This is a genomic window from Streptomyces qinglanensis (genome assembly GCF_900111245.1).
Taxonomy (GTDB): Bacteria; Actinomycetota; Actinomycetes; order Streptomycetales; family Streptomycetaceae; genus Streptomyces; species Streptomyces qinglanensis.
The window spans coordinates 1-373,215 of the sequence record NZ_FOGO01000006.1 but is presented as its reverse complement, the minus strand read 5'-3'; the positions used below and the strand labels follow the sequence as shown (position 1 = coordinate 373,215).

The following is a 373,215-nucleotide window of genomic DNA, read 5'->3' as shown; positions in this document are numbered from 1 at the left end:
AGGTTGTCGTAGACGTAGTCGTAGCGGCGGTCGTTGGTGTCGGTCCAGGACACCACGCGCTGTTCGTCGTCGTACTCGAAGCGCAGTGGCAGTCCGGAGGAGCCTGTGACGTCGGTCAGGTTGCCGTCGGTGTAGGCGTAGCGCAGCACCGTCGTGTCGGCGTCGGCCCCGGCGAGGGACAGCGCGGTCACGCGGTCGTCCTCGACCGTCAGCCGCACGGTGTAGCCGCCGCTGTGGACGAGGCGCAGGGGTGCGCCGGTCTGTTCGTCGTACTCGAAGGTGATGCTGTTGCTGTTGCGGTCGGTGATCTGCTCGATCCGGGCCGCGCCGTCCTCCGACGTGCCCCCTTGCGGCGGGGCGAAGTGCCGTACCCAGCCGGTGTCCGGGTCCGTCAGTGTGTATCCGCCGTCCGGGGTGCGCTCCAGCAGCATCCGGGCCGGTCCGGCCGACGGCAGGGTGGGGACGCCGGGAGCGGGGTGCGGGAAGGTGAGCAGGCGGCCGTCCTCGGCGACGAGGACGACGCCCTCCGGGTCGACCTCCAGCCGCTGGTCCACCGTGGAGCTCCACGACGGGCCGAACCAGCGGCCGAGGGTGTAGCCGGACTCGACGCGGCGGGCGAAGGTGAGCGGCAGGGTGCCCGGCAGGGACAGGTCCGTCTGCGGGAGGTACATCCTCCCGGTGGCCAGGTCCACCGGGTCGGTCCCCTTGCAGGGGGTCTCCTTCGCTCCTCTGGCCGAGGCTTCCGCGCCCTTCCCGTCGAGCGCCCGGCGGCCGGTGGGCAGATCGTCGGCGAGTTTGGCCAGCCTGCCGGCACGCCCCGCCTTCAGTGCTATCCCGGCGCCCTTGGTTCCCAGCAGTTCGGGAATGAGACGGCCGGTCCCCTCGGCGGGGTCCTTCTGGAAGGTGTCCCACATCCGCTTGCCGGTGCCGACCGGGTCATTGGCGACGCGCAGCAGACCGGTTGCGGTCGAGTTGAGACTGGTGAGGTATTCGGCGGGGTGGGTGATGTTGTAGGGGTCAGTGGGGTTGACGCTGCGGACGAAGTTGACCAGACCGGCCGTGCCCTTGACGATGCCGCCGGAGAGATGCACGGCATCGAGCTGCAGGCCCTGAAGACCGTCGTTCGCCTGATCCCAGTAGTCGGGCTTGGGCGGCGCCGAGTCCCGTGCGGCTCTGATCGCCTTCTGCGCCCGGCCGGCGGCGGCGTTGCGCTGGGAGCGGGCCTCCTGGAGCTGGTCCTCGGCGTCCTGCTTCTTGTCGTTCTTGTACTTGGCCACCGCCTCACGGGCCTGGCCCTGGGCCCATTCCACCGTGTGGGCGAAATCCTCCAGCGCTCCGGCAGCCTTCTCGCAGGCGTGTGCGGCCTTGACCCACTTGGCGGGCTCCAGGCCCACCTTCTCCCAGAAGGCGTCGGCGGCCTTGCCCTTCAGCGTGCCCTTGTGCAGCCCCTTGAGACCCTTGGCGACGTTGTCGAACGCCGTCTTGAGGTTGGTGATGTGCTCGGCCGTCGAACGGATCTTGCTGGGGCTGCCGTAGACCAGCTTCTTGGGGTCCTCGGTCTCGTCCAACTGGAACTCGGCCGTCTCGGCGCCCATCGCGTTGGCTGCCGAGCGGGACTTGTCCCGCACCCAGTCGCCGCCGCTCTCCCAGCCGACGTCGTCCAGCCGGTCACCGGTCCAGTTGCCCGCGCCCTCGACGAGATCCCCCGCGCCTTCGACGAGGTCCTCGGCCTTGTCCTCGACGCAGTCCGGTACGAAATCCCGCCAGCCCATCAGTTCCCACCCCCGTTGTTCCGCTGCGCCGTCGAGGCCGCCCGCTCCTCGGGCGACGGACCGTAGGCGCGGTCCAGTGCCGCATCCATCTGCTCGTCGTCGAGCCCGGCCGCTTCCTGGAACCGGTCCATCTGCATGCCGCCGTACCCCTTGGTGCTCAGATCGCGCCCGGTGTCCTTCCAGTCCTGGACGATGTCCTCCTTGGCCTGCCGGAAGGAGTCCTTGCTGTAGTCCGGTGCATCCGGGGTGAGGATGTCGCCCCAGCCCTGTGCCGAGACGTCCTCCTCGGTCGCGTGCGGATTGCCCACCAACGAGTTGAGACCGACCTTCAGCGCCCCGGCCGCGTACCGGTCCTCCTCGTAGGCCATGCCCGCCGACAGGCCGAGCCGTTCGGCCAGCGCGTTGGCGTTCTGCACCAGGGCGCGCACGCCCCACTCCCACCTCTCGCAGAAGTCCTCGAAGTCGACCGCCACCCCGCCGTCCCCGGCCTCCATCCCGGTCAGGGACAGCTCTTCGAAGCCGGCGCCCTGGAGAGACGAGGTCGCCGAACTGCCCGATGCCTTCAGCTCGTCGACGGCTCCCGCCAGCCCCTTCTCGATCAGGCTGAGGGACTCCTCGTTCCACTTGACGCCGTCCTGCCGGCCGTCGTCCCCCATCAGGCGGCTTCTTCCCCGTCGGTTCCGTGCACGGCCACCTCGGCCGGGACGATTCCCGGGGCGGGCGGGAAGAGCATGGAGCCCTCCTCGTCCGCGAGGTCCACCGCGACGCCCGCGGGGCGACCGAGGGCGGGGATCACGACGTCCAGCAGGCGGGCGCCCAGAACCGCGACGTACGGCCAGGGCTGGTCCGGTGCAGCGCCGCTCCGACCGGCGAACTGTGCCAGGGCCGCTTCGTCCGTGAACGCGAGAATCCAGTGCACCCCGCCGAACGACCGTGCCAGCAACCGGTCCTCCAACTGCCCCGCGGTGGGCACCAGGACCGCCGCCCTCCGGAACTCGCCGAGCAGCGTGGCGGGGTCGCCCGCTCCGGCCCGCGTCTCGGCTATGTGCGCCCTCAGGTCCATCGTCCGCCGTTTCCCCTCGCTTCGGCCGTGGGAACGGTGCCCTCGGTCCGGAATCGCCGGGCTGACCAGCCCGGCCGTGTCGTTCCACGCTGCCGGGCCGGTGTTCGGTTCCCGGGGCGGAGGGAAGGGGATGCCGGCCGGAGAAGTCCGTGCCGACTCTCTTGACAGTCCGGTCCCCGCACTGGATTACTGGGCACACCGAATGTTCGGTCGGTGTCCGGCCAGGAGCGGGAGGTCGCAGGTGGGGAACGGTGCGGGGGCGGAGAACAGCCCCGTGGAGGAGATGCTCGGCGCCGATCGGGCCTCCCGCGCCCTCGGGATCGAACTGGTGGAGGACGGCGCGGGGTTCGCCACCGTGCGGATGCGGGTGACCGGCGACATGGTCAACGGGCACGGCACCGCGCACGGCGGCCATCTCTTCCTGCTCGCGGACACCGCATTCGCCTGCGCCTGCAACAGCCACGGCCCGGTGACCGTGGCTGCGGGCGCGGACATCACCTTCGTGGCGCCCGCCTGGGAGGGCGACGAGTTGCTCGCCGTCGCCCGGGAGCGCACCCGCTACGGCCGCAGCGGCCTCTATGACGTGACCGTGCTGCGCGGTGAGCAGGTGGTCGCGGAGTTCAGAGGGCGCAGTCGCACCACCACGCCTGTGAAGTGAACGGGGAGCAGCGATGACGGACGAACTGCTGGACGCCGGGGAGCGGCTGAGCACGGAGGAACTGCGGCAGGTGCAACTGGAGCGCCTCCAGGCCACCCTCCGGCACGCCTACCAGGACGTCGAGCTGTACCGGAAGAAGTTCGACGAGGCCGGTGTGCGGCCCGCGGACTGCCGCACCCTGGAGGACCTGGCGAAGTTCCCCTTCACGACCAAGTCCGATCTGCGCGACACGTATCCGTTCGGCATGTTCGGCGTGCCGATGGAGGACGTGCGGCGCATCCACGCCTCCAGCGGTTCGACGGGCCGCCCGACCGTGGTCGGGTACACCCAGCGGGATCTCGACACCTGGGCCGACCTGGTGGCCCGCTGCATCCGGGCGGCGGGCGGCCGTCCCGGGCACAAGGTGCATGTCTCCTACGGATACGGGCTGTTCACGGGCGGCCTGGGGGCGCATTACGGTGCCGAGCGCGCCGGGTGCACCGTCGTCCCGGCCTCGGGAGGGATGACGGCACGGCAGGTGCAGCTCATCCAGGACTTCCGGCCCGAGATCATCATGGTCACGCCCACCTACATGCTCACGCTGCTGGACGAGTTCGAGCGCCAGGGCATCGACCCGCGCGGCACCTCCCTGCGCGTGGGCATCTTCGGTGCCGAGCCCTGGACGGAGGCGATGCGGCGGGAGATCGAGGAGCGGTTCGCTCTGCACGCCGTCGACATCTACGGGCTGTCGGAGGTGATGGGGCCGGGTGTCGCCCAGGAGTGCGTGGAGACCAAGGACGGCCTCCATCTGTGGGAGGACCACATCTACCCGGAGATCGTCGACCCGCTGGGGGAGGAGCCGCAGCCCTCCGGGGAGCCGGGCGAACTCGTGCTGACGACGCTGACGAAGGAGGCACTGCCGGTCGTCCGCTACCGCACCCGCGATCTGACCCGGCTGCTGCCCGGCACCGCGCGCCCCGCGTTCCGCCGCATCCAGAAGATCACCGGCCGCAGCGACGACATGATCATCCTGCGTGGGGTCAATGTCTTCCCCAGCCAGATCGAGGAGATCGTGCTGGACCTGCCCGCCGTGGCCCCGCACTTCCAGCTCCAGCTCACCCGGCAGGGGCGGCTGGACCACCTCAGCGTGCTCGTGGAGGCCCGTCCGTCGGCCACCCCCGCCGACCGGGCCGCGGCCGAGACCGCGCTCGTACGGCGCGTCAAGGACGGCATCGGGGTGGCGGTGGAGGCCCGCGTGGTCGACCCGGAGACCATCGAGCGTTCCGTCGGGAAGTTCCGCCGGATCCGGGACCTGCGCAACGAGGACGCCGCAGCACCCGGACGATGAGCCGGCACGCCGCCCGCGGCGCCGCCCGCGAGCGCCCGCCGGCGGAGGGCGACGTGCGAAGCGGGCTCCCGGACGCTCGGGGGCCCTTCCCCGCCGCCCGCTCCGGGCGGGGAGCGCCGGACCGGACCCAGGGGCTTCCTCGAGTTCTGCGACGGGGAGCCGATCGGCCGCCTCGAGCCGTGTGCCGAGCGCCGGGAACGGGCTTGCACGCGGCGGAATCCGGTTGCACCGTCTGCCGGGCTGCGGTGGGGTACGGGGGAGAACTGCCGTACCTGCGAAGGGAACACCCGTGGCCCGCGCCGTGACCCTGATCCGCTCCCGGAGCCTCTCCGACGTGGCCGAGTACGCGTACGCGGCCACGGCACCGCCCGACGCGCGCCTGATCTTCCTCGCGGGCGCCTGTCCGCTGGCGGACGACGGCACCGTCACCCCCGTCGGCGACTACGCGGGCCAGACTGCCCGCGCGGTCGAGAACCTGCGCACCGCACTGCACGACGCGGGCGCCGACCTGCGGGATCTGATCAGCACCCGGGTCCTGGTGGCCTCCGGCAGCCAGGGCGACCTGTCGGCGGCCTGGGAGGTGTACCGCGAGGCCGTGGGCGACCACGACGTGCCCAGCACGCTGCTGGGCGTCACCGTGCTGGGGTATTCCGGCCAACTGGTCGAGATCGAGGCGGTGGCGGCGGTCCGGGACTGACATCCATAGGAGCATCCCGGCGGGCCCGCACCGTCAGTCCGGAAGCCGGAACGGCACCGTCCGCCAGGGGCTGCGCGGTGCCCTCAGCAGCGCCCGGTGCGCTTCCAGCACGTCGGTGTACCAGGTGCCGAACCGTTCCTCGTCGAAGTGCAGGCAGCGGCCCATCACATAGGCCGCCGAGAACTCCGCCCAGGAACGGTAGGTGCTCCGCACGCCGGTGCTGACCCGCTCGATCGCGTCGTACATCTCGGCGCGGGTCGCGTAGCGGGCCCCCCGCCCCCAGCGGGCCATCTTGGAGGCCCGGCCCAGGTCCCAGGCGGCGACGGTGCGGATCACCTCGTCCGGACCGATCAGCCCGTCGGCGCGGAAGCGTGCCTCGTACCGCAGGACCTTGCCCACGAGTGCACGCAGGTCCGTCAGGAAGGCGTCGAAGTCCGGCCCCTCGGGGGCCTCGACGACCCGGCGCAGCGTCGCCTCCACGCAGTCCCGCCACTGCCCGGCGTCCACCGGGCCCCGGCTGTGCTGCTCCTTCTCCAGCGCGAGGCGGGCCCCGAGGACGAAGTCCCAGTACCACGGGCTGACCTCGCACTCCAGCAGCCGCTGTTCGGTCTCCAGCCAGTCCTCCCGGCTCTCGACGCCCCAGGACTCCGCCAGCCGCTCGACCTCGTTGCTGTAGCCGGCGCCGTGCCAGTCCAGCGTGTTCCAGGGATCGCCGTTGCCGAAGCACAGGTGTGCCCCGCAGGCGAGACCGTGCAGCAGCGGACCGGTCTCCGGGGCTCCGGTCCGCCGGGCGACGAGGCGGTCGGTGAGCGCGTGCGGATCGAACAGTTCCTCGTGCAGCTCCGCCCAGACCTCCCGCTCCTCCTCGTCCACCTGGAACAGCTCCTGGCAGGGCGTCGCGCCGTTGACGACGAGCACCTCGACCTCGGGCGGCAGGATGTCGGCGAGGGTGCCGAGCGTGATGAACTCGAAGACCACATACGGGTGCGGCCGCGGCAGCAGGCCGTCGGTGTAGACCTGTGCGACGGTGCGGGTGACGCCGTCCGCGCCGGTGATCTCGCTGGTGACCGGCCGCCGTCCGGCGGGGTCGCGGACGGTCTGCTCGATCGGCATGGGGTGGTAGACGCCGTTCTCGGCGAGGGTGCGCAGGTAGGTGTAGCTCTCGTCGACCTCGTGCAGCTTGTACAGCCGCCGTTCCAGATCGCCCGGGGCCTCCCAGTGCTCCTCGCCGTCGTGCTCGACGATCGGGAAGATGTCGTCGTGATCGTCCTGCTCGCCTACCGCGTACACCCTCGTGCTGCCCCGTTCCCGGCCCGCCGACTGACGCGCCGGGACCGCTGGTCATGATCGAACGGTCACGCTACCGTTCCCGGCGGCCCGGCCGGACCCGTGGGGAGGAACCGGCGACTGGGTGAGCGCGCGGCGGCGGACCGGCGGGCAGGGCGCCAGGCGGCGCTCAGCCCGTCTCGTACCGGGGACGGCGGGCCAGCGCGCGCCGCCGCCGGTCGTCGGCGGCCAACCGGGCCACCTCCCGCAGGACGCCCACCCGGCCCCGGGCCAGCAGCCGGCCCACCGCGCCGAGCACCCGCGGCCCGGTGAGGATGTCGGTGGGTTTCGCCCGGTGGTTGACCAGTTCGAAGAGGCTGTCGGCCGTACCCGCGCGCCGCATGCCCCGCAGCACCTCGGGCAGTACGGCGGGCAGTGGTGCCAGGCTGCCGATGTCGGCCGCGAACCAGTACGGTTCCACGAATTCCGCGTCCCGCCAGGCTCCCCAGCGGTGCAGCGCCGCGTCCAGTTCTTCCGTACTCCGCGCGAGGTGTTCGGCCAGGGTCCGCGCCAGTTCGGCCGCCTGGAGGAAGGCGTCGCCGATTCCGCGTCCGGCCGTGGGGTCCTTGAAGTGCCCCGCGTCCCCGGCCAGTACCCAGCCGGGCCCGGCCGGTTCGCGGAAGTAGCCCTTCCAGTGCGTCGTCCCTCGCGGCTCGCCCACCGGCCGGGCGTCGGCCAGCGCCTCGGCGACCGGTTTGGCGGCCCGCGCGTACTCCAGCAGGCTGCCGGGCAGTCCGGCGCGGAACGCGCGCAGCCGTGCCGGGTCCACGCCCACCTGCACCTGGTAGAGCCCGTCGTCGGTGGGACAGCCGAGCACGACGCGGTCGGCCCAGCGGTGGAAGACGAAGGTCGGTTCCGCACCGCCCGTCGCTCCGGCGAAGTAGCCCCAGAAGAGTGCGAACTGGTTCGGTGTCACATGGTAGGAGCGGGCGCCCGCCAGGCGCGCGACCGTGGAGGACCGGCCGTCGGCGCCCACCACCAGCCGGGCCCGCAGCACCCGCCCGGTTCCCGCGCCGCCGCGGGTCTCCCCGCCCCCCGTGGGAGGGGAGACCCGCACGCCCGCCACCCTGCCGTCCTCGTCCCTGACCAGGTCGGTGACCGCCGTCCCGGTGGCGACGTCGGCCCCCGCGGCGCGGGCCGCGTCGACGAGCACCGGATCGAGCCGGAAGCGGCGCACCGACATCACCCCGCCCGGGTCGCCCGGGCGCACCGGCCAGGTTGCGGGCCAGCGCAGGTCGCCCACGCGCGCGTCGGCCCGCGCGATCAGCGGGGCGCCGGTGGCCCGCAGCTCCTCCAAGACGCCGAGGTCCGCCAGGAAGGCCAGCGCGTCCGCCTCGAAGATGTGGGTCGAGGGTGTGTCGCCGGGCAGCTCCGCCTTCTCCACCAGGCACACCTCGAACCCCTGCCGGGCCAGCAGCGCCGCCAGTGGTGCGCCCGCGCACCGGGCGCCGACCACGATCACGTCGTACCGCTCGTCACCGCTGCTCATCGCTGCCGCTGCCCCTTGTCGGAGTGCCGGGCAGGCCGTAGCCTGCCGGTAACCTAGTAATTGCTAGGTAACCGGTCCCAGGCTAAACCTAAGGAACGCTAGGTTGTCAACAGCGCACCCCCGCAAGCGCATGAGCGCCCAGCAGCGCCGCACCGTGATCGAGGAGGCCGCCACCGAGGTCTTCGCCGCACACGGCTACCAGCGGGCCTCCATGGACGAGATCGCCCGGCGCTCGGGCGTCTCGGTGCCCGTGGTCTACGACCACTTCTCCTCCAAGCGGGAACTCCACCGCCGCCTGCTGGAGCGGCACTTCGCCGAGCTCCGCGAGCTGTGGCGCGCGCGGCTGCCCGCACCCGGCGGCGCCGCCGGCGAACTGGGCACCGAGGAGGTGACACGCGCCTTCGACGCATGGTTCGGCTACATCGAGACCCACCCCTACGCCTGGCGGATGCTCTTCCGTGACACCACCGGGGACGCCGAGGTGCGCGCCGACCACCGGGCCGTCGTCGACGGCAGCCGCGAGGCCCTGCTCCCCTTCTTCGCCCGGCTGGTGGGCATCCCTCTCGACGCGGCCCCCGACGGGGATGCGCGCATCGAGGCCGAGCTGGCCTGGGAGGTGTGCCGCAGCGTGCTCCAGGGACTGGCCCTGTGGTGGCTCGACCGGCCCGAGATCCCCCGTGCTCGGGTCGTATCGGCGGCCGTGGACGCCGTGTGGACCGGCCTGGAGCGCTCCCGTCTCACCCGGATGCGCTCCTGAGCGTTCACGTCCGGCGTGGCAGGATGGAACTGCCGTGCAGATCCGGTCGGTTGCGGCGTGCGCGCCGCACACGAGGAGGGGGCAGGATGAGCAGTCTCAACAAAGGGCTCGGCAAGGTGGAGGTCACCCTCAAGTGGGACCCCAGTCCGCTGGGCGAGCCCGAGCACGACCTCGACATAGTGGCCGCCACCTACACGGCCGACGCCCCCTACGGCGAGCCCGCCTACCTGGTGCACTTCGACAGCCGCGCCCCGGACGGCACCATCATCCTGAACCGGGACAGCAAGACCGGCCAGGGCTTCGGCTCCGACGAGGTCCTCACCCTCGAACTGGAACGGCTCTCCGAGGAGTACGTGCGGGTCGTGGTGGGCGTCGCCATCCAGCAGGGCGAGGGGCACAAGACGTTCGCGCAGGTCCCCAGCACGGCCGTACAGGTCAAGGAGGGCTACGAGGAGCTGTCGGAGGACGACTTCTCCGGCGTCCCGGACGCGACCGCGGCCACCGTCGCCGAGTTCGCCCGGGGCGGGACGGGGGAGTGGCACCACACGCCGGTGCTGCGTGGCTACCAGGGCGCCCCCGAGGAGTTCGCCTCCCGGATGGGCATCCCGGAGCAGCGCGGCTCCTGACAGCGGAGGCGGGCGGCGCCGGAGTCCCGGTACCGCCCGCCCGGCCGCTGGTGCTCCGGCCGTCGCGCTGCTGCTACAGCTCCTTGATCCGTACGTTCCGGTAGGACACCACGTCCGTCGTGCTGTGGACCTGGAGGCCCACATAGCCCGAGGCGTAGCGGCGCCCGTCGGTGCCCGGGTCGTCGGAGCGCGGCGGTTCGAAGACCTGGCCGCGGTTGTTGTCGAACTCGTTGATCAGCGTGCCGTTGCGGTAGATCTCGTAGTGCTGGCCCACCACCCGGATCTCGTAGTCGTTCCAGGTGCCCTTCGGGGTGACGCCCGCGCCCGCCAGGCCGACGCGGTCGAACCCGTAGACGGAGCCGGTCTTGTACATGTCCCCGTCGGGCCGGTCCAGGATCTGCAGCTCATGGCCGTACTTGATGGCCACCCACTCCGGCCGCGGCTCCTCCGGGTGGTCGTGCACGTCGGGGAAGCGGGCGAAGACCCCGCTGTTGGCCCGGCCGTCCCCCGGCGCGTCGTCACGGAACTGGAGCTTCAGCGAGAAGTCCCCGTACTTGCGCTTCGGGTACCACAGCATGCCCATGCCCTCGACCGAGCTGTCGCTGGTCATGCTGCCGTCGTCGTTGAGCCCGAACTTTCCGCCGCCGACCTGTTCCCAGTCGGCGAAGGACTCCTCGCTGCCGTCGAACAGGTCGCGGTAGCCGGTCTCCTGACCCGGGGTGCCGATCCCGGAGCGCTTGGCGGCGCGGTTGATCAGCTTCTGCTCGCGGGGTACGAGGACGCCCTCCTCGACCAGCCCTTCGGTGACCCCGCGCACATGCTTGAGGAACAGCGCCTGGGACGTCCACTCCTTCTCGTCCTCGATCAGCTCGTTGACGGTGCAGCGGCGCTTCGTCATGCGGTTGGGCACTCCGGTGTCCACGGTGCCGACGATCACCGTCTCCCGCTCGTCGTACTCCGGGCAGGCCGGCGCGGGGACCCCGCCGCCCGCCACGATCCGGAACGACAGCCGCTGCGGCTCCGAGACGTTGCCCGCCTTGTCGGCCGCGCGGTAGGTGACCGCGTGGTACCCGGCCCGGTCGAGAACCAGCGGCTCGGCGTAGTCGACGTAGGGGGCGCCGTCCAGCGAGTACTCGATCCTCTCGACCCCGGACTTGTCGTCCGCTGCCGTCACGGTGACCGTCGCCCGTCCGATGAAGTGGCCGTCCGAGTTCTTGCTGCCCGAGGCGCTGCCCTGGGCGGTCGGCGGCGTGGTGTCCTCGTCCGGCGGCTCGACGACGGTGAAGTCGACCGACTTCTCCTCCGCCGCGTTCCCGGCCTTGTCCGCGGCCCGGTAGCGGACGGTGTGCTCGCCCGCATCGGCCACCGTCACCGGCGCCGTGTAGGGCTGGAAGCCGCCGCCGTCCAGGGCGTACTCGATGCTTTCGACACCCGAATCCGCATCCGAGGCCGTGACCGTGACCGTCGCGCTGCCCAGGTAGTTGCCGTCCTCGTCCTGGTCGCCGTCGACCGCGGCGGAGGTCTCGGGCGGCGTGCTGTCCTCACCCGGATCGTCCCCGGTCACCACCAGGGTTCCGGTCATCTGCTGATGCCCGGGGATCGTGCAGTGGTACTTGTAGGTCCCCGGGGTCAGGGTGACCTCCACCGTGTGCTTCCCGCCCTCGGAGTCGTTGGGCGAGGCCAGGATGTTGAGGTCCACGTCCTGGTTGTGGTCCGGGTCGGAGGTGACGAAGGTGAGGGTGTGCGACATCCCGGTGGTGTTGCCGGTCGCCTCGCTGTTCTCGAAGACGATCGTCGCCTTGCCCGCCACCGCGGTCGAGGGCGCCGAGGCGTACTTCGTCATGTCGTCGTTCGCCGTCCAGGTCAGCACCTGCGCGTCGGCGGCCGGGCCGCTCTGCCCCGTGCTCCGGGCGCCGGACAGGGCCGTGCCCTGCCCCCACGCCGTACCGGAGGTCAGGCCCAGCACCATCACCAGGGCCCCCAGCAGGGCCGTCACCAGCCGGTGCCGCTCGCGTCTCCCGCGGCGCCCCGCTCGCACGCTCGCCCTCATCGGACCGTCTCCTTCCGCAGTGCCGGCTCGGCCATGTCCTCCGGGCTCGGTGTGGGCTCGCCGCCCTTGTACGTCACCCGCCACAGCGCGGACTTGTCGTCGGAGGTGAAGAATCCGCGCCCGTAGTCCAGGACGTACAGCGCGCCGTCGGGTCCGAACTTCCAGTCCATGAGGTTGCGGATGCCGCCCTCGCCGACGGGCACGATCCCGTCCAGGCTCTCGGCGTGGTCGGGCTGCGCGCCCACCGTGTCGCCCTTCGGCATCACCAGCGCGTGCCGCGGCTGGTCGCCGTCGTAGAAGTCACCCACGAACCACTTGCCGTCCCAGTACGAGGGCCACTTGCCCTTCGCCGGGTTGTCCGCGTCGAACCGGTAGAGCGGTCCGTTCATCGCCGCCTGGCCGCCGCCCTTCAGCCAGGGAAGGGTGAGCTGCTGCTCGTCCTCCCGGTAGCTGGGGACGCCGTTCTCGTCCCGGGGGAAGTCCGGTCCGCCGCCCTGCGGCGAATACCAGATGTTGTTCCCGCGGGCCGGCGGGATGTTGACCAGGCCGTCGTTGTTGGGCGACTCATTCTTCAGATGATCGCAGTCGTACCAGCCCAGCGGTTTGCTCGGGTCGGGCAGGTTGCGGTCCCGGTAGGGCTGCTTGTTGCCCATGCAGTACGGCCAGCCCTGGTTGCCCGCGCTGGTGATCCTGGCGAAGGTGTCGTACTTGGCCGGGCCCCAGGTCGGGCTCGGGGACTGCGCGTCCGGGCCGACCCAGCCCGCGTAGAGCGTGTCGGTCTCCTTGTCGACGGCGATCCGCGCCGGGTTGCGGACTCCCATCACATAGATCTCGCCCCGGGTCTTGCCGCCGCCCTCGTCGGTCTCCTCGCCGGTGAACAGGTTGTCCTCGGGGAGGGTGTAGGTGCCGTCGCCCTCGGGGTGGATGCGCAGGATCTTGCCGTTGAGGTTGTTGGTGTTGCCCGCGGTACGGCGCGCGTCGGCGAACGAGACACCCTTGAAGTCCGGCTCCGGATTGTTCCCCGAGTAGCCGTCGCTGTACTGCGAGGAGTTGTTGTCACCCGTGGCGATGTAGAGGTTGTCCTCGGAGTCCCAGGCCATGCCGCCGCCCGCGTGGCAGCAGCTGTGGATCTGCACCGGCCACTCGAGCAGCACCTTCTCCGAGTCCAGGTCCAGCTTGTCGGTCTGCTGGTCCAGCGTGAACCGGGAGACACGCCGCTTCGCCATGTGTGTGTCGCGGTCGATCTCGCTGTGCGGCGTGTAGTGCAGGTAGACCCAGCCGTTGCGGGCGAAGTCCGGGTCCAGCTCGATGCCGAGCAGCCCCTCCTCGTTCTTGACCAGCTCGCCGCCGCCGCCCTTGTTGCCGAAGACCGTCAGTTCGCCCGCCAGGGTCACCTGCTCCGTCTCCGGGTCCCAGATGTGCACCTGGCCCTTGCCCTTGCCGATGTCGGGGTCGTCCCAGTCGGTGACCACCGGCTGGGAGGCGTCGCCGCCGCCGCGCCCGATGTAGAAGACCCGGCCGTCCTCGGCCGTCACCACACCGTGCGGCTCGCCGATCTGGTCGGACTGCCCGGGCTGGTTGGGCTCGGTGAGCCGCTTCGCCTCGTAGTTGGCGGAGATGGCCGCCTGGCAGTCGGCGCGCGCCAGCCGCGTCGTCCACATCAGGGCACCCCGCAGATGGGTGCGGAAGTCCGTCTCCGCGAAGCTGGCCGCGGTCCCGCCCATGGACGTGTAGAACGAGCGTCCGCCGTCGTAGTCGCGGCACCAGGAGACCGGGTGGTCCCAGCCGCCGGCGTCCGCGCCGCCGTCGTAGGTGGTGGTGCGCAGCCGTGCGACGGTGTGCACCTTCCCGGAGGGGTTCTCCCGCCAGTTGAGCCACCTGTCGGGACGCTTCCACTCGACGGGCAGATCCTTGGTCGCCGGATGCTGCCGGTCGCCGACCTCGACGGTGGCCCGCTGCACCTTCGACGGGCTGTGCTCGGCCGGGCGGGCACCGATCAGCCCGGTGAACCACTCCGAGTACGGCTCGGCACGCGCGGCGTCGTGGACGCCGAGGAAGCCGCCGCCCGCCTCCATGAAGCTCTCCAGACCGGCCTCCTGCGCCGGGTCGAGCACGTCGCCGTCGCCGGTCAGGAAGACCACCGCGTTGAAGCGGCCGAGCCGCGGCTTGGTGAAGATCGCCGGATCGTCGGTCGCCCGGATGGTGAAGTGCTCCTGGGCCGGGCCCTGCTGCCCGATCTTCTCGATGGCCTCGATCGCGGCGTCGACGGTGGGGGACTCCTCGCCGGTCGCGCCGTGGAAGACCAGGACCCGGACGTCCTCACCGCCCGGCGGGCTCGGCAGCGCCAGCTTGGGCGCGGGCGCTCCCGGCGGTGGTGCCGCGAGCGCGGGTGCGCCGAGCAGCCCGGCGGCGAGCGCGCCGGCCAGCAGCGCGGCGATCCTGCTGCGTCGGGGTCTCGCCCGTTTTGGGTGCGGTTGGAGCCGCATGCGTGATCCACCCCTCTTCTGTCACCGAAACGTGGCAGAAGCTAGACCTCTTTCGGCGGTTCGCCAAGAGCTATGACCGTAATCCGACGAACTTTGTCCTGGGTGTGGATAAACGCTGCCTCCGGCGCTACCGTCCCCTGCAACTCGCATCGCGCGGCGCACCGTTCAGCACTCCATTGGCCACACGCCCCCGGGGGAGACCGAGAACGATGACCCGAGAATCCCGAAACTCCAGCACCCACAGCCGCCGCTCCTTCAGCAGAGGTCTGCTGGCCTCGGGCGCGGTCGCCGCGGTCGGCGGGAGCGCGCTGGCCGCGGGCGCGCCCGCGGCGCAGGCGGCACCGGCCCGCTCGGCGGCGATCCGCCGCGCGGGCAAGGGCGGCGCGACCCGGCGGATGAAGATGTACGTGGAGAAGCTCCCCGACGGCAGGATGGGCTACGGCCTGGAGAAGGGGAAGGCCACCGTCCCCGGCCCGCTGATCGAACTCGTCGAGGGCGACACGCTGCACGTCGAGTTCGAGAACACCATGGACGTGGCGGCCAGCCTCCACCCGCACGGCGTGGACTACGACATCGCCAGCGACGGCACCAGGATGAACAAGAGCCACGTCGAGCCGGGCGGCAAGCGCACCTACACCTGGCGCACCCACGCGCCCGGCCGCCGCAAGGACGGCACATGGCGTCCCGGCAGCGCCGGATACTGGCACTACCACGACCACGTCGTCGGTACCGACCACGGCACCGGAGGGATCCGCAACGGCCTCTACGGCCCGGTCGTCGTGCGCCGCGAGGGCGACATCCTGCCCGATCCCGACCGCCAGTTCACCATCGTGTTCAACGACATGACCATCAACAACCTCGACAAGGGCCCCGACTTCGAGGCCACCGTGGGCGACCGCATCGAGATCATCATGATCACGCACGGTGAGTACTACCATACGTTCCATATGCACGCCCACCGCTGGGCCGACAACCGCACCGGCATGCTGGCGGGCCCGGACGACACCAGCCCGGTCATCGACAACAAGATCACCGGGCCCGGGGACTCCTTCGGTTTCCAGATCCTGGCCGGGGAGGGGTCCGGTGCGGGCGCGTGGATGTACCACTGCCACGTCCAGAGCCACTCCGACATGGGGATGGCGGGACTGCTGCTCGTCGCCAAACCCGACGGCACCGTGCCCGGCCACGACGACCACGGCTGACAGCCGTGCTCGGCCCGGCACGGCACCGCGTGGTATCGTGAAGGCGTTGCAGTTTTGGTACCCATACGTGTGCGCGCCTGAGCTTTGTGGCTCGGGCGCGTTCTGTTTTCCGGAGCTTCTCTGGATGGGGGTCATTGCGGCGACGCGGAGCGCACGAGGTGTGCGACTCCCAGCCACCCTGAAGGAGAAGATCATGGCATCCGGCACCGTGAAGTGGTTCAACTCGGAAAAGGGCTTCGGGTTCATCGAGCAGGACGGCGGCGGCGCCGACGTCTTCGCGCACTACTCGAACATCAACGCCCAGGGCTTCCGTGAGCTCCACGAAGGCCAGAAGGTGAACTTCGACGTCACCCAGGGCCAGAAGGGCCCCCAGGCGGAGAACATCACCCCCGCCTGACACCCTGCCGCGCAGGACGAGCGCAGGGCCCGCACCGAAGAGGTGCGGGCCCTGCGCCGCTTTTCCGCCGCGGTGCGGCCGCGAGCCGTTTCCGGCGCCGGTGTGCGCGCACCGCACGGCCGTACCCAGCCGGCCCGGGAGCGGCGAGAGGAACGCGAAGGCGGCGCCCGCCTCCGCGACCCAGGTGCCGATCGTGATCGTCTGGCCCGAGAGGTTCATCACGTGCGCCAGGGTCGGCACCGACCCCACCGTGAGCAGCGCCCAGCGCAGCGTCACCACCGTCCGGACGAACTCGCGCACCCCGTCCGACGCCCGCCCCCGGTGTACGGCGGCCACCAGCACCCCGCACAGCACGAGCAGCGAGCCGGGCGAAGCGGGAACAGTTCGAAGGCCGCACCTCCGTGCCCGCGAGCAGCGCCAGGTGCAGCGGCTGCCGTGGGCCCACACGGCCACCCACCACCACCACCGAAACGCCCAGCGCGGCCGGCCCCGACCAGTGGGCCTTCAGCCGCAGGCCGTCCGGCAGGGCGAACAGGGTGAGCAGGGGCAACGCTCCCACCAGCGCGGACAGCGCGAGGCTGTCGGCCACGGGAGAGAGATCGGGCCGGTACATCTCTCCCCTTCGCCCTCGCATATGCGTTCCGGAACCGCGGACCAACCATGTCGAACCGATCGTTCCGCAAGGCTGGTTCCGGAACAGCCCGCTGTCCACAGGTCCGGCATGATGAACACATGCCCCGACGCAAAACCGCCCGTCCAGCACACCGCCCGGCCGCCACCGACCGCCCGGGTCCCGGCCGCGCCGCCCCCGCCGCCTGCCCCTGCGGGGCGGCCCGCTACGCGGACTGCTGCGGCCGCTTCCACCGTGCCGAGGCGGTGCCCGCCACCGCGGAGGAGCTGATGCGCTCCCGCTACGCCGCCTTCGCGCTGGCGGACACCGGCTATCTGCTGCGCACCTGGCACCCGGACACCCGTCCCGCGCACCTCGACCTGTCCGGCGCGCCGCGCTGGACAGGTCTGGAGATCCTCGACACCTCCGGCGGCAGCGCCTTCCACCGCGAGGGGACAGTCACCTTCCGCGCCCACCACCGCGGAGCCGGCGGCGCTCCGGGGACACAGCAGGAGCGCAGCCGGTTCGTGCGGGTGGACGGCGCCTGGCGCTATCTGGACGGTGCCGTGGACTGAGCCCGGACAGCGCGGTGGACCGAGGCAGATCCGCCTCGCGGGCCGGGGCGCGGCGCACACCTCGACCTGCAATCCCGGCCCGCGTTCCCGGCCGGCCCGCCGTGGGCCGCGCTGCCCCAGGCTCAGCCCTCCTCCCGGGCCCCCACCTCGTCCTGCGGATACCAGCGCAGCTCGACCGTGTTGCCGTCCGGATCCCGGACGTAGACCGACTGCGCTGTGCCCCGGGCGCCGAAGCGGCTGACCGGGCCCTCCAGTACCTGGAAGTCGCCCGAGGCGATCACCGCCCGCCAGTCCAGCGGCTCGACGACCAGGCAGATGTGGTCGACGTTCGTCCCGGCCGCGCCGCCCGCCGCGCGGCCCTCCGCGGCGTCAGCGGACCGGTCGAGCAGGTCGATGATCGTGACCGGGCTGACCCGGACCGACGGGAACGGGACCGCACCCGCCCGCCACTCCTCGACCCGGACCGGTTCCAGGCCCAGCGGACCGCAGTAGAACGCCAGCGCCCGCTCGACATCCGCCACCTTGAGCACGAGGTGGTCGAAACCCTTGACTCGCATGGAAAGCCTCCGGTCAGTTCAGCGCGGTGCGTCCGCGGAGTCCTCGGAGTCCTCCAGGACCCGGAACTCCACTCCGGCGCGGATCAGCCGCGCGGTCAGCGCCTCGCCCATCGCGACGGCGGTCGTCACCTGGCCCGAGGTGGGCGGCAGGTCGTCGTGGGCGAGGCAGAGCGCCGCCTCCGCGAACATCTTGGCCGTCTCGTCGTAGCCGGGGTCACCGCCCGCGACCTCGGTGACCACCCGGCGCCCGCCGCCCCGGCCCAGGAAGCGCACCGAGAACCAGCTCCGCGCCCGGCGGCGCTCGTCCGGCCCCTCTCCCGAGGCCAGCCGGGAGGTGAGGAACCGGCGCAGCGGCGGCAGTTGCGCCGCGGCGAACAGGCCGCCCACGCCCGCGATGCCGCCCAGCGCGACCGGCAGCCGCCGGACACCCGCGTAGTGGCGGTAGGTGAACGCCGGGCCGTACCGCTCCAGCGCGGCCGCCGAACGCCCCACGATCTGCGCATCGATGGTCGGCAGCGGCACGGCCCACAGCCCGAACTCGTCCTCGTGCCGTACCCGGCCCGTGGGCGTCCGGACCGAACGGTCCGCCGGGCGCGGATCGGCGGCCCTGCGGTCCTTGGCGGTCCGGGCCATCCGGTCGGCGCGCGAGAAGGACAGCAGCGCACTGGCGAACGTGCCGCCGGAGATGGCCGCGTTGGAGCGGACGAACCCGTCGACGCTCAGCGGTTCCCCCTCCGGCAGTTGCTGCACGGTGAAGCGGGCGCCCAGGTCGTGCGGTACCGAGTCGAACCCGCAGGCGTGCACGAGGCGGGCACCGGTGCGCCGGGCCCGGGAGTGGTACCGCAGGTACATCAGATCCACGAACTCCGGCTCGCCCGAGAGGTCGAGGTAGTCCGTCCCCGCGTCGGCGCACGCGGCCACCAGGCGGATGCCGTACCGCAGATAGGGCCCGACCGTGCTCGCCACCACCCGGGAGCGCGCCGCGAGCTCGGCCGCCGCGCGCGGATCGTCGGCGTCCGCGGTGATCAGCGGCACCTCGGCCGCGCCCGGGCAGGTGGCGGCCAGCCGCTCGCGCAGCTCCTTCAACTTGCGCTCGTTGCGCCCGGCCAGCGCCCAGCGGCAGCTCTCGGGCGCGTGCGCCGCCAGGTACCGCGCGGTCAGCTCGCCGACGAAGCCGGTCGCCCCGAACAGGACGACATCGAACTCACGTGTCTGGCGCTCCGGTGCGGCGTTCTCGTCCGCCGCAGTTCCGGTCTCTTCAGCGTCCACAGCAACCTCTCCGGGCCCCAGAGCCCTTACCGACGGGTAGTGCTGATGCCGCCCTCATTTCAGCAGACGCGACAGCCGCCGGTCCGCGAGGGGCTTCCCCTTCGTCTGGCAGGTGGGGCAGTACTCCAGCGTGGAGTCGCTGAAAGAGACCGAGCGCAGGGTGTCCCCGCACACCGGGCACGGCTCGCCCGCGCGGCCGTGCACCCGCAATCCGAGCCGCTTTCCCGCCTTCAGCTCGGCGGCCGACAGCCCCCGGGCCCGCTCGACGGCAGCGGTGAGGACCTCCCGCAGCGCCGTGTGCAAGGAGCTGATCTCCTCCGCGGAGAGATCGGCGGCGAGCCGGAACGGTGACATCTTCACCGCGTGCAGGATCTCGTCCGAATAGGCGTTCCCGATGCCGGAGACCACCGACTGGTCCCGCAGCAGGCCCTTGATGTGGTGCCGCTGCCCCGCGAGCAGAGCGGCGAGGGCCTCGCGGTCGAAGGAGGGGGAGAGCGGGTCGGGCCCGAGCCGTGCGACGCCCGGCACCTGGTCCGGGTCCCGCACCAGGTACACGGCGAGCCGCTTGCGGGTACCCGCCTCGGTCAGGTCGAACCCTTCGGCCGGCTCGCCCGCCAGCACCACCCGCAGCGCGAGCGGACCCTTGCCCGGGCGGGGCGGAGCGGCGGGCAGCGGGTCCTGCCACCGCAGCCACCCGGCCCTGGCGAGATGGACGACCAGGTGCAGCTCCTCCCCGTCCGGCGGGCGTCCCTCCCCCTGCGTCCCGCCCAGTACCAGGTCGAGGAACTTGCCGTGCCGGGCGACGCCGGTGAAGACCCGGCCCTCCAGCGCGTCCAGCGGCGGATCGTAGGTCTTGAGCACGCTGATCGCGACCGGCAGCACTCGCCGGACGGTGCGCCCGGTCAGCCGCTCGGCCAGGAAGTCCCGCAGCGCCTCGACTTCGGGGAGTTCCGGCAAGGCTCCTCCTCTCAGGGGGCGGGCCGCGCGAAGGGGCGGTCGGGGGCGCGAGCGGCTCAGACCAGTTCGGCCTCGTGGGTGATCGGAGTCGCCTGCAGCGCCTGGCTGACGGGGCAGTTCCGGGCGGCTTCCGCCGCCGCTGCGGCGAACGCGGCCTGATCGATGCCGGGCACCTCGCCCCGCACGCTGAGATGGATCCCGGTGATGCCCGTGCCCGGTTGGAAGTCGACGGATGCCTTCGTCGTGAGCGTGGTGGGCGGGGTGCCGGCGCTGTTGAGGCCGTTGGAGAGCGCCATGGAGAAGCAACTCGAGTGCGCGGCGGCGATGAGCTCCTCGGGGCTGGTCCTGCCGCCGGGCTCCTCCGCGCGCGACGCCCAGGAGACCGGGTACTGGCCGATGCCGGAGGAGTCGAGGCCGACGGTGCCCGACCCTTCGAAGAGGTTCCCGTTCCAGACGGTGTGGGCGGTGCGTGTGGTGGCCATGACGCTCTCTCTCCGTAACGATTCGCGGTGCCCGAGGTGGGGTCGCCGCTGCCGCGGAGCGGCCGGAGCGGCGAATCCGCGGGCAAGTGTCGCAGTACCCGATCGTGCGCCCTTGTCACACGCGCCGCACTCCACGACGCGCCGGGCGCGGGGATCCCGGGGCCGCGTGATGCGACTGCCGGCAGGAGCCGGGGCCGCGCGCGGTACGGTGTGGCGCTCGACGGGTATCGAAGAGTAATCAGCCTCGTGCGCAGAGTGAAAAGAGAGTGGGTGGCGCACAGTTATGATCAAAGGGATCGATGTCGCCTCGTACCAGCCCGAGGACTACAGCACCCGGGGGATCGAGTTCGTCTTCATCAAGCTCACCGAGGGGAAGTCCTACACCAACCCCAAGTGGGTCGAGCAGCGCCGGACCGGTCGGGACGCCGGGCTGGTCACGGGCTTCTACCACTTCGTCAGGCCGGGCAGTATGAAGGCCCAGGCCGACTACTTCCTCTCGAAGATCGACCTCGCCGCCGGTGACATGCTGGCGCTCGACTGGGAGGACTCCGCGGTCGGCAACGACGAGAAGGACGAGTGGATCAAGTACGTACAGGACAAGGCGTCCGGCCACAAGGTCCTGCTGTACTGCAACGTCGACTTCTGGCTGAACCGCGACAAGACCTCGTTCGCGGGCGACGGCCTGTGGATCGCGCACTACAACGGCAAGCCGGGTGCACCCGGCGTCAAACACCGCTGGCGCTTCCACCAGTACACCAGCGACCCGATCGACACCAACCTCGGCGAGTTCGACAGCCGTGACGCGCTGCGCGCCTGGGCGGGCGGCACGAAGGGCGCCCCGGACGAGCAGTGAAGGACGCGCGCGGTGGGCACGGCCGTGGGCCGAGGGTCCCACCCGGTACCCGGGAGGGATACGCTCCCGTGCATGTCGGAAGCCAATTCCCCCTCCTCCTCAGCCCGCGTCCGCACCGAAGACCGAGCCCTTGCCGACGACGCCGATCGCGCCGACGACCGCGACCCCGCGGGTGCCGATCCCGAGTCCGCATCCGGCGCCGAGCGCGCCGGTTCCGCCGGGCGGAACGCGGCGGACGCGCCGGAGGCGGCGCACGCCCCGGGCGGGCCGGCCGGATCCGGGGAACGGCCCGCGCCTGACAGGCTGTCCGCGGCCACCGGGCACGACGGTCGGTCCGGACCCACCGGTCCGGACGATGAGGCCCGCCGGGCCGGGGAGCCGGAGGCGCGCGAGCCCGGGGAACCGGAGGGAGCCGCGGTGGAACGACCAGCACTGACGCCGCGTCAGGCACGCCGCATACGCATAGCCCTGTCCGCAGTCGTCATGCTCGCGGTGGCCGTCGCACTGGTCGTCCGGCTGCGTTCGGCGCCCTCGGTGCTCACCGTCGGCTTCTACGGCCTCGCGCTGATCCTCTCCGGCACCGCCATCGTGCTCAGCCGCCGGGGCCGCACCCGGGTGGCCACGGCGGTACTCGGACTCGGCTTCGTCCTCGTCGTGTTCGGCGAGTGGCTGCTCGGCGCCCCCGGCAGCCCCTGACCGCGGCCCCGCAGCCGGCCCCCGCGCTCCGCAGCGCGGGGTACGCGACCGGCTCCGGGAAGGTGTGTCCGGCCGGACGCAGCAGGTTCGGGACGGCTGGATGCCGGGAAGTCCGGGGTTCGGCCGCGCAGGGGCCGGAGGCACCGCGCGCCTGACGTACGGGGCCGGACAGGCCCGAAACGCGCAGGCCCGAAACGCGCAGGCCCGAGGCGTACGGGTCCGAGGCGTACGGGCCCCGGCCCCGGGACGTACGGGCCCGGGGCGCGCCCGGTGGCGCCCGCGTCCGAGCCCGCCCGGTGGTGCCGGGCCCGGAGACCGGTGCGGCCCGCCGCCGCGGACGAACACCCCGGCGGCTCGCGCGCACGGCGGACAGCACCGGGAGGCGGCGCAGTCCGTGCCGTCCCGTACGGCGGACGTCAGAACTGCCGTGCCGCCGACCTCAGGGCAGCCACGCGATCGACTTCAGGAAAGCCACGCTGCCGGGTCACCACCCACCTGGCCGGTCACCCGCGCCCAGTCGCGGGGGCTGCGCGCGGCGTCGTGCGTGTCCTCCCCGTCCTCGGAGCCGGTCGCCGCGGGCCCTGCGCAGTCCGCCGGGCCGAAGCCGACCGGGGAGAGCGCGTAGCGCAACCGCCCCAGCGGACTGTCCGCCGTCGTCAGCCAGGGCGAGTCGTCGGGCGCCGGACGCCCGGCGCCGGACGCCTCGCGTGCCGCGCCGCCCGGGTCCGCGGGCAGGTCGTGCAGCAGCCAGTGCGCGGTCCGGGCGAGGGAGAGCCGAACCAGCCGGGACCCGGCGGCGCCGGTGCGCTGCTCGGTGAGGGCCCGCAGCAGCCCCGCGGCCAGCAGGTAGCCGGTGCCGTGGTCCAGCGCCTGGGTGGGCAGCGCGCCGGGTGCCAGATCCGCCGTCCTGGCTCCCGCGTCCGTCCGGCCGGCGGCCCCCGCCGCCTCCAGGAAGCCGATGCCGGTCGCGGCCTGCACCAGACTGTCGAAGCCGCGCCTGCGCTGCCACGGCCCGGTCGTGCCCCACGCGCTGAGCTGGCCCACCACGAGGCCCGGCCGGCGGTCCATCAGGGACTCGGGAGCCAGCCCGAACCGGTCCAGCGCACCCGGCCGGTACCCGGTCACCACCACGTGCGCGGACACCAGCAACTCCTCGAAGGCGGCCTGCCCGGCCCGGCTGGAGAGGTCGAGCAGCGTCGAACGCTTTCCCAGATCGGTGTCCGCATGGGTGTCCAGGAACTCCGGCCGCTCCGGTGCGTCGATCCGCAGCACGTCCGCGCCCAGCAGCGCGAGCGTGCGGGTGGCGACCGGGCCCGCCAGCACGCGGGTGAGGTCCAGCACCCGCAGGCCACGCAGCCCTCCCGGGCCCGGCGGCCCCTCCAGCGGCAGTGTCGGTGCCCCGTCCAGCCTGCTGAGTGCGACCAGCGGGGTGGGCGCGACCGCCGCGCGCTGCGGGTGTGCCGCCCACTCCTGGGGGGTGCGGGCGGCGACGGCCACGCCCCCCTCTCCGTACACGGCCTCCTCCACGTCCCGTGCCTGACGTCCCGCCAGTTCGGTGGCGACCCGGCCCGCCGCCGCCTCGTCCTCCGCCGGGCCGTGGTCCGGCATGCCCAGCGCGGACAGCAGCCGGGCGCGGTGGTGGGGGTAGTTGGCGTGGGTGCGCACCCAGCCGTCCGCGGTGCGCCAGAAGCGGGACAGCGGTGCGAAGGTGACCGGCGCCCGGCCGTCGATCCGTACCAGCCGGTCGCTCCGGAAGGCGGCGGCCACGGCGCCATCGTCCACCCGGATGGGGGGCAGCAGCGCGCTGCGAGCGCGTACGCAGGAGAACTCGGCCGCCGCCAGCGAGCAGGCCGTCACCGCCGCAGAGGCGAGTTCCTGGACGGGCAGTGCGGACGGCAGCAGGCCGGGCCGGCGTTCGCGGGTGGCGCGGGCCAGCAGCGCCGGATCCCCGCCGAGCGCGGCCCATGCCTGTGCCGTACCCGACTGGGGGACGGCGCGCCCCGCGGCGGCCGTGCCCTCGGGCCCCCGGAGTTCGTCCCCGGCGGCCGCCGCCGGAGCGGTGGCACGGGCAGCTTCGCCGGACGTGCCGTCGCGCTCGAACTCGCCGGGTACGAACTCGGTGTCGAACTTCGCCGTGCCGACGGAGTCGCGGGGGGCCACGTCCCGAGCCTCTGGAGGGCTACCAGCCGCAGAAAACTGATCCATAACGAACATTTTGGCACTCGGGGCCGCGAGAGCGGGTGACGGCAGGGCGGTGGTGGGCTTAGGTTACGGCGGCCGATATTCGGATGGTCGGATCGCTCGGAGTGGTCGACCCAGAGCCCGGCGCGGAGGTGCATGCCCCGTGCCCGGACCCTTTGGCGGCTCCCCGGAGGGGCGATCGGACGGCGGTCCGCAGGCGTCAGGCGAACGGCACCGGAACAGAGATGGGTGGGGTTGATGAGGCGGATACGGTCTGTGTTGCTGGTGGGAGCGGTCGTCTGGGGGACCGTGAGCGGCGGACCGGCGGCGGCCGTCGAGCGGGACGGCGAGCGGGACGGCGGGGCCGGCACGCCGTCGGCCTCCGTGGCCGCGGGGCGGACGGCGGGGCTCGGCTGGTCCGGCAAGGACAGCGGCAGCACCGCACGGTTCCGCGGGCTGTCGGCCGTCAGCCGGTCGGCGGCCTGGGTGGCGGGCAGCGGCGGCACCGTGCTGCGCACCGGAGACGGCGGCCGGAGCTGGCACGATGTGTCCCCGCCGGGCGCGGACGGCCTGGAGCTCCGCGACGTCGAGACGTTCGGCACGCGCGGCGCCGTGGTCCTCGCGATCGGGGAGGGTGAGGACTCCCGGGTCTTCCGGACCGCGGACGGCGGGGCGCACTGGCAGGAGACCTTCCGCAACGCCGACCCGGCGGCGTTCTACAACTGCGTCACCTTCTTCGACCGCCGCAACGGGCTGATCGTCGGCGATCCGGTGGACGGCAGGTTCCGCGTTCTCGCGACCCGCGACGGCGGCCGCCACTGGCGGCTGCTGCCCCCGGACGGCATGCCGGCCGCCCGGCCGGGCGAAGCCAACTTCGCGGCCAGTGGCCAGTGCCTCACCAGCGCGGGAGGACGGCACGCCTGGTTCGCGACCGGCGGCGCCGACAGTTCGCGGGTCTTCCGCACCTCCGACCGGGGGCGGCACTGGCAGGCGGTGGAAACTCCCGTACCGGCTGCCGAACCCGCCCGCGGCGTGTTCGGACTCGCCTTCCGGGACCCCCGGCACGGGCTGGCGGTGGGCGGCGACTACCGACCGGGAGCGCGCTCCCCGCGCGCCTCCGCCGTGACGGGCAGCAGCGGTACGAACTGGCAGGAGAGCACCCGTCCCGTACCGGGGTACCGCTCGGGAGTCGTCTGGCTGCCGCACTCCCGCCGGACCGCCCTCGCCGTCGGCCCCACCGGCTCGGATCTCACCCTCGACGGCGGCCGCACCTGGCGCACGTTCGGCAGCGGCTCCTACGACACCGTCGACTGCGCCCCGGACTTCGGCTGCTGGGCGGCGGGCGAACAGGGGCGCGTCGCCCGGCTCCGGACGGCACGCGGGTAGCCGGACGCCGCGCCCCGACGTCCGCGAGGTGCGGGCACCGGCGCGCGTGGCGCGGCCGCCGACGTGGTGGTGTGCGGTGGTGCGCGGGGTGCGGGCGTGGCGACGTGGGCGCGGCGGGAGCCGCCATCCGGCCCGCGCCGGGCTTCTCACTGACCGGCAGCAGCACCCCGGTGCTTCAGCACACCCTTGGCGAGCTTCCCCGTGGGCGTGCGCGGCAGCCGGTCGGTGAACTCCACGGTACGCGGCACCTTGTATCCGGCCAGGTGCTCGCGTACATACGCCAGCAGTTCCCGTTCCAGCTCCGCCCCGGGTGCGGGTGCGCTGTCCGCCGCGGCCTGCACGACGGCGTGCACCGATTCGCCCATCTCCGCGTCCGGTACACCGAGGACGGCGACATCGGCGACTTTCGGATGCAGCGTCAGGCAGTCCTCGATCTCCTGCGGGTAGATGTTCACTCCGCCGGAGATGATGGTGAACGCCTTCCGGTCGGTGAGGAAGAGGTAGCCGTCCTCGTCGACATGGCCGATGTCGCCGGTCGTCGTCCACGTCGGGTGCCGCGGGTGCTGCGCCTCGGCGGTCCGTCCGGGGTCGTTGTGGTAGGTGAAGGGCAGTTCGTCCCGCGCGAAGTACACGGTCCCGGTCACCCCGGCCGGAACCTCGGTGCCGTCGTCCGCGCACACCCGGACCTCGCCCAACGGCCCCGAGCGGCCGACCGAACCCGGCTTGCGCAGCCACTCCTGCGGAGTGATGGCGGTCAGCCCGTTGCCCTCCGTCGAGGCGTAGTACTCGTACAGCACCGGCCCCCACCACTCCATCATCCGGCGCTTCACCTCCGCCGGGCAGGGCGCCGCCGCGTGGACCGCCACCCGCAGCGAGGGCCGGCCGTACCTCGTCCGGACCTCCTCGGGGAGCTTGAGCATGCGGACGAACATCGTCGGCACCCACTGGCTGTGTGTCACCTCGTGGCGTTCGAGCAGCTCCAGCGCCCGTACCGGCTCGAACCCGTCCATCAGGACGACGGTGCCGCCCGTCGCGGTGACCACGGCGCAGAAGCGCAGCGGCGCAGCGTGGTACAGGGGAGCGGGGGAGAGGTAGACGGTCGAGGTGTCGAACCCGTAGAGCGCGGTGAACAGCGTGACCAGCGGGGAGGCCGACGTGGTGAGATCGTCGCCCGGGAGGGGAGGCTGGATGCCCTTGGGGCGCCCTGTCGTACCGGAGGAGTAGAGCATGTCCGCTCCCCGGGGCTGGTGCGCGGGCGGCCGGGGCGAGGCGTTGGCCAGCGCCTGCTCGTAGTCGCCGTGTTCCGCCAGGCCGCTCCGCTCTCCCGCGCACTCGTTCCCGCCGCCCCGGCCCCGGCCCCGGTTCTGGTCCTGGCCCTGGCTCCGGTCCTGGCCCCGGCCCCGGTTCTGGTCCTGGCTCCGGTCCTGGCGGTGGTCCGCGCCGTTCCGCCGGTCGCTGCCCCACGGCTGCTCCTGCGGCGGGCCGCCGCGGCTCCCGTACGCCAGGCGCACCGCGATCTGCGGGGTGCGCGGCACCAGGGCCGTCGCCAACTCCGCCAGCGCAGCCGAGACGACCAGTGCCCGGGCGCCGCAGTCCCGCACGATGTAGGCGGCCTCGTCGGGCGTCAGATGGCTGTTGACGGCGGTCAGGTAGAGGCCGGAGCGCAGCGCGGCCCAGTACACCTCCAGGCAGCGCGGATCGTTGTCGGAAAGCAGCGCGAGATGATCGCCGGGGCGCAGCCCAGCCGCGTGCAGCCGGTTCGCCAGCCGTACGGAGCGCTCCTCCAGTTGTCCGTAGGTGAGCACCTCCCCGGTGCGGTCGGCGAGAACGGCGGGCTTGTCGGGGTCTGCTGACGCGTGGACTCCGGGGTACACGGGGATTCCCTCCCACGGGCTGCTGACGGCAGGTCAGTCCAGTGTCGCTGCCGCCCCGTCACCGCGTACATGGCGCCTTCGCGGGCCCCGCTCCCGTCGTTCGTGCGTACGCCCGGGTGGCAGGGGCGACAGCCCGGAGACTCGTCCCTCGATCGATGTGACGGACGTCGCTGTGGGCGACGGCAGTGTGCGGCGGTCAGTCCTCCGGTTCCGGCTCCGCCACCACCGTGCGCAGTCCCCGCTCCTCGAACTCCCGGCGCGCGGAGTCCGGGATCCCGCTGTCGGTGAGGAAGGTGTGGAAGAGGCCGGGGCCGCCGATCCTGGCGAAGCAGCGCACGCCGATCTTCGAGGAGTCCGTGACCACCACGGCCCGCTCCGCGCGGCGGGCCATCAGCCCGTTGATGCGCCCTTCCGACTCGTCGTGCACGGTGGCCCCTTCTGCGGGGTCCATGCCGTTGGCGCCGATGAAGGCGATGTCGACGGTGAGTTCGTCCAGTACCAGTTCGCTGTAGGGGCCGGTCAGCTCGAACGTACGGGAGTGCGCCACACCGCCCGTCAGCACGGTCTTGATCTGCGGCCGCACTGCCAGCTCGTAGGCGATGTTGAGGGCGTTCGTGACGATCGTCAGATGCTGCTGCGGACCTGACTCGGCCAGGTCGGGACGCGTGGCCAGGGCGCGGGCGATCTCCGTGGTCGTCGTACCGCCGCTCAGCCCGACGACATCGCCGCGCTCCACCATCGCGGCGGCGGCACGGGCCAGCGACTGCTTCGTCCCCACGTGGTGTCCGCGCTTGTAGCGGATCGGCAGGTCGTAGGTGACCGCGCTGAGCACCGCGCCGCCCCTGGTGCGGGTGAGCAACTGCTGCTCGGCCAGGGCGTCCATGTCGCGCCGCATCGTCGCCGCCGAGACCTCCAGGGTGGTGGCGGCCTCCTCGACCTCCATGCTGCCGCGCTCGCCCAGCAGCTCGAGCAGCGCGTTCATCCGCTCATGGCGCTTCACCTGACGTCTTCTCCTTCGTCCGCCCCGTGCCCGCGAGTACGTGCAGAAGCCGAGCCGCCTCGCTCCGGACCTCCTCCCGCGCCGGGGCGACGTACTTGCGCGAGTCGATGAGCGCGGGGTCGGTCTCCAGTACCCTACGCACGCTCCGGGTGAAGACCGAGACGAGATGCGTCGATATATTGATCTTGGTCATACCCGCGCCGATGGCCGCCTGCAGCTCTTCGTCGGGGACGCCCGAGGAGCCGTGCAGCACCAGCGGCACCGCCAGTTTCTCCCGCAGCCGGGCGATCAACTCCAGGTCCAACTTCGCGGTGCGCTCCCGCATGGCGTGAGAAGAGCCCACCGCGACCGCCAGCGCGTCCACTCCGGTGGCCGCGACGAACGCGAGCGCCTCCTCGGGGTCGGTCCGCACTCCCGGCGCGTGCACCCCGTCCTTGCCGCCCACCTCGCCCAGCTCCGCCTCGACGAACACGTCCCGCTCGTGGCACCAGGAGGTCAGCCGCGCGGTCGTCGCCACGTTCTGCGCGTACGGCAGGGTGGAGGCGTCGATCATCACCGAGCCGACCCCGGCCTCGACGCCCTGGCGGATCAGGTCCGGGTCGGTGATGTGATCCAGGTGCACCGAGACATCGGTCCGTGCGGCCTCCGCGAGCGCGAGAGCGGCGCGGGTGATCGGCGCCAGACTGCCGTGGTAGCGCACACAGTTCTCACTGATCTGCAGAACGAGCGGCAGACCGGTCTCGTCGGCAGCCGCCACCAGAGCTTCGGCGGTCTCCAGGTGGATGACGTTGAACGCGGCCGCACCGGTACCCGCCGCCCGGGCGGCGGCGAGAACGGAGGCGGTGGGAACGAGAGGCATCGGGACTCCTGGTACGGGAGGTGCGAGAGGCGCGGAAGGTGCGGTCTGGGACGGGGATTCGTCGGCCCGCGCCCCGCGCAGGTCGGGGTACGGCCGGGTGCGCGTGCGGCTGTACGGCGGGAGCGGGACCTCGGGTATGTCCCGAGCGCGTGCGGGCCGGCACGGAAGCCGGGGTGCGCCCGGGCAGCGGGGACCCGGTAAGGGCGCTGGGGGGACGCCTCCGTCCGGTCACCGGCGGTCGCCGTCGATCAGCCCTCCAGCATCACCGAGCGGGTGAGGCTGCGCGGGTTGTCCGGGTCGAGGCCACGCACCCGGGCCCGTTCCAGCGCGACGCGGTGTACGACCACCAGGTCCGCGAGCGGATCCCGGCTGTGGCATACGAACCGGGCACCCGTCGCGCGTACTTCGCTCTCCAGCCCCTCCGGCGCTTGGCCGAAGAGCCAGGTGACCCGTCCGGGTGCGGCGATGGCTATCGGTCCGTGCCGGTATTCCATGGCGGGGTAGGACTCCGTCCAGCTCTGGGACGCCTCCCGCATCTTGAGTGCCGCCTCGTTGGCCAGACCGAAGGTCCAGCCCCGGCCGAGGAAGGTGAACTGCTCGGCATCCAGCCACTCCTGCTCCACCGGGCAGGTCAGGGCCTCCTCGGCGGCGGCGACGGGCCCCGCCAGGTCCTCGCCCAGATGGGCCCGCAGCAACGCCAGCGCCGAGGTGGCGAAACGGGTCTGCACCACGGACTTCTCATCAGCGAACGGCAGCGCGACCGTCTCGTCCGACAGCGCCGTCGCCGGGGTGTCCGGGTCGCCCAGCACCGTGACGGTGGGGATCCGGCCGCGCAGCGCGTCCAGTACACGCAGCACTTCCGTCGTGGTGCCGGAACGGGTGAGGGCGACCACCGCGTCGTACCCCCGGGCCTCGTCGAGGAATGCCTCCGAGGCGGCGAAGGCGTCCGTCACTCCCAGGCCGGCCGCCTCGCGCAACGCAGCGTACGACTGCGCCATGAACCACGAGGTTCCGCAGCCGATCACCGCGACCCGGGCGCCCGCAGCCGGAAGAGGGGTGTCGCCGGAACCGATCCTCGCCGCTGCCTGCCAGGTCTCCGGCTGGCTGCGCAGTTCCTGCTCCATGTATGCCGACTCGCCCATGTGCGGGCCCCCTCCTGGCCCGGATCCCTCCGGGCTGTGCGTGAAGCTGCATGAAACCTCTTACTTTCCTGCAACTTTACGCAGCGCGCCCTCGGCTGTCCATCCCACTCCCGGGTGACCGGCGGAACTCGGGAGCGGGATGCGGGGCCGGGGGCGCCTGACCGAGGCCCGGGAGCGGCGACCGGGGCCGGCGAGCGCGGAGTGCCGGGGGTGCGCAGGCCGCGGGGCGCCGGTCTGGCGCCCCGCGGTTCACTCCGTGCCGTACCTCCGCGTCTCCACCTGGAAGCAGCCGAACTCCACCGCGCGCACGTGCACCGCCGCCACCAGCGGATCGGCGTAGAGCTGCGCCAGCCCCTCCTCCACGGTCGGCGCCCCCTCCCGGGTGCGGTCCAGCAGGAGGCCGCCGAGGATCCGGCCCTGTGCCGAGTAGGCGCGCAGCGTGCGCAGCTCGCCGCGCATGGCCTCCGGGTAGCCGCCGTCCGGGGCACCCGCCCAGCCGCCGCAGTCCCGCGGGTGGATGAAGACCGGTCCCACCTCGTCGTACGGGCCCGGGTCGGCGTTCGTCTCGCGCGCCCAGCGGCGCAGCGGCGCGTAGGAGGCGAGGGCGAGAGTCTCACCCGGCCTGCTCCGCTCCAGGCAGCAGCGGAGCGGGTTGCCGCCCTCCTCGTCCACCACCGTGCGGGGCGGAGCACCCGCGTCGTCGCGTGCGCGCAGTTCCTGCAGCGTTCCGGGCGGGATGGCCCGGATCTCGTATCCCGTGCGTCCCGTCCGGCGGATCGTCTGCGGGTGTCCGGCTCTGGTGTCCATGCGTCCAGACTGCGTTCGCGCGCACGCGGCTGCTGGCGGAATTCGGCCGTGGCGCTCGGCCGGTGTCCCGCACACCTGCGAGGGCCTGCCGAGCCCCGGGGCCCGTCGAGCGGTGGGCCCCTGTCGGTCGAGGGCGGGTCCCTGTCGTCGAGGTGGCACCGGACACGTGGGCTGCCGCGCACGGGGCTCCGAAGGCGCGGTGCGGCGCCGCGGCCCGGGGTGGTCGAGTGGCTCGGCGGGGCTTGTGGATTGGCGGTGCTGTCCATAGCATCACCGGTGTTACATCAGTTGTGTCACAGTGCTGGGGGCCCGATGGCAGCAGCGGAAGAACCCGAGCGAGCCGCCGTCGGGGGCCCGCTGGCCGGAGTGCGGGTGGTCGAGCTCGCCGGGATCGGGCCGGGGCCGTTCGCCGCCATGACACTGGCCGACCTCGGGGCCGACGTGGTCCGCGTGGACCGGCCGGGCGGCGGCGCCCTCGGGGTCGCACCCGAGTACGACGTCACCAACCGCAACAAGCGCTCCGTGCTGTTGGACCTCAAACAGCGGGCCGGAGCCGCCGCCGCGCTCTCCCTGATCGAGCGCGCCGACGTGCTCGTGGAGGGGTTCCGGCCCGGCGTCGCCGAACGCCTCGGCGTCGGCCCTGATGTCTGCCTCGCCCGCAACCGGCGCCTGGTCTACGGCCGGATGACCGGCTGGGGCCAGGACGGCCCGCTGGCCCAGCGGGCCGGGCACGACCTCGGCTACATCGCCGTCACCGGAGCCCTCGGGATGACCGGGCCCGCCGAGGGCCCGCCCGTCGCGCCCGCCAACCTGCTGGGCGACTACGCGGGGGGCTCCCTCTACCTCGTCGTCGGCATCCTGGCCGCACTGCACCACGCGCGCGGCCCGCAGGGGGCCGGGCAGGTGGTGGACGCGGCGATCGTGGACGGAACGAGCCACCTCACGGCCATGATCCGGGGCCTGCTCGCGGCGGGCGGCTGGCAGGACCGCCGTGCCGCGAACCTGCTGGACGGCGGCTGCCCCTTCTACGGCACCTACGCCACCTCGGACGGCGGCTTCATGGCCGTCGGAGCCCTGGAGCCCACGTTCTACGCGGAGTTCACCCGCCTCCTCGGAATCGCCGAGGAGGCACCGCCCCGCGAGGACCTCGCCGCGTGGGACGAGCTGCGGGAGCTGATCGCCGCCCGGTTCGCCTCCCGCACCCGCGCGGAGTGGACGGAGGTCTTCGAGGACAGCGACGCCTGCGTGGCCCCGGTGCTCTCGCTGACCGAGGCGCCGTCCCATCCGCACCTGGCCGCCCGCGGCACCTATCTGGAGCACTCCGGCATCACCCAGCCCGCGCCCGCCCCCCGGTTCTCCGCGACACCCACCCGCGTCGCCTCCGCGCCGGCCCGGCCCGGTGCGCACACCGCGCAGGTGGCCCGGGACTGGGGCGTTCCGGCCCTGACCGCACCCGCCGCGGCGGGTGGAGGAGAGGCATGAAGCAGCAGCAGATGCAGCGGCAGATCTTCACCGCGGACCACGAAGCGTTCCGGCGGACCGTGCGCACCTTCCTGGCCAAGGAGGTGGAACCGCACTACGGGCAGTGGGAGCGGGACGGCGTCGTCTCCCGGGACGTGTGGCGCGCCGCGGGCCGGCAGGGGCTGCTCGGACTCGCGGTGCCCGAGGAGTACGGCGGCGGGGGAGAGCCGGACTTCCGCTACGCCGCGGTACTCGCCGAGGAGTTCACCCGTGCGGGCGCTCCCGGCCTGGCGGTCGGGCTGCACAACGACATCGTCGGTCCCTACCTCACCGAGCTGGCGACCCCGGAGCAGAAGCGCCGCTGGCTGCCCGGTTTCTGCACCGGCGAGACCATCACCGCCATCGCCATGACCGAGCCCGGCGCGGGCTCCGACCTGCAGGGCATCCGCACCACGGCCCAGGACCAGGGCGACCACTGGCTGCTGAACGGCTCGAAGACGTTCATCTCCAACGGCATCCTCGCCGACCTGGTCGTCGTCGTGGCCCGGACCACACCCGAGGGCGGCGCGCACGGGCTGAGCCTGCTCGTCGTCGAGCGCGGTGCCGAGGGCTTCGAGCGCGGCCGCAACCTGGACAAGATCGGCCAGAAGGCCCAGGACACCGCCGAGCTGTTCTTCACCGATGTGCGTGTCCCCAAGGAGAACCTGCTCGGAGAGCTCAACGGCGCTTTCGTGCACCTGATGACCAATCTGGCGCAGGAGCGGATGGCCATTGCCGTCGCGGGCATCGCCGCCGCCGAGCATCTGCTGGAGCTCACCACCGCATACGTCAAGGAGCGCACCGCGTTCGGCCGGCCGCTGGCCAAGCTGCAGCACATCCGCTTCGAGATCGCCGAGCTGGCCACCGAGTGCGCCGTCACCCGGGCCTTCCTGGACCGCTGCATCGAGGACCACGCCGCGGGCCGACTGGACGCGGTGCACGCCTCCATGGCGAAGTGGTGGGCCACCGAGCTGCAGAAGCGCGCCGCAGACCGCTGTCTGCAACTGCACGGCGGTTACGGGTACATGACCGAGTACCCGGTCGCGAGGGCCTTCACCGACGGCCGCATCCAGACCATCTACGGCGGGACCACCGAGATCATGAAGGAGATCATCGGACGGTCGCTGCTGAACTGACCCCGCGCCGGACCCGCCCGCCCCCGGCCGCCTCCGCGCGGCTCCCCTCAGCTCCCCTCCGCCCCCGTACGAAAGGCACCCCTCGTGAGCTCAGAAGCGTTCGTGTACGAGGCAATCCGCACCCCGCGCGGCCGCGGCAAGGCCGACGGCGCCCTGCACGGCACCAAGCCCGTCGACCTGGTCGTCGGCCTGATCGACGAGCTGCGCCGCCGCATGCCCGAGCTGGACCCGCAGGCGGTCGACGACATCGTGCTCGGCGTCGTCAGCCCGGTCGGCGACCAGGGCTCGGACATCGCCAAGATCGCCGCCATCGCCGCAGGGCTGCCCGACACCGTCGCCGGGGTCCAGGAGAACCGCTTCTGCGCCTCCGGTCTGGAGGCGGTCAACATGGCTGCCGCCAAGGTCCGCTCCGGCTGGGAGGACCTCGTCCTGGCGGGCGGGGTGGAGTCCATGTCCCGGGTGAAGATGGGCTCGGACGGCGGTGCCTGGTTCAACGACCCGCTGACCAGCTTCGAGACCGGCTTCGTGCCCCAGGGCATCGGCGCGGACCTGATCGCCACCCTGGAGGGCTTCAGCCGCCGGGACGTGGACGAGTACGCCGCCCGCTCCCAGGAACTGGCCGCGCACGCCTGGAAGGACGGCCGGTTCGCGCGCTCGGTGGTACCGGTACGGGACCGCAACGGCCTCACCGTCCTCGACCACGACGAGCACATCCGCCCCGGCACCACCGCCGACACCCTCGCGGGCCTCAAGCCGTCGTTCGCGGCCATCGGGGAGATGGGCGGATTCGACGCCGTCGCGCTCCAGAAGTACCACGCGGTGGAGCGGATCGACCACGTGCACCACGCGGGCAACTCCTCCGGCATGGTGGACGGTTCGGCCCTGGTCGCGGTCGGCAGCCAGGAGGTCGGGGAGCGGTACGGGCTGCGTCCCCGGGCGCGGATCGTCTCGGCCGCCGTCTCCGGAGCCGATCCCACCATCATGCTGACCGGGCCCGCCCCCGCGTGCCGCAAGGCCCTGGCCAAAGCCGGGCTGACGGTGGAGGACATCGCCGTCGCCGAGATGAACGAGGCGTTCGCCGCCGTGGTGCTGCGGTTTGCCAAGGACATGGGGTTCCCGCTGGAGAAGGTGAACGTCAACGGCGGCGCCATCGCCATGGGGCACCCGCTGGGGGCCACCGGCGCGATGCTGCTGGGGACGTGCATCGACGAACTGGAGCGCACGGACCAGCGGTACGGGCTGGTGACGCTGTGCGTGGGAGGCGGAATGGGGGTCGCCACCGTGGTCGAGCGGCTGTAGCCGCGGCCGCCGCCCCTCCGACCCGATCCCTTCCCCCTCGCCGACGCCGGGGGCCTCACCGCTCGCTCAGGGAGTCCGAACCATGCCCGAACCCACCTCCACCACCATCCGCTGGGACCAGGACGGCACCGGGATCGTCACACTGACCTTCGACGACCCGGATCAGTCGGCGAACACCATGAACGCGGCCTTCCAGACGTCCCTCACCGCGGTCGCCGACCGGCTCGAGGCCGAACGGGACAGCGTGCGCGGCGTCATCATGACCTCCGCCAAGAAGACCTTCTTCGCCGGCGGCGACCTGCGGCTGCTCATCCGGGCACGGCCCGAGAACGCCCAGGAGGTCTTCGACAACGGCATGCGCATCAAGCGCGACCTGCGCCGCATCGAGACCCTGGGCATCCCGGTCGTGGCCGCACTCAACGGCGCGGCGCTCGGCGGCGGTCTGGAGATCGCGCTGGCCTGCCACCACCGGGTCGCGCTCGACGCCCCCGGCTCGAAGATCGGCTGCCCGGAGGCCACGCTGGGGCTGCTCCCGGCCGGCGGCGGCGTCACCCGTGCGGTGCGGCTGCTGGGCATCACCGACGCGCTGCTGAACGTGCTTCTCCAGGGCCAGCAGTACCGTCCGGCCAAGGCCGAGGAGGTCGGTCTGGTCCACGAGGTCGTCGGGACGCCGGAGGAGATGCTGGCTGCCGCCCGCGCCTTCATCGAGGCCAACCCCGCCGCGCAGCAGCCCTGGGACGTCAAGGGGTACCGGATCCCCGGTGGCACGCCCGCGCATCCGAAGTTCGCGGAGAACCTGCCGGCCTTCCCCGCCAACCTCAAGAAGCAGACCGGCGGGGCGCCCTATCCGGCCCAGCGCAACATCCTCGCGGCGGCCGTCGAGGGCGCCCAGGTGGACTTCGAGACCGCGCAGGTCATCGAGGCGCGCTACTTCGTGGAGCTGGCCTGCGGGCAGATCTCCACCAACATGATCCAGGCGTTCTTCTTCGACCTCCAGGCCGTCAACGCGGGCCGCAGCAGGCCCCAGGGGATCGCCGAGCGCGAGGTCGGCACGGTGGCCGTGCTGGGCGCGGGGATGATGGGCGCCGGAATCGCGTACTCCTGTGCCAGGGCGGGCATCGAGGTCGTGCTCAAGGACGTCACCCCGGAGGCCGCCGAGAAGGGCAAGGCGTACTCGGCGGGGCTGCTGGAGAAGGCGCTCTCCCGCGGGAAGACCACCGAGGCCGACCGCGACGCGCTGCTGGCGCGGATCACCCCCACCGCCGACCCGCAGGCGGTGGCGGGCTGCGACGTCGTGATCGAGGCGGTGTTCGAGGACTCCGCGCTCAAGCACAAGGTGTTCCAGGAGATCGAGCACCTCGTCGCCCCGGACGCGCTGCTCTGCTCGAACACCTCCACGCTGCCGATCACCTCGCTCGCCGAAGGCGTCGAGCGCCGCGCGGACTTCATCGGGCTGCACTTCTTCTCCCCGGTGGACAAGATGCCGCTGGTCGAGATCATCAAGGGCCGCGAGACCGGGGACGAGGCGCTGGCCCGCGCGTTCGACCTCGTACGGCGGATCCGCAAGACCCCCATCGTGGTCAACGACTCGCGGGGCTTCTTCACCTCGCGCGTCATCGGACACTTCATCAACGAGGGCGTCGCCCTGCTGGCCGAGGGCGTCGACCCGGCCACCGTGGAGCAGGCCGCAGCGCAGGCGGGCTACCCGGCCAAGGTGCTCTCCCTGATGGACGAACTCACCCTCACCCTGCCGCGCCGGATCCGGGACGAGACCCGGCAGGCGCTGCGGGCCGAGGGCCGGGAACTGCCCGTCCACCCGGCCGACGCCGTACTCGACCGGATGGTCGAGGAGTTCGGCCGCACCGGCCGCAGCGGCGGTGCGGGCTTCTACGACTACGACGAGAACGGCAAGCGGGCCGGACTGTGGCCGGGCCTGCGGGAGCACTTCACCGCCGAGGGGGATCCCGGGATCCCGTTCGAGGACATGAAGGAGCGCATGCTCTTCTCCGAGGCGCTGGACACCGTGCGGCTGTTCGAGGAGGGCGTGCTCACCACGGTCGCCGACGCCAACATCGGCTCCATCATGGGCATCGGCTTCCCCGCCTGGACGGGCGGTGTGATCCAGTACATCAACGGATACGAGGGCGGCCCGGCCGGCTTCGTGGCCCGCGCCCGGGAACTGGGCGAGCGCTACGGCGAGCGGTTCGCGGTCCCCGCGCTGCTGGCGGAGAAGGCCGCACGGGGCGAGACCTTCACCGACTGACCGGCCCCGACCGATCCGGCTGCCCCGAACCGACCCGGCCGACCCACCGGACCCGGCTGACCGGCCGGACCCGCCCGGCCCGGCAGCCGGGCGGCTGCGGCCGCCCGGCCCCGGGTCACTCGGGTGCCGGGCCGGAGGCCGTGCGCGGGGCGCTCTCCAGCGGGAAGACCTCCCGCAGCTCCTCCTTCATGGACCGCTGGAAGGCGGTCACCAGGGCCTGCACCACCATCGGCTGCATGTGCGCGGAGAGCGACTTCATCCGCTCCAGCCGTTCGGGGTCCGGCTCCAGCTCCCGGTAGGGGTCCCACACCTCCTGCTTGAAGAGCCGGCTCAGCTCCCGTGCGGCGGAGCGGGCGTGCTCCAGCATCACCGAGCGCGCGGCCAGGATCGCCTCCTGCGAGATCGGGACGTCCAGCAGCCGCACCCCGAGCTGCACCAGCGCGGGATCGACACGGAAGACGTCCGGGTCGTCCGTACGGGCCAGCACGCTCATCGCCGCGAGGCGGTCGAGGTCGTCGTCGGTCAGCTCCCGCCCGACCCGGCCCTCCAGTTGGGAACGTGTCGTCTCGTCGACGGTGTCCGGCAGCCAGGAGGCCACGACCGCGCGGTGGATGGCCAGATCGTGGGCGCTGATGTCGTCGGGGAGCCGCTGCAGATAGCGTTCGATGGCCGCCAGGGTCATGCCCTGGTGCTGCAGTTCCTCGATGAGCGCCAGCCGGGAGAGGTGTTCGGGACCGTAGCGGCCCACCCGGCGGGGGCCGATGGTGGGCGGCGGCAGCAGGCCGCGGGTGCTGTAGAAGCGGAGCGTGCGCACCGTCACGCCCGCCCGTGCCGCGAGCTGGTCGACGGTGAGCTGGTCGAGGGACTCGCCCGTCGTCCCGTTCTGCTGCTCCATCTGCCGCGCCCCTCTCACCGCGGCACCGCCGGGGTGCCGTGCGTACCGATCGTGTTCAACAGTATTGCTGTCTCACCACTCATGTGAAACCTGGGCGGAGCGGACCGCTCCCTCCCGCGGCACCGTCGACGCGGCCGGGGCACCGCGCTAGGCTCGCGGCAGGACGGCGGGGCGTACCGCCTGCCGGTGGCCACGCGGCCCCTCGGCGGCCGCGGTCGGCACCACTCATCGGCCACCTCACCTCCGGAGGCGCCATGACGACGATCCTGCGACTTCCCGGCGACGCGTCCGAACTGACCGTCCCCGACCTGTTGTTGCGCAACGAGCGCGACCACGGGGACCTCCCGGCGCTCTCCTGGGACACCCGCGAGGGCGGTCGTACCACGCTCACCTGGGCCCAGGTGCGCCACCGGGTCGCCGAGACGGCGGCCGGACTCGACGCGCTGGGCGTCACTCCCGGCGAGCACGTCCTGCTGATGATGGGCAACCGTCCCGAGCACTGGCTCACCGACCTGGCCCTGGTGCACCTGGGCGCGGTGCCCGTCTCGGTCTACGGCACCGCCTCGCCCGAGCAGATCGCCCACATCGTCCGGCACTCCCGGGCCCGCCTGGCCGTCGTCGGGGGAGCGGAGGAGCGTACCCGCTGGGAACAGCTGCCGGCCTGCGCGCAGGAGGGCTCCGGACGGCTCCGGCTCGTGGTGGCCGACGCGGACGCCGCGGGCCCGCACACCGCCTGGAGCACGGTGCCGCAGCGGTACGACTCCGCCTCCTTCGAACGGGCATGGCGCGGGGTGCGCCCCGCCGACCCGGTGACCGTCGTCTACACCTCCGGCACCACCGGCGACCCCAAGGGCGTGGTGATCAGCCACCGGAACGTCGTCCTCAACGGCATCGCACTCGACGGGATCGCCGAACTGCCCGACCACGTCGACCACATCTGCTATCTGCCCTTCGCGCACATCGCCGAGCGGATGCTCGGCATCTACCTGCCGGTGCTGCGCGCCGGCCACGTCCACCTGTGCCCCGACCCCGACCGGATCGCCGCCCTGGTACGGGAGTTGCGCCCGGCGCAGTTCTTCGGGGTGCCGCGGGTGTGGGAGAAGCTGGCCGCGGCCGTCCGCGCGGCGCTGGAGGCGCTGCCCGCGGAGCGGCGGACCGCGGTGGAGGACGCCGCGCGGGTGGCCCGCGCCCAGGTGCGCTGCCGCGAGCGGGGCCACGCTCCCGACCCGCAGTTGGCGGCGGCCTACGCGAAGGCCCAGCACGAGGTCCTGCGGCCGCTGCTGGCGCCGGTGGGGTTCGACCGGCTCGTCTGGACGGCCAGCGCCTCCGCCCCGCTGCCGCCGGATCTGCAGGACTTCTGGGCGGGCCTGGGAGTGGTGATCATGGACGCCTGGGGGCTGACGGAGACCACCGGAGCGCTCACCCTCAACGGGCCGGCGGCCTTCCGCCTCGGCTCGGTGGGCCGCCCGCTCGGCGGCACGGAGGTCCGCACCGCCGAGGACGGCGAGATCATGGTGCGCGGCAGCACCCTCTTCGCGGGCTATCTGCGCGCCGACGGTTCGGTCCGGCCCGACACCGACGCGGACGGCTGGTTCGCCACCGGGGACATCGGACGCGTCGACGAGGACGGCTTCCTGTGGCTGACCGGCCGCAAGAAGGAGATGATCGTCACCTCGACGGGCAAGAACGTCTCCCCGACCCTGGTGGAGAACGCGCTCAAGGAGCATCCCCTGGTGGGCCAGGCGATGGTGCACGGGGACGGCCGCTCCTGTCTGGTCGCCCTCCTGGTCCTGGACGCCGGGGAACTCTCCGCCTGGGCGGCCCGCAACGGCGTCGAGGTGCCACCGGACGGGGCTGCCGGGCTCCCCGCCGTACGCGCGGAGGTCGACCGTGCCGTGGCCGCCGCCAACGCCCGGCTCAACCGCACCGAACAGGTCAAGCGCTACCACCTGCTGGAGCGGGAGTGGACCCCGCAGACCGGGGAGCTGACCCCCTCGCTCAAGCTGCGGCGGCAGGTGGTGCGCGACCGTTTCCGGCAGGTCGTCGACGGACTCTACGAAGATCATGTGTGAGGCCCCCGGTGCGGGGACGCCTCCGGGCGCAGCCGGGATCAGCGCAGCCGCACCGGCAGCTCGTGGAGCTCGTTCTGGGTGACCGCGGGCTTGTTGCGCAGCTCGGCCGGGTCGACGGCCAGCCGCAGGCCGGGGAAGCGGTCGAAGAGGGCGGGGAGGGCGACCAGTGCCTCCAGCCGGGACAGCGGCGCCCCGGGGCACACATGGGGTCCGTGCCCGAAGGAGAGGTGGCGGGTGGGCGTGCGAGTGATGTCGAACCGCTCCGCGTCCGGTCCGTGCTGCTCCTCGTCCCGTCCGATGGCGCCGTAGGAGATGATCACGGCGTCGCCCCGCGCCACGGTGGTGCCGCCGACCTCGAGGTCCTCGGTGGCGAAGCGGATCAGCACATGCGTGGTGGGCGCGTCCCAGCGCAGTGTCTCCTCGACGGCGGCCTCCCAGCCCACCTCGCCCGACCGGAGCAGGGCGAGCTGCTCGGGACGGGTGAGCAGCGCCCGCACCGCGCTCACCAGCAGGCTGATCGTGGTCTCGTGCCCGGCGGTGATCAGCACCTGGACAGTGGCGACCACCTCCTCGTCGCTGAGCGAGTCGCCTTCCTCCGCCGCCGCCAGCAGCGCGCTGGTCAGATCGTCGCCGGGCGACTCCCGCTTCCGTGCGACCTCGGCGCCGAAGAGCGACCCCAGCTCGGCGATGATGGCCGGGACCTCCTCGGCCGGGGTGACGCTGCTGAAGAAGCCGTCGAACAGCGTGCGCAGTCGCGGGATCTGCGTGGTGTCGATGCCCAGCAGGTCGCCGATGACCGCCATCGGCAGCGGGTAGGCGAAGGCGGACTTGAGATCGACCCGGCCCTCCGCGTCGGCCGCCGACTCCAGCCCGTCCAGCAGCGTGCGGGTGATCTCCTCGATACGGGGCCGCAGCGCCGCCACCCGGCGCGGAGTGAGCGCCTGCGCGGTCAGCGCGCGCAGCCTGCGGTGCTCGGGGCCGTCGAACGTGAGCATGCTGGGGCCCGGGTCGGCCAGTCCGATCAGCGGCCAGGTCGGCGGGATCTCCCCGCGCCGGTAGGCGGCCCAGTGGTCGATGTTCTTCACCAGCCTGCTGTCGGTCAGCAGCTTGCGGGCCTCCGCGTGCCGGGACACCGCCCACACCCGCACCCCGCCGGGCAGCTCGACGGGAGCCAGTGGCCCCGCGGCACGCAGCCGGGCGCCCTCGCCGGCCAGGTCGCCGACCAGCGGATCGAGCACGATCACCGGATCGGCGGCATCCGCACGGTCGGAGCCTGCGTCCGAACCGGTTCCGGTGACGGGGCACGATGTCATCCATGGCCTCCTGCGGCGCTGGTGGGAGTCGGGGTGAAGCGGGCCGGCAGCGCGGCCAGCCCGCGCAGGAACGGCGAAGCACGCCAGACCAGGGCCTGCGGGCTGACCGCCAGGTCCAGGTCGGGCAGCCGGTCCAGCAGCACCTCGATCCCGGTGCGCGCGATGCCCTCGGCGAGGTCCTGGGCCGGATAGGGGCAGCGGTGCTCGCCGTGCCCGAAGGAGAGGAACGCGCTGTTGCCGCCGGTGAAGACCGTGCGGTCCGGGCGGATCTGCGGGTCGCCGTTGGCGGCGGCGAAACTGAGCATCAGCAGATCGCCCGCCGGGATGTGCCGGCCGGCCAGCCGGGTGTCGCGGGTGGTCCAGCGGCCCGCGATGTTCTGGGTGGGGGTGTCCTCCCACAGCACCTCGTTCATGGCCTCGGCGACGCTGTGCCGGCCGCCGGAGAGCGAGGCGGCGAACCGCTCGTCGGTGAGCATCAGCCGCAGCGAGTTGCCGATCCAGTCCGCGGTCGGCTGGTGGCCCGCGACGATGTTCACCATCATGTCCTCGAGGAGCTCCTCGAAGGTGAACTCGGGCGCGTGGTCGTGGTGCAGCATCCGGGAGGCGACCCCGGCGCCCGGTGCGGTGCGCCGGGCGGCCAGCAGGGAGTGCATGGCCGCCTGCACCCGGTCCCGGCCGCGCAGTGCCTCCGGCCCGCCGTCGACCAGCGCGTTGATGCTGGGCACCAGTTCGGCTCCGGCCTGGTCGGAGAAGCCGTAGAGCTGCGCGAGCACCAGCGCGGGCAGCACCGTGGCGTACTCGGCGATCAGGTCGGCCGAGCCGCGTGCGCAGATGCCGTCGATCAGCCGGTCGGCGAACCGCTCGGCGTGGTTGCGCAGTTCGAACGGGTCGACCGCGGCCAGCGCGTCCCCGACCAGGGCCGCGCGGCGCCGGTGCCGCTCGCCGACGGTGTAGAGGATCGACGGCTGCTTGCCGACCATCGGCAGCAGCGGCCAGTCCGGGGGAATGTTCGGCCACTGGTTCCACAGCCCCGAGTCCCGGCTGAAGAGGGCCGGTTCGGAGGTGACCCGGTGCAGCTCCCGGTAGCCGAGCACCAGCCAGCAGGGGACATCCCCCGGCAGCAGGACCGGGGCGAGCGGCCCGTGCTGCTCGTACATCTCGCGGTAGAGCCGCGCCCGGTCCTCGCTCTGGAAGCGCGGCCCCAGCAGCGGGACGGCTCCGGAGTCCTGATGGGCGGGGCAGCCGGGCGGGGGCGCGGAGGCGGGTCCGGGGTGCTGGGGCGGTGTCACGGGGTGTTCTCCGGGGCGGAACGCGCGGTGGACAGGTCGTACAGGTGGTTCACGAGGGTGAGCAGCACGTTCTTGCTGGACTCGCGGGACCGCGCGTCGCAGTCGAGGAGCGGGATCCCGGCGGGCAGGTCGAGGGCCTCGCGCACCTGATCGGTCGTGTGCGGGGGACCGCCGAAGTCGTTCCGCGCGACGATGAACGGGGTGCCGTGCGCCTCCAGCCGGTCGATGGCGTACCAGGAGTCCTCCAGCCGCCGGGTGTCCACCAGGACGACGGCGCCCAGGGTGCCGGCGAAGAGCCGGTCCCACAGGAACCAGAACCGCTCCTGTCCCGGCGCTCCGAACAGGTAGAGCACCGTCTCGTCGTTCAGGCTGATGCGGCCGAAGTCGAAGGCGATCGTGGTGGTCGTCTTGCCCCGTACGGCGGAGAGGTCGTCGACGCCCTCCCCGGCGCGGGTCATCGTCTCCTCGGTGTTCAGCGGCCGGATGTCGCTGACAGCCCGCACCATGGTGGTCTTGCCCACGCCGAAGCCGCCGACGACCACGATCTTCAGCCCCTGGGCCGCGGTGCTGAGCAGCGGCGGACGGGCCTCGGCGCCCGCTGCCGGCGCCGGGTTCGCTTCAGATGTTGCGGAGTCCAACGAGCACCTGCTTCAGAATGTCGGGGTCGGGCAGTGCGTCAGCGGTGCGGGCGCGCCGCGGATGGCGTGCGGTGATCTTCCCCTGGGCGAGGAGGTCGCCCAGCAGGATGCGGACGACGCTCACCGGCAGGCCCAGATCGGCGGCCAGTTCCACGACCGCCGTGGGGAACCGGCAGATGCGCAGGATCGCGGCGTGCTCCGACTGCATGCCGCGCACCGGAGCGCTCTCGCTGACCACGAGCGTCACCAGGTCGAAGGCTTCGGCTCCGGCCGCCGAGCGGCTGCGCCCGCCGGTCACGGTGTACAGCCGGTCCGGGTCCTCGTCCCGGCCCGGCCGGGTCATGCGTCTCCGCCTCCGCGTCCGTCGACCTCCCCGGCCGCCTGGCGCGGCGGAGCGCTGAGGTGCTCGCTGAGCTGTTCGATCAGTTCGTTCATGTTGTGGCCGATCAGACCGACGTCGGAGTCCTCCTCGGCGACGACCGCCAGATGGGCGCCGTCGCCCGCCTCCACGACGAACAGGATGCCGCCGTAGAACTCGGCCATCGCCTGCCGCACTCCGCCGCGGCCGTCGCCGAACTCCACGGAGGCACCGTGCGACAGGCTCTGGATACCGGCCGAGATGGCCGCGAGCTGGTCGGCCTGGTCGACGGAGAGCTCGGGTGTGCGGCACAGCTTGAGTCCGTCGCGGGAGAGCACCAGGGCGTGCCGGGCGCCGGGTGTGCGCTCCAGGAGGCTTTCCAGCAGCCAGTCGAGCGTGCTGTCAGTGATCATTCGGTGTCGTCCTCCGAGAGGGAAGAGGAGCGGGCGGGGGAGGAGTCGGACGGCCGGGAGCGCCGACCGGTGTCTTCGGTGCCGGCGCCCTGGACGGCCCGGCGGAAGTCGCCGAACCGGGCGCCGGAGGGACGCGGGGTGCTGCGGGCAGCCGTGGGGCCGCCCGCGGCCTCCCCGGCGGCGGTCGGGTCCCGCTGGTCCGCCTGTTCCGCGCCGGGCGCGGGTTCCGGGAGCCGCGAGGAGGTGGCCGAGGCGCGGGCGACGGCGGCCAGGGTCTGTCCGCGCCGCCGCTTGGGCAGTCCGCTCTCCCCGAACTCCTGGGGCGGCGGTGCCGGAGCCGTCCGGGCGGTGTCCTCCCGCCGGTCGTGGCCCGGGGAGCGCTGCACGTCCGGGCCGGCCCGCTCCGGTTGCCGGGAGTGGACTGCCGCCGTGTTGTCCTGACGCCGGGCCGTGGGGCGTGCGGCGCTCCGCTCCGCGCGGGGCGCGGGCGGGACCGCGGCGGCCGGGGCCGGCACCTCGGTGCGCTCCTCGTGGCGCGGTTCCGTCACCAACTCGTGCGGGACCCGCAGGAGTACGCCTGTGCCGCCGTGCGCGGAGGGCCGGAAGGAGACCTGCAGGCCGTGCTTGCGCGCCAGCCGCCCGACCACGGCCAGACCGAGCCGGGTGCCGGAGAGCGTGGTCAGGTCGCCGTGCTCGCCGGAGACGGCCTGCTCGGCGCGGCGCAGCGCGACGTCGCCCATCACCAGTCCGCCGTCCTCGACGGTGATGACGATTCCGGCAGCCACCTCCTCGACGTAGACGTGCACTTCGGAGGTGGGTGGCGAGAAGTTCGCCGCGTTGTCCATCAGTTCGGCCAGCGCGTGCATGACGCCCTCGGCCGCGTGGCCCGCGACGGCGGCCTCGCTGGTGGAGTGCAGCCGCACCCGCTGGTAGCCGCTGATCCGGCCCATCGCGCCGCGCAGCACGGACTCCATCACGATCGGCTTGGCCCAGCGGCGGCCGGAGCGCGCGCCGGTCAGTACGGCGAGGGAGTCGGCGATCCGGCCCGTCTGCGCGTTCCGGTGGTCGAGGTGCAGCAGGTCGCCCAGCACGTCCTCGTCCGCGTGCCGGTGCTCCATCTCCCGCAGGTCGGCGGCCATGCTGGTGGCCAGTGCCTGCACCCGGCCGGCGGCGTTGGCGCACGCCGACATCGCCGCGGCACGCAGGGTCTCGCCCCGGTGGACCTCGTGCGCCAGAGCGGTCAGCACCCGGCGCTGCGCCTCGGAGACCACCGGGGGTGCCTCGGCCAGCGCGGTCTCCGCCGAGCCGCCGCGCCGCAGCCGCTCCACGACGCCGGGGACCGTCGTGTCCGCGAAGCGGGCGTCGGCCGCGTCCCGTTCGGCCGCCCTGGCCTGTGCGGCGGCCACCTGGGAGCGCAGCGAGCGGCTGGTGAGCCGGGCGTGCACCGCGACGGCGACCGCCGCGCACAGCACAGCGCCGGCCGCGCCGGTGCCCCAGGCGACTGCGGTACGCGCGGAGTCGGCGCAGGTCTGGACGGTGATCAGGCAGGCGGCACCGGCGACCACGATGGAGATCAGCAGCGCCAGCGCCGTGCCCTTGGCGGCCCCGCGACCGGCCGGGACCGTCGGGTCGCCGCCCGCGGCCGGCCCGGACCGGCCGGCAGCCGTTCCGTCCGCGCCGGAGGCCGGGGGCGGTGGTATCTCGGGGGAGGTCATCAATCAGGTCCTCGGGGACGGAACCGGGCAGAGGCGAGAGCTGAGCCGCAGCCCTCCGATCAACGTCGAACCAATATAAGCCAGTTAGTGATCACTAGGTAACACTGGGGTGTTCTGCCGCGGAACATCCGCGACCGGTTCCGCTCCGCCGTACCGCCCGCCGCACCCGTGGACCGCACCCTCGCGCGCCGCGCCGGAACCGGTGGCCGCAGAGCATCATGCGGGCCCCGGAGGCATCATGAGAAGCGTGCAGACGAGCGAGGGACGACAACCAGTGCGCACCGGGCCGGAGCCCCCGCCCCCGGACGGCATCCTGTGGGACGTGGTCGGCGAGGTCCGCCAGCTCCTGATGCTCCCCGCCGCGCTCACCCTGCAGGTCGCCCACCCCGCCGTGGGCGCCGGAGTGGACGAGCACTCCGTCTTCCGTACCGACCCCTGGGGCCGCGGGGAGCGCTCGCTGGGCAGCTTTCTGCTGTGGGTCTACGGCGGCGAGGAGGGGGTGGCGGAAGGGCGCAGGCTGCGTGAGCTGCACAAGCACATCCAGGGCGTCGACGCGCACGGCCGCCGCTACCACGCGCTGACCCCCGCCTACTACGCGTGGGTGCACGCCACCGGCTTCCCCACCTACCGGCACGCGCAGCGCTATCTCGGCCGCCGCCCCTACACCGACGCCGAGGAGCGGCAGCTGTACGCCGAGTGGCTCCAGGTCGGCCGGGTGCTGGGCATCCGCGAGCGGGACATGCCGCAGACGCGGGAGGAATTCTGGCCCTACTGGCACCGGATGCTGGCCGAGGAGATCGAACCCACCCGGGTCGTCCGCGAACTCACCTCGCTCGACACCGGCATCCCGCCGCCGCCCTGGGGGCCGCGGCCCGTGCGGTGGGCCGTCCGCGCGGTGTGGCCGCTGGTCGTTCCCGGGTTCGCCCGGCTCCGCCGCTTCCTGACCGTGGGACTGATGCCGCCCGAGGCGCGCCAGGTCCTGGGGCTGCCCTGGACGCCGCGTCAGGAGCGGCGGCTGCGCCGCCTCGGCCGGGTGCTCGCCCGAACGCTTCCGCTCCTCCCGGAGCGCCTCCGCTATCTGCCCTACGCCCGCCGCGCCCGCGCGCAGCGCCGCTGACCTCGTGCGGGGTGCGGGCGAGGGCCCGGCCGGGCGAGGGCCCGGCCGGGAGAGGGCCCGGTCCTCGCCCGCTGCGGCGCGGGCGAGGACCGGGTGCTGCCGGGCGCTCCGCCGGGCGGAACGCGCCGGCCTCAGCGGCGCGGGTGGTCCGCCGTGTGGATCTGCTTCCAGGAGCGGGGGCGCTCCGGGGTGCGGCCGGCGGTGAAGGCCGACACGTGCGCGGCAGGCTTCGAGGGCTGGTACAGCCAGGTGTCGAAGAGTCCGGCCAGCGGCTTGCCGGACACCTTCTCCGCGTAGGCGACGAAGTCGCCCACCTCTGCGTTGCCGCCCCGGTGCGCCTTCGGCCAGCCCTTCAGCAGAGCGAGGAAATCCTTGTCGCCGATCCTGTTGCGCAGCGCCTGCAGGGCCATGGCGCCGCGGTCGTAGACCGCCCGGTGGAACTGGTTGTCGGGGCCGGGGTCGCCCGGCGCGACCTTCCAGAAGGGGTCGTCGGCCGGGTGCGAGGCGTAGGCGTAGTCGGCCAACTCCTGTGCGGTGCCCTCCCCCTGGTCCTCGGACCAGAGCCACTGCGCATACCGCGCGAATCCCTCGTTGAGCCAGATGTCCTTCCAGCCCTTCACCGAGACGCTGTCCCCGTACCACTGGTGGGCCATCTCGTGCACGACCACGGAGGTGTTGGAGCCGTCCGCGAAGTCGTCGGGGCTGTAGAAGGGGCGGGTCTGGGTCTCCAGCGCGAAGGTCGTGTCCGTGTTGGGCACATAGCCGCCCAGCGCGTCGAACGGGTAGCTGCCGAAGTAGTTCTCCAGCCACTCGGTCAGCTCGGCCGTCCGCTCGACGCTGGCCCGTGCCGCGCCCTCGTGCTCGCCCAGGTCCTTGCTGTAGGCGTTGATGACGGGCAGTCCGGAGTCGGTCTCGGACCTCGTGATGTCGAACCTGCCGACCGCGAGCGTGGCCAGATAGGTGGCCTGCGGGGCGCGGGAGCGCCAGTTGAAACGCGTCCAGCCGGCCCGGGTGCGCTGCGACTGGAGGGTGCCGTTGCTGAGGGCCTGGGTGCCTTCGGGGACGGCGACGCTGATGTCGTAGCTCGCCTTGTCGGTGGGGTGATCGTTGCTGGGGAACCACCACCAGGCGGACTCGGGCTCGTTGGCCGCGACCCCGCCGTCCGGGGTGCGGTGCCAGGAGGTGAAACCGTCCACCTTCACCTTGGAGGGCGTCCCGTGGTAGCGGACCACGACGGTGGCCTTCTCGCCCTCGGCGAGCGGCTCGGCCGGGGTGATGCGCAGCTCGTGCGCCCCGGAGGTGCCGAAGCGGGCCTTCTTCCCGTTCACCCGCACCTCGGTGACGTCCAGCGCGAAGTCCAGGTTGAACCGGGACAGGTCCTGCCGGGCGGTGGCCAGCAGGGTGGCGGTGCCCGCCAGTTCGTCCGTCTTCGGCCGGTAGGTGAGCCGAAGGTCGTAGTGGGAGACGTCGTAGCCGCCGTTCCCGTAGTCCGGGTAGTAGGGGTCGCCCGCGCCCGGTGCTCCCGGAGTCGGTTCGGCCGCCGAGGCCGGGGCCGCGAGCAGCAGCAGGGCCGCCGCTGCCGCACCCGGGACGATCAGTCTGTGGCGCACGAGTCCTCCAACTCATCTGCGACAGGGGTCACTTCTTCCGAAACGTGTGTACTCCCGTGTCACATTGCATGTCCACAGCAACCAGCGTCATCCAGCCGCACCCGAGAACACCGTCCCCGCGCGGTCGCCGTTCCGGTGCGCGTACGTCATCCGCCCGCTTCGGGCGGCCCCACCAGCCGGGCGGCGTCCACCGCGCACCCCCACGAGACGGTGACACCCGCGCCGCCGTGCCCGTAGTTGTGCACGCACAGCGCGCTGCCGCCGCGCCCGTCGGGGATCCGCTCCGCCTCCAGCCGGACCCGCGGCCGGAACGGCCGCAGCCCCACCCGGTGTTCCAGCACCCTGGCCTCCGCCACCTCCGGATGGACGGCTGCGCACCGCCGTACGATCGCCGCCGCCGTCGCCGGATCCGGTTCCCGCTCCTCGGCACCGTCCTCGGCCGTGCCGCCGAGGACCAGGCCGTAGGGCTGCGGCAGGAGGTACGTCGTCTCCCGGGCGCCGCCGTCCGCGGCGACGTACCACTCCTCGACACCCGGGTTCTCCACCACGACGAGCCGGCCGCGCACCGGCCGCACCTCCGGGTCGGGCACCAGCTCGCGGGCTCCGAGCCCGCTGCAGTTCACCACCGTGGGCGCTTCGGCCGCCGCTTCGGCCGGCGAACCGGCCGCGCGCCGCTCCCAGCGCCCGCCCGCCGCCTCCAGACGGCCTTTCAGGTAGCCGAGATAGCTCCCCATGTCGACCAGCGGAGCCCGGGGCGGGGTACCGGTCAGCGCGCTCCACTCCGCGGGCGGCGTGCTGCCCGGCATGCGCCCCCGGACCAGCCGCACCCCGGTGGCCGACGGCTGCTCGGCGAGCCAGGAGAAGTGCCGGAAGGAGCGGACCGCCCAGTCCAGGGCCTGCCGCTCCGGTGCGATCCGGTAGGGCCAGATCAGGCCGCCGGCCACCGCCGAGGTCGTCCCCTCCGGCGGGCTCGGGCTCCACACGCGCACGTCCGATCCGCGTTCCGCCAGGACCACCGCCGTGGTCAGCCCGATGACTCCGCCGCCGAGGACGACCACGTCCCCGGTCCGCCGAGCCCTGCCCGCTGCCGTCCCCGTCACCTCGGTCATGCCGCGACACTACGGCGCCGGGCACCGGAAGGTCACCGCCTCAGCGCCGTCAGCAGGGCCAGCGGGGCGGCCGCCGCCCAGGCACGCGGCGCACCTCCGTGCGGGGAGGGCACCGGCTCCGGAACGTCCTCGCGGGCGTAGCCCGCCAGCACCTGCGGCAACCGGTGACCGCTTCGCCCGGCGGCCGCCAGCAGCCCGTCCGCCAGGCGTGCCGCCTCGGCCCGCAGGCTGTAGCGGGCCAGCCCGAGTGCGATCAGCGCGTTGTCCTGCGGCTGGATACCGCCGCGGTGGCAGGACAGCGGATGATAGGCGGCCTGCCCGGCGGCGAGGGTGCGCACCCCCCAACCGGAGAAGAAGTCCGGTTCCAGCAGCCGCCGCCCCACCGTCTCGCCCCGGCGCTGCCCCAGAATGCCCGACCAGAGCAGATGCCCCGCGTCGGAGGCGAGCGCATCCAGCTTCCGGCCCGTCTCCTCCAGCGCGAGCGGCGGGAAGCCGCGCTCGGGCAGCCAGAAGTCGGCACCGAAGCGCTCCCGCAGCCCGGCCGCGGCCCGCTCCAGCATGCCCGCGTAGCCCGGGTCGTCCCATACCGCACGGGCGAGCTCGGCGGTGCGGCACAGCGCGTCGTACGCGTACCCCTGCACCTCGGCCACCAGCACGGCACCGGTCGGCAGGGTGCCGTCGGCCGCGCAGATCGCACCGGGCGAGTCCTTCCAGCTCCGGTCGCCCCCTCCGCTGTTGCCGGGCCGGCAGGCCAGATAGCCCAGGTCCGCCAGCCCGCCCCGGTCGAACATCCACCGCACCGCGGCCCGCGCCTGCGGCTCCAGACGGCGGGCGAGCTCCGCGCCCGCGGCCCCCCGCTGCTCCGCGTAGGCGCCGAGGAGGACGAGGAAGAGCGGGGTGGAGTCGACCGAGCCGTAGAAGCGCTCGTGCGGCAGCTGCCCGAAGGCGGTCAGCTCGCCGTGCCGCAGCTCGTGGAGGATCTTCCCCGGCTCGGCGATCCGCCCCGGCTCCGCCTCGCCGTCCTGGGTGGCCGCCAGCGCGAGCAGCGTGGCCTCGGCCAGCAGCGGGCGGTAGGGCAGCGTGAAGAAGGACGTCAGGAGCGAGTCCCGGCCGATCAGGGTCAGATACCAGGGCGCTCCGGCACCTGGCACCCGCAGCGCGGCACCGTCTGATCCGGGGACGGTGACGCAGAGCCCGGCCAGATCCGCGAGTCCCTGCTCGCAGGCGCGGGCCAGCTCCGGCCGCCCGGTACGCATGCCGGGACGGGGCTCGGCGGTGGCGAACGTATGCCGTGCGGCGGCCAGTTCCGACCGCACGGTGGCCGGGTCCGGTGCCGCGGCCGGGCCGGGGACCGCCGCGTCCGGAGTACCGTGCGGCAGCGTCCGTACGCACAGCCGCAGCTCGACCGCCGCGTGCGGGGCCGGTTCCAGGAGCCAGCTCAGCCTGCGTGCCGTCCCGTCGGACCCGCCCGCCGTGCCCCCGGGGCCTTCCGCGTCGGCGGTCTCGGCGGGTGCGGGATCGGCGGTGACGACCGTACGGGTGTGCCAGCTCGTGCCCCGCCGGTAGTGGAACTCGACGCCGTCCGGGCGGGCGACGGTGCTCCGCGCGCTGTGCGGCTTGGCGAACTCCTGCCGCGGCGAACGCAGTTCCGTCTGGTCGGCGAAGTCGGCGTCCACGGTCAGGCTCACCCGTATCGGGGCGGCCGTGCCCTGGTTGCTGACGACGCGTATCCGCTCGGTCAACGCGCCGTCCACCACGGCCTGCTCGCGGAAGACCGTGCAGCTGGGCGGGGCCTCCCGGGTCCCGAGCGGAGTGAGGACGACCGCACCGTGACCGGTGCTCCCGTCCGGCTCCGCGAGCCCGTCCGCCGCCGGGGCCAGGAGGCGGTGGCCGTCGTCCCGCGCCGGCATCAGCACGGTGGGGGCGGCGCCGTCGAGCGTCAGTTGCCAGCGGCTGAGGTGGCGGGTGTCCCGGCGGAAGAGCCCGTCCGCCGGCAGCGTCCCCGTGGGCCCGGCGATGTCCCCGGAAGCGGCCAGTACCGCGAAGGTCCCGTCGTGCACGAGCAGTCGGTGCTCGATCGCCGTCATGGGGTCACGGTCCCTTCTCGGACGGGGGTACGGGCGAGGGCCCGGGTACGGGCGCGGAGACCCCGGTGCCCGGCCCCGGGGGAGTGTCTTCGGCGGTTCCGGCGGTCTCGGCGGTCTTGGCGGTTCCGGCTTCTTCGGTGTTCGCGGTGTCCGCGCCCGCTGCGGTGTCCGCGTCCCGCTCGAGCAGGTCCAGGGCGAGTGCGGCCGTCCAACTGAAGTCGCGGGCGCCGTGCCCCTGCCCGGTGTACGGGTCGAGGTACTCCGCGAAACCGCTGGCCGCCGCGGCGTGCAGTACCGCGGCGCGCAGCGCGTCGGCCCGCGCGTGTTCACCGTGCTCCCGGAGCCCGCGCTCCAGCAGCCAGTTGACGTTGAACCAGGCCGGGCCCCGCCAGTAGCGGTTCCGGTCGAAGGACGCGCCGCGCAGGTCGTAGCTGGGCAGCAGCCGCACCCGGGTGCCCAGGCCGAAGTGGTCGCCCTCGGCGGTGCTCAGCAGCGTCTCGACCAGGGGTCGGGGCAGTCCGGGCGCCACCAGCGGCAGCAGCCCCGCTGCGCTGCGCTCGGGCACCAGCGCGCCGCCGTGCCCGTCGCCGCCCGAAGCCGCCCCGGCCCGCAGGTCGCGGCAGTGGAACTGTCCGGTCCGGGGCGACCACAGCCGCTCCACCAGCGCCTCCGTGCGGGCCGCGGCGCGCCGGCGGTGGAACGCGGCGTCGCCGCGCAGCTCCTCCGCGATCCGGGCCAGCGCGTACTCGGACGCGATGAGCAGGGCGTTGAACCCCGGGTCCTCCACGGCGAAGGGGTGCGCGGCCGCCGCGTCCCGGTAGCCGTGCTCGCGGTACTCGGCGGCCAGCCGGACATACCGTCCGTAGTCCAGGTCGGTGGGCCGGTCTCCGGGGGCGCCGTGCGCGAGGTCGGCGCGGCGGAACGACGCCGGGTCCGCCGGTTCGACCCGCGCCAGCGGTCCGTCCCAGCACGGGCTGTTGTCCATGCCCGGTTCCCAGGGGTGCACCGCGGCGGCCAGCCCGCCTCCGCCCAGATCCCGGTGCTCGGCGAGGTACCGGTGCCAGGCCGCCAGCCGCGGGTACACCCCGGCCAGGAAGGCGCGCCGGGCCGAGGCGCGCGGGTCGGCGCGGTGCACCAGCCAGGCGGCCAGCGCGTGCACGGGCGGCTGCACCACACCGGAGGTCTCGATCCCGCGCGGCGCCCCGGCGGCGGCGCCCGCCGAGGAGGAGCGCCAGAAGTCGGGGCTGGGGAAGTAGGCGCCGAACGGCACCGCGGGATTGAACACGATGTGCGGGACGCGACCGTCACCCCACTGCGCCGACAGCAGCGTCTCCAGCTCCTGCTGCGCACGTACGGGGGAGAGGTGGCGCAGCCCGACGGCGATGAACGCCGAGTCCCAGCTCCACTGGTGCGGATACAGGTCGCGGGAAGGCACTGTGGAGCGGCCGGTCCGGTTGGCGAGCAGTACCCGGCAGGCGGAGCGGCGCAGCGCGCGGTGGGCCGTGTGCACCGGCGGGGCGGTGGTGCGGGCGCGCACGACGGCGGGGCCGGCACCGGTCGGCGGCAGCGGAGGGGTCACCGCGCGACCCCTCCGGGACGGGCGGCACCGCCCGCCGGGGTGCGTCCGCCCGGCGTCCTCCGCCCGCCGGGATGCGCCTCCCGCGCGCCGCCCGGGAGCGGTCGCTCCCGGCAGGCCGTCCTGACCATGCTCCGCCCTTCGCCCTCTCTCGGTCGCCGCCCACACGGCATACGTCCGGCAGCCGGGCCGCCGTGCTTGCCGGCTCTCCTGCTTGCGCTGCTCCACGGCGGCAGCGCCCCGAGCCGTGGGGACCCCACGAGTTTCGTCGAAGATACCTCGTAGTTACGTCTCGTGAACAGACATAACTGAGGATGAGATGTGTCACTCGCAGTCGAAACCAGGGTCAGAAGCCGGTCACCGCATCACGGCGGGCGGCACCGACCCGCCTACCGACCCGCCTACCGACCCGTCTGGGGCCCGGCGCCCGGACCCCAGGCGGTGGTCCGGGCCCGGTGAGGGACAGGGCCGGACCCGGCAGACCTGTGACGTACCCCTGCAGGCCGCGCGCCCGCAGCGGGCCGCCGCCGCCGACGGCGCCGGGGCCGCTGAGCGGCGCTGATGGCAGGATGCGGTGGTACGGAACCGCCCCCGTCGTCCTGCCGTTCCCGCCGCCGGGCCGCCGCTGACCGCGGACCGGCGATGCGGACGAGAGCTGAGGAGAGCATGACCGGCACCACCGGCAACCAGTCGAGCGCGGGCCATCTGCTGCGGCTCATCCGGGACGGCCGGGCCACCACCCGCGGCGCCCTGCAGCAGGTCACCGGGCTGTCCAGATCCACTGTCGGCCACCGGCTCGACCAGCTCTTCGCCGCGGGCTGGCTGCGCGAGGGCGAGCCGGCTCCCGAACCCGGCTCCACCGGCGGTCGGCCCTCGACGCGGCTGGAGTTCGACGCCGGGCACGCCGTGGTCCTCGCCGCCGACCTCGGCACCCGGCACGCCACCGCGGGCCTGCTCGACCTCGCCGGGAACGTGCTGGCCCAGCGCTCCGGCCCGATGCTCGTCGGCGACGGCCCCGAGCCGGTGCTCGACCGGCTCGCGCAGTGGTTCGCCGGGCTGCTCGCCGAGCAGGGCACGGACCCGGCCCGCGTCTGCGGCATCGGCCTGTCGGTACCCGGCCCGGTCGACGTCGGCTCCGGGGTGGTCGTCCAGCCGCCGATCATGCCCGGCTGGGACGGCTGCCCGCTGCCCGAGCGGATGCGGGCCGCCTACGCGGCCCACGTCCGGTCCGAGGCGCCTCCCGCGGTCCTCGTCGACAACGACGCCAACCTCATGGCCTACGCCGAACAGCGGGCCGGCTACCCCGACTGCGCGGCGTTCCTGCTGGTCAAGGTCGCCACCGGGATCGGTGCGGGCGTCGTCGTCGACGGGCAGCCCTATCGCGGTACGGACGGCGGTGCGGGCGACATCGGGCACATCCGGCTGCACGACTTCCCCGACGCACTGTGCATGTGCGGCAACCACGGCTGCCTCGCCGCCGTCGCCAGCGGCCGGGCGCTGGCCGAACAGCTCACCGCCGCCGGGGTGCCCACCACCTCCGGCTCCGGCGTACGCGACCACCTCGCCGCCGGCCGCCCGGAGGCGGTCCGGCTGGCCCGGGACGCCGGACGGCTGGTGGGGGAGGTGCTGGTCACGGTGGTCACCCTGCTCAACCCCGGGGTGCTGATGATCGCCGGTGACCTGGCGGGCACCCCGTTCGTGACCGGGGTGCGGGAACTGCTCTACCAGCGCGCCATGCCCCGCACGACCGCGCACCTGAACGTGGTCACCTCCCGGCTCGGCGAGCGCGCGGGCCTGACCGGCGCCGCGGCCCTGGTCGTCGAGGACCGCTACGCCCCCGCCCGCGCCGACGCCCGCCTGGCCGCCCTCGCCGGATGAGCCCGCCGGTCAGTCCGGTCGGGCTCCTTCCGCGGGAAGGAGCCCGAGCTCCTGCGGAGTGGCCTCCAGCAGCGCGCCGTCCCGCAGCCCCAGCCAGCGGGTGACACCCAACTCCTGCAGGAACGGGAGGTCGTGGCTGGCGACCAGCAGGGCACCCTCGTACGCCGTCAGCGCGTCCCGCAACTGCCGCACGCTGGACTCGTCCAGATTGTTGGTCGGCTCGTCCAGCATCAGCAACTGGGGCGCAGGATCCGCCAGCAGGACGGCGGCGAGCGCGGCCCGGAAGCGCTCGCCGCCCGAGAGGGTGCCCACCGCGCGGTCGGCCCGCTTGCCGCGCAGCAGGAACCGCGCGAGCCGGGCGCGGATCTGCTGGTTGGTGGCCTGCGGCGCCGAGCGCGCGACGTTCTCCACGACGGACAGCCGGTCGTCGAGCACGGTCAGCCGCTGCGGCAGATAGCGCAGCGGCACCTGCGTGTGCACCTCGCCCGCGACGGGCGGGAGCTGCCCGGCCAGGGTCCGCAGCAGCGTCGTCTTGCCCGCACCGTTCGGCCCGACGAGCGCGATCCGGTCCGGCCCGTGCACATCGAGGTCGATCCGGGGACCGTGCCGCAGCTCCACCTCCCGCATCTCGAGGACCCGCCGTCCGCGCGGCACCGCGGTCGAGGGGAGGTCGACGCGGATCGCCGAGTCGTCCCGTACCCGCTCGGACGCCTCCTCCAACTGCTGCCGCGCCTCGTCCAGCCGCTGCTCGTGCAACAGGCGGTGCTTTCCCGCCGTCTCCTGCGCCTGCCGCTTGCGGGCGCCCAGCAGGATCTTCGGCTCGCTCCCGGCGGCAGCCTGCTTGCTGCCGTACTGCGCCCGCCGGGCCAGCTTCATCCGCGCCTCGGCCAGCTCCCGGCGCTGGCGCCGCACATCGGTCTCGGCAGCGCGCACCATCCGCTCGGCCGCCTGCTGTTCGGCGGAAACAGCGGCCTCGTACGCCTCCAGATCGCCGCCGTACCAGGTCACCTCGCCGGCGCGCAGGTCGGCGATCCGGTCGACCAGCGACAGCAGTTCGCGGTCGTGGCTGACCACGACGAGCACGCCCCGGAACGAGGAGACCGCCTCGTGCAGCCGGCGGCGGGCCGCCCGGTCGAGGTTGTTGGTGGGCTCGTCCAGCAGCAGGATGTCCGGCCCGGCCAGCAGCAGAGCGGCCAGCCGCAGCAGGACCGACTCGCCGCCGGACATCTCCCCGATGGTGTGGTCGAGCCCGATGTGGCTCAGGCCGAGCTGGTCCAGCGTCGCGCGGGCACGCTCCTCGACGTCCCAGTCGTCGCCGACGGCGGTGAACTGCTCCTCGGCCACGTCTCCCGCCTCGATGGCGTGCAGCGCGGCGCGGGCGCGGGCGACCCCCAGCGCTTCGTCCACCCGCAGGGAGGTCTCCAGGGTGAGGTTCTGCGGCAGGTAGCCCACCTCGCCCCGGACCGTGACGCTTCCCGCGTCCGGTTGCAGTTCGCCTGCCAGCAGCCGCAGCAGGGTGGACTTCCCGGTGCCGTTGAGCCCGATCAGGCCGGTGCGCCCGGGGCCGACGGACAGGTCGAAATCGGTCAGCAGCGGAGTGCCGTCCGGCCAGGAGAAGGTCAGCCGGGAACAGGCGAGGGACGGTGCGGAAGTGGTCACAGGGGCCTCCTGGTCGCATTGCGGTGCGGATGAGCAACACGGGAGACACCGGGCCCGGACGGACACACCGGGACAGGGCTCAGAAGAGGAGAGGGGCAGCAGGCGGCCGACTCGCTTCCGAGGTCGCACTCGTGGCACACAGACAGGGCACACGGTGTCTCAGACCTCAGATACGCAACGGCCTCTCCTCACGACGGCAACAGAGCCACCGCAGACGCTACGTTCCCGGTTCCGGCGCCGCAAGCCTTTTTCCGCGCGCCGCGATGTGCTGTGCTGCGGGCATGGTCCGTACCAGTGAGCCCAGCCCCGCTTCCGGTCCGAGCCGGCTCCCCACGGTTCCGCTCCGGCCGATGGACGTCCCCGCCCGGCAGGCGGAGGAGCGTGCCAGGTCGTTCCACGAGATCATGGCGCGCCGCCGCACCGTCCGCGACTTCGACGACCGCCCGGTGCCCGACGGAGTCCTGGAGTGGGCGGTCCGTACCGCCGCGACCGCCCCCAGCGGGGCGCACGTCCAGCCCTGGCGGTTCGTCGTCCTCACCGACCCCGAGCGCAAGCGGCGGCTGCGCGCCGCCGCCGAGGAGGAGGAGCGCGCCTTCTACGGGCGCCGCGCCTCGGACGAATGGCTGGAGGCACTCGCCCCGCTCGGCACCGACGAGCACAAGCCGTTCCTGGAGGTCGCGCCCGCCGTCCTCGTCGTCTTCGAGGTGCACAAGGGACCGCACACCCCGCGCCCCTACTACGCCAAGGAGTCCGTCGGCATCGCCGTCGGCTTCCTGCTCGCCGCCCTCCACCAGGCGGGACTGGCCACCCTCACCCACACGCCCAGCCCGATGCGCTTCCTCAACGAGATCTGCGACCGCCCGGCCGAGGAACGCGGCGCCTACGTCATCCCGGTCGGCTACCCGGCCCCCGGCGCCCGGGTCCCGGACCTGGAGCGCAAGCAGTTGGACGAGGTGCTCGTGCGGTTGTGAGCACCTCGCAGGCCGCGCCGCGGGCCCGGTCCGGGCGACCGCCGGAAGGGGCGCCGCCGGGGACGGACGAGGTGTCACCCGTCCCCGGCGCACTGCCGGCCGGCCGCTCGGACCGCCGGTCAGGCCAGGCCCGCGCGGCGGAGCGCTTCGGCCATCTCGCTGTTGTTCGGCGCCGGAGCCGGCGCGCCCTGGCCCCGGCGCTTGCCGCCGCCCGAGCCACCCTTGGGCGAACCCTGCCGCTGCCGCGGGGCACCCGCGGGGGCCTTGCCGGAGCCGTCGCGGCGCCGGTCCCGGCCGCCGCGCCGCGCACCGCCGCCCCCGCCCGTCCCGGGCTCGTCGTCCAGCCGCAGGGTGAGCGAGATCCGCTTCCGCGCCTCGTCGACCTCCAGCACCCGCACCCGGACGATGTCGCCGGGCTTGACCACGTCGCGCGGGTCCTTCACGAACGTCTTCGACATCGCCGAGACATGCACCAGGCCGTCCTGGTGCACACCGACGTCCACGAAGGCGCCGAACGCCGCGACGTTGGTGACCACGCCCTCCAGCACCATGCCGGCGGAGAGGTCGCCGAGCTTCTCGACCCCCTCCTTGAAGCTCGCCGTGCGGAACGCGGGCCGCGGGTCGCGGCCCGGCTTCTCCAGCTCGCGCAGGATGTCGGTGACGGTGGGCAGCCCGAACGAGCCGTCCACGAACTCCTGCGGATCGAGCGCCCGCAGCGCCTTCGCGTTGCCGATCAGCGACGGCACGTCGGTGCCCGCCCTGGCGACCATCCCGCGCACCACCGGATACGCCTCCGGGTGCACCGCCGAGGCGTCCAGCGGGTCGCCGCCGCGGATGCGCAGGAAGCCCGCGCACTGCTCGAACGCCTTGGGGCCGAGCCGGGAGACGTCCTTGAGCTCCTGGCGGCCCTTGAACGGGCCGTGCGCGTCCCGGTGCGCCACGATGTTCTCCGCCAGCACCGAGCCGATCCCCGACACCCGGGAGAGCAGCGGAGCGGAAGCCGTGTTGACGTCCACCCCGACGCCGTTCACGCAGTCCTCCACCACGGCGTCCAGCGAGCGCGACAGCTTCACCTCGGACAGGTCGTGCTGGTACTGGCCCACGCCGATGGACTTCGGGTCGATCTTCACCAGCTCGGCCAGCGGGTCCTGCAGCCGGCGGGCGATGGAGACCGCGCCGCGCAGCGACACGTCCAGCTCGGGCAGCTCCTGCGAGGCGTAGGCCGAGGCGGAGTAGACCGAGGCACCCGCCTCCGAGACCATCACCTTCGTCAGCTTCAGCTCCGGCTTCGCGGCGACGAGCTCACCGGCCAGCTTGTCCGTCTCGCGGGAGGCCGTGCCGTTCCCGATCGCGACCAGTTCCACCTGATGCGCCTCGGCGAGCGCGGCCAGCCTCGCCAGCGCCTCGTCCCACTGTTTCTGCGGCGCGTGCGGATAGACCGTGTCCGTGGCGGCGACCTTGCCCGTCGCGTCGATCACGGCCACCTTCACGCCCGTCCGCAGCCCCGGGTCCAGGCCGAGGGTGGCACGGGTCCCGGCGGGAGCGGCCAGCAGCAGATCGCGCAGGTTGGTCGCGAAGACCCGCACCGCCTCGTCCTCGGCCGCGGCGCGCAGCCGGGTGCGCAGATCGATGCCCAGGTGCACCAGGATCCGGGTACGCCACGCCCAGCGCACCGTCTCCGCCAGCCACGGGTCCGCCGGGCGGCCCTCGTCGCGCACGCCGAAGCGGTGCGCGACCGAACGCTCGTAGGAGCTCGGGCCCTCCTGCTCCGCTCCGGCCGGCTCGGGCTCCATCGTGAGGTCGAGCACTTCCTCCTTCTCGGCCCGCAGCAGCGCCAGGATCCGGTGCGAGGGCAGCTCGGTGAAGCTCTCGGAGAAGTCGAAGTAGTCGGCGAACTTGGCGCCCTGCTCCTCCTTGCCCTCCCGCACCCGGGCGGCCAGCCGGCCCCGCCCCCACATGCGCTCGCGCAGCTCGCCGATCAGGTCGGCGTCCTCGCTGAAGCGCTCGGCGAGGATGGCGCGCGCGCCCTCCAGGGCCGCTGCGGCGTCCCCGACGCCCTTGTCGGCGTCGACGAAGGCGGCGGCAGCGGCCGGCGGCTCCACCGACGGGTCCGCGAGCAGCCCCTCGGCGAGCGGCTCGAGGCCGGCCTCGCGGGCGATCTGCGCCTTGGTGCGCCGCTTGGGCTTGTAGGGCAGGTAGATGTCCTCCAGGCGCGCTTTGGAGTCGGCGGCCCGGATCTGCTCCGCGAGCTCCTCGGTGAGCTTCCCCTGGCCGCGCACGGACTCCAGGATCGACGCGCGCCGCTCCTCCAGCTCCCGCAGATAGCGCAGCCGCTCCTCCAGGGAGCGCAACTGCGCGTCGTCGAGCGTCTCGGTCGCTTCCTTGCGGTAGCGCGCGATGAACGGCACGGTCGACCCGCCGTCGAGCAGCTCGACTGCGGCGCGGACCTGCCGCTCGCGTACGCCGAGTTCCTCGGCGATCCTGCCTTCGATCGTCGTCGTCACGATGGTTCGTTCCGCCTTCTCGGTGCTGTTGTCCCCCGGTAGGCATGCATTGTGGCAGGCGTGTCCGACAGGCCCGTGCAGGCGGGCGCGACGGCGGGCCCCGCGGGGCGGGCGGCGCCCGCCCCGCTGCTGCGGCTCAGCCCTTGCCGAGCAGGTCGGCGGGGAACGCGCCCGCCCCGACCGCCGTGTGCGTGAACCCGCCCGCCAGCTCGGTCAGCCGGGCCACGCCCTCGGCACCCAGCAGTTCGTAGGGGCGGCGGTCCAGCCGGTCGGTCTCCTCCTCCAGGTGCTTGCGCAGCTCGGCGCCCCGCTCGGTCAGCTCGCCCTCGCCGTCCAGCAGCCCGCGTCCGGTCAGCCGCTGCTGTGCGGCGGTCCAGTCCTGCGCGTTGTAGCCGCGGGTGCTCATCACCCACTTGGGGTTCATCCCGTGCCCGCTGGCGGTGTGGCTGACCAGGGCTTCCAGCGCGTCGAGTTCGGCGTTCTGCAGCGCGGCGATGTGGCCGTCCCCGCGGTGCTCGCGCAGCAGCGTCGCCGCGTGCCACAGCGCCAGGTGCGGCGTCTCGTCGACCGAGGGGACCGGAAGGTCCGCGTTCGCGGCGTGCAGCGGCCGTCCGGAGCGGGTGCACCCCTCGGTGGCGCGCAGCGCCAGCCGGGCGGCCTCTGTCATCTCCGCCGAGCGGACGGCCTCCTCGCCCAGCAGGTGCCGCAGCATCGTGTCGGCCGCGCGCAGGCGCGCGGCCAGGACCGTCTCGGGCGAGGCGGCGTCCCACACCGCGGGCACGAACCGCGCGACCAGCGCGTGGCTGTAGTTGTAGAAGGAGGCCGTCACCGCGCCCGCGCCCACCGCGCCCAGCGGCGCGGACCGCGAGGACAGATTGATGGCGTGCGGGTCGTCGATGCCGTAGGGCGAGAGTTCCTTCCCCAGCGCGGGTGAGAAGTAGAGCGCGGAGTGCAGGGCGTTGAGGGCGTTGTGGCAGCGCCGCCCGGCGCGTTCGGGAAGTGGCGTCATGCCCGTACGCTACCGGTCGGTACGGACGACTTGAAGGGCGGGGAACAGGCGGGTCCCGACCCGCCGCGTACCCTTCGCAGGCCGCCCCCGCCGGGCCGGGGCGTCGGGTGCCGGGCCGACCGCAGGGCGGTCTCCCCGCGCGGTCCCGGGGCCCGCCCGCGGCGCTGTCGCCCGCGGCGGTGCGTAGCCGGCGATCCGGTGGGCGGTGCCGCCGCTTCAGTGCCGCGGGGCGCCGAAGCGCGGAGCGCGCCGCTCCAGGAAGGCGGCCACCCCCTCGGCCGCGTCGCCGCTCCCCGCCGCCTCGCGCTGCCAGTGTTCGACCCGGTCGGGGCCGGTGCGCCCGTCCGCGAAGTCCTTGGCGGCCGCCTGGGTCAGCGCGGAGCGTGCGGTGAGGGTCCGCGCGAACTCGGCGACTCTCTCGTCGAGTTCCTCCCCGCGGTGCACCTCGTCGACCAGTCCGGTGCGCAGTGCCCGCTCCGCGTCGATCAGCTCCCCCGAGTAGAGCAGGAACTTGGCGGTGGCCGGTCCCACCAGGCGCACCAGGCGCTCGGTCGAGGAGGCCGGATAGACGATGCCCAGCTTGGCCGGGGTGATCCCGAAGAGCGCGTCGTGTGCGGCGAACCGCAGGTCGCAGGCGGCGGCGAGCTGGCAGCCGCCGCCCACGCAGTGCCCGTGCACGGCCGCCAGCGTGGGCTTGGGGAAGGCCGCGAGGGCCTCCTCCGCGGTGACGGCGAGTGTCTGCTGCGCGCGGGCCGCGCCGCCGGGGCTCTCGTTCCCGGGCTGTCCCGCCCCGGGGTGTCCGGCCCGGGCCGCGTCCTGCAGGGCGCCGATGTCCGCTCCCGCGCAGAAGGTGCCCTGCGCCCCGGTCAGCACCAGGACCCGTACGGCGGGGTCGGCCGCGAACTCCGCCAGCAGTCCGGGCAGCTCTCGCCACATGGCGGGGGTCATCGCGTTGCGCTTGGCCGGACGGTCGATGGTCAGGGTCGCGACGCCCTCGTCGCGTGCGGTGCGCAGGGTCGGCTCCATGAGCGTGATCGTATCCGGGAAGTGTCAGGATCTGTCCTGGAGCTGCCAGTGGCGTAAGTCTTCTGTCAAATGCCATCGATACGTGCCAAGTTACGGTCACCCGCTCAGGTCTGCACCGCGCGGTACCACCATGCAATGCAAGTACATCTGCAAGTACATCCAGGTACCGAGCAGGAGAGTGGGTGCGGAGATGGAGAGCCGCGGTGGGCAGCTGTCCGGAGTTGTCGACGAGGCTCCACCAGCCGGGGAGACGTGCGGTCCCCTGAGCGCGGCACGCGGTGCTGCGGCAGGGGCGGTGCCCGCGGCTGCCGCCGTGCTGCCCCCGCGACCGCGCCCGGAGCGTGAGCGTCCGGCCGGGCCCGGGACCCTCGGATGTGTCCGCGGGACCCCGCCGGTGTCCGGGCGCCCCGGCGCCTTCGGGCCGTCGGGGGAGGGGAACTGGCGGTTCACGGCGCCGACGGCCGCCCCCTCGGTGCCCGGACTGCGGCATGCCGTGCGCGAGCTGCTGGAGCGCCGGCCGGCCCGGGTGCCGGAGGAGGTGCTCCAAGGGGCGCTGCTGATCCTCTCGGAGCTGGTCACCAACGCCGTGCAGCACGCGGCGCTGCTCTCGCCCGACCTCGCCGTCGAGGTCTCACTGGGCGGCGGATGGCTGCGGGTGGCGGTGGAGGACGGCCATCCCTACCGGCCCAAGGCGCTGGAGGCCGAACCGTTCCGGGAGCACACAGGCGGGCGGGGCCTGCTGCTGGTCAAGGCGCTCACCGCGGAGGCGGGCGGTCGCTGCGACGTGGAGCAGACGGACACCGGCGGCAAGGTCGTCTGGGCCGCGCTGCCGCTGCACCTCCCGGCGGCGGGTGCCGGGGAGTCCGGCTCCCGCTGAGGAGGCCGAGGAGCCCGCCGCGCGGCGCCGCGGGCCGTGCTCACCGGGGAACCGGGGAGTCGGGCCACGGCCGGTCTGCGGGCCGCGGCTCCCCGCGGCTCCCGGCAGCGGTCCGGGCGGCGGGCCCCCGTGGCCGGACCGCCCGGACCGCCCGGACCGTTCGAACCGGCGTGCCGTCTCACCAGCTCCCGGCGCCGCCCGTCACCGTGCGGATCGCCGGACGCGCCGCGTCCAGCACGGTCATGAACCAGGTGGAGAAGGTGTCGACGGCATGCCGCTTCTCCAGTTCGTCCCACGTCACAAAGGCCGTCTCGGAGATCTCCGCCGGATCCGGCCGGGGCTCCTCCCGCAGCAGTCCGACGAACAGGTGGTTGAACTCCTGCTCCACCAGCCCCGAGGCGGGGTCCGGGTGGTTGTAGCGGACGGTGCCCGCCTCCCGCAGCAGCGAGGGAGCCACCCCCAGTTCCTCGCCGACCCGCCGGGCCGCGGCGGCGAACGGCGGCTCGCCGGGGTACGGGTGCCCGCAGCAGGTGTTGGACCACACGCCCGGGGAGTGGTATTTGCCCAGCGCCCGCCGCTGGAGCAGCAGTCGGCCCTCCTCGTCGAAGAGGAAGACGGAGAAGGCGCGGTGCAGCCGCCCGGGGGCCACATGGGCGGAGAGCTTCTCCGCCGTGCCGATCGTCGTCCCGTCCTCGTCTACCAGTTCGAGCATGATCGGGGCGGCTGAGCTGTTCGCCATGGTGATCCTTCGGGGTGGGCCGGTGGGCAGCGGGTCCAGTGTGCCGCAGTCGACGCGGTAATTCCGCATTCTGCGGGATAGTGCCTGCAACGTGCGCGTCTGTGCCCATCAGCGCTGATCGGTGACGATCCGGCCGTCAGATCGTCGTCGGACGCGCCTCCGGGTGGTGCAGCAGCCAGCCCTCCCACGCCGAGGCGACCATCTCGCGCACCCCGTGGCGGGGCTCCCAGCCCAGCTCCTCGCGGATCCGCTCAGCCGAGGCCACCACCCGCGCCGGATCGCCGGGGCGGCGCGGCACCACCAGGGGCGCCGGACCCCGCCCGCCGGTGACCTCGGCGACGAGATCGGCCATCTCCCGCACCGAGACCCCCGAGCCGGTGCCGACGTTCACCGTCAGATCGCCGCCCCCGCCCGGCCGCGGGCCGTCGCCCACCGTCGCACGGGCCGCCGCCACATGGGCCTCGGCCAGATCCTGCACATGGATGTAGTCCCGCACGCAGGTGCCGTCCGGGGTCGGATAGTCGTCGCCGAAGATCCTGGGCGGCTCCCCGCGGGTCAGCGCGTCGAAGAACATCGGGACGATGTTGAAGACGCCGGTGTCGGAGAGCTCGGGCCGCGCGGTCCCGGCGACGTTGAAGTAGCGCAGGCAGGCGGTGGACAGCCCGTGGGCCCGCCCCGTCGCCCGCACCAGCCACTCGCCGGCCAGCTTGGTCTCGCCGTAGGGGTTCATCGGCACCGTGGGGGTCTGCTCGGTGACCAGGTCCACGTCCGGCATCCCGTAGACGGCCGCGGAGGAGGAGAAGACGAAGCCGCGCACCCCCGCGTCGACCACGGCGCCCAGCAGCGTGACGAGGCCGTGCAGATTCTCCTCGTAGTAGGCCAGCGGCTGCTCGACCGACTCGCCCACCTGCTTCCTGGCCGCGAGATGGATCACACCGCGCACGCCGTGCTCGGCCAGGGTCCGGTCCAGCAGCCGGCGGTCCAGTACCGAGCCGCGCACCAGCGGCACCCCGGCGGGCAACCGCTCGGCCAGCCCGGTGGACAGGTCGTCCAGTGCGACGACTCGCTCACCGGCGGCCGTCAGGGCCCGTGCGACGTGCGCGCCGATGTAGCCCGCACCGCCTGTGATCAACCACGTCATGCCCGAACCCTATCGGCCCCGGTTGTGGCCGGAACCCATGATCCACCATGCTGGGGGCGCACGGGCGCCCGCCGGACAACAGCGGGGCGATGAACGCTCGGTGAAGGCTCCCTCCGGCGATCCGATACTCTCTGCCGACGTGCCGCCGACCCCTTCCGGGTGACGGCGCACGCTGCCCGCTGCCCCGGTTGTCCCTCATCTCGCGCGGGCCTGCCAGCTTCCAAGGAGTGAGTTCGTTCTGTCGACCGCCATCCTCACCGGTCCGCCGGTTGCCGGATCGTCGCTCGAGGCCGACCTGCGCTCGCTCGGCTTCGAGGTGCGCGCGGCCTCCGGTCCGACCGCAGTCGGCACGGAACTGGCCGCCACCGCCGCGGACGAGCGGGTCGCCCTGATCGACCCCCGCTTCGTCGGCCACACCCACGCGCTGCGGCTGGCGCTGCGGGACCCGCGCTTCGCGGCCGGGGCCCTGCCCGGAGTGCTCGCCGTCGGCCCCGAGGCGCGGCACGCGCTGCCGCGGGACCCGGCCGGCGACCCCCAGGCGGCGACCGAGGCGCTGGAAGCGGCCGGCGTCCAGGTGCACCGGCCCGAGCTGGGCACACTCGTGGCGGCCGTGCCCGCCGACGACGCCGCCCGCGCCGAGGCCGAAGAGGCCGTCGCCGCGGTCGACGGCGAGGCGGTCCGGCTGCGCTCCGCGGTCAAGTCCCGCGACGGCTTCTTCACCACCTTCTGCATCAGCCCGTACTCGCGCTACCTGGCCCGCTGGTGTGCCCGCCGCGGACTGACCCCCAACCAGGTCACCACCGCCTCGCTGATCACCGCGCTCATCGCCGCCGGGTGCGCCGCCAGCGGGCAGCGCTGGGGCTTCGTGACCGCCGGCGTGCTGCTGATCGCCTCGTTCGTCCTGGACGCGACGGACGGCCAGCTCGCCCGCTACGACCTGCAGTACTCCACACTCGGCGCCTGGCTGGACGCCACCTTCGACCGGGCCAAGGAGTACGCGTACTACGCGGGCCTGGCGCTGGGCGCGGCGCGCGGCGGCGACGACGTGTGGGCCCTGGCCCTCGGGGCCATGCTGCTGATGACCGCGCGGCACACGGTCGACTTCTCCTTCAACGAGGCCAGCCACGACGTCACCGGGAACACCAGCCGCACCGCGGCGCTGTCCAGCAAGCTGGACAGCGCGGGCTGGACCGTGTGGGCCCGGCGGATGATCGTGCTGCCCATCGGGGAGCGCTGGGCCCTCATCGCCGTGCTGACCGCGGCCACCACACCCCGCATCACCCTCGTCGTGCTGCTGGTCGCGGGCACGCTCGCCGCCTGCTACACCACCGCGGGCCGGCTGCTGCGCTCGCTGCACCGCAGGGCCCGCACCGACCGTGCCGCCGAGGGGGTGCGCGCGCTCACCGACAGCGGCCCGCTCGCCGAGCTCTCCGGCCGGCTGCTGCGGCCGCTGCCGCTGCCCCGGCTCGGGGTGCCGGCCGTCGCCCTCCTGGGAGCCGCAGTGATCCTCGCCACCGCATGGGCCGCGCCGCTCGGCAGCGCCTGGCCGGTGGCGGCCGCGGCCTGCTACGCCCTGTGCGCGGGTGTCGCCCTCGCCCGGCCGCTCAAGGGCCCGCTGGACTGGCTGCTCCCCCCTGTCTTCCGTATCGCGGAATACGGCACGATCCTGGTGCTCGCCGCCCGCGCCGACACCGACGGCACGCTCCCCGCGGCGTTCGGGCTGGTGGCGGCTCTCGCCTACCATCACTACGACACGGTGTACCGCATCCGCGGTGGCACCGGAGCGCCTCCGCACTGGCTGGTGCGGGCGGTCGGGGGGCATGAAGGACGGACCCTGCTGGTCACCGTCGCCGCGGCCCTCCAGCTCGGCGACGGCGACCGCACCCAAGGCTTCACCTTCGCGCTGACCACGCTCGCCGTGGTCGTCGCGGCCGTGGTGCTCGTCGAGAGCATCCGATTCTGGGTGTCGTCGCAAGCACCCGCAGTACACGACGAAACAGGAGAACCCGCATGATCGGCCTCGTGCTGGCTGCCGGCGCCGGACGGCGTCTGCGCCCCTACACCGACACCCTGCCCAAGGCCCTGGTGCCCGTGGACGGGGACACCACCGTGCTCGACATCGCCCTGGCCAACTTCGCCCAGGTCGGTCTCACCGACGTCGCGGTCGTCGTGGGCTACCGCAAGGAGGCCGTCTACGAGCGGCAGGCCGAGCTGGAGGCCGAGCACGGCGTCAAGCTCCGTCTGATCGACAACGACAAGGCCGAGGAGTGGAACAACGCCTACTCCCTCTACTGCGCCCGCGAGGTCTTCAAGGAGGGTGTGCTGCTCGCCAACGGCGACACCGTGCACCCCGTCTCGGTGGAGCAGACGCTGCTGGAGGCGCGCGGCGACGGCAAGAAGATCATCCTCGCCCTGGACACGGTCAAGGACCTCGCCGACGAGGAGATGAAGGTCGTCGTCGACCCGGCCAAGGGCGTCCAGCGCATCACCAAGCTGATGGACCCCGCCGAGGCCACCGGCGAGTACATCGGGCTCACCCTGATCGAGCCGGAGGCCGGCGCCGAGCTGGCCGACGCGCTGAAGGCCACCTTCGAGCGCGACCCGCAGCTCTACTACGAGGACGGCTACCAGGAGCTGGTCAACCGCGGCTTCAAGGTCGACATCGCCCCGATCGGCGACGTCAAGTGGGTCGAGATCGACAACCACGACGACCTCGCCAAGGGTCGGGAGATCGCATGCCAGTACTGACCCGCCTCATTCCGTCGCCGGTCGTCGTGGACATCAGCCGCGGCGCACTGGACGACCTGGCGGGCCTGTTGGCCGATCAGCGGATCTCCACCAACGGCAAGCTCGCCTTCGCCATCAGCGGCGGCTCCGGGGCCGCGCTGCGCGAGAGGTTCGCGCCGCTGCTGCCCAACGCCTCCTGGTACGAGGTGGGCGGCGGCACCATCGACGACGCGGTCGAGCTGGCCGACGCCATGAAGTCCTCCGGCCGCTACGACGCGGTGGTCGGGCTCGGCGGCGGCAAGATCATCGACTGTGCGAAGTACGCGGCGGCCCGCATCGGACTGCCGCTGGTGGCGGTCGCGACGAACCTGTCGCACGACGGTCTGTGCTCCCCGGTCGCCACCCTCGACAACGACGCGGGACGCGGCTCCTACGGGGTGCCCAACCCGATCGCCGTCGTCATCGACCTCGACGTGATCCGCGAGGCACCCGAGCGCTACATCCGCTCCGGTATCGGCGACGTCATCTCCAACATCTCGGCCGTCAAGGACTGGGAGCTGGGGCACGAGGTCCGCGGAGAGGACATCGACGGGCTGGCCGCGGCCATGGCCCGGCAGGCCGGCGAGGCGATCCTGCACCACCCGGGGGACGTCAGCGACGACGGCTTCCTCCAGGTGCTGGCCGAGGGGCTGGTGCTGACCGGCATCTCGATGTCGGTCGCCGGGGACAGCCGCCCCGCGTCCGGCGCCTGCCACGAGATCAACCACGCCTTCGACCTGCTGTACCCGCGGCGGGCAGCGCCGCACGGCGAGCAGTGCGGCCTGGGCGCGGCCTTCGCCACCTATCTGCGCGGGGACAAGGACACGGCCAAGCTGATGGTGGAGGTGCTGCGGCGGCACGAGCTGCCGGTGCTGCCCGCCGACATCGGCTTCGACCCCGACGAGTTCGTCGAGGCGGTCGCGTACGCGCCGCAGACCCGCCCCGGGCGGTACACGATCCTGGAACACCTCGACCTGTCCACCGACCAGATCAGGGACGCGTACGCGGACTATGCACAAACCATCGGTAGCTGAACTCCGGCCGGTCGTTCACCCCGCCGGGGTGAAGGACCGGCGGAGCGGCGAGCACTGGGCGGGCCGGCTCTACATGCGCGAACTCTCGCTGCGCGTCGACCGGCACCTGGTGAACACCCGGGTCACCCCCAACCAGCTCACCTACGTGATGACCCTCGCCGGGGTGCTGGCGCTGCCCGCGCTGCTGCTCCCGGGGGTCGCCGGCGCGGTCCTGGGCGTGGTGATGGTCCAGCTCTACCTGCTGCTGGACTGCGTCGACGGAGAGGTGGCCCGCTGGAAGCAGCAGTTCTCGCTGGGCGGGGTGTACCTGGACCGGGTCGGGGCCTACCTGTGCGACGCCGCGGTGCTGGTCGGCTTCGGGCTGCGCGCCGCCGACCTGTGGGGCGGCGGCCGGATCGACTGGCTGTGGGCCTTCCTCGGCACGCTGGCCGCACTCGGCGCCATCCTGATCAAGGCGGAGTCCGACCTGGTCGGGGTCGCCCGGCACCAGGGCGGGCTGCCGCCGGTCCAGGAGTCGGCCGCCGAGCCGCGCTCCTCGGGTCTCGCGCTGGCGCGCCGGGCGGCCGCCGCGCTCAAGTTCCACCGGCTGGTCCTGGGGATCGAGGCATCGCTGCTGATCCTCGTGCTCGCGATCGTGGACCAGATCCGCGGCGATCTGTTCTTCACCCGGCTCGGCGTCGTGGTCCTCGCCGCCATCGCGGTGCTCCAGACGCTGCTGCACCTGGTGTCCATCCTGGCCTCGAGCAGGCTGAAGTGACGGGGGGCGGGAAAGCCATGCGTCTGGGTGCCGTCGTGCTCACGATGGGCAACCGTCCCGAGGAGCTGCGCGCGCTGCTGCAGTCGGTCGCCGATCAGGAGGGCGAACCGGTCGAGGTGGTCGTGGTGGGTAACGGCGCGCCGTTGCCCGCGCTGCCGGAGGGTGTACGGACGGTCGAGCTTCCGGAAAATCTCGGCATCCCCGGTGGGCGGAATGTCGGCATCGAGGCGTTCGGGCCGTCGGGCGGCGAGGTGGACGCGCTGCTCTTCCTGGACGACGACGGGCTGCTGCCCTCGACCGACACGGCCGAACTGGTGCGCGAGGCGTTCGAGGCCGACCCGGGGCTGGGCATCGTCACCTTCCGCATCGCCGACCCGGACACCGGCGTCACCCAGCGTCGGCACGTGCCCCGGCTGCGCGCCTCCGACCCGCTGCGCTCCTCCAAGGTCACCACCTTCCTGGGCGGCGCCAACGCGGTGCGCACCCGGGTGCTGGCGGAAGTCGGCGGGCTGCCGGACGAGTTCTTCTACGCGCACGAGGAGACCGACCTGGCATGGCGCGCCCTGGACGCCGGCTGGGGCATCGAGTACCGCGCCGACATGGTGCTGCACCACCCGACCACGGCCCCCAGCAGGCACGCGGTCTACCACCGGATGGTCGCCCGCAACCGGGTCTGGCTCGCGCGCCGCAACCTGCCCGCGCCGCTGGTCCCCGTGTACCTGACCGTATGGCTGCTGCTGACGCTCGCCCGCCGCCCCTCCATGCCCGCGCTGCGTGCCTGGCTGGGCGGTTTCAAGGAGGGCTGGACCACGCCCGCGGGCAGGCGCAGGCCGATGCGGTGGCGTACGGTATGGCGTCTGACGCGGCTGGGACGCCCGCCCGTGATCTGACAAGCTCGTCCCTGCGAGCATCAGCCCCGGATCCACTTGCGCAGTGTGAGGACGAAAGTTTCCAACGTGAGCGAGAAAACCCACGACAGTGCCGACAAGTCGGTCGGCGTACTGCCTCCGCCGTCACTGGACGACCGGCTGACTCCGGCCGAACTCGCGGCCAAGTACGGGCTGTCGGTCAGCGGAGCGCGCCCTTCGCTGCCCGACTACGTACGGCAGCTCTGGGCCCGGCGGCACTTCATTCTCGCCTTCTCCCGGGCGAAGCTGACGGCACAGTACAGCCAGGCGAAGCTGGGCCAGTTGTGGCAGGTCGCCACGCCGCTGCTGAACGCGGCCGTCTACTACTTCATCTTCGGCCTGCTGCTGGGCGGCCGGAAGGGCACCCCGGGCGGTCAGGAGAACTACATCCCGTTCCTGATCACCGGGGTGTTCGTCTTCACCTTCACCCAGACCTCGGTGCTCACCGGCGTCCGGGCGATCTCCTCCAACCTCGGGCTGGTGCGCGCGCTGCACTTCCCGCGCGCCGCGCTGCCGATCTCGGTGGCGCTGCAGCAGCTCCAGCAGCTCCTCTACTCGATGATCGTGCTGGTCGTCATCCTGCTCGGGTTCGGCAAGCTGCCGCAGTTCTCCTGGCTGCTGGTGGTACCCGCACTGGCCTTCCAGTTCGTCTTCAACACCGGACTCGCGCTGATCCTGGCCCGGCTCGGCAGCAGGACGCCGGACCTGGCGCAGCTCATGCCCTTCATCACCCGTACGTGGATGTACGGGTCGGGCGTGATGTTCCCCCTGAAGTACATGCTGGAGAACCGGGCGCACGCACCGGGCTGGGTCAGCGATCTCCTGCAGGCCAACCCCGCCGCCGTCTACATGGACCTGATGCGGTTCTCGCTCATCGACGCGTACCCCAGTGACCAGCTCCCCCCGCACGTCTGGGCCCTCGCCCTCGGCTGGGCGGTGCTCGTCGGCGTCGGCGGATTTGTTTTCTTCTGGAAGGCGGAGGAGCGTTATGGCCGTGGCTGAGCAGACCGAGCAGAGCGGAGCACCCGCCGGCACCAAGACCGAGGCCGAGGCGGAGCAGACCCCCGGCCCCTGGGTGCCGACCGTCATCGCCGAGGACCTGCACATCGTCTACCGCGTCTACGGCGGCTCCAAGGGGAAGGGCAGCGCCACCGCGGCCCTCAACCGCATCGTGCGCCGCAAGCCGGGCGGCGGGATGCGCGAGGTGCACGCGGTGCGGGGTGTCAGCTTCACCGCCTACCGGGGCCAGGCCATCGGCCTCATCGGCTCCAACGGCTCGGGCAAGTCCACGCTGCTCAAGGCCATCGCGGGGCTGCTGCCCGCGGAGAGCGGCAAGGTCTACACCGACGGCCAGCCCTCGCTGCTGGGGGTCAACGCGGCCATGATGAACGACCTGACCGGGGAGCGGAACGTCGTCCTCGGCGGGCTGGCGATGGGGATGTCGCGGGAGGAGATCCAGCACCGCTACCAGGGCATCGTCGACTTCTCCGGCATCAACGAGAAGGGCGACTTCATCACCCTCCCGATGCGCACCTACTCCTCCGGCATGGCCGCGCGGCTGCGCTTCTCCATCGCGGCGGCCAAGAACCACGACGTCCTCATGATCGACGAGGCGCTGGCCACCGGTGACAAGAGGTTCCAGAAGCGCTCCGAGGCCCGCATCCGCGAGCTGCGCAAGGACGCCGGGACGGTCTTCCTCGTCAGCCACAACAACAAGTCCATCCGCGACACGTGCGAGCGGGTGCTGTGGCTGGAGAAGGGCGAACTGCTGCTCGACGGACCCACCGAAGAGGTCCTCAAGGAGTACGAGAAGTTCACCAGCAAGTAGTCGGGGCACCGGCCCGGCGGGGCACCGGCCCCGCCGGGCGGCCTTCCGCGGCAGCGGCCCCCGTACCCGGCGCCTGCCGGGTACGGGGGCCGCTGCGCTGTGCTCAGGCGCGGGTCACACTCCGGTGCGGGTCGGCTCCGGCTCCCGCTCGCCCGGCCCCTCGCGGTGCGGCCCGGCCGCTTCGGGCTCGTCCGCGGCCTCGCTCAGCCCCACCCTGGCGTGCAGCCGCCGCAGTGGGCCGGGCGCGTACCAGGCCGAGCGCCCCAGCAGCCGCATGGCGGCGGGCACCAGCACGCCGCGCACCGCGACGGCGTCGATCAGGATGGCCAGGCCGCTGCCGAGGCCGAACATCTGGATGAAGGAGACCTTGCTGGTGGCGAAGGCGAAGAAGCTGACCGCCAGCAGCCCCGCCGCCATGGTCACGATCCGTCCGGTGCGCGAGAGGCCGCCGGTCACCGCCTCGCGGTGGTCGGCGCCGGCGTCGTGCAGCTCCTTGATGCGGCTGGTGACGAAGACCTCGTAGTCCATGGAGAGGCCGAAGACGATGCAGAACATCAGCACCGTCATGGAGGTGTCCATCGGCATCGCGGTGAAGCCCAGCAGCGAGGACAGGTGGCCGTCCTGGAAGATCCACACCATCGCGCCGATCGAGGCGGTCAGGCTGACCGCGTTGAGCACCAGGGCGCGCAGCGGCTGCAGGATGCTGCCGGTGAACAGGAACAGCAGGACGAAGGTGGAGCCGATCACCCAGGCCACGGCAGCGGGCAGCTTGTCGGCGATGGCGGCCTTGGAGTCGATCAACTGTGCGTCCTGGCCGCCCACCAGCGTCCCGGTCCCGCCCGGCCCGGCCGTGCCGCGGATCTCCCGCACCAGGTCCTGCGCCGGTCCGGAGGCCGGGGTCAGGCGCGAGGTGACGGACAGCCGGTGGATGCCGTCCTCCTCGAACGCGGGGCCCGCCTTTCCGGGGCCGCGCACGGCGCGGCCCTGCGCGTAGGTGCCCGTCGCCGCCTGGACGCGGGTGACGCCCTCCAGCCGGGAGAGGCGTGCGGCGTACGCGTCCACGGCCTGCGCGTCGGCGCGGCCCCGGGTGACCACGGAGATGCCTGCCGCGTCGTTGCCCGCGAAGTCCTGCTGCAGCGCTGTGGAGACCTGGCGGCTCTCGGCGCTCTCGGGCAGCACCCGGGTGTCCGGCGTGCCGAAGGTGGCGCCCAGCAGCGGGCTCGCGGCTAGCAGCAGTACGGCCAGTACCGGCAGTGCGGTCAGCGCCGGGCGCCGCATCACGGTGCGGGCCATCCGGCCCCACAGCGGAGCTTCCGGCTTGCGCACCGCGTCCGCCCACGGCAGCCGGCCGTTGTTCACGCGGTGCCCGAGCACCGCCAGCAGCGCCGGGACCAGGAACAGTGCCGAGAGTGCGGCGATGGCCACCACTCCGATGCCCGCGTAGGCGAAGGAGCGCAGGAAGAACGGCGGGAAGAGCAGCAGGGCGGCGAGGGCCGCCACGACGGTCGAGGCGGAGAAGAGCACGGTACGTCCCGCCGTGCGGACGGTGGTGCGGAGCGCCTGCGCCGTGTCGTCCCCGGCGCCGAGCCGCTCGCGGAAGCGGCTGACGAGCAGCAGCCCGTAGTCGATGCCCAGGCCGAGTCCCAGCGCGGTGGTGAGGTTGACCGCGAAGACCGAGACGTCCGTGACACTGCCGAGGACGTACAGCTCCGCGAAGGTGCCCAGGATCGCCACGAGCCCGATGGCCAGCGGCAGCAGTGCGGCGACGACGCTGCCGAAGGCGAGGATGAGCAGGACCAGGGTCACGGGTACGGCGATCCCCTCGGCCACCGCGAGGTCCTCGGAGACCTGCGCGTTGACCTGCTCGTTCAGTGCGGCCCCGCCGCCCGCGCGGACCGTGACCGCGCCGCGGTCGCCCGTCCACGCTTCGGTCACCTCGGTGACCCGCTCGGTGTCGTTCTGGTCCATGTGTGCGAGGACCAGCGCCTGTGCGCCGTCGCGGGAGGTGAGTGCCGCCCCGCCGGGCGCCCAGTAGGAGGTGACCTGCGAGACGCCGGGCTCCTCGCGCAGTCCGCGGGTCAGCTTCCGGCCGGCCTGCTCGGCGCCGGGCGCGTCGAGGTCGCCGCCCTTGGCGCGGACGAGGAGGACCAGGTTGTCCTCGCCGTGGAACTTCTCGTCGATCAGCGCGGCGGCGCGCGAGGAGGGCGAGTCGGGGTCGTCGAACCCGCCGCCCTGGAGTTTGCCGAAGGCTCCGAAGCCGACGGCGGCCAGGGCCACGACGGCCAGCAGGGAGAGCAGGAGCACGGTTCGTGCTCTGCGGTAGGTCAGGTCGGCTATGCGGTCGAGCACGTCGTCCCCCGGGGAGCGCAGTGGAATGGGAGTTCGGCGCCGCACCGATGTTCACGGCGTCAACATAGAGGATGCCAGGAATGTTATTCCTGTCAACATCGGGCAGGATGGAAGCATGCGAGCGAACACCGAAGCGACGGGCGGAGGAGTGGGGGACGTCCCCGCGGCATCCGGCAGGGCGGCGGGCGGCCGCGACAAGGGCCGGTACCACCACGGGGACCTGCGCAACGCGCTGATCCAGGCCGCCATCGAACTGGCGGGCGAGGGGGGCCCGGACGCCGTGGTGCTGCGCGCGGCCGCCCGCAAGGTCGGCGTCTCGGCCACCGCCGCCTACCGGCACTTCGACAGCCACGGGGACCTGCTGGGCGCGGTCAAGGACTACGGCCAGCAGCGCCTGGTCGCCTGCATGGAGGCGGGCGGACGCGAGGTGCACGGCGAGGGGCCGGAAGGCACCCGGCGGCGCATGATGGCGCTGGGCCGCGGCTACATCCGCTTCGCCAGACAGGAGCCCGGCCTCTTCCGCACGGCCTTCTGCCGCAAGGCCCTGGGCGAGGTCGGCATCACCGAGGACGGCTCCGTCATCGAGGCCGGCGGTGCGTCGGGGTGGGACACCCGCTCGTTCGAGATGCTCACCGAGACCCTGGACGAGGCGGTCGCGGTCGGCCTGATCGCCCCCGACCGCCGGCCCGGCGCCGAGTTGAGCGCCTGGGCCATGGTCCACGGCACGGCCATGCTCTTCCTCGACGGCCCCCTGGACACCCTGACCGAGGAGGAGTCCGGCTACGTCGTCGACCGGGTGCTGCACGACGTCCTCGCCGGACTGGCCGCCTCCTGACGGGTGGCCGCGCCGCTGCCGCCCGGCGCGCGGCGCGGCACCGGATCAAGCCGCCGCAGCCGCCCGCCGCCCACGTCTGCCGCCCGCAGCCGCCACCCGCGTCCGGCCGCCCCGGCCGAGGTGCCCCGCGGTCGTGCCGAGCCCCCGGCCGTGCGCCGTCACCCCTCGCACGCACGGTCGATGTACGGCGTAAGCTGTTTCGGTGCTGATGCGCGGTAAGTCCGGCGAACGGAGCATCGGCTCACCTGTACCGACGGCCGCTTCCGCAGGCCAGCGCGTGCGGCGTGTCCGAAATAGGATCTTCTGGTGCAGCGGTGTAGAAACGGAGATGTGACGGCAATGGCCATGGGCAGCACGTGGTGACCCCGGAGGAGGACGCGCACGTGAGCGCGGTGCTCTCCAAGGCCGAAGCGGAGAACTTTCCGGTGGCGCCCCGCTTCCTGCCCCGCGCCTGGCGGAACGACCTGATGGCCGTCTACGGATACGCACGCCTCGTCGACGACATCGGCGACGGCGACCTGGGCGCCGCCGCGCCGGCACACGCCGCCTCGCTCGGCCTGGCACCCGAACGGGCCGACGACGCGCTCGCCATGCTCGACGCGTTCGAGGCCGACGTGCACCGGGTGTTCGACGGCATGCCCTGGGCCGGCACGACGCCGCATGCGCAGGCTCCCGGCCGCTCCCCCTCGGATGCACCGGGACCGGGCCACCCGCTGCTGCGCGCCCTGGTGCCCACGGTCCGGCGCCACGGCCTCACCCCCGAGCCGTTCCTCGCGCTGATCGAGGCCAACCGGCAGGACCAGAAGGTCCGCCGCTACAGCACCTACGGCGAGCTGCTCGGCTACTGCGAACTGTCCGCCAACCCGGTGGGCCGCCTCGTCCTCGCCCTCACCGGCACCACGACACCCGAACGGGTCCGTCACTCGGACGCGGTCTGCACCGGGCTCCAGCTCATCGAACACCTCCAGGACGTCGCCGAGGACCTGGCCCGCGACCGCATCTACCTCCCGGCCGAGGACATGGCCCGCTTCCGGGTCACCGAGGCCGACCTCGCGGCCCCGAGCGCGAACGCCTCCGTGCGCGCACTGATCGCCTACGAGACCGAGCGGGCCCTGGACCTGCTGGACGAGGGCACACCGCTGGTGCGCAGCGTGCGCGGCAGGCTCCGGCTGCTGCTCGCGGGCTTCACCGGCGGCGGGCGCGCGGCGGCCGCCGCGCTGCGCTCCGCGCGCTACGACGTACTGGCTGGGGCTCCCCGGGCCGGCACCGCCGGTGTCCTGCGCGAGTCCTGGGCGAGCCTGCGAGGAGAGGGGTGACCGGAACGGTGGGAACGAACGGCAGAACCACCGCAGCGGACCCGGCCGCGGCCGGCCCGGCGCAGCACCTCGACCCACAGGTGATCGCCGCCTACCGCTACTGCGAGGCCGTCACCGGGCAGCAGGCCCGCAACTTCGCCTACGGCATCCGGCTGCTGCCGGCCGCCAAACGGCACGCCATGTCCGCGCTGTACGCCTTCTCGCGGCGGGTCGACGACATCGGGGACGGCGAACTCCCCCCGGAGGCCAAGCGGCAGCGCCTGGAGGAGACCCGGGAGCTGCTCGCGCGGATCAGGGACCGCGGGATCCCCCGGGACGACACCGACCCGGTCGCGGTCGCGCTCAGCCATGCCGCCGGACGGTTCCCGATCCCGCTCGACGCGCTCGACGAGCTGATCGACGGCGTGCTCATGGACGTCCGCGGCGCCTCCTACGAGACGTGGGACGACCTGAAGGCGTACTGCCGCTGCGTGGCCGGCGCCATCGGGCGGCTCTCGCTCGGGGTCTTCGGAACCGTCCCCGGCGCACATGAATCCGCCCGCGCCTCCGAGTACGCCGACACCCTGGGGCTCGCCCTCCAACTGACCAATATTCTCCGCGACGTACGGGAAGACGCCGAGGGCGGACGCACGTACCTGCCGGCGGAGGATCTCGAGAAATTTGGCTGTACCGCGGGATTTACCACCGACACGGTGCCGCCCGGTGCCGACTTCACCGGGCTGGTCCACTTCGAGGTACGCCGCGCACGCGCGCTGTTCGCCGAGGGCTACCGGCTGCTGCCGATGCTCGACCGGCGCTCGGGCGCCTGCGTCGCGGCCATGGCCGGTATCTACCACCGCCTGCTGGACCGCATCGCGGCGGACCCCGCCGCCGTGCTGCGCGGGCGCGTCTCGCTGCCGGGGCACGAGAAGGCGTATGTGGCGGTGCGCGGACTGTCCGGCTTCGACGCCCGGCTGGTCTCCCGCCGGGCGTCCCGGTGGACCGCCTGATGCCGCTGCGCACGGGGCGCCGGACAACCCGCGGCCCCGGCGGGGCGTCCCAGCGGATGCGGGCCGTGCCCGGCGCGCCCAGCCCGGGGGAGGAGCGTCCATGACCGCGGACGAGATGCGGTCCGGCGCCGCGCGGCGTGCGGTGGTCCTCGGCGGCGGCCTCGCCGGGACGACGGCGGCGCTGCGGCTCGCCGAAGCCGGGGTGGAGACCACCCTGGTGGAGACCCGGCCCCGGCTGGGCGGACTCGCCTTCTCCTTCCGGCGCGACTCCGCCGCCGGACCGCTGACGGTCGACAACGGCCAGCACGTCTACCTGCGCTGCTGCACCGCCTACCGCTGGTTCCTGGACCGGGTCGGTGCCCGCGGGCTGGCTCCGCTGCAGAACCGGCTGGACGTGCCGGTCCTCGACGTCGGCGGGACCCGGCCGCGGCTCGCACGGCTGCGCCGCACTGCGCTGCCCGTCCCGCTGCACCTGGCCGCGAGCCTGGCCGGGTACCGGCACCTCTCGGCCGCCGAGCGCGGCGCGGTCGCCCGCGCGGCGCTCGCCCTCAAGGGGCTCGACCCGGACGACCCCGCACTGGACGCCGTCGACTTCGGCACCTGGCTGCACCGGCACGGCCAGTCCTCGCGCGCCGTCGAAGCGCTCTGGGACCTGGTGGGGACCGCCACCCTCAACGCGCGCGCACCGCAGGCGTCGCTGGGGCTCGCGGCGAAGGTCTTCCGGACCGGCCTGCTCTCCGAACCCGGCGCCGCGGACATCGGCTGGGCGCACGTGCCGCTCGGCGACATCCACGACGACCTGGCCCGCGCGGCCCTGGACGCGGCGGGCGTGCGCACCCTGCTGCGCACCCGCGCGCAGGCCGTCGACCCCGCGCCCACCGAGGACGGCGGCTGGCGGGTCACCGTCGACCGGGGCGGCAGCGGAGCCGCCGAGCTGACCGCGGGCACGGTGGTGTTCGCCGTGCCCCAGCGCGAGGCGTACCGGCTGCTGCCCGCCGGAGCGCTCGCCGACCCCGGCCGGCTGCTGGACATCGGCACCGCACCGATCCTCAACGTCCATGTGGTCTACGACCGCACGGTGCTGCGCAGGCCCTTCTTCGCGGCGCTCGGCACCCCGGTCCAGTGGGTCTTCGACCGCACCGCCGCCTCCGGGCTCACCGGCGGCGGCCAGTACCTCGCGCTCTCCCAGTCGGTCGCGCACGAGGAGATCGGCCTGCCGGTCGCCGCGCTCCGCGAGCGGTACCTCCCGGAACTGGAGCGGCTGCTTCCCGCAGCCGCGGGAGCCGGGGTGCGGGACTTCTTCGTCACCCGGGAGCGCACCGCCACCTTCGACCCCGCGCCCGGAGTGGGGCGGCTGCGCCCGTCCGCGCGCACCCTGGCTCCGGGCATCCAGCTCGCCGGCGCGTGGACCGCCACGGGCTGGCCCGCGACCATGGAGAGCGCGGTACGCAGTGGAGCGAACGCCGCGCACGAGGCCCTCGCCTCACTGGGCCGTCCGCACGGGGCGGAACCGGTCCCCGGCACCGAAGGAAGGGCCCATGAGCACCACTGACACAGCAGGTCCGGCCGGTCCGGCCGGCCGGATCCGTACAGCCGGCACGACAGCACCGCACAGAGGAGACCCTGTGACCCCGCCGAACCGACAACTCGTGAACGAGCGCGTGCAGGGAGAAGAGGCCGGGCCCGGGGACGTGAGCGCGATGCTGGAGCGGGGGCGGACACTCGCCACCCCCGAGCTGCGCGCGGCAGTCGAGCGGCTCGCCCCGCCGATGGACACCGTCGCCGCCTACCACTTCGGCTGGATCGACGCCGAGGGCCGCCCCTCCGACTCCGGGGGAGGCAAGGCGGTACGCCCGGCCCTCGCCCTGCTGTCCGCCGAGGTCACCGGAGGCGCGCCGGAGACCGGCCTGCCCGGCGCGGTCGCCGTCGAACTGGTGCACAACTTCTCCTTGCTGCACGACGACCTGATGGACGGCGACGAACAGCGCCGCCACCGCGACACGGTCTGGAAGGTGCACGGCCCCGCGCAGGCCATCCTGGTCGGCGACGCACTGTTCGCGCTGGCCGGGGAGATACTGCTGGAGCTGGGCACCCCGGAGGCCGGGCGCGCCACGCGGCGCCTGACGATGGCGACCCGGAAGCTCATCGACGGGCAGGCACAGGACATCTCCTACGAGCACCGGGACCGGGTCACGGTGGAGGAGTGCCTGGAGATGGAGGGCAACAAGACCGGCGCGCTGCTGGCCTGCGCCGCCTCCATCGGCGCGGTCCTCGGCGGCGCCGACGACCGGACGGCGGACGCGATGGAGGCGTACGGCCACCACCTCGGCCTCGCCTTCCAGGCCGTCGACGACCTGCTCGGCATCTGGGGCGACCCGCGGGCCACCGGCAAGCAGACCTGGAGCGACCTGCGGCAGCGCAAGAAGTCGCTGCCGGTGGCCGCCGCGCTCGGCTCCGAGGGGCCCGCCGCTGCGCGGCTCGCGAAGCTGATGACCGAGGACGCGAAGAAGAGCCAGGCGGAGTTCGAGGACTTCCACGAGGCGGAGTTCGCCGAGCGCGCCGCGCTGATCGAGGAGGCCGGCGGGCGCGAGTGGACCGCCCAGGAGGCCCAGCGCCAGCACGCCACGGCACTGGCGGCGCTCGACTCGGTGGAGATGCCCGGCGGGGTGCGCGACCAGTTCGCCGCGCTCGCCGACTTCGTCGTCGTACGGCGGGGGTGAGCCGCCCGCCCCCGCAGCTCCGAGCACTCGGACACTTCGGAAGGAGAAGGGATGACAGCCACGACGGACGGACCCGCTGGACCCGGCGTCTCCGGAACGAAGCAGCACAAGCGCGACTCCCCTGTCCTGGACCCCGCACGGAGCGGCGGCGCCACCGCGGCGGCGGAGCGCGCCGCGGCCCGCGCCGTGGAGCATCTGCTCGCCCGTCAGGACGAGGCCGGGTGGTGGAAGGGGGACCTGGAGACCAACGTCACCATGGACGCCGAGGACCTGCTGCTGCGCGAGTTCCTCGGCGTCGGCGACGAGAGGACCTACACGGCCGCGGCCCGGTTCATCCGCTCCCGGCAGCACGAGGACGGGGCCTGGTCCACCTTCCACGGCGGACCGGGCGACCTGTCCACCACCGTCGAGGGGTATGTCGCGCTCAAGCTGGCCGGCGACCACCCCGAGGCCCCTCACATGGTCCGCGCGGCGGAGTGGGTACGCGCACACGGCGGGGTGGCCAAGACCAGGGTCTTCACCCGGATCTGGCTGGCACTGTTCGGCTGGTGGCGCTGGGAGGACCTGCCGGAGCTGCCACCGGAGATCATCTACCTCCCCAAGTGGGTCCCGCTCAACATCTACGACTTCGGCTGCTGGGCCCGGCAGACCATCGTGCCCCTCACCGTCGTCTCCGCCTTCCGCCCCGTCCACCCGGCCCCCTTCGGCCTGGACGAGCTGCACCGGGACCCGGCGCGCCCGCTGCCGCACACCCCGATGGCGCCGCTGAGCAGTTGGGACGGCGCCTTCCAGCGCATCGACCGGGCCCTGCACGCCTACCGCAGGGTGGCGCCCCGCCGACTGCGCCGGGCGGCGCTCAAGGACGCCTCCCGCTGGATCATCGAGCGCCAGGAGAACGACGGCTGCTGGGGCGGTATCCAGCCGCCCGCCGTCTACTCGCTGATCGCGCTGCGGCTGCTCGGCTACGACCTCGACCACCCGGTGATGCGCGCCGGGCTGGAGTCGCTGGACCGCTTCACCGTCTGGCCCGACGAGCGGACCCGGATGGTCGAGGCGTGCCAGTCCCCGGTCTGGGACACCTGCCTGGCCGCCATCGCGCTGGCGGACGCCGGACTGCCCCGCGACCATCCCGCGCTGGTCAAGGCCGCCGACTGGATGCTGGGCGAGCAGGTCGTCCGCCCCGGCGACTGGTCGGTGCGCCGTCCCCAGCTGACACCCGGCGGCTGGGCTTTCGAATTCCACAACGACAACTATCCCGACACCGACGACACCGCGGAGGTCGCGCTCGCGCTGCGCCGCATCCGGCACCCCGACCCCGAGCGGGTCGAACGCGCCATCGGACGTGCCGTGCGCTGGAACCTCGGCATGCAGTCCGGCAACGGCGCGTGGGGCGCCTTCGACGTCGACAACACCAGCGGGTTCCCCAACCGGCTGCCGTTCTGCGACTTCGGCGAGGTCATCGACCCGCCGTCGGCCGATGTGACCGCGCATGTGGTCGAGATGCTGGCGGCCGAGGGCAGACAGGACGACCCGCACACCCGCAGGGCCGTCGCCTGGCTGCTGGCGGAACAGGAGGCCGACGGCTCCTGGTTCGGCCGCTGGGGCGTCAACTACCTCTACGGCACCGGCTCCGTCGTCCCGGCCCTGGTCGCCGCCGGACTCCCCACCTCACACCCCGCCGTGCGGCGCGCCGTCGACTGGCTGGAGCGCGTGCAGAATCCCGACGGGGGCTGGGGCGAGGATCTGCGCTCCTACATCGACCAGGGGTGGAGCGGCACCGGCACCTCCACGGCCTCGCAGACCGGATGGGCACTGATGTCGCTGCTGGCCGCGGGCGAGCGGGAGAGCGAGGCCGTCGAACGCGGCATCGCCTGGCTGGCCAGCACCCAGCGCGAGGACGGCTACTGGGACGAGCCGCACTTCACCGGAACCGGATTCCCGTGGGACTTCTCGATCAACTACCACCTCTACCGGATGGTCTTCCCGCTCACGGCACTGGGCCGCTATCTGCACGGTGACGGCCTGGAGCGGGCCGTGCGGCGGGGAGCCTGATGGAGAGCCCGGCAGCCCCGGGCCCGCTGCTGCTGACGTGTGCGCTCGGCATCGAGCACCTCGCGCTGCGCCGGGGCCTGGAGCATCCGGGCGGCCAGGAGCCGGACGGGGAAACCGGCGCCGGGGACGTGCGGCTCGTGCGCAGCGGCATGGGCGCGCAGGCCGCGCGGCGCGCTCTGGCCGGGGCGCTCGCCCGGGAGACCGTGCCCGGCGCCACCGCGGTGCTGGCCACCGGATTCTGTGCCGGGCTGGCGCCCGGGATGCGGCCGGGCGACCTGGTGGTGGCGGCGCAGACCCGCGACACCCGGGGCCACACGCCGTGCACCGGGACCGAACTGCTGGCAGCCGCCGCGGCCCGGTACGGCACCGTCCATGTGGGCCCGCTGGTGGGCACCGACCATGTGGTGCGGGGCCGGGCCAGGGCCGTCTTGCACGAGACCGGAGCGATCGCCGCCGACATGGAGTCCGCCGCCGCTCTGGACACCGCGGCGGCGGGCACGGGCCGGCGCCCGGTTGCCGCCGTACGGGTGGTGGTGGACGCTCCCGGCCATGAACTGATCCGCATCGGGACACTGCGGGGTGGAATATCGGCATTCCGCGTGCTTCGCGGAGTCCTGCCCGCCTTTCTCGAATGGCACCGATCCCTGCTGCTCCCCTGGAGGTGAGCCAGAAATGGCCATGCCGCTCCGCCAGACGCTCCGTATCGGGACGTACCTCTTCCAGCAGAAGCTCCGCAGGCGGGAGAAATTCCCGCTCATCGTGGAGCTGGAACCGCTCTTCGCATGCAACCTCAAGTGCGAGGGGTGCGGAAAGATCCAGCACCCCGCCGGTGTGCTCAAGCAGCGGATGCCGGTGGCCCAGGCGGTGGGGGCGGTGCTGGAGTCCGGGGCGCCGATGGTCTCCATCGCGGGCGGCGAGCCGCTGATGCACCCGCAGATCGGGGAGATCGTGCGGCAACTGGTGGCCCGGCGCAAGTATGTCTTCCTCTGCACCAACGCCATGCTGCTGCGCAAGAAGATGGACGAGTTCACGCCCTCGCCCTATTTCGCGTTCGCCGTGCACATCGACGGGCTGCGGGAGCGGCACGACGAATCAGTCGCCAAGGAGGGCGTGTTCGACGAGGCGGTGGCCGCCATGAAGGAGGCCAAGCGCCGCGGATTCCGGGTCACCACCAATTCCACGTTCTTCAACACCGACACTCCGCAGACCGTCGTCGAGGTGCTGAACTACCTCAACGACGAGCTGCAGGTGGACGAGATGATGGTCTCGCCCGCCTACGCCTACGAGAAGGCGCCCGACCAGGAGCACTTCCTGGGCGTCGAGCAGACCAGAGAGCTGTTCAAGAAGGCGTTCGCGCAGGGCAACAGGGACCGGTGGCGGCTCAACCACAGCCCCCTCTTCCTGGACTTCCTGGAGGGCAAGGCCGACTTCGACTGCACGGCCTGGGCCATCCCCAACTACTCCCTCTTCGGCTGGCAGCGGCCCTGCTATCTGATGAGCGACGGCTATGTGCCGACCTACCGGGAACTGGTCGAGGAGACCGACTGGGACAAGTACGGACGCGGCAAGGACCCCCGGTGCGCGAACTGCATGGCGCACTGCGGATACGAGCCGACCGCCGTGCTGGCCACCATGGGCTCCCTCAAGGAGTCGCTGCGTGCCGCCCGCGAGGCGGCGGGCAGCAAGGCGGGCTAGGCCGTGTCCGCACAGCCCCGGCTGCCCGTCCCGTCGGGTGGACGAGGTCGCTGGGGAGACGCGCCGGGATCTGCCGGGCGCCCCCGCGCCCGGACCACCGGGCCGCCTCGCCAGGGGGCCGGCCACGGAACCGATTCGCCATAACAGGGGGCCGACCATGTCGCTGCCGGAGTCCGCCGACGTGCCGCACGGGGAGCAGACCCGGCGCGGGGGCGCGGGGCGGGAACGGGAGAGCCACCGGCGGGCCGCGCACGCGGGCGCGGCCCGCCCGGGTGAGGGGAGTACGGCGTGACCGGCTTCGACCTGACGAAGCTGCTGGCCGAACGGAGCGGCGAGCGCTACGAGCTGCACGCGCGCCATCTCAATCACCAGCTTCCGCGCATGCTGCACACCATCGGCTTCGACAAGGTCTACGACCGTGCCGAGGGCGCCTACTTCTACGACGCCGAGGACAACGCGTACCTCGACATGCTGGCCGGCTTCGGCGTCATGGGCGTGGGCAGGCACCATCCGGTCGTACGGCGGGCACTGCACGACGTGCTGGACGCGCAGCTCGCCGACCTCACCCGCTTCGACTGCCAGCCGCTGCCGGGCCTGCTGGCCGAGCAGCTCCTGGCCCGCGCTCCGGGCCTCGACCGGGTCTTCTTCGGCAACAGCGGCACCGAGGCGGTGGAGACGGCACTGAAGTTCGCCCGCTGTGCCACCGGCAGGCCCAGGGTGCTCTACTGCGACCACGCCTTCCACGGCCTGACCACCGGTTCGCTGTCCGTCAACGGTGAGGACGGCTTCCGGGACGGATTCGCGCCGCTGCTGCCCGACACCCCCGTCCCGCTGGGCGACACGGCGGCGCTGGAGCGCGAGCTGCGGAAGAAGGACGTGGCGGCGCTGGTCGTCGAGCCCGTCCAGGGCAAGGGTGTGCACGCGGCGCCGCCGGGCTATCTGCGTGCCGCGCGGGAGCTGCTGCACCGCCACGGGGCGCTGCTCATCGCGGACGAGGTGCAGACCGGGCTGGGCCGCACCGGCGACTTCTTCGCCTACCAGCACGAGCCGGACGTCGACCCCGACCTGGTGTGCGTGGCCAAATCGCTCTCGGGCGGCTACGTCCCGGTCGGCGCGACCCTCGGCAAGGAGTGGATCTTCAAGAAGGTCTACTCGTCCATGGACCGGGTGCTGGTGCACTCCGCCAGCTTCGGCTCCAACGCCCAGGCCATGGCGGCCGGGCTGGCCACCCTCGCGGTCATGGACGACGAGCGCCTCACCGAGAACGCCCGCCGCACCGGTGAGCTGCTCCGCTCCCGGCTCGCGGCACTGGTGGACAGGTACGAGCTGCTGCACGAGGTGCGCGGCCGGGGACTGATGATCGGGATCGAGTTCGGCAGGCCCAGGTCGCTGAAGCTGCGGAGCCGCTGGACGATGCTCCAGGCGGCGCGCAAGGGGCTGTTCGCCCAGATGGTCGTCGTTCCGCTGCTGCAGAAGCACCGGATCCTCACCCAGGTCTCCGGGGACCACCTGGAAGTCATCAAACTGATCCCGCCGCTGGTGGTCGGCGAGGCCGAGGTGGACCGGTTCGTGGCGGCCTTCACCCAGGTCATGGACGACGCGCACAGCGGCGGCGGGCTCATGTGGGACTTCGGGCGCACACTGGTCAGGCAGGCGGTGGCCAACCGCTGAGCGGGTCACCGCCGCTGAGCAGGGCCGGCCGCATCCGCTCGGCGGGGCTGCGGCGGTTCCCGGGGCGCGGACCCGGGCCTCAGGACTCCAGCAGGCGGGAGCGGAGCCGGGTGCGGGTCTCCTCGGAGAGCCGCAGGCCCTCGGCCAGGTAGGCGTCCACGCCGCCCCAGGTCTCGTCGATGGCGGCGAACGCCGCGTGGAGGTAGCCGGCCCGGGCCTCGAAGAGCGGCGCGAGCAGTTCCATGACCTCCGGCGACATCCCCGCCCGGGACTTGCCGCTGCGGTGGATCCTGTAGCGCCGGTGCGGGTGGTTGGACTGGAGGTAGTCCTCCTCCACGGCGTCCCGCTCGACGCCGAGCGCCAGCAGGGTGACGGCGATCGAGAGACCCGCCCGGTCCTTGCCCGCCGCGCAGTGCAGCAGTGCGGGCAGGCTGTCCTCGGCGAGCGCGTGCAGGATCCGGCTGTGCTCGGCGGTGCGCTCGTGGATCATGGTGCGGTAGGAGTCGGTCATCCGCTGGGCGGCGAGGCCGTCGCCGAGGATCGCCTGGAGCTGGTCGAGTTCGCCGTCCCGCACCAGCCGCCAGAACTCGGCTCCGTCGGCCGGGTCGGAGAGCGGCAGATTGATGTTGCGCACGCCGGGCAGTTCGATGTCGGGGCCGTCCAGTGCCCGGTCGGCGGAGTTGCGGAAGTCGAAGACGGTGTGCAGCGCGAGTGCGCCCAGCGCGGTGGCGTCCTCGGGGGTCGCGTGCGCCAGGTGGCCGCTGCGGAAGAGCACGCCGGAGCGCACCCGGCGCCCGTCCGCCGTCGGCAGGCCGCCGACGTCCCGGAAGTTCCGCACCCCGGTCAGCACCGTCCCGGTGGAATCCACACTCACGCGCGCTCCTCGCCTCCGAGTCCTGTCGTCCGACCATACGGCATGGGTGCCTGAGGCGATCAGTCCCTGCGCAGTGATCCGTGCGACGCCCGCTCCCGCCCGCCGTGGCATCGGCGGCACGCCCTCGGGCCGGGCCGCAGCTTCCGCCCGCCCGCCCACTCGCATCGCCCGGGGGACCGGACGGTGGCGCCGTAGGGTGGTCCGGGTGAGTGCGGAGCTGTTCCCGCGGCCGGCGGAGGAGATCGCCGCGGGCGCCGTCCTGCTGCCCGGGTGGCTGGGGGAGGGCGCCCAGCGGGAGCTGCTGGCCGGGTGCCGGAGCTGGGCGCTGCCGCCCGCGGGGCTGCGGACCGTGCGGATGCCCGGCGGTGGTGAGATGTCGGTGCGCCAGGTGAGCCTGGGGCGGCACTGGTACCCGTACGGATACGCGCCGACGGTGGTGGACGGCGGCGGGGAGCCCGTCAAGACCTTCCCCGGCCGGCTGGGGGAGTGGGCCCGGGCCGCGGTGGACGCGGCTGCCGAGGCGACCGGGGAACCGCGGTACGGCCCGGGGCCGTGCACCGTCCGGTACGACGTGGCGCTGGTGAACTTCTACGGCGCCGGTGCGCGGATGGGCATGCACCGGGACAGCGACGAGCCCTCCGACGCGCCCGTCGTCTCCTTCAGCCTGGGGGACTCCTGCGTCTTCCGCTTCGGGAACACCGAGGGGCGCGGGCGGCCCTGGCGGGATGTGCCGCTCCGCAGCGGGGACGCCTTCGTCTTCGGCGGCCCGGCGCGCCGTGCCTACCACGGCGTGCCCCGCACCGAGCCCGGGTCCGCGCCGCCCGGGCTGGGGCTGCGGGGGCGGGTGAACGTCACGGTCAGGGCGTACTGACCGGCTGCCGTGGACGACCTGTCAAGGGAAAGTCAGGTGGGTTCACTCGTTGGGAGGTGGCGAACCCTGGCGAATCCCTTGTACGGGCCAGGGGGAGCCAACCCCCGGGGCTAGCGTGACCACGGCGCCGACACCTTTCTCCCGACTGTCCCGCGCTGTCTGTTCCACTTCTCACCTGCCTCAACTCTGCCGAGGAACCCATGGCCGAATCCCTGAGCTACGCGACCCTGAATGGAAGGGGAGTATCCGCTTCCGCTTCGCCCGCGGTCCCACCGGCCGCGCCGCGCGGCAAAAACGTCCCCGCACGGCGGCGGCACGGCAGGCCGCGAGCGCAGACCCGGGCTCGGGAGAACGTGGGGGACGCCGCCGTACGGCGCCGCCTGGTGCGGCTCGCAGTGCTGCCCTCGGGGGCGGTCGCGGCCGTCGGAACCCTCGTCGTCGGCTGTGTGCTGGGAGCCCGTGCGGGGGCGGAACCGCTCGGCGCCGGGCTGTGGACCCTGCTGGTGCTCGGCGCGCTGCTCGTCGCCGCCGCCCTGGGCGGGGCCTGGCTGCTGGCCGAGGCCGAGGCGCGCGGCAGCGCCGCACGCTGTGCGGCGCTGCGGCGGAGCCTGGTGCGCGGCCAGGCCGAACTCCGGTCGATGCTCTGGGCGCTGCGGCACGGCGAGCGCCCCGTGACCCGCACCCGGGCCCCGGAGGCCGAACCCGTCGGCGACGCGCTGGACCTGCTCGGCCACCAGGCGGCGCTCGCCCAGTGCGCCGCGGAGTCCGCCCTCGTGGAGGCGGTCGTGCTGACGGCGGAGGCGCGTGACGGGGGCGAGGAGCGGGCCGAGGTCTTCGTCGGCCTCGCCCGCCGGCTCCAGTCCCTGGTGCACCGGGAGATCGAGCTCATCGACCGGCTGGAGAACGAGATCGAGGATCCCGATCTGCTCAAGGGCGTCTTCCGGGTCGACCACGTCGCCACCCGCACCCGGCGGCACGCGGAGAACCTGGCGGTGCTCGGCGGCGCGGCCGCGCACCGCCGGTGGACCCGCCCCGTCTCCCTCTCCGAGGCGCTCCGCTCCGCCGTCGCCGAGGTCGAGCACTACACGCGGGTGCAGTTGGTGCCCCCGATCGAGGGCACGGTGCACGGGCAGGCCGTCGCGGACGTCGTCCATCTGCTGGCCGAACTCATCGAGAACGCCACGGTCTTCTCCCCGCCGGAGGCGCAGGTGCTGGTGCGCACGCAGCGCGTCGCCGCCGGGCTCGCGGTCGAGGTCGAGGACCGGGGGCCGGGCATGGACCCCGTCGCACAGCAACGCCTCAACACGGTGCTCGCCGAACCCGGTCGGACCGACGCCACCGAACTGGTGCGGGACGGCCGCATCGGCCTCTACGTCGTCGCCGCCCTGGCCCGGCGGCACGGCATCGTCGTCCAACTGCGGAACAACATCTACGGCGGGGTGCAGGCAGTCGCCGTCCTGCCGCAGCGTCTGCTGGGCCGCACCGGCGAAACCGCCCCCGGTGCCCGGCCGGAGAACGCATCCGGCCGGGCCGCAGCGGCCGCCGGGCCCGGCAGGCGGCGTGCGCCGGGTACAACCGCCGCTCCGGGGGCAACTCCCGCTCCGGGGGCCGCACCCCGGCCGGATGAGGCCGTGCGCCGGTCGGCGCCCGGACCGGTGAGCGGCGCAGGTGCCGGCCCTGGGACCGGGCCGGTCCCCGCCGCCGGGCCCGGCGCCCCGGCCCCGGGAGCGGGCTCCGGCGCGGACACCCGCCGTCCGCGGCCCGCCGCGGATCCGGCGACGGGCCCGGCCCCCGCGGCCGCGCCACCGGCCGACGCCGCCGCCCGCGTGCCCGAGGGGCGGCCCGCCGCGGGCCCGGGAGGGGCCGGGTCCGCCGCGCCGGCCGCCGTGCGCGACACCGCCGATCCGCGGCCGCGGGCCCGAGCGCGCGGAAAGGAGCGCGGGCCCGCGACGCCGCTGCCCTTCGCGTCATCCGTACCGGCCGGGGAACCCGGGGGTGCCGAGGCCGCACCGGGGCGCCCCCCGCTGCCCCGGCGCGCCGGGCAGGAGCACACCGCCGCGGAGCACGACCCCGCGGTCCGGCCCCGGGACGAGGCCGGTCCGGCCGACCGGGAGAGCGAACCGGGCGAGGCGGCCGCCCCCCGGCAGGGCGACCCGGCGGATCCCGGCCGACTGCCGGTCCCGGACCCGGACCCGGGTGCGGGACCCGCGGGGCAGGCCGGTGGGTCGCGGAGGCCCGCCGCTCGGCACGGGCGCCACCGGGGAGCCGGGTACGGCCAGGACACGTGAGGCTCCCGCCCGTTGCCTGCCGCCCGTTGCCTGCCGCCTGCCGCCTGCCGCCTGCCGCCTGCCGCACGCCGTGCGGCGCGGTGCTCCGGACACCGGACCGCGGTGCCGAGTCCCCACTGCGGCCCGCGCGCGTGCCGGGAACACTCTCGATGAAAGAAGTTGTGCGAAAGCGTTGATAGTGATGTGGCTCTGTGGTGTCTTGTGGAGTCATGAATCCGAAGCCATGGGCACGACGGAGCTTTCTGGCAACGACCGGTGGCACTCTGGCGGGCTGGGCCGCCTTCCGCGACCAGAAGGCGGCCTTCGCCGCCGCGCAGCGGAGCCCGGCCGGACCGAACGGACGGGAAGACGGGCGGGAAGGCGGGCGGGAAGGCGAACGGGAGTGGGACGCCGACCCCACCGTCTTCCAGGTCAACCGCGAACCGGCGCGCGCAGCCCTCATCCCCTGCCGCGACCGCGCCTCCGCACTCGAGGACAGGCCCGGGGACTCCCCGTACCACCGTTCGCTGAACGGCGACTGGCGCTTCCACTGGTGCGAGAACCCGGAGAAGCGCCCGGAGGGGTTCCACCGCACCGATTTCGACGACGGGGACTGGGACCGGCTGCCCGTCCCGTCCAACTGGGAGATGCACGGCTACCGGGAGCCCGTCTACCTGAACATCAAGTACCCCTGGACGGGCTACGAGCAGCCGGAACCCCCCGACGTCCCGCGGAAGTTCAACCCGGTCGGCTCCTACCGGCGGACCTTCCGTGTGCCCCGCAGTTGGCGCGGCAGGCGCACCCTCCTCTCCTTCCAGGGGGTGAAGTCGGCCTTCTTCGTCTGGGTGAACGGCGAGCGGGTCGGCTACAGCGAGGACAGCTACACCCCGGCCGAGTTCGACATCGGCGAGCAGCTCCAGGACGGCGAGAACACCCTGGCCGTGCAGGTCTACCGCTGGTCGGACGGCAGCTGGCTGGAGGACCAGGACATGATCGACCTGTCCGGGATCTTCCGCGACGTGTACCTGTACTCGGTGCCCCGAGTCCACCTGCACGACGCCGAGGTCCGCACCGCACTCGACGAGGCGCGCACCAGTGCCGAGCTCACCGTCCGCGCCCGGATACGCGACACCACCGGCGGCACGGCCGGGAAGTACACCGTCTCCGGCGTCCTCTACGACGCGGACGGGCACCGGGTGCGGACCGGTCCCCTCACCGGCAGCGCACAGCCCCCGGCGGGCGGCATCGCCGACCTGGAGCTGACCGGCACGGTGCGGGCGCCGCGGCTGTGGTCGGCGGAGAGCCCCAGCCTCTACACGCTGGTGCTGACCGTGCGGGATCCGGGCGGCGACCGCAGCGAGGTGCAACGGGTGCGCTTCGGATTCCGCGAGGTGACGTTCGGTCCCGGCAGACTGCATCTCAACGGCCGGCCGCTGCTCTTCGCGGGCACCAACCGGCACGAGACGGATCCCGTGCACGGCCAGGCCGTGCCGGAGAAGACCATGCTGCGCGACATCGAACTGATGAAGCAGCACAACATCAACGCCGTCCGCACCTCGCACTACCCCGACTCGCCCCGCTGGCTGGAGCTGTGCGACGAGTACGGCCTGTACGTCATCGGCGAGACCAACCTGGAGACCCACGGGGTCCGCGACACCGTCCCCGGCTCCCTCCCGGAGTGGACCGAGGCGTGCCTGGACCGGGCCCGCAGCATGGTCGAACGGGACAAGAACCACCCGTGCGTGGTGCTGTGGTCACTCGGCAACGAGGCGGGCAGCGGCGAGAACTTCCGCACCATGGCCGACTGGTTCCACCGGCGCGACCCCACCCGGCCCGTGCACTACGAGGGCATGAGTTCCGTCGCCGACGTGGAGAGCCGGATGTACGCCAAACCCGACGAGGTCGAGAAGTACGGCAGGTCGGGCAACACCAAGCCGTTCATGCTGTGCGAGTACGCGCACTCCATGGGCAACAGCACCGGCAACCTCCAGGAGTACTGGGACCTCTTCGAGAAGTACCCCAACCTGCACGGCGGTTTCATCTGGGACTGGGTGGACCAGACCATCCGGAAGCCGGTGCCCGGTGATCCCTCCCGCAGCTACCAGTCCTACGGCGGCGACTGGGTCCCCGGCTGTCCGAGCGACGGCAACTTCTGCTGCAACGGCGTCGTCCGCTCCGACCGCCGGGTCAACCCCGCGATGGCCGAGGTCAAACGGGTCTACCAGCGGGTCGCCTTCTCCGGCGGGAAGGCCGCGCGGGGCGAGGTCGGGATCGCCAACAAGTACGCGTTCACCGGCCTGGACGGCTACGAACTGCGCTGGGAGGTCACCCGGGACGGGGAGCGCACCGGGCACGGCACCGTGCGGCCGCCCCGGACCGAACCCGGCGGGACCAGCACCCTGCGGCTGCCCCTCGAACGCCCCTCCCGCCCGGTACCGGGCGCCGAGTACTGGCTGAACCTCTCCCTCGTGCTGCGGCGGCGCAGCCCCTGGGCCGAGGCCGGGCACGAGGTCGCGGGCGCGCAGTTCCCGCTCACGGAGTGGCAGGCGGCCGCCGCCCAGCCGCAGGAGAGCGGACTGCCGCCCGTCGAGTACGAGGAGACCGGCGAGCAGGTCACCGTCACCGGCCGGGACTTCTCCCTCACCCTCGACAAGGACCGCGGCACCCTGACCGGCTTCCGGCACCGGGGCGTGGTGCTGCTCACGGAAGGCCCGGTGCCCAACTTCTGGCGCGCGCCCACCGACAACGACCGCGGCCGCGGATTCCAGAACACCGCCCGGACGTGGAAGGAGGCGGGCGCCCACCGCACCACCGACAGCGTGCGGGTCACCCGGGAGAACCGCGCGCAGCTCTCCGTCGAGGTCCGCAGCACTCTGCCGACCTCGCCCGCGAGCAGCGCCTTCACCACCGTCCTCACGGTGCGCGGCGACGGGGAGGTGCGGGTGGCGCACACTCTGGAACCCGGCTCCGGGCTGCCCGACCTGCCGCTGGTCGGCGCGCTGTTCACCCTCCCCGGGGAGCTCTCCACGTTCGGCTGGTACGGCCGCGGGCCGCACGAGAACTACCGGGACCGCGCGACCGCCGCCCACGTGGGCCGCTACCGGGCCGAGGTGGCGGACCGGTTCACGCCCTACGTACGCCCGCAGGAGTGCGGCAACGTCACCGGCGTGCGCTGGGGGGAGCTGACCGGCAGGCACGGCGCCGGGCTGCGGGTCACCACCGAGGACGGCGACCAGCTGGAACTCAGCGCCCTCCGGTACACCCCGGCCGACCTGGACGGGCCCGGCCACCCCTATGAACTCGGCCCCGGGGAGGAGACCGTGCTGGGCGTCAACCACCGGCAGACGGGAGTCGGCGGCAACGACTCGTGGGGGGCTCCGCCGCTGGAGAAGTACCTTCTTCACGCGGATCGCACCTACCGCTACGGTTACCGCCTGCGCGCGGTGCGGTGACCCGCGCGCCGGTGCGCGACGAGGGCCCGGCGGACGGCCGGGTGGAAAGGGGCCGAGCGTGGCGGAACGGCGGGACGAGGTCACAGCCGCGGCGGACGGGACGCCGGTGGCGAGCTACACCTGGTGGCCGGAGGGCGAGGTGCGCGCGCTGGTCCAGATCGCGCACGGCGCCGCCGAACACGCGCTGCGCTACGAACGGTTCGCGCGCCGGCTGACCGCGGGCGGCTACGCGGTGGTGGCCTCGGACCACCGGGGCCACGGCCGCACGGCCGCCGGCACCGGCGGCTACGGAGCGGCGGGCGCCGAGGGCTGGCGGTCCACGGTCGCCGACCTCAAGGAGGTCGGCGACCGGGCCCGGGCCCGGCTGCCCTGCGATGCCCCGCTGTTCCTGCTCGGCCACAGCATGGGTTCGCAGCTCGCCCGTGACTGTGCCCAGGAATTCGGCGGCGGCCTCTCCGGGCTGGTGCTGTCCGGCACGTTCCGCTCGCTGCCCGGCTGCGATCCCGAAGCCGCCGTGCAGCGGCTGGAGCGGCAGGTCGCCGAGGAGGGCAGGGACGCGCCGTCGGACTTCACCACTCTGCTCTTCGGTTCGTTCAACGACCCCTTCACGCACCGCACAGGCTTCGAGTGGCTCTCCCGCGACCCGGCCGAGGTCGAGGTCTACGTCCGGGACGAGCGCTGCGGCTTCCCGTTCGGCGCGGGGCTGTCCCTGGACTGGGTGCGCGGCTCCCGCAAGGTCAACGATCCGGAGCAGTTCGCCCGGATCCCGCGCGAGCTGCCGGTCCACGTCGCCGTCGGCGACCAGGACCCCTGCCATCAGGGGCTGACGCTCGTCCACGAGCTCCTGGAGGACTTCCGCTACCGGGGTACCCGGGATCTGAGCTGGCGCGCCTACCCGGGCGCACGGCACGAGATCCTCAACGAGACCAACCGGGACGAGGTCGAGGCCGATCTGATGGCGTGGTTCGAGCGTCACCTGGACGCGTCCGCCCGCCGATAGCAGCGCTCCGGCGCGCCGCGGCCCCAAGCACCCGTCATACCCGACGGAGCTCCCCGGCCGCCCCGGCCTCCCCGGACGGGGATTCGGGCCCGGACATCCGCCGGGGGAGGAGCAGGGGGGTTCCGAGCAGGAGCACGCCCGACACGGTGATCGCGGTCAGCGGTCCGGTCAGCGTCCCCAGGGCGCCCCCGGCCAGAATGAAGGCGGCTTGGGCGAGTTTGCTGCTGATGCTCCACGCGCTGACGACCTGCGCGACGCGGCCGGTGGGAGCGCGCTGCAGCCGCTCCGTCGTGTTGAGGGGATTGAAGACCCCCGCACAGACGATCAGCAGCGCCTCGACGGTGAGCACCGTGACCAGGCCGGGCACGCCGGGGCGGGTCAGTGCGAGCCCGACCGGGAAGAGCGCACGCAGCCACCCGGAGACGAGCAGCACACGGTGCCGTCCGTAACGGGCGGCGAGGGGCGCGGAGAGGCGGGCCCCGACGAAGCCGCCGAGCGCCGGGACGCCGAAGGCCAGACCGTACTGCCAGGCGGGGAAGTGGTAGCGGCCCAGCAGCAGAACGGCCAGCAGCGGACCGGTGGCCATGATCAGCCCGTTGACCGCCATGGAGTTGAGGAACAGCCGCCGCAGGACGCGGTCGTGCAGGATGACGCGCCAGCCGCTCGCGAGGTCGGCGGCACGCAGCCGGCCGGGCGCCGTGCGCGGTGCGGCGGTGTCGGCACCGCGGATCCGCAGCAGGCCGAGCGCGGAGAGCAGATGGCTGAGGGCGTCCGCGGTGACGGTGACGACCGGGCCGAACAGTGCGACGAGCATGCCGCCCAGCGGCGGCCCGGCCGCGGTGGCCAGCCAGTTCGTGCCCTCGAACCTCCCGTTCGCGGTGAGCAGCCGGTCCGCGTCGACGAGGTGCTTGAGGTAGGCGCCGGACGCGGCGGTGAAGGCGATGCCCGCCGTCCCGCAGACGACCGAGACGACCAGCAGGTGGCCGTAGGACAGCACGCCGGTCAGGTACGCGAGCGGAACACTCGCCAGGGCGGTGAAGCGCAGGAGATCCGTGGCGATCATGACCGGGCGCTTGGTCCGGTACTCGGTCCACGGCCCCAGCGGGACCGCGACGCACGCGGCCAGGGCGAGACCGGCGGCGTCGAGCAGCGAGACCGCGAACGCCGACACCCGCAGCACCTGGACCGCGATCAGGTGGAAGGCCCCGAAAGCGACCCAGGTGCCGTAGGTGCTGACGGCGTAGGCCCTCCACAGCCGTCCGAGATCGCTTCCCTGTCTCCTGTGCACATGGCCCCCCGTGACAACCGCTGGTGTGGATGCCGCGCAGCACACCAGCGCCGCACAGGCGGGAGCAAACAACCGCTCCGCGGCGCGCCACAACCTCCGGTTGTGTGCCTCTAGAGTGCAGCGGTGGACACCGAGGCATTGCGATCATTCGTCCGGGCGGCCGAGCTCGGACAGTTCCAGCACACGGCGGACGAGCTGGGCGTCACCCAGCAGGCGGTCTCCAAACGGATCGCAGCGCTGGAGCGCGAGCTGGGGGTACGGCTGTTCTCGCGTACTCCCCGGGGGGTCGAGCTCTCGCTGGACGGGCAGGCGCTCCTCCCGCACGCGCGGGGCATCGTCGCGGGCGCCGAGCGGGCCGTCACCGCGGTCAGGCCGGGCTCCCGCGCCCTGCGGATCGACGTGCTCGGTCTGCGCAGCGCGCAGGCCGTCGTGCTGCACGACTACTGGCGCGCGCATCCCGGGACCGAGCTCGACGTGGTGACGCTCAGGACCGCCGATCCCCGTACTGCGGTCGCCGCCGTGGCGGCCGGGGAGGTCGACGCCTCGTTCCGCACCGTCACCGATCCTGCCGCGCTGCCGCCCGGGGTGCGGATGATCCCCGCGTTCCACTCTCCGCTGGAACTCCTCGTCGGGCCGGCGCACCCGCTCGCCTCGGCACGGCGGCTGTCGCCGCAGCAGTTGCGCGGGCACCGGATATGGGTGCCCGGCATCGCACCCCGCAGCGAGTGGGGGGAGTTCTACGATCAGCTCGCGGCCGAATTCGACCTGCGCATCGACGCGGCAGGCCCGCACTTCGGGGACGAGGTGCTCCTGGACGTCCTCGCGGACTCCGCGGAGGTGGCCACGCTGGTCGGGGCACGGGACCGGTACCTCTGGCCGGCGGGCCACGACCTGCGCCGCATCCCCGTGGCGGATCCGGTCCTCGCCTATCCGATCTCGCTGCTGCTGCCGGCGACGGAGCCGCACCCGGGTCTGCGCGGCGTCCTCACCCACCTGGAGAGCCTGCCGGGGCTCTCCGAGGCGGTCTGGCTCCCCTCCTGGGCGTCGCGGCAGCCGCCGCGGCCCGGGGCCTGACCGGGCCTCATCCGGCCGGCACCCAGTCCTTGGCGAACTCGCCCGGCGAGGACGGACGCGCGTAGTACCAGCCCTGTGCCGTGTCGCAGCCCAGGTCGCGCAGTTGGTCGGCCTGGCTCTCGGTCTCCACTCCCTCGACGGTCACGGCCAGCCCGAGCGCGTGCGCCAGCGAGACGATGCCCTCCACGAAGGTGAGGTCCACCGGGTCGGCCGGGTGCCGCTGGAGGCCCTGTGTGAAGGAGCGGTCCAGCTTGAGGGTGGTGGCCGGCAGCCGGCGCAGGTTGGCGAGGTTGGAGTAGCCGGTGCCGAAGTCGTCCAGTGCGATGTCGACGCCCAGCTCGGCCAGTTGCCACAGCGGTTTGAGCTCGTCCTCGTCCGCGCTGATCAGGGCGCTCTCGGTGACCTCCAGGCACAGCGACGAGGGCGCCACACCCGCGGACTCCAGCACCGCGACGGTGTCCGGCACCAGGTCCGGGTGGTGGAGCTGGCGCGGGGAGAGGTTGACGTTGACCCGCAGCGGCTGCCCGCCCGCCCAGGCGCAGCTCTGCGCGACGGCCTGCTCCAGCACCCAGCGGCCCAACGGCACGATCAGCCCGGTGTGTTCGGCCAGCGGGATGAACCGGTCCGGACCGAGCCTCCCGTGCACCGGGTGCTTCCAGCGCACCAGTGCCTCGGCGCCGTCCACCCGGCCGTCGCTCATCCGGATCAGCGGCTGGTACTCCAGGAAGAACTCGTCCCGCTCCAGCGCGGCCGGCAGCCGGTTGGTGAGGCTGTGCCGGTCTATCGCCCGCGCCTCGGAGTCCGGATCGGCCAGCTCGTAGCGGCTGCCGCCCGCGTCCTTGGCCCGGTACATGGTGATGTCGGCGCTGCGCAGCACCTCGGCGGGTTCGAGCTGACCGGCGGCACCTTCGACGATGCCGATGCTGGCCCGGACCGACAGCTCCCGCCCGTCCAGTGAGACGGGTGTGGCCAGCGCGGCGAGCAGGGCCCGCGCCATGCCGGTGATCTCCTCCGCGCCCTGCGGGTCGGACATCAGCACGGCGAACTCGTCGCCCCCGATCCGGGCCACCAGGTGCGCGGGCGCGGTCGTGCAGGACTGGAGGCGCTCGCCGACCGCGACGAGGAGCTGGTCGCCCACGGCGTGCCCCAGGCTGTCGTTGACCGTCTTGAAGCCGTCGATGTCCAGATAGCACAGCCCGAACCGGGCCACCCCGTTGCCGGGTGCCAGGATGCGGTCCAGCCGCTCGGCGAACAGGGTGCGGTTCGGCAGACCGGTCAGCTCGTCGTGGGTCGCCTCGTAGCGGAGCCGCAGATGGAGCAGCCGGCGCTCGGTGATGTCCTCCATGAGGGCGAGTTGATAGCGCGGCTCGCCGTCGGCGTCCCGCAGCAGGGAGACCGTCAGGTTGGTCCACAGCACGGTGCCGTCCGGGCGCTGATAGGGCTTCTCCACCCGGAAGTGGTCGCGCCGCCCGGCGGCCAGCTCGCGGTGCAGCCGCCACACGTCGGGGGCGTCGTCGGGGTGCACCCAGTCGTTGATGTTGCGGCGCCGCATCTCCTCCTCGGAGTGTCCGAACATCCGGGCCAGGGCGCCGTTGGCGTCGCGCAGCCGGCCGTTCATGTCGGCGATCCCGATGCCGAGGGTGGCGTCCTTGAAGACGGCCCGGAACCGGGTCTCGGACGCGTGCAGCGCCTCCTCGACCGCGGTCTGCGCGGCCAGCGCGGCGCGGGAGAGGGCCTCCTGCTCGGCCAGGGTCCGCTCCCGCACGGCGAGTGTGAACCCGGCCGCGAGGGCGTGCTGGAGCCGCGCGCAGCGCGACCGCGCCTCGTCCACGCCCAGGCCGCGCGGGGTGCCCGCGTAGAGGACCAGGTAGGACTCGATCACCCCGAGGACGTGCGGGAGCGCGTCGGGGCTGGTGCAGTGCGCCTGGTTCACCAGCACCTCGCCGACCTCCCGGCCCGGCGCGGGGCTGAACGGATAGGCGTGCAGTGCCTCGCCCATGCGGACGGCCAACGGGTGGAGGAAGTCCTCCAGTTCGGCCCGGGTGAGGGAGGTCTGGGTGGCCGGGTAGACCGTCCGGCTCCAGATCCGCGCGAAGCGGCGCAGTCCGTCCTCGCCTCCCGGGCCGGTGCCGTCCTCCGCCGGGCCGGCTGCCGGGCGGGTGCGCCCCTGGTGTTTTTCGGGCCCGTCCTGAGAAGTCACTCGGCGAGTCCCACCTTGCGGCCCACTCCGGCGAGCCCGCCCAGGACGACCGGGTCCTCCAGCTCCAGCGGGCTGTCGGGGCGCCAGTGCGGCAGCGCGACCAGGCCCGGTTCCACGAGTTCGAACTCCTCGAAGAACTGGGCGATCTCGTCCTTGGACCGGGTGACCAGCGGGGCGCTCGCGGTGCTGTACACCTCACGGAGGGCGGCGCCGCCGTCCCGAACGGGGCCGCCCTCGCAGGACCCGTGGGAGATCACCAGCAGACTCCCCGGCGCCAGACGGCGGGCCAGCTCCGCCACGCACTTGCGCGGCTCGTCCCGGTCCTCGACGAAGTGCAGCAGTGCGACGAGCATCACCACCACCGGCTTGTCCAGCTCCAGCAACTCCTCCACCTCGGGGCTCTCGACGATGTCCTGGGGCGAGCGGAAGTCCGCCGAGACGACGCCCGCTCTGCGGTCGTCCCCCAGCACCGCGCGGCTGTGCGCGACGGCGACCGGATCGTTGTCGACGTAGACGGTGCGCGCGCCGCGGTCCAGCGCGTGGGCCACCTCGTGGACGTTGCCGAAGGTCGGGATGCCCGAACCGATGTCGAGGAACTGGGTGATGCCCTCCTGGACGGCGAAGCGGATCGCGCGGCGCATGAAGGCCCGGTTCGCCTGCATGATCTTGGGAAGTCCCGGCCATGCCTTGATCGCCTGCCGCGCCGTCTCCCGGTCGACCTCGAAGTTGTGCGAACCGCCCAGGTAGTAGTCGTACATCCGCGACACGCTCGGCACAGTGAGGTCGATGCCCTGCGGGGCCCAGGCGGGACGTTCCATCGAAGGGTCTCCAGCTCGCTTTGTTCACCGGGGAGTTCCGGTCGGGCCCACGAGGCTACTGACCGAGGAGCGGCGCGTGGAAGGAAACAGCGTTACTGGGGCTGGATCTTGCCCAGGTACCGCCGGTCCCGCCGGGAGGTATCGGGGCATAGTGCGCCGCGGCACCCGTGATGTAATCGCAGCTAATTGCGAAAGATTCGCAAAAACTGGTGACGCCGAACAAGGAGTGTGCCACAGATGACTGCCCGGACAGCACGGACAGCCACCGCTGCGGCGACCGCCGCAGCGGTCCTCGCGGGGGCCGCGGCCTGCTCCGCGCCCGGCGGCGGTGAGGGTTCGGGCGGCGGCACGGAATCGGTCACGGTCGGCGTCGCCCAGGAGCCCGAGACCCTCAGCCCCCTGCTCGGCTACGGGAAGGAGGGCAACTCGAAGATATTCGACGGGCTGCTGACCCACGACGCCAGGATGAACCTGCGGCCCGCACTCGCCACCCGGCTGCCGCAGGTGAGCAAGGACGGCCGCACCTACACCTACGACCTGCGCAAGGGCGTCACCTTCAGCGACGGCAAGCCCTTCACCGCCGAAGACGTCGTCTACACCTACGAGACGATCCTCGACGAGAAGACCGACAACCCCTCCAAGGGCGAACTGGACGCGGTCGAGAGCGTCACCGCCGAGGGGAAGCACCGGGTCGTCTTCCGGCTGTCCTACCCGTACGCGGCGTTCGCCGAGCGCACCGTGCTGCCCATCGCCTCCCAGGCGGTGGCCTCGCGCACCGATGTCAACACCGGGTCGTACAACACCCAGCCGGTGGGCACCGGACCGTACGTCCTGACCCGCTGGCGCAAGGGCGAGAAGCTCAGCTTCAAGGCGAACCCGCACTACTGGGGCGGCAAGCCGAAGGTCGAACGGTTCACCGTGGCCGTCATCGAGGACGACGACGTCCGGGCCACCCGGCTGCGCTCCGGTGACCTGGACGGCGCCATCCTGCCGCCCGACCTCGCCGAGACCTTCGAGAAGGACGAGGACAAGCGCACCTTCAGCGCCAAGACCGCCGACTACCGCGCCGTCACGCTCCCCAGCGGCAACCCCGTCACCGGGGACAGAGCCGTCCGCCGCGCCCTCGACCTCGCCGTCGACCGCAAGGCGATGGTCGACTCCGTCCTCAACGGCGCGGGCAAGCCCGCCTACGGCCCGCTGCCCACCGACAGCCCGTGGTTCGCCGAGGGTACCCGGCGGGCGCGCGACCTGACCCGCGCCCGGAAGCTGCTGGACGACGCGGGCTGGAAGCCGGGCAAGGACGGCATCCGCACGAAGCACGGCAGGCGCGCCTCCTTCACCCTCTGGTACTTCTCCGGGGACAAGCTGCGCCAGGAGCACGCCCTCGCCTACGCCGGCGACGCCAAGAAGGCCGGAATCGACGTCACCGTCCGGGCCGGCAGCCGTGAGGTCGTCCGCCCCCGGCTCGACCACGACGCGATGCTGATGGGCAACGGCTTTCCCGCGGACCCCGACTTCGACCTCTACCCCACGCTGCACTCCTCGCAGATCGGCGACGGCTGGAACAACCTCGCCCACTACCACGACAAGACCGTCGACGAGCAGCTCGACACCGCCCGCCGCAGCCGCGACCCCGAGGTGCGCAAGACGGCCTACGACACGGTGCAGCGGGCGCTGGAGAAGAACCCCGGCTACACCTTCCTCACCCACATCGACCACGTCTACGTCATCGACGACAAGTGGCGCGGGCTGACCACCCAGGTCGAGCCGCACGACCACGGCATCGGCGCCGGGCCCTGGTGGGACCTGCAGGACTGGCAGCCGCAGGAATGAGCGGCGCAGCCATACCCGCGGCCGTACCCGCGGCCGCGCGCTTGGTGGGACGGCGGCTGCTGGCCGCCGTGCCGGTGCTGGCGGCGGTCACGTTCGGGGTCTTCGCCCTGGCCGCCGCCTCCCCGTTCGACCCCGTGCAGCAGTACGCGGGCGCGGCCGGACTCAGCGCCTCGCAGGAGACGCTCGACCAACTGCGCGCCAACCTCGCCCTCGACGGGCCCTTCCCGCAGCGCCGGTGGGAGTGGCTGACCAGCGCGGTGCAGGGCGACCTGGGCGATTCGACCTCGCTGCGGCAGCCCGTCGCGCAGGCCATCGGCGAACGGCTCGGCTGGTCGGTCCTGCTGTGCGCCGCGGGCTTCTGCTTCGCCGTGACGGCCGGCACGGCTCTCGGCGTCGCCGCCGCCCGCCGCCGCGGCGGACTCCTGGACCGGATCGTGACCCCGCTGGCCTACACGCCGGAGGCCGCACCGCCCTTCTGGATCGGACTGCTGGGCATCTGGCTGTTCGCCATCCGGCTCGACGTCCTGCCGGCGGGCGGACTGACCGACTCCGGCAGCGACGTCGTCACCGCCGGGCGCTGCTGCGGCACCTCGCGCTGCCCGTCCGCTGCTGGAGCGCTGGTGCGACCGCACCGTCGAGCCGGCCGCGGCCTCCGGAGCCCGGGAGAGCGCGGAGGTCAGATCCGCACCCCGCGCCCCCGCAGATACGCCAGCGGATTGATGTCGCTGCCGTAGCCAGGACCGGTGCGGACCTCGAAGTGCAGGTGCGGGCCGGTCGCGTTGCCCGTCGCACCGGAGCGGCCGAGTCGCTGTCCTGTACGCACGGCCTGTCCGGAGCGCACCGAGATGGCGGACAGATGGCCGTACTGGCTGTACTTGCCGTCCCGGTGCCGCAGCACCACCTGGTATCCGTAGGCGCCGCCCCAGCCCGCCGAGACGACCGTGCCGCTGGTGACCGCCTCGACGCTGGTGCCGGTGCCGACGGGGAAGTCGACCCCCGTATGGTGCCCCGAGGACCAACTGCCGCCCGCCGCACGGTAGGCGGTGCTGGGCGCCACGCCGGAGACGGGCGCGGTGGCGGACGGGGAGTCCTGCTGCGCGGGGGCCGGCTTCGCCGCCTGCTCCCGGCTGTGCTCGCGCTGCTGCTGTTTCGGGGGCTGCTGTTTCTTCTTCTCCGGAGTGGGCTGCTTCTCCGTCCGCTGCCGCGGTGCCTGCGGTGCGGAGGCGTCCTCGGAGCCGCGGGCCCGGGACGGTGGGCGCTCGGTGCGCCGCGGGCTGCCGGTCAGGCTCAGCCGCTGGCCGGGCAGGATCAGGTCGGGGTCGTCGCCGATGGTCGAGCGGTTGCTCTCGTACAGAGCGTGCCACCCGCCGGCCACCTCGTTCTCCTGCGCGATCCCGGAGAGCGTGTCGCCGCCCACCACCTGGTAGGTCGTCAGTTTCTTGCCGCGCTCGGCTCTGGCCCGGTCCGCCTTGGCCTGTGCGGCCTGTGCGGCCTGCGCGGCCTGCGCGGCGCGCGCCGTGCCGGCCGGGTCCGCCTGCTGCCCGGAGTCGTCCCGGGCGGCGGCCGGAGCCGCGTCGCCGCGTGCGAGGCCCGCGCGCGGACCGCAGGTGGGCCAGGCGCCGGGGCCCTGGCCTTCGAGCACCTTCTCGGCGACGGCGATCTGCTGGTCCTTGGTGGCCTGGTCGGCGCGGGCGGCGTAGGCGGTACCGCCGTACGCCTCCCAGGTGCTGCTGGAGAACTGGAGGCCCCCGTAGTAGCTGTTGCCGGTGGCGGCGTTCCAGTTGCCGCTGCTCTCGCACGCGGCCACCTTCTCCCACACGTCCCCTGCCGCGGCGTCCGCGGCCTGCGCCCCGACCAGGGGCAGTGCGATCCCCGCCCCGCCGGCCGTCACCCGTAACGAGACGCGGGAGACGGCGCGTGGCTGATGGCGGCGGTGGCGTCCGTGAGCGGACATGGCCGTTCCTCCGATGCTCGGCGGTCCACGGGCGACCGTGGCCGGGATCTACAGGTCCAAGCCCCGCTCCCGGGCGAGGCGGTGTGCTGCCTGGCCGGCCACGGACTCGTCCGGGTACACCTCGCACGCCAGCCGGCCGGTGCCCGTCATGTTGTGCTCCAGCTCGTAGAGGCTGATCTCGCTGCCGTCGGCGAGCAGGAAGGCGTGTTCGTAGACCGAGCACCACACCTGGCAGTCCCCGGCCCGCATGCGGGGCCCGGGGACGTGCAGGATGTGGTGGCCCAGCGCGGAGGAGAGCAGCCGCAGCGTCTCCTCGCCCGGCCGGTCCTGGTTCTCGGCGCGGCGCAGCAGCCTGCGGGCATGATCGGCCGAGTCGCCCTCGGGGTACTCGCGCCGCGGGCAGGCCGTGCCGGGGGAGCCGGTCAGGAAGTCGAACACCGCGGCAGTGCGGCCCGGGCGGTCCGGTTCGCCCCTCTCGCCCATCCGGCGGTGCGCCCGGCGTTCGGCGCGGCGCAGTGCCTCCGTGTCGTCGTAGACCTCGTGCAGTTCGCCCGCACCGTCCGGACTGTCGTAGCGCAGTTCCCACAGCAGCACGCTGCTGCCGTCGGCCAGCAGGAAGACATGGCGGAAACTGCTGCACCGCAGGGCGGGTGCCGGGACGTTGCGGTGCCGCCAGCCGTACAGCTCCACCTGGCACATCACAGCGCTGCGTAGTCGGTCCAGGACCGTGTCACGGACATCGAACGGGTTCTGGGCGCGGGCCAGCAGCTCTTCGAGGTGGTGAGCAGGCGTCAGGTGCCCTCTGTCGCTCATCGCGGAACCCTCCCGGCGTGCAGCAAACAACCGACCGTCCCCGCGCGCACACACCGTAGCGCTCCCACCGCACCGTGCGGGAGGAGTCGGGGGAATTCCGCTGCGGGAAACCCCGCAGAGAAGCGTTTTTTCAGCCGAATCCCGGTGATATGCCGGTGGCCGGTGGGGGGTGAGCGGCGTACCAGCGGGAACCACAGGGGGGACGACCCGGGGGCTGAAGGGAGGCGGCGGTGACCACACTGCCCGTCGGATACGAGTCCTACTGGATGCTCTCGGCGGCGGGGGAGGTCTGCCCCCAACTGCCGTCCGACAGCAGGATCGAGGTGGACGCCGCCGTGGTGGGCAGTGGCATCGCCGGCCTCTCGGTGGCCTGGGAGCTGGCCCGCGCGGGCCGCAGTGTCGCCGTGCTGGAGTCCGACCGGCTGGCGGCCGGGGTCACCGGGCACACCACGGCCAAGCTCTCCGCGCTGCACGGGCTGACCTACAGCCGGCTCCGCGCCGACCGCGGCGCCGAGGACGCACGGTACTACGCACTGTCGCAGCAGGGCGCCGTCGACCGGCTGGCCGCCGTCGCCGCGCGGCTGGGCGTCGACTGCGAACTGGAGCGCGTCCCGGCCCACCTGTACGTGGAGTCGGCCGAGCACGTGGACGAGGTCCGCGCCGAGGCGGAGGCGGCCGCCGAGGCCGGACTGGCCGCCTCGTTCGTCACCGACACCGGACTGCCCTTCCGGGTGCGTGCCGCCGTCCGGGTCGAGAACCAGGCCCAGTTCCACCCGCGCAAGTACCTGCTGGCGCTGGCCGACGACATCCGGCTGCACGGCGGCCTGCTGTTCGAGCGCACCCGGGTCGTGGCGCTCGACGAGGGCGAGCCCTGCCTGCTCCGTGCCGAGAACGGGGGAGAGGTGCTCGCGCGGGACGTGGTGGTGGCCACCCACTACCCGGTCTTCGACCGGGCGCTGATGTTCTCCCGGCTGCAACCGCGCCGGGAACTGGTCATCTCCGCGCTGCTGCCCGAGGAGGAGGATCCCGGCGGCACCTACGTCTCCCCGGAACGGGGGAGCCGGTCGGTGCGCACCGCGCCCTATCCGTTCGGCGACGGACGGCGGCTGCTGATCGTCACAGGGGAGCAGTTCGCCCCCGGAACGCCCGGCACCGGATCCGTCGGCGCCCGCTACGAACGGCTGGCCGCCTGGACCTACGAGCGCTTCCCCAGCGCCCGGCTCGCCCACCGCTGGGCCACCCAGGACAACGAGACCACCGATCGCGTCCCCTACATCGGACGCTTCCACGCCGGGACACGGCACACCTACGTCGCCGCGGGCTTCGGCGGCTGGGGGATGAGTTCGGGGGTGCTGGCCGGACAACTGCTGGCCGCCCACCTCACCGGCGAGCCGCTGCCGCCGTGGGCGCGGCTCTACGATCCGGTGCGGCTGCGGCCCGGCGAGGCGCCCGCACTGCTGCGCCTGCAGTCGGCGGTCGCCCGGCGGTTCGTCGCCGACCGGCTGCGCCCCAGCCATGTGGACTCCGTGGACGAGATCCTCCCGGGCGACGGCGCCATCGTGCGGGTGCGGGGGCGGCGCTGCGCGGTGCACCGGACGGCGGAGGGCGAACTGCGTGCCCTCTCCCCGCGGTGCCCGCACCTGGGCTGTCTGGTCAGGTTCAACGACGCGGAGACCGCCTGGGAGTGCCCCTGCCACGGCTCGCGGTTCGCCACCGACGGCTCCGTGCTCCAGGGGCCGGCCACCCGGCCCCTGGACCCCCGCGACCTGGGCGAGGACTGACGAGGACTGAACCGCGCCGCCCCGGCGGGCTCAGAGCCAGTCGGGATCGGTCTCGGCCGCGACGGTGTCCAGCGCGGCCAGCAGGTCGAACTGCGGTCCTGTGCGGGGCAGCTCGACACGGAAGAAGTACCGTGCCGCCTGCTGCTTGCCGCGCAGGAACGCCTCGGCCCCCGCGTCCGCGCGGTCGGCGGACAGCGTGGCCAGGAACTGGCCCAGCCAGATCCACGCCACCACCACGTGCCCGACCGCCTCCAGATAGACCGAGGAGTTCGCCAGCGCCGTCTCGGGGTCGCCACTCTCCCACAGCCGGGCCGTCACTGTGGTGGCCCGCTCCCAGTAGCCGCCCAGCGTCCCGGCCAGCGCCGCGGCCTCGCCACCGGCCGCCTCCGCGCGCCGCAGCGTCTCCCGCACCGCGCCGTCCAGCGCGCGCAGTCCGGCGCCGCCGTGCTGCACCACCTTGCGGCCCAGCAGGTCGAGCCCCTGGATGCCGTGCGTGCCCTCGTGGATGGGGTTGAGGCGGTTGTCGCGGTAGTGCTGTTCCACGTCGTACTCGCGGGTGTAGCCGTAGCCGCCGTGCACCTGGATGGCCAGGCTGTTGGCCTCCAGACACCACTGCGAGGGCCAGCTCTTGGCGATCGGCGTCAGCACGTCGAGCAGCAGTTCGGCGCGGGCCCGGTCCTCCTCGGCCGCGGCCGAACGCTGCTCGTCCACCAGCATGGAGCAGTACAGCAGCAGCCCCAGCGCGCCCTCCACGTAGGACTTCTGCGCCAGCAGCATCCGCCGCACGTCCGGGTGCTGCACGATCGGCACCTGCGGAGCCGCCGCGTCCTTGCCGCCGGCCGCGAGTGCGCGCCCCTGCGGCCGCTCGCGCGCGTAGGCGAGGGACTTGAGGTAGCCGGTGTACCCCAGTGCCATCGCACCGGCGCCGACGCCGATGCGGGCGCCGTTCATCATGTGGAACATGTACGCCAGTCCGCGGTGCTCGTCGCCCACCAGGTGCCCGACGGCTCCCGGTGTCCCGCCGGGCCTGTGGTGTGCGCCCTCGCCGAAGTTGAGCAGCGTGTTGGTGGTGCCCCGGTAGCCCATCTTGTGGTTGAGCCCGGCCGGGACCACGTCGTTGCGTTCCCCCGGGCTGCCGTCCGGTCCGACCAGGTACTTGGGGACGACGAACAGGGACAGTCCCTTGACACCCGCCGGTCCGCCGGGCACCCGGGCGAGCACCAGGTGGACGATGTTCTCGGACAGTTCGTGGTCGCCGCCGGAGATCCACATCTTGGTGCCGAAGAGCCGGTAGGTGCCGTCCGGCTGCGGCTCGGCGCGGGTGGCGACATCCGCGAGGGAGGAGCCGGCCTGCGGTTCGGACAGGCACATGGTGCCGAAGAAGCGCCCTTCGAGCATCGGCCGCACGAAGGTGTCGATCTGTTCGCGACTGCCGTGTGCGCACAGCAGGCGCGCGTTGCCCAGGGTGAGGAACGGGTAGGCGGACGTGCCGACGTTGGCCGCCTGGAAGTAGGAGAAGCAGGCGGTGGCGACCGTGTGCGGCATGCCCATGCCGCCGTACTCCTCGTCCACGGCTGCTGCCAGCAGCCCGGATTCGGCGAACACCCCGAGCGCCTCGGAGACTTCCTTGACGGTGTGCACCTGCTCGCCGTCGAACCAGGGCTCCTCCTGGTCGTTCTTCTTGTTGTGCGGGGCGAAGTGCCGCGTGGCGATCCGCTCGCTCAGGTCCAGGGCATCGTCGAAGGTCTCCCGGGAGTGCTCGGCGTAGCGGGCGCGCCGGGTCAGTGCCTCGGCGTCCAGCCAGTCGTAGAGCTGGAAGTCCAGGTCGCGGCGGGAGAGCAGCAGCGAGGATGAGGGCATGAAGGCGGTCCGATCCCGGAGGCGGCGAGCAGGCGGCAGCGACGTGCGGCGCTCGGTTTCTAAGCGCTTGCTTATGGTCACGCCGATGGCCGGCCCTGTCAACGCCTCCGGTGCCGGACCCGCGCGGTCACCGCTTGCGGCCCACCCCCGCGTACATGGTCAGAGTGCCCTTGGGCAGCCCGCCGTCCGGGCCGTTGTCGGGCCGCCACAGATGCGTCATGGTCAGCCCCGGGTCCAGCAGCTCCCACCCGTCGAAGAACCGGGCGACCTGCTCCCGGCTCCGGGGCACGAGCACGGTGCCGCTGCGCCGGTAGATGTCGACCACGTGGTCGATCCGCTCGGAGCCCTCCCGGTCGGGCACATCGGCGATCCCGTGGCTCAGCGACAGGAAGCTGCCCGGAGCGAGCCGGTCGAGCAGCGTGCGCAGGATGCCCTCCGGTCCCCGCTCGTCCGGAATGAAGTGCACGAGCGCGTTCACCGAGACGGCCACCGGGCGGTCCAGATCGAGGGTCCCGCCCAGTTCCGCCGAGTCCAGTACCGTCTCGGGCCGGGCCGCGTCGGCGTGCAGATAGGTGGTGCGGCCCTCGGGTGTGCTGTGCAGCAGTGCCTGCGCGTACTGCAGCACGATGGGGTCGTTGTCGGTGTAGACGACCCGTGCGTCGGGGGCGACCGACTGGGCGACCTGGTGGAGGTTGGGTTCGGTGGGGATGCCGCTCCCGATGTCCAGGAACTGCCGCACGCCGTACTCCGCCGCCAGGGCGCGGGTGACGCGGATCATGAAGTCACGGTTGGTGCGCGCCGCGGTGACGATCTCCGGCAGCTTGGCGACCACCGCCTCGGCCGCCCGCACATCCGCCTCGTAGTGGGTCTTCCCCCCGAGGTAGTAGTCGTACATCCGCGCGGAGTGCGGTATGGCCGTGTCGACCGGTGGTGGGCCGTCCTGCTCGGACATGCGGTCTCCCCCTCAGTAGTGCCTGTCGTGGTCCCTGTGGTTCAGGGTTTGCGGGCCAGGCCCGCCAGCATGCTGGGCTGCCCCTCTTCGAGTTCGTCGGCCTGGCCGGGCTCCGGGCGCCAGTCGTGGGCCATCACGATGCCCGGCTCGACCAGTTCGAGCCCCTCGAAGAACCTGCCGACCTCGCTGCGGTCCCGCAGTCGGAGGGCGGTGCCGCCCTTGGCGTAGATCTCCTCGACCTCGCGGCCCCGTGCGGCCAGGGCCGGGTCGTCGATGTCGGCGGTGGCGTGCGAGAGGCACAGATAGCTGCCGGAGGGCAGCCGGTCCAGCAGCCCGGTGAGGATCTCGTAGGGCCCCCACTCGTCGGGGACGAAGTGGAAGAGCGCGTTGACCGAGAGAGCCACCGGGCGGTTCAGGTCGAGCGTGGCGTGCAGTTCGTCGGAGTCGGCGATGGACTCCGGCTTGGCGGCGTCGGCCTGCAGATAGGCGGTACGGCCCTCGGGCGTGCTGTGCAGCAGCGCCTGCGCGTACTGCAGCACGATCGGATCGCTGTCGGTGTAGACGACCCGTGCGTCGGGGGCGACCGACTGGGCGACCTGGTGGAGGTTGGGTTCGGTGGGGATGCCGCTGCCGATGTCCAGGAACTGCCGCACGCCCGCCTCGGTGGCCAGCCATCGGGTCGCGCGGATCATGAAGTCCCGGTTGGCGCGGGCCATCGCTCCGGCGAACGGGACGGTCGCGATGACCGCCTCGGCCGCCTGGACGTCGACCTCGTAGTGGGTCTTGCCGCCGAGGTAGTAGTCGTACATCCGGGCCGAGTGGGGCTTGGTGGTGTCTATGCCGGGAGGGTTGCCCTCTGCGGTCATGCGGCCTCTCCGTTCTCCGGGTTCCGGGGTGGTGGCGGTGCGGTCAGTCGGAGGCCAGCAGGAAGTCGGCCACGCCCTGCTTGGCGCCCCTGAGGAAGGTCTCGAACTCGTGGGTGGTGTAGATCAGTGCCGGACCTTCCGGGTCGGTCGACTGCCGCAGCGCCACCCGGCCGTCGCCGAGCTTCATCGCCTCGACGCAGCTGCCGCCGTTGGTGCCGCTCCACGGCTTCTGCCAGCCCTCGGTGCCGAGGTGTTTCGCGGGCATGCCGTTGTATATGTGTGGGGGGTGGCCGGAATGACCCATGGTTCAGAACTCCTTGCGGATCTCACCGAGTACAGACTCGGTGTGTGGTACTGGCGCGGCCTGCGCGCCCATGCGGTCCAGCACCTCCAGGTAGGCGGCGGTGTCCGGACGCTCGTCCAGGTACGTGGCACCCGTCAGGCTCTCCGTGTAGACGATGTCCGGGAGCTCCGGAATCTCGAACCGGAAGAGCTGGAAGGGCCCGAACATGCCGGGGTGGGCACCCGCGGTGAACGGAATGATCTGCAGCGTGATGTTCTGCTGCCGGGACAGCTCGATCAGCCGGTCGATCTGGCCGCGCATCACGGAGGGTGAGCCCACGTGGCGGCGCAGCACCTGCTCGTCCAGCACGGCCCACAGCACCGGTGCGTCGGGGTCCTGGAGGAGCCGCTGGCGCCCCATGCGCAGTTGCACCCGGCGGTCCAGTTCCTCCTCCTCGGCGGAGGGAAAACCGGTACGCAGCAGCGCTCGCGCGTACTCCTCCGTCTGGAGCAGTCCTGGTACGCAGTGCGGCTCGTACGCCCTGATGAGGCTGGCCTCGCCCTCCAGGCTCACGTAGAGGCTGAACCAGGGCGGCAGCACATCGCGGAAGCTGTGCCACCAGCCGGGCCGGTTCGCCTCGTCCACCAGGGCCAGGAACGACGCCGTCTCCTCGTCGGAGAGCCCGTACATCCGCAGCAGCTTCTCCACGTAGGGCGGCTTGAGGCCCACCTCGGCCTTCTCCATGCGACGCACCGTCGTGGTGTTGACACTGAGCGCGTACGCGGCGTCGGTGAAGGAGTGTCCGGCGCGCTCGCGGAGATCGCGAAGGCGTAGGCCGAGCACTATCTGCCCCACAGTCGGCGCGGAACGAGCCTCGGCCACTACTGCCTCCCTGACTGCCTCCCCTGGCGGACCCTGGCGTCAAGCAGTGTGCCATGGCTGGTGTGCAGCAGCCATACTGCCCATGCGATTCTGCGAATTGCAGAACTCCTCTTGCCATCTGTGAAAGAAGCCGGGCATAGTGAAGAACGTGACCCAGCTCATGAGACTGCGGCACCGGAGCCGCACGACATCGCTGCCGCCGCAGCGGCCCGCAGCGGCCCTGCCGGCCGGTGCCTGCGCGGGATCGCCCGCGCCCGGTGCGGACTGTTCCCCGGTAGCCGTCCCCTCCCCTCACAGGTAGACGGAAGGCGTTCCCCGTGGCCTCCTCGTATCCCCTCACGCAGCTCCCCCTGCCCGCACCGTCGGCCGCACCGGCCGAGGATGCGCGTCAGGAGGGATTCGAGCTCCCCGCTCACACCTCGTCGGTCGCCCGTGCCCGGGCCCGGCTCCGCGGGAAGCTGCAGCACTGGGGCTTCCCCGAGGAGCTCGCCCACACGGCGCAACTGGTGATCTCCGAGTTCGTCACCAATGCCGTCCTGCACACGGACACCGTCCGGATAGCGTGCCGCATCCACCTGGACGCCGAACGCCTGCGGATAGAGGTCACCGACGAGGGCACCCAGAGCTGTGCGCCGCAGCCGCGCAGCGCGGCCCCCGAAGAGGTGAACGGCCGGGGGCTGCAGCTCGTCGGCGCCCTCGCGCAGCGCTGGGGCGTCTCCGCGCACGGCGGGCGCTGCGGCCGCGTGGTGTGGGCCGAACTGGGCACGGCCGACGGCGCACTGTAGGGACCGGCCCTCCGCGGCTGCCGACGGCGGGCCGCCCGGCGCGGAAACGGCCCCCGCGTCACGACCCTCCCGGACTGCCGCGACCCTCCCGGCTCCTCCTGTTCTGTCCCGGCGGCCTGGTCAAATTCCCCTGCACCAGGGTCACTTGGCGTTGGTCCGGACCGCACCCGCGTGGCATGCTGCCCGCCAGGGCAGGTGCCCGCGCGGTCGGCGCGCGGTGTGCCGGTGAACACACTGGGGCGCGTATGCGGGACGAGACGACCGGAACCGGGCAGCACACGGTGGACATCAACGTCCCGAGCGTGGCCCGGATGTACGACCACTACCTCGGCGGCAAGGACAACTACGCCGTGGACCGGGAAGCCGTCGCGGCACTGGACGAGAAGGTGCCGCGCACCCGCCATCTCGCCCGCAACAACCGCCGCTTCCTGCAGCGGGTCGTGCGCATCCTGGTGCGCGAGTACGGCATCCGCCAGTTCCTCGACCACGGTTCCGGGCTGCCCACCCAGGACAACGTCCACCAGGTCGCCCAGCGCGCGGCCCCCGGATCCCGCGCGGTCTACGTGGACAACGACCCCATCGTGCTCGCCCACGGCCGCGCCCTGCTGGAGGAGAACGCCGACACCGCGGTGATCCGGGCCGACATGCGCGACACCGACGCGGTCTTCGACAGCCCCGAGGTGAAGCGCCTGATCGACCTCTCCCGGCCGGTGGCGCTGCTCTTCGTCTCGGTGATGCACTGCATCCCCGACCACTCCGACCCCGCAGCCGTGGTGCGGCGCGCCCTGGAGCGCGTGCCCTCCGGCAGCTTCGTCGTCCTCAACCAACTCGTCAGCCACGACCAGGAGACCCGCGACTTCGTCACCGGGTTCATGGACCGCAGCACCAACGGCCAGTGGGGCCGGGTCCGCGAACCGCACGACGTCGAGGCGTACTTCACCGGGCTCGACGTGCTGGAGCCGGGCCTGGTCGAGGTCAACGACTGGCGGCCCGACTCCGACCTGTGCGCACGCCAGTTGGAGGACGAGACCTGGTTCGAGTTCGGCGGCGTGGCCCGGAAGCCGTAGTCGCGGGCCGCTCCGGGCCGCCGCACCCGCGGAACACCGGAGGGAGCGCCGGACCCGGCGACTCCGTCCCGGCGGACGAGTGCCCGCCCGCCGGTCGGGGCCCGGCGCCTGTTCGGACCCCGACCGGCGGCGGTGGTCCGCTATCCGTGCCGCCCGCGCGGGGGCCCCAGCGGGCGGAGCACCTCCAGCCGTACCGCCTCCGCGCCCTTCTCCAGAGCGGCACGGCACTCCTGCGCCGACTCCGCGACGGCGGTGACCAGCCCGTACCGGCCCGCGACCGCGCCGTGCGGCGGCAGCCGCAGCTCCTGCCCCGGCAGGGCGATCGCGAGCGCCTCGGTCACCTCCGGCGGCAGCGCCACCGTGTCCACCCGCACCGCGCGGGCCAGGCAGTCCGCCTCGGGGTAGCGGAACCGGACTCCCGCCACTCGCCGGGGGCCGGGACGGAGATCGGGCAGCTCCGCGCCGCAGGCCAGCCGAGCCGCCGCCAGCGCCGCGTCGGTGCCCAGCGCCAGCCGCCCCAGGTCGGGGATGCGGTCCCCGCCGATCCGGGCGTTGATCTCGACCACCTTCGGGCCCTCGGCGGTCAGCCGCAGCTCGGTGTGGGTCCACCCGGTGCCGAATCCGACGGCGGCGTGCGCCCGTGCCACCACCTCCAGCACGTCCGCGTCGTCCTGCAACGGGTCGAAGCCGTCGACCAGATGGCCGACCTCCTCGAAGCAGGGCGCGAACCCGCACTCCTTGCGGGCCACGAACCCGGGCGTCATCCGGCCCCGGGTCCAGGCCGCGTCCACACTGATCTCAGGACCGTCCAGATACTCCTCGACCAGCACGTCCCCCGGGGCCACCTCCACCGCGCCGGGCGCCGTGGCCCCCCTGGCCAGCCGGAACCCGGCCGGCAGCCGGTCCGCCGAGGCCACCAGCACCACCCCGGCGCTGGCGTTGAGCGCCCGCGGTTTGAGCACCACCGGATAGCCGATCCGGTCCGCGGCGGCCCGCGCCTGCGGCAGCGAGGCCACCGGCACCGAACGGGCCTGCGGCACCCCCGCCGCGTCCAGCGCCGCACGGGTGGCCCGCTTGTCGCGGCAGGTCAGCGCCGCCTCCGGGGTGCTGCCCGGCAGTCCCAGGCGCGCGGCGAGTGCAGCGGTCTGCACCACCCTGGTGTCGTCCCACGTGAGCACCCCCTCGACCGCCGACTGCCGCGCGACCGCCGCCATCGCGGCCACGTCCGTGGTGTCCAGCACCGTGTGCCCGGCCAGATACGCCGACTCCCAGGCGGGGGCCCGCTCCGCCAGGAGATGCACGTCGTGGACGGCGGCGACCGAGGCCAGCAGATACTCGCGGTACACCTGCGACCCGGCACCGATCAGCAGCAGCGTCATGCAGGCACCCCCTCGGCGGCCAGCACCGGGGCGAGCCGGCGCACAGTGCGGTGCAGATAGAGCTGCGGCAGCGGGAATCCGGGGAGCCCCGCGGCCTTCAGCGCCGCCAGCAGCCGCACCCCGAGCAGCGAGTTGCCGCCGAGGGCGAAGAAGTCGTCGTCCAGCCCGACGCGGAAGCCGAACACCTGCTCCCAGGCTGTGCGCAGCCGCGACTCGACAGCGTCCCCGACCTGTTCGTCCGGCTCCGCCGCCGCGTCGAGCGCACCGGTCAGCGGCAGCGGCAGCCGCGCCGTGTCCACCTTCCCGTTGGGGGTCAGCGGCAGCGCGGGCAGCGCCGTGACGGTGGCGGGCACCATGTGCGCGGGCAGGAAGCGGGCGGTGTGCTGCCGCACCTCCTCGCCGTCACCGCCCCGGTCACCCGCCGCCCCGTCCGGGCGCAGCACGACATAGGCGTCCAGCCGGGCCCCGGCCGGGTCGCCGTCCGCACCCGGGCGCAGCACCACGGCCGCCGCCGTCACCGCCGGCGCGTCCAGCAGCCGCGCGCGGATCTCGTCCAGCTCGATGCGGAACCCGCGCAGCTTCACCTGGTTGTCCAGCCGCCCCAGGTGCTCGAGCCTGCCGTCCGGCAGCAGCCGCCCCCGGTCACCGCTGCGGTACATCGGGCCCGGCGCGTGCGGATCGGGCAGGAAGCGCTGCGCGGTCAGCTCCGGACGGTTGAGGTACCGGTCGGCCACCCCGGCCCCGCCGACATGGATCTCGCCGGGCACCCCGGGCGGCAGCTCCCGGCCCTCGGGATCGAGGACGTACACGTGCCAGCCGGGCAGCGGGCGGCCCACCGAGCGGGAACCCGCCAGCGCCGCGCCGCGGGTGACGGTCTGCGCCGTCACATGCACGGTGGTCTCCGTGATGCCGAACATGTTGACCAGGCGGCACTCCCGCTCCGGGTGCCGGTCCAGCCAGGAGCGCAGCGGCCGGGTGTCCAGCGGCTCACCACCCAGGACGACCAGCCGCACCGAGTCGCCGACCCGGCTCTCCCGGTCGGCCTGGCTCAACTGCGCGAAGGCGCTCGGTGTCTGACTGAGCACCGTGACCTGCTCGTCCGCCAGCAGCGCGGCGAACCGGTCCGGTTCGCGCGCCGCCCAGTACGGCACCACCACCAGCTTGCCGCCCGTCGTCAGGCAGCCCCAGATCTCCCAGACCGAGAAGTCGAACGCACTGGAGTGGAAGAGGGTCCACACCTCGTCCCCTCCCAGCCCGAAGTCCCCCTCGGTGGCCGCGAGCAGCGCCGCCACGTTGCGGTGCGGCACCACGACGCCCTTGGGGCGGCCCGTCGAGCCGGAGGTGTAGATGACGTAGGCCGCGTCGTCGGGGGAGAGCGCCCGCGGCCCGGCAGAGGACGGAACCGGGTGCGGCCCTCCGCTGCCGTCCCGGGCCGCTTCCTCCAGCGCGGCCGGCCGGACGAGGCGCACCCCCTCCGGTTGCGGAAAGCTCTCCGACTCCGTCACGACGAGGGGCACAGCGGCGTCCTCGGCGGTGTAGGCGAGCCGCTCCGCCGGATACGCCGGATCCATCGGCACGTACGCGGCGCCCGCCTTGAGCACCGCCAGCAGCACCACCACCAGGTCCGTGGACCGCTCCAGGCAGACGCCCACCCGGTCGCCGGGCACCGCCCCCAGGCGGCGCAGCCCCTCGGCGAACCGGTCCGCGCGCCGGTCGAGCTGCCGGTAGGTGAGGGTCTCCCCCTCGCAGACGAGAGCCGGCGCGTCCGGTGTTCCCGCGGCCCGGCGTGCCACGGCTTCCTCGATCCGCTCGTCCGGCACCTCCGGGGTACGGCCCAGCCCGCCCAGCCGGGCCAGCGCCTGCCGCTGCTCCTCCTCGAACAGGGGCAGTCCGCCCACCAGGGCATCCGGCGCCGCTGTGGTCAGCGCCCGGTACGCGGTCGCCAGCATGCCGGTCAGCCACTCCGCCGCCGCGTCGCCGAACGCGCTGTGCCGGTAGGAGCACTCGCCCCGCAGCGCGGTGGAGCCGTCGTCGGCGACCCGCAGCGAGAGCGGGTGCACGGGGGCGAGGAACGGCCGGACGTCGAGCGGTTCCGCCTTCACCCCGTCCCCGCCGAGCACCTCGGCGGGCGGAAGGACCGTCAGCCCGACGGCCGGTGCGGAACCGGGTGCGGGGACCGCACGGCCGACCTCCGCCAGATACTCGGCCACGGTCCGGCCCGGTGCCGCGGAGAAGGCCACCCGCTGCTCCGCATCCACCCCCACCTCCACCTCGGAGGTCCCGGTGCAGCGGGCCAGGACCAGCCCGAGCGCCGCCCGCAGCGCGACCGGGTCCGCCGCCCGGCCGCGGGCCGGGACGGTGAAGCCGCGGTGCCCCACCGTCGCGGCCCCGGCCTCGCCCAGACCCCACTCCGGTGCCGGGCGGCGGTCGAGATCCCGCAGCGCGGACCGCAGCCGGGCCTCCCGCCCGGCTGCCGCTTCGCCGGCCCGGACCGCCGGCTCCACCGCCTCGCCCAGCAGCCACCGGGCCAGGTCGCAGGGGTCGGCCAGTACCGCCCGGTGGGCGACCACGACCAGGTCCGCTGCCCCGTCCGCGTACCGCAGCAGCACCACGCGCAGCCCCGGCCCGGTGCGCGGATCGGCGGGCCGGGAGAGCTCACGCTCCCTCAGCGCCGGCGCGATGTCCGCGTCCGCGCCCCCGGGCACGTCCTGCACCCACAGCCGTACTCCGTCCGCCACGCGGGCCAGCGCGCGCTCCATCGGCCCGGTGCCGGCTTCCGTGTGCAGGCGTACGGCGAGCGCCTGGCACAGCCGGCCGGTGTCGTCCATCGTCCCTCTCCCCCCGCTGTCGCTGTGCTGTCCGAGGTGACCTGCGCCGCCGCTCATCGGCTGGTGAACCCGCCGTCGACGGTGACGGTGGAACCCGTCACCTGCCGGGAGCCGTCGGAGCCGAGCCACAGCGCGGCCCCCGCCACGTCCTCCGGCTCGATCAGGCGGTTCATCGGCTGCGCGGCGACGAAGGTCTCCTCGTGCTCGGCCACCGGTACCTCCAGCGAGCGGGCGATCTCGCTGAGCATCCGGCCCTCCGCGGCGCCGTCGTCCCGAACCGAGCCGGGGCACAGCGCGTTCACCCGCACCCCGAACGGGGCGAAGTCCAGCGCCGCGGACTTCGTCAGCCCGATCAGTGCGTGCTTCGCGGTGACGTACCCGGCGAAGTGCCGGTAGCCCACCAGCCCGGCCGTCGAGGAGACGTTGATGATGCTGCCCGCACGCTGCGCGGCCATCGCGGAGCCCGCGGCGCGGATCATCCGCCAGGCCCCCGAGACGTCGACGTCCAGCATCAGCTCCCACTCGGCGGGAGTGATGTCCTGCACCGTCTTGCCCGACGGTGCCGCGATGCCGGCGTTGTTGAGCAGGATGTCGATCCGGCCCAACCGGTCCAGCGCCCTGTCCACCACCTCCCGCACGGCGTCCAGATCGCGTACGTCCGCTTCGGCGGTGACCACTGTGGCGGTCGGGGACAGCTCCTGGCACAGCCGTGCGGTGTGCGCCAACTGGTCCGTGTTGCCCAGCGGGTAGGGCACGCCCGCCAGGTCGTGCCCGATGTCGGTGAGGAGCAGCTCCGCCCCGGCGCGGGCGTACGCCAGGGCGCACGCCCGTCCGATGCCGCGCGCTGCACCCGTGATGACGGCCGCCTTGCCCGCGAGCTGTCCGGCGTCCGTGGCCGAGGTCCCGGGAGCGGCCGCCGGGGCGGGCGGGGGAGAGGCGAGTACCCCGTTCACCGTCCCACCCCCTGTGAGGCGAGCTCCGCGTCGAGCAGCCGCACCAGAGCGGCGGGCTCGTCCACCAGATACATGTGTCCGCCCGGCAGTTCGACCTGCCGGCAGTCCGCCGTGGTGGCGGACTCCCACTCGACCGCTTCGGCGCGGGAGACCAGTTCGTCCTCCGCACCGCGGATCGAGACGACCGGGACGGCCAGCGGCTTCTCGGACGGGGCCAGATAGTTCTCGTGCATCTCGACGTCCGCGCGCAGCGGCGGCAGCAGCATCTCCCGCAGCTCCGGATGCTCGAGTGCCGGATGGGTGTACCCGGCGAACTCCTGTACCTGCTCCAGGAACAGCGCGTCCGACAGCCCGGTGGCGCGGATCCGACGCCGCGTCCACGGCCCGGGGGAGCCGCTCACGAAGAGTTCGACCACTGCGGGGTGGCCCAGCGCCGCGATCCGGTGGGCCGTCTCGTAGGCCACCACGGCACCGAGGCTGTGCCCGAAGAGCGCCACGGTGGGTTCCCCGGCGAGCTGGTCCAGGATCTCGGGCAGCAGCCCGTCCGCCGCCTGAGCGACGTCGGTGTACAGCGGCTCACCGAACCGCTCCTCGCGGCCCGGCAGTTGCACCGGGCAGATCCGGACGGTGTCGCTGCCGTACTCCTGGCAGCGGCGGAAGGCGGACGCCCCCGCTCCCGCGAACGGGAAGCACAGCACGGGGATCGGTCCGGATACGGGAACCGGCATGTCAGTCCTCCCTCTCGGTCGCGGACACCCAGGCCCGCTCGATCAGTTCCGCCGTCCCGGCGGGGTTGCCCCGGACGAAGTAGTGGCCGCCGGAGCCGAGCCGGTGGAAGTCCACCTCCCGCGCCACCCGTTCCCAGCAGCGGTACTCCTCGGCGGCGTGCGCCAGTCCCCTGTCGTCCTCGGCGACGACCACGGTGAACGGGGCCTCGATCCGCCACCCCGGGTCCCGCTCGGTCAGCCCGATGAAGTAGCGGTAGCCGCCGCACACGTCGTGCCGGAACAGCTCGCCCATGAACGAGGTGTAGCGCCGGTCGAGTCCGTCCATCTCCGAGTAGCCGGTCTCCTCGACCATGTAGGTGATGATGTCCTCGTCGCTCCAGCTCTCGATCATCGCGATCGACTCGCGCATGTCGGCGGCGGAGGGCAGCAGCTTCGAGCCGACGAAGACCCGCCGCAGGTCGAAGCCGCGCTCCTCCAGGACCCGGGCCAGCTCCACCGTCACCGCGGCGCCGCCGCAGTGGCCCCACAGGATCAGCGGCAGGTCGGGCAGTGCTCCCTTCCCCTCCAGCTCCGCGACCGTGCGCTCCACCGTCTCGGTCACGTCGGTGAATCCGCCAGCACCGCCCGGAGCGTGGCCCGGCGGCTCCAGCCCGTAGACCGCGAGGTGCGGGGCGCGCTGCTGCAGGGCCTCCGCCAGCGGCTTGAAGTTGACCGGGTGCCCGCACGGGTAGGGCACGCACAGCACCGCCGCCCGCGCCTCCTCGGCGCCGGAGGAGAGCAGTTGCAGCAGTTCCTCGGTGCCCTGGCCGTCCGTGCCGCCGTCGACGAGCGCCGCCAGCGCGCCGAGCCGGGGGACCCGGGTCAGGTCGGAGAGCGTGATCAGTCCGTCCAGCTCCAGCACGACGCGCAGCGCCGAGAGCGAGTTGCCGCCCAGGGCGAAGAAGTCGTCCGCCTCGCCGATCTCCTCCGCCGGGAGGTCGAGGACCTGCTGCCAGGCCGCACGGACCCGCGCGACGGTCTCCGGCGAGGCCGCGGGGCCGGGCGGTGCGGCCGGCGCGGGGCGGACATCGGCCGGGGTGCCGCCGTTCCGCGGCGCGCCCTCGTCCCCGGCCGCCAGCCGGTGCGCCTCGTGCGGCGCGTCGGGCTCGCTCGCCATCAGCTCCAGGACGCGCACGAACAGGGCGCCGATCCGGTCGATGCGGGCCTCGTCGTAGAGGTGCGTGTGGTAGTGCAGGCAGAGCCGCAGCTCGTCGTCGTGGAAGTCGCGGGAGAACTCGGTACGGAAGGGGAACTCGGTCTCGGAGTCCACCCGCATCTCCAGCAGCGAGAACTCCGGCAGCCGCCGCAGGTTCTTCAGCAGATAGAAGTGGGTGAAGTTGAAGGTGGTGCTGAAGAGCTGCCGCCGGGTGGCCAGGTCCTGCTTCATCTGCGCCATCGGATAGCGCCGGTGCGGCAGCAGCTCCAGCTCCGCGCGGTAGACGCGGCGCACCAGCTCTGCCCAGCTCCCGCCCGCCACCCGGACCTGGAACGGCACGGTGTTCAGATGCAGGCCCAGCGTGGTCTCCGCGTCCGGCAGTTCGGGCCGCCCGCTGTGCTCGTAGCCGGTCAGTACCGTCTCCTGTCCGGACACCAGACCGAGCACCTTCATATGGGCCGCCAGCAGCACGTCCTTGACGGGAACCGAGAGCGCGTCCGCCGTCGCCTCGACGCGCCGGGTCAGCCCCGCGGGCAGCGCGACGTCCCGCAGGACGACGCGGAAGTCGTCGGTGGCGACCGCGTCCGGCCGGTGCGGAACGTCGGCGGGGTGCGGGTCCGCCAGCACCTCGCGCCAGAACTCCGCGGACTGCGCGGAGCGCAGCGCCTCGGTCTCCAGCCCGACGAAGTTGCGCAGGTGGTTGTCCACCGCGGGCCGGGAGGTGTCCGCGCCCTCCCGCACCTGGTGGTACAGCTCGAACAACTGGGTGTGCAGCAGGGAGATCGACCAGCCGTCCAGTGCCGAGTTGTGCTGGCTGACCGTGTACCGGTACCGCTCGTCGTCGAGCACCTGGATGTGCAGGGTGACCAGGCCGCCCGCCTCCCAGTCGAACCTGCGGGCCTTCTCGCGGGCCAGCCACTGCTCGTGCCACGCCTCCTGCGCGGCCCGGTCCAGATGGCGCAGGTCCTCGACGGTCAGCGGCGGCGCCACCTCGCGGTGCACCACCTGCAGGAACTCGCTGTACCCCGTCAGATGGTAGGTGGTGCGCAGGATCGGGTGCCGCCGGGTCAGCAGCCGCACCGCCTCGGTGAACGCCGCGGCGTCGAATGCGCCGGTGACCCCGTAGCTGAGCACGTCGTGGTACTGGCCGAGGCCGCCGGTGATCTCCGTCTGGAAGATCAGCCCCGCCTGCAGCATCGACAGCGGGTAGGCGTCCTCCGCGTCCGCCGGCAGCAGCGCCCGGTCCTCGTCCGAGACCAGCTCGAACGGCTGGAAGGCGCCGCGGGCCGCGACGTCCTCCGCGTCCGGCGCCGCGCCGGACTCCTCCGCCATCGACGCCGCCAGCAGCGCGATCGTCTGGTGCCGGAAGAGCTGCTGGAAGGTGAAGTCCAGGCCGGCTTCCCGGGACTTGGCCAGTACCGGGACGAAGTGGATCGAGTTGCCGCCGAGGGCGAAGAAGTTGTCGTGCACCCCGATCCGCTCCCGGCCCAGCACCTCGCGCCAGATGCCCGCGAGCACCTCCTCGGTCCTGTTGCGCGGGGCCGTGTGCGACGGTGCCTTCCGGCGCAGCGCGGCCGGGTCGCGCAGCGCCGCCCGGTCCAGCTTGCCGTTGGGCGTGAGCGGCAGTTCGTCCAGGACCAGGATCCGGCCCGGCACCATGTACGCGGGCAGGGCGGCCGCCAGATGCTCCTTCAGTCCGGCCTCGGTCGCCTCCCCGGTCGCCCCGGAGGCGGGGACGGCGAAGCCGCGCAGCGCGGTCTGCCAGCCGTCGTCGACGGCGACGACGGCCGCGTCCCGCACCGCGGGGTGGCTGCGCAGCCGCTCCTCGACCTCGCCGGGCTCGACGCGGAAGCCGCGCACCTTCACCTGCTGGTCCATCCGCCCCAGGTAGTCGAGGCTGCCGTCGGGCAGCCGCCGTGCCCGGTCGCCGGTGCGGTAGAGCCGGTCCTCGCCGGTGGCGGTGCGTACGGCGGCGCCGGTGGTGAACTTCTCCGCCGTCAGTTCGGGCCGGCCGAGGTAGCCGCGCGCCAGCCCGACCCCGGCGATGTGCAGTTCACCCGGGATGCCGACCGGAGCCTGCCGTCCCTGGTCGTCCAGCACGTACAGCCGCAGGTTGTCCACCGGCCGTCCGATCGGCAGCCGGGCCCGGCCGGTGAGCCCTTCGACGGGCTGGTGGGTGACGTCCACGGTCGCCTCGGTGGGCCCGTACAGGTTGACGAGGCGGGCATCGGGCACCAGTTCGGCGAACCGGGCCGCCCGGTCGGGCGCGAGGGCCTCGCCGCTGGCGAAGACCTGCCGGAGGGTGCGGGTGGCACCGTCGTCGCCGAACCGGTCCAGATGGCCCAGGAACATGCTGAGCATCGAGGGCACGAAGTGCATCGTGGTGACCCCGTGCCGCTCGACCGCCGCGAGCAGCGCGGCCGGGTCCTTCTCCGTGCCCGGTGCGGGCAGGGCGAGCGCGGCGCCGGTGAACGACCACCAGAACAGCTCCCACACCGACACGTCGAAGGAGATCGAGGTCTTCTGCAGGACGACGTCGTCAGCGCCGATCGGATACGCGTCCTGCATCCACAGCAGCCGGTTGACGGCGCTGCGGTGCTCGACCTGCACCCCTTTGGGGCGGCCCGTCGAACCGGAGGTGTAGATGACGTAGGCGACATCGCGGGCTCCGCCGCCCTCCTCGAGCGGACCGTCCGCCGACGCGTAGGACGCGGTGTCCTCCAGGTCCAGGGCCGGCGCACCGCCCGCCAGCGCGCCGAACCGGTTCTGGTGCAGCACCAGCCCGGCCGCGCTGTCGGTGAGCAGATGGTCGATACGCGCCTGCGGATAGGACGGGTCGACCGGCAGGTAGGCAGCGCCCGCCTTCAGCACCGCCAGCACGGCCGCCATCATCGCCGGGCACCGCTCGGTGATCAGCGCCACCACGGAGCCGCGGCCGATGCCGCGCTCCCGCAGGGTGTGCGCCAGCCGGCCGGACCACGCGTCGAGTTCACCGTAGGTGACCGTTCCGCTCGCGCTCAGCAGCGCGGGCGCGTCCGGGGTGCGTGCGGCCTGCCGGGCGAACAGGCCGTGCAGCGTGGCCTCTTCGTCGAATGTGCGCTCGGTGGCGTTGGCCGCCGCGACGACCTTCTCGTCCTCGGCCGTCCACAGGTCGATCGCCTCCACCGGCCGGTCGGGATCGGCGGTGGCGCGGTCCAGGAGCAGCGTGTAGTGGGCACCGAGGCGGTCCACGGAGTCCTCGGCGAACCGGTCGGCGTCGTAGCCGAGTTCCACCGCCAGGCCGGAGTCCTGCCGGAAGGCCGTGACCATGATTCCGGGCGCCCGGAATCCGGGTGCGTGGTGCCCCGCGAGCGCCGTGCCGGTGTCGAAGGCGCCGAGGCGCCCCGCCGCGGCGGCCAGGGCGGCCACGTCGCAGTCCTGGTGCTGTTCCGCCTCCCGCACCGCTGCCCCGACCCGGGCCAGCAGCTCCCGCAGCGGGCCGGTGGGCTCCGTGCACACCAGCAGCGGGCCGTCCGCGAACCGCGGGCAGCCCTCCCGTCTCGGCAGCGCGACGGCCACCTCCGGCTGGCCGGTGCTGCGGCCCAGCAGTGCGGCGAGCACCGAGGTCAGCACTACCGAGAGCTGGTCGGGGCGGCCCCGGCTGATCCGGTCGAGCCGTTCGGTGAGCGGGCTGCCGAGATCCAGGGTGCGGGTGGCGCGCCGGACCCTGTCGCCGGGCGCGTCCGCTTCGGCTGCGCGGTCCGGCGCGGCGGGGGAGCGGAAGTCGGCCGGGAAGCCGGAGGTCTCCGCGAGCGACGCCAGCCGGGAGCGCCAGTATGTGATCTGCGGGGTCTGCGGTGACGGTGCGGAGGGTGCTGCGTCGGATTCGAGCAGAGGCATGGATGTCTCCTGCACTTGTGGTGAGAAGTCGACTCGGAGAGCGGAGAGCGCGGGTGGCGCGCAGCCAGGGGCGGCGGCCGGGTGGGCCCGGCCGGCGCTTTCAGAGGTCGAAGTCGAAGCCCGGATCGGGGCCGGAGCCCTGCGCGGGCTGCGGTACGGGCGGCGGGCCCGGCACCCTGTCGGGGGCGAGCGAGCCGAGCGGAGCCGACGGGTCCGCGGCGAGCGCGTCCAGCAGGGCGACGAAATGATCGCGCCACTCCTCGACGGTCTCCCGCCGCAGCAGCCGGGCGGCGTACTGCCAGGCGACCCGGAGGGTGTCGGTCTCCTCGTAGATCTGCATGTTCAGGTCGAAGACGGCCTGACCGGTCTGCTCCAGGCGCAGCGGCACCCTGGTGCCCTGGAAGTCCACCGACAGGTAGCGCGCGCTGTGCAGCGCGATGAGTGCGTCGAAGACCGGTGTCCGGCTGTAGTCGCGCACCGGAGCCGCCAGGGCGACCACGTCCTCGAAGGGGAAGTCCTGGTGGGCGAACGCCTCCTCGGCGGTCCGGGCGGTGCTGCGCAGGAAGTCGGTGCCGCTCCGGGCGGCTTCGGGCGCCGTGCGCAGGCACACCGTCCCGGCGCACATGCCCACGGTCCCCTCCAGCCCGGGTGCCGTGCGGCCGGAGACCGGAGTGCCGACCGTCACGTCGCCGGTCCGTTTGAGCCGGGACAGCAGGACGCTGTACGCGGACGCCAGTACGGCGAAGAGCGTCACGCCCTGACGGCGGGCCAGCGTGCGCAGTGCGCCGGTCCTCTCCCGGCCCAGGTCGAAGGCGGCCACCGCACCGTCCAGGGCTCGCAGCGCGGGCCGGGGCGCGTCGGTCGGCAGGTCCCCGGGGTCCGGCGGAGTGGTGAACGTCCGCTGCCAGTAGGGCCGCTGCGCGGTACGCAGCGCCGCACCGGCGGGCCCGGCCAGCCACTCCGCGTAGTCCCGGTACTCCAGGCGCGGGGGCGGCGGTTCGGAGCCCGCGTACAGCGCGGACAGATCCGCGAACAGCGGTGCCAGGGAGAAGCCGTCGACCACGATGTGGTGCAGATCGAGGCGGAGCGTCACCACTTCGGCGGTCCGGTGGATCCGGGCCCGCCACAGCGGTGCCCGGCTCAGGTCGAAGGGGCGCACGAAGTCCTCGGGCGGCCCCGGCGGTCCCTCCAGGACGGTGACGGGCACCTCGGGGTCGGCTTCGACGTGCTGCCTGATCTCGCCGTCCCGGGCGACGAAGCAGGTGCGCAGCGCGTCATGGCGCAGTGCGAGCCGCCGGAGTGCCCCGACGAGCCGCCGCGGGTCGGTGCCGGCCGGCAGTGCCAGCGTGACCGGCACGTTGTAGTGCACCGCGCCCGCGTCCTTGGCCTGCTCGAAGTAGAGCTGCCGCTGCTGCGGGGCGAGCGGGTAGGTGGTCCGCGCCGGAGCACGCGGTATCCGCGCCGTCCGGTGTGCGGCGGAGGCGCGCAGCAGGGCCGCGAGCCGGGCCGGGGTGCCGCAGCGCAGTACGGCGCTGACCGGGCACTCGCGGCCCAGCCGCTCCCGCGCACCGGCGGCCAGCAGCGTCGCGGTGAGCGAGTCGGCGCCCAGCTCCCGCAGGTCGTGCGCCGTGCCGATCCCGCTGATGCCCAGGGCTGCCTCGGCCAGTTCCAGCAGCACCCGCTCGACCTCGTCGGCGGGCGGTACGAAGGCTGTCCCGGCCGGCAGGTGGGCGCCGTCCGGGTCGGGAAGGAGGGAGCGCTCGACCTTGCCGTTGCGGTTGAGGGGCAGTTCGGGCAGCGGCACCAGGTGGGCGGGGACCATGTGGCCGGGCAGTGTCCTGGCGAGCAGGGCCCGCAGCTCCTCCGGCGCGGGTGGCGGGGTACCGGCCGGGCCGGTGTAGTAGCCGCACAGCTGTTTCTCGCTCCGGCCCGGTCGCGAGCCCGCCGTCACGACCGCCTCCGCCACCTGCGGATGGCCGAGCATGGCGCTCTCGATCTCGGCGGGCTCCACCCGGAAGCCCCGGACCTTGACCTGGTGATCGCGGCGGCCGAGGAACTCCAGGACGCCGTCGGACCGCCAGCGTGCCAGGTCGCCGCTGCGGTAGAGCCGGTCGCCGCCCCGGCCGGCGGCGGGCGCGAAGGGGTCCTCGACGAAGCGCTCCGCGGTGAGTCCGGGGCGGCCGCGGTAGCCCCGGGCGACCCCGTCCCCGCCCAGGTACAGCTCACCGGGCACCCCCACCGGGCACGGCTCTCCGGCCTCGTCCAGCACGTACGCCGTGGAGTTGGCCACCGGCCGCCCGATCGGGATGCGCCCCAGGTCGGCGCGGGTCAGCCGGTGGGTGACCGAGAACGTGGTGTTCTCCGTCGGGCCGTAGCCGTTGACCAGCGACAGGTCGGGGCAGGCGGCCATCACCTTCGCCACGTGTGCCGCGGAGAGGGCGTCCCCGCCGACCACGAGTTCCCGCAGCGGACGGAAGGCGGCGGCGTCCTGCTCCGCCAGTTGGTTGAACAGCGGGGAGGTGAGCCACAGTGTGGTGATGCCGCGTGCGGTCAGCTCCCGGCCGAGCGGTTCGGCGTCGAGCAGCGTGTCGCTGTCGGCCAGGTGCACCCGTCCGCCGTTCAGCAGCGGGCCCCACAGCTCGAAGGTGCTGGCGTCGAAGGCGATGGAGCCGGTCGGCATGACGCTCATCTCCGGCCCGAAGCGCACGTAGTCCGCGCCGCGTACCAGCCGCACCACGTTGCGGTGGGTCACCTCCACGCCCTTGGGGTGTCCGGTCGTGCCGGAGGTGTAGCAGATGTACGCGAGGTCTCCGGGCTCACCGAGATCTCCGGGCTCTCCGGGAGTTCCGGGCTCACAGGGAACTCCGGGGGCTTCGGATTCTCCGCCGGAGCCAGGTAACCGGTCTCCGGGCCCGGCGGGGCGGCACCAGGGATCGAGCACCGTCCCGGCGAACCCGAACGCGGTGGGCCGGTCCGCGGCGGCCACCAGGAGTCGGACGTCGGAGTCGGCCAGCAGCCACTCGGTCCGCTCCGCCGGGTACCCGGTGTCCAGCGGCAGATACGCGCACCCCGCCTTCAGGATGCCGAGTGCGCCCACCAGCAGCTCCGGCGTGCGCCCGGTGTGCAGCCCGATCCGGTCGCCCCGGCGCGCCCCGGCCGCCAGCAGCGCGTCGGCCAGCCGGTCGGTGTGCGCGTCCAGTTCGGCGTAGCCGAGGGTACGGTCCTGCCAGGTCACCGCGGGGGCCGCCGGGGCACGCCGGGCCTGCTCGCGGAAGAGCGCGTGGACGGTGGAGGCCGAGGGGTAGGGCCGAGCTGTGTCGTTGAAGCGGCGCAGCACCGTCTCCCGCTCGCCGTCGTCCAGCAGCGCCACGTCCCGTACCGCCGTGTGCGGCTGCTGTGCCAGACAGTGCAGTACCCGTACGACGTGCCGGCCGAAGCGCTCCGCGGTCTCCCGGGTGAAGAGCGAGGCGCGGTAGCCGAGCAGCAGCTCGGGCCCGTCCAGGGTGAGGGCGAGTTCGTGGAGCCCTTCGTCGGGCACGGGCCGGTCCGCGAACCGGACGGCTGTCGCGCCGGACCGGCTCCGCGGCTCTGCCGCTTCCACCGCCGCGGCGCAGGCGCCGACCGGTTGCTGCGGATCGACCTCGACGGTGCGGGCGCCCGCGCGGGTTCCGGACAGGTCCGCGTCGAGCAGCAGCCGCCGCTGCCCGGTCCAGCGGTGCAGCACGACGGCGAGAGCGGCCAGGGCCGGTCCGCTGCGTCCGGAGTCGTGCGCCCCTGCCAGCCGGACCACCGCCCAGGGGCCGTGGGCCGCTTCCCGGGTGCGGGGGAGATCGGTGACGAGCTGTACCGCTTCCCCGTCCACCGCGGGCGGTGCGTCAGGAAGCCGCGGGGACGGTTCCGGCGTCGTCGGGGTCGGAGTCCCGCTGCGTGTGCTGGTCATCGGCTGCTGTCACCTCCAGTCTGAACGGGGTGTTGCGGAAGAGCACCACGGTGAGCAGTCCGGGAGCGGTGGCGAGTGCGGCGACCACGAAGATCAGGCCGGTGTAGTGCCCGCCGCTCAGGAGCACCCCGCCGAGTGCCGAACCGGCGGGCAGCGCACCCGCCATGACGGTCCGCATCAGGGTCATCGCGCGGCCGCGCATCTCGTTGGGCACCCGCGTCATCCGGACCACTCCGCCGAGCACGGTCATCGGCGCGGAGAGGATGCCGTTGAGCGCGAGGCCCAGCAGGATCCAGGGCAGCGCGGTCGGGATGAGCAGGAACAGCACGGCGCCGGAGAGCAGTTGCAGCACTCCGATGCGGAGCATCTGCTTCTCGGAGGTCTCCACGGCTCCGGAGACCAGCGAGCCGATCAGCTCACCGGCCGCCATCACGGCCAGCATCAGTCCGAGCACGCCGGGGCCGCTGGCGAACTCGTACTTCGTCAGCCAGGGGATCGCCACCACCAGTGCTCCGGCCGAGACGTTGAAGGCACCGAACGCGAGGGTGAGCACCAGCAGGAACCGGTCCCGCACGATGAGCAGGAACACCGGGGTCCAGCCCGGCTTCCGCACCCCGCCGCCCGGTTCGGCCGTCGGCTCGGGGCGGGCCAGCGGGGCCTTGATCCGGCTGATCAGCAGGGCGAAGATCAGATAGGTCGCGGCGTCCAGCACCAGTACGTTCGGGGCGCCGAAGAGGGCGATGAGCCCCGCGCCGATGGGCGGGCCCAGCACGTTCGCGGCGCCCATGGCGGTGGCCTCCAGCCCCGACGCCGCCTGGAGCTTGTCCGCGGGGACCAGTTCCGGCAGTACGGCGGGGGTGCCGGCCAGCGGAATGATCTTCAGCAGGCCGTAGACCAGGGCCACCACGTACAGCTGCCAGGCGTGCAGCGAACCCGTCACGGCCAGCACCGGGACGAGTGCGACGACCGCGCCCCGGAAGACCGAGTCGTAGATGAAGAGCTTGCGCCGGGAGAACCGGTCGAGCAGGGGGCCGACGACGGCACCGCCCACGATCACCGGAAGGGTGAGGCAGACGCCGAGCACACCCAGACCGGCGGCACCCGCCTTGTCGAGCGTGATCCAGGCGAGGGCGGCATACGTCGCGCCGTCACCGAGGAGGTTGAGCACCAGGGCCGACCAGAGCAGCCGGTAATCCCCGATACGTAAAATACTCAAATAGGCTTTCACGTCCACACCGTTCAGTAGGCCGAGAAGGGCAGAAGCGACAGCCGGGCAGGCGTGCGGCGCACGTCGGCACAGGCCGGTGGGTGTGCGAAAGAATTGCGCCAGGCAGGACCGGACCGCACGCCGGAGCGTGCAGCAGTGATCAAGGATTCTGCGGCGTCACAGGAAGCGGTTGCCGTTCCTGGTGTGTCCGGCTTTCCGGGGCCGGATGTCCCCCGTGGATCAAACCCCCCAAGTTCCCCCGTGAAGATCCCCCGTTGCGACGCCTCGCCGACGGCGATGCGCGATTACGGCATGTGTTCTAACAGCTCGCTCAGAACCCGGTCAAGAAGCGCCTTGTGCGGAAAAACGACTCTTTCCAGGCTTGTGATCAAAGGGTGCGCTGTGGAGTGGCAGGGGGTGCGGCCACGGGGATCCGCCGCCCGCACGGGCGGAGATGAGCGCAGGCGGATCCGGCTGCGCGGTGCCGCCCCGCGCGGTACGGACGCCTCCGTGCGAGGCGCGGTCACAGCACGCGCCGATGCGGCGACGCCCGCCGCAGACGGCGAGAAATCGTCCCCCGCGTCCCGGAGGGGCGGTTCCGGAGGCGTGCCACGGCGCCGAGGCTGCCGTCCCCGAGTGCGGTCGGACCGGTGGCGGTCATGGCCCGGGCGTCGGCGGGCGGCGGACCGAGATGGCCGGGTTCGGCGCAGTGCGCGCGAGGAGGCCCGGCGGCTGCTGAGCGCCGGGCAGGCTGAGAGCTGCGGAGCGCGGCATCCGGCACGGCCGGGGGCCGGACCGGGGGCGGGGCGGGGCCGTGGGACGGGGCCGGGTGGATCGCGCCCGGTGCTCTGTGCGATGCGCGGCGGACGTCGCGCCGTGGGGCGTGGATGTCCCGGTGCGGTGCCGGTGCGCGGCGGAGGTCGCGTCACGCGCCCCGGTGGGCGTCCCGACCCCGCAGGAGGCGAGGGGTGCCGGTGCGCGGGGTGCGGCGAGCCCGGCGCCGCCGGGCCGGGCCAGCGCACTGTGCGGTCGTCGGCGCCGCGGCCGCGGGAGAGCGGTCGTGCGCAGCCCGCGGGGCGGCGCTGCCGGGTCAGTACTCGCTCAGCAGCTTCTCCAGGAACGCCGCGGTGCTGTTCGGGGGTTCGGCCATCGCGCACAGGCGGTCCATGACCACCAGATAGCCCTCCACCTCGTCCCGTTTCTCCAGATAGAGCGACGAAGTGAGCTGTTCGAGGTAGACGATGTCCGGGAGATCGGGCTCCAGGAAACGCAGGATGGTGACCGGGCCGCCCGCGGCGGCCAGCCCGCCCATGCTGAACGGGGCGATCTGCAGCGTGACGTTGGGCTGCTGGGCGATCTCGATGAGGTGCTCCAACTGGGCGCGCATCACCTCGCGGGACCCCAGCGGGCGGCGCAGCGCGGCCTCGTCCATCACGGCCCACAGCCGCGGGGAGTGCGGCTGGTCCAGGATCGACTGGCGTTCCATGCGCAGCTCGATGCGGCGCTCGCTGCGCCGGCTGTCGTCCCGGGGGTGGCCGAGCCGGATGACCTCGCGGGCGTAGTCGCGGGTCTGCAGGAGTCCGGGGACGAACTGCACCTCGTAGGTGCGGATGACGGACGCGGCCTCCTCCAGGCCGAGCAGCCGGTCGAACCACGGCGACATCACGTCGCTGTACTTCTGCCACCAGCCCGGGGAGCCCGCCTGCCGGGCCAGCTCCAGATACTCTTCGCGCTGCTGCCGGTCCCACACCTCGTACAGCGTCAGCAGATCGGCGACGTCCCGTTCCTTGCAGCCGACCCGCCCCAGCTCCAAGCGGCTGATCTTGGCGTGCGAACCGCGGATCGCGTCGCCTGCGGCCTCCCGGGAGATGCCCTGCTCCTCGCGCAGCCGCCGCAGTTGGGTGCCCAGGACGATGCGCAGGATCGTCGGACCGCCCCTGGGATGGTCCAGGATCCGTCCGGGCGACGCCTCGCGTCGCGGCTGTGCCTCCATCGCGCCCGCCTAGCTTCCCTGAGTGACTGCACGGATGCTCAGTGTCCCATTCTGCCGACTGAGCGTACAGCCATACAGGTTGTACGGCCGGATTTGACGGCCGGGTGGCGGGGACCCGCCGTCGGCGCGCGGAGCCCTTTCGTGTGCCGTTCGTGCCGCAGCCAGGGAGCCGCACGGCTGGGTGAGGCGGCGCGCCGGAAGCGAACCGCCGCCACACGTCCGTGTCGTGTGGCGGCGGTGCCCGTGGCGCTGTTCGGCTGTGTGGGCGGTCAGCGGTGGGGGGCTCGGCGGTCAGTCGTCACGGGTGCGGTCCGGAACCGGGTGCGCGGTGCGGAACTTGCCGTCCCGCGAGGTCCGGCGCGCACGCGCCCGGTCCTGCTCACCGGTCCGGCCCGGTCCGGACGGAATGCCTCTAGGCGTCCAGCAGGTCGTCGAAGTCGCCGTCCTTGGCGCCCTGGACGAAGGCCGCGATCTCGGCGGGCGTGTAGACCAGGGCGGGTCCCGACGGGAAGCGGGAGTTGCGGACGGCGACCCCCTGCCCCGGAAGCGCTGCGACCTCCACGCAGTTGCCGTTCGGGTTGCTGCGGCGGCTCTTGCGCCAGGCGGCACCCTCGATCTTGGTGGCCTCGATGCCGTTCTCGATCTGCATGTACGACTCTCCCTACGTCACTTGCGTCCCCCGTGGCGGTTGCGACGTCCGGAAGCGTCTCACAGCCGGCCGTGCTTGCAGATGTACTTGCAGATGTACTTGCAGAAGTAAGTGCGGACCCAGGACAATGCCCGTCGTACCCGAGCCCGAGTCCCCAGTGGACTCAACTCCGCCATCGGACAATGGAGTTCACGATCTTCCGTCCGTCCACAGGAGCCCCCCGTGACCACACCAGGCGCTGAATTCACCCTCTCCGACGGCCCGGCGGGCGACGGCCCCGGCTGCGACCACCCGCTCACCCGGCTGCTCCTCCTGCTGGAGATCGCCGATCAGCCGGACTGGCTCCGCGACCTGGCCGCACCCGCCGGATCAGCCCCGCAGAGCTTCCGGTAGTCCGGCGGCGTGCACGATCTCCAGCCGGGACACCGCGCGGGTGAGTGCGACGTAGAGGTGCCGTAGCCCCAGCGGGCCGCTGCCCGCCAGCTCGGCCGGTTCCACCAGCACCACATGGTCGTACTCCAGGCCCTTGGCGAGTTCCGCCTCCACCACCGCGACCCGCTCCGGCTCGCCTCCCGGTGCGCCGGTCGCTGTCCCGGCCGCCTCCAAGGCCGCCCGCACGGCGGCGGTCCGCTCCCCGGCCGCGATCACCCCGACCGAGCCCTCACGCTGCAGGGCCGCGGCGACCCGCTCCTGCACGACGCGGGCCAGCCCGGCGGTCGTCGCCACCCGGACCGTGCGCAGTTCGCCCCCGGTGCGCAGCGAACGGGCGGGCGGCACCGGCACCTCCAGCGCTTCCAGCAACCGGTTGGCCGGGCCGAGCAGTTCGGACGGTACCCGGAAGCCGGTGGTCAGCGGAGTGACCGCCGCTTCGGGCGCGCCCAGGTGCGCCAACTGCTCCGGCCAGTCGCGGGCAGCCCACGGCGTCGTGCCCTGCGCCAGGTCGCCCAGTACGGTCAGTGAACCGAAACGGCTCCGGCGCGCCAGGACGCGGCACTGCATGGGTGAGAGGTCCTGCGCCTCGTCCACCACCACGTGCCGGAAGCTCTCCTCGGGGTGGTCGATCAGCCCCGCCGCCTCGTCCAGCAGCAGCAGATCCGCCTCCGACCAGTGGGCCGTGCGCGGCGAGCGCGGGCGGCGTCCCTGCCACAGCAGCGCCCGCTGCTCCTCCTCGCTCAGCAGCCCCTCGGCGGCCCGGGCCAGCGCCCCGGCGTCGCCCAGCAGCCCGGCGACGACCTCCTCCGGTTTCGTCCGCGGCCATACCGAGTCGAGGAACCCGGTGAGCGCCCTGGTCCGGCCCATCCGCCGCAGCCAGGCACCGCCGGGCGGCCCGGCGCGGCGCTCGGCCTGCTCCCGCAGCAGCGCCGCCGTACGGGCCCGCACCCGTTCCCTCCCCACCTCGTAGGGCGGCCGTTGCGCCAGGGTCTCCTCGACGAGGGCGCGCAGCCCGGCCTCGTCGAGCCGCCAGCGGTAGGAGCCGTCCGGCACCGCCAGCGGGCTGTCCGGCAGCCGTACCCGCCCGTGCAGTGCCCGCCGCAGCACCTCGGCCATCCGGGCGCTGTGCTTCAGTTCCACCACCCGCGGAGGGTCCTCCGCCCGCACCGGGAGCCCGGGCAGCAGGTCCCCTACGGTGCACTGGCGCACCCCGCCCTCGCCGAGCGCGGGCAGCACGGCCGAGATGTAGCCCAGGAACGCGGCGTTGGGGCCGACGACGAGCATGCCGCCCCGCTCGATCCGCCGGGGATGGGTGTAGAGCAGGTACGCGGCGCGGTGCAGCCCGACCGCGGTCTTGCCCGTGCCCGGTGCGCCCTGGACGCACATCGAGCTGTCGGGGCCCGAACGCACCAGGTCGTCCTGTTCGGGCTGGATGGTGGCGACGATGTCGCGCATCGGCCCGACCCGCGGACGCTCGATCTCGCCGGTGACGATCCGGGAGGCGAGGGTGTGACCGTCCGCCGCGCCCGAGGGCCCCTCGCCGGTGCTCTCCCGCGGCCGATCCGCCAGTCGCTCGTCCTCCAGCCCGGTCAGATCCGCTGCGGTGCCGGTGCCCTCCGGCGCCCAGCCGAACCGGCGCCGGGAGCCCACTCCCTGCGGGTGCACGGCGGTCGCCTGGTAGAAGGCCCGGGAGACCGGGGCGCGCCAGTCCAGCACCAGCGGCGGTGCCGAGGGGTGTTCGCTGACGCGCCGTCGGCCGATGTAGTAGCGCTGCCCGCGGTGCTCGCCGGCCTCCTCGCCGCCGGGCCCCGCGCCGAGGAAGTCGAGCCGCCCGAAGAACGGCGGCCCGTCCGGCTCCCTTTGCAGTTCCGCGGCCCGGCTGCGCAGATGGCGGCCGAGGGCCTCCGCGCTCGCCCCGTCGCCGGCCACGCCCTCGGCGGCCGCCTCGCCCGAGTGCTGCCCGGTCAGTACCCCGGCGCCCTCGCGGACCCGGTCCTGGGCCGCGGCGTCCGCCGTGCCGAGCGCGGCGCGGCACACGTCGGTATAGCTGCGCTCGGCGGCCAGTTCGGCCCGGAGCGCGTTCTCCTCTGCGGTGTCTTCCCCCGGCATGGGGCGGTGCTCCTCACTGCCCGGTCTCCTGTCGGAGCGGGCCCGGTACGGGTGTCGGTCGTGGTCTTCGGTGCTCCGGCGGGTCGGTGCTCCGACGGTCCGGCGGTCCGGCGGTCGGCAGTCCGGCAGTCCGGCGGGTGGATGGTCCGGGCCCCGGGGCTCCGGCGAGTGGATGGTCCGGCGGCGGCCAGTGGTACCGGGTGCCGTCGCGGTCGCGCGCCGCGGCCCGGATGCGGGGCCGGATGCGGGCCCGGCGCGTGGCCGGGCCGGGTCAGGCGAACGGCGTCAGTCCGGTGCGCAGCAGCGCGAAGGCGCGGCGGGCATCCTGCCGGGCCGCGCCGGACACGCTGTCCGCGCGCGCGCCGTCCGCGATGCGCCGCCAGTTGGCGGTCGCGAGCACCCGCTGGGACGTCACGAGCTGCCCGGCCGCCAGCCGCGCCGTCAGGCCGGGTGCGGCGCCCGTCTCCGCGGTGCCTGTCTCCGGGGCGCCCGTCTCCGCGGCGCCGCCGGCCGGACCGGCCGCCAGCGCGTCCGCCAGTGCCTCCTCCGACCGTGCGGTGTAGGAGTGCAGTCGTGCGACCAGTTCGGGGGTGCCGTAGAGCAGCCGGTGGAAGGAGAGCACCTCCGGCTCGTCGCACAGTCCGGTGACCGGGTCGCGGGCTTCGAGTCCGGCCAGGAAGTGGTTCTCCAGCGCGGTGAGCGGCGACTCCCGCGCCGGGCGCCCCGCCACCACGCGTGCGGCCTCGTCCTCGTGGTCGGCGAAGCGGTGGAGCGCCATGTCCTCCTTGGTGCGGAAGTAGCGGAAGAGGGTCGGTTTGGAGACCTCGGCGGCCTCGGCGATCTCGGACACGGAGACGGTGTCGAAGCCCCTTTCCAGGAAGAGGGAGACGGCCGCGTCGGAGATCGCCCGGTAGGTGCGTTGCCGCTTGCGTGCGCGCAGTCCGGTGCCGTGTTCGCTCATGGGGCGACCGTACCAGGGAATGTAACTAAGTTAAATTTGTGATGTGGTTGCGTTTGAGCGCCGGCGACGGCGGCCTGAGAAGGGGCGGTCCAGCGGGCGGGCTGTCGTGCCCGGCGGGAACGGGGAGCCCGGCGGAACCGCCAGGGGCGGCGAGGGGAACACCCGGCGGGACAGTGAGAGGGGTACGGGGGGGGGTACGGGGGGAAGGCCCGGTGGAACAGCGAGGGAACGTCGGCGGGACAGGCGCCCGGGTGCCGGACTGCGGCGCGCGGGCCCAACTGGCTCCGCGCGCGGACTGTTTCGGCATCCGGCCCGGAACGGGAGCTCCGCCGGGGGCCGGAAGGCGGATGCGACCGGTTGCCGAAGCTTCTACCGCATCCGTCCCGTGTGCACCACACTGGCGGGGTACCCACGCATCGATGCGAGGACGCGAGGAGAGGACGGACATGTCGGAGAGCAACGAGCGCCCCGCAGGGATATCCGCGTCTGCCGACGGAGTCGGCCGTGTCGTGGTCGGGGTCGACGGTTCCCCGCACTCGCTGCGCGCGCTGGACCGGGCTGCCGACGAGGCCGAACGCCGGGGCGCCGAACTGGAGGTGCTCTGCGGAGGGGTGCCCGCGCGGCGCGGTGCCTACCCCGAGACGGAGGCCGACCGGGAGCGGATGCGGCAGGCGACCCGCGAGGTCGCCGACAGCGCCGCGGAGCGGGCCCGGGAGCGCGTGCCGGGGCTCACGGTCGTGGCGACCGGCGTCAGCGAACCCGCGGCCGACGCCCTGGTGGGCCGCAGCCGCACCGCGGAGCTGACCGTCGTGGGGACCCGCGGGCACGGTGGCTTCCGCGGGCTGCTGCTCGGTTCCGTCAGCCTGCGCCTGGCGGCGCATGCCGCGGGGCCGCTGATGGTCGTGCGCGGCGCTCTCCCCGAGCCCGGCGCGGCCCCCGGCGACGTGGTCGTCGGGGTGAAGTCGGAGAGTGCGACGCAGCCGGTGGAGTACGGATTCCAGGCGGCGCAGCGGTCCGGGTCGGCGGTGCGGGTGGCGCACTGCTGGATCTATCCGATGCTGCCCGGGGTGGCCCTGCGACTGTCGCCGCAGGAGCCCTCCACGGAGACCAAGCGCGCCGAGCAGTTCGTGGTGGACACCCTCCGGCCGTTCCGGAAGCGGTACCCGCAGGTGCCGCTTAGCGCCGAGCAGCACCAGGGGCAGCCGGCCGAGCACCTGATCAAGCTGAGCGAGGGTGCGGACACGGTCGTGCTGGGAGTACGGCGTCAGACCCGGCGCCTCAGTCTCCAGGTGGGCCCGGTGGTGCACGCGGTGCTGCACCACGCCAAGTGCTCGGTGGTGCTGGTCCCCGTGCCGTGACGCCGTGACCGCTGTCGGCGCCTCCGGGGGGCGCTCCGTCCTCCGGGGCGTCCCCTCCTCCGGGGGTGCCGCACGGCCCTCCCGGCCCGGGAAGACGTGATGTCCCGCACTCCCGGGCCGGGGTCCGGGCCCCGCTCCGTGAGGCGGGGTGCCTGTGCGTGCCGGCCCCGCGTCCCCGGCGCCGACCGTGCGGAACCTCGCGCCGGGCCCGCCGTGGACGGGCGCGGGGCGCCGCCCGTGCGTCTGCCCCGGCGCCGGGACCGCTCGGGCGGACGGGCCGGAGGCGGGGCGGCGGACTCCCGCCCGTTGGAGGATCGCCCGAGGTCAACGGGGTCGATCATGGCACTCTGTACGGTGGAGGGCCACGTGCAACGCGCGTAGAGTCCCCTTCCAGTCCTGGTCAGGACTCTGCAATGACGCACGTCGCACCAGAGAACCACGCACGGAGCCCCACCCATGGCAGTCCCTCCCGGCGTCACCGGCGCCGACGGCGCCGCCTCGGCGCCCTCCTCAGCCCCCGCGTCCCCGGCCGCCGCCGCGACGACCGGCGCGCTCGACGAGACCGTCGAGAGCCGCGGCATCGAGCCCGTCCCCGACCATGAGCGGCGCGGCCGGGTCCGCGAACTCTTCCCCACCTGGGTGGCCGCCAACATCAGCGTCCTGTTGCTGACCATGGGCGCCGGCCTCGTGGTCTTCAACGGCCTCAACTTCTGGCAGGTCCTGCTCGCGGCCGCCATCGCGGGCGGCATCTCCTTCGGCCTGGTCGGGCTGCTGTCCGTCTCCGGCAAGTGGGGCGGCGCACCGGGGGCCATGCTCTCCCGGGCCACCTTCGGTGTCCGGGGCAACTACTTCCCCGGCATGATCCTGTGGGTGGCCCGCTTCGGCTGGGAGACCATCAACGCCGTCACCGGTGCCTACGCCGTCCTCACGGTGCTCCGGCTGCTCTTCGGCGTCCGCAGCAGCACGCCGCTGATCGCCGTCACGCTGCTGCTGTTCGTCGGGGTGACCTTCGTGGTCAGCGGTATGGGCCGGAAGGTCCTCAACCTCTGCAACACCTGGTCGACCTACCTCTTCGGGCTCTTCACGGTGCTGGTCCTGGGCTACCTGGTCACCACCATGGACTGGGGCGCGGTCTTCTCCCGGCCCGCCGGAGGCACCGCCATGTTCATCGCGGGCATCGGCACCATCGCGGCCGGGGGGATCAGCTGGATCCCCACGGGACCCGACTTCGCCCGGTACCTGCCGCACAGCGCCGAAGGCCGGAAGATCTTCGGCACCACCCTCTCCGGCGCCCTGCTGGTGCTGGTTCCGATGGTGCTGATGGGCGGCGTGATGTCGGTCAAGGACCCGGCACTCGCCAAGACCGACGACCCCGTCTCCTTCCTCGGCGAAGCGCTGCCGATGTGGCTGGCCGTGCCGTACCTGGTCATCGCGCTCATCGGGATGGTGCTGATCAACAGCCTCTCGATGTACTCCGCCGGTTTCACGGCGCAGACGATGGGCGTGAAGCTGCCGCGCGCCTGGGCCGTCAGCATCAACGCGGTCATCAGCCTGGTCGGCGGGCTCCTGCTGATGCTGGTCGCCAAGAGCTTCTACGGCTCGTTCATCTCCTTCCTGTCGCTGCTCGCGGTCTCCTTCTCCGCCTGGGTCGGCGTCTACGGGATCGACATGCTGCGGCGCCGCAACCGGACCGTCCGCTACGACCCCGCCGGGCTGCTCGACACCTCGCGCAGCAGCCGCTACTGGTACGTCGGCGGCTACTGCTGGCAGGCCATGACGGCCTGGGGTGTCGCGCTGCTGATGGGCCTGGGCTTCACCAAGTGCGACTGGTTCACCGGCCCCCTCGTCTCCACCTGGATCGGCGAGAACGGGCTCGGCTGGGCCGCCACCGCGCTGCTGGCCGCGGTGCTCTACGCGGCGCTGCCCGTGCCCCGCGAGGGCGCGGCGCCCGCGCCGGTCCCCGCACCCCGCACGGAGGAGGCGGTCACCGGGACGCGCCGGGACTGAACCGGCGCACGGCCGGTCCGAGCGGGCCGGGACCTGGACGGTGCAGCACCGGGCTCGCGGGGCGCAGGAAACCCCGCGAGCCCGGTGCGGTATGCGTGAATGGAGCGGGCCGGAGCGGAAACCCCGGCCCAGGGGCGGCCCCGACCCGCCGCCCGCGAAGCCCTCTCCGAGGAAGCCGAGGTCCACAGTGAGCAGCACCCAGGTCCCCACCCTCCTGCTGAACAGCGGGACGGAGATGCCGCAGCTCGGGTTCGGCGTGTACCAGGTGCCGGACGACGAGGCGACGGCCACCGTCTCCGCCGCGCTGGAGGCCGGATACCGCAGCGTGGACACCGCCGCGCTCTACGGCAACGAAGGCGGCACCGGCAAGGCGCTGCGCGAGTCCGGCATCCCCCGCGGGGAACTGTTCGTCACGACCAAGCTCTGGAACACCGACCAGGGCCACGACACGGCGCTCCGTGCCTTCGACGACTCGCTGGAGCGGCTGGGGCTCGACTACGTCGACCTCTATCTCGTCCACTGGCCCGCGCCCGGCCGGGACCGCTACGTGCAGACCTGGCGGGCGCTGGCCGAGATCCACGACAGCGGCCGGGCACGCGCCGTGGGCGTCTCCAACTTCGAGACCGACCACCTCCAGCGGCTCCTGGACGAGACCGGAGTCGCCCCCGCGGTCAACCAGATCGAGCTGCATCCCCGGCTCCAGCAGCCGGAGCTGCGCCGCTTCGACGCGGAGCACCGCATCGCCACCGAGGCATGGTCCCCGCTGGGCCGCGGCAACGGCGTCCTGGACGACCCCGCGGTCCGCCGGGCCGCCGCCAAGCACGGCAAGACACCGGCTCAGGTGGTCCTGCGCTGGCACATCCAGCTCGGCAACGTCGTCATCCCGAAGTCCGTCACCCCCTCGCGGATCAAGGAGAACATCGACGTCTTCGACTTCGAACTGGACGGCGAGGACCTGCGCGAGATCCAGCGGCTGGAGACCGGCACCCGTGTCGGCCCCGACCCCCGCACCATGGACTGACGCATGTCCGCCGACCCCACCGACGGCAGCGGATGCGTCTTCTGCCGGATCGTCGACGGCGAACTGCCCGCCTTCCGCGTCCACGAGGACGGCGCCGTGGTCGCCTTCCTCGACCGGCGTCCGCTCTTCCCCGGCCACACCCTGGTGGTGCCGCGCAGCCATGTGGAGACCCTGACCGACCTGCCCGAGGAGTCGGTCGGCCCCTACTTCGGCGCCGTCCGCCGCGTCACCGGCGCGGTGGAACGCGCGATGGAGGCCGAGGGCTCGTTCGTCGCGGGGAACAACCGGGTCAGCCAGTCGGTACCGCACCTGCACATGCACGTCGTGCCGCGCAGGCGCAAGGACGGGCTGCGCGGGTTCTTCTGGCCGCGCGGCCGGTACCCCGACGAGTCCGAGGCCCGCGGCGTGGCCGCACGCATCCGCGCGGAGCTGTGACCCGGTGCCGGTGCCGGTGCCCGCGCGGTGCGGCGGGGCCGCTCAGCGCAGCAGCGCCGTGACCGCTTCGACCGTGTCGGCCTCCTGCGGGCTCTTGTCCTCCCGGTACCGCACCACCCGGGCGAACCGCAGGGTGACGCCCTCCGGGTAGCGGGTCGAGCGCTGCACACCGTCGAAGGCGATCTCGACCACCAGTTCGGGCGCCACCAGCACTCCCCAGGACTCCTCCCGGACGGCCAGCTCCCGCAGCCGTCCGGTCTGCCAGGCCAGCAGCGCGTCGGTCAGCCCCTTGAAGGTCTTGCCGAGCATCGCGAAGCCGCCGTCCGGGCGGCGCGCCCCCAGGTGCAGGTTCGACAGCCGGCCGGTGCGCCGCCCGTGCCCCCACTCGGCACCGAGCACCACCAGATCGAGGGTGTGCACCGGTTTGACCTTCAGCCAGGAGGCCCCGCGCCGCCCGGCGCTGTACCCCGAGTCGAGCGCCTTGACGACCACGCCCTCGTGGCCGCGCGCCAGCACCTCGGCGGCGAAACCGCGTGCGGCGGCACGTGCCTGCGCCGAGGCCGGATCGGGCACCGGCAGCCGCCGCACCCGCAGTTCCTCCGGCAGCACCCGGGCCAGTGCCGCGTGCCGCCGCACGGCCGGCTGGTCGAGCAGGTCGCGGCCGTCCAGCAGCAGCACGTCGAAGAAGACCGGGTGCAGCGGCAGTTCGCTGCTGGCCCCGGGTACGTCCAGCCGGGAGGCGACCCGCCCGGACACGTCCTGGAAGGGGTGGGGCCGACCGCCCGGGCGCAGGGCGATCACCTCGCCGTCGAGCACCGCCTGTGCGGCGTCGATCCTGCGTGCGGCCTCCGCGGCCTCCGGCAGCCGGTCGGTGATCTCCTCCAGCGTCCGGGTGTAGACGCGGACGTCGCTCCCGTCCTTGTGCACCTGCACCCGGATGCCGTCCAGCTTCTCCTCGACCACGCACGGACCGAGCCTGCCGAGCGCCTCCTCGACGTCCCGGGCGGACTGCGCCAGCATCGGCAGCACCGGCCTGCCCACCTCCAGCGTGAACCCGGCCAGTGCCTCCGGGCCTTCGGCCAGCAGCGCCCGGGCGACCGCGCCGAGCGAGCCGCCGAGCATCACCGCGCGCCGCACCGCTCCTGGGTCGGCGCCCGCGGCGGCGGCCAGCCCCTCCACCGCGAACGCGTCCAGCGCGCCCTGCCGCAGCCCGCCGCCGACCAGCCGGACGAGGAACTGCTGCTCCTCCTCCGTGGCCGCCGCCAGCAGTCCGTCCAGCAGTCGCTTGCGCTCGGCCTGTGCGCCCTTCCCGCTCACCCGCGCGATCCGGTCGAATGCGGCGTCCGCGGCCGTGATGGTCAGCGACGGTTCGGCCGCGGGCGGCGGCAGTTCGCGCAGGGTGCGCCACCCGACGCCGGTACGGCGCTGCGGAAGGCGCCCCGCGAGGTAGGTGACGACGACCGGCACCTCGGACGGCTCGGCCCGCCCGAACAGCTCCGCGAGCAGCGCCACCTTCTCGTTGCGGCCCGCGGCCCGGGCGATCCGCGCGGAAGTCCGCGCGATGTCTGCGAGCAACATGGCACACCTCGCGAGAAGAGCCGGACGAGGGCCGCGGACGACCAGGCCGGAGGCGGCCGCGGCGCACGCCGCCGCCCGGCTCCCGGGCCCGCGGACGGGCCGGCTCACCAGGTGACCGCGGGCCTCCAGGGTAGCCGCGGGCCCGGTGCGGGCCCCGCAGGCCGCACCGTACGGCGGGGCCCGGCGGCCGCGCCCGCGGGGCCGGTGCCCGGTCAGTCCGCCCGGCGCGTCGGCTGTTGCGGCCGGGCGGCCCGGTGCCGGGCCACGACGCTGCGCAGGGCGGTGTCGACCTGCGGGAGGACCTCGGACGGGTCGCGGCAGACCACGTACTCCACCGTGGCCACGGTGTGCAGGCCCTGCACCAGGAAGGTGTAGTCCCGGTCCTGCTCCAGCAGCAGCACGATCGGCTTGCCGAAGGCGCTGGCCCAGCCGATCTCGACGTGGGTGCCGGGGGAGGCGGGGTGCCCGGGCACGGCCACGAAGGCGTCTGCCTTGCGGATCTCTTCCTGGTCCAGCGGGGTGCACACCTCCGGCGGCATCAGCGCCGCGCCCCAGGACTCCCGCCGGTGTGCGTTGTGCACCGCGATGCCCTGTGCCTCGAAGTGCTCGATCAGCAGGGAGAACGGGGCGCGCGCTGCGGGCGGCATCCGGCCGGTGTCCGGATCGAGGAGCTGGAGGAAGGGACCGGCCAGGAAGAGGGAGCCGACGCCGGCCGGGGCGTCCGGTGCGCGCGTCGTGACCGGGGCGGGGACGGGCGTGGTGGTCGGATCGGTGGTCATGGGTTCCTCCGGGACGTTGTCGGCCGGTGGGCCGGTGGGCCGGTGGGCCGGTTGCGGCGGGGCGCCGGCCGGTCAGCTCTTGAGGAAGCACTGGATGTAGGCGTCGCCGGCCGTGCCGTAGGTGTACGCGGTGGTGTCGTAGGCCGTGTACGGACGGCGCACGACACGCATCTCCGTGAAGTGCGGCAGATACTGCCGACGCAGTTCCGGCTTGGTGCTGAAGAACGGGACGAAGGCGCCGCCGGGGCGGAGGACCCGCACCACCTCGGGAACGGTCCGCAGCCACAGCGCGTCGTCTTCCCAGACCGCCATGTCGAGCGCCGGGTCGAAGAGGATCCCGTCGACGCTCTCCGAGGGCAGCTCGAAGATCCGCCGGAAGAAGTCGCCCTGCTCGATGCGGAGCGTGCCCGGCAGCCCGGGATTGCGCTCCCGGAACAGCCGCTCCACCTCGGGGAAGAGCTCCAGCACCCGGTGGCTGCGGGTCACCGGGTTGCGGGCGATCCGCAGCGCCGAGAGCCCCAGCCCCAGCCCCACTTCGTAGAAGTCCCGCCCGTACTCGCACAGCAGGTCGGCGCCGGCCCACATCAGATCGCGCTCCCACGCCTGCATGGCCTGCTCGCCGCCGATGCTCAGCGTCACCTCGCCGTTCTGCTCGATCAGTTCGATGGGGGGCTGGTCCGTGCCGCTGGGCACGGACGTCGTCGGGTTCTCCATGAGCGCACTCCTTCGGCTGAGCGGAATTCGGGGGCCGGACGACCCGCCGGGGAGCGGGGCGGGGAACCTCACTCCCCGCCCCGCGAAGTCTCAGTTCCGTGCGGGAACGACACCGAAGTGCCGGCGGGCGGTGCTCACAGCGAGGTCCTGCACCGCGTAGACGGTGAAGTAGTACGCCTGCGGGGCGGTCTCCGGGCGGAAGCGGACCCGGAAGAAGACGTCCCGGGTGAGGCCCGCGCCGACCCGCACCCGCGCGGCCGGCGGCTCGACGACGGCGTCCTGGCGCAGATAGGTGGGCACGAACAGCCCCAGCCGCACCGGGCCCGGCCGGGCCGCGGTGAGCGCGGCCCGCACCCGCAACTCGCCGTCCCGGGGCACCTCGTCCGCGGCGTGGGCCAGCAGCCGCGGCGCATCCGGCACCCGGAAGGTGACATCGCCGCAGCGCATGCACACCGCGCAGACGGTGTCCAGGATCTGCGGCAGCAGTCCGCGCCGGGTGAACTCCTGGGCGGGGCGCCCGCAATGGCAGGTGACGTCCCGCACCGCGGGGTCCAGGCTGCTGCGGTCCCCGAAGTGCGCGGGGTAGTTCAGCACGTCGGTCTCCGGCTCCTCGGCGATCTGCCGGGCCAGCACATGGTCGAGCGACTGGAGGTCCGCGTTCAGCGAGGCCCGGATCTCCGCGGCCGACCGGTCGGCGAGCTGGGTCGGCCGCGCCACCCACTGGTCGACCTTGCGGGCCAGTTTCGTCAGCCGGGGGCGGAGCCGGTTGTGCGGGCCGAGCAGGTCCGAGCCGAGCAGGGCGTTCAGCCGGGTCCCGGTGGTGAGCAGCAGCGGGTCGGGCCGGTGCTCGGACGGGACGGGGCGGGGCGCCGGACGCTCCGGCACGGCGGGCAGCCCGAAGCGCAGGAACGCCGGGTAGGGGTGGGAACCGGCGAGGCTCGCGTTCAACGTGTCCACGGAATCGGCGCCGCTGGTGGCGGCCGCCATCCAGGCGGAGTTCTCCGGCCGGTCCGAGTCGTGCACGGAGACCGCGGAGACCACGGTCCTGGCGGGCCCGTCCAGCGCGTTGAGCAGGAGCTGGTACTTGGGGTCGTAGAGCGCGAGGTCCGCCAGCGGGCCGCTGTTGCAGGCGCTGAGCACGACCTCCACCGCACTGACCCGGTGCAGCGGCACGAGCTTGTCCTCCGGCTTGTAGCAGGGCAGGCCGTAGGCGCAGCGCGGGCCGAGGAGGCCGGGACGCGGGGCGGCGGCCGGGCTGAGGCCGCAGACGGTGTAGTCGCCGAGGTTGACGCTGTCGTCCTTGCCGTGGCCCTGGAAGACGACGCGCCGCCAGGCGGTGTCCAGGATCTCCGCCTGGATGTCGGTCTCCGCGCGGTCGAAGTCCCGGTCGTCGAAGACGCGCACCCCCGGCGCGGGAGCCGGGCGGTCGGTGTCGGTGAACAGTCCCACCGCCTCGACCTCCGGCGACGGCACCGCGTACTGCTTGGCCGCGTTCCAGGCCACCGCGGTGCCGTCCCGGCCGCTGAGCAGGCTCAGCGCGTGTGCGGGCCCCCGGTAGGTGCTCAGCAGCAGCTCCCGGACCGCCTCCAGCGTCAGCCACCGGTAGGCGCCGACCAGCAGCACACCGCCGGGGTGCGCGGCGCGCAGCGCCTCGGCGGCGAGATCCCGCTCGGGAACCCAGGTCCGGGCGAGCGGCCGGACGAGTTCGGCGACCCCCGCCGGCAGGTCCTCGGCGCCCAGCAGGATCCCCGTCTCCACCGGCCGGGGCCGGTGGGTGCCGCTGTACAGAGGCGCGGCCCGGGCCACGCAGTCGGCCAGCTCCGGCCGCTCCCCGGCCGGGACCGGCACCGGGGTGCGGTCGGGGGCCCGGAGGAACGCCTCGACCGCTGCGGGCAGTTCCCCGTACGGCACGGTGCGGAACGGACCGGTCGGTGCGGCGGCGGTGGCCCCGTGGTGCCGTTCGGGGCGGGCGACTGCGTCCATGGCGGGTACCTCGGGTTCCTGTCGTCGGTCGGGGCGCGGAGCGCGGGGCCGGAGCCGGTGGCGGCCTGCGCGGGGTACGGAACGGGGACCGTCACACGGGCTCCTGCACCTCCTCGGGCGCGCTGCGGCCCAGCAGCGGCCGGCACCCGAAGGCCAGCAGCGCCGCGGCCAGACCGGCGGCGAGCGCGGCGCCGAACACCGCGCGCGGACCGGCGGGTTCCACGAGCAGCCCGCCCACCTGCTGGCCGACCGCGTCGCCGACCACGGTCGCCAGGGACGCCCAGGTGAACGCCTCGGTGAGCAGCCGGCCGTCGGCGACCTGGCTGACCAGCGTCATCTCGCTCGCGGAGACCAGCGCGATGGGGACGCCGCCGACGGCCAGCGCCAGCCCCAGGGTGAGCGGGGAGACGGCCAGCAGCGGCAGTCCCGCGCCCGCCGCGAAGGCCAGCACCAGCCAGGGGAAGCGGCGGTGCACCGGAGTGCCGTCCTGGGACCGCCCCAGCCAGAGTGCGCCCAGCGCGCTGCCGACTCCCCAGCAGGCGTACACCACACCCGTGGTGCCGGTGCTGCCGCGCGCGTCCAGGAAGGCGGGAACGGCCAGCGTCAGCAGCCCGATCGGCACGGCGCTCAGCGCCATCACCGCGACGAGCGCGAGCAGCGCGCGGGAGCGCAGCGGGCCCAGCAGGCGGGGCGCCGCTTCCGGCGTCGCCGCCGGTGCCTCCGCGACCCCCGGCGGCAGGCGGGTGAGCGCCAGCCCGAGGGAACCGGCCCCGCCCAGTGTCGCGACGGCCACCACCGCCAGTCCGGCCGAGTCGGCGAGCATCAGTCCGGCGAGCATCAGCGGCGCCCCGATCACCAGCAGTTCGGTGAGCAGCGCCTCCCACAGGTAGGCGGTCCTGCGCTCGTCGTCGGCCAGCGGCAGCCGGGCCCACAGCGAGCGCATCACGGAGTTCGCGGGTGGCAGCAGGACACCCGCCGCGAAGGCCAGCACGGGCTGGAGCCGGTCGCCGGGACCGCCGCTCGCCACGAGCAGCGCGAGCGCCGCCGGGTAGGCGATGCCGGTGGCCAGCAGCACCGGGCGCCGCCCCCGGCGGTCCACCTGGCGTGCGACGAGCGGGCTGCCCAGCGCCATGCCCAGGGTGTAGAACGCGGCGACGAGACCGGCCCGCGCATAGCTGCCGCCCTGTTCGCGCACCACCAGCACCATGGCCAGCGACATCAGGTAGACGGGCAGCCGGGAGACGACGCTCCACCAGGCCGGACCGGCCACCTGGCGGCGGGTCAACAGCATCCGGAAGCGGCGCACCTGGCCGGGGGGACGGCTGGTCACGTACTCGTACCTCCTTCGGCCGCGGCCGGAGCGGAGTGCGGCAGCGGCGCCAGCTCGATGGTGAAGGCGTCCAGCACCGCGCGCATCCGCCGCTCCACCTGTGCGACGGAGTCCCCGGCGACGTGGACGTGTCCGCTCGCGCTGTGCGAGGCGCGCCGGCTGTGCACGGTGTCTCCGGCCCCGACCTGGAGAACGACGTCCAGGGTGCCGGGGATGCGGCGCAGTTGCTCCGCCGGTGTGATGTGCCGGACCACACCGGAGCCGGGCAGCGGCAGCAGCAGGTCCCCGACGCACCGCCGGTGCCGGTAGCGCAGTTCGGGGCGGCGGCCGCGGTAGACGTCCAGGGTGGCGCCGAAGATGTCGAAGCCGTAGGCGTGCCCGTGGTTGGCGGCGATCTCGCAGCCGGCCATCCGCAGCCCGACCTCGCTCGCGAAGACGGTGCCGTCCCGCTCGAAGAACTCCATGTGCAGGTAGCCGTGGTCGATGCCCATGCCGGTGGTGATCCGCTGCACCAGCGCGGGCAGATCCACCGGCGGCCCCGCGCCCGTGGCCACGCTGATGTTGGCGTTCATCGCGCCGGAGACGATCTCCAGCGGACGGCAGGGCATCGCACTGGGCCAGGCGTCCAGCACCCGTCCGCCGTGGATCAGGGCGCACGCCTCCCATTCGGTGCCGGTCAGGAACTCCTCGGCCATCCACTCCCGCGCCCGCCAGTCGACGCCGTCGAGAGCGGCGGGCCCGTCCAGCCGGTGGGTGTCGATGCAGGCGAAGGAGTCCACCGGCTTGAGCACCAGCGGCCAGCCGTACCGGCCGGCGAAGCGCAGCACCTCCGCAGGCGCGCGCACCCGGCGCCAGGCGGCGGTGGCCAGGCCCAGTTCGCGAAACCTCGCCTTCATGGCGGCCTTGTCACGCACCCACCGCACCTGCTGCCTGGTCAGGTGCGGCAGCCCGGCCAGCGCGGCGAACTCCTGCGCCGTCTCCTGCTGCGGTTCCGAGGGGTTGCAGAACCGGGTGGGCGCGGCGGGCAGTTCGGCGGCCCAGGCGCGGTAGCGGCGGGCCTCCTCGGCCGGCGGCACCCCCTCGCGGATCCAGAACGCGGGCAGGTGCGCGGTCTCGCGCACGTACTCCGGGGACAGCGCCCGGCGCTGCGCGGCGAACCGCAGGAGCACCAGCCGCCCGGCTGCCGCGCGCGCCGCGTACCGGGTGAAGGACGTGGCCCGGTCGTCGGCCAGCAGCAGCACCGGCGGCTGCGGCTCGGGCGCCGCCGCGCCGTCCTGGCCGCGGTGCCCGGGGACCCCGCCCGGCGGGGCGCTCACACCGTCTCCAGGGCCTGCTGCACGGCCTTGGCCGCCTCGATCTGCGCGGGCTCCGGCAGTTCGGGTGAGAGCGGCACGCACAGGGTGCGGTCCAGCAGGTCGCGGGTGCGCGCGAAGCCGTCCGCGCTGAGCGCCAGCGGCCCCGCGGGGGCGTGGCTCCACGGGAAGCCGTCCGCATACGGTGAGCGGCGGCCGGTCAGCACCGGGTGCTCGGGCAGCAGATACTTGTTCAGCGTCCAGTTGGCGATGCCCCGGGCGGTGAGCGCGGCCACCGCCGCGTCCCGCAGTTCCCGGCTCTCCCAGCGCATCCGCACGCTGACCTTGGCGTCGCCCGCCGAGCGGGGCAGCACGCTCAGGTCGGGGCGGTCCGGCAGCCGGTCCACCGCGAGGGCGTACATCCGCTCCAGCCCGGCCAGGACCTCGTCCAGGTGCCGGAACTGCTGGCACTGCACGGCCGCCACGCCCTCGCTGGTGACGAGGTTCTCGCCGAAGTGGGCGTCCTCGTTCCAGGTGGGGTAGCTGCCCGGCACCCGGGCCGAGCCGTGGTCGTGGTAGCAGCGCATCCGCGCCCAGGCGGCCGGGTCGCCGGTCACCACCAGGCCGCCCTCGCCGGAGGTGAGCACCTTGTTGTGGTGGAAGCTGAAGGTGCCGGCGTACCCGGCGGTGCCGACCTGCCGGCCGTCCGGGAACCGGGCGCCCAGCGACTGTGCACAGTCCTCGATGAGGTACGGGACGTGCGCCGGTACCGGCGCGACGGTGCCCTCCATGTGCGCGGTGATCACGCGCCGGGCGTCCGGCGGCAGCAGCCCGGTATCCAGCGCGAGCGACTCGTCGACGTCGACCAGGACCGGGATCAGCCCGCAGGAGAGCACGGCTCCGGCCACCGCGACGAAGGTCACCGCGGGGATGTGCACGAGGTCCCCGACGGACGGCCGGGTGGAGATCAGGCACAGTCGCAGGGCCTCGGTGCCGTTGTGCACGGCGAGCGCGTGCCGGGCGCCGAGCCGCTCGGCGGCTGTCCGCTCCAGCCGGGAGGCCATGCTCTCCTGCTCGGTCTGGTAGCGGAAGAGCACCCGGTGGTCGATCACCTCGCGCAACTCGGCCATGTCGGACCAGTCGAGGTAGTTGGCCCCGTACGGCAGGAAGCGCTGGCCTGCTCGTTTGTCGAGGGTCATCGCAGATCGGCCTCCCGGACCGGGTACACGGAACGGTCCACGGTCAGCTCCTCGCCGCGGTAGTTGCGCAGCCGCAGTCCCTCCGGGGTCTCGTGGAACGCGGGCCGGGCGACGGGGATCTTGCCGATCTTCGTGGTGAGCACGTACTGCGGTACGGCGAAGCCGGTGATGTGGCCCTGGAGACCCTCCATGATCTCCCAGCCCTTCTCCACGGAGGTCATGAAGTGCGAGACACCGGTGACGTTGTCGCAGTGGTAGAGGTAGTACGGCCGCACCCGGATGCGCAGCAGTCCGGTCATCAGCGTCCGCATGGTGGCCACGTCGTCGTTGACGCCGCGCAGCAGCACCGTCTGGTTGCCCACCGGGATGCCGTGCCGCAGCAGCCGGTCGACCGCGGCGGCCGCCTCGCCGGTGATCTCCTTGGGATGGTTGAAGTGGGTGTTCAGCCACACCGGGTGGTACCGGGCGAGCATGCCGCACAGTTCGTCGGTGATCCGCTGCGGCAGCAGCACCGGGAACCGGCTGCCGATCCGGATGATCTCGACGCTCGGGATCGCGCGGAGCCCGGAGACGATCTCCTCCAGGGTGCCGTCCCGGTAGGAGAGCGGGTCGCCGCCGGTCAGCAGCACGTCCCGGATCTCCGGGTGGGCGGCGATGTACCGCAGGTCCTCCTCGTAGGAACTGCCCTCGTTCTCCCGGAAGTAGGTGCCTTCGACGTCGGTGGTGTGGAACTTGCGCGTGCAGTGCCGGCAGTAGACCGGACACGCCTCGGTGACCAGCATGATCACCCGGTCCGGGTACTTGTGCACCACGCGGTTGGTCTTCCGGTAGTACATGTCGCCCACCGGGTCGACTTCGGCGCCGCTGTGCTCCATCAGCTCCGCCAGCGCCGGCACCGCCTGGCGGCGGACCGGGCAGAGCGGGTCGTCGGGATCCATCAAGGAGGCGTAGTAGGGCGTGACCGACCAGCGGTAGCGGCCCGCCGAGCGGACGATGGCCTCCTCCTCGTCTGGTGTCAGGCGGATCCACTGCCGCGCCTTCTCGGCGTTGGTGACGCGCTTGCGCATGTGCCAACGCCAGTCCCGCCACTGCGCGTCCGGGACGGTGGGGCGGAACGCCGCGGGGGCGGCGGGTGCCCGCGGCGCGGGCTGCGGTTCGGTGCTCGCTTCGGTTTCGCCGGACGTGCGGGACATGACGACTCCAGGTCCGCTGGGAAGAGGGAACAGTGGCGGGAGGGGGGCGGTTCCGGGCGGGGGACGGGAGCTCGGGAGGCGGACGGCTGAGCCGGAGGCCGTCACAGGGGGGCGAACGCGAGTTGGCGCAGCGCCCGTGCGACCCGCTGGGCCCCGCGCAGGTCCTCCGGGTCCGGTTCCTGCGGGAAAGGCGCGGCTCCGGACCCGGCGCTCTCCGGCAGGAAGCGCGCCGGGATTCCCGCCGGGAAGCTGCCTCTTGGCCCCTGCGGCCCTTGCGGCCCTTGCGGCCCTCGCGGCTCTCCCGGCCCTCCCGGCGCTTCCGGCGCCGCGGCGTCCGCTCCGGTGCTCCGCGGGTCCGCGGTGCGCGCCGACAGCCGGGCGGCGAGGTCTCGTTGGGCGTCGCCCAGCGGCGGCAGCAGCGCCACGGGGGAGCCGCGGGCCCGCGCCAGCGCGAGACCGCACAGGGTCGGCGATGTCCAGAACGCCTCGGCGGCGGCGTGCCACGCGTCCACGTCCACATCGGCCGCACGGTGGACGGTGACGCCGCCACCGGCGTCCGGCGCGGCGGGCAGGCCCGGCAGGCGGCCGGCCGGCGCGTGCCGGCCGGGGCGCCGCACCGCCTCCAGGGCCGCCCGTACCGGCGGCCCGGCCCGGTCGTGGACCACCGTGCAACCGCCGGTGTGCCGTACCGCCGCAGCGGTGAGGCCCGGCAGCGCCTCCCGGGCGAAGGCGGCGGCCTCGTCGTCCGGCACGCCCCAGAAGGAGAGCAGCAGCAGTGTGCCGCCGCGCCGCCGGGACCGGGTCAGCCGCAGCGGGGCCAGCGTCCCGACCGGCAGGGCGCCCCCAGCGCCGTCCGGGGTGCTGCCGGAGGGCGGCAGCCAGCCCGGCCGGTGCACCCTGCGCACCGTGCGGTCACCTGGGCAGCCGGCGGATCCAGGCGCGTGGTCGTGCCCCGAGCGCAGCCACACCACCGGGACGCCCCGGTCCAGCAGCATCCCGGCTGCCGGTCCGTCGTCGCAGACCAGAGCCACATCGGCAGCCTGCTCGGCCGCTGCGCCGTCCGGATCGGCCGCCCGGGGCCGGGACACGATCCGCAGGTCGGTGAGGTGCGCGGCGACCCGGCGGCAGGCCAGCAGCGAGTCCAGCTCGGCGGCACGGGGCACCAGCAGCAGGCGTGCGGCGCCTCGCGGGACACGGTCGCCCCTCGGCCGCGGTGCGGGCGCCGGGTGCCGGTCGTCCGCCGGGATGGTGGCCATCTGCGCTCCGATCGTGAGCGGGTGGAAGGGGCGGGCGGGCCGGTTCAGTAGCGCCACGGAGCCGCGGTGCCCAGCCGGGCGACGTCGTCGCTGTAGCCGGCGGCGGTCGTCGAGCACCCCGCGCAACTGCGCGGGCCCTGGGTGCGGAAGTGGTCGGCGTGCTCCCGGAAGACCGGGGTGTCCAGGCGGATCGACCCGTGCTCGCGCAGCGGTGCGCCGCCCGGTCCCTCGGACCCCTCGCGGTGCGGCAGGCAGCTGCACGCGTAGCTGCGGCCGTGCTTGCCGTCGATGTAGATGACGTCGTCCACCACGTGGCACAGCGGTTCGGAGGCCCGCGGGGTCTGCGAGTCGGCGAAGTAGCGCTCCTGCTCCTGCGGGGTGTCCCCGTAGAAGCGCTTGCCCATCGGGACCAGCACGGTGTCGGGGTCGGCCGCGTAGAGCGGGTCGCAGACCGCGCGCACGTGGGCCGGGTCGGGGTAGCGGATCGAGCGCTCCAGCTTCAGCGCGGACAGCTCCCACTGCCGCACGCCCGCCTCGGTCAGGACGCGCTGCAGTTCGGGCATCTGGGGGTAGTTGTGCGGTCCCACCACGGTGTTGACCCGCGGCAGCACACCGAGCGCCGCGCACTCGCGCAGTCCGCGCAGCCCGCTGTCGAACATGCCGGGCGACCGGCGGTAGACGTCGTGGGTGGCGGCCGAGGAGCCGTCCAGACTGACGATCACCTGGGCGAGCCCCGCCTCGGCGAGCGAGGGAGCCATCCTGGGCAGCAGACTGCCGTTGGTGATCAGGGACATCCGCATTCCGGCCGCTGTGCCGTCCCGGACGAGTGCCACCACCTCGGGGTGCATCAGCGGCTCGCCGCCGGTGAAGCGGACGTACCGCACCCCGGCGGCCACCGCCTCCGGGAGCAGTTCGGCGAAGTCCCGCCGGGAGAAGCGGAAGGTGTCGCGGGAGAGGGCGAACTCGCACATGAAGCAGTCGGCGTTGCAGGCTTCCAGGATCCTGACGAACAGATACCGCTGACGCTGGGGCATGGCGGGAACCTCCGGACTGCGGGAGTGCTGGAGCGGGTCAGTGGGCCGTCCCGGCGAGGGACAGCAGCGCGTCGGCGACCTGGCCGGCTCCGCCGGTGCCGAGCGCGGTGGCGAGGCCGTCCCAGGCGCGGTGTGCCGTGGCCGCGCGCAGCGCCGTGCCGACGGTCTGCCGCAGTGTGTCGCGGGTGCGGTGCGCCTCCGGCGCTCCGGCGGTCCCGGCGATCGCCCGGTAGATCATCTCCAGGGCCTTGCCCTCGCCCCCGGTGCGCAGCGCCAGCGCTTCGTCCTCGGGGCAGACGCCCTCCGGCCAGCGGACACGGACGTCGGCGCCGACAGCCCGGTGGTGGAAGCGGGCGTTGAAGATCTGGCTGAGGTTCTGCGGCGGCAGGCAGACGGCGGGCACGCCCCGGGCCCCGGCTTCCAGGAGCGTGGTCAGTCCCGGTGAGGTGAGCAGGACGTCGCACTCCGCCAGCCGGTCCAGGAACGCTCCGTGGCTCAGCGGTCCGACGGTGACCTGCGGGACGCCGCTGCCCGCAGGCTCCGTGGGACCCGTAGGCGCGGTGAGCCGGGCGGCCGTCTCCGGCGGGAGGTTGCCCGCCAGGTGCACGTCGCGGACCCCGTGGTCGGCGAGGGCCGCCAGCACCGGCGGTACCACCAGTCGCGGGTAGGGGGACCAGTCGGCCAGCCGGGGCGCCCGCAGCCCGCCGAGGTTGACCAGCGCCGAGCGGTACGGCCCCGGCTCGGCCTTCCGCGGCCGGGGGAGCCGGTGCTCGGGAAGGGCCACGATGCCCTCGATCCAGCGCAGTTCGCGGATGTCGCCGAGTACCCCGTGGCACTCCGGGGGCAGTTCGGGACACCGCTGGGCACAGTAGACGGACACGTCCAGCGGCAGGTCGGGCCGGTCTCCGTCGGTCCAGAGGAAGGGCAGGCTGTCCACGAACACCGTGGGCACTCCCGCCGCCTCCAGCGCGCGGGCCCACCCGCCGTCGAGGACCACCAGCGCGGCTGTCACCGCGTGCTCGCGCACGATCTTCCGGAGGGCCTCCTCCCGGCGGGCCGAGGAGGCGGGCAGGTCGTACCAGGCGTCCACGGGGTACCCGGTCAGCAGCGGGCGGCCCAGGCCCGAGCCGAGTCCGACCAAGCGCAGCGCACCCGGTGCCCGTTCGGCCAGCGCGGCGAGGATCGCGCTCAGCTTGCCCCCGCTGCCCCAGCCGAACTCGGCCCCCACCAGCGCCACGGTCCGTGCGGGCCCGCGCGGTGCCGCGCCGCGGCCGCGCACCGGCGCGCGTTCCGAAGAAGGGGACGTCGACATGGTGTTCCTTCCGTTCTCGGAGGGGGATCGGAGGGGGATCGGAGGGGGATACGTGCGTCCGGCACCGGATTCCGGCACCGGATTCCGGCACCGGATTCCGGCGCCGAAGGCTCCGGGGCCGGGGCGGAGGAAGGTGCGGCGTCGCGTCCGCGCGGTCTGTCCGCGCGGGTCCGTGGCGGACCGGCCGTGCGGCCGCGGCGCGGTTCTCGGGCGCCGCCGGGGCCCGGAGGGCCGCGGCAGCCGCGGCAGCGGTCCGGAGCCGACCGCTGGCGGTCCACGGGGCGCGGAGAGGTCATCAGGGTGGTCCCGGCACCGACCGGAACGGCTGCGGAGGGGCGCGGGTGCTGGGGTGGGTGGGTACGGCGGCCGGGCGGGTGAGCTGCGGGTGTCTGCCGAGGTGTCCGCCGGGTGGACCGCGGCGGCGTCCGGACGGTGCTACCGCCCGGCGGGCGCCACCTGACCGGTCCGTCCCGGCCCGGGTATCCGGCGCGTCGCGGGTGTCCGCTGCCGCGTTCCCGGGCCGCCCGCACCGGTTGCGGCGGTGTGCGCGAAGGGTGAAGCGGTCGGTGCGGTCCGGTTCATCCGACGGTCCCCCTTCTGTGGTCGGTTGTGCTCGGTGCGGCCGGTGCCGCTCCCGTCCGGCCGCCGGGGACGGCGCTCGTACCGCGAAGCCCCCGGAAGCCGGTCGTCCGACGCTGTGAGAACTTCCCCGCCCCGCCACCGGGGAACGCGAGGGTGGCCCAAACCCCCGTATCGCATGGTCGGGGGGCGCGTCGGCGGAGAGCGGTGCCGCGCAACTCCCGGTGCTGCGGGGTGCGCTGGGGCGGCGCCTGTCCGCCATCGGGTGCGCCCGGCGCGTCCGGCGCTCCGGGCCCGGCAGGCGGGGCGGCGGGCGGACCGCTCGCAGCCGTCGGCGGGCTCCGGCGGCTGCCGGGCGGGTACGCGGGTTCCGCGTACCCCCGGCGGGGCGCGGCGGTGCGGCACCGTGCGGCGCGTGCACCGGCACCGTGCGGGCGCGGTGCGTCGCCGCTGCCGTGCGGATGCTCACCGGAAAGGATCACCTGGCGTGCGGGAACCGCTGCCGGTCCGCACAGTCGGAGGTATGCGACTGCCTGTCATGCCTCCGGTACGCCCGATGCTCGCCAAGGCCGTGTCCGCCGTTCCGGAGGGCATGCAGTACGAGGCCAAGTGGGACGGCTTCCGCTGCCTGGTCTTCCGGGACGGCGACGAGGTCGAGCTGCTCAGCCGGACCGGCAAGTCCCTGGTCCGCTACTTCCCCGAACTCGTCGCGGCGCTGCGGGAACGGCTGCCGGAGCGCTGCGTGCTGGACGGCGAGATCGTGCTGCCGGTGGGCGGACGGCTGGACTTCGAGGCGCTCCAGCAGCGCATCCACCCGGCCGCCTCCCGGGTGCGGCTGCTGGCCGAGCGGACGCCCGTCTCCTACGTCGCCTTCGATCTGCTGGCCCTGGGCGCTGCCGACGCCATGGCCGAGCCCCTCTCCGCGCGCCGTGGGATGCTGGAATCCGCGCTGGAGGGGTGCCGCCCGCCGCTGCATCTGGCGCCGGTGACCCACGACAGCGCGGTGGCACGGGAGTGGTTCGCGCAGTACGAGGGCGCCGGACTCGACGGCGTGGTGGCCAAGCGGACGGAGCTGCCCTACCGGCCGGGGGAGCGGGTGATGCTCAAGGTCAAGCACGAGCGCACGGCCGACTGCGTGCCGGCCGGACTGCGTCCCCACAAGAGCGGCCCCGAGGCGCTCGGGTCCCTGCTGCTCGGGCTGTACGACGCCTCGGGCGCGCTCCAGTACGTCGGCGCCTCCTCCTCGTTCCCTGCGGCGCGCAGGCGCGAGCTGATGCGGGAGCTGGCACCGCTGCGAACCGACCGCCCCGAGGAGCACCCGTGGGCCCGCTGGGCGGAGGAGGAAGCGCAGCAGGAGGGCCGGATGCCGGGCGCGCCCAGCCGGTGGAGCGGCGGCAAGGACGCCTCCTGGGTGCCGCTGCGGCCCGAGCGGGTGTGCGAGGTGGCCTACGACCACATGGAGGGCGAGCGCTTCCGGCACACGGTGCTCTTCCGCCGCTGGCGCCCGGACCGCGAGCCGCGCTCGTGCACCTACGAGCAGTTGGAGCAGCCGGTGCACTACGACCTGGAGGCGGCACTGGGCGGCCGCTGACACCTCCCGGCCGACCTCCTGCCACGAGGTGCCCGGCGCCGGAGGGACGGTGGGCCGGGTGCCCCGCCCGCGGGCGCCGCACCGGCCTCAGCGCGCCGAGTGCACCGGGTCGTCGCTCTCGGGGCGCGGCAGCCCGGCGGCCAGCGAGGCGAAGCAGGAGTCGAGCACGGCCAGCAGATCCTCGGCCGGGGACTCCGGGTCCCAGGCCCGGATCGAGGAGCGCAACACCGTCAGCCCGGCGCCGGCCAGCAGGCGGGGGTAGAGGGCGTCCGGGGGCAGCCCGGTGCGCTCGGCGACCGCCTCGGCCAGGGCCTCCGCCAGATGGCTGTTGCTGTGCAGCAGCTTGGGGACCAGCTCCGGATAGGCGCCCAGCAGCCGTCGGCGCTCCCGCCAGCCCGCGTCGGCGACCAGGGCCGGGAGGGCGGTGCGGAGCGTCCGGTGCACGGCCTCCAGCGGCGGCTCGCTCGCGGGGCGGGCGGTGAGCAGCTCCACGAGCTGCCCGGCCAGCCGGCGGTCCCAGTCGAAGACCGCGTCGTCCTTGGTCTCGAAGTAGTTGAAGAAGGTGCGCTGCGAGACTCCCGCGGCCTCGCAGATGTCCTGCACGGTGACGGCTGCGGGCCCGCGCTCCAGGTACATCCGCACCGCCGCGGCGCGCAGCGCCGAACGGGTCTCCAGCTTCTTGCGCTCCCGGAGCCCTCGGGTGTCGGTTCCGGCGGACTGGGCGGTCATCTGTGCTCCCCGTGCTGATTCCGGTTCCTGTCCGTGCTGCGGTGGTTCCTACAGTAGTGCATTTTTGCAGCACTGCAGGTTTCTGTTAGCCTCTCTAACCATTGGCTAGGCCATTTATCTTGCCGCGCCGTACGCACGAGGAGGCGGACCCTGTCCATGGCGGAACACAAGGCGGACCCGGAGCGCACGGGCAGCAGCCCCCGGGCACTCGGCGCGACCGTACGCACCCTGGCGGAGACGCTCTGGTTCCCGGCGTTCTTCTTCACCGGTTTCCTCGTCTGCTACCTGCTGCCCTTCCACAACCCGGTGCCGCACCACGTGGACGTGGCCGTCGCCGGGCCGACGGCCCACCAGCTCGGACAGGCCCTCGAACAGCAGCGCCCCGGAGCGTTCGACGTCCACCAGGTCGCCGACGCGCAGGCGGCACACGACGCGGTCACCGACCGGGCGGCCACGGCGGGCTTCGTGCCCGACGCCGAGCACCCCCGGCTCTACGTCGCCAAGGCGGACGGCTACTCGCTCGAAGCGGTCCTCCAGAAGACCTTCACCGGCGTGGCGCAGCACAGCGGCGGCACGCTCCAGGTCCACGAGGCGGCCCCCACCGCACCCGGCGACGGGATGGGCACCGGGCTCTTCTATCTCGTCCTCGCCTGCACCATTCCGTCCTACATCAGCGTCATGATGCTGCTGCGCGCCACCACCCTGGGGCGCGGCAGGAAGGTCCTCACCCTGGTGTCCGTCGGCGTGGTGGAGAGCGTCGTCGCCTTCCTCGTGGCCCGCTCCATGGACGTGATACCGGACGACCTGCTCGCCGTTCCGCTGGTCTTCTTGATGACCCAGGCGGTCGCCCTCACCTCCTACGGGCTGGTCCCGTTCTGCAAGCAGTTCTTCCCCGGCGTGGCGATGGGCCTGTTCGTCCTGCTCAGCATGCCCTCCAGCGGCGGCGCGATCCCCGTCCAGATGGTGCCCGGTTTCTTCCGGGCCCTGCATCCGGTCATGCCGATGGGCAATCTGATCGAGGCGCTCCGCGGGCTGTTCTACTTCGACGGGAAGGACGTCTGGCGGCACACCCTCGTCCTCTGCGCATGGGTCGCCGCCGGAGCCGCCCTCATCGCCCTCGGCGCGTGGAAGGAGCGCCGCGCGGCCCGCAAGGCGGCGCCGGGAGCCGCCGAGGAGGCCGAGCCCGCCGAGCCGCCGGTCGAGGACCCGGCCTTCGAGCTGCCGCAGCCCTGCGCGGTCGCCCCGCACCAGCACCGCGTGGGCCTGCCGGACCCCGGACTGACGGGACAGGTCACCGACGAGGACGGGCGGCCGCTGGCCGGGGTCGCCATCACGGTCACCGGAGCACACGGCAGGGAGCTGGTGCGCGCGCTCACCGACGGGCGCGGCGAGTACGCGGCGGCCGGCCTCGCCGACCAGTACGTGAACGTCATCGCCAGCAGCCCCGACCGGCTCGCCGCCGTCGCCCGGATACGCGTCCGCGACGGCCACCCGGTGCGCCACGACGTCCGGCTGGCCTCCCGGCACGTGCCTGCCTGACGCCTCCGGGCGCGTGCCCGCCCGATGCCTCCGGGCAGGGCCGCTCGGCGCCGCGGAGCCCCCGGACCCGGCGCCACCGCTTTGCGGGCGATGCGCGGCGGGGGCTGCGGAACCGCATGCGGGGGGTGCGGAACCGCATGAGGACGGCCGCCCGGCGAACACCGGGCGGCCGTCCTCATGCGCTGCTGCTGCGGCGGCTCAGGCGCCGGAGCTCTCCCCGCCCTCCGCGGCCTGGGCCTCGGCCTCGGCGGCGCGCCGGACCTCTTCCATGTCCAGCTCGCGGGCCTGGCCGATCAGGTCCTCCAGCGCGGCCTCGGGCAGCGCGCCGGGCTGCGAGAACACCAGGGTGCGGTCCCGGATGATCGCGAGCGTCGGGATGGACTGCACCTCGAAGGCGGCGGCGATCTCCTGCTGGGCCTCCGTGTCCACCTTGGCGAACGTCAGGTCCGAGTGCCGCTCCGCGGCAGCCTCGTAGACCGGCGCGAAGCTGCGGCACGGGCCGCACCAGGACGCCCAGAAGTCGATCAGGACGAAGTCGTTCCCGGAGACCGTCTCCTCGAAGTTTTCCTTGGTCAGCTCGATGGTGCTCATGCTGTCTCCTGCGGTGGGGGCATCAGGGCGGGCCGCGCCCTGGCACCGGACAACGGTCTGTGCCGGGGTCCACATTCCCCGAGACCGTTTCCGGCACCGCCATCGCACCACACCCCGGCCCGTGGCGGCGCGGCCGGGTGCGTGACCGGCGGAGATTCCCCCGTCGGCCCGCGCGGACCGGCGCGGACCCCGGCGGTCCGCGACACGGCACGGGCGCGGAGAGCGGGACGGCATATGCGCGGCGCAGCGGCCGGCGCCCGCCCACCCGGCGCCCGCCCACCCGGCGCCCGCCCACCCGGCGCCCGCCCACCCGGCGCCCGCCCACCCGGCGCCCGCCCACCCGGCGCCTGCCCACCCGGCGGCCGACCGGGCCCCGGCGGCCGGTCCGCCGCCGCCCGGGACGGGCCCACCGGAGAGGTCCGGCGTCCGCCGGTACGGCGGCACGCACCCCGGCGACCGGCACGCGTGCACCCGAGGGACCGCTCCTCCCGGACTGCCCCCTGGGGCCTCCGGCGCAGGGCAGGACGCCCGGCGGACGAGCCCCGCGGACGGCCGCCGCCGCGGCGCCGGGGGAGCGGGGCTCAGGGAGCGGGACTTTCCGCCAACTCTGCGCACCGGCCCGGGCCTCGGCGCCGCGGGGGTCGCCGCGCCCCGCACCCTCGCACTCCGTCGGCGGACCGCACCGTCGGCGGTGCGGGCACGACCGGTTGCGGACCGGCCGGATTCGTACGGTGGGGCGGGCACGCAGGTGTTTCCCCGGACGGGAATGGGGACCGGCTCTGATGGAGGCGGGCAGCTCGCGTTCCGCCCGGCAGACCATCGGCTCGACGAGGGGTGGCGGATGACCGGCGACGGACACGCGTACCGGGCCGAACCGCTCAGTGAAGCGGCAGCGCTCGCCTATGTGCACGGCATCTGCTTCAAGACGGGGCCGCCGCGCCGGGTCGGGGTCGAACTCGAATGGCTCGTCCGCCCGCTGCCGTCCGCGTCCGGCGGCGACCCCGGGCACTCCGCACCGCAGTACCCACCGCACTCCGCATCCGCCGGGGCCGGAGCCCCGGCACCGTCCCGTCGCTCCGGGGCGCCGCAGCCCCCGCACCCCCACCGCCCCCCGCAGGCCGGCTCCCCGCACCGGCCCTCCGCGCGGGTCGGGGCAACCGCCCTCCGCGCCGCCGCCACCGCGCTGCGCGAGGTGCCGCTCTCCTCCGCGATCACCGTCGAGCCCGGCGGGCAACTGGAGTTCAGCTCCCAGCCCGCGGCCTCGCTGTCCGCCTGCGTCCGCACGGTCTCGGCGGACCTGACCGCCGCGCGGGCCCGGCTGCACCGGCACGGTATCGCGCTGGTGGGCCACGGACTCGATCCCCGGCCACCGCTCCGGCTGCTGGAGGACCGGCGGTACCGCGCCATGGAGGCGTACTTCGACCGCACCGGCCCCGCCGGTCGGGTGATGATGTGCTCGACCGCGTCCGTACAGGTCTGCCTGGACGCCGGTACCGCCGAGCCGGGGCCCTTCGGGATGGGCCGCCGCTGGCTGCTCGCGCACCTGCTGGGGGCCGTGCTCACGGCGGCGTTCGCCAACTCCCCGGCCGCCGAGGGACCCTGGGCCGGGTGGCGCTCGGCGCGGCAGGGCGTCTGGGCCGCGCTCGACGGATACCGCAACCTCGCTCCTCCCGGGGGCGGGCACAGCCCCCGGGAGGCATGGGCCCGGTACGTGCTGGACGCGCCGCTGCTCTGCGTCCGCTCCGCGCAGGGCCCGTGGACGGTTCCGGCGGACGGGATGACCTTCCGCCAGTGGATCCGGCGCAGCAGCCGCCCCGGAGCCGGACCCGGCGCCCTCCGTCCGCCCCTGCTCGACGATCTCGTCTACCACCTGACCACCCTCTTCCCACCCGTACGCCCCCGGGGCCATCTGGAGTTGCGGATGATCGACGCGCAGCCCGGCCCGGACGGCTGGATCGTCCCGCTCGCGGTGACCACGGCCCTGTTCGACGACGCGGAGGCGAGCGAGAGCGCCTACCGGGTGGTCAAGCCGCTGGCCGAGCTCACCGCCGAGGGGCCCGCGCCCCGCAACGCGCTGTGGGAGCGCGCGGCCAGGGACGGGCTGGCCGACCCCGAACTGCACGCCGCGGCCCGCGACTGCTTCGGCCTCGCCCGCCGGGCACTGCGCCGGCTCGGTGCCGGGCGGCGGGTGCGGGCCGCGGTGGCGGACTTCGAAGCCCGCTACATCGGCCCCGGCCGCTGCCCCGCCGACGACCGCACGGACACCGACCGCAGGACGGACACCGACGACCGCACAGGCACCGGCCACCGCCCCGACACTTCCGAGACCGCCCCCCGCCAGCAGGGAGAACCATGGTGACCGCCGACCAGGGGCGCGCCGAACTGCGTGCCCACGCCCATGACGCCCTCACCCGGGCCCGCACCCGCACCCTGGCGCTCTCCGACTGCGTCGAGGACGCCGAGCTGACGGCGCAGCACTCGCCGCTGATGTCCCCGCTGGTGTGGGACATGGCGCACATCGGCAACCAGGAGGAGCAGTGGCTGCTGCGCGCCGTGGGCGGGGAGGCGCCGCTGCGGCCCGAGATCGACTCGCTCTACGACGCCTTCGAGCACCCGCGGGCCGAGCGCCCCGCGCTGCCGCTGCTGCCGCCGGACGAGGCCCGCTCCTACCTGGCGAAGGTCCGCGGGCACGCGTTCCGGGTGCTGGAGCGCGCGGAACTGGCCGGGCGCCCGCTGGAGGCGGACGGCTTCGCGTTCGGCATGATCGCCCAGCACGAGCAGCAGCACGCCGAGACCATGCTCATCACCCACCAGCTCCGGCGCGGCCCGGCCGCGCTCAGCGCACCGCCGCCGCCCGCCCCTCCCGACGGCTCCGGACCGCTCAGCAGCGAAGTGCTGGTGCCGGCCGGACCGTTCACCATGGGCACCGACGACGACCCCTGGGCACTGGACAACGAACGGCCCGCGCACCGCCGGGAGGTACCGGCCTTCTGCATCGACACCGTCCCGGTCAGCAACGCCGCCTACCTCCGGTTCGTCGAGAACGGCGGCTACGCCGACCGGCGCTGGTGGTCGGCGGCGGGCTGGGACCACGTACGGCGCAACGGGCTGCGGGCGCCGCTGTTCTGGAGGCGCGAGCACGGCGGCTGGTGGCGGCGCCGCTTCGGGGTGCGCGAACCCGTGCCGGAAGCGGCCCCGGTGATGCACGTCAGCTGGTACGAGGCCGACGCCTACGCCCGCTGGGCGGGACGGCGGCTGCCCACCGAGGCCGAGTGGGAGAAGGCGGCCCGCCACGACCCCGGCACCGGCCGCGACCTCCGCTTCCCGTGGGGCGAGGCCGAGCCCGGAGCCGACCGCGCGAACCTGGGCCAGCGGCATCTGGGCCCGGCGCCGGTCGGCGCCTACCCCCAGGGAGCCTCCCCGCTCGGGGTGCGGCAGCTCATGGGCGACGTCTGGGAGTGGACCTCCAGCGACTTCGCCGCGTATCCGGGCTTCACCGCCTTCCCGTACCGGGAGTACTCGGAGGTCTTCTTCGGCCCCTCCTACAAGGTGCTGCGCGGTGGGTGCTTCGGCACCGACCCGGTGGTGGCGCGCGCGACGTTCCGCAACTGGGACCACCCGGTGCGCCGGCAGATCTTCGCCGGGTTCCGCACCGCCCGCACCCCCGCGCCCGAGGAGGCGGCGTGAGCGCCGCCGGCCGCCCGGGCCGCGCTCCGGAGCACCGCTGATGTGCCGGCACCTGGCCCACCTGGGCCCCGCCCGCACGGTGGGCGAGCTGCTGCTGGCGCCGCCGTACTCGCTGCACCGTCAGTCGTGGGCACCGCGCCGCCAGGAGCACGGCACCGTCAACGCCGACGGTTTCGGCGTGGGCTGGTACGCCGACGGCGACCCGGTGCCGGCCCGCTACCGCAGATCCGGACCGATCTGGGCGGACGGCTTCTTCCCCGACCTGTGCCGGGTCGTCCGCACCCGCGCGCTGCTGGCCGCCGTACGCGACGCGACCAGCGGCTGCGCCGCGGGCGAGGCGGCCGCAGCCCCCTACGCCGCCGGGCCGTGGCTCTTCAGCCACAACGGCGCGCTGACCGGCTGGCCCGCCTCCCTGGCGCCGCTGGCGGCCGCCCTGCCGCCGGAGGAACTGCTGGGTCTGGAGGCCCGCTGCGACTCGGCGCTGGCCTGGGCGCTGGTGGGGCACCGGCTGCGGGCGGGCACGGCACCCGGCGCAGCGCTGGCCGCGACCGCGGTCGAGCTCGCCGGAGCGGCACCCGGCTCGCGGCTCAACTTCCTGCTGACCGACGGCCGCACGCTGGCCGCCACCGCCTCCGGCGACACCCTCTGGTACCTGCTGGAGACGGGTACGTCCCTCACCGTCGCCTCCGAACCGCACGACGCGGATCCGGGGTGGCGGCCGGTCCCCGACACCCATCTGCTCACCGGCGACCCGGGCGGCATCGAGCTGACCGCCCTGAAGGAGTTCCGCGCGTGACCCCGTCCCGGTTCACCCTCACCCGTACCCTGCCCGCGAACGCCACCGCCGCCGCGCTGGCCGCGGACGTCACCCAGGGGCTGATCCGCACCCCGAAGAGCCTGCCGCCCAAGTGGTTCTACGACGCCCGGGGCAGCGAGCTCTTCGAGCAGATCACGAAGCTGTCCGCCTACTACCCCACCCGGGCCGAGGCCGAGATCCTGCGGGACGCGGCACCGCGGATCGCCCGGCTCACCGGTGCCCGCACGCTGGTCGAGCTCGGCTCCGGCTCCTCGTACAAGACCCGGCTGCTGCTGACCGCACTCGGCGCCCCGCTGACCTATGTGCCCGTCGACGTCAGCGAGTCCGCGCTGGCCGAGGCCGGACACGCGCTGCTCGCCGACCACCCCGGGGTGACCGTGCACGCGCTCGTCGCGGACTTCCAGCAGGAGCTGCCGCTGCCCGAGTGCCCGGAGCCGAAGGTCGTCGCCTTCCTCGGCGGCACGGTCGGCAACCTGCTGCCCGCCGACCGCGCCCGCTTCCTGGCCTCCCTGCGGTCCCGGCTCGGACCGCGGGACGCGCTGCTGCTGGGGACGGATCTGGTCAAGGATCCCGCCGTACTCGTCGCCGCCTACGACGACCCGGAGGGGATCACCGCGGAGTTCGACAAGAACGTGCTGCACGTCCTCAACCGCGAACTGGGCGCGGACTTCGACCCGGACGACTTCACGCATGTGGCGGTCTGGGACGAGGAGAACGAGTGGATCGAGATGCGGCTGCGGGCCCGCAGGGCGCTGAGCGCCAAGCTCCCCGCCGTCGACCTGAGTGTCGACTTCCGGTCAGGGGAGGAGTTGCGCACCGAGATCTCGGCGAAGTTCCGCAGGGCCTCCGTCCACGCCGAGCTGGCCGCGGCCGGGATGCGGCTGTGCCGGTGGTGGACCGATCCCGGAGGCCGGTTCGCGCTCAGCCTCGCCGTGCCGGAACCGGAAGGGCGCGTGCAGCCCGCCGGCTGAGCGGGCCGGGCACGACGAACGGCGCGGAGGGGCCCGGTCCTTGGAGGTTCGCGGGTGGGCCTCTCCACGCCCGTCACGGGGTGGGGCCGGTCTGCTGCGGACCGGCCTTCAGCCGTCAGCCGTTCGTCAGCCGTTCTGCATCGGGCCGAAGACGAAGCCCACGGAGTTGCTGACGATGTGGTCGTCGTCCGAGATGTTGACGTGGACCTTCTTGCAGTGGATCTCCTTGTGAACCCAGTTGTGCCCGTGGCCCCCGGCCACCGCCGAGGCGGTGCCGGCAGCGGCCAGACCGAGAGTGGCCAGGCCGACGGCGAGGGAGCGCGTGAGGGTGCGCGTGCGCATGAAAACCTCCGAGAAGGTCCGAAAGAACAAGTACCGGTCCATCGTCACCACGCACCCGGGCATTACAGAGCACTATATGAAGGACACGGCATAACCGACCCGAATGGCCGAGGGCACCGCCGCGGGCGTTCCCCCGTGCGGGCCACGGCCGACGGGTTCCGCGAAGCGGCACACCCCCCCCGTTGGCCGGGGTCGCGGAGACCGCGCACGGCAGCCGTCCCCGCCACCGGGAGTCAGGTGGCGGGGACGGCCGGGTCACGGAGGCGGCGGAAGGGCCCGGAGCGCCGGGGGCGCCGACCGGACGCCGCCCGGCTGCGTCTCAGCGTCTCAGTGCCTCAGTGCCTCAGCGCATCCACTCCGAGTAGAAGTCGGGGAGACCGGGCTGCGGGTCGTGGACACAGGTGGCCTCGTGGTACTGCGGGTTCAGCGGCAGGTCCGCCTGCATCTGGTCGTAGCAAACCTGCCAGGAGCCGAAGGACTCGCCGCCGACCGGCTGCCAGCCGTCGCCGGGCGGAGGTCCGGCGGCGAAGGCGGCAGTGGCGGTCAGCGGCACGGTGACCGCTGCCGCACCGGCGGCGAGACCGAGAGCGATACGAGAGCGCCAGGACTTCATGAACTCCTCCAACAGGCAGCTTGTGTTCCTCTCACGCACGGCTCTCCCGGAGAGCCGCCGTGGCCCGGACCCCGCGGCGCGGAGCCCGCGGCGCGGTGCGTCGTTCGCAGGGTTCGATGCGGGCCGCGGCACGGAAGTTCACGCGGTGGCCGGTCTTTTCGCACCGGTGCTCCCCGCAGGCGCCGCGCGCCGGGCGCAGAGCGCTCCCGGTGGCGCGGACGGATCGCGACAGCGGAGAATCCGATCAGTCGTACGGACGAGGCGGTTCGGGACGGCGGCGAGGTGTCCCGGCCGCGCGGAGGTGTCGCCGAGGCGCCGCGGAGGGGCCGCCGCCGCGACCGGTCGGTACCGCCGCGCACACATCCGGTGCCGCCGGACCGGACGGAGGAGTTCAGGTTGGTGCATCTGCACGCGGTGAGCAAGCGCTACGGCCGGGGCGGTTGGCTGCTGCGCCACGTCGAGGTGGCCGTCCCCGCCGGCGAGATCGCGGCATTCACCGGCGGGAACGGCTCGGGCAAGTCCACCCTGCTGCGCATCGCGGTGGGCCTGTCCCGGCCGACGCGCGGCCGGGTGGTGGCGCGGCCTGCGGTCGTGGGATACGTGCCCGACCGGTTCTCGCCCGGCGAACGGATGTCGGCGGCCGCCTACCTGACCCATCTGGGCCGGGTGCGCGGGCTGTCCACCCGGGCCGCCGCCGCACGCGCGGACGAACTCCTGGAGAGACTGGCCCTGGTGGGCGGGGAACAACCCCGCTGCGCGAGCTGTCGAAGGGCAACGCACGGAAGGTCGCGCTCGCCCAGGCGCTGCTGGTGGAGCCCGGACTGCTCGTCCTCGACGAGCCGTGGTCGGGGCTGGACGCACCCGCCCACGCGGTCGTGGCCGACATCATGACCGAGGTCGCCGACGCCGGCGGCACGGTGCTCTTCACCGATCACCGGGAGTCGGTGACGCGGGCCCGGGCCACGCGGACCTACACCGTCGGCGACGGACGCGTCTCGCTGCGCGGACCGGAGTCCGCCCCGACCGGTCCGGGGCCCTCCTGCGAAGTCGTCCTGACCGGGTACCCGGGCCGGGGCACGCCCCGGGAGCTGGTCTGGGAGGAGTTGGCCGGTGTGCTGTCGGTGCGCTGCGGAGCCTCGGGGGTCACGCTGCGAGTGGCAGGCGAGGCCACCGACGGGCTGCTGCTCACCGCACTGCGGCACGGCTGGTCGGTGGCGCGGGTGACAGGCGGCGCGTCCGGCTCCCCTGAGCAGGACGCGGCCGTGCGGGGAGGCGCCCGGTGATCGCCCTGATCCGCTACACGTTCGCCACCGTGCTGCACACCCAGCGCTATGTCGCCCCGCTGCTCCTGTTCGCGGGCCTGCTGGGCGTGCTGACCGTCAACGGCAGTGGGGCGCTGCCTCCCGCCTACGCGTCCTCCGCCGGTGCGCTGTTCGTCTGCTCGACGTGGCTGACCGTCGCGCTGATGAGCCTGGACGAGCCGGCCCAGCGGGCGATCGTCGTCGTCGCCTCCGGCGGCCGCTCGCTCAAGGTCCTCCTCGCGGCGATCGGCACCGCTCTGCTGAGCTGCGGGGTGCTGATGGTCCTCGGACTGGTTCTCCCGCTGTGGCTGGGGCTCTACCACGTGACCCCGGACGGTCTCCTGCTGGGCGTGGAGGCCCAGCTCACGTGCGCACTCGTCGGCACCGCGATCGGGGTGCTGTGCTCCCGCGCGGTCTTCGCACGCCAGGGGTACGCGCTGGTGAGCGCCGTCGCGCTGGTGATGCTCGCCCTCCTCCCCAAGGGGATGCCGCCGGTCAACCGGCTGTTCACCCTGATGTCGACGACCCCCGACCCGGCGAAGCTGCTGGCCCCGGCGGGCGGCATGCTCGCGCTCGCTGCCGTGCTCCTGGCGGCGGCCGTCTCGCTCGCCCAGTTCGTCGCCGTCCGGAGGGGGTAGCCGGGGCGCCGCTTCACGCAGCGGGAGTCGCGGCCCCGGGGCGCCGGGTGGGGACACCGGGCGGGGTCATGGGTGCGCTTCCGGCCCGGGATCCGGGCCGGAAGCGTCCGAGGCGACCTGGTAGGACAGCAGTTCCCGGAAGAGCCCGGGGGCCTCCGGGGCCCTTCAGGGAGTGCCCGTCCGGACCCGCGCTCGGCAGCTCCTCGGTGCCCCGGGGCCCGAGGGCCGCAGGCCCCGAGGACAGCGGTGGGTCGGCCGACCGGTGACCGGTGACCGGTGTCGCGGGCGCGTGGCACGCCGTCCCTGCAGGGCGGGTTGTCCGGCGTCGGGCCCACGGCGGCTGCGGTGGTGCGCCGTTGGCCGTGAGCTCGCCCGATCGAGTGGGCGCCCGGTGCGTGGGCGTGGCGACGGAATGCCCGGTTCGTACCCGGGTGCACTCTGGTCCGCGTCCGGCACATCGAACACAGGGAGGATCACCATGCGCATCCGTACCGCGGTTGTCGCCTTCGGTCTCGCCGCCACCGCCGTGCTCGGCGGGGCCACGGCCGCGTCCGCCGACGCCGGCGCCCAGGGCGGCGCGGCGAACTCGCCGGGAGTGCTGTCCGGCAACGTCGTGCAGATCCCGGTGCACATTCCGGTCCAACTGTGCGGCAACACCGTCGACATCCTCGCGCTGCTCAACCCCTCCCTCGGCAACGTCTGCGTCAGCGACTGACGCGGCACCGCCCGGCGCCCGCCCGGGGCCTCGCGCTCCGCGGGTTCCGGGCAGCACAGACGAACGCCCCGCCGACGGCGGGGCGTTCGTCTGTGGGGGCGGCGCCGGGGTGGACGGTGGGGGAGTGCTACCCGCGCAGCGCCGGTGCGGCGCCGGGCGGGGCCTCCTTGCGGAGGAAGGCCCGGCGCAGCGCGTGGTGCGGCGCCGCCGGATCGAACAGCACCCGGTGCATCGCGGCCAGCTCCCGGTCGCGGTAGGCGGCCAGCGGCTCGGTGGCCTCGTCCCGCGCACGGTTGGTCTTCTTCACCGCCAGCCGCTGGTGCGTGGCCGGGTCCTCGGCCAGCGCCGCCGCCAGTTCCGCCACCCGCGGTGCGAAACCGCTCGGCGAGGTCGGCAGCACCCGGTCCACCAGTCCGATCCGGCGTGCCGTGGCGGCGCTCATCGGCTCGGCGTCCCGCATCAGCGCCTCGGTGATCTCCGGCCCGACGCGGCGCGGCAGCGTGTACGTCCAGAACTCCGACCCGGGCAGGCCCATCAGCCGGTAGTGCGGATTGAGCACCGCTCCCGCCCTGCACCACACCTCGTCGGCCGCGGCGGCCAGCATCGCGCCCCCGGCCGCCGCGTTGCCGCCCAGCGCGGCGACGACCAGCCGGTCGGTGGTGGTCAGCACCGCCTCGACCACGTCGTCGAGGGCCTGGATGTTGGCCCAGCCCTCCGCGGCCGGATCGGAGGCGGCCTCGATGACCCCCAGATGGATGCCGTTGGAGAAGAAGTCCCGCCTGCCGCCCAGCACCACCACCCGGGTCGGCCGGGTGCACGCGTACCGGTAGGCCGCCAGCAGCCGTCGGCACTGCACCGTGCTCATCGCCCCGCCGGGGAAGGAGAAGCGGACGAACCCGACGCCGTTCCGCTCCCGGTAGCGGATCTCGGTGTGGGTGTGCCGTTCGGGCGCGAGCTCCAGGGGGGCCGGGCGCTCCGGTACGTCCGGCAGCCGCTCGCCCAGCGCCAGAGTCGCGGGCAGCCGGAACGTCCGCGGCCCGCCCGCGGCGCGGCGCGGCCGGAGCTGCGGGATCCACACCGCCCCGTCGACCGTCGCGCGGCAGATCGCGCCGGCCCGGGTGGCGAGAATCTCGCCCGGGGTGCCGTACAGCTGGTCCTCGGCGTGTCCGCCGTGCAGGAACCACTCCGCACCCAGCAGTTCGTCCAGCACCCCGGGCTGCGAGTCGGCGGCCCGCAGGGTGCGCAGCACATCGAGCGTCCGGAAGGTCTGCCAGTCGATCCGCCGCTCGTCCTGCCGCATCCGCGGACTCGCCGACGGCTCGACCCCGTCCTGGGGATGCGGACGGTGACTGCCGGAGGCGAACCGGGCCACCGCGCTCCGGAGCGCTTCGAGTGCCGCGTCGGCCACCTCCCCCCGGTACAGATCGCTCTTGCTGGTCCCCTCCGGCAGGGTGCACTCCGCCGAGGCCCAGACGGGGCCCGCGTCCAGTTCCGCCTCGGCCTGCAGCACCGTCACCCCCCAGCGGGTGCGGCCCGCGTGGACGGCCCGGTCCAGCGAGGAGGGCCCGCGGTCGCCGGGCGGGCCGGGATGCACGATCAGGCAGGTGAGCCGCGACCACACGTCCGCGGGCACCGCGGTGCGCAGCATCGGCGCGACCACCAGCTCGGGGCTGTGCCGGTCCACCGCACGCCGCACGTCGTCGCCGTCGCCGACCACCTCGGTCGCGACGGTGTGGCGGGCGTCCCGCAGTTCGGCCTGAACACGCTGGGTCAGACTGTTGAAGGCGCTCGCGATGAGCAGGATCCGCACCACGACCTCCTGGTGATGGCTCGTTGGGGTGCTTCGGGGTTCGGCCCGGCGGATCCGTCCGGGCGGATGCACCGAGCACAGCGGGGCTGAGCGGACACGGCTCAGCAGATACGCGGGAGTTGTTCGCCCAGCGGCGGGTCGACGACCCGGGTGCCGCCCAGCCCGGTGCGGGCGACGACCATCCCGGGGTGGTCCTCGACGCACTCGCCGATCACGGCGGCCTGCGCCCCCAGCGGATGCGCACGCATGGCGGCGAGCACCGCGTCCGCCTCCGCGCGGGGCACGAACGCCAGCAGCTTGCCCTCGTTCGCCACGTACAGCGGATCCAGGCCCAGCATCGCGCAGGCCGCGGCGACCTGCTCGGGCACCGGGACCGCCCGCTCCCGGAGCGCGACGCCCACCGAGGCGGCCGCCGCGATCTCGTTGAGCGCCGCGGCGACACCGCCGCGGGTCGGGTCGCGGAGCACGTGCAGCTCGTCGGTGACCGCCAGCATGGCCGCCACCAGGGAATTCAGGGCCGCGCAGTCGCTCTCGATGCCGACCTCGAACTCCAGTCCCGCACGGCGGCTCAGTACCGCGACCCCGTGCGCGCCGACCGGGCCGCTGACGATGACCACGTCGCCGGGTGCCGCCCGCTGCGGGCGGATGTCCACCCCGTCCGGGATCAGCCCGATCCCGGCGGTGTTGAGGTAGACGCCGTCGCCGCGCCCCGCCTCCACGACCTTGGTGTCCCCGGTGGCCACCTCGACACCGGCCGTCCGGGCCGCCGCCCCCAGCGCCTCGGCGATCCGCGTCACCGTGCCGAGCTCCACCCCCTCCTCCAGGATGAACCCGCAGGAGAGGTAGGCGGGCCGGGCGCCGCTCATCGCCAGATCGTTGACCGTGCCGTTGACGGCCAGGTCGCCGATGCTGCCGCCGGGGAAGAACAGCGGCCGCACCACGAAGGAGTCGGTGGAGAACGCCAGCCGGGCACCGCCGACTTCCACCGCCGCGGAGTCGGCGAGCGACGAGAGCGCGGGACCGCCGAACGCGGGCGCGAAGACCTGCTCCACCAGCTCCGCCGAGAGTGCTCCGCCCCCGCCGTGGCCCATCACGATCCGCTCGTGGCCGCGCAGCGGCGCCGGGCACGTCCAGCCGGACGGGTCCGGCGCGGCGCGGTCGCCGACGGGGGCCTCGGGGGCCCCGGGGTCCCCGCCGGCCGTCGGGCCGACGGCCTCGATGCTAGTCAACGGTGCTCGCCTCCAGAGGTGCGGTCGTGGTCCCGCCGAGCCGGCGGTAGAGGTAGTAGGCGGCGCAGGCACCCTCGCTGGAGACCATCGTGGCGCCCAGCGGGGTGCGGGGGGTGCAGTCGGTGCCGAACGCCTCGCACTCGTGCGGCTTCAGCAGCCCCTGCAGCACCTCGCCGCTGCGGCAGGCCGCGGGCTCCTGGGTGGTGATGCCCTCGACGCTGAACCGGTGCTCCGCGTCGAACTCCTCGAAGCGCGGTGCCAGCCGCCAGCCGCTGTCCGGGATGACGCCGATGCCCCGCCAGCCGCGGTCGGTCGTCGTGAACACCTCGTCCAGCATCGCCCGCGCCGCCGGGTTGCCCTGCGGTACGACGGCCCGCTGGTAGGCGTTCTCCACCGTCGCCCGGCCCGCCTCGAGTTGCCGTACCGCCCGGCGGACGCCCTCCAGGATGTCCAGCGGTTCGAAACCGGTGACGACGATCGGCACCCGGTGGCGCTCGGCCAGTTCCGGGTACTCCTCGGTCCCCATGACGCTGCACACGTGACCGGCCGCCAGGAAGGCGCGCACCCGGCAGTGCGGCGCGTTCATGATGGCCTCGATCGCGGGCGGTACCCGCACGTGGGAGACGAGCAGGCTGAAGTTGCGCAACCCTTCCCGGGCCGCCAGGTGCACGGCCATGGCGTTGGGCGGGGCCGTGGTCTCGAAGCCGATGCCGAAGAAGACCACTTCGCGGTCCGGGTTCTCGCGGGCCAGCGCGAGCGCGTCCAGCGGCGAGTAGACGACCCGGACGTCGCCGCCCTCAGCGCGGACCTGGAACAGGTCCCGTCCGGTGCCCGGCACCCGCAGCATGTCGCCGAACGAGCAGAAGATCACCCCGGGCCGGGAGGCGATCTCCAGCGCCTTGTCGATCAGTTCGAGCGGGGTCACGCAGACCGGGCAGCCCGGCCCGTGGATCAGCTCGACCTCCTCGGGCAGCAGTTGGTCGATGCCGTGCCGGATGATGGAGTGCGTCTGCCCGCCGCACACCTCCATCAGCGCCCAGGGCCGGGTGACGGTCGCGTGGATGTCCTCCAGCAGCTTCCCGGCCAGCTCCGGGTCCTGGAACTCCTCGATGTACTTCACAGCCGCACCTCCCGCTGCGCGTCGCCGGGCTGCGGGACGCCGCCGGCGCGCTGTTCCGCCTCCGCGGCCTGCCACGGATCGCCGAATTCCTCCTCCAGCAGCCCGAGGTTCTCGAACAGCTCCAGGGTTCTGCGCGCCGACTCCTCGTCCAGCCGCTGCAGCGCGAAGCCGACGTGGACGATCGTGTACTCACCGACCCGCAGATCCGGCACGTACTCCAGACACACCTCCTTGACCACCCCGCCGAAGTCGACGGACGCCATCCGGGTGCCGTCACGCTCCTCGATCCGCAGGACTTTTCCGGGTACCGCCAGACACATGGCCTCTCCTCGTTCGACGGTGGTCAGTGCGCCGCGGAACCGGTCAGCGGCGGGGTATGCGCCTCGTTCGCGGCCGCGCGGGCCGCGACCACGAGCTGGCCCAGCGCCAGCCCGCCGTCCCCGGGCGGGACGAGCCGGTGCCGCAGCACCGTGAATCCGTCGGCGCGCAGCGCGCCGGCGCAGGCACGGGAGAGCACCGCGTTGGCGAACACCCCGCCGGTCAGGGCCACGGTCGCCACCCCGTACCGTTCGCGTGCCGCCGCGCAGGTGTGCCGCACCAGCCCCGCGACGGCCGCGTGGAACCGCGCGGCGATCACCTCGCGCGGCACCCCCGCCCGCAGGTCCTCGACCACGGCCGCCAGCAGCGGTCCCGGGTCGGCGAGCCGGGGCGGGACACCGGCGCCGGTGCCGCCGTCCGCCGCGGCCGGGCGCAGCGGGAAGTCGTAGCCGCCCGGATCGCGCTCCGGGCAGGCCGCCGCGGCCGCCTCCAGCTCGATCGCCGCCTGCGCCTCGTATCCGGCCCGCTGGCACACCCCGGCCAGCGAGGACACCGCGTCGAAGAGCCGCCCCATGCTGGAGGTCGGCACACAGCCCAGGTTCTGCTCCAACTGCCGCTCCAGCACCCGCCGCTCGGTGTCCGTGCAGGCCGCGGCGGACGGCAGTCCGGGATCCCAGGGGAGTCCGGCGGCCCACAGGTGGGCGAGGGCCGTTCGGGAGGGGTGCCGGATCGCCGCGTCGCCGCCGGGCAGCGGGGCGTAGCGCAGATGTGCGTACCGGGTGAACCCGTCGTAGTCGGCCAGGAGGAACTCCCCGCCCCACACGGCGCCGTCGTCGCCGTACCCGGTGCCGTCGAAGGCCACGCCCAGGACCGGCGCGGAGCCGTCCAGCCCGTGCTCGGCCAGTGCGGAGGCCACATGGGCGTGGTGGTGCTGGACGCGGCGCAGCGGCCGGCCGGAGGCGTTCCGCTCGGCCCACCCCGTCGACCGGTACCCGGGGTGGCGGTCGGCGGCCAGCACCTCGGGGGCGACACCCGTGATGCCCTCCAGTTGCTGCTCGGCGCGGGCGAACGCGCGCAGCGTCGCGAGGTCGTCCATGTCCCCGACGTGGGCCGAGAGCCATGCCTGCCGTCCCGCGCCGAGGCAGCAGGCGTTCTTCAGGTCGCCGCCGACCGCCAGCGCGGGCCGGACCGGCACCGGCAGGGTCAGCGGCAGCGGCGCGTACCCGCGGGAGCGGCGCACCGGCAGCTCCTCGCCGCCGCAGACCCGCACCACCGAGTCCTCGCAGGGCACATGGATGGGCCGGTCGTGGGTGAGGAAGGCGTCGGCGAGGTGCGCCAGCCGCTCCAGCGCCTCCTCCTCGCCGGTGACGATCGGCTCCCCGCCCAGATTGCCGCTGGTCAGTACCAGCAGTCGCGGCCCGGGCGGGTCGCCGGGCAGGCCCAGGAGCAGATGGTGCAGCGGAGTGTAGGCCAGCAGCACCCCCAGGTCGGGGCTGCCGGGTGCGACCGAGGGGGCCGGAGCCGGACCGGCCGCCGCGGTGGTGCGGCGGCGCAGCAGGACGATGGGGCGGCGGTTGCCGGTCAGCAGCGCCCGTTCGACCGGGTCGACGTGGGCGAGGTGTTCGATGTCGGACACGTCGCGGGCCAGCAGCGCGAACGGCTTGTCCCCGCGCGCCTTGCGGCGGCGCAGTAGTGCCACCGCCTGCTCGTCGCTCGCGTCGCAGGCCAGGTGGTAGCCGCCCAGTCCCTTCACCGCGACGACCGCGCCCTCGGCCAGCAGCCGCCGGGCCGCGGCCACCGGCTCGCCGGGGAGTCCGGCCGGGCCCGACACCGCGGTGGCGGGTCCCAGCAGCCGGACGCGGGGCCCGCAGTCGTGGCAGGCGACGGGCTGGGCGTGGAAGCGCCGGTCGCCCGGGTCCCGGTACTCGCGCGCGCAGCGGTCGCACATCGGGAACCGCGCCATCGTGGTGTTGGCACGGTCGTAGGGCAGCCCGGTGACGATCGTGAAGCGCGGTCCGCAGTCCGTGCAGGTGATGAACGGATGCCGGTGGCGGCGGTCAGCCGGGTCGGTCATCTCGCGCAGGCAGGCGTCGCAGGTCGCGGTGTCCGGCGCCACCAGGGTGCGGCGCCCTGCGGCCGGACGGGAGGCGAGGATGCGGAAGCCGGACCCGCCCGAGGGGGGCAGCGGCCGGTGGCTGACCGACTCCACCACGGCCAGCGGCGGAGCCTCCGCCCCGATCCGCTCCCGGAAGGCGGCGACCGCCTCCCCGGCGCCCTCCACCTCGGCCACCACTCCCTCGCCCGTGTTGGTGACGTGGCCGGAGAGCCCCAGTCGCCCGGCGAGTGCGTACACGTGCGGGCGGAAGCCCACGCCCTGGACCACGCCGCGGACCAGCACGCGGCTGCGCTCGGCGCCGGAGAGGTCAGCCTCCGACATGGGCGTGCGGTCCGTCGTGCGGGTGCGGTCCGCCATGTCCCGGCGCTCCGTCGTGCGGTGCGTCGTGCGTGTGCGGTGCGTCGTGCGGGTGCGGTCCGCCGTGCGCGTGTCCGGCGGGGCGGGCCATCACCGGCCGGTGCGCGGCGGCTCCGGCGCCCACCGCCAGCGCGCGCTCCAGCAGCACACCGGTGTTGAGCCCGTCGCGCACCGAGGTGCCGACGACCTCCACGCCGGGATTGACCTGCCGGACGTTGGCCAGGAACGCCTCCCGGTCGAACCCGGCCGGCTGCGCCAGGTCCTGCTTGGTGACGACCACGAGTTGCGCGAGTCCGAAGGCGGCGGGGTACTTCAGCGGCTTGTCCTCGCCCTCGGTGACCGAGGCGAGCACCACGCGCAGTGACTCGCCCAGGTCGTAGGAGGCGGGGCAGACCAGGTTGCCCACGTTCTCGACGAACAGCAGCCGGGTGGCCTCGGGCAGCCACCCGGTCAGATGTCCGGCGAGCATGTCGGCTTCCAGATGGCACAGGCCGTCGGTCAGCACCTGCTTGACCGGCACCCCGGATCGGGCCAGCCGCCGGGCGTCGTTCTCGGTGGCCAGGTCCGCGGTCAGGGCCGCCGCCGCGACGCCCCGCTCCCGCGCCAGCCGCAGCTCGGTCTCCAGCAGTGCCGTCTTGCCGCTGCCCGGGCTGGAGAGCAGGTTGACGACGATCGTGCCGCGCGCGGCCAGTTCGGTGCGCAGTCGTTCGGCGCGGGTGTCGTTGCGCTCCAGCACGGCCTGTTGCAGATCGGCGACACGGCACATGGCTTCACAGCTCCTCAAGGGCTCGGGTGCGCTGCGGGTCCTCGGCCCACCGCACAGTGGCGATCTGCAGCTCACGGCCGGACAGCAGTTCGGTGCGCGAGTCCGTGCACCGCGGGCAGCCCAACCGCGGGGGCAGCCCCGTCTCCCACTCGCGTGCGCAGGACGTGCACCGGGCGCGTCCCGCCACCTGGTCGGTCACCAGCTCGGCGCCGGACAGGACGGTGCCCTCGCAGGCGAGCGCGAAGGAGAAGCGCAGTGCGTCGGGGACGACCCCGGCGAGTTCGCCCACCTGCAGGGTCACCGTCTCGACGCCCACGGCGCCGTGGGTACGCGCCGCTTCCTCGACCTGGCAGACCACTGCCATGGCGATGGACATCTCGTGCATCGGTCACTTCCCCTGCGCGGTACGGACCAGGCTGCGGCCCGCACCATTACAGGGGGCGCCGGCGGTCACCCCGGGGCCGCCACGCCGCTTTCCCGGGCGGCCGTCCGCCGTTCGGCGGCTTGTGCCCGCTCGGCCGGTCCCGGCCGCCCGGCCGCCGCAGGGCCGCGGGTCCGGGCCGGGGCCTCCGGGGGCACGCGCGCGGGTGCGTCTGCCAGCAGCCGCTCCACCACCGCCACCGCCTCGTCCACGGCGGCGGCCACCGGGGCGCTCAGACCGATGCCCTCCGCCAGGTCGGCGGGCTCGCAGCCGACGACGAACACCCGCCGTGGCGCGCTGCCTCCGGTACCCTTCCGCAGCGTCTCCAGCAGGGCGAGCACGGCGTCCGGGGACATGTGGTGCCCGTCGACGGCCGGCACCCCGGCCGGGCAGGCGCGGTCCTCCTCGGCCACCTCGATCAGCCGCACCGTCCCGGGGGCGCCCCCGCGGTGCACCGCGTCCACCAGGATCAGCGTGTCGCAGCCGTCCAGCACCTGGTAGGCCAGGTGCACGCCGCGTACGCCGATGTCGAGGACCTGCACCTGGCCGGGCAGCGGGCGGCGGGCCAGCCGCTGGGCGACCTCGACGCCGAAGCCGTCGTCGCCCAGGAAGATGTTGCCGATCCCCGCGACGAGGGTGTGGCAGGTCGGTTCGGTCATACGGACTCCGCAGGTGGGGTGGTCCGGTACGGCCCCTGCGCCGTACCGGACCGGGTGGAAGGGGTGGAAGGGGTGGAAGGGGCGGTAGGGGTGGAAGGGGCGGTAGGGGAGACGGGGTGGGAGGCGACGGAGCCGGGAACCTCAGGCGCCCTGCGGCACCCGGGACCGGTCCGGTGCACCGTGCTGCCCGTCGCCCGCCTCGGTGCCCTCGGACACGGGGCGCCAGCGGCCGGGGCCGTGCTGCTCGGCGAGCCCGTGCTCGGCCAGCCCCAGCAGGTGCTTGAGCACGGTGCGTTCCTGGTATCCCACGCTGGCGGACAGCTCCTCGACTGTCGTGCCCGACGCGCCCGCGGCCCGCACCCGGTCCCACGTACGGCCCGCGCTCTGCCCGAGCCCGCCGTCGCGGGCCGGGGTGCGGAAGAGCTCGTCGGCCGCCCCGGGCCCGGGCGCCGGCTGCGGAGCGCTCTCCGGCGCCGGGTCCGGTGCGGTCCGCGGCGCGGTCTCCGGGGTGCCGCGCGGGGTGTCGTCGCCGGGTGCGGGAACGGGCCGGTGTGCGGGAGCTTCGGTGCGGACGGCCGGACCATGAGCCGCCGCCGTCCGTTCCGCGGCGGTACGGTCCGGTGCCGTCCGGTCCGCGGCTGTCGCCCGGACGGGCCTCGCCCGGACGGCGGAACCCACCGGGCGCGGAGTGCGGTTGACCGTGCGGTGCTTGCGTCCCTTCTGCCGCTTGCTCATCGTGCGCCCGCCTCTCCTCCGTGCTGCGGCGGTGTCTCCAGGGCCGGAAGGGGGTGTCGTTGTGCAGTGATCATGTGGGGGTTAACGACCGACTCCGCTCCGCGTGGATGGGCCGATCGGGGCACCCGGGCCGCGCGGTGCTCCCGCCGTGGCCCCGCGGATGGCCGGGCGGACGTCCCGCGGCCCGGCCGGGCACCTCCCGTCCGGGCCCTGGTCGGAGGTGCCCGGGGCCCGCCGGAGCGGCGGGCCGTCAGGGCAGCAGGCCGTGCCGGCGGGCGGCCGCCACCGCGTGATGGCGGCTGTGGACGCCCAGCTTGCGGGTCGCGCTGCGCAGGTATGCCTTGACCGTCTCCGCCTCCAGCCCCAGGTACTGGGCCGCTTCGGCGTTGGTGCAGCCCAGCGCCACGTAGGAGAGCACGTCCAGTTCGCGCGGGGAGAGCCGCGGCCGCTCCGCTGCCGGGGCGTCCGGTCGGCCGCCGGGGTCGGCGTCCGGGGCGCCGTCGCCGGAGCCGGACCCCGCCCCGGCCCGCAGGAAGCGGTCGCACGCCTGGCGCAGCCTGTCCCGCAGCGCCGTGTCCTCGATCTCCTGGGCGATGCCGCGCAGTTCCGCGTGCAGGTCGCGCAGCGCCTCCAGCCCGGGCGCCGCGGGCTCCGGAGCCGGGGCGGGGGCTTCGGCGGCGGCCTCCAGCAGCCGGACGCGCCGGTCCACCTCGTCGCGCACGGCCAGCTCGCTCGCCAGGCGCCGCGCGGCGTCCATGAGGGCCGCGGTCGCGCGATCGCCCAGCGGCGCGGTGTCGCGGGCCGCGGCGTAGAGCACGCCGCGCACCCCGCCCTGCACGGCGACCGGGGCGGCGACTATCGCCCGGATGCCCTCGCGGCGCACGGGGCTGTCGTAGTCGTGGGTGATGGTGGTCGCCGGTACGTAGTCGTTGACCGCGTAGGGGCGCTGGTGTGTCAGGACGTAGCCGCCCAGCCCCCGGCCGGGCACCACACGCAGTCCGCGCATGGAGTCGGTCAGGGTGCCGTTGAACTCCGTGAGCCGCAGCGCCCCGTCGGCGACCTCCCCGCCGAAGACCGTGCGCACACCGGTGCGCTGCCGCGCCAGCCGGAGTGCGTGCCGGTACGCGTCGGTGTCGCCCTGCCGCAGCGGAGCGCGGGAGAAGGGCACCGCACCGCCGGGAACGCGGGGGTGGGAACGGGAACGGTCGGGTGCGGGCAACCTCGACTCCTCCGCTGCGCTGGTCAGTTCGACGGGGTGGTGTTCGGCTGCGGGGCGGCTCGGTGCCCGGATCCGTCTCCGGGGCCGGGGTGCCGGGCCGCTTCCAGCAGCTCGATCGACCGCTCGCGCATCTCGACCTTGCGGATCTTGCCCGTCACGGTCATCGGGAACGCGTCGACCACATGGACGTAGCGCGGAATCTTGTAGTGGGCGAGCCTGCCGGAGCAGAACGCGCGGACGTCGTCCGCCGTGAGCGGTGCCGCGCCGTCCCGCATCCTGATCCACGCCATCAGTTCCTCACCGTAGCGCTCGTCGGGCACCCCGACGAGCTGTGCGTCGAGGACGTCGGGATGGGTGTGGAGGAACTCCTCGACCTCCCGCGGATAGATGTTCTCGCCGCCGCGGATGACCATGTCCTTGATCCGGCCGGTGACGCTGACGTACCCCTCCGCGTCCATCACCGCCAGATCCCCGGTGTGCATCCAGCGGGCCGCGTCGACGGCCGCCGCGGTCGCCTCGGGCTGCTCCCAGTAGCCGAGCATCACCGAGTAGCCCCGGGTGCACAGTTCGCCCGGCTCGCCGCGGGGCAGGCACCGGCCGGTGTCCGGGTCGACGACCTTGACCTCCAGGTGCGGGCCGACCCGGCCCACCGTCGACACCCGGCGCTCGATCGAGTCGTCGGCGCGGGTCTGGGTGGAGACCGGTGAGGTCTCCGTCATGCCGTAGCAGATCGACACCTCGGCCATCCCCATGCGCTCGATGACCTGCTTCATCACTTCCACCGGGCACGGTGAGCCGGCCATGATGCCGGTGCGCAGGCTGGTCAGGTCGAAGGAGTCGAAGTCCGGTTCGGCCAGCTCGGCGATGAACATCGTCGGCACCCCGTACAGCGCGGTGCAGCGCTCCTGATGCACCGCCCGGAGCGCCGCCGCCGGCTCGAAGGCGGCGGACGGGATCACCATGCACGCGCCGTGGCTGGTGGCTGCCAGATTGCCCATCACCATCCCGAAGCAGTGGTAGAAGGGCACCGGCAGGCAGATGCGGTCGGCTTCGGTGTAGCGGCACAGCTCGCCGACGAAATAGCCGTTGTTGAGGATGTTGTGGTGGGAGAGGGTGGCGCCCTTCGGAAAGCCGGTGGTGCCGGAGGTGTACTGGATGTTGACCGGGTCGTCGGCCGAGAGCGTGGCGGCGACGCCGTCCAGCACTTCCCGGGCCTGCGCCGGCTCCCACGCCCGGCCGCCGGCCAGCAGTCCGGCCCACGCGTCCTCGCCGAGCAGTACGACGTCCTCCAGCGCGGGGCACTCGCCGCGCACCTGCTCGATCATCGCCGCGTAGTCGGAGTCCTTGTGGCTGCGGGCGGCCAGCAGGGTGCGGATCCCCGCCCGGGCGAGCACGTACGCCAGTTCGTGTGCGCGGTAGGCGGGGTTGATGTTGACGAGGACGGCGCCCAGCTTGGCCGTCGCGTACTGCGTCAGCGTCCACTCCGGACAGTTGGGGGCCCAGATGCCCACCCGGTCGCCCTTGCGGACGCCCAGTTCGTGCAGTCCCAGCGCGAGGGCCTCGACCTCGGCGCCGAACTCGCGGTAGTTCCAGCGCCGTCCGCTGCCGACGTCCACCAGCGCGTCCCGCTCCCCGTGGGCGGCGACGGTCCGGTCCAGGTTCTCCCCGATGGTGTCGCCCAGCAGTGGAGTCGTCGAAGGCCCCGAGGCGTAGCTGCGCACGGCCGGGTGCGCGGGGTGGGGGACGGGCGCGGGCACGGCAGCCTCCACAGGGATACATCGGGTGTCGTGCGTCACACTTACCTGCCCCGCCGAGGGGTCCGCTACCCCTTGTCGGGGGTAGTGGCCGCCTGCCGAGCGGTGCGGCCGCCCCCGGAGCCGGGGCAGCGCACGGTCCCGGTGCCGCGGCCCGTCCGGTGTCACCACCGGTCCCGGTGCCGCGCCTGCCCGCGCGTCGGGGCCCGTTGCCGGGTTCGGTTGCCGCGGCCGGTTCCGGCCCGGCGGGTGGACCGCACGCGCGTCCCGCGGCCGTCGGGGTCCGGGGGACGTGCCGCTCTCCGGGCCGGGCGCGGCTCGCGGGCCGAACGGGTGAATCCGGCCGGCGGGTGGCCCGTGCAGGCCGGGCCGTTGGTCGTTTCGCGCCCCTCTTCCGTGGGTCCCGTGCTGCGAAGACCATGCAGAAATATACGCAAATGGGAGAATCGCCGGGACAAGGAATCGGCTCTGTCCGCGCGTCGGACCGACAGAGACAGGGAGGGCCGGGTGGGCGGGCCGACGGATGGTCTGGGCAGAGTGCCGTACGCGGCACCGCCGCTGCTGCTGCTCGGAGGTGTGGCGGCGGACGTGTTCTCCCCCGAGCCCTACTACGGGCTGCCGCTGCTGGCCTGCACCTCGATGGTGGCCGGTCTGTGCTACTCCTTCCGGGGCAGTGCGCTGTTCGCCCTCGCGGCGGGCGTGGCGGCGGCAGGGTCGGCGGGATACGCGGGCCGCGCGGGTTCGGCCCTGCTCATCGACGTGGCGGCGGTGCTGTTCGTCAGTCTGGTGGGGCTCTGGATCAAGTGGCTCGTCGACCGGCAGGGCCGCAGTCTGGCCCTCGCGCTGACGGTCGCCGAGGCCGCGCAGCGGGCCGTGCTGCCCGCGCCGCCCGCCGATGTGGGCCCGCTCGCCGTCGCCGACCGCTATGTCGCGGCCCAGCGGGGGGCGGCGATCGGCGGTGACCTCTACGCTCTCCAGGAGACGCCGTTCGGGATCCGCGCGGTGATCGGCGACGTGCGGGGCAAGGGCCTGCCCGCCGTCTCCGCGGTCTCGGTGGCCGTCGGGGCCTTCCGCGAGGCCGCCGAACACGCCCCGACCCTGCACGAGCTGGCCGACCGCCTCGATCGTGCCCTGGACCGGGAGGGGGAACGGCGCCGGGGTTCGGAGGACGACGTCGAGGGCTTCGTCACGGCGCTCTTCGTCCAGATCCCGCCCAGCGGCGACACGGTCACCGTGCTCAACCGGGGCCATCCGCCGCCCTATCTGCTGCACGACGGCAACGCCGTCTGCCTGGAGCCCACCCATCCGGAGCTGCCGCTCTCCACCGGACTGGGCTCCGCGACCGGTGCGCCGGTGGAGGAGACCTTCCCGCTGGCGCCGAACGACTCCCTGGTGCTGGTCACCGACGGGGTCACCGAGGCCCGCAACGCGCAGGGCGACTTCTTCGACGTCCGGTGGGGGCTGCGCTCCGCGGGGCTGAGCCGCGCGGACGAGCTGGCCGACGCACTGGTCAAGGCGGTCACGGAGTGGACGGGCGGGCAACGGCAGGACGACATGGCGCTCCTGGTGCTCACCCGCGGCGCGTGAGGCCGCCGGTCCCTGCGGTGCTGTGACTGCTGTGACCGCGTGGTGTCCGATGTCTTGACCGTGTGCGGTCACTTGCTTAAGTCTAGACCAATCGGATGACCCCCCACCGGGATCCGGGGTGCCGGCCCCTGTGCCGTGCTCGGCGGCGACGCCGGGTACGGCCGTGGCGCACCGGTCCCGCCGCCGAAGGAGTTGACATGTACAAGAAAAGGAAGCTGGCCGCGCTCGTCGGTGCCGGGCTCTCGCCCCTGCTCGTCCTCGGCCTGTCCGTGACCCCCGCCAGCGCCCACGGCTACATCAGCGACCCCGCCAGCCGGCAGGCGCAGTGCGCCGCCGGAGTCGTGGAGTGCGGCTCCATCACGTACGAGCCGCAGAGCGTCGAAGGCCCCAAGGGGCTCCAGGACTGCGCCGGCGGCCATGACGAGTGGGCCGAGCTGCGCGACGACGACCACGGCTGGAACGTGGCCGACGTCGGCAGCTCCGCGACCTTCAACTGGACGCTGACCGCGGCGCACCGGACGACCACCTGGCAGTACTTCATCGACGGCCGGCAGATCGCCGAGTTCGACCAGGGCGGGGAGCAGCCCCCCTCCCAGCTCTCGCACGACGTCGACTTCGGCGGATTCTCCGGCCGGCAGACCGTGCTGGCGGTCTGGAACGTCGCCGACACCGCCAACGCGTTCTACGCCTGCGTCGACGTGAACATCGGCTGAGCAGGTGCCCACGGGGAGCCTCCTGCCGCCGCTCCGCGGCCGTGGGGGGTTCTCCGGTCGGTCCCCTGGGCTCCCGCACCGGCCGGTGCGGGAGCGGACCTTCCCGTCGAGGCCCGAAGGGGAACCCCGCCTCGGCCGCTCACAGGCCGTAGAGCCGCCGCGCCGTGCCACCCGCGACCATGCGCGCCACCCGTTCCGCGTCGGACGGCGACCACGCCCCCCGGCGTACCCACTCCCGCGTCAGCTCCGTCATCGCCTCGCGGAAGAGCCGGGCCCCGACCAGGAAGAGTTCCGGGATGCCGTAGGCGTCGGTGGAGAAGAGGAGCTTGCCGAACGGGGTGAGTTCCAGCAACTGCGCCAGCACCTCGCGGGCACGGGCCCCGGTGTGGCTCAACGCGAGCCCGAAGTCGGCGTACACGTGCGGGAAGACGGCCGCCAGATAGCCCGCGCCGCGCTGGTAGGGGTAGCAGTGCAACAGGACCAGCGGGGCGCCGTAGGGGGCCACCGCACGGATGAAGTCGGTCAGCAGCAGCGGGTCGCAGCGGTCCAGACGCAGGTCCGGATCGCCGAAGCCGGTGTGCAGTTGCAGCGGCAGTCCCGTCCGCACGGCCGACCACAGCAGGTGCCGCTCCAGGACGGGGTCGGAGAGCCGGCCGCCGGGCACCCTGGAGGCCAGCCAGCGGTCGGCCGCCGCGTAGATCTCCGAGGTGCCGGGCGGAGCGGGCGTCAGCTCCAGCCCGCAGCGGTAGGCGACCACGGACTTGAAGCCCCGGGCGGTGCGGGCCGACTCGCGCACCGCTTCGGAGACCTCCGCCAGGAAGCTGTGGGTGTCGCGTGCGGCGTCGGCAGCCCGCTCGGCCAGTCGTTCGAGCCGGACGATCTCATGGGCCTCGGCGGCCGCGGACTCGGCCAGTTCGCCCGGCGTCAGCAGATGGCCGGGCAGTCCGGTGTCGACGAGGAAGGCGGCGATCCCGCTGGCCCGCAGCAGGCGGCCGGTCACCTCCGGGGTGCCCAGCTCGGCACGCCGCGCGAGATAGCTCTCGGGCGGGCAGTGCGGCTCCAGGCCGAGCACCGGAGCGCACCAGCGCCGTACCGCGAAGCCGAGCTGGGTGTCGAAGTAGCTGACGGGGACGCCGGAGTCCTCCGGCGCGGAGCCGGGCCGGGGCGTGCCGCGGCCGCGGGGGGTGAAATGGGCCTCCGTCAGCCAGCCCTCGAACGCCTCCGGTTCCGGTCCGCTTCGCAGCACCCCGTGGCAGTGCTGGTCGACCAGCGCCGGGAACGCGCCGGGCGCCCCGGGCTCCGGGGACGCCGGGAGAACGGCCATTCAGTACCTCCCCCGGGTCGCGGCGGCGATCTCCCGCTCACTCGCCCCCTCGAACAGCGCGATCTCACCCGCCCGTACCGCGCGGACGGCGTCGAAGAGCGGCCCGCCCAGGGCTTCGCGCAGCACCTCGGACCGCTCGAACTGCTCCAGCGCGGCGGTCAGCGAGCCCGGCAGCCCGGGCTGGTCGCCGCGCAGCGCCGGGTCCCCGGAGACGGGGGCGGGCAGCCGGGCGCTCCGACCGGCCGCCGCCTCGGCCAGTCCCGCCAGCCCCGCCGCGAGGACGCCGCCCACCAGCAGATACGGGTTGGCGGCTGCGTCCACGCACTTGAGCTCCGCGTTGGCGCCGCCCGGCGATGCGGCCCGGCTCGCGACGAACCGGAGCGCCGCCTCCCGGTTCTCCAGGCCCCAGCACCGGAAAGCCCCCGCCCAGCGGGACGGACGCAGCCGCAGATAGCTGGCGGGGGAGGGGGCGCCGAGCGCGAGCAGCGCGGGCAGCTCGCGCAGCACCCCGCCCAGGAACGCCTCGCACTCCCGCGTCATGCCGAACGGCCCCTCGCCGCCCGCGCACAGATTGCGCCCGTCCCGCCAGAGGCTCAGATGCAGATGCCCGCCGTTGCCCACCCCGGCAGGGTCCACGACGGGGGCGAACGAGGCCGTCAGCCCGTGCCGCAGCGAGACCGCCCGCACCGTCTCCCGGACCAGCACCGCCAGATCGGCCGCGCCCACCGGGTCCGACGGTGCGACCGAGACCTCGAACTGGCCCGCCGCGTACTCGGGATGGATCTGCAGCACCTCCACGCCCTGCGCGGACAGCGCCGCCAGGACGTCGCGCAGATAGTCCGCGTTCTCCACCAGCCGTGCCATGCCGTAGGCGGGACCGGTCGTGGGGTAAGCGGGCTCGGCCTCCGCGTCCGGCAGCGGACCGCGCACCGCCACCCACTCGGTCTCGAACCCCATCCGCAGCTCGATGCCGTGCTCGGCCAGTGCGCGCGCGGCCATCCCGCGGGCGAAGCCGCGCTGGCAGGCCGCGTAGGGCGTCCCGTCCTGCTCATGACGGTCCACCGGGGCCCATGCCCAGCCGGGTTGGGCCGAGAGCACGGTGAGCCGGTCCAGGTCCGGCACCAGGCGCAGATCCCCGTCGGGACCGCCGATGTACTCGCTCGTGGTCATCGAGTCGTCGACGAGGTAGACGTCGAAGCACGGGGACATGCCGACACCGGTGGCGGCCGCCTGCGCCAGCTTGTCGGCCGGTACCGCCTTGACCCGGGTGAGGCCCGCGTTGTCGACCCAGGTGAGCGCGGTGCCGTGCACGCCGGCCTGGGCGAGCCGCGCGGCGGCGGCGCGGGCCCGCTCCCGCCCGTGACCGGGTTCCTGACACCCGCCCGCGGGCTGTGCCGCGCCTGTTGTCGTCCCCGCTGCCGCCTCGGATACCGGCGTCCGCCGTGTCGTTCCCATGCCCGCAGCGTTTACTCTCCCTCGGCGATCAGAGCAAGGCGCCGTGCGCCGGGCCACCGGATCGGCCGCCGCTCGTTCGGGGCCGCACCGGACCCGGGGCGCTTCCGCTTCGGTTCCGCTTCGAAACCGCGCGGGCGGCGCCGCGGGATGTGCCAAGGGCAAGATCCCCGGACGCGGGGTGCCTGACTGCGCGGCTAGGTGGGCAGGTACCCCCATGAGGCCACATCGGAGCGGGGAGGGAAACTTGGAAGGTGGCGAGACCCATGCGGCTACGGTACGGGAGCAGCGGTATGCGCATCACTGACGTCACTGGCGGTGAAGCGGCCGCCAGAGACGCCGTGTCGGACAGTGCGACGGAAGGAGGCGGAGCGTCCCCGGCAGTGCCCCGGATGGTGCTGGGCATCAGGCTGCGGAGGCTGCGGGAGGCGCAGTACATATCCCGGCGGGAGGCCGCGGAGGCGATCCGGGTCACCCATCAGCGGATCCGCGACCTGGAGCAGGGCCGCACCGGCTGCGCGCTGCGCGACGTCGCGGACCTGCTGACGATCTACGGCGTCTCCGACGAGAGCGAGCGCGCGGTGCTGACCGCGCTCGCCGAACAGGCCAACACCCCCGGCTGGTGGCAGTCCTTCCAGGGCGTCGTCCCGCACTGGCTGCACACCTACCTGGGGCTGGAGCAGGCGGCCAGCGTGATCCGCACCTACGAGGTGCAGTTCGTGCCCGGTCTCCTCCAGACCAGCCGATACGCACGCGCCGTCGTCGAACTGGTCCACGACGAGGAGCCCGAGGCGGGCATCCAGCGGCGGGTGGACCTGCGGATGCGCCGCCAGCAGATCCTCTACGGCCCGCGGGCCCCGCACGTATGGGCTGTCATCGACGAGGCCGCGCTGCGCCGCCCGGTCGGTGGCGCGGCCACGATGCGCGCCCAACTGCGGCACCTGTGCGCGATGAGCGAACTGCCGCACGTCACGGTGCAGATCATGCCCTTCAGCGCGGGCGGGCACGCTGCGGCCGGCGGCCCGGTCACTCTGCTGCGGCTGCCCGAGAGCGAGCTGCCCGACATCGTGTACCTGGAGCAGCTGCACAGCGCCCGCTATCTCGAGGACGATGTCGACATCGAGGCGTACCGCCGTGTCACCGACCGCCTGGTGACCTGCTCGATGCCGCCGTCCGAGACCCGTGACATGCTCCGGCGGATCGCCGGCGAACTGCCCGACGAGGAGCCTGCCGAGCCGCTCACAGGGCCCTTCTCCCGCGGCTAGGCCGTCCCTTCACGGTCCCGTCCGCCCGAGGCCGGGCCCGCACTCTCGTGGCGACGCCGTCCGGGAGCGGGCCGCCCCCGCGAGGCCGCTCAGCCCGCGTCCGGTACGTGTTCGAAGACCGCGGCCAGTCCTTGGCCGCCGCCGATGCACATCGTCTCCAGGCCGTAGCGGGCGCCGCCGCGCCGCATCTCGTGCGCCAGGGTCGCCAGGACGCGTGCGCCCGTCGCCCCCACCGGGTGGCCCAGTGAGATGCCCGAGCCGTTCACGTTGATCCGCTGTTCGTGGTCGCGCTCTGTCAGGCCGAGCGCGCGGGTGCAGGCCAGGACCTGCGCCGCGAACGCCTCGTTCAGCTCGATCAGATCGATGTCGGCCAGGTCCAGCCGGGCCTTGGCGAGCGCGTCCCGGGTGGCAGCGACCGGCCCCAGGCCCATCGTCGCGGCCGGCACCCCGGCGCGGGCGAAGGAGACCAGCCGGACCAGGGGCCGCAGCCCCAGCCGTTCGGCGGTCTCCGCGGCGGTCACCAGACAGGCCGCCGCCGCGTCGTTCTGCCCGCTGGCGTTGCCCGCCGTCACGGTCGCCGCCGGATCCTCCGCGAGCCGCACCGGCCGCAGTGCGGCGAGCTGGTCGGCGGTGGTCTCGGGACGGGGGTGCTCGTCGGTGCCGACCACCGTCTCGCCCTTGCGGGCGCGCACGGGCACCGGCACCGTCTCCGCCGCGAACCGGCCCTGGGCCAGGGCCGCTCCGGCGCGCTGCTGGGAGCGCAGGGCCAGCGCGTCCTGGTCCGCCCGGCTGACGGCGAACTCGCGGCGCAGGTTCTCGGCCGTCTCGATCATGCCGCCCGGCACCGGGTGGTGCACGCCGCCCGCCGTGATCCGGCCGCGGGCCAGGGAGTCGTGCAGGGTCAGGCCCGGCCCCTTGATGCCCCAGCGGCCCTCGTGGGTGTAGTGCGGCGCGGCGCTCATCACCTCGGCTCCGCCCGCGATCACGACCTGGCTGAACTCGGCCCGGACCTGCATCGCGGCGTCCAGCACCGCCTGCAGGCCCGAGCCGCAGCGCCGGTCGATCTGGGTGCCGGTCACCGAGGCGGGCAGCCCCGCGTCGAGCGCGGCGACCCGCCCCAGCGCCGGCGCCTCCGAACTGGGGTAGGCGTGCCCGAGGATCACCTCGTCGACCCGCTCCGGGGCGATGCCGGTACGGGAGACGATCTCCGAGATCAGCAGCGCCGCCAGCGACTGGGGCCGCTGCCCCGCCAGTGCCCCGCCGAACCGGCCGATCGGGGTGCGCAGGGGTTCGCAGATGACGATGTCGGTGCGCTCGGACATGCGGTGGCCTTTCCAGGAGCGGTCCGGTGAAGAGCGGTCCGGTGAACAGCGGTCCGGGCGTCGGCCCGGTCGTCGGCGTCGGTCACGTCGGTCACACAGTCCCCGGTGCGGGGTCCGGCGGGGCGGGCAGCACCTCGCGGGCCACCTCCAGCACGCTGCGCAGGGCCGGGGAGGGGTTGTCCGCACGCCAGGCCAGCGCCGAGCGGAGCACCACCGGCGGCCCGTCGAGCGGGCGGTAGACCAGTCCCGTCTGCTGGATGTGGGTGCAGGAGGTGAGCGTGAGGGTGACCCCGACACCCATCGCCACCAGCGCGAGGATCGTGTACGAGTCCGGGGCCTCCTGGACGACGCGGGGGATGTGGCCGGCCCGCTCGCAGGTCCGGAAGGTCGCGTCGCGGAGGCTGGAGCCGGTGCCGGCGGGGAAGCTGACGAACGGTTCCCCGGCCAGCTCCGCGACGTCGACCCGCTCCCGGCGGGCCAGCGGGTGGTCCGAGGCGAGGGCACACACCAGCTCCTCCTCGGCGATCACCCGGGTCTCCACGCCGGGCCGGTCCACGGGCAGCCGTACGAAGCCGAGGTCGAGGGAGCCCTCGGCGACCCGGGCGAGGGCGTGGTGCGCGTAGTTCTGCCCCTGCATCACCAGCTCGATACCGGGGTGCGCGGTGCGGACCCCGCGAGTGAGCAGGGGCAGCGCCGTGTGGCTGGACGCGCCCGCGAACCCCACGCTCACCCGGCCGTATTCACCGCGCCCGGCGGCCCGGGCGACCCGGGTGGCGGCCTCCAGATCGGCCAGCACCCCGCGCACCGGCTCCAGAAAGGACTCGCCCGCGCCGGTCAGCCGCACCGACCGGGTGCTGCGCTCGAACAGCCGCACTCCGAGTTCCCGCTCCAACTGGCGGATCTGCTGGCTCAGCGGCGGCTGGGCCATGTGCAGCCGCTTGGCGGCCCGGCCGAAGTGCAGTTCCTCGGCCACGGCCACGAACGCGGCGAGGTACCGCAGTTCCACGGCGGGCTCACTTCCGGGAGGGCCCGCGGGAGTTCCGGGACGGGGCGTCGCAGAGCCCTCCGGGCGGGGGCGGATCGGCCCCGCGAAGGGGCCACTGATCTGTTGCTCGTCTTAAAAAGACTCTAATTTGGCAGTGGACTCAGATCAATGGTCGCTGACAGCGTAGGCGCCGCGGAGTGCGCAGAGGGAGCGTTCATGCGGATCAGGATTGTGGGAGCCGGCACCATGGGGCGCGGCATCGCCCAGTGGGCCGTGACGGCCGGCCACACGGTCGAACTGGCCGACGCGCGGCCCGAGGCGGTGCCGGAGGCGGTGTCCTTCGTCCGCGCCATGCTGGAGCGCGCCGCCGCGAAGGGGCGGATGGGCCGCGCGGACGCCGACCGCGCCGGGGCCGCCCTGGTCGCACTGGAGTCGCCGTACGCCGCGGGCGGCGCCGAGGCTCCGGGGCTGGTGATCGAGGCGGTGCTGGAGGACCTCGGCACCAAGGCCGAACTGTTCACCGGCCTGGAGCGGGCGCTGCCCGCCTCGACGGTCTTCGCGACCAACACCTCCTCGCTCTCCGTCACCCGGATCGGTGCGCGGCTCGGCGATCCGGGCCGGCTCGCCGGGCTGCACTTCTTCAACCCGGTCCCGCTGATGCGGCTCGTCGAGGTGGTGCCCGGCGCCGCCACCCGCGAGGGCGTGCCGGAGCTCCTCGCGGCGCTGGTCGCCGAGTCCGGGCACCACCCGGTGACCGTGGCCGACACCCCGGGCTTCCTGGTCAACCACGCCGGGCGCGGGCTGGTGACCGAGGCGTTCGCGCTGCTGGAGGAGTCCGTCGCGGGTCACCCGGCGATCGACCGCATCGCCCGCGACGTGCTCGGGCTGCGGATGGGTCCGTTCGAACTCATGGACCTGACGGGCCTGGACGTCACGGCCTCGGTGATGGACACCGTCTGGGACGGCTTCCGGCACGCCGACCGGCTGCGGCCCTCCTACCTCCCGGCCAACCGGGTCGCGGCCGGGCTCCACGGGCGCAAGTCCGCGCGCGGCTTCTACTCCTACGGCGAGGGCGAGCCGGGGCCCGGACTGCCGGAGCCCCGGATCGAGGGCGGCGACCCCGCGCGGGCCGTACGGCTGGTCGGGGACGGACTCGCCGGGCTGGGCACGCCGCGGGAACCCGCCGCCGACGCCCTGGTACTGGTGCCTACCTGGGGAACCTCGGTGTCGGCCGCGGTCGCCGCCGACGGGCTGCCCGCCGAGCGCACCCTGGGCGTGGACCCGCTCTCGCTGGGCACCCCGCGCCGGGTGCTGGCCGTGACGCCCGCGACCGACGGCGAGGCGGTACGGGACGCGGTGGCCGTACTGGCCCGGGACGGGCACGCGGTGAGTGTCGTACGGGACACCGCGGGTTCGGTCGCGCAGCGGCTGCTCGCCTCGATCGTGAACGTCGCCACCGGGATCGCCGAGCGCGGCATCGCCGCCCCGGACGACATCGACACGGCCGTCACTCTCGGACTCGGCTATCCGCACGGGCCGTTGGCCTGGGCCGACACCGTGGGCTCGGCGCGGATCCTGTCCCTGCTCCGAGCGCTCGCGCAGGAGACGGGCGACCCCCGCTACCGCCCCACCCCTTGGCTCACCCACCGGGCGAACCTGGGACTGCCGCTGCGCACCCCGATGCCGGGGCTGCCGGAATGACCGGCACCCGGCAGGTGCGGACGTGGGCGGGCCGGGCGGGCCGGGCGCTTCGCGGAAACGGTTCGCAGGAGAGTGCGCAGCAGAGAGGGAGAGCATGGACCAGCGGGACTTCGGGCTGCACGAGGAGCAGCGGGACTTCCGTGCGCTGGCACGGGACTTCGTCGACCGGGAGGTCGTACCGCACGCACGGGAGTGGGACCGGGCGGAGGCGGTGGACCCCGGCATGCCGCGGCGGCTGGGCGAACTCGGGTTCCTCGGCCTCACCCTGCCCGAGGCGTACGGCGGCGTGCCGGCCGACATGCTGTCCTACACGGCGGTGACCGAGGAACTGGGCCGCGGTGACTCCTCGGTCCGCGGCATCGTCTCCGTCTCGCTCGGCCTCGTCGCCAAGACGATCGCCGCCCACGGCAGCGAGGAGCAGAAGCAGGAGTGGCTGCCGCGGCTGGCCGCCGGGACGGCGCTGGGCTGCTTCGGACTCACCGAGCCGGAGACCGGCTCGGACGCCGGGTCGCTGCGCACCCGCGCCCGGCGCGCCCCCGGCGGCCCGGACGGGACCGGGCCGGGCGGCGACTGGATCATCGACGGCGCCAAGATGTTCATCACCAACGGCACCGTCGCCGATGTGGCCCTCACCTTCGCGCGGACCGCCGAGGACGGCATCACCGCGTTCCTCGTCCCCACCGACGCGCCGGGCTTCACCGCGACCGCGATCCACGGCAAGCTCGGTCTGCGGGGCCAGGCCACGGCCGAACTCTCCTACGAGGGGGTGCGGGTGCCGGACTCCGCGCGCCTGGGCGGGGTCGGCAGGGGATTCGGTATCGCGCTCGGCGCGCTCTCCCGGGGGCGGATCTCGGTGGCGGCCGGCGCGGTCGGCCTGGCCCAGGGCGCGCTGGACGCGGCCGTGGGCTACGCCACCGAGCGGGAGCAGTTCGGCAGGCCGATCGCCGCCTTCCAACTGGTGCAGGAGCTGCTGGCCGAGTCGGAGGTGGCGATCCGAGCCGCCCGGTTGCTCACTCGGCAGGTGGCGCAGTTGGCGGACGCGGGGGCCACGCCCAAGCAGTACGCGACCGAGGCGGCAGTGGCCAAATACCACGCCTCCGAGACGGCGGTGCAGGTCAGCGGCAACTGCCTGCAGACCTTCGGCGGTTACGGCTTCATCGACGAGTACCCGGCGGGCAGGTACCTGCGGGACGCCCGGGTGCTCACCCTGTACGAGGGCACCAGCCAGGTGCAGAAACTGCTCATCGGCCGCGCGCTGACCGGGATCGACGCCATGGCGTGACCGGCTCCGGGGGCCTGCGGGCCCCGGGCGGTCCGGGGCGGTCCGGGGCCCGCAGGGGCTCCGGCGCCCCGGCGGCCGGTCCGCTCGCCGCGGCCGGTCCGCTCGCCCGGCGCGGGGGATGTCGGCGGCCGGAGGTCAGCGGCCCGGACCGTCCTGGGCGTAGAGGGCGTCGATGTCGGCGGCGTAGGCCGCGGCCACCGCCGCGCGTCTGACCTTCAGCGACGGTGTCAGCAGACCGTTCTCCTCGGTGAACTCGCCCTCGACGATCCGGAACCGGCGGATGGACTCGGCCGTCGAGACGGCTTCGTTCGCGTGGTCGACGGCGCGCTGCACGGCGGCGACCAGTCCGGGGTCCTCGCACAGTGCGGCGAGCGGAGTGCCGGACGGCCGCTTGCGCACCCGGAGCCAGTGGGCGACCGCCTCCGGGTCGAGGGTGACCAGTGCCGCCACGTAGCGGCGGCCGTCGCCGACGACCATGCACTGCGCGACCGGCGGCCGGCTGCGCAGCCGGTCCTCCAGCGGTGCGGGGGAGACGTTCTTGCCTCCGCTGGTGATGAGGATGTCCTTCTTGCGGCCGACGACGGTCAGATAGCCGTCCTCGTCCAGGGTCCCCAGGTCGCCGGTGGCGAACCAGCCGTCGTTCAGCACCTCGGCGGTCTCCCGGGGGCGGTTGCGGTACCCGCCGAAGACGATGCCGCCCTTGACGAGGATCTCGCCGTCGTCGGCGATGCGCACGGTGGTGCCGGGGACCGGGCGGCCGACGGTACCGGGACGCGGGGCGAGCGGCGGGGTGATGGTGGCGGCCGCCGAGGTCTCGGTGAGGCCGTAGCCCTCGTAGACGGCGATACCGGCCCCCTGGAAGAAGAGGTTCAGCCGGCGGTCCAGGGGCGAACCTCCGCTGATGGCGTAGCGGAGCCTGCCGCCCAGTTCCTGGCGGATCCGCCGGTAGACCAGCAGGTCGTACACGCCCCGGGCCAGCCGCAGGCCCGGCCCCGGGCCCTTGCCGGTGCCCAGGAAGCGGGCCAGATCCGCCTCGCCGCAGCGCACCGCGATCCGGTCCGCGCGGTCGAAGGAGGAGCCGCGGCCCAGCCGCTCGGCCGTCTCCCGCCCGGTGTCGTGGATCTTCTCGAAGAGGTAGGGCACGCCGACGAGGAACGTCGGGCGGAAGGAGCGCATCTCGGGGCGCAGCTCGGCGGGTTTGATGCTGGGGCAGTGTCCGAACTCGATCCGCGCGGTCAGGCACGCGATCTGCAGGGTCCGGCCGAGGATGTGGGCGAGGGGCAGGAAGAGCAGCGTGGCCGCGGTCTGCCCCGTGACCTCCTTGAAGATCGGGTGCAGCAGTTCGACGGTGTTGGCCGCCTCGGCGTGCAGGTTGCCGTGGCTGAGGACGCAGCCCTTGGGCCTGCCGGTGGTGCCCGAGGTGTAGCAGAGGGTGGCGACGGTGCCGGGGCCGAGTGCGGCACGGCGGCGGGTGAGTTCCTCGTCGGGGATCTCCCGGCCCAGTCCGGCGAGCTGCTCCAGTGCCGGGCGGTCGTCCGCCGCGGGGTCGATCCGCCACAGCCGGGGCCGGGGCTCCTGCGCCGCGAGCGCGGGTTCGACCGTGGCGGCGTGCTCGGCCGTCTCCACGAACAGGTGGGCCGCGCCGGAGTCGCGCAGGATCCATTCGACCTGCTCGGCGGAGGAGGTGGCGTAGACGGGGACGGTCTGGCCTCCGGCGGCCCAGACGGCGAAGTCCAGGACGCACCACTCGTAGCGGGTGCGGCACATCACGCCCACCCGGGCCCCGGGCTCCAGCCCCGCCGCGACCAGCCCCTTGGCCGTGTCGGTGACCTCGCGGGCGAAGGCGGCCGCGGAGACGGGCAGCCACCCGTCCGCGGTCCTGCGACGCACGACGGTCGCTTCGGGCGCCTCGGCTGCGTTGCTGAAGGGCAGGTCGGCGAGGCTCCCGGTGGTCGGCGGCGGAGCCAGTGCCGCGGCCCGCGCCGCCCGGATCCGGCCGTTCTCCTCGATCACCTCCACCGGGCCGCGGGCTGCCAGGTCGCTGCGGCGTTTCGCGGTCCTGAGGTTCTTCCGGACGCCCATCTGTTCGGCTCCTGTTCGCGGGTGCGGGGGTGGTGCCTGGGCCGGTGCGCGCTTGGTGACAGGACTGTCAACTTACTGATGCGTAAGGAGAATGCAATGCCCCGGACACAACGCGCCCCCTCCCGGCCCGCGGTGTCCGGCGGCCGGGGTGCCGAGGCGGGGTGGTCGAGCCCCTGCTGCTCAGTCCTCGATGAAGTCCGCCGTGGCATTGCGTCGGCACAGACAAGAAACATCCCTTGCCGCCAGGCTTCGAAAGAAATCAAGGAATGGCTGTTGCATGCTCAGTTACCCGCTCGTAACGTTCAATTCCACCGGGGCGCCGCCATTCCGTCGGCGCCATGGCTCGCGAGTCATATTCGGCCGCATTCCGCGGCCCGGACCCCGTGGTCCGTCCCGAGTCGGCCACGGGGTCCACCCATGCGCGTAAGTGCGTTCCTCGACCTTCAGGAGCTGATATGAGACGCACGCTGTCCGCATCCCCCCGCCGCTCCGCCGCGCGCCGCGCGACCGTGGCCGTCGCGGCCGTCCTCGGCTGCATCGCTCCGGCCCTGGCCGCGGGTGCCGCGCACGCGGACTCCGGAGCCGCCGCAGCACCCGTCCGCCTCGACTACCCGATCACCGGCACCACCCATCTCGCCGGCACCGGCAGCGACCTGGCCCTGGGGCCCGGCACCCTGAAGACCTCGACGGACATGACCACCGGCGCGCTCACCGCGCAGACCCAGCTCCCGGACGCGCCGGGCTCCTTCCGGGCGCTGGGCATCCCGGTCACCGTCACCACGGAGTTCAACGAGGAAGAGCCCACCACCGGAACACTGGACGTGCGGACCGGCGAGGTCAGCACCACCTCGCACCTGACCCTGCGGCTGAAGCACCTCAAGATCGGCGGCATCCCCACCCCGGTCGGGCCGTACTGCAAGACGAAGACCCCGGCGGTCATCGACCTGGACTCCGAGCCCGGGTTCAACGTCTTCAAGGGCGGCAAGCTGAGCGGGACCTACACCGTCCCCGAGTTCGAGCACTGCCTGCTGGCCACCCCCGTCATCAACAGCATGGTGCCGGGCGACGGCAACACCCTCACGCTCGTCCTGGACCAGGCGTCCGCGCCCACCCCCGCCGCCTCCTGACCTCCGCATCGCGCAGGACCCGGCTCCGCCGCTGCCCCGGGGCCTCAGCCGCCCTCGTGCCCCCGGGGCAGTTCCGGCTCCCGGCCCTGCGCGTGGGCGACCCCCGGGTGCCGGGTGCCCGCCCGGCGCCGCAGATGCTGCGCGCGCAGCGCCAGTTCGGTCGCGAACCGCTGGTCGGGGTCGCCGAGCTGGGCGCCGAGCACGCGCTTGAGCGCCCGCATCCGGTAGCGCACCGTCTGCGGGTGCAGATGCAGGATCTCCGCCATCTGGGCCGCCGTCCCCCGTGTCGTCAGCCAGGTGTGCAGCGTGTCGACCAGCCGCTGCTGCTGCCCCGGGGTCAGCCCGGAGAGCGGAGCCAACTGCCGTACGGCCAGCCGCTCGGCCAGCGCCGGGTCGCCCATCAGCCACAGCGTCACCAGATGGTCCTCGCAGCGGGTGAGCCCCGTCTGCGGAAGGGTGCCCGACTCCACGAGGGAGAGCGCCTGCCGCGCCCAGCGCAGCGAGTCGGCCGCGCCGCCCAGTTCCACCGTCACCCCGAGCACCGCGCGGCGGCCCGCCAGCGCGGCCTCCAGCATGGCCGTGCGCGGCTCGTCGATCTCGCCGGGCACCAGCAGATGCGGCCGTTGGTCGCCGAGTTCGGCCAGCACGTCATCGTCCAGCCGACCCGGCAGCCGTAACCCGTTCCGCCCGGCGTCCGGGCTGAGCGCCACCAGGGTCACCCGCTCCGGGATGCGCCAGCCGACCCGGCGGGCCAGTTCGGCCAGCGGAGAGGGCGGCGCGGGGCCCGGATCGGCCGCAGCACGCTGCCCGTCGGCCGCGCCGGAACCGCGCCGCGTGCCCCCGGCATCGGCCACCCCGGCCAGGATCAGCCGCAGCAGCCGCCCCCGCTGCGACTCCCACGCGTCCTCCCCGCCGCCCTTCGCGGCCACGTAGCCCTCGCGGCACAGCGACTCGATCACGTCCGTGTAGGCGAACACCGCGTCGGCGAAGGCGACGATCAGGGAGGCGGGCAGGTCGTACCGGGTGCCCACCGTCGTCGCGCGGCGCAGCCCCACCCGGGCCCCGATCCGCAGCGCCGACTGGAGGCAGTGCAGTCCGCGCCCCTCATGGGCCTCGAACTGGCCCAATCTGCGGCAGAGTTGATCTCGCTCGACGGTGGAGGCCGAGGGGTCGGCGACCAGTTCGACGAAGCTGGAGAGGTTCTGGCGCACGCAGTGCAGCAGCACCGTCCGGTACGCCCCCTCCAGCAGGGGCCGGTACTCGGGCACGGCGCGGCCGATCTCCTGCAGCATCTCCTCGGCCACGACGGGGAGTTCGGGCCACATCACGGAGGCCAGTTCCTGGGGGAGCGCTCCCGGCGCCTGCGTGCGCGCCCGGGACGCTGCTGACTGCACCATGGACGTACCTTCCACTGTCGGCCTCGGAGCGGGACGAAAGCCAACCGGCCAAGGTGGGGGACGAGTCCGGTGTGCACACGGCCGGTGCGGCCGGCGGGCGCTCCGACGGGATGCGTACCGCCTTCCGGAGCCGCGCGGGCCGTGACCCCGAGCCGGTGGGGCTACGGCATCGGCGCTCGCGCACCGCAGACCATAGACCAGCCGACGCGTGGGCGCAGCCCCCTCGGAACGCGGAAGATCGCGGGATGCACGCGGGAGTCACCACGCTGCCACCCTGGCGCGGCGCGCGTCACCGGGCGGGGTCGAGAATGCGCACCTGTTGATGAGCCGCGGGTGGCCGGAACGCCCCGGATGCTCTGTTGTTGACAAGAAAACCAGCGGCCGGAAATCGCCCTGCCGCATCTTGGTCCGAACTATTGCACGGCCGCGTTACCAGTGCGTAACGTCCTGTTCTGTCGCCGCCCAGCAGGGCATACGGAAATGGCGGGCGCAGCGCTACGTGCGATGAGTAATTGCTGTGCTGAGAATGTCGCCCCGGTGCGGAGTACAGCTCTTCAGGATCCCACATCCAACGGAGGGAATGTCACGTGCGCAAATTCACCAGACGAGTAGCGGTCGCGGCCGTCGCCGCCACCGCCGCCCTCGGATTCTCCGCCGCCTCCGCCGCCGCCACGTCCGCGGCGACCTGGACGGTGACCCCGGGCGGGTCGTTCTCGGCGAACGCCGCCAACCCCACCCTGTCCGTACCCAACGCCGACCTCTTCTGCGACGCGTCCGACGCGTCGGGCAGCCTGAAGACCGGATCCGGCAACGCGGGTGCCGGCATCGGCAGCATCGACTCGCTGACCTTCTCCGGCTGCTCCCTGGCCGGGATCAGCTTCGACGTCACCGTCTCCAGCCCGCTGAGCATCAACGCCGAGTCGGTCGACTCCGCCGACCCGGACCGGGTGGTCGGCTCGATCTCGGGCGTCACCGCCTCCATCTCGGACCCGGACGGGCTGTGCACCGCCTCCTTCGCGGGCCCGGGCGGCGCCGACGCCACCGTGACCGGCTACTTCGACAACTCCACCCACCAGCTCGTGATCAACGGCGGCAACCTGGAGGCCACGAGTGCCAACTGCCTCGGGCTGATCAACACCGGCGACTCCGCCACCTTCAACGCCGCCTACGACACCGACCCGGCGCAGACGATCACCGCCGACTGACCGCCGCCGTCCGCCGCACCCGCCCCGGCAGGGGCGGGTGCGGCCCTCTCCGAGGAGTCCCGTGAAGCCCAGCGCGACATCCCGCCGCCGTACCGTGCGGGCCTCAGCCGTGGGGGCCCTCGCGCTGGTCGCCGGGGTACTGCCCGGTGCCGGGTCGCAGGCGCAGGAGCAACGGACACGGCTCACGGCCGACTACGAGTGCGCGTTCCCCTCCGGTACCCGGCAGATCGAGGTCGAGTTCTCCGGGCGGTTCCCCGAGGTGGCCACCGCCGGGCAGCCCGTCCGGATCGGTGCGTTCCACGCCGATGTCGCCCTTCCGCAGCAGGCGTTGGAGAAGCTGCTGCCGGCCGGGACCGAGTCGGTGACCTCGGAGGCCGAGCTGACCGTAGGGGTGGCGCAGGGCGGCAGCTCGGCCGACGCGCGGTGGGACGGGCTGCGGGCCGGCGCCACCCCCGTCCCCGCCGAGCAGGATCTCTCCCTCGCCCACCGCGGCACCGTGCCGCCGGTGACGGCGGCCCGCGGGGGAGAACTCGGCTTCACCGCCGGAGCGCTCGCGCTCGACATCACGCCCGCCGCGCCTGCCACCGAGCAGCCCGCCACCGAGCAGCCCACCGGCGAGAAGCCCGCCACGCCGCCGGCCACCGCTCCGGTGCGGATCGGCTGCCGCCCCGCGGAGAGGCAGGATCTGCTGCTGGCCACGGTGCGGATCGGCGGTCCGGCCGACGGCGCCGGAAGCTCGGCGTCGCCCACTGGGTCCGGGGCGCCCGACCCGTCGGCCTCGCACGAGCGGCCCGAGGAAGAGCAGGACGCCGCGCGCCGCAGCAGCGGCCTCGATGTCGGCACGGCGCAGCTCCCGCCCGCCAGACCCTGCGAACAGGAGCGGCCCACCGGCGAGCTGGACCGCTCCAAACTGCCGGAGCCTCCCCCCGGCATCCCCGTACGGGAGAGTCCGATCGGAGGAATCCATTGGTGTGCCGTCCCGGTGGCCGTGTCCAACGTGTACAAACTGCGGGGCGCCATGGTGATCAACGACCCGCGGGACGGTGCGACCACGGCGAACCTGCTCATCCAGAAGGAGTGGGCGGTCGGTCCGGGCTACAACCAGCTCCGCCACCTGGGCGAGCTCGACCTGCCGGACGCCAGGGCGACCTTCCTGGACTTCGACTTCATGCCGGTCTCCGCCGGGATCGAGTTCACCAGCTCGCCGATGACCATCGTCACGGTGCAGCGCGGCTCCTCCGCGCCGAACTACGCCACCATCTACCTGAGCCAGACCCTGCGGATGCACGACGTGAAGGTCAACGGGGTGCCGCTGGACGTGGGGCCGCGCTGCCGCACCGCCCGGCCCGTCGAGCTGGAGCTCCAGGGCAAGCAGCCCGAGTACGAGGTGCTCAAGGGCGGCATCCTGCGGGCGAAGTTCGAGATCCCGCCCTTCACCGGCTGCGGAACCGGCGGCGAGGACCTCGATCCGCTCTTCACCGCCTCCCTCTCCGGCGGCGGCAACTATCTCAAGCTGGTCCAGGGACCCCCCTGCCTGATGCGGCCCGGCGGCCTGGGCTGTGTCGCCCCGCCCAAGGTCCCGGAGCTGCCGAAGTGACGCCGCGCAGAACACCGCACCGGGAGGGGGCACGGGGATGGGCATCGAAGTAGCCGTCCGGGGGCTGACCAAGTCCTACGGCACCAGGAACATCTGGCAGGACATCACGCTGACCCTGCCCGCCGGGGAGGTCAGCGTCATGCTGGGGCCCTCCGGCACGGGCAAGACCGTCTTCCTCAAGTCGCTGATCGGACTGGTGGAACCCGAGCAGGGCAGCGTGCTGGTCGACGGCGTCGACATGGTGCGCAGCCGGGAGCGCGACGTGTACGAGGCGCGCAAGACATTCGGGCTGATGTTCCAGGACGGGGCGCTGTTCGGCTCGATGAACCTGTTCGACAACATCGCCTTCCCGCTGCGCGAGCACACCCGGAAGAAGGAGTCCGAGATTCGCCGCGTCGTCATGGAGCGGCTGGAGATGGTGGGGCTGATCGGCGACGAGGGCAAGCTGCCGGGCGAGATATCCGGCGGGATGCGCAAACGCGCCGGCCTCGCCCGGGCCCTGGTGCTCGATCCGCAGATCATCCTCTGCGACGAGCCCGACTCCGGGCTCGACCCCGTCCGCACCGCCTTCACCTCCCAGCTCCTGATCGACCTCAACGCGCAGATCGACGCGACGATGCTGATCGTCACCCACAACCTCGACATCGCGGCGACGGTCCCCGACAACATGGGGATGCTCTTCCGCCGCCGCCTGGTCACCTTCGGGCCCCGGGAGGTGTTGCTGACCAGCGAGGAACCGGTCGTCGCGCAGTTCCTCAGCGGCAGCCGGAGCGGGCCCATCGGGATGTCCGAGGAGAAGGACGCGGCCGCCCTCGCGCGGGAGGCCGAGGCGCCGGCCCCCGGACCGCTGAACGCCGTGCCGCGGAAGCTCGTCCCGCAGCTCGAACCCACCCCCGGGCTGCCCGAGCGGCAGGCCGTGCGGCGCCGCCGGGAGCGGGTGCGGGGCCTGCTCGACGACCTGCCGCCGGCCGCGCGCCACGCGGTCGAGGCCGACCTGGCGCAGGACCGGGCGCCGCTGCCGCGGCGCACCAGCACCGCACGCCGGGACGCCGCCGATCCGCAGGCGCCGACCCTCGCCGCCGGCCGCGCGCACCCGGTGGGGGCCGAGGCGGAGCCGAAGGAGCGGTCATGACGGCGACCGAGCACACTCCGCAGCCCGCCGGCGAGAGACCCGGGGAGCCGTCGCCCGCGGCCCCGCCCGCCGCCAGGACACCCGTACCGGGCCTCGGCTTCCTGCGGGAGCCCGGCAGACTGTTCGCGCTGTCGCTCACCGTGCTCCGCGCGGTCTTCCGGCGGCCCTTCCAGTTCCGGGAGTTCGTCGAGCAGTTCTGGTTCATCGCGAGCGTCACCATCCTGCCCGCCGCACTGGTCTCGATCCCGTTCGGCGCCGTCATCGCCCTCCAGGTCGGCTCGCTGACCAGCCAGATCAGCGCCCAGTCCTTCACCGGCGCGGCCAGTGTGCTGGTCAACATCCAGCAGGCCAGCCCGCTGATCGTCGCCCTGCTGATCTCCGGGGCGGCCGGCTCGGCGATCTGCGCCGACCTCGGCTCCCGCACCATCCGCGAGGAGCTGGACGCGATGGAGGTGATGGGCGTCTCGCCCATCCAGCGGCTGGTGGTGCCCCGCGTGCTGGCGACCGTCTGCGTGGCGGTGCTGCTCAACGGCATGGTCTCGGTGGTCGGCACCCTCGGCGGCTACTTCTTCAACGTCGTCCTCCAGGACGGCACCCCGGGTGCCTACCTCGCCGGCTTCTCGGCGCTCGCGCAGCTTCCGGACCTCTACATCAGCGAGACCAAGGCCCTGATCTTCGGGTTCATCGCCGGGATCGTCGCCTCCTACCGGGGGCTCAACCCGCGCGGCGGCCCCAAGGGTGTCGGGGACGCCGTCAACCAGTCCGTCGTCATCACCTTCCTCCTCCTCTTCTTCGTCAACATGGTCCTCACCGGCATCTACCTCCAGCTCGTCCCGCCGAAGGGGGTGTGAGCCATGGCCCGCCCCGCCACCGGACGCCTCTTCGGCTGGCTCGACGAACCCGGCGACCAACTGCTCTTCTACCTCCGCGCGCTGCTGTGGGTCCCCAAGACCCTCCTGCGCTACTCGCGCGAGGTCCAGCGCCTGCTCGCCCAGGTGGCGTTCGGCAGCGGGGGACTGGGCGTGATCGGCGGCACCGTCGGCGTGATGATCGCGATGACCCTCTTCACCGGCACCGTGGTCGGCCTGCAGGGCTACGCGGCACTCGACCAGATCGGCACCGAAGCCTTCACCGGCTTCATCTCCGCCTACTTCAACACCCGGGAGATCGCGCCCCTGGTCGCGGGCCTGGCGCTGTCGGCCACCCTGGGAGCCGGGTTCACCGCGCAACTGGGCGCCATGCGGATCAACGAGGAGATCGACGCACTCGACAGCATGGGCATCCGCTCCATGCCCTACCTCGTCACCACCCGCATCATCGCCGGAGTCGTCGGCATCATCCCGCTCTACGGCATCGGCCTGCTCAGCTCCTACCTCTCCTCCAGGTTCATCACCGTCTTCCACAACGGCCAGTCGGCGGGCACCTACGACCACTACTTCGGGCTGTTCCTCTCCCCGACCGACGTGCTGCTCTCGTTCCTGAAGGTCTTCGTCTTCAGCGTCATGGTGATCCTCACCCACTGCTACTACGGCTACCGCGCCACCGGCGGTCCCGCGGGTGTCGGCATCGCGGTGGGCCGCTCGGTGCGCAACGCGATCGTGCTGATCAGCGTCACCGACTTCTTCCTCAGCCTCGCCCTGTGGGGCGCCACCACCACCGTGAAGGTGGCCGGATGAGCGCCGCCGCACCGCGCCGCAGACTGGCAGGGGTGGCCCTGCTGCTCGTCCCCGCGCTGCTGATCTGGCTCTCGGTGGCCGTCTACGACAAGCAGTTCACCGACGCGGCCGAGATCACCGTGGAGACCTCGCACGCGGGGCACGAGATGCACGTCAACACCGATGTGAAGCTGCGCGGCGTGGTGGTCGGACAGGTGCGGGAGATCACCTCGGACGGCAAGGGCGCCCGGCTGCGGGTCGCGCTGCAGCCCGACAAGCTCGCGCACATCCCCGCCGACGTACGCGCCCAGATGCTGCCCACCACCGTCTTCGGCCAGCGCTACGTCGCGCTCGTCCCGCCCCGGAACCCGGCGCCCCGGCCGATCGAGGCCGGGGCCACCGTCCCGCCGGACCGCAGCCGCAACGCCATCGAACTGGAGCAGGTCCTGGACCACCTGCTGCCCACCCTCACCGCGGTGCAGCCGCAGAAGCTCGCGGCCACCCTGACCGCCGTCTCCCAGGCGCTGGAGGGCCGCGGCAGCAGGCTCGGGGACAACCTCGTCGCGCTGGACCGCTATCTGAAGAAGCTCAACCCCCACCTCCCGGCCCTCAACCAGGACATCAAGGAGCTGGTGAAGGTCAGCAACTTGTACGCCGACACCGCGCCCGGGGTGCTCGACGCGCTCTCCGACTTCGCCACCACCAGCAGCACCCTCGCGGAGAAGGCAGAGGACCTGGCCACCGCCTACGGCACCACCACCGGCACCGCGCGCGAACTGACCGGGTTCCTGCGGGCGAACCGGGAGAACATCATCCGGCTGGCCGGAGCGAGCCGCCCCACGCTGCGGATCCTGGCCGCCCGGTCCCCGTCCTTCCCCTGCACGCTGCGCACCCTCGCCAACTTCGTACCGGTGATGGACCAGGCGCTGGGCAAGGGCAGCGACCGTCCGGGGCTGCACGTCGACCTGGAGGTCACCCGCTCCCGCGGCGCCTACCGGCCCGGCGAGGACGCCCCCGCCTACGGCGGGGAGGCCGGCCAGGGCCCCCGCTGCTACTCGGCCCCCTACCTCGGTCCGGCGGACGGCACCGCCGCCGGGGAGAAGCGCACCGGACCGGCCGGTGCGGGCGCCACCGTCGCCGATGCACGGGGCGGTGCCGGGATGCCCAATTCGCCACAGGAGAACCAGCTCATCAACGAGGTGCTGGCACCGTCGGAGGAGCTGCCGGACTGGAGCAGCGTCCTGGTCGGGCCCACCCTGCGCGGTACGGAGGTGAGACTCAAGTGAAACGCGCCTCCCTCGCCGGGCCGCTCGTCAAATCGCTCGTCTTCATCCTGGTGACCTCCCTCGCCACCGCCGTGCTCGCACTCAGCATCTCCGACACAGGGGTGGGCGAGACCGACTCCTACCGTGCCCGGTTCACCGATGTGACCGGTCTGGTGGAGGGCGACAGCGTACGGATCGCCGGGGTGCGGGTCGGCAAGGTCGAGGAGATCGGCGTCGTCGACCACCGGATCGCCGAGGTGCGGTTCTCCGTGGAGAAGGGCCGCGCCGTGCCCGCCTCGGCACACGCCTCCGTGAAGTACCTCAACATGGTCGGGCAGCGGTACGTGGATCTGAAGCGCGGCAGCGGACCCGTCGGGCGCACCCTGGCCGCGGGCGGCACCATTCCGCTCAGCCGCACCACACCGGCGCTCGACCTCACCCAGCTCTTCAACGGGTTCAAGCCGCTCTTCCAGGGGCTCTCGCCCGAGGACACCAACCAGCTCGCCGGAGAGATCGTCAGCGTCCTCCAGGGCGAGGGCGGCACCGTCACCTCGCTGGTCGGCCACATCAGCTCGCTGACCACCACCCTCGCCCGGCGCGACAAGGTCATCGGCTCACTGATCAAGAACCTGAACTCGGTGCTCAAGACGGTCAACACCAGGGAGAAGGGCTTCAACGAGCTCATCACCAGCCTGCGCGACCTGGTCTCCGGCTTCGCCGGGGACCGCGAGCCGCTGGGCGACGCGGTCACCGCCATGGGCGGACTGGCCACCACCACGGCGGGACTGCTGGAGGAGGGCCGGGCGCCGCTGAAGAAGGACATCCGCCAGTTGGGCCGGCTCTCCCGACAACTCGACAAGGGCACACCCCAGTTCGAGACGTTCCTGCGCACCTCGCCGGAGAAGATGAGGACGCTCGCCCGGCTCGCGTCCTACGGCTCCTGGTTCAACACCTACCTGTGCGAAGCGAGGACGAGCGGACTGACCATGGCCGACGGCAGCGAACCACCCACCGGCATCGCCGTCACCCAGTCGAGGTGCCGGTCATGAGCGGCCGCACGGGACGCAGGACGCCCCGCCTCAAGCCGATGGCGCAGCGCAACCCGATCGCCGTCTGCCTGGTCGGGTTCCTCGTCCTCGCCCTGCTGGGCACCGCCGTCTACCGCGCCGACGACCTGCCGCTCATCGGCGGCGGCACCACCTACACCGCCGAGTTCACCGAGGCGGCCGGGCTGCGGGCCGGGAACGAGGTACGGGTCGCGGGCGTGAAGGTCGGCGAGGTCTCCGCCGTCGCGCTCGACGGTGCCAAGGTCGCCGTCGACTTCGAGGTCGAGGACACCTGGGTGGGCAACGCCAGCCGCGCCGCCATCAGCATCCGCACCCTGCTCGGGGAGAAGTTCCTGGCCCTCGACCCGCTCGGCACCGGCCGCCAGGACCCCGGCCGGCGCATCCCCACCAGCCGCACCACCTCTCCCTACGACGTCACCCAGGCGTTCACCGGGCTCGGCCGCACCTTCGAGGAGATCGACTCCGAGAAGCTGGCCAAGAGCTTCCAGGCCGTCTCCGACACCTTCGAGAACACCCCCGAGGACGTACACGGAGCCGCCGAGGGACTCTCCGCGCTCTCCCGCACCCTCTCGTCGCGGGACACGGAACTGGCCCAACTGCTGCGCGGCAGCAAGAAGCTGACCCGCACCCTCAAGGAGCGCCGCGCGGACTTCAGCACGCTGCTGCGGGACGGCAACCAACTGCTGGCCGAGGTCCGCGCCCGCCGCGCCGCCCTCCACCGGCTCTTCACCGGGACCCGCGACCTGGGCACCGAACTGACCGGACTCGTCGACGACAACAACAAGCAACTGGGCCCCACCCTGCGCGCCCTGGACCGGGTCACCGACGTCCTGCACAAGAACCGCAACCGGCTGGACGCGGCGCTCAAGGTCGCCGGCCCCTACTACCGCCTCATCGGCAACACCCTCGGCAACGGCCGCTGGTTCGACAGCTATCTGTGCGGTCTCGTCCCCGCGCGGTACCTGCCCCCCGGCACCCCGCCCGAGAACGACTGCCGGCCGCCGAAACCGGGAGGCAAGAGCTCGGGAGGCAAGAGCTGATGCGCGCGATCACCACCGGCGGCCGCAGCCCGCTGCGGGCCCGCACGCTCGTACTGGGAACCGTCCTGACCCTGCTGCTCGGCGCCGCGGCCGGCGGAGCGACCGTGCTCGGCGGTTCGCACGGCATGCGCGTCACCGCCTGGTTCGACCGGGCCGTGGGCGTCTACGAGGGGTCCGACCTGCGGATCCTGGGCGTACGCGTCGGCCGGGTGGAGGCGGTCGAGCCGCACGGAAAGCGAGTGGAGGTCACCCTCCTGGTGGACGAGGGCGTCACGGTGCCCGCCGACGCGCGCGCCGTCGTCATCGCACCCAGCCTCGTCTCCGACCGCTACGTGCAGCTCACCCCCGCCTACACGAAGGGGCCCCGGCTCGCGGACGCCGCGGTCCTGCCCTCGGGCCGCAACTCCGTACCGCTGGAGGTCGACGAGCTGTACGCGAGCATCACCGAACTCAGCGACGCGCTCGGCCCCGACGGCGCCAACTCCGACGGCGCGCTCTCCGACCTCCTCACCGTGGGCGCCGAGAACCTGGACGGCAACGGGAAGGCGCTCGGCAAGTCCGTCGAGGAGTTCGGCAAGGCCGCCAAGACGCTCGACGGGAACAGCGGCGACCTCTTCAGCACCGTCGGCTACCTGAAGTCCTTCACCTCCATGCTCAAGCGCAACGACAAGCGGGTGCGCGAGGCGGAGCGCCAGTTGGGCGACGTCACCACCTTCCTCGCCGAGGACAAGGAGAACCTCGCCCGGGCGCTGTCCCAACTCGGCACGGCACTGGGCAAGGTGAAGAAGTTCATCAAGGACAACCGCGGCGATCTGAAGAAGAACGTCACGAAGCTGGCGCCGATCACCCGCACCCTCGTCGAGCAGCGCGCCTCCCTCGCCGAGGCCCTCGACACCGCGCCGCTGGCCGCCGGCAACTTCCTACGGGCCTACAACCCCCGCCGGGGCACCCTCGACAACCGCGCCGACATCAACGAGATCAGCGCCGGCGGCCCCCTCACCCCGGCCGCCGGTGCGGCCTCCGGCGGCACCGCCGGACTGGTGCCCGTCACCCCCGAGGAGCGCAAGGCACTGCCCGCCGTGCCATTGCCACCGACCGGCACCGTCTACGGCACCCCGGACGGTGAACGGCGGGACACCGCCGGAGAGGAGGCCGACGAATGAGCCCTGTCCGCGGCAGGCCCGGCTCCCGGGCCGCCCGCGTCGGCACCGGCGTCACCGCGGCCGCCGTCGCCGCGGCCCTCGGCCTCACGCTGCTGGGCGGCGGGGCCGACCTGCCGCGCTTCACCGGGATCGAGGACCTGCCGCTGCCCGGCGGCGCCGACCTGGGCGACCACCCCTACGAGGTGACCGCCGAGTTCGGCGACGTGCTCAGCCTGGTCCCGCAGTCCGCGGTGAAGGTCAACGACGTCACCGTAGGGAAGGTCACCGACATCTCCCTCTCCGGAAAGGGCTGGACGGCCGAGGTCACCATGCGCGTCGACGGCGACGTCCAGCTCCCCCGCACGCCCTACGCGCGCATCGAGCAGTCCAGCCTGCTCGGCGAGAAGTACGTACAGCTCCTCGCCCCGCCGAAGGAGAAGGCCACCGCAGCCCCCTCGGCAGCCCGCCCGGCCGCCGCGCACGGCTCCGGCCGGGACACCCGCATCCCGCTCTCCCGCACCAACCGCAACCCCGAGGTCGAAGAGGTCCTCGGCGCGCTGTCGATGCTGCTCAACGGTGGCGGCGTCAACCAGCTCAAGACCATCACCACCGAGCTGAACAAGGCCCTGGATGGCAACGAGGAGGAGGTCAGATCCGTGCTCGGCCGCGTCGACAAGCTGGTGGGGAACCTCGACCGGCACAAGGGCGACATCACCCGGGCCCTGGACGGCGTCAACCGGCTCTCCGCGACCCTCGCCGCCCGGAAGAAGAGCATCAGCACCGTGCTGACCGACGTCAGCCCGGGACTGACCACCCTGGAGGACCAGCGGGGCCAGCTCATGACGATGCTCCGCTCCCTCGACACCCTCTCCGAGGTCGCCGTGGACACCGTGGACCGCAGCAAGGACGACATCGTCGCCGACCTCACAGCGCTCGCGCCGACCCTGCGCCGCCTCGCCGAATCCGGCCAGGACCTGCCCGACTCCCTCCAGGTGCTGTTCACCTACCCGTTCACCGACGAGGTGCTGCGCGGCGTCAAGGGCGACTACCTCAACCTGTATCTGGACGTGACGGCGCCGCCCGGCACCACGCTGACCCCGCCACTGGAGGAGGAGCCGATCCCGCAGGACCCGGGCGCCCCCGGGAGCGGCGGCGCGGCGCCGCTCCCGCTCCCCGCCGTCACCGCCACCGGGAGTGAGGGCTGATGCTGACCCGCGCCACCGTCCTGAAGAACATCGCCTTCCTGGCGCTCGCCGTGCTCGTCCTCGGCGTCATCGGAGTGCGCTACGCGGACGTGGGCCGGTACGTGGGCCTCCGCGACTACTTCACCGTCCGCGTCGAACTCGCCCGCACCGGTGGCCTCTACGAGCACGCCGACGTCACCTACCGCGGGGTCTCCGTCGGCCGGGTGGGCGACCTCGATCTGACCGACAGCGGGGTCTCCGCCGAACTGAAGATCAGGAAATCGGCTCCGCGGATCCCCGCCGGACTCACGGCCCATGTCGCCAACCTCTCCGCGGTCGGGGAGCAGTACCTCGACCTGCGGCCCGACACGGACAAGGGACCCTTCCTGCGCGAGGGGTCCGTCATCGGGCAGCCCGACACGACCGTCCCCGCACCTCCCACCAAGGTGCTGGCCAGCGTGGACAACCTGGTCGCCGCCCTGCCGCGCAGCTCCCTGCGCACCGTCGTCGACGAACTGGGCGAGACCTTCGAGGGGCGGGGCGACGACCTGGAGGTCCTGCTCGACACCGGCAGCGAGTTCCTGGACGCCGCCGACGCCGCGGCGCCCGAGACCACCGGACTCATCGTCGACTCCGCGACCGTGCTGCGCACCCAGCGCGAGGAGGGCCGCGCCCTGCGCGCGTTCGCCGACGGCGCCGAGGAACTGCTCGGACAGCTCAAGAAGTCCGACCCCGACCTGCGCCGCCTCATCACCGCCACGCCGGGTGCCGCCACCCAGGTGACCGGCCTGCTGCGGGACCTCGACCCCAGCCTCAGCGTGCTGCTCGCCAATCTCACCACCACCGCCGAACTGACCGTCACCCGGGCGCGCGGCCTGGAGGAACTCCTCGTCGAGCTGCCCCGGGTGGCGGCCGCGGGATCCACGGCCGTCACCCGCGACGGCGCGTCCTTCAGCATGGCCCTCGCCTTCTTCGACCCGCTGCCGTGCACGGCGGGCTACGGCGACACCCCCTACCGGAGCGGCCTGGAGACGGGGAAGGCGCCGCCCCTCAACGACCGTGCCCACTGCGCCTCACCGCCCTCCAGCGGCAAGAACGTCCGGGGCTCGGCCAACGCACCCACCGGAGGGCCGCTGCCCGAACCGGCCCGTCCCGGCGCGTACGCCGCCGGCTCGGCCACCGCACCCGTCGGGGAGGGCGACCCGGGACCCCGCGACATGGCCGGACTGCTCGGGCTGAAGGAGGAGCGATGACGACCGAGGTGAGCGGACGGGAGCCCACCCCCCGGACGGAGCCGGGCCCCGAGAAGGAGACCGGCGGCCGGGAGGAGCCTGCCACCGGGACGCAGTCCATGCCCGAGGAGGAGTCCGGCGGCGAAGCGGCGCGCAGCGCCGAGGAGGAGCCTGCCCGCGGCGCGGAGGCGGCTTCGACGGCGACCCCGGCTGCGGCTCCGGACGCGGCCGGGGAGGCGGCCCAGCCGCTCGGTCCCGCCGGGCAGCGGCCGGTCTGGCCGGCCGCGCTGCTGGTCGCGGCGCTGCTCTTCTGCGCCATCTCCGGGTGGATCTACTGGCGGGCGGACACCGACGACGACCTCGCCTACTCCAGGGCCCGCGATCGGGCCCTGGCAGCCGGCCGCGCCCACCTGGCCACCCTCAACTCCGTCGACGCCGCACATGTCGAGGCCGATCTGCGCGAGTGGCGCCGGGCCGCCACCGGCCCCCTGCGCGACGAGCTCCGCCGCTCGGAGAAGAAGAGCGCGAAGACCCTGCGGGAGCGCGGCGGCACGGTCCGGGCCGAGGTCACCGACGCGGCTCTGACCGGTCTGGACGACACGGCGGGTACCGCGACGCTCATCGCGACCCTGCGGATCCGCACCGCCACCCGCTCCGGCACTCCCGCGACGGACCGCAAACGCATGCGGGCGGGGCTCGAACGCACGGAACAGGGCTGGAAGCTCACCTCGGTGACACCGGTCGCGGTAGGGGAGGAGAGCTGAGGTGCGCCGGAGACGTGGAACGGAGGAGAGCGCCGGTGCCGGACGCCGGACGCCCGCACGCAGGGCAGCCGCCTGGCTGCCGGACCTGCTGACCCGGCGCCGGGCCCGCTGGTGCGCGCTGGTGGCGTTCGTGGCGGCACTCACCGCAGGGACCGGATTCCTGGTGCGGGCGGCCGGGCTGACGGGCGGTCCGGCAGCGCGGAACGCGGCCCTCACCGACCAGGCGGCGACCAGCAGGGTCTCCGGAGAGGTCCAGGACGCACTGGCACGGATCTTCTCCTACACCCCCGAGGGCCTGCCGGGAACGGAGAAGGCGGCCGACGAGGTGCTGGCGGGGAAGGCGGCGCGGCAGTACGAGTCGCTGTTCGGCCAGGTCAGAAAGCGCGCGGGAAAGCAGAAGCTGACCCTTGCCACCCGGGTGGTGAGCGTGGGGGTGACCCGGCTGCACGGTGACCGCGCCCACCTCCTCGTCTTCCTCGACCAGACCACGCACCGCGCGGGCCGCGACCCGGCGCACGCCGGCGCCCAGCTCTCCGTCACGGCCCGGCGGCAGCACGGCGACTGGCGGATCGTCGGCATCACGGCGCGCTGAGACCGGGCAGCGAAGCCGCGGAGGCCCGCGGCAGCAGGGACACGGGAAGAGGGAAGAGAGGCGGGACGTGGCAGAGGCGACACGGGCGGAGAGGGAGGGTCGGCGCACCCGGTGGTCCCCGGCGGGCGGGCCGGTGCGGGTGGCGGCAGTGGGCCTGCTGGTGGCGGCGCTGTGCTGCGCGGCCTGGACGGGCTTCTCCTGGTACAGCGCCGCGCACGACGACACGCTCGACTACGCCGCCACGCGCGACGAGGTGCGCGCGGCGGGCGAACAGGCGGTGCAGAACCTCAACACGCTCGATCACCGCAAGCTGGAGAGCGGGCTGGACTCCTGGGAGCGGTCGACCACCGGCGCGCTGCGCGGCCAGCTCAAGAAGGGCCGCGAGGAGTTCGAGAAGCAGATCCGCGAGGCCAGGACCGTCACCTCGGCCCGCATCCTCTCCAGCGCCGTGGCGGAGCTGGACGAGCGCGCGGGCCGGGCCGGAATGCTCATCGCCGTCCGCACCACGGTCAAGGCCCCCGACGAGAAGCCCGCCACCAAGCAGACCCGGATGCGGGGCGAACTCACCCGCACCGGCGAGGGGTGGAAGCTCAGCGCCCTCGAACAGGTGCCGGTCGGCTACACCGCCGCCGAGCCGGACGAGCGCGACTGACCCAGAGCCGGAGGAAACCCATGTCGACCACCCGCCACCTCGTCAACCGCCGGCGCCGGCTCGGGGCCCGGCCGCGCCCCGAGCCGGAGCGCTCCGGCTCCGCTGCCGCCGGGCGGACCGGAACGACGGCCGCGCCGGACCGCGGCACCGGCGGCGACCAGCCCGGCGCCGGGGTCGGTGCCACGACCCGCGTGCGGACCGCTGCGAGGTCCGGCCGGAAGCCGGGCGGTGCCGGGGCCGGGAGCGGTTCCGCCGCCCGCGCCTCCGTCCGGCCCGCGCGCGGACCGCGGACCGGACCGTCGGGTGCCGCGGCCGCCTCCGACAGCGCGGAGGGGAAGGGCACCCCGCGCGGGCGGTTCCGCGGCGCGGTGCTCCCGCGGCTCGCCAGGGCTCCCCGTGGGCTTCCGGCTGTCTGCGCGGTGTTGACGCTCGCTTTCGGCGGCTTCGCGGGCTGGGCGGCGACCGAGGCCCGAGAACTGCGGAACACCGCCTCGGCCCACAACGCAGCCCTCGCCGACGCGGCCCGCACCAGCGAGGTCAAGGGCGAGGTCACCAGCGCGGTCAACGCACTCTTCTCCTACGACCACGCGCATCCCGAGCAGAACGAGCGCGCGGCCGACCGGCTGCTGACCGGGCGTGCTGTCGAACAGCACCGCGCGCTCCTCGCCCGCGTCCGGGCGCAGGACCGGGCGCAGAAGCTGGTCCTGACGACGACGGTCACCGACAGCGCCGTCACCGAACTGGAGGGCGACCGCGCCAGGGTGCTCCTCTTCGCCGACCAGCACAGCGCCCGCACCGCGGGGACCGCGCCGAAGCAGTCCGGCTCCGGGAAGTCCGGCTCCGACGGCGAATCCGACGGCGAATCCGAGGACGAATCCAAGGGCGAATCCGAGGACGAGTCCCAGGCCGAGGACGGAAACGCCACCTACGCGGGCGCCATGCTCGCCGTCAACGCCGTGCGCGAGGACGGCGCGTGGCGGATCACCGCCATCGACACCCTCGACTGACCGGCTCCGGGCCCGGCCCGGACCGCCCCGCCCCGCAACGGCGACACGCACCGGGAGGAGAGCGAGCAGATGATGCAGCAGGAGGGAACCCGCGCCCGCCGGGGCGGCAGCCACACCGCCGCCGTCGCCCGGGGTGCTGCGGCCCGCCCCGGCGGCGGCCGGCGCGTCCGGCTGCGCCGACGCGCGGCCGGTACCGCGCTCGCCGCGCTGGCCGTCGCCGCGCTGACGGCCTCACAGGCGCCCGGCGCGGTCGGCCCCCCGCAAGCCAGGGAACCGTGGAAGCCGGTGCGCACGGGCACCCCGTATCCGGAGGGTGCCGCCGACGACGGCTCCTACCATGTGGAACTCCCGCCCCTGGCGGGCTCCGACGGCATCCGGTCCGCCCGCACGCCCGGCCTGCGGGCCAGGGCCGCGGCCGAGTCCGGCATACCGGCGACCGTGCTGCGCGCCTACCGGAACGCCGAGCAGCGGCTGCGCTCCCAGGACCCCGGATGCGGGCTGCGCTGGGAACTGCTGGCGGCGCTGGGGAAGGTGGAGTCCGGGCAGGCGCGGGGCGGCGATCTGCGGTCCGACGGCACCACCCGCAAGCCGATCCTGGGCCCGGTCCTGGACGGGGCCGGGTTCGCCCGCATCACGGACACCGACGGCGGCGTCTGGGACGGCGACACGCGGTTCGACCGGGCGGTCGGCCCCATGCAGTTCATCCCCGGGACCTGGCGGAGCTGGGGTGCGGACGGCAACGGCGACGGCAGGAAGGACCCGCACAACATCCACGACGCGGCGCTGGCCGCGGGCCGCTATCTGTGCGCCGGTGACCGGGACCTGACCAGCTCCGCCCAACTGCGCGCGGCGATCCTGAGCTACAACCACTCGGGCGCCTATCTGCGCACCGTCCTCGCCTGGTTCGACTTCTACCGCAAGGGCACCCACGCCGTGCCGGACGGCGAGGGCGTGCTGCCGGCCAGTCCGGGCGCGGGCGGCGCGGGCACGGCGGGAGACAAGAGCGGCAAGAACGACAAGGGAAGGAAGAACGACAAGGGAAAGGGGAAGGACGAGGGCGGGGGCGCCACGTCGGGCGGCAGGACCCCCGGATCCGGGGGCACCGCGGGCGGTGGCGGTGGCGGTGCGGAGCCCGGCGGCAGCCCGAGCCCCCGCCCCACCGGCTCCCCCGATCCGGACGACTCCGGGACGCCGGGAGGCGGTTCCGGCGAGTCCCCGGGCTGCCCACAGGACTCCGGATCGCCGACGCCCGGTCCGGCGAACTCCCCGTCGCCGTCCCCCACGCCGACTCCCACCGGCAGCGACGCTCCGTGCGGAAGCGGGGAGGGCGGCTGAGGCGAGGACTGCCACGGGAGAGCGTGGGAGCTCCGCCGACCGGAGCACTTCCGGGTGTGGCCCCGTGCCTCCGCGCCGCCCCGCGAGGGCAGTTCGGAGGCACGGGACCCTGGCACGCTGATGCCGCCCGCGGGCCCCCCACAGGCCGCGGGCGGCTGCTCAGCGGTGGTACGGCCCGGGCGTCCGACGGGGCGACGCCCGGGTCTTCCTTCAGAGTGCCCTGCCCCGGCGCTGCCCGGCAGGGCCGAACGGCCCTTCCCGGTGCCGCGGTGCCTCAGCCGAGGTGCACCGGGCCGTGCGGGGTCTCGCAGTGGCCTGCCGCGGACCCCGCCGGGGCGCGGCCGTCGTCTTCGGCCGACCGGTCCGCGTGGTCGATCTGCAGCGTGGTGTGGGTCAGTCCGTGCCGCTCGGCCAGCATCCGGTCCAGGGCGCGGCGGACGCGGTGGCAGTCGCCGCCCGGCTCCACCAGGACGTGGGCCGAGAGCGCGGGCTCGCCCGAGGTGATCGTCCAGATGTGCAGGTCGTGCACCTCGGTGACCGCGTCGGTCGCGGCCAGTTCGGCGCCGACCTCGTCCGGGTCGAGCCCGACCGGTGCGGCTTCGAGGAAGATGCGGCCGGAGTCGCGCAGCAGCCCCCAGCCCGCCTTCAGCATCAAGCCGCTGACCAGTAGCGTGGCCAGGGCGTCGGCTCGTGCGAACCCGGTGGTCAGGACGATGAGACCGGCCACCGCTGTGCCGATGAAGGCGAACAGGTCGTTGAGGATGTGCTGGTAGGCGCCCTCGATGTTGAGCGAGGAGCGGTTCGCCCGGGACAGGCACCAGGTGGCCAGCAGGTTGACCGCGATGCCCACCAGTGCCGTGCTCAGCACCATCCAGCCCGTCACCTCGGGCGGATCGATCAGCCTGCGTACGGCCTCGTAGCCCAGCCAGAGGGCGGCCAGAATCAGCGTCAGCCCGTTCGCGTGGGCCGAGAGGATCTCGGCGCGCTTGAGCCCGAAGGTGAAGCCACCGCGGGCGGGCCGTGCCGACAGCCGCATCGCCACCAGCGCCAGCACGATCGAGAACGCGTCGGTCAGCATGTGCGCCGCGTCCGACAGCAGGGCCAGCGAGCCCGCCAGCACCGCGACGGCCGTCTCGACGACGATGAAGACGGTGATCAGCGCCAGCGCCGCCGACAGCCAGCGCCGGTCGGCCCCGGCCGAGACGCCGTGCGTGTGCCCCGCGTGGCCGTGATCCGGCCCGTGGCCGTGCCCGTGTTCGTGCCCGTCCTCGTGCCCGCGGCCGTGGCCGGGCTTCCGGTGTCCGTGCTCGTCTCTCGCGCCCACGTCGGTCCTCCCCATCGCTGCCCTCGGCGACCCGCGGCCGTGCTGTCGGCACCGTCGGCCGACGCCCCTGCGCTCCCGGGTCCACAGCAGTGAAACCCACTGCGTCGCGTGGCTGCAAAGACTGCACCGGTGACCGTTGTCAATACCGATAACACCGCTGTGAACTGCGATTTCTTCATGAATTCCGTTGTCGCTCCGGTGCGGTCCCGAGCGCATGCCGCGGACTGCGGGCGACTGGCGGCCGTCCTGCATCGTGATGACTTCCCCCGGATTCCCGCGTCCGCGCGCCGCCCGATCTGAGAAGCTGGCCGCATCCGGCGATCGGCAAAGAGCGATATGGGCGGTGTGAGTCGTAGATGGACGACAGCTCCCGGAATTCCGCCGACCGCGGACCCGTCGCGCACCCCGTCGAAGGCGGGTGTCCGGCGGCGGGGGAGCGGGCAGATCGGGTCGAGGCCGTGCTGGCCGGACTGGACCTGCCGGGCAAGGTGGCCCTGCTCGCCGGGACGGACATGTGGTCGGTCGGCCCGTACGGCGGCCCCTCCGCGGCCGGGTTCGGCCGACTCGTCCTCTCGGACGGCCCCGCGGGGGTGCGGGGGGAGAGCTGGACCCCCGAGGACCCCAGCACCGCCCTGCCGTGCCCCACCGCGATCGGCGCCACCTGGGACACCGCGGCGGCCCGTACCGCCGGACTGCTGCTGGCCCAGGAGGCTCGCCGCAAGGGCGCACACGCCGTGCTGGCGCCGACCGTCAACCTGCACCGCACCCCCTACAGCGGGCGGCATTTCGAGGCGTACGCGGAGGACCCCCGGCTGACGGGCGCCCTGGGGGCCGCGCTCGTCGCGGGACTGCAGGAGGGCGGCGTCGCCGCCACCCCCAAGCACTACGTCGCCAACGACGCGGAGACCGACCGCTACACCGTCGATGTCCGGGCCGACGCACGCACCCTGCGCGAGCTCTATCTCGAACCCTTCGAGCACATCGTGCGCACCGCCGGTCCCTGGCTGCTGATGGCGGCGTACAACAGCGTCAACGGGGTGACGATGAGCGAGCACGACGTGCTCAACAACCAGGTGCTGCGCGGCGAGTGGGGCTTCGACGGGGCGCTGGTCTCGGACTGGACCGGTGCCCGCTCCACCCTCGGCTGCGTACGCGGCGGCCTCGATCTGGCCATGCCCGGCCCCGACACCGTCTACGGCGAGCACCTGGTCGCCGCCGTCCGGCGGGGCCGGGTGCCGGAGGAAGCGGTGGACGCGCTCGCCCGCCGGGTCCTGCTGCTCGCCGCCCGCGTCGGAGTCCTGGACGGCGCCCCGCCTGCCGTGCCGCCCGCCGCGCTGCCGGCGGCGCTCGACGGCCCGGCCGTCGCCCGGGACCTCGCCGCACGGTCCTGCGTCCTGCTGCGCAACGAGCCCACCGGGCCGGACGGGGCGGCCGGGGCCCGCACTGCCGCGCTGCCGCTGGACCCCGTGGAGCGCACCGGCGGCAGTGTGCGCCGGATCGCCGTCAGCGGGCTGCACGCCCGTGCGCCCCGGTTCGGTGGCGGCGGCAGCTCCCAGGTCTTCCCCGAGCGGGTCAGCAGTCCGCTGGAGGCGCTGCGCGCCCTGGTCCCCTCCGGGACGGAGGTGTCCTACGAGCCGGGACCCGACCCGCGCTCCCGGCTGGCCCCCGCGACCGGCGACGACGGCTTCCGGCTGACCGCTGTCCTGCACGGGCTGGACGACGCCGAGCTGGGCCGCGTGGCGCAGCGGGACGGCAGCGTGCGGTGGATGGGAAGCCTGCCCGGCGGGGTCCCGTTCGCCGATCTGGGCCGGGTCGAGCTGGTCGGCACCTTCACCCCGACCGGCAGCGGCACCCACCGGCTCGCCGTGCGCGGCGTCGGGCACTTCCGCCTGGAGGCCGGGGAGCGGGTGCTCTACGACGCCGAGCTGCAGGCCGAGAGCGAGGACCCGGCCGCCGCGTTCCTCAACCCGCCGCAGCGCACCTTCCTGCTGGACGCCGAAGCCGGTACGCCGCTGCCGGTACGCCTCCTGCACACGGTGCCCGCCTACGGGGTCGGCGGGCTCTTCGGCCTGATCTCCTTCGAACTCGGCTACGCCGCGCCTGCCGTCTCCGAGCAGGTGCTGATCGAGCGGGCGGCCCGCGCGGCGGCCGAGGCGGACTGCGCGGTGGTCTGTGTCGGCACCACGGACGAGTCCGAGACCGAGGGCGTCGACCGGGACACGCTCGCCCTGCCGGGCCGTCAGGACGACCTGGTCAGGAGCGTCGCCGCGGCCAATCCGCGCACCGTCGTGGTGGTCAACGCCGGTGCCCCGGTGCTGATGCCGTGGCGGGAGGAGGTCGCCGCCGTGCTGCTGTGCTGGTTCCCCGGCGAGGCGGGTGGCGAGGCGCTCGCCGAGGTGCTGCTGGGCGCTGCCGAGCCGGGCGGGAGGCTGCCGACCACCTGGCCGGACGCGGCCGACGACCTGCCGGTGCGCCAGGTGGCACCCGACGGCGACGGCCGGCTGCCGTACGCCGAGGGCCCGCGCATCGGCTACCGCGCCTGGCGTGCGGCCGGTGCCGAGCCCGCCTACTGGTTCGGGCACGGCCTGGGCTACACCCGGTGGGAGTACGAGTCGATGAACATCACCGTCCAGGCCCCCGGCGCCGACGACCCCTACGCGCCGGTCGCCCGGGTCGCCGTGCGGGTGCGCAACAGCGGGCACCGGCCGGGCCGCGAGGTCGTCCAGCTCTATCTCGGCCCCGAGGGCGCGGAGCGTTCGCTGGCCGCCTTCGCCGTCGTGGAGGCCGCGGCAGGCGACTCGGTGCAGGCGCGGCTGGAGGTGCCGCAGCGTGCCGTGCGGACCTGGGACGACGCGCTCCCGGGCTGGCGGCCGTGCCCGGGCCCGCACCGCTTCGCCGCGGGCCGCAGCGCGGCCGACATCCGCCTGGTGGCGGATCTGGAGCTGCCGTAGCGGTCAGCTCCGCACCGAGGCGCGGAAGGCGCCCGGGGTGCTGCCGGTGCGCTGGTGGAAGAACTTGGCGAAATTGGTGGCGTCGGCGAAGCCGAGGGCGGTCCCGATCCGGGCGGCGGAGCGGTCGGTGTGCGCCAGGAGGCGCTTGGCCTCCAGCACGACGCGGCGGTCCACGAACTCCTTGGCACCCAGCCCGACCGCCGCACGGCTGGCGCGGGAGAGCGTGCGGGGGGAGTAGCCGAGGGCGCCGGCGTAGTCGGCGACGCGGCGGGTGCGCGCGAAGTCGGCCTCGACGGCGGCCCGGAAGCGGCGGAAGGCGTCCGGAGGTGCGGCCGCCTCGGTGCCGGGCGCGCCGGGTGTGCTCACGAGCCGTCGCAGCAGCACCGCCAGCAGGTGCCGCAGCACGTCCTCGTGCGTCCCCCGCGCGGGTGGGTGCCACTCCGCGGCGAACTCGAACCGCAGGTGGTCGAGAGCGAACCGGAGCGCGCGGGCGTTCTCGTCGCGGGGCTGCCGCACGACCGCGTCCGACGCCTCGTCCAGACCCACGGCTGCCGCCGTCGCCGGATCGGGGAAGGCGGGCCGGAAGAGGACCAGCGTGCCCTCGGCGCCATGCGGGTCGGTGTACTGCTGCACCTGTCCCGGCCGCACCCACAGCCAGCCGCCTGGCCCGGTGGCGTGCTCGGTGAAGTCGACGGACTGCCGCAGCGTCCCCGACTCCACGGCGAAGAGCTGGTGGAAGTCGGGCCGCTGCGGATCGGCCAGCCGCTGGCCCCCGCGGGCGGCGCGGGCGCGCAGTGCGGACAGCGTCAGCACTTCGAGGCCCGCGGCCGCCACACCGGGCGGCGGGGCGTACGGCAGCTCGGGGATCGCGGCGGAGGCGGATGCGGCCGCGTGTCCGGTTCTCCCGTGTCCGGTTCTCACCATGGCTGGTCGTGACCTTACCTCGCGGGGCGGCCGGTGCCCGGTTAGCTTCGAGGTGTCGTCCCCCTGGCGGGGGGACGAGGCGGGAACGGTGGCGGCAGGTGCCACCGTCCGGTGCCCGCATCCCTCATCCGCACAGCGCTACAGGAGTACCACCATGGCGAGAATCGCCGTCTTCGGGGCCAACGGCAACATCGGCAGCAGGATCGTGCGCGAGGCGCTCGACCGCGGCCACCAGGTCCTCGCGGTCGTGCGGGACCCCGGCGCGTTCGTCGCCTCCGGCGAGGCCGTCACGGTCGTCACCGGCGACGTCCTCTCCGCCGAGTCCGTCGCGGCGGTCGCCGGGAACGCGGACGTCGTCGTCAGCGCGGTCGGCGGCAAGGACGGCCCGGGGCATCTGGCCACCATCGAACCGGCCGCCGAGTCGCTCGTCGCCGGGGTGCGCGCGCTCGGTGCCGGGGCGCCGCCGCTGGTCTTCGTCGGCGGCGCCGGCTCGCTGCGCACGCCGGACGGCTCCCAGGTGTGGGACGCCGAGGGACTCCCGGAGGCGATCCTGCAGATCATGCACGCGCACGGGGACGCCCTCGGCTATCTGCGCGGCGTCCAGGACGTGCGCTGGACCAACATCAGCCCCGCCGCCACCATCGAGCCGGGAGAGCGTTCGGGAACGTACCGCACCGGCAAGGAGGACCTGGTCGTGGACGCCAACGGGGTCAGCCGTATCTCGATGGAGGACTACGCCGTCGCCGTCCTCGACGAGATCGAGAACCCGCGGCACGTGCGGGAGCGGTTCACCGTCGCCGACTGAGCACCCCACCCGCGCCGGGGCCGGCCGCCCCGGCGCCCGGGCACCCGCCGGGGTCGGGCTCCGGCCCGTGGCGTGTGGGCCGCCCGCGTCGTCACGCCGCTCCGGCAGCACCCGCCGGAGCGGCCGGCGGCCCGCGTCGTCAGGGCAGGCGGCGCTCCATGGCGGCCCGGCCCTCGGCCGCGATGCGCTCGCGGGCCCACTGGAGGTTCTCCTCCGACAGGTCGCGGCCGGAGGCGAGGACCAGGTCCTCGGGCGTGGGGTCGCTCTCGGGGGCGGAGTGCAGGATCTCGTCCGGCGTCGTCCCCTCGTAGCGCTGACGGAATTTGGCGATCTGTCCCTCGGAGTCCACGACACGCGCCTTTCCGGTGTGGAACGGATGGCTCTCGGAGGAGATCTCCACGTCGACGACCGGGTAGGTGCGTCCGTCGTCCCACTCGATCACGGTGTCGCTGGCGGCCGTGGAGCGCGTCAGGAACGCGTATCCGGCCGACCGGTCGCGGAAGACCACCTCGCGGTAGTCGGGGTGGGTATCTGACTTCACAAGCCGCTCCTTCCCCCGCGTACAGGGGGCCCTCTCCAGGCTACGTCCGCGCCCCGGCCCCGGCATCCCGCCCGTGCCGCGCCCGCCCCGGCCTCCGCCGCCCGGCCGCCCGCGGGCACGCGCGGCCCCGGCCCCGACGTGCGGAGCCGGGGGCCGCGCGTGATGCTGGAGAGCGGTCGTCCTCCCCTTTCGGAACGAGGTACGGATGCGCACCAACGACCTGACCGACGAGGTCCTCGCCGAACTGCGGAAGCCGCGCCCCTACCCGGCGGTCACCCTGGTGCTGCCCACCCACCGCACCAAGCCGGACAAGCTGCAGGACCCGGTACGGCTGCGCAACCTCATCGCGGAGGCCGGGCGGCGGCTCTCCGCGGACCCGCAGGTGCCGGCGTCGGTGCGGGCCGACGTGCTCAAGCAGCTCGAACAGGCCGAGAACGAACTGGACCTGGTGTACACGCTGGACACCCTGGTCGTCTTCGCGGCCCAGGGCGAGCACCAGTTCTGGCATCTGACCCGGCGTGCCGGGACCGAACGCATCGTCGTCAACCACACGTTCCTCACCCGCAACCTCGTCGCCGCCCGGGCCCAGAACCGGCCCTACTGGGTGCTCACCTTCGACGAGGAGCGGGCCAGGCTGTGGAGCGGCGCGGGCGAGCAGCTCACCGAGGAGCACCGGTTCGGATTCCCGGTGGCGCACGAGACCGACCTCTCCGAACGCGAGCGGGCCTCCCGCACCGGCGACGTCACCTCCGGCTACCGGGACGAGGCGGCGCTCCAGCACCTGCGGGACGTGGACGCCGACCTCGCCAAGGTGCTGGAGGTCGAACCCAGGCCGCTGCTGGTGGCCGGTTTGCAGCACGGGCTGACCGCGCTGGCCGATGTCGGCGCGCATACGACACGCGGCGCGCTGGCCACCGTGCCCAAGGGCGGACTCGCCAATGCGCGCGCCCCGGTCGTCCAGGAGGCGATCGCGCCCGCGCGCGCCGAACTGCTGCGCACCCGGGCCGATGCCGCGCTGCGCCGCCTCGACGACGCCAGGGGCCGCAAGGAGTTCGTCTCGGGAATCGACGAGGTGTGGCGCGCCGCGCGGGAGGGCCGGCTCGCGCTGCTGGCGGTCGAGGAGTCCTACCGCCAGAAGGTCCGGCTGACCGGTGGTCATCTGGCGTCGGTCGCCGACGACGCGGTGAGCGACGCGTCCGGGGAGGTGCGCGACGACATCGTGGACGAGACGGTGGAGGCGGCGCTGGACACCGAGGCCGATGTGGTCTTCGTGGCCGAGGACGTGCTGTCCGGGCACGGCAGGATCGCGGGTGTGGTCCGCTACACCTGGGCCGGGTAGCGGCTCCCGGGAGCGTTGGGGAGTGCGCTCCCGCCGGTCGGCCGGTGCCGCGCATCCCGCCTCGGCCGGGGACCCCGCCGGGGACGCCACCGCCGGGCGCGGCCCGCTGCGGTACGCGGCGGCGGCCTTCGTCTTCGCCGTCGGCATGGCCGGCACCACGCTGCCGACCCCGCTCTACGGCCTCTACCGGCAGGAGCTGGGATTCGGCGAACTGATGGTGACGGTCGTCTTCGCCGTCTACGCGGTGGGTGTGATCGCCGCGCTGCTGGTGGCCGGCGACTACTCGGACAAGCTGGGCCGGCGGCCGGTGCTGCTGGCCGCGCTGCTCCTCTCGGCGGCCAGCGCCGGATGCTTCCTGTCGGAGGGCGGGCTGCCGCTGCTGTTCTGCGGGCGGCTGCTGTCCGGATTCGCCGCCGGACTCCTCTCCGGCGCCGCGACCGCGGCCGTCCTCGAGTTGGCGCCCGGCGGCAGCCGGGGCTTCGCCGCGACCGCCGCGAACATGGGAGGGCTCGGCTGCGGACCGCTGCTGGCGGGAGTGCTCGCGCAGTACGCGCCGCGCCCGCTGACCCTGCCGTTCGCCACCCACCTGGTGCTGCTCGGCGCCGCGGGCGCCCTGACGCTGGCGCTGCCGGAGACCGCGCGCCCGCCCCGCCCGCGGCCCCGGCTGCGGCCGCGCGGGATGGAGGTGCCGCGCCAGGTGCGGCCGGTGTTCGTCCCGGCGGCGCTGGCCTGCTTCACGGGGTTCGCCGTCTTCGGGCTGTTCACCGCCGTCTCGCCGGGCTTCATGAGCGGAACCCTGCACATCGACAACCTGGCGGTCTCCGGCGCGGTCGTCTTCTCGGTCTTCTGCGCCTCGCTCCTGGGACAGGCGGCCTCCGCTCGGACCGGCGCCCCGGTGGCGCTGCCGCTGGGCTGTCTGGGGCTGGTCGTCGGCATGGTGCAGGTGGGTCTCTCACTGGTGCTCGGTTCGCTGGCGCTGCTGGTGACCGGTGCGGTGACCGGGGGGATCGGACAGGGACTGGCGTTCCGGTCGGCCATGGCGACGGTCAGCGGCCGCGCTCCCGAGGAGCACCGCGGGGGCACCATCTCGGCGCTGTTCGTGGTCGCCTATCTGGGTATCTCGCTGCCGGTCGTCGGGGTCGGCGCGCTCAGCACCGGGTTGGGGCTGCGGAACGCGGGGCTGGTCTTCTCCGCCTGCGTCGTGGTGCTCGCCTCCGGGGCCGGCGCCTGGCTGTGGCGGACCCGGAAGGGCACCGCCCTCGCCCCGGCCGACTGAATCCGCGGCCGCCCGCCGCGCCCCGCGCCTGCGGCCCCGGAGCCGCAGCCGGTGCACGGCGGCGGCGTCACTGCGCCGCGTACCCGCCGTCCACCAGGTGGTAGCTGCCCTGGACGAAGGAGGCCCGGTCGGAGAGCAGGAACGCCGTCAGCTCCGCGACCTCCTCCGCGGTGCCCAGGCGGCCTTGCGGATGCAGCGAGACGAGGCGCTCGCGCATCGGGTTGTCCGTCTCGCGCAGCAGCGGCGTGTCGATGAAGCCGGGGCCGACGGCGTTGATCCGCACGCCCTTGTCGGCGTATTCGAGGGCCGCCGTCTTGGTCAGGCCCACCACGCCGTGCTTGGCGGCCACATAGGCGGGGCTGCCCGCGAAGCCGTTGGTGCCCAGAATGGAGGCCATGTTGACGACGGCCCCGCGGCCCGCGGCGGCCATGACCGGAAGCTGGTACCGCAGCCCGTAGAAGACACCGCTGAGATCGGTGGCGATGACGCGGTCCCAGGCGGTGATCTCGTACTCGCCGGTGGGCATCGAGGGGCCGCCCACGCCCGCGTTGTTCACCACCAGGTCGAGCGCGCCGAAGGTCCCGGTCGTGAACCGCACGGCCTCGCGCGCCGAATCCGGGTCGGTCACATCGACGACCAGCGCCTCGGCGGTCGCACCCGCGGTCTCCAACTCGCCTGCCGCGAGCTGCGCCCCGTCCTCGTCGTGGTCCGCGACGACCACCCGGGCGCCCTCCCGCGCGAGCCGGCGGGCCACGGCCAGCCCGATCCCGGAGGCGGCTCCGGTGACCAGCGCGGCCCTGCCCTCGAACTCGCCGCTCATCCGCACGACCTCCTGCTCGGTGCCCGTTGACGTCACCCTCCGCTCCGGCGCGGCGGACCGCACCGCCTCCGCCGCCGTCCGGGTGAGCGGCAGCACGCCCCGGTACCGCCGGGCCGGGCGTGCCGTGCACCGGACGGCTGGCTCCGGGTTGCGGGGCGGCCGGGAGGCGCGTGCCATGGCGGTGACGGCACCGCCGCCACCTGCTCCGGCCCGCCCGCGCACCCGAGGACCCCGTATGACGCCACTGCAACTGGTCTCCCGCCCGCTTCTCGGTGTGTTCTTCGTCAACGCGGGAGTGGGGACGCTGAGCCGGCCCGACCCGCCGGCCGAACTGGCGGCGCCCTTCCTGGAGCGGCTGCGCCAGAAGGTTCCGCTGCCGGGCGACGACGTGACGCTGGTACGGGTGAATGCCGCCGTCCAGGTGGTGGCGGGCGCCCTGCTGGCCACCGGGCGCGTGCCGCGGGCGGCGGCGCTGGCGCTGGCCGGGTCGCTGCTGCCCACGACCCTGGCCGGGCACCCGTTCTGGGAGCAGGACGATCCCGGGCAGCGGGCAGCCCACCGGATCCACTTCGGCAAGAACACCGCCATCGTGGGCGGCCTGCTGGCCGTCGTGAGCGACGTCGACCACCAGGCGCGTGCCCGTGCGCTGCGGGCCCGCGCCAAGAAGCACCGAGCGCAGCACTGCCCCGCGCACTCCCGCCACGCGGCGGCCGGACGCCCCTCGGGCACCGCACGCGCGGCGCGCTGCCACTCGGGCGGTGGCCGCGCGGCCCGCTCCGGGTAGCGTCCCGCCGACCGGCGGCCCGGTCGTCGGCCGCCGGTCGGCGGATCCCTCAGGAGCCCTTGAGCGTGTACTTGCAGCCCTGCGAGCTCTCGCCGCCGGCGTTCTTGTCGACGGTCTTGCCGTCGACCTCCAGGACGCAGGCCGGGAAGACGAAACTGCCGTCCGCGCCCTTGACGGCCTGCGGGGTGACGTAGAGCTGCACGCCGTTCTCCAGCTCGGCTCCTTCGAGCGTGACCTGGTCCTCGTGCTTCCAGGGCAGCGTCGCCGTCTCGAAGTGGCTGTCGCCGGCCGCCCAGCCGATCTGCGAGGAGCCCGAGCCCTCCACCCGCAGGGTGACCTGGTGGGTCTCCGGCGGGCCCCACGACTGCTTCTGTTCCCCCTTGGCCGCGGCGCCGCCGCCGTCCGCCTCCCCGCCGTCCGAGCCCCCGCCACAGCCCGTCACCAACGCGCACACCATGACTAAGGTCGCTCCCGCGACTGTCCCGCGCACCTTCTGCTCCTCTGTGTCGACGGCTGAACATCCCCCGGACCCCGAGCCGTGAGCCTAGTGGGCCGGGAGCTGTTCGGTGGGTGGAACAGAAGAGGAGAGACTGCGGCGGACCCGGGAACGGGCCGAACCGGTGATGCCGGGGTGCCGCCGGGGTGCCGCCGGGTTGTCGGCTCACCCGTCCGCGGGGCAGCCCCGCCCGCCCCGCGGACCGGATCCGCTCACCCCGCGGAGTCCTCCCGGGCCTCCAGCGGGCGCGCCGTCTCCAGCACGCGCTCGGCCGCGTGCACGGAGTCGACCAGCGGGTGGAGGGCCAGGGCGCGGAGCGCGGCGCGGTGCGAGCCGCGGGTCGCGGCCTCGACGGTGGCGCGTTCGACGGCCTTGAGCTGGAGCATCAGCCCCAACTGGTCGTCGGCGACCGGTCCGGTGGCCAGCGGGCGGGCACCCCCGGAGTCGACCAGGCACGGCACCTCGACCACGGCGTCGGCGTCGAGGCCGGGCACGGCGCCGCGGTTGCGGACGTTGAGGATCAGCGTGGTGCGCCTGTTCCGCGCGATGGCCCGCATCAGGGCCAGCGCGACCCGGTCGTAGCCGCCGCCGTCCAGGTCGCAGCTCTCGCGCTGCCAACCGCCGGACGCCTCGCGGCTCTCGGCCATGTAGGTCTCCTCGCGTTCGCGGCGCGTCTCCTCCCAGGACCGGAAGGCGCCCTCGCCGCCGCCGGAGAGCTCGGCGTAGAAGCTCTCCTGCTGCCGGGCGAGGAACTCTCCCCGGGTGGCGTCCGCCGCGCGGATCGCGGTGAGGGCCTCCCGGTGGTGGTAGTAGTAGTGCAGGTACTCGTTGGGCAGCGCGCCCAGGGCCTGCAGCCACGCGGTGCCGAAGAGCTTGCCCTCCTCGAACGACTCCAGCGCCGGGGCGTTCTCCAGCAGCGCGGGCAGCCGGTCGGTGCCGTCGACCACGATGCGGCGCAGCCAGCCGAGGTGGTTGAGGCCCACGTAGTCGAAGTCGGCGCGGTCGGGGTCGGCACCGGCGGCCCGCGCGGCGCGGCGGCAGAGCCCGACGGGGGAGTCGCAGATGCCGATGACGCGGTCGCCCAGCACCCGGCTCATCGCCTCGGTGACCATGCCCGCCGGGTTGGTGAAGTTGATGACCCACGCCTGCGGGGCGAGCGCGGCCACCCGTTCGGCGATGCGGGTGGCCACCGGGACCGTGCGCAGTCCGTAGAGCACCCCGCCCGCGCCGACGGTCTCCTGGCCCAGCAGCCCTTCGGCCAGCGGGTGCTGTTCGTCCCGCACCCGTCCGGCGAGGCCGCCGACACGGATGGCGCTGAAGACGAAGTCGGCGCCGCGCAGGGCCTCGTCGAGGTCGGTCGTGGTGCGCACGGCGGGTGCCGGCCCCGGATGCCCGGCCGCCTGCTCGGCCAGCACGGCGCCGATGGCACGCAGCCGGCCGGGGTCGGTGTCGTGGAGGACGAGTTCGGTGCACCGCCCGGCCGCATCGGGGTCCTGCGCGTCGTCCAGCAGCGCGCGGTGGACCAGCGGGACCCGGAATCCGCCCCCGCCGAGCACGGTGAGCCGCAGGCCGGCGGCGCCGGTGGGGTCCGGCGCTGCTGTCATTCCCGTCATACCTCTACTACCTCCACTTCGGCCTCGCGGAACGCGGCGAGGGTGGCCGGATCGGACTCCCGGCCGGTGATCAGCATGTCGATGTCGCCTGCCTGGCAGACGCGGGCGCTGCCGGTGCCGGGGAACTTGCGCGGGGTGGCCAGCAGCACGGCCTGGCGGGCCGAGCCCAGCATGGCCCGTTTGACGGGGACCTCGACCTCGGTGGTGTCCAGTACCCGGCCGTCGGCCAGTACCCCGCTGGTGCCGAGGAAGACCCGGTCCGCGTAGATCTCGCGGAGCGCGGCCCGGGTGATCTGGCCGACCAGCGAACGGTAGTTGCGCCGGACCTCGCCGCCCAGCAGCACGAGTGTCACCTCCGGGTCGGAGCGCAGCTCCTCGTAGACGGCGAGGTTGGAGGTGACGACGGTGATCTTCCGGCCGTGCAGCAGCCGGGCGAGCTGCAGGGTGGTGGTGCCGATGTCGAGCAGCACCGTCTCCCCGTTGCTGATCAGCTCCGCGGCGCCCGCGGCGACGGCTTCCTTGGCGGGGAGGTCGTCCACCTCCTCCTCGGCGAAGGGGCGTTCGACCGGTTCCCGGGCGATGGCGCCGCCGTACACCCGCCGCAGCCGGCCGGATTCGGAGAGGTCGGACACGTCCCGGCGCGCCGTGGCCTCGCTGACCTGGAGCCGCCGGGCGATCTCGACGACGGGCAGCACCCCCTCCTCGCGGAGGATCCGCAGCAGCTTCTCGTGCCGGGTTTCGCGCAACATGCGCAGCACCCTAGCGCGACTGAGCGTCTTTGCGCGACTGTGACTGACCTATTGCATTCTGCCGGAGGTGAGTGCATGGTGTCGCTCAAATCAGTTACGTAAACGCTGAGTTTTGGCCATAGCTGAGAGGGGCGAGGGGCCTTGAGTACCACTGGGAGTGCCCAACCGGCACCGACCGGGAGCTGGTTGGACCCGCTGGCCGGCCTCCGCACGGAGGAGGGCCCGCAGACCGATGTGTTCCTCACCGGCACGGTCTTCCTCGACATCGTCCTCACCGGCCTCGACCACGCCCCCGTGCGCGGCACCGAGACCTGGGCCGGCGGCATGGGGTCCAGCCCGGGCGGAGTCGCCAACATGGCGACCGCGCTGCGCAGGCTCGGACTGCGTACCGCACTGGCCGCGGCCTTCGGCGACGACATGTACGGCGACTACTGCTGGGAGGCGCTCTCCGAGAGCGAGGGCATCGACCTGACCCCCTCGCACCGCGCCAAGGGCTGGCACTCCCCGGTCACCGTCTCCATGGCCTACGAGGGCGAACGCACCATGGTCAGCCACGGCCACGAGGCGCCCAAGCCGTGCGTCAGCGTCGCCGCCCGCCCGGCGTCCCGGGCCTGCGTCACCTCGCTGTCGCCGGGCCGGGTGGGGGACTGGGTGCGGCGGGCCCACGGCGAGGGCAGCCTGATCTTCGCCGACACCGGCTGGGACGAGACCGGCGCCTGGGACCCGGACACCCTGGCCGACCTGTCGCTGTGCCACGCGTTCCTGCCCAACGCCACCGAAGCCCTGCACTACACCCGCACCGACACCCCGGAGGCGGCCGTGCGCACGCTGGCCGAGCTGGTGCCCGTCGCGGTGGTCACCAAGGGCCCCGGCGGCGCGGTGGCCGTCGACGGGACCACCGGCGAGTACGCCGACGTGCCCGCGCTGAGCGTCGAGGCGCTCGACCCCACCGGCGCCGGGGACGTGTTCATGGCCGGCTTCACCACCGGGACCCTGGCCGGCTGGCCGCTGGCCGACCGGCTGGCGTTCGCCAACCTGACCGCCGCACTGTCCGTCCAGCACTTCGGCGGCTCCCTCTCGGCACCGGGGTGGAGCGAGGTCGCGGCCTGGTGGCAGTACGCGCGGCGGATCGGCGGCCAGAGCCAGGAGGTGATGCGGCGCTACGCCTTCCTGGACGACCTGCTCCCCGGCGGCAACGGCGAATGGCCGCTGCTGCGCGCCACCCCCACCATCGGCTTCCGCTCGTGAACCGGAACGGCACGGGCCCGCGCGGCCGCAACCGCGCGCAGCACCAAGGAGGGCGTACGACGATGACCCCGCACCGGCACCACGGACGAGGACGGCTGCGCCGGCCCCGCACCGCCCTCGGGACGCTGGCCGCCCTGCTGCTGGCCGCCGCCTGCGTACCCGGCACCGACGGGTCGGGAGCGGCGGGTACCGGTGGCGCCGCGGTGACCGCGACACCCGACCCGGGCAAGGCCGGGAAGGTCACCCTCACGGTGTGGGACCAGCAGACCCGCGGCGGCACCAACGCCGAGATCGAGCGCCTCAACGAGGAGTTCGAGAAGAAGTACCCCAACGTCACCATCAAGCGGGTGGCCCGCAGCTTCAACGATCTGAAGAAGACCCTCAAGCTCGCCCTGAGCGGCGACAACCCGCCCGACGTCGTCCAGGCCAACCAGGGCTACGCGGACATGGTCGCCTTCGCCCGCGCCGGGATGCTCACCCCGCTGGACAGCTACGCGGGCCTCTACAGCTGGAACACCCGCTTCCCGCAGACGCTGCTCAACCTCAACCGGGTGGCCCCCGACGGCAAGCGGTTCGGCACCGGTCAGCTGTACGGGATCTCGCAGGAGGGCGAGTACATCGGCGTCTACTACAACAAGAAGGTGCTCCGGAAGGCGGACCTCGAGCCGCCGAGGACCTGGCAGGACCTCACCGCCGCACTGCCGAAGCTCAAGCAGGCCGGCGAGCTGCCGGTGCAGTTCGGCAACCTCGACAAATACCCCGCCATCCACACCTTCGGCGTCCTCCAGGGACAGGCTGCCGGGAGCGCCGAGCCGGTGCGCGAGACGGTCTTCGGCCGGGGCGGCGGCTTCGACACCGACGCCACCCGCACCGCTGCCCGCACCCTCGCCGGCTGGGCGAAGCAGGGCTACGTCCCCAAGGGCGCCAACGGCAAGGGGTACGACGACGCGGCCAAGCAGTTCGCCGACGGCAAGGGCGCCTTCCTGATCACCGGCACCTGGCAACTCGCCGACCTGCGCGAGCCCATGGGCGACGACCTCGGCTTCATGCCACCGCCGCCGGCAGCCGGGAAGCAGCCGGTCACCACCGGAGGCGAGGGACTGCCGTGGTCCATCACCTCCAAATCCGACCATCCCCAGGTCGCCGCCGCCTACCTCGACTTCCTCACCGACGCACACGCCGCGAAGGTGATGACCGAGGAGGGCGTGCTGCCCGTGGTCCCCGGCCAGGCCGCCGAGCAGCTCGACCCGGACTCCCCGAACGGCCAGATGGTCGCCGGCTGGGAGAAGCTGAACGCCGCCGACGGGCTGGTGCCCTACCTCGACTACACCACCCCCACCTTCTACGACACGCTCTCCGCCGACCTCCAGGGCGTCCTCAGCGGCGACCTCGGCCCGGACGAGTTCGCCGAGCGGACGCAGAAGGAATACGCGGAATTCCGCGCCCAGCAGCAGTCCGACGACGGGGACGACGGGGACGGCGGTGACGCACAATGAGCGCCCTCACCGGCCGGGAGACCGGTGCCCGGCGCGCCGCCGCGGCGCCGGGCACCCGCAGGGCCCGCCACCGTCGGCGGGCGCCCGGCGAGCCGAGAGCCGTGGGCTATCTGTACGTCCTGCCCGCCCTCGCGGTGTTCGGGGTGTTCCTGCTCTGGCCGCTCGCCCAGACCGGCTGGCTGTCGCTGCTGCACTGGGACGGGTTGACCCGTGCGAGCTGGGCAGGGCTGGACAACTACCAGGACCTGCTCACCGACCCCGAACTGCGCGTCCCCTTCGCCCACGCCGCGGTGCTGCTGCTCTTCTACGCCGCGCTTCCGGTGGCCGTCGGACTGCTGCTGACGGCGGCACTGACCCGCTTCCGGATCCGCGGCATGACCTTCTTCCGCACCGTGCTGTTCCTGCCGCAGGTGCTGGCGATGGTCGTGGTCGGCGTCGCCTGGCGTGCCGTGCTGGCACCCGACGGGCTGCTCAACGACACGCTCGGAGCACTGGGCCTGAGCGGGCTGGCCCGGTCCTGGCTCGGCGACGACACCTGGGCGCTGCCCGCCGTCGGCACCATCGGCACCTGGGTGGAGACCGGGCTGTGTCTGGTGCTCTTCCTCGCCGGGGCCCAGCGCATACCGCGGGAACTGTACGAAGCGGCCCGGATCGACGGCGCCGGACCGGTACGGGAGTTCCTCACCGTCACCCTGCCCGGGCTGCGCGCCGAGGTGGCCGTCGCACTCACGCTGACCCTGGTGGCGGCGCTGCGCAACTTCGACCTGATCTACATCACCACCAGTGGGGGACCGGGCAACGCCACCTCCGTGCCCTCCTACGAGGTCTACCGCCGCGCCTTCGAGAGCGGCGAGGTCGGCTCGGCCTCGGCCATGGGCATCACTCTCACCGCCGTGATCTTCGCGCTGACCATGGTGGTCACCAGGTTCGTGGAGGGCCGGAGCCGATGAACACTTCCCGCACCGAACGCGGCGTCACCTACGGCATCCTCGCCCTGTTCGCGCTGATCGCGCTGACCCCCGTCGCCGGAATCCTCTCCACGGCGCTGGCCCGCCAGGACTCGCTGAAGACCGGCTTCGCCCTGCCGGACGGCCTCAACTGGCACAACTTCGCCGACGCCTGGACCCGCGGCCACTTCGGCAGCTACCTGTTCAACTCCGTCCTGGTGGCCGTCGCCGTGGTGGCCGCCACCACCGTGCTGGCCACACTCGCCGCCTACGCCTTCGGCACCATGCGCTTCCCCGGCTCCGAGGTGCTGTTCTACCTCTTCGTCGTGGGGCTCACCCTGCCGCAGGAGGCGGTGATCGTCCCGCTCTACTTCGACCTGCGGCACTGGGGCCTGACCGACACCTACTGGGGGCTGATCCTGCCGCAGACCGCGCAGTCCCTGGCCTTCGGCGTCTTCTGGATGCGGACCTACTTCCGCAACACACCGCGCTCGCTGCTGGAGGCCGCGCGGATCGACGGCGCCACCCACTGGTCGACCCTGACCCGCATCCTGGTCCCCATGGGACGGCCCGCCTTCTCCACGCTGACCGTCATCGTGTTCATGTGGACGTGGAACGAATTCCTCATGGCCCTGGTGATGGTGAGCGACGAGGCACACCGCACGGTGCCGCTGGGGCTCGCCTTCTTCCAGGGGCAGCACTCCTCGGACACCGCGCTGCTGGCCGCCGCGGCAACCCTGATCGCGCTGCCCGTCGTCGCGGTCTACCTGCTGCTGCAGCGCCGCTTCATCCAGGGGATGCTGACAGGCTCCGCGAAGGAGTAGCCCTGGTCGGCCACCGCCGGCACGGGCAGCAGGCGGCCGGAGCGGCACTCCCCGCGATCGGACAATCGCATACGGGTACGATCTTCGACCATGACCGCGCCTCCGCCGCCCCAGCCGTACCCGCAGCAGCCACAGCCCGGCCCGTACGTGCCGCCCGGGGGTACTCCCTACGGGCCCGCGCCGCAGCTTCCGTACGGCAGCCTTCGCGCCCACCCCGCCCACCCGGTACACCCGGGGGGCGGAGGCTGGGGCGGGCCACCGTCTCCGCCGCCGAAGAGCCGTGGAGGATGGAAGGCGGTGGGTGTCGTGCTCGCGGTCATCGGCGGGCTGGCCGCTTTCTCGTTGCTCAACGCGGCGCGCCAGCACAGCGGTTCGAACTCCGCGGGGGGCGGTTCGGGCACCGGTTACCACGTGTCCCTGCCGCGGTCCGCCGACGGCGGGCGGCTCAGCCTCGAGGAGGATCTCAGCGACAAGCCCGACTACCGCAATCCGGACCTCGACCCGGGGGACAGCCAGTACGTGGGCTGGTACGCGTCCGAGTCCGGGGCCGAGCGCTACCTCTTCATGGGCTACAACTCCACCGCCGCCGAGGACGGCAGTTCCGCCGCCAAGATGCTCGACGGTGCGGTGGCGGCCGCGGACACCGACACCCCGCCGAAGCGCCACCATCTCACCCCGGCCGGTTCCGGAGAGTCGTTGACGTGCCTCGTCCTGCCCCGCGCCGAGGGCGGGGAAGGTGCGGTCATCCCCGTCTGCGCCTGGGACGACAGGGGCTCCGCCGCCACGGTCAGCGACGGCGGCGAGAGCGCGGCCGAGGCCGACCAGCCGGCGGACTACGACATCGAGGGCTTCGCCGAGAAGGTGGACCGGATCCGCCGGGACCTCCGCAAGCCGGCCGAGTGACGACCGGGGAGGCGGCAAGGAGTACCGCGTCGCCTCGCCGCAGGGACCCCACAGGTCGACGGACGGCCCGGTCGGCCCGGCGGCCGGCCCACCGGTCCGCCGCTGCCCGGACAGGGCCCGGACACCTTGCCTTCAAGCGTGCGGGCGGCCACCGGCGCGGCCTTCGCGGTGGCGGTCCAAGTCCCGCGCCGGATCACGTTCACACCGTCTCTCCCCGGTCCGACGGGTTCTGCCCGGGCTGTTGGTGCGGGCCGGGCGGCCGTGCGCTCGTGGAAGTCGGCGGCCGGGCGTAGGTGAGGGCGGCGGCCACCAGCAGGTTGGCCGTCAGGCCCAGGAGCCCGCCGTTGATCCCGTGCCAGGGGTCGTTGTCCGTCCACCACAGCAGCAGCACCACGCCGAGGCCCACCAGCGTGCCCGCGACTCCCGCCGCCGCGGTCAGCCGCCGCCAGAACAGTGCGAGCAGGGCCAGCGGTACCAGTTGGGCCAGCCCCTCGTAGGAGAGGACCGACAGCTGCACCAGGGTGTTCGGGAAGAAGAGCGCGCCCAGCAGGGCCACGAGCCCGGCCAGGAAGCACACCAGTTGGGACAGCCGCTTGATCCGCACGTCCTGTGCACTGCCCGGCGCGTCGTCCCTCGTGCCCGCCGCCCGGTTCCGGTGGGCGCGGCTGCGCGGGTCGGAGCCGTTGCCGCCGCCGAGCAGGGTGCGCCCGCACAGGGTGCCGATCGCCAGCATGAACACGCTCATCGGCACGATGGCCGACAGCGCCCCGGCCACGCCGATCACCGCGACGACCGGCGCCGGAAGCGAGTCGGTCACCAGCCGGAACAGCGCCAGGTCCGGGTTGTCGAGCGTGGGAAGCGCGAACAGCGCCACGGCGCCGACCATCATCGGGATGAACAGCAGCAACTGGTACCAGGGCAGCAGCAGGGCGTTGCGGCGCAGCGCGTTCGGGCTCTTGGCGCTGAGGTAACCGGCGACGGTGGTGGGGAAGATGGAGATCGTCACCGCGTTGAGCAGCAGGGTGGAGACGAACCAGGTCCCGTTCAGCCCGCCGGACTCATGTCCCGGGAACGTCAGCCACTCCGGCTTCTCCTGCACCATCCGCGTCATGAAGTCGCCGTATCCGTCCAGGTAGTGCAGCGGTACCCACACCGCGAGGAAGACCACCGCCAGGATGACGAGCACGTCCTTGAGCACGCTCACCCACGCGGACCCGCGCAGCCCCGAGACCAGGATGAACGCCTCCGCGACGACGAAGGAGACCACGGCGGCGACATGCAGATCGACGCTGCCGTAGGTCATGGCGTTCACCACCACGCCCATGCCCTGGATCTGCACCTGCACATAGGGGACGAGGAAGACGGTCGCGGTGACCGCCACCAGTATTCCCACGGGCCGGGAGCGGAAGCGGTGTTCGGCCATGTCGGCTATGGACAGCAGCCGGTGCCGGCTCGCGTACGTCCACAGCGCCGGGCCCACGACGTACGCCACGGCGAAGCCGGTGGTCAGATAGGCGACCAGATAGAGGATCGGCACCCCGAACGAGTAGGACCAGCCGGCCGTGCCCAGGAAGGAGAAGCTGGTGTAGGTCTCGCCGGCCATCAGCAGCCAGATGAACAGCACGCCCAGGCCGCGGCTGGAGACCGACCACTCGGCCATCCCCTTGTCCCGCCCCCGGGCGCTGAGCACCCCGATGGCGAGGGTCGCGGCCATGGCGAGGCCGAAGAGCGTCGTGGCGGTCGCGGCTGATCCGCTCATCGCGGGTGCCCTCCCTCGTCGTCGACCGGCAGGGGCTCGGCCGCACCCTCGGCGAAGGCCGGGTCGAGCCGTGAGACCGCCCAGATCACCAGGGGGCTGACCACCGTGGCCGCGACGATCCAGAACAGCAGGAAGGGGAGCCCCGCCACGCGGGGTTCGATGCGGTTCGCCACCAGCGGGGCGGCGCAGTAGAGCACGGCGGGGATCAGCAGCAGCCACAGCGCCGGGCGCCTGGCTCCGGTTCGGGGGAGGCCCGCGAGGGGGTCCTCCTCTTCGGGGACGGGGTGGTGCTCGGACATGGCGGAGTGCTCCTCGGTGGACGGCTGGTAACGGCACGGGGGTCACACTGCCGGGTCGTACCGTCCGTCGACGGCGGTCCAGCCGCCGTCCACGGTCAGCACGCTGCCGGTCACGAACGTGGCGGCGTCCGAGAGCAGATAGACCACAGCGCCCGCGATCTCGTCGGCCCGCGCCCAGCGCTGCAGCGCGGAGGCCCGCGCATAGGCGTCGAACCACTCGGCGTCGGCGGCGATCTGGTCGGTCAGCGGGGTGCGCACCACGCCGGGCGCCACCGCGTTGAACCGCACACCCTGCGGGCCCCACTCCGCGGCCGCCGTCCGCAGCAGTTGGACCAGGCCCGCCTTGGAGGCCGCGTACACCCCCTGGCCGGGCTCCACCTGGAAGGCCCGCATGGAGGCGAGGGAGACGACCGAGCCGGCGCCGCGTTCGGCCATCGCCGGGGCACAGGCCCGCACCAGCGAGAAGTGGGCCCGCAGATTGAGCGCGACCACCCGCTCGAAGTCGGCCACCGTGTAGTCGGCGATCCGCTTGCGGACGTTGACGCCGACCGTCACCACGAGCCCGTCCAGCGGGCCCCATGCGGCCGCGGCCCGGGTCAGCGCCTCCTCGTCCAGTACGTCGAGCGGATACGGGCGGGCGCCGGAACCGGCCAGCCGCACGGTCTCCTCGGCTCCGGCCTCGTCCCGGTCGGCCACCACGACATCGGCGCCGTGCGCCACCAGGGCGCGTACCGCCTCCCGGCCGATGCCGCTCGCGCCGCCGACCACGGCGATCCGCCGTCCGTCGAGCCGGAACAGCCGCCCGTAGTCCACCGCGTCCGCCTCGGCACCCGGGCCGCTCTCCGGGCGGGCGCTCACGGCCTGATCACCGCCATCTTCGTCACTGTCAGCTCCTCGATCGCGAACCGCGGGCCCTCACGCCCGATGCCGGAGTCCTTGACGCCGCCGTAGGGCGCCACGTCGCAGCGGTATCCGGGCACCTCGTTGATCACCACGCCGCCGACGTCCAGTTCGTCCAGCGCGCGGAAGGCGACATCGAGACGGCGGGTGAAGACCGCGGCGTGCAGCCCGTAGCGGCTCGCGTCGACCGCCGCGAAGGCCGCGTCCAGGTCCGGAACCGACCGCAGGCAGACGACAGGGCCGAAGATCTCCTCGTCCCAGGCGGGCTGACCGTCCGGCACCCCGGCCAGCAGCGCCGGAGTCAGACAGCGGCCCACCCGCTCGCCGCCCGCGACCAGCCGCGCTCCCGCCTCGCGGGCGTCCTCCAGCCACGCCAGCACCCGCTCCGTCGCGGCCTCGTCGATCAGCGCGGCCACCCGGGTGCCCTCCGCGCGTGGGTCGCCGACCGGTACGGTCGCCAGCCGTGCCGCGATCCGCCGTTCCAGTTCGGCCGCCACCGGGGCTTCGGCGATCACCCGCTGGACCGCGATGCACGCCTGCCCGGAGGCGTAGTAGCCGCCGCGCACCACCGCGTCGGCCGCCGCGTCGAGATCGGCGTCCGCCGCCACGACCAGCGCGGCGTTGGAGCCGAGTTCGAGCACCACCTTGCGGGGCGCCGCGTCCTTCGCGATGCGGTGGCCGACCGCCGCCGACCCGGTGAAGGAGACCGCGGCGACGGCCTCGTGCGTGGTCAGCGCGCGCCCCACGGCCGCATCGCCGGTGACCAGTTGCACCGTGCCCGCCGGGGCGCCCTCGGCCACCAGCAGCTCGCGCACCAGGTTCACCAGCCACAGCGTGGCCAGCGGGGTCGCCGGTGCCGGTTTGACGATCACCGGGCAGCCGGCCGCCAGTGCGGGCGCGATCTTGTGGGTGGCCAGCATCATCGGGTAGTTGAACCCGGCGATCCCGACGACCACCCCGACCGGCCGCCGCGTCCAGAAGCCGGTCATCCCGTCTCCGGACGGCAGCCCGTCCAGCGGCACCGTCTCGCCGTGGATGTGCACCACCTCGTCGGCCGCCGCCCGCCAGGTGGCGACGGCGCGGACCACCTCCGTACGGCAGTCGGCCCGCGGCTTGCCCGTCTCCAGGACCAGTAGGTCCTCCATGCCCTGCGCGACCGCTTCGAGCGCGTCGGCCACCCGGCCGAGCACGGCCCGGCGGGTCCGGGTGGGCAGCGCGGCGGCCTCGCGGCGCAGCGCGGCCGCGTGCCCGACGGCCTGCCGGGCCTGGCCGACGGAGCCGACCGGGGCCTGTGCCACCGGGCTTCCGTCGTAGGGGAACGTCACGACCTGCTGGTCCGCGGTGGCCACCCAGCTCTCGCCGATCGGCAGCCCGTCGGGGAACTCCTCGGCCTGCCACAGCGTCACGCCGCCGCACCTCCTTCCGGCGCGGGCGTGGTGGAGCCGGTGAGGAAGTGGTGGGCGGCCCCGGCGTAGACGCGGGCGTACTCGCCGATCTCGCGCACCTCCACGAACTCGTCCTTCTGGTGCGCGATCCACTTGCCGCCCGGGCCGTAGACCACGGTGGGCAGTCCGGCGTCCCGGGTGAGGATGGTGCCGTCGGTGGTTCCCGGCACCGCGCCGAACGCGGGCGCGCTGCCGTGCACCCGGGTGTGGGCGGCCACCAACCCCTGCACCACGGGATGGTCCTCGGGTGTCTCGACCGCGGGCCGGTCGTCCACGACGGTCTGCCGCACGGCCACCCCGAAGGGCTCCGCCGCCTGCTCCGCCGTCGTGCGGATCCGCTCGATCAGCTCCGCGTGGTCGGTGCCGGGGATCGTCCGTACATCCACCCCGACCATGCCGTGCGCCGGGATGACGTTGAGCTGGTCCGGGTCGCCGCCCAGCAGCACGGTCGGCGTGACGGTCACCGAACCGGCGTGCGGGTGGCGGCCGAAGCGCACGGCGGCCCACTCCCGTACCGTGCCGAGCGCCTCGACGATCCGGGCCCCGGCCTCGATCGGGCTGCGGCCCTCCTGGGGCATCGCCCCGTGCGCCATCACGCCCGTCAGGTCCAGGCGCAGCCGGATGCCGCCGCGGGCCGAGGTGCACACCTCGTACCCCTCCGGTTCGCAGACGACGACCCCGTCCACCTCGCCGGCCGCCGGGGAGGCCGCGAACGCCTTGGCGCCGAGCATCATGCCCTCCTCGTCGGCCATGACGCCCAGCACGATCCGCCCAGGGAAGGGGCCCGCCTGCTGAAGGGCCCGAACCCCGTAGATCATCGCCGCCACACCGGACTTCATGTCGGCCGTACCGCGGCCCCACATCCGGCCGTCGCGGATCTCGGCGCCGTAGGGGTCCACGCTCCAGTCGGCGGGATCGCCCTCGGTCACGACGTCGGTATGCCCCTCGAACATCAGCGTGGGCCCCTGGCCCCCGCCGCCCTCGACGGTCGCGACCACATTCGGGCGGCCCGGGGCCACCTCCGTGACGGTGTGCTCCCAGCCGAACCGGGTGAACAGTGCGGCGACCAGGTCGGCGGCCGGTCTCTCGACGGCCTCGGCGCCCTCGGAGTTGACGGTGCGCAGCCGCACCAGTTCCTGGGTGAAGGCGACGGCCGCCTCGGTGTCGAGCAGGGAATCCCACGGCTGTTCGCCGGGACCGGAATGCATGGACCCTCCAAGTCCCTGTCCCCGCCGCCCGATCCCGTCCGCCGGGACCAGGCGACTGGTCAGACCAGTTGATCGTCCGTACTCTGCTCGGGTGTCCCGGTTCCGGTCAAGGGGGCGGCCGGGACGGCACAGGATCAGCACACGTGGCTGTGCAAGCAGCCCGCAAGCAGCCCGCCACGAGCGCGTCGAGAGCTCGCAGGAGCGTCAGAAAGGGTGCCGATGTCGGTCGATCCCCCTGGTCGGACCGGATTCCAGCCGGTGCGCCCGGTGCGCGCCTACCAGCGCGTCGCCGAGCAGATCGAGGAGCGCATCCTCGCCGGGCACCTGCCGCCCGGCTCCCGGCTGCCCGCGGAGCGCGAACTGGTGCGCCAGTTCGAGGTGGGCCGCTCCACCATCCGCGAAGCGCTGCGGGTCCTCCAGTCCGCGGGCCTGATCCGCTCGCGGCCCGGCGATCCGCTGGGCGCCGAGGTGCTGGGCGTCTCGCCCGACACCCTCAGCCACGCCCTCGGGCGGCTGGCCCGGTCCCATCTGTCCGGACCCGCCGAACTGATCCAGTTCCGGATGGTGCTGGACGCGGAGAGCTACCGCCTCGCGGCGCGGCTGCACACCGACGACGACCTGCGGCGGCTGACGGAACTGGTGGACCGGATGGCGGACTGCGCGCAGGCCGCCGGCAGCGGGAACACGCCGCCCGACACGCACACCTTCAGCCAGGCGGACGCCGGATTCCACCGGGTCGTCGCCGAGGCCAGCGGCAACGCGCTGCTCGCCCTGTGCGCCCGTGCCGTCCACGACGCCGTCGTGGACGCCATCGAGAGCACGCTGCAGCACGCGCGGGACGAAGGGGGCGCGGCCGACCGGATGCACCGCTCGACCCGCCACCACCGGCTCGTCGTCGAGGCCCTCGGCAGCCGGGACGGAGCCCGCGCCGCGCGCCTGGGCCGCCAGGCGCTCTTCGACAGCTACAGCCCGCACATGTCGCCGCAAGACCTCACCCGGCTGCGCGCGGCGCTGGACTGAGCGGTCCGGCCGAATCGAGCGCAGCGACCGGTGCGGTGACACGGGAGCAGTGCGGGAAGGGTCTCTCGGCGGTCAGGGCAGCTGGAAGGTGTCGGCCAGGATCGCCGTCTGGATGTCGAGCATGGTCGCGGGGTCGTGTCCCATGCCGTCGAACTGGCCGGTGATCTCCAGGCTGACCGTGCCGTGCATCTGGGGCCAGGTCATCACGGCCCCGGTCAGCGCGACGTCCGCGACGGTGCCGGTCTGCCCCGTCCACTGCTCGACCCAGGCCGCCACCTCGGGTTCCTCGCGCAACCAGGTCCGAAGCTGCGCTACGAGCGGGTCCACGCGGACCAGTGGCCGGCCCTGGGCGAAGACGGACAGGAAGGGCCCCAGGACGGAGCGTGCCTTCAGTACGGTGTCGGTCGGAGCGGTGAAGCCCGCCACCGGGGTGCCCTGAATGAGCAGGTACAGATGCGGCTGCGCCACGGCCCACTCCCGGTAGGCGTGAGTCAGGGCGTGCAGAGCGGCCCGCCCACCGTCTTCGGTGTCCACGGCGTGGACGGCTGCGGCCGCGCCCTCGTAGGCGTCGAGGACCAGCTCCGCCAGCAGGTCGTCACGGCTGGCGAAGTAGCGGTAGAGCGCCGGGCCGGACAGCCCGATCTCCTTCGCGATCCGTAGGAGCGCCACGCCCTCGATGCCCCCGGCCGCGAGCTGTCGTACGGCCACGTCCTTGATCTCCGAGCGGGTCTGCTCCCGGTACCGCGCACGCGGGCTGTTCGCACGGACTGTCATGCCCTGCCTCCTGTCATGCACCGCCTCCTGCGCCGGCCGCGCGGGGCCGAAGCGTATGCGTCACTGTATCGCTGATGAGACAGGGCAAAGCCCTCTCCCGGTCACCGGGGGAGAGGGCCGCCGAATGTGCAGGGGATCCGTTGGTCAGCTCTTCGTTCGGGCGGCGAGGAAGTCCCGGTACCACGCCAGGGTCTCTCTCAAGGTGGTCTCGATCGGAGTGGGTTCGACGTCGAACTCCTGCTGGAAGGCGCTGGAGTCCATGATCTGTGGCTCGGTGTGCTGGTAGAACAGCTCGGCGTAGGAGTTCATGAACGTTTCGTCGAACGGCCCGAAGGGGCGCGCCTCGTTCATCGTGACGGTCCGGAGCGGGTGGCCCACCAGCTCGCCCAGCGCGGTGAAGATCTCGCGGGTCGTGCGGGCGGGGGCGGTGGGCAGGTGCCAGGCCCGGCCGTCACCTGAGGGGTTCTCGCCGAGTACGGCCAGGCCCCGGGCCACGTCGAGGATGTTGGTGTAGCTGTGCTCGAGATCGATGTCACCGAGCGCCAGGACCTCGCCGTCCGTGAGCGCGGCCGGGAAGACGGCCCCGCCCAGCGTGGAATTCAGCACTCGGGGTCCGACGAAGTCCGCCGAGCGGCCCAGCACGACCTTCGCCCGGCCTTCTTTGTGTGCGGTCAGGTAGTTCTCGTCCAGCGCGGCCCGCATCCGGCCCTTGGCCGTGGCTGCCCGCCACGGGGTGGCCTCCGTCATGACCTCGCCGTGCGTCTCGCCGTAGGGGTACAGCGTGTCCAGGACCACCAGCCGTGCACCGGTGCGCGCCACCGCGCCCAGGACCGCCTCCTGAATGCCGGGCAGGACGTCGACCTGGAGGTGGTAGGCGACGTTGACGCAGTGGTGGACCACGTCCGCGCCCTCGATCGTGGCGAGCGCTCCGTCCACCGTGCTGACATCCCCCTTGAGGCGCTCGACGCCCCCCAGCGGCTCACCGGAGCCGGCGCGGTCGACCAGCCGGACAGCGTGTCCGCGGCGCGCGAGTTCCAGTGCGAGGGAGGTCCCTGCGGGACCGGCCCCCAGAACGGTGTGGAGCGAGCCTGTTGCTGCGGTCATGACGCGGTCCCTTCGGCGGAGAGGGCCGTGCAGCCCTTCTCGGTGATTGGCAGACACTGGAGTTATAGCATGTAACTTCATTGATTGGCTATCGCACCCATGGTGCCCCGGGCGGCTGCCGCGGTGCGCGGTCTCGCGCAGCGGGTGGAAAACACGGTGGCCGGTCTGCCTCCGAGCTGCGACGATGTCCCTGTTTCGGTGCGGAGGACGGTTGTTCGTTTTCGTGTGTGCCGGCTGTGGAGCCAGGCTGACCATCCCGCTGTCCCAGGTCATGCTGCCGGTCCATGCGCATCAGCGGTACGGGAACGGGGTGCAGCTCCCGGTGCTCATGGAGTCGGGCACGTGCGCCGTGGACCCGGAGCCCTGGGGACCACCGTGGCGGAGGTGGGAGGAGATCCATCCGGACGAAGCCGCCGCCCGCGGTGTCCACGCGCCGGTCCACGCCCTCTCCGACGGCTCGCCAGGCGCCATCGTCATCGCACCAGGCGACGCCATCGGCACGCTGCTGACCCCGGAGAACCGCGGAGGGGGCTACTGCTGCGGCGTCGACGGTGCCGACGGCCCCAACGTGACCTGCATGGAGTGCGCCCTGCCCGTGGCGAGCCGGATCGACGACTGCTCGCTCTGGCAGGCGATGTGGCTCGAACCGAACGCCGTACGCCGCCTTCCCGTCGCCGGCGCCGACGCCGTGCCGCTCTCCTGGCCGGAGCTGATGGCGGAGGGGAAGGCCACGCCCCCGTTCGAGCCCATCGCCGCATGGGGATCACGGACGGCGGTGGGCCACTGGTCGAACTACTCGTGGTCGTGGAGCCCGCAGTGGGAGGCGGCGGCCGGCCATGCGCTCGCCCACCTGCTGGCGGCATCGGGGGGCCACCCCGTGATCGTCCCGGACGGCTTGGTCGGGCAGGTCTTCCAGCGCGCACTCGATGCCCTGCTGCCCACAGGTCCGCAGGCGCGGCGCGCCGGCCTGGCCGGACCGGGACTGCCGGCTCCCGGCCCAGATGTCTCCATCCTTCTCGTGCCGTCCCATCCTCAGACGGGGAGGACCTGGACCTCAGCCGATCCGGCACCGCACCTGGTGCCGCTGCCATTCGGAGTGTGGCTGCGGCTGGCCTTCCCCGGGCCGGACCTGTCCGTTCCCGCTCCGGGCGCCCTCCCCGTCGGCGTACTCCGCGACGACTTCGACCCGCCCGCACCGCACCCCCGTCACCTGTTCCGAGCCGACCCGGCAGTGCTCCGGCACACCCTGGTCCGGCTGCCGACCGTCCGAAGCCCGTGGCTGCGAGAGATCCTCGAGAACCTCACGGGCCACATGCGCAGCGGCCTCTTCTAGCCGACTGGCACGAAGCCGTGGTCACTCTCCGGGACTGCCACGATCTTTCGGACACGCTCCCGGACGCCGATGTCTCCCCAAGTGGTGAACATCTGCTACCTCTTCTCGCGAACAGAGCCAACTGCCCGACCCCGCCCCGCTTCCTGCGGCGGCTTCCAGCCGAAGACCCTGCCTCGCGAGCAGGGCCAGCGCTCAGGGCCCGGCCTGAGCTGACCCGGAGCGGTGAGTCCCTGGGCACGGCAGAGCTGCGCGGCCTGCCCCTCGATCGGGGAGGCACGACTGGCGCGGCCGACCCGCCGTCGGAGGCGGGGCGGCCGGCCCGGGCGGCGAGGCCGTCCGTCAGTAGTCGCGCAGCGCGAAGCCGTCCGTGACGGCGTAGTAGTCGTCACTCAGGTTCAGCACCTCGGAGGCGTCCTTCGGAGCCTCGGCCGCCTCCTGCGCGGTGCCGTACTCCCCGCTCCCGGCCGACCGGTGCGCCAGCGCCTGGTTGGCGGTGACCCAGTCGCGCAACTCGCGCTCGTACGCCGTGAAGGCCGCCCGGTGGTCGCCGTCTGCGGCCTTCAGCTCCCCTGCCAGTACATACGCGCCGACCAACGCCATGCTGGTGCCCTGCCCGGAGGAGGGCGAGCCGCAGTATCCTGCGTCGCCCAGCAGCACCACCCGGCCGCTGGACCAGGCGTCCAGATGGACCTGGGCGCCGCCGTCGAAGTGGAAGTCGGGCGCCTCCCACATGTACTCCAGCAGGCGGGGCATCTCCCAGCCCACGTGCGCGTAGCGTTCGGCGATCAGCCGCTTCTGGGCCTGCGGGTCACGCAGCTCCCGGTCCGTGCGGTCCACCCCGCCCAGCCCGACGTAGACGCGCAGTTCGGCGTTCTTGCGCACGCTCATCGCCAGACAGCCCGACGCGTCCGGGTCCCCGGTCAGGTAGGCGAGCTGCCAGCGGTCCAGGTCCAGCACGTTCGGGGCCGTCCAGACGCCCAGATGCCCGGCGAGGGGGCGCAGGTGGCGCTCCTCCGGGCCGAAGACCAGGGAGCGGGTGTGCGAGTGGACGCCGTCCGCGCCGACGACGATGTCGAAAGCGCGCTCGCGGCCACCGGCGAAGCGCACCCGGATCTCCTCCGGGCGCTCGTCGAGCGCGGCTATCGAGTCGTCGAAGAGGTACTCGACGCCGGAGCCGCCGGCCCCCACCAGGATGCGGGCGAGGTCGTCGCGGAGGATCTCGACGTCGTCGCGGTCCAGCCGGCCGCCGCTGGCGGTGGCCTCGGTGGTGCTGTACGTCTCGTTGCCGTCCGCGTCCAGCACGGACATGCCGCGCAGGTCGGTCGCGTGCTCCCGCAGTTCGTCCAGGACGCCCATCCGCGCGGCCGCCTCGATCGCGGTACCGCGGACGTCGATCGCCTGGCCGCCGGGGCGCAGCCCGGGAGCGCGTTCGACGACGGTGACGTGGAAGCCGTAGCGGTTCAGCCAGTAGGCCAGCGCGGGCCCTGCCACGCTCGCACCGGAGATCAGGACGCGCTTGCCTGCCGGGGTGTCGGATGCCATGGGGTTCTCCTTCCGTACCGGGCCCGGGAGTTCCTCCTCCCGGCGCTCCGGGGCGACCCCAGCCTCCGCACCGCGGCCGACAGACCGCCTACGCCGGGCCGACAGCCGGAGCGGAACGCCTGCACCGCCCCTGTACGACGCCTACATGACGCCTACACCGGGTCGGGGCGCAGAAGTTCCCGCAGGTCCGCGACGGTCCCGGCATCCGCGTCCGCCAGCCAGGCGGCCGGGGTGGGCCCGCCCGTGTAGCCCAGCACCGGCATACCGGCCGCGCGCGCCGCGCGGACCCCCGCCGGGCTGTCCTCGATCACCAGGCACTCCGCTGCCGGGACGCCGCAGACGGCGGCCGCGTGCCGGAACAGGTCGGGAGCGGGCTTGCCCTCGCGCACGTCGTCCGCGCTGAAGACCCGGCCCGCGAAACGGCTCCACAGCCCGGTCGCGGTGAGCGAGTGGCGGATCCGGGGATGGCTGCCGCTGCTGGCGACGCAGTACGGCAGGCCCCGTGCGTCCAGCGCGTCCAGCAGCTCGCCGACGCCCGGCATCGTGTGCGGCGCCGCGTCGAACGCGGCGGCCACCCGGGCCCGGTACTCCGCGAGCCAGCCGTCGTCCACGGTCCGGTCGGCATGTGCGCGCACCTGCGCCAGCAGATACGGCTCGGGGGTGCCCAGGAACTTCTCCAGCACGTCGGCGGGCGTCAGCGGCCACCCCGCCTCGGTCGCCATCGCCGCCACGACCTCGGGTCCGATCCGCTCGGTGTCCACCAGCACCCCGTCGCAGTCGAAGACGACGAGCCGTGCGCCGGCCAGGGCTCGGGCGGGGGAGGGGCGGGGCGCGCTGTCCATGCGCCCCACCCCATCACGCTGCCCGGCCGCGCCTCAGTCCGGGTCGGCGAGCTGCTCGGTCACCCAGGTGTGGAAGTCCCCGATGTGGTGCTCGCTGGGCACCAGGACACCGCCCTTCCGGTAGGCCCGGGAGGCCATGGCGGGCTGGGTGCGTTCGCAGGCGTCGAAGTCCTGGAGGTTGACCCGGTGGAAGAGCTCGACCGAGTGCGAGACGTCCGCGCCGCTCGCGACCACCTCCGGCGCGTACAGCCAGTCGCATTCGACGACCGTACGGTCCTGCGCCAGCGGGATCATCCGGTGCACGATCACATGGTCGGGCACCAGGTTGACGAACACCTGCGGCCGGATGGTGAGCGCGTAGTAGCGGCGGTCGTGCGTGTCGGGTACTCCCGGCAGCCGGGCGAAGCCGGCGCCGCCGTCCACGGTGAACCCCTCCGCCTCGTCCGCGAACGCGGGCCCGTGCCCGGTGTAGTACTGGGCGGCGAAGCCGTCGGCGAACTCGGGCAGCACCTCGGTCAGTTCGGGATGGATGGTGGCGCAGTGGTAGCACTCCATGAAGTTCTCGACGATCAGCTTCCAGTTGGCCGCGACGTCGTAGGTGCGGCGGCGGCCCAGGGCCAGCGACTCGATCCCGTAGTGCCCGATCACCTCGTCGCCGCCCAGTCGCTCGGCGACTCCGTCCATGACGGTCTCCTCGAACGACGGCGGCTCGGCGGCCAGGCACACCCACGCGTACCCCAGCCATTCCCGCAGCTCCACCGTGTGCAGCCCGTAGGAGGCGCGGTCCACGTCCGGCATCCGGGTCAGGTTGGGCGCCGCCGTCAGCGCACCGTCCAGGTCGTAGGTCCAGGCGTGGTACGGGCACTGCAGGCTGCGCCGCACCTGGCCCGCCTGCTCCGTGCACAGCCGCGCCCCGCGGTGCCGGCACACGTTGAGGAAGGCCCGCAGCCCGCCCCGGCGGTTCCGGGTGATCAGCACGCTCTCGCGGCCCACCTGGACGGTGCGGTAGGCGCCGGGCTTGTCGAGGTCGGCCGAGCGGACCGCGCAGAACCACGCGGTCTCGAAGATGCGCTCCTGCTCGCGCCGGAAGTTCTCCGGATCGGTGTAGCGGTCCCCTGGCAGGGTGGCCAGCAGGCTGCTGACAGCGGTCGTCATGTCGTGGTCTCTCCCTCGGGAGTGGCGAGGCGGCGGTGCGGGGCCCGCAGGGCATCCCTGCGCGGGTCGAACAGGGCGATCGGGTGCTCGGTGGTGCCGTTGAGTGCCAGGTCGGCGACGATCTCGCCGACCACGGGGACGAACTTGAAGCCGTGCCCGGAGAATCCGCAGGCGACCGTCACCGCCTCCGGGTGCAGCGGGTGCCGGGCCAGCACGAAGTGCTCGTCGGGTGTGGTGGTGTACATGCAGGTGACGGCCTTGCGCAGGGAGCCGGGCAACTGGGGGAGGCGGGTCCGCAACTGCGCCGCCATGGCCGCGCTCTCCGCCTCGGTCACGGTCCGCTCGACGGTCTCCGGATCGCACGGCGAGCCCTTGCGGAAGAAGGCGGTCTTCGCCCCGCCGTCCGGGCCCTCGATCGCGGGGAACCCGTAGATCTGCACCCCTTCGGCGTCCTCCCACACATAGACGGGGTGCCGCTCCGGTGCGAACGGCGCGCTGCCGCCGCGCGGCCGGAACCAGTACATGACCTGCCGCTCGACGGTGAAGTGCGCGCCGAGACCGGCCAGCAGGCCGGGCGCCCACGCGCCGGGGCACACCACCAGGTGTCCGGCGCTGTAGACGTCGTCCGTCGTGTGGACGCGTACGCCCCTGCCGCCCGGCAGCACCTCCCAGCGGGTGACCGGCTCCTCGAACCGCAGTTCGGCTCCGGCCTGCTGGGCGAGCTGGAGGTGCGCCGCGACGGTCGACTCGGGGCGGACGAACCCGGCCCGCGCCTCGTACAGCGCGACCTCGTCGTCCGCCGGTGTCAGGGTCGGGAAGCGGCGCCGCACCTCGGCGGCGTCCAGCATCTCGTGCGGGAGATCCCACTGCCGGGCCGAGCGCAGACTGCCGGAGACCGTGCGGCTCTCGGGGCGGCCGACCATCACGCCGCCGCACAGCGTGGCGATGCTGCGGCCGGTGTCGTGCTCCAGCTTCGCGAAGAGCTCGTAGGAGCGCAGCAGCAGCGGGACGTAGGCGGGGTCCTCGAAGTAGGACTGCCGCACGATGCGGGAACCGCCGTGGCTGGAGCCGCGGTGGTGCGCGGGGCCGAAGCGCTCCAGCCCCAGGACGCGGTGGCCGCGGGCGGCCAGGTGGTAGGCGGCGGCACTGCCCATGCCGCCGAGACCGAGGACGATGACATCGCGGGGATGCGGCATTGCGGGTCTCCTTCGGGTGCCGGGTCCCGCCCGCTCCCCGCACCGGGCCGGCTCCGGCCTCCCGGCGCCGCCACCGCACCCGGCACGAGGCATGCCTCGCCCGCGGCGCGGACGAACGGGGGAGCGGAGCGGCGGCCGGGACGGGAGGGACGGAGCCCTCGGTGCGGGGGCGGCCGGGACCGGGGACTAGCGGCGGATCCGGGCCATCTCGGGATCGAACAGGGGCTCGGCGGCGACCGTCGCCGCGACCTTGTCGCCGAAGTACTCGACGGCGACGGAGGTGCCCGGCACGGCGGTGCGGGCCGGCAGCCAGGCGTAGGCGACGCAGCGCCCCACGCTGTAGCCGTACGATGCGCTGGTCACATATCCGTCCACGACCCCGTCGACATGGACCGGCTCGCTGCCCAGGACGACCGCGGCCGGATCGTCCAGGGTGAGGCACACCAGCTTCCGCTCCGGTGCGCTCCGCGCGGCCAGCGCGTCCCGCCCGAGGAAGTCGCCCTTGGCGGGGCGTACGGCGAAGCCGACACCGGCCTCCTCGGGGGTGTGCTCGGCGGTCATGTCGGCGCCCCAGGCGCGGTACCCCTTCTCCAGCCGCAGGCTGTTGAAGGCGCTGCGGCCCGCGGCGGCGACGCCGAGCTGCTGCCCGGCCTCCCAGAGGGTGTCCCACAGCCGCAGTCCGACATCGGCGTCCGCGTACAGCTCCCAGCCCAGCTCGCCCACGTAGCTCACCCGCAGTGCCGTCACCGGGACGTGGCCCACGTAGGTCTCGCGCGCCTTGAAGTAGCCGAACGCCTCGTGGGAGAAGTCGGCGGGGGTCAGCGGCTGCACCAGCTCCCGGGCGAGCGGGCCCCACACCCCGATGCAGCAGGTGCCGGAGGTGATGTCCCGGATGTGGACGTCGTCGGGCGCGTGCCGGACGAGCCAGTCCAGGTCGGCCGGGGTGTTGGCGCCGAGCTGCCAGCGCTCGGGCCCCAGCCGCGCGGCCGTCAGGTCGCTGCGGATGCCGCCGCTCTCGTCGAGCAGCAGCGTGTAGGTGACCGACCCCGGGCGCTTCTTGAGGTTGTTGCTGGTCATCCGCTGCAGGAAGGGGAGCGAGCCGGGCCCGGTGACCTCCAGCCGCCGCAGCGGCGTCATGTCGTAGAGCGCGACCCGCTCGCGGGTCAGCTTCGCCTCGGCCGCGGCGATCGGCGACCAGTGCCGTGCCGACCACGGGTCGCGCTCGGGCGGCCGCAGGCCGAGCTGCTCCACCAGCGGGGCGTTGGCCTCGTACCAGTGCGGGCGCTCCCAGCCGCCCGACTCCAGGAAGCGGGCGCCCAGTTCCTGCTGCCGCGGATAGAAGGGGCTGGTGCGCAGGGGACGGCCCGTGGCGGGCGGCTGGAGCGGGTGGATCACGTCGTACACCTCGACGAAGCTGCGCTCGCCGCGCTCGCGCACATGAGCGGGCGAGCGCTGGGCCCGTTCGAAGCGGTGCGGGTCGCACTCGTGGGCGTCGACCGTGGTGCGGCCGTCGGTCATCAGTTCGGCGACGGCGCGCGCGGCACCCGCGGAGTGCGTGACCCAGACGGCCTCGGCGAACCAGAAGCCGCGCACCGCGCCGGACTCGCCCAGCAGCGGCATGCCGTCCGGGGTGAAGGAGAAGACGCCGTTGAAGCCCTTGTCCACCCGGGAGGCCGCCAGACCGGGCAGCAGCCGTCCGGTCTCCGTCCAGCTCGGGGCGAAGTCCTCCGCGGTGAAGGGCAGCGAGGACGGCATCTCGGGTGCCTGGTCGTAGGGCAGCACCGCATACGGGTCGACGGGCAGCGGACGGTGTGCGTAGGTGCCGATGCCGATCCGGCCGGGTCCGCCCGCCGGGTCGAGGTGCTCGCGGTAGTACAGATCGTGGTCCTGGTGGCGCAGGATCGGCCGCACGGCCTCGTCGCCGCCGGTCCCGGCGCCGGTCAGCTCCGGCAGCGGGGCCGTGGTGGCGTACTGGTGGGCGAGCGGCAGCAGCGGTACCTCCACTCCGGCCATCGCGCCGATCACCGGGCCCCAGAATCCGGCCGCCGAGACCACATGGTCGGCCGGGAAGGTGCCGCGGTCGGTGACGACGCCGGCGACCCTGCCGTCCGCCCGTTCGATGCCGGTGACCGTGTGCCGTTCCAGGAAGCGGGCCCCGCGCCGCGAGGCGCGCTCGATCTGCGCCTGGCAGGCGTCCACGGCGCGGGCCAGCCCGTCACCGGGGGTGTGGAAGCCGCCGAGTACGGAGCCGGGGTCGAGCATCGGGAAGAGCTCGGCGCACCGCGCGGGGCCGACCAGTTCGCCCTCCACGCCCCAGGCGGCCGCGAGTCCGGCCTTGCGGTACAGGTCCAGCCGCCGGGCCTCGGTGGTGGCCACCTCCAGCCCGCCCACCGGCAGGAAGCAGGGGCGCCCGGCCCGGTGCAGTCCGGTGAACTTCTCCACGGTGTAGCGCGCGTAGTGGGTGAGGGTCCGCGAGGGGCTGGTGCGGAACACCAGGCCGGGTGCGTGCGAGGTGGAGCCGCCCGGGGAGGCCAGCGGCCCCTGTTCGAGCACGGTGACGTCGCGCCAGCCGCGTGCCGTCAACTCGTCGGCCAGTGAGCAGCCGACGATTCCGGCGCCGACGATGACGACGCGGGCGGTCCGGGAGCCGGCCTGCGGACCGGAGACCGGGGCGGAGGAGGTGGAGGGGGTGGAGGGGGTGGAGGGAGACCCGCGGGCGGGCTCCGGGGCGGGAGTGTTCACAGGACCACCACCGATCGCAGCACCTTGCCGCGCTGCATCCGTTCGAAGGCGACCTCGACCTCGTCCAGCGCGATCGTCTCGGTGACGAAGGCGCCCAGGTCGAGCTTGCCGCTGAGATAGAGGTCGATCAGGACGGGGAAGTCCCGGCTGGGCAGGCAGTCCCCGTACCAGGACGAGGTGAGGGCGCCGCCCCGCGAGAAGAGCTCCTGGAACGGGAGTTCGATCGTCACGTCCGGAGCGGGGACTCCGGCCAGGACGAGCACACCCGCCAGGTCCCGCATGGCGAACCCCTGCAGATAGGTCTCCGGGCGGCCGACGGCCTCGACGACGAGATCCGCCCCGTGGCCGCCGGTCAGTTCGCGGACGGCCGCGACGGGGTCGGTGCCGCGCGAGTTGACGCTGTGGGTGGCACCGAACCGGGTGGCCGTGTCCAGTTTGCTGTCGTCGATGTCGACGGCGATGACGCGGCGTGCCCCGGCCAGCGAGGCGGCCGCGACGGCCGCGTTGCCCACTCCGCCGCAGCCGATGACGGCCACGGTGTCGCCGTGTGCCACACCTCCGGTGTGCACGGCGGCTCCCCAGCCGGCCATCACTCCGCAGCCGATGAGGCCGGCTGCCTCGGGGCGTGCGGCCGGGTCGACCTTGACGGCCTGGCCCGCGTCGACCAGCGTCTTGTCGGCGAACGCGCCGATGCCGAGCGCGGGGGTCAGCGGAGTACCGTCCAGCAGCGTCATCGGCTGCCGGGCGTTGCGCGAGTCGAAGCAGTACCAGGGCCGCCCCTTGCGGCAGGAGCGGCAGCTTCCGCACGGTGCGCGCCAGGCGAGGACGACGAAGTCGCCGGGGCGCAGGTCGGTGACGCCGGGGCCCGTCGCTTCGACGACGCCCGCGGCCTCGTGGCCCAGCAGGAAGGGGAAGCCGTCGTCGTCGACGGCGCCCTCCCGGTAGTGCAGATCGGTGTGGCAGACACCGCATGCCTGGATCGAGACGAGGACTTCGCCAGGGCCGGGATCCGGTACCAGGACCGGCTGCACCTCGACCGGGGCGTCCTTCTTCATCGCGATGACAGCGCGGACCTCGTGTGGCATTCCCAGACCTCGCAGTTGTTGCGTAGTGCACGACTGGTTGCGCTATGGGAGACATAGTGAGAACGCCGGACCTCGCCCGTCAAGAGATGTGGATCAGCTGTTGGTGACGAGGTGTCAGAACAATGCACTGCGGGCCCGGCCGGTGCCGGACCCGCAGTTGTGGGAGGTCGGGGCGCTGTCATGGCTGACAGGCCGTCAGAAATTGCTCCTTCTCGCGCGCGGTGCGGCGCCGCCCGGGCCGCCGTTCCCGCCGTCGGTCAGTAGGCGTAGCCCATCCGCCGGGAGAGGTCCTGCGCCGCCGCCATGGTGCGCTTGGCGACCTCCTGGAGCTGCTCCTCCTCCAGCCGGTAGGACGGTCCGGAGACGCTGATCGCGCCGATCACCTTGCCGTCGTGGGCGCGTACCGGCGCCGCCACCGCGTGCAGGCCGAGCTCCAGCTCGTCCCGCGCCGTCGCGAAACCGGACGTGACCACCGCCTTGAGCTCCGCGCGCAGCTCCGCCGGAGAGACCACGGTCGACTCCGTCAGCCGCGGCAGCTTGCGCGAGAGCACGCTCTCCTGCACCGACTTGGGCTGGTGCGCCAGCAGCGCCTTGCCGCTGGAGGTGGCGTGCAGGGGGGTGCGTCTGCCCAGCCAGTTCTGCGCGGTGACCGACGACGAGCCGCGGGCCTGCATGATGTTGACCGCCGCGTCGTCGTCCAGCACCGCGATGTTCGCCGTCTCCCCGGCCTCCTCGGCCAGCTCGCGGCAGACCGGTGCGCCCTCCTGCGAGATGTCCAGCCGGGAGGCCGCGGCCCCGGCCAGCCGCAGCACACCCGGGCCCAGGTAGTACTTGCCGCGTTCCTGCTCCTGGGAGACCAGGCCCCTGGCCTCCAGGACGCCGAGCAGCCGGAACGCTGTCGACTTGTGGACCCCCAGCTCCTCCGCGATCTCCGTCACTCCCGCGTCGCCGTGCCGGGCCAGGATCTCCAGCACGCTCACCGCGCGGTCGACCGACTGGACCGAGGCAGCCGCGCCTCTGGACTGCTTACCGGTCCCGGTGTCCTCCGCTTTTCCACTCATCTGCTCAACGTCACCGCCTGCTGGCCTGGTTGTGGTTCCCGGGTGCCGGTGCGCGGACGCGCGCCGTTCTTCCCGGAGGGCGTCGGCGAGTGCTTGACGTGAAGCCTCCCCGCTTGGATTCTGTTGCGCATCACGCTCCATCGTGCGCGATACGGAACTCGGATAGTAGCGAAGCGTCTGCCCCGCACCTCCCCGGACCTGCCGTACCGGGATCGGTCGAACCTGTCTACTCGAACGTGCTCGCGAGGTGAATCACAGTGATACCCGTCTGTCGGCTTGAGGACCTGCCCGCAGGTGAGTCCGTCCGTCTCGACCTCGAACCTCCCATCGCCGTCTTCAACGCCGACGGCGAGCTCTACGCCATCGACGACACCTGCACCCACCAGGACGCGTCCCTGGCCGAAGGCTGGCTCGAGGGCTGTCTGGTCGAATGCCCGCTGCACGCAGCTTCATTCGACCTGCGCACCGGCCGTCCCACCTGCCTCCCGGCCCGCAAGGCCGTGCGCACCCATCCGGTGAGCGTGCTGGACGGCACCGTGTGGGTACATGTCGAGTCCGCCCAGCCCGTTCCCGCAACCGCACCGCACACCGCAGCAGCCGGACAAGGGAGTGCCGCATGAGGACCATCACCGTGATCGGCGCGTCCCTGGCAGGACTCCACGCCGCACTGGCCCTGCGTTCGCAGGGCTACGACGGCCGACTGGTGATCGTGGGCGAGGAGCACCACCGCCCCTACGACCGCCCGCCGCTCTCCAAGGAGTTCCTGACCGGGGCGCTGACCGCCGACCGCCTCTCGCTCGCCGACGCCGAGGAGATCGCCGAACTGGACGCCGACTGGCTGCTGGGCACCCGCGCCGAGGGCCTGGACCCGCCCTCCCGCACCGTCGCCCTCGCGGACGGCCGCAGGCTGTCCACCGACGGGGTCGTCCTGGCCACCGGGGCGGCCCCGCGCACCCTGCCGGGCGAGCCGCTGGCGGGGGTGCACACCCTGCGCACCCTGGACGACGCCGCCGCACTCCGCGAGGAGCTGAGCCGGGGACAGGTACGGGTCGTCGTCATCGGAGCCGGCTTCATCGGGGCCGAGGTCGCCTCCTCGTGCGCCACCCTCGGGCACAGTGTCACCGTCGTCGAGGCCGCCGCGCAGCCGCTGCTGCCCCAGCTCGGCGCGGAGATGGCCGCGTTCTGCGCCGACCTGCACACCGACCACGGGGTCACCCTGCTCACCGGGACCGGCGTGCGCGCGCTGCACTCCGAGCCGGGGCGGTCGGCCGCGGCCGACGACGGGCGCGGCCGGGTCGGCTGGGTGGAGCTGGCCGACGGCAGGTTCCTGCCCGCCGACGTGGTCGTCGTCGGCATCGGCGTCCAGCCCGCCACCGGCTGGCTGGAGGGATCCGGGCTGGTGCTGGACGACGGAGTGGTGTGCGACGCGGGCGGTACCACTCCGGTGCCGGGCGTGGTGGCCGTGGGCGACGTGGCCCGTCGCGCCGGGCACCGGGCCGAGCACTGGACCAGCGCCATGGAAGCCCCCGCCGTCGCGGTGCGCAACCTGCTGGCCGGGACCACGGTGGAGACCTACCCGGCCGTGCCGTACTTCTGGTCGGACCAGTACGGCATCCGCCTCCAGCTCGCGGGCACCAGGGGCGCCGGCGACACCGTGCGGGTGGTGGAGGGCTCGCCGGAGGACCGCAGCTTCCTCGCCCGCTACGAACGCGACGGGGCCACCACCGCGGTTCTCGCAGCCAACCGCCCCCGCCCCTTCACCCGGGCCCGCCGCGAACTCAGCCGCGAGGGAGGGCTGGCCGCCGTCTGAGCGGGGCCGCCCTCCCGGCGGGCGGGGTGCGCACCGGCCCCGCCCGCTACCCGTCACACGTCAGTTGCCCGCGGTGGCCGGCTGCTTCTCGCTGGGACGCACGATGACGAAGCCCTCACCGTCCAGCCGGAGCTGCACCGCCTCGCCCGAACCGCCCCGGATCATCGAGCCGAAGCTCTGCGAGCGGTGCAGCGAGGTGTGCAACTGGGCGCTCCAGCCCACCACCGCGTCGGTGTCCACGAACACCGGCGCCTGCTGCGAGACAGGAATGACGATCGGCGTGCCCTCGCAGATGACGCCGAGCCGCCCCTGGCCCGAGAAGACGCTGTTGAACAGCCCGCCACCGGCCATTCCCGCGCCCCTGACCACGCCGATCTCGTAGTGCAGACCGGCGTCGAAGACCAGCACGTTGCGGCCGTTGACGGTGAGCGAGTCGCCGGGCGCTATGTCGATGATGAAGCAGTTCTCCGCCTCGTGCGCGAACCACGCCTCGCCCTGTCCGCTGACCGACATCAGAGCCAGCCCCTCGCCGGTGACCTGGCGCTTGAGGAAGTTGCCGACCCCCTGGCCCTTCTTCTCGAACTTCAGGTTCCCCCGGAACGCCACCATCGCGCCCTGCCGCGCGTAGCACTCCCCGTTCACGGTGTACTTCACGCACTTGTCGTTCTGCAGCTCCATCCCTGCCGCCGGGCTGGGCTGCGCCATGTTCTTCGTCGCGAAGAGATCACTCTGCATGGCGCCATGTTCCCCCGGAATCCGCCGCTCCTGCCAGACATGTCCGGCCGGCGGTTCCCCCGTGTACGGCAGCACCAGCAGCTCACCCGCCGCGCCTGGCCGCCGGGTGCCGTCTGGGCCGCGGTCGCGGTGCCGCGGGACCCCGGGCGTCATCGGACACCTCGCAGAAGCGGCCTGCTCATGCCGAGCGGAGCGCGTCCAGGGACAGTGCCGGAGGCAGGCCCGCCTCCGGCGGGCGGTTGAGGCTGATGCGAGCGGCCGGGAGACCGGCGAACTGGGGCCACAGCCGGCGGGGAGAGGCGCGCGTGTAGACACTCAGATGCGGGCCCCCGTGCCGCATGAGGCCCAAGGCGTCCGCCCAGGAGGAGAAGGGGACGACCACCGCCACCGGGCCGGGCGGCGGGCCGGGCGGCACGGCCCTGGCATGTTCGGGGGCCAGCAGGACGAGCGGCTGCGGCGTGCAGGCGTGCCCCGTACCGCCCGGCGGACCCCGCCACAGGACCCGTCCGCCGTCCTCGGCCAGACCGCGCGCCCAGGACAGGAGCCGCTCCTCCTGGCCGGGCTCCGGCAGTGCGGCCGCCGGCTCGAAGGAGATCAGCCGCATCCCCAGATCCGCGAGGAACGCGGGCACAAGTCCGCGGTCCACCGCCACCACCGGAGTGGCCGAGCACCGGCGTCCCGCTCTCCCGAAACACGCCGCCAGGGCCCCTCGCGCGGCCGCCCGTACGTTCCCGTCCCGGCGCAGCACGAGCAGCCCGGGTGCTCGGCCCTGCCGGGGCAGCGGATGCCGGCAGCACTGGAGGGCCGGGCCCTGCGTGTGTTCGGCCAGTACCGAGCGCAGGACCACCCCGTCCTCCCGGTCCGGACCGTGGACCAGCAGTTGCCATACGTGGCGCGGCAGTCCGGCCCCGCGCGCCGCCGCGACCGCTGCCAGCGCGGGGACGGCGCTCCGGCGGTCGAGACAGGTCACCACCGCGATGCCGCTCAGCAGCGCGGGCAGGGCTCCCTCCAGGAGCGACGCCAGCGGTCGCGCCTCGTCGACACCGGAGAACACGACAGCGGGCCGGTCAGCCGGCCGGAGGGGAGCACCGTGCGGCTTCCCCGGAGCGGCGCGCGGCCGGAGGAAGGCGGCCCGCGCGCAGGCCCGCACGGTCCGGGAGGCGTCCTCGTACTCGATCCGGGCGTCCTCGGGCCCCAGGCCCGAACTCTGGGGCAGAACCGCAGCCAGCGCCGCGCGCCGCTCCGCCACGGCCCGCCCGAAGCGGGCCACCCACCCCAGGCGCCTGCGGGCAGGGCAGGTGCCCCATGCGCCGGACGCCTCCTCGGCACGGGCGACGGCCGCCGGTACCGCCTCGGGCCCGCCCACCGGCACCGAGATCAGGGCGCGCCCCGAGAAGACCCCCGGCACCGGCAGCAGCGCCCCGCAGGTGCTGTCGACTCCCGCTTCCGCCAGGACCCGCGCCAACGAGGGCCCCAGCAGTTCCCGGGCCACCCGGTCCCCGAACCGCGGCCCGGGATTCACGGTGCGCTCGGGGCGTCCGGGGCCGTCGGCCTCGCCGCCGCGGCGTGGGCGGGGTATTCGCCGCACCAGGGAGGCAGCCGGATCCCGGCCAGCCGCAACTGGGCCAGGCGGCTGTGGTAGGCGGCCCCCGTCAGGAGAGCCTCGGCCACCTGTGCCACCCGCCGGTTCTCCGGTGTGCTCCAGGGAGTTCCCGCGACCCACGCGTTGAAGGCCCCCATCGCGGGCCCGCACCAGATCTGGAAGTCGCCCTGCCGGCCGGTCTCACCGCTCACCGCCCACCGCGAGGACAGCCCCAGGTACCAGCGGAAGACCAGGGCCATGCGCAGCCGCGGGTCCTCACGCGCGCGTTCCGCGGTCTCGGGATCCCTGCTGCCGAGGTAGGCGGCGACCTCCGGCCACATGTCCTCCAGCGGCCGGTGGAAGAGTTCCCGCTCCAGCCGGGCGCGGTCCGCGGCACCGAGGTCGTCGAGACCCGCGTGGTCGCGGTAGAGCCGGTAGAGCCATGCCGCCCGCCCCGGGAACAGCGTGCCGCGCTTGAGGACCTGGACGTCGATCCCCATCTCGAACATGTCGGCCGCCGGTGCCATGGCGCAGTCCGCGATGGTGGCCTGGGACAGGAGCGCCTTGGCCGCCGGGGAGGTGTCGGCCTCGGCACACGACTGGTTGACCGAACCGGTGACCACGTAGTCGGCCCCCATGGCGAACGCGGCGAACGCGCCCCGCGGGGTGCCGATCCCGCCGGCCGCGCCGATCCCGACAGCTCCCCCGGGCCGGTCGCCGAGGGCCTCGGCGTCCCGCAGGGACAGCAGCAGGGGAACCTGTGTGACCAGCGGGCGGCGATCGGTGTGCCCGGCCGAGTCGGCTTCGACCGTGATGTCGTCGGCGAGCGCCACCGTTCCCGCGAGCCGTGCCTGCTCGGCCGTCAGGACACCCTGCCGGCGCAGCCGCGTGAGCAGCTCCTCCGGGGCCGGGCGGAGGAAGAACGCGGCGGTCGCCGCCTGGGACACCTTGGCGACGATCCGGTGGTCGGCCACCGTCTTCCCGTCCCGGCCGCGGCGCAGCCCGGTGGCGCGGTAGCGCACCAGATCGACGGTGGGCTCCAGGAACGCGGACGCCTCGACACGGGTGACACCGTGCCTGAGGTACAGGTCCACGGTCTCCCTCTCGGTACGCGGCCGCGCCGGGTCGTGGATGAGGTTGCACGCCCACGGTGCTCGCGGGAGCCGGTGCCGCAGCTCCTGGACGGCTCGCTCGACCCGCTCCAGCGGCAGTCCGGCCGCTCCGAACGAGGCGAGGCAGCCGTGCCGGGCCAGGGCGGTCACGAACTCCACCGAGGAGATCCCGCCCGCCATCGACCCGGCCATGTAGGGAGCCCGCAGCCCGTGGCGCCGCAGGAACGCCGCCGAGCCCAGCCGCGGAGCGGCGACCGGTGGGGCGACGGCGAGGAGTTCGGTGTCCGCGGCGGGTCCGGGATGCCGGTCGGCCGCTCCCACCCTTCCGGCGGCACGGACGATGAAACACGGCCGGGCCAGGTCGGCCAGGACTTCGCGCACCTCCTCGCGGCCGAAGCGCACCGCGGTCATCGGATCCTCCGGTCGGGAGCGTCGTCAGGGGTCGTCAAGGCGATGCCTTTCACCTCGTAGATGCGCAGTCCGTCGCGCCAGACGCTGCCGTCGGCCACCGCGAGCAGCCTCCCGCGGTGCCCGTGCAGCTCGCTGATCTGGATTTCGGCCCGGAGTTGCCGGTGGTGGGGCAGGATCTGCCCCCGGTAGGTCCAGTCGAGCGCGTGTCCGCACACGGGGACGAGCGCGTGCGCCGCGTCGGGGGAGAGGACCGCACTGCGGGCCAAGTGCACGCGGAGCGCCTGGAAGAGCAGCTCGACACCGCAGGACCCGGGCATGACCGGGTCGTCGAGGAAGTGCCGGCCGAAGAACCAGTCCTCCTCGCTGATCTCCCGGGTCGCCAGCAGATATCCCCGTCGGTACCGGCCGCCGTTCGGGAGGCTGAGGCAGTCGGCCTCGCCGAGGAACCCCAGGCGGTGTTCCGGGGAGGCGGCCGCGTCTGCCGGACGGAACCGGTCCGCGGCTGCCGACGCCTCCGGCTGCGCCAGGATCCAGGGCGGTAGGTGGCGGCCGCCGTCGAGCCCCTGCTGCCGGGCGAGCGCGGGTTCGGTGAAGAACCCGTGGACCGTACCGCCGCGTTGGACGACCTCGCCCGCCACGGAGAGTTCGAATGCGGAGCGCTGGAGCAGCGCGCCGGGCAGCGGGGTGTGGGACAGCAGTGTCGTGTGCTGCCGGACCGTCCGGCCGCCGAGCGGCATCGGGTTCAGCAGTTCCGCGTGCCCTTCCAGATTGCGGACGGTGAGGTTCTCGCCGGGATGCTCCAGGCTGCTGCCGAGCGAGGCGCCGACGAACCCGGCTGCCTGCAGAGCGATCTCCAGCCGGGCGAACCAGGGGAAGACCCCCGCGTTCTGCCGCACGTACCACGGGTCCGGTGGGACGTCGTACTCGGTGACGTAGGCCGACTCCGGTGCGGAAGCGGTGCCGGGAGCGGTCACCAGGCGATCCAGCATCAGCAGATCACCGCGAGGCAGCCGTGGCCGTACCGCGGCCGCGGAGGTGCGCGCGGCGGGCCCGTAGGTGACGGACAGGTCCCCCTCGGCCGCATGGGCCATGTGCAGTTCGTTCGCGTACACGGGCTCACCGCGGCTCGACCGGCGTGCCGAGCCGCTGCTTCCGGGAGTGACGGAGGCACCGGGCGCCTCCTGGAGCGAGACCGAGACGCCTTCCAGCCGCCCGAGCGGGCCGTCGGCGTCCGCCACGTCGATGTCCGCCCTCACGTAGGGGCGGGGCACCAGTCCCGAGGCGGTGAGCGCGGCCCGCAGGACCAGCCGGTTGCCCAGCCGTCCGGTGTCGCGCAGGCGCACCGCCACCGGGGCGTCCGGGGTGGGGCGGGCCCAGGGACCGGGCAGGCACAGATGCAGTCCGTCGTGCAGGGCCCGGGCCAGCAGAAGCTGCCAGCCCGCGCGGACGATCTCGCACCACGACCGGCTTCCGGGGGACGCCGACGGGACGGAGCCGGTGGCCACCGTCGCGGCGCAGAGCGCCACTTCGTCGAGCAGCTCGAAACCGATGGCGTCGAAAGCCCCTGCCGGGAGGGACCGCTCGTCGGCTCCGTCACCACCGAACACGTGGCCGACTCCTCCGGAGGCGAGCGTGTCGAGGTCGCCGCGTGCGAGGTCGTGGCGTGCGGGGCGCCACAAGGGCTGCCGGATCGCGGCACTCCGCCGGGGGGCCGCGGTCTCCTGGCCCTGCCTCCCGGGTCCGTCGTGCCGGGCCGCTGCCAGGAGGTGCCCGTCGAGCAGGACCGACCAGCCGGACCCGGCGGCTGTGCGGTCCCGGCGGGTGCGGAGCCCCTCGGTCCGGTGCGGCGGACTGCGGCGCCAGACGAGAGACGCGGTCACCTGCCCGGTGGCCTCGTCCGCCATGGTGCCGGTGCTCTCACCGGCGGCGTGCACGGCCGCGACCGCACTCCCGCCGCCGCCCTCGGGGGCACCGGGGTGCGCCCGGTACCGGCGGGTCCCGCGCGAGGCGTGGTCGACGAGCAGGTTCTGCAGTGCCGCGTGCGTGTGCAGCACGGCGCTGTGCGCGGTGAAGGCCAGCTCGGTGAGATCGTCCGGGAGGCCGTCCCCGCCGGGCGCGGGGCGGGTGTCCGCCCTTCCGTCCGACTCCGCCGTGTCGGTGCGACCCGGCTCGAGCCGCGGCCACCACCGGGCGAGCGGAGCGGTGCCGTCGAATGCGAGATCTTCCATGGTGGTTCCGTTCCGAGTCCGGTGTCGGTCACGCGCCGGGAGCCGGCCACGCGGCGCGGCTGCCGAGCTGCGGCGCGGCCACGATGCCCCGCAGTCCGCTCCAGCGCTGCAGGACCGTGCCGCCGGGTCCGGTGGCTGTCACCGTGCAGAGCAGCTCCAGCGGACTGTTCTCCTGGAGTTCCACGGCGATGTCGAACGGCTCGTTGTCGGGGAGAGGGTGGAACAGTTCGGCCTTCCGCACCCCGACCGGCAGGCACCGGTGTCCGGTGATCCGCCGGCCGAGCAGCGCTGCGGCCTGGAGCAGCAGATCGGCGAGCGCGGGGCTGTAGCCGATTCCGGCGTACGCCCCGTCCGCCAGCACGGTGTCGGGCATCAGCGCCCGGACGGTCAGGCGGGTGTCGTTCTCCTGGAGCACCTGCCCGAGTCCGCGCAGCGACGGCCCGTGGAAGAGGAACCCCTCGTCGTACGCGGGATGGAGCCCGTGTGCGGCCGAGGGCGGGGAGGAAGGGGGCCCGGCCAGGGGAGCGGCCCCGGCCGCTCCCGTGACGAAGGACCCCTCGTACCAGGGCGCCGGGGTGGGTTCGTCGTCGTGGACGGCTACCGCGGTGCTGCCCTCGGAGCCGGGGCGGACGACGACACGCGCGTGCTCGGGACGGGCGGCGTCGAGGACCAGGCCCTTGCGTACCCGGAAGTCGTGGACCTCCGTCACCCGCCGGCCCGGAGCGGTCTGTTCGACGGTGAACACGCACCAGCCGATCGCCGCCGTCATCGGCAGCACCGGATGCTCCCCGATGGTGTGGTCGCGCAGTACGGGTTCGCTGCCCAGACCGGTGAGGGTGCGCCGGACCACGGCGCCGTCCGCGGGAAGCGCGACCGGCGCGAGGACGGGGGAGAGCGGACCGATGACGGCGACCGGGTCCTGGCGAAGCCGGGGGGAGAACTGCTCGAGGAAGGAGGCGCAGCCCTCCTCCCGGCTGAGCAGCGGCACTCCGAGTTGCCGGAAGAACTCCTGCGTGTGCTCGGTGGCCATGCCTCCCTGCCAAGGGCCCCAGGCGAGTGCGGCGACGTGGACGTCGGGCCGGGCCGCCTTCCAGGCGCAGGCCAACCGGTTGAGGGATTCGTTGGCCATCGCGTAGTCGGTCTGCCGGCCGTTGCCGTGGATGCCGGACACGGAGGTGAAGAGGATCAGACGGCGCAACCGGTCGGCGTCGAGCGCCTCCAGGACGTTGGCGAGCCCGGTCAGCTTCGTGGCGACGACGCGCTCGATGTCCTGGGGCGTCTTCTCCGGCAGCGGCTGGTCCGCCAGCACTCCGGCGCCGTGGATGATTCCGGTGATCTGCTCGGTGTACGGGGCCAGGGCCGAGCGCACCGCCTCGGGATCGGTGACGTCCGCACTGACGTACTCGGCCCGGGCGCCGGTTTCCCGCAGGGCGGCGAGGGTTCCGTGCAACTCCCGCTGCCCCTGCAGCTTCTGTGCCCAGGCGTCGGCGTCCCCGTCGGTCCGGGCCGCACAGGCCGCCCGCAGATCCGGGAAGCTGTCGAGGCCGGCAGCCCAGGCGGGTACGTCGGCCAGTGGTGTGCGGCCGAGCAGGACGAACCGGCAGGGACGGTGTGCCGCCAGCGCGGTCACGCACCAGGCCGTGATGCCGCGCGCGCCGCCGGTGACGAGGAACACCTCGTCCTGGTCGAGTTCGCCCGGCACCTCCCCGGAGGAGGGCAGCAGCCCCCACGGCTCCGCCGACAGCGCAGGGGCCCGGCGCAGTGTGCCGTTCCAGGCGACCTCGGGAACCCGCCGTACATCGTTGATCTCCCCCAGCACGCGGGCCGCCGCCTCCTCGGCAGCCGTTCCGGGCGCGAGGTCGACCGTCCGGCAGAACAGGTCCGGTTCTTCGACTCCGAGGGCCTTGGTGAGCCCTCCCAGGCCGCCGAGCAGCGCGGCACCGGGTTCGCCACCGCAGCCGGCCAGTCCCAGCGCACCGTCCAGGCGGGTGACGGTCACGAAGGCTCCCCTGCGCCCCTGGGAGACGCTCGCCTTGAGCGCGGGTACCAGGTGCTTGGCGACGAGGACGCTGTGGCGGAGCCGGTCGGTCGCGTCCTGGGCGTGGTGGACCTGGCCGCTGCCCTCGACCAGCACACACAGATCGAGCCGGCCGTCCGGGGACAGGAGGCGGTCGCGTGCCTCGCGCAGCGCCTCCTCCCCTCGGTCCCGGAGCCGGTGGGCTCCTTCGGAGGGCGCGGGCGCCCCGGGGACGACGATGCGGTGCACACTCCAGCCGTCCGCTTCGAGAGCGGTGACCAGCGCGTGCGCCAACGGGCTGCCGTCCTCGACGACCGCTGCCACCGGACGGCTGCCGTAGGCGTCGACGAGCGTGTCCACCGCCGCCAGCGGGCGCAGCCCGAGGGAGGCGCGGCCCGAGGGCACTGCGGCGGGCCGGCCGGCACCCGGCGCCCGGGGGGTCGCCGCTGTCAGAAGCTCGGCCAGTTCGCCGATCGTGCGCGCCTGCGCGAACCGGTAGATCTCCTCGCGCGGCAGGGAGGGATACCTGCGCCACGCCTCGGAGGCGATCTCCACCTGTTTGAGCGAGTCGATGCCCAGTTCGGTCTGGACATCGAGGGCCGGATCGACCATCTCGACCGGGTAGCCGGTCTTCTCCGCGACCATGTCCCGCAGAATGCGTTCGACCTGGAGCCGGTCGGACGGCAGGCCCTGGTCCGCCGCCGGTCCGGACTCGCCCGCCGATTCGGACTCCGCCGCTGGTCCGGACTCCGTGCCGGGGCCGGTCTCTGCCGCGGACCGGTCGGCCTCTGCCCGGGGAGAGACGGGCTGCGGAGCGGACTCGAACGGGGGCGCGGCCGCCGGAGTGTCCCGGAGGCCCTCCGGGTCTGCCGCAGCCGGTGCGGGCGGTGCCGGCCGCGCGTCCGGTCCCGTCCGCTGCGTCGGGGGTGCGGGAGCGAGCCCGGCAGTACCGTCCGTCGCCGCCGGTCCGCCCGGCGCGCCGTCCCGCACCATCTCCAGGAGGATCTCCTGGCTGCGGACATGCGTGCTCAGGAGCGCCCGGCTGTGGTCCCGGATCGCCTCCACGCACGCCACGAAGGACGCGTCGGGGCTTTGGCCGGCGTGCTCCAGCGCCCCGGCCAACGACCGGCTCGCTTCCATCTGACCGGCCAGGAATGCGCTGTGCAGGTCCAGTTGGGCGGTAGCGGCACGCAGGAGTCCGGTACCGGAGGCGTCCGCAGCGGCTGGACGGGGCGCCGGGAGCGTCCCGTCGGACGGTTCCGCCGGCTCGGACGGGCGGGGCGTCCGCGTGCGCGGCTCCTGTGCGGTGCTCGCCTCCTGCGCCTCGCGCCGGGCGAGAACCGCGAAGTGCGGTCCTTCCAGGGTCCGTGCCACCGGGGAGGGCGCGGGGCGGGGGTCGGGATGCGGGCTGTCGTAGCGGTTGACGTCCCTGACGTCGAACCCCAGCACGGCCAGCCGCAGAGCCGCCTGCTTCAGCGCCGCCGCGCTGTTCGTGCCCGGTCCGCCGTCGCCGGAGACGACCTCCACGGCCTCTCCGGGGAGGATACGGGGGACCAGCCTGCCGAGGATCTGCCGCGGCCCGCACTCGACGAACACGCGCACGCCGCTCTCGAAGAGTTCGCGCACCCGTCCCGCGAAGTCGACCGGCCTCACGATCTGTTGGGCCAGCACCTCCCGGTCGGCGTCCGGACCGTTGCCGTAGCGTGCACCGGGGCTGTCGGCCAGGACGCGGAGCGCCGGCGGACGGAACGCGGTGCTGGAGAGCACCTCCGCGAACACCGGGACGGCGTGGGCGACGAAGGAGGTGTGGAAGGCCGCTGCCACCGGCAGGCGCGTCGCCACCGGGCCGCCGTCGCGGAGGCACTCGTCCACGAGCGCGCCGACGGCCGCCGACGGGCCGCCCACCACGACTTCGTCCGGGGCGTTGATGTTGCAGAGGGCCAGGTCGGGGTGGCGCTCGGCGCGCGCCGTCCACTGCTGGTCGGAGAGCCGGAGCGCGGCCATCGCGCCGGGGTCCGGCATGTCCGGCGGTGGCTGCATGGCTCGCCCCCGGGCGCGGGTGAGGCGGAGGCAGTCGTCGGCCGACAGGCATCCGGCCGCCCACAGCGCCGTGACCTCGCCGGAGCTGTGGCCGAGCGCCGCCTCCGGACGGAATCCCAGCTCGTGGAGGTAGGCGTACTGCCCCATCGCCAGGGCGCCGACGGCGGACTGGGCGTAGGCGGTGGTCCGCAGCAGGTCTTCTTCGTGCGCCGGGCCGCCCGGTTCGGGGAAGACGCCGCCCGGTTCGGGGAAGACGACGCGGGCCAGGGACCGCCGGCCCTCCTCCCACGAGGAGTTCGCCGCGTCGAACATCCTGCGGACCGGTGGAACCGACAGGAGGGCGTCCAGCCCCATCTCCGGGTACTGGCTGCCCTGGCCCGCGAAGAGGACCGCGCTCGAGGTGCCGGGAGGGAGCGCCCTGCGCCGGTAGTACACCTGGTCCTCCAAGGCCCACTCCGCCGCGTCACCCGCCTCGGCCAGGTGTGCCGCGGCCGTCGCGACCAAGCGCGCCCGCTCCGCCGGATCGCGGGCGACGAGCCCGATCCGGGCGTGGTCGGCGGGCACGGGGCAGTCGGGTTCCGCGGGAGCGCCCGCACGGAGCCGGGCCAGGAGCTCCGCCGGATCGGGCGCGTGCCACAGCAGGGCCTGCGGAGTCGGGTGCAGCGTCCGCAGCTCCGTCTCGGAGGGTTCGTACTCCTCCAGGACGGCGTGGTAGTTCACGCCGCCGAAACCGAACGCGGACACGCCGCCACGGCGGAGGGCGCGGTGCGGCTCGCGCAGCCACGGGCGGGCGCGGGTGTTGATGTAGAGGCCCGTCCCTCGGGTGGCGTCGTTGGGCGTGCCGACGTTGATGGTGGGCGGCAGCAGCCGGTGGTGCAGAGCGAGCGCGGTCTTGATGAGCCCCGCCGCACCGGCGGCAGCCTTGGTGTGGCCGATCTGGGACTTCACGCTGCCCACCGCGACGGGCGCGACCGCGTCCTCCGTGGCCAGGGCCGTGCTCAGCGCCCTGAGTTCGGCCGCGTCACCGACCCGGGTCCCCGTTCCGTGGGCCTCGATCAGTCCGATCGCGGCCGGCGCCACCTCGGCGTCCGTATACGCGCCGCGCAGTGCGGCGAGCTGGCCCTCGGAGTTCGGCGCGTAGATGCTGCCGACCCGTCCGTCGCTCGAACTCCCCAGCCCGCGCAGGACCGCGTAGACGCGGTCGCCGTCCCGTTCGGCGTCGGCGAGTCGTTTGAGGGCCAGCATGGCGACGCCTTCGCCCAGCAGGGTGCCGTCGGCCTCGCTGTCGAACGGCCGCACCGTGCCGGTGGGGGACAGCGCGGGTGTCTTGCTGAAGCACAGGAAGGTGTTGACGGAATTGTCGGCGTCACATCCCCCTGTGATCATCAGGTCGGCGCGGTGTTCGAGCAGCTCGCTCACTGCCGCGCGCAGGGCGGCAAGGGAACTCGCGCAGGCGGCGTCGACCGTGTAGTTGGCCGCGCCCAGATCGAACCGGTTGGCGATGCGTCCGGCCACCACGTTGGCCAGGACACCCGGGAAGCTGTCCTCGGTCCACTCGGGCGACTCCTCGGCGAACCTGCGGGCGATCTCCTGGGCGGTGGCCTCCGCCACTCCGCAGCCGCGCGCGGCACGTTCGACCGCGGGGGCGGCCAGGCGCGAGGAGAGCGGGAACATGGAGGAGTTCTGACCGCACACGCCGAGAACGACGCCGGTCCGGGCGGGGTCGTACCAGGCGGACTCCGGGCATCGCGCATCCTTCAGCACCTCGCCCGCGACCCGGAGGCTCAGCAACTGCACCAGGCCGATGGAGTCCACGGCCGCCGGGGGGATGGCGAACTCGGCCGGGTCGAAGAGGACATGCGGGAGGAAGCCTCCGCGGCGCGCGTAGGTCTTGTCCTTCGCCCGGAAGTCGGGATCGTAGTGGTCCTCCACGCTCCAGGCGGAGGCGGGTACGTCGGTGATGCAGTCTCGGCCGGTGACCACGTTGTGCCAGAACTCGCGCAGGTCGTGGGCCTGGGGGAACATCCCCGCCAGCCCGACGACGGCGACGGGGCGGTGCGCCATCCGGAAGGAGAGTGGATCCGTCAAGGGAACCTCGCATGCGGGGCCGGGGGTTCGGGAGAGTCGTGGGGACGGCCGTGGTCGGTGCGCGGCGCGCTTTCGTGGGGCGGAGAGCTGCTCCCGGCCGTGCCGGGAAGCGTCGAGCGGCGCGGAGCCGGGCGTCGCGGGACCGCGCAGGGAGTGCGCAGCCGGGGTGGTGCAGCAGGCTCACCGGACCGGTCCGGCGGGTCAGGATGCGGGTGGGGAAACCTTCACCGCGAGCGTGTCCAGTTCCTGCCGCAGGCGGTCGAGTTCGGCTCTGAGCGCCTCGGTCTCCGCGGCGGAACGGTGTTCCCCGCGCGTCGCGGACGCGCTGTCCTCCGCGGCCGGGCCGGGCGTCCCGGCCGCGGTGTCCGGGAAGACCGCCGAGCGTCCGGCGCCCTCGACCATGTCGAACGCGTCGATGGCGTCGTCCAGGTATTCCTTGATGTCGGCGACCAGTCCATGCAGGATGCGTGCCAGATGAAAGCGATGGAGGGGCATGGGTTTCCTTTCCTGCACGAGGCGGCGGAGTACCCGGGAATGCGAGGCCCACTGCATGCGCTCCGGAGGGATCGCTGTCCGGGGACGGGCCGGCCATGCCGGCCATGCCGACCTGGCGAGCGCAACGGCGCGAAGGTCTCGGCGAAATACGTGAAGGTATTGGCCAAATGCGTGGAAGCGAGCAGCTGTATTTCGGTGCGCAGACACGCACGGGGCTGCCTTCGATGAAAGAGTTTCCAGATGGAAGACGCTTCCATCGGAGCAGGTTCTGCCTCTGCCACTAAGAGTCCTCTGCATTTCCGAGGAGGTCAATCACTCGATTGGCTGACCGTTTCTGGGTGCGCGCAGGAGGTGCTCCCCGTGGCCGTTCGGCGCTGCTGTCCTCCTTCATCGCGGCAATTCCTTCGGTCGGGTGGTTTCCGAAGCGGGGGGAATTCCGTGCGTGACGCGTTGTCGTCTTCCGGGGCGGTCCGATGGTTTATCCCGTGGCCGAACGGGCCATTGCCTTGGATATGCCGCAAGCGATCACGTCGGCGGTGCCCGGCACACGCCGCCGCGGGCGGCACCCGCCGCGCTGCTGCCACCGGGGAACAGGCACACGGGACCCTGCCGGTGGGCAGCGCTCGCCGCCCGGCGACCCCGGCCGGGACTTCCCTGCTCGTTCCCGTACCCAACCGGAGGCGCTGGTGCTTGCTGAACGTGGTCGGCTGCTTCTCGCGGTCGGGAGTGGGCTGCTGGCCGGGGAACTGAGCAGAAGCGGCGACCGGGGAGCGGGAGGAGAGCGGACCACCCGCGGGCAGCAGCGCGCGGCACGGGTACGTGCTGCCCTGGAGCGGCTCGGTCCGCTCTATGTGAAGGTCGGGCAGGTGCTCTCCACCCGTGAGGATCTCGTGCCGCCCGCTGTGGCCGGGGAATTGGCAGGGCTCCACGACCGGGTGCCGCCCTGCGCGTTCGAGTGGATGTCCCCGGTGCTCGAGGCGGAGCTGGGCCGCGCCTGGCGGCAGCGCTTCCAGCACTTCGACTCCCAGAACCCCTTGGGGTGCGCGTCCCTTGCCCAGGTCTACGCAGCCACCCTGAGCGACGGCCGTCCCGTGGTGGTGAAGGTCCAGCGTCCGGGCATCACGTCGGTCATGGCGGCCGACATGCGTCTGCTGCGCCTGGTCACGCGTGTTCTGTCCAAGCGGTTTCCGCTGATGAGCGAGACGATCGACTTCCACGCGATGGTGAGTGTGGTGTTCGAGGCCGTACGCCAGGAACTCGACTTCACGCTCGAAGCGGCGAACATGGACGAGGCCCGCAGGACGGTCGGTGCGGTTCCCGGCATACGGATTCCCGACGTCGTGCACGCGACGCCGAGAGTTCTGATCCAGCAGCGGGCTCCGGGCACCAGCATCCGCGACGCCGACCCCGCCGCGTTCGCCCCCGAGGAGCGCGAACGGATCGGCACCGGCCTCCTGGCGTTCATGTACCAGGGGTACTTCATCGACCACCGCTTCCATGCCGACCCCCACCCCGGCAACGTCTTCGTCTGCCCGGGCGGACCGACGACCCTGATCGACTGGGGCATGGTCGGCCGGATCGACCGCCATGTGAGCAGCAGTCTGATGATGACGCTCCTGGGACTGGCCAACAACGACGCACACGCCGTGGCACGTTCGTGGGCCGAGATGGGCCGCCCGACGCCGTGGGCCGACCTCAGCGGGTTCGAGCAGGACATGTCCACCGTCGTCCCCAAGCTGGCGGCGATCCCCCTCAGCCGGCTGCGGTTCGGCGCTTCCTTGGCCGAGCTGCTCCGGCACTCCACCCGACGGGGCATCCAGACGAACCCCATGATCGGGCTGTTGGGCAAGTCCTTCGCCAACGCCGAGGGAACGGTCCGCTGCATCGCTCCGGAGCTGAGCGCCGTCGACGTGCTGGCCGACCAGGCGGACCGGGTGCTGCTCGCGCACGCGAGGACGTTGCTCTCCCAGCGGCAGCTCAGCTACTCCGCGCTCCAGGCGATCGCGGCGGTCGAGACCCTGCTCCCGCACACCAGGGCCGTCGGCCGGAACATCTCCGCCGGTGAACTGACAGTGCAACGAGCCGCCGTCACCCGGCCGTTCTCCTTGGTCGCCCACCGCGCGAACATCCGGAGCAGGCGCTTCGAGCGCCGCGTCCTGACGGCGGCCGCGCTTGCGTGGTACGTCAGCAGGCACATCGGCCGCCGCTGAGCCCGAAGCCTCCGCGGGCGGGCGGTCGGGGGAGTCTCCCCGAAGGACGGCGCGTCCGCTTCGGCGTCGGCGGGCCGCGGGCGCCGGGTGCGGCGCGCGAGCGTGCCGTGCGCCGTTCCCCGGCCCGCCTCGTCGTCGGCAGCCGAGGCCGTCCCTCCCGGGGTGTGACCGGGATACGCGCCAAAGGAGAGTTCGAGTTGTCCAGCGAGACGGTAGAGGCTGCCTTCGAGCCCGTAACCGGCGGCGAACTGCATACCAGGCGGGAGCCCCGTCCCGGCGTCGGCCTTCGCCGGCACGGACGTGGCGGGCATGCCTGCCGCATGGAACGACGACCGGTCGAAGACGCGCCGCATTCCTGCCGAGGCCGTCCAGCGCCTCTGCCCGCGGCGGCCCGACGTCCGCGGGCACAGCATCCCGCCGCGGCGAAACGTTACAGAACACGTCCTGCACCTGCCGTGACAGACCGTTCATGAACGATCGAAGGGAGCAGTTCGCATGGTCAGCGGCGGCTCGTGTGCAGGTGGGTCGCGAAGAACTCGGCGGCGGCCGAGGAGGTGGCCTCGAACTGTTCGACATAGGGGCCGTAGTGGCCGCCGGGTATGATCTGCAGCCATTTGGGCTCCAACGCTCGGTTGAAGGCGGACAACTGCAAGTCGGTGCCCGACGTGGTGTCGTCGTCTGCGACGATCATCAGCAGCGGCCTGGGACTTACCCTCTCGATATGGTCGCCGGCGTTGTAGGCGCGGCTCCACTCGCCGGTGCGGACGGTGACCTCGTTGCGCCACGACGGGGCGATCTCTCCGACCGCGGTGAAGTAGTCGAACGCGTCGTCGGCGGCGTAGACGGGGCCGTCGGCAGCGTCGCCGATCACCGGGCGTGTCGCGACTTCGCCGGTCTGCATACGGGCGATCCGCTCAGCCGCGAACCGCTCACCGGCTGCCGCCAATTGCGTCATGGGAATACGCCGCCATCCGGTCTGCACGCCGTTGACCGCGGGGGTCTGGCAGACCACGGCCTTGACCCGCAGGTCGTCGGCCGCCACGACGATGGCGTGCCCGCCGCTGTAACTGGTCCCCCAGACCCCGATCAGGTCGGGGTCGACCTCCGGCAGTGTGCTGGCGTAGGTGATGGCGTGCCGGTAGTCCTCGATCTGACGCCACGGATCGATCTCCTGGCGAGGACTGCCGTCGCTCGCACCGAAGTTGCGGTGATCGTAGACCAGCACCGCCAGCCCGGCGGCGACGAACCGCTCGGCGTAGCGGTCCAGGTACGCCTCCTTGACCAGGGAGAACCCGTGCGCCATGACGACGGCGGCGGTCGGGGCACTGTCAGGGGCCGGATAGAACCAGCCGCGCAATGTGGTGCCGTCCGCGTCGAATTCGACGTCGCGGCGTGTGCTGGAGTTGGAAACCGCGGGCATGAGCGGGACTCCTTCGTGGAACGTCGGCAGGTGGGGCCGACAATCGAGGGTGGTGCAGGACCCCGCACCGTGACCGTGTGCGGGGTCCTGCCGTACCAGGACGGCATGCGCGAGGCACTTCTCCCACTCGCTCAGCGCATGGCTCGTTGGCTCCCGGCTGCAGGGGCGCTTCTCAGTGGTCCGTGCGATTCCCTGCCCACACCGTGGGGATTCGGCCCGACCACGGGCTGGCCTGCTCCAACTGGCCGGCGAGGCGGAAGAGGCGGCTCTCGAGGCCGTATCCGGCGGCGAACTGCATACCGATCGGAAGCCCCGTTTCCGCGTCGGCCGTCAGCGGCACGGACATGGCGGGCGTGCCCGCCATGTTGAAAGGCATGGTGAACGGAGAGCGGTCGAAGACGGTGTCGATCCAGCCGAGGCCGTCCAGCGTCTGCGCGCTCTCGGCATAGGCGCCCAGGGGCGTGGGAAGCTCCGGCACGGTCGGGGTGAGCAAGATGTCGTAGGCGTCGAAGTACCGGGCCAGGCTGCGGGAGACACGGTTTCGGATCGTGAGAGCGGCGACGAACTGGGCGCCGCTGACCCGCTGCCCGTAGTGGTAGCCGGCGAGGGTCGCCGGTTCGAGGGTGGAGGAATCGATGGGCCGGCCGAAGGCGGCAGCCAGCTCGTCGACCGTGGCCGCGAGGTTCGCCGTGAACAGATGGGCGTTGGCCAGGACGTACTCCTCCCAGTCGGCCCCGAGGTCGACCTCGGCCTCCCTCACCTGGTGGCCGAGGGATTCGAGCAGACCCGCGGTACGAGAGAGGGCGTCGGCCACCGGTGCGGTGGTGCGGCGTCCGCCCCATGCCTGGGTGAGGACACCGATCCGCAGCCGGCCCGGGTGGCGGGTGACTTCCTCCGTGTACGGCCGGGACGGCTGTTGGGCGAAGTAGGGGTCACCCGGTTCCGGGCCGCTGATCTGGTCGAGCAGGGCCGCACTGTCGCGGACCGTGCGGCTGACGCTGCCGGGCACGGCCAGGCCGCTGAAGAGCTCGTCGAAGTCGGGGCCCATGGAGACCCGGCCGCGGGTGGGCTTCAGCCCGAAGAGGCCGTTGTGGGCGGCGGGGACACGGAGCGAGCCGGCGGCGTCGGTGCCGTGGGCAAGCGGTACGACCCCGGCAGCTACGGCCGCGCCCGCGCCCCCGCTGGATCCGCCCGCGCTCCGCTCCAGGTTCCACGGGTTACGGGTCGCGCCGTACAGCACTGGTTCTGTCGTGATGCTGTAGGCCATCTCCGATGTCGCGGTACGTCCGAACGTCAGCAGTCCGGCGCGACGCAAGCGCAGCACGAGGAAGGAGTCGGCGCGTGCGACGTGGCCGGCCGCAAGGCGGCTGCCCAGCTCCATGCGCCGCCCGGCCATGGCGGCTCCGATGTCCTTGATCAGGAAAGGGACCCCGGCCAGCGGTGTGCTGCCGGGCTTGGGCTCGTCGTCGGCCGGCCAGGTCTCCACGACGGCGTTGATCTGCGGATCGACCCCCTGCGTGGCCTCGAGCGCGGCTGCTTGCAGTTCGGCGGCGGTCACCTCCCCTTCGGCCACCAGTTCCGCGAGTCCGACCGCGTCATAGTTCACGTACTCGGCAACTCTCACTTTTACTCCTGGCGGAAAGAACAATACTACTGAGTCTCTGACGATACCGAACGGTATCGCATGGAACGAAGTGGTACCGTAGGAGCGATGACACAAGAGGCCCCGCACCCGAGCGGACGTCACGGAGCAGCCATGGCGTCGACCGCCGGCAGGCCGAGCAGGGTGGCGAAACTGCCGCCCCGCGAGCGCATCCTCGACGCGGCGGAAGAGCTCTTCCAGAGCGAGGGAATCCGGCGGGTGAGCGTCCAGGCGATCGCCGAGAAGGCCGCGACCACCAAAATGGCGATCTACCGGCACTTCGAGACCAAGGACGTGCTGGTCGCGGAGTGGATGCGGATCGTCGCCGCCGACTACCAGGCGGCCTTCGACCGGGTCCGGATGGAATACCCCGGCCGGCCCAGGGAGCAGATCATGGGCTTGGCCCGCTTCATCGCCGAAGGATTGCCGGCCATCTCGCACCGGGGCTGCCCGTTCATCAACTCCCTGGCCGAACTGCCCGACCGCTCTCATCCCGCGCGGCAAGTGATCGAGGAGCACAAGGCCCACCAGACCCGCAGGCTGGTGGGCCTGTGCGCCGAGGCCGGGCTGCCCGACCCCGAGCAGGCCGCAGCCGAGATCACCTTCGTACTCGAAGGCGCGCAGGTCAGCACGCAGAACGGAAGCATCGATCGGGCGGGGGACCGCCTGATGAGAATCGTCGAGGGAATCGTGGATCGGCACCGCTCCGCTCTCGACGCATCCCGGCCGGCCGTCGGCTGACAGCCTCGAATCCGTGTCCCCAGTACCGAGAGCCCGGTGCGCGTTCGCACAAGTTCACGGCAACACTTGCCTCCGAGTGCCGATGCCTGACTCCCCGGCGCCCCCTGCCCATCTGTCCTGCTCGGCGCCCCGCTCCGCTGTCGCGGTAATCAGCGTATTCGCTGCGACAGCGGATCGCCCCGGCCACGTCTCCGCAGGTGAGGCGTCCCATGTGCCCCGACGCATCGCCGTCCGTGGCATCGGCCGCCCACTCCAGCTCATCGCGGCTCGGGGGGGGGAGAGAGAGAGAACAGGTGCAGCTCATGCGCGGTGATGAGCCGCTTGAACCGCGGATACGCGGTCCGTTCGATCGATGTCACAACCCACCCCAGGACCCAGACGGCGCTCAACATCGCCACCAACGACACTGAGCCGAAGGGGTGACGGGTAGACGGTGCTCAGGAGTTCAAGATCATCCCGTTGCCCCTTTGGCGGGTGTCTCGGTCACACCTCCTCCCCCTCCACACCGCCGCCGGTCGATTCGACGTTGGACGCGGATTTGAGGCTTCTGCCGCAGTGACTCCTGCCTCAGTGGCGTGATGCTGATCAAAAGTCCCCACAGGAGCTTCAATGAAACGATGGAAGGTGTCGAGGGCGCGCCGCCACCGGAAACTGCGCCCCGTGCAACAGAGCGGAGGAGGTCCGAGATGAAGTTCGTGCTCGAGGTGGACATCAGCGGCATGCAGGGCGAGGGGGAGGCCGTGGCCGAATTGGGCCGGGCACTGCGGTACTGGGGCGGCAACCTGCGGCACTACGCACTGGAGCCGGGCGACGGATCGGAGGTCTACGACTCGCAGTACCGTCAGGTCGGAAGCTGGCACATCGCCGCGTCCTCGTGACCTGACAGCCGCAGCAGCGCGGCCGAGGACGCCACCGGGGCCGGGGCGACGGAGAGGAAGGCCGATGGCGATCGAAGGCGTGGACCCCCGACGGATCGGACGGGAACTGGAGGGCGCTGCCGTCACCGTCGACCCCGGGCTGCCGGCGCCGGTGCGTGCGGGCGTCGAGGAACTCGTCCGGCGTCCGCTGGGCCCCGGTACCGGGCCGCGGGTCCATGTGGGCCCCGCCCTGCCCGAACTCGGCCCCGGCGAGCGGCTGCTGTGGATGCACAGCACCAACGCCGGGGTCGACGCGCTGCTGGCGGCGTCCGCCGGCTGGCCGCCCGGGACGCTGCTGACCCGCACGGTCGGGCGGATGGGGGAGCGGATCGGCCAGTACGTACTGGCCTGGGTGCTGGCCGAGCTGCAGCAGATCCCGGCCTTCCTGGAGCAGCAGACCTCGCGCACCTGGAACCGGCTGCCCACGGAACTGGCCGACGGCACCCTCGCCGTCGTTCTCGGGACCGGCGGTATCGGTGCGGGCATCGCCGCCGCACTGCGCCCCTGCGGGGTGCGCACGGTCGGGGCGGCCCGCACCGCGCGTCCGGTGCCCGGCTTCGACGAGGTCGTCGCGCTCGGCGCCCCGGACGGCTCCTGCGCCCCGGACGGCTCCGGTGCGCCGTCGGCGGAGCTGGTCGCGGCCCTGGGGGCGGCGCGCTGGGTGGTCGGCGCGCTGCCGCTCACCCCCGCCACGGAGGGACTCCTGGGCTCGGGGTTCTTCGGCGCGCCGGCCGGTGCGACGTTCCTCAATGTGGGCCGGGGCGCCACCGTGCGCACCGAGGCACTCGGCCGGGCGCTGGAGGAGGGCCGGGTGGCGCACGCGGTGCTGGACGTCCTGCCGGAGGAGCCCGCCGGGCCCGGGGCACCGGCCTGGGAGCTGCCCCGCACCACTCTCACCGCACACTCAGCCGGGCCCACCACCGCCGCCGACGTCCTGGCCGACTTCCGCGCGGCGTGGCTCGCGCTGGGCGCGGGGCGGCTTCCCGGCCTGGCCGTCCGCGCCGCGCGGGGCTACTGACCCCGAGCCGGAAGCACCGGCCCGGCGCCCCGGCCGGCGCAGCCGCCGAGCGCCGTTCGGCGCACCGCCGGGGGCATGCGCTGCGCCGAACGGCCGTACCGATGCGTACGGCGCCGTACGGAGGGGAACTCGCGCACAGTCCGCCCTTACGGCTCCGAGAGAGGGGGCGTCATGCACTGCTACGACTGCTTCAAGGAGGGCACCGAGACCTCGGCCCTGGCGGTCTGCGTCGACTGCGGGGTAGGTGTATGCGACCGCCACCTGCACAGCGACCCCGAGCCGGTGCGGCGCTCGATGAGCGTCGGCCAGGTCTGGTCCTCGCGCGACTCGCGCCGGATGATCTGCCTGGTCTGCCACGACGTGCTGCAGCAGAACCGGAAGGGCTGAGGCGGGCCCGCGGCGCGGGCCGGGGAGCCGCGTGCGGCACCGCACCACCCGGCACGGCAGCCGCCGGTCCGCGCCGGGACGGGGCCGGTCCGCGTGGGGACGGGGCCGGCCGCCGGGCCCGGTTTCCGGCGTCAGATGCCGAGCAGGCGGAAGAGCCCGCCGTCCGGGTCGCGGACGGTGGCGACCCGGCCGTGCGGAGCGTGCTGGACGGGGGAGACCACGGTGCCGCCCGTCCGCTCCGCCGCACTCAGCGCCGCGTCGATGTCGGACGCGCGGAAGTACACGTCCCAACGGGTGCGGATCTGGGGGTCGGAAGCGGCCTCGATGCCGCCTCCGCGGAGCCCGGCGACAGTCTCGCCGTCCACCAGGATGTGCACCTCGTCGCTCTGCTCCTCGTAACTCACCCCGTGGCTGGGGTTCTTCGTCCAGTCGAGCACGGCACCGTAGAAGAGCGCCGCGGCGAAGGCGTCACCGGTGCGCAGCTCCAGCCAGGCCGGTGCGTGCCCCGCGCCGACCGCCCAGCCGCGCGGCAGTTCCCCCTGCCAGACGCCGAACGCCGCACCGTAGGGGTCGGCGGCCATGGCCGCCCGGCCCTCGCCGACCCGGAGCGGGCCGACGGCGACGGTGGCACCCCGCTCGCGGACCCGCTCGCAGACCAGGTCGGCGTCGTCCACGGAGAAGAACACCGTCCAGCGGACGGGAAGCTGCCAGGAGACGGCTGCCTCGTTGAAGCCCGCCACCGGGTCGCCTTCCCTGGTGGCTGTGCGGAATCCGGGGCCCAGGGAGCTGTCGGTGAAGGACCAGCCCAGCACGGAGCCGTAGAAGTCCTCGGTGGCCTGCCGGTCACGGACGGTCAGACTGACCCAGCAGGGCACTCCGGGTACGGAATCCATCACGTCACCTCAGGCCTCCTGCCGGTTCCTTTCGCACGACGGCGGGCTCATCCCTCCCGGGCGCCGGGGTGCCCAGAAGCCGAGGCGGCAAAACGGGCGGAAAGCGCGGAGGACGGGAGTACAGGTTCATATCGGCTTTTATGTGTTTGTCCGCCCTGTGCCGGGTACTGGGCCTGTGCACCGCCTGCGCGGCCCGCAAGAGCCGCAGGGCGGCAGCCGTGTCCCGCACCGCCGAGCGCCGCAGCGCGCCTCCGAGGAGTTGCCATGATCGCCCACCCCGACACCCTGCGCGAGCTGCTCACCCGCTACGAGGCCCTCCGCGACCGGTCCGGGGACCGGCAGGAGCTGGACGACGTCTCGTACACGCTCTGCGTCTCCACGGGGACCCGGGACATCCGTGACGCGGTGCGGGCGGCCCGGGCCCATATCGCGGAGGTCCGTGCGGCCTGAGCGGTGTGCCCTGCCGCGCTGCGGCCGGGGCCGCGTCGCGGGCACGGGACCCGCGCCGGGCGGCGCTGCGCGGCGCACGGACCGCCCGGCGGCGCTCGGCCTCAGCCGGCGTTCCCGGTGAGTTCGTGTCCCGTCGTGGCGTCGACGTGCGCGGGCACCTCCTCGTGCCGGTCCCCGACGGTGGAGGTGCCGGTGGGCTCGAACAGCAGCAGGGCGGCGCTACCGGGCGAGGCGGGCCTGTGCTCCACTCCGCGCGGCACCGTGAAGACCGCCCCCGTTCCCAGCCGCACCGTCCGCTCTCCGGCCGGCTCCCGCAGTGCGATCTCCAGCTCTCCCTCCAGGACGAGGAAGAACTCGTCCGTGTCCTCGTGCACGTGCCACAGGTGCTCGCCGCGGACCTTGGCGATGCGTGCGTCGTAGTCGTTGACGCGGGTGACGATCCTGGGGCTCCACAGTGCGTCGAAGGAGGCCAGGGCCCGGTTCAGGTCGATGGGTTCGCTGTTCATGGCTTCATCCTGGGACGTGACGGCGTCCGCCGCGACTGCTAGAAATCGCATATGGCGCAAGATTCCTCGCACGGTCGGCCGCCGGGTCTCCACCGGGTCGTCGTGCTCGTCGACGAGAACTCCAACCCCTTCGAACTCGGCTGCGCGACAGAGGTCTTCGGACTGCGCAGGCCCGAGCTCGGCCGGGAGCTGTACGACTTCACGCTCTGCTCGCCCGAACCGTGCACCGCGATGCGCGACGGCTTCTTCACCCTCACCGGCGTCGCGGACCTGGCCGCAGCCGAGCAGGCGGACACCCTGATCGTGCCCAACCGGCCGGACATCGACGTGCCCAGGCGCCCCGCGGTGCTGGCGGCCGTCCGCCGCGCCCACGCGCGCGGCGCCCGCCTCCTGGGCCTGTGCAGCGGAGCGTTCACCCTCGCCGAGGCGGGTGTGCTGACCGGACGGCGCGCGACCGCGCACTGGCAGTGGGCGGACCGCTTCCGCGCCCGCTTCCCTGACGTGCATCTGGAACCGGACGTGCTCTTCGTCGACGACGGCGACATCCTCACCGCCGCGGGCAGCTCGGCCGCGCTGGACCTGGGACTGCACGTGGTGCGCCGTGACCACGGCGCCGAGGTCGCCAACGCGGTGAGCCGCCGCCTGGTCTTCGCCGCGCACCGGGACGGCGGGCAGCGGCAGTTCGTGGAGCGGCCGCTGCCGCGTGCCCCGGAGGAGTCGCTGGCACCCCTGCTGGAGTGGGCCCGTGAGCGGCTGGGTGAACCGCTCACGGTGGCGGACCTGGCGGCCCGGGGGGCGGTCAGCACCGCCACCCTGCACCGCCGCTTCCGCGCCCAGCTCGGCACCACGCCGCTCGCCTGGCTGGTCGGCGAGCGGGTCGCGCTGGCCTGCCGGCTGATCGAGCGCGGCGAGGAGCGGCTGGAGGTCGTCGCCCGCGAGAGCGGGCTCGGCACCGCCGCGAACCTGCGGTCCCGGCTCCGCCGGGAGACCGGGCTGAGCCCGTCTGCCTACCGCAGGCGCTTCGGCCGGGTCGACCTCCCGGCCGCCGCCGGGGCGTGAGCCGCCCCGGCGCGCGGGACGGACATCCGGGGACCGGCCGCGGTGCGGCCGGTCGTGTCATGCGGTCGGCAGCCCGGAGGCGTCCAGCACCCGCCGGACCGCGGTGCCGTCCGCCGACGCCCCAGCGACCGGTTGACGTGCTCCGTGGCCGCTCGCTGTCGCGGTGCGCGGCTCCTCCACGGGCAGCAGCCCGACCGCCGCAGGCCCGGGAAGCGCGGCACGCCGTGACCGGGAGCCGTCTGCCCTCACCCGCGAAGTCCGCCGCCGGAACGGCGCCTTGCGGGTGCTCTGCGAGAGTGTGCCCATGGGTGAGAACAAGCGGCGGATGCTGGCGGGGGACTGGTATGTCCCGGACGACGAGGAACTGCTGGCGGACACGGTGCGGCGGGCCGAACTGTGCGAGCTCTACAACGCGTCCGGTACCGCCCCGCCCGAGGAGCGGCGCCGGATACTGGAGCGGCTGGTCGGGGACCTGGGCGAGCGCGTGCGGATCCGCCCGCCCTTCCACTGCGACTTCGGCAGCCGGCTGTCGATCGGCGCCGGCACGTTCGTGAACTTCGGTGCCGTCTTCCTGGACGCGGCGCCCATCACCCTCGGCCGCGACGTGCAGATCGGGCCCTACGTGCAGTTGCTGACCCCGACGCACGAACTGGACGCCGAACGGCGCCGCGCGGGCTGGGAGAAGGGGCTGCCCATCACGATCGGTGACAATGTGTGGCTCGGCGGCGGTGTGATCGTCTGCCCCGGTGTCACGATCGGCGCGGACACGGTCGTCGGGGCCGGTGCGGTCGTCACCGCGGACCTCCCGGGAGGCGTGCTGGCCGTGGGCAACCCGGCGCGGATCGTACGCGAGCTCTAGCGGCGGGCCCGGAGGCCGTCCCCTCCCCGCGGCGTCCTCGGGGGCGGACAGGCTTCCGGACACGCCCTGTTGCGCTGCGCCGCTGCTCGGGCGCGGAGGGTGTCCGCCCGGACGTGCGACCGGCACGCGGGGCGCGCATGCTGGAAGGGGCCTGGTGGAGTCACCGCTCTAGTGAGGAGAAGCCCCATGCAACACGACGAGTTCATCGGCCAGGTACAGGCGCGGGCCCACCTCGAGAGCCGGGGCGCGGCCGAGGCGTGCACCCGTGCCACCCTGGAGACGCTGGCCGAACGCATTCCGGCCCCGTTGGCCGACCATCTGGCCGCGCAGCTTCCGACGGAGCTGGGCGAGCATCTGCGGCGCATCGAATATGCGCCGGACATCCCGCAGACCGGGGTGCGGATGACCCGGCAGGAGTTCTTCGACCGCGTCGCGCGGCGGGCCGGTGCGCAGCCGCCGAAGGCCGTGCACGAGGCCAGGACGGTGGTCGAGCTGCTGGAGGAGGCGACCCAGGGCGCGCTGACCGAGCGGATCCGGCAGTCCATGGACGACGAGCTCGCCTCGGTCCTCTTCGCCGGGAGCACCGGTTCGGCCCACGCCCGCTGACGGCCGCCGCCCGCCTCGCCCCCGCCCGGGGCCGGTGGGCCGATCGGCGTCCGGCCCGGTCCGGACGCCGACGTCGGCACCGCCGTCACCGCGACGCCTTCACCTCCCGGCCGGGCGCCGGGGCCTCCCCGGCGGCCGCTTCCCGGGTGGCCGAGCGGGGCACCGCCACCCGCGGGGAGTGCCCGGAGCCGCCCGTGGCGCGGGTCGCCTCCGCCGCCCGGCGTGCGGCCACGTGCCGGCACACCCCCGCGACCAGTCGCGGAGCCGTGAAACCGGCGCCGTGCACGAAGCGCATCGCGGGGCCGAACGAGGGTGCCGTCAGCAGCCCCGCGAAGAACAGGCCCGGGTGCGAGGACTCGAAGTCGTGGCCCAGCCAGGGGCCGTCGCTGTCCCCGACCCGGCGCAGGGTCTCCCGCAGAGTGGAATCCAGCAGCCCGAGCCGGAACAGCTCCGGGGCGAACCCGGTCGCGGCCACCACGTGGTCGGTCTCCAGCGTCCGTGCCGTGCCGTCCGCCGCTCTCAGCCACAGCCGCACCCGGGAGCCGGGGCCGTTCCCCACTCGCCGGATCCCGCCCGCCGTGCGGTCGGCGGCCGTGATGGTGTGCCCCAGCAGGGTCGGCACGGCGGGCTCGAACCGCTCCCGCAGCCACCAGGCTCCCGCCGGGCCGAGGGCGTTCCGGGCGATGTGCAGCCGCAGCGCGGTGGGCAGCCGCCGCACCGCGCCCGGGTGCCGGGACCACACCCAGGTCGGCCAGCCGGTGCCCAGCGCGCTGTGCGGGTCGAGCAGCGAGCCGAGGCGGCCGCGGTCGAGCGGTTTGGGAGGGGTGTTCCAGTTCAGGCGGGGTGCCCGGGCCACGACCCGCGGTTCGGCGCCCTGCTCGGCGAGCAGCGCCGCGGTCTCCAGCGCCGCCTGCCCGGCGCCGACCACCGTCACGTCCTGGCCCCGGAACCGGCTCAGGTCGCGGTGGTGTGTGCTGTGGGAGGCCAGCTCGGCGGGCAGGCCGCGCAGCGGGCCGGGCCGGTGCGCGAACGGCAGCACTCCGACGGCGAGTGCCACGGCCCGCGTGGTGAGCTGCTCGCCCTCCGCGGTGCGGATCCGGAAACCGGACTGGTGCGGAGCGACCCGGGTGACGGTCAGGTCCTCGGCCGGGGGTGCGGCCCGGCTGCCGAACCAGGTGCCGTACTCGGTGAAGGTGTCCAGCGGCAGCGGGCGGCCGTGGCCCACCTCGATGCCCCGGTCCGCGCAGTAGGCGGTGAGCGTGTGGGCGCTCTCCGGGTCGGAGAGCGCGGAGGCGCCGGGCTCGGACTTGAGGAACATGCCGCGCGGCATGTGATCCCGCCAGGAGGCCATCGGCTTGCCGAGGACCCGCAGGCGCAGTCCCGCCGCCGCCGCGTGCGAGGCGATGGACAGTCCGTAGGGGCCGGCGCCCACCACTACGAGGTCGTACATGGATTCCTTCTCTCTGTGTGCGGTGTCGGCTCTGTGTGCTGCGGGCCCTCAGGTCCGGGCGCGGGGTGCGCCGGGCCCGCGGTGACGGGGCGCGCCGCGCTCGCGGCGTGCTCCGGGGCGGTTCTGGCACTGCCGGTGCGCAACCGCTCGCGCAGGGCGGCCGGGTGCGCCCCCCTGGCCAGGCAGCGGCCCAGCCAGCCCGCGGCCATCGCGGCGAAGGGCAGCGGGTCGTCGGCGGCGAACCAGGCGCGCTCGACCGGGCCGCGCGGTGCCGCCCGCGCGCGTCCGCGTGCCCGCGGGCCCAGCAGCGCGGACAGCAGCGCGTAGTTCTCCACGACGAAGCCCCGGCCCGGCCCCCCGCGCGGTACCGGCACGGGACGCCCGGTCAGATGCAGGTGCTGGGCCCGGACCACGTCCAGTCCGGCGCCGTCCGTGAAGAGCCGGAACTGCGCCCCGGGGCGGGGGTTGAAGTCCACCAGGTGGTGGATGCCGGTGACCGGGTCGAGCCGGAAGTCGAGGTCGAGGATGCCGCGGTAGTCCAGGGCCGCCGCGAGGCGGGCCGCGGCCTCCTCCACGGCGGGGCACGGCAGCCAGGTCCCCACCGCGGTCAGCCCGGTGCGGGGCGGCCAGGAGCGCTCCTTGCGCCCGGCGCCGCCGATCAGGAACCGCCCGCCCTCCGCGGCGTACCCGTGGAAGAACCAGTCGGCTCCCGGCGCGTCCGGCAGTCTGCGCTGCAGCAGCAGGGCGCTGCCCGCCTCGGCGGTCCGCTCGTACAACCGCGCCGCCTCGTCCGGACTCCGGACGAGCGCGGTGCTGCGCAGGCCGGGCGGCAGCAGCCAGGGGCGGCTCCATTTGGCCACCGCCGGCAGCCCGAGCTCCGCGGCGGCGCGCGCTGCCTCGTGCGCGCTGCCGGGCAGCACCGTCGGGGGGTGCGCGACCTCGGCGCGGGCGCAGACGGCGGACAGCTCGGCCTTGTCCGCCAGCCGGGCCGGCAGCAGCGGCGCCACCGCGGGCAGCAGGTACCGTCCGGCGAGCCGGGGCGCGAGCCGGGCGGCACCGATCGCGCCCCGGTCGTCCAGCGGAACGAGCACGGCGGGCCTGCCGATCGTCCCGGACGTCTCCAGCAGCGCGCGTTCCAGCTCCGCGTCGGTCGGCGCGCCGCCCGGCCCTGCGGCTGCCGCGGGCCGCGGCGTGTGCACCCGGTGCAGGAAGCGGGTCCGGCCCACCGCGCCGATCCGCGAGCCGACGAGTGCGTGCACCTCCACCCCGGCACGCCCCAGCGACCGGGCGGCTCCCAGGGTGCCGTGGTGGTACGGGTTCGGATCGAGTCGCAGCAGCAGCGCGGGGACGTCCGTGGCGAACGACGGCATGGGGCATGTCCTTCAGGCGTGGGGTGGGCGGGCGGGGCGAGAATCCTGCTGACGGATCATCAGGATTCCGGACCGGCGGATGACCGGACCGCGGGCCGAGGCCGCACAGCGGCCCGGAGGCGACCAGGAGGAGCCATGCGGAGCCACAGACGTCAGCGGATCAGGGCGGTGCTGTGCGGCGGGGTCCTCGCCGCGGGGCTGCTGGCCTCCTGCACCGTGCTGCCGAACGGCGGACCGGGAACCGAGCCGGGCGAGCGGCCGCTGCGCAGCCCGCAGCCCTCCGCCTCCCCGGCCCCGAGCCGGCCCGCTCCCCCCTCGTCCTCCGCTCCCTCCGCGTCCGCCTCCCCCTCCGCGCCGGTTCCCGCCGCCGATCCGGCCGTCGGCGCGTTCCTGGGTTCCGGACCCGAGGGGGTGCACCGCATCCGCGGGATGGAGCGCTGGCTGGGCGGCACCCGGCTGCGCGCCGGGCACACCTTCCTGCCCGGCCGCCTGTGGACCGACATCGAGGGCCCGCCGCGGTTCCTGGAGCCCTGGGCGCGCTGGCGGCACGCCGACCCGAAGCGGCTGCTGGTGCTCAACGTGCCGATGGCCGCCCGCAACGAGGCCGGCCTTTCCGACGCGCGGGTACGCGCCCTGCTGCGCGAAGGCGCGGCCGGGCGCTTCGACGGCCACTACCGGAAGCTGGCCGAACGACTGGTGCGCCGGCGCCTCGCGGACACCGTCCTGGTACTGGGCTGGGAGATGAACGGCACCACCTACACACACCGCTGCGGCCCCGACCCCAAGGCGTGGAGGGCGTACTGGCGCCGCATCGTGACCGCCATGCGCGCGGTGGACGGCCAGCGGTTCCGCTTCGACTTCGCGCCCAGCCGGGGCCGGGACGCGGTCCCCTGGCCCCGCTGCTACCCGGGCGACGACGTGGTGGACGTGCTCGGCATGGACGCCTACGACCAGCCACGCGGCATGCGCTTCGAGGAGCAGGTGCGCGAACCGTACGGACTCCAGGCGCACGTCGACTTCGCGGCGCGGCATCGCAAGCCCGTCTCGTACCCGGAGTGGGGGCTGTTCCGCAACGGCGACAACACCGAGTACACCCGCCGCATGCTGGAGTGGATGGACCGGTACAAGCCGCTCTACCAGACCATCAGCGACTACTGCCCGCACGGCGTGTGGCGCTGTGCGCGCAACCCCGCCTCCGCCGCGGTGTACCGGGCGGCGCTGGGCGCCGGGACGGGGCCGCCCCGGCAGACCGGGCAGACGCAGGCCCCGGGCCCTGCGCGGCCCTCGCCGCCCGCGTCCGCTCCCCGTCCCTGGTGGGACCGGTGCTGGGGGCTGGGCCACTACTGCGTGCGGTTCGACTGGCTGCGCTCCCTGGGCCGATAGCCGCCCGGACCGGGCCCAGCGCGGTGCTGCGCTCACGGCGTCACTGCCGGGTCCGGGGGCCGCGGCAGGCACGGCCCGGCAGGGCACGGACCACGGAGCTCAGCGGCCGTTTGCGCAGCAGTTCGGCCGCCAGCTCCCGGGCCGCCGCCTGCGCGGCCAGCAGCCCCAGCGCGGGCGCCAGCTCCCGCCGGGCCAGCAGATAGCGGCGGTTGACGGCGGTCACCGGGCGCCAGCGCAACTTGTAGGGCTCGGTGCCGCGCAGCATGCTCAGCGTGCCCCGGCCGCTGGCGGCGGCGTAATGGGCGTCGTGCTGCAGCAGCATCGTCGCGATGTCCACCCGCTGCTCGCGCAGCGCCGGATCGGCACCGTACAGATAGCCGCACACCAGGTCCCGGGAGGTGAAGGCGACATCGCAGGCCGCCACCCGGCCGCCGATCCGGTACTCGGTCACCGCCGCGTCCCCGCAGGCCACCAACGCGGTCGTGGCACGCACCAGATGCGCGCCGAACCGGGAGCGCAGATGCTCGGGCGTGACACCCCTGCCGCGCCACTGCCGCTCGTGCAGCCGCAGCATCGTGCGCACCGCGTCGGCCACCCGCTCCCCGGTCACGTCGTGCGCCTCGATGCCGAGTTCGGCGATCCGGCGGACCTTGCGCCGGGTGCGCTTGGCGCTGGCGGGCGCCAGCCGCCGCAGCATCTCCTCCATCGGAATGCCGGGCAGCTCCAGACAGGAGGAGTCGGCCAGGCACCGGCTGACCCCCGGCCAGGCCGCGTACAGCCGCTCCGCCGCACCGCCCGGGCGCACTTCGCGCAGATCGAGCACGGCGCTGCGGGAAGCGGAGTGGAGAGCGCGGGCCAGCGCCCCGGCGGCCCGCGGGCAACTGTCGTCCAGCAGCACGTCCTGGTAGTCGGAGATGCTGCCGCCGAGCGTGACCAGCGCCGGCAGCGGACGGTGCACGAGCATCAGCGGCGCGGCGGCGACCAGGCGGCCGTTCTCCCGCACCAGGACCACCCGCAGCCTGCCGCGCCGCCCGTAGGACCGCCACCACGACCACAGCCAGGCGTGACTCTGGAACGGCGTCGCCGACCGGTTGCGGGCGCGCAGCGCCTCCCACTCGTCGGCCAGCGCGGCGAACTGCTCCTCCGCGCGGCACAGCGTCGCCGTCAGCCGGACCGGTGGCTGTCCGGAGGCATCGCCCCGCGCGCTGCGCCAGGGGGAGAGGACCGGCCCGGCCAGCCGGCGGCGGGTGGGCGGCGGCAGCGGTGAGGTCATCGGGCCCCCTCCAGTCCGGCGGCCGCACGCCCGGCGGCCTCCGGCAGCGCGGCGGACGCAGTGTCGTCCCCGCCGGGCGCCGGAGCCGGGACGGCCGCGCCGTCCGCTGCCCGGCGCCGCTGCGGACGGGCCAGCAGCACCAGCGCGCCGAGCAGCCCGCCCGCACTCGTCCCCACCGCCACCGCGATCGGCATCGAGGGGGAGACCGGTCCGGCCGACGGCGCGGCGTGCGCGACGACCGTCAGGCGCACCCCTGTCCGCTTGGCCGACTTCTTCGCCGCGCCGGTCAGCGAACGCGCCACCGCGTCCGCGTAGTCCGCCGCACGGCCCGGCCGCGGCGCGCTGCCGGTGATGCGCACCATCGGTGCGTCGGGCGAGGCGGCCGCCCGCACCCGGGAGCGGAGCGCCCCGCGCGGCAGCCCCGCATCGGCCTCCGCGGCGCCGAGCACGAAGGCGTCCGTGGCCACCTTCCCGTACGCCTGGGCATAGCCCAGCGCCGAAGCCGCCTCGGCGTGCGGGCCGGGAGAGACCAGGACATAGCTGGTGGCCTCGTACCGCGGCTCAGTGAGCGTCGCGTACCCGCCCCCGCCGAGCGCCCCCAGTGCCACGCACACCGGTAGCGGCCACCACCCGAGGATCCGCGAACGGCGCCTGCGGCGATTCCGGCGCGCCGCGGGCCGGGCGGCACCGCGGCCGCGCCCGGTGCCGGGGGCTGCCGCCTCGTCGGTCTTCCCGGTTTCCGGGGTTTCCCTGGATTCCCCGGTGTTCCCGGTGTTCTCGGCAGACGACTCCGCCGTTCCCGGAGCGGCCTTGGACATGGAACTCACCTCGTTGTCAGGGGGCGGTCGGGGGAGAGGGACGGCAGCGCCGGTGATGCCGCCCCCGGCGTGCGGGCGGGTGCGGTCCCGCCGTCCGGGGACGTGCCCAGCGCCGTGCGGTAGACCAGCGCCAGGCGCTCGGCGCAGCGCGCGATGTCGTAGCGGTGCACCACCGGCGGTACCGGCAGCCGGGCCGGGCCCGGGGCCCGTGAGGTGTCCGCCGCATGCCGCGCCAGCGCCCCGCGCAGCGCCTCGGCCGGGCCGTCCGGGGAAGCGGCGAACCGGTGCGCCCCCGGAGCCTGACCGGGCGGGAGGTCCTCGATCGCCGGGCAGGCCGCGTAGAGCACGGGCAGTCCGGCGGCGAGCGCTTCGACGGCCGCCAGCCCGAAGGACTCCTCGGGGGACGGTGCGGCGAACACATCGGCGGCTGCCAGCACCCCGGGCACATCCGGTCCCGTGCCGCGAGGTGTCTGCCCGGCACCGGGCCCGCCCGCGCACTCGCCCAGCAGGCGCAGCCGGTCGCCGGCCCCCAGCGCCGCGGCGCGGGCGCGCAGCGCCGCAAGTTCGGGGCCGTCCCCGGCCAGCAGCAGATGCGCACCGGGCAGCGCGGCCACCGCGTCCACCAGGGCGTCGAAGCGCTTGCCCGCCACCAGGCGGCCCACCCCGGCCACCACGAAGGCGTCCGGTGCCAGCCCCAGACCGTTCCGCACGGCGGCGCGGGCGGCGGGATCGAAGCGGAAGCGGGCGGCGTCGATGCCGTTGGGCACCGTGCACAGCCGGGCGGCGGGAACGCCCCAGCGGCGCAGCCGCTGCTCGACCGTCGCGGAGACGGCGACGGTGGTGGTGCCGAGCCGTTCGGTCGCCAGATAGAGGGCGCGCACACCCGGAGTGAGGGGGCGGCCCTCCAACGCGCGCTCACCCAGCGAGTGCTCGGTGGCCACCACGGTGCGCACCCCGGCCAGCCGGGCGGCGATCCTGCCGTACACACAGGCCCGGTACAGATGGGTGTGCACCAGGTCGTAGTCCCCGGAGCGCACCAGCCGCACCAGCCGGGGCAGCGCGGCCAGATCGCGGTTGCCCGCCATCCCCAGATGGGCGACGGGGGTGCCGTCGGCGCGGATGCCCTCGGCCACGGAGCCGGGCGAGGTGAGGGTGACCACCTCGCCCCGCACGGAATGGGCCGGCAGATGGCGCAGCAGCAGCCGCAGTTGCTCCTCGGCCCCGCCGACGCCCAGGCCGGTGATGATGTGCAGCACCCTCATCGGCGCACCCCGTCCGGGCGGGCGGCTTCCGCTGGGGCGGAGGCCGCGGGCAGCGGCCTGCGCCGCAGCGGGTGCAGCACCTTCTTCAGATACAGCCGCACGGAGGTGTCCCGGGCGCCGACGTGGGCGCGCGGCAGGGCGTGCACTCCGGTCAGCGCTCCCGGATCGATGCCGCACGCGTAGCGGTAGCCGGCGGCGCGCACCGCTTGCACGGCCCGGTGGTCGAGCGTTCCGTAGGGATAGCAGAACCCGGCGGGTGCCGCTCCGGTGAGCTCGCCCAGCAGTGCCCGGCTGTGTGCCGTCTCGCGCTCCAGAGTCGTGTCGTCGGCGCCGGTCAGATCGGTGTGGACCAGCCCGTGCGAGCCGATCTCCATCCCGGCCGCGGCCGCCTCCCGGATGCCGTCGGCGTCCAGCAGCGCCTTGCGCGGCCCGAGTTCGTCCCAGGCGTTGTCGCCGCCCAGCCGTCCCGGCAGCACGAACGCGGTGGCCGTGCATCCGTACCGGCGCAGCAGGGGTACGGCGGCGGTCAGGAAGTCGGCGTAACCGTCGTCGAAGGTGAGCCCCACCAGCCCGGCGTCCCGCCCTGCAGCACGGGCCCGCAGCAGCCGTCCGGCGCTCACGCCGGTCAGCCCCCGGTCGCGCAGCCAGCGCAACTGGCGCTCCAGCCGCGACGGCGAGACGGTGATGCCGTACGGATCGTCGGGGCAGTCGGAGACCGAGTGGTACATCAGCAGCCAGGGGGCCCGGTTGCGGGTGTCAGCGGGCATGCGGGAACCTCCGTTTGACGGCGGTGGACAGATGCGACAGCTCCGGGGCTCCCACCAGCAGCCCGACGCAGAGGAAGGCGAGCAGCACGGCGCACCCGCCGGCGAGCGCCCCGGCCAGGGGTACGGCGAAGAGCCCGGACACCGTCCAGCCCGCACCGGCCGCGGCGGCGGCGGCCACCAGCAGCCGCAGCAGCCCGGCCGCCACGCCGGACACGTCGATGGCCACCACCCGGGCGCCCAGCCCGTGCAGCAGCAGGGCAGCGGTGGTGGTGATGCCCAGCGCGTTCGCCGCCGCGATGCCCAGAACGCCCCAACCGCCCGCCAGCGGAGCGCCGGTGCCCACCGTCACGGCCAGCCCGGCCCCCATCGCCGCGGCCGGGTACCAGGGCGGACGGCTGCCGGAGAAGAACGGCCGCACCAGGGCGCCGACCATGCTGTGCCCCAGCAGCCCGCAGCAGTAGACGCGCATCACCGCGGCCGTCGCGGCGGTGTCCCGCGCGTCGAAGGCGCCGCGCTCGAAGAGCAGGCCGATGATCTGCGGGGCGCAGGCGACCACGTACGCGGCGCCCAGCAGCACCACCGTCCCGGCTGTCGCCAGGTCGCGCTCCACCCGCCGCCGGGCCGCCACCGCGTCACCGTCTGCCATGGCGCGGGCCACGACCGGGAAGGTGACCGTGCACACCATCAGCGAGAGCACCATCGGGAGCTGGGCCACCTTCTGCGCGTAGTTGAGGTGCGAGATGGCGCCCGCGGGCAGCGAAGAGGCCATGAAGCGTTCGAAGAAGACCTGTGCCTGGCGGCTCACCGCGAACGTGACGACCGGCGCGAGTACGCCGAGGCCGACGAGCGTCCCGGTGTGCGCGCTCCGCTGTCCGCCGCGCGCCGTGCTCGGGGCCCTGCCCTGCGCCGGGTGCTGCTGCCGCAGCGGCAGGCGGCGCAGCAGCGGGGGCAGTTGGATGAGCACCATCAGCGCGCCGCCCACCGCCACGCCCAGCGCGGCGGCCCGCACCCCCCAGGCGCGGTGTGCGGCGAACATGACCGCGATGGTGGCGGCGTTGTAGGCGAGGTAGATGGCGGCGGGTGCCGTGAAGTGCCGGTGCGCGCGCAGCGCGGCGCTGAAGTACCCGGCGAGGCCGAAGGTGACCACGGTCAGCGCGGTCAGCCGCAGGCAGTCCACCGCGGTGCCGGTGGCGGGCAGGCCCGGTGCGAGCACCCGCACCACGTACGGCGCGGCCAGCATCAGCAGCCCGGCGGTGCAGGCGAGCAGCAGCGAGAGCCGGGTGAGCGTGGTCGCCACCAGCGCCCGCACCGGGTCGGCCTGCCCCGCGGTTCCCTCCGCGCGGGCCGCCCTGCGGGAGAGGGCGAGGCTGAAGGCGGGCACCAGGACGAGCGCCATGGCGTCCTCGATGAGCAGGGTGGCGGCCAGTTCGGGGACCGTCCAGGCGACGAGGAACGCGTCGGTGTCGGAGTCCGCGCCGAAGAGCTGGGCGATGGCCTGGTCCCGCAGCAGCCCGAACAGCGAACCCGCGGCAGTGAGCCCTGCGGTGACCGCGGCCGCCCGGGCGAGGAACCGTCCGAGCCGGGGCGACTCCTCGCCTGCGGGCGCCGACGCGGGCCGCGGGTCCGGCCGCGGCGCCTCCTGCTGGGGTGCGTCCGGCCGCTGGGGGACCGGCTGCCGCACGGCCCGGTGCGGCGCGGCTGGGTGCGGTGCGTCCTGCCGGGACGGGTCCGGTCGCCGACCGGTCGGGAGGGGTGCCCCGCCGGCCGGCGCGGATGCCGGCGCGTGCGGGGTGGCGGACGGGTCGGTCATGCGGCGAGGTCCCCGCCGGCCTGCCGGCCCTCCGCGTGCTCCTCGGCCGCGGGCGACAGGGCCCACCAGGTGCCCAGTCCCAGCACCAGAGCGGTCAGTACCGTCGACGGGCCACCGATGTCGCCGTAGAGGAAGTCCACGGCCTGCCACACCAGCAGCGCGGTGGCCGCGGCGCCGCAGTCGCGCACCCCGCAGGCGGCTCCGCGGCTCCGCGCGTCGGCCAGCCGGCGCAGCGCGCACACCAGCAGCGCGCCCCAGGCACCGAGCAGCGCCACCGTGCCCACCAGGCCCTGTTCGCTGAGGACCAGGAGATACATGTTGTGCGGCGAGAGCAGCGGCTCCCGCTGGAAGGGGACCCCCGCGCCCGCCGCGTCGCTGCCCGAGGACAGCTCCAGCGCGGCGTGCGTGTCCCGGTGCTCGGGGAAGCCCTTGGGGCCCACACCCGTGGCGGGAGCCTGCTGCCAGATGTCCGTCGCCGCGCTCCAGAGGGTGTAGCGGTCCGTCACCGAGCGGTCCGGTGAGGCCGAGACCTCGGTGATGCTGCCGACCCGCTGGCCCAACTCGTGTGTGGCCACCCCGAATCCGCCGACCAGCACCACGCCGGCCGCGGTCACGGCGGCGAGGGCGCACACGGTCGTGCGGATGCCGCGCAGTGCGAGGAGCAGCAGACAGGCCGGTACCGTCGCGAGCCACGCTCCTCGGCTGTAGGAGAGGGCCAGCGGCAGCACCAGCGCGGCGGCCGAGCCCAGCGCGCAGGGGCGCAGCCACCGGGGCGCCCCGGCCGGCGGCACGAGCCCGCACGCCAGCGCGATCACCAGCCCATAGGCCACGGCCGTGGCCATGCCCATCACGTCCAGCGCGCCGAAGGTACCCACCGCGCGGACCTCTTCGCCCTGGTAGGAGGCACCGGTGCCGGTGGCCGCCTGGACGACGCCGATGCCGCCCTCCACCAGCGCCAGCAGCACCACCGCACCGCACAGCAGCCGGGCGTCCCGCGCGTCGCGCAGCGCCAGCAGCACCGCACCCGGCACCAGGACGAAGAGCTGCAGATACCGCACGAAGCCCGGCAGGCTCGCCGCGGGATCGGCCGAGGCGACCGTGGTCACGGCGAACGCCGCGGTCGGTGCGCCCAGCACCAGCGCGGCCCGCGGGGTCAGTGCCCGGCGCGGGAGCCGCCCCCCGGCCCGCTGCCGGGCCCGGTCCCGCAGCAGCCCGAGCGCGCACCACACCACCAGCACACCGGAGCTCAGGTCGGCGGGGGTCACTCCGCTGTGGCCGCCCGGGCCCGCACTGTCCGGCGGTGCGCACAGCAGCCCCACCGTCACCAGCACCGGTACCACCGGCCGGTCCAGGCCGCAGCGCCGCACGGCGCGGCCCAGCGCGGTCCGGCCGTCCCGGATGGCGGGCGGCGCGCCGCCCGCCACCGCGCTCACCGGCCCTCCAGCCGGAAGAGGGAGGCCGCGGTACGGCAGATGATCCGCACGTCCTGCCACAGCGACCAGGTCTCGATGTAGTGGTTGTCGAAGCGCGCCCGGTCGGCGATGGAGGTGTCGCCGCGCAGCCCGTGCACCTGGGCCAGCCCGGTGATGCCGACCGGAGTGCGGTGCCGCTGCGCGTAGCCGGGGTGGAGGCGGCTGAAGTGCCCCACGAAGTAGGGCCGCTCCGGCCGCGGCCCCACCAGGCTCATGTCGCCCCGCAGCACGTTCCACAGTTGCGGCAGCTCGTCCAGCGACGTGCGGCGCAGCAGCCGGCCGACGGGACTGGTGCGCGCGTCACCGGCGACCGACCACCGGGTCGCCGCCTCGTGGTCGTCGGCGGGCCGCACGCTGCGGAACTTCAGCAGCGTGAAGGGGCGTCCGTCCTGCCCGATGCGCTCCTGCCGGAACAGCACGCCGGGCCCGTCCAGTACCCGGACCGCCAGGGCGCAGCCGGCCAGCACCGGCGCCGCCAGCAGCAGTGCGGGGGTGACCAGTGCGATGTCCAGCAGCCGCTTGCGGAGGCCGGTGCGCGGCCGGGGGCAGTCCAGCGTCAGGCGCCGGCAGGAGAAGCCCCACAGGTGCGCCTCGTCGGGCCGCCGGCTGCCGGAGGGGGCGTGCCCGCCGTGTGCGCCCAGTGCGCAACCGGGCCGGACCAGCCAGCCGTCGACCCCGCGGGCGCCCAGCATCCCGGCCACTGCCGCGGAGTGCGGGTCCTCCCAGGGGGATTGCAGGAAGACCGCGTCCCGCACGGCGTGCCGCGCCACCTCGCGTGCCACCTCCTCCGGCGTGGAGAGGACGGGCAGCGGCGGGTGTGCGGCGGCGCCGTCCGCCGGTTCGCTGCGGCCGGTGCCGGGCAGCTTGCCGCCGTCGGAGCCGCCCGTGCTGCCGGAGCCGCTCGCGCTCGCGGAGCCGCCCGTGCCTCCGGAGCCGCCTGGTGCCGCGGCGTCGTCCGGGCCCGGCTCGACCAGTGCCGTCGGCCGCAGTCCGTACCGGGGTCGCTCGACGAGCGCCGCGGTCACCGCCCGGGCGGTCTCGCCCCGGCCGACGACCAGGGCGCTCCGCGGGCGGCGCCGACCGCGGCGGCGGCGCACCCCGTGCACCAGGGCACGGAGTGCGCACACCAGTGCCGTGTTGACGGCGAAGCCCGCGAGCAGACCGGTCGGCCCCAGCGCCCCGGTGCGGTCGCACGCGGCGAGCACCGTGGCGCCGACGCACCAGGCCAGGGCCGCGCGCTTGCCGACGGCGGGCAGTTCGTCGAGTGCCTGCGGGTCGAGCCCGGGCCGGTAGAGGCCCGCTCGGGCGCACAGCACCGGCAGGCTCGCGCAGACCGGGGCCAGCAGCACGGGTGCGGCGTGCGGGCCGGCGCAGGAGAGCACGGCCGCTGCGGTCCCCGCCAGGTCGGCGGTGAGCAGTGCCGGCCCGCCGGTGCGGCGGCGCCGGGCGGGACCGGTGGGCGGCAGGGCGACCGGTTCGCGGGCCGACGGGAGCGGCAGGGGCGCCGACCGCCCTTCCTGCGGGACCGGTTCGCCCCCGGTGCCGGACACCGGCCGGGGGAGGACGGGGGTGGTGCGCGCGGGGCCTTCGGCGGTCGCCGTCGCCGGGTTCGTCGCGCTGTGCGGTTCCCGGGAGTCGTCAGTGCTGTCGGTGCTCATCTGCTGCCCGCTCCTTCCGCGGCGGGAACCGCCACCGTCGCCGTCCGGTGCCGCAGCACGTCCCGGTACAGCTCCAGTACGGCGGTGGTGGTCGTCGTGAGGTCGAACCGGGCGCGTACGTGCGCGTGCGCGGCGTCGGCCAGCTCCGCACGCAGCCGGGGGTCGAGGGCCAGGCGGGCCACCGCCTGCGCGAGCGCGTCCGGATCGGCGGGCGGCACCAGGCAGTCGGCCTGCTGTCCGGGGGGCAGCAGTTCGCGGGACCCGGCCACGTCGCTGACCACCACGGGGCGGCGGCAGGCCATCGCCTCCAGCGGGGTGAGCGCCATGCCCTCCCACAGCGAGGGCAGCACGACCAGGTCGGCTGCGGCGTACCAGTCGGCCACCGCGCCGCTGGCACCGGCGAACACCACCCCGGCGGGCGCTGCTCGGCGCAGCTCCTCCCGGTCGGGCCCGTCACCGACGAGCACCAGGCGGGCGTCCGGGACCCTGGCCGCCACCTGCGGCCAGGCGTGCAACAGGGTGCGCTGGCCCTTCTGTTCGCACAGCCGCCCGACGCACACCACCAGTACCGCCGAGGGCGGCAGGTCCGCCACCGCCGGGAGCGCCGGTGCGCGCGGCCCCGGGCGCGGCACGGCCCCGCGTCCGGCCTGCGAGGCCGGGGAAGCTGTGAAGCGCGCGGTGTCGACGCCGTTGTGCACCACGGCCCACCGGGCTTCGACGCCGACGGCGGCGCCGGCCGCCCGCTCCGCTTCGCTCACGCACAGCACGCGGTCGGCCCACCGGGTGGCGTACCGCTCCCAGGCGCGGGCCAGCCGTGCGGTGCGTCCTCGCGCGGCCTCGAAGGACCACGCGTGGGGCTGGTAGACGGTGGGCACCCGGCCGCGCAGCGCCAGCCGCGCGGCGAGGCCCGCCTTGGCACTGTGGGCGTGCACGAGGTCGGGTCGTACGGTGTGCAGCAGTCGTTGTACGCCGTAGACCTCCATCGCGACCCGGGCTCCCGGCTCCCGTGCGGCCGGCCAGTGCAGGGTCCGGGCTCCCGCCGCGGCTGCGGCGTCCGCCAGTTCGCCGCCCGCGGGGCAGGCCACGACGACGTGCAGTCCCGCTTCGACCTGGGCCCGTGCCAGGTCGGCGACGACGCGTGCGACACCGCCCTCGACGGGCTGGGCGAGATGCAGGACGGTCAGCCCCCCGTGCGGCTCGCCGCCGTGATGTGCAGTGCGCTGTGTCGGCAATTCCGGCATGGAACGACTCCGCCTCCCGAGATGAAGCAGAGTGACCTTGACAAAATCCGACTGTCGAACCTGAGCGGCGCGCCGGATATCTTCCGTTTTTCACCGACTGGTCCCACGCGTGGCGGGTGCGACGTCCGCACATCCCCCTGAGCGCTCCGGCCATGGGACACCGGCCGCCGCCCCGGTTGACTGGTCGCACGGCCCGCTCGAACGGCGCGGGCCCCGCGGAGAGCCGCCCGGAGCGGCCGAGAGGGGACAGACGTGCGTGCACTGCAAGGAGTTTCACTGCTGGGGGCCGTGCTGCTCACCGGCCTGAGCGCGGGCCTCTATTACGGCTTCGCGGTGGCGGTCTCACCGGGCCTGCGGCGGGCCGGGGACCGGACCTTCGTGGAGGGCATGCAGCGCATCAACACCGCCATCCTCAACGGCTGGTTCCTGCTGCTGTTCGCCGGTTCGCTGCTGCTGATCGCCGCCGCCGGGGCGCTGCACCTGTGGGGTGGCGGCAGCAGGGCCGCGGTGCCCTGGATCGCGGCGGCAGGTGTGCTCTACGTGGCGGTCCTGGTGATCACCATGGCGTTCAACGTGCCGCTCAACGACGCGCTCGACGCCGGTGGCCTCCCGGACGGCGCCGAGCGGCTGGCCGCGCTGCGCGAGCGCTTCGAGGACGGATGGCACCGGTGGAACGTCGTCCGCACGGTCTGCAACACCGCCGCCTTCGGGTGCCTGGCCTGGGCGTTGGTGCGCTACGGGAGCGGGGCCTCACCGAAGTGAACCGAGGCGATGATCCTACGTACCCCTTACCCGATAGACGCATTTACGGAACCGTAAGCCGCCTGGGAACCGTAGCCGCCCGTGCGATGTTCCTGCCGTCCTATTTTCCTCCGCGGCCGACTCGCAGGGCCCGGACCAGCACGTCCAGTGCCTCGTCGGCCCAGCCGATGGCGTGCAGGCCCGAGGTGACGTTGGCGGGCGGGCGGTTGATGAGGGTGTCGTGGCGCACCAGCCGGGTGAAGTCGACCCGCACCGGGTCCGTGCGCGGCTGCCCGCCGTACGGGGTGCGGAACTCCACGCCCGCCTGCCGCATCACGTCGATCAGCTCCTGGGCCAGGATCCCGTAGGCGACCGTCGTCGGATGGACGCCGTCCAGCGAGAACAGCCCCCCGTCGCTGCGCCGGTCGCCGTCGCTCAGCAGGAACCGCGAGTTGGGCACCGGATCGAGCGCGCGCAGCTCGCGCGGCAGCGGATACGGCGTCCACCAGCCGGGCCGCGCCGCTTCGTCCTCGAAGTAGCGGCGGCAGGCCAGCCGGTCCAGCAGCCCGGCCGCGTCCAGCAGGTACCAGTCCCGCCCGGCCCGCCGCGCCGCGCGCACGGTCTCCGCCATCGCGTCGTTGTACTGGTCGATCGCCGCGTCCACGGCGGCGGCCTGCTCCCCGGTCAGATGCGGGTCGCGGTCGGCGTCGAAGGCGCCGTCGTCGATCCAGGGCCGGGTGTAGTACGGGAAGTAGCGCGAGCCGGGCTCCAGCTTCCCGTGCACGCCGCGGGCGACGGGGGCGATGGTGACGTGCGGAACGGTGCACCAGATCACGTGCCGCGCCCGGATCCGGCCCACCTCGTGCGCCAGTTGCTGCAGCTCGGCCGCGAAGTGCTCGGGCCGCCAGACAGTGAACCGCTTCTTCTCCTCCAGGTCGTCGTAGCCCTCCTCGCTCCATGCCACCTTGAGCTCGATGACGGAGGAGAGCGCGTTGTTGGCGCCGAGGAAGACGATCAGCGTCTCGATGCCGTGCTCCGGATCCAGCTCCCGCTCCTCCGCACCCGCGGCCCCCCGCGGGGCGGTACCGGTCTGCTCGCCCAGCGCCGCCGCCGCACTCACCTGGGTGTGCGCCCCGGCGCCAGGGGGCCGGGTGGGGAGGGTGCGCAGCGCCGCGCGCTCGCCCGGATTGCCGACCACCTGGCGCACCAGGTCGTCTCTCGGAGTCTCGATCATCCTGCTGCACACGTCGGCCGACTTGTCCAGCGCGTCGCGCAGATCCCAGCCGAACACGGCCAGGTTGTGGTTGATGGCGGTGCCCGCCGCCGGGGCGCACCCCCCGCCGCGTTCCCAGTAGTCCTCCACCTCGTCCATGAAGCGGCGGGCCCGGAAGAGCACCGCGGGCGTGTCCCACCAGTCGACGGCCGGACCGCAGTGGTCCTCCAGGTCGCGCAGCAGCATCTCGAGGTTGAGCGGGAGTCCTCCCCGGCCCTCGAAGGAGGGATGGCGGAACTGCTCCGCCCAGCCGAGCTCGTGCGCGATGATCGCCGGGTAGGAGAGATCGGTCCGGAAGACGGCGCAGCTCTGGAAGCCCTGGGTGAGCGAGTCCCCGACGGTCACCAGCCGGTTGCGGGGCTCCCCGCGCCAGGAGGTGGCGACGGGGATGCCCAGGGTCGGATCGGTGTAGGGAGCCCCGGGCTCCGCGCGCCCGGGCGCGGGTGCGGAAGCGGCGGTGGCGGGGTCCGGTGCGGATACGGGTTCCGGTGCGGTCATGTCACACCCCTTGCCTGCCTGCCTGTCGGCGCCGCCCGGTACGGCAGCCGATCGACCGAGCCGGGTCGGCGACTCGCCGAGGAGTGCCCGGCCTGCACAGGCGTGGTACCCGCGGGGCCTGCCGGGCAATCGTGCGCAGGGTACACCGCGTCGCGATCCGACTCCGGAGCGTGTGCACGCTGCGGGCGAGCAGGGGTCCTTCGGCGCCGACGGCGCCGATCGCGGATCGTGCCTCGCCCCGCCGGGTGCTCCGCGCAGTCCCGGTCAGGACCGGCGACGTCTCTCCGGCCGGGCCGCCGGGCCCGCCGGGCCGCCGGGCCGACGTGTGGGCCACGTCATACCGGCTGCTGTCCCGCCGGTGCGTCGCATCCGGTCTGAGCTGCGGAGCCCTCCGCGCGTGCCCGCCCCGGTGCGGCAGGAGGGCCCGCGAGGTGTGACCGCAAGGTTCCGCCGTCGAGCAGATCCGTCCGGGACAGCAGACCCGTCCGGGACAGCAGACCCGTCCGGGACAGCAGACCCGTCCGGGGCCCGGACGAGCACCAGCCTGAGGAGAGGGGTCGTCTGTGCAGACCGTGACGGTGCGCCGTGTGATCGCGGCGCCGATTGCCGAGGTGTTCGACTGGTGCGCCACCAGCGCGCACTACAGCGCTTCCCGCTACGTCCTGCGAGCCCGCCTGGCCCGGCCGGGCGCGGGCGCGCCGTACGGGGTGGGTGCCGTTCGGCTGCACACCTGGCTGATCGGCTGGTACCGCGAACGGATCACCGCCTACCACCGGCCGCACGGTTTCGACTATGCCGTCGACCGCTGTGTCCCGCCCGCCCGGCACGGGCTGGGCCGGATGGCGTTCGAGGAGCGGGCGGACGGCACACTCGTCACCTGGACGACCACCTTCCAGGCGCGGCTGCCCTTCGGCGCGACCCTCTCCCGGGTCGCCGCCCCTGCCGTCGCTCGCGTCTTCACCGGCATCCTCGACCGGGCCGATGCCGCGCTCGCCCCGGGCAGGCGCCCCTGACCGCGGCCCCTCCGTCCGGGACAAGAGTCAACTGCCGTACAGGGGAACGGGGTTGTGTGTCGTGCGCTGCCATGTGTCGCGTCCGGTCGGGTACCGCGGCGCGGCGGACCACATGCGTCACAAAGGCGTGGTCGTACACCAGCAGACGCTCCGTCAACTCGCTTCCCTGGGGCGGGACTCTGCGGGATCATCGCTCGCGGCAGTCAGGACCGGACCACCTCCGCCACCCGGAAGTGGCCCCTGCGCGGGGATTGGGTGAACGCATTGACCGAGATCCAGGAAAAGCCGGACAGCAGCGAGCGCACCGCGGCCCGGCTCGCGGTCGCCGTCCACGTCGAGGCCGAACTCCTCCGGCTCGGCCTGCGCGCCATGCTGCCCGGCCTGGCGCCCGTGGGGCACGCCGAGGAGTTCACCCACCCCGCCGCACTGGAGCAGGCCCTGGCCGGCAACAGGTTCCACGTGCTCATCCTCTCCAGTTCCACCCACGCCTCCGCCTCCCTCGGGCGCCTGCGCCACACCCATCCGGGAGTGCGCACCCTGCTCCTCCTCGACCCGGCGGACGCCGCATCGGACTCGGCGCTCGCCCGGCTGCCCGCCGACGGCTATCTGCTGCGCGAGGAGCTGACCGCGGCGGCCCTGGAGCGGGCGCTCGCGCAGTTGGCGGCCGACGAGATGCCGATGCCGCTCCGACTGGGGCGGCAACTGATCAGCCAGGCAGGGGAGTCGGCCCACCTGCTGCCCGCCCGCAGGGTGCGGCTGACCGCGCGCGAGTACGACGTGCTCACACACCTGGTGGCCGGGCTGAGCAACAAGCAGATCGCCCGCCGCCTGCGGATCTCCGAGCACGGCGTCAAGCGGCTGGTGAGCAGCGTGCTGCTCAAGCTCGGTGCCGCCAACCGGACAGCGGCCGTCGTCACGGCGATCAAACTCGGTCTGATCGACTGAACACCGGGCTCGACGGGAACGCCGCGGGCCGCCGCCCCGCTCTGCCCCGGGTGGCGCAGGGCGCCTTCCGGCCCTGCCCGGGCGGCCGTTCCGCGGTTCCCTGACCACCGGGGCTACCCGATCGGCTACCCCCGTTCGCCCGCCCCGGTCCGGGTGCCCGTCCGGGGCTGTCGGCGGGTGCGCGGCGGACCGCAGGATGAGCGCAGCGGCTCAACCGGCCCCCGGTCGTGGCCGTCCACCCCCGCTTGCCGAGAGGACCGCCAGATGAGCTGGAGGCATCAGGACCCCGCCGTCCTCGCGGATGCCGCCGTCAGCAGTGTCGCCCTCACCGCCGACCCGTCCGCGCAGTCGGCCGCCCCCGGCTTCTGGCACTGGTCCAGGGACGCGCACCGCGCGGTCGCCGACGCCGTGCTCGCCCTCCCGGACGCGCGCGTCCACGCCCTGGCCGAAACGGTCGTCGCCGACCCCGCGGACAGCGCCGCGTGCCGCGCACTGACGGCGCTGCTGACCGACAGGCTCGCCGGCGACCCCGCGGAGCCCGGCATCGCGCACCTGGCAGCCGCCGCCTGGGACGCCGAGACCCGCTCCCGGCTGCGGATGCAGACCGGCACCGAGCGGCCAGCCGGACTCGGCGCCCCCGGCGCCGCCGAGATCCTGCGTACCGCGCGGCCCGCCGCCGGGCCCACCGGCGCGGTGGACGCGGCGCTGGTCATCCCCTTCCGGGAGCGGGGCGAGGAAGGGGAGCGCACCCGCAACCTGGCGGCCGTACTGCACGCGCTCAACGACCAGAGCCATCCGCGCGACCGCTACCGCGTGGTCGTCGTGGAGGCGGATTCCCGGCCGCGCTGGGAGCACCTGTACGGCACCTACTGCGACACCTATCTGTTCGCGGAGAACGCCGGACCCTTCAACTACTCCTGGACGATCAACGCGGGCGTGGTGCACGGGGCCCGGCCCGCGGAGCTGATCTGCGTGCTCGAGGCCGACATCCTCGTCGACCGCGGCTTCGTGGCGCGGGCCGTCGAACGGTTCCGCACCCCGGGCACCCAGGCGCACTGGCCGTTCGAGGACATGCTGTACCTGGACGCCGCCTCCAGCCACCAGGCCGTCGGCGAACGCTGCCTGGAGGGAGCCGCAGCCGTGCGCCGGGACGCGCTGCGCGGCGTCTTCCTGCGCCGCACCCCGGGCGCCTGCGTCTGGCTCCGGGAGAGCCTCTTCTCCCGGATCGGCGGCTACGACGAGCGGTTCACCGCCGGATGGGGCGGCGCCGACAACGACTTCACCTGGCGGGCCGACTTGCACGGCGGCCTCGACCGGTACCGCGACGACCACCTGGTGCACCTGCACCACGCGCGCGCCGCCGACTGGTTCGACGCCGAGGGCACGGGACCCGGCGCCTACGAGACCTTCCCCTGGTGCACCTGGCCGCCGGACTCCGACATCGGCGACCTGGCGAAGTTCTCCACCCACCGGTCGCGCTGAGCGCAGCCACCCTCGACAGTCAGGGGACGACACCCATGGAACCAGTGGTCGGCATCGGCCCGGTCTCACGCTGCACCGTCGACGCGGCCCTCACCGTCGCCCGGCGCACCCGCACCCCGCTCATGCTCATCCCCAGCCGCCGCCAGGTGGACGCGGCCGAGTTCGGCGGCGGCTATCTGGGCTGGACCACCGCGGAGTTCGCCGCCCACGTCCGAGAGCGCGACCCGGACGGGTTGCTGCTCCTGTGCCGGGACCACGGCGGCCCCTGGATGCACACCGCCGAGGCCGGCATCGCCGAGCCCGCCGAGGCCCTGGACTCCTGCGTGCGCTCCTTCGCCGCCGACCTGGACGCCGGGTTCGGACTGCTGCACATCGACACCTCCGAGGGCCGCCCCGGCACCGGACCCGTCCCGGCGGCGACCGCCGCCGCGCGGCTCGTCGAGCTGTACGCGCGCTGCCACGCCGAGGCCGCCGCACGCGGCGCCGACATCGCCTACGAGATCGGATTCGAACCGCAGGACGTGTCCACCAACGATCCGGACGAGTTCAAAGCGGCCCTCCGGCTCGTCCTGGAGGGCATCGAGGCGGCCGGTGCGCCGCGCCCCCGCTACGTCGTCGCGCAGACCGGGACCAAGGTCGCCGAACTGCGCAACGTGGGCCGCTTCCACGATCCGGCGGCCCGCGAGGAGACGCTGCGCCAGGTCTCCACCCTGGCCGCCACCTGCCACCAGGAAGGCGTCCGCCTCAAGGCGCACAACTGCGACTACCTCACCGCGGAGGAGACGGCACTGCTGCTGCGCACCGGGGTGGACGCCTTCAACGTCGCACCGGAGTACGGCGTCGCCGAGACCCGCGCCCTGCTGCGCGTGCTGGACGAGATGGCGCTGCCCCGAGCCAGGGAGGACTTCCTGCGGCTCGCCCACGACAGCGGCAAGTGGCGCAAGTGGATGCTGGATTCCACCACCGCCACCGACGTCGAGCGCGCTGTCGTCGCGGGCCACTACGTCTTCGGCAGCGACGAGGGACGGCGCATCCGTGCCGAGGCCGCGCACGCCCTCGCCTCGCGCGGCAGGGCGCCGCTGGAGACGGTGCTCCGGGAGGCGGTGGCCGAACGGATCGAGTCCGCGCTGCGCGCGGTGGAGCGGGCGGGCCGGCCGTCGGCCGCGCGTACCGGCGGGGCCGGGCTGTGAGCGCCGCCGTGACCGACGTGTACGCGCCCGGCACGCTCCAGGAGGCCGTCGACCGGGTCCTGCGGGTCCCGGACCGGCACCGCACCTTCACCAAGGACGCCGCCTTCGCGCAGGAGACCTGGGCCATCGGTCCCGCACTGCTCGAAGCGCTGCTCGACCACGGCCTGCCGCACCGCGGCCCGGCGGAGCGGCGCCGCTTCGAGCGCACCGACCTGCACAACGTCAGCACCTGGCTGAACCTGCCCTCGCCCTACTTCCGGGCCCTGGCCCGCAAGGCGCGGGCGCTGGACGCGGCGGCTCGCACGGGGGAGCCGCACCGCCACGAGCTGGAGCTGCGAGCCGACTGCGCCGAGCCGGGCCACGCCGGGGAGTGCGCGTTCGTCCCCGTACCCGGGGCGGCCGACCACAGCGAGCCGGGCAGCCTGCGCGAGACCTCGGCCGGTGCCTTCGCCGTGCGGGCCCGACTGCCCTCCGACAGCAGGGTGTTCGACGAGGACCGCTCGGATCTGCTCTCCCTGGTCGCCGACTGGGAGCTGTACGTCCTGCCGGACGGGGTCATCGAGGACGAGGGCTTCGCCCGGGAGACCCGGCTGGCCAACTGCCTCATCCCCACCCGGCTGCTGCTGCGGGAGGCCGAGCGGCGCGGGATCCGGGCCCGGCACGGTGCCGGACTGCTGGTCGCGCCGCCCTTCGGCACGCTGCACCACTGGGTGGAGTTCGCGCTGGACGGCGCCTGGGTCCCGGCCGACCCCGTGCTGCTGACGGCGTTCTCGCGCTGGGGGATGACCGATCCCGCGCACTGGCCCTACAACCGCTCGGTGGCCGGCATCGTCTGGCACCTGCTGACCTGGCCTCCCGAGGTGTTCTTCCCCGTCGTGCGGGACCGCGGGCTGCAGGCGCCGCTGCACGTCTCCGTCCGCTGACCCGTCCGCCGTACGTACTCGCGCCCGCATCCGCCGACCGACCGCCGCGCCCCTCTCCCGGAAGGACCGCACATGGCCAGCCCCGCCACCGGAGCACCCTTCACCTCCATCAGCGAGCCCGAGGACGACAGCGGGGCGCACGAGGCACGCCCGTCCCGCGAGGTCGTCCCCGGCGTACGGGTCATCGAGTTCGCCGACACCAAGAAGGTCGTCAAGCTGTGGGGCCAGGAGCGCTGGCTGCACGAGGAGGAGCCGGACGGTCCGTACGGGTTCAAGTTCATCCGCATCAAGGCGGGCCACCGCACCTCCCTGCAGTACCACGAGCACAAGCGGGAGAGCTACTTCATCCTGGAGGGCGAGGCGGTGATGCACTACCGCGCGACGCGGGACGGCGAGAATCTGCGGCTGCCCATGCCCGCCGGGACTCTGGCGCACGTCGACCCCGGAGCGGTGCACCGGGTCGAAGGCGTCACCGACATCGTGCTGGTGGAGGTCTCCACCTACGACGACGGTTCGGACAACGTCCGTCTGGAGGACGACTACGGGCGCGGCGACGGCCGCATCGCTGACGAGCACGACGAGCACGACGAGCACGACGAGCACGGCGGGCACGGCGGGCACGACGCGCACGACGCGCACGGCGGGCGCTGATGGGCGGCTCCACCGGCCCCGCCGTGCCCACTGTGCCCACCGTTCCCAAGTATCGCTACCCCGCGCAGTTCGGAGGCGGGGAGGAAGAGCTGCTGGCCCGGATCGGGGATCTGCTGCTGCGCGGCGGCTACGTACTGGGCGAGGAGGTGGCCGAGTTCGAGCAGCGGCTGGCCGGATATCTGGGCAGCGCACACACCGTGGGGGTCAACTCCGGTACCGACGCGCTGATCCTCGCCCTCGACGCGCTCGGCGTCGGTCCCGGGGACGAGGTGGTCACCGTCGCCAACTCCTTCCACGCCACCGCGCAGGCCATCGCCCGGCGCGGGGCCACCCCCGTGTACGTGGACTGCCGCGAGGACGACTTCCTGATGGACCTCGACCGGCTTCCCGGGGCGTTCACGGAGCGCACCCGCGCCGTCATCCTCGTCCACATGTTCGGCAAGGCGGCGGACGTGCCGCGTGCCCGGCGGCTCGCCCGCGACGCCGGGGTACTCCTGGTCGAGGACTGCGCCCAGGCCATCGGCGCCCGCAGCCACGGAGTACGGGTCGGCACCGCCTCGGCCGCCGGCTGCTGGAGCTTCGCGCCCTCCAAGAACCTGGCCGCGGCCGGCGACGCCGGGGCCGTCAGCGTCCAGGACGACGAGCTGGCCGAACGCCTGCGGCTGCTGCGGCACTTCGGGCAGCCGCAGCAGAACCGGCACGAGATCCTGGGCTACAACTCCCGCCTCGACACCCTGCAGGCCCTCGTCCTGCTGCACAAGCTCGACCGGCTCGACGCCTGGAACGCCCGCCGGGCCGAGGTGGCCGCCACCTACCGGCGCCGACTGGCCGGCCTCCCGCTGCGCTTCCAGGAGCCCGGCGAGGACGGCGAGCACGTCTACCACCTCTTCCAGGTCCGCACCCGGACCGAGGACGAGCGCGACGGCCTGCTCGCGCACCTGACAGCCTCGGGCGTGGACGCCGTCGTCCGCTACCCCACACCCCTTCCGCACCAGCCGGCCCTGGCCGGGCCCGCAGCGCGGCGCCACCCCTGCCCGGTCGCGGAGGAACTCTCCCGGCAGACCCTCTGCCTGCCCGTCCGGCCCGACCTGGACGCCCGGGAAATCGGCCAGGTGTGCGACGCGGTCGCCGGCTACTTCGCCTCCCGGACGAGCAGCGGATCCGTCGGGTGACCCGGACACCCGGATGAGGAAGGTGCCGCACTGATGGAGACCCGCGTCCGCACGGCCGCCGACGACAGCGAGTTCGAGGGCTACCTGGCCCACACCCGGCACGCCTTCGGCAAGGTCCCCTACGACCACGCGACGCTGCGCGCGCACGGCGTCACCGCGGTGGCCGTCCGCGGGTCCCACGTGCTGGGCGGCGGTCTCTTCCTCCCCTTCGACCAGCACTTCGGCGGCCGTCCGGTGCCCTCCGGAGGAGTGGCGTGGCTGGCCGTCGCCCCCTGGGAACGCGGCGCCGGACTGGCCCGCCGCCTCACCGGGGAGGGCACCGGCCGCCTGCGCGAGGAGCACGGCGCCGTGCTGGCCTGCGCCTGGACCCCGGCACCCGGCCTATACCGCCGCTGGGGCTGGGCGGCGGTCGCCGTCGCCTCCAGCCATGTCCTCCACCCCGCCGAGCTGCCCGCCCCGCGGTCCCGCTTCGAGACCGTCCAGCCCGACGAGGCCGCCTGCGCCCGGCTGCGGAACGCACTGGCGCCGGGCTGGAACGGGACACTGCGCCGGCCCGCCTGGTGGCACGGCTGGAAGCAGCGGACCATCTCCGGCGCGCTGACCCTCGGTGTGGTCCGGCGCGGGGGCGCAGGGGACGCCGGGAGCGACGGGGGCGCCGGAGCCGACAGGGCCGACGGGGCCGACAGGGCCGACAGGGCCGACAGGGAGCTGGCCGGATACGCGACCGTCACCGTCGAACCGCACCGCCCCTGGGGCGTCGCCGCGGTCGTCCACGACCTCTGGCATGCCGAACTCGACGCGCTGCCCGCACTGCTGGCGGCCGTCGGCGCCCGCTCGCCGCAGGTCCGCGAGATCCGCTTCCGCCGCGCGGTCCTGCCGAGCCCCAGCCCGCTGCCGTGGGTGCTCGACCGGTACGCGGTGCGCGAGGACGGCTGGTACCCGTGGATGCTGCGGCTGCTCGACGTGCCCGCCGCCCTGCAGGCCCGCGGCTGGGCGACCCGCGTACGCGGCGCCGTCGGCCTGGAGGTCGTCCGGCCCGAGGGCGGGACGCAGCCGTACGCGCTCACCTTCGAGGCGGGGCGGATGCGGGTGCGGCACGGCAGCAGCCCCTCGGCCCGTACCGTGCGGCTGCCCTCGTCCACGCTGGCGGCCTGGTACGCGGGCGGACTCCCGCTGCGGCACGCCGCCCGGCTGGGCACGGCCGCGGGCGCCCAGCGGGACCTGGAGCTGCTGGACGCGCTGGTCGCCGGTCCCGCGCCCTGGCTGCCCGAGAGCTTCTGAGATGACCGCACCCCCGCCCCAGGACCGAGGACGCGTGATGCCGGAGCCCACCACGCTGCTCGTCATCGCCAAGGAGCCGCTGCCGGGCCGGGCCAAGACCCGCCTCGCACCGGCCTTCACCGAGCACGGCGCGGCAGCCCTCGCCGCCGCCGCGCTCACCGACACCCTGCGGGCCGTGCTCGCCGCTCCGGCACGCCGCCGCGTGCTGGTGCTGGACGGCAGCCCGGGCCCCTGGCTGCCGGGGCCGGAGGAGGGCGGCGACCGCATCGAGGTCGTACCGCAGGGCGCCGGCGGGCTGGACGAGCGGCTGGCCGCCGCATTCGCCCGGTGCGACGGTCCGGCGCTGCTCGTCGGCATGGACACCCCGCAACTCACTCCCCGGCTGCTGGCGCCCGCCACCCGCGCGGACGCCTGGCAGCGGTGCGACGCCTGGTTCGGCCCGGCCGCCGACGGCGGCTTCTGGGCGCTCGGCCTGGCCGAGCCCGACCCCGCGCTGCTGCGCGGCGTGCCCATGTCCACCGCCGCCACCGGCGCGGCGCAGCGCGCCCGGCTGCTCGCCGCCGGACTGCGCGTCCAGGACCTGCCGGAACTGCGGGACGTGGACGAGCCCGGCGACGCGGCCGCGGTGGCCGCGCAGGCACCGGCCGGCCTGTTCGCGACCGAACACGCCCGGCTGCTGCGGCTGCCGCGGCCGTCGTCCGCGCGACCGGCGGACCGCGACCCGGGGGCGGCGCGGAGGTGAGCGGAGGCACCCGAGCCGACGCCGGCTCCTGGACCGAGGACCCCTACACCGAGGCGCTGCTGCTGGGCCGCGGCCCGCTGTATCTGCGCGGCCCGGACGGCTGGTCGCACACCCTGGAGGTGGAACGCTGGTGCGCGGCCGCCGACGCCGCCGACCTGACCGTCCTGGACCGCTGCCGGGGCACGGTGCTCGACATCGGCTGCGGGCCGGGCCGCCTGGTGGCCGCCCTGCGCGAGTACGGGCACGCGCCGCTCGGCATCGACCTCAACGCCGCGGCGGTCGAGCGCACCCGGCGGCGCGGCGGACGGGCCCTGCGGCGGTCGGTCTTCGACCCGCTGCCCGCATCCGGCGGCTGGGACACCGCGCTGCTGATCGACGGCAACGTCGGTATCGGCGGCGACCCCGTGCTGCTGCTGCGCCGCATCGCCCAGTTGGTGCGCCCCGGCGGGCTGCTGCTGGTGGAGGTGGCCGGCGAGGACGTGGACGAGCGGTACCAGGTGCGGATGGAGAACGCCCGCGGCGCTGCCGGAACCCCCTTCCCCTGGGCCCGCCTGGGGCCCGCGGCCCTGCACCGCACGGCCCGCGCCGCCGGGTGGACGCCGGAGGACACCTGGTCCAAGGACACCCGCGAGTTCACCGCGCTGCGCCGCGACCGTGCGGAGTGCCCCGTCCCCGGACAGCGGCCGGGCCCGGCATCCGGGTAGCGATCCGGGGACCTGTTCCCCCAGCGCACCAGGAGGCTCGGAGCATGCGCTTCGGTGTCAACTACACGCCCAGCCGTGGATGGTTCCACCACTGGCTGGACTTCGACCTCGACGAGGTCCGCGCCGACCTCGACCCGGTGGCGGCGCTCGGACTCGACCACATCCGGGTCTTCCCGCTCTGGCCGCTCTTCCAGCCCAACCGCACGCTGATCCGCCCCCGCGCCGTCGAACAGCTCGTCGCGCTGGCGGACGCGGCCCGGGAGCGCGGGCTGGGAGTGTCCGTGGACGGGCTGCAAGGCCACCTGTCCAGCTTCGACTTCCTGCCGTCCTGGACGACGACCTGGCACCGCCGCAACCTGTTCACCGACCCGCCGGCCGTGGCGGCCCAGGCGGCCTATCTGCGCACACTCGCCGAAGCGCTCAGCGACCGGCCGAACTTCCTCGGCATGACCCTGGGCAACGAGGTCAACCAGTTCGCGGACACTCCGCACCCCGCACCGCACCGGGCGACGGCGGCGCAGGTGGAGGCATGGCTGCGGCGCCTGCTGGCCGCGTGCGAGGAGGGCGCACCGGGCCGCACCCACCTGCACGCGGGCGACGACGCCACCTGGTATCTGCCCGGACACCCCTTCACCCCCGGCCACGCCGCCGGGCTGGGCGCCATGACGGCGGTGCACTCCTGGGTGTTCAACGGCACCGCGCAGCGCCACGGCGCCGCCGGTCCGGCCACCGAGCAGCATGCCGCCTACCTGGTCGAGCTGTCCAAGGCGTGGGCGGCGGACCCGGAGCGGCCCGTGTGGCTGCAGGAGGTGGGCGCACCCGCGCCGCACATACCGGCCTCCCGTGCGGCGGCCTTCACCGCGGCGACCGCCCGCGCCGCACTCGACTGCACCCACCTGTGGGGGCTCACCTGGTGGTGCTCGCACGACGTGGACCGGTCGCTGGCCGACTTCCCGGAACTGGAGTACGACCTGGGACTGTTCACCGCGGGCCGCGCCCCCAAGCCCGCCGCGCACGCCCTGGCCCGGGTCGCGGCCGAGTACCGTGCGGACCCGCACCGGCCGCTTCCGCGTACGACGGCGCTGGTGCTGGAACCGGACGCCGAGGGGCCCGGGCCGCGCCGTACGGCCTGCGCGCCCGGCGGCCGCTTCTTCGAGGCGTGGGCCGCGCTGGCCGCCGAGGGGGTGCGGCCCGCCGTCGTCCTGGCCCGCGACGCCGAGGACCCCGCTCGCCGGGCGGCGCGCGGCATCACCGCGACCGTGCACCCTGGTGAGGTGCCGCTGCCGCGCCGTGCCATGATCCAAGGGTGACCGGAAGCGGCGGACCAGCGGTGCCGCCCGCACCGAGCCCCGCGCGAAAGGACGCCCGTTGAAGGGGAACTGGCCCGGTGGCACGATGCGTGCCGCCCGCATCACCGGCATCGGACAGACCGATCTGGCCACCGTTCCGGTACCGGCACCCGAGCCGGGCACCGTGCTGGTGCGGACGCGGCACGCGGGGATCTGCGGCACGGATCTGGAGATCCTGCACGGCACCTCGGCGTTCCTCCAGGACGGCCGCCTCACCTTCCCGCACGTCTTCGGCCACGAGTGGTACGGCGAGGTGGCCGGCTACGCCGGGGAACCGCCCGCGGACGCCCCCGCGGTCGGCTCGCCCGTGGTGGGGCGCACGATGGTGCCCTGCGGCCGCTGCGCCCGCTGCCACGCCGGACGCGCCCAGATGTGCACCGCGCTGCGGGAGACGGGGCTCTACGGGCTGCAGGGCGGCGCCGCGGAGTACGTCCGGGTGCCCGTGCACGCGCTCACGCCGCTGCCGGCCGGGCTGCCGGGCGCGGCGGGCGCGCTGATCGAGCCCGCGGTCTCGGTGGTCGAGGCGTTCGAGCGGGCGCGGCTGCGGTTCGACGACCGGGTGGCCGTGGTCGGCACCGGCACCATGGGGCTGCTGGCGGTGCAGTTCGCCCACCGGCAGGCCGCCCGGGTGGACGCGGTCGGCATCGACCGGGCGGGCCTGGACCTGGCCCTGCGCTGCGGAGCCGACGCGGCCCACCACGCCGAGGAGGCACCTCAGGAGGAATACTCCCTGGTCGTGGAGGCGTCGGGGGCCGCGGCCGCCTTCACCGGTGCGCTGCGGATGGCCGAGCGGGGCGGCCGGGTCGCGCTGGTGGGGGTGGCCAGGGAGCCGGTCTCCTTCGTCCCCGGCGAACTGTCCCTCAAGGGCGTGGACGTGCTCGGCATCCAGCACGGCATCGCGCACTACGACCGCACGGTGGCGCTCTTCGAGCGGGGCGTCCTGGAGGCGGAACCGCTGGTCGCCGAGGTCCTGCCCGCGGTGTCCGGGGAGTCGGTGAGCGCGGCCTTCGCCCTCCTGGAACAGGGCAGAAGCGGACCGCCGAAGGTCCTGTTGGCCTTCGACGGCCCGCAGCCGCGGGGCGGGTCAGCGCGCTGAGCGGGAGGCTCCCGCGAACAGCCGGGCCAGTGCCCGGAAGGGGAGCGTGACGACAGTGGCGATGGCACCGCCGATCGCCCGCAGTACATCGGCCAGGGCGCGGAACATGGTTGCCTCCACAGGAGCGGTGCTGTCTCGGTCGCGGCACGGGTGGCCGCCGAGCCGGAAAGCAAGTCCCGTTCACCACAATGTCGTCGGGCGGCCTCCTGCCTGAGCCGGGCGGGCGCCCCGCTCGAAGTCGAGAAGATGCCGCTTGCGTTCGATGCCGCCGCCGTACCCGGTCAGGCTCCCGGTGGAGCCGACCACCCGGTGGCAGGGGACGACGATGCTGAGCGGGTTGCGGCCGTTGGCCAGCCCGACGGCGCGTGCGGCACCCGGCCTGCCGATCCGCTCGGCGAGCTGCCCGTAGGAGAGCGTCCGGCCGTAGGGGATGCCGCACAGCGCGTCCCAGACGGTGTGCTGGAAGCCGGTCCCCTCGGCGGCGAAGGACAGCGTGAACTCCGTGCGCTCTCCCGCGAAGTACTCTTCCAACTGCTCCACCGCCCGGCCGAAGGCGCTCGGGTCGCTCGTGCCGAACGTCTCCTGGGCGGGACGGTGCCGCTGCTTGTCCATGTAGACGGCGGACAGGGTGCCGTCGGTGGCGACCAAAGTCAGCGGACCGACGGGGCTGTCGATGACGGTGTGCGTGCGGTGCATGGCGCGTCCCTTCTGCGTTCCCCTCCAGTCTCGCCGCTCGCGCACCGGGGGACCGGCGGAAAAGCGACATCATTCTGGCCGCCGGGTCAGCCCGCCCAGCGGGCCCGTGCCGCCGCCACCCGCTCGCGGTACTCCGCGTAGCCCTGTTCGTACCGGGCCCGGTCCGCCTCTTCCGGCTCCACCAGCCGGTACCCGGCGTGCCACTGCTCCTCGTCGGCGGGGTCGCCCAGCGCGGCACGCGCCACCAGCGCGGCGCCCTTGGCCCCGACCTCCGGCTCGGCCGGCACCCGCACCGGGCGGCCGAGGATCCCGGCGAAGATCCGCATCCAGCCCGGGGAGCGGGTGCCGCCGCCGCAGGCGGCCGGGGTCCGTGACAGGCCCGCCGTCTCGAGGCAGTGCCGTGCCGCGTAGCCGACCGCCTCGCACATGGCCCGCACCAGGTCGGCCCGGCCGTGCGCCAGGGACATGCCCTCGAACGAGGCCCGCGCGGCGGGCGCGACGAACGGCGCCCGCTCGCCCGCCTCGGACAGGAACGGCAGCGCCACCACCCCCCGGGCCCCGGCGGGGCTGCTGTCCAGCAGGGTCTCCAGGTCGCCGGTGGACGCGCCGACCGTGCCCAGGGCCCAGTCGATCCCGGCCGTGCCGACCATCGCGGGCAGTGCGCGCAGCCAGCGGTCCGGCTGCGGGGTGCACAGCCACATCCCGGCCGGTTCCCCGTCCGGGTTCCGCTCCACGCGGTCGGTGAGGACCTGGCAGGCCAGTGTCGTGCCCACCGTCAGCAGGCCGTCGCCCACCTCCCGCACTCCGCTGCCGAGGGCGCAGGCGGGCAGGTCGTAGGGGCCGGAGGTGACCGGCAGCCCGGTGGGCAGGCCCAGCAGTCCGGCTCCCTCGCTGTCGAGGGCCAGCACGGTGTCCGGCGGGGCGGGTGCGGGCAGCAGGGCGGCGGCCTCCTCCAGGCCGCAGGCGGCCAGCGCAGGGCGGGCGTAGGCGCGGGTGGCCGGATCGAGGAAGGGCAGCGTGGCGTCGGAGGCGTCCACCCCGACGGTGCCGGTCAGCCGCTGGGCCACCGCGTCCACGCAGTAGCCGGCGACCGCCGCGCGCTCCAGCGCCTCTGGTTCGTGCTCGCGCAGCCAGGCCAGCAGGGGCGCGTGGCAGCCGGGGAACAGGCCCGAGCCGGTGTGCCGGAAGACGTCTGCCACGGTGCCGTCCCGCTGCCAGCGGTCGACCAGTGGCGCCGCGCGCCCGTCCATCCAGGAGATCATCCGCCGTACGGCCCGGCCCCGCGCGTCGCGCAGCCACAGCCCGTCGCCCTGTCCGGTCAAGGCGAGCGCCGCGGGCGGTCCCGGCAGCGCACTCCCCACGTCCGCGACGACCTCGGCGACGCCGCTCAGCACCTCTTCCAGGTCCTGCTCGACGCGGCCGCCGGGGCCCCGCAGCAGGGTGGAGGGGCGGGTGGCGGCGTGCAGGCGGGTGCCGTCGCGGCCGAAGGCGACGGCTTTGGTGACGGAGGTGCCGATGTCGACACCGATGATCGCCCCAGCGGTTTCGGTCATGGCCGTTCGCCCTTCCGGTTGCGGCAGCTCGCACTACCCTCACATCAAAGTTGTTATATTTATAGCGCTCCACGTGAAGAAGCCCAACGGGTCGGGGTGCCGTCCCGCCCCCCGAAGCCTGCGAAGCCCCTGAAGTCCCTTGAGCCCCTGAAGTCCCTGGAGGACGTATGACTGCCCGGCTCCTGCTCGTCCGGCACGGCCGGACCGTCTGGCACGCCGAGAACCGGTACGCCGGGATCTCCGACATCGCCCTGACCGACGCCGGACGGCAGCAGGCCGAGGAGCTGGCCGGGTGGGCCCTCACCCGCTCCCGGCGGGAGCCGATCGGCGCCGTGGTCAGCTCGCCCCTGGAGCGGGCCCGGCAGACGGCGCAGCCCCCCGCGCGGGCCCTCGGGCTGCGTCCCGCCGTGCACGAGGGGCTGCGCGAGAGCGACTTCGGCTGGGGCGAGGGCCGGACCCTCGCGGAGCTGGGGGCCGACGACCCCGCGCGGGTGCGCGCCTTCGAGCGGGACGCGGAGAGCGGGGCCTTCCCCGGTTCCGAGCCGCCCGCGGCCGTCGCGTCCCGGGTGTGCGCGGCGCTGCGCGAGGTGGCGGCCGCGCACGACGGGCGCACGGTACTGGTGGTCGCGCACAACACCGCCTTCCGGATCGCCCTGTGCGCACTGCTGGGCATCCCGGTCGGGCGCTACCGGCAGGTGCTGCCGAGGCTGGAGAACGCGGCCGTCACCGAACTCGACGTGGACGGCGAGCGGACGGCGCTGCGCGCGCTGAACGTCCCCACCGGCACAGGTGCGGCAGCAGCGGCGGAGGCCGGGCGGCCGCCGTCCGCGGCGGCCGCCGAGCGGGCGGGGGAGCGGCCGTGAGCGGACCGGGCCGGTCCGGCGGCTCCGCGCGCTCGCAGCAGCGGCGAAGGCAGCGCATCGCCGAGCACGTCGTCCGGCGCGGGACGGTTCCCGTGGGCGAGCTGGCCGAGGCGATGGGCGTCAGTGTGATGACGGTGCACCGCGACCTGGAGGCACTGGCCGCGCGCGGCGTGCTGCGGCGCTTCCGCGGCGGCGTCTCCGCGCTGCCCACCAGCGTCTTCGAGAGCAATCTCGACTACCGGCTCGGTGTCCACGTGGCGGAGAAGGAGGCCGTGGCGCGGGCCGCGGCCGAACTGGTCGAGCCGGGCATGTCGGTGATGCTGGACGACTCCACCTCGGTGCTGGCGCTGGCCGCGCTGGTGCGCGAGCGGACGCCGCTGACCGTGCTGACCAACGCCCGCCGCGTGCTGGAGGTGTTCGCGGGATGCGAGGAGGTGCGGCTCGTCGCACTGGGCGGCGAGTACTCCCGTACGCACGACTCGTTCCTCGGCGTTCCGTGCGTGGAGGCCGTCGAGGCGATGTCGGTGGACCTGGTGCTGGTCAGCACCTCGGCGATGAACGCGCACATGACCTTCCACCAGGAGCAGGACGTGGTGCTGGTCAAGCGCGCCATGCTCGCCTCCGGTGCCCGCACGGCGCTGCTGATGGACCGCTCCAAGGTCGCCCGCACGGCGTTGCACCGGCTGTGCCCGGTCGCCGACTTCGACCACGTCGTCGTGGACGACGGGGTGGCCGGCGGCCTGGTGGCCGAGCTGCGGGAGCACACCGAGGTGCGGGTCGCCGAGGTGAGCGGCTGAGCCGGGTCATCACACGGAGCGTGTGAAATTAACACCATGACTGAAGGGGATGCCATGCACAGCCCAGCCGCGTCCGGAGCCGCCGTCCCCGGTCCTCCGGCCGACCCGGTCGTCGCCGGGATCGACGTCGCCACCGCAGCCGTCCGGGTCGTCTGTGTGAACGCCCGCGGTGCCGTGCTCGCCGAGGGCCGCGCTGCGCTGCCGCGGCCCGTCCGGGACGGGAGCGGGCGCAGCGAGCAGGACGCCACCCGCTGGTGGCCCGCCGCGGCGGCGGCGCTGCGCCGGGCCACCGCCGCGCTGCCCGCGCGCGGCGCCGAGGTGTGCGCCGTCGCCGTCTCCGCCACCTCCGGAACCCTCGTGCTGGCGGACGCGGCGGGCCGGCCGCTGGGCCCGGCCCTGATGTACGACGACCGCCGGGCCGCGGAGCTCAACCGCGCGGCGCAGCGCAGCGGCGCAGCGCGCTGGCGGGCCCTCGGGCTCACGGTGGGGCCCACCGCGGCGCTGGGCCGCGTCGCCTGGTACGCGCGGCACGCGGCCGACTTCCCGGGTGCCGCGCGGGTGGTCCACACCCCCGAGCTGCTCGGCCGCCGCCTCACCGGGCAGCCGGTCGCCGCCGACTGGAGCCACGCGCTCAAGACCGGCTACGACCCGCGCACGGCCGAGTGGCCGGCGGAGGTCCTGGACGGGCTCGGCATCCCGGCGGACTGGCTGCCCCCGGTCCGGCCGCCGGGCTCCCGTGCCGGCACCGTCTGCGCCGCGGCGGCCGCCGAGACCGGGCTGCCCGCGGGCTGCGAGGTGCGGCTCGGGATGACCGACGGCTGCGCGGGGCAGCTCGCCACCGGCGCGGTGGCCCCCGGCCAGTTCGTCGGCGTCCTGGGCACCACCTACGTCCTCAAAGGGGTCACCCGCGAGCTGGTCACCGATCCGGCCGGCGCCTTCTACAGCCATCGGCACCCGGACGGCTGGTGGCTGCCCGGCGGCGCCGCCAGCACCGGGGGCGAGGCGCTGGCCCACCGCGCTGCCGCACACCTCCCGGGGCTCGACGAGGCGGCGGCCGCACGCGGCCCCGCCTCCTGCGTGAGCTATCCGCTGCGCCGCGAGGGCGAGCGCTTCCCGTTCGTGGCGGGGGCCGCACGGGGCTTCCTGCTGGGCACCCCCGCCGACGACGCCGACCGGCACCGTGCGGACCTGGAGGGGGTGGCCTTCCTCGAACGGCTCGCCCTGGAGCGGGTCAGGGCCCTGGGGGTGCCCGTCACGGCTCCGCTGTTCGCGGCGGGCGGGGGCAGTCGCAGCCCGCTGTGGAACCGGATCCGCGCCACCGTGCTGGGCCTGCCGCTCCAGGTGGCCGACCGCGCGGAGACCGCTTCCGGGGCCGCGCTGCTGGCCGCCGTCGGCACCCTGCACCCCTCGCTGGAGCAGGCGGCCGCGGCGATGACGGGAGAGGGGTATCTGATCGAGCCGGTCCCGGTGGAGAAGGCGGCCCTGGACGACTCCTACGCCTGGTTCGCCGAGGAGCTGGCTGCGCGCGGCTGGCGGTAGAGCCGGCCGTCGGCGGCAGGGGGCGGCGGGTCAGGGAACCGCGGCCGGCCGTGCGGTCCGGTCGCGCCCACTCCCGGAGTCAGAACGGATGCCAGCGGACCGCCGGGTCGGACGCGCGCAGTGAGGCCACCCTGCGCCGGAACTCGCTCAGGGCCGCGGGATTGCCCGGGGCGTGCTGGGAGACCCATGCGCAGCTCGCGGTCTCCCGCGCCCCGCGGAGTACCGCACACCCCTCCCATTCGCGTACGTCCCAGCCGTAGCCGGCGCAGAACGACTCGTACTCCGCGGCCGGCAGTCCGTACCGGTCGCGGCTGAGCGCCATCACGACCAGATCGTGTTCGCGCAGATCGGAGGAGAACGTCTCCAGGTCCACCAGCAGCGGCCCCTGCGGGGTGATGTGGACGTTGCGCGGCAGGGCGTCCCCGTGCAGCGGGCCGGGCGGCAGGTGGGGGACGAGTCCGGGCAGCGCGGCGAGGATGTCGTCCCGGCGCGCCCGCAGGAACGCCGCGTCCTCGCGCGGCACCGCGTCCCCGGCCAGCCGCAGCCAGCGCTCGATGCCGCCGAGCAGTTCCCGGGGCGGCAGCGCGAACGGAGGCTCGGGCAGCGCGTGGACGAGCCGCAGCAGCCCGGCCAGGTCCGCGGGCCCGGCCGGGCGCACCGCGGCGGGCAGCCGCTGCCAGAAGGTGACCGGATGCCCGCCGACCAGGCGGGCCTCGGGCTCCGCGGCGCGGACGGCGGGCACGCCCTCGCTCTCCAGCCAGGTGGCGACCCGCAACTCGTGTTCGGCGCGGGGCAGGAGCTGCGCGTCCCGGCCGACCCGTACGACGGTCCCGTCCAGTGCGAAGACGGCGTTCTCGCCGAGGGACAGCAGTTCCGCCGCACCGCCGGTGCCGTCGGTCGCGGCGGCCAGCACCTCCCGTGCCAGGTCCTCGGTGAATGCCACGCTGGTCGCCATCGCCTGTGCTCCCTGCTCTCGTCGGTCCTCCCCTCCAGGCTGTCAGGGTGCCCCGCGGGGCCGATGCGCAGCCCCGCGCCGAATGCGGCGTATCTCTCACCCCGCGGCTGCAACCACCGGCCCTCCGGAGTGGTCTGCCTGTATGACAAGCACGGTGAAAACGGGCAGTTGGGAGCAGAAGTGCACAGCAAGCGGGGCGGCAGGCCGGTGACCGCGGCGACGGCCGCCGCGGTGGGAACCGTGGCGGTCGGGCTGCTGACGGCGTTCGTCGGGACGGACGCGGGGGCGTCCGCCGCGGGCCGGCATCCGGGCTGGGAGCAGAGTGTGCGCGCCGCGCGCGCGGACCGGGACGCCGCCGCACCGGCGGAGAAGCGGTCCGGTGCCGGGCGGGCGAAGCCCAAGGCTCCTCCGCGGAAGGTCAGCCGGACGATCAGTCACCACACGGCGGACGGCGGGCGGGCGGTCTCGCTCACCCTGGACGACGGTCCGCACCCGGAGTGGACGCCCAAGACGCTGGATCTGCTGCGGCAGTACCACGTCAAGGCGACCTTCTGTCTGATAGGCCCGAACGCGGAGCGCCATCCCGGTCTCGTCAAGCGGATCGTCGCGGAGGGGCACCGGTTGTGCGACCACTCCGTCGACCACGACACGGGGATGGACCACAAGTCCGCCGACTACCAGAAGCGGCAGATACTCGACGCGAAACGCATGATCGACAAGGCGTCGGGCGGTGCGCCCGTGTACTACTACCGTGCGCCGGGCGGCGCCTTCACCCCCACCAGCCGGCGGGTGGCCGCCGAGCACGGGATGCGGCCGCTCGGCTGGATCGTCGATCCGGGGGACTGGCAGCTCCCGGGGACCGACGCGATAGTGCGGCACGCCAAGGAGCAGGTGGAGGACGGTGCGGTCATCCTCTTCCACGACGGCGGCGGTGACCGGTCCGAGACCTACCAGGCGCTGCGCCGGCTGCTGCCCTGGCTCAAGAGCCAGGGCTACGGCTTCAGTTTCCCGAAGGCTTGACCGTCCTCTGTCAGCCGCTAAAGTCTAGACCAATCCCCACAGTGTGCTCTCCCCCCACCGAAGGAGCTGAGATGCACCGAACATCGCGTACCAGAAGGAAGTTAGCGGCCCTGGCGGGTGCCGGCCTCGCCCCGGTCCTGGTCCTCGGCCTCACCGCGACCCCGGCCTCCGCGCACGGCTGGATCACCAACCCGGCCAGCAGGCAGGCCCAGTGCGCCAACGGCACCGTCTCCTGCGGCTCGATCAAGTGGGAGCCGCAGAGCGTCGAGGGCCCCAAGGGGCTCAAGGACTGCGCGGGCGGCAACGCGCGCTTCGCCGACCTGCGCGACGACAACAAGGGCTGGAAGGTCACCGACGTCGGCAGCTCGGCCACCTTCAACTGGAAGCTGACCGCCCGGCACCGCACGACCACCTGGCAGTACTTCATCGGCAACACCAAGATCGCCGAGTTCGACGACGGGGGAGCGCAGCCTCCGCAGTACGTCTCCCACCACGTCGGATTCCAGGGATTCACCGGCAAGCAGAAGGTGCTCGCGGTCTGGAACGTCGCGGACACGGCGAACGCCTTCTACGCCTGCGTCGACGTCAACATCGGCGGCTGACGCCTCCTTCCCCTCCCGGCCGGGCGGCTCCCCACCACCTCCGGCCGGGAGGTGTCCACCTCCGCCGGTCAGGGCCGGGGCGGTTCCGGCGGGCCGGGACCTGGGCGAGCAGCGCAGATGCGTCCCGGTGAACAGGGTGCCCCGCCGTCGATGCCGAGGGCCGATCCCCGGCACAGCAGGCCGGACGACGTCCGCCACGGCTTCACGCCGTCCCCTGGTGCGATCGCCGGGCTCGCGAGCCTGCCTCGGGCCGGCGGCGGTCCCCGGCCAGGCCCCTTCCCCGGTCCCGCTCGGCGGCGACTGCTCCAGAGGAGAGGAGCGTCGCGGCGGCGAGGCTGCCCCAGAGGGCGGCCGGGCCGTGGGGCGCGAGAGCGGTCAGGGCCGCGGGGGAGACGGCGAGGCCGAAACCCGTGGAGAGCTGGAAGCGGGCGAGGGCGCGCCCCAGGACATGCGCCGGGGCGAGGGCGGTGACGAGCGCCGTGGCGCTGCCCGCATAGACGATCTCGCCGAGGGTGCAGACCACGGACACCGCGGCGACGGCCGGGGCGCCCCAGTCGTGTCCCAGGGAGGTGGCCGCGAGGAAGCCGAGGTAGGACGCGGTGAGCACCACACCGGCGAGGGCCAGCACGGACCGGCGGGAAAAGCGGGACATCAGGACGGTGACCGGAACCTGCAGGGTGACCACCAGCACGGTGTTGGCCACGAAGATGCCTCCCGACCACATCGGAGAGGCGTGCATCTGCGTCACCAGGACAAGGGGGAGCGCGACCTCGGGGACGTTGAGGCAGAAGACGTAGATCACGTTGGCGGCCAGGAGCGCGCGCATCCGGGGTGCGGGCTCGTCGTCCCTGCCCGTGGCCGCGGCAGCCGCCGGATGAGCGTGTATGTGGACCGACCACGCCAGGGCCGCCGCCGCGAGGTAGGCGAGCCCGGTGACGGCTGCCAGCGCCTGCAACGCGGCGGTGCCGCCTGCCAGGCATGCGGTGGCCAGGAGTGCGCCGACGCCCAGACCGGCGTTGCGCAGAGCGCGGCCCCCCGCGAGGGCGGCGTCGCGTTCCCGGCCGCGGGCGACCGTGGCCACGAGGGCCGCGTGGGCGGCCGGCCATGCCTGGTTGCCGATGCCGAGGAAGAGCGCCGCCGCCGCGAACAGCCGGACGTGCCCGGCCGGAGCGGCCAGCAGCAGCGCCACGCCCAGCACCCGCACCAGCATCGACGCTGCCACGACCGTGCTGCGTGCACCCCGGTCCAGCCATCGGCCGACCGCGGGCATGCACACCAGACCCACGACGGCGCCGAGCGTCATGGCGATGCCGGTGGCCGGCGCGGAGAGTTTCAGCACGGACACCCCGTAGAGCAGCAGAAGGGGCCGGAGCAGGCCGGTGCCGAGCGCGTCCACGACCAGGGCGACGGCATAGCCGGGGCCTCCGGAGGCACGGACGAGGGCGCGGGGCTGGATCTTGACGGTGGTTGCCATGGCGTCAACGGTGCGTTCGGCCGCCGAGCCCGCCGTGCCGCTTGACGGACATCGTCAAGCGACACGCTCGTCAACCACCGGACCGGCGATGATGAGGGGATGACGTTGAGGATCGACATCGGCGGCCTGCCGTCCGGAGGACTGCGGTTCGCCGTCTCCCCGCTGGCGGAGCTGACCGCGATGCTGCACGTGCTGGCCGAACCCGCACATCATCCGCAGCTCGCCGGCTGGGCCGCGGACGTGTGGGCCGGGCTTCCGCCCGAGCTGGCCGAGCGGCTCAGGGAAGCGGGGTTCCTCTGGCGCTCCTCACGAGCCGACTTCCTGGTGCCCGCTCGTCCCCGGCCCACCCTCGCCGAGGAGCTGGACGATGTGGACCGGATCGACGACGAAACCTATGCGGCCGCCGCGCTCATCACCACGTGCGGCAGCAACCGGGTCCACTTCGCCGCGCCGTCGCCGCTCGCCGACGCCACGGCCCGTGAGCGGGCCCTGGCCCTCGCCCAGGCCCGCGGCGCGCTCCAGGAAGCCTTCGCCGAACGGCTGCTCGCGGACCCGGCCGCCGTGCGGGCACGGGTGCGCCAGACCCTCGAACAGTGCGCCGAGGCGTTCTTCGACGCAGCCTGGGAGAGTGTTGCCGCGCAGCTCGCCACGGACCTGCGGCTGAAGAAGGACCTGCTGCAGCGCCAGGGCATCGGGGCGGCACTCGCCTCGGTCTCCGGCGCCGTGACCCTGGCGCCGGACGGCGACTGCATCACCGTGGACAAGCTGCAGGACAACGCGACCACCGCCCGCGGTACCGGAGTCACCTTCCTCCCCAGCGTCTTCGGCCGACCGCACCTGGTGGTGATCCACGCACGCGGGTGGCAGCCGGTGGTGCAGTACCCCGTGGCCGAGGCGAGTCCGCCGGAGCCGGTGTCGCTGGAGACGGTCACGCTACGGCTGGAGGCACTCGCGCATCCGGTACGGCTGCGGCTGCTGCGCACCCTCGCCCGCGGCCCGCACACCACCGGTGAGCTGGCCCATGCCTGGGGACTCTCCCTCCCGGAGGTGTCCCGCCACCTCGCGGTCCTGCGCCGCGCGGACCTGCTCACGGCCCGGCGGCACGGTCGGCACGTCCGCTACACCCTCAACCTGACCGATCTGACGGTGCTGGGGGCCGACCTGCTGGCGGCCGTACTGCGCTGAACGTTCTGAACGTTCCGCTCCGCCGGACCGCCCGCCGCCCTCGCGGCATCGTCCGGCTCGGCAGGCGCCGGGCGTTCGGGGAATCGGTCAATAACGACGGCCGAGGCTTCCGCCGCCCCGGAAGCCCGGGGCGAAGCCCGCCCGGGCGCCACCAGGGCTCGGCGCCGGTTCGCGTCCCGATGTTCCCCGCCCCCGCGCGCCGCGCGGCCACCCCGCCGGGGCGGCCGCGGCCGTGACCCGGCCCTCTCACGAGTGCGGGATATCCGGCCGGTTCACCCCGACAATGCGATCCACTGCGATCCTTGCCGGTCGAATGCCGTCATCGGATGCCGCGTGTGATTCTTCCGCGCGTAACCGGAATTCCCGAGCCACAACCGCCGCTCCGGTCACCGGTAACTCTCCCTGCTCTTGGGGGAGTCGGCGAATGTCGTAGCGACACGCCGAATCACGCGTGTTGTGCGGACGGCTTCTTGAGTGCTGGGGCTCTCGACTGCCGTGATTCCAGGGCGAGTTCATCGAATTCCAGGAATCCTACTATGGGCAGCCTTATGCGGAAACCGTGTGCGCGAATCCGGTGATGCGGCACGCTTCCTTTCGAGGAACGGCCCGCCGAGGCGAGCCGGGCAGCACAACACCCCACTCCTGCAAGGAGGTCCCCGTTGCCCCTTGCCCTCCTGGCCCTGGCCATTGCAACGTTCGGTGCGGGCACGGCCGAGTTCGTGATGATAGGTCTGCTTCCCGAGGCTGCCTCCGACATGGGAGTGAGCATCTCCGAAGCCGGTGGTTACGTCTCCTTCTACTCGCTCGGTGTCGTGATCGGAGCACCACTTCTCACTGTCGTGGGTATGCGGGTCCAGCGTAAGACAATACTGCTCGCAATGACATGCATGTTCATCTTCGGGAACACAGCGTCAGCCCTTGTCCCCAGCCATGAACTGCTGCTGGCCGCGCGATTCACCGCAGGACTTCCGCACGGAGTGTTCTTCGGAATCGGAGCCGTCGTCGCGGCCGGGCTCGTCGCCCCCGAAAGACGCGGCAGAGCACTCTCCGTGGTGCTGGTCGGCGTACCGATGGCCAATATCGTCGGCTCGCCGCTGGGCACCCTGCTCGGGCAGACCGTCGGCTGGCGCTGGACGTTCATCGTGGTCGCCGGTATCGGCGTCCTCGCCTTCGTCTCCCTCGCTGCGCTGCTCCCCGTGCAGCGCGAGACCGGCAGGGGAACCGTGCGCGGCGGACTCGGCATATTCAAAAGACCGCAGGTGTGGCTCGCCTTCGCCGTGGTGGTGTTCGGCTTCGCCGGCACCTCCTCGTTCTACACCTACATCCAGCCGCTGGTGACCGAGGTCAGCGGCTACACCCCCAACGCGGCCACCGCGCTGCTGGCGCTGGCCGGAGCGGGGATGACCGTGGGCACCATGCTCGGCGGACGGCTCGCCGACCGCCCGGTGCGCACGATGTGCGGAGCGCTGCTCGCGCTCGCGCTCTCGCTGAGCATGTTCCTGGTGACGGCGCAGAACACCGTCCTGGTCGCCGTCAACGTGTTCCTCACCGGGATCGCGGGCATGGCCGCGATCCCCAGCGTCCAGGCGCGCATCCTCGACCACGGCAGAGAGGCGCCCGAACTCGGCTCCGCAAGCGTGCAGTCCGCCTTCAACATCGCCAACTCGCTGGGCGCCTCGCTCGGCGGTGTGGTCATCGCAGCCGGCTTCGGCCTCACCTCGCCGAGCTGGCTGGGCGCCCTCCTCGCCCTGGCGGGGGCCTGCTTCGGTCTGCTGTCCGGGTGGCTGGACCGCAGCTCCCGGCCGTGGGCGGTCGCCTCCTCGGCTCCTGCCTGGAAGAGCGTGAAAACGGAGGCGTTATGGGGCCGGGGCGTCCGCAGCGCCCCCGCACCCGCCCGTGAGCAGCAGCGCAGTGCCGCTGCCGGGCGCCGCGCCGGCGGTCCGGGCGCGCGGGTGCCCGGCCGGACAGCGGTCACTCCGCAGGGGTCTTCTCCTCGCGGGATCCGGGGGATGCGTGGGACCACCGCAGCAGCGCGCCCAGCCCGCCGACCGGAAGCTCCTCCCCGGGTGCGGCGAGCAGCACCTCCGCATCGGTCGCCAGCGCACTGCGCAGCAGCGCGTCGTCGGCCCGTGCGGAGGCGGGCTCGGGCGCCCCGAGATACGGCAGCTCGGAGCGCCGCACCGCCACCTGGTCCGCGCCGTCGCCGACCCACACCTCGGTGTCCCTGTCCGGCCCCCCGGGCCGCACGAGCAGCGTCGCCACCCGGTGCTCCCGTGCCGCCTCCACCAGCGACGGCACCGTCTCGGCCGTACCCGAGCCCGCGGGGGAGGGACCGGGCGCGTGCGCGGCCCGCAACGCGGCCAGCGCCTCGGCGGTGTGCCGTTCGGCGTACTCCGCGCGGGCCCGCGCCGTCTCCCGGTCCAGCAGCTCCGAGGAGGCGCCCGCCGCACGGCCGCCGTGCGAGGTCTCCACGGCCAGGGCCCGCAACCGCTCGGACAGCTTCTCGTGCACGGCACGCCGCTCCCGGGGTTCACCGCTGAGCACCAGCACATCGGCGGCCGTCTCCCGGAAGCGGCGTCCGATGGCCTCGGCGATCAGCCCGGCGTTGCTCTCCCAGGTGTTCTCCACCCGTAGCTGGAAGTGCTTCTCCGACAGCTCGCCGGTGGAATTGCGGTGAATGGGCCACTCCTCGCCGGTGGCCTGTCCCGCACTGCGCGTCCCCTGCGCGTCCACCAGTTCGAAGTCGGCCCCCGTTCGGTCGATGCGTGCGGTCAGGCAACGCGGATTCTCCCCCAGCAGCTCCGGCAGCGGTGCGAGATGCGGCAGCGTCGACCAGGCGACGTGCTGCCGTTCGGGCGCCACGGTGAGGGGCAGGTCCAGCACCAGGTCCCCGTCCGCGGCGAACACCGCGCTGCCCTGCGGCCGGGTACGCGGGGAGAGCGCGGCCAGGTGCTCGGTGACGGCGTCGGCGGTGGCGGAGTCGGCGCCCTGCCGCAGCAGCTCGTCCCCCGCGGCGCGGGCCGCCAGCCGCCGCTCGTCCCCGGCGTTCTCGGTGGCCCGCGCCGTGCTGGTGCAGACGGTGGCCCACGGCCCGTTCCGGTCGAGAAGAGGTGCGAGGGAATCGAGGCGCATGGTTCCTCCCTGGTGCTGGTGGGTGCGCTGCGATCGATGGTCCGCGGAAACCGGTGCCCGGAGGCGGCCGGAACCCTCCGCAGGACGGCCGGGTACCCCTGCCACCGGCAGCGACACAGCTCCCGCGCGTACCGGGCCGACAGCGCTCCGCGCCGGGCGGCCTCCCCGGGCCTCTCCCCGGGCCTCTCCCCGGGCGCCTCCCCGGGCGCCTGCCGGGCCCCTCCCCGGGCGCCTGTCGGGCGACTGCCGGGAGGCGCCCCCCGGGGGGCCGGCCGGCCGGCGTGGCGTGCCCGCCCGATGCCGCGCGGATCCCGCGGCCCGGCCCGGCGGGGGACGCGGCACCGCGCCGCACCCCCAGAGCTGCCTGCGCCTGCCGGAGCCCCCGTACCGCCCCCGCCGCCGCCCGACTGAGGAGGCCGCCGGGCCGCGTCCCGCCGCCCCCGGGCACCGGCTGCTGGTAGAAGTCTCAGCACACCACCGCAGCCAGGAAGGGCCCGCCATGACCGTGCGCTTCACCGTCTCGCCCGACGGCACCGTGATCGCCTTCGAGCAGTTCGGGGACGGCCCGCCCGTCGTCCTGACCGGTGGCGCGCTCAGCACCCGGCACGAGGGCCTGCCGCTCGCCCGCGAACTGGCCCGCCTCGGGCTGTCCGGGGTGGTCTACGACCGCCGGGGCAGAGGCGAGAGCGGCGACACCCCGCCCTATGCCCCGGTGCGGGAGGCCGAGGACCTGGCCGCCGTCCTCGGGGAACTCGGCGGGGGAGCGGCATGCGCCTTCGGCGTGTCGTCCGGCGCTCTGATCGCGCTCGGCGCGGCGGCGCGCACCGGAGCGGCACCTGGCCGGCTCGTGCTCTTCGAACCGCCCTTCACCGGCGCCGTGGGACAGCCCCAGGATCCGGCGCGCGCGGCCCGGCTCGCCGAGCTCCTCGACCGGAAGCAGCGCGCGGAGGCGGTCGCGTACTTCCTGGGGGAGATCATCGGGCTGCCACCGGAGTCCGTGGAGGGCGCCCGCCGCTCCCCGGCCTGGGACGGGCTGACGAGGATCGCCCATACGCTCTGCTACGACACCACGCTGCTGGGCGACGCCACCCTCCCGGTCGGCCTCCTGACCGCTGTGCGGATCCCCGCGCTCGTGCTCTCCAGCGACGCCAGCACACGGCTGCTCCAGGACGCCGCCCGGGCGGCGGCGGAGGCCCTGCCCCGCGGTGAGCACCGGACGGTGCCCGGTGCCTTCCACCAGGCTCCCGCCGAGGCGCTGGCGCCGGTGGTGCGGGACTTCCTCGCCGCCTGACCCGGTGGGCGGGGCCGGGCCGCGTCCGCCGCGTTAAGAGTTGCCCATGGCTTCCCCAACTCCGCCATGACCGGCTCCTGTCGGGGGAAGCCACTGGCTGAGCGGGGGCGAGCGACTCGGGGGTGCGGGATGGACATGACGGCGGCGAACGGCGGCCGGCGGTGCGCGGCGGCGGACCAGGCGGATCCGACACCGTGCGAGGGCAGGCACACGGTGGTGACCGTCATCGACCGCAACGGAGCGCAGCACACCGGCTGCATCCACCACACGGCCCGGCTGCTGGCCAGTCTCGAAGGCGCCCGGCTGCATCCGTCCGCGGCCGTGCTCCCCTTCGCGTGCGAGGTCTACTGCCGGGCCGACCAACTCCTGCCCTTCCCCTGGCAGCTCGGCCGCTGAGGAGGGCGCCGACGGCCGTCGCCGGCACGCCGCCGCGCGCGGCGGGTACCGCGAGCTCCTCGGGGCACGGAGGCCCCGGCCGGGTGGCCCGTACCCTGCTCCGCACCGCTTCCTCACGCGTCGGTACTCGGCAACGGGACCGCCGGGGTGATGGGATGCGCTCGGAGGGCCGGGGACTCCGCTGCCCCGGACTGCGGGAAGGAGACCGGGATGAGTACCGCTGCGGTCGGCGGCGACGCCGGGAACACCGAGTACGGCCGGAAGGCGTTCAAGAGGTCCAGGAGCCACTTCGCCGACCGGATCACAGCCGACGGGAGGGACGGCTGGCCCGTCGAGGCCGGCCGATACCGGCTCGTGGTCAGCCGTGCGTGTCCATGGGCCAGCCGGGCACTGGTCTCGCGCCGGCTGCTGGGCCTGGAGAGCGCGTTGTCGCTGGCCGTCGCCGACCCGATCCAGGACGACCGGAGCTGGCGCTTCACCCTCGACCCCGACGGCCGCGACCCGGTGCTCGGCATCCGCTTCCTGCACGAGGCGTACGACAAGCGGGAGACGGGCTACCCGGGCGGCGTCAGCGTCCCGGCCGTGGTGGACGTGCCCAGCGGCAAGCTGGTCACCAACGACTTCCAGCAGCTCACGCTCGACCTGGCCACCGAGTGGCGCGGGCTGCACCGGCCGGGCGCGCCCGACCTCTACCCGCAGGCGCGGCGTGCGGAGATCGACGAGGTGGCCCAGGGGATCTACCGGGACGTCAACAACGGCGTGTACCGGGCCGGGTTCGCCACCACGCAGCAGGACTACGACACCGCCTACGGGGACGTCTTCCGCCGCCTGGACCTGCTCTCGGAGCGGCTGCGGGACCAGCGCTACCTGGTCGGCGACACCCTCACCGAGGCGGACATCAGACTGTTCACCACGCTGGTGCGGTTCGACGCCGTCTACCACGGCCACTTCAAGTGCAACCGCAACAAACTGGAGCAGGATCCGGTGCTGTGGGCGTACGTGCGGGACCTGTACCAGACGCCCGGCTTCGGCGACACCGTCGACTTCGACCACATCAAGCGGCACTACTACGTCGTCCACACCGGCATCAACCCCACCTCGATCGTGCCCGCGGGGCCGGATCTGTCCGGCTGGCTGACCCCGCACCGCCGCGAGCAGCTCGGCGGCCGTCCCTTCGGGGACGGCACCCCGCCGGGTCCCGTGCCGGAGGGGGAGGAGATCCCGGCGGACCACCGGCCCTGAGGGGGCCGCACCGGGGGGGCGCACCGGGGGCCGTGCCGGGGCGGCTCAGCCGCCCAGCGGGAAGCCGAGCCAGGGACGCCAGCGGCCCTCCTCGTGGACGACCAGCTCGACGCGGCTCACCCGCGCGGTCACCGGAAGCCGGGCGGTCAGGTGCGCCGCGATCCGCCGGTGCACCCCGGGGCCGCCGCTGTTGGCGACCGTCAGATGCGGCTCCACCGCGCCCAGAACACCGCCGTAGGGCGGATGCGAGGGCCAGCGGGCAGCCGCCGCCGCGGTCAGCGCGCGCAGCGGGGCAGCCGGTTCGGGCACCAGGTGCAGCACGCCGGGGAAGGACCCGCAGCGGCCGAAGGCGACCGTGAAGGGCCGGTGCCGGGCGTACAGCGCCGTCAGTGCCGCCCGCTGGGGGCCGCGTATCCGGTCGCGGTGCAGAAAGGGGAACAGCACCGTCAGATGTGCTGTTCCCCCGTACCGCGCGGCGGTGTCGTAGCGGGCCCGCCAGCCGCGTACCAGTGGATCCACTTCCGGCAGCAGAACGCTCAGCGCCGTCGTACCGGCCGCGACGGGCCAGCCCTCGCCGGAGTCCGGCGTCCCCGTGTCCATCCGGGCACGGTAGCCCGCCGCCGGGGGCGGTCAGGCGCCGGGCACCCGGTCCAGGAAGCCCTTGACCGAGGCGATCCGGCCGTCGTCGGCCAGCGTGAGCACATCGGAGCCCGCCGCGGGAGCCAAGCCGTCGGCCGTGACGACCAGCTCCCAGGAGAACCGGGCGATGTCATGGTGGCCGTCGACCGCGCCGGTCAGCCGGAACGCGCAGCCGGGGAACTGCTCCTGCGCGGCCCGGATCGTCGCGGTCAGCTCCTGGTGGCCGGTGGCCTGCGCCAGCGGGTCGGTGTAGCTGCCCTCCTCGGTCCACGCCGCGGCCACGGCCTTGGCCAGGCTCGCCGCGTCCGGTGCGTTCCAGGCGGCGAAGTAGCGCTCCACAGCAGCTTCGTAGGTGTTCATGGTCCATCGTCCCCTCGTTGTGTGCCGCCGCCGGTGTGCTCCGGCGGGGCGATGTCATGACTGTGCCCCGGCGCCGGGCACCCGGTCGATTACGCGCGGAGTAATGCGGGTTGCTGCGGCGGGTACCGCGGTCGCGGTGACGGCCGGACTCCGTGGCGCCGGAACGCGGTTGACGGACTCCCGGTGTGCGGGAAGAGTCCCCTGCGTGGAGATCGACGAACTGACGGGGCCGGAGCGGCGGGTGTGGGAGGCGTTTCCCCGGGGGCGGACCGTGGATCTCTTCGCGGCCGCCGAGCGGTCGGTACGGGCCCGGGTACTGCGGGCCCTGCTGCTGACCTCACCCGCCGAGGACGGGGAGATCCCCGCACTGCGGCTGCGCGGTGCCCGGATCACCGGCGAGTTCAATCTGCACTCCGGGGCGGTCAGGGCCCCGGTGTCGCTGCGGGAGTGTGTGTTCGAGGAGACGCCGGTGCTCTACGGCGCCGAGTTCCGGCAGCTCTCCCTGAGCGGCTGCCGGATGCCGGGGCTGTGGGCGGCGACGCTGCGGGTGGCCGGTGCGCTGCGGCTCAACGACTGCAGAGTTCCGGGGTCGGTGGGCCTGTCCGGAGCGCGGGTCGGGGGAGCCCTCTTCCTGGACCGCGCGGAGCTGGGCACCCGGGCCACCGCCGGGGAGCCCGAAGCGGCGGCGGCCGAGCGCGAGGGCGGCAGCCTCAAGCTGGACCACGCCACCATCGGCGAGGACTTGCAGGCCACGCGGCTGACGGTGCACGGCCGGACCCGCCTGGACGGGCTGACGGTGGCCGGACTCGTCCGGCTCGACGGCGCCCGGCTGCTGTACCCCGGCGGCGGCAACACCGCGCTCCATGCCGAGACCCTCACGGTCGGTACCGATCTGCACGCCATGCGGCTGCACGCCGAGGGCCGGGTCAATCTGCGCGGGGCGACCGTGCCGGGGCAGCTCAATCTCGCCTACGCCCGGCTCTCCAACCCGGGCGGGGTCGCGCTGCGGGCCAGCAGCTGCACGGCGGCCGAGTTCTGGCTCCGCGACGCGCCGCCCGTCCAGGGCACCGTCAACCTGCGCCGCGCGCGGTTCGAGCTGCTCCACATACGTCCCGAGGTGTGGCCCGCGGAGGTGCAGTTGGACGGGCTGACCTACACCGCGCTCACCCCCGTCCTCCCGGCGGCCGACCGGCTCCGGGTGCTCGCCCGCGAGGCGGACGGCTATGTGCCCTTCGCCTATGAGCAGTTGGCCACCGCCTACCGGCACATCGGGGACGACGCGGCGGCGCGCACCGTGCGGCTCGCCAAGGAGCGCCGCCACCGGGCCACCCGACCGCTCTACGGCCGGCTGTGGGGCCATCTGCAGGACGCGACCGTCGGCTACGGCTTCCGACCCATGCGGGCGGCCGGGTGGCTGGTCGGCCTGTTGCTGGTGGGCGCGCTCACCTACGGGCTGCATCCGCCGCGTCCGCTCAAGGCGGACGAGTCGCCCGCGTTCAACCCCCTCGCCTACGCACTCGACCTGCTGCTGCCCGTCGTCGACTTCGGGCAGGAGAAGTCCTACGCGCCCGAGGGCGGATACCAGTGGCTGGCCTACCTGCTGATCGTCGCGGGCTGGGTGCTGGCCACGACGTTCGTGACCGGCGTCAACCGCGCGGTGACGCGGAACTGAGGGTGCCCCGGTGCCTGGCCGGACGCGCGCTCCGGGTCAGGCACCGCGCCAGACGGTCGTCGCGTTGCAGAACTCGCGGATGCCGTGCCCGGCCAGCTCCCGGCCGTAGCCGGAGCGCTTCACCCCGCCGAAGGGCAGTGCCGGATGCGAGGCGGTCATCCCGTTGAAGAAGACCCCGCCCGCCTCCAGGTCCTGGACGAAGCGGTCCGCCTCGCACTCGTCCCGCGTCCACACATTCGAACTGAGCCCGAACGGTGTGTCGTTGGCGAGCGTCACCGCCTCCTCCGCATCCGCCACCCGATAGAGCGTGGCCACCGGGCCGAACGCCTCCTCGCGGTGGATGCGCATCTGTGCGGTGACGCCGGTGAGCACGGTCGGCTCGTAGTAGAAGCCCCGCTCCAGCCCCTGCGGCCGACGGCCCCCGCACAGCGCCTGCGCTCCCTGGGCCAGCGCGTCGGTGACCAGCTCCTCCAGGTCCTCGCGGCCCTGGGCGCCGGAGAGCGGGCCGACATCCGTGCCCGGCTCCATGGGATCGCCCACGGTCAGGCCCAGCATGCCCGCCGTGAACCGCTCCGCGAACGCGTCGAACACGTCAGTGTGGACGAGGAAGCGCTTGGCGGCGATGCACGACTGCCCGTTGTTCTGCACCCGCGCGGTCACCGCGGTGCGCGCGGCGGCCTCGACGTCGGCCGACGGCATCACGACGAAGGGGTCGCTGCCGCCGAGTTCGAGAACGGTCTTCTTGATCTCGTCGCCCGCCACCGAGGCGACCGCACGCCCCGCGCCCTCGCTGCCCGTCAGCGTCGCCGCGACCACCCGCGGGTCGCGCAGCACCGCCTCGACGGCGCCCGAGGACACCAGCAACGTCTGGAAGCAGCCGGGCGCGAAGCCCGCCCGGTGGAAGAGGTCGCCCAGGTAGAGCGCGGTCTGCGGCACGTTCGAGGCATGCTTGAGCAGCCCGACGTTGCCCGCCATCAGCGCGGGCGCCGCGAACCTGACGACCTGCCAGAGGGGGAAGTTCCACGGCATCACGGCCAGCACCGGCCCCAGCGGCCGGTAGCGCACCTCGGCCCGCTCCGCGCCGGAGTCGGCCACGTCCTCGGGGGCCGGGTACTCGGGAGCCAGCAGCTCCTCGGCGTTCCGGGCGTACCAGCGCATCGCCTTGACGCACTTGGCGGCCTCGGCGCGGGCGGCGGCCAGCGGCTTGCCCATCTCCGTCGTCATGACGCGGGCGACACCGTCCGCCTCCCGCTCCAGCAGGTCCGCGGCGGCGTTCAACAGCCGGGCCCGCTCCTCGAACGTGGTGGTGCGGTAGCCGCGGAAGGCGGCTTCCGCGTCCGCGAGGCGCTGCTCCACCTCGTCGGCGGAGAGCGGATCGAACGTCTTGACGGTCGTGCCGTCAGCGGGGTTCACCGTGGCGATAGGCATGGCCACCTCCCAGCGGTGGCCCGGCGGGGCCGGGCGGCGGGATCGTCAGGGCTCCGTCGCCGGAGGCACGTCCTCGGGGTCGTAGTCCTCGACCCCGGTCTCGACCCGTTCCCGCTCCGTACGCCGGGCCAGCGCCTCGTCGTCCGGCTTCTCCGGCATTCCGCCGTGCGTCCGGCGCTCCTCGGGTCCGCGGATCTGATCGGGCTCGCCGCCCTGCTGGTCCGGTCGGCGTTTGGACATCTGCCGCTCCTCGCCTCGAACAGGTGTATTCAGGACACCCCCATTCCAGGGAACACCTTTCCGGCGGGTCGCACCAAGCGGAGCCGCCGGGCACCCTCCCGGTGCCCGGCCGGCCACGTTCGGTGGCCGGTGGGGGGGGGCGGCCGGTGGCGGCCCGTGGTGGCCGACGGCGGGCGCGGACGGGGGCACGCGGACGCCCGCTGCGCGGTAGGCCGGGTCCGCGCGCTGCCGGGCCCGCCGTCTCCGCCCCGCGCGGGGCCCGCGCGGACCCGCGCACAAGGGTGCCGCTCCGCGGTCCGTGTCCCCGCGCCGGCGGAGTGCGGCTACGGGCCCTCGCGCAGCCCGGAGCGGACGCCCGCCCTCCGCGACGGTCCGACCTGCGTCCGGCGCACCGGGACGGTCCGGGTACGTGTCCTGGCGCCGCTGCGGTACCGCCGGAACGGGCAGCGCCGGACGCGTCCGCCGCCGCTTCCGGTACGGCCGTCTCCCCGCCCGCCGGGAGGACGGTCCGCGGGCGCGCGCCGCCGGATCCCCCACTCGTCCGTGACCTGGGCGGCCACCGGACGCCCGCCGCCGGCTCGCGCCGGGCCGGGCCGCCCGCGCGCGATTGGCGCCGCACGTACGCGAGTTCGACCGGGGGTGAGCCGGCCGCGCGGCGGCCCGCTCCCGGGCGTACCCGGGTCAGCCCGGATCGTCCGGCCGCCCGCGAGAGTGTTTCTCGCCACTCACGAGCCTGACTCGTGGCGGCCGAACGTACCCTCGTGACCAGCCTGCCCCGGAGGGCCGGGCGGCCGTGCGAGCGACGAGGATGATGTCCGTGGATGCCAGCAGCCGTGTCGAAGCGGTGTACGCCGAGGTTCTGCGCCGGAACCCCGGAGAGCCCGAGTTCCACCAGGCCGTGCGGGAGGTGCTGCACAGCCTGGAGCCGGTGCTGCGCAAGTGCCCCCAGTACGCGGACGCGAACCTGGTGGAGCGGCTGGTCGAGCCCGAGCGGCAGGTCATCTTCCGGGTGCCGTGGACGGACGACGCGGGCGAGGTGCACGTCAACCGCGGCTACCGGGTCCAGTTCAGCAGCGCGCTGGGCCCCTACAAGGGCGGACTGCGCTTCGTGCCGCAGCTCTCGCTGGGCACCGTGAAGTTCCTCGCCTTCGAGCAGATCTTCAAGAACGCGCTGACCGGACTGGGCATCGGCGCGGGCAAGGGCGGCGCCGACTTCGACCCCAAGGGCCGCAGCGACGCGGAGGTCATGCGCTTCTGCCAGTCCTTCATGACGGAGCTGCACCGCCACCTCGGGGAGCACACCGACGTGCCCGCGGGCGACATCAACGTCGGCGCCCGCGAAATCGGCTACCTGTTCGGCCAGTACAAGCGGTTGGCCAACCGCTACGAGGCCGGAGTGCTCACCGGCAAGGGCATCGGCTGGGGCGGCTCCCACGCCCGCACCGAGGCCACCGGATACGGCACTGTCCACTTCGTCCAGGAGATGCTCGGCACCCGCGGCGAGGAGCTGGACGGGCTCCGGGTCGTCCTCTCCGGCTCCGGCAACGTCTCCCTCTTCGCCGTCGAGAAGGCCCAGGCCCTCGGCGCGCAGGTCGTGGCCTGCTCCGACTCCTCCGGGTACGTGGTGGACGAGGCGGGACTGGACCTCGACCTGCTCAAGGAGATCAAGCTGGAGCGCCGCGGCCGGCTGGACACCTACGCCGAGGCGCGCGCCGGGGCCCGGTTCAGCAGCCGCGGCTCGGTCTACGACGTGCCCTGCGATGTCGCCCTGCCGTGCGCCACGCAGAACGAACTCCGCGAGGAGCACGCTCTCGGCCTCGTCAAGAACGGGGTCAAGGTGGTGGCCGAGGGCGCCAACATGCCCTGCACCCCCGACGCGGTGGCGGTGCTGCGCGAGGCGGGCGTCCGCTACGGTCCGGGCAAGGCTGCCAACGCGGGCGGCGTGGCCACCTCCGCGCTGGAGATGCGGCAGAACGCCGCCCGCGAGTCCTGGACGTTCTCGGAGGCCGAGGCACGGCTCGCCGTGGTGATGCGGGGGATCCACGCCGACTGCGTCACCGCTGCGGAGGAGTTCGGCACCCCCGACGACTATGTGCTGGGCGCCAACGCCGCGGGGTTCCTCCGGGTGGCCGAGGCGATGCGCGACCAGGGCGTGGTGTAGCGGCCGGTGTCCCGTCCCGGGCCGGTCCCGTCCGCGGGCTCTGCCCGGGCCCGGACCGGCCCCGGCGTCCGCGGCTCCGGCGTCCACGGCACCGCCGTGCGGGGCGGAGTCCCCGCCGCCTCCGCGCTCCGGGACGGCCCCTCCCGTGCGGGCCGGGCGGAGCTCACCCGGGGATGCGGTGCCGCGCGATGTGGCGTGCCGGGAACGTGGCCGGATCCTCGCGCAGCCGGTCGAGAGTGCGCTGCGCGAACGTGACCCCGGTGGCGGCGACCTCCTGGAGCGGAGCCAGGAACTCCAGGGCTTCCGGGCGTTCGGCGCCCGCGGCGATCCGTGCCCGCAGACCGGTCTCGCTCAGCCGCAGCAACTCGCCCGCCACCTCCCGCACCGGACGGCCCGCCAGTCGGGCGGCCGGCCCGCGGCGGGCGATGTCGCGGACCGCCGCGCGGTGCTCCGCCGCACCGATCCCGCGCAGCAGTTCCCAGGCCGCAGCCCGGGACGGCGGGTGGTAGCACAGCCCGGTCCAGAACGCGGGCGCCGCGCAGAGTGCTCCGAAGGGCGGGCCGTCCACCGCGCGCAACTCCAGCGTCTCGCGCAGCCGTACGTCCGAGAAGATCTGCGACAGGTGGGCCCGCCAGTCCTCGGGTCCCGGCCGGCTGCCGTCCCCGAAGCCCTTCCGCAGCAGCGTGCCGAACGCTTCCGGCGGAGCCGCGCACCGGCCGCCGTCCGGCGCCGAACGGTGGATCATCGGAAGGCCCAGTGCCCAGTCGATGAACGCCTCCACGTCCACGTCCTCGCGCAGCAGCGTCGGGACGACCCCGGTGCGGGCCGGATCGGTCCGGCTGAGGTAGTCCATCCGCCGCGACAGCCACCCGCACGGCCGGCCCGCCTCCAGCGGCGCGTTGACGAACAGGGCCGCCGCCGGAGTGGAGGCGGCCGAGAGCACCCGCAGCTTCTCCGCGAGGTCCCCCGGCCCGCCGTAGTCGAGTGACACCTGCGTCGAGAGGGCCAGCGACATCACCTGCACCCCGGCGGAACCCGGCGGACCCAGCCCCTCGAAGTGGCCCCGCATCGCCGGGGTCCGCGAGTGCGGCACCCAGGGGACCTCGCCGGGTGCGGTGAACGGATACTGCGCCCCGGGCACCAGCGCGAAGCCGAACCGTCCGGCCGCAGCGGCCAGTCCGCGCAGGGCCCGGTCCGTCACCCCGGCGAGTTCGGCGACACAGGAGCACGGCGGGGAGGAGTACTCGACCGCGCCCCCGTGCTCCAGCGACACCGAGCCGCCTTCCGGCAGCCGCACCCCGACCAGCGCCGTGCGGTCGTACTGGGGCACCGCTCCGGGCCGGCCGGCGGCCAGCTCCTCCAGCAGGGCACGCACCCCACCCGGCCCGGCGTACGGCACCGCGCGGCCGCTGGCGGGATCCAGCGCGGCGGCCTCCACCTCGATCCCGACCAGTCCGCGACCGGCCGTGCCCGCGCCGGTCTGCTGCGCGAAGACCGCCCGCAGCTCCGCTCGGGAGAGGGACGGCGGGACGGGGGCGGGAGCCATGACGCACCTCGAAGCGGATCGTTCCGAATCGGTCCGGGACGGGGGAAACGGAACCATCCCGCCGTCCCGTGCGCCGAGTACCCCGGCGCACGGCTGCAACAGGTGACCCCTTCGGCCCACGTCCGCGCCGCCCGGTACCGGCGCTGTCCTGCGGCTCCGCGCCCGGCGTCCGCCCGTCTCAGATGAGCCAGGCGCCCGCGGTGACCGCGCCGCATGCGGCGCCCGCGGCCGTCTGCGCCACCGTGTGGTACTCCAGCGCGATCCGGGACCAGCACACCGCCACCACCAGCGGGCAGGCCAGCAGCCACCAGGGGGAGTGCACCACGGCCGCCATCGCCACCACCGACGCGGCCACCGCCGAGTCCACGCTGATCTTCCAGACGGTGTTCACGGCCAGCAGGCACACCGTCATCGCCCACAGTGCCACCATCGCCACCAGGATGTCGCGGGGGGCACGTCCCAGCACCATCACCAGCGCGCCCAGTCCCACCGAGCCGAGGATCACCACGAAGATCGGCAGCCGCTGGGTACGGTCCACCACGTGCCGGTCGCCCCAGGTGCCCCGCCTGCGCTCCCACTCGATGTAGGAGGCCGGGACGAGGCCCGCACACAGTGCGGCGAACAGCCCCCAGGGCGCGCCCGTCCAGTTCCCCGCGGCGGCTGTCCCCAGTCCGGTCAGTCCCACCAGCAGCGCGTTGCGGGGCTGGAGGACATCGGTGACCAGGCGTGCGGCTCTCACGGCGCGGCTCCTCGCGGGACAGGGGTGCCGCAGCAGGCGCGGCGGGCGCCACCACCGTAGCGGGGCGCCCGGACAGCGGCCCGGGCGCTACCACCGTACGGCGGTGAAGTCGACGGGCCGGGGCCGCAGCGTGGCCGCGCGCTCCGCCAACCGCCGCAGGCGCAGCCCCATCTCCTCCGGGGGCAGCCGCTTGCGCCCGCCGTGTCCGGGCAGCAGCCACGTGAAGCGCAGCTCGCCCGCCACCGAGGCCAGCGAGGCGGCGAGTTCCTCGATGGAGTACCAGGTGACGCTCTGCGCGACCTCCAGGTCCTCCAGGGTCCGCGCCCAGTAGAAGCTGTCCCCGCTGAAGCAGTAGTCCTCGTCGGCCAGGTACAGGACGCTGCCGCGGGTGTGGCCCGGCAGCGGTACGGCCACGACACCCTCGCCGATCTCGGTGGGCGCCCGGCCGCGCAGCACCCGGTCGGCGTCCGGGGCCGCGTCCAGGTCTCCCTCGTGGATCCACAGCCGGGCGTCGAGCCGGTCGGCCCAGCGCCGGCCGTGCGCCGCGTGGTCCCGGTGGGTGAGCAGCACGTCGGTGATGTGGCGCTCTGCCGTCCAGCGGCGGGCGAGCGGCTCGCTGAAGCGTGGGGTGTCGACCATCATCCAGTTCCCCGAGGGGCGCGGCAGCAGATAGGAGTTGGCGCCCGCGGTACGCGGCGAGTTGTGTCCGCACAGCAGTACGTTCTCGTCCAGCGGCAGCGGGAACGGGTCGGGTGCCGCCGGGTCGAGCCGGCCGCCCGGCGGGCGGATCGACCGGGTGTGGCAGGCCAGCGCCGCGGCGCGCAGCTCCGCGGTCTCGGCCGGGTTCTCCGGCTGCCGGACGATCTCGGAGCGGCCCTCTCCGGCGCGGACGAGCGCGGGTGCGAGCTGGCGGGCGACGTCGCAGTCGGTGCAGCGCTCGTCGATGTACCAGCCGGTGCGCCCGGCGTGCCCGGCTTCGGCTGTGGTCTCCATGGGAACTCCCTCCTGGATGCGCGCACGCCGGGTGCGGCGCGCGCCCGTGCGTGCCGCGGGTTCCGGCACGCCTCCAGCACACCCCGCAGCCGGGCGGAGCGAAAGGGCGCACCTTCGGCCTCCGCCCGGCTGCGGCGGCTGCGCGCCGCTGTCCGAACCGTTGTCCGCGCCGTTGTCCCGGTCGGGGTTCGGCCGCGCGGAGCGCTAGCGCCAGGTGATGCGGTCCGCCTTGGGCGGCCGGATCGGTTCCTCGGGTGTCGAGTGCTTCTTGAGGTAGTCCGTGAACGCGGCCAGGTCACGGGTGACGGACGTGCGCTCCGTGCCGTCCTTGAGCACGCTGACGCCGTTGCCGCCCTGCGAGAGGAAGTCGTCGACCGACGACCATCCGCTGCAGTTCCTCCGGCCCCTCGTCGAACTCGTGATTGCCGACGGAACTGACGTCCAGGCCCAGCGTCTCCAGGGCCTCGACGGTCGGCTCGTCGTGGAAGGCCGCCGAGAGCAGCGGACTGCCGCCGATCATGTCCCCGGCGGCCACGGTCAGCGAGTCGGCGTCCCCGGCGTCGGTACGCGCCCGGTCCAGCAGCGTGGCGAGCCGCGGGACGCCCCCGGCCTGCACGCGCTCCGGTTCGCCGTCCGGACCGCGGCGGTGGACGGCTCCCGCGGGGCCCGGCACGGCGTCGAGGTTGCCGTGCAGGTCGTTGACGGCGAGGAGTTGGACGGGTGTCGTCCGGCCGGGGCCGGACGCGGGTGCCGGGGCGGCTGCCGACAGGCCGGGAACGAGCAGCAGGGCAGTGCTCGCCCCTGCCGGCGCGAGCCGGCGCCGGGCGCCGCGGGAATCCGGGCGGGCTCGGGGGCGCTGTGTACTCCGAGCACGGGGTGCCTTTCACACGGGCGGACAGGTCCGGACGGCGGGCTTGCGCCCCGCCACCCGGACCGATCAAAGCGCCCGCACCGCTCCCTGCCGGGCCGCATCGCCCGGGTGCCACCCGGAGGAGTGCCACACCAGGCGTGGCGCGCGCATCAGCGGGGCCGCTCCCGGTACGGTCCGGGCCGAGGCTCCCACCCGGCGGACGCCCGGGCGGTGGCGCGGAGTCGGGCTACGCCGGGTAGGCCAGGTACAGGAGGGCTGCCAGGACGGCACCGAGCAGCGGGCCGACGACGGGGACCCAGGAGTAGGCCCAGTCGGCCTTGCCCTTGCCCTTTATGGGCAGCACGAACGCGTAGGCGAGCCGCGGCCCCAGGTCGCGGGCCGGGTTGATGGCGTAGCCGGTCGGCCCGCCGAGCGAGGTGCCGATCACCAGCACGACGAAGGCGACACCGGCATATCCCAGGGCGGAGTTGCCGAAGTCGGGTATGCCACCCTCACCGGGGCCGGGCTTGAAGGTCGGGGAGAAGAGGATGAAGGCGATCAGGACGAAGGTGCCCAGGACCTCGGTGACGACGTTCCAGAAGCTGTTGCGGATGGTCGGCGCCGTGGAGAACACGCCGAGAGTGCCCGCCGGATCGTCGTGGTGGTCGAACTGCAGCTTGTAGGTGGCCCAGCACAGCACCGCACCGATGACACCGCCGAGCAGCTGCGCCAGCATGTACACGGGGACGTCCGACCAGTCGGTCTTGTCGGCGACGGCGAGGGCGAGTGTGACGGCGGGGTTGAGATGCGCACCACTGGGCGCCGCGATGCTGGCGCCGGTGAAGACCGCGAACCCCCAGCCTATGTTGATGAACAGGATGCCCCCGCCGTTCCCGTTCGTTCTCCGCAGCGCGTGGTTGGCGACAACCCCGGTGCCCAGCATGACCAGTACTGCGGTCCCCAGCAGCTCCCACAAGAAGATCGAGCCCGCGCTCATCCGCTACCTCCACAACGTCGCGGCTCAACACGCCGCGCTCTCGGCGGCGATGGGCGCGCACCCTACTGGTACAACAGTGCGCCGCTCCAGGGAGGCGACGGAGAATTCCCTGCCGAGAGGCGGTTTCCCCGCGTCGGGTCCCGGCAGCGCGAAGCTTCCGGACACCTCCCGCGGAGGGACGGGCGCGTCCGCCGAGCCGGACATCGCCCGTGTCGGACCGGACATCGTCCGGGGCGGCCGGGTTTCCGGACGGAGCGCCGCCGGCGGGTACCTCCGGGCGCCGTGCCGCCGGGTCAGTCGCGGGGCGCCACCAGCAGGTCCACCACGTAGACCTCCTCCACCCGCTCGTCCGGGAAGAGCGCGCGCAGCCGGCTCCGTTCCGCGTCCAGGAAGTCCCGGGTCGCCTGCTCGGGCATGACCAGGAAACCCGAGTGGGTGGCCAGATTGCCCAGATGGACGTCGAGCGGGACAGTCCGGCTCCACCGGGTGTGCCGGTGGGACAGCCGGAGCCCGTCGAGGCCGGCCCTGCGGAGTGCCCCGCGGTCGCCGACCTGGTTCAGGGGCGGGGAGGAGACGCCGGTATGGCGGGTGATGCGCTCCGCCTGCGCACCGATCCAGGGCACGTCGTGGGCGGTGAGGTTCCACCAGACGACGAGCGAACCGCCCGGCCGCAGCACGCGCATGGCCTCGGGGACCGCCCGGCAGGGCTCCGCCCAGTGCCACGCCTGCGCGTAGGTGACCAGGTCGCGGCACCCGTCCGCGAGAGGCAGCGCATCGGCATCCCCGCGCACCAGCGGCACGTCCGGCAGGCTCTTGCGGAGCCACGCGGCCATGCCCTCGCCGGGCTCCACCGCGACGACGTCGGCGCCGCGCTCCACGAGCTGCGCGGTGGAGATGCCCGTGCCCGCCCCCACATCGGCGATCCGCGCCCCCGGCAGGGATATCCCCGAGAGCTCCTCGACCAGCTCGAACAGCGCGGGCGGGTAGAACGGCCGGAAAGCGGCGTAGCGGTCGGGCGCCGTGTTGAACGACATCGCTCGGGTCAATGAGGTCACCGACCCATCCTGCCCGGCCCCCGTCCGCCTATTACCGGGTTCCGAGCCTGTCGAGCGCGGCCACCGCACTGCCGTGTCCGGTCCGGTCGCGGAGGAGCGCCGCGGCGGGCTCGGCCCGGCCCGGTCCCGGGTCCCGCGCGCCGGACCGCGCGCCGGGCGGTCCGGCGGCTTGCGCGGCGGGTCCTCGGCGTGCTCATCGCTGCGGTGGCGGCCCCTGGCTGCGGTCCTGCGCTCCGCGGTTCCGGCCGGGAGCGCTGCTCAGCAGGCGGGTCTCATGCGGGGGGAGGAACCGGGCGGCGTCGTCAGGGGCGAGCCAGTGACCGACGGTGCGGCGCAGCGGGACGAGCGTGTGGGCTTCGAACAGGTGGGCCAGCAGCGTGCGGCCTCCCGAGGGGCACAGGGTGCTGTCGACGGCCAGGAGCCGCCCCACCGTGAGTCCCGCGGCATCGCCCAGATGGGTGTTCAGGGCCCGCGCCGCGCTTGCGGCCGGGGTCTCCGTCGCGGTGACCAGGGCTCCGGGAAGTCGGCAGGGTGCACCCCCGTCCCAGGCGTCTCCGGCCTCCTCGGCGTCGAGCACGAGAATCCGGCCCGCCGCGTCCGCGACCAGGGCCGCGGCAGCCACCGCCGGTCCGGGCAGCAGGGCGCGGCGGTCCCCTTCGTCCAGGGGGGCCGGGTGACCGTCCAGCAGGTGTGCCGTGTGGGCGCCGTGCTCGGCGGCGAGGGCGGTGGCCGTGCGGCGCCGCAACCGTTCGGGCAGCCTCGCCAGTGCCTCGTTCGGGGGAAGGAAGGCGGCGGCCCGCAACTCGTCGCGCTGCAGCCGCAGGTCGTGCGCGCTCACCGGGTGCGGCAGGTGGACGGCGTACACGCAGGCGGTGAGCGCCCTGCCGTAGACCGCGGCGGGCACGTTGTCGACGGCGAGCAGCCGGCCGACGCGCAGCGCGGGGGGCTGCAGTTCCTCCCGGAGTTCCCGTACCAGGCCGTCGACCAGGCCCTCGTCGTCGACCATGCCGCCGGGCAGATCCCAGTCCGCCTTGTAGACCGGGTCGACCACCAGGAGGTCGCCGCGCTCGTCGCGGATCACCGCGTCCACGGCGGCGGCCGGGGCCGGGTGTGCGGCGAGGTAGGCGGCGAGCTCGTCCTGGGGGAGCGGCGCCGTCGCGGTGGCGGGTGCCCCGAGGGCCGGGGTGGACGCGGGTGCGCTGGTGGTGGCAGGCGTACGGGGTGTCGGCGTCATGCGGCCCTCCTCGTGTCCGGTGGCGGAGGCGGGCCGGAACGGTGCCCGCGCCTCCTGTGAAGTCAACTGACCCGCCGTGGAATTGGGTACGCCGCTCGTTCGGCTCAGCCGTGGCGCCGCCAACCGGGTCTCCGGACTGCTCAGTGGATAAAAGGTGCATATGGTGGTCATTCGGCAGAGGCGGCCGACGAGGCGTCACGAGCCGCACCGGTACCGGACGACGAGGGGAAACGCGACGGTGAGCGAACAACTGAGCGGCGAGCTGGGTGGGAGCGGGGCCACGGCGGCCCCCGGCACGGCCACCCGCGCGCACGTCCGCGTACGGCAGGGGCCCGGCAGCGTGCGCGAGGCCGCGCCGCGGTCCGCGCACCCCGTCGTGCGGATCTTCGAGGACGCCGCGCGGGCCGTGCCCGGCTATCCGCTCGCCCCCCTGGTGACCGACGAGTTCTGCGTACTGATCGGCCCGGGCAACGCCTCCACCATGATCGCCGTCTACTTCGACGACGTGGCCACGCTCTGGGTGGACCAGTACATGTGGAGCGAGTACGAGTGGTCCGACCTGGACATGGGCGAGCTGGGCTTCCTGGCCGAGGCCGTGGCGGCCGTGCAGCGCGGGGACGGCGCCGTGCACTTCCGGGAGGACGACGGGCGCCTCGTCCACCTCGGCGGCCGGGTGGGCAATCACGTCATCGGCCCCGGCGGCGTCCATCCACCCCCGCTCACCCTGCCCCTCGTCCCGTGGGCGACCCAGCTCGGTCCCGCACCGCGCTGACCGGCTCCGGCTGCGGTCCCGCACGCCCCGCGCCACAGTGGAACCCAGGGCGTGCCCGGCGCGCCGCGCGGCGGAGCCGGAGCACGCGGGCACCGGCACGGATTCGAGGACCAGGCATGAGCGGCGACGACGACGTGCTGCGCACCTACCGCGGCAAGCGGCGCTTCGACCGGACGGCGGAGCCCGCGGGCGCGCCATCGGAGGGTGGCGGCGAGCCGCGCTACGTGGTGCAGATCCACGATGCGACACGGCTGCACTTCGACTTCCGGCTGGAGTGGGACGGCGTACTGAAGTCCTGGTCGGTGCCCAAGGGCCCCTCCACGGACCCGCACGACAAGCGGCTGGCCATGCCCACCGAGGACCATCCGCTGGAGTACCGCACCTTCGAGGGCGTCATCCCGGCGGGAGAGTACGGCGCCGGACCGGTCATCGTCTGGGACGAGGGCACCTACGAGCCGCTCTCCCGCGACTTCGGTGCGGCGCTGGAGAAGGGGCACATCTCCTTCCGCACGCACGGCGGCAAGCTGCGCGGCGACTGGGCCCTCTCCCGCTTCCGCAGCGGGGAGGACGGCGAGCGCGAGGCGTGGCTGCTGGTCAAGAAGAACGACCGGCACGCCTCCGTGCGCGGTACGCCCGATCCGTGGCGCGTCCGCTCGGCCCGCAGCGACCGCACCCTCAAGCAGGTAGCCCAGCAGTCGACCGAGGAATGGACCCGGGAGGGCGGCCGGTCGTGAGCGGTCTGCTCGAGACGCTCCCCGAGGAACAGCGCGCGCTGCTGCGCCCGGCGCCCCCGGGCGCGGAGCTCGCCGAGCGGCCCATGCTCGCGGAGCTGAGCGACCGCCGCGACTTCCCCGCCGACCGCTGGATCTTCGAACGCAAGCTCGACGGGGTGCGGATGCTCGCGGTCCGGGAGCACGGCCGCGAGCGGCTGCTCTCCCGGACGGGGCGGCGCATGACGGAGACCTGGCCGGAGATCGCCGACGCGCTCGCCGCCCAGCCCTGCCCGGACTTCACCGTCGACGGCGAGATCGTCGCCCTCGTGCACGGCCGCACCGACTTCGCCCGGCTCCAGCAGCGGATGCAGCTGAGTACCGCCCGGCGGGCCAGGGCCGGCAGCGTGGCTGTCACCTACTACGTGTTCGATCTGCTGCGGCTCGACGGCAGGGATCTGACCCGGCTCCCGCTGCGCACCCGCAAGTCGCTGCTGCGCCGGGCCCTGGAGTTCGGCGGCCCGCTGCGTTTCACCACCCACCGCAACGAGGGCGGCGGGCGGCTCCTGGAGGAGGCGTGCGCGCGTGGCTGGGAGGGGCTGATCGCCAAGCGCGCCGACGGGCGGTACCTGCCGCGCCGCTCGCCCGACTGGCTCAAGCTCAAGTGCACCAGCGGCCAGGAACTCGTCGTCGGCGGCTTCACCGAGCCCGCCGGGACCCGCGAGGGCTTCGGGGCGCTGCTGCTGGGCCACTACGAGGGCGGCGCGCTGCGCTACGCGGGCAAGGCCGGCACCGGCTACGACCGCGGCACCCTGCTGTCCCTGCGCCGCGCGCTGGACCGGCTGGCGGCGGATCGCTCCCCGTTCGCCGATCCGGTCCGCGAGCGGGGCGTGCACTGGGTGGAGCCGCGCCTGGTGGCGCAGATCGGCTTCACGGAGTGGACGCGCGACGGAATGCTGCGGCATCCCCGCTTCCTTGGCCTGCGCGAGGACAAGGACCCCGGGGAGGTCGTCCGGGAGCGGCCCCGCCGCTGACCGGCCGCACTCCGTCCAGGGCACGGCCGCCGCGTAGCCGCGGTGTCCCGGGGGTACCCGCTGTGGGTCCCCACGAGAGGAGGCCGCCATGACGGGAGACGGCAGGGACATCCCCGCGGAGGAGGGCGTCACCATCGAGGACGCCGCCGAGTTGCGGCCCGGGCCCGTGGCGGGCCGGGAGCCGGGCGAGCGTCTGGAGCGCGGCCACTGGCAACCGCCCGTGGAGTCCGATCCCCCGCCGCGCGTCGCCGGGGACGACAGCGGCGGGTTCGACACCTCGTTCCTGACGCCGCAGGCCGAGGCCGAGCAGGAGCACGCGGAACCCGCCGACCCGGGCGCCGAGCCCGAGGACGAGGGCATCCCCGACCTGCAGGACGGCGCACCGATGCAGCAGCGGTCCAGCGACCCGCAGCAGGAGGCGGTACCCGGTGACACCCCGACCGCCGTCACGCGCGCCGCTCCCACCCCGGCGGAGATGCGTGCGGGCGAGTCGCTGGACGAGCGGCTCGCGGAGGAGGAGCCCGAAGAGTCCGAACGGAAGGTGGTCTCCGGGCTGCCCGACGCTCTCGCGGGGGCGCTCCGCGCCGACCTGGAGACGGCGCCGCCCCGCCGGCAGGACGTCTACGGCCGGGAGGCGGGGGAGAGCGAGGGGCTGTCTCCCGAGGAGCGCGCGCTGCGGACGGTGGACGAGGACGAGATGTGAAGCGGGGGAGCGGAGATCCCGCGCCGGGATCCTGCGCAGGGCGGGGAGACGGCGCCCGGGGCGGGCACGCGGCAGGAGACGGAGCGGGGGAGGAGGCATACGGTTGCGTCCGCACGCTGAATGCGCCCCCTAACGCGCCCCCCATAACACATCGCACACGTTTGGTCTCAATGTGTGGCCAAAACTATGCGCCTCTTCGCTCCTATGAGCTTGTATGTATTGAGTTGCGCCTGTCATCCGTGAGGCGATCAGGCATCTAGGGGGGACCAAGAGTGATCCGGGTACTGCTGGTGCACGATGTCCGCATACTCCGCTGCGCGTTGGCCGCTCTGGTCGGACGGGAGCCCGACATGGCCATCGAGGCCGCACCCGCCAAGGACGCGATGCGGCTGGTACGGACGCTGACCGCCGACGTCTGCGTCGTGGACGCCGATGTGACCAAGCGCTCGCCGCTGGACGAGCTGGCGGGGTTCTCCCGGACCGGAGCCGCACGGACCGCCGACGCGGCCCAGCGGCTGCTGGTACTGGTGAGCCAGCACTGCCCGGGCGCCCTGCGCCGGGCGCTGGACGTGGGAGCGCGCGGATTCGTGTGCAAGGACGCGCTCCCCGAGCAACTGGTGACCGGCATACGAAGAGTCGCCGCCGGCGAGCGCTTCGTCGACAACGCGCTCGCCGGCACCTTCTTACGCGCCTCGGAAGTCCCGCTGAGCGAACGGGAGCTGACCGTGCTCTCGGCAGCGGCCGAAGGCGCCTCCGTCGGCGAGATCGCCCGGCATCTGGGACTCTCCACCGGCACCGTGCGCAACTACATGTCCGCCATCACGCGGAAGACGGGTGCCCGCAACCGGGTGGACGCCATCCGCATCTCCCAGGGAGCCGGCTGGCTCTGAGCGGGCGTCGGCGCGCGGGGAGCCCCGTCCTTCCCCGCGCCGCATGCCGGTGCCGCCTCCCGAAGGGTGCCGTGCCGTCACACCCGCGAGGGCGGGGCCCAGCCCGCCGCCAGGTCGCGGTAGAGCTCGGAGCGCTCCAGCAGCTCGGCGTGGGTCCCGCAACAGGTGCGTCCGCCGTCCAGCACCAGTACCCGGTCGGCGCGGAGGGCCGAGCTGATCCGGTGCGCGATCACCATCAGCGCCCCGCCGCGCCGGATGAAGGCGCGCTCGGCCACCTCCTCGGCGGCGGGGTCCAGATGGCTGCCCGCCTCGTCCAGGACGACCAGCGGGGCCGGCGACAGATAGGAGCGGGCCAGCGCGATCTGCTGCCGCTCGCCCGCCGAGAGCGCCGCCGGGTCCACCGCCCCGTCGATCCCGCCCAGCCGCCGCACGAGCGCGTCCGCCCCCACCGCCTCGGCGGCGCCGAGCAGCGCCGGTCCCGGCACGGCGGCGCCGTCCGGCAGCAGGCAGCACAGGTTCTCCCGGACGCTGCCGGTGAAGACGTACGACTCCTGCGGGATCAGCACCCGTTGCTCCACTGCCGGAGACGGTCGGCGGGCCGGTTGCGGTGCCCCCTCGGGCAGCGGCGGCAGGACCGGTCTGCCGTGCAGCCTGATCTCGCCGCTCGACGGCCGCAGCACTCCGGCCACCAGCAGGGCCAGCGTGGACTTGCCCGCCCCGCTGGGGCCGACGACCGCCAGCCGCCCGCCCGCGGGGACCGTCAGGTCGAGCCCGGCGAGCACCGGCTCGGCCGCGGGGCCGTAGGCGAAGGTGACCCCCCGCAGCTCCACCGCGGGAGCCGCCCGGTCCGCGCCGGACGCAGCCGCCGCGCGGGCCCCGGGCACGCCCGCCGCCTGCGGGCCGGGGACCGGGGTGCGGGGCACGTCGGAGACCGGTTCCGGGGCTCCGTCCCGCAGCCGGCCGATCACCACCGCGAAGCGGGCACCGGCACCGCCCAGGCCGTGCACCAGGCTCTGCAGCGCGGGCAGCAGCGCCTGGGTGAGGTAGGTGAGCGCCCCGGCCAGCGCCCCGGCGCTCACGCCCTGCCGCAGCAGCCAGGGGGTGAGCACCAGCAGCAGCACCACGGGCAGCCGTCCGCCCAGCCCCAGCGCCAGGGCCCGGGCCACCCCCCAGTACGCGAGCGCGTCGGCCGCCCGCCGTTCCGTCGCCACCTTCTCCACCACGGACTGCCGCACCCGCTCCTGGGCCCCGCACGCGGTCACATCCCGCAGCGCGCGCACCGCCGTGCCCGCCTCCCGCGCCAGTTCCTCGTCCGCCACCAGGAAGTCCCGCTGCCGGCGGGCGAGCGGCCGCAGCGTCCCGGCGAACACCGCGAGCCCCGCCACCAGGGGCGGTACGACGACGAGCAGCAGCACGGGCGCCAGCGCCAGGAGACCGGAGACCGCGCCGATCAGGGTGAAGAGGAACGAACGCGAGACCATCACCAGCCCCGCGAAGCTGTCCCGCGCGATCTCCACTTGATGTGTCAGCCGGGAGACGACACCGGTGCCCGCGGCGTCGTCCGCGGCCCGCCCCGGTGCCCCGGCGGCGGCCACGGCCTCGTACAGCCCGCGGCCCACCACGCGGCGCACCAGTTCGTCCCGCAGCGGTTCGGCGAGCGCCGCGACCTGCCGGTAGACCCGTGCCGTGCCCCAGGCCCCCGCGAGCAGTCCGGCGGCGGCGACGCCCAGCCACGCCAGACCCACGGCCGGCCGGGCCGCCAGGAAGCCGTCGTCCAGGGCCCGCGCGAGAGCGAATCCCAGCGCGAAGGTGTGCGCCGCCTCCAGTACCGACCAGCCCGCCAGACCCAGCAGCACCCGCGGCCGCCGCAGCAGGAAGCGCACCCCGGCCCGCCCGAGTCCGCGCGGCGCCCGGTGCCGCCCGCCCGCCCGCCGGTGCGGCGCCAGGCCGTCCGCCGATCCGGTGCCGACCGCCTCCGCCGGGGCCTCGAGGCGTGCCGCTCCGGACTCAGTCATCGTCGCTCCCGCCGCCGAAGAGTGACCGGTAGCCGGGCTGTTCCCACAACTGCCGGTGCGGAGCCAGCGCACGGATCCGGCCACCGTCCAGCCAGGCGGTCAGGTCCGCACGGGCGGCGGTCGAGGCGCGGTGCGCGACGACCAGCCGGGTGCGTGCCCCGCCCGTCCCGCCCGCGTCAGCCAGCGCCCGGGTGACCTTCCACTCGGTCACCGTGTCCAGGCTGGAGGTGGCGTCGTCCAGGACGAGCACCCGGCCCTCCTGGGCGAGCGCGCGGGCCAGGCCCAGCCGCTGGATCTCGCCGCCGGAGAGCGGGGCCTGCGCGCAGGGCGTGCCGTAGCCGTGCGGCAGGGTCCGGACGAACCCGTCGGCACAGGCCGCGCGGGCCGCCGCGCGGACCCGGGCCTCGCGCCCCTCGCGTCCGGCGGGGATCCCGGCCGCGAGCGCTTCGCCGACCGTCGGGCCGAAGAGCACCGGGCGTTCGAAGGCGAAGCCGACGGCCTGCCGCAGGGCCGCCGGATCCAGTTCGGCCAGGTCGGTACCGTCCAGCAGCACCTGACCGGCGTCCGGTTCGGCGAGCCGCCCGGCCACGGCCGCCAGCAGCGACTTGCCCGCTCCCGACCGGCCGACCACGGCGACCGTGGCGCCGCCGGGCACCACCAGGTCCACGTCGTGCAGCACCGGCTCGCCCGCGTACGAGGCACGCACACCGCGCAGTTCCAGCCGCCCCGGTCCGCCGCCCGCGGAGTGCTCCGGGACCGCCCGCTGCCCTGCCGCCATGGCGGGCACCTCCAGGACCTCCGCCAGCCGCCGGGCCGCGGTACGGCCGCGCACCAGCGCGTTGAGCTGCCCGACGAGGGTGCCGACGCCCGCCGCCAGCACCGCGTACCGCGCGGCGGCCACCAGACCGCCCACGCTCAGCTCTCCCCGGCTCAGCAGCAGTCCGCCGACCGCGACCACCGCCACCTGGAGCAGCGGCACCAGCACGGCGGCCTGCGCGGTCGCCCGGCCCTGGATGCGCCACATCCGGTGGCCGTGCGCGGACAGCCGGGCCAGCGGTTCGAGCACGCGGGACTGTTCGCGCTCCCGCAGGCCGCCGGCCGCGATCGTACGGGCTCCGGTCAGTGCCTCCACGAGCCGCCCGGCGAGCTGTGCCTGGGTCTCCTGGTAGCGGGTCACGCAGTCGGTCGAGGTGCGGGAGAACGCGCGCAGCAGCAGCACCAGCAGCGGGGTACCGGCGAGGAAGACCGCGGCGAGCCGCAGGTCGAGCACCGCGAGCGCCACGAGCGCACCCACCGGGGTGACCAGCGCGGCCAGCGCGGAGGCGACGCTGCCGGGTGCCGTGCCCGCGTGTGCGGCGTTTCCGGTGCAGCGGGTGACCAGGTCCCCGTGGTTGAAGCGGCCCGAACGGTGCGGTCCCACCGCCAGGAGATGGCCGACCAGCCGGGTGCGCAGCCCAGCCGTGGTACGGGAGTTGAGCGTTCCGGTCAGCACCGTGTCGGCCGCGTCCGACGCCACCGATACGGCGGTGAGCGCCGCGCAGCAGGCGAGCCAGCGGCCCGCTTCGGCGCCGTCGGCCGCCGCACCGGCCAGCAGCAGATCGAGGGTGCGGCCGAGCGCTGCGGGCAGTGCCAGCGCGGCGAGCGCAGCCCCGGTCGCCGTGGCGAACAGCGCGAGGGTGCGCCACAGGTGCGGCCGTCCCGCAGCGAACAGCAGCCGGTCGGCGGGAGCGCGGCGGGCCGGACCGGCCGACGGCCCGGAGACAGGGGAGTGCTCCCGGGCGGGGGCAGAACCCCGCCCGGGAGCACTGGGTGCGTGAGTCACCCGGTCACAGGCACAGGAGCGCGCTGTGGGAGCTGAGCTTGTCGCACAGGAGGAGGCTGGCGCTGCTGTCGTCGCCGCCGCCGGTGCGCTCCTCGGGCTCCATGGTCTGCAGGTCCAGAAGGGCCATGATGTTTCCTTCCCTATCGGGGTGTTGGGTTGTGTGTTACAGGGACGGTTGTGCTTCGGTACGGCCCCCGCCCCGGAGGCCGGTCTGTGGGTCGCCGGGCGCCGGCGCGCTGTCGCGCGCGGCCGGCCCGGGCGGCGGTGTGGCGCTGCGGTGCGCCGGTGGTGCCAGGAACGGCAGGCTCGGCGGAGTTCCGCCGGCCCCGCTGCCGACGGCGGCCCCTGTGGCGAGCAGGCAGCCTGCGGTGCCGGTCGCCAGGTCCATCGACAGCCGCATCATCTGGTCGCCGGGGAAGGCGAGGCCCCCCTGGTAGGTCATCCCGTACCAGCCGAGCCCGGTGAGCTGCGCCTTCCGGTCGGCCTCGGTGACGCCGGGCGCGGTGGTCCGGCTGAGGTGCAGCAGCATTCCGGCGCGGCCCTGGAAGAGCCCTGGCTGCGCGTAGTAGCGCATCCGTGCCGCGGGCAGGATGCCCTCCCGTGCGGTCGCGAACCCCTCGTGATCCGGCCGGTGGCCGAGGAAGTCGTCGAGCACCATGCCGATGCCCACGCTGCCCGCGCCCAGGTACGGCATCACCCGGCTGCCCTCGTCGACCTGCCAGGTCCCCGCGCTGTCCTGGACGCAGTGCGCCAGGTCGCGGGCGAGTGCGCGGTCCGCCAGGTCGAGCAGCGCGGGGTCGCCGTGCCTCTCGTACAGCCGCAGGAACAGCAGCGCGGATCCGGTGGCACCGTGCAGCAGCCCGGCCCGGTTGACTCCCCGGGTGCCGTCGTCGGGTTCGTCCAGCCGCCGCGCCAGCACCTGGGCGGCTTCGACGGCGGCCGAGTGCAGCCGCCGCTCACCGGTGTCGTCCGCGAGCTGCTCCAGCGCGAGGCCGAGACCGGCGAGGCCGCCGTGCAGTGAGCTGCCCAGCCGCTGCCACTTCTCGTCCAGCACCCGCTCGGTCAGCTCCAGCGCCCGCTTGGTGTGGCCGAAGCGGGCCAGTACGCAGGCGACTCCGGGCAGTCCGTCGTAGAGGCCCAGCGGGGTGCCGCGCGGCGGCGGGTCGGTGTGCCGCAGCAGCCACTCCTCGCCCTCCGGGAAGCGGGCCGCACCCGTCTCGGCGAGCGCGTGCAGCACTCCGGCGGCGCCGTGCGCCAGACCGAGTCCTCCGCCGTCGTTGAACTGCGCCACGTCGCCGGGGAAGAGCCGGTCGTCGCGCTCGGGAGTGGCCGAGGCGAGGATCGCCCGCACCATCGCGTCGCGGGACGCCGGCCAGTCCTCCGGCGCGGGTGCGTCCGGGGCGCGGGTGCGGCCGGACGCGGCGGCGGTGCCGGGGGCTGTGCCTTCGATGGTGGCGACGGCTTCGGCCAGGAACTCCGGCGGGATGCCGGGGAACTGCTCGGCGGCGATCTCGGCCAGGTGCGCCGCCTTGGCGCGGTCGACCGCCAGCAGTGTCGTCATCGGGACGAACAGCGCGAGCCGCAGACACGCCAGTGCGTAGCGGTCGATCTCGTAGCGGGTGCGGTCGGCCGGGGCGATGAACCCGGGGTGCGCGACGATCTGGCGCGGGTCGTCCTCGGCGAGCGCGGCCGCCTCGAAGTCCAGCAGCGCGACGGACTGCTCGTCGGGTGCCACCATGATGTTGAACATGTGCAGGTCGTTGAAGACGATGCCCCGCTCGTGCACCGCCGCGACGGCTTCCTCCACCAGCCGGTGCATGCGCAGCGCCCACTCGGTGTGCCGGGCGAGTGCCTCCGGGTCGGGGTCGGAGCTCAGCAGCGGATGGCGTCTGGCGAAGAAGGAGTTGAGGGTCTGCCCCGCGAGCTCCTCCATCACCAGGAACCGGTGCCCGTCCAGCTCGAACCAGTCCCGGACGGCGGGTACCACCGGCAGTCCGGCGAGCCGGTCGAGCGCGGCCTTCTCGCGTTCCAGCCGGGCGACCGCGTCGGCGCCGTCGGCGGCGAGTCCGGCGTGCGGCCGGGCCTCCTTGAGCACGACCCGGCTCCCGTCCCGGGTGTCGGTGCCGCCGTACACGCCACCGCCGTTGGAGAAGTGCAGCGCCCGCTCGATCCGGTAGGGCAGGTCCCGGACGGTGGCCGCGTCGCGTGCCGCCAGTTGCGGCCGGAGGAAGGCGGGCAGCGTCACCCCGTCGGGCACCCGGAACGCGGGGTCCTTGCGGTCCGGGACGAGCCGGCCGTCGGCGTCCTCCACCGCCGGCACGAGCCTGCCCTGGCCGTCGACGCAGAAGCGCGGTGCGAAGCCGCCGTAGCGTACGTACAGCGGTCCGGTGCGCCAGCGCAGATCCGTCAGGATGTACGGTCCCGGCCGGCCCTCCAGGCTCCCGCCCAACTCGCGCAGAATGCTCTCGAGCTGTGCCTCGTCGGCCGGGTATATCGTGGCGAATTTACCGCTCGTGCCGCGCCCGGCATATTTGGCGTTGCGCAGGTACAGAAGGGTGCGGTGCGGCACGAATTTGAAAGGAATTCCGCGGGGTACGCAGTGGTCCCAGACCGCCGAACCGATCTCGTCCGCGTTGTCGAGAGTCGCAGAGGCGTGAATCTTCCAGCCCTGCAGCGGGAATTCTCCCGCCGCCGGGCGCAGCTCCAGCCAGTCGCCGGACCGGGTCTGCCGCCAGCCGTCGGGGACGGGTCGGCACGCTACTGGAAATGCGCCCGGATCCGCGGAACGGTCGGCGGCCGACTCGTCGGACCGCCTTCCCGCGTCGTCCGTAGCGGTGCGTGACGCGGAGTCCGACAAGCGGTCGGGTGTTTCGTAGAAATACGGGTCCGCGAGACAGAATATCTCGTACCGCTTGTCCATCGTTCCCCTCCCCTCGGAAGCACGGATCAAGCGTGCAGCATGTGTGAGGGGAGTGTGTAGTCAGTTCTGTCACGAACGTGGTGTGAAGAACGCACGGGTAGCTCATGAGCCATCAGAACGCGCCCGCGGAAAGCATCAGATTCGCACGCCGACTCCCAGGTCGCCGCTCTCCGGTGCGGCGAAGTGCCGCGCCACCTCCTCCTCGGAGACCTCGTCGAGCGCGGCGGGCGACCAGCGCGGGTCGCGGTCCTTGTCGATGATCTGAGCCCGCACGCCCTCCGCGAAGTCGGGCGAGGAGAGCGCGGCGACGGAGGTGCGGTACTCCTGTTCCAGGGCCGCTTCCAGGGAGGAGAGGCCGCGTGCCCGGCGCAGCGCGGCGAGGGTGACCTTGAGGGAGGTCGGGGACTTCGACTCGACGGCCGCGGCCGCCTCCTCGGCCGCCCTCCCGCCGTGGCCGCGCAGCCGCGCCAGGATCTCCGGAACGCTGTCGGACCGGTAGCAGGTGTCGATCCAGGCCCGGTGTCCGGCCAGTTCGGACTCCGGCGGGACGGCCGCGTACCGTGCCACCGCCTTCGCGGGCGGAGTGCGGGCCAGTGCGGCGGCGAAGTCCGCGAGCCGGTCCGCGGGGACGAAGTGATCCGCCAGTCCGCACAGCAGGGCGTCCGCCGCACCCACCGCCCCGGCGGTCAGCGCCAGGTGCGTCCCCAGTTCGCCCGGTGCCCGGGACAGCAGCCAGGTGCCGCCCACGTCGGGGACGAAACCGATGCCCGTCTCCGGCATGGCGACCCGCGACCGCTCCGTGACGACACGGACGCTGCCGTGCGCCGAGACCCCGACACCGCCGCCCATGACGACGCCGTCCATCAGCGCCACGTACGGCTTGGGGTAGCGGGCGATCCGGGCGTTGAGGCGGTACTCCGCCGCCCAGAACCGTGCGGAGTCGGCGCCGCCGCCCCGCCGTACGTCCTCGTGGATCCCGCGGATGTCACCGCCCGCGCACAGTCCCCGCTCGCCCGCACCGCTGAGGACGACGGCGGCGACTGCGTCGTCCCGCTCCCAGGCGTCCAGTGCCCCGGCCAGCAGGTCGACCATCTCCCTGTCGAGCGCGTTGAGCGCGCGCGGGCGGTTGAGCACGAGACGGCCGACGCGGCCGTCCGTTCGGACCAGCACGGGCGGTTCGGTCGGGGCCACGACGGCGCTCCTCTGTCACGGGGACGCCCTCCCGGGCAGGAGGGCGTCCCGCCACGGTACGGGTGCGCCGGTGTTCGCTATCTCACAGGTGCGCGTACCGCCCCGCCGGGACGGGCAGACGTGTGTCATACGACAACAGTTGTCTTCGGAGGCACGATGAATCTCGCCGTGGCGCCGCCCAGGGCAGTGGGGCCACTCCTCCACTCGCCCTGGGGCGGCAGGGCGCGCGCCCGGCTCCGCCTAGGCCGGGTCCGGGGCGCTACCGCGCCGGCTCCTGGGCCGAACCAGCTCGGATGGAGCTACGGGTGACCAGCGAGGGGACCTTCTACACCTCCGATTCTCCTCCTTCTGACGAAAGCCCCGGCGACTTCCGTGAAGAGCCCCGGGCCGGCGGCCGTGAACCGTCGGCCGCCGGTGCGGATTCCGGGGCCGCCGACCGTGCGGAGGAGACGGGTGCACCGGCCGAGGTCCACCGGCTCCGGGAGGAGGTGGCCCAGCTCCGACAGGCCCTGGAGAGCCGTCCCGTGATCGACCAGGCGCGCGGGGTGATCATGGCTTCGGGGCGCTGCGACCCCGAGACGGCCTGGCGGGTGCTGGTCGACACCTCGCAGCGGACCAACACCAAGCTCCGGGAGGTCGCCCGCCTGCTGACCCGGGCGACCCACCAGGAGCCGCTGCCGGAATGGCTGCGCAGCGCGGTCTCGGCCTCCTGCGCCCGCGCCACCCGTGCCGCCCGCCGGAACGGCGTCGGAGGCTGAAGAGCTGCGGGCGATCCGCTGCCGCGGACCTCGGCTGCCGGGCCGGAGCGGCCGGTCCTCCGGAGAGGCGCTGCCGGGCCGCTCGCCGCCGCGGTCCCGCAGCGGCTTCACACCCGTCCGGCCCGCTCCGCTCCGGCGGTGTCCGCGGCCGGTACCTCGTCCGCGCCGGGGGCCAGGGTCCAGGCGCCCGCCAGCAGTTCCTCGGCGAGGCCGGCCGGCCCCGGACGCTGTTCCACCCGTCGCAGATCGGCGACCCGGGCACGGGTGCTGACCTGGCGAGGGGCCAGCAGCGAGCAGCAGTCCTCGTCGGGCAGTACCGAGACGGCGGCGGTGCCCAGGGCCCGCGCCTCGTCGATGATCTCCTGCTTCTCCCAGCCCAGCAGGGGACGCAGCAGCGGCACCGCGGCGCCTCGTCGACAGCCGCCATGTTGGCCACCGTCTGACTGGCCACCTGGCCCAGGCTGTCCCCCGCCACCAGGGCCTCGGCTACCAGCCGCCGCGCGAGGGCGCTCGCCGTGCGCGCCATCAGCCGTCGTTGGGCCACCACGTGCAGCCGTCCCGCGCCCGCGAGCTGCTTCTGCGCCCGGCCCAGCGGGACGACCCACAGTGCGCGGCGGGGCTGGAAGCGGTTGAGCTCGCGGGCCAGCGCGTACGTCTTGTAGACGGAGGAGGCGTCGGCGTAGGGGGCGCCGGTGAAGTGGACGAAGTCGCAGGCCAGTCCGCGACGCATCGCGCGGTAGGCGGCGACGGGGGAGTCGTATCCGCCGGAGAGCAGGGCCGGCGCCCGGCCGCTGGAGCCGACCGGCAGCCCTCCCTGGCCGGGTATCCGCTTCCCGGACACGAAGCCCGCGCCCCGGTCCACCTCCACCACCAGTTCGACGTCCGGTGCGGAGAGGTCCACCCGCGCTCCCGTCGCCCGCCGCACCCGCTCTCCCAGCGCCGCGGCCAACTCCGAGGAGGTGAGCGGGAAGGACTTGTCCCGGCGCTTGACCCGTACGGCGAAGCTGGGTTCACCGCCGCTCCCGGCGCGCTCCTCCCCCGCACGGCGCAGCGCGTCGACCGCGTGTGCTCCCAGGTCCTCGACCGTGCCGGGGACACGCACGGCCGGCTGCACGACGCTGAATCCGATCACGCGGCGCACCCGGTCCACGAGCCGCTCCAGCGGAACCTCGCCGCCCACGACGGTCACGTTGCGGCCCTTCTCCAGCCAGACGGGCTCGGGGAGCGTACGGAGCGCATCCCGCAGGTTGCCGTACAGGAGTTCCTCGAACCGGGCGCGGTTGCGGCCGCGCAGAAAGACCTCGCCGTGCTTGAGCAGGACGCATGCGCGCACGTGCTCCGGCAGGCCCGGGCGGCTGCGTGGACCGGGGGTGGGACGGGGTCCTGAGACGGTCACGGAACTCTCCTCCTGGCACCCGGGCTGGGCGACCGGTCCCGGGGCCGGCCCGCGCCGCCCGGAGGAGGGGATCCGGACCGGCGAAGCCGCGGGGCCACGACAGGAAGCCGGGCCGGGGGACCCGAGCAGGAGAAAGCCCCGTCGGACGGCGCGTGAACCGTCCGACGGGGCCCGCGGGCTCAGGCGCGGGGCGGCTTGACCCACCCCTTCTTCACCAGCTTGTCGCACAGGGACCTGGCCGCGTGGTCGGTGCCCTTCATCTGCCGCTTCGCCTCCTTCACGCAGTCGGCGTACGGGTAGGGCGGTCCACCGGCACGCGTCTGCGCGGGGGACACGGCGGCGGCCGGAACTGCCGCGAACAGCACGCTGCTCACCGCGGCGGCAGCCGCCAGGGCGATACCCTTCCGTGGCACGAGTCCTCCTCTCTCGCCCCGGAGCCCGATGCTCCGGATGCACTGCCTCAACGAGCGCATCCGTGATCGGCAACGAGCCGTGGCGCCGGCCCCGCGTTCGGCGGAGCGTTCCATGACGACAACCCGTTTGTGCGTCGAAGTGGTGATCGCACCGGCTGCCCCGGCTCTGGCCGCTGTCCCGGCGGTGCGCCCGAGCCCGGCACCCGGCCGCGGTCGTACTGCCGCTCCCGACCGGCCGCTCCCGACCGGCCGTACCCGACCGGCCCGTACCCGACCGGCCGTTCCCGTCCGGTGACCGGGTACGCGTCCCAGGGCGGCGGTACGGCGCCCGCGCTCCGCGGTGCCCGCGCCGCCGGGATGTGCCCCCGGAGCGGCACCGCCTCAGGGCACCACCACGATCTTGCGGCCCTTGCCCTCGGCGAACCGGTCCAGCGCCTGCGGATAGGAGTCCAGCGGCATCCGGTCGGAGATGAACACCTCCGGGTCCAGGATCCCGCCGGCGAACAGTTCGGCGGCCCGCTCGTAGCTGTGCAGCACGGCCATCGAGCCGGTGATGGTGATCTCCTGGTTGTAGATGCGGTACGGCTCGATGGTGGCGCGTGTCGCGTAGTCGGAGACGCCGAACTGGAGGAAGGTGCCCGCCTTCGCGACCCGGCCGAGGCCGTCCTGGATGGCGGCCGCGTTGCCCGTCGCGTCCACCACCAGGTCCCAGCCGCCGGGCCGGTCCAGTTCCTCGGCGGTCGCCGCCGCGCCGCTGCACCCCAGACCGCGGGCCGTCGCCAGCCGTTCGGGGTTCAGGTCCAGAACCTCCACGCTCGCCGCGCCGGTCCGTTTGGCCAGCTCCAGCATCATCAGCCCCATCGTCCCCGAACCGTAGATCAGCACATGGGACCCGAGCTGGCTCTTGAGCACGTCGTAGCCGCGCACCGCGCAGGAGAGCGGCTCGATGAGTGCCGCGTCCTGGGTCCGCACATGCTCGGGCAGCCGCACGCAGTTGGCCGCGGGCGCGACCGCGTACTCGGCGGCGCCGCCCGCCGTGGACACGCCGATCGCGGCCCAACGGTCGCACAGGTTGTTGTGGCCGCGGCGGCAGTAGCGGCACTCGTGGCAGTACAGGGAGGGATCGACGGCCACCTGGTCCCCCTCGGCCAGCTCGTCCACCTCGCTGCCCAGCGCCACCACCTCCCCGGCGAACTCGTGACCGGGCACCAGGGGCAGCGAGGGGGCGAACTCGCCCTGCTTGATGTGCAGATCCGTTCCGCACAGCCCGCACGCCGCGACCTTCACCACCACCTCGCGGGGACCGGGGGCCGGGTCGGGAACCTCCGTCAGGGACACCTTGCCCACCGACTCGACGAGTGCGGCCTTCATTTGACAGCTCCTAGCGACAGGCCCTGGACCAGCTTGTCCTGGGCGGCGAACCCCGCGGCGAGCACCGGCAGGGAGATCACGAGAGACGCGGCGCACACCTTGGCCAGGAACAGGCCCTGGCTGGTGATGAAACCGGTCAGGAAGACGGGCGCGGTCTGCGCCACGACCCCCGTCAGGACCCGCGCGAACAGCATCTCGTTCCAGGAGAAGATGAAGCAGATGAGCGCGGTGGCGGCGATCCCGGGCGCGGCGACGGGCGCGACCACCCGGGAGAGGACGGTCGGCAGCCGCGCCCCGTCGATCTGCGCCGCCTCGATCAGCGCGGGCGGCACCTCGGCGAGGAAGGACTGCATCATCCACACCGCGATCGGCAGGTTCATCGAGGTGTAGAGGATGACCAGCAGCCAGATGTTGTCGAGGAACGACGTGTTCTTCGCGAACAGGTAGATCGGCAGCAGTCCGGCGACGATCGGCAGCATCTTCGTCGACAGGAAGAAGAACAGCACGTCGCGCCATTTGCGCACCGGCCGGATGGACAGCGCGTACGCGGCGGGCAGCGCCAGCACCAGCACGAACAGGGTGGAGAAGACCGAGGCCATCAGCGAGTTGGCGAGAGCGGGCCAGGGCCCGGCCCCGCCGCCCGCTTCGAAGAAGGTGCGGTAGCCGTCGAGAGTCAGCGGGGCGGCCAGCGACGGCGGGTTGGTGGCGGCGTCCGACTCCGAGTGCAGCGAGGTCAGCACCATCCAGGCGATCGGCAGCACGAAGAGCAGCCCGCACACCCAGGCCAGCAGGCCCAGCGCGGTGTTCTTGCGGCGGACGCTTCTGGGCGCGGCAGAAGCGGCCTTCGGTCCTGCAGTGGACGACGCCGCCTCGGGTGCGTCTGCGGTCAGGGCGCTCATGCGCGGACCTCCTCGCGGAAGAGGGACGAGACCACCCGCAGCGCGAGGGTGGCGATGATCAGCGAGCCGATGACGACGAGCACGCCGGCGGCCGAGGCGAGGCCGTACTCATGGCCCTGGTAGAAGGTCTGGTAGATGGTGTACGGCAGATTGGCGGTGCCCAGCCCGCCGGAGGTGATGGTGAAGACGGCGTCGAAGTTCTGCACGATGTAGATCGACCCCAGCAGCGCCCCCAGCTCCAGATACCGGCGCAGGTGCGGCAGCGTCAGATAGCGGAAGATCTGCCAGGCCCCGGCCCCGTCGATCCGGGCGGCCTCGATCGAGTCGGCGGGCCGGCTCTGCAGCCCGGCGAGCAGGATCAGCATCATGAACGGCGTCCACTGCCAGATCAGCGCCATCTCCACGGCGCCGAGCGGCATCTCGGCCACCCACTCCGGCTGTGGTGCGTCGTCCCCGAACAGCCAGCTCAGCACGCCGTTGAAGAGCCCGTACTCGGGGTTGTACAGCACGTGCTTCCACAGCAGCGCCGCGGCCACCGGGACCAGCAGGAACGGCGCGATCAGCAGCGTGCGCACCACGCCGCGGCCGCGGAAGCTGCGGTCGAGCAGCAGCGCCAGCAGCAGCCCGAGCACCAGGCTGACCAGGACGACGACCGCGGTCAGCACCGCGGTCGTCAGCACGGAGTCGCGCAGCTCGGGATCGCTGAGCACTTCCTGGTAGTTCGCGAAGCCGCCGAAGGACCGGGCCTCGGGGTAGAGCGCGTTCCAGTCGAAGAACGAGACCACCAGCGTGGCCGCGAACGGCAACTGGGTGACGATGATCAGGAAGACCAGGGCGGGCAGCAGCGGCGCGCGGGTGACCCAGCCGCGCAGCCGGTTGGGCGGCCCCTTCGGCGCGGCGGCGGCCCGGGCGGCCGGCGGACGCTTCTCGTCGTGCGCGCCCGGGGCCGTGGTGGTCGGAGTGCTCATTGCCCTCGCCCCTCGTAGTCGTCGGAGACCTCCTGGGCCAGCTTCTGGGCCTTGCGCAGCGCCTCGTCCACCGACTGGCGGCCCGCGATGGCGGCGCTGATCTCGTGCGAGACCTTCGTCCCGAGGTCGGCGAACTCGGGGATGTCGACGAACTGGATGCCGATTGTCGGCCGCCGCTGCACGCCGGGGTCGCGCGGCTCGGCCTCGGTGATGGCCTCCCGGGTGACCTCGTGGAAGGCACCGGCCGCCTTCTTGTACTCCGGCAGCTCGTAGGTGGAGGCCCGCTTGCCCGCCGGGACGTTGGCCCAGCCGAACTTCTCACCGACCAACTTCTCGTACTCCTTGCCGGAGGCCCAGGAGATGAACTTCCACGCCTTGTCCGGGTTCCGGCTCGCCTTCTGGATGCCCCAGGCCCAGCTGTAGAGCCAGCCCGAGCTGCGGGTCTTCACCACCGGTGCGGGCACGTAGCCGATCTTGCCCTTCACCTTGGACTTCGCGCCCTCCAGGGACCCGGCCCCGGCCGTGGCGTCGTACCACATCGCGGTCTTGCCCTGGGTCATGTTGTTCAGGCACTCCGCGTACCCGGACTGGGAGGCCCCGGACTCGCCGTGCTTGCGCACCAGGTCCACATAGAACTCGGTCGCCTTCCGGAAGGCGGGGTCCTTCAGCCGCGCGTTCCAGTCCTTGTCGAACCAGGTCCCGCCGAAGGTGTTCACCACCGTCGTCAGCGGGGCGACGAGTTCGCCCCAGCCCGGCAGCCCGCGCAGGCAGATGCCCTTCATGCCGTGCTGGGCGCCGTCGGCCTTCGCGGCGAGCTTCGCCACCTGCGGCCAGGTGGGGTGCGCGGGCATCTTCAGGCCCTCCTGGGCGAAGACGTCCTTGCGGTACATCAGGAAGGACGACTCGCCGTAGAACGGCTCGGCGTAGACCTGGCCGTCCTCGCCACTGAGCGACTCGCGCACCGGGGGGAGGATGTCCTGCTGGTCGAAGCGCTTGTCCTTGCGGGTGTAGGGGGTCAGCGAGCGCAGCCAGTCGTTCTTGGCGAAGATCGGCGTCTCGTAGTTGCTGAGCGTCGCCACGTCGTACTGCCCGGCCTGGTTGGCGAAGTCCTGGCTGATCTTGTCCCGTACGTCGTTCTCCGGGAGCGCCGTGAACTTGACCTTGATGCCGGTCTCCGCGGTGAAGTGCTCCGCGGTGAGCTTCTGCAGGTCCAGCATCTGCGGGTTGTTCACCATCAGCACGTTGATCGTGTCGCCGCCGGAGCCGAGGCTGCCCGCACCTGCGCAGGCGGACAGCGCGAGCAGCGCACTCGCCATGGCGGCGGCGGTGGCTGCCCTGACCGCCTTGGCCCGATGTGGTCGGCTGCGTATCCGGCCCTGCGGCCTGCTCTGACAGCGCATATGAACTCCTGGCGAATCGTGATATTCCGGTCGAACGCGGGCGTGCGGTACGGCCGCCCGTGCAGAAGGGGGAGCGGGGGGGGGTTGGCTCAGACCCTGATGACCTGCGGCCCGCGCAACGCGTAGCGGTGCGCTTCCGGGGCGGGCAGGTTCACCGAGGTGACCAGCGCCTCGAAGTCGGCGACCTCCGCGAAGCGGCAGAAGCTCACCGCGCCGAACTTGGTGTGCAGCCCCGCGAAGATCCGTCGCCGCGCGGCTCGCATGGCCTGCGCCTTGACCTCGCTGACCGCCGGGTCCGGAGTGGTCAGACCGTGCTCCCGGGAGATGCCGTTGGCGCCCACGAAGGCCAGATCGATGACGAACCCGGCGAGCATCTTCGTCGTCCAGTGCTCGACGGTGGCCAGGGTGCCGCCCCGTACCCGCCCGCCGAGCAGCAGCACGGTGAACTCCTCCTCCGCCGCCAGCACCCGCGCCACCGGCAGCGAGGCCGTCACCACGGTCAGCCGCCGGTCCCGGGGCAGCGCCTCGGCGATCAGCTGCGGGGTGAACCCCTCGTCGACGAAGACCGTCTCGGCGTCCCCGAGCAGTTCGACGGCAGCCGAGGCGATCCGCCGCTTCTCGGGCACGTGCATGGTGGTGCGGTACGCCAGGGTCGTCTCGAACCCGGCGCTCTCCACCGGATAGGCGCCGCCGTGGGTCCGGCGCAGCAGCCCGTGTTCCTCCAGCACCCGCAGGTCGCGGCGGACCGTCTCCTTGGCGACGCCCAGTTCCTCCGCCAGCGCAGCCACCTCGACGGAGCCCAGCCGCCGCGCCGCGCCGACGATCTGCCGCTGCCGCTCCGCCGCGCTCATGGCCCCGTCGCCCCTCTCCGTTCGGTCACGGACATGCCCGTTCCTGCCCGTGTGGAGAGTTGTACCGGGCCCTGTGCGGTACGACCAGCCTCCCGGCGAAGGAGTTCGTGACCGCTTCTGCCCGTCGGTACCGCCCGCTGAGACGCTTCTGAGCAGGCACGACGTATCAGCGGTCGAGCGGGTTTCGACCGTTGGAGGCGAACACTCGCCCGTTCGGTGCCCGTTCCGCTCCACGGGCCGTACGGACCCGGAGTCGTGCGGCCGGTGCGGCGCGGGCGCGGATAGCGTTCCGGGGACCCCACCGCACGCGCCCCGGCACGGGGAAGGACACCACGTGGACGACCTGACGCGACTGCCCGCGGGACTTCCCGAACCCGAGGACGACGGTGCCGCCGACCATCTGCCCGGAACGCGGCTGCCCCACCTCGAACTCCCGCATCTCGACGGCCGGCTGGTCGCCCTGGACCGGCTGGGCACCGGGCGCACCGTCCTGTATGCCTTTCCCCGCGCCGCCCGCCCCCGTGAACTGCCCGACGGCTGGGACTCCGTCCCCGGCGCGGCAGGTTGTCTCCAGGAAGCGTGCGGATTCCGCGACCGGCACGCGGAGCTGCTCACCGCCGGGGCGTCCCGCGTGTTCGGCCTCTCCGGTCAGGACAGCCCGTGCCAGCGCGAACTCGCCGGGCGGCTGCGGCTGCCGTTCGGCTTGCTCTCCGATCCGGTGCTGACGCTCGCGGGAGCCTTGCGGATGCCCGTTCTCGAAGTGGACGGGCGGCTGTTCTACCGGCGCCTCACCCTGATCGTCCGCGACGGTGCGATCGAGCACGTCTTCCACCCCGTCTTCCCTCCGGACCGGCACGCCGCGCAGGTTCTGGACTGGCTGCGGGCCAACCCCGCCTAGGTACCGCCCATCGGGGACGCCGGGTACCTCTGGACGGGTGAAAGATCGGCAAAGCAGAACGGATCGTCGGCCCGGACGGCATCTGACGGAGTTTGCTACGGCCCTGACGGGCTTTCCTCTGACCCCAACAGAGAGCTTCCGGGCTCGACGGTAAGGACTTGATTCAGATGCGTAAGACCAAGATCGCCACCTTCGGCGTCCTCACGGCTGCCGCGGTCGCCGTTCCGGCCGCGCCTGCCTTCGCGCAGGAGGGGCAGTCATCCGACACGCACACGCACACGGAGGCCGCGCAGCGTCAGGACCCCACGACCACCACCTACCAGGTGCGGCCCGGCGACACGCTCTCCGAGGTGGCCCGGAGTCACGGCACCAGATGGCAGGAACTCGCGGAGCGGAACGCGCTTCCCGATCCCGACCGGATCTACCCCGGGCAGCGGCTGACCATCGAGGAGGCCGCACCCCGGCCCGCCCCGGCGGCCCCGGGCAGCGCGACCGGGCCCAGCGCCGGGCAGGAGCCGGCGCCGCAGAACCAGCAACCCGTCCCCGAGCAGCAGGAATCCGCCCCTGAGCAGCAGGCGCCGCGGAGCAGCGCTCCCGCCGCGCCGGGCGCCTCGACGGCGGAGAGCGCGGCCAAGGCGGAGATCATCCGCCGGGAGTCCAGCGGCAACCCGAACGCGCAGAACGGCAAGTACCACGGGCTGTTCCAGACCGACCAGCCCTGGGGCAAGGGCACGGTCGCCGAACAGCACGCCGGTGCCGAGCGCTATGTCAAGGAGCGGTACGGCTCCTGGCAGGCGGCACTCGCCTTCCACGACGCGCACGGCTGGTACTGACCCGCACCGGGATGCCGCCGAATCCGGTCCGCCGTCCCCGGTCCGTGCGCCGTCACGGCGGACCGGGGGCGGGCTCCCGGGGCTCCCCGCCCCGCGGGAGCCCCGTACCGGAGCTGTGCTAGCGTCTCGGATCGGCGACCGCCCGGGTCGCCGATCCGGACGAGACCAGGGGAGATGAGCTGATGATTGCCGTGCAGACCACCGCTTCGCGCGGTGTCCGGACAGTTTCCCTTTCCCCTGTCCCGGTTCCGGCCTGAGCCCGGGGCGTCGGCCGGCCGTGTGCCGGGCGCCCTGCGAGCACGCCGCCAGCACCGGGACCCCTCGTATCGAAGGTGTTCCCGTTGTCCCAGCCTTCCGCAGGCTCTTTCACCACCCGACCTGAGCGGTCCGGCTCCGCTGCGGACGCCGCCGCGATCCGCCGGATCCTCCTCGCGGCCTTCCCGACGTCCGCGGAGGCCGATCTCGTCGAGGCGCTGCGCGCCGATCCCGACGCGTGGCTCGACGGACTCTCCCTGCTCGCGGAGACGCCCGACGGCACTCCGGTCGGGCAGGCCCTGCTCACCCGCTGCCACGTGGCCGGACATCCCGCGCTCACGCTGGCCCCGTGCGCGGTGCTGCCCTCATGTCAGCGCACCGGGGCCGGTACGGCGGCGATCCGGGCCGCGCTGGAGGCGGCCCGGGACCGCGATGAGAATCTGGTGCTCGTCCTCGGGCATCCGGAGTACTACCCCCGGTTCGGGTTCCTGCCGGCCTCCCGGTTCGGGATCCGCGCACCCGTCGAGGTACCGGAGGAGGCCCTGATGGCCCTCGTCCTGGACGCGGAGGCGGGGCCGGCGCCCTCCGGGGTCATCCGCTACCCCGCCGCCTTCGGCATCTGACCCCGCCGGCACCCGCGGCGGCCCGCACGGCGGGCCGCCGCGGGCCGCACGCCGCGGTCAGTCCTCGGCCCAGCCGTGGCTCTTCCCGAACTGCACCAGACGCCGGCGGATGTCGAGGATCTGCGCGCCGGTCAGGTCCGGTGCCGTCTCCAGCAGCAGTTCCGTCACCGCCCTGGTGTACTCGGCGACACCGAGCACGTCGCACATCGGATCCTCCCCGTCCTCACCGCGGGAGGCGGCCGGTCCGTGCGGGGCCCGGTCCCTGCCAGGCGAAGCGGTCTCGGGCCCCGCGTCCGAGCGGTCCAGCAGCCGGACGGAGGAGGCTTTCAGGCCCCGGTCCCCGTCCTCGATCTCGAACTCCACCGCGACGCCGCTGTGCACGAACGATTCCGGCATCATCAGGTCGTTCGCATGCAGGAAGACGTCCTCGCCTCCGTGGTCCGGGGCGATGAACCCGTACCCCCGCGCACCGTCGAAACGGACGACTCGACCGACAACTGTATTCACCATTCACCCCAACCGCACTCCCCCGGGCCCCGTGCCCGGACATCTGCTCCGGATCCTAGCGAGCGGGGAGCGCGGGCGGACACGGACGACCGGTAACGAAGGGCAACAGGGGCACATGCGCTCCTCCCGCATCCCCTCATCGGATGACAGCACGTCAACTTCGTTGCCTCCGAGCGTATTCGGCCCCTGCGGGCGCGGTTCGTGGTTTACCGGCGCGGTGTCCGGGAAGCCGGGCAGATGCCGGGCCCCTCCTCCGCGGCCCGCCCCTCAGCACGGCTCCCGGACGCCTCCCGCCGGGAGCCGGGGAGAAGGTGCCCATGTTCACCCTCCTGCTCGTCGCCGGTACGGCCGTGATCCTGGCCGTCGCCTTCGTCCTCGCGCTCCGTCTGCGGCGGCGGGCGGCGGCCGTGGAGGCGCGGCTGCTGGAGCGCCGGTTCGGCCCCGAGTACACGCGTGTCCTGGCCCGGCGGCACGGCGACGCCCGCACCACGCGGCGCGAGTTGTCCGGCCGGCTCGAGCGGTACGGCGCCCTCGCGGTGCAGCCGCTCGCCTCCGGCGCGCGGGAGCGCTATCTCGCGCAGTGGAAAGCCGCCCAGGAGGACTTCGTCGACTCCCCGGCCCGGGCACTCGGTGCGGCCGAGACGCTGCTGGAGCGGCTGTCCGAAGAGCGGGGATACCCCGCCGGACTGCCGTTCGAGGAACGCCTCGCCGCGCTCTCGGTGCACCACGCCCGGCGGGTCCAGGGGTACCGGCAACTCCGGGACGCGCGGCGCGCCGGCGGCGGCTCGGCCCCGGACGCCGCTGAGACCGAGAAGATGCGGGCCGCACTGCTGGCGGGGCGCGCCCTCTTCGACTCGCTCCTCAACGCCCGCGCCAGCGCTGCCGCGGCCGAGCGGGGCCGCCCCTCCCGCCCCGGGCTGTCCCGCGGGCTCGCCGCCGCTCACCGGCAGCAGCCGCCCGGCACGGGGCCGGACGTGCACTGACCCCGAGGCGGCGCCGGGAACTCCGCCGGAGGTCAGTCCAGGAGCGCGGCCGCCAAGGCCCGGGCCTGCCGCAGCCAGTCGGAGCGGCGTGCCGCGTCGGCGTCGGTGACCGTGCGGAAGACGGTGCGCCGCACGTCCGTGATGCCCGTGTACGGCAGGACGCAGGCCCTCCAGACACTGTCCAGCGGGTCGTTGAACTCGCGCTCCTCCCGCTCCGCCGGGGTGTCCGAGGTGTTGAGGACCAGGGCGCGGTCCGCGGACAGCAGCCCCGCCGGCTCGCCTTCCGCCGCGGCCAGCTTGTATGCGACGCCGGGCACCAGAACCCGCTGCACCCAGCCGGTCAGCACCGCGGGGGGCATGCCCCACCAGTTGGGGTGGACGAAGACCAGCGCGTCGGCCTCGGCGACCTGCGCGCGATGCCGTTCGAGCGCCGGATCCGTGTTGCCGTCCGCGTCCGCCGCCGCTCCCAGCGGCTGCACGGTCTCGGTCTCCGACGCGGTCAGGAGCGGGTCGAAGCCCTCGGCGTACAGGTCGTGGGCCCGTACTCGGCAGCCGTGCTGCCGCAGTTCGTCCACGACGGCGTCGAACACGGCGTGGTTGAAGCTGCCGGGGCGCGGATGCGCCAGATAGGCGGCTATGCGCATGGGGACTCTCTTCTCCGGTGGGCCGATGTCGGCCGCGGTGGCGATCGGTCTGCGGGTGCCGGGCGGCCCGGATGGGGGGCTCTCGAGCCAGGTGCCATTGTGGTGCAGCACCGCAGCGGCGGTACCGCCCGCCACGTGCTGCGGGGCGCGGGTTCCGCCGGGCATGACATGGCGGCTGACCGGGCATACGGGGTGCTCAGGGAGAGGCTTGCCGACGACGGACGCCGCAGTGGACCGGTGGAAGCTGTCCCGCCGCGCAGCGGAGCAGCACGGGTCCGGGCGTGCGAAGCGTCCGGACCTTCCCCGCGTCGGTGTCCGCGGGCACCGGCGCGGGGACAGGGAGCCGAACCCGGTCTGGCCGTGCCGCCGTTAGGGAGTGGTACTGATATGGGCGGGGATCCCTCACTGCCCGGTGGCTGTGCCCAGCAGGCCGGACAGCGCGCCGGTGAGATCATAGAACTGCTGGAAGTGCTCTGGGAGCAGGGCAGAAACGCGACCGCCCGCGCGCCGGTGTCCCCTTCCCAGTTGCGCGTCATGTACTGCGTCGACCGTGACGAGGGAATGAACCTGCGGGCGCTGGGGGAGGCGCTCGGCTCCGCGCCGTCGTCGGTGAGCAGGCTCTGCGACCGGCTGGAGGCCATCGGATTCGTCGCGCGTTCACCGAGCCCCACCAGCGGACGAGAGTTGGAGCTGCGGTTGACTCCGCAGGGCAGAGCGCATCTGCGAGATCTGCGCGAGCGGCGCGAGGAGGCCCTGCTCGGCATCCTGGCCACCATGCCGCCCGGAGACCGTGAAGCGCTTCTCACGGGCCTCCGCGGGTTTGCCGACGCCGCGGCGAACGGCTCCTCCGAGTGTTCCCGGCCGGTCTCACCAGCCACACCTTGATCAAGCCCGGGTTGCAGAGGTGTCACACGGGCTACCCAGCACTGCTCTCGCTCCATAGGGTGGCGGCACCGACCCTGGAGGGGGAATTAGTGTCGTACACAGGACCGCCCAATCAGCCGTACCAGCCAGGCCCGCCGCCTGCGAACGATTCCAACACGCTGAGCATCGTCGGGATCGTGCTCGGTGCCGTCGCCTTCATCTTCTGCCCGCCCGGCTTCGGGATCGCGGGGATGGTCTGCGGCTTCGTCGCCAAGTCCAAACAGGAGCGACTCGCACCGGTCGCGATCGGGGTGTCCGTCGCCGGACTTGTCATAGGCATGTTGCTCGGTTTCCTGGTGTTCAGCGGGATGTACGGCGCCTGACCGGCGAAATGCGCACCCGCACCGAACGCGGACGCGCTCCGCGGGGTTTGGGACCGCGTCGTGCGGTCACCCGTGGCGGCATGGCTGACCCGGTGAAGAACTCCAAGGGACGCAGCGCGGAGCGCGCGGTCGAGACCGTGACGGCGAACGGAGCCGGACCCGGCGCCCATGGCGCCGCCACGGGTGAGGGTACGCACTCCGCGGGAGAGAACCCCAGGACGAAGGGAGAGGCCGCCAAGGACACCCTCGTGTCCGCGGGGGCCAAGGCCGGCGCGGCTGCCGCCGCCGGTGCGAGCGCCGTCAAGGAGCGCAGGAACCTCGCCGCGGGCGCGGCCGGCGGTCTCCTCGCTCTTCTGGCGGGAGCGTTCGCGCTGGGGCGGAGGACCGCCCGGAGCAGCGCGGGACCCGTGACGCGATGGACCCGCGGCCGTATCTGAGCGGCCGGGGCGGCGACCGGAGCGGGGCGCAACGCGCCGTGCACAGAGCGAGGGCCGGGCAGGACACGCATCCTGCCCGGCCCTCGCTCTGTGCCGTCACCGGAGGTGCGGCGCGGCGGAGTCCGGACGCCCACGCCGTCGTGCGCGCTGCGACGTCTCCTGGCGGAAGACCGGCGGCCCCGCCGAAATGCGCACGCCGTCCTGCCCGGTGTGACGCCCGCGCCGTCGTGTGCGTGGCCGCGCGGGGCCCGGGCGGCCGCGCGGTGGCGGGAGGCCGCTGTCCCGTACCGCGGACCCGGCGGCCGTCCGGTCGCGGTCGGCGACCGGGGCCTCGGACCGGACCCGCGGGCCGTGTCAGCATGGCGCGGAAGCCGGCGCAGCCGGAACTCGGGTCAGGGACCCGAGGCCGGCGGCCGGCGCGGATGCGAGCGGAAGGCGGGCGCGGTGGCGACGACAGCTTGGGTGGTGCAGAACACCCCGCAGGGCGGGCCGGGGCGGTTCGGCGACTGGCTCACCGAAGCGGGCCTCGACGTCCGGACCGTCCCGGCCCACGAGGGGGCGCCGCTCCCCTCGCGACTCGCGGGCGGGGCCCTGGTGGTGCTCGGTGGCGGTTTCCTGCCCGACGACGACGCCCGCGCCCCGTGGCTGGCGCCCACCCGCGCACTGGTGGCCGAGGCGCTCGACACGGGTGCGCCGCTGTTCGGCATCTGCCTCGGAGGGCAGATGCTGGCGCACGTCGCCGGGGGAGCGGTGGCGGCGGAGCACGGCGAGCCCGAGATGGGCAGCACTGCGCTCACCCTGCGGGCCGAGGCGCAGAGCGATCCGCTCTTCCACGGCCTGCCCTCGCCGGTGACGGCCATCGAGCGGCATGTGGACGCCATCACGGCACTGCCGCCCGGCGCCGCCTGGCTCGCGCGGAGCGAGCGCTGCCCCTACCAGGCGTTCCGCGTGGGGGAGCGGGCCTGGGGCGTCCAGTTCCACCCGGAGACCTCGCCGGACCGGATCCTGGCCTGGGACTTGGCGGGCCGTGCCGAACGCGCCCTCGATCGCGCGGAGCTCCACCGCCGGGCGACCGAGGACGCCGTCACCGCGACGCCGGTGTGGCGGAAGCTGGCCCACCGGTTCGCGGTATCGGTCCTGGGAGCGGACCGGGAGATCGGGCGCGGCTGACCGCCGGGGTCAGGGACGCACCTCGATCCGCCCGATGCCGCTGCCCAGTTTGCTGCAGTGCGCGGTGGACTGGCCCGACTGCCCCGGCCGCAGCGATACACGTTCGCCGTCGATGTCAGGGCTCCAGCCGCAGACCAGATGGACCCAGAAGGTCTGCGTCGCCCTGCCGTTGTTCCTGCACAGGGCATAGCCGGTGTACTCGTCGTTGTGGTGCCTGCCGGTGTGGCAGCTCAGGCCCGGCGGAGTGGCGGCGCCGACGGCGGCCACGGTGGCAGCGGAGGGCAGGGACAGCAGCGTCAGCGCGGCGAGCGTGAGAGCAGCGAGCCTGGCCGCGGCCCTGAGGGGCCGTACGGTGACCGGTGTCATGCGGTGCTCCTTGGTCGAGGGCGGTGCCCTTCGAGTGGTTCGCCTGCTGACTCCCCCGCCGCACGGCCGAAAAACTGCGCATACCTTGACACTTGGTGAACTACCCGCAGGATCCCGTCATCCAGGACGCGGCGCCGGAACCGGCCGAGCCCGGCCCGGACCGGGCGGCCAGCTCCGGGGCGGCCGATGCCCGGACCGTCGCTGTCGGAGTCAGCGGCACGGGACCCTGCGTCCTGCTCGCCGATGCCGATGCCGATGCCGATGCCGATGCCGACGCCGTGGCGCCCGCCTCCGCGATCCGCTACGGCGTCGACACCCGCTCCGTGGACCAGTTCGCCCGCATCGGAGCGGAGTCGGGCACCGAGGAGGTCCGGCGCCGCTCCGTCCACCGGGCTCCCGGGGCCCCGGCGCACCTCCCCGGCATCGGGGTCCACGGCGCCCCCGGCTGCCGAGTCCCGCTGTGCCGGGCGGACGCGCCGGGCGGTACCGCCGGGACACGGCGTCCCCGGTCCGCCGCGCGGTGCCGTCAGCCCGTGAGCGGCGATCGCTCCGGCCCGGCCGTCCCCCCGCGCACCGCCGCCGACCCGTGCTCCGCCAGCGGACCGATACGCCAGGACGCGGCCCGGCAGAGGGTGACCAGACGGGGCAGGGCCGCCAGCGTGACCCGCCAGGAACCTGGAGCGCTGTTGCGGTCGCTGTCGTGCAGGAGGACGGTGGCCCCGCCGCTCAGACGCGCGCGCAGCGCGGTGAGCACACTGTCCGGTCCGGCCCCGGCCTGCCAGTCGCGGCCCCAGGCGGTCCACAGCACCGGCTGCAGCCCCAGCCGCCGGGCGGCCCACCAGCGGGTCGCGGTGAGCACTCCGTACGGAGGCCGGTACCACAGCGGCTCCGTCCCGGTGGTCTCCCGCACGGCCGCCAGCGCCCGCTCCAGGTCCCGGCGGTCGGCGACCGGGCGGGGGAGCCAGGGCGGCTGGTGCTCCCAGCAGTGCACCGCCAGCTCATGCCCCTCGGCGGCCATGCACCGCACCAGAGCGGGGTGGCGCAGCACGGCAGCACCCTGGAGGAAGAACGTCGCCCGCAGCCCCAGCCGGTCCAGCTCCCGGAGGAAGGCCGGAGTGGACCGGGCGTCCGGTCCGTCGTCGAAGGTCAGCGCGATGTGGTCGGCCCGGCCGCGCCCGTCCAGCTCCGGGCGGAGTGCGGCCCGCACCGGCGGCAGCCAGGTGGCGGCCGGCAGGATGTTCGCGGCCGCGACGGCTGCCGGCGCTGCCACCAGCGTGGACAGCACGCGGGGCCGGTTCACCAGATCTCCTTCTCGGAGGTGCCCGCCACCGCCGGCGACCTGGCCAGTTGCACACTCCCCGCACTGATCAGCGCCAGCGCGGCCAGCTCCGGCAGCACCCGCCAGCCGAGCGACAGCCGCTCGTCGAACAGCGCGGCGCCCAGCACCACGCTGAGGAACGCGTCCCCCAGCGTCAGCGCGGGCTGCGAGGCGACCAGCGTCCCCGCGTGCAGTGTCATCTGCAGCAGCAGGAACCCCGCTCCGCCCGCGACAGCCACCCCGTAGGTCTGCCACGCCGTCAGCAGCGCCACCAGCCCGTCGTCCGCGAGGTAGGAGATCGCGTCCTTCATCAGCGCGGCCGTCACCCCGAACAGCACCGCCGTGGCCGAGCCCAGCACGGTCGCCCGCGGCGCGGAGGGCAGCCGGAAGGCCACCACGACCAGCACCGCCACCAGTGCCACGGCCAGCGGCGCCATCACCATCCAGCGCCCGGAGGGCACAGAGGCCGCCCCGCCAGAGGGCCAGACCAGCCACAGGAACGCTGCCAGCCCCACCACCATCGCGGCGAAGGCCGCCCACGCCCGCCCGCCGGGCCGCTGCCGGAACACCAGGCCGCCCAGTACCAGGGTGAACAGCAGCTCCGTCGTCATCACCGGCTGCACCACGGCCAGCGGCCCCGTCGCCAGCGCACCCGCCTGGCACACCGCCGACAGCACCAGCGTGCCCGCTCCCCACAGCCACACGGGACGGCGCAGCAATCCCGGCAGCCACGACAACCGCCGCCCGGAGGGGCCCGGCCGCTCCACCGCCGCCGCCCGCCGCTGGAGCACCGAGGCGGCCGCGTTCCCCATCGCGGCGAGCACCGCCAGCACGATCGAGAGAGCTGTCCACAGCACGCGGGCGCCTAGCCGAAGCGCTGGGCCAGGCTGCGGAACACCCCCGGGGCCGTCCCGTGCAGCCACGCGGGCATGGCCATCCAGGACGGCACATACGCGTTGGGGCGGCCCGTGCGCAGTGCCCGGCACACCGCCTCGGCCACCCGTGTCGCGGGCACGGGACGCGGCCGGTCGCGCCGGTAGGGGGCCCCGCGGCGCTGGAAGAAGGGGGTGTCGACCACTCCGGGCAGCACCATCGAGACCCCCACCCCGCTCGGTGCCAGCTCGTAGCGCAGGCTGTCGGCGAACGCGGCCAGCCCGGCCTTCGTCGCCGAGTACACCGCCTCGCCCCGCACCCCGACGCTGCCCGCCATGGAACCGATCAGCACCACCTGTCCGCAGCGCCGGTCCACCATGCCGGGCAGCAGGAGCCGCACCAGATGCAGTGTCGCGTTCAGGTTCAGGGCCAGCACCTCGTCGATGTCCTCCGGGGGCATCGCGGCGAACGACCCCGCCCAGCCGATGCCCGCGCCCGCCACCAGCGCGTCCACCCTGCCGCTGTGCACCAGGGCCTCCTCGGCCAACTGCGCGCGGGACCGCGCGTCGGCCAGGTCCGCCGCCAGCGGCACCCCGCCGGTCCGGGTCGCCACCTGCCCCAGCCGTCCCCCGTCCCGGCCGTTGAGCAGCAGCCGCCAGGTGCCGTCCGCGGCGAGCTCCTCGGCGACGGCCGCTCCGATGCCCGAGGACGCTCCGGTCACCAGGGCCACCGGGCGGTGCGGCCGGCTCTCCGCTTCCGCGCCCGTCGGTGCGCGCCTGAGCGGCCGGGCGCGGGTGGGCACCGACAGCCGACCGGTCGGATGCCGCCGGTAGCGGTGCCGCAGCGAAGGGGCCCGGAGCGGCGGATGCGTCGGACGGCCGTCGGATCTGCCGAGCCTGTCGAACACGGACGCCTCCGGTGAGCAGTACGGGCCCGACGGGGCCGGGAACATGTACCGGGGCACAACCGGCCCCGGCTCCAGCATGCTGGCAACCGTGCTCCGTATCCGCCCGGAGCCCTGCCCGGGTCCGCCGAACCACCTGTTCGGCTCCCCGCGCCTCCGGCCGGGCTGCCGGGAGGCCGGGCCCGCGGCGCCCGGCCGGAACGGCTGAGTGTCGCTACGCCGCCGCCGACGAGCGGCCAGCACACTGGTCTACGGATGTGCCGAGGGTCTACGGACGTGTCCAGCCGCCCGCAGAGCCCCGGCGCGCTGTCCCGGGCCGAACGGGTTCGGGACCGCGCCGGTCCGCGCCCGCCGACGACCCTGGAGCCCCATGCCGCACCGCTTCCTGCTGCTGAGTGCCAGCATGGGCGCGGGCCACGACGCGGTCGCGCACGAACTGGCGCACCGGCTGCGGGCCCGCGGTCACCCGGCTGTCGTACGCGACATCCTCGGCATGCTCCCGGCGGGCAGCGGCCGGGTGCTGCGGACCGGCTACCGGGGCACCGTGCGGCACGCACCGAAGCTCTACGGCGCGGTGTACGCGAGCTTCCTCGCCACGGCCGCCGCGCCCGGACCGCGCCCCAGCAGCGCACCGCTGGCGGCGCTCGCCGAGCGCCCGCTCCTGAGGGCCGTCGCGGAGTGGCGCCCCGACGTCGTCGTGCCCACCTTCCATCTGAGCGCACAGGTGACCGGGCGGTTGCGGGCCCGGGGCGCGCTGGAGGTGCCCGCGGCGGTCGTCGTGGTCGACTTCGCCGTCCACCGCGGCTGGCTGCACCCGGGGAACGACCTCCATCTGTGCGTCACCGAGGCCGCCGCCGCACAGGTGCGTTCCGCGCTGGGAGGCCCCGCGCGGAACACGGGGCCGGTGGTGCCCGCCCGGTTCTTCCGGCCCCGGGACAGCGACGGCCGCTGGCGGGCCCTGCTGGACCGGCATGTGGCAGCGGCGGCGCAGCACACCCGCCCGCTCTCCACGGAGCGGCCCGCCGTACTGATGTCCACGGGCGCCTGGGGCGTGGGCACCCGACTGATGGAGACGGCGCGGCACCTCGCGGACCATGGCTGTGTCCCGGTGCTGCTGTGCGGGAACGACACCCGGCTGCGGCACCGCGCGACCCGCCACCCCGGCCTGCTGCCGCTCGGCTGGGTGACCGATCTGCCGGGCCTGATGGCGGCGACCCATGTGCTGCTCGACAACGCCGCGGGCCAAACTGCAGCCCAGGCGCTCGCGGCGGGCCTGCCGGTCGTCGGCCACCGTCCGCTGCCAGGGCATGCCGAGGCGGGTGTACGGGCCATGGCGCAGGCCGGACTCTCCCGGTACGCCGCCGGTGCGGCCGAACCGGCGCACAGTGCGCACGAGCTGGCGTTCCCGGGCCCCGCCCGCGCCCGGCTGGCCGCGGCAGCCCGTGCCGCCTTCCACGGCGACCCGGTCGACGAACTCCTGGGGCTGGCCGGACGAGCGGACACGGCGGACTCCCGGACAGCCTGACGTGCGGGGCCGGTGTCTTCCCGGTTCGTGGCGGTGTGCGCAGGGGTGGGTACTGGGGGTGTGGGGGTGGGGGTGTGGCGGGGTGGGTGGTGTGAGGCCGCCCATAGGGTCCAGGTCACGTACGACTCACCCTCGTATGTCCGGAATGCCGGTATCGGGGTGGGTGCGGGGTCAGCATCCCGGGCCGGGTGTGGGGGACTAGGCCGGGTCGTAGGTCACATGTTTGCCGGGGTGGGGGGTGTCTTGCGCACGGTGGGCCCCACGCCGCGCAACCACACTCCGGCAGCCCCGTGTCGGGTGCGGCGTCACGTCCCCCACGCGAAAGGCCCCCCCTTCCCCATGCGCACCACCCTGAGCACTCTGACCGCAGTCCGTCCCACCCGTCGTGTGGCCGTCAGCGGTCTGACCGTCCTGGGTGCGGCCGGTATCGCCGCCACCGCCCTGACCGGCACCGCCCACGCCGCCCAGCCCGACGCCGCCTCCCCGGCCGCCCACCGGGCCGCCGCCACCGCCCAGCACCTGACCACCCAGGCCACCCAGGCCGAGCAGAGCGCGGACAAGGCCGCCAAGGACAACAGCAAGAGCAAGGACAACAGCAAGGGCGAGGGCGAGGGCAAGGGCAAGTACGCGGACAACCTCGACGGCTGGATCCGCGAGGCCCGCGCCGTCATGGCCAAGCACGACATCCCCGGCAGCTACGACGGCATCAAGCGCAACATCATCCGCGAATCCGCAGGCGACCCCGACGCCGTCAACGACTGGGACATCAACGCCCAGAAGGGCATCCCCTCCAAGGGACTCCTCCAGGTCATCCAGCCCACCTTCGACCAGTACCACGTCAAGGGCACCCCCGACGACCTCACCGACCCCGTCGCCAACATCGTCGCCGCCTGCAACTACGCCGCCGACCGCTACGGCAGCATGGACAACGTCGACTCCGCCTACTGACAACACCCCCCACACACA

The 373,215-nt window shown here is 73.8% G+C and carries 309 protein-coding genes and 6 pseudogenes; 147 read left to right on the top strand and 168 right to left on the bottom strand.

Translation table 11 applies throughout. The annotated features are described in order from the left end of the window. The 3 genes from BMX65_RS15890 to BMX65_RS15880 form a co-directional block, all read right to left on the bottom strand. The coding region (locus BMX65_RS15890) for a putative T7SS-secreted protein (protein ID WP_143081851.1) at nt 1–1,772 on the bottom strand (1,772 nt) is incomplete at its 3' end. Then, nucleotides 1,772–2,428 carry a hypothetical protein gene (locus BMX65_RS15885; protein WP_075000918.1) on the bottom strand — a complete coding sequence of 219 codons (657 nt, stop codon included), beginning with the start codon at nt 2,426–2,428 and terminating at the stop codon, nt 1,772–1,774. The genes BMX65_RS15885 and BMX65_RS15890, both read right to left, overlap by 1 nt. After that, nucleotides 2,428–2,835 carry an SseB family protein gene (locus BMX65_RS15880; protein ID WP_075000917.1) on the bottom strand — a complete coding sequence of 136 codons (408 nt, stop codon included), beginning with the start codon at nt 2,833–2,835 and terminating at the stop codon, nt 2,428–2,430. Before BMX65_RS15880 ends, BMX65_RS15885 begins: the two co-directional genes overlap by 1 nt. A gap of 283 nt (nt 2,836–3,118) precedes the next feature. Between BMX65_RS15880 and paaI the strand changes: the two genes are divergently transcribed. The 3 genes from paaI to BMX65_RS15865 all read left to right on the top strand — a co-directional run bounded on the left by paaI (nt 3,119) and on the right by BMX65_RS15865 (nt 5,517). Next, the gene (gene paaI / locus BMX65_RS15875) at nt 3,119–3,493 is read left to right on the top strand and encodes a hydroxyphenylacetyl-CoA thioesterase PaaI (RefSeq protein WP_075000959.1); all 375 of its coding nucleotides are present in this window, start codon (nt 3,119–3,121) and stop codon (nt 3,491–3,493) included. A gap of 13 nt (nt 3,494–3,506) precedes the next feature. After that, complete coding sequence (gene paaK / locus BMX65_RS15870; RefSeq protein ID WP_075000916.1) at nt 3,507–4,820, top strand: phenylacetate--CoA ligase PaaK; 1,314 nt, start codon at nt 3,507–3,509, stop codon at nt 4,818–4,820. A 289-nt stretch (nt 4,821–5,109) separates the two neighbouring features. Beyond that, nucleotides 5,110–5,517: a RidA family protein gene (locus tag BMX65_RS15865; protein ID WP_075000915.1), complete on the top strand. Its 408-nt coding sequence runs from the start codon at nt 5,110–5,112 to the stop codon at nt 5,515–5,517. Nucleotides 5,518–5,550: 33 nt separating this feature from the next. On the opposite strand, the gene BMX65_RS15860 is transcribed toward BMX65_RS15865, so the two are convergent. Further along, nucleotides 5,551–6,807, bottom strand: coding sequence for a DUF1266 domain-containing protein (locus BMX65_RS15860; RefSeq protein ID WP_075000914.1), 1,257 nt, complete (start codon nt 6,805–6,807; stop codon nt 5,551–5,553). Nucleotides 6,808–6,973: 166 nt separating this feature from the next. Next, nucleotides 6,974–8,332, bottom strand: a complete 1,359-nt coding sequence (locus BMX65_RS15855) for an NAD(P)/FAD-dependent oxidoreductase (RefSeq protein WP_075000913.1) — start codon at nt 8,330–8,332, stop codon at nt 6,974–6,976. Nucleotides 8,333–8,435: 103 nt separating this feature from the next. Here BMX65_RS15855 and BMX65_RS15850 point away from each other — a divergent pair, with 103 nt between their 5' ends. Together BMX65_RS15850 and BMX65_RS15845 are read left to right on the top strand one after the other, a co-directional pair. Next, nucleotides 8,436–9,089 (top strand): TetR/AcrR family transcriptional regulator, encoded by a 654-nt coding sequence (locus BMX65_RS15850; RefSeq protein ID WP_143081850.1) that lies wholly within the window; start codon nt 8,436–8,438, stop codon nt 9,087–9,089. An 86-nt stretch (nt 9,090–9,175) separates the two neighbouring features. Continuing rightward, nucleotides 9,176–9,715, top strand: a complete 540-nt coding sequence (locus BMX65_RS15845) for a TerD family protein (RefSeq protein WP_075000911.1) — start codon at nt 9,176–9,178, stop codon at nt 9,713–9,715. 73 nt (nt 9,716–9,788) lie between these two features. Here BMX65_RS15845 and BMX65_RS15840 read toward each other — a convergent pair whose 3' ends face one another. Both BMX65_RS15840 and BMX65_RS15835 read right to left on the bottom strand, forming a co-directional pair. Next, nucleotides 9,789–11,765 (bottom strand): OmpL47-type beta-barrel domain-containing protein, encoded by a 1,977-nt coding sequence (locus tag BMX65_RS15840; protein WP_075000910.1) that lies wholly within the window; start codon nt 11,763–11,765, stop codon nt 9,789–9,791. Further along, entirely contained in the window at nt 11,762–14,251 is a 2,490-nt protein-coding gene (locus BMX65_RS15835) for a ThuA domain-containing protein (protein ID WP_075000909.1), read from the bottom strand. The genes BMX65_RS15840 and BMX65_RS15835 overlap by 4 nt, the downstream gene beginning before the upstream one ends. Nucleotides 14,252–14,460: 209 nt before the next feature. Between BMX65_RS15835 and BMX65_RS15830 the strand changes: the two genes are divergently transcribed. Together BMX65_RS15830 and BMX65_RS15825 are read left to right on the top strand one after the other, a co-directional pair. Continuing rightward, nucleotides 14,461–15,453 carry a multicopper oxidase domain-containing protein gene (locus BMX65_RS15830; RefSeq protein WP_075000908.1) on the top strand — a complete coding sequence of 331 codons (993 nt, stop codon included), beginning with the start codon at nt 14,461–14,463 and terminating at the stop codon, nt 15,451–15,453. Between the two features lie 193 nt (nt 15,454–15,646). Further along, nucleotides 15,647–15,850, top strand: coding sequence for a cold-shock protein (locus BMX65_RS15825; RefSeq protein WP_075000907.1), 204 nt, complete (start codon nt 15,647–15,649; stop codon nt 15,848–15,850). 177 nt (nt 15,851–16,027) lie between these two features. Here BMX65_RS15825 and BMX65_RS34295 read toward each other — a convergent pair. Further along, nucleotides 16,028–16,186 (bottom strand): annotated as a pseudogene (locus tag BMX65_RS34295) (hypothetical protein); the annotation flags it as partial. Between the two features lie 396 nt (nt 16,187–16,582). Between BMX65_RS34295 and BMX65_RS15815 the strand changes: the two are divergent. Next, complete coding sequence (locus tag BMX65_RS15815) at nt 16,583–17,035, top strand: YchJ family protein (protein WP_075000906.1); 453 nt, start codon at nt 16,583–16,585, stop codon at nt 17,033–17,035. A 122-nt stretch (nt 17,036–17,157) separates the two neighbouring features. Here the strand turns inward: BMX65_RS15815 and BMX65_RS15810 are convergent, their stop codons facing one another. From BMX65_RS15810 to BMX65_RS15795, 4 genes are read right to left on the bottom strand one after another with little or no spacing between them, the layout of a single operon-like run. Next, a complete protein-coding gene (locus BMX65_RS15810) occupies nt 17,158–17,592 on the bottom strand; it encodes a VOC family protein (RefSeq protein WP_075000905.1) in 435 nt (144 codons plus the stop codon). Between the two features lie 18 nt (nt 17,593–17,610). Further along, the gene (locus tag BMX65_RS15805) at nt 17,611–18,861 is read right to left on the bottom strand and encodes a saccharopine dehydrogenase family protein (RefSeq protein WP_075000904.1); all 1,251 of its coding nucleotides are present in this window, start codon (nt 18,859–18,861) and stop codon (nt 17,611–17,613) included. 54 nt (nt 18,862–18,915) lie between these two features. After that, a complete protein-coding gene (locus tag BMX65_RS15800; protein WP_075000903.1) occupies nt 18,916–19,818 on the bottom strand; it encodes an Fpg/Nei family DNA glycosylase in 903 nt (300 codons plus the stop codon). Between the two features lie 56 nt (nt 19,819–19,874). Continuing rightward, nucleotides 19,875–20,300, bottom strand: a complete 426-nt coding sequence (locus BMX65_RS15795; protein ID WP_075000902.1) for an OsmC family peroxiredoxin — start codon at nt 20,298–20,300, stop codon at nt 19,875–19,877. A gap of 283 nt (nt 20,301–20,583) precedes the next feature. Here BMX65_RS15795 and BMX65_RS15790 point away from each other — a divergent pair, with 283 nt between their 5' ends. Next, nucleotides 20,584–21,153 carry a glycoside hydrolase family 25 protein gene (locus BMX65_RS15790; RefSeq protein WP_075000901.1) on the top strand — a complete coding sequence of 190 codons (570 nt, stop codon included), beginning with the start codon at nt 20,584–20,586 and terminating at the stop codon, nt 21,151–21,153. A gap of 99 nt (nt 21,154–21,252) precedes the next feature. Here BMX65_RS15790 and BMX65_RS32890 read toward each other — a convergent pair whose 3' ends face one another. Further along, nucleotides 21,253–21,408: a hypothetical protein gene (locus BMX65_RS32890; RefSeq protein ID WP_162637650.1), complete on the bottom strand. Its 156-nt coding sequence runs from the start codon at nt 21,406–21,408 to the stop codon at nt 21,253–21,255. A 162-nt stretch (nt 21,409–21,570) separates the two neighbouring features. On the opposite strand from BMX65_RS32890, the gene BMX65_RS15785 reads away from it, so the two are divergent. After that, the gene (locus BMX65_RS15785; RefSeq protein ID WP_177214277.1) at nt 21,571–21,849 is read left to right on the top strand and encodes a hypothetical protein; all 279 of its coding nucleotides are present in this window, start codon (nt 21,571–21,573) and stop codon (nt 21,847–21,849) included. A gap of 462 nt (nt 21,850–22,311) precedes the next feature. On the opposite strand, the gene BMX65_RS15780 is transcribed toward BMX65_RS15785, so the two are convergent. Further along, a complete protein-coding gene (locus BMX65_RS15780) occupies nt 22,312–24,009 on the bottom strand; it encodes a CoA transferase (RefSeq protein WP_079171909.1) in 1,698 nt (565 codons plus the stop codon). A gap of 279 nt (nt 24,010–24,288) precedes the next feature. Here BMX65_RS15780 and BMX65_RS15775 point away from each other — a divergent pair, with 279 nt between their 5' ends. Then, on the top strand, nt 24,289–25,416 hold the full coding sequence (locus tag BMX65_RS15775) for a WD40/YVTN/BNR-like repeat-containing protein (RefSeq protein WP_075000899.1): 1,128 nt from the start codon (nt 24,289–24,291) through the stop codon (nt 25,414–25,416). Nucleotides 25,417–25,562: 146 nt separating this feature from the next. Here the strand turns inward: BMX65_RS15775 and BMX65_RS15770 are convergent, their stop codons facing one another. From BMX65_RS15770 to BMX65_RS15750, 5 genes are all read right to left on the bottom strand, one after another. Further along, complete coding sequence (locus BMX65_RS15770) at nt 25,563–27,290, bottom strand: acyl-CoA synthetase (RefSeq protein ID WP_075000898.1); 1,728 nt, start codon at nt 27,288–27,290, stop codon at nt 25,563–25,565. 196 nt (nt 27,291–27,486) lie between these two features. Continuing rightward, a complete protein-coding gene (locus tag BMX65_RS15765) occupies nt 27,487–28,290 on the bottom strand; it encodes a DeoR/GlpR family DNA-binding transcription regulator (protein WP_075000897.1) in 804 nt (267 codons plus the stop codon). Next, nucleotides 28,277–29,149, bottom strand: a complete 873-nt coding sequence (locus BMX65_RS15760) for a class II fructose-bisphosphate aldolase (protein ID WP_075000896.1) — start codon at nt 29,147–29,149, stop codon at nt 28,277–28,279. The genes BMX65_RS15765 and BMX65_RS15760 overlap by 14 nt, the downstream gene beginning before the upstream one ends. A gap of 248 nt (nt 29,150–29,397) precedes the next feature. Then, nucleotides 29,398–30,291 carry an SIS domain-containing protein gene (locus tag BMX65_RS15755; RefSeq protein WP_075000895.1) on the bottom strand — a complete coding sequence of 298 codons (894 nt, stop codon included), beginning with the start codon at nt 30,289–30,291 and terminating at the stop codon, nt 29,398–29,400. A 249-nt stretch (nt 30,292–30,540) separates the two neighbouring features. After that, complete coding sequence (locus BMX65_RS15750) at nt 30,541–31,098, bottom strand: DUF1203 domain-containing protein (protein ID WP_075000894.1); 558 nt, start codon at nt 31,096–31,098, stop codon at nt 30,541–30,543. A gap of 312 nt (nt 31,099–31,410) precedes the next feature. On the opposite strand from BMX65_RS15750, the gene BMX65_RS15745 reads away from it, so the two are divergent. The 4 genes from BMX65_RS15745 (at nt 31,411) to BMX65_RS15730 (ending at nt 37,296) form a co-directional block, all read left to right on the top strand. Next, the gene (locus BMX65_RS15745; protein ID WP_075000893.1) at nt 31,411–32,580 is read left to right on the top strand and encodes a CaiB/BaiF CoA transferase family protein; all 1,170 of its coding nucleotides are present in this window, start codon (nt 31,411–31,413) and stop codon (nt 32,578–32,580) included. 11 nt (nt 32,581–32,591) lie between these two features. After that, on the top strand, nt 32,592–33,734 hold the full coding sequence (locus BMX65_RS15740) for an acyl-CoA dehydrogenase family protein (RefSeq protein WP_075000957.1): 1,143 nt from the start codon (nt 32,592–32,594) through the stop codon (nt 33,732–33,734). 84 nt (nt 33,735–33,818) lie between these two features. Beyond that, nucleotides 33,819–35,033: an acetyl-CoA C-acetyltransferase gene (locus BMX65_RS15735; RefSeq protein WP_075000892.1), complete on the top strand. Its 1,215-nt coding sequence runs from the start codon at nt 33,819–33,821 to the stop codon at nt 35,031–35,033. Nucleotides 35,034–35,115: 82 nt separating this feature from the next. Next, a complete protein-coding gene (locus BMX65_RS15730; RefSeq protein ID WP_075000891.1) occupies nt 35,116–37,296 on the top strand; it encodes a 3-hydroxyacyl-CoA dehydrogenase NAD-binding domain-containing protein in 2,181 nt (726 codons plus the stop codon). Nucleotides 37,297–37,411: 115 nt separating this feature from the next. Here the strand turns inward: BMX65_RS15730 and BMX65_RS15725 are convergent, their stop codons facing one another. After that, the gene (locus BMX65_RS15725) at nt 37,412–38,191 is read right to left on the bottom strand and encodes a MerR family transcriptional regulator (protein ID WP_075000890.1); all 780 of its coding nucleotides are present in this window, start codon (nt 38,189–38,191) and stop codon (nt 37,412–37,414) included. A gap of 254 nt (nt 38,192–38,445) precedes the next feature. Between BMX65_RS15725 and BMX65_RS15720 the strand changes: the two genes are divergently transcribed. Further along, complete coding sequence (locus BMX65_RS15720) at nt 38,446–40,263, top strand: AMP-dependent synthetase/ligase (RefSeq protein ID WP_075000889.1); 1,818 nt, start codon at nt 38,446–38,448, stop codon at nt 40,261–40,263. Between the two features lie 38 nt (nt 40,264–40,301). Here BMX65_RS15720 and BMX65_RS15715 read toward each other — a convergent pair whose 3' ends face one another. Genes BMX65_RS15715 through BMX65_RS15690 form a run of 6 tightly spaced genes read right to left on the bottom strand, consistent with a single transcriptional unit; the run spans nt 40,302 to nt 45,989 of the window. Beyond that, the gene (locus tag BMX65_RS15715; protein ID WP_075000888.1) at nt 40,302–41,576 is read right to left on the bottom strand and encodes a cytochrome P450 family protein; all 1,275 of its coding nucleotides are present in this window, start codon (nt 41,574–41,576) and stop codon (nt 40,302–40,304) included. Beyond that, nucleotides 41,573–42,865 carry a cytochrome P450 gene (locus BMX65_RS15710; RefSeq protein WP_075000887.1) on the bottom strand — a complete coding sequence of 431 codons (1,293 nt, stop codon included), beginning with the start codon at nt 42,863–42,865 and terminating at the stop codon, nt 41,573–41,575. The genes BMX65_RS15715 and BMX65_RS15710 overlap by 4 nt, the downstream gene beginning before the upstream one ends. After that, nucleotides 42,862–43,503 (bottom strand): GTP-binding protein, encoded by a 642-nt coding sequence (locus BMX65_RS15705; protein ID WP_177214276.1) that lies wholly within the window; start codon nt 43,501–43,503, stop codon nt 42,862–42,864. The genes BMX65_RS15710 and BMX65_RS15705 overlap by 4 nt, the downstream gene beginning before the upstream one ends. Continuing rightward, nucleotides 43,484–43,846, bottom strand: coding sequence for a DUF742 domain-containing protein (locus BMX65_RS15700; protein ID WP_075000886.1), 363 nt, complete (start codon nt 43,844–43,846; stop codon nt 43,484–43,486). The genes BMX65_RS15705 and BMX65_RS15700 overlap by 20 nt, the downstream gene beginning before the upstream one ends. Further along, the gene (locus tag BMX65_RS15695) at nt 43,843–44,274 is read right to left on the bottom strand and encodes a roadblock/LC7 domain-containing protein (protein ID WP_075000885.1); all 432 of its coding nucleotides are present in this window, start codon (nt 44,272–44,274) and stop codon (nt 43,843–43,845) included. Before BMX65_RS15695 ends, BMX65_RS15700 begins: the two co-directional genes overlap by 4 nt. Further along, nucleotides 44,271–45,989, bottom strand: coding sequence for an ATP-binding protein (locus BMX65_RS15690; protein ID WP_075000884.1), 1,719 nt, complete (start codon nt 45,987–45,989; stop codon nt 44,271–44,273). Before BMX65_RS15690 ends, BMX65_RS15695 begins: the two co-directional genes overlap by 4 nt. Nucleotides 45,990–46,227: 238 nt before the next feature. On the opposite strand from BMX65_RS15690, the gene BMX65_RS15685 reads away from it, so the two are divergent. Next, entirely contained in the window at nt 46,228–47,106 is an 879-nt protein-coding gene (locus BMX65_RS15685) for an oxygenase MpaB family protein (RefSeq protein WP_075000883.1), read from the top strand. 131 nt (nt 47,107–47,237) lie between these two features. Here BMX65_RS15685 and BMX65_RS15680 read toward each other — a convergent pair whose 3' ends face one another. The 4 genes from BMX65_RS15680 to BMX65_RS15665 all read right to left on the bottom strand — a co-directional run bounded on the left by BMX65_RS15680 (nt 47,238) and on the right by BMX65_RS15665 (nt 53,491). Then, on the bottom strand, nt 47,238–48,716 hold the full coding sequence (locus BMX65_RS15680; protein WP_075000882.1) for a M1 family metallopeptidase: 1,479 nt from the start codon (nt 48,714–48,716) through the stop codon (nt 47,238–47,240). 146 nt (nt 48,717–48,862) lie between these two features. Further along, nucleotides 48,863–49,825, bottom strand: coding sequence for an FAD-dependent oxidoreductase (locus BMX65_RS15675; RefSeq protein WP_075000881.1), 963 nt, complete (start codon nt 49,823–49,825; stop codon nt 48,863–48,865). 32 nt (nt 49,826–49,857) lie between these two features. Continuing rightward, complete coding sequence (locus tag BMX65_RS15670; RefSeq protein WP_075000880.1) at nt 49,858–51,912, bottom strand: amylo-alpha-1,6-glucosidase; 2,055 nt, start codon at nt 51,910–51,912, stop codon at nt 49,858–49,860. A gap of 4 nt (nt 51,913–51,916) precedes the next feature. Then, nucleotides 51,917–53,491: an MGH1-like glycoside hydrolase domain-containing protein gene (locus BMX65_RS15665; protein ID WP_075000879.1), complete on the bottom strand. Its 1,575-nt coding sequence runs from the start codon at nt 53,489–53,491 to the stop codon at nt 51,917–51,919. A gap of 663 nt (nt 53,492–54,154) precedes the next feature. Here BMX65_RS15665 and BMX65_RS15660 point away from each other — a divergent pair. Continuing rightward, nucleotides 54,155–55,366, top strand: a complete 1,212-nt coding sequence (locus BMX65_RS15660) for an ROK family protein (protein WP_075000878.1) — start codon at nt 54,155–54,157, stop codon at nt 55,364–55,366. A gap of 9 nt (nt 55,367–55,375) precedes the next feature. On the opposite strand, the gene BMX65_RS15655 is transcribed toward BMX65_RS15660, so the two are convergent. Next, nucleotides 55,376–57,025, bottom strand: coding sequence for an ABC-F family ATP-binding cassette domain-containing protein (locus BMX65_RS15655; RefSeq protein ID WP_075000877.1), 1,650 nt, complete (start codon nt 57,023–57,025; stop codon nt 55,376–55,378). A gap of 350 nt (nt 57,026–57,375) precedes the next feature. On the opposite strand from BMX65_RS15655, the gene BMX65_RS15650 reads away from it, so the two are divergent. After that, nucleotides 57,376–57,996: a nitroreductase family protein gene (locus BMX65_RS15650; protein ID WP_420856812.1), complete on the top strand. Its 621-nt coding sequence runs from the start codon at nt 57,376–57,378 to the stop codon at nt 57,994–57,996. 119 nt (nt 57,997–58,115) lie between these two features. Here BMX65_RS15650 and BMX65_RS15645 read toward each other — a convergent pair whose 3' ends face one another. From BMX65_RS15645 to BMX65_RS15635, 3 genes are all read right to left on the bottom strand, one after another. Further along, the gene (locus BMX65_RS15645; protein WP_075000875.1) at nt 58,116–60,500 is read right to left on the bottom strand and encodes a Tex family protein; all 2,385 of its coding nucleotides are present in this window, start codon (nt 60,498–60,500) and stop codon (nt 58,116–58,118) included. Between the two features lie 136 nt (nt 60,501–60,636). After that, nucleotides 60,637–61,509, bottom strand: coding sequence for an SCO6745 family protein (locus BMX65_RS15640; RefSeq protein WP_075000874.1), 873 nt, complete (start codon nt 61,507–61,509; stop codon nt 60,637–60,639). A 216-nt stretch (nt 61,510–61,725) separates the two neighbouring features. After that, on the bottom strand, nt 61,726–62,535 hold the full coding sequence (locus BMX65_RS15635) for an enoyl-CoA hydratase/isomerase family protein (RefSeq protein WP_075000873.1): 810 nt from the start codon (nt 62,533–62,535) through the stop codon (nt 61,726–61,728). Nucleotides 62,536–62,929: 394 nt separating this feature from the next. Here BMX65_RS15635 and BMX65_RS15630 point away from each other — a divergent pair, with 394 nt between their 5' ends. Further along, a complete protein-coding gene (locus tag BMX65_RS15630) occupies nt 62,930–63,412 on the top strand; it encodes an ATP-binding protein (RefSeq protein ID WP_075000872.1) in 483 nt (160 codons plus the stop codon). Nucleotides 63,413–63,590: 178 nt separating this feature from the next. Here BMX65_RS15630 and idi read toward each other — a convergent pair whose 3' ends face one another. Together idi and galE are read right to left on the bottom strand one after the other, a co-directional pair. Then, a complete protein-coding gene (idi, locus tag BMX65_RS15625) occupies nt 63,591–64,151 on the bottom strand; it encodes an isopentenyl-diphosphate Delta-isomerase (protein WP_075000871.1) in 561 nt (186 codons plus the stop codon). A 136-nt stretch (nt 64,152–64,287) separates the two neighbouring features. Beyond that, a complete protein-coding gene (galE, locus tag BMX65_RS15620) occupies nt 64,288–65,292 on the bottom strand; it encodes a UDP-glucose 4-epimerase GalE (protein WP_075000870.1) in 1,005 nt (334 codons plus the stop codon). 238 nt (nt 65,293–65,530) lie between these two features. Here galE and BMX65_RS15615 point away from each other — a divergent pair, with 238 nt between their 5' ends. The 7 genes from BMX65_RS15615 (at nt 65,531) to BMX65_RS15585 (ending at nt 72,585) form a co-directional block, all read left to right on the top strand. Further along, on the top strand, nt 65,531–67,306 hold the full coding sequence (locus tag BMX65_RS15615; protein WP_075000869.1) for a DUF5941 domain-containing protein: 1,776 nt from the start codon (nt 65,531–65,533) through the stop codon (nt 67,304–67,306). Continuing rightward, nucleotides 67,303–68,040 carry a phosphocholine cytidylyltransferase family protein gene (locus BMX65_RS15610; protein ID WP_075000868.1) on the top strand — a complete coding sequence of 246 codons (738 nt, stop codon included), beginning with the start codon at nt 67,303–67,305 and terminating at the stop codon, nt 68,038–68,040. The genes BMX65_RS15615 and BMX65_RS15610 overlap by 4 nt, the downstream gene beginning before the upstream one ends. Further along, entirely contained in the window at nt 68,028–69,092 is a 1,065-nt protein-coding gene (locus BMX65_RS15605; protein WP_019358592.1) for an iron-containing alcohol dehydrogenase family protein, read from the top strand. Before BMX65_RS15610 ends, BMX65_RS15605 begins: the two co-directional genes overlap by 13 nt. Next, nucleotides 69,070–69,849: a CDP-alcohol phosphatidyltransferase family protein gene (locus BMX65_RS15600; protein WP_075000867.1), complete on the top strand. Its 780-nt coding sequence runs from the start codon at nt 69,070–69,072 to the stop codon at nt 69,847–69,849. Before BMX65_RS15605 ends, BMX65_RS15600 begins: the two co-directional genes overlap by 23 nt. Nucleotides 69,850–69,866: 17 nt before the next feature. Next, the gene (locus BMX65_RS15595; RefSeq protein WP_075000866.1) at nt 69,867–70,739 is read left to right on the top strand and encodes a glycosyltransferase family 2 protein; all 873 of its coding nucleotides are present in this window, start codon (nt 69,867–69,869) and stop codon (nt 70,737–70,739) included. 66 nt (nt 70,740–70,805) lie between these two features. Beyond that, complete coding sequence (locus BMX65_RS15590; protein WP_075000865.1) at nt 70,806–71,759, top strand: ABC transporter permease; 954 nt, start codon at nt 70,806–70,808, stop codon at nt 71,757–71,759. Beyond that, on the top strand, nt 71,746–72,585 hold the full coding sequence (locus BMX65_RS15585; RefSeq protein WP_075000864.1) for an ABC transporter ATP-binding protein: 840 nt from the start codon (nt 71,746–71,748) through the stop codon (nt 72,583–72,585). Before BMX65_RS15590 ends, BMX65_RS15585 begins: the two co-directional genes overlap by 14 nt. A 114-nt stretch (nt 72,586–72,699) precedes the next feature. Here BMX65_RS15585 and BMX65_RS15580 read toward each other — a convergent pair whose 3' ends face one another. Continuing rightward, nucleotides 72,700–74,934: an MMPL family transporter gene (locus BMX65_RS15580; protein WP_075000863.1), complete on the bottom strand. Its 2,235-nt coding sequence runs from the start codon at nt 74,932–74,934 to the stop codon at nt 72,700–72,702. Between the two features lie 115 nt (nt 74,935–75,049). Between BMX65_RS15580 and BMX65_RS15575 the strand changes: the two genes are divergently transcribed. The 9 genes from BMX65_RS15575 to BMX65_RS15535 all read left to right on the top strand — a co-directional run bounded on the left by BMX65_RS15575 (nt 75,050) and on the right by BMX65_RS15535 (nt 86,212). Further along, nucleotides 75,050–75,769 carry a TetR/AcrR family transcriptional regulator gene (locus BMX65_RS15575; protein ID WP_079171908.1) on the top strand — a complete coding sequence of 240 codons (720 nt, stop codon included), beginning with the start codon at nt 75,050–75,052 and terminating at the stop codon, nt 75,767–75,769. Between the two features lie 356 nt (nt 75,770–76,125). After that, nucleotides 76,126–77,085 (top strand): squalene synthase HpnC, encoded by a 960-nt coding sequence (gene hpnC / locus BMX65_RS15570; RefSeq protein WP_075000862.1) that lies wholly within the window; start codon nt 76,126–76,128, stop codon nt 77,083–77,085. An 80-nt stretch (nt 77,086–77,165) separates the two neighbouring features. Next, nucleotides 77,166–78,074, top strand: a complete 909-nt coding sequence (gene hpnD / locus BMX65_RS15565; protein ID WP_107437499.1) for a presqualene diphosphate synthase HpnD — start codon at nt 77,166–77,168, stop codon at nt 78,072–78,074. Between the two features lie 100 nt (nt 78,075–78,174). Then, a complete protein-coding gene (hpnE, locus tag BMX65_RS15560; protein ID WP_075000861.1) occupies nt 78,175–79,626 on the top strand; it encodes a hydroxysqualene dehydroxylase HpnE in 1,452 nt (483 codons plus the stop codon). Nucleotides 79,627–79,774: 148 nt separating this feature from the next. Beyond that, a complete protein-coding gene (locus BMX65_RS15555; RefSeq protein ID WP_075000953.1) occupies nt 79,775–80,794 on the top strand; it encodes a polyprenyl synthetase family protein in 1,020 nt (339 codons plus the stop codon). A 51-nt stretch (nt 80,795–80,845) separates the two neighbouring features. Continuing rightward, nucleotides 80,846–82,846: a squalene--hopene cyclase gene (gene shc, locus BMX65_RS15550; RefSeq protein WP_075000860.1), complete on the top strand. Its 2,001-nt coding sequence runs from the start codon at nt 80,846–80,848 to the stop codon at nt 82,844–82,846. Next, nucleotides 82,846–83,511 (top strand): phosphorylase family protein, encoded by a 666-nt coding sequence (locus tag BMX65_RS15545; protein WP_075000859.1) that lies wholly within the window; start codon nt 82,846–82,848, stop codon nt 83,509–83,511. The genes shc and BMX65_RS15545 overlap by 1 nt, the downstream gene beginning before the upstream one ends. A gap of 7 nt (nt 83,512–83,518) precedes the next feature. Next, nucleotides 83,519–84,541 (top strand): adenosyl-hopene transferase HpnH, encoded by a 1,023-nt coding sequence (gene hpnH, locus BMX65_RS15540; RefSeq protein WP_075000858.1) that lies wholly within the window; start codon nt 83,519–83,521, stop codon nt 84,539–84,541. Between the two features lie 288 nt (nt 84,542–84,829). Continuing rightward, nucleotides 84,830–86,212 carry an aspartate aminotransferase family protein gene (locus tag BMX65_RS15535; protein WP_075000857.1) on the top strand — a complete coding sequence of 461 codons (1,383 nt, stop codon included), beginning with the start codon at nt 84,830–84,832 and terminating at the stop codon, nt 86,210–86,212. A 79-nt stretch (nt 86,213–86,291) separates the two neighbouring features. Here the strand turns inward: BMX65_RS15535 and BMX65_RS15530 are convergent, their stop codons facing one another. Continuing rightward, nucleotides 86,292–87,086, bottom strand: a complete 795-nt coding sequence (locus BMX65_RS15530; protein WP_075000856.1) for a tyrosine-protein phosphatase — start codon at nt 87,084–87,086, stop codon at nt 86,292–86,294. Nucleotides 87,087–87,291: 205 nt separating this feature from the next. On the opposite strand from BMX65_RS15530, the gene BMX65_RS15525 reads away from it, so the two are divergent. The 4 genes from BMX65_RS15525 (at nt 87,292) to BMX65_RS15510 (ending at nt 94,676) form a co-directional block, all read left to right on the top strand. Next, the gene (locus BMX65_RS15525; RefSeq protein WP_075000952.1) at nt 87,292–87,957 is read left to right on the top strand and encodes an alpha-ketoglutarate-dependent dioxygenase AlkB; all 666 of its coding nucleotides are present in this window, start codon (nt 87,292–87,294) and stop codon (nt 87,955–87,957) included. 353 nt (nt 87,958–88,310) lie between these two features. After that, entirely contained in the window at nt 88,311–90,245 is a 1,935-nt protein-coding gene (locus BMX65_RS33550) for a sensor histidine kinase (RefSeq protein ID WP_075000855.1), read from the top strand. A 209-nt stretch (nt 90,246–90,454) separates the two neighbouring features. After that, complete coding sequence (gene lacZ / locus BMX65_RS15515; protein ID WP_075000854.1) at nt 90,455–93,676, top strand: beta-galactosidase, LacZ type; 3,222 nt, start codon at nt 90,455–90,457, stop codon at nt 93,674–93,676. A 58-nt stretch (nt 93,677–93,734) separates the two neighbouring features. After that, complete coding sequence (locus tag BMX65_RS15510) at nt 93,735–94,676, top strand: alpha/beta fold hydrolase (RefSeq protein WP_075000853.1); 942 nt, start codon at nt 93,735–93,737, stop codon at nt 94,674–94,676. A gap of 34 nt (nt 94,677–94,710) precedes the next feature. On the opposite strand, the gene BMX65_RS15505 is transcribed toward BMX65_RS15510, so the two are convergent. Continuing rightward, nucleotides 94,711–95,964 carry an MFS transporter gene (locus tag BMX65_RS15505; protein ID WP_075000852.1) on the bottom strand — a complete coding sequence of 418 codons (1,254 nt, stop codon included), beginning with the start codon at nt 95,962–95,964 and terminating at the stop codon, nt 94,711–94,713. Nucleotides 95,965–96,087: 123 nt separating this feature from the next. Here BMX65_RS15505 and BMX65_RS15500 point away from each other — a divergent pair, with 123 nt between their 5' ends. Next, nucleotides 96,088–97,038 (top strand): LysR family transcriptional regulator, encoded by a 951-nt coding sequence (locus BMX65_RS15500; RefSeq protein ID WP_075000851.1) that lies wholly within the window; start codon nt 96,088–96,090, stop codon nt 97,036–97,038. 7 nt (nt 97,039–97,045) lie between these two features. Here BMX65_RS15500 and BMX65_RS15495 read toward each other — a convergent pair whose 3' ends face one another. Both BMX65_RS15495 and BMX65_RS15490 read right to left on the bottom strand, forming a co-directional pair. After that, nucleotides 97,046–99,238, bottom strand: coding sequence for a putative bifunctional diguanylate cyclase/phosphodiesterase (locus BMX65_RS15495; protein ID WP_075000850.1), 2,193 nt, complete (start codon nt 99,236–99,238; stop codon nt 97,046–97,048). Then, nucleotides 99,235–100,056: an SAM-dependent methyltransferase gene (locus BMX65_RS15490; RefSeq protein WP_075000849.1), complete on the bottom strand. Its 822-nt coding sequence runs from the start codon at nt 100,054–100,056 to the stop codon at nt 99,235–99,237. Before BMX65_RS15490 ends, BMX65_RS15495 begins: the two co-directional genes overlap by 4 nt. 237 nt (nt 100,057–100,293) lie before the next feature. Here BMX65_RS15490 and BMX65_RS15485 point away from each other — a divergent pair, with 237 nt between their 5' ends. Both BMX65_RS15485 and BMX65_RS15480 read left to right on the top strand, forming a co-directional pair. After that, the gene (locus BMX65_RS15485) at nt 100,294–101,889 is read left to right on the top strand and encodes an ABC transporter substrate-binding protein (protein WP_075000848.1); all 1,596 of its coding nucleotides are present in this window, start codon (nt 100,294–100,296) and stop codon (nt 101,887–101,889) included. Beyond that, nucleotides 101,886–102,497: pseudogene (locus tag BMX65_RS15480) on the top strand (ABC transporter permease); the annotation flags it as partial. The gene BMX65_RS15485 and the pseudogene BMX65_RS15480, both read left to right, overlap by 4 nt. A 68-nt stretch (nt 102,498–102,565) precedes the next feature. Here BMX65_RS15480 and BMX65_RS15475 read toward each other — a convergent pair. After that, nucleotides 102,566–103,843, bottom strand: a complete 1,278-nt coding sequence (locus BMX65_RS15475; protein ID WP_075000847.1) for a transglycosylase family protein — start codon at nt 103,841–103,843, stop codon at nt 102,566–102,568. 48 nt (nt 103,844–103,891) lie between these two features. Next, nucleotides 103,892–104,656 (bottom strand): DUF6227 family protein, encoded by a 765-nt coding sequence (locus BMX65_RS15470; RefSeq protein ID WP_075000846.1) that lies wholly within the window; start codon nt 104,654–104,656, stop codon nt 103,892–103,894. Between the two features lie 230 nt (nt 104,657–104,886). Between BMX65_RS15470 and BMX65_RS15465 the strand changes: the two genes are divergently transcribed. Further along, a complete protein-coding gene (locus tag BMX65_RS15465) occupies nt 104,887–106,437 on the top strand; it encodes an FAD-dependent oxidoreductase (RefSeq protein WP_075000845.1) in 1,551 nt (516 codons plus the stop codon). 30 nt (nt 106,438–106,467) lie between these two features. Here BMX65_RS15465 and BMX65_RS15460 read toward each other — a convergent pair whose 3' ends face one another. The 5 genes from BMX65_RS15460 to BMX65_RS15440 form a co-directional block, all read right to left on the bottom strand. After that, nucleotides 106,468–108,297, bottom strand: a complete 1,830-nt coding sequence (locus BMX65_RS15460; RefSeq protein WP_075000844.1) for an acyl-CoA dehydrogenase — start codon at nt 108,295–108,297, stop codon at nt 106,468–106,470. 127 nt (nt 108,298–108,424) lie between these two features. Beyond that, a complete protein-coding gene (locus BMX65_RS15455; protein WP_075000843.1) occupies nt 108,425–109,249 on the bottom strand; it encodes an SAM-dependent methyltransferase in 825 nt (274 codons plus the stop codon). Between the two features lie 41 nt (nt 109,250–109,290). Next, nucleotides 109,291–110,115 (bottom strand): SAM-dependent methyltransferase, encoded by an 825-nt coding sequence (locus BMX65_RS15450; RefSeq protein WP_075000842.1) that lies wholly within the window; start codon nt 110,113–110,115, stop codon nt 109,291–109,293. Between the two features lie 43 nt (nt 110,116–110,158). Continuing rightward, complete coding sequence (locus tag BMX65_RS15445) at nt 110,159–110,419, bottom strand: DUF397 domain-containing protein (protein ID WP_019356270.1); 261 nt, start codon at nt 110,417–110,419, stop codon at nt 110,159–110,161. Nucleotides 110,420–110,422: 3 nt separating this feature from the next. Continuing rightward, nucleotides 110,423–111,280: a helix-turn-helix domain-containing protein gene (locus BMX65_RS15440; protein WP_075000841.1), complete on the bottom strand. Its 858-nt coding sequence runs from the start codon at nt 111,278–111,280 to the stop codon at nt 110,423–110,425. A 317-nt stretch (nt 111,281–111,597) separates the two neighbouring features. On the opposite strand from BMX65_RS15440, the gene BMX65_RS15435 reads away from it, so the two are divergent. Next, on the top strand, nt 111,598–112,065 hold the full coding sequence (locus BMX65_RS15435) for an ATP-binding protein (RefSeq protein ID WP_079171906.1): 468 nt from the start codon (nt 111,598–111,600) through the stop codon (nt 112,063–112,065). 245 nt (nt 112,066–112,310) lie between these two features. Continuing rightward, a complete protein-coding gene (locus BMX65_RS15430) occupies nt 112,311–113,132 on the top strand; it encodes an SAM-dependent methyltransferase (protein WP_075000840.1) in 822 nt (273 codons plus the stop codon). A gap of 140 nt (nt 113,133–113,272) precedes the next feature. On the opposite strand, the gene BMX65_RS15425 is transcribed toward BMX65_RS15430, so the two are convergent. The 9 genes from BMX65_RS15425 to BMX65_RS15385 all read right to left on the bottom strand — a co-directional run bounded on the left by BMX65_RS15425 (nt 113,273) and on the right by BMX65_RS15385 (nt 131,883). Next, entirely contained in the window at nt 113,273–114,511 is a 1,239-nt protein-coding gene (locus tag BMX65_RS15425) for an ATP-grasp domain-containing protein (protein WP_075000839.1), read from the bottom strand. Further along, on the bottom strand, nt 114,508–117,339 hold the full coding sequence (locus tag BMX65_RS15420; RefSeq protein ID WP_079171905.1) for an amino acid adenylation domain-containing protein: 2,832 nt from the start codon (nt 117,337–117,339) through the stop codon (nt 114,508–114,510). Before BMX65_RS15420 ends, BMX65_RS15425 begins: the two co-directional genes overlap by 4 nt. Nucleotides 117,340–117,392: 53 nt before the next feature. Next, nucleotides 117,393–118,292: an SDR family oxidoreductase gene (locus BMX65_RS15415; protein ID WP_398760042.1), complete on the bottom strand. Its 900-nt coding sequence runs from the start codon at nt 118,290–118,292 to the stop codon at nt 117,393–117,395. Further along, the gene (locus BMX65_RS15410; RefSeq protein WP_075000838.1) at nt 118,289–119,020 is read right to left on the bottom strand and encodes a thioesterase II family protein; all 732 of its coding nucleotides are present in this window, start codon (nt 119,018–119,020) and stop codon (nt 118,289–118,291) included. Before BMX65_RS15410 ends, BMX65_RS15415 begins: the two co-directional genes overlap by 4 nt. A gap of 1 nt (nt 119,021) precedes the next feature. Beyond that, nucleotides 119,022–124,094: a non-ribosomal peptide synthetase gene (locus tag BMX65_RS15405; RefSeq protein ID WP_075000837.1), complete on the bottom strand. Its 5,073-nt coding sequence runs from the start codon at nt 124,092–124,094 to the stop codon at nt 119,022–119,024. 100 nt (nt 124,095–124,194) lie between these two features. After that, nucleotides 124,195–128,034, bottom strand: a complete 3,840-nt coding sequence (locus BMX65_RS15400; protein ID WP_075000836.1) for a non-ribosomal peptide synthetase — start codon at nt 128,032–128,034, stop codon at nt 124,195–124,197. Further along, nucleotides 127,970–129,262, bottom strand: coding sequence for an MFS transporter (locus tag BMX65_RS15395; protein ID WP_239501989.1), 1,293 nt, complete (start codon nt 129,260–129,262; stop codon nt 127,970–127,972). Before BMX65_RS15395 ends, BMX65_RS15400 begins: the two co-directional genes overlap by 65 nt. Before the next feature lie 1,069 nt (nt 129,263–130,331). Further along, a complete protein-coding gene (locus BMX65_RS15390) occupies nt 130,332–131,234 on the bottom strand; it encodes a helix-turn-helix domain-containing protein (RefSeq protein WP_075000834.1) in 903 nt (300 codons plus the stop codon). Nucleotides 131,235–131,646: 412 nt separating this feature from the next. After that, the gene (locus tag BMX65_RS15385) at nt 131,647–131,883 is read right to left on the bottom strand and encodes a DUF397 domain-containing protein (protein WP_075000833.1); all 237 of its coding nucleotides are present in this window, start codon (nt 131,881–131,883) and stop codon (nt 131,647–131,649) included. 222 nt (nt 131,884–132,105) lie between these two features. Here BMX65_RS15385 and BMX65_RS32885 point away from each other — a divergent pair, with 222 nt between their 5' ends. Continuing rightward, nucleotides 132,106–132,276 carry a hypothetical protein gene (locus BMX65_RS32885; protein ID WP_162637651.1) on the top strand — a complete coding sequence of 57 codons (171 nt, stop codon included), beginning with the start codon at nt 132,106–132,108 and terminating at the stop codon, nt 132,274–132,276. Here the strand turns inward: BMX65_RS32885 and BMX65_RS15380 are convergent. After that, nucleotides 132,253–134,424, bottom strand: coding sequence for a HelD family protein (locus tag BMX65_RS15380; RefSeq protein WP_075000832.1), 2,172 nt, complete (start codon nt 134,422–134,424; stop codon nt 132,253–132,255). The genes BMX65_RS32885 and BMX65_RS15380 overlap by 24 nt on opposite strands. 271 nt (nt 134,425–134,695) lie before the next feature. Then, entirely contained in the window at nt 134,696–135,385 is a 690-nt protein-coding gene (locus tag BMX65_RS15375) for a TetR/AcrR family transcriptional regulator (protein WP_075000831.1), read from the bottom strand. 446 nt (nt 135,386–135,831) lie between these two features. Between BMX65_RS15375 and BMX65_RS15370 the strand changes: the two genes are divergently transcribed. The 4 genes from BMX65_RS15370 (at nt 135,832) to BMX65_RS15355 (ending at nt 140,206) form a co-directional block, all read left to right on the top strand. After that, the gene (locus BMX65_RS15370) at nt 135,832–136,743 is read left to right on the top strand and encodes a universal stress protein (RefSeq protein ID WP_075000830.1); all 912 of its coding nucleotides are present in this window, start codon (nt 135,832–135,834) and stop codon (nt 136,741–136,743) included. A 456-nt stretch (nt 136,744–137,199) separates the two neighbouring features. After that, a complete protein-coding gene (locus tag BMX65_RS15365; RefSeq protein ID WP_075000829.1) occupies nt 137,200–138,750 on the top strand; it encodes a purine-cytosine permease family protein in 1,551 nt (516 codons plus the stop codon). A 235-nt stretch (nt 138,751–138,985) separates the two neighbouring features. Next, nucleotides 138,986–139,771 carry an aldo/keto reductase gene (locus tag BMX65_RS15360; RefSeq protein WP_075000948.1) on the top strand — a complete coding sequence of 262 codons (786 nt, stop codon included), beginning with the start codon at nt 138,986–138,988 and terminating at the stop codon, nt 139,769–139,771. Nucleotides 139,772–139,774: 3 nt separating this feature from the next. Continuing rightward, a complete protein-coding gene (locus tag BMX65_RS15355) occupies nt 139,775–140,206 on the top strand; it encodes an HIT family protein (protein ID WP_075000828.1) in 432 nt (143 codons plus the stop codon). Nucleotides 140,207–140,248: 42 nt separating this feature from the next. Here BMX65_RS15355 and BMX65_RS15350 read toward each other — a convergent pair whose 3' ends face one another. The 11 genes from BMX65_RS15350 to BMX65_RS15300 form a co-directional block, all read right to left on the bottom strand. Next, nucleotides 140,249–141,784 carry an ATP-dependent DNA ligase gene (locus BMX65_RS15350; protein WP_075000827.1) on the bottom strand — a complete coding sequence of 512 codons (1,536 nt, stop codon included), beginning with the start codon at nt 141,782–141,784 and terminating at the stop codon, nt 140,249–140,251. Nucleotides 141,785–141,996: 212 nt separating this feature from the next. After that, the gene (locus tag BMX65_RS15345) at nt 141,997–142,563 is read right to left on the bottom strand and encodes a nucleoside 2-deoxyribosyltransferase (protein WP_107437492.1); all 567 of its coding nucleotides are present in this window, start codon (nt 142,561–142,563) and stop codon (nt 141,997–141,999) included. A gap of 72 nt (nt 142,564–142,635) precedes the next feature. Further along, nucleotides 142,636–143,277 (bottom strand): class I SAM-dependent methyltransferase, encoded by a 642-nt coding sequence (locus BMX65_RS15340; protein ID WP_075000826.1) that lies wholly within the window; start codon nt 143,275–143,277, stop codon nt 142,636–142,638. 90 nt (nt 143,278–143,367) lie between these two features. Continuing rightward, nucleotides 143,368–145,260, bottom strand: a complete 1,893-nt coding sequence (locus BMX65_RS15335) for a hypothetical protein (protein ID WP_075000825.1) — start codon at nt 145,258–145,260, stop codon at nt 143,368–143,370. Nucleotides 145,261–145,351: 91 nt separating this feature from the next. Then, nucleotides 145,352–146,590, bottom strand: a complete 1,239-nt coding sequence (locus BMX65_RS32105) for an MFS transporter (RefSeq protein WP_239501988.1) — start codon at nt 146,588–146,590, stop codon at nt 145,352–145,354. Continuing rightward, nucleotides 146,587–147,906, bottom strand: coding sequence for an ATP-grasp domain-containing protein (locus BMX65_RS15325; protein ID WP_239501987.1), 1,320 nt, complete (start codon nt 147,904–147,906; stop codon nt 146,587–146,589). The genes BMX65_RS32105 and BMX65_RS15325 overlap by 4 nt, the downstream gene beginning before the upstream one ends. After that, entirely contained in the window at nt 147,903–149,081 is a 1,179-nt protein-coding gene (locus BMX65_RS15320) for a DegT/DnrJ/EryC1/StrS family aminotransferase (protein ID WP_075000824.1), read from the bottom strand. The genes BMX65_RS15325 and BMX65_RS15320 overlap by 4 nt, the downstream gene beginning before the upstream one ends. Continuing rightward, nucleotides 149,078–150,274, bottom strand: coding sequence for an arginine 2,3-aminomutase (blsG, locus tag BMX65_RS15315; protein ID WP_075000823.1), 1,197 nt, complete (start codon nt 150,272–150,274; stop codon nt 149,078–149,080). The genes BMX65_RS15320 and blsG overlap by 4 nt, the downstream gene beginning before the upstream one ends. 101 nt (nt 150,275–150,375) lie before the next feature. After that, nucleotides 150,376–151,587 (bottom strand): CGA synthase-related protein, encoded by a 1,212-nt coding sequence (blsF, locus tag BMX65_RS15310; protein ID WP_143081849.1) that lies wholly within the window; start codon nt 151,585–151,587, stop codon nt 150,376–150,378. Further along, nucleotides 151,575–152,564, bottom strand: coding sequence for a cytosylglucuronate decarboxylase (blsE, locus tag BMX65_RS15305; protein WP_075000821.1), 990 nt, complete (start codon nt 152,562–152,564; stop codon nt 151,575–151,577). The genes blsF and blsE overlap by 13 nt, the downstream gene beginning before the upstream one ends. A gap of 37 nt (nt 152,565–152,601) precedes the next feature. Continuing rightward, nucleotides 152,602–153,876 (bottom strand): hydroxymethylcytosylglucuronate/cytosylglucuronate synthase, encoded by a 1,275-nt coding sequence (locus tag BMX65_RS15300; protein WP_079171904.1) that lies wholly within the window; start codon nt 153,874–153,876, stop codon nt 152,602–152,604. Nucleotides 153,877–154,978: 1,102 nt separating this feature from the next. Between BMX65_RS15300 and BMX65_RS15295 the strand changes: the two genes are divergently transcribed. Next, on the top strand, nt 154,979–156,046 hold the full coding sequence (locus tag BMX65_RS15295) for an ATP-dependent DNA ligase (RefSeq protein WP_177214275.1): 1,068 nt from the start codon (nt 154,979–154,981) through the stop codon (nt 156,044–156,046). Between the two features lie 87 nt (nt 156,047–156,133). Here the strand turns inward: BMX65_RS15295 and BMX65_RS15290 are convergent, their stop codons facing one another. Then, entirely contained in the window at nt 156,134–156,775 is a 642-nt protein-coding gene (locus BMX65_RS15290) for a TetR/AcrR family transcriptional regulator (RefSeq protein WP_075000819.1), read from the bottom strand. Nucleotides 156,776–156,931: 156 nt separating this feature from the next. Between BMX65_RS15290 and BMX65_RS15285 the strand changes: the two genes are divergently transcribed. Further along, nucleotides 156,932–158,314: a carboxypeptidase regulatory-like domain-containing protein gene (locus tag BMX65_RS15285; protein ID WP_075000818.1), complete on the top strand. Its 1,383-nt coding sequence runs from the start codon at nt 156,932–156,934 to the stop codon at nt 158,312–158,314. A 198-nt stretch (nt 158,315–158,512) separates the two neighbouring features. Here the strand turns inward: BMX65_RS15285 and trxA are convergent, their stop codons facing one another. Continuing rightward, the gene (gene trxA / locus BMX65_RS15280) at nt 158,513–158,905 is read right to left on the bottom strand and encodes a thioredoxin (RefSeq protein WP_075000817.1); all 393 of its coding nucleotides are present in this window, start codon (nt 158,903–158,905) and stop codon (nt 158,513–158,515) included. Between the two features lie 841 nt (nt 158,906–159,746). Between trxA and egtA the strand changes: the two genes are divergently transcribed. Genes egtA through egtD form a run of 4 tightly spaced genes read left to right on the top strand, consistent with a single transcriptional unit; the run spans nt 159,747 to nt 164,380 of the window. Continuing rightward, complete coding sequence (egtA, locus tag BMX65_RS15275; RefSeq protein ID WP_079171903.1) at nt 159,747–161,264, top strand: ergothioneine biosynthesis glutamate--cysteine ligase EgtA; 1,518 nt, start codon at nt 159,747–159,749, stop codon at nt 161,262–161,264. Beyond that, nucleotides 161,258–162,592, top strand: a complete 1,335-nt coding sequence (egtB, locus tag BMX65_RS15270; RefSeq protein ID WP_075000816.1) for an ergothioneine biosynthesis protein EgtB — start codon at nt 161,258–161,260, stop codon at nt 162,590–162,592. Before egtA ends, egtB begins: the two co-directional genes overlap by 7 nt. Before the next feature lie 40 nt (nt 162,593–162,632). Then, nucleotides 162,633–163,388 carry an ergothioneine biosynthesis protein EgtC gene (gene egtC / locus BMX65_RS15265; protein WP_075000815.1) on the top strand — a complete coding sequence of 252 codons (756 nt, stop codon included), beginning with the start codon at nt 162,633–162,635 and terminating at the stop codon, nt 163,386–163,388. Continuing rightward, nucleotides 163,385–164,380 carry an L-histidine N(alpha)-methyltransferase gene (gene egtD, locus BMX65_RS15260; protein WP_075000814.1) on the top strand — a complete coding sequence of 332 codons (996 nt, stop codon included), beginning with the start codon at nt 163,385–163,387 and terminating at the stop codon, nt 164,378–164,380. The genes egtC and egtD overlap by 4 nt, the downstream gene beginning before the upstream one ends. A gap of 126 nt (nt 164,381–164,506) precedes the next feature. Here egtD and BMX65_RS15255 read toward each other — a convergent pair whose 3' ends face one another. After that, nucleotides 164,507–164,722, bottom strand: coding sequence for a hypothetical protein (locus BMX65_RS15255; RefSeq protein WP_026004579.1), 216 nt, complete (start codon nt 164,720–164,722; stop codon nt 164,507–164,509). 343 nt (nt 164,723–165,065) lie between these two features. Next, a complete protein-coding gene (locus tag BMX65_RS15250) occupies nt 165,066–165,374 on the bottom strand; it encodes a hypothetical protein (protein ID WP_239501986.1) in 309 nt (102 codons plus the stop codon). A 360-nt stretch (nt 165,375–165,734) separates the two neighbouring features. On the opposite strand from BMX65_RS15250, the pseudogene BMX65_RS15245 reads away from it, so the two are divergent. From BMX65_RS15245 to BMX65_RS15235, 3 genes and pseudogenes are all read left to right on the top strand, one after another. Then, nucleotides 165,735–166,618, top strand: a pseudogene (locus BMX65_RS15245) (ATP-binding cassette domain-containing protein). Further along, a complete protein-coding gene (locus BMX65_RS15240; RefSeq protein ID WP_075000812.1) occupies nt 166,615–167,274 on the top strand; it encodes a hypothetical protein in 660 nt (219 codons plus the stop codon). The pseudogene BMX65_RS15245 and the gene BMX65_RS15240 overlap by 4 nt, the downstream one beginning before the upstream one ends. Nucleotides 167,275–167,752: 478 nt before the next feature. After that, complete coding sequence (locus tag BMX65_RS15235; protein WP_075000811.1) at nt 167,753–167,989, top strand: chaplin; 237 nt, start codon at nt 167,753–167,755, stop codon at nt 167,987–167,989. Between the two features lie 127 nt (nt 167,990–168,116). Here the strand turns inward: BMX65_RS15235 and BMX65_RS15230 are convergent, their stop codons facing one another. The 11 genes from BMX65_RS15230 to BMX65_RS15180 form a co-directional block, all read right to left on the bottom strand. Next, entirely contained in the window at nt 168,117–169,799 is a 1,683-nt protein-coding gene (locus BMX65_RS15230; RefSeq protein WP_075000810.1) for an enoyl-CoA hydratase-related protein, read from the bottom strand. 101 nt (nt 169,800–169,900) lie between these two features. Next, complete coding sequence (hypE, locus tag BMX65_RS15225) at nt 169,901–170,890, bottom strand: hydrogenase expression/formation protein HypE (protein ID WP_239502018.1); 990 nt, start codon at nt 170,888–170,890, stop codon at nt 169,901–169,903. Between the two features lie 130 nt (nt 170,891–171,020). Further along, the gene (gene hypD / locus BMX65_RS15220) at nt 171,021–172,148 is read right to left on the bottom strand and encodes a hydrogenase formation protein HypD (RefSeq protein ID WP_075000809.1); all 1,128 of its coding nucleotides are present in this window, start codon (nt 172,146–172,148) and stop codon (nt 171,021–171,023) included. Beyond that, the gene (locus BMX65_RS15215) at nt 172,145–172,468 is read right to left on the bottom strand and encodes a HypC/HybG/HupF family hydrogenase formation chaperone (protein WP_075000808.1); all 324 of its coding nucleotides are present in this window, start codon (nt 172,466–172,468) and stop codon (nt 172,145–172,147) included. Before BMX65_RS15215 ends, hypD begins: the two co-directional genes overlap by 4 nt. Before the next feature lie 23 nt (nt 172,469–172,491). Continuing rightward, on the bottom strand, nt 172,492–174,903 hold the full coding sequence (hypF, locus tag BMX65_RS15210) for a carbamoyltransferase HypF (protein WP_079171911.1): 2,412 nt from the start codon (nt 174,901–174,903) through the stop codon (nt 172,492–172,494). After that, nucleotides 174,890–175,705, bottom strand: coding sequence for a hydrogenase nickel incorporation protein HypB (gene hypB / locus BMX65_RS15205; RefSeq protein ID WP_075000806.1), 816 nt, complete (start codon nt 175,703–175,705; stop codon nt 174,890–174,892). Before hypB ends, hypF begins: the two co-directional genes overlap by 14 nt. 4 nt (nt 175,706–175,709) lie before the next feature. Beyond that, a complete protein-coding gene (gene hypA, locus BMX65_RS15200) occupies nt 175,710–176,090 on the bottom strand; it encodes a hydrogenase maturation nickel metallochaperone HypA (RefSeq protein WP_075000805.1) in 381 nt (126 codons plus the stop codon). Between the two features lie 65 nt (nt 176,091–176,155). Then, on the bottom strand, nt 176,156–176,785 hold the full coding sequence (locus BMX65_RS15195) for a hydrogenase maturation protease (protein ID WP_075000804.1): 630 nt from the start codon (nt 176,783–176,785) through the stop codon (nt 176,156–176,158). Nucleotides 176,786–176,926: 141 nt separating this feature from the next. Next, nucleotides 176,927–177,520 carry a helix-turn-helix transcriptional regulator gene (locus BMX65_RS15190; protein WP_075000803.1) on the bottom strand — a complete coding sequence of 198 codons (594 nt, stop codon included), beginning with the start codon at nt 177,518–177,520 and terminating at the stop codon, nt 176,927–176,929. Nucleotides 177,521–177,770: 250 nt separating this feature from the next. Beyond that, nucleotides 177,771–178,739, bottom strand: a complete 969-nt coding sequence (locus BMX65_RS15185; protein ID WP_338068938.1) for a helix-turn-helix transcriptional regulator — start codon at nt 178,737–178,739, stop codon at nt 177,771–177,773. Between the two features lie 23 nt (nt 178,740–178,762). Further along, nucleotides 178,763–180,496, bottom strand: a complete 1,734-nt coding sequence (locus BMX65_RS15180) for an AMP-binding protein (RefSeq protein WP_079171902.1) — start codon at nt 180,494–180,496, stop codon at nt 178,763–178,765. A gap of 504 nt (nt 180,497–181,000) precedes the next feature. On the opposite strand from BMX65_RS15180, the gene BMX65_RS15175 reads away from it, so the two are divergent. Then, the gene (locus BMX65_RS15175) at nt 181,001–182,080 is read left to right on the top strand and encodes a PP2C family protein-serine/threonine phosphatase (RefSeq protein ID WP_079171901.1); all 1,080 of its coding nucleotides are present in this window, start codon (nt 181,001–181,003) and stop codon (nt 182,078–182,080) included. Nucleotides 182,081–182,277: 197 nt separating this feature from the next. Further along, nucleotides 182,278–182,793 carry a lytic polysaccharide monooxygenase auxiliary activity family 9 protein gene (locus BMX65_RS15170; RefSeq protein WP_075000802.1) on the top strand — a complete coding sequence of 172 codons (516 nt, stop codon included), beginning with the start codon at nt 182,278–182,280 and terminating at the stop codon, nt 182,791–182,793. 139 nt (nt 182,794–182,932) lie between these two features. Here the strand turns inward: BMX65_RS15170 and BMX65_RS15165 are convergent, their stop codons facing one another. Next, nucleotides 182,933–184,117 (bottom strand): amidohydrolase family protein, encoded by a 1,185-nt coding sequence (locus BMX65_RS15165; RefSeq protein ID WP_075000801.1) that lies wholly within the window; start codon nt 184,115–184,117, stop codon nt 182,933–182,935. Next, nucleotides 184,118–185,428: a type I glutamate--ammonia ligase gene (locus tag BMX65_RS15160; protein ID WP_075000800.1), complete on the bottom strand. Its 1,311-nt coding sequence runs from the start codon at nt 185,426–185,428 to the stop codon at nt 184,118–184,120. 434 nt (nt 185,429–185,862) lie between these two features. Between BMX65_RS15160 and BMX65_RS15155 the strand changes: the two genes are divergently transcribed. After that, nucleotides 185,863–186,834: a helix-turn-helix domain-containing protein gene (locus BMX65_RS15155; RefSeq protein WP_239501985.1), complete on the top strand. Its 972-nt coding sequence runs from the start codon at nt 185,863–185,865 to the stop codon at nt 186,832–186,834. A gap of 89 nt (nt 186,835–186,923) precedes the next feature. Here the strand turns inward: BMX65_RS15155 and BMX65_RS15150 are convergent, their stop codons facing one another. Both BMX65_RS15150 and BMX65_RS15145 read right to left on the bottom strand, forming a co-directional pair. Further along, nucleotides 186,924–188,156, bottom strand: coding sequence for an acetyl-CoA C-acetyltransferase (locus BMX65_RS15150; RefSeq protein ID WP_075000798.1), 1,233 nt, complete (start codon nt 188,154–188,156; stop codon nt 186,924–186,926). 91 nt (nt 188,157–188,247) lie between these two features. Further along, nucleotides 188,248–189,162, bottom strand: a complete 915-nt coding sequence (locus BMX65_RS15145; protein ID WP_075000797.1) for a LysR family transcriptional regulator — start codon at nt 189,160–189,162, stop codon at nt 188,248–188,250. A 195-nt stretch (nt 189,163–189,357) separates the two neighbouring features. Between BMX65_RS15145 and BMX65_RS15140 the strand changes: the two genes are divergently transcribed. Both BMX65_RS15140 and BMX65_RS15135 read left to right on the top strand, forming a co-directional pair. Beyond that, nucleotides 189,358–190,842, top strand: coding sequence for a 3-hydroxyacyl-CoA dehydrogenase (locus BMX65_RS15140; protein ID WP_075000796.1), 1,485 nt, complete (start codon nt 189,358–189,360; stop codon nt 190,840–190,842). 94 nt (nt 190,843–190,936) lie between these two features. After that, nucleotides 190,937–192,124 carry an acyl-CoA dehydrogenase family protein gene (locus BMX65_RS15135; protein WP_075000795.1) on the top strand — a complete coding sequence of 396 codons (1,188 nt, stop codon included), beginning with the start codon at nt 190,937–190,939 and terminating at the stop codon, nt 192,122–192,124. 135 nt (nt 192,125–192,259) lie between these two features. Here the strand turns inward: BMX65_RS15135 and BMX65_RS15130 are convergent, their stop codons facing one another. Then, nucleotides 192,260–194,206, bottom strand: coding sequence for an AMP-dependent synthetase/ligase (locus BMX65_RS15130; protein ID WP_075000794.1), 1,947 nt, complete (start codon nt 194,204–194,206; stop codon nt 192,260–192,262). A gap of 455 nt (nt 194,207–194,661) precedes the next feature. Between BMX65_RS15130 and BMX65_RS15125 the strand changes: the two genes are divergently transcribed. Beyond that, nucleotides 194,662–195,333, top strand: a complete 672-nt coding sequence (locus tag BMX65_RS15125) for a hypothetical protein (RefSeq protein ID WP_177214274.1) — start codon at nt 194,662–194,664, stop codon at nt 195,331–195,333. A 44-nt stretch (nt 195,334–195,377) separates the two neighbouring features. Here BMX65_RS15125 and BMX65_RS15120 read toward each other — a convergent pair whose 3' ends face one another. Further along, nucleotides 195,378–196,730, bottom strand: a complete 1,353-nt coding sequence (locus BMX65_RS15120) for a PucR family transcriptional regulator (protein ID WP_079171900.1) — start codon at nt 196,728–196,730, stop codon at nt 195,378–195,380. 587 nt (nt 196,731–197,317) lie between these two features. Between BMX65_RS15120 and BMX65_RS15115 the strand changes: the two genes are divergently transcribed. The 16 genes from BMX65_RS15115 (at nt 197,318) to BMX65_RS15040 (ending at nt 213,599) form a co-directional block, all read left to right on the top strand. After that, nucleotides 197,318–197,935 carry a hypothetical protein gene (locus BMX65_RS15115; protein WP_075000793.1) on the top strand — a complete coding sequence of 206 codons (618 nt, stop codon included), beginning with the start codon at nt 197,318–197,320 and terminating at the stop codon, nt 197,933–197,935. Between the two features lie 61 nt (nt 197,936–197,996). Next, nucleotides 197,997–199,532, top strand: coding sequence for a DUF6801 domain-containing protein (locus BMX65_RS15110; protein ID WP_075000792.1), 1,536 nt, complete (start codon nt 197,997–197,999; stop codon nt 199,530–199,532). Between the two features lie 37 nt (nt 199,533–199,569). Next, nucleotides 199,570–200,664: an ABC transporter ATP-binding protein gene (locus tag BMX65_RS15105; protein ID WP_075000791.1), complete on the top strand. Its 1,095-nt coding sequence runs from the start codon at nt 199,570–199,572 to the stop codon at nt 200,662–200,664. Further along, nucleotides 200,661–201,515 (top strand): MlaE family ABC transporter permease, encoded by an 855-nt coding sequence (locus tag BMX65_RS15100; protein ID WP_075000790.1) that lies wholly within the window; start codon nt 200,661–200,663, stop codon nt 201,513–201,515. Before BMX65_RS15105 ends, BMX65_RS15100 begins: the two co-directional genes overlap by 4 nt. A gap of 3 nt (nt 201,516–201,518) precedes the next feature. Then, the gene (locus BMX65_RS15095) at nt 201,519–202,340 is read left to right on the top strand and encodes an MlaE family ABC transporter permease (protein WP_075000789.1); all 822 of its coding nucleotides are present in this window, start codon (nt 201,519–201,521) and stop codon (nt 202,338–202,340) included. Then, entirely contained in the window at nt 202,337–203,605 is a 1,269-nt protein-coding gene (locus tag BMX65_RS15090) for an MCE family protein (protein ID WP_075000788.1), read from the top strand. The genes BMX65_RS15095 and BMX65_RS15090 overlap by 4 nt, the downstream gene beginning before the upstream one ends. Next, complete coding sequence (locus BMX65_RS15085) at nt 203,602–204,633, top strand: MCE family protein (protein WP_075000787.1); 1,032 nt, start codon at nt 203,602–203,604, stop codon at nt 204,631–204,633. The genes BMX65_RS15090 and BMX65_RS15085 overlap by 4 nt, the downstream gene beginning before the upstream one ends. After that, nucleotides 204,630–205,691, top strand: coding sequence for an MCE family protein (locus BMX65_RS15080; protein WP_075000786.1), 1,062 nt, complete (start codon nt 204,630–204,632; stop codon nt 205,689–205,691). Before BMX65_RS15085 ends, BMX65_RS15080 begins: the two co-directional genes overlap by 4 nt. Further along, nucleotides 205,691–206,854, top strand: coding sequence for an MCE family protein (locus BMX65_RS15075; protein WP_075000785.1), 1,164 nt, complete (start codon nt 205,691–205,693; stop codon nt 206,852–206,854). The genes BMX65_RS15080 and BMX65_RS15075 overlap by 1 nt, the downstream gene beginning before the upstream one ends. Further along, on the top strand, nt 206,851–208,038 hold the full coding sequence (locus BMX65_RS15070; protein WP_075000784.1) for an MCE family protein: 1,188 nt from the start codon (nt 206,851–206,853) through the stop codon (nt 208,036–208,038). The genes BMX65_RS15075 and BMX65_RS15070 overlap by 4 nt, the downstream gene beginning before the upstream one ends. Beyond that, nucleotides 208,038–209,270, top strand: a complete 1,233-nt coding sequence (locus BMX65_RS15065; RefSeq protein ID WP_075000783.1) for an MlaD family protein — start codon at nt 208,038–208,040, stop codon at nt 209,268–209,270. Before BMX65_RS15070 ends, BMX65_RS15065 begins: the two co-directional genes overlap by 1 nt. Continuing rightward, a complete protein-coding gene (locus BMX65_RS15060) occupies nt 209,267–210,013 on the top strand; it encodes a hypothetical protein (protein WP_338068937.1) in 747 nt (248 codons plus the stop codon). Before BMX65_RS15065 ends, BMX65_RS15060 begins: the two co-directional genes overlap by 4 nt. Before the next feature lies 1 nt (nt 210,014). Beyond that, the gene (locus BMX65_RS15055; RefSeq protein WP_239501984.1) at nt 210,015–210,605 is read left to right on the top strand and encodes a hypothetical protein; all 591 of its coding nucleotides are present in this window, start codon (nt 210,015–210,017) and stop codon (nt 210,603–210,605) included. A 67-nt stretch (nt 210,606–210,672) separates the two neighbouring features. Then, a complete protein-coding gene (locus BMX65_RS15050; protein ID WP_177214273.1) occupies nt 210,673–211,257 on the top strand; it encodes a hypothetical protein in 585 nt (194 codons plus the stop codon). A 20-nt stretch (nt 211,258–211,277) separates the two neighbouring features. After that, on the top strand, nt 211,278–212,264 hold the full coding sequence (locus BMX65_RS15045) for a hypothetical protein (protein WP_075000781.1): 987 nt from the start codon (nt 211,278–211,280) through the stop codon (nt 212,262–212,264). A gap of 69 nt (nt 212,265–212,333) precedes the next feature. Further along, on the top strand, nt 212,334–213,599 hold the full coding sequence (locus tag BMX65_RS15040) for a lytic transglycosylase domain-containing protein (protein WP_075000780.1): 1,266 nt from the start codon (nt 212,334–212,336) through the stop codon (nt 213,597–213,599). Nucleotides 213,600–213,873: 274 nt separating this feature from the next. On the opposite strand, the gene BMX65_RS15035 is transcribed toward BMX65_RS15040, so the two are convergent. Further along, nucleotides 213,874–214,923, bottom strand: coding sequence for a cation diffusion facilitator family transporter (locus BMX65_RS15035; protein WP_107437491.1), 1,050 nt, complete (start codon nt 214,921–214,923; stop codon nt 213,874–213,876). Between the two features lie 356 nt (nt 214,924–215,279). Between BMX65_RS15035 and BMX65_RS15030 the strand changes: the two genes are divergently transcribed. Further along, nucleotides 215,280–217,874, top strand: coding sequence for a glycoside hydrolase family 3 protein (locus BMX65_RS15030; protein ID WP_075000778.1), 2,595 nt, complete (start codon nt 215,280–215,282; stop codon nt 217,872–217,874). A 3-nt stretch (nt 217,875–217,877) separates the two neighbouring features. Here the strand turns inward: BMX65_RS15030 and BMX65_RS15025 are convergent, their stop codons facing one another. After that, nucleotides 217,878–218,798 (bottom strand): helix-turn-helix domain-containing protein, encoded by a 921-nt coding sequence (locus BMX65_RS15025; RefSeq protein WP_075000777.1) that lies wholly within the window; start codon nt 218,796–218,798, stop codon nt 217,878–217,880. A 154-nt stretch (nt 218,799–218,952) separates the two neighbouring features. On the opposite strand from BMX65_RS15025, the gene BMX65_RS15020 reads away from it, so the two are divergent. Continuing rightward, the gene (locus tag BMX65_RS15020; protein ID WP_075000776.1) at nt 218,953–219,603 is read left to right on the top strand and encodes an NAD(P)-dependent oxidoreductase; all 651 of its coding nucleotides are present in this window, start codon (nt 218,953–218,955) and stop codon (nt 219,601–219,603) included. 298 nt (nt 219,604–219,901) lie between these two features. Here BMX65_RS15020 and BMX65_RS33545 read toward each other — a convergent pair. Beyond that, nucleotides 219,902–220,144 (bottom strand): annotated as a pseudogene (locus BMX65_RS33545) (type B 50S ribosomal protein L31); the annotation flags it as partial. A 205-nt stretch (nt 220,145–220,349) separates the two neighbouring features. Between BMX65_RS33545 and BMX65_RS15010 the strand changes: the two are divergent. Together BMX65_RS15010 and BMX65_RS15005 are read left to right on the top strand one after the other, a co-directional pair. Beyond that, nucleotides 220,350–221,483: a baeRF3 domain-containing protein gene (locus BMX65_RS15010; protein WP_075000774.1), complete on the top strand. Its 1,134-nt coding sequence runs from the start codon at nt 220,350–220,352 to the stop codon at nt 221,481–221,483. Continuing rightward, nucleotides 221,455–222,759 carry an MFS transporter gene (locus tag BMX65_RS15005; protein WP_275435132.1) on the top strand — a complete coding sequence of 435 codons (1,305 nt, stop codon included), beginning with the start codon at nt 221,455–221,457 and terminating at the stop codon, nt 222,757–222,759. The genes BMX65_RS15010 and BMX65_RS15005 overlap by 29 nt, the downstream gene beginning before the upstream one ends. A 67-nt stretch (nt 222,760–222,826) precedes the next feature. Here BMX65_RS15005 and BMX65_RS15000 read toward each other — a convergent pair whose 3' ends face one another. Further along, on the bottom strand, nt 222,827–223,579 hold the full coding sequence (locus tag BMX65_RS15000; protein ID WP_075000934.1) for an SDR family NAD(P)-dependent oxidoreductase: 753 nt from the start codon (nt 223,577–223,579) through the stop codon (nt 222,827–222,829). Nucleotides 223,580–223,814: 235 nt separating this feature from the next. On the opposite strand from BMX65_RS15000, the gene BMX65_RS14995 reads away from it, so the two are divergent. Further along, the gene (locus BMX65_RS14995; RefSeq protein ID WP_075000773.1) at nt 223,815–224,363 is read left to right on the top strand and encodes a DoxX family protein; all 549 of its coding nucleotides are present in this window, start codon (nt 223,815–223,817) and stop codon (nt 224,361–224,363) included. Between the two features lie 49 nt (nt 224,364–224,412). On the opposite strand, the gene BMX65_RS14990 is transcribed toward BMX65_RS14995, so the two are convergent. From BMX65_RS14990 to BMX65_RS14980, 3 genes are all read right to left on the bottom strand, one after another. Then, nucleotides 224,413–224,808 (bottom strand): hypothetical protein, encoded by a 396-nt coding sequence (locus BMX65_RS14990; protein WP_143081847.1) that lies wholly within the window; start codon nt 224,806–224,808, stop codon nt 224,413–224,415. A gap of 263 nt (nt 224,809–225,071) precedes the next feature. Then, a complete protein-coding gene (locus BMX65_RS14985; RefSeq protein WP_455569778.1) occupies nt 225,072–226,427 on the bottom strand; it encodes a 6-phospho-beta-glucosidase in 1,356 nt (451 codons plus the stop codon). Nucleotides 226,428–226,468: 41 nt separating this feature from the next. After that, on the bottom strand, nt 226,469–227,221 hold the full coding sequence (locus tag BMX65_RS14980) for a DeoR/GlpR family DNA-binding transcription regulator (protein ID WP_075000770.1): 753 nt from the start codon (nt 227,219–227,221) through the stop codon (nt 226,469–226,471). Between the two features lie 141 nt (nt 227,222–227,362). Between BMX65_RS14980 and BMX65_RS14975 the strand changes: the two genes are divergently transcribed. The 5 genes from BMX65_RS14975 to BMX65_RS14955 all read left to right on the top strand — a co-directional run bounded on the left by BMX65_RS14975 (nt 227,363) and on the right by BMX65_RS14955 (nt 232,639). Then, nucleotides 227,363–228,469: a carbohydrate kinase family protein gene (locus BMX65_RS14975; protein WP_075000769.1), complete on the top strand. Its 1,107-nt coding sequence runs from the start codon at nt 227,363–227,365 to the stop codon at nt 228,467–228,469. Nucleotides 228,470–228,531: 62 nt separating this feature from the next. Beyond that, nucleotides 228,532–229,965: an ABC transporter substrate-binding protein gene (locus tag BMX65_RS14970; RefSeq protein ID WP_177214272.1), complete on the top strand. Its 1,434-nt coding sequence runs from the start codon at nt 228,532–228,534 to the stop codon at nt 229,963–229,965. Further along, the gene (locus BMX65_RS14965) at nt 229,962–230,915 is read left to right on the top strand and encodes a carbohydrate ABC transporter permease (RefSeq protein WP_239501983.1); all 954 of its coding nucleotides are present in this window, start codon (nt 229,962–229,964) and stop codon (nt 230,913–230,915) included. The genes BMX65_RS14970 and BMX65_RS14965 overlap by 4 nt, the downstream gene beginning before the upstream one ends. Next, complete coding sequence (locus tag BMX65_RS14960) at nt 230,912–231,736, top strand: carbohydrate ABC transporter permease (RefSeq protein ID WP_075000768.1); 825 nt, start codon at nt 230,912–230,914, stop codon at nt 231,734–231,736. The genes BMX65_RS14965 and BMX65_RS14960 overlap by 4 nt, the downstream gene beginning before the upstream one ends. 297 nt (nt 231,737–232,033) lie before the next feature. Beyond that, on the top strand, nt 232,034–232,639 hold the full coding sequence (locus BMX65_RS14955; protein ID WP_075000767.1) for a hypothetical protein: 606 nt from the start codon (nt 232,034–232,036) through the stop codon (nt 232,637–232,639). A 199-nt stretch (nt 232,640–232,838) separates the two neighbouring features. On the opposite strand, the gene BMX65_RS14950 is transcribed toward BMX65_RS14955, so the two are convergent. The 5 genes from BMX65_RS14950 to BMX65_RS14930 are packed head-to-tail and all read right to left on the bottom strand — an operon-like array spanning nt 232,839 to nt 238,250. Continuing rightward, on the bottom strand, nt 232,839–234,398 hold the full coding sequence (locus BMX65_RS14950) for a sodium:solute symporter family protein (protein WP_075000766.1): 1,560 nt from the start codon (nt 234,396–234,398) through the stop codon (nt 232,839–232,841). Beyond that, nucleotides 234,395–234,697, bottom strand: coding sequence for a DUF3311 domain-containing protein (locus BMX65_RS14945; protein WP_075000765.1), 303 nt, complete (start codon nt 234,695–234,697; stop codon nt 234,395–234,397). Before BMX65_RS14945 ends, BMX65_RS14950 begins: the two co-directional genes overlap by 4 nt. Nucleotides 234,698–234,739: 42 nt before the next feature. Beyond that, nucleotides 234,740–235,555 carry an SDR family NAD(P)-dependent oxidoreductase gene (locus BMX65_RS14940; protein ID WP_204357571.1) on the bottom strand — a complete coding sequence of 272 codons (816 nt, stop codon included), beginning with the start codon at nt 235,553–235,555 and terminating at the stop codon, nt 234,740–234,742. Beyond that, on the bottom strand, nt 235,552–237,003 hold the full coding sequence (locus BMX65_RS14935) for an aldehyde dehydrogenase family protein (protein ID WP_079171899.1): 1,452 nt from the start codon (nt 237,001–237,003) through the stop codon (nt 235,552–235,554). The genes BMX65_RS14940 and BMX65_RS14935 overlap by 4 nt, the downstream gene beginning before the upstream one ends. Then, nucleotides 237,000–238,250, bottom strand: coding sequence for a M20 family metallopeptidase (locus BMX65_RS14930; RefSeq protein ID WP_075000764.1), 1,251 nt, complete (start codon nt 238,248–238,250; stop codon nt 237,000–237,002). The genes BMX65_RS14935 and BMX65_RS14930 overlap by 4 nt, the downstream gene beginning before the upstream one ends. A 219-nt stretch (nt 238,251–238,469) precedes the next feature. On the opposite strand from BMX65_RS14930, the gene BMX65_RS14925 reads away from it, so the two are divergent. Then, nucleotides 238,470–239,270, top strand: coding sequence for a FadR/GntR family transcriptional regulator (locus BMX65_RS14925; protein ID WP_075000763.1), 801 nt, complete (start codon nt 238,470–238,472; stop codon nt 239,268–239,270). 72 nt (nt 239,271–239,342) lie between these two features. Here BMX65_RS14925 and BMX65_RS14920 read toward each other — a convergent pair whose 3' ends face one another. Together BMX65_RS14920 and BMX65_RS14915 are read right to left on the bottom strand one after the other, a co-directional pair. After that, nucleotides 239,343–240,044, bottom strand: coding sequence for a TetR/AcrR family transcriptional regulator (locus BMX65_RS14920; RefSeq protein ID WP_075000762.1), 702 nt, complete (start codon nt 240,042–240,044; stop codon nt 239,343–239,345). Nucleotides 240,045–240,188: 144 nt separating this feature from the next. Continuing rightward, nucleotides 240,189–241,148 (bottom strand): NAD-dependent epimerase/dehydratase family protein, encoded by a 960-nt coding sequence (locus tag BMX65_RS14915; protein WP_075000761.1) that lies wholly within the window; start codon nt 241,146–241,148, stop codon nt 240,189–240,191. 211 nt (nt 241,149–241,359) lie between these two features. On the opposite strand from BMX65_RS14915, the gene BMX65_RS14910 reads away from it, so the two are divergent. Further along, the gene (locus tag BMX65_RS14910) at nt 241,360–242,481 is read left to right on the top strand and encodes a hypothetical protein (protein ID WP_075000760.1); all 1,122 of its coding nucleotides are present in this window, start codon (nt 241,360–241,362) and stop codon (nt 242,479–242,481) included. 339 nt (nt 242,482–242,820) lie between these two features. Here the strand turns inward: BMX65_RS14910 and BMX65_RS14905 are convergent, their stop codons facing one another. The 7 genes from BMX65_RS14905 to BMX65_RS14875 all read right to left on the bottom strand — a co-directional run bounded on the left by BMX65_RS14905 (nt 242,821) and on the right by BMX65_RS14875 (nt 252,104). After that, nucleotides 242,821–244,023, bottom strand: coding sequence for an FAD-dependent monooxygenase (locus BMX65_RS14905; RefSeq protein WP_075000759.1), 1,203 nt, complete (start codon nt 244,021–244,023; stop codon nt 242,821–242,823). A 152-nt stretch (nt 244,024–244,175) separates the two neighbouring features. Beyond that, nucleotides 244,176–244,865: an HAD family hydrolase gene (locus BMX65_RS14900; RefSeq protein WP_075000758.1), complete on the bottom strand. Its 690-nt coding sequence runs from the start codon at nt 244,863–244,865 to the stop codon at nt 244,176–244,178. Between the two features lie 33 nt (nt 244,866–244,898). Beyond that, entirely contained in the window at nt 244,899–246,020 is a 1,122-nt protein-coding gene (locus BMX65_RS14895; RefSeq protein WP_075000757.1) for an aromatic ring-hydroxylating oxygenase subunit alpha, read from the bottom strand. Continuing rightward, nucleotides 246,017–247,216: an N-methyl-L-tryptophan oxidase gene (gene solA, locus BMX65_RS14890; RefSeq protein ID WP_075000756.1), complete on the bottom strand. Its 1,200-nt coding sequence runs from the start codon at nt 247,214–247,216 to the stop codon at nt 246,017–246,019. The genes BMX65_RS14895 and solA overlap by 4 nt, the downstream gene beginning before the upstream one ends. Nucleotides 247,217–247,402: 186 nt before the next feature. Then, the gene (locus BMX65_RS14885) at nt 247,403–249,958 is read right to left on the bottom strand and encodes a GcvT family protein (protein WP_425315512.1); all 2,556 of its coding nucleotides are present in this window, start codon (nt 249,956–249,958) and stop codon (nt 247,403–247,405) included. Continuing rightward, complete coding sequence (locus BMX65_RS14880) at nt 249,955–251,043, bottom strand: S-(hydroxymethyl)mycothiol dehydrogenase (protein ID WP_075000755.1); 1,089 nt, start codon at nt 251,041–251,043, stop codon at nt 249,955–249,957. The genes BMX65_RS14885 and BMX65_RS14880 overlap by 4 nt, the downstream gene beginning before the upstream one ends. 257 nt (nt 251,044–251,300) lie before the next feature. Continuing rightward, the gene (locus BMX65_RS14875; RefSeq protein ID WP_075000754.1) at nt 251,301–252,104 is read right to left on the bottom strand and encodes an IclR family transcriptional regulator; all 804 of its coding nucleotides are present in this window, start codon (nt 252,102–252,104) and stop codon (nt 251,301–251,303) included. Between the two features lie 257 nt (nt 252,105–252,361). On the opposite strand from BMX65_RS14875, the gene BMX65_RS14870 reads away from it, so the two are divergent. Both BMX65_RS14870 and BMX65_RS14865 read left to right on the top strand, forming a co-directional pair. Next, nucleotides 252,362–252,724, top strand: coding sequence for a bifunctional 3-phenylpropionate/cinnamic acid dioxygenase ferredoxin subunit (locus tag BMX65_RS14870; protein WP_019356368.1), 363 nt, complete (start codon nt 252,362–252,364; stop codon nt 252,722–252,724). Beyond that, complete coding sequence (locus tag BMX65_RS14865) at nt 252,721–253,914, top strand: NAD(P)/FAD-dependent oxidoreductase (protein WP_075000753.1); 1,194 nt, start codon at nt 252,721–252,723, stop codon at nt 253,912–253,914. Before BMX65_RS14870 ends, BMX65_RS14865 begins: the two co-directional genes overlap by 4 nt. A gap of 60 nt (nt 253,915–253,974) precedes the next feature. Here BMX65_RS14865 and BMX65_RS14860 read toward each other — a convergent pair whose 3' ends face one another. The 6 genes from BMX65_RS14860 to BMX65_RS14835 form a co-directional block, all read right to left on the bottom strand. Next, nucleotides 253,975–254,649, bottom strand: coding sequence for an AIM24 family protein (locus BMX65_RS14860; protein WP_075000928.1), 675 nt, complete (start codon nt 254,647–254,649; stop codon nt 253,975–253,977). Between the two features lie 178 nt (nt 254,650–254,827). Continuing rightward, on the bottom strand, nt 254,828–256,171 hold the full coding sequence (locus tag BMX65_RS14855; RefSeq protein ID WP_075000927.1) for an aldehyde dehydrogenase family protein: 1,344 nt from the start codon (nt 256,169–256,171) through the stop codon (nt 254,828–254,830). Beyond that, a complete protein-coding gene (locus BMX65_RS14850) occupies nt 256,168–257,754 on the bottom strand; it encodes a PfaD family polyunsaturated fatty acid/polyketide biosynthesis protein (protein ID WP_075000752.1) in 1,587 nt (528 codons plus the stop codon). The genes BMX65_RS14855 and BMX65_RS14850 overlap by 4 nt, the downstream gene beginning before the upstream one ends. After that, nucleotides 257,751–259,982 (bottom strand): hotdog family protein, encoded by a 2,232-nt coding sequence (locus BMX65_RS14845; RefSeq protein ID WP_079171898.1) that lies wholly within the window; start codon nt 259,980–259,982, stop codon nt 257,751–257,753. Before BMX65_RS14845 ends, BMX65_RS14850 begins: the two co-directional genes overlap by 4 nt. Nucleotides 259,983–260,010: 28 nt before the next feature. Next, nucleotides 260,011–266,127 carry a type I polyketide synthase gene (locus BMX65_RS33955; protein WP_143081846.1) on the bottom strand — a complete coding sequence of 2,039 codons (6,117 nt, stop codon included), beginning with the start codon at nt 266,125–266,127 and terminating at the stop codon, nt 260,011–260,013. A 201-nt stretch (nt 266,128–266,328) separates the two neighbouring features. Beyond that, entirely contained in the window at nt 266,329–266,622 is a 294-nt protein-coding gene (locus BMX65_RS14835) for a hypothetical protein (RefSeq protein ID WP_075000750.1), read from the bottom strand. A gap of 686 nt (nt 266,623–267,308) precedes the next feature. Here BMX65_RS14835 and BMX65_RS14830 point away from each other — a divergent pair. After that, entirely contained in the window at nt 267,309–268,832 is a 1,524-nt protein-coding gene (locus BMX65_RS14830; RefSeq protein WP_079171897.1) for an ABC1 kinase family protein, read from the top strand. 499 nt (nt 268,833–269,331) lie between these two features. Here the strand turns inward: BMX65_RS14830 and BMX65_RS14825 are convergent, their stop codons facing one another. Together BMX65_RS14825 and BMX65_RS14820 are read right to left on the bottom strand one after the other, a co-directional pair. Beyond that, nucleotides 269,332–270,252, bottom strand: a complete 921-nt coding sequence (locus BMX65_RS14825) for an alpha/beta hydrolase (protein ID WP_075000749.1) — start codon at nt 270,250–270,252, stop codon at nt 269,332–269,334. A 172-nt stretch (nt 270,253–270,424) separates the two neighbouring features. Then, the gene (locus tag BMX65_RS14820) at nt 270,425–271,876 is read right to left on the bottom strand and encodes an amidase (protein WP_075000748.1); all 1,452 of its coding nucleotides are present in this window, start codon (nt 271,874–271,876) and stop codon (nt 270,425–270,427) included. Nucleotides 271,877–272,008: 132 nt separating this feature from the next. On the opposite strand from BMX65_RS14820, the gene BMX65_RS14815 reads away from it, so the two are divergent. From BMX65_RS14815 to BMX65_RS14800, 4 genes are all read left to right on the top strand, one after another. Continuing rightward, nucleotides 272,009–272,635 (top strand): TetR/AcrR family transcriptional regulator, encoded by a 627-nt coding sequence (locus BMX65_RS14815; protein ID WP_075000747.1) that lies wholly within the window; start codon nt 272,009–272,011, stop codon nt 272,633–272,635. 686 nt (nt 272,636–273,321) lie between these two features. After that, on the top strand, nt 273,322–273,513 hold the full coding sequence (locus tag BMX65_RS14810) for a hypothetical protein (protein WP_075000746.1): 192 nt from the start codon (nt 273,322–273,324) through the stop codon (nt 273,511–273,513). A 64-nt stretch (nt 273,514–273,577) separates the two neighbouring features. Beyond that, nucleotides 273,578–274,570 carry an NAD(P)-dependent oxidoreductase gene (locus BMX65_RS14805; RefSeq protein ID WP_075000745.1) on the top strand — a complete coding sequence of 331 codons (993 nt, stop codon included), beginning with the start codon at nt 273,578–273,580 and terminating at the stop codon, nt 274,568–274,570. Between the two features lie 171 nt (nt 274,571–274,741). After that, nucleotides 274,742–274,957: a DUF2180 family protein gene (locus tag BMX65_RS14800; protein WP_075000744.1), complete on the top strand. Its 216-nt coding sequence runs from the start codon at nt 274,742–274,744 to the stop codon at nt 274,955–274,957. Nucleotides 274,958–275,088: 131 nt separating this feature from the next. Here the strand turns inward: BMX65_RS14800 and BMX65_RS14795 are convergent, their stop codons facing one another. Continuing rightward, a complete protein-coding gene (locus BMX65_RS14795; protein WP_075000743.1) occupies nt 275,089–275,850 on the bottom strand; it encodes a VOC family protein in 762 nt (253 codons plus the stop codon). 264 nt (nt 275,851–276,114) lie between these two features. Here BMX65_RS14795 and BMX65_RS14790 point away from each other — a divergent pair, with 264 nt between their 5' ends. Next, nucleotides 276,115–276,300: a DUF5133 domain-containing protein gene (locus BMX65_RS14790; RefSeq protein WP_075000742.1), complete on the top strand. Its 186-nt coding sequence runs from the start codon at nt 276,115–276,117 to the stop codon at nt 276,298–276,300. 101 nt (nt 276,301–276,401) lie between these two features. Here the strand turns inward: BMX65_RS14790 and BMX65_RS14785 are convergent, their stop codons facing one another. After that, the gene (locus tag BMX65_RS14785) at nt 276,402–276,806 is read right to left on the bottom strand and encodes a cupin domain-containing protein (RefSeq protein WP_075000741.1); all 405 of its coding nucleotides are present in this window, start codon (nt 276,804–276,806) and stop codon (nt 276,402–276,404) included. A gap of 51 nt (nt 276,807–276,857) precedes the next feature. Here BMX65_RS14785 and BMX65_RS14780 point away from each other — a divergent pair, with 51 nt between their 5' ends. From BMX65_RS14780 to BMX65_RS14770, 3 genes are all read left to right on the top strand, one after another. Continuing rightward, nucleotides 276,858–277,865, top strand: coding sequence for a helix-turn-helix domain-containing protein (locus BMX65_RS14780; protein ID WP_075000740.1), 1,008 nt, complete (start codon nt 276,858–276,860; stop codon nt 277,863–277,865). Between the two features lie 304 nt (nt 277,866–278,169). Then, nucleotides 278,170–278,724, top strand: coding sequence for a sugar O-acetyltransferase (locus BMX65_RS14775; RefSeq protein WP_075000739.1), 555 nt, complete (start codon nt 278,170–278,172; stop codon nt 278,722–278,724). Nucleotides 278,725–278,910: 186 nt separating this feature from the next. Continuing rightward, entirely contained in the window at nt 278,911–279,330 is a 420-nt protein-coding gene (locus BMX65_RS14770) for a DUF2267 domain-containing protein (protein WP_075000738.1), read from the top strand. An 85-nt stretch (nt 279,331–279,415) separates the two neighbouring features. Here BMX65_RS14770 and BMX65_RS14765 read toward each other — a convergent pair whose 3' ends face one another. Together BMX65_RS14765 and BMX65_RS14760 are read right to left on the bottom strand one after the other, a co-directional pair. Further along, nucleotides 279,416–280,780 (bottom strand): NAD(P)-binding domain-containing protein, encoded by a 1,365-nt coding sequence (locus BMX65_RS14765; RefSeq protein WP_177214271.1) that lies wholly within the window; start codon nt 280,778–280,780, stop codon nt 279,416–279,418. Continuing rightward, nucleotides 280,765–282,150 carry an ATP-grasp domain-containing protein gene (locus BMX65_RS14760; protein ID WP_075000736.1) on the bottom strand — a complete coding sequence of 462 codons (1,386 nt, stop codon included), beginning with the start codon at nt 282,148–282,150 and terminating at the stop codon, nt 280,765–280,767. The genes BMX65_RS14765 and BMX65_RS14760 overlap by 16 nt, the downstream gene beginning before the upstream one ends. Before the next feature lie 135 nt (nt 282,151–282,285). Between BMX65_RS14760 and BMX65_RS14755 the strand changes: the two genes are divergently transcribed. Continuing rightward, nucleotides 282,286–283,533, top strand: coding sequence for a glycoside hydrolase family 26 protein (locus tag BMX65_RS14755; RefSeq protein WP_075000735.1), 1,248 nt, complete (start codon nt 282,286–282,288; stop codon nt 283,531–283,533). A gap of 40 nt (nt 283,534–283,573) precedes the next feature. On the opposite strand, the gene BMX65_RS14750 is transcribed toward BMX65_RS14755, so the two are convergent. From BMX65_RS14750 to BMX65_RS14715, 8 genes are read right to left on the bottom strand one after another with little or no spacing between them, the layout of a single operon-like run. Next, nucleotides 283,574–284,806 carry a GNAT family N-acetyltransferase gene (locus BMX65_RS14750; protein ID WP_075000734.1) on the bottom strand — a complete coding sequence of 411 codons (1,233 nt, stop codon included), beginning with the start codon at nt 284,804–284,806 and terminating at the stop codon, nt 283,574–283,576. Continuing rightward, on the bottom strand, nt 284,803–285,624 hold the full coding sequence (locus BMX65_RS14745; protein WP_075000733.1) for a YveK family protein: 822 nt from the start codon (nt 285,622–285,624) through the stop codon (nt 284,803–284,805). The genes BMX65_RS14750 and BMX65_RS14745 overlap by 4 nt, the downstream gene beginning before the upstream one ends. A gap of 5 nt (nt 285,625–285,629) precedes the next feature. After that, on the bottom strand, nt 285,630–286,886 hold the full coding sequence (locus BMX65_RS14740) for a glycosyltransferase (RefSeq protein WP_075000732.1): 1,257 nt from the start codon (nt 286,884–286,886) through the stop codon (nt 285,630–285,632). Next, a complete protein-coding gene (locus tag BMX65_RS14735) occupies nt 286,883–287,653 on the bottom strand; it encodes a polysaccharide deacetylase family protein (protein WP_177214270.1) in 771 nt (256 codons plus the stop codon). The genes BMX65_RS14740 and BMX65_RS14735 overlap by 4 nt, the downstream gene beginning before the upstream one ends. Then, on the bottom strand, nt 287,643–289,463 hold the full coding sequence (gene murJ, locus BMX65_RS14730) for a murein biosynthesis integral membrane protein MurJ (RefSeq protein WP_239501982.1): 1,821 nt from the start codon (nt 289,461–289,463) through the stop codon (nt 287,643–287,645). Before murJ ends, BMX65_RS14735 begins: the two co-directional genes overlap by 11 nt. Continuing rightward, a complete protein-coding gene (locus tag BMX65_RS14725) occupies nt 289,460–290,896 on the bottom strand; it encodes an O-antigen ligase family protein (RefSeq protein ID WP_075000731.1) in 1,437 nt (478 codons plus the stop codon). Before BMX65_RS14725 ends, murJ begins: the two co-directional genes overlap by 4 nt. Further along, nucleotides 290,893–292,593: a sugar transferase gene (locus BMX65_RS14720; RefSeq protein WP_075000730.1), complete on the bottom strand. Its 1,701-nt coding sequence runs from the start codon at nt 292,591–292,593 to the stop codon at nt 290,893–290,895. The genes BMX65_RS14725 and BMX65_RS14720 overlap by 4 nt, the downstream gene beginning before the upstream one ends. Next, entirely contained in the window at nt 292,590–293,834 is a 1,245-nt protein-coding gene (locus BMX65_RS14715) for a glycosyltransferase family 4 protein (protein WP_075000729.1), read from the bottom strand. The genes BMX65_RS14720 and BMX65_RS14715 overlap by 4 nt, the downstream gene beginning before the upstream one ends. Nucleotides 293,835–294,086: 252 nt before the next feature. Between BMX65_RS14715 and BMX65_RS14710 the strand changes: the two genes are divergently transcribed. After that, nucleotides 294,087–294,596 (top strand): anthrone oxygenase family protein, encoded by a 510-nt coding sequence (locus BMX65_RS14710; RefSeq protein ID WP_075000728.1) that lies wholly within the window; start codon nt 294,087–294,089, stop codon nt 294,594–294,596. Between the two features lie 100 nt (nt 294,597–294,696). Here the strand turns inward: BMX65_RS14710 and BMX65_RS14705 are convergent, their stop codons facing one another. Continuing rightward, the gene (locus BMX65_RS14705; protein WP_075000727.1) at nt 294,697–296,346 is read right to left on the bottom strand and encodes an SGNH/GDSL hydrolase family protein; all 1,650 of its coding nucleotides are present in this window, start codon (nt 296,344–296,346) and stop codon (nt 294,697–294,699) included. A 563-nt stretch (nt 296,347–296,909) separates the two neighbouring features. Between BMX65_RS14705 and BMX65_RS14700 the strand changes: the two genes are divergently transcribed. The 12 genes from BMX65_RS14700 (at nt 296,910) to BMX65_RS14645 (ending at nt 308,894) form a co-directional block, all read left to right on the top strand. Continuing rightward, entirely contained in the window at nt 296,910–297,359 is a 450-nt protein-coding gene (locus BMX65_RS14700; RefSeq protein ID WP_075000726.1) for an SRPBCC family protein, read from the top strand. A gap of 255 nt (nt 297,360–297,614) precedes the next feature. Next, nucleotides 297,615–298,304: a response regulator transcription factor gene (locus tag BMX65_RS14695; protein ID WP_239502169.1), complete on the top strand. Its 690-nt coding sequence runs from the start codon at nt 297,615–297,617 to the stop codon at nt 298,302–298,304. 264 nt (nt 298,305–298,568) lie between these two features. Continuing rightward, nucleotides 298,569–299,786, top strand: a complete 1,218-nt coding sequence (locus tag BMX65_RS14690; protein WP_075000724.1) for a glycosyltransferase family 2 protein — start codon at nt 298,569–298,571, stop codon at nt 299,784–299,786. Nucleotides 299,787–299,821: 35 nt separating this feature from the next. After that, nucleotides 299,822–300,976, top strand: coding sequence for a class II D-tagatose-bisphosphate aldolase non-catalytic subunit (locus BMX65_RS14685; protein WP_075000723.1), 1,155 nt, complete (start codon nt 299,822–299,824; stop codon nt 300,974–300,976). After that, nucleotides 300,973–301,899, top strand: coding sequence for a transglutaminase-like domain-containing protein (locus BMX65_RS14680; RefSeq protein WP_075000722.1), 927 nt, complete (start codon nt 300,973–300,975; stop codon nt 301,897–301,899). Before BMX65_RS14685 ends, BMX65_RS14680 begins: the two co-directional genes overlap by 4 nt. Before the next feature lie 72 nt (nt 301,900–301,971). Further along, nucleotides 301,972–302,550, top strand: a complete 579-nt coding sequence (locus BMX65_RS14675) for a cupin domain-containing protein (RefSeq protein WP_075000721.1) — start codon at nt 301,972–301,974, stop codon at nt 302,548–302,550. Next, the gene (locus BMX65_RS14670; protein ID WP_079171895.1) at nt 302,550–303,722 is read left to right on the top strand and encodes a DegT/DnrJ/EryC1/StrS family aminotransferase; all 1,173 of its coding nucleotides are present in this window, start codon (nt 302,550–302,552) and stop codon (nt 303,720–303,722) included. The genes BMX65_RS14675 and BMX65_RS14670 overlap by 1 nt, the downstream gene beginning before the upstream one ends. A 33-nt stretch (nt 303,723–303,755) precedes the next feature. Beyond that, nucleotides 303,756–305,003: a GNAT family N-acetyltransferase gene (locus BMX65_RS14665; RefSeq protein WP_075000720.1), complete on the top strand. Its 1,248-nt coding sequence runs from the start codon at nt 303,756–303,758 to the stop codon at nt 305,001–305,003. A 37-nt stretch (nt 305,004–305,040) separates the two neighbouring features. Continuing rightward, nucleotides 305,041–305,745: a TIGR04282 family arsenosugar biosynthesis glycosyltransferase gene (locus BMX65_RS14660; protein ID WP_075000719.1), complete on the top strand. Its 705-nt coding sequence runs from the start codon at nt 305,041–305,043 to the stop codon at nt 305,743–305,745. Further along, nucleotides 305,742–306,449, top strand: coding sequence for a methyltransferase domain-containing protein (locus tag BMX65_RS14655; RefSeq protein ID WP_075000718.1), 708 nt, complete (start codon nt 305,742–305,744; stop codon nt 306,447–306,449). The genes BMX65_RS14660 and BMX65_RS14655 overlap by 4 nt, the downstream gene beginning before the upstream one ends. Before the next feature lie 44 nt (nt 306,450–306,493). After that, nucleotides 306,494–307,759 carry a glycoside hydrolase 5 family protein gene (locus tag BMX65_RS14650; protein WP_075000717.1) on the top strand — a complete coding sequence of 422 codons (1,266 nt, stop codon included), beginning with the start codon at nt 306,494–306,496 and terminating at the stop codon, nt 307,757–307,759. A 58-nt stretch (nt 307,760–307,817) separates the two neighbouring features. Next, nucleotides 307,818–308,894 carry a zinc-dependent alcohol dehydrogenase gene (locus BMX65_RS14645; RefSeq protein ID WP_239502170.1) on the top strand — a complete coding sequence of 359 codons (1,077 nt, stop codon included), beginning with the start codon at nt 307,818–307,820 and terminating at the stop codon, nt 308,892–308,894. On the opposite strand, the gene BMX65_RS33950 is transcribed toward BMX65_RS14645, so the two are convergent. From BMX65_RS33950 to BMX65_RS14635, 3 genes are all read right to left on the bottom strand, one after another. Next, nucleotides 308,883–309,002, bottom strand: coding sequence for an LPFR motif small protein (locus BMX65_RS33950; RefSeq protein ID WP_019357684.1), 120 nt, complete (start codon nt 309,000–309,002; stop codon nt 308,883–308,885). The genes BMX65_RS14645 and BMX65_RS33950 overlap by 12 nt on opposite strands. 72 nt (nt 309,003–309,074) lie before the next feature. Further along, nucleotides 309,075–309,590 (bottom strand): methylated-DNA--[protein]-cysteine S-methyltransferase, encoded by a 516-nt coding sequence (locus tag BMX65_RS14640; RefSeq protein WP_075000715.1) that lies wholly within the window; start codon nt 309,588–309,590, stop codon nt 309,075–309,077. An 86-nt stretch (nt 309,591–309,676) separates the two neighbouring features. Beyond that, a complete protein-coding gene (locus BMX65_RS14635) occupies nt 309,677–311,143 on the bottom strand; it encodes an FGGY-family carbohydrate kinase (protein WP_075000714.1) in 1,467 nt (488 codons plus the stop codon). Nucleotides 311,144–311,310: 167 nt separating this feature from the next. Here BMX65_RS14635 and BMX65_RS14630 point away from each other — a divergent pair, with 167 nt between their 5' ends. From BMX65_RS14630 to BMX65_RS14620, 3 genes are read left to right on the top strand one after another with little or no spacing between them, the layout of a single operon-like run. Next, the gene (locus BMX65_RS14630) at nt 311,311–312,006 is read left to right on the top strand and encodes a histidine phosphatase family protein (protein ID WP_075000713.1); all 696 of its coding nucleotides are present in this window, start codon (nt 311,311–311,313) and stop codon (nt 312,004–312,006) included. Then, nucleotides 312,003–312,803: a DeoR/GlpR family DNA-binding transcription regulator gene (locus tag BMX65_RS14625; protein WP_075000712.1), complete on the top strand. Its 801-nt coding sequence runs from the start codon at nt 312,003–312,005 to the stop codon at nt 312,801–312,803. The genes BMX65_RS14630 and BMX65_RS14625 overlap by 4 nt, the downstream gene beginning before the upstream one ends. A 54-nt stretch (nt 312,804–312,857) precedes the next feature. Continuing rightward, nucleotides 312,858–314,342, top strand: coding sequence for an FGGY-family carbohydrate kinase (locus BMX65_RS14620; RefSeq protein ID WP_075000711.1), 1,485 nt, complete (start codon nt 312,858–312,860; stop codon nt 314,340–314,342). 79 nt (nt 314,343–314,421) lie between these two features. On the opposite strand, the gene BMX65_RS14615 is transcribed toward BMX65_RS14620, so the two are convergent. After that, the gene (locus BMX65_RS14615) at nt 314,422–315,297 is read right to left on the bottom strand and encodes an aminoglycoside phosphotransferase family protein (RefSeq protein ID WP_075000710.1); all 876 of its coding nucleotides are present in this window, start codon (nt 315,295–315,297) and stop codon (nt 314,422–314,424) included. Nucleotides 315,298–315,477: 180 nt separating this feature from the next. On the opposite strand from BMX65_RS14615, the gene BMX65_RS14610 reads away from it, so the two are divergent. Beyond that, the gene (locus BMX65_RS14610; protein WP_075000709.1) at nt 315,478–316,317 is read left to right on the top strand and encodes a polysaccharide deacetylase family protein; all 840 of its coding nucleotides are present in this window, start codon (nt 315,478–315,480) and stop codon (nt 316,315–316,317) included. Between the two features lie 71 nt (nt 316,318–316,388). Next, the gene (locus BMX65_RS14605) at nt 316,389–316,919 is read left to right on the top strand and encodes a lytic polysaccharide monooxygenase auxiliary activity family 9 protein (RefSeq protein ID WP_075000708.1); all 531 of its coding nucleotides are present in this window, start codon (nt 316,389–316,391) and stop codon (nt 316,917–316,919) included. A gap of 202 nt (nt 316,920–317,121) precedes the next feature. Here BMX65_RS14605 and BMX65_RS14600 read toward each other — a convergent pair whose 3' ends face one another. Further along, the gene (locus tag BMX65_RS14600) at nt 317,122–318,393 is read right to left on the bottom strand and encodes an MFS transporter (protein ID WP_075000707.1); all 1,272 of its coding nucleotides are present in this window, start codon (nt 318,391–318,393) and stop codon (nt 317,122–317,124) included. A 99-nt stretch (nt 318,394–318,492) separates the two neighbouring features. On the opposite strand from BMX65_RS14600, the gene BMX65_RS14595 reads away from it, so the two are divergent. Then, a complete protein-coding gene (locus BMX65_RS14595) occupies nt 318,493–319,578 on the top strand; it encodes a helix-turn-helix domain-containing protein (RefSeq protein ID WP_075000706.1) in 1,086 nt (361 codons plus the stop codon). Between the two features lie 722 nt (nt 319,579–320,300). After that, nucleotides 320,301–321,203, top strand: a pseudogene (locus BMX65_RS14590) (MFS transporter); the annotation flags it as partial. A 346-nt stretch (nt 321,204–321,549) separates the two neighbouring features. On the opposite strand, the gene BMX65_RS14585 reads toward BMX65_RS14590, so the two are convergent. Continuing rightward, on the bottom strand, nt 321,550–322,710 hold the full coding sequence (locus BMX65_RS14585) for a baeRF2 domain-containing protein (protein WP_075000705.1): 1,161 nt from the start codon (nt 322,708–322,710) through the stop codon (nt 321,550–321,552). 499 nt (nt 322,711–323,209) lie between these two features. Between BMX65_RS14585 and BMX65_RS14580 the strand changes: the two genes are divergently transcribed. The 3 genes from BMX65_RS14580 to BMX65_RS14570 all read left to right on the top strand — a co-directional run bounded on the left by BMX65_RS14580 (nt 323,210) and on the right by BMX65_RS14570 (nt 325,639). Beyond that, nucleotides 323,210–324,001 carry an alpha/beta fold hydrolase gene (locus BMX65_RS14580; RefSeq protein ID WP_075000704.1) on the top strand — a complete coding sequence of 264 codons (792 nt, stop codon included), beginning with the start codon at nt 323,210–323,212 and terminating at the stop codon, nt 323,999–324,001. A 135-nt stretch (nt 324,002–324,136) separates the two neighbouring features. Further along, complete coding sequence (locus BMX65_RS14575; protein ID WP_239502171.1) at nt 324,137–324,397, top strand: hypothetical protein; 261 nt, start codon at nt 324,137–324,139, stop codon at nt 324,395–324,397. A gap of 210 nt (nt 324,398–324,607) precedes the next feature. Then, nucleotides 324,608–325,639, top strand: coding sequence for a glutathione S-transferase family protein (locus tag BMX65_RS14570; RefSeq protein WP_075000702.1), 1,032 nt, complete (start codon nt 324,608–324,610; stop codon nt 325,637–325,639). A gap of 45 nt (nt 325,640–325,684) precedes the next feature. On the opposite strand, the gene BMX65_RS14565 is transcribed toward BMX65_RS14570, so the two are convergent. Both BMX65_RS14565 and BMX65_RS14560 read right to left on the bottom strand, forming a co-directional pair. After that, a complete protein-coding gene (locus BMX65_RS14565) occupies nt 325,685–326,239 on the bottom strand; it encodes a 2'-5' RNA ligase family protein (protein ID WP_075000701.1) in 555 nt (184 codons plus the stop codon). Nucleotides 326,240–326,269: 30 nt separating this feature from the next. Next, nucleotides 326,270–326,638, bottom strand: a complete 369-nt coding sequence (locus BMX65_RS14560) for a nuclear transport factor 2 family protein (RefSeq protein WP_075000700.1) — start codon at nt 326,636–326,638, stop codon at nt 326,270–326,272. Nucleotides 326,639–326,843: 205 nt separating this feature from the next. On the opposite strand from BMX65_RS14560, the gene BMX65_RS14555 reads away from it, so the two are divergent. Continuing rightward, nucleotides 326,844–328,310: a membrane-associated oxidoreductase gene (locus tag BMX65_RS14555; RefSeq protein WP_075000699.1), complete on the top strand. Its 1,467-nt coding sequence runs from the start codon at nt 326,844–326,846 to the stop codon at nt 328,308–328,310. 36 nt (nt 328,311–328,346) lie between these two features. On the opposite strand, the gene BMX65_RS14550 is transcribed toward BMX65_RS14555, so the two are convergent. After that, entirely contained in the window at nt 328,347–329,738 is a 1,392-nt protein-coding gene (locus BMX65_RS14550) for an NADP-dependent succinic semialdehyde dehydrogenase (protein ID WP_075000698.1), read from the bottom strand. A 45-nt stretch (nt 329,739–329,783) separates the two neighbouring features. Next, nucleotides 329,784–329,978, bottom strand: a complete 195-nt coding sequence (locus BMX65_RS14545) for a hypothetical protein (protein ID WP_075000697.1) — start codon at nt 329,976–329,978, stop codon at nt 329,784–329,786. 808 nt (nt 329,979–330,786) lie between these two features. Between BMX65_RS14545 and gdhA the strand changes: the two genes are divergently transcribed. After that, on the top strand, nt 330,787–332,139 hold the full coding sequence (gene gdhA / locus BMX65_RS14540; protein WP_079171894.1) for an NADP-specific glutamate dehydrogenase: 1,353 nt from the start codon (nt 330,787–330,789) through the stop codon (nt 332,137–332,139). A gap of 163 nt (nt 332,140–332,302) precedes the next feature. On the opposite strand, the gene BMX65_RS14535 is transcribed toward gdhA, so the two are convergent. The 7 genes from BMX65_RS14535 to BMX65_RS14505 all read right to left on the bottom strand — a co-directional run bounded on the left by BMX65_RS14535 (nt 332,303) and on the right by BMX65_RS14505 (nt 339,553). Further along, a complete protein-coding gene (locus BMX65_RS14535) occupies nt 332,303–333,685 on the bottom strand; it encodes a glutamate-cysteine ligase family protein (RefSeq protein ID WP_075000696.1) in 1,383 nt (460 codons plus the stop codon). Nucleotides 333,686–333,863: 178 nt separating this feature from the next. Then, the gene (locus BMX65_RS14530; RefSeq protein WP_075000695.1) at nt 333,864–334,424 is read right to left on the bottom strand and encodes a phosphatase PAP2 family protein; all 561 of its coding nucleotides are present in this window, start codon (nt 334,422–334,424) and stop codon (nt 333,864–333,866) included. Nucleotides 334,425–334,511: 87 nt separating this feature from the next. After that, nucleotides 334,512–335,417: a 4Fe-4S domain-containing protein gene (locus BMX65_RS14525; protein ID WP_075000694.1), complete on the bottom strand. Its 906-nt coding sequence runs from the start codon at nt 335,415–335,417 to the stop codon at nt 334,512–334,514. 295 nt (nt 335,418–335,712) lie between these two features. Next, complete coding sequence (locus BMX65_RS14520; RefSeq protein ID WP_075000693.1) at nt 335,713–336,090, bottom strand: metallophosphoesterase family protein; 378 nt, start codon at nt 336,088–336,090, stop codon at nt 335,713–335,715. A 424-nt stretch (nt 336,091–336,514) separates the two neighbouring features. Then, the gene (locus BMX65_RS14515; protein WP_075000692.1) at nt 336,515–337,264 is read right to left on the bottom strand and encodes an MIP/aquaporin family protein; all 750 of its coding nucleotides are present in this window, start codon (nt 337,262–337,264) and stop codon (nt 336,515–336,517) included. Nucleotides 337,265–337,557: 293 nt separating this feature from the next. Further along, nucleotides 337,558–338,319, bottom strand: coding sequence for a class I SAM-dependent methyltransferase (locus BMX65_RS14510; protein WP_075000691.1), 762 nt, complete (start codon nt 338,317–338,319; stop codon nt 337,558–337,560). 193 nt (nt 338,320–338,512) lie between these two features. Next, nucleotides 338,513–339,553 carry an NUDIX domain-containing protein gene (locus tag BMX65_RS14505; RefSeq protein WP_075000690.1) on the bottom strand — a complete coding sequence of 347 codons (1,041 nt, stop codon included), beginning with the start codon at nt 339,551–339,553 and terminating at the stop codon, nt 338,513–338,515. Nucleotides 339,554–339,791: 238 nt separating this feature from the next. On the opposite strand from BMX65_RS14505, the gene BMX65_RS14500 reads away from it, so the two are divergent. From BMX65_RS14500 to BMX65_RS14480, 5 genes are all read left to right on the top strand, one after another. Further along, nucleotides 339,792–340,325: a hypothetical protein gene (locus BMX65_RS14500; protein ID WP_075000689.1), complete on the top strand. Its 534-nt coding sequence runs from the start codon at nt 339,792–339,794 to the stop codon at nt 340,323–340,325. Between the two features lie 116 nt (nt 340,326–340,441). After that, nucleotides 340,442–341,059, top strand: coding sequence for a DNA polymerase ligase N-terminal domain-containing protein (locus tag BMX65_RS14495; protein WP_075000688.1), 618 nt, complete (start codon nt 340,442–340,444; stop codon nt 341,057–341,059). Next, nucleotides 341,056–342,069 (top strand): non-homologous end-joining DNA ligase, encoded by a 1,014-nt coding sequence (gene ligD, locus BMX65_RS14490; RefSeq protein WP_075000922.1) that lies wholly within the window; start codon nt 341,056–341,058, stop codon nt 342,067–342,069. Before BMX65_RS14495 ends, ligD begins: the two co-directional genes overlap by 4 nt. Nucleotides 342,070–342,157: 88 nt before the next feature. Then, nucleotides 342,158–342,772 carry a DUF5709 domain-containing protein gene (locus tag BMX65_RS14485; RefSeq protein ID WP_075000687.1) on the top strand — a complete coding sequence of 205 codons (615 nt, stop codon included), beginning with the start codon at nt 342,158–342,160 and terminating at the stop codon, nt 342,770–342,772. A gap of 272 nt (nt 342,773–343,044) precedes the next feature. Next, nucleotides 343,045–343,662, top strand: coding sequence for a response regulator transcription factor (locus BMX65_RS14480; protein ID WP_075000686.1), 618 nt, complete (start codon nt 343,045–343,047; stop codon nt 343,660–343,662). 77 nt (nt 343,663–343,739) lie between these two features. Here BMX65_RS14480 and BMX65_RS14475 read toward each other — a convergent pair whose 3' ends face one another. From BMX65_RS14475 to BMX65_RS14460, 5 genes are all read right to left on the bottom strand, one after another. Then, entirely contained in the window at nt 343,740–345,677 is a 1,938-nt protein-coding gene (locus tag BMX65_RS14475) for an ATP-binding cassette domain-containing protein (RefSeq protein ID WP_075000685.1), read from the bottom strand. After that, complete coding sequence (locus BMX65_RS14470) at nt 345,670–347,499, bottom strand: ABC transporter ATP-binding protein (RefSeq protein WP_075000684.1); 1,830 nt, start codon at nt 347,497–347,499, stop codon at nt 345,670–345,672. Before BMX65_RS14470 ends, BMX65_RS14475 begins: the two co-directional genes overlap by 8 nt. 4 nt (nt 347,500–347,503) lie before the next feature. Beyond that, entirely contained in the window at nt 347,504–347,626 is a 123-nt protein-coding gene (locus tag BMX65_RS32100) for a SapB/AmfS family lanthipeptide (protein WP_019359195.1), read from the bottom strand. A 36-nt stretch (nt 347,627–347,662) separates the two neighbouring features. Further along, nucleotides 347,663–350,419 (bottom strand): class III lanthionine synthetase LanKC, encoded by a 2,757-nt coding sequence (gene lanKC / locus BMX65_RS14465; RefSeq protein WP_075000683.1) that lies wholly within the window; start codon nt 350,417–350,419, stop codon nt 347,663–347,665. Nucleotides 350,420–350,554: 135 nt separating this feature from the next. Beyond that, the gene (locus BMX65_RS14460) at nt 350,555–351,610 is read right to left on the bottom strand and encodes an enoyl-CoA hydratase/isomerase family protein (protein WP_075000682.1); all 1,056 of its coding nucleotides are present in this window, start codon (nt 351,608–351,610) and stop codon (nt 350,555–350,557) included. A gap of 305 nt (nt 351,611–351,915) precedes the next feature. Here BMX65_RS14460 and BMX65_RS14455 point away from each other — a divergent pair, with 305 nt between their 5' ends. Continuing rightward, entirely contained in the window at nt 351,916–352,368 is a 453-nt protein-coding gene (locus BMX65_RS14455; protein WP_075000681.1) for an ANTAR domain-containing protein, read from the top strand. Nucleotides 352,369–352,475: 107 nt separating this feature from the next. On the opposite strand, the pseudogene thiI reads toward BMX65_RS14455, so the two are convergent. The 7 genes and pseudogenes from thiI to BMX65_RS14420 all read right to left on the bottom strand — a co-directional run bounded on the left by thiI (nt 352,476) and on the right by BMX65_RS14420 (nt 359,666). After that, nucleotides 352,476–353,701 (bottom strand): annotated as a pseudogene (thiI, locus tag BMX65_RS14450) (tRNA uracil 4-sulfurtransferase ThiI). A gap of 242 nt (nt 353,702–353,943) precedes the next feature. Beyond that, a complete protein-coding gene (locus tag BMX65_RS14445; protein WP_075000680.1) occupies nt 353,944–354,177 on the bottom strand; it encodes a hypothetical protein in 234 nt (77 codons plus the stop codon). A gap of 381 nt (nt 354,178–354,558) precedes the next feature. Beyond that, nucleotides 354,559–355,548, bottom strand: a complete 990-nt coding sequence (locus BMX65_RS14440; RefSeq protein ID WP_075000679.1) for a zinc-dependent alcohol dehydrogenase family protein — start codon at nt 355,546–355,548, stop codon at nt 354,559–354,561. Continuing rightward, complete coding sequence (locus BMX65_RS14435) at nt 355,545–356,447, bottom strand: carbohydrate ABC transporter permease (protein ID WP_075000678.1); 903 nt, start codon at nt 356,445–356,447, stop codon at nt 355,545–355,547. The genes BMX65_RS14440 and BMX65_RS14435 overlap by 4 nt, the downstream gene beginning before the upstream one ends. Further along, nucleotides 356,444–357,415, bottom strand: coding sequence for a carbohydrate ABC transporter permease (locus BMX65_RS14430; protein WP_075000677.1), 972 nt, complete (start codon nt 357,413–357,415; stop codon nt 356,444–356,446). The genes BMX65_RS14435 and BMX65_RS14430 overlap by 4 nt, the downstream gene beginning before the upstream one ends. After that, entirely contained in the window at nt 357,412–358,815 is a 1,404-nt protein-coding gene (locus BMX65_RS14425; RefSeq protein WP_075000676.1) for an ABC transporter substrate-binding protein, read from the bottom strand. The genes BMX65_RS14430 and BMX65_RS14425 overlap by 4 nt, the downstream gene beginning before the upstream one ends. An 89-nt stretch (nt 358,816–358,904) precedes the next feature. Then, the gene (locus tag BMX65_RS14420) at nt 358,905–359,666 is read right to left on the bottom strand and encodes a DeoR/GlpR family DNA-binding transcription regulator (RefSeq protein ID WP_075000675.1); all 762 of its coding nucleotides are present in this window, start codon (nt 359,664–359,666) and stop codon (nt 358,905–358,907) included. Nucleotides 359,667–360,000: 334 nt separating this feature from the next. Here BMX65_RS14420 and BMX65_RS14415 point away from each other — a divergent pair, with 334 nt between their 5' ends. The 3 genes from BMX65_RS14415 to BMX65_RS14405 all read left to right on the top strand — a co-directional run bounded on the left by BMX65_RS14415 (nt 360,001) and on the right by BMX65_RS14405 (nt 362,275). After that, a complete protein-coding gene (locus BMX65_RS14415) occupies nt 360,001–360,564 on the top strand; it encodes a peroxiredoxin (protein ID WP_075000674.1) in 564 nt (187 codons plus the stop codon). A gap of 167 nt (nt 360,565–360,731) precedes the next feature. Then, complete coding sequence (locus tag BMX65_RS14410) at nt 360,732–361,397, top strand: LysM peptidoglycan-binding domain-containing protein (RefSeq protein WP_075000673.1); 666 nt, start codon at nt 360,732–360,734, stop codon at nt 361,395–361,397. A gap of 341 nt (nt 361,398–361,738) precedes the next feature. Then, nucleotides 361,739–362,275 carry a GNAT family N-acetyltransferase gene (locus BMX65_RS14405; protein WP_075000672.1) on the top strand — a complete coding sequence of 179 codons (537 nt, stop codon included), beginning with the start codon at nt 361,739–361,741 and terminating at the stop codon, nt 362,273–362,275. A gap of 57 nt (nt 362,276–362,332) precedes the next feature. Here the strand turns inward: BMX65_RS14405 and BMX65_RS14400 are convergent, their stop codons facing one another. Continuing rightward, entirely contained in the window at nt 362,333–362,785 is a 453-nt protein-coding gene (locus BMX65_RS14400) for a cold-shock protein (protein ID WP_075000671.1), read from the bottom strand. 314 nt (nt 362,786–363,099) lie between these two features. Here BMX65_RS14400 and BMX65_RS14395 point away from each other — a divergent pair, with 314 nt between their 5' ends. Then, nucleotides 363,100–363,765, top strand: a complete 666-nt coding sequence (locus BMX65_RS14395) for a hypothetical protein (RefSeq protein ID WP_075000670.1) — start codon at nt 363,100–363,102, stop codon at nt 363,763–363,765. A 32-nt stretch (nt 363,766–363,797) separates the two neighbouring features. On the opposite strand, the gene BMX65_RS14390 is transcribed toward BMX65_RS14395, so the two are convergent. Continuing rightward, nucleotides 363,798–364,409: an NAD(P)H-dependent oxidoreductase gene (locus BMX65_RS14390; protein ID WP_075000921.1), complete on the bottom strand. Its 612-nt coding sequence runs from the start codon at nt 364,407–364,409 to the stop codon at nt 363,798–363,800. Nucleotides 364,410–364,796: 387 nt separating this feature from the next. Here BMX65_RS14390 and BMX65_RS14385 point away from each other — a divergent pair, with 387 nt between their 5' ends. The 4 genes from BMX65_RS14385 to BMX65_RS14370 all read left to right on the top strand — a co-directional run bounded on the left by BMX65_RS14385 (nt 364,797) and on the right by BMX65_RS14370 (nt 367,263). Beyond that, nucleotides 364,797–365,294, top strand: coding sequence for a MarR family winged helix-turn-helix transcriptional regulator (locus BMX65_RS14385; RefSeq protein WP_075000669.1), 498 nt, complete (start codon nt 364,797–364,799; stop codon nt 365,292–365,294). A gap of 89 nt (nt 365,295–365,383) precedes the next feature. Next, the gene (locus tag BMX65_RS14380) at nt 365,384–365,656 is read left to right on the top strand and encodes a hypothetical protein (protein WP_075000668.1); all 273 of its coding nucleotides are present in this window, start codon (nt 365,384–365,386) and stop codon (nt 365,654–365,656) included. 80 nt (nt 365,657–365,736) lie between these two features. Next, a complete protein-coding gene (locus BMX65_RS14375) occupies nt 365,737–366,093 on the top strand; it encodes a hypothetical protein (protein WP_075000667.1) in 357 nt (118 codons plus the stop codon). 444 nt (nt 366,094–366,537) lie between these two features. Then, nucleotides 366,538–367,263 (top strand): type 1 glutamine amidotransferase, encoded by a 726-nt coding sequence (locus tag BMX65_RS14370; RefSeq protein WP_239502172.1) that lies wholly within the window; start codon nt 366,538–366,540, stop codon nt 367,261–367,263. A 9-nt stretch (nt 367,264–367,272) separates the two neighbouring features. Here BMX65_RS14370 and BMX65_RS14365 read toward each other — a convergent pair whose 3' ends face one another. The 4 genes from BMX65_RS14365 to BMX65_RS14350 all read right to left on the bottom strand — a co-directional run bounded on the left by BMX65_RS14365 (nt 367,273) and on the right by BMX65_RS14350 (nt 370,727). Next, on the bottom strand, nt 367,273–367,629 hold the full coding sequence (locus tag BMX65_RS14365; RefSeq protein ID WP_075000665.1) for a hypothetical protein: 357 nt from the start codon (nt 367,627–367,629) through the stop codon (nt 367,273–367,275). Nucleotides 367,630–368,155: 526 nt separating this feature from the next. Continuing rightward, entirely contained in the window at nt 368,156–368,929 is a 774-nt protein-coding gene (locus BMX65_RS14360; protein WP_075000664.1) for a polysaccharide deacetylase family protein, read from the bottom strand. Then, nucleotides 368,926–369,804 carry a DMT family transporter gene (locus tag BMX65_RS14355; RefSeq protein WP_177214268.1) on the bottom strand — a complete coding sequence of 293 codons (879 nt, stop codon included), beginning with the start codon at nt 369,802–369,804 and terminating at the stop codon, nt 368,926–368,928. Before BMX65_RS14355 ends, BMX65_RS14360 begins: the two co-directional genes overlap by 4 nt. Before the next feature lie 8 nt (nt 369,805–369,812). Further along, nucleotides 369,813–370,727 carry an SDR family NAD(P)-dependent oxidoreductase gene (locus BMX65_RS14350; protein WP_244905668.1) on the bottom strand — a complete coding sequence of 305 codons (915 nt, stop codon included), beginning with the start codon at nt 370,725–370,727 and terminating at the stop codon, nt 369,813–369,815. Between the two features lie 367 nt (nt 370,728–371,094). On the opposite strand from BMX65_RS14350, the gene BMX65_RS14345 reads away from it, so the two are divergent. Beyond that, on the top strand, nt 371,095–372,249 hold the full coding sequence (locus BMX65_RS14345; protein WP_075000663.1) for an MGDG synthase family glycosyltransferase: 1,155 nt from the start codon (nt 371,095–371,097) through the stop codon (nt 372,247–372,249). A gap of 339 nt (nt 372,250–372,588) precedes the next feature. Beyond that, on the top strand, nt 372,589–373,197 hold the full coding sequence (locus BMX65_RS14340) for a transglycosylase SLT domain-containing protein (RefSeq protein WP_075000662.1): 609 nt from the start codon (nt 372,589–372,591) through the stop codon (nt 373,195–373,197). Nucleotides 373,198–373,215 lie beyond the last annotated feature (18 nt).

Excerpts from the sequence above, each read along its gene's own strand:
- BMX65_RS15885 (WP_075000918.1), bottom strand. The coding sequence starts at position 2,428 with ATGGGGGACGACGGCCGGCAGGACGGCGTCAAGTGGAACGAGGAGTCC.
- BMX65_RS15880 (WP_075000917.1), bottom strand. The coding sequence starts at position 2,835 with ATGGACCTGAGGGCGCACATAGCCGAGACGCGGGCCGGAGCGGGCGAC.
- paaI (WP_075000959.1), top strand. The coding sequence starts at position 3,119 with ATGCTCGGCGCCGATCGGGCCTCCCGCGCCCTCGGGATCGAACTGGTG.
- paaK (WP_075000916.1), top strand. The coding sequence starts at position 3,507 with ATGACGGACGAACTGCTGGACGCCGGGGAGCGGCTGAGCACGGAGGAA.
- BMX65_RS15855 (WP_075000913.1), bottom strand. The coding sequence starts at position 8,332 with ATGAGCAGCGGTGACGAGCGGTACGACGTGATCGTGGTCGGCGCCCGG.
- BMX65_RS15845 (WP_075000911.1), top strand. The coding sequence starts at position 9,176 with ATGAGCAGTCTCAACAAAGGGCTCGGCAAGGTGGAGGTCACCCTCAAG.
- BMX65_RS15840 (WP_075000910.1), bottom strand. The coding sequence starts at position 11,765 with ATGAGGGCGAGCGTGCGAGCGGGGCGCCGCGGGAGACGCGAGCGGCAC.
- BMX65_RS15835 (WP_075000909.1), bottom strand. The coding sequence starts at position 14,251 with ATGCGGCTCCAACCGCACCCAAAACGGGCGAGACCCCGACGCAGCAGG.
- BMX65_RS15830 (WP_075000908.1), top strand. The coding sequence starts at position 14,461 with ATGACCCGAGAATCCCGAAACTCCAGCACCCACAGCCGCCGCTCCTTC.
- BMX65_RS15825 (WP_075000907.1), top strand. The coding sequence starts at position 15,647 with ATGGCATCCGGCACCGTGAAGTGGTTCAACTCGGAAAAGGGCTTCGGG.
- BMX65_RS15815 (WP_075000906.1), top strand. The coding sequence starts at position 16,583 with ATGCCCCGACGCAAAACCGCCCGTCCAGCACACCGCCCGGCCGCCACC.
- BMX65_RS15810 (WP_075000905.1), bottom strand. The coding sequence starts at position 17,592 with ATGCGAGTCAAGGGTTTCGACCACCTCGTGCTCAAGGTGGCGGATGTC.
- BMX65_RS15795 (WP_075000902.1), bottom strand. The coding sequence starts at position 20,300 with ATGGCCACCACACGCACCGCCCACACCGTCTGGAACGGGAACCTCTTC.
- BMX65_RS15790 (WP_075000901.1), top strand. The coding sequence starts at position 20,584 with ATGATCAAAGGGATCGATGTCGCCTCGTACCAGCCCGAGGACTACAGC.
- BMX65_RS15775 (WP_075000899.1), top strand. The coding sequence starts at position 24,289 with ATGAGGCGGATACGGTCTGTGTTGCTGGTGGGAGCGGTCGTCTGGGGG.
- BMX65_RS15760 (WP_075000896.1), bottom strand. The coding sequence starts at position 29,149 with ATGCCTCTCGTTCCCACCGCCTCCGTTCTCGCCGCCGCCCGGGCGGCG.
- BMX65_RS15755 (WP_075000895.1), bottom strand. The coding sequence starts at position 30,291 with ATGGGCGAGTCGGCATACATGGAGCAGGAACTGCGCAGCCAGCCGGAG.
- BMX65_RS15750 (WP_075000894.1), bottom strand. The coding sequence starts at position 31,098 with ATGGACACCAGAGCCGGACACCCGCAGACGATCCGCCGGACGGGACGC.
- BMX65_RS15745 (WP_075000893.1), top strand. The coding sequence starts at position 31,411 with ATGGCAGCAGCGGAAGAACCCGAGCGAGCCGCCGTCGGGGGCCCGCTG.
- BMX65_RS15740 (WP_075000957.1), top strand. The coding sequence starts at position 32,592 with ATGCAGCGGCAGATCTTCACCGCGGACCACGAAGCGTTCCGGCGGACC.
- BMX65_RS15730 (WP_075000891.1), top strand. The coding sequence starts at position 35,116 with ATGCCCGAACCCACCTCCACCACCATCCGCTGGGACCAGGACGGCACC.
- BMX65_RS15725 (WP_075000890.1), bottom strand. The coding sequence starts at position 38,191 with ATGGAGCAGCAGAACGGGACGACGGGCGAGTCCCTCGACCAGCTCACC.
- BMX65_RS15720 (WP_075000889.1), top strand. The coding sequence starts at position 38,446 with ATGACGACGATCCTGCGACTTCCCGGCGACGCGTCCGAACTGACCGTC.
- BMX65_RS15715 (WP_075000888.1), bottom strand. The coding sequence starts at position 41,576 with ATGACATCGTGCCCCGTCACCGGAACCGGTTCGGACGCAGGCTCCGAC.
- BMX65_RS15700 (WP_075000886.1), bottom strand. The coding sequence starts at position 43,846 with ATGACCCGGCCGGGCCGGGACGAGGACCCGGACCGGCTGTACACCGTG.
- BMX65_RS15695 (WP_075000885.1), bottom strand. The coding sequence starts at position 44,274 with ATGATCACTGACAGCACGCTCGACTGGCTGCTGGAAAGCCTCCTGGAG.
- BMX65_RS15690 (WP_075000884.1), bottom strand. The coding sequence starts at position 45,989 with ATGACCTCCCCCGAGATACCACCGCCCCCGGCCTCCGGCGCGGACGGA.
- BMX65_RS15685 (WP_075000883.1), top strand. The coding sequence starts at position 46,228 with ATGAGAAGCGTGCAGACGAGCGAGGGACGACAACCAGTGCGCACCGGG.
- BMX65_RS15675 (WP_075000881.1), bottom strand. The coding sequence starts at position 49,825 with ATGACCGAGGTGACGGGGACGGCAGCGGGCAGGGCTCGGCGGACCGGG.
- BMX65_RS15670 (WP_075000880.1), bottom strand. The coding sequence starts at position 51,912 with ATGACGGCGATCGAGCACCGACTGCTCGTGCACGACGGGACCTTCGCG.
- BMX65_RS15660 (WP_075000878.1), top strand. The coding sequence starts at position 54,155 with ATGACCGGCACCACCGGCAACCAGTCGAGCGCGGGCCATCTGCTGCGG.
- BMX65_RS15650 (WP_420856812.1), top strand. The coding sequence starts at position 57,376 with ATGGACGTCCCCGCCCGGCAGGCGGAGGAGCGTGCCAGGTCGTTCCAC.
- BMX65_RS15640 (WP_075000874.1), bottom strand. The coding sequence starts at position 61,509 with ATGACGCCACTTCCCGAACGCGCCGGGCGGCGCTGCCACAACGCCCTC.
- BMX65_RS15635 (WP_075000873.1), bottom strand. The coding sequence starts at position 62,535 with ATGGAGCCGACCCTGCGCACCGCACGCGACGAGGGCGTCGCGACCCTG.
- idi (WP_075000871.1), bottom strand. The coding sequence starts at position 64,151 with ATGGCGAACAGCTCAGCCGCCCCGATCATGCTCGAACTGGTAGACGAG.
- galE (WP_075000870.1), bottom strand. The coding sequence starts at position 65,292 with ATGACGTGGTTGATCACAGGCGGTGCGGGCTACATCGGCGCGCACGTC.
- BMX65_RS15610 (WP_075000868.1), top strand. The coding sequence starts at position 67,303 with ATGATCGGCCTCGTGCTGGCTGCCGGCGCCGGACGGCGTCTGCGCCCC.
- BMX65_RS15605 (WP_019358592.1), top strand. The coding sequence starts at position 68,028 with ATGCCAGTACTGACCCGCCTCATTCCGTCGCCGGTCGTCGTGGACATC.
- BMX65_RS15600 (WP_075000867.1), top strand. The coding sequence starts at position 69,070 with ATGCACAAACCATCGGTAGCTGAACTCCGGCCGGTCGTTCACCCCGCC.
- BMX65_RS15595 (WP_075000866.1), top strand. The coding sequence starts at position 69,867 with ATGCGTCTGGGTGCCGTCGTGCTCACGATGGGCAACCGTCCCGAGGAG.
- BMX65_RS15585 (WP_075000864.1), top strand. The coding sequence starts at position 71,746 with ATGGCCGTGGCTGAGCAGACCGAGCAGAGCGGAGCACCCGCCGGCACC.
- BMX65_RS15575 (WP_079171908.1), top strand. The coding sequence starts at position 75,050 with ATGCGAGCGAACACCGAAGCGACGGGCGGAGGAGTGGGGGACGTCCCC.
- hpnE (WP_075000861.1), top strand. The coding sequence starts at position 78,175 with ATGACCGCGGACGAGATGCGGTCCGGCGCCGCGCGGCGTGCGGTGGTC.
- BMX65_RS15555 (WP_075000953.1), top strand. The coding sequence starts at position 79,775 with ATGCTGGAGCGGGGGCGGACACTCGCCACCCCCGAGCTGCGCGCGGCA.
- shc (WP_075000860.1), top strand. The coding sequence starts at position 80,846 with ATGACAGCCACGACGGACGGACCCGCTGGACCCGGCGTCTCCGGAACG.
- BMX65_RS15545 (WP_075000859.1), top strand. The coding sequence starts at position 82,846 with ATGGAGAGCCCGGCAGCCCCGGGCCCGCTGCTGCTGACGTGTGCGCTC.
- hpnH (WP_075000858.1), top strand. The coding sequence starts at position 83,519 with ATGGCCATGCCGCTCCGCCAGACGCTCCGTATCGGGACGTACCTCTTC.
- lacZ (WP_075000854.1), top strand. The coding sequence starts at position 90,455 with ATGAATCCGAAGCCATGGGCACGACGGAGCTTTCTGGCAACGACCGGT.
- BMX65_RS15490 (WP_075000849.1), bottom strand. The coding sequence starts at position 100,056 with ATGGAACGTCCCGCCTGGGCCCCGCAGGGCATCGACCTCACTGTGCCG.
- BMX65_RS15485 (WP_075000848.1), top strand. The coding sequence starts at position 100,294 with ATGACTGCCCGGACAGCACGGACAGCCACCGCTGCGGCGACCGCCGCA.
- BMX65_RS15475 (WP_075000847.1), bottom strand. The coding sequence starts at position 103,843 with ATGTCCGCTCACGGACGCCACCGCCGCCATCAGCCACGCGCCGTCTCC.
- BMX65_RS15470 (WP_075000846.1), bottom strand. The coding sequence starts at position 104,656 with ATGAGCGACAGAGGGCACCTGACGCCTGCTCACCACCTCGAAGAGCTG.
- BMX65_RS15460 (WP_075000844.1), bottom strand. The coding sequence starts at position 108,297 with ATGCCCTCATCCTCGCTGCTGCTCTCCCGCCGCGACCTGGACTTCCAG.
- BMX65_RS15455 (WP_075000843.1), bottom strand. The coding sequence starts at position 109,249 with ATGTCCGAGCAGGACGGCCCACCACCGGTCGACACGGCCATACCGCAC.
- BMX65_RS15450 (WP_075000842.1), bottom strand. The coding sequence starts at position 110,115 with ATGACCGCAGAGGGCAACCCTCCCGGCATAGACACCACCAAGCCCCAC.
- BMX65_RS15445 (WP_019356270.1), bottom strand. The coding sequence starts at position 110,419 with ATGGGTCATTCCGGCCACCCCCCACACATATACAACGGCATGCCCGCG.
- BMX65_RS15430 (WP_075000840.1), top strand. The coding sequence starts at position 112,311 with ATGCGGGACGAGACGACCGGAACCGGGCAGCACACGGTGGACATCAAC.
- BMX65_RS15425 (WP_075000839.1), bottom strand. The coding sequence starts at position 114,511 with ATGACGCTGCTGCTGATCGGTGCCGGGTCGCAGGTGTACCGCGAGTAT.
- BMX65_RS15420 (WP_079171905.1), bottom strand. The coding sequence starts at position 117,339 with ATGGACGACACCGGCCGGCTGTGCCAGGCGCTCGCCGTACGCCTGCAC.
- BMX65_RS15410 (WP_075000838.1), bottom strand. The coding sequence starts at position 119,020 with ATGCCGGTTCCCGTATCCGGACCGATCCCCGTGCTGTGCTTCCCGTTC.
- BMX65_RS15405 (WP_075000837.1), bottom strand. The coding sequence starts at position 124,094 with ATGCCTCTGCTCGAATCCGACGCAGCACCCTCCGCACCGTCACCGCAG.
- BMX65_RS15400 (WP_075000836.1), bottom strand. The coding sequence starts at position 128,034 with ATGACCAGCACACGCAGCGGGACTCCGACCCCGACGACGCCGGAACCG.
- BMX65_RS15390 (WP_075000834.1), bottom strand. The coding sequence starts at position 131,234 with ATGGAGGCACAGCCGCGACGCGAGGCGTCGCCCGGACGGATCCTGGAC.
- BMX65_RS15385 (WP_075000833.1), bottom strand. The coding sequence starts at position 131,883 with ATGCAGATCGAGAACGGCATCGAGGCCACCAAGATCGAGGGTGCCGCC.
- BMX65_RS15380 (WP_075000832.1), bottom strand. The coding sequence starts at position 134,424 with ATGCCGGGGGAAGACACCGCAGAGGAGAACGCGCTCCGGGCCGAACTG.
- BMX65_RS15375 (WP_075000831.1), bottom strand. The coding sequence starts at position 135,385 with ATGAGCGAACACGGCACCGGACTGCGCGCACGCAAGCGGCAACGCACC.
- BMX65_RS15370 (WP_075000830.1), top strand. The coding sequence starts at position 135,832 with ATGTCGGAGAGCAACGAGCGCCCCGCAGGGATATCCGCGTCTGCCGAC.
- BMX65_RS15365 (WP_075000829.1), top strand. The coding sequence starts at position 137,200 with ATGGCAGTCCCTCCCGGCGTCACCGGCGCCGACGGCGCCGCCTCGGCG.
- BMX65_RS15360 (WP_075000948.1), top strand. The coding sequence starts at position 138,986 with ATGCCGCAGCTCGGGTTCGGCGTGTACCAGGTGCCGGACGACGAGGCG.
- BMX65_RS15355 (WP_075000828.1), top strand. The coding sequence starts at position 139,775 with ATGTCCGCCGACCCCACCGACGGCAGCGGATGCGTCTTCTGCCGGATC.
- BMX65_RS15350 (WP_075000827.1), bottom strand. The coding sequence starts at position 141,784 with ATGTTGCTCGCAGACATCGCGCGGACTTCCGCGCGGATCGCCCGGGCC.
- BMX65_RS15345 (WP_107437492.1), bottom strand. The coding sequence starts at position 142,563 with ATGACCACCGATCCGACCACCACGCCCGTCCCCGCCCCGGTCACGACG.
- BMX65_RS15340 (WP_075000826.1), bottom strand. The coding sequence starts at position 143,277 with ATGGAGAACCCGACGACGTCCGTGCCCAGCGGCACGGACCAGCCCCCC.
- BMX65_RS15335 (WP_075000825.1), bottom strand. The coding sequence starts at position 145,260 with ATGGACGCAGTCGCCCGCCCCGAACGGCACCACGGGGCCACCGCCGCC.
- BMX65_RS15320 (WP_075000824.1), bottom strand. The coding sequence starts at position 149,081 with ATGACCCTCGACAAACGAGCAGGCCAGCGCTTCCTGCCGTACGGGGCC.
- blsG (WP_075000823.1), bottom strand. The coding sequence starts at position 150,274 with ATGTCCCGCACGTCCGGCGAAACCGAAGCGAGCACCGAACCGCAGCCC.
- blsE (WP_075000821.1), bottom strand. The coding sequence starts at position 152,564 with ATGCCCCAGCGTCAGCGGTATCTGTTCGTCAGGATCCTGGAAGCCTGC.
- BMX65_RS15300 (WP_079171904.1), bottom strand. The coding sequence starts at position 153,876 with ATGTCGACGTCCCCTTCTTCGGAACGCGCGCCGGTGCGCGGCCGCGGC.
- BMX65_RS15295 (WP_177214275.1), top strand. The coding sequence starts at position 154,979 with ATGCGACTGCCTGTCATGCCTCCGGTACGCCCGATGCTCGCCAAGGCC.
- BMX65_RS15290 (WP_075000819.1), bottom strand. The coding sequence starts at position 156,775 with ATGACCGCCCAGTCCGCCGGAACCGACACCCGAGGGCTCCGGGAGCGC.
- BMX65_RS15285 (WP_075000818.1), top strand. The coding sequence starts at position 156,932 with ATGGCGGAACACAAGGCGGACCCGGAGCGCACGGGCAGCAGCCCCCGG.
- trxA (WP_075000817.1), bottom strand. The coding sequence starts at position 158,905 with ATGAGCACCATCGAGCTGACCAAGGAAAACTTCGAGGAGACGGTCTCC.
- egtA (WP_079171903.1), top strand. The coding sequence starts at position 159,747 with ATGACCGGCGACGGACACGCGTACCGGGCCGAACCGCTCAGTGAAGCG.
- egtB (WP_075000816.1), top strand. The coding sequence starts at position 161,258 with ATGGTGACCGCCGACCAGGGGCGCGCCGAACTGCGTGCCCACGCCCAT.
- egtC (WP_075000815.1), top strand. The coding sequence starts at position 162,633 with ATGTGCCGGCACCTGGCCCACCTGGGCCCCGCCCGCACGGTGGGCGAG.
- BMX65_RS15255 (WP_026004579.1), bottom strand. The coding sequence starts at position 164,722 with ATGCGCACGCGCACCCTCACGCGCTCCCTCGCCGTCGGCCTGGCCACT.
- BMX65_RS15235 (WP_075000811.1), top strand. The coding sequence starts at position 167,753 with ATGCGCATCCGTACCGCGGTTGTCGCCTTCGGTCTCGCCGCCACCGCC.
- hypE (WP_239502018.1), bottom strand. The coding sequence starts at position 170,890 with ATGGGCCACGGCGGGGGCGGAGCACTCTCGGCGGAGCTGGTGGAGCAG.
- BMX65_RS15215 (WP_075000808.1), bottom strand. The coding sequence starts at position 172,468 with ATGTGTCTGGCGGTACCCGGAAAAGTCCTGCGGATCGAGGAGCGTGAC.
- hypF (WP_079171911.1), bottom strand. The coding sequence starts at position 174,903 with ATGTCGGAGGCTGACCTCTCCGGCGCCGAGCGCAGCCGCGTGCTGGTC.
- hypB (WP_075000806.1), bottom strand. The coding sequence starts at position 175,705 with ATGTGCCGTGTCGCCGATCTGCAACAGGCCGTGCTGGAGCGCAACGAC.
- hypA (WP_075000805.1), bottom strand. The coding sequence starts at position 176,090 with ATGCACGAGATGTCCATCGCCATGGCAGTGGTCTGCCAGGTCGAGGAA.
- BMX65_RS15195 (WP_075000804.1), bottom strand. The coding sequence starts at position 176,785 with ATGACCGAACCGACCTGCCACACCCTCGTCGCGGGGATCGGCAACATC.
- BMX65_RS15190 (WP_075000803.1), bottom strand. The coding sequence starts at position 177,520 with ATGAGCAAGCGGCAGAAGGGACGCAAGCACCGCACGGTCAACCGCACT.
- BMX65_RS15170 (WP_075000802.1), top strand. The coding sequence starts at position 182,278 with ATGTACAAGAAAAGGAAGCTGGCCGCGCTCGTCGGTGCCGGGCTCTCG.
- BMX65_RS15165 (WP_075000801.1), bottom strand. The coding sequence starts at position 184,117 with ATGGCCGTTCTCCCGGCGTCCCCGGAGCCCGGGGCGCCCGGCGCGTTC.
- BMX65_RS15155 (WP_239501985.1), top strand. The coding sequence starts at position 185,863 with ATGCGCATCACTGACGTCACTGGCGGTGAAGCGGCCGCCAGAGACGCC.
- BMX65_RS15150 (WP_075000798.1), bottom strand. The coding sequence starts at position 188,156 with ATGTCCGAGCGCACCGACATCGTCATCTGCGAACCCCTGCGCACCCCG.
- BMX65_RS15140 (WP_075000796.1), top strand. The coding sequence starts at position 189,358 with ATGCGGATCAGGATTGTGGGAGCCGGCACCATGGGGCGCGGCATCGCC.
- BMX65_RS15135 (WP_075000795.1), top strand. The coding sequence starts at position 190,937 with ATGGACCAGCGGGACTTCGGGCTGCACGAGGAGCAGCGGGACTTCCGT.
- BMX65_RS15130 (WP_075000794.1), bottom strand. The coding sequence starts at position 194,206 with ATGGGCGTCCGGAAGAACCTCAGGACCGCGAAACGCCGCAGCGACCTG.
- BMX65_RS15125 (WP_177214274.1), top strand. The coding sequence starts at position 194,662 with ATGAGACGCACGCTGTCCGCATCCCCCCGCCGCTCCGCCGCGCGCCGC.
- BMX65_RS15120 (WP_079171900.1), bottom strand. The coding sequence starts at position 196,730 with ATGGTGCAGTCAGCAGCGTCCCGGGCGCGCACGCAGGCGCCGGGAGCG.
- BMX65_RS15105 (WP_075000791.1), top strand. The coding sequence starts at position 199,570 with ATGGGCATCGAAGTAGCCGTCCGGGGGCTGACCAAGTCCTACGGCACC.
- BMX65_RS15100 (WP_075000790.1), top strand. The coding sequence starts at position 200,661 with ATGACGGCGACCGAGCACACTCCGCAGCCCGCCGGCGAGAGACCCGGG.
- BMX65_RS15095 (WP_075000789.1), top strand. The coding sequence starts at position 201,519 with ATGGCCCGCCCCGCCACCGGACGCCTCTTCGGCTGGCTCGACGAACCC.
- BMX65_RS15090 (WP_075000788.1), top strand. The coding sequence starts at position 202,337 with ATGAGCGCCGCCGCACCGCGCCGCAGACTGGCAGGGGTGGCCCTGCTG.
- BMX65_RS15080 (WP_075000786.1), top strand. The coding sequence starts at position 204,630 with ATGAGCGGCCGCACGGGACGCAGGACGCCCCGCCTCAAGCCGATGGCG.
- BMX65_RS15075 (WP_075000785.1), top strand. The coding sequence starts at position 205,691 with ATGCGCGCGATCACCACCGGCGGCCGCAGCCCGCTGCGGGCCCGCACG.
- BMX65_RS15070 (WP_075000784.1), top strand. The coding sequence starts at position 206,851 with ATGAGCCCTGTCCGCGGCAGGCCCGGCTCCCGGGCCGCCCGCGTCGGC.
- BMX65_RS15065 (WP_075000783.1), top strand. The coding sequence starts at position 208,038 with ATGCTGACCCGCGCCACCGTCCTGAAGAACATCGCCTTCCTGGCGCTC.
- BMX65_RS15060 (WP_338068937.1), top strand. The coding sequence starts at position 209,267 with ATGACGACCGAGGTGAGCGGACGGGAGCCCACCCCCCGGACGGAGCCG.
- BMX65_RS15045 (WP_075000781.1), top strand. The coding sequence starts at position 211,278 with ATGTCGACCACCCGCCACCTCGTCAACCGCCGGCGCCGGCTCGGGGCC.
- BMX65_RS15040 (WP_075000780.1), top strand. The coding sequence starts at position 212,334 with ATGATGCAGCAGGAGGGAACCCGCGCCCGCCGGGGCGGCAGCCACACC.
- BMX65_RS15030 (WP_075000778.1), top strand. The coding sequence starts at position 215,280 with ATGGACGACAGCTCCCGGAATTCCGCCGACCGCGGACCCGTCGCGCAC.
- BMX65_RS15025 (WP_075000777.1), bottom strand. The coding sequence starts at position 218,798 with ATGGTGAGAACCGGACACGGGAGAACCGGACACGCGGCCGCATCCGCC.
- BMX65_RS15020 (WP_075000776.1), top strand. The coding sequence starts at position 218,953 with ATGGCGAGAATCGCCGTCTTCGGGGCCAACGGCAACATCGGCAGCAGG.
- BMX65_RS15010 (WP_075000774.1), top strand. The coding sequence starts at position 220,350 with ATGCGCACCAACGACCTGACCGACGAGGTCCTCGCCGAACTGCGGAAG.
- BMX65_RS15000 (WP_075000934.1), bottom strand. The coding sequence starts at position 223,579 with ATGAGCGGCGAGTTCGAGGGCAGGGCCGCGCTGGTCACCGGAGCCGCC.
- BMX65_RS14995 (WP_075000773.1), top strand. The coding sequence starts at position 223,815 with ATGACGCCACTGCAACTGGTCTCCCGCCCGCTTCTCGGTGTGTTCTTC.
- BMX65_RS14980 (WP_075000770.1), bottom strand. The coding sequence starts at position 227,221 with ATGTTGCGCGAAACCCGGCACGAGAAGCTGCTGCGGATCCTCCGCGAG.
- BMX65_RS14970 (WP_177214272.1), top strand. The coding sequence starts at position 228,532 with ATGACCCCGCACCGGCACCACGGACGAGGACGGCTGCGCCGGCCCCGC.
- BMX65_RS14965 (WP_239501983.1), top strand. The coding sequence starts at position 229,962 with ATGAGCGCCCTCACCGGCCGGGAGACCGGTGCCCGGCGCGCCGCCGCG.
- BMX65_RS14960 (WP_075000768.1), top strand. The coding sequence starts at position 230,912 with ATGAACACTTCCCGCACCGAACGCGGCGTCACCTACGGCATCCTCGCC.
- BMX65_RS14950 (WP_075000766.1), bottom strand. The coding sequence starts at position 234,398 with ATGAGCGGATCAGCCGCGACCGCCACGACGCTCTTCGGCCTCGCCATG.
- BMX65_RS14945 (WP_075000765.1), bottom strand. The coding sequence starts at position 234,697 with ATGTCCGAGCACCACCCCGTCCCCGAAGAGGAGGACCCCCTCGCGGGC.
- BMX65_RS14930 (WP_075000764.1), bottom strand. The coding sequence starts at position 238,250 with ATGCATTCCGGTCCCGGCGAACAGCCGTGGGATTCCCTGCTCGACACC.
- BMX65_RS14925 (WP_075000763.1), top strand. The coding sequence starts at position 238,470 with ATGTCGGTCGATCCCCCTGGTCGGACCGGATTCCAGCCGGTGCGCCCG.
- BMX65_RS14920 (WP_075000762.1), bottom strand. The coding sequence starts at position 240,044 with ATGACAGTCCGTGCGAACAGCCCGCGTGCGCGGTACCGGGAGCAGACC.
- BMX65_RS14915 (WP_075000761.1), bottom strand. The coding sequence starts at position 241,148 with ATGACCGCAGCAACAGGCTCGCTCCACACCGTTCTGGGGGCCGGTCCC.
- BMX65_RS14905 (WP_075000759.1), bottom strand. The coding sequence starts at position 244,023 with ATGGCATCCGACACCCCGGCAGGCAAGCGCGTCCTGATCTCCGGTGCG.
- BMX65_RS14900 (WP_075000758.1), bottom strand. The coding sequence starts at position 244,865 with ATGGACAGCGCGCCCCGCCCCTCCCCCGCCCGAGCCCTGGCCGGCGCA.
- BMX65_RS14895 (WP_075000757.1), bottom strand. The coding sequence starts at position 246,020 with ATGACGACCGCTGTCAGCAGCCTGCTGGCCACCCTGCCAGGGGACCGC.
- solA (WP_075000756.1), bottom strand. The coding sequence starts at position 247,216 with ATGCCGCATCCCCGCGATGTCATCGTCCTCGGTCTCGGCGGCATGGGC.
- BMX65_RS14880 (WP_075000755.1), bottom strand. The coding sequence starts at position 251,043 with ATGCCACACGAGGTCCGCGCTGTCATCGCGATGAAGAAGGACGCCCCG.
- BMX65_RS14875 (WP_075000754.1), bottom strand. The coding sequence starts at position 252,104 with ATGAGTGGAAAAGCGGAGGACACCGGGACCGGTAAGCAGTCCAGAGGC.
- BMX65_RS14865 (WP_075000753.1), top strand. The coding sequence starts at position 252,721 with ATGAGGACCATCACCGTGATCGGCGCGTCCCTGGCAGGACTCCACGCC.
- BMX65_RS14860 (WP_075000928.1), bottom strand. The coding sequence starts at position 254,649 with ATGCAGAGTGATCTCTTCGCGACGAAGAACATGGCGCAGCCCAGCCCG.
- BMX65_RS14850 (WP_075000752.1), bottom strand. The coding sequence starts at position 257,754 with ATGACCGCGGTGCGCTTCGGCCGCGAGGAGGTGCGCGAAGTCCTGGCC.
- BMX65_RS14845 (WP_079171898.1), bottom strand. The coding sequence starts at position 259,982 with ATGGAAGATCTCGCATTCGACGGCACCGCTCCGCTCGCCCGGTGGTGG.
- BMX65_RS14835 (WP_075000750.1), bottom strand. The coding sequence starts at position 266,622 with ATGCCCCTCCATCGCTTTCATCTGGCACGCATCCTGCATGGACTGGTC.
- BMX65_RS14825 (WP_075000749.1), bottom strand. The coding sequence starts at position 270,252 with ATGCCCGCGGTTTCCAACTCCAGCACACGCCGCGACGTCGAATTCGAC.
- BMX65_RS14815 (WP_075000747.1), top strand. The coding sequence starts at position 272,009 with ATGGCGTCGACCGCCGGCAGGCCGAGCAGGGTGGCGAAACTGCCGCCC.
- BMX65_RS14810 (WP_075000746.1), top strand. The coding sequence starts at position 273,322 with ATGAAGTTCGTGCTCGAGGTGGACATCAGCGGCATGCAGGGCGAGGGG.
- BMX65_RS14805 (WP_075000745.1), top strand. The coding sequence starts at position 273,578 with ATGGCGATCGAAGGCGTGGACCCCCGACGGATCGGACGGGAACTGGAG.
- BMX65_RS14800 (WP_075000744.1), top strand. The coding sequence starts at position 274,742 with ATGCACTGCTACGACTGCTTCAAGGAGGGCACCGAGACCTCGGCCCTG.
- BMX65_RS14795 (WP_075000743.1), bottom strand. The coding sequence starts at position 275,850 with ATGGATTCCGTACCCGGAGTGCCCTGCTGGGTCAGTCTGACCGTCCGT.
- BMX65_RS14790 (WP_075000742.1), top strand. The coding sequence starts at position 276,115 with ATGATCGCCCACCCCGACACCCTGCGCGAGCTGCTCACCCGCTACGAG.
- BMX65_RS14785 (WP_075000741.1), bottom strand. The coding sequence starts at position 276,806 with ATGAACAGCGAACCCATCGACCTGAACCGGGCCCTGGCCTCCTTCGAC.
- BMX65_RS14780 (WP_075000740.1), top strand. The coding sequence starts at position 276,858 with ATGGCGCAAGATTCCTCGCACGGTCGGCCGCCGGGTCTCCACCGGGTC.
- BMX65_RS14775 (WP_075000739.1), top strand. The coding sequence starts at position 278,170 with ATGGGTGAGAACAAGCGGCGGATGCTGGCGGGGGACTGGTATGTCCCG.
- BMX65_RS14770 (WP_075000738.1), top strand. The coding sequence starts at position 278,911 with ATGCAACACGACGAGTTCATCGGCCAGGTACAGGCGCGGGCCCACCTC.
- BMX65_RS14765 (WP_177214271.1), bottom strand. The coding sequence starts at position 280,780 with ATGTACGACCTCGTAGTGGTGGGCGCCGGCCCCTACGGACTGTCCATC.
- BMX65_RS14760 (WP_075000736.1), bottom strand. The coding sequence starts at position 282,150 with ATGCCGTCGTTCGCCACGGACGTCCCCGCGCTGCTGCTGCGACTCGAT.
- BMX65_RS14755 (WP_075000735.1), top strand. The coding sequence starts at position 282,286 with ATGCGGAGCCACAGACGTCAGCGGATCAGGGCGGTGCTGTGCGGCGGG.
- BMX65_RS14750 (WP_075000734.1), bottom strand. The coding sequence starts at position 284,806 with ATGACCTCACCGCTGCCGCCGCCCACCCGCCGCCGGCTGGCCGGGCCG.
- BMX65_RS14745 (WP_075000733.1), bottom strand. The coding sequence starts at position 285,624 with ATGTCCAAGGCCGCTCCGGGAACGGCGGAGTCGTCTGCCGAGAACACC.
- BMX65_RS14740 (WP_075000732.1), bottom strand. The coding sequence starts at position 286,886 with ATGAGGGTGCTGCACATCATCACCGGCCTGGGCGTCGGCGGGGCCGAG.
- BMX65_RS14735 (WP_177214270.1), bottom strand. The coding sequence starts at position 287,653 with ATGCCCGCTGACACCCGCAACCGGGCCCCCTGGCTGCTGATGTACCAC.
- murJ (WP_239501982.1), bottom strand. The coding sequence starts at position 289,463 with ATGACCGACCCGTCCGCCACCCCGCACGCGCCGGCATCCGCGCCGGCC.
- BMX65_RS14720 (WP_075000730.1), bottom strand. The coding sequence starts at position 292,593 with ATGAGCACCGACAGCACTGACGACTCCCGGGAACCGCACAGCGCGACG.
- BMX65_RS14715 (WP_075000729.1), bottom strand. The coding sequence starts at position 293,834 with ATGCCGGAATTGCCGACACAGCGCACTGCACATCACGGCGGCGAGCCG.
- BMX65_RS14705 (WP_075000727.1), bottom strand. The coding sequence starts at position 296,346 with ATGACCGCACCGGAACCCGTATCCGCACCGGACCCCGCCACCGCCGCT.
- BMX65_RS14690 (WP_075000724.1), top strand. The coding sequence starts at position 298,569 with ATGAGCTGGAGGCATCAGGACCCCGCCGTCCTCGCGGATGCCGCCGTC.
- BMX65_RS14685 (WP_075000723.1), top strand. The coding sequence starts at position 299,822 with ATGGAACCAGTGGTCGGCATCGGCCCGGTCTCACGCTGCACCGTCGAC.
- BMX65_RS14675 (WP_075000721.1), top strand. The coding sequence starts at position 301,972 with ATGGCCAGCCCCGCCACCGGAGCACCCTTCACCTCCATCAGCGAGCCC.
- BMX65_RS14670 (WP_079171895.1), top strand. The coding sequence starts at position 302,550 with ATGGGCGGCTCCACCGGCCCCGCCGTGCCCACTGTGCCCACCGTTCCC.
- BMX65_RS14665 (WP_075000720.1), top strand. The coding sequence starts at position 303,756 with ATGGAGACCCGCGTCCGCACGGCCGCCGACGACAGCGAGTTCGAGGGC.
- BMX65_RS14660 (WP_075000719.1), top strand. The coding sequence starts at position 305,041 with ATGCCGGAGCCCACCACGCTGCTCGTCATCGCCAAGGAGCCGCTGCCG.
- BMX65_RS14650 (WP_075000717.1), top strand. The coding sequence starts at position 306,494 with ATGCGCTTCGGTGTCAACTACACGCCCAGCCGTGGATGGTTCCACCAC.
- BMX65_RS33950 (WP_019357684.1), bottom strand. The coding sequence starts at position 309,002 with ATGTTCCGCGCCCTGGCCGATGTACTGCGGGCGATCGGCGGTGCCATC.
- BMX65_RS14640 (WP_075000715.1), bottom strand. The coding sequence starts at position 309,590 with ATGCACCGCACGCACACCGTCATCGACAGCCCCGTCGGTCCGCTGACT.
- BMX65_RS14635 (WP_075000714.1), bottom strand. The coding sequence starts at position 311,143 with ATGACCGAAACCGCTGGGGCGATCATCGGTGTCGACATCGGCACCTCC.
- BMX65_RS14630 (WP_075000713.1), top strand. The coding sequence starts at position 311,311 with ATGACTGCCCGGCTCCTGCTCGTCCGGCACGGCCGGACCGTCTGGCAC.
- BMX65_RS14620 (WP_075000711.1), top strand. The coding sequence starts at position 312,858 with ATGCACAGCCCAGCCGCGTCCGGAGCCGCCGTCCCCGGTCCTCCGGCC.
- BMX65_RS14615 (WP_075000710.1), bottom strand. The coding sequence starts at position 315,297 with ATGGCGACCAGCGTGGCATTCACCGAGGACCTGGCACGGGAGGTGCTG.
- BMX65_RS14605 (WP_075000708.1), top strand. The coding sequence starts at position 316,389 with ATGCACCGAACATCGCGTACCAGAAGGAAGTTAGCGGCCCTGGCGGGT.
- BMX65_RS14600 (WP_075000707.1), bottom strand. The coding sequence starts at position 318,393 with ATGGCAACCACCGTCAAGATCCAGCCCCGCGCCCTCGTCCGTGCCTCC.
- BMX65_RS14595 (WP_075000706.1), top strand. The coding sequence starts at position 318,493 with ATGACGTTGAGGATCGACATCGGCGGCCTGCCGTCCGGAGGACTGCGG.
- BMX65_RS14585 (WP_075000705.1), bottom strand. The coding sequence starts at position 322,710 with ATGCGCCTCGATTCCCTCGCACCTCTTCTCGACCGGAACGGGCCGTGG.
- BMX65_RS14580 (WP_075000704.1), top strand. The coding sequence starts at position 323,210 with ATGACCGTGCGCTTCACCGTCTCGCCCGACGGCACCGTGATCGCCTTC.
- BMX65_RS14575 (WP_239502171.1), top strand. The coding sequence starts at position 324,137 with ATGACGGCGGCGAACGGCGGCCGGCGGTGCGCGGCGGCGGACCAGGCG.
- BMX65_RS14570 (WP_075000702.1), top strand. The coding sequence starts at position 324,608 with ATGAGTACCGCTGCGGTCGGCGGCGACGCCGGGAACACCGAGTACGGC.
- BMX65_RS14565 (WP_075000701.1), bottom strand. The coding sequence starts at position 326,239 with ATGGACACGGGGACGCCGGACTCCGGCGAGGGCTGGCCCGTCGCGGCC.
- BMX65_RS14560 (WP_075000700.1), bottom strand. The coding sequence starts at position 326,638 with ATGAACACCTACGAAGCTGCTGTGGAGCGCTACTTCGCCGCCTGGAAC.
- BMX65_RS14550 (WP_075000698.1), bottom strand. The coding sequence starts at position 329,738 with ATGCCTATCGCCACGGTGAACCCCGCTGACGGCACGACCGTCAAGACG.
- BMX65_RS14545 (WP_075000697.1), bottom strand. The coding sequence starts at position 329,978 with ATGTCCAAACGCCGACCGGACCAGCAGGGCGGCGAGCCCGATCAGATC.
- gdhA (WP_079171894.1), top strand. The coding sequence starts at position 330,787 with ATGATGTCCGTGGATGCCAGCAGCCGTGTCGAAGCGGTGTACGCCGAG.
- BMX65_RS14535 (WP_075000696.1), bottom strand. The coding sequence starts at position 333,685 with ATGGCTCCCGCCCCCGTCCCGCCGTCCCTCTCCCGAGCGGAGCTGCGG.
- BMX65_RS14525 (WP_075000694.1), bottom strand. The coding sequence starts at position 335,417 with ATGGAGACCACAGCCGAAGCCGGGCACGCCGGGCGCACCGGCTGGTAC.
- BMX65_RS14515 (WP_075000692.1), bottom strand. The coding sequence starts at position 337,264 with ATGAGCGCGGGCTCGATCTTCTTGTGGGAGCTGCTGGGGACCGCAGTA.
- BMX65_RS14505 (WP_075000690.1), bottom strand. The coding sequence starts at position 339,553 with ATGACGCCGACACCCCGTACGCCTGCCACCACCAGCGCACCCGCGTCC.
- BMX65_RS14495 (WP_075000688.1), top strand. The coding sequence starts at position 340,442 with ATGAGCGGCGACGACGACGTGCTGCGCACCTACCGCGGCAAGCGGCGC.
- BMX65_RS14485 (WP_075000687.1), top strand. The coding sequence starts at position 342,158 with ATGACGGGAGACGGCAGGGACATCCCCGCGGAGGAGGGCGTCACCATC.
- BMX65_RS14475 (WP_075000685.1), bottom strand. The coding sequence starts at position 345,677 with ATGACTGAGTCCGGAGCGGCACGCCTCGAGGCCCCGGCGGAGGCGGTC.
- BMX65_RS32100 (WP_019359195.1), bottom strand. The coding sequence starts at position 347,626 with ATGGCCCTTCTGGACCTGCAGACCATGGAGCCCGAGGAGCGCACCGGC.
- lanKC (WP_075000683.1), bottom strand. The coding sequence starts at position 350,419 with ATGGACAAGCGGTACGAGATATTCTGTCTCGCGGACCCGTATTTCTAC.
- BMX65_RS14440 (WP_075000679.1), bottom strand. The coding sequence starts at position 355,548 with ATGAAGGCCGCACTCGTCGAGTCGGTGGGCAAGGTGTCCCTGACGGAG.
- BMX65_RS14435 (WP_075000678.1), bottom strand. The coding sequence starts at position 356,447 with ATGAGCGCCCTGACCGCAGACGCACCCGAGGCGGCGTCGTCCACTGCA.
- BMX65_RS14430 (WP_075000677.1), bottom strand. The coding sequence starts at position 357,415 with ATGAGCACTCCGACCACCACGGCCCCGGGCGCGCACGACGAGAAGCGT.
- BMX65_RS14425 (WP_075000676.1), bottom strand. The coding sequence starts at position 358,815 with ATGCGCTGTCAGAGCAGGCCGCAGGGCCGGATACGCAGCCGACCACAT.
- BMX65_RS14420 (WP_075000675.1), bottom strand. The coding sequence starts at position 359,666 with ATGAGCGCGGCGGAGCGGCAGCGGCAGATCGTCGGCGCGGCGCGGCGG.
- BMX65_RS14410 (WP_075000673.1), top strand. The coding sequence starts at position 360,732 with ATGCGTAAGACCAAGATCGCCACCTTCGGCGTCCTCACGGCTGCCGCG.
- BMX65_RS14400 (WP_075000671.1), bottom strand. The coding sequence starts at position 362,785 with ATGGTGAATACAGTTGTCGGTCGAGTCGTCCGTTTCGACGGTGCGCGG.
- BMX65_RS14395 (WP_075000670.1), top strand. The coding sequence starts at position 363,100 with ATGTTCACCCTCCTGCTCGTCGCCGGTACGGCCGTGATCCTGGCCGTC.
- BMX65_RS14390 (WP_075000921.1), bottom strand. The coding sequence starts at position 364,409 with ATGCGCATAGCCGCCTATCTGGCGCATCCGCGCCCCGGCAGCTTCAAC.
- BMX65_RS14385 (WP_075000669.1), top strand. The coding sequence starts at position 364,797 with ATGGGCGGGGATCCCTCACTGCCCGGTGGCTGTGCCCAGCAGGCCGGA.
- BMX65_RS14375 (WP_075000667.1), top strand. The coding sequence starts at position 365,737 with ATGGCTGACCCGGTGAAGAACTCCAAGGGACGCAGCGCGGAGCGCGCG.
- BMX65_RS14365 (WP_075000665.1), bottom strand. The coding sequence starts at position 367,629 with ATGACACCGGTCACCGTACGGCCCCTCAGGGCCGCGGCCAGGCTCGCT.
- BMX65_RS14345 (WP_075000663.1), top strand. The coding sequence starts at position 371,095 with ATGCCGCACCGCTTCCTGCTGCTGAGTGCCAGCATGGGCGCGGGCCAC.
- BMX65_RS14340 (WP_075000662.1), top strand. The coding sequence starts at position 372,589 with ATGCGCACCACCCTGAGCACTCTGACCGCAGTCCGTCCCACCCGTCGT.